The organism is Pseudomonas coronafaciens pv. oryzae str. 1_6, assembly GCF_000156995.2.
In the GTDB taxonomy this organism is placed as follows: domain Bacteria; phylum Pseudomonadota; class Gammaproteobacteria; order Pseudomonadales; family Pseudomonadaceae; genus Aquipseudomonas; species Aquipseudomonas tremae.
In genome coordinates this window covers 2,706,585-3,167,957 of record NZ_CP046035.1, presented here as the reverse complement: position 1 = coordinate 3,167,957, position 461,373 = coordinate 2,706,585, and the positions used below count along the sequence as shown (strand labels likewise).

The 461,373-nt window shown below is 57.7% G+C and carries 373 protein-coding genes, 5 tRNA genes, 13 pseudogenes and 3 riboswitches (1 of these 394 cut by a window edge); of the genes and pseudogenes, 217 read left to right on the top strand and 174 right to left on the bottom strand.

What is annotated here, in order from left to right; all coding sequences use genetic code 11:
* Positions 1-12,074: the 3' portion of a calcium-binding protein gene (locus POR16_RS26810; RefSeq protein WP_154897059.1), read on the top strand. Its footprint begins 3,412 nt before the window's first position; only the last 12,074 of its 15,486 coding nucleotides appear in the window; its start codon lies beyond the left edge, outside the window; its stop codon occupies positions 12,072-12,074.
* A gap of 1,063 nt (positions 12,075-13,137) precedes the next feature.
* Here the strand turns inward: POR16_RS26810 and POR16_RS14185 are convergent.
* Positions 13,138-14,106: an endonuclease gene (locus POR16_RS14185; protein ID WP_042932687.1), complete on the bottom strand. Its 969-nt coding sequence runs from the start codon at positions 14,104-14,106 to the stop codon at positions 13,138-13,140.
* A 30-nt stretch (positions 14,107-14,136) separates the two neighbouring features.
* On the opposite strand from POR16_RS14185, the pseudogene POR16_RS14180 reads away from it, so the two are divergent.
* From POR16_RS14180 to POR16_RS14165, 4 genes and pseudogenes are all read left to right on the top strand, one after another.
* Positions 14,137-14,575 (top strand): annotated as a pseudogene (locus POR16_RS14180) (DDE-type integrase/transposase/recombinase); the annotation flags it as partial.
* Positions 14,576-14,828: 253 nt separating this feature from the next.
* Positions 14,829-16,277: a tyrosine-type recombinase/integrase gene (locus tag POR16_RS14175; RefSeq protein WP_234887644.1), complete on the top strand. Its 1,449-nt coding sequence runs from the start codon at positions 14,829-14,831 to the stop codon at positions 16,275-16,277.
* Positions 16,274-19,672, top strand: a complete 3,399-nt coding sequence (locus POR16_RS14170; protein WP_005893883.1) for a hypothetical protein — start codon at positions 16,274-16,276, stop codon at positions 19,670-19,672. The genes POR16_RS14175 and POR16_RS14170 overlap by 4 nt, the downstream gene beginning before the upstream one ends.
* A gap of 2 nt (positions 19,673-19,674) precedes the next feature.
* Complete coding sequence (locus tag POR16_RS14165) at positions 19,675-20,385, top strand: hypothetical protein (RefSeq protein WP_005893884.1); 711 nt, start codon at positions 19,675-19,677, stop codon at positions 20,383-20,385.
* Between the two features lie 953 nt (positions 20,386-21,338).
* On the opposite strand, the gene POR16_RS14160 is transcribed toward POR16_RS14165, so the two are convergent.
* Positions 21,339-21,428: transfer RNA gene (locus tag POR16_RS14160), tRNA-Ser, on the bottom strand.
* A 249-nt stretch (positions 21,429-21,677) separates the two neighbouring features.
* Here POR16_RS14160 and POR16_RS14155 point away from each other — a divergent pair.
* The 6 genes from POR16_RS14155 (at position 21,678) to POR16_RS14130 (ending at position 29,246) form a co-directional block, all read left to right on the top strand.
* Positions 21,678-22,349, top strand: coding sequence for a Bax inhibitor-1/YccA family protein (locus tag POR16_RS14155; protein ID WP_005893886.1), 672 nt, complete (start codon positions 21,678-21,680; stop codon positions 22,347-22,349).
* A 472-nt stretch (positions 22,350-22,821) separates the two neighbouring features.
* Positions 22,822-24,252 carry a serralysin family metalloprotease gene (locus POR16_RS14150; protein WP_005893887.1) on the top strand — a complete coding sequence of 477 codons (1,431 nt, stop codon included), beginning with the start codon at positions 22,822-22,824 and terminating at the stop codon, positions 24,250-24,252.
* 59 nt (positions 24,253-24,311) lie between these two features.
* Complete coding sequence (locus tag POR16_RS14145) at positions 24,312-24,695, top strand: protease inhibitor Inh/omp19 family protein (protein ID WP_005893888.1); 384 nt, start codon at positions 24,312-24,314, stop codon at positions 24,693-24,695.
* Positions 24,696-24,776: 81 nt separating this feature from the next.
* Positions 24,777-26,561 (top strand): type I secretion system permease/ATPase, encoded by a 1,785-nt coding sequence (locus POR16_RS14140; protein WP_024669454.1) that lies wholly within the window; start codon positions 24,777-24,779, stop codon positions 26,559-26,561.
* Positions 26,558-27,895 carry an HlyD family type I secretion periplasmic adaptor subunit gene (locus POR16_RS14135; RefSeq protein ID WP_024669453.1) on the top strand — a complete coding sequence of 446 codons (1,338 nt, stop codon included), beginning with the start codon at positions 26,558-26,560 and terminating at the stop codon, positions 27,893-27,895. The genes POR16_RS14140 and POR16_RS14135 overlap by 4 nt, the downstream gene beginning before the upstream one ends.
* A gap of 1 nt (position 27,896) precedes the next feature.
* Entirely contained in the window at positions 27,897-29,246 is a 1,350-nt protein-coding gene (locus POR16_RS14130) for a TolC family outer membrane protein (protein ID WP_005893893.1), read from the top strand.
* Between the two features lie 9 nt (positions 29,247-29,255).
* Here POR16_RS14130 and solA read toward each other — a convergent pair whose 3' ends face one another.
* The 3 genes from solA to POR16_RS14115 all read right to left on the bottom strand — a co-directional run bounded on the left by solA (position 29,256) and on the right by POR16_RS14115 (position 33,612).
* Positions 29,256-30,431 (bottom strand): N-methyl-L-tryptophan oxidase, encoded by a 1,176-nt coding sequence (solA, locus tag POR16_RS14125; protein ID WP_005893894.1) that lies wholly within the window; start codon positions 30,429-30,431, stop codon positions 29,256-29,258.
* A gap of 447 nt (positions 30,432-30,878) precedes the next feature.
* The gene (locus tag POR16_RS14120; RefSeq protein ID WP_024669450.1) at positions 30,879-32,462 is read right to left on the bottom strand and encodes an aldehyde dehydrogenase (NADP(+)); all 1,584 of its coding nucleotides are present in this window, start codon (positions 32,460-32,462) and stop codon (positions 30,879-30,881) included.
* A 259-nt stretch (positions 32,463-32,721) separates the two neighbouring features.
* On the bottom strand, positions 32,722-33,612 hold the full coding sequence (locus POR16_RS14115) for a LysR family transcriptional regulator (protein WP_005893897.1): 891 nt from the start codon (positions 33,610-33,612) through the stop codon (positions 32,722-32,724).
* Between the two features lie 105 nt (positions 33,613-33,717).
* Between POR16_RS14115 and POR16_RS14110 the strand changes: the two genes are divergently transcribed.
* Together POR16_RS14110 and POR16_RS14105 are read left to right on the top strand one after the other, a co-directional pair.
* Positions 33,718-34,257 (top strand): GNAT family N-acetyltransferase, encoded by a 540-nt coding sequence (locus POR16_RS14110; protein ID WP_024689652.1) that lies wholly within the window; start codon positions 33,718-33,720, stop codon positions 34,255-34,257.
* 230 nt (positions 34,258-34,487) lie between these two features.
* Positions 34,488-35,132 carry a TetR/AcrR family transcriptional regulator gene (locus tag POR16_RS14105; RefSeq protein ID WP_005893899.1) on the top strand — a complete coding sequence of 215 codons (645 nt, stop codon included), beginning with the start codon at positions 34,488-34,490 and terminating at the stop codon, positions 35,130-35,132.
* 39 nt (positions 35,133-35,171) lie between these two features.
* Here the strand turns inward: POR16_RS14105 and POR16_RS14100 are convergent, their stop codons facing one another.
* Positions 35,172-37,913, bottom strand: a complete 2,742-nt coding sequence (locus POR16_RS14100) for a beta-glucosidase (protein WP_005893901.1) — start codon at positions 37,911-37,913, stop codon at positions 35,172-35,174.
* Between the two features lie 493 nt (positions 37,914-38,406).
* On the opposite strand from POR16_RS14100, the gene POR16_RS14095 reads away from it, so the two are divergent.
* The 13 genes from POR16_RS14095 to POR16_RS14035 all read left to right on the top strand — a co-directional run bounded on the left by POR16_RS14095 (position 38,407) and on the right by POR16_RS14035 (position 49,579).
* On the top strand, positions 38,407-38,625 hold the full coding sequence (locus POR16_RS14095; protein ID WP_005893902.1) for a hypothetical protein: 219 nt from the start codon (positions 38,407-38,409) through the stop codon (positions 38,623-38,625).
* Between the two features lie 83 nt (positions 38,626-38,708).
* Positions 38,709-40,433 (top strand): type II secretion system ATPase GspE, encoded by a 1,725-nt coding sequence (gspE, locus tag POR16_RS14090; protein WP_053479581.1) that lies wholly within the window; start codon positions 38,709-38,711, stop codon positions 40,431-40,433.
* Positions 40,430-41,632 carry a type II secretion system inner membrane protein GspF gene (gspF, locus tag POR16_RS14085; protein WP_053932742.1) on the top strand — a complete coding sequence of 401 codons (1,203 nt, stop codon included), beginning with the start codon at positions 40,430-40,432 and terminating at the stop codon, positions 41,630-41,632. The genes gspE and gspF overlap by 4 nt, the downstream gene beginning before the upstream one ends.
* Positions 41,633-41,657: 25 nt before the next feature.
* Complete coding sequence (gspG, locus tag POR16_RS14080; RefSeq protein ID WP_080267791.1) at positions 41,658-42,089, top strand: type II secretion system major pseudopilin GspG; 432 nt, start codon at positions 41,658-41,660, stop codon at positions 42,087-42,089.
* Between the two features lie 8 nt (positions 42,090-42,097).
* Positions 42,098-42,532, top strand: coding sequence for a prepilin-type N-terminal cleavage/methylation domain-containing protein (locus tag POR16_RS14075; protein ID WP_080267786.1), 435 nt, complete (start codon positions 42,098-42,100; stop codon positions 42,530-42,532).
* Entirely contained in the window at positions 42,532-42,903 is a 372-nt protein-coding gene (locus tag POR16_RS14070) for a type II secretion system protein (RefSeq protein WP_005893909.1), read from the top strand. The genes POR16_RS14075 and POR16_RS14070 overlap by 1 nt, the downstream gene beginning before the upstream one ends.
* Positions 42,900-43,532, top strand: a complete 633-nt coding sequence (locus POR16_RS14065; protein ID WP_005893910.1) for a prepilin-type N-terminal cleavage/methylation domain-containing protein — start codon at positions 42,900-42,902, stop codon at positions 43,530-43,532. The genes POR16_RS14070 and POR16_RS14065 overlap by 4 nt, the downstream gene beginning before the upstream one ends.
* Entirely contained in the window at positions 43,529-44,263 is a 735-nt protein-coding gene (locus POR16_RS14060) for a type II secretion system protein GspK (RefSeq protein WP_024689651.1), read from the top strand. Before POR16_RS14065 ends, POR16_RS14060 begins: the two co-directional genes overlap by 4 nt.
* The gene (locus tag POR16_RS14055) at positions 44,260-45,330 is read left to right on the top strand and encodes a type II secretion system protein GspL (RefSeq protein WP_005893914.1); all 1,071 of its coding nucleotides are present in this window, start codon (positions 44,260-44,262) and stop codon (positions 45,328-45,330) included. The genes POR16_RS14060 and POR16_RS14055 overlap by 4 nt, the downstream gene beginning before the upstream one ends.
* Entirely contained in the window at positions 45,305-45,916 is a 612-nt protein-coding gene (gene gspM / locus POR16_RS14050) for a type II secretion system protein GspM (protein WP_024669443.1), read from the top strand. Before POR16_RS14055 ends, gspM begins: the two co-directional genes overlap by 26 nt.
* Positions 45,913-46,443 carry a general secretion pathway protein GspN gene (locus tag POR16_RS14045; RefSeq protein WP_053479580.1) on the top strand — a complete coding sequence of 177 codons (531 nt, stop codon included), beginning with the start codon at positions 45,913-45,915 and terminating at the stop codon, positions 46,441-46,443. Before gspM ends, POR16_RS14045 begins: the two co-directional genes overlap by 4 nt.
* On the top strand, positions 46,443-48,785 hold the full coding sequence (gspD, locus tag POR16_RS14040) for a type II secretion system secretin GspD (protein ID WP_053932739.1): 2,343 nt from the start codon (positions 46,443-46,445) through the stop codon (positions 48,783-48,785). The genes POR16_RS14045 and gspD overlap by 1 nt, the downstream gene beginning before the upstream one ends.
* Positions 48,786-48,859: 74 nt before the next feature.
* Positions 48,860-49,579 (top strand): alpha/beta hydrolase, encoded by a 720-nt coding sequence (locus POR16_RS14035; RefSeq protein WP_005893918.1) that lies wholly within the window; start codon positions 48,860-48,862, stop codon positions 49,577-49,579.
* Positions 49,580-49,630: 51 nt separating this feature from the next.
* On the opposite strand, the gene POR16_RS14030 is transcribed toward POR16_RS14035, so the two are convergent.
* The 10 genes from POR16_RS14030 to pncA form a co-directional block, all read right to left on the bottom strand.
* A complete protein-coding gene (locus POR16_RS14030; RefSeq protein ID WP_005893919.1) occupies positions 49,631-50,377 on the bottom strand; it encodes a hypothetical protein in 747 nt (248 codons plus the stop codon).
* A 226-nt stretch (positions 50,378-50,603) separates the two neighbouring features.
* The gene (locus tag POR16_RS14025; protein ID WP_024669440.1) at positions 50,604-51,800 is read right to left on the bottom strand and encodes an MFS transporter; all 1,197 of its coding nucleotides are present in this window, start codon (positions 51,798-51,800) and stop codon (positions 50,604-50,606) included.
* Positions 51,801-52,017: 217 nt separating this feature from the next.
* A complete protein-coding gene (locus POR16_RS14020; protein WP_122381176.1) occupies positions 52,018-55,053 on the bottom strand; it encodes an efflux RND transporter permease subunit in 3,036 nt (1,011 codons plus the stop codon).
* Positions 55,050-56,240: an efflux RND transporter periplasmic adaptor subunit gene (locus POR16_RS14015; RefSeq protein ID WP_051126737.1), complete on the bottom strand. Its 1,191-nt coding sequence runs from the start codon at positions 56,238-56,240 to the stop codon at positions 55,050-55,052. Before POR16_RS14015 ends, POR16_RS14020 begins: the two co-directional genes overlap by 4 nt.
* A gap of 110 nt (positions 56,241-56,350) precedes the next feature.
* Positions 56,351-57,214, bottom strand: coding sequence for an alpha/beta fold hydrolase (locus POR16_RS14010; protein ID WP_024669437.1), 864 nt, complete (start codon positions 57,212-57,214; stop codon positions 56,351-56,353).
* Positions 57,215-57,320: 106 nt separating this feature from the next.
* Positions 57,321-57,566, bottom strand: a complete 246-nt coding sequence (locus POR16_RS14005; protein ID WP_144106521.1) for a hypothetical protein — start codon at positions 57,564-57,566, stop codon at positions 57,321-57,323.
* Between the two features lie 222 nt (positions 57,567-57,788).
* Positions 57,789-59,186 carry a sensor histidine kinase gene (locus tag POR16_RS14000; RefSeq protein ID WP_024669436.1) on the bottom strand — a complete coding sequence of 466 codons (1,398 nt, stop codon included), beginning with the start codon at positions 59,184-59,186 and terminating at the stop codon, positions 57,789-57,791.
* Positions 59,164-59,847 carry a response regulator transcription factor gene (locus tag POR16_RS13995; RefSeq protein ID WP_005893930.1) on the bottom strand — a complete coding sequence of 228 codons (684 nt, stop codon included), beginning with the start codon at positions 59,845-59,847 and terminating at the stop codon, positions 59,164-59,166. Before POR16_RS13995 ends, POR16_RS14000 begins: the two co-directional genes overlap by 23 nt.
* An 86-nt stretch (positions 59,848-59,933) precedes the next feature.
* Positions 59,934-60,869, bottom strand: coding sequence for a formate/nitrite transporter family protein (locus POR16_RS13990; RefSeq protein ID WP_005893931.1), 936 nt, complete (start codon positions 60,867-60,869; stop codon positions 59,934-59,936).
* 139 nt (positions 60,870-61,008) lie between these two features.
* Entirely contained in the window at positions 61,009-61,653 is a 645-nt protein-coding gene (gene pncA / locus POR16_RS13985) for a bifunctional nicotinamidase/pyrazinamidase (RefSeq protein WP_005893933.1), read from the bottom strand.
* A gap of 188 nt (positions 61,654-61,841) precedes the next feature.
* On the opposite strand from pncA, the gene POR16_RS13980 reads away from it, so the two are divergent.
* Positions 61,842-63,968, top strand: coding sequence for a TonB-dependent siderophore receptor (locus POR16_RS13980; RefSeq protein ID WP_005893934.1), 2,127 nt, complete (start codon positions 61,842-61,844; stop codon positions 63,966-63,968).
* A gap of 103 nt (positions 63,969-64,071) precedes the next feature.
* Here the strand turns inward: POR16_RS13980 and POR16_RS13975 are convergent, their stop codons facing one another.
* The 5 genes from POR16_RS13975 to POR16_RS13955 all read right to left on the bottom strand — a co-directional run bounded on the left by POR16_RS13975 (position 64,072) and on the right by POR16_RS13955 (position 70,501).
* On the bottom strand, positions 64,072-65,319 hold the full coding sequence (locus POR16_RS13975; RefSeq protein ID WP_042932691.1) for a cellulase family glycosylhydrolase: 1,248 nt from the start codon (positions 65,317-65,319) through the stop codon (positions 64,072-64,074).
* Positions 65,320-65,976: 657 nt separating this feature from the next.
* Entirely contained in the window at positions 65,977-66,933 is a 957-nt protein-coding gene (locus POR16_RS13970; RefSeq protein WP_122381175.1) for a D-2-hydroxyacid dehydrogenase family protein, read from the bottom strand.
* Between the two features lie 35 nt (positions 66,934-66,968).
* On the bottom strand, positions 66,969-67,622 hold the full coding sequence (locus POR16_RS13965) for a DUF1345 domain-containing protein (RefSeq protein WP_005893938.1): 654 nt from the start codon (positions 67,620-67,622) through the stop codon (positions 66,969-66,971).
* A 143-nt stretch (positions 67,623-67,765) separates the two neighbouring features.
* The gene (gudD, locus tag POR16_RS13960) at positions 67,766-69,118 is read right to left on the bottom strand and encodes a glucarate dehydratase (protein ID WP_005893939.1); all 1,353 of its coding nucleotides are present in this window, start codon (positions 69,116-69,118) and stop codon (positions 67,766-67,768) included.
* A gap of 57 nt (positions 69,119-69,175) precedes the next feature.
* Entirely contained in the window at positions 69,176-70,501 is a 1,326-nt protein-coding gene (locus tag POR16_RS13955; protein ID WP_005893940.1) for an MFS transporter, read from the bottom strand.
* A 468-nt stretch (positions 70,502-70,969) separates the two neighbouring features.
* On the opposite strand from POR16_RS13955, the gene POR16_RS13950 reads away from it, so the two are divergent.
* Entirely contained in the window at positions 70,970-71,683 is a 714-nt protein-coding gene (locus POR16_RS13950) for a FadR/GntR family transcriptional regulator (RefSeq protein ID WP_005893942.1), read from the top strand.
* A gap of 8 nt (positions 71,684-71,691) precedes the next feature.
* Here the strand turns inward: POR16_RS13950 and POR16_RS13945 are convergent, their stop codons facing one another.
* Positions 71,692-72,783, bottom strand: a complete 1,092-nt coding sequence (locus POR16_RS13945; protein WP_042932715.1) for an alpha/beta hydrolase — start codon at positions 72,781-72,783, stop codon at positions 71,692-71,694.
* A 246-nt stretch (positions 72,784-73,029) separates the two neighbouring features.
* Here POR16_RS13945 and POR16_RS13940 point away from each other — a divergent pair, with 246 nt between their 5' ends.
* The 5 genes and pseudogenes from POR16_RS13940 to POR16_RS13925 all read left to right on the top strand — a co-directional run bounded on the left by POR16_RS13940 (position 73,030) and on the right by POR16_RS13925 (position 78,536).
* A complete protein-coding gene (locus POR16_RS13940; protein ID WP_122381174.1) occupies positions 73,030-74,121 on the top strand; it encodes a sugar diacid recognition domain-containing protein in 1,092 nt (363 codons plus the stop codon).
* Between the two features lie 110 nt (positions 74,122-74,231).
* A complete protein-coding gene (locus POR16_RS13935; RefSeq protein WP_005893947.1) occupies positions 74,232-75,371 on the top strand; it encodes a glycerate kinase in 1,140 nt (379 codons plus the stop codon).
* 168 nt (positions 75,372-75,539) lie between these two features.
* A pseudogene (locus POR16_RS27085) lies at positions 75,540-76,310 on the top strand (HAMP domain-containing protein); the annotation flags it as partial.
* Entirely contained in the window at positions 76,299-77,165 is an 867-nt protein-coding gene (locus POR16_RS27080) for a methyl-accepting chemotaxis protein (protein ID WP_371906424.1), read from the top strand. The pseudogene POR16_RS27085 and the gene POR16_RS27080, both read left to right, overlap by 12 nt.
* Before the next feature lie 126 nt (positions 77,166-77,291).
* Positions 77,292-78,536: a D-mannose isomerase gene (locus POR16_RS13925; RefSeq protein WP_122381173.1), complete on the top strand. Its 1,245-nt coding sequence runs from the start codon at positions 77,292-77,294 to the stop codon at positions 78,534-78,536.
* 21 nt (positions 78,537-78,557) lie between these two features.
* On the opposite strand, the gene POR16_RS13920 is transcribed toward POR16_RS13925, so the two are convergent.
* Positions 78,558-79,646 carry an AbrB family transcriptional regulator gene (locus tag POR16_RS13920; RefSeq protein ID WP_005893951.1) on the bottom strand — a complete coding sequence of 363 codons (1,089 nt, stop codon included), beginning with the start codon at positions 79,644-79,646 and terminating at the stop codon, positions 78,558-78,560.
* A gap of 105 nt (positions 79,647-79,751) precedes the next feature.
* Here POR16_RS13920 and POR16_RS13915 point away from each other — a divergent pair, with 105 nt between their 5' ends.
* The gene (locus POR16_RS13915; protein ID WP_005893952.1) at positions 79,752-80,654 is read left to right on the top strand and encodes a LysR family transcriptional regulator; all 903 of its coding nucleotides are present in this window, start codon (positions 79,752-79,754) and stop codon (positions 80,652-80,654) included.
* 95 nt (positions 80,655-80,749) lie between these two features.
* On the opposite strand, the gene POR16_RS13910 is transcribed toward POR16_RS13915, so the two are convergent.
* On the bottom strand, positions 80,750-81,247 hold the full coding sequence (locus POR16_RS13910) for a nucleoside 2-deoxyribosyltransferase (RefSeq protein WP_005893953.1): 498 nt from the start codon (positions 81,245-81,247) through the stop codon (positions 80,750-80,752).
* 168 nt (positions 81,248-81,415) lie between these two features.
* Here POR16_RS13910 and POR16_RS13905 point away from each other — a divergent pair, with 168 nt between their 5' ends.
* The gene (locus POR16_RS13905; RefSeq protein WP_005893954.1) at positions 81,416-83,101 is read left to right on the top strand and encodes a VRR-NUC domain-containing protein; all 1,686 of its coding nucleotides are present in this window, start codon (positions 81,416-81,418) and stop codon (positions 83,099-83,101) included.
* On the opposite strand, the gene POR16_RS13900 is transcribed toward POR16_RS13905, so the two are convergent.
* Together POR16_RS13900 and POR16_RS13895 are read right to left on the bottom strand one after the other, a co-directional pair.
* The gene (locus tag POR16_RS13900; protein ID WP_005893956.1) at positions 83,077-83,379 is read right to left on the bottom strand and encodes a hypothetical protein; all 303 of its coding nucleotides are present in this window, start codon (positions 83,377-83,379) and stop codon (positions 83,077-83,079) included. The genes POR16_RS13905 and POR16_RS13900 overlap by 25 nt on opposite strands.
* Positions 83,380-83,503: 124 nt before the next feature.
* Positions 83,504-83,788: a hypothetical protein gene (locus POR16_RS13895; RefSeq protein ID WP_005893957.1), complete on the bottom strand. Its 285-nt coding sequence runs from the start codon at positions 83,786-83,788 to the stop codon at positions 83,504-83,506.
* A gap of 520 nt (positions 83,789-84,308) precedes the next feature.
* Here POR16_RS13895 and pstS point away from each other — a divergent pair.
* The 4 genes from pstS (at position 84,309) to pstB (ending at position 88,071) form a co-directional block, all read left to right on the top strand.
* Positions 84,309-85,334, top strand: coding sequence for a phosphate ABC transporter substrate-binding protein PstS (pstS, locus tag POR16_RS13890; protein ID WP_005893959.1), 1,026 nt, complete (start codon positions 84,309-84,311; stop codon positions 85,332-85,334).
* 81 nt (positions 85,335-85,415) lie between these two features.
* The gene (gene pstC, locus POR16_RS13885; protein ID WP_005893960.1) at positions 85,416-86,411 is read left to right on the top strand and encodes a phosphate ABC transporter permease subunit PstC; all 996 of its coding nucleotides are present in this window, start codon (positions 85,416-85,418) and stop codon (positions 86,409-86,411) included.
* Positions 86,408-87,292, top strand: coding sequence for a phosphate ABC transporter permease PstA (gene pstA, locus POR16_RS13880; protein WP_005893961.1), 885 nt, complete (start codon positions 86,408-86,410; stop codon positions 87,290-87,292). Before pstC ends, pstA begins: the two co-directional genes overlap by 4 nt.
* Positions 87,292-88,071, top strand: a complete 780-nt coding sequence (gene pstB / locus POR16_RS13875) for a phosphate ABC transporter ATP-binding protein PstB (protein WP_024646511.1) — start codon at positions 87,292-87,294, stop codon at positions 88,069-88,071. The genes pstA and pstB overlap by 1 nt, the downstream gene beginning before the upstream one ends.
* Here pstB and POR16_RS13870 read toward each other — a convergent pair whose 3' ends face one another.
* A complete protein-coding gene (locus POR16_RS13870) occupies positions 88,072-89,001 on the bottom strand; it encodes a LysR substrate-binding domain-containing protein (protein ID WP_005893965.1) in 930 nt (309 codons plus the stop codon). It lies immediately after the preceding gene.
* Positions 89,002-89,243: 242 nt separating this feature from the next.
* On the opposite strand from POR16_RS13870, the gene POR16_RS13865 reads away from it, so the two are divergent.
* Positions 89,244-90,242 carry an alpha/beta fold hydrolase gene (locus tag POR16_RS13865; protein ID WP_122381172.1) on the top strand — a complete coding sequence of 333 codons (999 nt, stop codon included), beginning with the start codon at positions 89,244-89,246 and terminating at the stop codon, positions 90,240-90,242.
* 57 nt (positions 90,243-90,299) lie between these two features.
* On the opposite strand, the gene nirD is transcribed toward POR16_RS13865, so the two are convergent.
* Together nirD and nirB are read right to left on the bottom strand one after the other, a co-directional pair.
* On the bottom strand, positions 90,300-90,686 hold the full coding sequence (gene nirD / locus POR16_RS13860; RefSeq protein ID WP_005893968.1) for a nitrite reductase small subunit NirD: 387 nt from the start codon (positions 90,684-90,686) through the stop codon (positions 90,300-90,302).
* Positions 90,686-93,244 (bottom strand): nitrite reductase large subunit NirB, encoded by a 2,559-nt coding sequence (gene nirB / locus POR16_RS13855; protein WP_024669419.1) that lies wholly within the window; start codon positions 93,242-93,244, stop codon positions 90,686-90,688. The genes nirD and nirB overlap by 1 nt, the downstream gene beginning before the upstream one ends.
* Before the next feature lie 532 nt (positions 93,245-93,776).
* Between nirB and POR16_RS13850 the strand changes: the two genes are divergently transcribed.
* On the top strand, positions 93,777-94,271 hold the full coding sequence (locus POR16_RS13850; RefSeq protein WP_005893971.1) for a GNAT family N-acetyltransferase: 495 nt from the start codon (positions 93,777-93,779) through the stop codon (positions 94,269-94,271).
* Between the two features lie 42 nt (positions 94,272-94,313).
* Here POR16_RS13850 and POR16_RS13845 read toward each other — a convergent pair whose 3' ends face one another.
* The 4 genes from POR16_RS13845 to POR16_RS13830 form a co-directional block, all read right to left on the bottom strand.
* The gene (locus POR16_RS13845) at positions 94,314-96,320 is read right to left on the bottom strand and encodes a peptidase U32 family protein (protein ID WP_005893972.1); all 2,007 of its coding nucleotides are present in this window, start codon (positions 96,318-96,320) and stop codon (positions 94,314-94,316) included.
* Between the two features lie 105 nt (positions 96,321-96,425).
* Entirely contained in the window at positions 96,426-97,217 is a 792-nt protein-coding gene (locus POR16_RS13840) for an ABC transporter ATP-binding protein (RefSeq protein WP_005893973.1), read from the bottom strand.
* Positions 97,214-98,236, bottom strand: coding sequence for a FecCD family ABC transporter permease (locus tag POR16_RS13835; protein WP_005893974.1), 1,023 nt, complete (start codon positions 98,234-98,236; stop codon positions 97,214-97,216). Before POR16_RS13835 ends, POR16_RS13840 begins: the two co-directional genes overlap by 4 nt.
* Complete coding sequence (locus POR16_RS13830) at positions 98,233-99,246, bottom strand: ABC transporter substrate-binding protein (RefSeq protein WP_005893976.1); 1,014 nt, start codon at positions 99,244-99,246, stop codon at positions 98,233-98,235. The genes POR16_RS13835 and POR16_RS13830 overlap by 4 nt, the downstream gene beginning before the upstream one ends.
* A gap of 137 nt (positions 99,247-99,383) precedes the next feature.
* Positions 99,384-99,583: riboswitch (cobalamin riboswitch) on the bottom strand.
* 342 nt (positions 99,584-99,925) lie between these two features.
* On the opposite strand from POR16_RS13830, the gene pmrG reads away from it, so the two are divergent.
* From pmrG to POR16_RS13815, 3 genes are read left to right on the top strand one after another with little or no spacing between them, the layout of a single operon-like run.
* Positions 99,926-100,624 carry a lipopolysaccharide core heptose(II)-phosphate phosphatase PmrG gene (gene pmrG, locus POR16_RS13825; protein WP_005893977.1) on the top strand — a complete coding sequence of 233 codons (699 nt, stop codon included), beginning with the start codon at positions 99,926-99,928 and terminating at the stop codon, positions 100,622-100,624.
* A complete protein-coding gene (locus tag POR16_RS13820) occupies positions 100,591-101,493 on the top strand; it encodes a phosphatase PAP2 family protein (protein WP_051126736.1) in 903 nt (300 codons plus the stop codon). The genes pmrG and POR16_RS13820 overlap by 34 nt, the downstream gene beginning before the upstream one ends.
* Positions 101,494-101,512: 19 nt before the next feature.
* A complete protein-coding gene (locus POR16_RS13815; RefSeq protein ID WP_005893979.1) occupies positions 101,513-102,187 on the top strand; it encodes a response regulator transcription factor in 675 nt (224 codons plus the stop codon).
* Positions 102,188-102,194: 7 nt separating this feature from the next.
* On the opposite strand, the gene POR16_RS13810 is transcribed toward POR16_RS13815, so the two are convergent.
* On the bottom strand, positions 102,195-103,109 hold the full coding sequence (locus POR16_RS13810) for a GGDEF domain-containing protein (protein WP_005893980.1): 915 nt from the start codon (positions 103,107-103,109) through the stop codon (positions 102,195-102,197).
* A gap of 240 nt (positions 103,110-103,349) precedes the next feature.
* On the opposite strand from POR16_RS13810, the gene POR16_RS13805 reads away from it, so the two are divergent.
* A tRNA-Asn gene (locus tag POR16_RS13805) sits at positions 103,350-103,425 on the top strand.
* Positions 103,426-103,833: 408 nt separating this feature from the next.
* Here the strand turns inward: POR16_RS13805 and mapR are convergent.
* Complete coding sequence (mapR, locus tag POR16_RS13800; RefSeq protein ID WP_005893981.1) at positions 103,834-105,243, bottom strand: GntR family transcriptional regulator MpaR; 1,410 nt, start codon at positions 105,241-105,243, stop codon at positions 103,834-103,836.
* Between the two features lie 424 nt (positions 105,244-105,667).
* On the opposite strand from mapR, the gene POR16_RS13795 reads away from it, so the two are divergent.
* Positions 105,668-107,155, top strand: a complete 1,488-nt coding sequence (locus POR16_RS13795; RefSeq protein ID WP_005893982.1) for a SulP family inorganic anion transporter — start codon at positions 105,668-105,670, stop codon at positions 107,153-107,155.
* Between the two features lie 21 nt (positions 107,156-107,176).
* On the opposite strand, the gene POR16_RS13790 is transcribed toward POR16_RS13795, so the two are convergent.
* Positions 107,177-108,352, bottom strand: a complete 1,176-nt coding sequence (locus tag POR16_RS13790; RefSeq protein WP_024669411.1) for a sensor histidine kinase — start codon at positions 108,350-108,352, stop codon at positions 107,177-107,179.
* Positions 108,353-108,357: 5 nt separating this feature from the next.
* Complete coding sequence (locus tag POR16_RS13785) at positions 108,358-109,047, bottom strand: response regulator (RefSeq protein ID WP_005893985.1); 690 nt, start codon at positions 109,045-109,047, stop codon at positions 108,358-108,360.
* 98 nt (positions 109,048-109,145) lie between these two features.
* Here POR16_RS13785 and POR16_RS13780 point away from each other — a divergent pair, with 98 nt between their 5' ends.
* The 6 genes from POR16_RS13780 (at position 109,146) to POR16_RS13755 (ending at position 117,634) form a co-directional block, all read left to right on the top strand.
* Positions 109,146-110,621 carry an efflux transporter outer membrane subunit gene (locus POR16_RS13780; RefSeq protein WP_005893986.1) on the top strand — a complete coding sequence of 492 codons (1,476 nt, stop codon included), beginning with the start codon at positions 109,146-109,148 and terminating at the stop codon, positions 110,619-110,621.
* An 18-nt stretch (positions 110,622-110,639) separates the two neighbouring features.
* Positions 110,640-111,491 carry a MipA/OmpV family protein gene (locus tag POR16_RS13775; RefSeq protein WP_005893987.1) on the top strand — a complete coding sequence of 284 codons (852 nt, stop codon included), beginning with the start codon at positions 110,640-110,642 and terminating at the stop codon, positions 111,489-111,491.
* A gap of 85 nt (positions 111,492-111,576) precedes the next feature.
* Positions 111,577-112,644, top strand: coding sequence for an efflux RND transporter periplasmic adaptor subunit (locus POR16_RS13770; RefSeq protein WP_024669407.1), 1,068 nt, complete (start codon positions 111,577-111,579; stop codon positions 112,642-112,644).
* Positions 112,641-115,721, top strand: coding sequence for an efflux RND transporter permease subunit (locus tag POR16_RS13765; protein WP_183132241.1), 3,081 nt, complete (start codon positions 112,641-112,643; stop codon positions 115,719-115,721). The genes POR16_RS13770 and POR16_RS13765 overlap by 4 nt, the downstream gene beginning before the upstream one ends.
* Positions 115,722-115,785: 64 nt before the next feature.
* A complete protein-coding gene (locus tag POR16_RS13760; protein WP_005893996.1) occupies positions 115,786-117,027 on the top strand; it encodes a M20/M25/M40 family metallo-hydrolase in 1,242 nt (413 codons plus the stop codon).
* 181 nt (positions 117,028-117,208) lie between these two features.
* Positions 117,209-117,634 (top strand): VOC family protein, encoded by a 426-nt coding sequence (locus tag POR16_RS13755; protein WP_005893997.1) that lies wholly within the window; start codon positions 117,209-117,211, stop codon positions 117,632-117,634.
* Between the two features lie 26 nt (positions 117,635-117,660).
* Here the strand turns inward: POR16_RS13755 and POR16_RS13750 are convergent, their stop codons facing one another.
* Entirely contained in the window at positions 117,661-118,536 is an 876-nt protein-coding gene (locus tag POR16_RS13750) for a LysR family transcriptional regulator (protein ID WP_122356464.1), read from the bottom strand.
* A 191-nt stretch (positions 118,537-118,727) separates the two neighbouring features.
* On the opposite strand from POR16_RS13750, the gene POR16_RS13745 reads away from it, so the two are divergent.
* The 5 genes from POR16_RS13745 (at position 118,728) to POR16_RS13725 (ending at position 127,411) form a co-directional block, all read left to right on the top strand.
* Positions 118,728-120,203 (top strand): TolC family outer membrane protein, encoded by a 1,476-nt coding sequence (locus tag POR16_RS13745; protein ID WP_122357738.1) that lies wholly within the window; start codon positions 118,728-118,730, stop codon positions 120,201-120,203.
* 141 nt (positions 120,204-120,344) lie between these two features.
* The gene (locus POR16_RS13740; RefSeq protein WP_122313012.1) at positions 120,345-122,507 is read left to right on the top strand and encodes a type I secretion system permease/ATPase; all 2,163 of its coding nucleotides are present in this window, start codon (positions 120,345-120,347) and stop codon (positions 122,505-122,507) included.
* Positions 122,500-123,921 carry an HlyD family type I secretion periplasmic adaptor subunit gene (locus tag POR16_RS13735; protein ID WP_005894005.1) on the top strand — a complete coding sequence of 474 codons (1,422 nt, stop codon included), beginning with the start codon at positions 122,500-122,502 and terminating at the stop codon, positions 123,919-123,921. Before POR16_RS13740 ends, POR16_RS13735 begins: the two co-directional genes overlap by 8 nt.
* 50 nt (positions 123,922-123,971) lie before the next feature.
* Positions 123,972-126,485: a calcium-binding protein gene (locus POR16_RS13730; RefSeq protein ID WP_024669399.1), complete on the top strand. Its 2,514-nt coding sequence runs from the start codon at positions 123,972-123,974 to the stop codon at positions 126,483-126,485.
* A 290-nt stretch (positions 126,486-126,775) separates the two neighbouring features.
* Positions 126,776-127,411 carry a glutathione S-transferase family protein gene (locus POR16_RS13725; protein ID WP_005894010.1) on the top strand — a complete coding sequence of 212 codons (636 nt, stop codon included), beginning with the start codon at positions 126,776-126,778 and terminating at the stop codon, positions 127,409-127,411.
* A 33-nt stretch (positions 127,412-127,444) separates the two neighbouring features.
* Here the strand turns inward: POR16_RS13725 and POR16_RS13720 are convergent, their stop codons facing one another.
* Complete coding sequence (locus POR16_RS13720; RefSeq protein ID WP_024669398.1) at positions 127,445-128,755, bottom strand: sensor histidine kinase; 1,311 nt, start codon at positions 128,753-128,755, stop codon at positions 127,445-127,447.
* 499 nt (positions 128,756-129,254) lie between these two features.
* Between POR16_RS13720 and POR16_RS13715 the strand changes: the two genes are divergently transcribed.
* From POR16_RS13715 to POR16_RS13680, 8 genes are all read left to right on the top strand, one after another.
* On the top strand, positions 129,255-130,862 hold the full coding sequence (locus tag POR16_RS13715) for a M10 family metallopeptidase (RefSeq protein WP_005894016.1): 1,608 nt from the start codon (positions 129,255-129,257) through the stop codon (positions 130,860-130,862).
* Positions 130,863-131,289: 427 nt separating this feature from the next.
* Entirely contained in the window at positions 131,290-132,633 is a 1,344-nt protein-coding gene (locus POR16_RS13710) for an amidase (protein ID WP_005894017.1), read from the top strand.
* An 80-nt stretch (positions 132,634-132,713) separates the two neighbouring features.
* Complete coding sequence (locus POR16_RS13705; RefSeq protein WP_053932720.1) at positions 132,714-133,472, top strand: DeoR/GlpR family DNA-binding transcription regulator; 759 nt, start codon at positions 132,714-132,716, stop codon at positions 133,470-133,472.
* The gene (locus POR16_RS13700; protein WP_024669394.1) at positions 133,450-134,730 is read left to right on the top strand and encodes a M20 family metallo-hydrolase; all 1,281 of its coding nucleotides are present in this window, start codon (positions 133,450-133,452) and stop codon (positions 134,728-134,730) included. Before POR16_RS13705 ends, POR16_RS13700 begins: the two co-directional genes overlap by 23 nt.
* Positions 134,731-134,740: 10 nt before the next feature.
* Positions 134,741-135,694, top strand: a complete 954-nt coding sequence (locus POR16_RS13695; protein ID WP_053480239.1) for an aminoglycoside phosphotransferase family protein — start codon at positions 134,741-134,743, stop codon at positions 135,692-135,694.
* Positions 135,691-136,626, top strand: a complete 936-nt coding sequence (locus tag POR16_RS13690; RefSeq protein ID WP_005894025.1) for a choline kinase family protein — start codon at positions 135,691-135,693, stop codon at positions 136,624-136,626. The genes POR16_RS13695 and POR16_RS13690 overlap by 4 nt, the downstream gene beginning before the upstream one ends.
* Before the next feature lie 131 nt (positions 136,627-136,757).
* Positions 136,758-137,018: a hypothetical protein gene (locus POR16_RS13685; RefSeq protein ID WP_005894028.1), complete on the top strand. Its 261-nt coding sequence runs from the start codon at positions 136,758-136,760 to the stop codon at positions 137,016-137,018.
* Positions 137,015-138,544 (top strand): sodium:solute symporter family protein, encoded by a 1,530-nt coding sequence (locus POR16_RS13680; protein ID WP_005894030.1) that lies wholly within the window; start codon positions 137,015-137,017, stop codon positions 138,542-138,544. The genes POR16_RS13685 and POR16_RS13680 overlap by 4 nt, the downstream gene beginning before the upstream one ends.
* A gap of 101 nt (positions 138,545-138,645) precedes the next feature.
* Here POR16_RS13680 and POR16_RS13675 read toward each other — a convergent pair whose 3' ends face one another.
* A complete protein-coding gene (locus POR16_RS13675) occupies positions 138,646-139,482 on the bottom strand; it encodes a pirin family protein (protein WP_005894032.1) in 837 nt (278 codons plus the stop codon).
* A 112-nt stretch (positions 139,483-139,594) separates the two neighbouring features.
* Here POR16_RS13675 and POR16_RS13670 point away from each other — a divergent pair, with 112 nt between their 5' ends.
* On the top strand, positions 139,595-140,506 hold the full coding sequence (locus POR16_RS13670; protein ID WP_005894033.1) for a LysR family transcriptional regulator: 912 nt from the start codon (positions 139,595-139,597) through the stop codon (positions 140,504-140,506).
* A gap of 70 nt (positions 140,507-140,576) precedes the next feature.
* Here the strand turns inward: POR16_RS13670 and POR16_RS13665 are convergent, their stop codons facing one another.
* The 6 genes from POR16_RS13665 to POR16_RS13640 all read right to left on the bottom strand — a co-directional run bounded on the left by POR16_RS13665 (position 140,577) and on the right by POR16_RS13640 (position 145,778).
* Positions 140,577-141,200: a PqiC family protein gene (locus tag POR16_RS13665; protein ID WP_005894034.1), complete on the bottom strand. Its 624-nt coding sequence runs from the start codon at positions 141,198-141,200 to the stop codon at positions 140,577-140,579.
* Positions 141,197-142,876, bottom strand: a complete 1,680-nt coding sequence (locus POR16_RS13660; protein WP_024669388.1) for a PqiB family protein — start codon at positions 142,874-142,876, stop codon at positions 141,197-141,199. The genes POR16_RS13665 and POR16_RS13660 overlap by 4 nt, the downstream gene beginning before the upstream one ends.
* Positions 142,869-143,483, bottom strand: coding sequence for a paraquat-inducible protein A (locus tag POR16_RS13655; RefSeq protein WP_005894039.1), 615 nt, complete (start codon positions 143,481-143,483; stop codon positions 142,869-142,871). The genes POR16_RS13660 and POR16_RS13655 overlap by 8 nt, the downstream gene beginning before the upstream one ends.
* The gene (locus tag POR16_RS13650) at positions 143,480-144,109 is read right to left on the bottom strand and encodes a paraquat-inducible protein A (protein WP_005894042.1); all 630 of its coding nucleotides are present in this window, start codon (positions 144,107-144,109) and stop codon (positions 143,480-143,482) included. Before POR16_RS13650 ends, POR16_RS13655 begins: the two co-directional genes overlap by 4 nt.
* A 258-nt stretch (positions 144,110-144,367) precedes the next feature.
* Entirely contained in the window at positions 144,368-144,667 is a 300-nt protein-coding gene (locus tag POR16_RS13645) for a protealysin inhibitor emfourin (RefSeq protein WP_005894044.1), read from the bottom strand.
* 43 nt (positions 144,668-144,710) lie between these two features.
* The gene (locus tag POR16_RS13640; protein ID WP_005894047.1) at positions 144,711-145,778 is read right to left on the bottom strand and encodes a M4 family metallopeptidase; all 1,068 of its coding nucleotides are present in this window, start codon (positions 145,776-145,778) and stop codon (positions 144,711-144,713) included.
* Positions 145,779-146,044: 266 nt separating this feature from the next.
* Between POR16_RS13640 and POR16_RS13635 the strand changes: the two genes are divergently transcribed.
* Entirely contained in the window at positions 146,045-146,395 is a 351-nt protein-coding gene (locus POR16_RS13635; RefSeq protein ID WP_005894049.1) for a hypothetical protein, read from the top strand.
* A gap of 100 nt (positions 146,396-146,495) precedes the next feature.
* Here POR16_RS13635 and POR16_RS13630 read toward each other — a convergent pair whose 3' ends face one another.
* Positions 146,496-146,813, bottom strand: coding sequence for an ElaB/YgaM/YqjD family protein (locus POR16_RS13630; RefSeq protein WP_005894051.1), 318 nt, complete (start codon positions 146,811-146,813; stop codon positions 146,496-146,498).
* A 153-nt stretch (positions 146,814-146,966) separates the two neighbouring features.
* On the opposite strand from POR16_RS13630, the gene POR16_RS13625 reads away from it, so the two are divergent.
* The 3 genes from POR16_RS13625 (at position 146,967) to POR16_RS13615 (ending at position 149,401) form a co-directional block, all read left to right on the top strand.
* A complete protein-coding gene (locus POR16_RS13625; RefSeq protein ID WP_005894053.1) occupies positions 146,967-147,221 on the top strand; it encodes a hypothetical protein in 255 nt (84 codons plus the stop codon).
* Positions 147,222-147,366: 145 nt separating this feature from the next.
* On the top strand, positions 147,367-148,728 hold the full coding sequence (locus tag POR16_RS13620) for an MATE family efflux transporter (protein WP_024669386.1): 1,362 nt from the start codon (positions 147,367-147,369) through the stop codon (positions 148,726-148,728).
* Between the two features lie 22 nt (positions 148,729-148,750).
* On the top strand, positions 148,751-149,401 hold the full coding sequence (locus POR16_RS13615; protein WP_005894058.1) for a TetR/AcrR family transcriptional regulator: 651 nt from the start codon (positions 148,751-148,753) through the stop codon (positions 149,399-149,401).
* A gap of 15 nt (positions 149,402-149,416) precedes the next feature.
* Here the strand turns inward: POR16_RS13615 and POR16_RS13610 are convergent, their stop codons facing one another.
* Complete coding sequence (locus POR16_RS13610; protein ID WP_162010098.1) at positions 149,417-152,158, bottom strand: glycoside hydrolase family 3 protein; 2,742 nt, start codon at positions 152,156-152,158, stop codon at positions 149,417-149,419.
* Positions 152,155-152,385 carry a hypothetical protein gene (locus POR16_RS13605; protein WP_005894064.1) on the bottom strand — a complete coding sequence of 77 codons (231 nt, stop codon included), beginning with the start codon at positions 152,383-152,385 and terminating at the stop codon, positions 152,155-152,157. Before POR16_RS13605 ends, POR16_RS13610 begins: the two co-directional genes overlap by 4 nt.
* 618 nt (positions 152,386-153,003) lie before the next feature.
* Between POR16_RS13605 and POR16_RS13600 the strand changes: the two genes are divergently transcribed.
* Positions 153,004-153,300, top strand: coding sequence for a hypothetical protein (locus POR16_RS13600; protein WP_005894067.1), 297 nt, complete (start codon positions 153,004-153,006; stop codon positions 153,298-153,300).
* Between the two features lie 30 nt (positions 153,301-153,330).
* Here the strand turns inward: POR16_RS13600 and POR16_RS13595 are convergent, their stop codons facing one another.
* On the bottom strand, positions 153,331-154,212 hold the full coding sequence (locus POR16_RS13595; protein WP_005894070.1) for a glycoside hydrolase family protein: 882 nt from the start codon (positions 154,210-154,212) through the stop codon (positions 153,331-153,333).
* Between the two features lie 140 nt (positions 154,213-154,352).
* Positions 154,353-154,832: an LEA/WHy family protein gene (locus POR16_RS13590; protein WP_055004536.1), complete on the bottom strand. Its 480-nt coding sequence runs from the start codon at positions 154,830-154,832 to the stop codon at positions 154,353-154,355.
* 177 nt (positions 154,833-155,009) lie between these two features.
* Here POR16_RS13590 and POR16_RS13585 point away from each other — a divergent pair, with 177 nt between their 5' ends.
* Both POR16_RS13585 and POR16_RS13580 read left to right on the top strand, forming a co-directional pair.
* Positions 155,010-156,215 carry an acetyl-CoA C-acyltransferase gene (locus POR16_RS13585; RefSeq protein ID WP_122381170.1) on the top strand — a complete coding sequence of 402 codons (1,206 nt, stop codon included), beginning with the start codon at positions 155,010-155,012 and terminating at the stop codon, positions 156,213-156,215.
* Positions 156,216-156,304: 89 nt separating this feature from the next.
* A complete protein-coding gene (locus POR16_RS13580) occupies positions 156,305-157,078 on the top strand; it encodes an enoyl-CoA hydratase (RefSeq protein ID WP_024691182.1) in 774 nt (257 codons plus the stop codon).
* Here POR16_RS13580 and POR16_RS13575 read toward each other — a convergent pair.
* Positions 157,065-159,020, bottom strand: coding sequence for a type VI secretion system Vgr family protein (locus tag POR16_RS13575; protein ID WP_162010097.1), 1,956 nt, complete (start codon positions 159,018-159,020; stop codon positions 157,065-157,067). The two genes, POR16_RS13580 and POR16_RS13575, sit on opposite strands and share 14 nt — an antisense overlap.
* Positions 159,021-159,363: 343 nt before the next feature.
* Between POR16_RS13575 and POR16_RS13570 the strand changes: the two genes are divergently transcribed.
* Positions 159,364-160,068, top strand: a complete 705-nt coding sequence (locus tag POR16_RS13570) for a YebC/PmpR family DNA-binding transcriptional regulator (protein ID WP_005894082.1) — start codon at positions 159,364-159,366, stop codon at positions 160,066-160,068.
* Between the two features lie 22 nt (positions 160,069-160,090).
* Here POR16_RS13570 and POR16_RS13565 read toward each other — a convergent pair whose 3' ends face one another.
* Together POR16_RS13565 and POR16_RS13560 are read right to left on the bottom strand one after the other, a co-directional pair.
* The gene (locus POR16_RS13565) at positions 160,091-161,395 is read right to left on the bottom strand and encodes a leucine-rich repeat-containing protein kinase family protein (protein ID WP_024691180.1); all 1,305 of its coding nucleotides are present in this window, start codon (positions 161,393-161,395) and stop codon (positions 160,091-160,093) included.
* 76 nt (positions 161,396-161,471) lie between these two features.
* Positions 161,472-162,017, bottom strand: coding sequence for a TetR/AcrR family transcriptional regulator (locus POR16_RS13560; RefSeq protein WP_005894087.1), 546 nt, complete (start codon positions 162,015-162,017; stop codon positions 161,472-161,474).
* A 106-nt stretch (positions 162,018-162,123) separates the two neighbouring features.
* Between POR16_RS13560 and POR16_RS13555 the strand changes: the two genes are divergently transcribed.
* A complete protein-coding gene (locus POR16_RS13555) occupies positions 162,124-163,353 on the top strand; it encodes an MFS transporter (protein WP_024669377.1) in 1,230 nt (409 codons plus the stop codon).
* Between the two features lie 232 nt (positions 163,354-163,585).
* Here POR16_RS13555 and POR16_RS13550 read toward each other — a convergent pair whose 3' ends face one another.
* From POR16_RS13550 to POR16_RS13535, 4 genes are all read right to left on the bottom strand, one after another.
* Positions 163,586-163,954 (bottom strand): histone-like nucleoid-structuring protein, MvaT/MvaU family, encoded by a 369-nt coding sequence (locus tag POR16_RS13550; RefSeq protein WP_005894093.1) that lies wholly within the window; start codon positions 163,952-163,954, stop codon positions 163,586-163,588.
* Positions 163,955-164,145: 191 nt separating this feature from the next.
* Entirely contained in the window at positions 164,146-165,282 is a 1,137-nt protein-coding gene (locus POR16_RS13545) for a M14 family metallopeptidase (RefSeq protein WP_005894094.1), read from the bottom strand.
* 121 nt (positions 165,283-165,403) lie between these two features.
* Positions 165,404-165,928, bottom strand: coding sequence for a sigma factor-like helix-turn-helix DNA-binding protein (locus POR16_RS13540; RefSeq protein WP_024669374.1), 525 nt, complete (start codon positions 165,926-165,928; stop codon positions 165,404-165,406).
* A 494-nt stretch (positions 165,929-166,422) separates the two neighbouring features.
* Complete coding sequence (locus POR16_RS13535) at positions 166,423-166,890, bottom strand: Lrp/AsnC family transcriptional regulator (protein ID WP_005894096.1); 468 nt, start codon at positions 166,888-166,890, stop codon at positions 166,423-166,425.
* A 185-nt stretch (positions 166,891-167,075) separates the two neighbouring features.
* Here POR16_RS13535 and POR16_RS13530 point away from each other — a divergent pair, with 185 nt between their 5' ends.
* Complete coding sequence (locus POR16_RS13530) at positions 167,076-170,558, top strand: indolepyruvate ferredoxin oxidoreductase family protein (RefSeq protein ID WP_122381169.1); 3,483 nt, start codon at positions 167,076-167,078, stop codon at positions 170,556-170,558.
* Between the two features lie 81 nt (positions 170,559-170,639).
* On the opposite strand, the gene cobM is transcribed toward POR16_RS13530, so the two are convergent.
* Genes cobM through POR16_RS13510 form a run of 4 tightly spaced genes read right to left on the bottom strand, consistent with a single transcriptional unit; the run spans position 170,640 to position 172,802 of the window.
* The gene (gene cobM / locus POR16_RS13525; protein ID WP_005894099.1) at positions 170,640-171,389 is read right to left on the bottom strand and encodes a precorrin-4 C(11)-methyltransferase; all 750 of its coding nucleotides are present in this window, start codon (positions 171,387-171,389) and stop codon (positions 170,640-170,642) included.
* Between the two features lie 33 nt (positions 171,390-171,422).
* Complete coding sequence (locus POR16_RS13520) at positions 171,423-171,878, bottom strand: cobalamin biosynthesis protein (RefSeq protein ID WP_005894100.1); 456 nt, start codon at positions 171,876-171,878, stop codon at positions 171,423-171,425.
* Entirely contained in the window at positions 171,856-172,593 is a 738-nt protein-coding gene (locus tag POR16_RS13515; RefSeq protein WP_005894101.1) for a CbtA family protein, read from the bottom strand. Before POR16_RS13515 ends, POR16_RS13520 begins: the two co-directional genes overlap by 23 nt.
* 20 nt (positions 172,594-172,613) lie before the next feature.
* On the bottom strand, positions 172,614-172,802 hold the full coding sequence (locus tag POR16_RS13510) for a CbtB domain-containing protein (protein ID WP_005894103.1): 189 nt from the start codon (positions 172,800-172,802) through the stop codon (positions 172,614-172,616).
* A 98-nt stretch (positions 172,803-172,900) separates the two neighbouring features.
* Positions 172,901-173,114: riboswitch (cobalamin riboswitch) on the bottom strand.
* A 58-nt stretch (positions 173,115-173,172) separates the two neighbouring features.
* Positions 173,173-173,395, top strand: a riboswitch (cobalamin riboswitch).
* A gap of 110 nt (positions 173,396-173,505) precedes the next feature.
* Between POR16_RS13510 and cobW the strand changes: the two genes are divergently transcribed.
* From cobW to POR16_RS13490, 4 genes are read left to right on the top strand one after another with little or no spacing between them, the layout of a single operon-like run.
* Positions 173,506-174,570 (top strand): cobalamin biosynthesis protein CobW, encoded by a 1,065-nt coding sequence (gene cobW / locus POR16_RS13505; RefSeq protein ID WP_005894104.1) that lies wholly within the window; start codon positions 173,506-173,508, stop codon positions 174,568-174,570.
* Between the two features lie 3 nt (positions 174,571-174,573).
* Positions 174,574-178,338 carry a cobaltochelatase subunit CobN gene (gene cobN, locus POR16_RS13500; RefSeq protein ID WP_005894105.1) on the top strand — a complete coding sequence of 1,255 codons (3,765 nt, stop codon included), beginning with the start codon at positions 174,574-174,576 and terminating at the stop codon, positions 178,336-178,338.
* On the top strand, positions 178,338-179,369 hold the full coding sequence (locus POR16_RS13495) for a magnesium chelatase ATPase subunit I (protein ID WP_005894106.1): 1,032 nt from the start codon (positions 178,338-178,340) through the stop codon (positions 179,367-179,369). The genes cobN and POR16_RS13495 overlap by 1 nt, the downstream gene beginning before the upstream one ends.
* Before the next feature lie 53 nt (positions 179,370-179,422).
* Positions 179,423-180,034, top strand: a complete 612-nt coding sequence (locus POR16_RS13490) for a vWA domain-containing protein (protein ID WP_024669367.1) — start codon at positions 179,423-179,425, stop codon at positions 180,032-180,034.
* Positions 180,035-180,124: 90 nt separating this feature from the next.
* Here POR16_RS13490 and POR16_RS13485 read toward each other — a convergent pair whose 3' ends face one another.
* On the bottom strand, positions 180,125-180,391 hold the full coding sequence (locus POR16_RS13485; RefSeq protein ID WP_005894108.1) for a hypothetical protein: 267 nt from the start codon (positions 180,389-180,391) through the stop codon (positions 180,125-180,127).
* 327 nt (positions 180,392-180,718) lie between these two features.
* Between POR16_RS13485 and POR16_RS13480 the strand changes: the two genes are divergently transcribed.
* Complete coding sequence (locus POR16_RS13480; RefSeq protein ID WP_005894109.1) at positions 180,719-182,044, top strand: sigma-54-dependent transcriptional regulator; 1,326 nt, start codon at positions 180,719-180,721, stop codon at positions 182,042-182,044.
* Here POR16_RS13480 and POR16_RS13475 read toward each other — a convergent pair.
* Positions 182,021-182,566, bottom strand: a complete 546-nt coding sequence (locus POR16_RS13475; protein WP_005894110.1) for an AAA family ATPase — start codon at positions 182,564-182,566, stop codon at positions 182,021-182,023. The two genes, POR16_RS13480 and POR16_RS13475, sit on opposite strands and share 24 nt — an antisense overlap.
* Complete coding sequence (gene pnuC / locus POR16_RS13470) at positions 182,563-183,126, bottom strand: nicotinamide riboside transporter PnuC (RefSeq protein ID WP_005894111.1); 564 nt, start codon at positions 183,124-183,126, stop codon at positions 182,563-182,565. Before pnuC ends, POR16_RS13475 begins: the two co-directional genes overlap by 4 nt.
* 270 nt (positions 183,127-183,396) lie before the next feature.
* Here pnuC and POR16_RS13465 point away from each other — a divergent pair, with 270 nt between their 5' ends.
* Both POR16_RS13465 and POR16_RS13460 read left to right on the top strand, forming a co-directional pair.
* Positions 183,397-184,227, top strand: a complete 831-nt coding sequence (locus tag POR16_RS13465; RefSeq protein ID WP_005894112.1) for an undecaprenyl-diphosphate phosphatase — start codon at positions 183,397-183,399, stop codon at positions 184,225-184,227.
* Positions 184,224-184,664: a DUF1294 domain-containing protein gene (locus tag POR16_RS13460; RefSeq protein WP_053932700.1), complete on the top strand. Its 441-nt coding sequence runs from the start codon at positions 184,224-184,226 to the stop codon at positions 184,662-184,664. The genes POR16_RS13465 and POR16_RS13460 overlap by 4 nt, the downstream gene beginning before the upstream one ends.
* Here the strand turns inward: POR16_RS13460 and POR16_RS13455 are convergent.
* Positions 184,659-185,003 (bottom strand): MmcQ/YjbR family DNA-binding protein, encoded by a 345-nt coding sequence (locus POR16_RS13455; RefSeq protein WP_005894116.1) that lies wholly within the window; start codon positions 185,001-185,003, stop codon positions 184,659-184,661. The genes POR16_RS13460 and POR16_RS13455 overlap by 6 nt on opposite strands.
* A gap of 127 nt (positions 185,004-185,130) precedes the next feature.
* Here POR16_RS13455 and pcaD point away from each other — a divergent pair, with 127 nt between their 5' ends.
* The 4 genes from pcaD (at position 185,131) to POR16_RS13435 (ending at position 189,033) form a co-directional block, all read left to right on the top strand.
* Positions 185,131-185,922: a 3-oxoadipate enol-lactonase gene (gene pcaD, locus POR16_RS13450; protein ID WP_005894117.1), complete on the top strand. Its 792-nt coding sequence runs from the start codon at positions 185,131-185,133 to the stop codon at positions 185,920-185,922.
* A gap of 79 nt (positions 185,923-186,001) precedes the next feature.
* Complete coding sequence (locus tag POR16_RS13445; protein WP_005894118.1) at positions 186,002-186,961, top strand: LysR family transcriptional regulator; 960 nt, start codon at positions 186,002-186,004, stop codon at positions 186,959-186,961.
* A 73-nt stretch (positions 186,962-187,034) separates the two neighbouring features.
* Complete coding sequence (locus POR16_RS13440) at positions 187,035-187,643, top strand: FMN-dependent NADH-azoreductase (protein WP_005894119.1); 609 nt, start codon at positions 187,035-187,037, stop codon at positions 187,641-187,643.
* 349 nt (positions 187,644-187,992) lie between these two features.
* Positions 187,993-189,033, top strand: coding sequence for an alpha/beta hydrolase family protein (locus tag POR16_RS13435; protein ID WP_024691161.1), 1,041 nt, complete (start codon positions 187,993-187,995; stop codon positions 189,031-189,033).
* 6 nt (positions 189,034-189,039) lie between these two features.
* Here the strand turns inward: POR16_RS13435 and POR16_RS13430 are convergent, their stop codons facing one another.
* The 10 genes from POR16_RS13430 to glgA all read right to left on the bottom strand — a co-directional run bounded on the left by POR16_RS13430 (position 189,040) and on the right by glgA (position 203,091).
* Positions 189,040-189,693: a glycosyltransferase family 2 protein gene (locus POR16_RS13430; RefSeq protein WP_005894122.1), complete on the bottom strand. Its 654-nt coding sequence runs from the start codon at positions 189,691-189,693 to the stop codon at positions 189,040-189,042.
* Positions 189,662-190,288, bottom strand: coding sequence for a class I SAM-dependent methyltransferase (locus POR16_RS13425; RefSeq protein ID WP_005894123.1), 627 nt, complete (start codon positions 190,286-190,288; stop codon positions 189,662-189,664). Before POR16_RS13425 ends, POR16_RS13430 begins: the two co-directional genes overlap by 32 nt.
* Positions 190,285-191,058: a PIG-L deacetylase family protein gene (locus POR16_RS13420; RefSeq protein ID WP_005894124.1), complete on the bottom strand. Its 774-nt coding sequence runs from the start codon at positions 191,056-191,058 to the stop codon at positions 190,285-190,287. The genes POR16_RS13425 and POR16_RS13420 overlap by 4 nt, the downstream gene beginning before the upstream one ends.
* 12 nt (positions 191,059-191,070) lie before the next feature.
* Positions 191,071-192,084: an acyl-CoA dehydrogenase family protein gene (locus POR16_RS13415; RefSeq protein WP_005894125.1), complete on the bottom strand. Its 1,014-nt coding sequence runs from the start codon at positions 192,082-192,084 to the stop codon at positions 191,071-191,073.
* Positions 192,081-194,264, bottom strand: coding sequence for a glycogen debranching protein GlgX (glgX, locus tag POR16_RS13410; RefSeq protein WP_005894126.1), 2,184 nt, complete (start codon positions 194,262-194,264; stop codon positions 192,081-192,083). The genes POR16_RS13415 and glgX overlap by 4 nt, the downstream gene beginning before the upstream one ends.
* A 158-nt stretch (positions 194,265-194,422) precedes the next feature.
* Positions 194,423-194,803 (bottom strand): DUF2934 domain-containing protein, encoded by a 381-nt coding sequence (locus POR16_RS13405; protein WP_005894127.1) that lies wholly within the window; start codon positions 194,801-194,803, stop codon positions 194,423-194,425.
* A gap of 17 nt (positions 194,804-194,820) precedes the next feature.
* Positions 194,821-197,604, bottom strand: a complete 2,784-nt coding sequence (locus POR16_RS13400) for a malto-oligosyltrehalose synthase (RefSeq protein ID WP_122381168.1) — start codon at positions 197,602-197,604, stop codon at positions 194,821-194,823.
* Positions 197,601-199,679 carry a 4-alpha-glucanotransferase gene (gene malQ, locus POR16_RS13395; RefSeq protein ID WP_005894130.1) on the bottom strand — a complete coding sequence of 693 codons (2,079 nt, stop codon included), beginning with the start codon at positions 199,677-199,679 and terminating at the stop codon, positions 197,601-197,603. The genes POR16_RS13400 and malQ overlap by 4 nt, the downstream gene beginning before the upstream one ends.
* Positions 199,669-201,483: a malto-oligosyltrehalose trehalohydrolase gene (gene treZ, locus POR16_RS13390; RefSeq protein ID WP_005894131.1), complete on the bottom strand. Its 1,815-nt coding sequence runs from the start codon at positions 201,481-201,483 to the stop codon at positions 199,669-199,671. Before treZ ends, malQ begins: the two co-directional genes overlap by 11 nt.
* A 15-nt stretch (positions 201,484-201,498) precedes the next feature.
* Positions 201,499-203,091: a glycogen synthase GlgA gene (gene glgA / locus POR16_RS13385; RefSeq protein WP_005894132.1), complete on the bottom strand. Its 1,593-nt coding sequence runs from the start codon at positions 203,089-203,091 to the stop codon at positions 201,499-201,501.
* 618 nt (positions 203,092-203,709) lie between these two features.
* On the opposite strand from glgA, the gene POR16_RS13380 reads away from it, so the two are divergent.
* On the top strand, positions 203,710-204,201 hold the full coding sequence (locus POR16_RS13380) for a GNAT family N-acetyltransferase (RefSeq protein ID WP_005894134.1): 492 nt from the start codon (positions 203,710-203,712) through the stop codon (positions 204,199-204,201).
* Between the two features lie 137 nt (positions 204,202-204,338).
* Here POR16_RS13380 and POR16_RS26310 read toward each other — a convergent pair whose 3' ends face one another.
* A complete protein-coding gene (locus POR16_RS26310) occupies positions 204,339-204,512 on the bottom strand; it encodes a DUF6026 family protein (protein ID WP_005894135.1) in 174 nt (57 codons plus the stop codon).
* 315 nt (positions 204,513-204,827) lie between these two features.
* Here POR16_RS26310 and gnd point away from each other — a divergent pair, with 315 nt between their 5' ends.
* The 4 genes from gnd to POR16_RS13355 all read left to right on the top strand — a co-directional run bounded on the left by gnd (position 204,828) and on the right by POR16_RS13355 (position 210,046).
* A complete protein-coding gene (gene gnd, locus POR16_RS13370; RefSeq protein WP_005894136.1) occupies positions 204,828-205,802 on the top strand; it encodes a phosphogluconate dehydrogenase (NAD(+)-dependent, decarboxylating) in 975 nt (324 codons plus the stop codon).
* Positions 205,802-207,334 (top strand): glucose-6-phosphate dehydrogenase, encoded by a 1,533-nt coding sequence (zwf, locus tag POR16_RS13365; RefSeq protein WP_005894137.1) that lies wholly within the window; start codon positions 205,802-205,804, stop codon positions 207,332-207,334. Before gnd ends, zwf begins: the two co-directional genes overlap by 1 nt.
* Entirely contained in the window at positions 207,327-208,145 is an 819-nt protein-coding gene (locus POR16_RS13360; protein ID WP_005894138.1) for a Cof-type HAD-IIB family hydrolase, read from the top strand. Before zwf ends, POR16_RS13360 begins: the two co-directional genes overlap by 8 nt.
* A gap of 83 nt (positions 208,146-208,228) precedes the next feature.
* On the top strand, positions 208,229-210,046 hold the full coding sequence (locus POR16_RS13355) for a glycoside hydrolase family 15 protein (protein WP_024691152.1): 1,818 nt from the start codon (positions 208,229-208,231) through the stop codon (positions 210,044-210,046).
* A 4-nt stretch (positions 210,047-210,050) separates the two neighbouring features.
* On the opposite strand, the gene alkB is transcribed toward POR16_RS13355, so the two are convergent.
* Genes alkB through POR16_RS13340 form a run of 3 tightly spaced genes read right to left on the bottom strand, consistent with a single transcriptional unit; the run spans position 210,051 to position 211,261 of the window.
* Positions 210,051-210,734, bottom strand: a complete 684-nt coding sequence (gene alkB, locus POR16_RS13350; protein WP_005894141.1) for a DNA oxidative demethylase AlkB — start codon at positions 210,732-210,734, stop codon at positions 210,051-210,053.
* 24 nt (positions 210,735-210,758) lie between these two features.
* Positions 210,759-210,941 carry a hypothetical protein gene (locus tag POR16_RS13345; protein ID WP_005894142.1) on the bottom strand — a complete coding sequence of 61 codons (183 nt, stop codon included), beginning with the start codon at positions 210,939-210,941 and terminating at the stop codon, positions 210,759-210,761.
* 14 nt (positions 210,942-210,955) lie between these two features.
* The gene (locus tag POR16_RS13340; protein WP_005894143.1) at positions 210,956-211,261 is read right to left on the bottom strand and encodes a DUF1883 domain-containing protein; all 306 of its coding nucleotides are present in this window, start codon (positions 211,259-211,261) and stop codon (positions 210,956-210,958) included.
* Between the two features lie 165 nt (positions 211,262-211,426).
* Between POR16_RS13340 and POR16_RS13335 the strand changes: the two genes are divergently transcribed.
* On the top strand, positions 211,427-211,780 hold the full coding sequence (locus POR16_RS13335) for a hypothetical protein (protein WP_005894144.1): 354 nt from the start codon (positions 211,427-211,429) through the stop codon (positions 211,778-211,780).
* Between the two features lie 57 nt (positions 211,781-211,837).
* Here the strand turns inward: POR16_RS13335 and POR16_RS13330 are convergent, their stop codons facing one another.
* The gene (locus tag POR16_RS13330; protein ID WP_024669348.1) at positions 211,838-212,119 is read right to left on the bottom strand and encodes a hypothetical protein; all 282 of its coding nucleotides are present in this window, start codon (positions 212,117-212,119) and stop codon (positions 211,838-211,840) included.
* A 331-nt stretch (positions 212,120-212,450) separates the two neighbouring features.
* Here POR16_RS13330 and galU point away from each other — a divergent pair, with 331 nt between their 5' ends.
* From galU to POR16_RS13315, 3 genes are all read left to right on the top strand, one after another.
* Positions 212,451-213,290 carry a UTP--glucose-1-phosphate uridylyltransferase GalU gene (gene galU, locus POR16_RS13325; protein WP_005894148.1) on the top strand — a complete coding sequence of 280 codons (840 nt, stop codon included), beginning with the start codon at positions 212,451-212,453 and terminating at the stop codon, positions 213,288-213,290.
* Between the two features lie 102 nt (positions 213,291-213,392).
* Entirely contained in the window at positions 213,393-214,751 is a 1,359-nt protein-coding gene (gorA, locus tag POR16_RS13320) for a glutathione-disulfide reductase (RefSeq protein ID WP_024669347.1), read from the top strand.
* 65 nt (positions 214,752-214,816) lie between these two features.
* Positions 214,817-216,112 (top strand): hybrid sensor histidine kinase/response regulator, encoded by a 1,296-nt coding sequence (locus tag POR16_RS13315; protein ID WP_024691149.1) that lies wholly within the window; start codon positions 214,817-214,819, stop codon positions 216,110-216,112.
* A gap of 7 nt (positions 216,113-216,119) precedes the next feature.
* Here POR16_RS13315 and POR16_RS13310 read toward each other — a convergent pair whose 3' ends face one another.
* A complete protein-coding gene (locus POR16_RS13310) occupies positions 216,120-217,130 on the bottom strand; it encodes a DNA-binding protein (protein ID WP_005894152.1) in 1,011 nt (336 codons plus the stop codon).
* Positions 217,131-217,305: 175 nt separating this feature from the next.
* Between POR16_RS13310 and POR16_RS13305 the strand changes: the two genes are divergently transcribed.
* The 3 genes from POR16_RS13305 (at position 217,306) to ahpF (ending at position 220,627) form a co-directional block, all read left to right on the top strand.
* Entirely contained in the window at positions 217,306-218,265 is a 960-nt protein-coding gene (locus POR16_RS13305) for a site-specific integrase (RefSeq protein WP_024691147.1), read from the top strand.
* 110 nt (positions 218,266-218,375) lie between these two features.
* A complete protein-coding gene (gene ahpC, locus POR16_RS13300) occupies positions 218,376-218,939 on the top strand; it encodes an alkyl hydroperoxide reductase subunit C (RefSeq protein WP_005894153.1) in 564 nt (187 codons plus the stop codon).
* Between the two features lie 125 nt (positions 218,940-219,064).
* Complete coding sequence (ahpF, locus tag POR16_RS13295; protein WP_005894154.1) at positions 219,065-220,627, top strand: alkyl hydroperoxide reductase subunit F; 1,563 nt, start codon at positions 219,065-219,067, stop codon at positions 220,625-220,627.
* 99 nt (positions 220,628-220,726) lie between these two features.
* Here the strand turns inward: ahpF and gloA are convergent, their stop codons facing one another.
* The gene (gloA, locus tag POR16_RS13290) at positions 220,727-221,248 is read right to left on the bottom strand and encodes a lactoylglutathione lyase (RefSeq protein WP_005894155.1); all 522 of its coding nucleotides are present in this window, start codon (positions 221,246-221,248) and stop codon (positions 220,727-220,729) included.
* Between the two features lie 152 nt (positions 221,249-221,400).
* On the opposite strand from gloA, the gene POR16_RS13285 reads away from it, so the two are divergent.
* Positions 221,401-221,958, top strand: a complete 558-nt coding sequence (locus POR16_RS13285; RefSeq protein ID WP_005894156.1) for a DUF4946 domain-containing protein — start codon at positions 221,401-221,403, stop codon at positions 221,956-221,958.
* Positions 221,959-222,443: 485 nt separating this feature from the next.
* Here POR16_RS13285 and POR16_RS13280 read toward each other — a convergent pair whose 3' ends face one another.
* The 5 genes from POR16_RS13280 to mexE form a co-directional block, all read right to left on the bottom strand.
* Positions 222,444-222,806: a histone-like nucleoid-structuring protein, MvaT/MvaU family gene (locus POR16_RS13280; protein WP_005894157.1), complete on the bottom strand. Its 363-nt coding sequence runs from the start codon at positions 222,804-222,806 to the stop codon at positions 222,444-222,446.
* Positions 222,807-223,287: 481 nt separating this feature from the next.
* Positions 223,288-224,382: a HEAT repeat domain-containing protein gene (locus POR16_RS13275; RefSeq protein ID WP_024669341.1), complete on the bottom strand. Its 1,095-nt coding sequence runs from the start codon at positions 224,380-224,382 to the stop codon at positions 223,288-223,290.
* 142 nt (positions 224,383-224,524) lie between these two features.
* A complete protein-coding gene (locus tag POR16_RS13270; RefSeq protein WP_053480265.1) occupies positions 224,525-225,922 on the bottom strand; it encodes an efflux transporter outer membrane subunit in 1,398 nt (465 codons plus the stop codon).
* Positions 225,922-229,113: an efflux RND transporter permease subunit gene (locus POR16_RS13265; protein WP_122381167.1), complete on the bottom strand. Its 3,192-nt coding sequence runs from the start codon at positions 229,111-229,113 to the stop codon at positions 225,922-225,924. The genes POR16_RS13270 and POR16_RS13265 overlap by 1 nt, the downstream gene beginning before the upstream one ends.
* Positions 229,114-229,125: 12 nt before the next feature.
* Positions 229,126-230,364 carry a multidrug efflux RND transporter periplasmic adaptor subunit MexE gene (mexE, locus tag POR16_RS13260; protein ID WP_005894165.1) on the bottom strand — a complete coding sequence of 413 codons (1,239 nt, stop codon included), beginning with the start codon at positions 230,362-230,364 and terminating at the stop codon, positions 229,126-229,128.
* 333 nt (positions 230,365-230,697) lie between these two features.
* On the opposite strand from mexE, the pseudogene POR16_RS27075 reads away from it, so the two are divergent.
* Positions 230,698-231,723 (top strand): annotated as a pseudogene (locus tag POR16_RS27075) (methyl-accepting chemotaxis protein); the annotation flags it as partial.
* 30 nt (positions 231,724-231,753) lie between these two features.
* On the top strand, positions 231,754-232,626 hold the full coding sequence (locus POR16_RS27070) for a methyl-accepting chemotaxis protein (protein ID WP_371906423.1): 873 nt from the start codon (positions 231,754-231,756) through the stop codon (positions 232,624-232,626).
* Between the two features lie 35 nt (positions 232,627-232,661).
* On the opposite strand, the gene POR16_RS13250 is transcribed toward POR16_RS27070, so the two are convergent.
* Genes POR16_RS13250 through ehuB form a run of 4 tightly spaced genes read right to left on the bottom strand, consistent with a single transcriptional unit; the run spans position 232,662 to position 235,710 of the window.
* The gene (locus POR16_RS13250; protein ID WP_005894168.1) at positions 232,662-233,459 is read right to left on the bottom strand and encodes an amino acid ABC transporter ATP-binding protein; all 798 of its coding nucleotides are present in this window, start codon (positions 233,457-233,459) and stop codon (positions 232,662-232,664) included.
* A complete protein-coding gene (ehuD, locus tag POR16_RS13245) occupies positions 233,452-234,102 on the bottom strand; it encodes an ectoine/hydroxyectoine ABC transporter permease subunit EhuD (protein ID WP_005894169.1) in 651 nt (216 codons plus the stop codon). The genes POR16_RS13250 and ehuD overlap by 8 nt, the downstream gene beginning before the upstream one ends.
* 2 nt (positions 234,103-234,104) lie before the next feature.
* Positions 234,105-234,782 carry an ectoine/hydroxyectoine ABC transporter permease subunit EhuC gene (gene ehuC, locus POR16_RS13240; RefSeq protein WP_005894170.1) on the bottom strand — a complete coding sequence of 226 codons (678 nt, stop codon included), beginning with the start codon at positions 234,780-234,782 and terminating at the stop codon, positions 234,105-234,107.
* 55 nt (positions 234,783-234,837) lie between these two features.
* A complete protein-coding gene (gene ehuB, locus POR16_RS13235; protein ID WP_005894171.1) occupies positions 234,838-235,710 on the bottom strand; it encodes an ectoine/hydroxyectoine ABC transporter substrate-binding protein EhuB in 873 nt (290 codons plus the stop codon).
* Positions 235,711-236,282: 572 nt separating this feature from the next.
* Between ehuB and POR16_RS13230 the strand changes: the two genes are divergently transcribed.
* On the top strand, positions 236,283-240,335 hold the full coding sequence (locus tag POR16_RS13230) for a CHASE domain-containing protein (RefSeq protein WP_122381166.1): 4,053 nt from the start codon (positions 236,283-236,285) through the stop codon (positions 240,333-240,335).
* Between the two features lie 17 nt (positions 240,336-240,352).
* Positions 240,353-241,309 (top strand): diguanylate cyclase, encoded by a 957-nt coding sequence (locus POR16_RS13225; protein ID WP_005894175.1) that lies wholly within the window; start codon positions 240,353-240,355, stop codon positions 241,307-241,309.
* A 72-nt stretch (positions 241,310-241,381) separates the two neighbouring features.
* On the opposite strand, the gene POR16_RS13220 is transcribed toward POR16_RS13225, so the two are convergent.
* A complete protein-coding gene (locus POR16_RS13220; RefSeq protein WP_042932704.1) occupies positions 241,382-242,266 on the bottom strand; it encodes a LysR family transcriptional regulator in 885 nt (294 codons plus the stop codon).
* A 137-nt stretch (positions 242,267-242,403) separates the two neighbouring features.
* Here POR16_RS13220 and POR16_RS13215 point away from each other — a divergent pair, with 137 nt between their 5' ends.
* On the top strand, positions 242,404-243,516 hold the full coding sequence (locus POR16_RS13215) for an NADH:flavin oxidoreductase (RefSeq protein ID WP_005894177.1): 1,113 nt from the start codon (positions 242,404-242,406) through the stop codon (positions 243,514-243,516).
* Between the two features lie 55 nt (positions 243,517-243,571).
* Here POR16_RS13215 and POR16_RS13210 read toward each other — a convergent pair whose 3' ends face one another.
* From POR16_RS13210 to POR16_RS13180, 7 genes and pseudogenes are all read right to left on the bottom strand, one after another.
* A complete protein-coding gene (locus tag POR16_RS13210) occupies positions 243,572-245,425 on the bottom strand; it encodes an ABC transporter ATP-binding protein (protein WP_024691136.1) in 1,854 nt (617 codons plus the stop codon).
* A gap of 82 nt (positions 245,426-245,507) precedes the next feature.
* Positions 245,508-245,639: pseudogene (locus POR16_RS13205) on the bottom strand (TetR/AcrR family transcriptional regulator); the annotation flags it as partial.
* 150 nt (positions 245,640-245,789) lie between these two features.
* Positions 245,790-246,716 carry a PfkB family carbohydrate kinase gene (locus tag POR16_RS13200; protein WP_005894179.1) on the bottom strand — a complete coding sequence of 309 codons (927 nt, stop codon included), beginning with the start codon at positions 246,714-246,716 and terminating at the stop codon, positions 245,790-245,792.
* A complete protein-coding gene (locus POR16_RS13195) occupies positions 246,706-248,175 on the bottom strand; it encodes a purine-cytosine permease family protein (RefSeq protein ID WP_122381165.1) in 1,470 nt (489 codons plus the stop codon). The genes POR16_RS13200 and POR16_RS13195 overlap by 11 nt, the downstream gene beginning before the upstream one ends.
* Before the next feature lie 159 nt (positions 248,176-248,334).
* Positions 248,335-249,348 (bottom strand): ADP-ribosylglycohydrolase family protein, encoded by a 1,014-nt coding sequence (locus POR16_RS13190; protein ID WP_122311733.1) that lies wholly within the window; start codon positions 249,346-249,348, stop codon positions 248,335-248,337.
* The gene (locus POR16_RS13185) at positions 249,345-250,058 is read right to left on the bottom strand and encodes a GntR family transcriptional regulator (protein WP_024669325.1); all 714 of its coding nucleotides are present in this window, start codon (positions 250,056-250,058) and stop codon (positions 249,345-249,347) included. The genes POR16_RS13190 and POR16_RS13185 overlap by 4 nt, the downstream gene beginning before the upstream one ends.
* Before the next feature lie 406 nt (positions 250,059-250,464).
* Positions 250,465-250,623: a hypothetical protein gene (locus tag POR16_RS13180; protein WP_234887611.1), complete on the bottom strand. Its 159-nt coding sequence runs from the start codon at positions 250,621-250,623 to the stop codon at positions 250,465-250,467.
* A 682-nt stretch (positions 250,624-251,305) separates the two neighbouring features.
* On the opposite strand from POR16_RS13180, the pseudogene POR16_RS13175 reads away from it, so the two are divergent.
* The 4 genes and pseudogenes from POR16_RS13175 to POR16_RS13160 all read left to right on the top strand — a co-directional run.
* Positions 251,306-251,986 (top strand): annotated as a pseudogene (locus tag POR16_RS13175) (NAD(P)/FAD-dependent oxidoreductase); the annotation flags it as partial.
* A 35-nt stretch (positions 251,987-252,021) separates the two neighbouring features.
* Positions 252,022-252,939: a GNAT family N-acetyltransferase gene (locus POR16_RS13170; RefSeq protein WP_122381164.1), complete on the top strand. Its 918-nt coding sequence runs from the start codon at positions 252,022-252,024 to the stop codon at positions 252,937-252,939.
* A gap of 70 nt (positions 252,940-253,009) precedes the next feature.
* The gene (locus POR16_RS13165; protein WP_024669321.1) at positions 253,010-254,287 is read left to right on the top strand and encodes an NAD(P)/FAD-dependent oxidoreductase; all 1,278 of its coding nucleotides are present in this window, start codon (positions 253,010-253,012) and stop codon (positions 254,285-254,287) included.
* A 119-nt stretch (positions 254,288-254,406) separates the two neighbouring features.
* Positions 254,407-256,044, top strand: coding sequence for an ABC transporter substrate-binding protein (locus POR16_RS13160; RefSeq protein WP_005894191.1), 1,638 nt, complete (start codon positions 254,407-254,409; stop codon positions 256,042-256,044).
* 230 nt (positions 256,045-256,274) lie between these two features.
* Here the strand turns inward: POR16_RS13160 and POR16_RS13155 are convergent, their stop codons facing one another.
* A complete protein-coding gene (locus POR16_RS13155; RefSeq protein WP_024669319.1) occupies positions 256,275-257,153 on the bottom strand; it encodes a LysR family transcriptional regulator in 879 nt (292 codons plus the stop codon).
* 111 nt (positions 257,154-257,264) lie between these two features.
* Between POR16_RS13155 and POR16_RS13150 the strand changes: the two genes are divergently transcribed.
* The 11 genes and pseudogenes from POR16_RS13150 to POR16_RS26890 all read left to right on the top strand — a co-directional run.
* Positions 257,265-258,332, top strand: a complete 1,068-nt coding sequence (locus POR16_RS13150) for a four-carbon acid sugar kinase family protein (RefSeq protein ID WP_024669318.1) — start codon at positions 257,265-257,267, stop codon at positions 258,330-258,332.
* Positions 258,329-259,324 (top strand): 4-hydroxythreonine-4-phosphate dehydrogenase PdxA, encoded by a 996-nt coding sequence (pdxA, locus tag POR16_RS13145; protein ID WP_005894197.1) that lies wholly within the window; start codon positions 258,329-258,331, stop codon positions 259,322-259,324. Before POR16_RS13150 ends, pdxA begins: the two co-directional genes overlap by 4 nt.
* 37 nt (positions 259,325-259,361) lie before the next feature.
* A complete protein-coding gene (locus POR16_RS13140) occupies positions 259,362-260,318 on the top strand; it encodes a cupin domain-containing protein (protein WP_201769832.1) in 957 nt (318 codons plus the stop codon).
* Positions 260,319-260,357: 39 nt separating this feature from the next.
* Positions 260,358-261,077 (top strand): cupin domain-containing protein, encoded by a 720-nt coding sequence (locus tag POR16_RS13135; RefSeq protein WP_005894200.1) that lies wholly within the window; start codon positions 260,358-260,360, stop codon positions 261,075-261,077.
* 20 nt (positions 261,078-261,097) lie between these two features.
* A complete protein-coding gene (locus POR16_RS13130; RefSeq protein WP_122381163.1) occupies positions 261,098-262,423 on the top strand; it encodes an NAD(P)/FAD-dependent oxidoreductase in 1,326 nt (441 codons plus the stop codon).
* Positions 262,424-262,538: 115 nt separating this feature from the next.
* Complete coding sequence (locus tag POR16_RS13125; protein ID WP_005894203.1) at positions 262,539-263,399, top strand: GNAT family N-acetyltransferase; 861 nt, start codon at positions 262,539-262,541, stop codon at positions 263,397-263,399.
* Between the two features lie 188 nt (positions 263,400-263,587).
* Positions 263,588-265,231: an ABC transporter substrate-binding protein gene (locus POR16_RS13120; RefSeq protein WP_005894204.1), complete on the top strand. Its 1,644-nt coding sequence runs from the start codon at positions 263,588-263,590 to the stop codon at positions 265,229-265,231.
* 79 nt (positions 265,232-265,310) lie between these two features.
* Entirely contained in the window at positions 265,311-266,264 is a 954-nt protein-coding gene (locus POR16_RS13115; protein ID WP_005894205.1) for an ABC transporter permease, read from the top strand.
* Entirely contained in the window at positions 266,261-267,169 is a 909-nt protein-coding gene (locus POR16_RS13110; RefSeq protein ID WP_005894206.1) for an ABC transporter permease, read from the top strand. Before POR16_RS13115 ends, POR16_RS13110 begins: the two co-directional genes overlap by 4 nt.
* A 13-nt stretch (positions 267,170-267,182) precedes the next feature.
* On the top strand, positions 267,183-269,015 hold the full coding sequence (locus POR16_RS13105) for an ABC transporter ATP-binding protein (protein ID WP_122311723.1): 1,833 nt from the start codon (positions 267,183-267,185) through the stop codon (positions 269,013-269,015).
* A gap of 232 nt (positions 269,016-269,247) precedes the next feature.
* Positions 269,248-269,538 (top strand): annotated as a pseudogene (locus POR16_RS26890) (threonine synthase); the annotation flags it as partial.
* Here the strand turns inward: POR16_RS26890 and POR16_RS13100 are convergent.
* Positions 269,539-270,453 (bottom strand): LysR family transcriptional regulator, encoded by a 915-nt coding sequence (locus POR16_RS13100; protein ID WP_003347707.1) that lies wholly within the window; start codon positions 270,451-270,453, stop codon positions 269,539-269,541.
* Positions 270,454-270,763: 310 nt separating this feature from the next.
* Between POR16_RS13100 and POR16_RS13095 the strand changes: the two genes are divergently transcribed.
* From POR16_RS13095 to pgm, 5 genes are all read left to right on the top strand, one after another.
* Complete coding sequence (locus POR16_RS13095; protein ID WP_122311722.1) at positions 270,764-271,786, top strand: zinc-dependent alcohol dehydrogenase family protein; 1,023 nt, start codon at positions 270,764-270,766, stop codon at positions 271,784-271,786.
* 592 nt (positions 271,787-272,378) lie between these two features.
* Positions 272,379-273,881: a hypothetical protein gene (locus POR16_RS13090; RefSeq protein WP_122381162.1), complete on the top strand. Its 1,503-nt coding sequence runs from the start codon at positions 272,379-272,381 to the stop codon at positions 273,879-273,881.
* Between the two features lie 2 nt (positions 273,882-273,883).
* A complete protein-coding gene (locus POR16_RS13085; protein WP_005892486.1) occupies positions 273,884-275,284 on the top strand; it encodes an aminotransferase-like domain-containing protein in 1,401 nt (466 codons plus the stop codon).
* 105 nt (positions 275,285-275,389) lie between these two features.
* Positions 275,390-277,717 carry an ATP-dependent DNA helicase gene (locus POR16_RS13080; RefSeq protein WP_053480281.1) on the top strand — a complete coding sequence of 776 codons (2,328 nt, stop codon included), beginning with the start codon at positions 275,390-275,392 and terminating at the stop codon, positions 277,715-277,717.
* A 115-nt stretch (positions 277,718-277,832) separates the two neighbouring features.
* Complete coding sequence (pgm, locus tag POR16_RS13075; protein WP_005892494.1) at positions 277,833-279,479, top strand: phosphoglucomutase (alpha-D-glucose-1,6-bisphosphate-dependent); 1,647 nt, start codon at positions 277,833-277,835, stop codon at positions 279,477-279,479.
* A 115-nt stretch (positions 279,480-279,594) separates the two neighbouring features.
* On the opposite strand, the gene POR16_RS13070 is transcribed toward pgm, so the two are convergent.
* Positions 279,595-279,870, bottom strand: a complete 276-nt coding sequence (locus POR16_RS13070; RefSeq protein WP_005892497.1) for a peptidylprolyl isomerase — start codon at positions 279,868-279,870, stop codon at positions 279,595-279,597.
* Between the two features lie 154 nt (positions 279,871-280,024).
* Between POR16_RS13070 and POR16_RS13065 the strand changes: the two genes are divergently transcribed.
* Complete coding sequence (locus POR16_RS13065; RefSeq protein ID WP_005892500.1) at positions 280,025-281,194, top strand: PilT/PilU family type 4a pilus ATPase; 1,170 nt, start codon at positions 280,025-280,027, stop codon at positions 281,192-281,194.
* A 98-nt stretch (positions 281,195-281,292) separates the two neighbouring features.
* Here the strand turns inward: POR16_RS13065 and POR16_RS13060 are convergent, their stop codons facing one another.
* From POR16_RS13060 to POR16_RS13025, 8 genes and pseudogenes are all read right to left on the bottom strand, one after another.
* Entirely contained in the window at positions 281,293-282,870 is a 1,578-nt protein-coding gene (locus tag POR16_RS13060; RefSeq protein WP_122349957.1) for an ABC transporter ATP-binding protein, read from the bottom strand.
* Between the two features lies 1 nt (position 282,871).
* Positions 282,872-283,894 carry an ABC transporter permease gene (locus POR16_RS13055; RefSeq protein WP_024669300.1) on the bottom strand — a complete coding sequence of 341 codons (1,023 nt, stop codon included), beginning with the start codon at positions 283,892-283,894 and terminating at the stop codon, positions 282,872-282,874.
* Positions 283,894-284,964 (bottom strand): microcin C ABC transporter permease YejB, encoded by a 1,071-nt coding sequence (locus tag POR16_RS13050; protein ID WP_024669299.1) that lies wholly within the window; start codon positions 284,962-284,964, stop codon positions 283,894-283,896. The genes POR16_RS13055 and POR16_RS13050 overlap by 1 nt, the downstream gene beginning before the upstream one ends.
* Positions 284,964-286,832: an extracellular solute-binding protein gene (locus POR16_RS13045; RefSeq protein WP_005892517.1), complete on the bottom strand. Its 1,869-nt coding sequence runs from the start codon at positions 286,830-286,832 to the stop codon at positions 284,964-284,966. The genes POR16_RS13050 and POR16_RS13045 overlap by 1 nt, the downstream gene beginning before the upstream one ends.
* A gap of 224 nt (positions 286,833-287,056) precedes the next feature.
* Positions 287,057-287,338 (bottom strand): peptidylprolyl isomerase, encoded by a 282-nt coding sequence (locus tag POR16_RS13040; RefSeq protein ID WP_005892519.1) that lies wholly within the window; start codon positions 287,336-287,338, stop codon positions 287,057-287,059.
* Positions 287,339-287,418: 80 nt separating this feature from the next.
* On the bottom strand, positions 287,419-288,501 hold the full coding sequence (locus tag POR16_RS13035) for a 3-deoxy-7-phosphoheptulonate synthase (protein WP_005892523.1): 1,083 nt from the start codon (positions 288,499-288,501) through the stop codon (positions 287,419-287,421).
* 339 nt (positions 288,502-288,840) lie between these two features.
* Complete coding sequence (locus POR16_RS13030; protein ID WP_154897058.1) at positions 288,841-288,987, bottom strand: hypothetical protein; 147 nt, start codon at positions 288,985-288,987, stop codon at positions 288,841-288,843.
* 295 nt (positions 288,988-289,282) lie between these two features.
* Positions 289,283-289,489 (bottom strand): annotated as a pseudogene (locus tag POR16_RS13025) (helix-turn-helix domain-containing protein); the annotation flags it as partial.
* Positions 289,490-289,569: 80 nt separating this feature from the next.
* Here POR16_RS13025 and POR16_RS13020 point away from each other — a divergent pair.
* The 8 genes from POR16_RS13020 (at position 289,570) to POR16_RS12985 (ending at position 296,902) form a co-directional block, all read left to right on the top strand.
* Positions 289,570-289,932, top strand: coding sequence for a helix-turn-helix domain-containing protein (locus POR16_RS13020; RefSeq protein ID WP_005892526.1), 363 nt, complete (start codon positions 289,570-289,572; stop codon positions 289,930-289,932).
* A gap of 136 nt (positions 289,933-290,068) precedes the next feature.
* Complete coding sequence (gene gacA / locus POR16_RS13015) at positions 290,069-290,713, top strand: response regulator transcription factor GacA (RefSeq protein WP_002553344.1); 645 nt, start codon at positions 290,069-290,071, stop codon at positions 290,711-290,713.
* 2 nt (positions 290,714-290,715) lie between these two features.
* On the top strand, positions 290,716-292,539 hold the full coding sequence (uvrC, locus tag POR16_RS13010; RefSeq protein ID WP_024669297.1) for an excinuclease ABC subunit UvrC: 1,824 nt from the start codon (positions 290,716-290,718) through the stop codon (positions 292,537-292,539).
* A gap of 32 nt (positions 292,540-292,571) precedes the next feature.
* The gene (gene pgsA, locus POR16_RS13005) at positions 292,572-293,132 is read left to right on the top strand and encodes a CDP-diacylglycerol--glycerol-3-phosphate 3-phosphatidyltransferase (RefSeq protein ID WP_005892534.1); all 561 of its coding nucleotides are present in this window, start codon (positions 292,572-292,574) and stop codon (positions 293,130-293,132) included.
* Positions 293,133-293,198: 66 nt separating this feature from the next.
* A tRNA-Gly gene (locus POR16_RS13000) sits at positions 293,199-293,274 on the top strand.
* 247 nt (positions 293,275-293,521) lie between these two features.
* Positions 293,522-294,442 carry a ribokinase gene (gene rbsK, locus POR16_RS12995; protein ID WP_005892536.1) on the top strand — a complete coding sequence of 307 codons (921 nt, stop codon included), beginning with the start codon at positions 293,522-293,524 and terminating at the stop codon, positions 294,440-294,442.
* Between the two features lie 55 nt (positions 294,443-294,497).
* Positions 294,498-295,829, top strand: coding sequence for an L-fucose:H+ symporter permease (gene fucP / locus POR16_RS12990; protein ID WP_005892538.1), 1,332 nt, complete (start codon positions 294,498-294,500; stop codon positions 295,827-295,829).
* Positions 295,826-296,902, top strand: coding sequence for an aldose 1-epimerase family protein (locus POR16_RS12985; protein ID WP_122381161.1), 1,077 nt, complete (start codon positions 295,826-295,828; stop codon positions 296,900-296,902). Before fucP ends, POR16_RS12985 begins: the two co-directional genes overlap by 4 nt.
* Before the next feature lie 5 nt (positions 296,903-296,907).
* Here POR16_RS12985 and deoR read toward each other — a convergent pair whose 3' ends face one another.
* Positions 296,908-297,678 carry a DNA-binding transcriptional repressor DeoR gene (gene deoR / locus POR16_RS12980; protein ID WP_005892543.1) on the bottom strand — a complete coding sequence of 257 codons (771 nt, stop codon included), beginning with the start codon at positions 297,676-297,678 and terminating at the stop codon, positions 296,908-296,910.
* Positions 297,679-297,792: 114 nt separating this feature from the next.
* Between deoR and deoC the strand changes: the two genes are divergently transcribed.
* Positions 297,793-298,476: a deoxyribose-phosphate aldolase gene (gene deoC, locus POR16_RS12975; protein ID WP_005892545.1), complete on the top strand. Its 684-nt coding sequence runs from the start codon at positions 297,793-297,795 to the stop codon at positions 298,474-298,476.
* An 86-nt stretch (positions 298,477-298,562) separates the two neighbouring features.
* Here deoC and POR16_RS12970 read toward each other — a convergent pair whose 3' ends face one another.
* From POR16_RS12970 to xylA, 4 genes are all read right to left on the bottom strand, one after another.
* A complete protein-coding gene (locus POR16_RS12970) occupies positions 298,563-299,699 on the bottom strand; it encodes a sugar ABC transporter permease (protein WP_005892547.1) in 1,137 nt (378 codons plus the stop codon).
* The gene (gene xylG / locus POR16_RS12965; protein WP_005892550.1) at positions 299,700-301,265 is read right to left on the bottom strand and encodes a D-xylose ABC transporter ATP-binding protein; all 1,566 of its coding nucleotides are present in this window, start codon (positions 301,263-301,265) and stop codon (positions 299,700-299,702) included.
* Between the two features lie 107 nt (positions 301,266-301,372).
* Positions 301,373-302,374 carry a D-xylose ABC transporter substrate-binding protein gene (gene xylF, locus POR16_RS12960; protein ID WP_054997349.1) on the bottom strand — a complete coding sequence of 334 codons (1,002 nt, stop codon included), beginning with the start codon at positions 302,372-302,374 and terminating at the stop codon, positions 301,373-301,375.
* 139 nt (positions 302,375-302,513) lie between these two features.
* Positions 302,514-303,830, bottom strand: a complete 1,317-nt coding sequence (gene xylA, locus POR16_RS12955) for a xylose isomerase (RefSeq protein ID WP_053932663.1) — start codon at positions 303,828-303,830, stop codon at positions 302,514-302,516.
* Positions 303,831-303,998: 168 nt separating this feature from the next.
* Between xylA and POR16_RS12950 the strand changes: the two genes are divergently transcribed.
* Positions 303,999-305,195: a XylR family transcriptional regulator gene (locus POR16_RS12950; RefSeq protein WP_005892562.1), complete on the top strand. Its 1,197-nt coding sequence runs from the start codon at positions 303,999-304,001 to the stop codon at positions 305,193-305,195.
* Between the two features lie 10 nt (positions 305,196-305,205).
* Here POR16_RS12950 and POR16_RS12945 read toward each other — a convergent pair whose 3' ends face one another.
* Positions 305,206-305,973 carry a C1 family peptidase gene (locus POR16_RS12945; RefSeq protein ID WP_005892564.1) on the bottom strand — a complete coding sequence of 256 codons (768 nt, stop codon included), beginning with the start codon at positions 305,971-305,973 and terminating at the stop codon, positions 305,206-305,208.
* Positions 305,974-306,223: 250 nt separating this feature from the next.
* Positions 306,224-306,652 carry a VirK family protein gene (locus POR16_RS12940; protein ID WP_005892566.1) on the bottom strand — a complete coding sequence of 143 codons (429 nt, stop codon included), beginning with the start codon at positions 306,650-306,652 and terminating at the stop codon, positions 306,224-306,226.
* 304 nt (positions 306,653-306,956) lie between these two features.
* On the opposite strand from POR16_RS12940, the gene POR16_RS12935 reads away from it, so the two are divergent.
* The 4 genes from POR16_RS12935 to POR16_RS12920 are packed head-to-tail and all read left to right on the top strand — an operon-like array spanning position 306,957 to position 311,534.
* Complete coding sequence (locus POR16_RS12935) at positions 306,957-307,961, top strand: sugar ABC transporter substrate-binding protein (protein ID WP_024691283.1); 1,005 nt, start codon at positions 306,957-306,959, stop codon at positions 307,959-307,961.
* A 15-nt stretch (positions 307,962-307,976) separates the two neighbouring features.
* Entirely contained in the window at positions 307,977-309,560 is a 1,584-nt protein-coding gene (locus POR16_RS12930) for a sugar ABC transporter ATP-binding protein (RefSeq protein WP_005892573.1), read from the top strand.
* Positions 309,547-310,551, top strand: a complete 1,005-nt coding sequence (locus POR16_RS12925; RefSeq protein ID WP_005892576.1) for an ABC transporter permease — start codon at positions 309,547-309,549, stop codon at positions 310,549-310,551. Before POR16_RS12930 ends, POR16_RS12925 begins: the two co-directional genes overlap by 14 nt.
* Positions 310,548-311,534 carry an ABC transporter permease gene (locus tag POR16_RS12920; protein WP_005892579.1) on the top strand — a complete coding sequence of 329 codons (987 nt, stop codon included), beginning with the start codon at positions 310,548-310,550 and terminating at the stop codon, positions 311,532-311,534. The genes POR16_RS12925 and POR16_RS12920 overlap by 4 nt, the downstream gene beginning before the upstream one ends.
* Before the next feature lie 11 nt (positions 311,535-311,545).
* On the opposite strand, the gene POR16_RS12915 is transcribed toward POR16_RS12920, so the two are convergent.
* Positions 311,546-312,784, bottom strand: a complete 1,239-nt coding sequence (locus POR16_RS12915) for an acyl-CoA dehydrogenase family protein (protein ID WP_024669288.1) — start codon at positions 312,782-312,784, stop codon at positions 311,546-311,548.
* Positions 312,785-313,158: 374 nt separating this feature from the next.
* Between POR16_RS12915 and POR16_RS12910 the strand changes: the two genes are divergently transcribed.
* The 5 genes from POR16_RS12910 to POR16_RS12890 all read left to right on the top strand — a co-directional run bounded on the left by POR16_RS12910 (position 313,159) and on the right by POR16_RS12890 (position 318,605).
* Positions 313,159-314,361, top strand: a complete 1,203-nt coding sequence (locus tag POR16_RS12910) for an SfnB family sulfur acquisition oxidoreductase (RefSeq protein ID WP_024669287.1) — start codon at positions 313,159-313,161, stop codon at positions 314,359-314,361.
* A gap of 14 nt (positions 314,362-314,375) precedes the next feature.
* On the top strand, positions 314,376-314,816 hold the full coding sequence (locus tag POR16_RS12905; protein WP_005892587.1) for a hypothetical protein: 441 nt from the start codon (positions 314,376-314,378) through the stop codon (positions 314,814-314,816).
* 4 nt (positions 314,817-314,820) lie between these two features.
* Positions 314,821-316,221, top strand: a complete 1,401-nt coding sequence (locus POR16_RS12900; RefSeq protein ID WP_005892588.1) for an LLM class flavin-dependent oxidoreductase — start codon at positions 314,821-314,823, stop codon at positions 316,219-316,221.
* Between the two features lie 376 nt (positions 316,222-316,597).
* Positions 316,598-318,322, top strand: a complete 1,725-nt coding sequence (locus POR16_RS12895) for a tannase/feruloyl esterase family alpha/beta hydrolase (RefSeq protein WP_122381160.1) — start codon at positions 316,598-316,600, stop codon at positions 318,320-318,322.
* 209 nt (positions 318,323-318,531) lie between these two features.
* Positions 318,532-318,605: transfer RNA gene (locus tag POR16_RS12890), tRNA-Cys, on the top strand.
* 99 nt (positions 318,606-318,704) lie between these two features.
* On the opposite strand, the pseudogene POR16_RS26600 reads toward POR16_RS12890, so the two are convergent.
* A pseudogene (locus POR16_RS26600) lies at positions 318,705-318,851 on the bottom strand (integrase); the annotation flags it as partial.
* Between POR16_RS26600 and POR16_RS12885 the strand changes: the two are divergent.
* From POR16_RS12885 to POR16_RS12875, 4 genes are read left to right on the top strand one after another with little or no spacing between them, the layout of a single operon-like run.
* A complete protein-coding gene (locus POR16_RS12885; RefSeq protein ID WP_154897057.1) occupies positions 318,842-319,636 on the top strand; it encodes a DNA adenine methylase in 795 nt (264 codons plus the stop codon). The pseudogene POR16_RS26600 and the gene POR16_RS12885 overlap by 10 nt on opposite strands.
* 45 nt (positions 319,637-319,681) lie before the next feature.
* Entirely contained in the window at positions 319,682-319,891 is a 210-nt protein-coding gene (locus POR16_RS12880; RefSeq protein WP_032618818.1) for a hypothetical protein, read from the top strand.
* Positions 319,888-320,019 carry a hypothetical protein gene (locus tag POR16_RS26805; protein WP_255871070.1) on the top strand — a complete coding sequence of 44 codons (132 nt, stop codon included), beginning with the start codon at positions 319,888-319,890 and terminating at the stop codon, positions 320,017-320,019. The genes POR16_RS12880 and POR16_RS26805 overlap by 4 nt, the downstream gene beginning before the upstream one ends.
* Positions 320,012-321,127 carry an SGNH/GDSL hydrolase family protein gene (locus POR16_RS12875; protein ID WP_234887609.1) on the top strand — a complete coding sequence of 372 codons (1,116 nt, stop codon included), beginning with the start codon at positions 320,012-320,014 and terminating at the stop codon, positions 321,125-321,127. The genes POR16_RS26805 and POR16_RS12875 overlap by 8 nt, the downstream gene beginning before the upstream one ends.
* Positions 321,128-321,354: 227 nt before the next feature.
* On the opposite strand, the gene POR16_RS27065 is transcribed toward POR16_RS12875, so the two are convergent.
* From POR16_RS27065 to POR16_RS12855, 4 genes and pseudogenes are all read right to left on the bottom strand, one after another.
* The gene (locus POR16_RS27065; protein WP_162010096.1) at positions 321,355-321,807 is read right to left on the bottom strand and encodes a type III effector; all 453 of its coding nucleotides are present in this window, start codon (positions 321,805-321,807) and stop codon (positions 321,355-321,357) included.
* 111 nt (positions 321,808-321,918) lie between these two features.
* Positions 321,919-322,206 (bottom strand): papain-like cysteine protease family protein, encoded by a 288-nt coding sequence (locus tag POR16_RS12865; protein WP_223810544.1) that lies wholly within the window; start codon positions 322,204-322,206, stop codon positions 321,919-321,921.
* Between the two features lie 311 nt (positions 322,207-322,517).
* Positions 322,518-322,864 (bottom strand): annotated as a pseudogene (locus POR16_RS12860) (hypothetical protein).
* A 38-nt stretch (positions 322,865-322,902) separates the two neighbouring features.
* A protein-coding gene (locus tag POR16_RS12855) for an IS5 family transposase (protein ID WP_122381289.1) occupies positions 322,903-323,756 on the bottom strand; the annotation gives its coding sequence in 2 pieces (ribosomal slippage) (positions 322,903-323,414 and positions 323,414-323,756; 855 coding nt in all).
* Between the two features lie 326 nt (positions 323,757-324,082).
* On the opposite strand from POR16_RS12855, the gene xopAH reads away from it, so the two are divergent.
* The 3 genes from xopAH to hopBF1 all read left to right on the top strand — a co-directional run bounded on the left by xopAH (position 324,083) and on the right by hopBF1 (position 327,384).
* Positions 324,083-325,048, top strand: a complete 966-nt coding sequence (gene xopAH / locus POR16_RS12850) for a XopAH/AvrB family type III secretion system effector (protein WP_005892602.1) — start codon at positions 324,083-324,085, stop codon at positions 325,046-325,048.
* Between the two features lie 600 nt (positions 325,049-325,648).
* Positions 325,649-326,392 (top strand): lytic polysaccharide monooxygenase auxiliary activity family 9 protein, encoded by a 744-nt coding sequence (locus tag POR16_RS12845; protein ID WP_024670046.1) that lies wholly within the window; start codon positions 325,649-325,651, stop codon positions 326,390-326,392.
* Between the two features lie 380 nt (positions 326,393-326,772).
* Entirely contained in the window at positions 326,773-327,384 is a 612-nt protein-coding gene (gene hopBF1 / locus POR16_RS12840; protein ID WP_005886680.1) for a T3SS effector protein kinase HopBF1, read from the top strand.
* A gap of 144 nt (positions 327,385-327,528) precedes the next feature.
* Here the strand turns inward: hopBF1 and POR16_RS12835 are convergent, their stop codons facing one another.
* The 8 genes from POR16_RS12835 to POR16_RS12800 all read right to left on the bottom strand — a co-directional run bounded on the left by POR16_RS12835 (position 327,529) and on the right by POR16_RS12800 (position 335,110).
* On the bottom strand, positions 327,529-328,560 hold the full coding sequence (locus POR16_RS12835; protein WP_005886682.1) for a methionine synthase: 1,032 nt from the start codon (positions 328,558-328,560) through the stop codon (positions 327,529-327,531).
* A 25-nt stretch (positions 328,561-328,585) separates the two neighbouring features.
* Positions 328,586-329,569, bottom strand: coding sequence for a DUF1852 domain-containing protein (locus POR16_RS12830; protein ID WP_005886684.1), 984 nt, complete (start codon positions 329,567-329,569; stop codon positions 328,586-328,588).
* Positions 329,570-329,994: 425 nt separating this feature from the next.
* Positions 329,995-330,080: transfer RNA gene (locus POR16_RS12825), tRNA-Leu, on the bottom strand.
* A 166-nt stretch (positions 330,081-330,246) separates the two neighbouring features.
* A complete protein-coding gene (locus tag POR16_RS12820; RefSeq protein WP_005886686.1) occupies positions 330,247-331,302 on the bottom strand; it encodes a DNA topoisomerase IB in 1,056 nt (351 codons plus the stop codon).
* Between the two features lie 87 nt (positions 331,303-331,389).
* Complete coding sequence (modC, locus tag POR16_RS12815) at positions 331,390-332,478, bottom strand: molybdenum ABC transporter ATP-binding protein (RefSeq protein ID WP_005886688.1); 1,089 nt, start codon at positions 332,476-332,478, stop codon at positions 331,390-331,392.
* 3 nt (positions 332,479-332,481) lie between these two features.
* Positions 332,482-333,162 (bottom strand): molybdate ABC transporter permease subunit, encoded by a 681-nt coding sequence (modB, locus tag POR16_RS12810; RefSeq protein WP_005886690.1) that lies wholly within the window; start codon positions 333,160-333,162, stop codon positions 332,482-332,484.
* Complete coding sequence (gene modA, locus POR16_RS12805) at positions 333,163-333,930, bottom strand: molybdate ABC transporter substrate-binding protein (protein WP_005886692.1); 768 nt, start codon at positions 333,928-333,930, stop codon at positions 333,163-333,165.
* Between the two features lie 100 nt (positions 333,931-334,030).
* Positions 334,031-335,110: an NAD(P)H-dependent flavin oxidoreductase gene (locus POR16_RS12800; RefSeq protein WP_005886694.1), complete on the bottom strand. Its 1,080-nt coding sequence runs from the start codon at positions 335,108-335,110 to the stop codon at positions 334,031-334,033.
* Between the two features lie 143 nt (positions 335,111-335,253).
* Between POR16_RS12800 and acuR the strand changes: the two genes are divergently transcribed.
* Both acuR and acuI read left to right on the top strand, forming a co-directional pair.
* Positions 335,254-335,889: an acrylate utilization transcriptional regulator AcuR gene (acuR, locus tag POR16_RS12795; protein WP_005886696.1), complete on the top strand. Its 636-nt coding sequence runs from the start codon at positions 335,254-335,256 to the stop codon at positions 335,887-335,889.
* A gap of 47 nt (positions 335,890-335,936) precedes the next feature.
* Positions 335,937-336,920, top strand: coding sequence for an acrylyl-CoA reductase (NADPH) (acuI, locus tag POR16_RS12790; RefSeq protein ID WP_122381290.1), 984 nt, complete (start codon positions 335,937-335,939; stop codon positions 336,918-336,920).
* Here acuI and POR16_RS12785 read toward each other — a convergent pair.
* Positions 336,881-337,402, bottom strand: a complete 522-nt coding sequence (locus POR16_RS12785) for an antitoxin Xre-like helix-turn-helix domain-containing protein (protein WP_005886701.1) — start codon at positions 337,400-337,402, stop codon at positions 336,881-336,883. The two genes, acuI and POR16_RS12785, sit on opposite strands and share 40 nt — an antisense overlap.
* Before the next feature lie 203 nt (positions 337,403-337,605).
* On the opposite strand from POR16_RS12785, the gene POR16_RS12780 reads away from it, so the two are divergent.
* The 11 genes from POR16_RS12780 (at position 337,606) to POR16_RS12730 (ending at position 351,223) form a co-directional block, all read left to right on the top strand.
* The gene (locus POR16_RS12780; protein ID WP_042931952.1) at positions 337,606-338,571 is read left to right on the top strand and encodes a site-specific integrase; all 966 of its coding nucleotides are present in this window, start codon (positions 337,606-337,608) and stop codon (positions 338,569-338,571) included.
* A 343-nt stretch (positions 338,572-338,914) separates the two neighbouring features.
* The gene (locus tag POR16_RS12775) at positions 338,915-339,307 is read left to right on the top strand and encodes a cupin domain-containing protein (RefSeq protein WP_005886705.1); all 393 of its coding nucleotides are present in this window, start codon (positions 338,915-338,917) and stop codon (positions 339,305-339,307) included.
* Positions 339,300-340,799: a methionine--tRNA ligase gene (locus POR16_RS12770; protein WP_005886708.1), complete on the top strand. Its 1,500-nt coding sequence runs from the start codon at positions 339,300-339,302 to the stop codon at positions 340,797-340,799. Before POR16_RS12775 ends, POR16_RS12770 begins: the two co-directional genes overlap by 8 nt.
* 16 nt (positions 340,800-340,815) lie before the next feature.
* A complete protein-coding gene (locus POR16_RS12765) occupies positions 340,816-341,955 on the top strand; it encodes an NAD(P)/FAD-dependent oxidoreductase (protein ID WP_005886710.1) in 1,140 nt (379 codons plus the stop codon).
* On the top strand, positions 341,952-342,920 hold the full coding sequence (locus tag POR16_RS12760; protein ID WP_005886711.1) for an ABC transporter substrate-binding protein: 969 nt from the start codon (positions 341,952-341,954) through the stop codon (positions 342,918-342,920). Before POR16_RS12765 ends, POR16_RS12760 begins: the two co-directional genes overlap by 4 nt.
* Positions 342,921-342,971: 51 nt before the next feature.
* Positions 342,972-344,294, top strand: a complete 1,323-nt coding sequence (locus tag POR16_RS12755) for a SidA/IucD/PvdA family monooxygenase (protein ID WP_005886713.1) — start codon at positions 342,972-342,974, stop codon at positions 344,292-344,294.
* Between the two features lie 5 nt (positions 344,295-344,299).
* On the top strand, positions 344,300-346,417 hold the full coding sequence (gene sbnB, locus POR16_RS12750) for a 2,3-diaminopropionate biosynthesis protein SbnB (protein ID WP_122381314.1): 2,118 nt from the start codon (positions 344,300-344,302) through the stop codon (positions 346,415-346,417).
* A complete protein-coding gene (locus POR16_RS12745; protein WP_005886717.1) occupies positions 346,417-348,180 on the top strand; it encodes an FAD/NAD(P)-binding protein in 1,764 nt (587 codons plus the stop codon). The genes sbnB and POR16_RS12745 overlap by 1 nt, the downstream gene beginning before the upstream one ends.
* A 26-nt stretch (positions 348,181-348,206) precedes the next feature.
* Positions 348,207-348,851 (top strand): LysE family transporter, encoded by a 645-nt coding sequence (locus POR16_RS12740; RefSeq protein WP_024670064.1) that lies wholly within the window; start codon positions 348,207-348,209, stop codon positions 348,849-348,851.
* 35 nt (positions 348,852-348,886) lie between these two features.
* The gene (locus POR16_RS12735) at positions 348,887-350,041 is read left to right on the top strand and encodes an iron-containing alcohol dehydrogenase (protein ID WP_024690679.1); all 1,155 of its coding nucleotides are present in this window, start codon (positions 348,887-348,889) and stop codon (positions 350,039-350,041) included.
* A 3-nt stretch (positions 350,042-350,044) separates the two neighbouring features.
* Positions 350,045-351,223, top strand: a complete 1,179-nt coding sequence (locus POR16_RS12730; protein WP_162010095.1) for a serine hydrolase domain-containing protein — start codon at positions 350,045-350,047, stop codon at positions 351,221-351,223.
* Here POR16_RS12730 and ftrA read toward each other — a convergent pair.
* Positions 351,183-352,136 (bottom strand): transcriptional regulator FtrA, encoded by a 954-nt coding sequence (gene ftrA / locus POR16_RS12725; RefSeq protein WP_005886730.1) that lies wholly within the window; start codon positions 352,134-352,136, stop codon positions 351,183-351,185. The two genes, POR16_RS12730 and ftrA, sit on opposite strands and share 41 nt — an antisense overlap.
* A gap of 121 nt (positions 352,137-352,257) precedes the next feature.
* Here ftrA and POR16_RS12720 point away from each other — a divergent pair, with 121 nt between their 5' ends.
* The 4 genes from POR16_RS12720 to treS all read left to right on the top strand — a co-directional run bounded on the left by POR16_RS12720 (position 352,258) and on the right by treS (position 356,292).
* Positions 352,258-352,863 (top strand): DJ-1/PfpI family protein, encoded by a 606-nt coding sequence (locus POR16_RS12720; RefSeq protein ID WP_005886732.1) that lies wholly within the window; start codon positions 352,258-352,260, stop codon positions 352,861-352,863.
* Between the two features lie 342 nt (positions 352,864-353,205).
* Positions 353,206-353,454, top strand: a complete 249-nt coding sequence (locus tag POR16_RS12715; RefSeq protein ID WP_005886735.1) for a helix-turn-helix domain-containing protein — start codon at positions 353,206-353,208, stop codon at positions 353,452-353,454.
* Between the two features lie 47 nt (positions 353,455-353,501).
* Positions 353,502-354,071 (top strand): LysR family transcriptional regulator substrate-binding protein, encoded by a 570-nt coding sequence (locus tag POR16_RS12710; RefSeq protein ID WP_230855681.1) that lies wholly within the window; start codon positions 353,502-353,504, stop codon positions 354,069-354,071.
* A 157-nt stretch (positions 354,072-354,228) separates the two neighbouring features.
* Complete coding sequence (gene treS / locus POR16_RS12705; protein WP_005886738.1) at positions 354,229-356,292, top strand: maltose alpha-D-glucosyltransferase; 2,064 nt, start codon at positions 354,229-354,231, stop codon at positions 356,290-356,292.
* A gap of 58 nt (positions 356,293-356,350) precedes the next feature.
* Here treS and POR16_RS12700 read toward each other — a convergent pair whose 3' ends face one another.
* Positions 356,351-358,120, bottom strand: a complete 1,770-nt coding sequence (locus POR16_RS12700; RefSeq protein ID WP_122381291.1) for a sigma-54-dependent Fis family transcriptional regulator — start codon at positions 358,118-358,120, stop codon at positions 356,351-356,353.
* Between the two features lie 276 nt (positions 358,121-358,396).
* On the opposite strand from POR16_RS12700, the gene POR16_RS12695 reads away from it, so the two are divergent.
* The 3 genes from POR16_RS12695 to POR16_RS12685 all read left to right on the top strand — a co-directional run bounded on the left by POR16_RS12695 (position 358,397) and on the right by POR16_RS12685 (position 361,747).
* Complete coding sequence (locus tag POR16_RS12695; RefSeq protein WP_122381292.1) at positions 358,397-359,878, top strand: benzaldehyde dehydrogenase; 1,482 nt, start codon at positions 358,397-358,399, stop codon at positions 359,876-359,878.
* Positions 359,879-359,948: 70 nt separating this feature from the next.
* Positions 359,949-360,716 (top strand): coniferyl-alcohol dehydrogenase, encoded by a 768-nt coding sequence (locus tag POR16_RS12690; protein WP_005886747.1) that lies wholly within the window; start codon positions 359,949-359,951, stop codon positions 360,714-360,716.
* 83 nt (positions 360,717-360,799) lie between these two features.
* Positions 360,800-361,747, top strand: coding sequence for a SphA family protein (locus POR16_RS12685; RefSeq protein WP_005886749.1), 948 nt, complete (start codon positions 360,800-360,802; stop codon positions 361,745-361,747).
* Between the two features lie 66 nt (positions 361,748-361,813).
* Here POR16_RS12685 and mhpT read toward each other — a convergent pair whose 3' ends face one another.
* Entirely contained in the window at positions 361,814-363,028 is a 1,215-nt protein-coding gene (mhpT, locus tag POR16_RS12680) for a 3-(3-hydroxy-phenyl)propionate transporter MhpT (protein ID WP_024670071.1), read from the bottom strand.
* A 326-nt stretch (positions 363,029-363,354) separates the two neighbouring features.
* Between mhpT and POR16_RS12675 the strand changes: the two genes are divergently transcribed.
* Entirely contained in the window at positions 363,355-364,677 is a 1,323-nt protein-coding gene (locus POR16_RS12675) for an OprD family porin (RefSeq protein ID WP_005886752.1), read from the top strand.
* Between the two features lie 54 nt (positions 364,678-364,731).
* On the opposite strand, the gene POR16_RS12670 is transcribed toward POR16_RS12675, so the two are convergent.
* Positions 364,732-365,220 carry a MarR family winged helix-turn-helix transcriptional regulator gene (locus POR16_RS12670; protein ID WP_005886753.1) on the bottom strand — a complete coding sequence of 163 codons (489 nt, stop codon included), beginning with the start codon at positions 365,218-365,220 and terminating at the stop codon, positions 364,732-364,734.
* 210 nt (positions 365,221-365,430) lie between these two features.
* On the opposite strand from POR16_RS12670, the gene POR16_RS12665 reads away from it, so the two are divergent.
* The 6 genes and pseudogenes from POR16_RS12665 to POR16_RS12640 form a co-directional block, all read left to right on the top strand.
* Complete coding sequence (locus POR16_RS12665; protein ID WP_005886755.1) at positions 365,431-366,261, top strand: p-hydroxycinnamoyl CoA hydratase/lyase; 831 nt, start codon at positions 365,431-365,433, stop codon at positions 366,259-366,261.
* A gap of 82 nt (positions 366,262-366,343) precedes the next feature.
* Complete coding sequence (locus tag POR16_RS12660; protein ID WP_005886758.1) at positions 366,344-367,792, top strand: aldehyde dehydrogenase; 1,449 nt, start codon at positions 366,344-366,346, stop codon at positions 367,790-367,792.
* 150 nt (positions 367,793-367,942) lie between these two features.
* Positions 367,943-369,829 (top strand): feruloyl-CoA synthase, encoded by a 1,887-nt coding sequence (locus POR16_RS12655; RefSeq protein ID WP_005886760.1) that lies wholly within the window; start codon positions 367,943-367,945, stop codon positions 369,827-369,829.
* Positions 369,826-371,094: a thiolase family protein gene (locus tag POR16_RS12650; RefSeq protein ID WP_122349636.1), complete on the top strand. Its 1,269-nt coding sequence runs from the start codon at positions 369,826-369,828 to the stop codon at positions 371,092-371,094. The genes POR16_RS12655 and POR16_RS12650 overlap by 4 nt, the downstream gene beginning before the upstream one ends.
* A gap of 112 nt (positions 371,095-371,206) precedes the next feature.
* Complete coding sequence (locus tag POR16_RS12645) at positions 371,207-371,551, top strand: hypothetical protein (protein WP_005886765.1); 345 nt, start codon at positions 371,207-371,209, stop codon at positions 371,549-371,551.
* 88 nt (positions 371,552-371,639) lie between these two features.
* Positions 371,640-372,026, top strand: a pseudogene (locus POR16_RS12640) (LysR substrate-binding domain-containing protein); the annotation flags it as partial.
* Between the two features lie 10 nt (positions 372,027-372,036).
* On the opposite strand, the gene POR16_RS12635 reads toward POR16_RS12640, so the two are convergent.
* The gene (locus tag POR16_RS12635) at positions 372,037-372,954 is read right to left on the bottom strand and encodes a LysR family transcriptional regulator (protein ID WP_005886769.1); all 918 of its coding nucleotides are present in this window, start codon (positions 372,952-372,954) and stop codon (positions 372,037-372,039) included.
* A 126-nt stretch (positions 372,955-373,080) separates the two neighbouring features.
* Between POR16_RS12635 and POR16_RS12630 the strand changes: the two genes are divergently transcribed.
* From POR16_RS12630 to POR16_RS12620, 3 genes are all read left to right on the top strand, one after another.
* A complete protein-coding gene (locus tag POR16_RS12630; RefSeq protein WP_005886772.1) occupies positions 373,081-373,836 on the top strand; it encodes a 5-oxoprolinase subunit PxpA in 756 nt (251 codons plus the stop codon).
* An 88-nt stretch (positions 373,837-373,924) separates the two neighbouring features.
* Positions 373,925-374,797, top strand: a complete 873-nt coding sequence (locus POR16_RS12625) for a 5-oxoprolinase subunit B family protein (protein WP_005886774.1) — start codon at positions 373,925-373,927, stop codon at positions 374,795-374,797.
* Complete coding sequence (locus POR16_RS12620) at positions 374,794-375,768, top strand: 5-oxoprolinase subunit C family protein (RefSeq protein WP_053932642.1); 975 nt, start codon at positions 374,794-374,796, stop codon at positions 375,766-375,768. The genes POR16_RS12625 and POR16_RS12620 overlap by 4 nt, the downstream gene beginning before the upstream one ends.
* Before the next feature lie 58 nt (positions 375,769-375,826).
* Here POR16_RS12620 and POR16_RS12615 read toward each other — a convergent pair whose 3' ends face one another.
* On the bottom strand, positions 375,827-376,408 hold the full coding sequence (locus tag POR16_RS12615; RefSeq protein ID WP_005886780.1) for a TetR/AcrR family transcriptional regulator: 582 nt from the start codon (positions 376,406-376,408) through the stop codon (positions 375,827-375,829).
* Between the two features lie 389 nt (positions 376,409-376,797).
* Here POR16_RS12615 and POR16_RS12610 point away from each other — a divergent pair, with 389 nt between their 5' ends.
* The gene (locus tag POR16_RS12610) at positions 376,798-377,982 is read left to right on the top strand and encodes an L-dopachrome tautomerase-related protein (protein WP_005886782.1); all 1,185 of its coding nucleotides are present in this window, start codon (positions 376,798-376,800) and stop codon (positions 377,980-377,982) included.
* Positions 377,983-378,018: 36 nt separating this feature from the next.
* The gene (locus POR16_RS12605) at positions 378,019-378,327 is read left to right on the top strand and encodes a putative quinol monooxygenase (protein WP_024670079.1); all 309 of its coding nucleotides are present in this window, start codon (positions 378,019-378,021) and stop codon (positions 378,325-378,327) included.
* A gap of 173 nt (positions 378,328-378,500) precedes the next feature.
* Here POR16_RS12605 and POR16_RS12600 read toward each other — a convergent pair whose 3' ends face one another.
* On the bottom strand, positions 378,501-379,775 hold the full coding sequence (locus POR16_RS12600; protein ID WP_005886786.1) for a glucarate dehydratase family protein: 1,275 nt from the start codon (positions 379,773-379,775) through the stop codon (positions 378,501-378,503).
* Positions 379,776-379,794: 19 nt separating this feature from the next.
* Positions 379,795-381,135, bottom strand: a complete 1,341-nt coding sequence (locus POR16_RS12595; RefSeq protein ID WP_024690660.1) for an MFS transporter — start codon at positions 381,133-381,135, stop codon at positions 379,795-379,797.
* Positions 381,136-381,275: 140 nt separating this feature from the next.
* Between POR16_RS12595 and POR16_RS12590 the strand changes: the two genes are divergently transcribed.
* From POR16_RS12590 to POR16_RS12575, 4 genes are all read left to right on the top strand, one after another.
* Entirely contained in the window at positions 381,276-382,169 is an 894-nt protein-coding gene (locus tag POR16_RS12590; RefSeq protein ID WP_005886790.1) for a LysR family transcriptional regulator, read from the top strand.
* Positions 382,170-382,313: 144 nt separating this feature from the next.
* Entirely contained in the window at positions 382,314-383,006 is a 693-nt protein-coding gene (locus tag POR16_RS12585) for a hypothetical protein (RefSeq protein ID WP_005886792.1), read from the top strand.
* Positions 383,007-383,230: 224 nt separating this feature from the next.
* Positions 383,231-385,201 (top strand): putative bifunctional diguanylate cyclase/phosphodiesterase, encoded by a 1,971-nt coding sequence (locus POR16_RS12580; protein ID WP_005886794.1) that lies wholly within the window; start codon positions 383,231-383,233, stop codon positions 385,199-385,201.
* Positions 385,202-385,276: 75 nt separating this feature from the next.
* Entirely contained in the window at positions 385,277-385,987 is a 711-nt protein-coding gene (locus POR16_RS12575) for a GntR family transcriptional regulator (RefSeq protein ID WP_053480909.1), read from the top strand.
* On the opposite strand, the gene POR16_RS12570 is transcribed toward POR16_RS12575, so the two are convergent.
* From POR16_RS12570 to POR16_RS12560, 3 genes are all read right to left on the bottom strand, one after another.
* Positions 385,988-386,938 (bottom strand): PDR/VanB family oxidoreductase, encoded by a 951-nt coding sequence (locus tag POR16_RS12570; protein ID WP_005886799.1) that lies wholly within the window; start codon positions 386,936-386,938, stop codon positions 385,988-385,990.
* A gap of 72 nt (positions 386,939-387,010) precedes the next feature.
* Positions 387,011-388,075 carry an aromatic ring-hydroxylating dioxygenase subunit alpha gene (locus POR16_RS12565; RefSeq protein WP_005886801.1) on the bottom strand — a complete coding sequence of 355 codons (1,065 nt, stop codon included), beginning with the start codon at positions 388,073-388,075 and terminating at the stop codon, positions 387,011-387,013.
* A 146-nt stretch (positions 388,076-388,221) separates the two neighbouring features.
* The gene (locus POR16_RS12560; RefSeq protein ID WP_005886803.1) at positions 388,222-389,109 is read right to left on the bottom strand and encodes a LysR family transcriptional regulator; all 888 of its coding nucleotides are present in this window, start codon (positions 389,107-389,109) and stop codon (positions 388,222-388,224) included.
* 126 nt (positions 389,110-389,235) lie between these two features.
* On the opposite strand from POR16_RS12560, the gene POR16_RS12555 reads away from it, so the two are divergent.
* The 5 genes from POR16_RS12555 to POR16_RS12535 all read left to right on the top strand — a co-directional run bounded on the left by POR16_RS12555 (position 389,236) and on the right by POR16_RS12535 (position 395,565).
* Entirely contained in the window at positions 389,236-390,000 is a 765-nt protein-coding gene (locus POR16_RS12555; protein WP_005886804.1) for a gamma-glutamyl-gamma-aminobutyrate hydrolase family protein, read from the top strand.
* Positions 390,001-390,111: 111 nt separating this feature from the next.
* Entirely contained in the window at positions 390,112-390,660 is a 549-nt protein-coding gene (locus POR16_RS12550; protein ID WP_005886806.1) for a cupin domain-containing protein, read from the top strand.
* A gap of 227 nt (positions 390,661-390,887) precedes the next feature.
* A complete protein-coding gene (locus POR16_RS12545) occupies positions 390,888-392,492 on the top strand; it encodes a hybrid sensor histidine kinase/response regulator (RefSeq protein ID WP_005886808.1) in 1,605 nt (534 codons plus the stop codon).
* A 386-nt stretch (positions 392,493-392,878) separates the two neighbouring features.
* A complete protein-coding gene (locus POR16_RS12540; protein ID WP_005886810.1) occupies positions 392,879-393,898 on the top strand; it encodes a hypothetical protein in 1,020 nt (339 codons plus the stop codon).
* A gap of 191 nt (positions 393,899-394,089) precedes the next feature.
* A complete protein-coding gene (locus POR16_RS12535; protein ID WP_042931961.1) occupies positions 394,090-395,565 on the top strand; it encodes an ArnT family glycosyltransferase in 1,476 nt (491 codons plus the stop codon).
* Between the two features lie 7 nt (positions 395,566-395,572).
* Here POR16_RS12535 and POR16_RS12530 read toward each other — a convergent pair whose 3' ends face one another.
* Genes POR16_RS12530 through arnB form a run of 8 tightly spaced genes read right to left on the bottom strand, consistent with a single transcriptional unit; the run spans position 395,573 to position 404,393 of the window.
* Entirely contained in the window at positions 395,573-396,967 is a 1,395-nt protein-coding gene (locus POR16_RS12530; RefSeq protein ID WP_005886813.1) for a UDP-glucose dehydrogenase family protein, read from the bottom strand.
* The gene (gene arnF / locus POR16_RS12525; RefSeq protein ID WP_005886815.1) at positions 396,945-397,379 is read right to left on the bottom strand and encodes a 4-amino-4-deoxy-L-arabinose-phosphoundecaprenol flippase subunit ArnF; all 435 of its coding nucleotides are present in this window, start codon (positions 397,377-397,379) and stop codon (positions 396,945-396,947) included. The genes POR16_RS12530 and arnF overlap by 23 nt, the downstream gene beginning before the upstream one ends.
* Positions 397,376-397,720: a 4-amino-4-deoxy-L-arabinose-phosphoundecaprenol flippase subunit ArnE gene (gene arnE / locus POR16_RS12520; RefSeq protein WP_005886817.1), complete on the bottom strand. Its 345-nt coding sequence runs from the start codon at positions 397,718-397,720 to the stop codon at positions 397,376-397,378. Before arnE ends, arnF begins: the two co-directional genes overlap by 4 nt.
* Entirely contained in the window at positions 397,717-399,369 is a 1,653-nt protein-coding gene (arnT, locus tag POR16_RS12515; RefSeq protein WP_122381294.1) for a lipid IV(A) 4-amino-4-deoxy-L-arabinosyltransferase, read from the bottom strand. The genes arnE and arnT overlap by 4 nt, the downstream gene beginning before the upstream one ends.
* On the bottom strand, positions 399,366-400,247 hold the full coding sequence (arnD, locus tag POR16_RS12510) for a 4-deoxy-4-formamido-L-arabinose-phosphoundecaprenol deformylase (protein WP_024670779.1): 882 nt from the start codon (positions 400,245-400,247) through the stop codon (positions 399,366-399,368). The genes arnT and arnD overlap by 4 nt, the downstream gene beginning before the upstream one ends.
* Positions 400,247-402,238: a bifunctional UDP-4-amino-4-deoxy-L-arabinose formyltransferase/UDP-glucuronic acid oxidase ArnA gene (arnA, locus tag POR16_RS12505; protein WP_122381295.1), complete on the bottom strand. Its 1,992-nt coding sequence runs from the start codon at positions 402,236-402,238 to the stop codon at positions 400,247-400,249. The genes arnD and arnA overlap by 1 nt, the downstream gene beginning before the upstream one ends.
* Entirely contained in the window at positions 402,235-403,248 is a 1,014-nt protein-coding gene (gene arnC, locus POR16_RS12500; protein WP_122381296.1) for an undecaprenyl-phosphate 4-deoxy-4-formamido-L-arabinose transferase, read from the bottom strand. Before arnC ends, arnA begins: the two co-directional genes overlap by 4 nt.
* Entirely contained in the window at positions 403,245-404,393 is a 1,149-nt protein-coding gene (gene arnB / locus POR16_RS12495) for a UDP-4-amino-4-deoxy-L-arabinose aminotransferase (protein ID WP_005886827.1), read from the bottom strand. Before arnB ends, arnC begins: the two co-directional genes overlap by 4 nt.
* A gap of 571 nt (positions 404,394-404,964) precedes the next feature.
* On the opposite strand from arnB, the gene POR16_RS12490 reads away from it, so the two are divergent.
* Positions 404,965-406,290: an NAD(P)/FAD-dependent oxidoreductase gene (locus tag POR16_RS12490; protein WP_005886829.1), complete on the top strand. Its 1,326-nt coding sequence runs from the start codon at positions 404,965-404,967 to the stop codon at positions 406,288-406,290.
* A 76-nt stretch (positions 406,291-406,366) separates the two neighbouring features.
* On the opposite strand, the gene POR16_RS12485 is transcribed toward POR16_RS12490, so the two are convergent.
* On the bottom strand, positions 406,367-407,044 hold the full coding sequence (locus tag POR16_RS12485) for a GntR family transcriptional regulator (protein ID WP_024670776.1): 678 nt from the start codon (positions 407,042-407,044) through the stop codon (positions 406,367-406,369).
* Positions 407,045-407,328: 284 nt separating this feature from the next.
* On the opposite strand from POR16_RS12485, the gene POR16_RS12480 reads away from it, so the two are divergent.
* From POR16_RS12480 to POR16_RS26150, 5 genes are all read left to right on the top strand, one after another.
* Positions 407,329-408,423, top strand: coding sequence for a phosphotransferase (locus POR16_RS12480; protein ID WP_005886834.1), 1,095 nt, complete (start codon positions 407,329-407,331; stop codon positions 408,421-408,423).
* 25 nt (positions 408,424-408,448) lie between these two features.
* On the top strand, positions 408,449-409,804 hold the full coding sequence (locus POR16_RS12475; RefSeq protein WP_005886835.1) for an aspartate aminotransferase family protein: 1,356 nt from the start codon (positions 408,449-408,451) through the stop codon (positions 409,802-409,804).
* 98 nt (positions 409,805-409,902) lie between these two features.
* The gene (locus POR16_RS12470; RefSeq protein ID WP_005886837.1) at positions 409,903-410,571 is read left to right on the top strand and encodes a haloacid dehalogenase type II; all 669 of its coding nucleotides are present in this window, start codon (positions 409,903-409,905) and stop codon (positions 410,569-410,571) included.
* A gap of 466 nt (positions 410,572-411,037) precedes the next feature.
* The gene (locus POR16_RS12465; protein ID WP_144114442.1) at positions 411,038-411,325 is read left to right on the top strand and encodes a hypothetical protein; all 288 of its coding nucleotides are present in this window, start codon (positions 411,038-411,040) and stop codon (positions 411,323-411,325) included.
* Positions 411,326-411,853: 528 nt separating this feature from the next.
* A complete protein-coding gene (locus POR16_RS26150) occupies positions 411,854-413,182 on the top strand; it encodes a hypothetical protein (RefSeq protein ID WP_042931940.1) in 1,329 nt (442 codons plus the stop codon).
* A 199-nt stretch (positions 413,183-413,381) separates the two neighbouring features.
* Here POR16_RS26150 and POR16_RS12450 read toward each other — a convergent pair whose 3' ends face one another.
* Both POR16_RS12450 and POR16_RS12445 read right to left on the bottom strand, forming a co-directional pair.
* Positions 413,382-413,948 (bottom strand): tetratricopeptide repeat protein, encoded by a 567-nt coding sequence (locus POR16_RS12450; RefSeq protein WP_005886841.1) that lies wholly within the window; start codon positions 413,946-413,948, stop codon positions 413,382-413,384.
* Positions 413,949-413,956: 8 nt separating this feature from the next.
* Complete coding sequence (locus POR16_RS12445; RefSeq protein WP_005886843.1) at positions 413,957-414,367, bottom strand: hypothetical protein; 411 nt, start codon at positions 414,365-414,367, stop codon at positions 413,957-413,959.
* Positions 414,368-414,582: 215 nt separating this feature from the next.
* Between POR16_RS12445 and POR16_RS12440 the strand changes: the two genes are divergently transcribed.
* The 4 genes from POR16_RS12440 (at position 414,583) to POR16_RS12425 (ending at position 421,288) form a co-directional block, all read left to right on the top strand.
* A complete protein-coding gene (locus POR16_RS12440; protein WP_005886845.1) occupies positions 414,583-416,679 on the top strand; it encodes an ABC-three component system protein in 2,097 nt (698 codons plus the stop codon).
* Between the two features lies 1 nt (position 416,680).
* Positions 416,681-417,280, top strand: a complete 600-nt coding sequence (locus tag POR16_RS12435; RefSeq protein WP_005886847.1) for an ABC-three component system middle component 1 — start codon at positions 416,681-416,683, stop codon at positions 417,278-417,280.
* On the top strand, positions 417,277-420,312 hold the full coding sequence (locus POR16_RS12430) for an AAA family ATPase (RefSeq protein ID WP_005886849.1): 3,036 nt from the start codon (positions 417,277-417,279) through the stop codon (positions 420,310-420,312). The genes POR16_RS12435 and POR16_RS12430 overlap by 4 nt, the downstream gene beginning before the upstream one ends.
* 469 nt (positions 420,313-420,781) lie before the next feature.
* Complete coding sequence (locus tag POR16_RS12425; protein ID WP_005886851.1) at positions 420,782-421,288, top strand: hypothetical protein; 507 nt, start codon at positions 420,782-420,784, stop codon at positions 421,286-421,288.
* A 245-nt stretch (positions 421,289-421,533) separates the two neighbouring features.
* Here the strand turns inward: POR16_RS12425 and POR16_RS12420 are convergent, their stop codons facing one another.
* Both POR16_RS12420 and POR16_RS12415 read right to left on the bottom strand, forming a co-directional pair.
* Complete coding sequence (locus POR16_RS12420; protein WP_005886853.1) at positions 421,534-422,550, bottom strand: hypothetical protein; 1,017 nt, start codon at positions 422,548-422,550, stop codon at positions 421,534-421,536.
* Positions 422,551-422,710: 160 nt separating this feature from the next.
* Entirely contained in the window at positions 422,711-423,463 is a 753-nt protein-coding gene (locus tag POR16_RS12415; RefSeq protein WP_005886855.1) for a hypothetical protein, read from the bottom strand.
* A gap of 186 nt (positions 423,464-423,649) precedes the next feature.
* Between POR16_RS12415 and POR16_RS12410 the strand changes: the two genes are divergently transcribed.
* Entirely contained in the window at positions 423,650-423,964 is a 315-nt protein-coding gene (locus POR16_RS12410) for a DUF7693 family protein (protein ID WP_005886857.1), read from the top strand.
* 128 nt (positions 423,965-424,092) lie between these two features.
* On the opposite strand, the gene POR16_RS12405 is transcribed toward POR16_RS12410, so the two are convergent.
* Both POR16_RS12405 and POR16_RS12400 read right to left on the bottom strand, forming a co-directional pair.
* Positions 424,093-425,427 (bottom strand): hypothetical protein, encoded by a 1,335-nt coding sequence (locus tag POR16_RS12405; RefSeq protein WP_183132254.1) that lies wholly within the window; start codon positions 425,425-425,427, stop codon positions 424,093-424,095.
* A gap of 127 nt (positions 425,428-425,554) precedes the next feature.
* Complete coding sequence (locus tag POR16_RS12400; protein WP_005886860.1) at positions 425,555-426,205, bottom strand: HAD family hydrolase; 651 nt, start codon at positions 426,203-426,205, stop codon at positions 425,555-425,557.
* A gap of 241 nt (positions 426,206-426,446) precedes the next feature.
* Here POR16_RS12400 and POR16_RS26885 point away from each other — a divergent pair.
* Positions 426,447-426,802, top strand: a pseudogene (locus POR16_RS26885) (LexA family protein); the annotation flags it as partial.
* Positions 426,803-426,926: 124 nt separating this feature from the next.
* On the opposite strand, the gene POR16_RS12390 reads toward POR16_RS26885, so the two are convergent.
* The 3 genes from POR16_RS12390 to POR16_RS12380 form a co-directional block, all read right to left on the bottom strand.
* The gene (locus POR16_RS12390; protein WP_122381297.1) at positions 426,927-431,510 is read right to left on the bottom strand and encodes an AAA domain-containing protein; all 4,584 of its coding nucleotides are present in this window, start codon (positions 431,508-431,510) and stop codon (positions 426,927-426,929) included.
* Between the two features lie 126 nt (positions 431,511-431,636).
* A complete protein-coding gene (locus tag POR16_RS12385; RefSeq protein ID WP_005886868.1) occupies positions 431,637-431,834 on the bottom strand; it encodes a hypothetical protein in 198 nt (65 codons plus the stop codon).
* Positions 431,835-431,837: 3 nt separating this feature from the next.
* Positions 431,838-432,908: a DNA-binding protein gene (locus tag POR16_RS12380; RefSeq protein ID WP_005886870.1), complete on the bottom strand. Its 1,071-nt coding sequence runs from the start codon at positions 432,906-432,908 to the stop codon at positions 431,838-431,840.
* A gap of 197 nt (positions 432,909-433,105) precedes the next feature.
* Here POR16_RS12380 and POR16_RS12375 point away from each other — a divergent pair, with 197 nt between their 5' ends.
* The 6 genes from POR16_RS12375 to POR16_RS12350 all read left to right on the top strand — a co-directional run bounded on the left by POR16_RS12375 (position 433,106) and on the right by POR16_RS12350 (position 439,452).
* Complete coding sequence (locus POR16_RS12375) at positions 433,106-434,053, top strand: tyrosine-type recombinase/integrase (RefSeq protein ID WP_005886872.1); 948 nt, start codon at positions 433,106-433,108, stop codon at positions 434,051-434,053.
* A gap of 299 nt (positions 434,054-434,352) precedes the next feature.
* Complete coding sequence (locus POR16_RS12370) at positions 434,353-435,507, top strand: hypothetical protein (protein ID WP_122381298.1); 1,155 nt, start codon at positions 434,353-434,355, stop codon at positions 435,505-435,507.
* A 1,111-nt stretch (positions 435,508-436,618) separates the two neighbouring features.
* On the top strand, positions 436,619-437,185 hold the full coding sequence (locus tag POR16_RS12365) for a hypothetical protein (protein ID WP_005886878.1): 567 nt from the start codon (positions 436,619-436,621) through the stop codon (positions 437,183-437,185).
* Positions 437,186-437,254: 69 nt separating this feature from the next.
* The gene (locus POR16_RS12360; protein WP_005886879.1) at positions 437,255-438,082 is read left to right on the top strand and encodes a DUF6216 family protein; all 828 of its coding nucleotides are present in this window, start codon (positions 437,255-437,257) and stop codon (positions 438,080-438,082) included.
* Between the two features lie 54 nt (positions 438,083-438,136).
* Entirely contained in the window at positions 438,137-439,072 is a 936-nt protein-coding gene (locus POR16_RS12355) for a MurR/RpiR family transcriptional regulator (RefSeq protein ID WP_005886881.1), read from the top strand.
* 167 nt (positions 439,073-439,239) lie between these two features.
* Entirely contained in the window at positions 439,240-439,452 is a 213-nt protein-coding gene (locus tag POR16_RS12350) for a hypothetical protein (protein ID WP_005886882.1), read from the top strand.
* Here the strand turns inward: POR16_RS12350 and POR16_RS27265 are convergent.
* From POR16_RS27265 to POR16_RS12340, 3 genes are all read right to left on the bottom strand, one after another.
* The gene (locus tag POR16_RS27265; protein ID WP_005886884.1) at positions 439,449-439,832 is read right to left on the bottom strand and encodes a GFA family protein; all 384 of its coding nucleotides are present in this window, start codon (positions 439,830-439,832) and stop codon (positions 439,449-439,451) included. The two genes, POR16_RS12350 and POR16_RS27265, sit on opposite strands and share 4 nt — an antisense overlap.
* A gap of 37 nt (positions 439,833-439,869) precedes the next feature.
* Positions 439,870-441,411, bottom strand: coding sequence for an IS66 family transposase (gene tnpC, locus POR16_RS12345; RefSeq protein ID WP_122381299.1), 1,542 nt, complete (start codon positions 441,409-441,411; stop codon positions 439,870-439,872).
* A gap of 558 nt (positions 441,412-441,969) precedes the next feature.
* Positions 441,970-443,505, bottom strand: coding sequence for a caspase family protein (locus POR16_RS12340; RefSeq protein ID WP_234887636.1), 1,536 nt, complete (start codon positions 443,503-443,505; stop codon positions 441,970-441,972).
* Between the two features lie 87 nt (positions 443,506-443,592).
* Between POR16_RS12340 and POR16_RS12335 the strand changes: the two are divergent.
* Positions 443,593-444,444, top strand: a pseudogene (locus tag POR16_RS12335) (IS5 family transposase); the annotation flags it as partial.
* A 19-nt stretch (positions 444,445-444,463) separates the two neighbouring features.
* Here the strand turns inward: POR16_RS12335 and POR16_RS27260 are convergent.
* The 6 genes and pseudogenes from POR16_RS27260 to POR16_RS12300 form a co-directional block, all read right to left on the bottom strand.
* A pseudogene (locus tag POR16_RS27260) lies at positions 444,464-445,119 on the bottom strand (bacteriophage abortive infection AbiH family protein).
* A 120-nt stretch (positions 445,120-445,239) separates the two neighbouring features.
* Entirely contained in the window at positions 445,240-446,436 is a 1,197-nt protein-coding gene (locus tag POR16_RS12320) for a DUF3322 domain-containing protein (RefSeq protein WP_005886891.1), read from the bottom strand.
* Positions 446,436-449,825, bottom strand: coding sequence for an ATP-binding protein (locus tag POR16_RS12315; RefSeq protein ID WP_005886893.1), 3,390 nt, complete (start codon positions 449,823-449,825; stop codon positions 446,436-446,438). Before POR16_RS12315 ends, POR16_RS12320 begins: the two co-directional genes overlap by 1 nt.
* On the bottom strand, positions 449,818-450,615 hold the full coding sequence (locus POR16_RS12310) for a DUF4194 domain-containing protein (protein WP_005886895.1): 798 nt from the start codon (positions 450,613-450,615) through the stop codon (positions 449,818-449,820). Before POR16_RS12310 ends, POR16_RS12315 begins: the two co-directional genes overlap by 8 nt.
* Positions 450,612-452,069: a DUF3375 domain-containing protein gene (locus tag POR16_RS12305; protein WP_005886897.1), complete on the bottom strand. Its 1,458-nt coding sequence runs from the start codon at positions 452,067-452,069 to the stop codon at positions 450,612-450,614. The genes POR16_RS12310 and POR16_RS12305 overlap by 4 nt, the downstream gene beginning before the upstream one ends.
* A 625-nt stretch (positions 452,070-452,694) precedes the next feature.
* Positions 452,695-453,126 (bottom strand): hypothetical protein, encoded by a 432-nt coding sequence (locus POR16_RS12300; protein WP_005886899.1) that lies wholly within the window; start codon positions 453,124-453,126, stop codon positions 452,695-452,697.
* A 128-nt stretch (positions 453,127-453,254) separates the two neighbouring features.
* Here POR16_RS12300 and POR16_RS12295 point away from each other — a divergent pair, with 128 nt between their 5' ends.
* The 4 genes from POR16_RS12295 (at position 453,255) to tspO (ending at position 456,864) form a co-directional block, all read left to right on the top strand.
* Positions 453,255-453,617: a DUF4260 family protein gene (locus tag POR16_RS12295; RefSeq protein WP_053486418.1), complete on the top strand. Its 363-nt coding sequence runs from the start codon at positions 453,255-453,257 to the stop codon at positions 453,615-453,617.
* Positions 453,618-454,015: 398 nt separating this feature from the next.
* On the top strand, positions 454,016-454,966 hold the full coding sequence (locus POR16_RS12290; RefSeq protein WP_005886901.1) for a hypothetical protein: 951 nt from the start codon (positions 454,016-454,018) through the stop codon (positions 454,964-454,966).
* Positions 454,967-455,055: 89 nt separating this feature from the next.
* Positions 455,056-456,069, top strand: coding sequence for a GlxA family transcriptional regulator (locus POR16_RS12285; RefSeq protein ID WP_024671554.1), 1,014 nt, complete (start codon positions 455,056-455,058; stop codon positions 456,067-456,069).
* A 354-nt stretch (positions 456,070-456,423) separates the two neighbouring features.
* Positions 456,424-456,864, top strand: coding sequence for a tryptophan-rich sensory protein TspO (gene tspO / locus POR16_RS12280; protein WP_005886907.1), 441 nt, complete (start codon positions 456,424-456,426; stop codon positions 456,862-456,864).
* A gap of 31 nt (positions 456,865-456,895) precedes the next feature.
* Here the strand turns inward: tspO and POR16_RS12275 are convergent, their stop codons facing one another.
* On the bottom strand, positions 456,896-458,074 hold the full coding sequence (locus POR16_RS12275; RefSeq protein WP_005886909.1) for a DUF2252 domain-containing protein: 1,179 nt from the start codon (positions 458,072-458,074) through the stop codon (positions 456,896-456,898).
* Between the two features lie 315 nt (positions 458,075-458,389).
* Here POR16_RS12275 and POR16_RS12265 point away from each other — a divergent pair, with 315 nt between their 5' ends.
* Complete coding sequence (locus tag POR16_RS12265) at positions 458,390-459,514, top strand: metallophosphoesterase (RefSeq protein ID WP_122381300.1); 1,125 nt, start codon at positions 458,390-458,392, stop codon at positions 459,512-459,514.
* Positions 459,515-459,644: 130 nt separating this feature from the next.
* On the opposite strand, the gene POR16_RS12260 is transcribed toward POR16_RS12265, so the two are convergent.
* Both POR16_RS12260 and POR16_RS12255 read right to left on the bottom strand, forming a co-directional pair.
* Positions 459,645-460,667: a zinc-dependent alcohol dehydrogenase family protein gene (locus POR16_RS12260; RefSeq protein WP_024690587.1), complete on the bottom strand. Its 1,023-nt coding sequence runs from the start codon at positions 460,665-460,667 to the stop codon at positions 459,645-459,647.
* Between the two features lie 230 nt (positions 460,668-460,897).
* Positions 460,898-461,257: a hypothetical protein gene (locus tag POR16_RS12255; protein WP_005886919.1), complete on the bottom strand. Its 360-nt coding sequence runs from the start codon at positions 461,255-461,257 to the stop codon at positions 460,898-460,900.
* Positions 461,258-461,373: the final 116 nt, after the last annotated feature.

Sequence of the window (461,373 nt, the reverse complement as noted above, 5' to 3'; positions counted from 1 at the left end):
GCTGGGGCCAGGATACGATCAGCAACTACGACCCTAGTACCAACAAGTCGGATGCCATTGAGTTTGCATCCGATATTCTGCCTAGCGATATCGTCATCACTCGCTCCTACGATGACTTGGTTCTGACCCTTCGGGGTACCACTGATCAAATCAGCGTATCGAGTTATTTTGGCTCTGATGGTTTGAGTGCTTATCAGCTGGAAACGATCAGGTTTGCCGATGGCACGAGCTGGTCGCTGGATCAGGTCAAGTCGCTGGCAGTCCTGTCGACCGACGGCAACGATTCCATTCGGGGCTATGCCACGGATGACACCTTGAGTGGCGGTCTTGGTGACGACTCGTTGTATGGTCAGGCCGGTAACGATGTCCTGAAGGGGGACGCTGGTAACGACATTCTCTATGGCGCTGACGGGGCTGACTCCTTGTCAGGTGGCGATGGCCAGGACAACCTGAATGGCGGCGCCGGGGCCGATTTGCTGGCGGGCGGTAGTGGAAACGACTACCTGTCTGGCGATGCCGGCGATGACGTACTGGACGGCGGTGCGGGCAATGACGCGCTTTCGGGCGGAGAAGGGTCGGACACTTACCGCTTCAGTCGTGGCTGGGGCCAGGATACGATCAGCAACTACGACCCTAGTACCAACAAGTCGGATGCCATTGAGTTTGCATCCGATATTCTGCCTAGCGATATCGTCATCACTCGCTCCTACGATGACTTGGTTCTGACCCTTCGGGGTACCACTGATCAAATCAGCGTATCGAGTTATTTTGGCTCTGATGGTTTGAGTGCTTATCAGCTGGAAACGATCAGGTTTGCCGATGGCACGAGCTGGTCGCTGGATCAGGTCAAGTCGCTGGCAGTCCTGTCGACCGACGGCAACGATTCCATTCGGGGCTATGCCACGGATGACACCTTGAGTGGCGGTCTTGGTGACGACTCGTTGTATGGTCAGGCCGGTAACGATGTCCTGAAGGGGGACGCTGGTAACGACATTCTCTATGGCGCTGACGGGGCTGACTCCTTGTCAGGTGGCGATGGCCAGGACAACCTGAATGGCGGCGCCGGGGCCGATTTGCTGGCGGGCGGTAGTGGAAACGACTACCTGTCTGGCGATGCCGGCGATGACGTACTGGACGGCGGTGCGGGCAATGACGCGCTTTCGGGCGGAGAAGGGTCGGACACTTACCGCTTCAGTCGTGGCTGGGGCCAGGATACGATCAGCAACTACGACCCTAGTACCAACAAGTCGGATGCCATTGAGTTTGCATCCGATATTCTGCCTAGCGATATCGTCATCACTCGCTCCTACGATGACTTGGTTCTGACCCTTCGGGGTACCACTGATCAAATCAGCGTATCGAGTTATTTTGGCTCTGATGGTTTGAGTGCTTATCAGCTGGAAACGATCAGGTTTGCCGATGGCACGAGCTGGTCGCTGGATCAGGTCAAGTCGCTGGCAGTCCTGTCGACCGACGGCAACGATTCCATTCGGGGCTATGCCACGGATGACACCTTGAGTGGCGGTCTTGGTGACGACTCTTTGTATGGGCAGGCCGGTAACGATGTCCTGAAGGGGGACGCCGGCAACGACATTCTCTCTGGCGCTGACGGGGCGGACTCCCTGTCGGGTGGCGATGGCCAGGACAATCTTTCTGGCGGTGCCGGCGCTGATTTGCTGGCGGGCGGTAGCGGAAACGACTACCTCTCTGGCGATGCCGGCGATGACGTACTGGACGGCGGTGCGGGCAATGACGCGCTTTCGGGCGGTGAAGGGGCGGACACTTACCGCTTCAGTCGCGGCTGGGGCCAGGACACGATCAGCAACTACGACCCTAGTACTAACAAGTCGGATGCCATTGAGTTTGCATCTGACATTCTGCCTGGCGATATCGTTGTCACTCGCTCCTACGATGACTTGGTTCTGACCCTTCGGGGTACCACTGATCAAATCAGCGTATCAAGTTATTTCGGCTCTGATGGTTTGAGTTCTTACCAGCTGGAAACGATCAGGTTTGCCGATGGCACGAGTTGGTCGCTGGATCAGATCAAGTCGCTGGCAGTCCTGTCGACCGACGGCAACGATTCCATTCGGGGCTATGCCACGGATGACACCTTGAGTGGCGGTCTTGGTGACGACTCTTTGTATGGGCAGGCCGGTAACGATGTCCTGAAGGGGGACGCCGGCAACGACATTCTCTCTGGCGCTGACGGGGCGGACTCCCTGTCGGGTGGCGATGGCCAGGACAATCTTTCTGGCGGTGCCGGCGCTGATTTGCTGGCGGGCGGTAGCGGAAACGACTACCTCTCTGGCGATGCCGGCGATGACGTACTGGACGGCGGTGCGGGCAATGACGCGCTTTCGGGCGGTGAAGGGGCGGACACTTACCGCTTCAGTCGCGGCTGGGGCCAGGACACGATCAGCAACTACGACCCTAGTACTAACAAGTCGGATGCCATTGAGTTTGCATCTGACATTCTGCCTGGCGATATCGTTGTCACTCGCTCCTACGATGACTTGGTTCTGACCCTTCGGGGTACCACTGATCAAATCAGCGTATCAAGTTATTTCGGCTCTGATGGTTTGAGTTCTTACCAGCTGGAAACGATCAGGTTTGCCGATGGCACGAGTTGGTCGCTGGATCAGATCAAGTCGCTGGCAGTCCTGTCGACCGACGGCAACGATTCCATTCGGGGCTATGCCACGGATGACACCCTGAGCGGCGGTCTTGGTGACGACTTATTGTATGGTCAGGCCGGTAACGATGTCCTGAAGGGGGACGCCGGCAACGACATTCTCTCTGGCGCTGACGGGGCGGACTCCCTGTCGGGTGGCGATGGTCAGGACAACCTTTCTGGCGGTGCCGGAGCTGATTTGCTGGCGGGCGGTAGCGGAAACGACTACCTCTCTGGCGATGCCGGCGATGACGTACTGGACGGCGGTGCAGGCAATGACGCGCTTTCAGGCGGTGAAGGGTCGGACACTTACCGCTTCAGTCGTGGTTGGGGCCAGGACACGATCAGCAACTACGACCCTAGTACTAACAAGTCGGATGCCATTGAGTTTGCATCTGACATTCTGCCTGGCGATATCGTTGTCACTCGCTCCTACGATGACTTGGTACTGGCGCTGAACGGAAGTGCCGACAAAATAACCGTCTCTAGTTACTTCAGTAATGATGGTGATAATGCTTACAAGCTTGACGAGATTCGTTTTGCCGATGGTACAACCTGGAAGCCGGATCAGGTCAAAACCATGGCGGCCTTCAAAAGTACTGATGGCAACGATGTCCTTACGGGTTATGCATCGGACGACAGCATCAGTGGCGGGTTGGGTAACGACACGATTTACGGCCGTGCCGGGAATGATACGCTGTCAGGCGAGGCCGGTAGCGACACCTTGTACGGTGAGGATGGTAACGATCTTCTCAACGGTGGTGCAGACGCCGATTTGCTTTATGGCGGCAATGGCAATGACACTCTGGATGGCGGTGGCGGCAACGATACGCTTGATGGTGGTATGGGCTCTGATACCTATGTGTTACGCAAAGGATCGGGCCAGGATCAGATTAATAACTATACCTCGGACGATAAGACAGCCCAGAAAATCGATAAGGTCAAACTGGACGGTTTGAATCCGGCCGATATCACGGTGCACAGAGAATATAACGATCTGGTTATTCAGATAAAATCGACGGGTGATTCGATCCGCGTCAATTCCCACTTCAACCAAGATGGTGACAGCGTCTACGCAGTGGATCAGCTTCAGTTTGCGGATAGTACTGTCTGGGATGGTGCGAAACTGAAAACGGAAGTGCTGAAGACGACTGGCGACAACGATACGATCATTGGTTATCAGACTGCCGACCAACTGTTTGGTCTCGCTGGGAATGACACGCTCAGTGGTCGTGGTGGCGATGATTTTCTGGATGGTGGTGCTGGCAAGGATACCCTCAACGGAGAAGAGGGCAGCGACACTCTTCTGGGCGGCGCCGACAACGACACACTGAGCGGCGGAGAGGGTAACGATCTCCTCGACGGTGGAACGGGCAATGACTCGTTAGCAGGTGGGCTTGGATCGGATACCTATGTTTTCCGTCGCGGATCGGGCCAAGATACGATTTATAATTCAGTCTCCAACGAGGCCAATACTGACATACAGGACGTTATTGTTCTTGAAGGTCTCAAGCCCGAAGATGTAGTGATGCGGCGCGAGTCCGATGACTTGATCATTCAAATCAAAGACACGAATGACTCTGTTCGTGTAAGCGGGCACTTCAGCTCGTACGTCGCATATAACTACGCAATCGATCAGGTAAAATTCGCAGATGGATCTGTTTGGGACACCTCCTTCATCAAGTCTGCATTGCTGACAGGTAACGCGGGTGATGACAACATCACCGGCTATGAGACTGCAGATATGCTGAAGGGGCTCCGTGGTAACGACACGCTTAGTGGTCGGGCTGGCGACGATGTTCTGGACGGCGGAGATGGCCGGGACACTTTGAATGGGGAGGATGGCAACGACACTCTGCTTGGCGGTGCTGGTAACGACATGCTTTCTGGTGGCAATGGTGACGATGTCATGGATGGCGGTTCAGGAAACGACACATTGAGTGGCGGCGGTGGGTCGGACACCTATATCTTCCGCAAAGGTTCCGGACAGGACACCATCTTGAATTACGCCTATTCGGACGCAACTCAGAATAAACTCGATGTAGTGAAACTTGAGGGGCTGACTGCATCGCAAGTCAGTATCCGGCGTGAGGGGGACGATCTCATTTTCCAGATCTCTGATACTGGTGAAACCCTTCGTGTCTCGTCACATTTCAGCAGCGACGCCTATGCTATCGATCAAGTGCAGTTCAGTGACGGCATTTTCTGGGATAAGACCCAAATTACTGCAGCGTTACTGGTGGGTACTGCTGGGGATGACAGCATCACCGGCTACGCCACTGAAGACAAGTTGAGCGGGTTGGCGGGCCACGACACGCTTAGTGGGCGCGCTGGTAACGACATTCTGGATGGCGGAGAGGGCAATGACACCCTTTACGGAGAGGATGGCAGCGACACTCTGCTGGGTGGAAAAGGCAACGATGCTCTGAGTGGTGGCGATGGTAACGACCTCCTTGACGGCGGCGTCGGCATGGATTCGCTTGCTGGAGGCAAGGGCTCTGATACCTACACTTTCCGTAAAGGCTACGGTCAAGACACAATCAATAACTCTGCTTACAACGACACGACTGAAAACAAGCTGGATGTTATTCGTCTTGAAGGCTTGAACGTCTCAGATGTGGTTATCAAGCGCGATTCAGACGATCTTCTGATTCAGATTAAAGAGTCTGGTGAAACTTTACGTGTCACCTCTCATTTTAGTGCCAGTACGATTTACGGTTATGCAATTGATCAATTGCAATTTGCCGACGGAACGATTCTGGAAAATGCACAAATCAGAGCTGCATTGCTTCTGGGAACTGACGCTGACGATGTTATGACGGGGTACAGTACAGATGATGTCATCGCCGGTGATGGCGGCAACGATACCCTTAGTGGTGGTTCCGGAAGTGATAGGATCGAGGGGGGAGATGGCAAGGATAATCTCTCTGGAGATGACGGCGATGACCTTCTCTTGGGCGGTTCGGGCGACGATTCGCTTTCTGGCGGGGATGCCAATGACACGCTTAAAGGTGGGGCTGACAACGACTCTCTTAGTGGCGGTTACGGCGATGATTTTCTAGATGGTGGTTCAGGCAATGATACGCTATACGGTGGGTATGGCTCGGATGTATACGTCTTTGGCCACGGCTCTGGCCAAGACACGATCAACAATTCGGCCTATAACGACACGACCGTCAATAAGCTTGATGTAGTGCGGCTTGAAGGGCTGAATCAGGCTGACGTTTCCCTACGTCGTGATTCAGACGATCTGGTTATCCAGATCCGCGACTCGGGAGATACACTGCGTGTTGCCTCGTATTTCAGCTCCAGCGCCATTTACGGTTATGCGGTTGATCAATTGCTGTTCGCGGATGGATCAACGTTGAACGTTGATCAGCTCAGAGCGGCAATACTCAAAGGAACACAAGAGGATGACTCTCTTATTGCGTTCGAATCCGCAGATTTTCTCAACGGGCTTGGTGGGAATGACACCATCAGCGGTCGTGGCGGCGATGACGTTCTAGATGGAGGTGATGGTAAAGATACTCTCTCTGGTGAAGATGGTAATGACACGCTATTTGGCGGTGCTGGCAATGACACTCTTAATGGCGGCTATGGCAATGATTCTCTTGATGGTGGCTTAGGCAACGACTCTCTAAGTGGTGGTGTTGGTTCAGATATTTATGTGTTTCGTAAGGGCGCAGGCCAAGACACGATCAACAATTCAGCCTACAACGATACGACCGTAGGGAAGCTCGATGTCATTCGATTCGAGGGACTCAACGCTGAAGACATTTCTATTCGCCGTGAGTCCGACGATTTGATTCTCCAGATCAAGGAGACTGGCGATACTCTTCGAGTCACCTCTCATTTTAGTGCCAGTGCTATTTCCGGATATGCCATCGATCAGTTGCAGTTTGCTGATGGGACGCTCATGGATAACTCGCAAATTAAACTGGCCCTGCTAGGTGGGACGGAGGATGACGATACCCTCGTCGGCTACGACACCGATGATGTGCTTAAAGGTTTAGCGGGCAATGACAACATTAGCGGTCGTGCAGGTGCCGATATTCTCGACGGTGGTGCCGGTAAGGACAGCCTTTATGGTGATGAAGGTAATGATGTTTTGCGAGGGGAGGCGGATGACGACACGTTAAACGGTGGCATAGGAGATGACCTTTTGGATGGCGGTGCTGGTAATGATTCCTTAGCGGGCGGTTCCGGTTCGGATACCTATGTATTCCGTAAGGGATCGGGCCAGGACACCATCAATAATTCAGTTTATAACGACACGACGGCTAATAAACTTGACGTTATCAAGCTGGATGGATTGAACCTCTCGGATATTTCGCTGCGGCGTGAGTCGGACGACTTGATCATCGAGATTAAGGAAACCGGTGAGATTCTGCGTGTGACTCAGCATTTTAACGCTAGCCTGATCTCCGGTTATACGATTGATCAGCTTCAATTCAGTGATGGATCGTTTCTGACAACTGATCAGATCAGAACCGCGTTGCTTATTGGCACCGTAGGTGACGATATCATTTTCGGTTATGACTCGGCAGATGTTCTAAAAGGGGCTAGCGGTAATGACACCTTAAGCGGCCGAGCCGGAAATGATGCACTCCTCGGTGGCGAAGGCAAAGACATGCTCAATGGCGAAGACGGCAATGACATTCTTGACGGCGGTGCTGGGAACGACACTTTGAACGGTGGTTATGGGTCAGATACCTATGTTTTCCGAAGAGGAGCTGGGCAAGACACCGTTAACAACTATGCCTATAACGATACGACGCCCAACAAGCTGGATGTCGTGAAACTGGAAGGGTTAAATCCAGCGGACGTCTTGCTGCGCAGGGAAGTAAATGATCTGATCATCCAGATCAAATCTACCGGCGAAACGCTTAAAGTGTCTTCGCATTTCAGCACCAGCGCCATATTGGGTTATACGATTGACCAGCTTCAGTTTGACGATGGCACGATCTGGAACACAACAGATATCAGTTCCAACCTAGCAGGGCAGACCTCGGTGGATCCGTTGAACCTTGCCGGCACAGGTGAGAACGATGTTCTTGCGGGCGGCGCAGGCAATGACACGCTGAGTGGCGCCGCCGGTGATGACGTGTTGGATGGCAGGACGGGGAATGATCGTTTGGACGGCGGTGCAGGAGATGACATCTACCTATTCGGTAAAGGCGCTGGTCAGGACACTATTTCATCCTACGAGGGACGAGTGGGTAAGCTGGATACTGTAAGGCTGACATCGTTGAATGCCTCTGACATCAGCTTGGTACGCGACGCCAATGACCTTGTTATCAATGTCAATGGCACAGCTGATAGCTTGCGCATCTCGAATCACTTTATTGGTGAAGCTACTTCAGGCTATCAAATTGATCGTATCCAGTTCGCTGACGGGACGTTCTGGGATCAAGGTACGGTCAAGTCAGAAGTCCTGCGTGGCACAGCGGCCGATCAGACCCTGGCTGGTTACCAAGCGGATGATCAAATCGATGCGGGAGCCGGTGACGATATCGTCAGTGGTGGGGCTGGTAACGATACGCTCAAAGGAGGTATTGGCTCCGACACATTAAATGGCGAGGAAGGTAATGATGTTCTGCGAGGTGGTGCTGGAAACGACATATTAAGCGGCGGCGCCGGAGATGACACCCTTGATGGAGGCGATGGAAACGATCGTCTTGATGGCGGAGCAGGTAATGACAGCTATCTGTTCAGAAAAGGTGCTGGCCAGGACACGATCTATAATGCCTATGAAAACCGCGTCGGCAAGCTTGACAGGGTCAAGTTGACTGATCTCAACGCATCTGATGTCACGCTTTTCCAGGAAGGTGCAAATCTGGTTATTCGGATCAATGGTTCGACCGATAACCTCATAGTCATGAATCACTTCCTGAATGATGCAACCGGTGGATACCAGATTGACCGCATTCAGTTTGCGGATGGCAGCTTCTGGAATCAGTCTGTTATCAAGGCTCGCGTTCTTCAGGGAACGGACGGTGATCAGTCTCTGACAGGCTACAGCACAGACGATATTATTGACGTCGCGGCCGGTGACGATACGGTTAGCGGTGGGGGAGGCAACGACACTCTATTGGGTGGAGCTGGCGCCGATAGGCTTAACGGTGATGACGGCAACGATCTTCTTCAAGGAGGCACCGGAAACGACATCCTGAATGGGGGTATCGGAAACGACATCCTGGATGGTGGTGCAGGAAATGATCGTCTAGATGGTGGTGCGGGTGACGATGCATATTTATTTGGCAAAGGCTCTGGCCAGGACACGATCTACTACGCCTATGAGGCACGTGCAGGCAAGGTCGATACCGTCAAGCTGAGTGACTTGAAAGCTTCTGACATAACTATCTCTCGTGACGCTGCTGATCTGATTATTCGCATTAACGATACTACCGACAGTATGCGGGTACTTAATCATTTTGCTGGAGACGCAGCGACTGGTTATCAGATAGATCGTATTCAGTTCGCAGATGGTTCGTTCTGGGATCAATCGATTATCAAACTGCAGGTATTGAAGGGCTCCGATGCGGATCAAAGCCTGACGGGATACGCTGGCGACGACATAATCGACGCGGGTGCGGGTGATGACGCTATGTCCGGTGGCGCGGGTAACGATACTCTGTCCGGCGGTAGTGGTTTAGATACGATCAGCGGCGACGAAGGTGATGACAACCTGAATGGCGGCGCTGGTAATGACACCCTTAATGGTGGCACTGGCGATGACATTCTCGACGGCGGTGCAGGTAATGACCTCCTCAATGGTGGCGCTGGAGATGACACCTACCTGTTCGGTAAGGGCTCTGGCCAAGATTCGATTTACTATGCCAATGAGTCGCGCCTAGGCAAACTCGATACTGTGAAACTACTCGGTCTGAACCCGAGTGATGTCACCATTTCCCGCGATGGGTACGACCTTATCCTAAAGGTGAATGGCACAACCGATAGCCTGCGTATCTATTACCATTTCATGGGCGATGCTACGTCTGGATACCAGATTGATCGTATTCAGTTTGCAGATGGCAGCTTTTGGGATCAGACATTCATCAAGACCGAAGTATTGCGTAGCACGGACGCTAATCAGTCATTGACTGGTTACGAAACGGACGACGTGATCAATGCCGGTGTGGGGGATGATTCGATCAGCGGCAGCGGTGGTAACGACACCCTGTCCGGTGAAGCGGGTGACGACACTGTCAGTGGTGGGACAGGTAACGACACTTTGATCGGCGGCAGTGGCGCGGACACTCTTAACGGTGATGATGGTGATGACCTTCTTCAAGGTGGGGTTGGCAATGACAACCTCTATGGCGGGAATGGTAATGACGTTCTCGATGGTGGATCAGGTAATGACCTGTTGAATGGCGGGAATGGTGATGATACTTACCTGTTCGGCAAAGGCTCTGGTCAAGACCGTGTCTATTACGCAAACGAAACCCGTGCAGACAAGCTTGATACCGTGAAACTGATCGACCTGAACGCCGGCGACGTGAGTCTCTCACGCGATGGTTATGACCTGGTTATACGAGTCAACGGAACAACCGATAGCTTAAGGGTTGTTTACCACTTCATGGGCGATGCGACTGCTGGATATCAGATTGATCATATCCAGTTTGCTGATGGCAGTTTCTGGGATCAAACCGCAATCAAGACGCAGATCATGCAAGGCACTGCGGCGGATGAAACACTGTCAGGAACGTCGGCTGACGACACCATCGATGCGGGCGCAGGTGACGATACCGTCAATGGTATGGCTGGCAGCGACACGCTCTCTGGCGGTGCCGGTGCCGATACGCTAAATGGTAACGACGGTAATGATGTTCTACAGGGTGGTGCAGACGACGATGTCCTCTACGGCGGGGATGGCAGTGATGTGCTTGATGGCGGGGCAGGTAACGATCGCCTGGACGGCGGAGCTGGAGATGACATCTATATATTTGGCAAAGGGGCTGGCCAGGACTCGATCTATTACGCCAATGAGACTAGGGCAGGCAAGATGGACACTGTCAAGCTGACTGACCTGAATGCCTCTGATGTCAGTGTTACTCGTGATGGTATGGATCTTTTTATCCGAGTCAACGGTACAACTGATAGCCTGCGAGTGATCTACCATTTCCTGGGAGATGCGACTGCCGGATATCAAATTGATCGTATTCAGTTCGCCGACGGTAGCTTCCTGGATCAAGCAGCGATCAAGTTCCAAGTACTGCAAGGTTCTGATGGAGATGACACTCTATCGGGCACCAGCAGCAACGATGTCATTGATGCCGGACTGGGGGACGATACCGTCAACGGAGGAGGCGGTGACGATACCCTCAAGGGTAACGATGGTTCGGATACTCTGAATGGAGGAGATGGAAATGATTTGCTGCAGGGTGGAGCTGGTAATGACGCCCTCAACGGGAATGATGGTAACGACGTTCTTGATGCTGGCGCTGGCAACGACGTGCTGAATGGTGGTAACGGCAACGATACCTACCTGTTCGGTAAAGGCTCTGGTCAGGATACTGTTAATAACGGTGGTGAGGTTCGCATTGGAAAAACTGACACCCTCAAACTCACCGATCTTAATACTGCAGATGTGCAGGTCACACGTGAAAACAATGACCTTCTTATCCAGGTTATCGGTAGCTCCGACAGCTTGCGTGTGGCGTCGCACTTTGCCGGAGATGCTACGGCTGGATATGAGATTGATCGCATTCAATTCGCGGATGGTAGTGAGTGGAATCAAACCACAATTAAGTCGAATGTTATTCAAAGTACTGACTCGGATGATACCTTGCGTGGTTTTGCCACTGACGACGTGATCAGCGCGGGGCTGGGAGATGATGCTATTTATGGTGCTGATGGTAATGACACTCTCTCTGGCGGTGATGGTATCGATGCGCTGTATGGTGATGTAGGCAATGATCACCTATTGGGTGATGCCGGTAATGACACGCTTTATGGCGGTGCCGGTGATGACCTTCTTGATGGCGGAGCTGGCAACGATGCGCTAACGGGGAGCGAAGGCAGCGACACCTATGCGTTTGGCGTTGGTGGAGGGAAGGACTCGGTCAACAACTACGACGCAAGTACTAGTAACGACACCGTTCAGTTCGATGCCAGCGTCAGCCTTGAGGAGCTCTGGTTCCGTCGCAGTGGCAACGACCTGGAGGTTAGCATTGTCGATACGCCCGACAAGATTGTCGTCAATAACTGGTACTCCTCCAATGACTACCATGTGGATCAGTTCAAAACCTCCGATGGGAAAACCTTGTTAGACAGCCAGGTACAAAGCCTGGTCGATACCATGGCGTCCTTCGGCGTGAGTGCTGGCGCTGAAAGTAGTTTGACTCAATCGCAGCAGAATCAGTTGGATGCGGTTCTGGTCGCGAGTTGGAAGTAGTTTTGACGTAGATTCAAACTGTAAAAGGACGCCCCGGTTACCGGGGCGTTTTTATATCTGCTCTAGCTATGGAGCTTTGAGTGTTGCTAGTTTTCACTGTCGCCCATCCTGGGAAGGTGGTGGATTTGGCCTAACGTGTCTCCTCAACTGCTAAGAATGGCTGCCAGGGATGCGGCAGATCCGGTTACAGACGATCACCAGTATTGGCTAGGTCTTTTAAATATGTTCCCCAGATGCGGCGCGCACCATCTCAAACCCAGCCAACCGCCACCCGGCCATCAGCTAGCGGTCGTTGATTTTGCGCTCAAAGCTATAGAGCACCTCGTCTGGCCGAGCACTGAACGTCTTGTCATTTTTCGGCATGAGAAATCCATTCGCAATCAAGGGCGTTCACGTTGTAATGATCATCAAGCAGGTTTGCGGAACTCGTCTATGCTACAGCTTTCACTCAGGGATGATTCAAGGATGGTCAATGAGACGTAATTTTGAAGTCGCCAGATGCATCCTTTTTTCTGTCCAGGAATCCCCCGACATTACTGGAATTACCTATCTAGACTTGGACAAGTTCGCTGCAGCTGCCGGACTCTCGGGGTACGACTGGTCTTACGGAATGAGGTTGATGGTGGATGGTGGTTTTTTGGGCTGTGACAACGGGAGGTATCAGCTTACCTGGGCAGGGCACGACTTGCTGGATCAACTGAGTAAATAAGCTGATTTTGTTCCCATAGCGATCAACCTCTGCAAAGGCGATATGGGATCAGACCCAGCTCTCAAGGCTGGGTTTTTTTATTGTCGTTTACTCATGCGGCTAGCATTTTGGCGCGAGCAACAATACCTAAAATTTTCATTGGCAGTACACATTCCGGAAAGACGCTGTCCTACCAGGCATCCAGGTACCTGGCTTAACATGCGCTCAGCGTGCGCTACCAGTGACGGGTTCGTAGCTGATGAAGATGGCCATTTTTAGGTCGATGAGCTGCACTGGGAATCGCGCTGCGCAGCGGATCGTCACCTCACAAAACTGAGTGATTGAGCTGCATCTTTTCAAATCAATGCCGGAACCTCATTTGCAATTTCCTGCCTTCCGATAGCCCGCCGCCGCTGCCTCGGACTCTGATCCAAAAGCAACCTGATTCTTCGCAGACACGTTGTCGTAACTCGGACAGCCTACTGGCAGGTGATAAATGTGGCTGTTTTTGTTGCCAACGATTGTTCCGGTCGAAGCTGAACCGGCGGCTTGCGGCACGTCGGATGAGGACGTGGTAATTCGCGGAGGCAGGGTGCTCACGACACCGTCGCCAACGGGCTTATACCCTGTTATCCAAGCACGTTGGCCGGTTACGAACGGGTTCGAGTGACCCATAATCGCCGCGATGCGCTTGTTTCGTTCTAGCTCCCAGGAAGTGACGGGGAATTGTTTGTCCCACGCCATGAGTAGCTTTTGCTGCTGACGCGACATGTTCAGGTTGTAGCGATCAAACATGTAAAAGGTCGTCCTGGCCACCAGACCTTTGACCTCATCGCGAGGCTCTGCGGCGCGTTGATCGAAGTCAACCTTGGTCTTGCACTGCCCATACTGTGGTGCGACCCCTGAAGCCATTCCGTAATTGAAATTGCTCCGATCGCCATTCACTTCACCCACTGATGGGTAGAGGTTGAAAAGATCGGCCTCCATCGCTTGGAACACAGGGTCATCCTTCACGCAATGCTCACGACCGCCTTCCTGCCAGCATTGCCGTTGATGCCCGAATGTCCAGGCTGGGACGATGTGTTCCCACTCAGTTCGCTCAGCTCGGTTCGCTTGTTTTCTGGCTTGAAGGCCACAGGAACTTGCGTCGATTCGCCCCCCTGATTTTCCTACCCATGTCCACTTGCAACCGCAATAAAGCTCGCCCATTGAGCTGCTGGCTTGATCGAGATAGACCTGTTGCTTCGCGACGACTTTAGCTTCGGTGAAGGTGGCAGGTGGTGCAGCAAAAGCTGAGAGGATTGGTGTCAGGGATAACGCGACAGCAAGTAGCATTCTTTTCATGAGAAGGGCATTGGCAAATTTAGCAGGGCAGTATACGAGCAGTTCGGACAAAGTCGAAGCGCTGCCGGTAGCTGCAGTATCGTGTCGATGGTGCAGGAAGATGGCGAGCAAATCGGCCAGTTCATGGTGCGTGGCCTGATGCGAGAACTGGGATTAATAAGCAAGCAACCGGGCTCGCAGGCTCATAGCAAGCAAACGTGCAGCGGCCAGACAGTCCGAATATTTTGAAGCGAGAGTTCGATGCACCCACGCCTAATCAGGTCTGGTGTGCGACATCACCTATATCTGGGCGCAAGGGAAATGGCATTACTTGGCAGAGGTTATGGATCTTTATGCGCATCGGATTGCGGTTTGGGCGCTTTCGAACACGCCGGATGCGGACTTGGTGATCAAGGCGCTGGGCATGGCCTATGAGCAGCGCGACCAGCCTCAAGATCTGCTATTTCACTGCGATCAGGGCATCCGATACTGAAGCCTTGAGCTAGACTCATGATGATAATTTTTAATTTAGTGTTTTAGCCCGCCACTGTTGGGTTTTGTCGGACGACTATTAGGTTTCTCGCCGTCTTATGGCAGGCCTATTAGTATACTTTGTATGCTTTGGTCGGTCGCATTAGTCTACTAAGTGTACTAACTAAGCATGCAAGAAAACAGTTGCGCGCTGGATGCTGCTTATGGAAAGATAAATAGACGTTGAGTGCATTTTAGGCTTCCAAGTGAATATGAAAGCTTTGTCATCTATCCGGTCTGTAGCTCCACTGATGGAACTAATTCCTACCGTGCGCGATGGCCGTAGCCAGTTTAGGCTGCTGTGCTCGGATCTTCTTTTAGCTGCTTTTTTTGACAATTTTGTTCGCGGCCTGGCAAAGGAGCGGAAATACAAAACAGTCAGAACATATTGCTATGCGCTTAGATGTTTTCTCAATTACATACAAGCTCTTACTAATATCTTGGGTAGCTTGACTCCTTTAGAATTGCTTGAGGCTTTGGATAATTATGAGAGCTTCCTAACGTTTGGCACTTTGAGTGATGTCGAAATTGTAAGGAAAGTTGCTCGGGTAGTCGGCGGACGAAACGTCGGAGGAAGTTCGGTTGCGGTTCATCTGGCTGCAGTCAATAAGTTTATTAATGCAAGTGAAAATTTTCGTATTGGCTTTTTGGAACTTGAAGCAAGGGGCTATATTGAATCCACGGCTATGTCGGGTTTCTCCCTTCAGCGGGAAGTTTCGATGAAGTCTCCGCAAAGAGTTCGTCAAGCAATTAAAGCTAATAGTTGGTTGGCTGGATGTATGGCAGGTGGCGCAAAAAAGATCAAGCGTAAAGGGCTAAGGCCAGTATCTCGTCCCTCAGAGCTCGCTCACACAGACGAGTTCGGTGGCGACGAAAAGACGTTTCCGATCGACAAGTGTAAGGAACTGATCGAGCAGGCAACTTCCTTGCGCGATAAAGTGCTTTGGAGTCTGATTGCTGCTACGGGATGCCGGATCTCAGAAGCACAAACGATGTTGGAGATGGATATCCAGATTAATATTAAGAGTCCGGAGTTAAATCATGTACTGATTATTGACCCTGACACGCGTAGAGATGAGTTTATTCACTTCTTGAGTGAGCATGAAATTAATCAGCTGCCGCATAAAGGCAGAGCAAGCCCCAAGACATTCATGATTGAGCCGTTTGCAAGTATGTTTTGGATTGCTTTGGCTGAGTACAAAACCGACGAATTTGTAAAGCAACAGCGGAGACCAATCCCTGTCAGGCATCCTTTTCTATTTAGGAAGTTGGGCTCAAGTGATCCGATGTGTAATTCATATCAAACACTCTATGAGCGCTTTTCTAAAGCGGCGTTTGAAGTTACGGGTCGCAGTTACGGTTTCCACAGTTTACGTCATATGTATGGGTACTATTTAGTCAACCATTGTCCTAATCCATACCCCGATGGTCGTCAATTTGGGGTAGATATAACTAGGGTCAAGCAGTTTATGGGGCATGTGAAAATTTCTACGACGAAGAAGTATGCTCGTCAGGACGCCGTGATGTTGGAGTCTACGCTCTGCGCAATTAATTTGGCGAAACTGTGTGGCGGCATAAAAACTGTCCGTCAAGCACAGATTGCTCATCTTGAGCATGAAATCAAACGACTGAAATCTGAAATTGCAGCGGAGACCGCATGATTAATCTTGAGAAATCGAAAGCAGTCTGGCTAGTCCCTGAACATCAGGTTGGAGCAGAGTTTGATATTTCAGTACACAACCTTAACAAAATTTATCGCCGCAAGTATTCAGGTTGGGGAACTACGTCTCCGCTATATAAGGTCATTCGTCGTATTGAAAAGATGGGCGTCTCACCGTTCAGAGGCTGGAGTGCTACGGCGATCCACGAGATTCTTGAGGTTAGTTTTAAGCGAGGACGAAAAATTAACAGTATTTCTGATCTTCCTCATTTTCCATGCACTGCCGCAAATCAAGCCTCCGGATTTTTCAGGCTGGTTTTTATCGACCTCTGGATCAGAAAGAAGATTCTGCTTCCTCTGAATTTTACCGCTGCAACTCATCAAGATGACATTTTAGATGAGATGGCTGCGGCTTCAGGTTGCTCTGCGATGGTTCGGGTACGTAGTGTTAACTTGAACTCTTCCTTGGTTTACGATGGAGGGATGTCTGAAGAGGACAGACGGCTTCGACAAACGCACTGGCTTAGGTTTCTGTTATGTACGACAATTTACAACCCATTAGATATGACCGAAACTGATATTAATATCTTGGGTGCTTGTGTTGGAAAAGAGAATGAATGGATTCTCCGATATTACCCTAAGGATCTGATTCACTTTCTCTCTGATTCAGATATTCAAAAGCAGGCTGCAATTCGAGTCTATTCAGAAGTCAGGCGCAACTCGCTCGATGCGAAAAAGTTGGCGAAGCCTGGCAGAGACAAAAAGCTTAAGAAAACCCAATACGAAATTTCCGCAGACCAATCTTTAAATTTTCTTGAAGGAGGTGATCACGGTGTTTGGGGCTTAGCTAAAGTTATTCCCGATATCACAAAACTTCGTTCCGGTTTCTGGATTGCTACTGATCATAGCGATCCTAACGAAGCTGACTTTTCTGGGGGGTACGCTTACCTACCTGATAAGGTCAAAAATTTTGCTAAGCTTTTGAATAGTGCATACGAGGGGTTTGTGCGTTCAAAGCGGTACCAGCAAGAAAAAAACGCAAGGGTTCCTCAGGCTTTGTTGTTAGCATATTCGTCTGTTTATTTGTATAAGTTTTTTATGGGGCGTGACGGGCATCTTGGGGAGTATCCAACTTCGCTTAACGATTTTTCATGTGAGTTATTTGTGGCGGGTGACAGCCATCTTGTAGATGGGTTAGTTGTTTATAAGAAGCGTAGGCCAGATACCTTGATAGGATTTATGAACGCTTATGCAACAGTTAATTCCTGGAGCGCTGATACTCTATATATGCGTATCAAGTTCATTGATCACTTCTTTGATCATGTGGTTGATAATCAAGCGCGATACGCGAACGCTGATAATGTTAAGAATACGATCACTCCTGCTTGCTATCCAAGGGTGAAAAAGCGATACGGTACTGTTAAAAAACCTATTCCCCGTCAGTATTTTGCTACGTTCATGAGTATGCTTTACTCCCTAGAGGCTCTTGCTATGCATCTCAATGACATGGCAGCAGGGGACGTGGGAGGGGTTCTAGCCGGAAAACTTGTGCAGCCTACGATAGCAGAGCTGACTACTCGTCCAGAGTGGGCGGGGATTTGGGGTTTCAACAGCCCGAAGATGGCTGCGATTGACTTGGAAGCTCTCAGCTACTGCCCAATATTTTATCATGATCAAAAGCCAGTCCGGTTCGAGTATATTCCTAGGTTTTATCGTCCTACCGAGATGTGTGTTGAACGTAATATCGGAGGTGTAGTCGAGCGGGCTTTGGAACCGCGTATCGTAATGAATGATGTACGGATTGCTCAGCTAATGTGCGAGACTGGGATTAGGCAGAATCACCTTATTTGGCTGGATAGGGATCAGTACGATTGCAATGTTGATGAAAGCAGTCGTCGATCTTTGGTTCCTCTCTATGTGAGCACAGATAAAGCTCACTCTGCTTGGAGTGCTATCACCTCTCGACGAGTCTTAGAGCTCTTGCATAGGCAGGCTGCATGGTATGACAAAGACTTAAGCTCGGAGTATCAGGAACAACTTTGGTACGATGGCAAGAAGAACTCAGCTTTTGGTCAGTTCAGACCGCTCTTCAGGCTTTCTCAGGGAATCAATAGCTGGAATAATTACGATGCGTTCAATTCGTTTTTGCTATGTCTGCAGTATTTCATCAAAATCGGGCTGGGCGATGATGCCCTGAAGGATATCATATGGCTTAAAAAGAACGGGGTAGTCGAGTATATTGGTGATCATGATCCTTCCAGCTTAGGCCGGGAGCCAGCGAAATATTATCATAGCTCTATCACTCCCCACGGCTTGCGTGCTGGGTTCGTGAGTGAAGCTATTAAATTTTTACCTCCATTCTTGGTTGGTCAGTACTTTACCGGGCAAACTGAGGAACTCGTATACTATTACGCGGTGCATGATGAGGATGATCCTGATCTTAGTTTCGAGCAGGTGCTTTCTAGGATTTTGTTGAATAATCAACAAAAAATTGCTGATGGCTTAGTGCCGGAATTGACCAATACTATAGTCCAAATGAATATGAGGCTTCAACAAGATATTGAGCGTAATCCGATCTCCGCTATTGATAAGCATAGGCTATTTAGCCTGGAGAGGGCCAAAAATAATAAAGGAGAGTTTGCTAGGAACGGTGTTGACTTGATTCGATTGGAAGAGGCGACTGCGTTAGCCTTCAATAGTACTCATATTTGTCCGTTCGGTAACAATTGTAGCATGGAAGCGATTGCGATTGTGGGTGGGCCTAATTATTGTGCGGGGTGCCCTTTTGCAATCAGAGGAGCCGCACACTTGCCCGCGATTTCTGCACAGAAAGACAAATACAAGGAACTAATGCTGGGTGTTCTCAGGATGATCCAAGAAATGCTAATTCGTAAGCCTGAGCATAGGTCATGTGCGGACTTGGAGCGATTGGAGCAGGAGCATGATCATTTTGCATCGCAAGCACTACTCCTTGAGGCGCTTGAATTACAGCTGGTAGAGATCGCTCAGCAAGGCGACGGGAAGGATTTGATAGTTCAGCGTCGTGGCGAGGTTGTTCAGCAGTATGCACGCTTCGGCTTGCCTGAAGAGGCTCAATTGCTTAAGCGACTTGTTGATGCCCAGACATTTCCTGATCTGAACAGCCCGGAGCTTGAGAGCCAACTGGCTTTATTGAGATATGAACTATTGATGGACGGCCCAGATGCTCGGGAGAAGCTAGGCATTACCTCTCAGCCTGGAAGGTCGGCATCACATCATCTCGGCTCACTGATCGGAAGCATGGTGAGTAGCGGAGCCATCGATGAGTTTGATGTCTACAGAATTTGCGCTGACGCGGAGATTCAGAACAAGGCACTCGCTGCTCCATCTCCAGTTATGTTGGGCCTGCTGGGGTGAATATGAAGACTCGAAAGACGCATGGCCGAAAAGCTTCCACCTTTGATCGTTTCATTGCCGCGAGGGGGGAGGCGACCGAGCGGCTTGTCATCAACGCAGCGCACACAGTGGATGCTTCCAAGTACGCAAACCTGACTGAGTATTGTAAGGATTTAGCGAAGATCATTACTCAGTTGAGGGCGGCGGAGGCGCAGAGCCCCGCATCGCCATTCCACACCAGCAAGTGCAGAAATTTCAGTCACGTGACGCTGTTGCGGAATGAGAGCTACCGAAAAATCATAGAGCAAGTCTTTAATGTGTCTCGATCCAATACCATGGTTGAGCAGGCCGCTGAGGAGAATCTCGATTTGCTGAAAGTTCAAAACGCGGGGCTGGCTGCCCAGATTTCTCTTTTGAGAGCTAAGATCATTTCTATGGACTCAGACCAGGATGGTGGAGGCTTGCGCGGGCTAAGTGGTGAGTATGAAGAGGGCGGGGCGGTTATCAATGAGCTAAATCACCGGATATTCGTCATGCTCAAGGTGTACCGAGCGCTGCGACTGAATATGGGTAAAGCGGTACGCTATTTAGAAGTGCCAAGCAATGGCAATGAAGCAGGTCTCGTTGGTGTTCGCGGGCAGGTAGCTACCTTAGCCGAGCTTGATCAAATGCGTCTTGCAGAAGAGTCGCTCCCGGCCGACCTCCGTAAGCAATTAAATGTGATGCTCTTGTAGCCCTGTTAATTCTTCGATTAAGTTCAGCGCAGCCCCCGTCTGCTGTGCCGAATAACCCTACTCCCGCCAGTTACAGCAGCGCCTTCGGCACGCCCACGCTGAATCTGAAGTCGTATTTCTCCAGAGTCTTGATCGAGGTAAAACAGTTCATGCGAGTCAGCGGCTCGCGACGGCATGGCTGCAGAAAACTGTATTGATCACGATAATTTGCTCCAAGAGGTTGCTGAAGCTCAGGTCTTCAGTGACCGTTTGCTGCTCACCTCCGACGAGACTACGTACAGCCCATCCAAGGCTTTAGCTTTTCGTTCGTCGCCGTCCTAAGGGAGACGCTTCGAGAAACGCGTATGAAGACCGTAGCGCCGAGCTTCACAAGAACGCCGGCATGGCGACTGTGAAAACGGTCGATTAAAGAAAACGAAAAAACTTTTGTTGCCAAGCGAGCGTTCGAGGCTTTGATGAACAACCTCAATTAAGTGATCGGTGGGGAAGGCGCTAAGGTACAGAACGTGGAACACAATTGAGCAAGTCCCGAGCCGATAAAGGTTGCAGCACATGCCAAAAGGACTCGTATGGGCAGCTTATGGCGCAACCTAAGTGAAGCATCAGGGATGGCCAGAGGGATCATGGGTAGCTCCATACACGTCCCTAGCAGCTGGCGAGGTGCCGTTTTATAAGGAGTGCACTGTGTCCATACCCATCCAGTTGACTTTCAAGGATTTGCTGACAGGCGATGCGCGAAGGATGCAACTGGTTTCAGTAGGCTCGCCTTGCCCTGGAGGCGTGCAACAGCATGCAATATTGAGCAACCAGCCGAATTGCGTACTTTGAACAATGCCTGCGACCTGTGCTCCAGACTAGATTTTGAGGCTGAGCGGCTTAAGATAAGCAGGCATAAAAAAAGGGCTTAGATTTCTCTAAGCCCTTGATTTGCAAAGCATATGCCTTGAAATTCGTGGTGGAAGGCCGGGGATTCGAACCCCGGGTGCGATTTCTCACACGCTGGTTTTCAAGACCAGAGCTTTAAACCACTCAGCCAACCTTCCATTTTTTACGATCACTCGCAACGTGTGTGTCAGTATGCAACCAGAATCGGCCTTAGATAAGAACTCTAGGACCTGTTACAGTCGGCAGTTTTCAAGACTGCTGCCTTAAACCACTCGGCCATACCTCCACTTCGTTGCGGGCGCCATAATACCGGAATGAAACAAGCTGTCAAACTCTGTGACTAGCCAGTTGCAGCGCCTCTGTTATGATCTTTGCAACTCAACATTTCAACAGGAAGGAGTTTCGCCATGCGCGAACAGGATTACAGCCTTAAAACCGGCGTGCAGGCCGACCAGCTCGAGGTTAGTCGTGTCCTGCGCAACACTTACGGTCTTCTCGCCCTGACCCTCGCTTTCAGCGGTGTCATGGCGTTTGTCGCTCAGCAGATGCGCGTCGGCTACCCGAATATCTTCGTGGTACTCATTGGCTTCTACGGTCTGTTCTTCCTGACCAACAAGCTGCGTGATTCGGTATGGGGCCTGGTTTCGACCTTCGCGCTGACCGGTTTCATGGGCTTCCTGCTCGGCCCGATCCTCAATCGTTATCTGGGCATGGCCGGTGGCGCCGAAGTCGTCAGTTCCGCTTTTGCGATGACCGCACTGGTTTTCGGCGGTCTTTCGGCCTATGTGTTGATCACGCGCAAGGACATGAGCTTCCTTGGCGGTTTCATCACGGCAGGCTTCTTCGTGCTGCTGGGTGCAGTGGTTGCCAGCATGTTCTTCCAGATCAGCGGGCTGCAACTGGCGATCAGCGCAGGTTTTGTTCTGTTCTCGTCGGTCTGCATTCTGTTTCAGACCAGCGCGATCATTCAGGGTGGCGAGCGTAACTACATCATGGCGACTGTCAGCCTGTATGTGTCGATCTACAATCTGTTCATCAGCCTGTTGCAGATCTTCGGCATCATGAGCCGCGACGACTGATCCACATGATCAAGGCGGCCTGAGTTATCAGGCCGCTTCGCTGCAAACAAAAGCCCCGACTTGTCGGGGCTTTTGTGTTTCCGGAATTTGAAAATACAAGGTGTGCAGGTGACGTCGGGTTGTGCTGCTTTTCAGTGCGTTCGCGCGTGAGCAGGGTGGGGATGAAGCTCGTCACTTCCTTTCAAGGTCAAGCGTAAAATTTTTTTGACCGATCAGTCATTTTTATCAAGATTCTTTCCTTTTTATCAGGCATTTATCGATTTTCCATCATCACTGGAAAATATACCGTGCTATTCCCCAAGGTTTGTAGGCATTTCCTTTTTTAGGCCAAGTGACATCACTCAGGAGGAGTGGACACATTTTTTCAAGGTGTGTCAGTTTTGTTACGCATCACAAGGCGAGTGACAGGATTTCCTCGCTACAGATGGAGTCCTGTCTACCAATCTGATCTACCAGCAAACAAGGAAGTGTCATGACGAAAGTCAAAGAAAATGCTGCAATTCAACTCTCCGCCGCTACCAGTACCTCCTTCGACCAGATCAATACGTTTGCTCACCAGTACGACCGTGGCGGTAACCTCACGGTCAATGGCAAGCCTTCGTATTCGGTCGACCAGGCTGCTGATTATCTTCTTCGCGACGATGCCGCCTGGGCGGATCGCGACGGAAACGGCACCATCAACCTCACTTATACCTTCCTGACCGCCAAACCCGCCGGGTTCAACAATTCTCTGGGGACTTTCAGCGCGTTCAACGCGCAACAGAAAGCCCAAGCAGTGCTGTCGATGCAATCGTGGGCGGATGTCGCCAAAGTCAGCTTCACCCAGGCTGCTTCCGGCGGCGACGGACACATGACGTTTGGCAACTACAGTGACGGCAACGCAGGCGGGGCAGCGTTCGCTTACCTGCCAAGTGGCAACAGTCGCACTGACGGTCAGTCCTGGTACCTTGTTGATAACAGCTACAAGCTCAATACAACCCCGGACAATGGCAACTATGGTCGTCATACACTGACCCACGAAATCGGCCATACGCTGGGCCTGTCTCACCCTGGCGACTACAACGCTGGCGAAGGCAACCCAGCCTACAAGGATGCAAGCTACGCAGAAGATACGCTTGGCTATAGCGTCATGAGTTACTGGAGTGAGTCCAATACCGACCAGAACTTCGTCAAGGGTGGCGCTCCGGCTTACTCATCGGGGCCGCAGCTGGACGATATTGCTGCTGTACAGCAGCTCTATGGGGCAAACATGAGCACCCGTGCCGGTGATACGGTTTATGGTTTCAACTCCACTGCCGGGCGTGATTTTTACAGCGCCACATCGGCAGCTTCCAAAGTGGTGTTCTCGGTATGGGACGGCGGGGGCAAGGATACCCTCGACTTCTCGGGGTTCACCCAGAACCAGAAGATCAACCTCAATGCAGCCTCGTTCTCGGACGTTGGCGGCATGGTGGGTAACGTCTCCATTGCGAAAGGCGTTGTGGTCGAAAACGCCGTGGGTGGTTCGGGCAATGACCTGTTGATCGGCAATGCGGCCGCAAACGATCTGAAAGGCGGCGCCGGCAATGACATCATCTACGGTGGTGCCGGCGCGGACAGCCTGACAGGTGGCGCAGGTGCCGACGTGTTTGTGTTCGGTGCAAGCTCCGATTCCAATCGGGCTGCTCAGGATACGATTCGTGACTTTGTCAGCGGTCAGGACAAAATCGACGTTTCGGCCATTTCCACACTGAGCGCGCTGCAGTTCGTCAACGCATTCAGCGGTCATGCCGGCGAAGCGATCCTGAACTACAACCAGAGCAGTAACCTGGGTAGCCTGGCCATCGACTTCACGGGGCAGGGCTTGGGCGATTTCCTCGTAGGGACTGTTGGTCAAGCGTTTGCCACTGATATCGTGGTTTAATCTGTAACAATCATGGGCGACTGTATGCAGTTGCCCATGATCTGGAATGCACCCCCATCATGAAGATCAATCACTTTGTTCGAATCGTGCCACTCGCTTTTGCGTTGCTGGTGGGGATTTCTGGAGCAAGCATGGCCATGAGTTTGAAACTGCCCGATCCTGCCGAACTCAGCGGCAAGTGGCGACTTTCTCTTGAGGGAAAGGCGGGTGATCGCTGTGAGCTGCAACTGAATACCGAAATACCGCAACTGGGCGGTGAGCTTGCCTGCGCTGCAAAGTGGTTGAATGGCACACCTGCGGGCTGGTTTCCGACCCCGGATGGTCTGGCTTTTACCGACAAGGAAGGCAATCGCCTGATCCACCTCAATAACATGGGGGAGCAGATCTACCAAGCGCGTCTGCCCGACGGCGAAGTGCTGATCCTTGGACGGCTCGCCGATTAAGCGTTTCATGAACGGACGCGAGTTGTTTGACAAAATCCAGGGATGCCACCCCGCCGCAAGCAAGACCATCAAGGAACCATCATGAGTGCGTTGCCCCAAAGCGCCCGACCGCCGCTTTATAAAGCGCTGGCCGATTACAAAAGCGCGTTGATCGCTGTCGGTTGTTTCACCGCGCTGATCAACGTGTTGATGCTCGCCCCGTCGATTTACATGTTGCAAGTCTATGACCGCGTATTGACGTCACAGAACCAGACCACGCTGGCCATGCTGACCCTGATGGTGGTCGGTTTCTTCGCATTCATAGGGCTGCTGGAAATGATTCGCAGCTTTGTGGTGATCCGCATTGGCAGCGAGCTGGAACGGCGTTTCAACCTGCGCGTCTATCAGGCCGCGTTCGAGAGCAACCTGCATGCCGGACAACGGCAGGCAGGGCAGGCGCTGGGCGACCTGACTTTCATTCGGCAGTTTCTCACTGGTCCTGCGCTGTTCGCGTTCTTCGACGCTCCCTGGTTTCCAATTTATCTGGCGGTCATTTTCCTTTTTGACCCTTGGCTGGGTGTGCTGGCCTGTGTCGGCACCGTGCTGTTAGTGGGGCTGGCCTGTCTTAACGAGTGGCTGACCCGCAAGCCTCTGGCCGAGGCCAGCGGTTACTCGCAGCAATCTGCGCAGTTGGCAACCCGCCATCTGCAACAGGCCGAGGCCATTCAGGCCATGGGTATGCTGGAAGCGTTGCGACGTCGCTGGTTCAACGTTCACGGCCGTTTTCTGGCCTTGCAGAACCGCGCCAGCGACACAGGCGCGGTGATCAGCTCGATCAGCAAGGCGCTGCGCCTTTGTCTGCAATCGCTGGTGCTGGGACTGGGTGCATTGCTGGTGATTCAGGGTGAGATGACAGCGGGCATGATGATTGCTGGCTCGATACTGATGGGTCGTGTGCTCAGCCCGATCGATCAGCTTATTGCCGTCTGGAAACAGTGGAGTTCCGCGCGTCTGGCCTACGGACGTCTTGACCAGTTGCTCAAGACCTATGCCGAGCCTGTCCCGCGCATGGCGTTGCCGACGCCGCGCGGTCAGATCAGTGCGGAGCAGGTCAGCGCTGCGCCTCCGGGCCATACCTCGGCCACGGTTCAACAGGTGAGCTTCCAGTTGCAGGCCGGTGAAGTGCTCGGCGTGCTCGGTGCTTCCGGGTCCGGCAAGTCAACGCTTGCCCGCGTATTGGTCGGGGTCTGGCCAGCGCTGGGCGGAACTGTGCGGCTGGACGGTGCCGATATGCATCGCCTGGATCGCGAGGCGCTTGGACCCTTCATCGGTTATCTGCCGCAGGATATCGAGCTGTTCGGCGGCACTGTGGCAGAGAATATCGCGCGTTTCCGTGAAGGCGATGCCAGTGCAGTGGTGGCTGCAGCGCAATTGGCGGGGGTGCATGAGTTGATTCTGCGCTTGCCGCAAGGTTATGACACCCGGCTTGGCGATGATGGCGGCGGCTTGTCCGGCGGACAGAAGCAGCGCGTTGCGCTGGCCCGTGCGTTGTACGGCGATCCCAGACTGGTGGTGCTCGATGAGCCCAACTCCAATCTGGACGCTGCAGGCGAAGCGGCCCTGACCCAGGCTATTGGTGAGCTCAAGGCGCGCGGTTGTACAGTTGTTCTGGTCACCCACCGCACGCTCTCTCTTAACCAGACAGATCGGTTGCTGGTGCTGAGCGAAGGCCGCATGCAGGCCTTCGGCCCTACGGCTCAGGTGTTGCAGGCCTTGTCGGGGCAGGCGACACCCAGCCAGGCAGTACAACCGCAACCTCGCTCGGCACCTGCCGGGCTTGCCATGAGCCGTCAGTACGGCACCCAGAACAGGCAGTCCGACGTATGAGCAGCCCTCTCGACAATCATTACGCGGTGCCTGGCAAGGAACGCGGCGTGCAGTTTTTTGTTCGCGCGGGCTGGATTCTCATGCTGGCCGGAGCGGGCAGTTTCTTTCTTTGGGCCAGTCTCGCGCCATTGGACCAGGGCATTGCCGTGCAGGGCACGGTTGTCGTGTCGGGTAAGCGCAAGGCTGTGCAGTCGCTGGATGGCGGCGTGGTGAGCAAAATTCTGGTCAGCGAGGGCCAGACGGTGAAAGAGGGCGAGCCGCTGTTTCGACTTGATCAGACTCAGGTCGAGGCTGACGTGCAATCGCTGCGTGCGCAGTACCGAATGGCGTGGGCCAGCCTGGCCCGCTGGCAGAGCGAGCGTGACAATCTGGAGCAGATAGACTTTCCCGCCGAACTCATCGCAGCCGGGCAGGGCAAAGACCCCGACCCTCGTCTGGCTCTGGTACTCGAAGGTCAGCGGCAATTGTTCAGTAGCCGTCGGCAGGCTCTGGCTCGCGAGCAGGCCGGTTTGCAGGCCAGCATCGAAGGTGCCGGCCTGCAGCTCGCAGGCATGCGCCGCGCGCGCTCGGACCTGCTGGCTCAGGCCGACTCGTTGCGACAGCAGTTGAGCAATCTGGAGCCCCTCGCACAAAATGGTTTCATTCCGGGCAACCGCCTTCTGGAGTTCCAGCGCCAGTTGTCTCAGGTGCAGCAGAGCCTGGCGCAGAACGCAGGCGATACCGGACGGATAGAGCAGAGCATCGTCGAGTCGCGGTTGCGTATACAGCAACAGCGCGAGGAGTATCAGAAAGAAGTGCGCAGCCAATGGGCCGACGCTCAGGTCAAGGCGCTGACCCTCGAGCAGCAACTGGCCTCGGCCGGTTTCAGTCTGCAGCACAGCGCCATTCTTGCGCCTGCCGACGGTATTGCCGTCAACCTCGGGGTACACACTGAAGGCGCGGTGGTGCGTGCAGGCGAGACCCTGCTGGAAATCGTCCCGCAAGGCACGCGGCTGGAGGTCGAAGGACGTCTGCCGGTACAGTTGATCGACAAGGTCGCCAGCCATTTGCCGGTCGATATCCTGTTCACCGCGTTCAATCAGAGCCGTACACCTAGGGTGTCAGGCGAAGTGAGCCTGGTTTCCGCCGATCAGATGCAGGATGAAAAAACCGGGCAACCGTATTACGTGCTGCGCACCTCTGTGGGCGATGCCGCCCTGGAAAAACTCAATGGCCTGGTGATCAAACCGGGAATGCCCGCTGAAATGTTTGTGCGCACAGGCGAGCGCTCGTTGCTCAATTATTTGTTCAAGCCGCTGCTGGACCGCGCCGGTTCCGCGTTGACGGAGGAATAGGATGTTTGGTTATCCTCTGAAAGCCGCTTTGCTGACCGCTGTTCTGATAGGCGTTGCACCGATGGCTCATGCGATCGGGCCTTTTCAGGTCTACGAGCTGGCGCTTCGCAACGACCCGACTTACCTCGGTGCCCTCAAGGAACGTGACGCTGGCCTGGAAAACCGGGTGATCGGTCGAGCAGGATTGTTGCCTCGTGTGTCGTACAGCTACAACAAAGGGCGCAACGATTCAAAGGCCACAGTCAAAGGCGCCCGCGACGACACCACCGACCATCGTCATTACAACAGTTTTGGTTCAAGCCTGATGATCCAGCAACCGCTGATCGACTACGCAGCTTATGCCAATTACCGCAAAGGCCTGGCTCAGGCGTTGTTCGCCGACGAAACCTTTCGCAGCAAGAGCCAGGAGTTACTGGTGCGGGTGCTGACGCTCTACACCGATGCGTTGTTCGCTCAGGACCAGATCAACATCGCACGCGCCAAGCAGCAAGCGTTCGAGCGACAGTTTGCGCAGAACAAGCAGATGTTTCAGCAAGGCGAGGGCACCCGCACCGACATCCTCGAAGCGGAGTCGCGCAACGAGCTGGCGATTGCCGAACAGATCGAAGCCAGTGATGAGCAGGACGCAGCCTTGCGTGAGCTCGCTGCATTGCTGGGGGAACCGGGTATTGATATTGATCAGCTGGAGCCGCTGAGGGACAACTTCCAGGCCTTGGTGCTGGCACCCTCCAGCTTTACCGAGTGGCATGCATTGGCGATGGCCAACAGCCCGATTCTGGCATCGCAGCGTCAGTCGCTGGAAGTGGCGCGCTACGAGGTCGAGCGCAACCGCGCCGGTCACCTGCCAACGGTGAATGCCTACGCGAGTATTCGCCAGAACGAGTCCGACAGCGGCAACACTTATAATCAGCGCTACGACACCAACACTGTCGGTATCGAGCTGAGCCTGCCGCTGTACGCCGGGGGCGGCACCAGTGCCTCTGTACGCCAGGCCAACAGCAAGCGCGAGCAGGCTGAATACGAGCTGGACGGCAAGACGCGAGAAACCCTGATCGAGCTGCGGCGGCAGTTCAATGCCTGTGCGTCGGGAGTGAGCAAGTTGCGCGCTTACCAGAAAGCACTGGTCTCGGCTCAGGCATTGGTCGAATCGACTCGGCAAAGCATTCTTGGTGGCGAACGCATCAGCCTGGACGCGCTCAACGCCGAACAGCAGCTCTACAGCACTCGTCGCGATCTGGCGAAAGCCCGTTACGACTATTTGATGGCCTGGATCAAATTGCATTACTACGCGGGCACGTTGCGCGACACTGACTTGGCGCGCATTGACGAGGCGTTCGTGATGACGCGCTGAGCTCCTTGCTCAAGCCTGCCTGGTGAAGCGTCGCAGCGAGAAAGCCGAAAGGTCTGCTTCGCTCTCGCCGTCAATACAGCGTTGCGCCAGCGCCAAGCCGAGCGCTGCCGAGTGCTTGAAGCCATGCCCGGAGCAGGCTGAGACCACCGTCACGTTTTTCAGGCGCGGATGCTCGTCAATAATGAAGTGATAGTCGGGTGTGACGGTGTAGGCGCAGACTGCCGACTTGGCTACCGTTGGTGCAAGACCGGCTACCTTTCCCTGAACCTGCGTCTGAAACATGTCCTGCACCTCCTGCGCTGTAAGGGTCCGATCCAGCTCGCTTGCGGCTGAGGCATGCATGTACTGCTCGGTGGCGATCTTCATGCTGTGCTCGCCGGGCAGGGGCGGAAAACCATAGTTCACGTCTGCGTCACCCGGCCCGTGAATCATGATGAAGCTGGGCGAGGCCGGAGCAAAAACGGCGTCTTTCTGTAAGTCGAACCAGAACAGAGTCTGTCGACAGACCCTCAGCAGGTCGCTGAAAGGCGCGCCCAGCAAGTCCGCCGACCACATGCCTGCGCTGACCACCACTTTGTCGGCGATGATCAAGCCCTTGTCTGTGCTGATCCGCACCTGATCGCCGTGGTTTTGTAACGTCGTGACTGTCTCGTTCATCCGCAATCGCGCCCCGAGTTGCCTGGCCAGCCTGAGCTGCACGGCGATGCATCGCTCTGGCCGAACGAACCCGCCACCCGGTTCGAAGTAGCCAACGGCCGTGTCCAGGACCGGCGAGAACTGCGGGAAGCGCTCGCGAATGTCGACCGCTGTCAGCACTTCATGCTCTATACCATTGGCCTGGGCCAAGGCGATGGTCTTGTGGGTGAAGTCTTCGCTGTCGTCAGGGTCGTAAGTCGGGCTGGATGTCATTACCAACACGCCGCATTGCTCGAACAGTGATTCGCCGGTCATGGCTTCGAGTTCGCGCCAGATTGTTTGGGAGCGGCGCACCAGCGGCAGGTATTGCTCACCTTCGCCCGCCGAGAGGCGGGTAATGCGCGTATCGCCGTGGCTGGACCCCAAGGTGTGGGGTGGCTCGTAGCGATCGACACCGATCACGTCAATGCCGGCTTTGGCGAGTTGGTAGACAGTGGCTGCCCCCATGGCACCCAAGCCAAGCACGGCTACCTTGCAGCGCTGTTCCATCTTTCGTCTACCTCGAAAAAAGCAAGCATTTCAGGGGGATGGGTGTTTTGAATCAACAGTCAATAATGCTAAAGCATATGTCAAAGCGCAGTCGCAGTGCGCTGTGCAGATTTCGACAATCGCCAAAAAATTTACGCTTGCACTGCCCAAGGTTTTTAAGTTCCGGAATCGATGAAAAGTTGTCCACGGAAATCGTGGGTATGTCTGTGGGTAACTTTTTGAAACCCTTGTTGCACGTGGCTTACAGTCGTGTGGTTATTTTATGAACAGCCTGTGAAACGCACCTGTATGGTGCCGCAGACAGGTTGAAAAACAGGCGTGCCAGCGGCGACTGAACGCACAAAAACGAAATATTTTGGCTGGATGAGCGATCATTTTTTCATAAAAAAACGGCGCCACTTTGTCCAGGTGGCGCCGCTTTTCGTCTCAGACGTTACAACTCAGCCATTACACGACAGGCTGATCACTCCACTCACCGTTGACCAGGCGACGCAAGCCCAGCGGGTTGGCGTTCTGCAGAGCAGGTGGCAACTGGCTGTCGGCGAGGTTCTGGTAGCAGACCGGGCGCAGGAAGCGATCGATGGCCAGAGTACCTACCGAGGTACCACGTGCATCCGAGGTTGCCGGGTAAGGACCACCGTGGACCATCGCTTCGCATACTTCCACACCGGTCGGGTAACCGTTGAACAGGATGCGACCGACTTTTTCTTCCAGAATAGGCTGCAGCCAGTTGTATTGGCTGAGGTCAGCCGGTTCACCGATCACGGTAGCAGTCAGCTGTCCGCGCAAGGCCTGCAAGGCATCTTTAAGCTGTGCATCGTCAGCAACTTCGATGATCAGCGTGGTCGGGCCGAAGACTTCTTCCTGCAACAACTGATCGCCATTGAGTAGCAGGCTGACGTCCGCCTTGAACAGCTGTGCCTGAGCCTGCTTGCCTTCCTGCGGCTTGCCGGCCAGGTGGGTCACGCCGGCGTGCGACAACAGATGCTCGACGCCCTTGCTGTAGCTACGCAGACCGCCTGCGTTGAGCATGGTCTGAGGTGCCTGACTGCCCATCTGTTCAGTGAGCTGTTCCACAAAAGTCGTGAACGCAGGAGAGCGCAGACCGATGACGACGCCCGGGTTGGTGCAGAATTGACCGGCACCCATCACGACAGAACCTGCAAGCTCCTTGGCCACGGTTTCTGAACGGGCCTGAAGGGCGCCGGGCAGAATGACGACAGGGTTGATGCTGGACATCTCGGCGAACACCGGAATAGGTTGCGGACGCTCGGCGGCCATTTTGCACAGGGCATTGCCGCCATTCAGCGAGCCGGTAAAGCCGACCGCCTGAATGGCCGGGTGCTTGACCAGACCTTCGCCGACGCCATTGCCGAAGATCATGTTGAACACACCTTTCGGCATCTTGGTGCGCTCTGCGGCACGGATGATGGCACTGGCTACCAGATCTGCAGTCGCCATGTGGCCGCTGTGAGCTTTGAAGACGACCGGGCAACCGGCGGCCAGTGCGGCAGCGGTATCACCGCCAGCAGTAGAGAAGGCCAGCGGAAAGTTGCTGGCGCCAAACACGGCAACCGGGCCTACGCCGATGCGGTATTGGCGAAGGTCCACGCGCGGCAGCGGTTTACGGTCCGGCAGGGCGAGATCGATGCGAGCACCGACAAAATCACCACGGCGCAGCACTTTGGCGAACAAGCGCATCTGGCCGCTGGTGCGACCGCGCTCACCTTGAATTCGAGCCTGTGGCAGCGCGGTTTCCTGGCAGACAATGGCGACGAAATCGTCGCCCAACTGGTCAAGTTCATCGGCAATGGCGTCGAGGAACTCGGCGCGGCGGGCCGGGCTCAGCTGACGAAACTCAGGAAAAGCTGCTTTGGCAGCAAGGGCAGCAGCATCGATTTCGCCGTCGGTGGCCTGGTGGAAGCTGTAGGGCAACTCTTCACCAGTGGTTGCATCCAGGCTCTTTTGCAGGCTTTGGCCGAGGGCACTGCGGCCGCCTGCGATGAAGTTCTGGCCGAGAATGTTAGGCATCGGTATCTCCTGTTGTTTGATATTGGAGGCGGGTACCGAAGGCTCCGGACCGTGCGCTCCTTATGGGTTGCCGAGTTGCTTTGCGGGTGACGGTGTTGCGGCATCTGTGAAGCAGGCCGCAATCATGTTCCATGAATTAGTGGGCAGTCATCGTACAACCTGATTCGATGCCTATGCAACTGCCGGGCGATTCTGCCGCCGGCAATGCGCCTGCCGTTACCGCGTATCAACACGGTCATGCGCTTATGGTGATACGTCTTCATGAACCTTTCAGGCGTTGTAGTGCATCCAGCACCTGACGCAGGGGTTTGCTGAGCGGCTTGTCCTGGCGCACCACAATGCCCAGAGTACGGCTTAAACCGGGCGTCAGCGAATGCACCTGCAGCCCGCGCCGGTGATGGACGGCAGCGACGGCCATGCGCGGCACGATGCTATAGCCCAAACCTGCAGCTACCATTTCCTTGATCGCCTCGATGCTACCGAGTTCCATCACAGGCTTGACGCGAATCCCTGACTGCAAAAACCACTCGTTGATCAGCAGACGCGTACTGCTCCCGGCTTCGAACACCACCAGAGGCAGCGGGTCAAGGTTCTGGGGTGTCATTCCGGTGTCGGGTAGAGACTGGCTGGTGGCAAAGATCGCCACGAATTCATCGTCGAGCAAGGGGCTGATGTCCAGGCTGCGTCCGGCTGCGGGGAGGGTGACCAGCGCAAGGTCCAGACGGTTTTCCTCGACTGCTTTAAGGATGCCATCTGTGTTGCCGGTGCTGACCCGCACATCCAGCTCGGGAAAACGCAGGCGCAGGGCTCGCAACACAGGCGGCAACAAGTGGATACAGGCGGTCGCGCCGGTGCCGATGGAGACTTGCCCTGCAACGCCGCTGGCGTGACTGGACAAATCCAGCAAAGCCTCCTCGACCACAGCCTCGATGCGCACGATGTGCTCCAGCAGTGCCTTGCCGGCAGACGTCGGTTTAAGACGTTTGCCCACGCGCTCGATCAATTGCAGGTTCAATTGATCTTCCAGCTGGCGTACTTGCAGGCTCACGGCAGGCTGAGTCAGGTGCAGATGCTCGGCGGCGACAGAAAAACTGCCATGAGCGATGACCAGCGAAAACGTATGCAGATGGTTTAGATTCAGTCGGCGCATGGCAAAGTATTTCTTATGCTGTCGATGAAAAATCATAGCTTTTTTAATGTCGTAGCGGGCGGCATGATTACCGTCTTCTACCCAGAACTGCCCAAGAGCCCTGTGATGATCCCGAAACTTATGCTGCGTGACGCCCTCGACGACGACATGCCTGCCGTCCAGACGATTTACGCCGACCATGTGCTGCACGGTATTTCCAGTTTCGAGCTTGAACCCCCGAGCCTTGCCGAGCTGTTGCAGCGTCGCGCGCAGGTGCTCGCCAAAGGCCTGCCGTATCTGGTCGCCGAGCATGCGGGAGAGGTGGTGGGCTATGGCTACGTCACGCCTTATCGACCTCGTCCTGCCTACCGCTTCACTGTCGAAGATTCGGTGTATGTACGTGCTGGCATGGGCGGGCTGGGTATCGGCCATGCGCTGCTGGGCGAGCTGATCAAACGGTGCGAAACGGGTGGCTGGCGGCAGATGATCGCGGTGATCGGCAACAGCGAAAACATCGCCTCGTTGCGCTTGCACGAGCGAATGGACTTTCGCCGGGTGGGGGTCTTCGAGTCGGTAGGGTTCAAGCACGGTCGTTGGGTGGACACCGTGTTGATGCAGAGGGCGTTGGGCGATGGCTCATGCAGCAGGCCTGGAGACCAGGCGTAAGGGTGAAGGGCAGGGAACTGCCTAGCCTCACGGCTCGCGTCGCTGATCAGTCGCCTGAGTTTTCTGAATGCCGGGGCTTTCGAGCTTCTGCCTGATGCGGCCAATGGGTTGCAATTTTGCGCCCACGCCACTGTAATACGTCAATAAATTGTCTGACAATCAGGTTTGTTGGCGTTGCCAGAGGCGTTCTGAATGGTTAGGGTATGCGGCTGTTGAAGAAGGAGCCCGATATGACTCGGCATGAACCCATGGAAACGGGAGCGGTAGCCATCCGACAGCGGCGTGCGCCCAAAGGCGAGAAACGTCGCGAAGAGTTGCTGGACGCCGCGTTGCAGATATTTTCCCTTGAGGGTTACACCGGCGCATCTGTCGCCAAGGTGGCGGCTATCGTCGGAATCTCCGTTGCGGGTTTGCTGCACCACTTTCCGAGCAAGATCTCATTGTTGATGGGGGTGCTGGAGCGCCGTGATCAGGTCAACGCCCGGATTGCTGCCGAAGTCCGTACTGAAAACTCATTGACCGGCCTGCTCAACGGACTGCGTGCGATCAATCGCTCCAATGCCACTGCACCGGGTGTAGTGCGTGCCTTTTCCATCCTCAACGCCGAAAGCCTGCTGGACAACCAGCCTGCCTATGAGTGGTTTCAGACGCGCTACGAGCGCATCCATGCGCATTTGTTGAGTCAGTTTTCGGAATTGGTGGAACGAGGGGAAGTGCGAGCGGATGTGGATGTGTCAAAGGTGATCCAGCAGATCCTGGCCATGATGGATGGCTTGCAGATTCAGTGGTTACGCTTTCCCGACCAACTGGATCTGGTCGAGTGTTTCGATGCCTACATTGCGCAGGTCGATGCAGCGGTAAGGGCTCGTCCCTGAGCCTTTATTCGTCCGTTTTTCAGTCAGTCAGCGTGATGCTTACTCGACGGTCTGCTTGAACACACCGCCAGTCTTGACCGGTGGCTTCTCGACCAGAACCGAGTTCAGCGCTGAACGTGGCAGCGGGTTGCTGCTGGTGGTCGACAGTTCCTGACGGAACGAGTTGACCAGCTTGGCGTTCAGGCGGACGTCTTGCGACGAGGCACCGAGCGAGATGTTGAAGGTGTCGGCGTCGACCACCCACTGCTTGCTCTTCTCGTCGAAGTAGGCCAGCGAGCGATCATTCAGCTCGATGGTCACGCGCTTGCTTTCACCCGGCTTGAGGAACACCTTCTTGTAGCCTTTGAGTTCCTTGATCGGACGCTCGACTTTCGGGTTCTGCTGACCAACGTACAGCTGCGCAACTTCCGAACCGCCCACCTTGCCAGTGTTGGTCAGGTCGAACGACACCTTGATCGGCGTATTGCCCACTGCAACGCCCGGCGTGACCTTGATGTTGCTGTAACCGAAGGTGGTGTACGACAGGCCGTAACCGAACGGGTAGAGAGGCTTGATGCCTTTCTTCTCGTAACCGCGATAACCCAGCATCAGGTCATCCTTGTAATCCATGTCGGTCAGAGTGTTCTGATTGTCGAATTTCGGGAAGGATGCGTAGACAGGGTTGTCTTCGATATTGCGTTCGATACTGATCGGCAGCTTGCCCGACGGGTTGACTTTGCCGAACAGAATCTCGGCCAGCGCCTGACCACCGTTCTGGCCCGGGTAGAAGGCGTGCAGAGCTACCGGAACCTGTTCGATCCAGTCGCTCATCTTCAGACCGGTACCGCCGTACATGGTCACCACGGTGTTCGGGTTGACCTTGGCGATGTTCTGGATGAGCTCGTTCTGGAACTCAGGCAGATCGAAGCTGTGGTCGAAACCTTCACCTTCGTATTCGCTGCTGTTACCGACGGCAACCACGACGGCGTCGTAGCCGGACAGGTCCTGCGGCGCGTTCAGCGAAGCCGAGCTCAACTGTACGCCCACCAGGCCGCCCATGGTCGACAGGTAGCCTGCACGACGCGAGTACTCGAGCTTCACGTCATAGGACTGGCCTGCTTCCAGATTGACCTTGGCGAACTCTGGAATGGTTGGCGGGATGCTGTTGCCCGGCAATGGCTTGCCTTCACCGTTGTCGATGATTTTCTTGCCATTGACCCACAGGCGCACAGCACCGTCGGCGCGAACCTTGAACACCTGCTCGCCGCTCTGGGTCGGGGTGATCTTGCCGGTGTAGCGGATCGATGTCGACGAAGTATCGCCATTCAGCTGGCTAGCGGTCGAACCTTTGCTGGTGTACGGATCGGACGTCGAGGTGTTGCTTTCGAACGGCAGGTTCTTGTCGTTGGCCCAGTCCAGATCAACGTGTTTTTCGGTACGGGTGACCGCTGCATCGCCGGACCAGTTGGTGTTGCTGAAGTACTCGGCTTTCATGCCTTGAACTTCGTTGCCAGCGGTGTCGGTGGTGGTCCAGGCAGAGGTGCTCGGATCCAGCGACAGCCCGTCGATGAACTCGACCTTGGCGTTAGGTGCCATTTGCTGCAGGCCGCTCAGCTCGCTGACGTAATGGCTGGCCATAACGTTGGCGCTGCCGAAACCGGTAGGCGGTGCGTATTTTGCCAAGGTGCCGACCACGGCGATTTTCTTGACTTTCTGCTTGTCCAGCGGCAGCAGGTTGTCCTGGTTCTTCAGCAGCACGATACCTTCACGCGCAGCATTCAGAGCAACCTTGTTGCTGGTCGAGCTGTTCATGTTGTGGGTGGTCAGCGGTGCTTTGCTGTCGAACTTGTACAGGTAGATCTGCTTGAGGATGCGGCGGACCTTGTCATCGATGGTCGCAGCGCTCAGGTCACCGGCGTCCAGATGCGGCTTCAGCACGGAGCTGTTCATCTGGTAGCCCATCATGTCCAGGTCGGTACCGGCACGGGCAGCGTTGAAGCCGTGAACCACAGCGTTGTAGTCGCTCTGTACAAAGCCCTTGTAGCCCCATTCCTTCTTCAGGATCTGGGCGATCAGGTGCTCGCTTTCGCAAGCGAACTCACCGTTCACCTTCTGGAAGGCGCACATCATCATCGCAACGTTGCCGTTTTTCGAGGACGATTCGAAAGCAGGCAGCGACATTTCGCGCAGAACGCGTTCGCTCATCTTCTGGTCGAGATTGAAGCGGTTGCTTTCCTGGTCGTTAGCTGCGTAGTGCTTGGCGTTGGCCCACACACCACGAGACTGGATACCGTTGATCACGCCCGGTGCCAGGCTGGCGCCCAGGAACGGATCTTCGCCGGAGAGGTATTCGAATGCACGGCCGCCGTAAGGCATGCGGTACAGGTTGACGCCGGGGCCAGTGATGAACTGGTAACCTCCGGTGGCAGTGTCATAGCCGAGTGCGCGACCCAGGTCGATGGCACGACGCGGGTTCCAGGTGGCTGCCAGGTTAGGACCGGACGGGTAGACCACGCCTTGATCGTTGCCTTCGCTGGTGTAACGCACACCGACGCCGCCATCGGCGCCGTGGATCTGCGGAACGCCATAGTTGGTCAGTGGCTTGACGTCCCAGCCGCCGGTGCCGCCGATGTAGGCCAGCTTTTCTTCCATGGTCATCTTGGCCAGGGTCTTTTGCGCGGCTTTTTCAGCGCGATCTTCACGACCCTGCTGCACGGTCGCGTCAGCGGCGTACACCTGCGAAACCGCCAACGCGAGCAAGGCCAGGGCCGAGTGCGCGCCTATCATCTTTCGTTTGTTCATGCTGCTCTCCAACGGTATTTAGAATAACTGTTTGCCCGCGCTTACACGCCGGTTTAATGCGTCACAACTTGCCCATCGGCGTTTAATATTTTTTCAGGCAACGGTCATCCGTTATCGCGTTTTACCCCTGTTTGAAGGGGGCGATACAGGTCCGCTTAGTTAACACTTTTCTTTTAAATTGTTATGTTTTACTGCCTCTAAGGTGCCATCATTTTGCTATCGCTAAATGGCGCCTCGGGTTTGTGAACGGTGACGATTAAGTCTAAAACAAGCCATAAATGTCAAACAAAAGCGTATTTTTCTTTATTTTTGTCATTTTTCTGTGCAGATGAGGAACTCTTCTTAAACCTACTGGTCGATGGGTTTAAGATTTTTCAGGATGAAGAAAGACAGCTCGCAAGTTGCCATGCGTGCTGTTCGTTAATTCTTGCCCTTTTTTTATTGTGAGTGCTGCGTCGTGCAGTCTCCTGTGTTTTCCCGAGGAGTTATTAAAATGAAGTTTTCCATGATCAGTGCAGCGGTGGTTTTAGGTCTGGCCCTGAGTGGCGCAGCAGTTGCCGAAGAGTCGACAGACGCAGATGCCACTTCGGGTACTACCGATTCGACCGTGATGACCCAGACTCAGGACGCCAAAGCAGCTCAAAAACAAAAGACCGAACCCACAAAAGGTGGTCGCCCACAGAACGCAACCCCTCAAAAGCAGTCAAACTGATCGTTTGAAGCCTTTGAGCGCAGCACTCTCCATGCGGAGAGTGCTGTAATATGTCCCTCCGAAGTAGCAAAATGCCCTCATTCATGTCTCCAGTTCCCGTCGATATATCCCGCATCGCAATCCCGGATGCCGAGCAGGTCTGTGCCTGGCTGGTCGAAAATGCCGGTCTGAAAGCGGTCGATCTGGAGCGGGCGCACCGTTTGCAACATGAATCGGAAGGCACCGAGCTGTTGGGTCTTCTGACCCGCCTTGGATTGGTGTCGGAGTTCGAACTGGCACGCGCCTGGGCTGCGCTGTTGAATGCTCCGCTGGTACTGGCCGACGGCGTGCCGCCAATGCTGGATCCGCTGCCGCCGCTGACCGAGCGTTTCATGCGCCACTATCAGGTGGTGCCGGTAGGCTGGAGCGATCAGGGGCTTCAGGTACTCGGCGCCAACCCCGGCACGCTGTACCCGTTTCAAGCAATTGCCTATGCCTGTGAAGTGCCGGTGCGCCTTTCCGTGGGCCCGCGCAATGAAGTCGAGACGCTGATCGAGCGGTATTACGGGCAGGGCCGGTCGGCAATGGGCACTCTGATCGAGAACCTTGACGACGAGGGCGGCTCGCTGGAAGACATCGAGCATCTCAAGGACCTGGCGTCAGAGGCGCCGGTCATTCGTCTGGTCAACCTGATTTTGCAGCGCGCGGTTGAACAGCGTGCGTCGGACATTCATATAGAGCCGTTCGAAAGCCAGCTGAAGGTGCGCTATCGCATCGACGGCGTACTGCATGAAGCCGAAGCGCCACCTTCCAGCTCGTCGGCAGCGGTCATATCCCGGGTGAAGATCATGGCTCGCCTGGACATCGCCGAGCGACGTTTGCCGCAGGATGGCCGGATCATGTTGCGTATTCAGGGCAAGGAGCTGGACCTGCGGGTTTCTACCGTGCCCACCAGTTTCGGCGAGTCGGTTGTCATGCGTCTGCTGGACCGGCAAACCATCAATTTCGACTTCCCGAGCCTGGGCTTCGATGGCGAACGCCTGGACGAGTTTCTGGATGTGCTTGAGCGACCGCACGGCATCCTGCTGGTCACCGGCCCGACGGGTTCCGGTAAAACCACCACGCTCTATACGGCGTTGTCGCGGCTCAACACTGCCGAGCGCAAGATCATCACCGTCGAAGACCCGGTGGAATACCAGCTCGAAGGCATCAACCAGATTCAGGTCAAGCCCTCCATCGGTCTGGACTTCGCCGGGGCGTTGCGCTCCATTGTGCGTCAGGACCCGGACGTCATCATGATCGGTGAGATGCGCGACCTCGAAACCTGCCGCATTGCCATCCAGTCTTCATTAACCGGTCACTTGGTGCTTTCGACCCTGCACACCAACAGCGCTGCGGCGAGTATTACCCGTTTGCTGGACATGGGCGTCGAAAGCTACCTGATCGCCTCGACCGTCAATGGCATTCTGGCTCAGCGACTGGTGCGACGACTGGACCCGGCCACTCGTGAGGCGTTCGATGCTCCACCGGAGCTGATCGCCGAGCACGGGCTCGAGCGTTTCACCGACGAGCGTCCGATTCGGCTGTACCGGCCACGCGCCGACGCGCCGGGCGGTGGCTACCGCGGACGCAGTGCAATCACCGAGTTGCTGGTCATGAATGAAGAGCTGCGCAGCCTGTTGATGCGTCACGCCGACGCCTCGACACTGGAGGAGGCTGCACGTCGCGGCGGGTTGCGCACCTTGCACGAAGAGGGCTTGCGTCAGGCCGTAGCCGGCGTCACCTCACTGGAAGAAGTGTTGCGCGTCACCCGGGGTGATGGCACATGAGTCTGTTCAAATACCGCGCGCTGGACGCGCAAGGCGCGCCGCAGAACGGCACGCTGGAGGCTCGAGATCAGGACGCTGCCATTGCTGCTTTGCAAAAGCGCGGTTTGATGGTCTTGCAGGTCGATGTCGCCGGTCTCGGCGGGCTGCGTCGTGTGCTCGGCAGCGGCTTGCTGAACGGAGCGGCGCTGGTCAGTTTCACTCAGCAGCTCGCTACGTTGTTGGGTGCAGGGCAACCTTTGGAACGATCTCTCGGGATTCTGCTCAAACAGCCTGGACAACCGCAGACCAAGGCGCTGATCGAACGTATTCGCGAGCAGGTCAAGGCGGGTAAGCCGTTGTCCGTTGCGCTGGAAGAAGAGGGCACTCAGTTTTCGCCCCTCTATATAAGCATGGTGCGCGCCGGTGAAGCCGGTGGTGCTCTCGAAAGCACGTTGCGCCAGCTGAGCGATTACCTGGAACGCAGCCAGTTGTTGCGCGGTGAAGTGATCAACGCACTGATCTACCCGGCGTTCCTTGTCGTAGGTGTGCTTGGCTCACTGGCCTTGTTGCTGGCTTACGTGGTGCCGCAATTCGTACCCATTTTCAAGGATCTCGGGGTGCCGATCCCTTTGATCACCGAGGTCATTCTCGACCTTGGACAGTTTCTCGGTGACTACGGCCTGGCGGTGTTTGCAGGTCTGATTGCGCTTATATGGGGCATGGCGATCCGCATGCGTGATCCCCAGCGGCGTGAACGGCGTGACCGCCGCCTGTTGGGTATCCGGGTCATCGGCCCTCTGTTGCAGCGCATCGAAGCCGCGCGCCTGACCCGCACTCTCGGAACGCTTTTGACCAATGGCGTGGCGTTGCTTCAGGCGCTGGTCATCGCACGGCAGGTGTGTACCAATCGTGCCTTGCAGGCCCAGGTGGAGCAGGCCGCCGAGTCGGTCAAGGGCGGTGGCACGCTGGCCAGTGCGTTCGGCGCGCAGCCACTGCTGCCGGACCTGGCCCTGCAAATGATTGAAGTCGGCGAACAGGCTGGCGAACTGGACACGATGCTGATGAAGGTCGCCGACGTGTTCGACGTCGAGGCCAAGCGCGGTATCGACCGCATGCTGGCAGCTCTTGTACCGGCGTTGACAGTGGTGATGGCGGGCATGGTCGCGGTGATCATGCTGGCCATCATGCTGCCGCTGATGAGTCTGACCAGCAATATCTGAATCCATGAACGAGGAAACCATTGCGATGAATTTTAGCCGTACACGCTTCAAACCCGCACGCCGTCAGGGTGGCTTCACCTTGCTGGAAATGCTCGCCGTTATCGTCCTGCTGGGCATCGTTGCGACCATTGTCGTGCGGCAAGTGGGCGGCAACGTCGACAAGGGCAAGTACGGCGCGGGCAAGGCGCAGCTGGCGAGCCTGGGCATGAAAATCGAAAGCTACGCGCTGGATGTCGGTTCGCCTCCCAAGACGTTGCAGCAGTTGACTGAAAAACCGGGTAACGCGTCGAACTGGAATGGCCCTTACGCCAAGCCTTCGGACCTCAAGGACCCGTTCGGCCATGCATTTGGCTATCGCTTCCCAGGCCAGCACGGCAGCTTCGATCTGATCTTCTACGGCCAGGACGGTCAGCCGGGTGGCGAAGGTTACAGCGCCGACCTGGGCAACTGGGAGTAAATGCCGGAATGAAAGCGTCTGTTGCGAGCCGGGGTTTTACCCTCATGGAAATGCTGGTGGTGCTGGTCTTGATGAGCATCGCTGTCGGTCTGGTGGGTTTCGGTCTGCAACAGGGTTTGAGTACTGCCAGCGAGCGTCGTGCAGTGGGCGACATGGTCGAGGCACTGCGGGCGACCCGAGTGCGGGCTATTGTGACGGGCCAGCCGGCGCGCACCGAGTTCAATCTGCGCAAGGCAACGTTCAAGGCCCCCGGCAAGCGTGAAATGCGTTGGCCTGTCACGCTGCGAGTGACCCTGCAGACCTCCTCGGACCTTGGCTCGTCGGTCGAGTTTTACCCGGACGGAGGTTCCAGCGGTGGCAACGTTTTGGTCGCCGACGGTGACCGGCGCTGGCGTATCGATATTGGCTGGCTGACCGGCAGTGTCCAGGTTCGGTCGCTTTAATGAAAACATCGCAGTCGGGGTTCACCCTGCTGGAGATGCTGGCTGCATTGACCGTTATGGCGGTCTGCAGTGGCGTTTTACTGGTTGCGTTCGGGCAAAGTGCGCGGTCGCTGCAACAGGTGTCACGCAGCGACCGGCTCAGTCACGCTGCCCGCACCATCATGGATCAGGAAAGCGCCGGGCCGCTGGAAAACGCTACGCGTAAGGGCACCTTGTCCGGCATTGACTGGACACTGGATATTCACCAATTGCCAGGCGCGAACGGACAACCCAGGCTGTTTCGCCTTGATCTGTCGCTGAACGAGCATCAGCGCAAGGCGCAGTTCAGTACCCTGAAGCTACGCGGCGCTGTCACCGGGGCTGGCTCATGAGGTCGGCTCAGCGTGGCTTCACGTTGCTTGAAGTGTTGCTGGTGATCAGCCTGCTGGGCGTGCTGCTGGTATTGGTAGCCGGGGCATTGTTGGGAGCCAATCGTGCCGTGCTCAAGGCTGAGCGCTACACCGTCAATCTGGATGAGACCCGCGCTGCGCAGGCCTTTTTGCGCAGTTCGATAAGCCAGGCGCTGCCGCTGGACACGTCCGCGGAAGACGATGTGAACAGCGGTTTTTTCGAAGGCTCGGCGCAACAGTTGCGGTTTGTCGCCACGTTGCCTGGCGAGTTGGGCGGCGGCATCCAGGTTCATAGCCTTGAGCTCAAGGGGCCTGAGGGGCGTCGTTCCTTGCAGGTATCTTTTGCTCAGGTTCAGTCCGGTGCAAACGGTATTGCACTTAAACCGTGGGGTGAGCCTCAAGTGTTGCTGCAAAACGTCGATTCACTGACGTTCAGTTACAGAGGGCTCAACCCGAAGGGCAAGCCTACAGGATGGCTGCCCGATTGGCCGTGGCCGAATCGTTTACCGGGAGCGGTACGGATCGACATGCAGACCAGAGGAACCATCAAATGGGTACCCGAGGTTGTAGCGTTGCGTCTGGATTTGTCCGGCGGGGCGAGCGGCGAATGATTGAAGCAAATCGATACCAGCGCGGCGTAGCGCTGCTGGTAGTGCTTTGGGTTCTTGCACTGCTCAGCCTGTTGCTGGGCGGGCTGGCGGGCTGGGTGCAACTGGAAAGCCGGCAGGCACTCTGGCTGCGGCAGAACACGCAGGCTTTGATGGCGGCTGAGGCTGGCATGAATATGGCTGTGCAGGGGTTGCTTGATCCTGCGCAGCGCAAACGCTGGATTGCCGATGGGCGTCTGGTGTCGTTGCGCATGGATGACACGCAACTGGTTGTGAGTATCAGGAGCGAGCGCGGCAAGCTGGACCTTAATAGTGCGCCGGTCGCCGATATATCCCGGCTGCTGCAGGCGTGTGGCGCGGCCAAAAACCAGGCCAGCAGTATTGCCCAGGTGCTGGAGGCTCAGCGTAATGGCGGCCAGTCACCCTTGCGAGTGGTCGAGGAAGTACGTCAGTTGCCGGGCATGAGTCAGGCGCTGTATACCCGGATATTACCGGAAATAACATTATGGAGCGGCCTGGACAGGCCCGATCCGGCATTCGCTTCGGGGTTGCTGCGTAGGGCCTTGAACTTGCCGAACCAGAGCGCTGCAGGGGCTGATCCTGGCGAGGTACTGGCCATCGACAGCCGCGCAGAACGACCGGGCGGTGTGACCGCCCTGTTAAAAACCACTGTTTTATTGAGCCCATCGGAGGGAAGCGCACAGCCCTACAGGGTATTGCGTTGGCAAGAATGAATTCATCAGTTTCTGCACGTCTGGCGCCTGTTTACGCGTTACGCGAACAGGTCGCCAGGCAGTGGCGTGGCAGTCCGGCCCAACAGGCATGGCAATGGTGGGTGGCCGAGCTTCGCGCCTGCCTGCCTTTGCGCGTGCGCCGCTGGCTGGGTCGCGAGACCGTCGAGCAGACGCACGTCTGGCCATTGGTCGAGCCGTTGCCTGTCGCATCGGCCCAAGCGCGACGCGTTCTGCTGCTGCCTGCTTCTGCGGTGCTGGTGCAAACCTTGCAATTGCCGGCCGCCGCAGCCCGCAACCTGTCCACCGTGGTGGGCTACGAGCTGGATCGCTTTACGCCTTTCGACGCGGGGCAGTTGTATTTCGTCGCTCGCCAGGACAGCCGTAGCGCCAGCTTTGTCCAGGTCACGCTGGTGGCCATACTGCGCGAGCGGCTGGACGCGATACTCGCCGAGTGCGCCGAGCGTGGTCTGCGTCCTGATGCTGTGGACGTTGGCGCTGAAGGTCAGCGCATGGGTGTCGATCTGCTGCCTATGCCGCTGCGTCCGCAACAGTCGCGCTCTGGCCATCGCTTGCAACGCTGGCTGGGCTGGCTGTGTGTCGGTCTGCTGTTGAGTGCCATGCTGCTGTGGCTGAATGATCGCCAAAGCCTGCTCGACGACATGCAAGCCAGCGTCAAGGCACAAAAAGCCCAGGTCGGAGAGGTTCAGCAACTGCGCCAGCAATTGACTAACACCCTGGGTGCCGCCAATTACCTGTTGCGGCGCAAGGCTGCTCAGCCGCCGCTCTCGGCGTTACTCAGCGAGCTGACCGCCTGCCTTCCTTCGGACACCTGGATCGAGCATCTCGAGATCAGTGACAGCGCCGAAGTGGCGTTTTCCGGCCAGAGCGGCAAGGCCAGTGCTTTGATAGGCCGGGTAAAAGACTGTCGTAGCCTGGACAATGCCCAGTTTCAGGGGGTGATCCAGCCTGACACCAAAACCGGCAAGGATCAGTACTCCCTGCGTGCGCACTTGCACCAGAACCAGCAACAGGAGAACGCCGATGCGCCGTCCACTGACAAGCCGTGAACGGCGGGGCGCGGCCCTTACTGTCCTGGCACTGGTGCTATGCCTGGCTTACTGGTTGTTGATCGACAGCTGGTTCGCCGGGCCATTGCGTGATATCGGCGAACAGACCGAGCAGTTGCGTGAACAGCAGCAACGCTACGCCGGTTTGTTGCAGCAAGGTGATTCCCTGCGCGAGCAGTTAGAGCAGGCGCGTCGGGATCCGGCGAGCAGCACCAGCCTGTTGCCAGGAGAAGACCCCAGTGCCGTGGCGGCGGACCTGATGCAGCGTATCGCCGATCTGATCAGCAGTCAGGCCAACACCGGTGGCGGCTGCGAGCTGACCCAGCGTATGCCGATCACGCCGGAGCAGGACAGCGCCGAGCCGTATCGTCAGGTCAAGGTCAGCCTGACCCTGAACTGCGCCATTGAGCCGCTGACGGCCATTTTGCATGCGCTGGAATACCAGCGTCCGTTTCTGTTTATCGATGAGATGAGTATGCGTCGCGACGCCAATGCGCCTGCCAATGGTGCTGCGGGCAAGCTGGTAGTGCATCTGCTGGTGCGCGGCTACCTGCAACCGGCCAGTGTCGGGGAGGGCGAGCAATGATCGGCTCATTACGTCCGCTGGAGTGGGCTTTGCTGGCATGTGCCGCTTTGCTGGCTGCGCTGATTGCACTGATATTCAGTGGTGCAGCACATTCGCCAGGCTGGCTGCCGGAGCAGGCGCCGCGTAACCTGACGGATCAGAAGGCGCAGATCCACAGTGCGCCGTCATCTACTCTGGACAGTCTGGCTAATACTTGGAAGACCCCGCTTTTCAGTCCTGATCGCAGCCCCGATGCGGCGGTCCGCAAAACTGATGTGCAGGCCTCCAGCCTGGCTGGCCTGACCCTGACCGGGGTAATCATGGATGGCTCGCTACGTGTTGCACTGCTCAAACAGGCCAGCGGGCCGGCACTTAAAGTGCGTCAGGGCGCGCGTCTGCCCAATGGCTGGACGCTTGAGCGTCTTGAGCCTACCGAGGCCACTTTCAGGCTCGACGAGCGTACGCAAGTCCTGCGCCTGCCCGCGTTGCGCCTGCCGCCGCCGTCAAGCAGCCCCCCGATTACCTTAACCAACGATTCCACCCTGTGATGGGTACATTTTCTGGAGTTCCTGCCATCGCTACCTTGCGCACACCCTTGCTTTGCCTGGCCACCGCCGTCGCCCTTGGCGGCTGCGCGACACCGTCAGACACACTCGATCCCGACAATGGCATGCTGCAGGAAGCGCTCCAGGGAACGGGTTCACAACGTCCGCCGGTAGACCCGCGCAGCGAGCGACCGCCTGTCGAGCCACCTGCCCAGCAGACGACGACCTCGCCACAGCGCAAGATCATCCAGGGCAACCAGCGGTTCATCCGTCAGCCCGCTGCGGCGCCGGCTGCGCGCCCGGCCGAGACCGGAGATATCGTCTTCAACTTCACCAACCAGCCCATTCAGGCGGTAATCAACAGCATCATGGGCGATCTGCTGCACGAGAATTACAGCATCGCCCAAGGTGTGAAGGGCGACGTCAGCTTCTCGACGTCCAAACCGGTCAACAAGCAACAGGCGCTGTCGATCCTCGAGACGCTGCTGTCCTGGACCGATAATGCGATGATCAAACAGGGCAATCGCTACGTCATCCTGCCTTCCAATCAGGCCGTGGCGGGCAAGCTGGTGCCGGAAATGCGTGTGGCACAACCTTCGCCAGGAATGTCGGCACGACTGTTTCCGCTGCGTTACATCTCGGCCAACGAAATGCAGAAGCTGCTCAAGCCGTTCGCCCGGGAAAACGCATTTCTGCTGGTCGATCCGGCGCGCAACGTTCTCAGCCTGGCGGGCACGCCTGAAGAACTGGCCAACTATCAGGACACCATCGACACCTTCGATGTGGACTGGCTGAAAGGTATGTCGGTCGGCGTATTCGGTCTGCAGCGCGCTTCGGTCGGCGAACTGATGCCCGAGCTGCAAAAAATGTTCGGCCCTGAAAGCGGCATGCCGCTGGCGGGCATGGTGCGCTTCCTGCCTATCGAGCGGACCAATTCGGTGGTCGCTATTTCCTCGCAGCCCGAATACCTGCGCGAAGTCGGCGAGTGGATTCACACCATCGACGAAGGCGGCGGCAACGAGCCGCAGATGTACGTGTACGACGTGCGCAACATGAAGGCCACTGACCTTGCCAAATACCTGCGGCAGATCTACGGCACGGGCGCTATCAAGGAAGATTCGCCGGCCAAGGTGGCGCCAGGTCTGCGCACCACCACTCTGTCATCGCTCAACTCCAGCGGCGGCGGCGGCATGAGCGGTTCCGGTGGGCTGGGCGGCAACGGCGGTGGTATCGGCAACAGCGGCGGCATGAGCAATGGCGGCGGTTTTGGTAACAACCAGGGCCTGAACAACAGCCAGAACAACGCCGACAGCGAATCCGAGGGTGATGACCAGAGCGGCGGTGATTCCGAATCCGATTCGTCCGGCCAGGACGGCAGCGGCTCCGCAGGCAACGGCAAGTCACTCGACGCCAGCACGCGCATTACTGCGCAGAAGAGCAGCAACCAGTTGCTGGTACGCACACGTCCAGCACAGTGGAAAGAAATCGAATCAGCCATCAAGCGCCTCGATAATCCACCGCTGCAAGTGCAGATCGAGACGCGCATTCTGGAAGTCTCGTTGACTGGCGAACTGGACATGGGCGTGCAGTGGTATCTGGGGCGTCTGGCGGGCAATTCGGGAACCACCGGAAACGTCGCCAACACGGCAGGCAGTCAGGGCGCACTCGGCACCGGCGGGGCTGCGCTGGGCGCGACCGATGCGTTCTTCTACTCCTTCGTCAGCAATAATTTGCAGGTGGCGTTGCGCGCTCTTGAACGCAATGGCCGCACTCAGGTGCTGTCGGCGCCGTCGCTGGTGGTCATGAACAATCAGCAGGCGCAGATTCAGGTGGGTGACAACATTCCGATCAGCCAGACCTCGATCAACACCAACACGTCCACCAACACCACATTGAGCAGTGTGGAATACGTGCAGACCGGTGTGATTCTCGATGTCGTGCCGCGCATCAATCCGGGTGGCCTGGTGTACATGGACATTCAGCAACAGGTCAGTAATGCCGACAACAACGCCTCGAATAACGATGCCAACGGCAACCCGCGCATTTCAAGTCGCTCCGTTTCCACTCAGGTTGCAGCTCAGAGCGGTCAGACAATATTGCTGGGCGGGCTGATCAAGCAGGATAACGCAGAGACGGTCGACGCCGTGCCGTATCTGGGACGTATCCCAGGCTTGAGATGGCTGTTCGGCACCACCAGCAAGTCCAAGGGGCGTACCGAGCTGATCGTGCTGATTACGCCACGGGTCATCACCAGCAGCAGTCAGGCGCGTCAGGTGACTGATGATTACCGTCAGCAGATGCAGCTGCTCAAACCCGAGGTTTCGCGGACCAGCATGCATAACTGACGCTGTGTTAGTTTTGCCACGACATCCACTCACGGCGCTGCCTGTCGGCAGCGCTCAAAAGAGGTCATGAACCGATGCTGAAATTTTTCGCTGCCTTGCTGTTTGCTGTTGCCGGGATGGCGCAGGCACAGGACACCCTGCACACGGATCTGCCGCTGGACTACCTTGCGCAAGCAAATGTCGAAACCCCGAACCGGCCGCTGGTGATCTTCATTCATGGCTATGGCAGCAACGCTGCTGATCTGTTCGGGCTCAAGGAGCATCTGCCGGCCGATTACAACTACCTGTCGGTGCAGGCTCCGGTAACGTTACAGCCCGACAGTTACAAGTGGTTCACCCAAAAGCGGGGTGCACCCGATTACGACGGCGTGACCGAAGACCTGAAAAGCAGCGGCACCAAACTGACTGCATTCATTACTCAGGCCACGGCAAAATTCCACACTCAGCCTGACAAGGTTTTTCTGGTCGGCTTCAGCCAAGGCGCAATGATGAGCTACGAAGTTGCCTTGCGTCAGCCGAAGCTGGTGGGGGGCATTGCGGCGTTGAGCGGGCGTTTGTTGCCGGTGGTTCAGTCCGAGGTCAAACCCTCTGACGACCTCAAGGCGTTGAAAGTCTTCATCGGTCATGGAAAGCAGGACCGCCAGGTGGCCTACGCCAGCGGCCCGCAAGCCGAAGCAACCCTCAAGTCGCTCGGCCTGACGCCGCAGTTTCATGCTTATGAAGGCCTTGGGCACAGCATCAGCGAGGCTGAAGTGGTGGACCTGGGGAACTGGTTGCAACAGTCAGCACGCTAGCCAAAACGTGCGTCATCATGCCTGGAGGGGCGACGCACCATTCACGGTTAACTAATTGACCTTGACCTCGTTGAACTTGAGTACGTTGTCTTTGTTCTCGCGATCACGGAAGGTCAGCTTCAAAGCAGGTGATTGCTTGATCCGGCCCTTGGTCGCTTCAAAGATCAGCGTCACGCGGGTAGGGACGTTGCGGATTAACTGGAAACTGTCCCAACGGTCGTACTTGGCATCGCCAACGCGCAGTTGCGACAGACCCAGTGCGCCGCCGGTTTCCTCAAACAGGCTTATTGGAGTGAGAAAACGGAAGTCGCGGTCTGCACTCTTGTTGATCAGTTCGAGGGTACAGGTAGGCGACTGGCCGTTCTGATCGCAATCAAGCAATTCCACGCTGAGGTTGTCGACGGTCTCGGATCGTTTGCCGAACATGTTGGCGTTGTCATTCTCGACGAACAGCTTCTGACTGCGGGCGAATTCGAGCGAAGGCTTGGCGTATTCACCGCCCAACTTGAAAAAAACTGCACACAGAAACAACGCCAGCGCCAACCAGACGCCAAGCTTGAGTACCGCAGGCAGCTTCCTGGCGAGGATTGCGATACCCAGCCCGCTGAACAACATGATCGCGCTGACAATGATTATCAGCGTCTTCCAGTTGATGAAGTCGACGCTGAGGCCAAGAATGGCCGGGTCCGGGAAGAGGTAGGTGAAGATGCTCCAGATGACCCCGATCATGCCGCTGATGCCGAGCGATATCTTGGCGAAAATCGCGGAAATTTTGCTTGTTCGTGGTGCTGCGTCCATTGCTGTTTTGCCTTGTTCGGGTTGCGGAGGTGCTTACCGATGCGCTTGAACAGCACATCGGCGGGTTGGGGGCCTTGGGATGAGGCGTCTGTACAATCCGTGTTCAATCGCGCTTATCCAGAGGTGCCGGATACGCGAGCCTAAAGGTGCGAGAGAGAGCCAGAAGGGCGATTGGCTATGCAACCGCCGCGGCATTATCCTGCAAATCAGTCACAAAGTGCAGCGTTTACGCATTCTGCCTTGATCGATCCCTGAGAAACGCCAGCAACGCAATCAGCGGCAGTACCGTGCCTGCGATCAGCACCCAAGCCCATCCGCCATGGTCGAATAGCGGGCTGGCCACCGCTGAGCCAATAGCGCCGCCGATGAAGATGCTGGTCATGTACAGCGCATTGAGCCGGCTGCGACTGGCCGCATCCAGGGCGTAGACAGTGCGCTGACCCAGGACCATGCTGGTCTGTACGCAGAAATCCAGGACCACGCCCGTGATTGCCAGGCCGATCACGCTGTAGGCAGGGTGAACCAGGCCCGGGAGAAAACTCAGAGCGCCGAGCAATAGCGCGCCCAGTGAGGCTATGCGGGTATAGCCGGCGTCTGCCAGGCGACCACTGATGGGGGCAGCGATTGCGCCGATCGCGCCGATCAGGGCGAAGATGGCAATCTGCGTTTGCGACAGCCCGTGGTTGCGCGACAGTTCCAGTGGCACAGCCGTCCAGAACAGGCTGAACGTCGCGAACATGCACGCTTGGTAAAAGGCGCGCTGACGCAGTACCGGTTGGGTACGCAGCAGAGTCCAGAGCGAGAACAACAACTGGCCGTAGGACGCACGATGGTCCGGCAGGCGCTTGGGCATGGTAGTCGCAAGCACTACGCTGATACCTATCATGATCACTGCCGCCGAGCCGAATACTGCACGCCAGCCGAAATGATCCGCCACCAGGCTGGCAATGGGCCGTGCCAGTAGAATCCCCAACAGCAGCCCGCCCATGATCCCGCCGACCACACGGCCTCGAGACTCCTCGGGCGCAAGGTGCGCTGCCAGTGGGATCAGCATTTGCACCGACACAGAACTGAACCCCACCAGCAACGACACCAGCAGAAACAGGTTTGGTTGTTCGGCAAAAGCCGCGCCCAGCAGGCTGAGAACCGCAACCACGGTGGTGATCAGCATCAACCGCCGGTTCTCCAGCAAATCGCCCAGCGGCACCAGAAAGAACAAGCCCAGCGCATAACCGATCTGCGTCAACGAAACGATCAGACTGGCCGCTGTACTCGACAACCCGATGTCCGGGGCAATCAGCTCGATAATCGGCTGGGCATAGTAAATGTTGGCAACAATCGCGCCACAGCAGAACGCGAACAGCATCACCATGGCCGGAGTCATTGTCATCGCATTGTGCGCGGGTCGGGATGCGTGAGGCATGTAAAATCTCGCTTGGGCGCAGGCCTGTCAGATGTCCGGGACGTCTGTGTCAGGCGGTTGTGTGATTGATGGCGAGCAGGCTAACGTTTTTGTCAGGGATTAAGTAGGCACGGCGAGTTGATACAGGATATTTCTGCGAGTGATGGGTGGAGATGGGCTGTTACGTGGCAAGGCTGTTACGAGATACGTGATGAGCAGGATTTTCGTCCTTCTTCCATCAGGCCGGCTGCTTGATCCCATAACTCACCACATACAGCGCCGGCAGAAAAAACAGGGTGAGCAGGGTCGCGATGGCGATGCCGCCGATCATGGCGATCGCCATTGGGCCCCAGAACACTTCGCGGGCGATCGGGATCATGCCCAGGCTGGCAGCCGCTGCGGTCAGCATGATCGGTCGACAACGGTGTTCGGTGGCCTTGACCACTGATGACCAGGCGCTTTCGCCAGCGGCGATGAACTCGTCGATCTGGGTCACCAGAATCACTGAGTTGCGGATAATGATGCCGATCAATGCCAGCACCCCGAGAATCGCCACGAAGCCCAGCGGATAGCCGGAAATCAGCAGGGCGGCGACTACCCCTATCAGCCCCAGCGGCACCACACTGACCACCAGCAGAAGCTTTTTAACGCTGTGCAACTGGATCATCAAGAAGCTCACTACCAATAACAGCATCAGCGGCACGACCTTCAGAATGGGCCCTTGCGAGCGTGCGCTGGCTTCTACCGCACCGCCTGTGGCGATCGAATAACGCAGGGGGAGGCGGGCGCTGAAGGCATCGACTTCGGGTTTCAATTGCTTCACCAGTGCAGCCGGTTGCAACTTGCCGAGTACGCTGGCTTTCAGGGTAATAGTCGGCAGTCGGTCGCGACGCCAGACTAAAGGCTGTTCCTGCTCATAACTGAGGGTGGCAAACGCCAGTAGCGGTATGGTCGAACCATCCGGCGTCGGAATCTGCAGGTTGCGGAGGGTGTCTATCGAACTGCGCTCGTCGCTGTCGGCGCGTCCCACCAGATCAATCAGGTAGGTGCTGTCACGTACCTGGGTAATGGCAGTGCCCGTTACCAGGCTATTGAGGATCTGCGCCACGTCTTCCGAGGACAGATCAAACTGACGTATTTTGTCTTGAGCGATGTCGATCTTCAGTACTTTGCCCGGCTCGTTCCAGTCGTAGATCACCTGACCGATATTGGGGTTTGCATCCAGAATGGCGGCAAGCGCCATGGCCTGGCTGCGCACTTGCTCGATGTCCGGACCGCTGACCCGATATTGCACCGGCCAGCCGACTGGCGGGCCCATGTTCAAGGGCTGCACATAACCGCCCACACCGACGTAATCATCACGAAAGCGTTGGCGCAAACGTTCGATCAGACGGTCGCGCACTTCGCCACTCTGGCTGACGATCACCAGTTGCCCATAAAACGGATTGCTCAATTGCTGATCCAGCGGCAGGTAGAAACGCACCGCACCTTTGCCGACATAGGAGCTCCAGCGCAGCACATCGGGATCCTGCTTGAGCGTCGCTTCAAAACGGTCCATGGTCTGGCGGGTGCCTTCGATGGAACCGTTTTGTGGCATGTAGATGTCCACGAGGATTTCCGGTCGGTCGGAGTCCGGGAAGAACTGGTTCTGCAGCAATCTGGCCGCGAACAACGAGCCAATGAACAGCAGTACGGTCAACCCGATCACCCACCCTCGGTGCTCAAGGGTCTTGATCAGCAGACGGCTGAAACCTCGCATCCAGCGCCCCGGTTCGGCGTGTCGTGCCGACGCCTTGAGAATGTGCACACCGATCAGCGGCGCAAACAGCACTGCCACCAGCCAGGACAGCAGCAAGGCTACTGCGATCACCGCGAACATGGTAAAGACGTACTCGCCTGCCGAACTGGAGTTCAGGCCGATGGGCACGAAACCGGCAACCGTCACCAGCGTGCCGGTAAGCATCGGGAATGCGGTCGATGTGTAGGCGAATGTTGCGGCCTGAGGCAATGAGTCTCCGCTCTCGAGCCGTGTGACCATCATTTCTACCGTGATCATGGCGTCATCCACCAGCAACCCGAGGGCGATGATCAGTGCGCCAAGCGAAATACGCTGCATGGTGATGCCGCTGTACTCCATGAACACGAACACCAGCGCGAGCACCAGCGGTATCGAGCAGGCCACTACCAGCCCGGCACGAATGCCGAGGCTGATGAAACTGACCACCAATACGATCAGGATCGCTTCGAACAGCGCATGGGTGAAACCGCCGATGGCTTTCTCGACCACCTCGGCCTGGCTGGACACCAGATGCACGTCGATCCCTAGCGGCAGTTCTGCGCTCAGGTCATCGATGCGTTGCTGTAATTGCGTGCCGAATGTCTGGATATTGCCACCTTGCTTCATGGCCACCGCAAGGCCGATGGCAGGTTGACCGTTGAAGCGGAACAGCGAGGAGGGCGGGTCAGCATAGCGACGCTCGATGGTTGCCAGATCGCTGAGGCGAAAGAACCGGTCGCCGAGGCGTAAATTAACCGCTTGCAGGTCTTCTTCACTCTTGAACTGACCGCTCGCCCGCACCGCGATCCTTTCCGGACCCGCCTCCATCACGCCAGCCGGCGTGACCGAGTTTTGCGCTTGCAGGCTTTGCAGCACCTGACGTTGATCAATCCCCAGCGCTGCCAGCTTGCGGGTCGAGAAATTCAGGTAAATGATTTCGCGCTGGGCACCGAGCAATTCGATCTTGCCCAGATTGGGCACGCTGCGGATGTCGGCGCGTACCTGCTCGACATAATCCCGCAGCTGGCGAAACGACAGTCCGTCGGTAGTGAACGCGTAGATACTGCCGAATACATCACCGAACTCGTCGTTGAAAGCCGGCCCCTGAATGCCGCTGGGCAACTCGGCGCGCACGTCGCTGATTTTCTTGCGCACCTGATACCACGCCGCCGGGATGTCGACGCTGCGGGTCTCACTTTTCAGGAACACGAAAATTGTCGATTCACCCGCCAGCGTGTAGCTTTTGACGTAGTCCAGAGCGTCGATTTCCTCAAGCTTCTTTTCCAGCCGATCGGTGACTTGCAGCAGCGTGTCAGGCAACGTTGCGCCGGGCCAGCGAGCCTGGATGACCATGGTCTTGATGGCAAACGACGGGTCCTCTTCGCGCCCCAGATTCAGGAATGACCAACTGCCCATCAGCAGTGAAACGAACATCATGTACCAGACCAGCGTGCGGTGTTTGAGCCCCCAGGCCGAAAGATTGAAGCGCTCCCTCACAAACTGACCTCTCGCTGCAGACCAGTCTTCTGCCCGGGCGAGAGGGTTTTCTCGGTCGACGCGCGCTCCACCACTTCAACCTGTTGGCCGGGGTAAAGAAACTGCAGGCCCCTGGAGACCACGCGATCGCCTTCCGACAACCCTTCGGAAATCACCACCTGACCTTGTTCATAACGCAGCACCTTAACGCGGACCAAAGCGACCTTCGCCTGTGCATCTACTCGCCAGACGGCTGGCTGTCCCTGTGTGCGGCTCAGTGCCGACCAGGGCAGGGCGACTGCCGGCTGCGGGTGCGTCTGCACCTGTGCGCGTACCGCCGTGCCCAGCGAGGGAGCAACGGCATCGTCCGGTAAGGCGACGCGTACACGCAGCGTGCCGTTGGTGGCGGAAACGATGGGCGTGATCTCTCTGATGGTGCCGATAAAGGAAATACCGGGCTGGCCGAGCGCTGTAATCGTGACCTCGCGCCCAGCCTGATCCGCATCCAGCAGTGATTCATACGCGGAAAATACCGCCTCGCGCTTTCCATCGTGGGCAAGGCTGAAAACCGGAGCGGCAGCCTGTACCACCTGGCCTTCTTCAGCATGACGCGCTGTGATGACGCCATCTGCCACCGCGAACAGCTCTGTGTAACCCACTTGCTCACGTGCGTTGGCGAGTTGCGCCTGCAACGCTGCCAGATCTGCGCGTGCGCTCTCCAGGTTCGAGTGTGCTTTCTGATGTTCGCTGAGACTGGTATAGCCTTTGGGGAGCAGGGTCTGCTGACGCTGGTAATTCTGCTCAGCCAGGCGTAGCCGGGATTCGCGTATGGCTACGTCGGCACTGGCTGATGCCAGTTGGGTCTTTTGTTCACGCGGGTCCAGCCTGGCGAGCACTTGATGGGCCCGGACCCGGTCGCCGACGTCCACATAACGTTCGACCAGCTTGCCTGACACGCGAAACGACTGCTCGGTCACTTTACGAGCCTGGATATCACCTGTGAGCGCCACACTGCTGACGACATCCACCGAGACGACTGGCTGCACCTCGACCCGCACCAGCGCCTTATCAGCAGGTTTGCCTGCGGAGCAAGCACTGAGCGAGAGCAGCGAGATGAGGCCCGGCACAGCGAGTAACCGGAAGAACGGAAAGGGGAGCGACCGGGAAGTTATGGGCGCACAGCAGAACGAGCGCAAAGGCGCCGCGATAGAAAAAGTAATCAACTAATAGCACTGCCCAGTCAGGTAAAACAGCGTCCATGCATCACAGCGTCAGACCGGGAAAGCCGATGAGCTGTCCCGGCACTGACGAAGGTGTTTCATGCCATTGCGGGAATACTGGGCCAAACCTGCTGGCTGACTTCGGTGCCCAGAAAGCTCAGTGCAGTCTTTTGCGAGTGATGCCAGGCTGCTTTGCTTTCCAGGTCCAGAAAGTGCCCAGTGTCCGGTACGACATTGAAGCTGCTTTTGGCGATGTAGTTGGAAAACATACGAGCGTCTTCAACAGTGGTGTATTCATCTTTTTCACCATTGATGAACAGCACCGGAATATCGATCGAGGAAAAACGCTCGACGTAGTTACTGGCGCTTAGTTTCCGGATCTGGCTGATATGAAAGTCGATCTGGCCGTATTCGTGTTCAGCAAGACTGATCAGGTGTTTGTAGTTATAGAGTTTGAAAAGGCGCGGCAGGTGTTTGCCCACGGTGTCGTTCAACAGCGAGCCGATCTTGCGTTTTTCGCGCGCTGCAAGGTAGACCTGAGCCTTGTCGATGTAGTCGAGCATGGGCGCGTTGAGCACCGGCGAGAACGAACTGATGATCGCCTTCTCCACGGATGGAGGGCATTCAGCAAGCGCCAGCAGCGCTGAAACGCCGCCCCATGACACGGACAGCAGGTAATTGACCTGATACAGGTCAATCAGTTGAAGGAGGATGTGTACTTCATCTTCCTTGCTGACGATCATCTCGTCCGGGTTGTGCGCCCGTGATTGCCCCGAGAACGGCAGGTCGAACAGCACGAGGTTGTAGTGAGGCTGCAGGTACTTGACCGTCTGCCCGAAAGAGCCTGTGGTAGACAACGCACCATTGACCAGCAAGATGGTCTTGGCATCGCTGCTCTTCCAGTAAGTCTCGGTGTAAACCTTGTAGTTACCCACGCTTAAAATCTTTGATTGTGCGCCCATGACAGCCTCCCAGCCGATGTCGATCCTACGATTAGTCCAGCGTTTCTCTGCTCTGGCGGCCATGCCAGTGCCTCGCCTGATAAGTGGCGAATCCGATGAGTTATTGTTATGGGTGCAGCGCATGCAGTTGCGCAGGAACCTTGTTTGCCCGGCTATAAATAACGCAGTGCCAGTATGCCGACAAGCCGCTGGCGTCAAAAAAATAAGGCGTGCCTGACGTTTGGATCCCTAAACCGAATTTCGCTGATTGATCGGGCAATGGGGGTTGTTCGGGGAAAAAGTCAGTATCGAGGCAGAAAAGCGCAATTTCTGGTCGGAACTTGTCCGTGCTGAAACGGTCAAGCGACGCCATTCTTGAAACATTAAGTTACAATTTAGCGCTTGGCATTGTGCGTCAGATTAATAACCAAAGCTCTGAAACCCCTGAGCCAGACGCGTTAAGCTCGTCAAAAAGCAGGCGCAGGGTTGTCTTGAGGAATACGCCTCATAGGGCATGTGTGATTTGATCTGGACTTTGGGAGAGACGTGCCGCAGGTGAGCGGCAGCTTTCATGCGAACCTTGCGTTTCGGCGTCTCAGTTGAGGGTGTTGGCCGTACGACATTCCAGCAGCAGGCTGGCGCCCCCGTACTCGCTGGTGCCTATTTGCAGCGTAAAGCCATGCAGATTGACGATGGCCGCGACGACGGACAAACCGAGGCCGAAGCCGCTTTGCTCGTTGCTGGCTTCGCTGCGATAAAAGCGTTGAAAGACCGCTGCTCGTTCAGCGACCGGGATGCCAGGCCCCGAATCCTGTACTTCAATGCAGGGTGTATTGCCTTGCTTGTCGGGGAATGCGCTGATTTTCACGATGCCGCCGGCAGGGGTGAACTTGATGGCGTTGCCCAGCAGGTTGGTCAGTGCTTCAAACAACAGCGCACGATCGCCCACAAGCGTCGGCAGCGGGTCTCGCAGTTCCAGCAGCAGCGTGATCTGATCTTCCTCTGCCAGTGGCAGATAAAAATCATGCAGCTCCTGCAATAGCGGCTGGAGTTCCAGCTCGATAAATGCGGAGCGTCTCTGACGGTCCTCAAGCTCGGAAATGCGCAACAGCCCCCGGAAACGCGCCATCAGCGTATCTGCCTCGCCGATGACCTGAGCGATCTGGGTGGCGTGGGTCGAATCGTGCGCAGATTGCTGCTGGATTCGATACAGCTGAGCTCGCAGGCGAGTGAGCGGGGTGCGCAGGTCGTGGGCGATATTGTCGCAGACACCCTTGACCTCATTCATGAGCTTTTCGATCCGGTCAAGCATCGCGTTAACGATCACCGCCAGCATGTCCAGCTCGTCACGCCTGTTGGACACCGGCAGGCGCCCGGCCATGTCGCCTGCGATGATCGATTCGGCGCTGGCCTGAATAGCCCGGATGCGCCGCAAAGGGCGGCGCCGCAGCAGATGCCAGCCAGCGACCCCGGGGATGATGGTCAGCGATATACCCCACAGCAACGCGTGCAGGATCAATGTGCTCACCGCAAACAGCGAGCCATTCTCGCGTACCAGCACCAGCCAGCGGCCATCCGAAGTCCGGTTGACGATGGCGTCGCAGCTGCCCTCCGGCATGCCAGGGTCATCCGATTCGATGCAATCGTTCAGGACGTGAATCTGGCCATCAATGGGCAGGTTGCTCGGCACGCTGCTGATGGGGCCGGCGACCGGTCGAAAGTTTTCGTCGAACAGCCCATAGGCATCCACCGAGCGCGAATCGAAGGTCATGCTGGTGGCCAGCGCATCCTCCAGCGCCTGCCCCTCGAACCGCGAGAACAGCTGCTGGCGATGGGTCAGTGACTGGCGGGCGAGGGTGTCCAGATAGGAAGTGACTTCCCAGTACAGAACGCCCAGAAGGATGACGCTCCAGGCAACGAAGAGAGAGCTGTACAGCGCCAGCAGACGGCTTGTTGAAGATCGCCAGCCCTTAGACGGGTTCGGCAATGACATAACCCGATCCTCGCACGGTCTGAATAAGCTGTGCGGTGCCGGGTTGGTCGATCTTTTTGCGCAGACGGCCAATGTGGACGTCGATCAGGTTGGTGCCCGGATCGAAGTGATAGCCCCAGACTTCCTGGAAGATCATCATTCGGGTAATGATCTGTCCGCTGTTGCGCATCAGAAATTCCAGCAGTTTGAACTCGGTAGGCAGCAGGATCAGTGGTTCGCCGCCACGGCAGGCTTCCCGGGTGATCAGATTGAGTTCAAGATCGGCTACCTGCAGCACGGTCTTCGCCGCGCTGACCGGGTTGCTGCGACGCAACAGCACCTCGACGCGCGCCGCCATCTCGTCCGAAGCGAATGGCTTTGGCAGGTAGTCATCACCTCCGGCACGCAATCCGCGTACACGTTCGTCCACATCGGACAACGCGCTGATCATCAGAATCGGCGTGGAGATACCCTGGGCGCGCAAGTGGGTGACGATGGTCAGGCCATCCATCTCCGGCAGCATGCGATCCAGGGTTATGAGGTCGTAGTCGCCACTCACTGCACGCGCCAGGCCATCACGACCGTTATCGACCCAATCTACTTCCAACCCGTGGCTGTTGAGTTCGGTGACGATTTCCTTGGCGGTGATGGCATCATCTTCGATTGCCAGAATTCGGGTCATGGTCCCTGCCTGAATAAGTGCGTTCAAAGCGTCATTCTGCCTTTAAAAGAAGGCGCCGTTTCTGAAAGAAAGTTTAATGACAGGGATCATATCTCTTTCTTTGCCCCGGCATCTGCGTCCTTGAGCTGTTGCGCCTTCTGCAAACGAATTTTTTCTGCCTTGTTCTTGCGGTCGCGCTCCATTCGCGCGGTGGTGTCCTTTTCGCTGCGAATCTGCGCGTGGCTGATCAGCGCGAAAATGAAGCTGCCACCGATGATATTGCCTGCCAGTGTCGGCGCTGCAAAGGTCAACCAAAAGTCCCCCCAGCCCAATTCTCCTGCAAACACCAGATAGGACACTTCCGCCGAGCCCACCACGATGTGAGTGAAGTCTCCGAGCGCCATGAGGTAGGTAATAAGCACAATGATCGCGATCTTGGCTTTTTCCATGGAGGCAATCATCCAGACCATGGTCGCAATCATCCAGCCCGACACGATGCCCTTGGAAAACATCTGGGCGACATCGTTTTCCATGACTTTGTGGCCTATCTCCAGAAACGCCTTGTCTGTGCTGGCATCGAAAATTGGCAGATTGAGCATCACGTAGGCGACCAGCAACGTGCCGACCAGGTTGCCGCCAAGCACCACACCCCACAGGCGAAACAAACGGCCTATGTTGGCCAGATTGAATTTGCTCATGATGGGCAATACGGCAGTGATCGTGTTTTCAGTGAACAACTGCTGGCGCGCCAGAATGACCGCCAGAAAGCCTGCCGAATAGCCCAGGCTGCTGATGACATGACTGCCGCTAATGCCCTCGAGACGGGAGTTGAGCAGCCCCATCGCCATCAATGACAACCCCATGGTCAGACCCGCTGCCAGCGCCGACCACCACAATGCGGCCACACTGCGCTCAAGCTCGTGATCGCCCTGAATACGGATCGTCTCGTGCAACACCGCTGCACGAGGCGGCTGGTTCTCGTCAATCTCGCGCTCTTCCTCGGCGGAAAGGCCGGGGGTCTTGCCGTCTACTTCGTGGTCCATACAACGTCCTCAGCGCCAGTGATGAATGGTCCTGCGCAGGCGGCGTCAGTCCGATGCTTCAGACAGGTGCGGCGCGCCGTCGTTCGCTGCCGCTCTTGCACATCGAGAATTGTATGCGCGAGTTGGCAAATTGTCGGTGCTAGCCCAGCAAATGGGCGCTTTGTACACGCTCTACGCCGATGCCCAGAAGGGTCTTCCATGCGTGCTCCAGCGAGCCGTTCATGTCGATGGCGCGACAGGCGTCTTCAACCACGTACGTATTGAAACCGGCACTGCGTGCATCCTGCGCCGACCACGCAACGCAGAAATCCAGCGCCAGGCCGACCACGAACAATGTGTCGATGCCACGTTCTTTCAGATAACCCGCGAGCCCCGTAGAAGTCGTGCGATCGGCTTCCAGAAAAGCCGAATAACTGTCGATATGCGCATTGCAGCCCTTGCGCAGGATCAATTGTGCGTGAGGCAGATCAAGCGCTGCATGCAATTGCGCACCGTGGCTGCCTTGCACGCAGTGGTCCGGCCAGAGGGTTTGCAGGCCGTAGGGCAGGGTGATGCTCTCGAACGGCGTGCGTTGCGCGTGGCTGGACGCAAAGGAGATATGCCCGGCCGGGTGCCAATCCTGAGTGATGATCACCCTCGTAAAGCGGCTGCCCAGACAGTTTATCAATGGCAACAAGGCATCGCCATCAGCCACGGCCAGTTGCCCGCCGGGCATGAAGTCGTATTGCATGTCGATCACCAGCAAGGCGCAGCGAGGGTCAGCAGGCTTGTCGGAAAGGAGCATGGTCGGTTCTCTCGTCAGGGCGTAAGCGTCAGTTTGCCTGTTTGCGCCTGTGTTGGCTAAGCGAGGCAGGCAGCATGGAAAAGGGAATAAGGGATTTTGTATCAAGTGTTAATGCGAATCTGTACTATTCGCAAAAAAATCCTGCTGGGTCCCAAGAGGCCTGGTTTCTTGCCAAGGGCAGCACCTCAATGCGTCGTACTCTCGTTTCTCTTTGTATCATTCAGGCCATATCTCAAAACGCCTGGGCCGAGCAGCCCACTGCCGGTCAACCTTCACTGGAATTGCAGAACATCGACATCCAGAGTACGGCCAGCGCCGATACGGCGCAGGGGCCGGTGGAAGGTTATCGCGCCACGCGCTCTGCCAGCGCAACACGTACCGACACCTCTTTGCATGAAACGCCGCAGTCCGTCAGCGTCATGACCCGTGATGCGGTAGAGGACATCGGCTCCACGCGTCTGCAGGATGCGCTCGACTATGCCGGCGGGGTCGGTCGGGCCAACAATTTCGGTGGGCAGGGCCTGACGACGTTCACCGTTCGCGGCTTCACCACCGGCGAGTTCTACCGCAACGGCTTCCCGATCAACCGGGGTTACCCGAACATGCCTGATGCCAACAGCATCGAGCGTCTTGAAGTGCTGCGCGGTCCGGCGACCACACTGTATGGCCGTGGCGATCCCGGCGGTACTTTCAACGTAGTGTCGAAACAACCGCTCAGCGAGCCCAAGGTCACACTGGGCAGCCAGCTCAATGACCAGGGCATGAAGCGCGGCACACTGGACGCTTCTGGCCCGCTGGATGATGAAGGGCGCTTCGCTTATCGCCTGAACGTCGTGGGCGAGGGTGGTGACACCTTCCGGGATCACGTCGAAACCGAGCGCTATGGCGTGGCACCCGTATTGAGCTGGCAGGTCAACGACGCGACCCGCATCACCTTCGAGGGGGATTTCATGCGCAACAACGCGCCGCTGGATCGGGGCCTGACGCGCTATGCCAACCAGACGAGCACCGCTTCTCGAGACACTTTCTTTGGCGAGAAGAGCGTGGGCAAGCTGCACAATGACAACAACATGGCGCAGCTGCGCTTCGATCACGACCTGAACGCCGACTGGAAGCTGGGCGGCGGCGTGCAGATACTCGACGGCTCGCTGCAGGGCGATGCCATCGAGGCCAACGGCCTGGCTGCCGACGGTCGCACCCTCGGACGCAACTTCAACTATCGCAAGCTGGAGTGGACCGACCGCGACGTGCAACTGAACCTTACCGGGTATTTTTCTGCTGGCGGCTTCGACCACACCTTGCTGACCGGGGTCGAATACGAAGACTACGACTACAAGTCGATCATCCAGCGCTCCAGTGGCGCGGTCAGTGCCTACCCCATCGACATTTTCAACCCGGTCTATGGGCAGGCTCGGCCTGCGCTGACCCGAACCACCACCCATGACAAGGAAAACCTGAAAACCTGGGCGGCTTTCGTGCAGGACCAGGTGGCGTTGACCGAGCGCCTGAAGCTGCTGGGAGGCGTACGTCTGGAGCGTTTCGAGCACGATTACGATTCATTCCTGCCCGGCACCAGCAGCTGGACAGCCAGTGATAATGCGGTCACGCCACGCATTGGCCTCAGCTATGACCTGACCGACACCGTCGCGGTTTATGCCAACACGGCACGCTCGTTCAAACCCAACAGCGGTGCCAGCCGTCTGGGTGGCGGATTCAAGCCGGAAGAAGGCAAGTCTTACGAGATCGGCACCAAATGGGAGGCGCTGGACGGGCAATTGAGTGTCGATGCAGCGGTCTACCAGATCGAGAAACGCAACGTGCTGACCACCGACCCGGTAGATTCCACATTCAGCGTGGCGGCAGGCGAAGTGCGCAGTCGTGGTCTTGACCTCAACATGGTCGGCAACCTGACCCCCGAGTGGCGGATGATGGGCAGCTACGCCTATGTCGATGCCGAAGTGACCAAGGACAACACGCTGCGCCCCGGCACACGGCTGATGAACATCCCCGAACAGACCTTCAGCCTGCTCAATGTCTACGAATTTCAGGACGGTGCCTTGCGTCGCCTGGGGCTTGGCGCTGGCGGACGTTACGTCGACCAGCGTGCTGGTCGTACCGCCAATGTCGCCTTCTCGATGGACAGCTACACCGTTTTCGACCTGCTGGCTTATTACAAGGTCAATCAGCACGTGAAGCTGAATCTCGACTTGAAGAACGTGTTCAATACTGAGTACGAAGAAGGCGCGTTCGGTAACGTCTACGCCTATCCGGGAGCCCCGCGAACGGTGCAGGTGGGAGTCGCTTATACGTTGTGATGCTGCACGTATATGCTTCTTGTATAGAAAGCCTGACCCTTTTCAGGGGCGGGTTGAGCGGCGCGTGTCGCTGATATAAAACCCCGGTCGCACGGGCATTGAATCATGAGTACTGGTCTGACTTTGAAAACCCGACACGGTGGCGAAGTTTGCCATACTGGAACTGCTCCTTGCCGGGTAAAATATCCGCCCCCGCTGCTTTGAGCGCGGTCATGTTATCCGTCAAGGCTTTAGTGGCAGCGTCCTTTTGCTGGAAGGTGTTGCCTAACAGCAAGCTGGCATTGCCCACTTCTCCGATCTGGAATTTATAGCCGGCCTCTTGTAACGCCTTGATCTGTTTTGCGAGCCGGGAAGATGCTTCGTTTTCCCTGGCATACACATGAAAACCGCCAATGAGGGCGGGGTTGCCTTCACCATTGGCGGCTTTCAGTTGTTCGGCAAACTTGACCAGACCACTCTGCGGGCCAGCGGTCAGGCCACCCCCCCAGTTACTGTCCTCGACAACAATGCTTCCTTTAAAGCTGGCATTGCGCGCGGATCTAATCAACGTGGTCTGCATGTCGGCCCATTCCTGACTGGCACTCTGACCGCCCTGGTTAAACGTATCCAGCACGAAACCGGGGCGACTGCCGAACTTTTTGACCACACTGCTGATGTCGGCCGCAGCCTGCTTCAACTTGTCTCCCGTCAGCACGTTGCCGCTGCCCTGGTTCGCATTGTCACGAAAAGTGAACTGAACTTTTACACCCTGTTTGCCCCCTTCATTAAGCAGTGCCCTGAGCTTATCCATCTGCTGGGAATCCTGAATCTGAACATGGGTCATCTGGATGCGTAACGTCCCGCCTCCAATCGCTTTCAGCTCCTGAATCATCTTTGTGGCAGCCGCAGGTGTGGCGATGTCATCAGGATTGACGTTGGCCCCCCCGCGCGCTGGCGGGGCGACAGTTTTGGCTGGCTCTGAAGAGGCGGCTTTTTCAGTTTCCTTGGCTTTTTTTTCTGCTGAAAGGACCGTGCTGTCTTTAACCGCGGCCACTTCGTCGCGAGAAGCCTTTGGATCGTCGTGGCTGACACGCGCTTTTTGACTGGCAATCAAAGCCGTGTCTGATGAGGAAGCTTCGCTCTCCAGTGACCGAGTATTTCGACTGAGCATCATTCTTGTGTAAACGGGGGACGTCTCCGGTGTCGCTGCGGTGCGCCTGTCGGAGGCCGTGTAGGTGTCGAGTTTTGCCTGCTTATCCGGATTAGCTTCAGTCGCGACAGCGTCCACGGTCCGAGTGGTCCCGTCTGTCTTTGCAGGCCTTTCGTTGGCGGCCGTAAGAGGGTCATATGACCTGGCGGTGCGGATATTCATCGAATGTCTCTGTAGGCTCTGTACGAAAAGTGGCTGCGCTCGGCGAAACAGGAGAGTGAGTCGTCAGGGAAGCAATAACTTATTAAATGACAGTGTTCATATAGCTGGTTGGGGTAGTTGTGATGACGCTTTTATTAACGTTCAGCTTTTCCTGTTTTTTTCTTAATATGCTTTTTGGGGCAAAAATGTATGTTGAGCCTTAATCTGTCGGCAGCGAGTGACGCATAAACAGAGCGCTCAGGGCAACAAAAATTATGAGTGGCTGCGGTCAAGCCACCTCCCCAGTGACTGTAGCTCCCTGTTGGTAACGTTCATGAGACGTGCGGCCTTGTTTATTACAGCAGGTTTTTCTGTCGCACCCATCGAAAGGTCATAGGGCTGTTGATGTTCATCGAGCGTCTCTGTAAAGGGGTAAATTCGGCGGCGATGCTCAAGGTGTCAATTATCTATATCCAGTACTCAACAGTAAAATATATAAGTGCCGAGCGCCCTGAGTTATTGAATGTCGTTAATAATAAGAAGGCGTGAAAAGAGCGTTAAATAAATCAATGCCTGTGTTCGCCTTTTAGGGCGCGGCTAAGACTTTTAAATACTCCGCTCGTCACGCCAAACAGGTTCACGCACTGATCACGGCAGGTCAGGAAGACGCAGTGCACGTCACTCAAACACCCGAATCGGCGACCCCGCATGCCAGGCCAGAATGTCCTCGATCATCTGCCCATAGAACGTCCGGTAGTTGTTCTCGGTGACATAACCGATATGCGGGGTTGCCAGCACGTTATCCAGCGTGCGGAACGCATGGTCGGCGGGCAGCGGTTCGATGTCGAAGACGTCCAGCGCCGCGCCTGCGATCCTGTGCTGTTGCAGCGTCTCGATCAGTGCGGCCTGATCGATTATCGGGCCGCGTGACGAGTTGATCAGGTAGGCGCCTGGCTTCATCCAGCCCAGTGCTTCTGCATCCACCAGCCCACGGCTGCGGTCGCTGAGCACCAGGTGCACCGACAGCACGTCGGCCTGCTCGAACAATTGCTGTTTGCTGACATAAGTGACGCCCGATTCGGCTGCGGTTTCTGCGGTCAGGTTCTGGCTCCAGGCAATGACGTTCATGCCGAATGCCTGCCCATAACGCGCGATCCACTTGCCGATACTGCCCAACCCGAGGATGCCAAGCGTTTTGCCATGCAGGTCACTGCCCAGGCCGACCTGCCAGTTGCCAGCGCGCAGCGAATTGGCTTCGCTGACCAGATTGCGGGTGATGCCCATGATCAGTGCCCAGGTCAGTTCCGGAGCCGCATTTTTATAGCTTTCAGTGCCGCACACGACAATGCCCTGTCGTTTGGCGGCTGCCGTATCAATGGCAGCGTTACGCATGCCGCCAGTGACCAGCAACTTGAGTTGGGGCAGCTGGCTGAGCAGCGCTTCGTCGAACAGGGTTCGCTCGCGCATCACACAAATGATGTCGAACGCCTGCAGGCGCTGCACCATGGTCGGCGTGTCGGCAGGGTAGTCGTGCAAAAAACTCACGTCGCCCACTGAGTCGAGTGCCGACCAGTCCACCACGTCGCTCGCGACGTTCTGCCAGTCATCAAGCACGGCGATGTTCAATGGGGTCATGTCTGCAGTCCTCATGGTGACGTTTGCTGAAAGGGTTAGTTGAACAGGCTGGCGGCAATGTTGATCGAGAAGCCCAGAATAGCTGTGTTGAAGACGAAGCAGATCAGCGATTGGCCCAGCACGACCTTGCGCATTTCACGCGTCGCCACGCCGACATCCGAGGTCTGAACCGCGACGCTGATGGTGAACGAGAAATACAGGAAGTCCCAGTAATCAGGGTGCTGCTCACCGCCGACAAATGCCAGCGCCGGCTCCTTGCCTTTCCAGGTGTAGAACACGCGCGCGTAATGCAGGCTGAAGATTACGCCGATCATCAGCCAGGAACCGATGACGGTCAGGCCGGTAAAGGCGTGATGAAGCATGCGGGCATCGCTGGAAAGCCCCTTGCTGCTCGCAATCTCGACGATGATTGCAGCCAGGCTGGCCAGCGCCGCGACGCACACCGTGACGAGGATGACGCCAGCGTTTTCGTCTTCCATCAGGGCGACCTGGCGGACATCCTGAGCATTGCTGCGCAGGGTGCGGACGAAAATCAGGATCAGGTACAGCCAGACGCCTGTGTCCCAGCCGGTCAATAAACTCTGCGTGAGTGTTGCCTGGGGTATAAGCCAAGCCCAGGCGATGCCAGCGGTCAGTCCAACCAGAGCTGCGAGAGTCAAGCGAGGGCGGGTGCGGGCGAGATGGCGCATGCGGTTTAGTCGTTACTGGATGTTGCGAGACAGTAGCACGGCCATTCGACGGGCCAAATCCGATTTGAAAAAAAACGGCGCGCAAGGGGGTTGCGCGCCGTTTGCCAGCATCGTGGCGAGTCAGCTTTGAATACAGGTTTGTTTCAACGCACCAGGCAAGGCTGTTTGTTGTTGAATTTCCAGTCGGCGATCAGAAACTGCATGGCCACGGCGTCGTTGCGTGCGCCCAGGCCCATGCCTTTATAGAGCTCGTGCGCCTTGGCCAACTGGTCCATGTCCAGTTCGACACCAAGCCCCGGCGTCTTCGGTACATCGACCTTGCCGCCGACGATCTGCAGCGGGGCCTTGGTCAGGCGCTGGCCGTCCTGCCAGATCCAGTGAGTATCGATTGCCGTGATGTTGCCTGGCGCTGCGGCGGCGACATGGGTGAACATTGCCAGCGAAATATCGAAATGATTGTTGGAATGCGAACCCCAGGTCAGGCCCCATTCGTTGCACATCTGAGCCACCCGGACCGAGCCCTGCATGGTCCAGAAGTGCGGGTCGGCCAGTGGAATGTCCACCGATTGCAACTGAATGGCATGGCCCATTTCACGCCAGTCGGTGGCGATCATGTTGGTTGCTGTCTTAAGGCCAGTGGCGCGGCGGAACTCGGCCATGACTTCGCGACCGGAAAAGCCGTTTTCCGCACCGCATGGGTCTTCGGCATACGCCAGCACGTGATGTTGATCACGGCACAGGCGGATGGCTTCCTTGAGTGACCAAGCACCATTGGGGTCGAGGGTGATGCGCGCTTCGGGAAAACGCTCGGCCAAAGCGGTGACTGCTTCGATCTCCTGGTCGCCGCCTAATACGCCGCCCTTGAGTTTGAAGTCCTGGAAGCCGTAACGCTGGTGCGCTGCCTCGGCCAGACGCACTACTGCCTCGGGGGTGAGCGCTTCTTCATGGCGAATGCGGAACCAGTCGTTGGCAGCGTCGGGTTCGCTGCGGTAGGCCAGATCGGTCTTGCGCTGGTCGCCGACGTAAAACAGGTAGCCAAGCATCTCGACCTGGTCACGCTGCTGTCCTTCGCCCAGCAACGCCGCCACAGGGACTTCCAGGTATTGACCCAGCAAGTCGAGCAGCGCGGCTTCGAGTGCGGTAACCGCATGAATGGCGATGCGCAGGTCGAAGGTTTGCAGGCCGCGACCGCCAGAATCGCGGTCGGCGAAGGCCTTGCGTGCCTCGTTGAGAATCTTCTGGTAAGTGCCGATGCTGCTGCCGACCACCAGTGAGCGGGCGTCCTCCAGGGTCTGGCGGATAAGCTCGCCGCCAGGCACTTCGCCGACGCCGACGTGCCCGGCGTTGTCCTTGAGGATGACGATATTGCGGGTGAAATAGGGGCCGTGTGCGCCGCTGAGATTGAGCAGCATATCGTCATGCCCGGCCACCGGCACGATCTGCATTTCGGTAATGACGGGCGCCTTGCCGGTGATATTGGAGTGCTGAATGTTCATGGCGGGTCCTGTAAAAAGTACGGCCTTTGAATGCGGCCTTTAAAAACGGGCGGTCGTTCAGTGAGCTGCCGGGGTCTGGATCGCGGCGACCGGCGTTGCGCCCGGTTTGGGCGTGTTGCGCGCGGCAAAAACAATGATCGCGGCAATGATCGATGTCGCGGTCAGGCCATACAGGCCGCCCTGAATCGAGCCGGTGTGCTCTTCCAGCAGGCCAAATGTGGTGGGTGCCACGAACCCGCCGAGGTTGCCGACCGAGTTGATCAGCGCGATGACCGCAGCAGCGATTCGGGCATCCAGATACGCCTGAGGAATAGGCCAGAACAGTGAGGAGGCCGATTTGAAACCGAGGGCGGCGAAACAGATGGCAACGAAAGCAAAGATCGGGCTACCGGTGGTAGACATGAACATTCCGGCGGCAGCGATCAGCAGGGCAATCGCGACCCACGCCTGCTGGCGTTTCCATTTGGCCGAAAGGGTTGCGAAGACGTACATACCGATGATCGACAGCAGCCACGGAATCGAGTTGAACATGCCCACTTCAAAATCGGTCATGTTGCCCATTTTCCTGATGATGCTCGGCAGCCAGAAGGTTGCTGCATAAATGGTCAACTGAATGAAGAAATAGATCAGGCAGAACAGGATGATCTGACTGTCCTTGAGGAGCTGGCCGATAGACGCCTTCACCGGCGTCGCCGCTTCACGGGCAGCCTGCTCGGCGTCGATGGCATTGACCAGCGCATCCTGTTCTTCACGGGTCAGCCATTTGGCATCGTGCGGTTTGGAGTCCAGCCAGAACCAGACGAAGAAGCACAGCCCGACCGAGAACATGCCTTCGATGAAATACATCCACTGCCAGCCTTTCAGGCCCAGGCCGGTGATTTGCAGCAGCAGGCCGGACAGCGGGCCGGAGATCAGAGAGGCGATGGCCGAGCCGCTGAGGAAGATGGCAATTGCCTTGCCACGCTCGACGCCGGGCAGCCAGCGGGTGAAGTAGTAGATCACCCCCGGAAAGAAGCCGGCTTCGGCCACGCCCAGCAGAAAGCGCAGGATATAAAAGTGCGTTTCGTTCTGGATAAAGGCCATGCAGGCGGCAACGATGCCCCAGGTGAGCATGATCCGCGTCAGCCAGATACGTGCGCCTACTTTTTGCAGCAAGATATTGGAGGGGACTTCGAACAGCGCGTAACCGATGAAGAACAGCCCTGCACCCAGCCCGTAGGCAGCAGCACCGATCCCCAGATCGTGCTCCATGTGCGAGCGCACGAAGCCGATGTTCACCCGGTCGATGTAATTGACGATAAACATGATGACGAATAGCGGCAGGACATGACGTTTGACTTTCGATACGGCTGAATTCAGCACCGAATCTGTGCCGTCGGCCATCCTGGAACTGGATGTGCTCACAGATGAATCTCCCACTCGTTGTTTTTATGCGGGTATGTGCAGGGTGTGTCCCGTGCATTATCGGTCATCATACAAGTAAAAACCGGTTTCGCAATCCCCTCGATGTGGTTGATTCACATGTCTGATGAGCAAGCGATGGGCGAAAATTCTTGTCAATTTGAGACTGGTCAGAGGCTCGATTAATGGAGTTAATCTTATTTAAAACAATTAGATAGATATTTTCTATAAGACTTTTCTCTTGCTGCTATGGATGATTTTTCCGATGCTTGACGGCACAAGTTACAATCAACGCTGAAACAATACGCTTTGACACGTCTAATCAGCTTGTAATACAAGTCGGACAACCGGTAGGGCTTTGAAACCGGGCTCTCCGCGCATTTGCTGTCGCTATGGCACTGTTCCAGGCCTGATGTGGCAGCACAATCAGACAAGTCAGGATTACTCGCCATGCAGGAACCTCTCAGTGCCGCGCCCAAGCGCCGTCAGCACAGCCTCGCCACGGATCTGGTCACCGAGTTGAGTCAGCGTATTTTGCTGGGCAAGATCGCGCCGGGTCAGAAGTTGCCGTCCGAAAACCAGATTGTTCGGGAGCATGGTGTCAGCCGTACCGTGGTCCGCGAAGCGATTTCCAGGTTGCAGGCTTCCGGTCTGGTGATCACTCATCATGGCATTGGCACCTTTGTGCTGGAGCGGGGCGATCAGACCGGTCTGCGCCTCAAGGTCGAAACCGTTTCCAGGGTGCGCGACATCATCGAACTGCGCATCGGGCTGGAAACCCAGGCCGTTGCCTTGGCCGCTGTGCGTCGTACCGATGAGCAACTGGCGGCCATGCGTCAGGCGCTGGACGATTACCAGAGCCTGCTGGCGAAGGAGGACAGCTGTGTCGAAGCCGACAAGCGCTTTCACATGCTGATCGCCGAAGCGACCGGCAACCCGTACTTCATGGAGATCATGCAGCATCTGGGCAGTGCGGTTATTCCGCGCAGCCGCATCGCCTCGAGCGAGAGGGCCGGCAACAACCTGGCGCATCAGGGGTATCTGGCCAACCTGGAGCACGAAGCGCTGCTCAGCGCCATTCGCCGCAAGGATCCTGACGCAGCCAGGGCCGCGATGTGGACACACCTGAGCAACAGTCGCGAGCGACTGGTGCCGATGGAGTAGGGCCGGCGCTAAGGTTTGGCATCGAGTACGCCGAGCATCACGTCGCTCTGCCACTCGAAATACGGGTTGAACGTCAGACGTGCGTGGATTTTGCCCGGCTCGGTGTAGCCCCAGTCCGAATACCACACGGGTTCGCCCGCCATGCATTTCGCGGTGTCCGGCGCGCTCTGGCCGTTCCAGCAGATACGCTGACTGCCCGCCACGCCATAGAGCGGGTTGTCCGGCGAAAAAAGCATTCCCATGTGCGAAAAACGGCTGATGCGATAGTCCGGCATGTAATCCGTGCGCACCTCAACGCGAGGTGTCTTTGTGGTGCCCTCAGGCAGGTCGCCGTACCAGATCAGGCGGCTGGCCGGGTGGCTGAAACGCTGAAGGAAGTTGTCCAGCACATAATCGGTGTCCAGCACCGAATCGTGTTCGGCGATCGCGATGAACACGGGCTTTTCGTAGCGCTGTCGATGCAGGCGATTCTGTGCGAGCGCACTGCTGCGATAGAACTGGGCAAAACCGTTGGTGGGCACATTCATGTAGCGCACCGGGGTCTGCATGGGGCGCAGGCCGCCATCGGGTTTTGCCAGCCAGGGCCTGACCCAGCCGATCCATGGTGTCAGCCAGGCGTAGCCATTGTTGGAGCGAAATGCCGGTGAGAAGAGCACCAGACCGGCAATTTCGTCGTGATCATAGGCGTAGTCCAGAACCAGATTGGCGCCGGTGGAAAAACCGCCCAGGTAGACTTTGGGGACTTCCTGGCCGAGCAGTTGCGCCTGCTCGCGCACTACTTGTTGCCATTGCTCAAGGCTCACATTGAGCATGTCCTCGGGTTTGGTGCCGTGCCCTGGCAGCAGCACGGTGCGCACCAGAAAGCCCTGATCCGCGAGTTTTCGGGCGACATCGTGGAACGACCACGGCGAATCGCCCAGCCCGTGTACCAGCAGCACACCGGCCTTGATCGTCCCGTTTGGAGTCCATTCGCGTGGTGCATTCCAGTCAAGCTCCGCGCGGTGATCATCGGTCTGGAAAGTGCGCTGATTGCGGATCAGTTCGACGGTCCGTTGCCGGTAATCGTCGAAACGTGTGTCCGGTACGTCGTTGTCAGCCATTGAGGTGCAGGCTTGCAGGGTCAGCAGTGACAGCAAACCGGCGAGTCGGGATCTGATCAAATCTAGGGGCCTCATGCTGGGGGACAGTCCAAACGATCAATCATGCATTGCAGTTCAACGCGGGCACGCCGTCAGGTACATCGCGCGCTGTGTCACTTTCAGGCACACTCGGATGCTCCATAACTTCAATAAAATGCATCCACATGCCGAACCATTGCAAGCCTTGCCCAGCGTCGGGAGCCTTTCATGTTTGCGCTTGATCGAGCGCTGGCGCAGGACATCGTCGCCCGGGCGATGGCCATTCTGCCTTACAACGTCAACGTCATGGACTACCTGGGCATCATCATCGGCAGTGGTGACCCGCATAGGCTGTGCACTCGTCATGAAGGGGCGCAAAAGGTCCTTGCCAGCAGTCAGGTTGTAGAAATCGACTCCCGTGCTGCCTTGCAACTGGGTGGCGTCAGGCCAGGAGTCAATCTGCCTTTGATGCTGGACCATCAACTGGTCGGCGTACTGGGCATCACCGGCGAACCGGATGAGGTTCGCGTGTATGGCGAGCTGGTGAAGATGACCGCCGAGATGCTCATGGAGCATCGTCGTCAGCAGGCTGGCCGTGAGTGGCGCGCACAACGCAGCGAGGACCTGCTGGCTCGCTTGCTGTTGCCCTATTGCCCCGAGAGCCTGGTGGACGAAGCGCGCCAGCTGGGGCTGCAACCGCATTTGCCGCGCCAGGTGGCATTGATCCAGTTCGACCCACAGGGTGCATTTGCCAGCCAGATCGCAAGCTGGCTGGGTTCGCGCTGCACCGACAGCTGGTGCGTACTGCGCGAGCCCGGTTTTCTGTACTGGTGTCGACCGGTGCCCAAGGAGCGGGACGACGGGCTGCTGCTCAAACAGATTAATGATCGCGGCTGGCCGGTATCACGCATCGCAACCGCCGCGCCATCCTCTGACTTGCCGGCATTACGGCATGCCTGCGTAGCAGCTCGGGATCTGCTGGATTACGCCGCTCAGGCCAGACCGGAGCAACGCATCCTGCATCTTGACGCGTTCCGTTTGCCGGTGCTGTTCTGGCGCTATCGTCACGATTGGCTGGCTGCGGAGATAGCCGAGCCGGTGGTGCGTTTGCAAAAACACCCGCAATTGCTTGATACCTTGTGCATGTGGTTCGAACACAGCGGCGAGAGCCAGACCTGCGCACAGGCGCTGGGCATTCATCGCAACAGCCTGCGTTACCGGCTGGAGAAAATTGCCGAACTGACCGATTGCGATCCGTACAAGACCGGTGACTTGCTGCGCCTTTACGTGGGTGCGCAAATGATTACCCGTCACCAATAAGCAGGGCTTTGGTCAAATGCCCGAGAAGCGCTGAGTATCATTGTGCGAAGCGCTGGCGGCAAAGCGGGCGCCGGATGAGAGCATGCGGGCACTGGATATGGAGAACAACAATGAAAATAGTGATTGCCCCCGACTCGTTCAAGGACAGCCTCAGCGCCCAGGCAGTTGCCGACGCAATCGCCAGCGGTCTGGCCGAAACCTGGCCGGATGCCGAACTGATCAAGTGCCCGATGGCCGATGGCGGGGAGGGCACCATCGAAGCGCTGCTAGCTGCCTGTAACGGCACACTGATGAGTGCCAGCGTCAGCGGACCACTGGGTGAACTGGTCGAAGCCCAATGGGGCTGGCTGGCCGACAGCAAGACCGCAATCATCGAAATGGCCATGGCCAGTGGTTTGCAATTACTGAGGCTTGACCAGCGTAATGCCTGCGTGACCAGCACAGAAGGCACCGGGCAGTTGATTCTTGCAGCACTGGACGCGGGTGCGCAGCGGGTCATTCTGGCCATTGGCGGCAGCGCGACCAATGACGCTGGCAGCGGCATGCTCAGTGCTCTGGGCGCGCGCTTTCTCGATGCCGATGATCAGCCGCTGCAGCCAGGCGGGCTTGCGCTTGCCGACCTGTCCCGTATCGACCTCGGCGGTTTTGATCCACGCTTGTCAGCCGTGCGCATCGAGATTGCCGCCGACGTCGATAATCCCCTGTGCGGGCCGAACGGCGCCTCGCATATCTTCGGTCCGCAAAAAGGCGCTTCGCCCGAACACGTCATGGCACTGGACGCCGCGCTCGGTTGCTTCGCCGACCACTCGGCGAAAATCCTTGGCCGGGACCAGCGCAACAGCCCGGGCAGCGGTGCGGCAGGGGGGATGGGCTTTGCAGCCAAGGCTTACCTGAATGCCTCGTTTCGAGCAGGGGTCGAAGTGGTTGCCGACCTGACCGGGCTTGAACAGCTGTTGGAGGGCGCTGATCTGATCATCACCGGTGAAGGCCGTTTCGACGCACAGACCCTGCGTGGCAAGACGCCTCTTGGCGTGGCGCGAGTCGCGCAGCGCCAGCAAGTGCCGGTGATTGTCCTGGCGGGAACGCTGGGCGAGGGCTACGAGCAGCTCTATGCGCATGGCATCGGCGTTGCCTTTGCCTTGGTCAGTGGGCCGATGAGCCTAGAGCAGGCCTGTCAGGATACTCGCCGCCTGCTGCATGATCGCGCGCGGGACATTGCCCGGCTTTGGCAACTGGCCGCAAGACATTGATGACAGCCCTCTGATCAGGGGCCCCACGCATGGCGACCGCACAGGATGACTAAAAAGCCTTAAGTTCACTGAACGCTCTAAAGAATTGTCGAGCAGCGACGATACGCTGGCGGTTGTCTGACAACTCCTCGCCCGACACCCCCCTCTAAATACAAAAGAGCACTGGTCATGAACTTACGCAAACTCACTATCGCTCGTCGCGCCGGCCTGGGGTTTACCCTGATATCGCTGCTGGTCGCGTTGCTTGGCTGGTTCGCGCTGGCGCAGATGTCGACCATTCGACAGAGCGAGGTGGCAGTGGAGACCAACTGGCTGCCCAGTATGCGGGTGGTCGGTGATATCCGGGAAATCATGCTGCGGATTCGTACCATCTCTCTGCGTATGGCACTGGATACCGATCCTGCGAGCATCCCGACCTATCGTGGGCAGATGGATGTGCGCCTGGGTGATCTGGGCAAGAAGCTGGACGTCCTCAAGACCTTTGTCGACACACCTGAAGAGAAAACCCTGACCGATCAGTTCATGGTGACAATGGGCCAATACCGCAGTGCGCTGGATCGCTCCTTTGTTCTCGCAGGGCAGGGCGACAGTGCCGGCCTGAACAAGCTGCTGCTGGTCGATATGAAACAGATCGTCGACGGCTCAGGCAAGCAGCTCAATGACCTCGCCGATTTTTATGTCACCAAAGTCGATGCGGAAGGCAAGTCGGCCGAAGCCCAGTACACCAAGTCGCGCGACATCGTCATCGCTTTTGTTGTCCTCGCCGCACTCTGCACCATCGGTCTGGCCCTGTGGCTGACGCGCAGCATCGTTCGTCCGCTGCAGCGTGCAGTGACGGCTGCCGAGCAGGTTGCCAACGGTGACCTTACCCACACCATCGAAGTCGATGGTGAAGACGAAGTCACCCGTCTGTTGCGTGCGCTGGCGATGATGCAGGTCAACCTGCGCGAAGCCATGCGACACATCGGCAGCTCGGCGACCCAATTGGCGTCGGCAGCCACTGAACTCAACTCTGTCACTGAAGACAGCTATCGCGGATTGAATCAGCAGAATGCGGAAATCGATCAGGCCGCCACGGCGATCAACGAAATGACTTCGGCGGTAGAAGAAGTCGCTCGTAACGCCGTGTCCACTTCCGATGCGTCCAGTCAATCCAGCACCTCGGCACGTGCGGGCCAGGCGCGGGTGATCGAGACCGTGCAGTCTATCCAGACGCTGACTGACAACGTGCAGGCCACCTCAACCCTGGTGCAGAACCTGGCCAACCAGTCGCAGGATATCGGCAAAGTGCTGGACGTCATTCGGTCTATCGCCGAACAAACCAACCTGTTGGCGCTCAATGCGGCTATCGAGGCAGCGCGTGCCGGCGAGTCGGGTCGTGGCTTTGCGGTGGTGGCGGATGAAGTGCGGGCGCTGGCACACCGTACTCAACAGTCGACGCTGGAGATCGATTCCATGGTCGGCGCCATGCGCAGCGGTTCTGCGCAGGCGCTTGATTCGATGAATACCAGCCGTGACCGCGCCGACTCAACCCTGGCACTGGCCAAGGGGGCAGGTGAGTCGTTGAGTGAAATCACTTCGTCGATCAACCAGATATCCGAGCGAAATCTGGTCATTGCCAGTGCTGCGGAAGAGCAGGCGCAGGTGTCGCGTGAAGTCGATCGTAACATCGTCAACATTCGTGATCTGTCGATGCAGTCGACTCAGGGTGCCAACCAGATCAGCGCATCGAGCCACGAATTGTCGCGTCTGGCGGCAGATCTGAATCAGGTGGTCTCACGCTTCAAAGTGTAAAACCCTACCTTGATACAGGTTGTGTCCGCTTGCCGCCGCTCGACCGTGCGCGCATTATGCCCACGGTCAAAATGACCATCGGTACAGTCTGGACACATACCTTATCGAAGGGGGTGGCATCGCGTCATGGACAATAACAATCATACCTTCAGCAGTTGGCTGCGCTCTCCAGCCCATCATCAATGGCTGGCACTGGAGGGTAACCGCCTGCTGGCTTTCGCCAAGGCCGCCAGGCTGGAAAACGGCTTCGGCAGTCTGGATGACTACGGCCGCCTGATGGTGGGTGCCACCGCTGAAACCATGAACACCGCGCGCATGACCCATTGTTTTGCAATGGCTCACGCACAAGGCATTCCCGGCTGCGCCGCGCTGGTCGATCACGGTATTGCTGCCCTGCAGGGGCCGTTGCGCGATGCCGAGCACGACGGCTGGTTCAACGCCACGCTCGAAGACGGCGGGACAACCGGTAAACAGGCTTATCTGCATGCCTTTGTGGCACTGGCTGCCAGCTCGGCAGTCGTCGCGCGTCGCCCTGGCGCGCAGGCACTGCTGTCCGACGCGATCAACGTGATCCAGACCCGCTTCTGGAGCGAGCAGGAAGGTGCAATGCGCGAGTCATTCGCGCAGGACTGGAGCGACGAAGAGCCCTATCGCGGTGCCAATAGCAACATGCACAGCACCGAAGCCTTTCTTGCCCTGGCAGACGTGACCGGCGACGCGCAATGGCTCGACCGGGCGCTGAGCATTGTCGAGCGGGTGATCCATCAGCATGCCGGCGCCAATGACTTTCAGGTCATCGAGCACTTTTCCCAAAGCTGGGAGCCGCTCGCCGATTACAACCGTGAAAACCCTGCTGATGGCTTTCGGCCTTTCGGCACCACGCCCGGTCACGCTTTCGAGTGGGCGCGTTTGCTGTTGCACCTGGAAGCAGCGCGGCGCCGTGCAGGGCGTGGCAATCCTGAATGGTTACTCGACGATGCGCGGAGCCTGTTCGCCAATGCCTGTCGCTACGGCTGGGACGTGGACGGTGCGCCTGGCATTGTCTATACCCTCGACTGGCAGAACACGCCCGTGGTTCGCCATCGCCTGCACTGGGTTCACTGTGAGGCGGCCGCCGCAGCCGCTGCATTGTTGCAACGCACCGGCGAGCAACAATACGAAGAGTGGTATCGCTGCTTCTGGGAGTTCAACGAAACCCTGTTCATCGACCATGAACACGGCAGCTGGCGACACGAACTGAACGAGCGCAACGAGCCGAGCGAGGATATCTGGCCAGGCAAGCCCGACCTGTACCATGCGTATCAGGCCACGTTATTGCCGGTACTGCCGCTTGCCCCCAGCCTGGCTAGCGCACTGGCGTCCCCAGCCTGACCGGGTGCAGAAGCAAAGGTGTCAGAGCGCAGGGATGCGTTTGTCTGTCAGGCGAATGATCTGTCGGGCTAGAAAGCTGCCCGTCAGAATCACGCCGAACAGGCGCAGGGTCTGCATGGCCAGCACAAAACCGACGTCTGCGTGAGTGTCGATTGCGATGATCGCCATTGTGTCCAGCCCGCCTGGGCTGGTAGCCAGGTAAACCGAGAGGTAGTCCTTGTCCATCATTACCGCGATCAGCCAGGCTGACAGCGCGCAAAGCACAATCAGCAGCAGCGAGGCCAGCACCATCATCGGCAGTCTTCTCCAGACGTATTGCACGGTAGGGCGATCAAAGCGCAAGCCGACGTAGCAGCCAATAGCGCCATAACCTATAGGCAGCAGCCAGTCCGGAATGGTGATTTGCATCACGCCGCTCAGTTGCAGCGCACCGCCCAGCATCAACGGTACCAGCAAGGCGCCCGCCGGCAACCTAGAGCCCAGCACTACGCCCGCCACGATAACCGCCAGGCTCAACCCCAGATCCACAAGGCTCAGGCTCTGTATGACAGCGTCGCTGACGTGCGCCTGTGCGCCGGAAACCGGGACGCCGATGAAATGGCTGACCAGCGCGCCGATGGTCACCACGCAGACCACTCGCACGTATTGCATCGTCGCCACAACGCGTGAATCGGCACCGTAGTCCTCGGACATGGCGACCATCGCCGAAGCGGCACCTGGTGAAGTACCCCAGGCCGCAGTGTTGCTGGGGATACCTGCAAAACGCACCAGTACCAGGCCGACTGCGGCACTGAGCATGACGGTGAGAATCGTCGCCAGCAACATGACTGGCCATGACTTCAGTGCCGTCAGCAGTACGCTGGCTGACATCGCATGGGCGATCAGCACGCCAACCGTGCCTTGACCCAGCTGAAACACTTTCTTGGGCAAACGAATCGTGGCGCCCGACACGCCGAAACCAATGGCTACCAGCATCGGGCCAAGGAACATTGCAGCAGGCATCTCAAACAGCTTGAGCAACTGCCCGGCAGCCCCAGCCAGCAGGATCAGGCCCGCCCATTGGACCAGCGGGGGAAGGGTGGGTATCGAAAAACGTGCCGCCTGTGACAAGGACGATCTCCTTGAGTGGTGTGGATTACAGGCATCAGTATCGACATCACAACCAATCAAGTCTATTTTCTAATAATCATGAATTGATAACTTTGGTTGATGAATATGGACCTGCGGGATCTCAATTATTTCGAAACCATTGCGGAGCTGGGGCACCTCGGCCGTGCAGCGGAAAAGCTCAATCGCAGCCAGCCGGCACTGACCAAAAGCATCCAGCGCCTTGAAGAATCGTTCGGGACGAAGCTGTTTCAACGAGACGGCCGACGGATCAAGCTGACCCCTGTGGGCGAGCTGCTGCAGGCTCGCGGCAAGGAGCTGCAACAGAGCGTGGCTCAGACCCAGCGTGAGGTACGGGACTTTGCCAGCGGCATGGTGGGCAATATTCGCGTCGGCTGTGCTGCGACGATGGCGGAATACCTGATGCCGAAACTGACGTCGGCGCTGTTGCAGCGCACGCCGGACGTTACGTTCAAACTGGTGATCGGCCAGGATGACCTGTTGCGCGAGTCGCTGCGTTCCGGTCAGTTGGACATGATCATTTGTGCATTGGCGCCCGACAGCGAAGACGTCAGCAGCTTTGCCATCTTCAGGGATGAAGCTGTGGTGATTGCTGCCAAGCATCACCCGATCTTCAAGGGTCCATTGAAGATGAGTGATCTGTGTGGATACCGCTGGGTGTTGCCGCCGGTAAGTGTTTCATCGCGTAAATGGCTGGACGCGACCTTTGCTGCGCACGGCTTGCCGCTGCCGATGGTGCAGATAGAAGCCAATTCCATTTCTCTTCTGCCGGGCCTGATTGCACAGGGCAACCTGTTGAGCTTCATCGCCCGAGAGTCACTTGAATTCGGCAAGACCATGCAACATCTGCGCGAGGTGCCGCTTGAACAGACCACATTGAAGCGCACCATCGGCGTGACCCTGCGCAAGGGCGGCTACCTGTCGCCTGCTGCAGAAGGGATGCTGCAGATGCTGCGTGACAACGGCGGGGACTTTCTGGTTTGGGGGTGAGCATGCCTGGTTAGCGTCAGACCGCCGTTGCCTGTCAGAGAGCCCCCTTGCGCGCCTTGCTGTTCATGATTTGCAGGCTTCCTTGCAAGCAAGGCTCATCGCTCACTCAGGTACTTCGCCAGCGCCTCGGCACCGAGTTCCACGGTCGAGCTGGTGCCTGTCCAGCTACAGGCGAGCATCAGGTTGCGTGGCAATCCAAAGTCTTCAACCGTGAAGCCGCGCTGGTCCTGACCGTTTTCATCGTGAGGTACCAGCTCACGTAAAGAAGCTACCGGGTCAAAGTACGCCCATACCGGCTTGTTCAGCGCCACTGCCATGCCGATTTCAAAAGCTGTTCCCGAATCCGGCTCCAGACCGCGAAACACATTCAGGTTGGCAAGTACGGCTGTACAGCGGTGGATCATCGCGACGTTCATCGCATAGATCTGCTGCGCCGTTTCATGGGGTTCGCGACCGGGCGTAGCCTCATTGTCGAAGGGGTACAAACCCTCAAGCCCATGCGCTGTACACAACGCCTTGAGATAGCGGCCGTGCTCGACTGCGTCCGGTCTGAATACGTCAAAACCTGCGAGATAAACCAGTGGTGCTTGCATATCCGACTCTCTGCTGCCGATAAAATCCCGGCAATACTAAGGCCCACAGGCCGTGCGGGCTACATGCCGCTGATCGGCCCGCAGACAATCGACAGCCGTTTGCGCTGGAATCTGTACGGATAACCAGTATCCTTGTGACCCTGATTACCTGCGGTGTGAACACTCGCCTTGAATACCTCGCCTCTCGAGAATCCTTTTTACTATCTCGAAAACTTCCGGCACGTCCTCGGCTGGATCGCGCAACGTTACGATGATCTGCTCGACACGTCCGAGCGGCGATTCATCAGCGAGTTCGCTGACTTGCCTGTGCCTGCGCAGGGGTTGCTGGTGCGTATGGTCATGCGCAAGGGGGTGTTGTTTCGGGCCAGCAAGCTGAGTTATGCCGAGATTGGTGACCCTCGTGACGCCGTGCTGCCATTGTTGGCGCGCGACTGGGTCGATCTCAGCCCGCCACTGGGTTTGAGCGAACTGTTCCAGTTGTTGCGCAGAGAGGAGCTGAATCAGTGTTTCAAAAGCCACGCGGTCAAAGGCCCTGAGCGCAAGCACGAATGGATGACGCGCTTGCAACCGCTGTATGAATCGCCGCAACCGCTCGAACAGTGGCACCCATCGCTGACCGATGCGGTTTTTGCTCTGAAGATCATGCCGCTCTGTGATCGCCTGCGCTTGTTGTATTTCGGCAATCTGTATCAGGAGTGGTCCGAATTCGTTCTGGCCGATCTGGGCATCTACAGGTACGAAAAAGTCGAATTTTCGACCGCGTCGCGGGCGATCCAGGCGCGCGCAGACATCGACGTGTGCCTGCAACTGCATGACTGCCGGGAAGCGCTGGACACCTGCACCGACCTGCAGGAACTTGCAGAACGCGTCATTGCCATTCAGTGCGGTAATCCCTGGCTGCGCATGCGTCATGCCAAATTGCTGTTCCGTATCGGGCAACAGGCAGAACGCGCGCAGGACTGGTGCCTGGCAATGTCGGTGTACGCGCACTCAAGCTATGCGGGGGCGCGTTCAAGGCGGATTCGCGTGCTGGAACGCAGCGCAGAGTACGTTGAGGCACTGAGGCTGGCAGAGCAGGCACAACTAGAGCCTGAAAGCGAAGCCGAGGTCCAGCATCTGTCGCGTGTCATGCCGCGGTTGCAGCGCAAGCTCGGTCTGGCTGCCGGTGCAAAACGCAAGACCCGCAGCGTTTCGCGGCTGGACGTGGAAATCACCCCAATGCCGGGTGTAAGTGTCGAACGGCTGATACGCCTGCACCTTGAAGAGCAGGGTGGCGAGGTGCATTACGTAGAGAATGCGTTGATCAATTCGTTGTTCGGGCTGCTGTGCTGGCGAGCAATTTTCGCCCCCTTGCCGGGTGCGTTCTTTCATCCTTTTCACAGTGCGCCCAGCGACCTGTACAGCCCTGACTTCTATCAGCGCAGGGCAGACCTGTTTGACGCCTGCCTGAAACAACTGGACTCAGATGAATACCTGGCAACCATACGCGAGCACTTTCAGAGCAAAACCGGTTTGCAATCGCCGTTCGTTTTCTGGGGAGCATTGACGCCCGAGCTTCTTGAGCAGGCCCTGCATTGTCTGCCCGCAGAGCATTTGCTTCACTGGTTTCGTCGCTTGTTGCAGGACATCAAGGCAAACCGGACCGGTATGCCGGACCTGATCCAGTTCTTTCCGGACCAACGTCGTTATCGGATGATTGAGGTCAAGGGGCCGGGCGATCGCTTGCAGGACAACCAGCTTCGCTGGCTGGACTTCTGCGCCGAGCATGGCATGCCGGTGGACGTGTGTTATGTGCGATGGTCGCTCGATAGTGCCGAGCAGCCAGTCAGTCAGGGCTTTCTGACGTCGTCATGATCGCTGTCAGGGTTCATGTCCGAGGCTTTTTTAGAGTCGTGTGGCTGGCCTTTCATGCCGTCTTTTTTAGCAGGTTCAGGGTCCATGCCTTTGGTGCCGGGGCTGGTACCCGGTGCGCCGGTGCTGGTTCCGTCGACATTCTTGTCAATACCAGTGCCAGGCACCGGTTTCATGCCGCTGTCGGGGTAGGTAGGGCCGGTAGAGCCCGCCATGACGCCGCCACTGGCACACGCCAACAGGGTTGCGAGACTCAGTGCCACCAGTCGTTTATCAATCATGATGAAAACCTCTGTGAGTGTCGGTGCTGCTGTCACCGCGCTTCAGCCCGGTAAGCGGAGCTGAAGCGCGCAGGGCTGGCCTGCCAGCGAACAAGGCCAGGCCCTGTCCGCGTGCGCTGTCGGATCAATTGGTTTTGGTTTTCTCGGTAACTTTGCTCTTGTCGTGGGTGCCGTGAGCGCCTTTGTCGTGCTTCATCGAACGCTCTGCAGCCGCTTCCTTGCTTTCATTCTGCGCGCCTGGGGTTTCGGACGAAGTACGGTCCATTGGCTGGGTGTTGGTGCCCGGCAGTTTGGTCGCATTCTTGTTGATCGGCGTCTCGTTGCCGGTCGTCGATTCAGCGAATACTGCACCTGAAGCTACAGCCATCAGGCCAGCCAGTGTAAGGGCAGTCAGTTTGGTCTTGATCATGATGTTTGCTCCGTTGTTTTAAAGTACTCACGTTGGTCATTGGCCAGTGGCCATAGGTGCCCTCTATCCCGACGAACGGTATGTGGCTACCACTTTTAGCAGGTTGCATACAGCAGCAACAAGGCGGCTTTGATATGGCTGCCTTTTGTGCGCTTTCGCAGGGCAATAATAGGCGCCTGTACCGCATTTTTAAGTCGCTTTAGCTATAACGTGACCGTCCGGTCATTTATTACCGATCTTAAAATGCACACTTTCTTACACTTTTATAACGCGGATAGCGTTAAGCCATTATGCTGATAGTGGCAGAACGATATTTCATCCAGGAAGGCGCAATATGCCTGAAAACACTGGGCGAAACACAAATCAAAGGCTCGTTGATCTGCAGAAATTCGCGACAAAAAAGTTTCCGCTTCGACATGATTCGTTTGATTGTCATTAAACAGCAACATTTCAGGTTTTAAATCCGCCTCGGGCCTCCTTAACTGGGCCACCACACAATCTCCCGGACTGAGGTATTACCGTGATACTGCTGACTAAAAAACGCTTGTCGCTTCTGATCGCTTCGCTGTGCCTCAGCGGTGTGGCCCACGCGACTGACGTAACAGGCGCTGGTTCGAGCTTCGTTTTCCCGGTTATTTCCGCGTGGTCCCAGGACTACAGTAAAAGCAACGACTCCAAAAACCGCATCAACTATCAGTCGATCGGTTCGGGTGGTGGTATTGCTCAAATCAAAGCAGCGACTGTCGATTTCGGCGCTTCCGACGCTCCGATGTCCGCTGAGGACCTGCAAGCAGGCGGTCTGGGCCAGTTCCCGAGCGTGATCGGCGGTATCGTGCCGATCGTCAACGTTGAAGGCGTTGAAAGTGGTCAGCTGAAGCTGGATGGCGCTGTAATGGCCAAGATCTTCATGGGCGAAATCAAGACCTGGAACGACCCGGCGATCGTTGCGCTGAACCCTGGCGTGAAACTGCCGAAAACGGTGATCACCGTCGTTCACCGTTCGGACGGCTCGGGCACCACTTACAACTTCACCAACTACCTGAGCAAAGTCAGCCCGGAGTGGAACGAGAAGCTGAAGTTCGGTTCGACCGTTCAGTGGCCGGCCGGTGTGGGTGGCAAGGGTAACGAAGGTGTTTCCGCCTACGTGAAGCAGATCAAGGGTTCGATCGGCTACGTTGAGTACTCCTACGCCGTCACCAACAAACTGTCCTACACCCAGTTGAAGAACGCCGCCGGCAAGTTCATCAAGCCAGACGCCAAGGCTTTTGCCGCCGCTGCCGATTCGGCCAAGTGGGAAGATGCCAAGGACTTCAACCTGATCATGACCAACGCGCCGGGTGACACTGCGTGGCCGATCACGGCGACTACCTGGATCATCATGTACAAGAAAGCCAAGAACGAAGAGAAAAGCGCTGCGACTTTCGACTTCTTCAAATGGTCCTTGGAAAACGGCCAGAAACAGGCCGAAAAACTTGAGTATGTTGCTTTGCCGAAATCGCTGGTCGAGCGCGTAGAGAGCTACTGGAAAACGGAATTCACCAAGTAAGTGATTCAACCCGTACCACCCCTGTCATCAGCCGCGATATCGGCTCGGTGACAGGGGCTTTTCCTTGCGAGTGGCCTCAACATGACTGAAAACACCCAATACCTGTCCGCGAATGTCTCCGCTGGTGAGTCCGAAGGCGAGAAGCGCGCCAAACGGGATCATCGTCATGACCTGTGGTTCAAGCGTTCATTGCAAGCCGCAGCGATGCTGGTGCTTGCTTTGCTGGGTTGTATTGCCTTGTCGACCCTCTGGGGCGGCAGTCTGGCATTCCAGACCTTCGGGTTCGAGTTTCTGACCAGCACCGAATGGGATGTGAACGCCGGCAAGTTCGGCGCACTGGTTCCTATCTACGGCACCCTGGTGACTTCTTTTCTGGCCTTGCTGATCGCCGTTCCGGTGAGCTTCGGCATCGCAATCTTTCTGACCGAAGTAGCTCCGCCTTGGCTGCGCATGCCGATTGCCTCTGCAATCGAACTGCTGGCCGGTATCCCTTCGATCATCTACGGCATGTGGGGGCTGTTTGTATTCGGCCCGTTCATGGCTGAGCATCTTTCACCCTGGATTACCGAAAACCTCGGCGCATTGCCGGTGATTGGTCCGATGTTCCAGGGGCCGCCACTGGGCATCGGCATGCTGACTGCCGGTATTGTCCTGGCGATCATGATCACGCCGTTCATTACCTCGGTCATGCAGGAAGTTTTCCGCACTGTACCTGTTGCGCTCAAAGAGTCGGCTTATGCATTGGGCGGCACTACCTGGGAAGTGGTCTGGGACATCGTGCTGCCTTACACCCGTTCTGCGGTAGTCGGTGGCATCTTCCTGGGCCTGGGACGCGCGTTGGGCGAGACGATGGCAGTGACCTTCGTGCTGGGTAACGCTCACCAGTTCTCTGCATCGCTGATGATGCCGAGCAGTTCCATTGCCTCGGTAATCGCCAACGAGTTCAACGAGGCCTACACCGACTTGCACCGTTCGGCATTGATCGCACTGGGCTTCCTGTTGTTTGTCGTCACCTTCATCGTGCTGGCCCTTGCACGTCTGATGCTGTCGCGCCTTTCGCGTAAGGAGGGGTTATGAGTAAGGACATGACGGGCAGCGAGCGCATTTACCGGGCTCGCAATCTCAAAAACAAGATCGCTATGGTGTTCAGCTGTGGCGCCACTGCGTTTGGCCTGCTGTGGCTGGTCTGGATTCTGCTGACCACCATCATCAAGGGTATCGACGCACTCAACCTGCAACTGTTCACCGGCATGACGCCACCGCCTGGCACCGCCGGCGGTTTGGCCAACGCGTTTTATGGCAGCGTTCTGATGTCCGGTATCGGTCTGCTGATCGGCACGCCTATCGGCTTGATGGCCGGAATCTGGCTGGCCGAGTTTGCCCGCTACACCAAGCTGGGCAACACCGTGCGCTTTATCAACGACATTCTGCTGTCGGCCCCCTCCATCGTGCTCGGTCTGTTCGTCTACACGGTCGTGGTATTGCCACTCAACGCTGTGACAGGCCATCAGGTCGGCTTTTCGGCGCTGGCGGGTGCCTTGGCGCTGGCCCTGCTGGTGATCCCGGTTGTGGTGCGCACCACCGACGAAATGATGCAACTGCAGCCCTCGACCATGCGCGAAGCTGCGCTGGCACTGGGTGTGCCGCAATGGAAGCTGACCCTGCAAATCGTCTTGCGCGCCGCCAAGGCGGGCGTGGTCACAGGTGTGTTGCTGGCGCTGGCACGTATCACCGGCGAAACCGCTCCATTGCTTTTCACCGCTTTCGGCAACCAGTTCTGGAGCAGTGACCTGCTCAAACCAATCGCCAGTGTCCCGGTGGTGGTTTTCCAGTACGCGATGAGCCCGTTCGAAGACTGGCACTCCCTGGCGTGGGCCGGTGCACTGGTCATGACGCTGTTCGTACTGATACTGAGTCTGCTGTCTCGCTTAATTCTTCTGCGCAATAGGGCGTCCTGATGAACAACCTTTCCCTGGCCAACGAAAAGACCAAGATCCAAGTGCGCGGTCTGGAGTTTTTTTACAATAACCAGAAGTCGTTGAAGTCCATCGACATGACCATTCCCGAGAAGCGCATCACTGCGATCATCGGCCCATCGGGTTGCGGCAAATCGACTCTGCTGCGCGTGTTCAACCGCATCTACGCGATGTACCCGAAGCAGGAAGCGCGCGGCGAAGTGCTGCTCAATGGCGAGAACATATTGGCGCCGGGCTATTCGATGAACCGCCTGCGCAGTCATGTGGGCATGGTATTTCAGAAACCAGTACCGTTCCCGATGTCTATCTACGACAACATTTCCTACGCCATCAAACACCACGAAAAGCTGTCACGCCGCGAAATGGAAGACCGCGTAGAGCAGGCGCTGCGCGGCGCGGCGCTGTGGGATGAGGTCAAGGACAAGCTCAAGCAAAGCGCGACCGGCCTGTCCGGTGGCCAACAGCAGCGTCTGTGCATCGCCCGCACGATAGCGCTGCGCCCTCAAGTGCTGTTGCTGGATGAGCCAACCTCGGCGCTCGATCCGATCTCGACCGGTCGTATCGAACAGTTGATTACCGAGCTCAAAGAGCAGTTCACCGTGATCATCGTGACCCACAACATGCAGCAGGCCGCACGTTGCTCGGATTACACCGCGTTCATGTTCATGGGCGAATTGATCGAGCACGGCGACACCGATACCATCTTCACCAAGCCCTCCAAGAGCCAGACCGAAGACTACATCACCGGTCGTTTCGGCTGATCACTCAGCCAGGGCGGGCGCTTCCCGGCGCTCGCCCATGAACTCCTCGATCCTGCTGCGCAACCAGCGCTCGGCAGGGTCGCTGTCCATCACGCTCAGCCATGTCATCGACAGGTCCAGCCCCGGCGTGGGGAAGGGCAACGGCTCGTCATACAGCAAACCCAAGGCGCTCATGGCCTTTGCCGCATAGTCGGAAAGGCCCGAGATCATGTCCGTGCCTGCCATCAGCGCGGGCAGGGTTGTGAATTGCGGCACCGACAGCACCACCTGGCGCTTACGGCCCAGCGCAGTCAGCCACTCATCTGCAAAACTGCTGACACTCGCCACGTGCGATACCACAACGTGCGGCCTGGAGCAGTATTCGTCCATGCTCATCGGGCCAGACGGCTTGTCGGCCCGCACCAGCCGGGGCTGCACGTTACGCAGCGTCTTGCGCTTGGCATTGGCCGGCAACTCGCGAGTCAGGCAGACGCCAACGGTGATGTCGCCGGACATCAGAACTTCGGAGATATTCAGGTAATCGACGTGCGTGACCACGATCACCACCCCGGGGGCTTCATGGCGAATGGCCTTGAGCATGGCGGGCAGCAGGCCGAACTCGACATCGTCGGTCAGGCCGATACGAAAGGTCATCTTGCTGACCGACGGGTCGAAGTCGGTGGTCAGGCTCAGTGCCGTGGACATGGCGTCCAGTGCGGGCGTCAAGTGCTTGAGGATCTCGTGGGCACGAGCGGTGGGCTCCATTCGGTGACCGACCCGGATGAACAGCGGATCGTTGAGCAGGCTGCGCAGCCGGTTCAGTGCGGCGCTGATCGTGGGCTGGCCAAGAAACAGCTTCTCCGCTGCGCGGGTCACGTTACGCTCCTGCATCAAGGTCTCGAAGACCACCATCAGGTTGATGTCGGCCTTGCGCAGTTCATTTCGATTCATTGCTATTCCTTGGCATCAGACCCTGCTGGCCACGACGGCCCGTAACGGACGGCTCAGTCTAGGCAAGCGCAGCAGGGAGCGTCCAGCGTTTTGCCTCGACGGTGTCTGTGTGCCGAAACGTCTGCTTACGGTTCTATGGGTAGGAAAAGGGCGAATCTGTTGTGGGAAACAGGGTCTACTTGCAGGTCTGCTGCTGTGGTTCAGCGTTCAAGCATTTGATTTCATCTACGGGAGGTGCCCTTATGCGGGCTGCAAAGATTGCCGGTGTATTGATGTCGTTGGCGCTGCCAGGCGCGGCGCTGGGCGATACACCCAGCTACGGCCAGCAACTGGAAGGTTTTACCTATCCTCATCCGCTGAAAAAGTTCGAGTTCCAGTCACAGGGCCAGCCCCTGCAAATGGTCTATATGGACGTACAACCCACAGGCAAGGCCAATGGCCGCACTGCCGTGCTGCTGCACGGCAAGAACTTCTGCGCGGCTACTTGGGAAGACACCATCAAAAGCCTGAGTGCGGCGGGGTATCGGGTCATCGCGCCCGATCAGATTGGTTTCTGCGCATCAACCAAGCCTGAGCATTATCAATACAGCTTTCAGCAACTGTCGATGAACACCCATGTATTGCTGGAGAAGCTGAGAGTCGACAAGGTCTCGGTGATCGGGCATTCCACCGGCGGTATGCTGGCCACTCGATACGCATTGATGTATCCGAAGCAGACTGAAAAACTGGTAATGGTCAACCCGATCGGCCTGGAAGACTGGAAAGCCCTTGGCGTGCCTTATCGCAGCGTCGATCAGTGGTATGAACGCGAATTGAAGACTACGGCAGACGGGATTCGCGCCTACGAACAGAAGACCTATTACGACGGCCGCTGGAAGCCCGAGTATGACAAGTGGGTCGATATGCTGGCTGGTTTGAACAAGGGCCCGGGCCACAAGGTAGTCGCCTGGAACTCGGCGCTTATCTACGACATGATTTTCACCCAGCCGGTGTTTTACGAATTTCCGAAGTTGCAGGTGCCAACCGTGTTGATGATCGGTGACGCGGACACCACGGCCATCGGCAGTGACATCGCGCCGCCGGAGGTCAAAGCGAGAATTGGCCAATACAAGGTACTGGGCAAGCAGGTCGCGCAGATGATTCCCGGCGCTAAACTCGTCGAGTTCAAGGGCATGGGTCACGCGCCGCAAATGGAAGACCCGGCGGGCTTCAACGCATCACTGGTGTCCGAGCTTCAGTGAACCATTGGTATGCCCAGCGACAGCCGGATTACGGTTGTCGCTGGGGATTCTTGCACGCTAGACCGCAACCTCCACCTGCTTGCCATTCAGACGCACCGGCCAGACGTCCAGCTGCTGGTCAGGGTATTCGATGCAGCTGCCGTCGCGCAGCCGAAAATGCTGCTTGTATAACGGCGACGCAATAACCAGCTCACCGCTTATCTGCCCGATCAGGCCGCGTCCGATCACATTTGCCCCGGACTTGGGGTCGCGGTTGTCGATGGCAAAGAGTTGTTCGCCCTCTGGCGCTTCAGGCAGGTAGATCAGTGCTATCTGCTTACCTTCCAGCCACGCCACAACACCGGAATTGGCGACCAGATCTTCACGCTCACACAGCGCATTCCAATGCACAGCCTGCGCGGCGTGGGTATTTTCTTCGGCGAATGTTGCGTCGTTCAGGTTCATCACACCACCTCCTTGAACAGCGGGATAAGGGCCAGTTCTTCAGGTTTTGCCGGGCGACGCTGGGCACGTTCCTTGACGAAATGCACGTCAGGATCGCTGCGTCCGTCATTGACGAAGGTGCGGAAACGCTTGAGCTTTTCCGGGTCTTTGAGGGCATTGGCCCATTCGCATTCGTAGCGGTCGACCACCAGTTGCATCTGTGACTCCAACTCGGCCGCCAGGCCCAGGCTGTCGTCAAGGATCACCGCCTTGAGGTAGTCGAGGCCGCCTTCCAGTGTTTCTCGCCACACTGAGGTCCGCTGCAGTTTGTCGGCGGTGCGGATGTAAAGCATCAGGAAACGGTCGATGTAACGAATCAGGGTCTCGTCATCCAGGTCAGTGGCAAACAGCTCGGCGTGACGTGGGCGCATGCCGCCATTGCCGCACAGGTACAGGTTCCAGCCGTTCTCGGTGGCAATCACGCCGACGTCCTTGCTCTGCGCTTCGGCGCATTCGCGGGTGCAGCCGGAGACTGCAAACTTGAGTTTGTGCGGCGAACGCAGGCCCTTGTAGCGGTCTTCGATACGCAACGCCATGGCGACGCTGTCCTGCACGCCGTAGCGACACCAGGTGCTGCCGACGCAGGATTTTACGGTGCGAGTCGATTTGCCATAGGCATGGCCGGTTTCGAAACCGGCCGCGATCAGTTCGCTCCAGATGTCCGGCAGTTCGTGCAGTTGCGCGCCAAACAGGTCGATGCGTTGGCCGCCGGTGATCTTGGTGTACAGGTCATATTTTTTGGCCACGGCGCCAATCGCGATCAGGCCGTCCGGAGTGATTTCACCACCCGGGATGCGTGGCACCACAGAATAGGTGCCGTTTTTTTGCATGTTGGCCATGAACGTGTCGTTAGTGTCCTGCAATGGCACCAGCGAGGGCTCGGTGATCGGACGGTTCCAGCACGACGCCAGGATCGATCCGACTGCAGGCTTGCAGATGTCGCAGCCGTGGGCGCCTTTGCCGTGGCGGGTCAGCAGCTCTTCGAAAGTTTCGATGCCTTCGACGCGCACCATCGAGTACAGCTCCTGGCGGGTGTAGGCAAAGTGTTCACACAGGCTTTTGTCGACCGCTACACCACGTGCCACAAGCTCATGTTCAAAAACCTGCTTGAGCAATGCCGTACAGCCACCGCAACCGGTCGCCGCCTTGGTGCAGGCCTTGATCCCGGCGAGGTCGGTGCAGCCGTTATCGATGGCTGAACAGATCGAGCCCTTGCTGACGTTGTGGCACGAGCAGACCGTCGCCGTGGCAGGCAGAGCATCGACGCCCAGCGTCGGCGCGCCCTCGCCACGCGGCAAAATCAGGCTCGACGGATCAGCGGGCAGGGTGATGCCGTTCTGGGCGTACTGCAGCAAGGTGTCGTAGTAGCTGTTATCGCCGACCAGTACGGCCCCGAGCACTTGTTTGCCGTCAGCCGACACGACCAGGCGGCGATAGCTGGCAGTGGCTTCGTCGATGTAGCGATAGCTGACCGCGCCAGCCAGCGCGCCATGCGCGTCGCCGATGGAGCCAACGTCCACGCCCAGCAGTTTGAGCTTGGTGGACATATCGGCACCGAAGAACGCATCGGTGTCTTTTTCGCACAACTGCGCTGCCACCCCGCGGGCCATCTGATAACCGGGCGCCACCAGGCCGAACACGCTGCCGTTCCAGGCTGCACACTCGCCGATTGCATAAATGTCGGCGTCACTGGTGCGGCAATGCTCATCGATTGCGACACCACCGCGTGGGCCGAGCTCCAGCTCGCACTGTCGCGCCAGAGCGTCTTGCGGACGGATGCCTGCCGAGAACACGATCAAGTCTGTTTCAAGAAATTCATCATTGGCAAAGTTCATGCGATAGCGATATTGCTTGCCGTCGCTGATCGACTGCGTGGCACGGGATAAATGCACACCGACGCCCAACGCTTCGATGCGCGCCTTCAACGCGGCACCGCCGTGATCATCCAGCTGCACTGGCATCAGGCGCGGGGCGAATTCCACCACATGAGCCTCAAGCCCCAGCGACTTCAGCGCATTGGCCGCTTCCAGCCCCAGCAAACCGCCTCCGACCACCACACCACGCCGCGCTTTGGTGGCGGCGTAACGAATGTTGTCCAGATCCTCGAGGGTTCGATAAACCAGTCGCGAGTCGCCCTTGGCGCCTTCAATCGGTGGCACGAAAGGGTAGGAGCCGGTGGCGAGGATCAGTTTGTTGTAACTGAAGCAGCCTTCTGCGGTGATGATCTCGTGGCGTTCGCGATCAATCTCCAGCACAGGCACGCCCAAGTGCAAGGTCAGGCCCGTCTGCTCGTAGACCGACATCTCGCTCATGGCCAGCGACTCGGCATCGCGGCCGGTGAAATATTCGGAAAGATGCACGCGGTCGTAGGCACGCTGCGATTCTTCGCCGAACACATGAATGCGGTAGCGCTCGAGGGCACCGCCAGCAATCAACTGCTCGACGCAATGATGCCCGACCATTCCGTTACCGACGACGATCAGGGTTTTTACATCGTTGAGGGGGAAGACTGTGTTCATAGCGAGTCCCGGCCGAGGCCAATCAGGTTTTTTTTACGCAAAAAAAAGCGCCCGGAACCTTTCGGTTCCAGGCGCCTTTGCCTGTTCTCTTATGGGTGTTCGGGGTGCAATCGAGCCACGTTGCCGGATGCACCTGAGTAGCCCTCTGGTCTCTGCGAGACTGGCGATCTACAGCGATCAACCGGGGCAGGCCCGACCACATTCATGGTAGGGTTATAGTGAATTATGCAGAGGTTGTGCCAGTTTTCAGCTGCGGCTGCTCAGGCACTGTGTGGTGGCGTCTGGAGAGCAACGTGTCAGATTGTGCACATCAGTTCTTGCCTTGCATTGGTGCGAGTGGCCTGTGTGCTGCCTCAAATGCGGTCGAGATTTCAGTCTGTACATCTTCGCGAACAACTTCGCTCCCACCGCCTTTGGCCAGAGTAAAGGAAAGGCTTGTGCAACGCGCGAGCAATGGTACGAGGGGCGGCTAACTTACTCTGCCTGGCTCAGAATTTGTATTAACCTGCGACCCCCAGCCAAGCCAATTGCCATGAATATCATCATTACCGAAGTACATCCCGCCGACATACCGCACACCGTCGACTTCGTCATGCGGGCCCGTGCCGAGATATTTCCATTGCTCGATACCGTGACCGTGCCTCCTGATCTAGCCGGTTTCGAACAGGTTTACCTGAGTGGCGAAAACGGAAAATTCCTGATTGCCCGCTGTGACGAGCGAATAATCGCCGCCGTAGGCTATCTGCCTTACGACCATCGTTTTCCGCAATTCGACTACACAGGGCGTAGGACCGTCGAGATCGTACGCCTGTACGTCGCGCCCCAATTTCGCTGCGATGGCCTGGCCAGCCGGCTATGTCAGGCGCTTTGGGCTCATGCCGATGCTGATGCGATAGAGGTACTTTATCTGCACACCCACCCGTTTCTGCCAGGTGCCATCCGTTTCTGGGAAAAGCAGGGCTTTGCCGTGACCGATGTGGAAAGCGATCCGGTGTGGAACACGACCCATATGGAGCGTGTGCTGTAGAAGGCGAAAAGGGGAGGCATTCAACGGCCCCCCGGTTGCCGATCAGCGCGGGTGACGCTGGCGTGCGGTCTTGAGCAGGTCTTCCGGCGTGATGTGGCCAACCACCGATTTTGCCGCCGCGCTGCCTGGCAATGGCAGATCAAGGATGTGGCCTTTCATCTTGCCGATCACGTGCATTTCACAGGGCTTGCAGTCGAACTTGAGGGTCAGCACTTCGTCACCGTGCACCAGTTGCATCGGCGCGACCTTGGTGCGCACGCCTGTGACGCCCTTTGCCTGTTTGGGGCAGAGGTTGAACGAGAAGCGCAGGCAGTGCTTGGTGATCATCACCGGCACCTCTCCCGTCTCTTCGTGAGCCTCGTATGCTGCGTCAATCAGCTGTACGCCATGACGATGATAGAAATCGCGGGCTTTCTGGTTGTAGACGTTGGCCAGGAAAGACAGATGCGAATCTGGATAAACCGGCGGCGGTGTGGTCTCGGCCTTGCGTCCACCGCGCGGGTGAGCCTTGACCCGGGCTTCGGTCAGCGCCTCGATGGCGTCGCGGCGCAGGGTCTTGAGCTGCGAGTTGGGCACGAAGTAAGCCTGTGGCGCGTCGAGCTTGACCCCCTGAGCGTGGTAGATCGTGGTGCCCAGCTGGGTAAGCAGGTCACGCAGTTGATCCAGTGCCTGCTCGGGCTTGTTGGCAGCACCAAACGGGCCGTCCAGGCCAACTGTCACGTTCACGCCTTCCTCGCTGATGGCATTCAGGCTCAGATGCTCCTCGCGCAGCATGACCTGCCACTGGATGCCGATGCGGCGCTCGGCTGAGGTTTTTAGCAATGCCTGCTGCCAGTTGTGATCCAGGTTGCGGTTCAGCGGATGGTTCGGTCGCACGCGGGAGAGGGCTGCCGGCATTTCGTTCGGCTCTACGCGATAGCGCCAGCGCTTCTGGCCGTCTTCTTCGAATTCGCCTTTGAGTTCGGCGATGTTGGCCCGAAAGCCCACCACTTCACGTTTGATCTGCACGTTGAGGCCGTCACCGTTGGACAGCGGCTCATGGGTGACTGCGATCAGATCACGCTTGCCAAGTTTTTCGACGGTACCCACTGCCAGGCCGGTGAAGGTCGGCGTATCGAACGCGCCGATATCGATCTTGCGGTCGCTGACAAAATAATCGGTGCTGCCACGGTGAAAAGTCTTTTCCGGGTCAGGCACGAAGAAGTGCGCGGTATGCCCGCTTGATGCGCGTGCCAGGTCCGGGCGATCCTCGAGAATCTCGTCCAGACGCTGGCGGTAATAGGCGGTAATGTTTTTGACGTAGGCTGCGTCTTTATAACGACCTTCGATCTTGAACGAGCGCACGCCGGCATCGACCAGATCGCTCAGGTTGGCGCTCTGGTTGTTGTCTTTCATCGAAAGCAGGTGTTTTTCGAATGCGACGACGCGGCCCTGATCATCCTTGAGCGTGTAGGGCAGGCGGCAGGCTTGCGAGCAGTCGCCACGGTTCGCGCTGCGGCCGTTTTGCGCGTGGGAGATGTTGCACTGCCCGGAGAACGCCACGCACAGCGCGCCATGAATGAAGAACTCGATGGTCGCGTCGGTTTCACTGGCGATTTCACGGATTTCCTGCAGGTTCAGCTCGCGAGCCAGCACCAGTTGCGAGAAACCGGCCTGATCGAGAAACTTTGCCCGACCGAGAGTACGAATATCGGTCTGGGTGCTGGCATGCAGTTCGATGGGCGGGATATCCAGTTCCATGACCCCAAGGTCCTGAACGATCAGCGCATCGACGCCTGCGTCGTAGAGCTGGTGGATCAGCTTGCGGGCGGGCTCCAGCTCGTCGTCATGCAGGATGGTGTTGATCGTGGTGAAGATCCGTGCGTGATAGCGATGGGCGAATTTCACCAGCTCGGCAATATCACTGACGTCGTTGCAGGCGTTGTGTCGCGCACCAAAGCTCGGCCCGCCGATGTACACCGCGTCGGCACCATGCAGGATGGCTTCACGGGCGATGGTCACGTCCCGTGCAGGGCTGAGCAATTCCAGGTGGTGCTTGGGTAACGACATGGCAACGGGATCCGGCAGCGGCAAAGCGCGCATTGTAGTGCCACAGGCGGCGCGGCGCACCTGTTGCCGGTTCCTGCCTGTCACGGGCTGACCACCGGCGTAGCGTCAGATTGAGCGCAATCGCAGGATTTTCGTGCCGTCGAAAGGGTCGATCAGCCAGTGCGCAAGGACGCCGAAGGTGCTGAGCAGACGTTCCGGTGTGAGGACTTTCTCCGGCGCCCCCAGCGCCACCAATCGGCCTTTTTCCATGACCGCCACCCGGTCGCAATCCAGCGCCTGATTCAGGTCGTGCAGGGCAATCACTGTCGTCACCGGCAAGGCTCTGACCAGGCCGAGAATAGTCAGCTGATGCTGGATGTCCAAGTGGTTGGTCGGTTCGTCCAGCAGCAGGATTCGCGGTCGTTGAGCCAGCGCTCTGGCGATATGAACGCGTTGCCGTTCGCCACCGGACAGGGTATGCCAGGCACGTTTCTGCATGTGCAGCATGTCCACGTCCTGCAGGGCCTGGTGAACGATGGCATCGTCCTCGGCGCTCCAGGGTTCCAGCGCTGACAGCCAGGGCGTGCGTCCCAGCTCGACGGCGTCCAGCACGGTCACTGCGTCGCTGGTTTCAGCCTGTTGTTCGACCACGGCCAGCATACGCGCCACGTCTCTGCGGCTCATGGCTGATAGTGGCTGATCACCCAGCGTGACCCTGCCAGTGACCGGCTTCTGAATACCGGCCAGCAGCTTGAGCAGGGTGGATTTGCCCGAACCGTTGGGGCCGACCACGGCCAGCGTTTCGCCTGCCGTGATGTTCAGGTCGACATCCTTCAGCAGTGCAGTGCCCCGTACCGAGTAGCTCAGGCCCTTGCAACCAAGTACCGGTGCGCCAGACAGATGTGGGAAGGCGTTCATCGCGTGCTGTTGCCCCGGACAAGAATCAGTGCGAAGACCGGTGCGCCGATCAGTGCAGTTATCACCCCGATCGGCAGTGCCTGCCCCTTGATCAGAGTGCGCGAAAGGATGTCGGCGGCGATCAGAAACAGCGCGCCGCTCAAGGCGCTCAGGGGCACCAGCCGTGCGTGACGTACGCCGACCAGCATGCGCACCGCGTGCGGAATCACCAGCCCTACAAAACCGATGGAGCCGACAATCGAGACCATGATCGCGGTGACCAGTGCTGCTGTGGCGATCAGGATGATCTGCACGCGCCGTACCGCTATGCCGAGAGACGCTGCCGAGTCGCTGCCGAAGGTGAAGGCGTCCAGCGCGCGTCTGTACCAGAGGCACACCAGCAGACCCACCAGCACCGTCGGCACGGCCAGCCAGACCGAATGCCAGCGTACGCCGCTGAGGTTGCCCAGCAGCCAGAACATGATGCCCCGAGCCTGCTCGGAACTGGCGGATTTGGTGATCATGAACGAGGTCAGCGCGTTGAATAGCTGTGAGCCGGCGATACCCGCCAGAATGATCTGCACGGAGGCAGTGGTGCCTCGGGATGAATGCGCCAGCAGGGCGACCAGCGAAAACGCTGCCACGGCGCCAGCGAATGCACCGGCCGACATGGAAATTGCGCCTGCCCCGAAGCCCAGAATGGCCACCAGTACCGCGCCGGTCGAGGCCCCGGCAGAAATACCCAGCAAATACGGGTCGGCCAGCGGGTTGCGCAGCAACGATTGCAATACCACGCCGCAGATCGCCAGGCCGGCCCCACAGGCTGCCGCCACAATGGCGCGGGTCAGCCGGTAATTCCAGACGATGCCTTCATCGATAGGGTCGAGCACATAGCCGGCTGCCCAGAGTTTGTTGGCCAGTACCTGAAAAACCACCTTCAGGCTGATCGAGGTTTCACCTATCGCCGCGCCAACCATGATCGCCAGCACCAGCACGGCGGCAACCCAGACCAGATGGCCAAGCGCTACAGGCAGTCTCATCGTGCGGCGTTGAAGCGATTGGCGGCGTCGGCCAACTCTTCGAAACCGGTGAACAGGCGCAGGCCGGCCTGCATGCCCTCGGCGTCGATGATAACGATCCGGTCATGCTTGACCGCATCCATGTTGCGCGTTACCGGGTCGGTCTTCAGAAATTCGATCTTCTTCTGGTAGTCGTCGGCTGGAAAGCGGCGACGATCCATGCGCGCGATCACCAGAATACTCGGGTTGGCCTTGGCAATGGTTTCCCAGCCTACGGTTGGCCATTCTTCATCGGACTGGACGATGTTGCGCATGCCCAGACTGTTGAGCATGAAGTCCGGAATGCCTTTGCGGCCCGCCACGAAAGGATCGCTGGCGATGTCCGAGCTGGAAAACCAGAACAGCGCTGACACATCGTTGGCCTTGTTCTGTCTGACGTTGGCAATCGCCGCGCTCAGGCGCGCCTTGAGGTCGGCGACCAGCGTAGCGCCGCGATCCTGCACATCGAAAATCTGCGCCAGCTGTTCGATGCTTTTGTAAATGGTCTCGATGCGGAACGGCTCAAGGCGCGTGCCATCGGCGCCGACCAGATTGTCTTTGCCCTCGCAATCGGACGGCAGGATATAGGTCGGGATCTTCAGGTCATGAAACTGCTCGCGGGTACCGACCGCGCCCTGTTTGCCGACCATCCATTCCAGTTGCACGACCACCAGTTCAGGACGCTTGCCGATCACCGCTTCAAAGCCCGGTTCGTTATCGGCCAGACGTTCTACCTTGTCGTTCTGCGCCTTGAAGCGCGGCAGCACATTGTTGAACCACAGCGAAGTGCCGACCAGCTTGTCGCCCAGGCCCAGCTCATAAAGCATTTCGGTGCCAGCCTGGCCAATGGTCACGGCTTTGCCGGGTGCGTGGGCGAAGGTCAGGGACGAGCCGCAGTTTTCAAGGGTCAAGGGATATTGCGTGGGCGCGGCAAAGGTCAGCGTGGACAGCGTCATGCAGGCAGCGAGTGCGGCGAGGCGGGGCAACGACATGAAGTGCAGTCTCCATTGGGACAGGTGCCAAGGCGCAATGCACATAGGAAAACACATCCCCGGCGTGTCAAAAAAGACCGGGCACGGCAGAAACTGCCGACGCGTGCGGATGTCCTTCCCGGACACCCCGCCGGTTAGTTGGTTGAATCGGGTCGGCAGGTCTCCTGACTGGCATGTCATCACCTCGCTCCGGCCTTCCCGGACCCGAGTCCAGTGGCAGTCATGGAGCAGGCTCGATGCCTACAGTTGCGGGGGCAGTTTCGTTTCGACCTTGTTGACACAAGGCGTGCGAATTCCCTGTTAGTTCCTCTCGGAAACCGACGGCCGGCATGGTAAACGATAAGGGTTTTAGTGGCTAATGCTTTGCGCGTGCGGTCGTTCGCTCGGACGCGCCCTGACCGGCAAACGCAGGCACGGTTGTGCCATCGAACCGGCTTCGCCACGCTCGACGTTCGTAAAAACGCTTAAATTATCTTCATGTTTGATTCGCCAAAAGCCTCTAAGCCTTGATTTTAGAGGCGTGCACGATAAAACAGCGTGTTTGCTCCCAACACGCTTTTCACATCTTCTTCACTGCTTCGGCACCATGCTGAACCTATGTTGCTTTCATGGGAGCGGTCATGACTTCGGGGGCTTCTCGGGTCACCGCTGCATATGGGCTCAGTGTAGGAGTGGTCACTTGGCTGACACGGTAATCAACAACAAGAATCTGCTTTCCGGTACAGGCATCCGCCAGCGCTTCAAAATGCATCAGCACGTCGCTTTGTTGTCTGTGGTCGTTGTCCTGGCAGCGATTTGTGCGTGGTGCTACATGGCGTTCTCGGGCGTGCATGTGGTGGACCTCGGCGCCGGTAACAATCTGAAAACCTCCGGGCTGCGCGAACACTGGTTGCGCGGTGACGTGGTGGTCATGATCCGGCACGCCGAGCGCTGTGACCGCTCGACGAACCCGTGCATGGCCAGCGCCGACGGCATCACCTCCAAAGGCCGCGACGCAGCGCTGGCGGTCGGCGCTGGCATGCAAAAGATGGGCATGGATCACGCACGCATGGTCACCAGCCCGAAAGTGCGCACCCAGCAGACGGCAGAGCTGCTGGCAGGGCATGCGGTCGTCGCGCAGGACTGGATCAACGACTGCGACAGCGGCTTCATGAAAGCGGTGCAGGCGCATAAGGTCGGCGGTGAAAACCTGGTGCTGGTCACCCACAGTGGTTGTATCGACCAGTTCGAGCGCAAGGTCGGTGTACCGGGCGGTGAGCGCTCGAGTGATTATGCCGAAGCATTTTTTGTGCGGATGGATGAACGCCATCAGCCAAAACTGCTCGGGTCTCTGAGTGCCGAACAATGGGCCAACCTCAACAGCGAGCAATTCAATTGACGACAACAACCAGCACCAGACTGCGTTTTTACGGCATTAATCTGGGTGTACCCGTGTTTCTCGCGTTACTGGTTTTCGTGACGTTTGACCTGACCAACATCGACCGGCAATTGAGCGACATGCTGTTTGATTCGGCCGCTGGTGTATTTCCCATCGGGCAAATTCATCTATTTGAGACCATCACCCACAAATGGGCCAGGATCATCCCCAACCTGACCGGCGAACTGGCAATAATCGGTGCGATCATGTCGTTCGTCTGGCCCCTGCTGGAGCGACGCAGGAACTCGGGCCTGACGCAGCTCGCCATACGCGCCCGGCTTGAACGCCCTCTGCAATTCGCCCGCAGGCATCGTCTCGATTTCTTTTTTGTAACGGTCGCGTTTTCGGTGAGCACAGGGATGATCCATTACCTGAAAAGCCACACCAGCGTGTATTGCCCGGTCGAAACGACGCTGTACGGCGGTACTCAGGCACATATCGAATGGTTCAGGAACTTCAATCTTCTGCATGAAGCAGGTGCCGGGCGATGCTGGCCGGGCGGGCATGCTTCCAGTGCATTCAGCCTGCTGGCCCTGTACTTCGTGGCGCGGCGCTATTGCTGGCAGCATTCGAACGTGCTGCTGGCAGGTATTCTGTTGCTCGGCATGATCTACGGCACGACGCGGGTGCTTCAGGGCTGGCACTACATGTCACACACCTTCTGGGCAGGTATCGTTGTGTGGCTGAGTTCCCTGCTGGTTGCCTTGTGCTTTTACGGCCGGGCAAAGCTGCAGAGGCCTGTCCGCAAGGGGTCATTGTCGTATGGTAATGACCAGCCGCTCGTTCGCCCCCTGAAGTCATCGGCTACCCTGACCCGGTCAGCTGGATAGAAAACAGGAAGGCGTTGCGATGAACATTCTGGTGATTGAAGACCACCGCGATATCCACGATAACCTGCTGGAGTTTTTCGAACTCCGAGGGCATGCGGTCGAAGGTGCGCTGGATGGTCTGAGCGGGCTGCACCTGGCCGCCTCGAAACGTTTTGATGCAATCGTTCTGGACATCATGTTACCGGGCATTGATGGCAACCAGATCTGTCGCAGCCTGCGTCAGTACTCGAAGTCGGAAGTGGCGATCGTCATGCTCAGCGCTCGCGATGAGCTGGACGATCGTCTGATCGGCTTCAAGGTCGGGGCCGATGATTACATCACCAAGCCTTTTGCAATGGCCGAAGTGCTGGCCCGGATAGAAGCAGTAGTGGGGCGACGGCAGCGCAAGGACAGCCGGGTGCTGATGGTGGCCGACCTGCGCTTTGACCTCGACACCCTGGAGGTCACCCGTAACGAGGTGTCATTGAAGCTGAACCCGACCAGCATGAAGCTGCTGGAGTTGTTGATGCGCAAAAGCCCGCATATCGTGAAGCATTCCGAGCTTGAAGCGGTACTGTGGGGGCGCGACGCACCGAACAGCAGCAGCCTGCGCAGCAGCATTCACATCCTCAGGCGCACACTGCACAACGGCCATGACACGCCGCTTTTGCATACCGCTCACGGGCTTGGCTACAAGCTGTGCGTACAGCGTTGACGCATGCTCAGGCAGTGCGCGTCAGCGGCCGCCGGGCGCGGGCCAGTGACAGGTTGAGACGACGTAGCAGGTTGTCTGGTGTTTCGTTGAGCGCCATCACCACCGCCACACTGGCTGACAGATGAAGACGCTCACCCTGTTGCCGGGTCTTGTGCGCCAGGCTGGCGACTGCGTGCTGCAACTCCAGCGCCAACAGCTTTGCCTGACTCTCGCCAGTATCGGGCAACAGCACTACAAAGCGGTCGCCGGCAAGCCTGCATAGCAGGTCATGACGACGCAGGTTGAGCGCCAGCAAATGACTGAGCGCCGACAGCACTTCATCTCCTTCTGCATGACCAAACGTTTTGTTGATAGCGCTGAAACCGTCGATATCCAGTGCCAGCAGCGACAGCGGTTGCTGCTGGCAGAGGCTTTGCTCAAGGCTTACGATCAATTGCCGCTGCAGAGTGTCGGCGTTGCCCAGCGGAGTCAGCTTGTCGTAAAGCCGATGGTCACCAAAGCCACGATCGCGCTTTTCCACCTGCGCGCGGGTCGCCAGTTGCTCTCGATGCCAATGGTGGATGCCGAGGGTCAATAGAATCAGGCCGACCGGCATCGGGCCGGACGCCAGCCAATGGTCCCATTCGATTTTGGCAGGCAGACGAATGAACTCGTCCAGCACGTCGACCCACCATGAAAACAACACGCAGCTCAGCCCCACCGACAGGTAGTTGGTCACCCGACCGGCTGGCCGTCTCTTGAGCACCAGAAACAGCCAGATGAGCGACAGCAAAGCAGAGCCACCTTCGCCAACGATGTCGAGCCATTGCCATTCGCTCACCGGCTTTACAGTGCCCGATGACAGAAAAGCCGCCAGCCCTAGGTTGGCGGCAATCATCAGCACGGCGAGATTCCAGCGATGAGGTTGGATGATCCTGAACATGATAAAAGCGGCTCCTGATGTGCTGACTGTCGGCCAGCAGAACAGATGCACATGACACTAGGGTGAAGGTGGGTGGGCTGAAAATACCTTTCATTACCGAATCAGGCAGGGCGACTGCGTGCGTCCGGCGGTTGCTTTACCTGCACCTCTGTCATGTCAGAAATGGCGGCCAGACGAACGAACAGGATTTTTTCCTGGCCTGCTTGACTTCCTTTTCTGAATCAGTAACATAGCGCTCATTCCGCGATAGCTCAGTTGGTAGAGCAAGTGACTGTTAATCACTGGGTCCCTGGTTCGAGTCCAGGTCGTGGAGCCATACATAGGCACAGAGGTAATCTATATAGCCTCTGAACCCAAAAAACCCGCCTTTATGGCGGGTTTTTTGTTTTCTGCGCTTATAGGGGCCTATCGCTAGGGGCCTATCGTGCGGGGAGAGGACCATAAGGTCTGATCCGCATTGCGGCCGTTCTTCAATACGGCGAAATAGTGCCCAGCAACCCCACCCCGATTGCCAATAACAAAAAACCGATCAATGAAAGTCCGAGCTTGCCCATTAGTCTCTCCTGCTGCTGTGCTGGATCGCATACCGCAAACGCCAATGACTGGCGTTCGGCAGCGCGTTTGGATGCGTTGCCATTATCGTGTGTGGTGAGTTTCTGGTACAGATTCAGAAACAGCTAAAAAATACAGATCAGTTTCCTTTGAAGCACGCTGTCCTAAGGTCTCAGAACGACGCGATGATACGCCCCAGCATCGCCATCGCCTGTTCGCTGCGGTCATCCCAAGGCGTGCCGTAGTTCAGGCGCGCGCAGTTCTTGAAACGCTGCGAGGCCGAGAATATCGGGCCGGGTGCCAGACTGATGCCTTGCGCCAGCGCAAGCTGGAACAGCTGCAGCGAATCCACCTGCTCGGGAAATTCAAACCACAGGAAATAGCCGCCGATCGGGCGGGTAACGCGTGTCGCCGCTGGAAAATAGCGGGCGGCAGCGGCCAGCATTGCGCCCTGTTGCAGCTCCAGAACATCACGCAGTTTGCGCAGATGGCGGTCGTAGCCGCCGTGCTTGAGATAATCGGCGATGGCGGCCTGTGCGGGCACAGACGGTGAAATAGTAGTCATCAGTTTCAGGCGGTCGATCTGCTCGGCATACCGCCCGCCCGCGACCCAACCGATACGGTAACCGGGCGCCAGGGTCTTGGAGAACGAGCTGCAGTGCATTACCAGGCCGCTGCGGTCCAGGCTTTTGACCGGGTAGGGCGCCTTGGCGCCGTAGTACAGCTCGGCGTATACGTCATCTTCGATCAAGGGTATCTGCTGCCGTTCAAGCAGGTCGTAGAGCCTGACCTTTTTCTCTTGAGTCATGCTCGCACCCAGCGGGTTCTGGAAGCTGCTCATGAACCAGCAGGCTTTGATCGGCAAGCGCGAGAGGCTGTCCTGCAGCGAGTCCAGGTCCACGCCGTCACGCGGATGAACAGGGATCTCGACGGCTTTGAGCTTGAGCCGTTCGAGTACTTGAAGGCAGGCGTAGAAGGCGGGGGCTTCGATGGCGACCAGGTCGCCGGGCTCGGTGACGCATTGCAGGCATAGATTCAAAGCCTCCATGGCGCCGTTGGTGATTACCAGCTCGTCGGCAGACAGACGTGAGCCGTTGATCATGTAACGCAGGGCGATCTGTCGACGCAGTTCGGAATTTCCGCTGGTCATGTCGCCGACAATGCCTGATGGCGTCATGGCACGCACGGCGCAAGCCATCGATTTCGCCAGCCGGGGTAGCGGATACAGATGCGGGCTGGGAAACGCCGAGCCAAAGGGCACCGTGTCAGGGTCCTTGAGCGACCCGAGCACCGAGAAGATCAGGTCGCTGACCCCAAGTTCGGTACCCTCGCTGGCATGCCGGACCAGTTCAGGTTCGGTCAGTGCGTTGGACGCATGTTCTCGCACGTAATACCCGGACCTTGCGCGGGCCTGTATCAGCCCTTTGTCTTCAAGCAGGTAATACGCCTTGAAGACGGTAGCGGGGCTGACCGACCAGGTACGACTTGCGACCCGGACAGAAGGTACTTTTTCACCGGCCGGCAGCACACCGCTGCGAATCATTTCCGAGATATCGGCTGCGAACTTTTCGTAGCGTTTCATAAGCGCCATTGTCTGAGTGGTGCAGCCATGATGAGCCAGACAGCGCTCAGAGAACAGTCGCAAGATACTTTCAAAAAAGCATATCAGAGACTTCGAACGCTCATCTCGGAATGCCTGGGCAACTGTCATTCAGGCACTTTGTGCGGATAAAACATGCTTGAACCCTCCAAACGGATAGGCCTATGATGTGCAGGTCCTTCTACCCTTGTAAGGAATTATCCTTGTCTCGTTCCAACTGGCTGCCTACGCCGCCTTAGCGCTTCGCCCCCTCGCCACACCCTGACTGCCATTAGCTGCGGTCGTCTGTTGCCGTGTCCGTTTTGCGGTCGCTGCCACGTTCATCACAACCCAATCGAAAACTGATGCTCTTGCTCGTCCGGCACGCGTTGCTGTGCGTCCTGCTGCGTCTGTCACAGGTATTTCTATGCTCGAAAAAATCAAAGCTGCGTGGTTTTCCAACGTCCGCGCCGATGTTCTGGCCGGGCTGGTTGTCGCCTTGGCCCTGATTCCAGAAGCCATTGCGTTCTCGATCATTACCGGCGTGGACCCGAAAGTCGGGCTGTATGCCTCGTTTTGTATCTGCACGATCATTGCGTTCGTGGGCGGCCGTCCCGCCATGATCTCCGCGGCCACAGGTGCGATGGCCCTGCTGATGGTGAACCTGGTGAAAGAGCATGGTCTTCAGTATCTGCTGGCCGCCACGTTGCTGTGTGGCGTATTGCAGATCATGGCAGGCTATCTGCGGCTGGGTGAACTGATGCGCTTTGTATCGCGCTCAGTCGTCACCGGTTTCGTCAACGCCCTGGCGATTCTGATCTTCATGGCTCAGTTGCCGGAGCTGACAAACGTCACCTGGCCGGTCTATGCAATGACCGCAGCGGGTCTGGCTATCATCTATCTGTTTCCACGTGTGCCGGTACTGGGCAAGTTGCTGCCGCCGCCACTGGTGTGCATTCTGGTGCTCACTGCGATCTCCATCTACATGGGCCTTCACGTCAGAACAGTAGGGGACATGGGCGCGATGCCTGACAGTCTGCCGATGTTCATGTGGCCGGACGTCACGCCGGGTATCGAGACGCTGCTGATCATCCTGCCGTACTCCGCTGCGCTGGCCGTTGTTGGCCTGCTCGAGTCGATGATGACGGCGACTATCGTCGACGACCTGACCGACACCGGCAGTGATCGCAATCGGGAGTGCAAGGGGCAGGGCATTGCCAACATTGCCAGTGGCCTGATCGGCGGCATGGCCGGCTGCGCCATGATCGGTCAGTCGATGATCAACGTGAAGTCTGGTGGCAAGACGCGTCTTTCAACGCTCAGTGCGGGCTTGTTGCTGTTGATCATGATGCTGTTTCTGGGCGACTGGCTGGCGCGCATTCCTATGGCGGCGCTGGTGGCGGTCATGATTATGGTGTCCATCAGCACATTCAGTTGGGGGTCGATCCGTAACCTCAAGGAGTACCCTCTCTCGACCAACATCGTGATGGTTGTCACTGTGGTGGTGGTCGTGGCCACACACAACCTGGCCTATGGTGTGCTGGTCGGGTCGCTGCTGGCTGCGATGTTTTTTGCCAGCAAAATCGCCCACTACCTCGACGTCAGCTCGCAACGCGATCCTCTCCACAGCCAACATACTTATTATGTGACCGGTCAGGTGTTCTTTGCCTCCGCTGACCGTTTCATGGCGTCATTCGACCTGCGGGAAAGCGTGGAAGCGGTGGTCATCGATCTTCGCGAGGCGCACTTCTGGGACATTACGGCAGTTGCTGCGCTGGACAAAGTGGTACTGAAGCTGAGGAGGGCGGGTGCCAGCGTGGAGGTGATCGGCATGAACCGCGCCACGACCACGCTGGTGGACAGGTTTGGCGTACACGACAAGCCTGATGGAATTGACTCGCTGATGGAGCATTGATCTGTTATCCGCTTGCCCGGCTCAGACCGGCATGTGCAGCCGGATGACGGAGCCGCCACCGGGCCTGTCCTGAACCTCGATATGCGCCTCGTGCTCGACGCAGATAGCGCGGGCGATGGACAGGCCAAGGCCGCTGCCCCCCGAATAGCGTGCCCGCGAACGCTCTGCGCGCCAGAAGCGGTCGAACACTTGCTCAAGGTTTTCCGGACCGAAACCCGGGCCGCGGTCTGAGAAGGTCAGTTCGACATTGCGCGCGGTCGCTCTGGCGGCAATCAGCAGTTCGCCGCCCTGTGCTGAGTAGCGCAGCGCGTTATCCACGAGGATATTGACCACCTGACCCATACGGTCCCGGTCCGCCGTGATGTTCAATTGGCGAGGTATGTCCAGGGTTACACGCAAGCGCGCTTCATCCAGCTGCGTGGCGAACCAGCTCAAGCGCTCGGCCACCAGTTTTTGCAAGGGAAACACAGTTTTGTCCAGCGTCAGCTGTCCGGCGCTGGCCAGCGACAGCAGGTGCAGATCGCTGACCAGTTTGTTCAGTTGGCTGAGCTGCCGATGGACCAGTTCCAGCTGCGCGATATCACGTGGAAACACTTCATCGATCATGCCCTGAACGCGACCCATGGCGGCGTTCAGCGGCGTTCTCAGCTCATGGGCGATCATTGCGCTGGATTCACTGACCTCCAGTTCGTAACGACCCAGCTGGGTGGTCATGGTATTGAAGTCGCTGACCAGCGCCTGCAGCTCTTCCGGTCCTTTGACGTCCATCGGCAGGCGGGTCTTGAAGTCGCCCTGAGCAACGCGTCGTGCGCCTCGGGCAATCGACGAAAACTGACTGGAGAGCGGACGTGAAAACAGAAAACCGAAAAAGATGATGATGGGAATGGCGCCTGCTACCAGCCCCGACAACACCCACCACTCCTTGTTGGCAATGCCCGGCAACAGATTTTCGATGGGATAGTACTGAACGAACAGCTCCCGAAGCCTGGCAATGTTTGCCTCGGGATCGGCTTGCAGACGCTGAAATTCGCTGCGCACCTCGGTCGGCATTGCCTGCACGGTCATCCAGTCAGACACGGTGACGTGCAGCCACATGCAGAAGGCAATCACGATGACTGCACCCACCGCCAGCATGCTCATGCGCATACCGACCCAATGCCACAAAGGTTGCTGCCTGTGCCTGAAAAGAGGTCGCATGAGTTTCACCTGAATCGATAACCGACTGACCGCACTGTCACCAGCACGTTATCCACGCCATGAATTTCAAGTTTGCGACGCAGGTTATGCACATGTGCATCGACCACTCTGGCCAGCGCCTCGCTCTCGGGGAGGCAGATCTCAAGCAATTCTTCCCGGGTGAAAGCCTTGGACGGGGTTTTCAGCAGGGTCGATAGAATCTTGAACTCGGTCGGCGTGAGGTCGAGCACGGTGTGTGGGGTGTCGGCGTTCTCGATAACGGCGGTGACCGATTCGAGGTCTACCAGCAGGTGCTGATGGCGCAGGTGGCGGTCGTTATTGCCATTTTGCTGTGAACGCCTGAGCACTGCATGCACCCTGGCGACCACCTCTTTTGGGTTGTAGGGTTTGACCACGTAATCGTCGGCGCCGTAGCGCAGCGCTCCGAGTTTTTCAGGCTCATCACCCATGGCGGTCACCATGATCACCGGTGTGTCGCTGCAGCGTCTTACCGCCGATAGCACATCAGTGCCGCTGACCAGCGGCAGCATCACGTCCAGCAGAATCAGGTCGGGCTTCCATTGACGGTGCATGTCGATGCCGCGCTGGCCGTTTTCTGCCAGCCCTACGATGAAGCCGTCACGAAGCAGGTAGGCCTCGAGAATACTGGCACTGTCGGCATCGTCTTCGACGATAAGAATGCGTTTTCCTGACATGGGGGTGCCTCTTGATCAAATCTTGATAATTAGCGAACGGTTTATTGAAAGTCGGCGTTCAGGATTGCGTCCAGACCCCACTGTCGCGGACAGATCCTATGCTGATGAGTACACCGCTGTCCAAGCGTATCCGAAACCTGAGCGGCCACTGTCTGCTGGCTGTGCTGCTAGGCATCGGTGTTTCCGGTTGTTCGCTGGTTCCGGCTTACCAGCGGCCAGCGCTGCCGGTTCCCGCAGATCAGTTGTCGGCTGCGCTACCTGCTCGCGAGACACCTCCCGACATCGTCCTGAGCGCGGAGGAAGAGGCGCTTGCGGCCGAGCTGTCACCCAAGGGTGAGCTTCGGGCTCTGCTGCAATCCGCTTTGGCGTTTAATCGCGATTTTCGTGTGGCGGTGCTGCGTGTGGGAGAGGCCAGGGCGATGCACGGTATCAGCCGCGCCGATCGGTTCCCAACGATTGCCGCAGGCGTCGAGCGTGACCGTCAGCACTTCGATAATGCCGCCGCCGACGAGCGCTACGGGCAGGACATCGCTATTGCATCAGTGGGTGTTTCCGACTTCGAGCTGGATTTCTTCGGCCGCGTGCGCAGCCTGTCGGAGGCGGCGCGCCATGAGTATCTGGCCAGCACCTATGGTCAGCAGGCTGCGCGCAGTGCGCTGGTTGCCGAGGTAGCGCGCGCCTGGCTGGCAGAGCGGCTGAGCGCTGCATTGCAGCAGGATGCACAGGCGGTGCATGACGCTCGATCGATGTGGGTGAAAGCCGTCGAAGAGCAGCAGCGTCAAGGCGCTGTCTCGCTGGATGATCTGTTGGTGCAGCGTGTGGATACATTGAGCGCGCAGCAGCAGCTACAGGATGCCGTCAGTGAACATGCGCGTGCATCACAGGCCTTGCTGTTGCTGACCGGCTACTCGACACCCTTGCCGACGACCCCGACGGACACGCCTGTGCTGAGCAGCGCGCTGCTCGAGACGCCGGGCTGGCTGGCGAATCTGCCTTCACAGCGTCTGCTGGAGCGGTTCGACATCCGCCAGCGCGAAGAGGCGCTCAAAGCCGGCAACGCCAATATCGGCGCCGCGCGCGCAGCATTCTTTCCATCGATAAAACTCACTACCGGGGTCGGCATTCAGAGCGACAGCCTGCGCACTCTGTTCAGCAGCGGCAGCGGTGCCTGGCTGTTCAGCCCGCAGCTGAACCTGCCCTTGTTCGATGGCGGACGCAACCAGGCCAATCTGGACCTTGCGCAAGTACGCCAGCAGATCGCTGTCGCCGAATATGAACAGTCTGTGCAGAACGCATTCCGTGAAATGTCCGGTGTGCTGAGCCGACGTCAGCAGGCCTTGGGCCATGTCCGCAACGAGATCGAGCGCGTCGCGCTGGTGCAGGAAAAAGTGCGGCGTCTGTCCTTTGAGTTGAATGCCGGCGCCGCTGACCGTACCGCATTGCTGGCGTCCAGCATCCGCATCGCCGAGGCCGACGCAGCCTGTCGCAGGTCGCTCGATGATTTGCAGCAGAACCGGATTGACCTGTTTCGCGCGCTTCGCGGAGCAGAACCCGCCACCCCTTCGAAACCCTGACTGAACCGGAGTATCACCATGAATCATGACCTCGCTCATTCTAACCCGCGAACTGCTCTGCTCAAGCCGCTGCTCAACACGCTGATCGCTTGCGCCACCATGACCCTGATCGGCCAGGCCTATGCTCAGGAGGGTGATTCTGCGGGCAGTCAGTCCATTCTCGGCGACAAGTTCAACGTCAACCTCGGTCTGGGCATGGCTGTATTGCCGCGCTACATGGGCGCCGACGAGTATCGCAGTCAGGTATTGCCGATGCTCACTGTCCAGCGCGGGATCTTTTTCGCTGATACCACGCGTGGCCTGGGGGTTCAGTTTCAATCGGCGTCCGGGTTCGGTGCCAGTGCGGCGCTCAATTACGACTTCGGTCGAACCGAGAAAAACAGCGGGAATCGTCCCGGCTCCAACGAGCTTAGGGGCATGGGAACCGTCGAGGGCGCCACCGTCGGCGATTTCATGGTCTCTCAGCAGCTTGCGCCTTGGCTGTCGGCCAGCGCCGAGGCCGAATTACGAGTGGCTGGCGAAAAACGTGGCAACCGTTACCGGTTGGGCTTCGAAGGCATTGCCTACCACAGCCAGACCGACACGGTGACGCTCGACATCGACGCACATGCCGGCGACAGCCGCTACAACCAGACCTACTTCGGCGTAAGCCCGATGCAAAGCCAGCGCAGCGGTTTTTCAAGGTTTACGGCCGACAGCGGCATTTACGCGTATTCAGCGGCTCTCGCCTGGCAGCATACCTTCGACGCTCACTGGTCAAGCGTCGCCAGCGTCGGAGTGACGCATTACACCGATCAGACCCGTGGCAGCCCACTGGTCGAGACCGATGCCGAAGGCAGTGGCCTGATTGCCCTGAATTACGCTTTCTGAAGAGTGGACGCCTGCCATGCGATTTCATCCTGATGCGTTTTCTGCTGCCTTGCGGCGACGTGCTGCTCACCTGTGCAGTCTGGCCTTGATCGTCCTGATGCTCAGTGGATGCAGCGACAAACACCCGACCAGCGTTGCTGCCGTGCGTGCCGTCAAGGTCGACGCGGTGCGCGCTGGCGAGGCGGCCACGATGCGCTTTATCGGCACCGTTCGGCAGCAGGCGCGCGCCAGTCTGGCATTCGAGTCCGCCGGCACCGTGAGCGAAATACGCGTCGATGTCGGCGACGCGGTGGAGAAGGGCCAGCTGCTCGCCAGTCTTGATCGACAGCCTGCAACCTTGCATCTGCAGCAGGCGCAGGCCAGCGCGCGTCTGGCTGCAGCCCAGTCAGTCGAGCGTGAGCAAAACTACCAGCGTCAGAAGAATCTGCTCGCTGCAGGCAGTGTTGCGCAAAGCGTTGTCGAGTCGGCCCTGGCATCCCGCGAGCAGGCCAAGGCCGAGCAGGTTCGGGCCCAGGCTGAATTAGCGCTGGCGCGTCGTGATCTGGAGCGTAGCCAGATGCTTGCGCCTTTTTCCGGGCGAGTGGTTGCGCGCCGTGCCGAACCGCGCAGCGTGCTGCCTGCCGGGCAGGTAGTGCTTGACGTCGAATCCGGCGAGGGGCAGCAGGTGGTCGCGGCTGTTCCGGTTGCGCTTGCCGAGGAGCTCAAACCCGGCGAACTCGCCAGAGCTTCGCGCACTGCAGACAACACGTCAGGCTTCGATCTGGCTCTTGAAGGTATTTCTCCACGGGCCGATGACGGGCTGGTCAGAACGGCGGTATTTCGTGTCTTGCGTCCCGCCCGAACGCTGCCCAGCGGCGTCACGCTGCTGGTGCAGATGCAACCCGAATCAGGCCCGCAGCCGCTGTCTATTCCGATACAAGCGTTATGGATGGGAGCTGGCAGCAACACGGCCGAGGTATTTGTCTATCAACCGGGTGGAACGGTGTCGATCCGCGCAGTCTCCTTGGGACCGGTCAGAGAAGGGCGAGCGGTTATCGCCAGCGGGCTGGTTGCAGGTGAACAAGTGGTGACTGCCGGAGCCGCCTTCCTGCAGGACGGGCAGGCTGTCAGCCTGTTTCAGCCAAGTACGCGTTTGAGCGGAAGTGCGCCATGAACCTTACGTATCGAGCAATGCGCGCAAGCCGCCTGACCCTGTTTGCTGCCGGTCTGATTTTGCTGGCCGGCGTCGCTACTTTTATGGGTTTTCCTTCTCAGGAAGAGCCTTCGGTGACTGTTCGGGATGCCTTGGTCAGCGTCTCTCTGCCTGGTCTTTCCGCTGAACGCACCGAGGAGCTGCTTGCCAGGCCGCTTGAAGAGAAAATTCGTGAACTGGCGGATATCAGGAACGTGGTCACTACGATCAAGCCGGGCCGGGTGATTGTGCAGGTCACGGCCTATGACAGCGTCAAGGACCTCGGGCTGTTGTGGCAGCGACTGCGAGCCAAGACAGGCGAAGCGAGCGGTGTTTTTCCAGCGGGTACCCAAGGCCCTTTTGTGGATGACGATTTTGGCCGGGTTGCGGTAGCTTCCATTGCGGTGACGGCACCGGGCTTCAGCATGAGCGAAATGCGCAGACCGGTAAAACGGCTGCGCAACCAGCTTTATGAGCTTGATGGTGTCGATCAGGTCGAGCTCTACGGCTTGCAAGAAGAGCGTATCTATCTGGACTTCGATCACCAGACACTGGCGGTTGCCGGGCTTTCGCCTCAGCAGCTAATGCAGCAGTTGCAGGCGCGGAATGTTATTGCGCCGGGAGGCAATCCGGTGATCGGCCAGCAGAGCACGACGCTCTCGATCAGTGGCGAGATACTTTCGCTTGAGCAGCTTCGCCAGTTTCCCGTGCAGTTGGCCAGCGGTCAGACGGTTGCGCTGCAAAGCCTGGGCAGGGTGTCGGTGGCCGCAGCCGATCCACCGGACACCGAGGCCATTTATCAAGGGCAGGATGCTGTCGTTCTGGCGGTATCGATGCAGCCGGGCCTTAATGTCCAGACGTTCGGCAGCGCGTTGCGCAAGCGGCTCGGAGAGCTCGAACAGCAACTCCCGGCCGGCTTCACCTTGCACATCGTGACGTTCCAGTCCGACGTGGTTAAGCACGAGATGAGCAAGATGTACCACGTCATGGCCGAAACGGTCGTCATCGTAATGTGCGTGGTCATGCTGTTTCTCGGCTGGCGCACTGGCTTGGTGGTCGGGGTGATCGTGCCGTTGACTATTCTGAGTACGCTGCTGGTCATGCGTGCTCTGGGGATTGAGTTGCAAACCGTCTCGATCGCCGCGATCATTCTCGCGTTGGGGTTGCTGGTGGATAATGGCATCGTCATCGCCGAGGACATCGAGCGCCGACTGCATGCCGGAGAGGATCGACGAAGCGCGTGTGAGCAAGCGGGGCGAACGCTGATGATTCCCCTGCTGACCTCGTCACTGGTCATCGTGCTGGCGTTCTCGCCATTCTTTCTGGGCCAGACCAGTACCAATGAATACCTGCGTTCACTGGCAATCGTACTGGCGACCACGCTGGTCAGTTCCTGGTTGCTCAGTGTGACGGTGACGCCCTTGCTGTGCTTTTACTTCGCCCGGTCTCCGGTTGATTCAAAGGAGCCTGCCACCGATGAATATGCATCTGTGTTCTATCGCGGTTATCGAAAAGTCATCGAGGGACTGCTGAGGCACTACCTGATTTTCATTGGCAGCATGGCGGTCTTGCTGGTAATCGCGGTCACAGTGCTGACTCATGTGCCCTACGACTTTCTGCCGAAGTCGGACCGCATGCAGTTCCAGATCCCGCTGGTTCTGGAGCCGGGCAGCAGCTCGCGTGCGACGTCACAGGCGGTGCGTGATATCAGCCAGTGGCTGAGTAATGACAAGGACGTCAAAGACAGCATCGGCTATGTGGCCGATGGTGGTCCACGAATCGTTCTGGGGCTCAACCCGCCATTGTCCGCTCCAGACGTTGCCTACTTCACGGTCAGCGTGCGCGACGGTGCCAATGTCGATGAGGTGATTGAACGAACCCGGCATTTTCTTCTCTCGCAGCACCCCGAAATAGAAGCACAGCCCAAACGCTTTTCACTGGGCACCACCGAGGCAGGCGTCGCGATTTATCGAGTGATCGGCCCGGACGAAAAAGTACTGCGCACGATTGCGCGCAGGATCGAACAGGCCTTGTCGGCGTTGCCGGGTACGCTGGACGTACATGATGACTGGCGCAACCGGCTGCTGCGGTATGACGTGGTGGTCGATCAATACAAGGCACTGCATGCCGGAGTTTCGACTCAGGACATTGCGCAGGCCCTGCAATTGAGGAATAACGGCCTGAGCGTGTCTTCAATGCAGGATGGCGAAACCGCCGTGGCTATCGTGGCGCGCGAGCAGGGCACACCGAGCATGCCCGCCAGCGAGCTGGACAGTACGCTGATCTATCCGGTTTCAGGTGCCGCCCCGCTGATGTTGTCCGCTATCGCCACTGTGGAGCCAAAAGCCGAAGCCTCGACCATCCAGCGCCGCAACCTGGAGCGGGCCATCACCGTGGTCGGGCACAACCCGTCGTTGACGGCTACGTCTATCGTCGAACAACTGGCACCGCAAATCGCTGCGCTCAATCTGCCTGCCGGTTATCGCATTGAGCTGGGTGGCGAGATAGAGGACTCGGCCGAAGCCAACCAGGCATTGCTGCAGTACATGCCGCATGCGCTGGTGGCGATGCTGCTGTTGTTTATCTGGCAGTTCAACTCGTTCCGCAAATTGCTGATTGTCATTTCCAGCGTGCCCTTTGTGCTCATCGGCGTAGCGTTGGCGCTGGTGCTTACGGGGTATCCGTTCGGCTTCATGGCCACCTTCGGACTGCTGTCGCTGGCGGGGATCATTGTCAATAACGCGGTGTTGCTACTGGAGCGCATTGAAGCCGAGCGCGAGGGCGGGCTTTCTGTACGTGAGTCGGTAGTCAATGCAGCGGTCAAACGCTTGCGACCGATCGTGATGACTAAATTGACCTGCATCATCGGCCTGATCCCCTTGATGCTGTTCGCCGGTCCGCTCTGGGAGGGCATGGCGATCACCATCATGGGCGGGCTTGCTCTTGGCACGCTGGTGACGCTGGGCCTGATCCCCATTCTTTACTGGCTGCTGTTCGAAAAGCTCGAGCGCAGGCGCGAACGGACTTTAACGTGCGATACAGGCGCATCGCACTCGTGACGCCTGACAACGCGGTAGGGTATGTTTCTGAAAACCCCGATCATGCAAACAAGGATAGATAACCATGCGCCCATTTTTTCGCTCGCCACTGGCTGCTCACTTGGCCTTGGCACTGGCCTTGACGACTTCGGCACAGGTGGCGATGGCCGAACCCCACAAGGCGATTCAGGCCGATGCGGAGCAATATCAGGACGAGGCCTTGAAACTGCTCGAACGCCTGGTGAACATCGACTCGGGTTCCGGCTATGTGCCGGGCCTTACCAAGGTCAGTGATATCGCTATCGACGAGCTGAAAAAGCTCGGTGCAACCATCGAGCAGGTGCCGAATACACCTGAGGCCAGTCATCATGTCATCGCTACGTTGAAGGGCACCGGCAAGGCGAAAATCCTGTTGATGGCGCACATGGACACGGTATTCAAAGAAGGTTCGGCGGCACAACGACCATTCCATATCAAGGATGGTCGTGCCTACGGCCCTGGCGTGATGGACGACAAAGGTGGCATCGTCGCTGCCATCTACGCGCTGAAAGTCTTGCATAACCTGAAATTCGCTGACTACGCGCAGATCACCGTGCTGCTCGACGCCAGTGAAGAAACCGGCTCGGTGGTCGCGACCGACCTGATCAAAAAGACTGCCAAAGAGCATGATGTCACGCTGAACCTGGAGCCAGGGCGTCCGGCCGATGGCCTTGTGGTCTGGCGCAAGGGATCTGCAACGGCGCTGGTCGACGTGAAGGGCAAGGCGTCCCACGCAGGCGTCGCCCCGGAACTGGGGCGCAATGCGGCCACCGAAGTGGCGCATCAGATCCTGCAACTCGGCAAGCTGGGGGACGAGGAGAAGAAAACCACCATCAACTTCACGGTCCTCAAGGCGGGTGATCGCACCAACGTGATTCCGGATCAGGCCAGCGCCAAGGCCGACGTCCGCGCAGCGGTGCCTGAGGAGTTCGACCGGATCGAGCAAGATCTCGCCAGGGTCTCGGCCAACAAGCTAGTGCCTGATACCGAGGTCAAGACCAGCCTGGTGCGCGGCCTGCCACCCATGCCGCAAACGCCGAAGTCCGATGCGCTGGTCGCTATGGCACAAGGCATCTATGGCGAACTGGGCCGCACACTGACGATTGAAGGCAGTGGCGGGGCGGCGGATTCAAGTCTGTCTGCGAGCGTGGGGACGCCGACGCTGGATGGTTTCGGCATTGTCGGTGGCAATATTCACACGCCGGAAGAATACGCCGAGGTGGGCAGCGTGGCGCCAAGGATTTACTTGCTGTCACGGATGATCATGAAATTGTCCGGTCAGCCTTGATGCTTAAGTCCTGAAGCACTGATACGTGGACAAGCACAAATATTATTTGTGCTTGTCCACAAAACATGTTGATTTTATTTTTTGCTCGCAAGCCCCAGGATGAGGACAGATTCAAGCGGATCGTTTTGGCGAGACAGCAGCCTCGACGACCGCCTCCCATAAAAACGTCCCCGGAGTTCTGATGAGCCTTTCTCCTTTCCATCTGGCAATTCCCGTTTATGACCTGGCCGCCGCACGCACTTTCTACGGCGAAGTGTTCGGGCTTGCCGAGGGCCGTTCCAGTGCGCAATGGGTCGATTTCGACTTTTATGGCCATCAACTGGTGATACACGAACAACCCAAGACCCCTTCCCAGGAAAGCGTACACAGCAACCCGGTGGACGGGCACGACGTGCCGGTTCCGCATTTCGGCATCATTCTGGAGTGGGTGCAGTGGGAGGCATTGGCCGAGCGCCTGAAGTCGTTCGGCACGCAGTTCGTCATCGAGCCTTACATCCGCTTCAAAGGAAAAGTTGGCGAGCAGGCCACCATGTTTCTGTTTGATCCGTGCGGCAATGCACTTGAGTTCAAGGCGTTCAAGGACATGAGCCAGCTATTCGCCAAATAACGTTTGCGTACTGGCAGTGGCCCCGGTCACTGCACTTCCTGACCCTGCGCCGTCAGCAGTCGGGCGAGTTCTTTTACTGGCTCTGCCAGACTTCTGCGCGCCCGATGCACCAGACCTATATCACGATGAAACGTGTGTTGCCCCAGATCGACGGCCCGCACCCCCGCTGGCCATGCCTGAAGGGTGGCTGTCTGCGGGACCAGCGCGACACCCACGCCGTTGGCGACCAGTTTGACGATCGCGTCCAGTTCATCGAGCTCGCACACCTCCCGTAACGCGACGTGCGTCTGACGCAGGAAACGGTCGACTTGGCGGCCGCCAAACGATGATCGGTCATAGCGGATGAAGGGCTGATTCGAGATCAGCGCAGACCAGTCATCACCTCGCACATCGGCCGGGACGATGAGGCAATAGGGTTCGCGTGTCAGGGTGGTCCAGCGCAGGTCGCTGTGCAGCGAGAAGGGTGGACGAATGATCGCTGCCAGATCGATTTCGCCAGCGTCCACCTGGTTGACCAGGTCCATCGACAGCCCAGGAATGATACGGGTTCGACATTGTGGGCATTGCTGATGAAACAGTGCTAGCGCGTCCGGCAAGAACGAGCGTTGCACAGAAGCAATGGCCCCCAGCGTCACCAGCACATCGGGGGCCAGCCCAACGGCGTCACTGCCCAGATTGCCGTATAGCTGAAGCAGCTCTTGAGCCTGTAACAGCACTTGCTGGCCCATACGATTCAACTGCGCCGAACGCCCTGTGCGGTCGAACAACTTGACCCCCAGCTCCGCCTCAAGACGCTGCATCTGCGCACTTACCGCTGCCTGAGTCAGGCCTATCCGGTCTCCGGCAGCGGCGAACGTGCCATCCCGAGCAACGGCGATGAAAGTTTTCAGTTCTTTGATCATTGGCAAATATTAGTTGTGTTCAAGGTGTGAATGCATCGGTTTATTTGATCAATCAGGTTAGCGTAATAACGCGGGGTGTTACATGGCAAATTAGCTTTAAAAAAAGTTCAATAAACCAGATAAAGGGTCGATACATTTATTTAACGTCATAGTGATGGCGTTCCAGGATTGCCCAACTTTTTGATGTCAATATGCTATCGCAAGGACGCACTGTGTACGTTGATGCTTTCAAAACAACGCTGCTTTTCTTGTTCTCTATCGTCGCACTTCCTTTGCTCGCGGCTCCTGCGCCCGCTGATAAAAGCGCTGTGTATGGTGCTGGTAGCCAAGGCCGGGATATGCCAAGGCAGAGAGCAGATCTTTTGGGCGTTTATGAGGCTGCATCCCATAACGATGCTCGATTGTCTGCTGCGCGCCACGCTTACAGGGCAGAGATTGAAGCCGTCCCGCAGGCGCGCGCAGGGCTATTGCCGAGCCTGACTGCCGGCGCGACAACCGAAGTGACGGGCTTGAAGCGTGACGAGCCTGCCCTGAGCCGCGAGCGAAGCGGTACAACTGTTCGGGCGAATCTCAGTCAGCCGTTGTTCCGTATTGATCGCTGGTTCCAGTTGAAGGCGGCGCAGTCAAGTGTCATCCAGGCCGAGCTCGAACTTGCCGCTCAGGAACAAAACCTGATTCTGACGGCTGCTCAGACCTATTTCGAAATACTCAGGCAACTGGACGCTTTTGCCGCAGCTCAGGCGGAAGAGGCTGCCTTGCTGCGCCAGCGCGATCAGGCGCAGGGGCGGCTTGAGGATGGAGCTTCAAGTATCACTGATGTGTACGATGCCCAAGCCGCTTACGACAATGCCCGCGCCGATCGGCAACAGTTTCAGCGCAAAGTGGATGATGCCTATGAAGCGCTGGAGCGCCTGACGCGGCGCACATACAGCGCTATTGCCGGTATGGGGCATCAGTTACCCGTAGAGGCGCCGGTGCCTAACGACGCCCGAGCCTGGGTGGACACTGCTGTTCGACAGAACCTGGAACTTCAGGCCAGCGAATACGCAGTCAGTGCCGCGACGCACACGCTCAGCCAGCGAAAGTCTGGTCATGCGCCCACGATTGATGCAGTAGCGTCGTATCGCAAAGGTGATAACGATAGTTTTGGGTACAGCAATCCCACTGACTTCGGCAGTAATGGTTATCGCGACCGGGTAGCGCAAAGCAGCGTCGGTATTGAACTTAATATTCCCCTGTATTCGGGCGGAATGACCAATTCCCAGATCAAAGAGTCCACCGAGCGTCTTTATCAGAGTCAGGACGAACAGGAGGACCGCCGCCGTGAAGTCGTACTGAATACCCGCAATGCATTTCGCGGTATCAACGCAGGCATAGAGCAGATCATCGCCCGTCGCCAGAGCATCGTTTCCGGGCAGAAGTCGGTGGAGGCTAATCAGGTCGGTGTTGACCTGGGGTCGCGCAATATTGCGGATGTACTCAACGCTCAGCGTCAACTGTACGCAGCCGTGCGTGATTATAACGACGCTCGTTATGACTACATCCTAGACAACCTGAAGCTTAAACAGGCGGCAGGCACCCTGAGTCCTGATGACTTGAAAGCACTGGCGCGCTACTTGAAACAGGACTACGACCCGGCCCGTGATTTTTTGCCGACAGGCAGTTGAAGGTGTTGGCATTGCCTGCCTCAAACATTGAGATTTGGCGATGTTGACGCTGCAAGCATCACACCCACGAAAGTAACTCACACTCTTATTTGAACATCTGATGAGACTGCCGACCTCAAGGCATGTCGGCAGGGACGCGCAATGAATGATTCGGAAATGGGCGCTCGGACGCCTGACAATGCCCCTCGTCTCGACACCGGACTGGCCTCGCTGGTCATGCTTGCGCGCTTCCATCAGGTAGCGGCTTCGCCAGAGCAACTGGCTCATGAGTTTGGTAGTCCTGATCAATCCCTGTCGCAAGACAGCTTGTTACTGGCAGCCCGCAAACTCGGTTTGAAAGCCAAAGCGGCCAAGACCAACACTGAGCGTCTGGACCGTACACCACTCCCCGCCATAGCAGTGGACAACAACGGCGGGTTCTTCATCATTGCGCGCCTCGATCAAGGCAAGGCGTTAATTCACGATCCATTGGCTCAGCGTCCTGAAGTCATTACCTTCGAGGCCTTGCAGGCACGCTGGACCGGACAGCTGTTACTTATTCGCTCGGAGGCCGGCACGCCGGGCGAGTCTTCAAGTTTCGATTTCACCTGGTTCATTCCTGCCATTGTCAAATACCGGAAGTTGCTGGTTGAAGTGATGCTGGTCTCCTTCGTCCTGCAGATTTTCTCGCTGATCACACCGCTGTTCTTTCAAGTAGTGATGGACAAGGTACTTGTCCATCACGGCCTGACGACTCTTGACGTCATCGCTGTTGGCCTTGCCGGGGTCATGCTGTTCGAGTCGGCCCTGTCCGGCTTGCGCACCTACGTATTTGCGCATACCGCCAGCCGCATCGACGTAGAGCTGGGTTCGAAGCTGTTTCGTCACTTGATCACGTTGCCACTCTCATACTTTCAGGCGCGCCGCGTAGGTGATTCGGTAGCGCGTGTTCGCGAATTGGAAAACATCCGTAATTTCCTGACCGGCAATGCCATCACCCTGTTGCTGGATGTGCTGTTCTCGGTGGTGTTCATTGCGGTGATGTTTTACTACAGCGGTTGGCTGACGTTGATCGTATTGCTGTCCCTGCCGCTCTACATTCTGGTGTCGGTGCTTATCACTCCGGTTTTGCGCAAACGCCTCAACGACAGTTTTGCTCGTGGTGCAGAGAATCAGGCGTTTCTGGTCGAAACTGTCAACGGTATCGACACCCTTAAATCCATGGCGGTAGAACCGCAAGCCATTCGAAAGTGGGACAACCAGCTGGCGGGTTATGTTGCTGCGGGCTTCAAAACCCAGAACCTGTCGACCATCGCCAATGAAAGCGTCTCGCTGATCGGCAAACTGGTAACTGTCGCAACGCTGTGGTTCGGTGCACGTCTGGTGATTGACGGCCAGCTTTCGGTGGGGCAGTTGATTGCGTTCAACATGCTGGCCGGTCGTGTCGCTCAACCGATCATGCGCCTTGCCCAACTGTGGACCAACTTCCAGCAAACCGGTGTATCGGTCCAGCGTCTGGGCGACATCCTCAATACCCGTAACGAACTTTCGCAAGTCAATCGCAGTGCGTTGCCACCTATCAAAGGGCGTATCGAGTTCGATCAGGTGCATTTTCGCTATCGCCCGGACGGTTCGGAGATCCTGCGAGGTATCAACCTTGTTATTACGCCGGGGCAAGTCATCGGTGTGGTGGGGCGTTCCGGTTCGGGCAAGAGCACATTGACGCGTTTGTTGCAGCGCCTCTATGTGCCGGAGCGCGGTCGGGTGTTGGTCGATGGCATGGACCTGGCCCTGGCAGACGTTTCGTCCTTGCGCCGCCAGATCGGCGTGGTACTGCAGGACAACATGCTGTTCAACCGCAGCATCCGCGAAAACATCGCCCTGAGTGATGCCGGGGCGCCTTTGGAAGCGGTGATGCAAATGGCCAAACTGGCTGGCGCCCACGACTTCATCCTTGAGCTGCCGGAGGGTTACGACACGATGGTTGGCGAGCACGGCGCATCGTTATCTGGCGGTCAGCGCCAACGCATCGCTATTGCTCGTGCCCTGATGGGCAACCCGCGAATCCTGATCTTCGACGAGGCCACCAGTGCGCTGGACTATGAGTCTGAACGCATTGTTCAGCAGAACATGCAGGCTATCTGCAAAGGGCGCACGGTCATCATCATCGCGCATCGACTGTCCGCCGTTCGCGATGCCAACCGCATCGTCGTCGTGGATCGCGGGCAAATTGTAGAGCAGGGCTCCCACGCCGAATTGCTGACCCACCAAGCGGGTCACTACTCGCGTCTCCACCGCTTGCAGCAAGGAGGCAGTCATGTCTAAAGCCGAATCCACCGGGCTTTTACAGCGCTATCGCCGTGTCTGGCGGCAATCCTGGCGTCAGCGCCGTGAAATGGAAGCGCCCAGGCGCCTGGCGCATGAAGTGCAGTTTCTGCCCGCTGCGCTAGAGTTGCAGGACAAGCCGAGCCACCCCGCGCCGCGTATTTTTATGTGGGCGATCATGCTATTTGCCGCCTTGGCGCTGCTGTGGGCTTGTCTGGGCAAGATTGATGTAGTCGCCACCGCCAGCGGCAAAATCATTCCCAGCGGCAAGACCAAAACCATTCAGTCCAGTGAAACGGCGGTGGTCAAGGCGATTCATGTGCGTGACGGGCAATCGGTCAAGGCGGGTCAGTTGCTTTTGGAACTGGACTCCACATCAGCCGATGCCGATGTGGGACGTGTTCGCAGTGACCTGTTGGCTGCACGCGTTGACAGTGCGCGGGCGGCAGCCATGCTCGACGCAATCAACCAGCGCAAACCGCCTCGGGATCTGGCCGGCACTATTGTCGATGCCGACCCGATGCATGTGATGGCAGCTGAGCGCTGGTTGCAGGGCCAGTATCAGGAATACCGCAGCAGCCTGGACCTGGTCGATGCCGAGATTCAGCAACGCCAGGCCGATATCCAGGCGGCACGCATCCAGGTAATGAGCCTGCAGAAGACCTTGCCTATCGCCACCAAGCTGGCCAGTGACTACGAAAACCTGCTGAAAAAGCAGTACATCGCCCGCCACGCGTACCTTGAAAAGGAACAGGCGCGCCTGGACCTTGAACGCCAACTGAGCGTGCAGCAAGCCAGCGTCCTGCAATCCACTGCCGCCCGACAGGAAGCAGAACGTCGTCGCGAAGGCGTAGTCGCCCAGACCCGCCGCGCCATGCTCGACTTGCTGCAACAGGCCGACCAGAAAATCGCATCTTTCAATCAGGACTTGACCAAGGCCCGTTATCAGGAAGACCTCACCACTCTCGAGGCGCCGGTAGACGGCACTGTCCAGCAACTGGCCGTGCATACCGTCGGCGGCGTCGTCACCCCCGCACAACCGCTGATGGTTCTCGTCCCTGATGGCCAGCCGGTGGAAGTGGAAGCCATGCTGGAGAACAAGGACATCGGTTTCGTCCGTGCTGGCCAGCCCGTTACCGTCAAGGTCGAGACGTTCACTTTCACCAAGTACGGCACGATAGAAGGCGAAGTTATCAGCGTCTCCAATGACGCCATCGAAGATGAAAAGCGTGGGTTGATCTACAGCAGCAAGATTCGCCTTAACAGCGACACGCTGAACGTAAATGGCGTGGACATCAAGTTGTCGCCGGGTATGGCAGTGACGGCGGAAGTGAAGACGAACAAGCGTCGGGTAATTGAGTATTTCCTGAGTCCGTTGCAGCAGCATGCACAGGAGAGTTTCAGGGAAAGGTAGTACGTGAAAAAAACGGATCAATAACAGCAACTCAAGGCGGTGACTCTCTTATGGGCGATACAACGGCAACTCTTATCAACGGGCAGAGTGGCGACGATTGGCTTTATGGTACGTCGGGCAATGACATCCTGGATGGCGGTGCGGGAAATGACAGCTTGTCCGGTCAGTTCGGCAATGACACTTACCTGTTCTACCGAGGTATGGGGCAAGATACAGTTACTGATTTCGACTGGACCGTCGGCAATATCGATACCATCAAGGTCGCTGCCGATATTGCACCCGCCGATGTGATGGTTAGTCGTGATGGCAACTATTTGTATCTCTCGATAAAGGGCACGACGGACAAAATGTCAGTCACGCTCTTCAATAACATCAACTATCAGGTGGAGCGTGTCGAGTTCGCTGACGGGACGGTATGGGGTGTCGATACCTTGAAAACCATGACTCGCGGCGTCGCCAGCGATGCCGCTGATACGTTGTATGGCGATGTCGGGGCCGATGTGCTCGATGGCCTCAATGGCAACGACAAGTTATACGGTGAGGAAGGCGACGACTTGCTGAGCGGAGGGGGTGGTAACGATTGGTTGTATGGAGGAGCAGGCAACGACACCTTGAATGGCGGTGCAGGCGACGACTCCCTAAGCGGTGATGTGGGCGATGACATCCTGGACGGCGGTGCCGGTAATGACTATTTGTCGGGATATACAGGCAACGACACTTATCTTTTCTACAGAGGGATGGGGCAAGACACTATCACTGAGTACGATACCACTGTCGGCAACGTCGATATCATTAAGGTGGCTGCCGATATCGCTCCTGATGATGTCGTCGTGAAGCAAGAGCGCTCGGATCTTTATCTGTCCATCAAGGGCACGACAGACTGGATGAAGATTTACAGCTATACCGACCCTGGCGCGCAGATTGAACGGGTCGAATTTGCTGACGGGACCGTCTGGTCTCCAACCGATCTCAAACGTCTTTCGCAGGTAGTTGCCAGTGAAGTGGCGGACACGCTCTATGGGGACGAAACCAGTGAGCAGCTCGATGGTCTGGGCGGTAACGACCAGATTTATGGCCTTGCCGGCAACGATGTGCTCTTGGGCGGCGCGGGCGATGACATGCTTGATGGCGGAATGGGGCGCGATACACTGGATGGCGGCGCTGGCAACGACTCGCTTTATGGCGGCACCGACAATGATACTTATCTGTTTCAGCGTGGCGGCGGTCAGGATGTGATCTTTGATAGCGACTGGACCGCCGGCAATATCGACACGATCAAACTGGCGTCAGGTATTGCTTCAACCGATATCAAGGCCTCGCGAACAGGAGACAACCTCGAACTGGCAATTATCGGAACATCGGACAAAATAACGGTTCGCGACTGGTTTTATTCTGCCGATTCGCAGGTCGAACAAGTTCAGTTTGCGGATGGCACTCTCTGGGATGTTGCGACCCTGAAAGCCATGGTCAAAGGCGTTGCAAGTGAAGGCAACGACGTTCTGCAAGGGGATGAGTCCGTTGCCGATATCCTGAACGGATTGGGTGGGGACGATAAACTTTACGGTTTGTCGGGTAATGACACGCTCAATGGCGGTGCCGGCAAAGACACGCTTTACGGTGGTGCAGGTGCGGACACCCTTGATGGTGGCGCCGGCAATGACAGCCTTTATGGTGACGCTGGCAACGACACTTATCTTTTCTATCGTGGCGCCGGACAAGACTGGATCAGCGATTACGACAGTACTGCAGGCAATCTGGATGTCATCAAGATCGCAGAAAACCTTACGCCTGCCGACATCCAGCTAAGCCGCAGTACATACGATCTGTATGTAGGCATCGCAGGGGCAACCGACAAGCTTACGGTGTCTGGATGGTTTTCCAATAGCTCGACCCAGGTCGAGCAGATTCAGTTCTCTGATGGAACAACCTGGGGAGCTGATGCGATCACAACGATGAGTAGTGGTATGGCCAGTCAGGGCGACGATGTCCTTTACGGTAAAGATGCGCTGGCTGATTCGTTGGCGGGTCTGGATGGCAACGACGAACTTCACGGGTTGGGCGGCAACGACATTCTGTCGGGGGGCTCTGGTAACGATCAGCTTTATGGCGATGCAGGCAACGACACTCTGACAGGTGGGGCCGGCAATGATCGACTGAGCGGCGGTCTGGGTAATGATCTCTACCAATTTGAGCGAGGCGACGGTCAAGACGTTATCGACGATTTCGATCCTGATGCCAACACTGATGTACTGCAATTCGGCGCAGATATTGCGGCAGATCAATTGTGGTTCAGCAAGAACGGTTGGGATCTGGAAGTCGGTGTCATTGGCACTGCTGATAAAGTGACGGTATCGAACTGGTCTTTCTGGAGCTCGGACAGTTGGAAAGATTCTCAGAAGATTGAGCAATTCCGTACCGCCGACGGCAAAGTCCTGATGGGAAGCCAGGTTGATCAGCTGGTCGAAGCCATGGCCGCGTTCGCGCCTCCTGCTGCCGGGGAACTTAAGTTGTCCGACAGCTATCAGGCATCGTTGGACGTGGTTATTGCCAGCAACTGGCAATAACCGTTATCCAGGCTGTCGAGCTATCTTAGCTGTGACAGCCTGGAGTTTTCCTGCAGCTGCGTATCCTTGGCTCACATAAAACGTCGGGTGTCGGAGTTTCTAATATTTGATCGTACTTATGCTATTCACCCGCCTGCAGAAACTGCAAAAGCATTTGTCTGCCGGGTCATCATGCCCTGCATCGCATTGTCTGCCTGGGCCTCGAAGACATGACAATTTGCCCTTTATAAAACGCAGCTGGGCATCAGGTACAAGCACTTCTTCTAACTATATGTGACAGGAAAACCGCCATGTACACATTATTCGGCACTGAAAACTCCGGCTCGGCAGCCATCGAAATGGCGCTTGAGCAGTGTGCTGTTCCCTATGAGCTTGTGAATGCGTGTTCATGGGAGGAGGGGTCGGGCAAAGAGGCATTGAGGAAGGTCAATCCATTGCTGCAAGTGCCAACGCTGGTGCTGCCCGATGGCAGTGTGTTGACGGAAAGCGTTGCGATTCTGATTTACCTCGGTCTGGAGTTCCCAGGCTCCGGTCTTTTGCCAAAAGACTCAGGGCTGCGGGCCCAGGCGCTGCGTGCGCTGGTCTATATAGCCAGCAATTGCTATGCCGCCATAGGGCTTATCGACTACCCGCTACGCTGGTTGCCGGGTGCGGATGACGTTCTGCAGGCACGATTTGAATCCGGTGCGCGGGCGCGCCTGAACGAGAGCTGGGCGACTTTCGCTGATCTTTTCGGTCGTCCTTCAGGCTGGCAGCAAGGTGCACCAGGCGCAGTTGAGATGCTTACTGCTGTAGTAACCAGATGGGGCGAGGCCCGCGAGCATTTGCAGGCATTTCGGCCTGATTTTTACGCGTTGTTGATGCAGGTGGATGCCCATCCGGTGGTAAAGACTGTTGCGCAGCGTCACTGGCGTGAAGACACCTGAAACACCTGCTGCGGACTCGGCGTGCTTTTAAGCCTAACCCTGACTCTCCGAGTTGATCTGGCCCAGTATCCTCAGGTAGAGGTGCATGGTGGTGCCACTGCCAGGTGCGGTTTCGACGAGTACGCCGCCGCCTGCGTTCACCGCGAACTCCTGAACCTGCGCCAGGCCCAGCCCGGTGCCAAGGCCGGAGGTCTTGGTGGTGAAAAAGGGTTCGAATATCTGATCCTTGAGATGGTCGACCATGCCGGCGCCGTTATCACTTACGCTGAGCACCACATAGTCACCCGCCTGCAGGCGCGGCTCGTCCTTGACGGATTCAAAACGCGTCGCGATATGCGCCTTGCCTGGCCCCGACATGGCGTCCCGGGCATTGGCCAGCAGGTTCAGTACGGCTGCGTGAAGCTGGGCTTCGACACACAAAACGCCCCAGCCACGGGCTGAGAAGTCGAACGTCAGTTCGAGTTGGTCTCCTACCGAACGCCATAAAAGGTCACGGGCGGCCTCAAGCCGCTCACTGACATCTATGCAGATCAGTTCGTGACCGTCCTGACGGACGCTGTTGAGCAGGCGAGTTACCAGTTGACGGCCATGCTCCACCGCTTGCAGCCCGCTGTTGCTGAACGTCTCGACATCTCGTGGACGTCGCGAGCGCATGTTGATGAGTTGCAGGCTGGCGCTTAGCGCCTGAAGCAGGTTGTTGAAGTCATGCGCGATGCTGGCGGTGAGCATGCCCAGCGAAGACACCCGCTGTGAGTGACGCAAATTACGTTCCAGTGCCAGGCTTTGGCTCTGGGCGTTCTCGAGGCTCAAGGTCAGCTCTGCAGCATGGCGATCGCGTTGTTCGTTGAGCAGGCGATTTTCCAGCAGTGCTCCTGTCTGTCGCGCCAGTGCCTGCAGCGCAAGGCGCTGTTGTTCGGTCAGGACGCGCGGCCAGATATCGATCACGCAGACTGTACCCAGTGCGTGGCCGTCTTCAGTGCGAATCGGCGCGCCTGCATAAAACTTTATGTAGGGCGGCCCCAGAACCAGTGGGCTTTCTCTGAAGCGGGGGTCTGTGGTGGCGTCTTCCACCACCATCACGTCGTCAGGCTGCAGGATTGCGTGAGCACAGAAGGCCAGATCGCGATGGGTTTCCCGGACATCCAGACCAATGCAGGCCTTGAACCACTGACGCTCACGATCAATCAGCGACACCAGCGCTATGGGCGCATCGCACAAGGTGGTGGCGAGCAGCACTATGTCGTCGAAGTCCCGTTCCGGGAGGCTGTCCAGGACGTTGAGATGCTCGAGCGACAGGACTCGATCTTCCTCGTTAGCTGGGAGTGGTGCAGGGCTGTGGGCCATGAGGACGATCGCACTAATGACGAAATGAGACCCTATGATGCCTATGATTGACAGGCGGCAGCAAGGCTCATTATCAGCGACCGGAGCGCGGCCCGTGCTTCCGGCGTGCGTCCATAGGGTATGCCCCTGAAGAGCATGGCGCAGGCGGCTTTGCGGGGGAGTGGGCATGCAGTCGGGGGGCTGCTGAGCGAGCAGTGAACTACGTACGGTGTTCCTCGGTTGCACGGTAACTCTGTGAACATCAGGCTGTGTGTTTAAAAAGCATGTAAAGAAGGGGCGCTTAAAAAGTTTATTAAAGTATGGTCGTAATAAGAATTGAAGTATGACTGTCATAAAAAACCTCGGCGCCTCGTCATTATTCTGTTGTTGTGCACGAATGCTAAAGTTGTAACTTATTGTGTCCAGATTACGCCTGTTGTGTAATAAACTTGCCGTGGGTTTGTGCTGTTCTGCACAAGCTCTGACCCACTAATGTCTACTCGCTTCAGGAGCAATGCCGATGCCTGGCCCAAATGATTCAAGCCCTGCCGACCTGTTGACTGCGGGGTCCGACGATGACCGAATCACGAGCTTGCTGTGGGGGCCATACTGGCTGAAAGGGCCTAACGGCAATAACCTGACCTACAGTTTTCATACCGCAGATTCCGTGTACTCCACTGACTACAGTCGCTCGCAGGAACCCAGCGACGCCTACTCGCTGACCACCGCTCAAATGGACGCGGCCAGAAGCGCGCTGGGCGCATGGAGCGCAGTGGCGGACATCAAGTTCACTGAGGTTCAGGACACCCCTGACAACGTCGGCGATATCCGTTTCGGTGGTTTCAAGGGCCTGAAGGGCACCGAGCTAGGCCAGGCTTACGCGCCGGGCACGCTGGGCAGGTCGGGCGACGTCTGGATCGGTCCCGACGTGGATGCGGCAGTGCCTGGAAAAGGTACGCCCGATTACCTGACGTTCATGCATGAAACGGGGCATGCACTCGGTTTGAAGCATTCGTTCGAAGAAACTCAGTACAACGATGTATTGCTTGACGCGAAGTTTGAAGACGCCCGTTACACCATCATGAGCTACACCAATAAATACAGCTTCAAGCCCACCACGCCCATGCTGCTGGACGTTGCAGCCATGCAGTTCATCTATGGTGCCAACACTCACTATCACACCGAGAACGACGTGTATAAGTGGGCGCCCGATCAGTCGGTGTTCGAGACCATCTGGGACGCGGGTGGTAAGGACACTATCGATGCCAGCAATCAGGCGGCATTTGTGAAGATCAACCTTAATGAGGGGGAGTTCAGCACCATCGGCAAGGCGTTTCTTGATTACAACCACACCCCGGACAACCCGACCCAGATGAATTCGGGGCTGGCGATTGCCTATGGCACGCATATCGAAAATGCAATCGGCTCCGCATTCGATGACACGTTGATCGGCAACGAGCTGGCGAACGTGCTGGATGGTCGTGGCGGTCTGGACACCATGATCGGCGGCCTCGGCAACGACACCTACGTGGTCGATCAGGTTGGTGAGCTGGCGTTGGTACAGGAAAAAGCCAATGAAGGCATAGATACGCTGAAAATCACTTACAACAATACCTCCGACAAGGCAGCGGTGATCGACCTCAACACCGGGACGCTGGCGAACTTCGAGAATGTTCACCTGAAAGGCGAGGGTGATTTCACGGTACTGGGCAATGATCGCAACAATACCCTGACCGGTAATGACGCCAACAACATCCTCGTTGGCGGCGGTGGTAATGACAAGCTCATTGGCGGTCAGGGGGCTGACATTCTCACCGGAGGTAGCGGCGCTGACCATTTCGTATTCAATGACCTGTCTGAAACAGGCAAAGGCCTGAACAGCGACGTGATCACGGACTTCAACAGTCAGCAGGGCGACAAACTGAGCTTTCTCAAGATGGACGCGAATATCGATACCAAGGCTCTGGATGCGTTCACCTTCATCGGCAGCGGAGAGTTTACCGCAGCTGGCCAGTTACGCTTTGTCGATCATGTGTTGTCCGGCAACGTCAATGCCGACCTGCATGCCGATTTTGACATCCAGCTGGTCGGCGTGACGAGTTTTCATGCTCAGGATCTGGCGGTCTGATTGCTGCCATGAAGCGCTGTTGCAATGAACTGTTCAACCAGTAGGAAGTGCCAAGGAATGGCACTGTTTCATTCAATCGTTTTTTTGTCTGAGCCCGGCGTTCGCTGGATTCGTTTGACCTTTCCAGCCTATGCAAACGCGCACCGTGAAAGTGCGAGGTATTGTTTTGCCTGCGTTTTCAGCACCGCTACGGTGCTGTTACAAAATTTAAAGCCACAAAATCAAAATAACCAACAAATCCCACTTGACGCGTCGACATACGCTCCCTGTAATGCGCTGACCGAGGTTCATGCCAAGCGTTACGCAGACGTATTACAGACATACTTACGCTGAGGTATCCCAATTGATTGAGGCAAAGCCATCTTCCGTACCGACTGTAATTGAGGCCGCCGCGCTCGTCCGCAAAGGATGCATGACGTCTATACGCATGACCGAGTTATGCCTTTCGGCCATTGAAACCCACAATCCCACACTGAACGCCTTTGGCGACGTTTACGCAGAGGCTGCGCTCGAGCAGGCCTGGATCCTCACTGGCGAGATGCAGCGCGGCAAGATACGCGGCCCGTTGCACGGCATACCTTTTGGCATCAAGGACCTCTTCTCGACTGCCGGGCTACGCACCACGCGTGGTTCGTTGACCGCGCTGGATGCGGTGCCGACTCAGGACGCTCCGATCATCCGGCGTCTCAAGAACGCGGGTGCAATCATTCTGGGCAAAACCGCGACCACCGAGTTCGGCTGGACCGGGGCCAGCATATCAAAAGTGTTTGGCAACGGTCGCAACCCGTGGGACCCGACGCTGACCAGTGGTGGCTCCAGTTCGGGGTCTGCAATTGCGGTGGCGGCGCGAATGGTTCCGGCCACACTGGGGTCTGATGGCGGGGGGTCGGTGCGTATACCGGGGGCCTTCTGTGGCGCGTTTGCCCTCAAGGGAACCCTGGGGCGCATTCCGACCTGGCCCTGGTCGGCGACCGAGATGCTCAGCCATGCCGGGCCGATTACCCGAACCGTGCGTGACAGCGCGCTGCTGTTCGACATTCTGTCAGGGCCTGATCCGCTGGATCATCAGGCATTGCCTGCCCCTGACGAGTCCTTTCTGGCTCGCTGCGATCAGCCATTGCCCCCGTTGCGAATCGGATTTTGTCCGACCCTGTTCGATACACCGGTCGATCCGCAAGTCGCGGCTGTTGTGGAAGCTGCGGTTGCCAATATCGCCAGGTCCCTGCCAGTGACGGTCAGTACCTTCGATCCGGGCTGGCAGGACCCGCTGGCGACTTTTGAAACACTCTGGGTCGGGGGGCGCGGCATCGCTTACGGCAAGGCGTTGTCGCAGCAGCTGGATCAGCTCGATCCTGGCTTTGCCGAGCTGATCAGACGCTCGGCGCATTACAGCCTGAGTGATTACCTGCAGGCGCTTCAACAGCGCGCAGCCTTTGCCAACCAGGTACACGCGACTTTTGAAGATTACGATCTGCTGATCATGCCCACACTGCCGATTCTGCCGTTTGCCGCAGACGAGGTGGCACCAGCCGGGTATCCCGGTCAGGACAGCGCAGTGCCCTGGGCACGCTGGACGCCGTTTACCTACCCTTTCAACATCGCCGGCAACCCGGCAGCCAGCCTGCCTTGCGGGCTGAGCAGTACCGGGCTGCCTGTTGGCCTGCAGGTCGTCGGGCCACGTTTCGCCGATGCCCTGGTGCTTCAGTTCTGCGCTGCCGTGGAGGCCATTGCGCCTTGGGACCAGCGCCTTCCGCCGATGCTGGGGGCGTGAAGATGAGGCTCGTCCGTGCGCAAGTGCAGCCAACCTGCCGTTACCCCGGAGATATCATTTTGCAACGGAATGTCACCCCCATGCTCAACCAGCCGCGTCTGGACGAAATCATGCGCATGCTCGCGCAACAACAGCGGGTCAAGTCTACCGACCTGGCGCAGATGCTGTACGTCTCCGAAGAGACTATCCGCCGTGATTTCAAGCACCTTGAAGAGGAGGGCAGGTTAAGAAGAATCCACGGTGGCGCCATTCTGCCCAGATCCAGTGAAGAACTGCCTCTGCAGGAGCGCAGCCGCCTCAAGCCCAGGGCCAAGGCGGGCATTGCCACGCGGGCCGTCCAACTGGTCTGCGAGGGCATGGCGATCTTTCTCGACACGGGCACTTCGACCCTGGCGTTGGCCCAGCAACTGACCCGCTTCAGCCATCTGAAGATCATCACCAACTCGCTGGACATCGCTCAGATGATCTCGCACCAGAGCGACAATCAAGTGCTGGTGGCGCCTGGCGATGTGCGGCGTACCGATAATGCGTTGATCGGACCGCATACTCTGGAGTTTGCCCGCCAGTTTCATTACGACATCGCGTTCATGGGCATTGGCGGTATTGATCTGGACCTCGGGCTGATGGATTACCAGGAGCCCGAAGCCATGCTGCGCAGGACGTTGGTCAGGCATTGCACGCGCAGCGTAGTGCTGGCCGATGACGGCAAGTTCGGCCACCGCACGTTCATCAATACCTTGCCGTTTGCGGCAGTCACGACCCTGGTCACCAATCGGCCGTTATCCGACGAGTTCGCGACACGCCTGGAGAAAGATCATGTCGATACCCTCTATGCCTGAGCTGATCGAGCCAGGCGCAGCTGATCTGGCGGCGTTCGAAGCACTGTTTCGGCAAAGCTCGGCCATTGGCGCAACACCGGCTGGCGGCCTGCATCGGCTGGCAGCCTCGGCTGAAGACGGTCAGGCTCGCGACCTGTTTCGTGACTGGCTCGAAGGGCACGGTTTTGAAGTGCGTGTCGATGCTATTGGTAACATGTTCGGTCTGATGACTTTCAACCCAGACGCGCCATACCTGCTGTGCGGTTCACATCTGGACAGCCAGCCAAGTGCAGGCCGTTTTGACGGTGTTTACGGCGTGCTTGCAGGTGCCGTCGCCGTGGCCACTCTGGCGCGACAGATGCGCGAGCGCGATGAAATCCCGGCCTGTAATCTGGCCGTCGTCAACTGGACCAACGAAGAGGGCGCCCGCTTTCAGCCGAGTCTGATCGGCAGCGGTGTATTCACAGGTGCGCTGGCGCTGAACGACGCGTGGGAAAGTCGCGATGGCGACGGCATTCGTCTCAAGGACGCACTGCAAGCCATCGGCTACCTCGGCAATGACACGTTCGACCTGGCCATTTCCGGTTACGTCGAGGTTCACGTCGAACAGGGATGCGGCCTGGAAAACAGTCAGACGGCCATCGGCGTGGTGCGCGAAACCTGGGCAGCTTTGAAACGCCGGGTGCGCTTCGATGGCGAACAGAATCATACCGGCCCCACGCCCATGGCCGCTCGTCGTGATGCATTGCTGGCTGCCGCTCACACCATCACTGCGGTGCGTGAAGAGGCCGGTCTGCATGGCTTGCACATGCACACATCGGTCGGGCGTATCGAGGTCTACCCCAACTCACCGAATGTGGTGCCTTCCAGAGTATCGCTGCTGATCGAATACCGCTCCCGCGATGTCGAGTTGCTGAGCATGGCGGCCGAGCGACTGGACGCAAGCCTGCACGCCATAGCCGAAAAGACCATGACCGGCTTTGAAGTGGAAAGCAGCGTGCTGCGAGCGCCTGCCAGGCTGAATGACGGGCTTGCCGCGCTGGCACACTCGGTCGGCGTCGAGCTGGGCTTGTCGACCACCGACAGCATGACCGTTGCCGGCCACGATGCGATCAGCCTGAACCGCAGCTTCCCTGTGTGCCTGCTGTTCATTCCCAGTAGCAATGGTGTGTCCCATAACGAGGCCGAATACACCAGCGATCAGGATATGCGCAATGGTTTGCGCATGCTGACCGGATTGCTGCATCGCGCTTGTACCTTACCCGTTTCGTCTTGTTGAGGGGCTGACCATGTCATATGGCGACGACTTGACCGCCCGGCTGCTCGGCGCACTGGCAACTGTCGGTTTCGATACAAACCCTGAGGTCGAACTGATTGTTCAGGGAGTAGCCTCGCCATCGCGGCTTGCCACAGAATGGGCCGGTTTCCGTGTGACGGCTGCCGGTGGCAGTTGTTACGCGAAAGTACTGCATGCCGACATGGCACCCCTTATCGATTTTCAGCGTGCCGCGCAGGCCAGCGAATGTGCCGGGCGCACAGGCGCGGCTCCGCGTTTGCTGGGTGCAGACAAGACTGGCGGCGTGTTGATTTTCGAGGACCTTGGGACGAGCTGGCGCGCTGCGCGTCTCGATGACCTGCTCGCGCCGGGGCTGCTTGATGCGCTATGGGCACTCAAGCGACGTGTGCATGCCGGGCCTGCCCCCGATTACGCCTGGTCGCCGATGGCAGACATCGAACGCCTGCGCGTCAGGTGTAGGCAAGACGGGGTTGTACTGCCAGCGGAGCATCAATGGATAGACCGTTGCGTCGACATGGTGTGGCTGGCGTTGCAACAGCGTCAGGTGCGTGTCGCCCCTGTCCACGGTGATGGCGTGGTCAGCAACGTCATGGTGTCGAGCGAAGGCGAATTGCGCCTGGTTGATTTTGACTACGGCGGCTGCATGGACCCGTGGTACGACGTTGCGATTACCTTGAATGAGCTTTATTCGTTCGAGAACCAGTGGCGCGAAGGCATCCGTGCATGGGCGGGAGAGTGTCTTGAAGTCGACTATGCCGTGTGCAGGTTGTACGCGCTGATCAATGACTGGTACTGGACATTGTGGGGGTTCTGGAGTGGCACCACGTCCGCGCGGCAACTGGAGTTTTCCAAGGTAGGCCAATGGACGTTGCTGCGCTGCAGGCAGTGCGTGCAGGACCCGCGCCTGGAAGGCTGGATGCGTCAGGTCCAAGAGGGCAAAGCATGAAAACGTTAGGGCAGTCCATCAGTACCCAGGAGCGTCAGCTGGAGGCCGCAGTGCGCAGCATTGACTGCTGGCAGGGCCGGCATGTCGGTTATGAGCCTGTCAGCGGCGGGATCTCCAACACCAACTGGCGGGTCGAAGTAGAAGGGGCCGACACGGCTTACTTCTTCAAGGTGCCGGGCGTGGGCACAGAGATGTTCATCGACCGTCACACGGCGCACGAAGCCAGCGTGAAGGCGGCACAGACCGGTTACGGCGCGCCGGTGTTCGCCTTTCTAGAAGCGTTCGGTGTCGAAGTGTTCGAGTTCATGGAAGGCTGGCGGGCATCCTCCAATCATGATTTTCTGCAACGCGACATACGCCATGGAGCCCTTCATGGGCTCAAGGCCTTCAACGATCAGCCATTGTTGAAGCAGACCAAGACCGTGTTCGACATGATCGCCGAACACCAGGGTCAGGTGGCTGACCTCAAAGGTCTCAAGCCTCAGGACGACGGCTGGCTCTGCCTGCAGTATCAGCGCGCCAAAACGGCCCTGGAGGCTTCCGGTATCGACCTGGCCCCGTGTATGAATGACACGCTGGCGGGCAATTTCATGCTTAATGCCGAGCGCCAGATTCGCTTGGTGGACTTCGAGTACGCGTCCAATAACGACCGCCATTACGAACTGGCGCTGTGGTTTGGCGAGATGTTTTTCAGCGATGAGATGGAGCTGGCATTGATCGAGGATTACTTCGGCCACGTCAGCGCGCAAACCATCGCGCGTATCAAGCTCAACAAGGCCTTGGCGGATATCAAATGGTCGACCTGGGCCATGGTTCAGCATGCGGTTTCGCAACTGGACTTCGACTTCTACAAATACGGCAGCTGGAAGCACATGCGCGCCCGCAGCATCATCAATGATTCGCAATGGGAAACATGGCTGCGACAGGCATGACCCGCTGTTGATCGACACCTTTCGACACGCACCACACAATAAAAAAATAGCGGGTCACCGCACGTTTCTTTTACTGCTTGAGTTTTATCCGGTCACTTCATAGCCAGATCCTGAAATTCAAGGAGCACTCCATGAGTAACGTTCCGTCCTCCGTAACACCCGGCCGCCTGAAAAGCCTGGTCTTCGGCGTTTATTTTCTTGCCTTGCTGATGATGGCGCTGTTTCCGCCTTTCTACCTCAGCGTCAGCGGCAGTACCGTCGTGGTGCTCGGTATCCCGCTGCCGATCTTCTACTGGATTCTTATCGCCGTGCTGATGGGTTTAGGCCTTTGGATGCTCTACGTGGTCGAGTCTCTGACGGGTGAAATCCCGGAAGAGGGGGGCGCGCAATGATCAGCACGACGACGGTTTCGGACCTGTACATCACCTTCGGCCTGATAGGCGTTTTTCTGGCAGGCATGATCGCTGTGCTGTACGCGACGAATCGCAAGAGCGACAGCTTTTCCGATTACGCAGTAGGCGGGCGCTCCTATGGGCCTTGGTTCATCGCCATGTGCTACACCAATTCATGGTGGCCAGGCGCAACCTTCACGGCGTTCTTTGCCTTGTCCGTCGGCGGTGCGCTGGGTTTTTACGGGATGGTCTATGCCACCTTGGGCGTCACGGCGATGTACCTGATGGCCAATCGCGCCTGGACCTGGGGCAAGCGCTTCAACCTGACCACACAGCCGGACCTGCTGGGTATGCGCTTCAACAGTCCGGTGGTCAAACGTATCGCCTCGATCATCGGCATCATCTCGGTATTTCCATGGGTGGTCATGGGTATCCAGGCCCTCGCAACCCTGTTTCAATTCGCCAGTTTCGGCCGCTGGGGCGTCACCACCTGCTTGCTGGTCGGGGTCGGGGTGATCCTGATTCGTCAATACTGGACTGTGAGCATGGGCATGCGCGGGCTGATCATGACCGACATGTATCAGGGGCTGATCGCCTACGTGCTGTGCGCAGCCTTGTGTATCTTTCTCATGTTCGGTGATCAGGCGTCGTTTTCGAACCTCTCGCAACTGCCCGCCAGCATGCTGATGATCCCCGGGGGGGCAGGCAGCACGTACGGGCCGCTGTACATGTTCAGCCTGATCTTCACCGGCGTCATCGGTTCGATGTGCTGGCCCATGAGTTTCCAGCGCATTTATACCGCCAGCGGTGTGCGTTCCGTGAAGAAGGGCACGGTGCTGACCATTCTGCTGGTGGGTGGTTTCTACGGCATTCTGATGCTCTTCGCGGCAGCCATCAGCCAGGACCCGAGCGTTGCCGCGCATCCGCAGCATGGCTGGTTCCTGTCGCTGTTCGATATCGGTGGGCCGTGGTTGCTGGCCGTGGCAATCATGATTGTTCTGGCCGCCAGTATCGGCCACGTCGATGGCTGTGTTCAGGTGTGCGGCACCCAGTTTGCCAACGATCTGGCGACCTGGAACAAACCCCGCACCGACCGCGAGAAAACCATATTGGCCAAGGTCGGCATGGTGGTATTCATCGCCGCAGCCTCGCTTCTGGCTTACCTGACGTTCGACTATGCTCGCCTGCAATTGCTGGCGCAGATCTCCTACCAGGGCATTATTCAGCTCGCTGTGCCGCTGTTCTTTGGCGTTTTCAGTCGCCGTGGCAATAAGCAGGGCGCGATTGCCGGAATGCTGGTCGGGATCGTGACCGCCATCGTGCTGACCACGCTCTACCCAGACGACATCCCGGCGCTGGGTTCGCTGACCAGCGGCATCGTCGGCCTGATCTTCAATGCTGGCGTTTTTGTCGTGTGTGCTGTTGCGATCAAGCCGAGCGCGGATGAAGTCAGACGTGTCGACGAGCTGTTTGCGATGGCTGCACCGCAACGCCGACACGTGAGTGCAGCTACTGCAATGAGCTGACACTGGCCGTGCGCCGAGGTCGATTCGCCAGCAGCGCTAGCCGCTGGCGTCGAGACCTGCGTCGATAAAGTCCACAGCGGCTGCCAGTGGTCACGCAGCAGCTAAAGCCTGCCTTGTTCGCGCAGCAGGTCACCGATGCGCTCGATTTCCTGTTCACCCTGAATGAGCGCTGCCTTGCTGGTGTGCACCGAGTAGTAGCCTGTGACCAAGTCATGGGGATGCTTGATCGCCGATCCCAACACAAAGCAGGTCGGTCCTTTCGCCACGAAATCGATGGGCCGGTCCGACTCTTCGAAAACGGCCAGTTCGCCCGCACCGATCGGGCCGCCAGCGTCCAGGTGTCCGCTGCTGACTGCCAGCCAGCCAACGGTATGGCCTGCTGGTGGTGTGTAGCGCCAGTGCTCGCCATCCTTTAAATGCACGGCCAGGTAATTCATGCCTGCCGGTGACGGTATGCTGCTTTGAGCCTTGCCATAACGCCCCAACAGCACCTGCGCCGGACCTTCCTGTGCCACCTGCGAGGCAGCCAGGTAAACACTGTTTGCCGGGCCGTTCTCCTGCGCTGCGGGTAACGCTATCCACAATTGAAAGCCGGTTATGGCTGTGCTGCCGGCAGGTTGGGCATCGTGCCACACCCCGTTACCTGCGCTCATCCATTCCACGCCGCCGCTCGGTAGCAGCCCTGATTTACCAGTTGTGTCTTCATAGACAATTTCGCCCCCGAGCATATAGGTCACCGTTGCAATGCCGGAGTGCGGGTGCATGCCAAAGCCCTTTTGCCCCGGTTCGGATTTGAAGCCGAACTGGTCGAGAAAAACGAAAGGCTTCAACTGTTGACCCAGATCGCCCGGGCTCATCAGTCGAGTGATCGGCCCCCGCTTTTTGCCAAGGGTGCGACGAGTAATAGCGCGGGGCTGGATGGCAATGATGCTGTTCATGGGGCTTTTCCTCCGGACTTTATGCCTGAGCGCACAGCATAAGCGTCTGTGGATTGGCTTATTAGTCGGTATAGTTGGCTTGAACTCATCCGTAAATAGAAGGAATCAAAGTGTGGTGCCGGATCTGAATGATATCGCGCTGTTTGTTCAGGTCGTGCGCAGCGGCAGTTTCGCGCAGGCGGCGAGGCATCTGGGTATGCCTTCCAACACCGTCAGCCGCCGGGTTCAGGAACTCGAAGTACAGCTCGGTACGCGACTGTTGCAGCGGTCCACGCGCAAGTTGACGCTGACCCAGGCGGGTGAAGACTTTTACGGGCGCTGCACAGACGCGGTGGACGGCCTGATGGATGCAGCCGAGCACCTTGTTTCAGGGCGCGAAGAGCCCAGCGGGCGAGTCCGTATTGCCGCGACGGCGGACTTTTTCGATTTTTTTTCGATGGACTGGGTGGCCGATTTTCTCGCCCGATACCCTCGTGTACAGCTTGAATTCGTGCTCAGTGACGAACGCGCCGACCTGATCGCTGACCGGCTGGACATCGCCTTCAGGGGCGGCCCGCTGCTGGATTCGGGATACGTGGGGCGGCAGCTGATCGACGAAGCGCGGGACGGGATGGTCGCCAGCCCCGCCTATATAGCGACCCACGGCGTGCCTGATTCTCTGCAAAGCCTGCAACACCATTACTGTGTCAGTGCTGTACATCCCGGAGGGGCCAGCGGCTGGCGTCTGCTCGGGCCTGACGCCAGGATGCATGACGTGCAGATCGCCAGTCGGTTCACCGCCAACACTGCTCAGGCCTTGCGCAAGGCCGCACTTGCAGGGCTGGGTATCGCATTATTGCCGGCGCCCTTGATTCGTTCCGATCTGCGCGATGGATTGCTGGTGCCGATACTTGCGCAATACCAGCGCACCAGTCACGGCCTGCACGTGCTTTACCCCAGTCGACAGCAGTTGCCCTTGGCGGTTTCAGCGTTTATCGAGATGGTGATGGAGAAGCTCGAGACCAAAGCGTTTCCTGCGCAATGAGCGCTGATCGGGCACGCTTGTTTAAATGTCGGGAAAGGTCAGGACGCCCTGGTCCGGCGTCCTGTGGTGCTTAAAGGCAACGAGAGGATGACTGCTGTGTCCAGCTTTGAGCGGTGGCAGCGATCTTGTCGGCCAGTTTAGATACGGCTTTCTGGTGAGCCACGATGAGGTTCTCCATGCCTGCGCCGGCCTGTTCGCGGATCACGCTGCTGCAGGTCAGGCTTTTTCGCTTGCTGCCAGCAATTGCGCCGCCCTCGCGCAGCCCCAGCGTCCACACCACATCGATCAACGCATAATTGCCTGGCATCGACTCGAAGCGCCTGACGTCAGTGCGGATGGAAAGCACCGGCTGGTCAGCGCTCTTCGGCAGACCGGCCATGTCCCGGCTGCCGAAGCGACGCTCCAGTTGCGGCGTCAACGCATCATGAAACTCGTCGCCCAGTGGTGAAGCCCAGCGTTCGGTGTCAAGGATCGCCAGGCTGCCGTTGCCCTGGCGAACCACCAGCGGCGGCTGGTCGACCTGCACGGCCATCAGCACGGGAAGCATTTCAAACTGGAAAGGCATGGGCCTGGCTGCGGAAGCCTCGGTCTGGCCCATGGGCGCAATCAGTGTGTAGTAGTGAGTCTGCGTCGAGGTGCAGGCAACCAGTCCCAGCGTCATGGCCAATACCGTCAGTTTCAGGGGCAAGGTCATTGTTTTGGCTCCGGATCAATGGCTCGGGACGAGGAGGGGGCGTTGAACGAACGTGGGGCGGCATCGCCGGTACGACCACGAATCAACGACTCTGGATGGCGGCTGAGGAAGTCTGTCAGCACCCTGACCGACCGCGCAGTGCGTTGTACTTCGTCCAGTGCCTGGCCCAGTTGCTGGCGTGCTGGCGAGTCTTCGGCGAACGAATCGTTGGCAGTCCCCAAGGTTTTTTCAGCCTGTTGCAAGGTGCCGCGCATTTGCGGCAGTACGCTGCTATTGACCTGTTTGAGGGTTTTTTGCAGCTCGCTCAGTGTGCCATTGAGGTTGCCCGCCAATTGGTCGATTGGCAGTTTACTGAGCTTCTCTACGAATGCCTGCAACTGCTCCTGCAGCTTGTCGAAGCTGCCAGGCACGGTCGGGATCTCGAGCGGGCGAGCCTTGGCGTTGAACGCCACCTTCGGCGCCTTCGGATCGAATTCCATCGCGATGTACAGCTGGCCGGTCAGCAGGTTGCCGTTGCGCACCTGAGCACGCAGGCCATTGGCAACAAAGGCGCCCAGCACTCTGGCCGACTGCTCCTCTTCGTCCCCCGAGCCGCCGAGCTCCTGTAACTTAGACTCGGCTGCGCCCAGACGCTTGGGATAGATCACTGCGCCTACGATGCCCGGGAAGGTCTTGGTCGCCGGATCGTAATCCAGATCGACCGACACCACCTTGCCGATGTTGACGCCCAGGAAGTCCACCGCGGCATTGACCGTCAGGCCACGCAGCGACTGATTGAAACGCATGCGGATGTAACGTGGCTCGCCATCCGGAGGCGCCATTGCAGTGGTTTGATCATCGAAGATCTTGAATTCGGCATTCTCGTCGGCCAGCTTGGCATCCGGGCTCCAGTTGGGTTCGCGGAAGGCGATCCCGCCGGAGATGATCGAGGTCAGGGACTGGGTATTGACCTTGACGCCCGATGCGCCGACCGTGATGTCCACGCCACTGGCGTTCCAGAAGCGGGTATCGGTGGTGATGTATTGGTCGTTCGGCGCGTTGATGAAGATTTGTACGTCAACCCCGCGGCCATCCTTGGACAGCTCATAGGCGACGACCTGGCCAACCTGAATCCGTCGGTAATAAATAGGCGAGCCAATGTCCAGCGAACCCAGGTCATCGGTGTGCAGGATGAAACGCTTGCCCTTTTCACCGAACGTCACTGGTGGAGGTGTTTCCAGGCCGGTGAAGCTGTTTTTGGTTTCTTCGGAGCTGCCTGCATCGGCGCCAATGAATGCGCCGGAAAGCAAGGTATCGACGCCCGACACGCCGTGCGCACCAATGCGCGGACGCACCACCCAGTACTGGCTGTCTACTCGGGTAAAGGGGGTGGCGCTGGTATTCAGTTCGATGGTCGCCAGCACGTGAGTGCGGTCTTCGCTGAGGCTGATTTCCGTGACCATGCCGATGACCACATTCTTGTACTTGACCTGAGTCTTGTTGGCCTCCAGGCCCTCTGCGGTCAGGAAGCTCACAGTGATTCGCGGCCCGATATTCATCCAGTCGTGAAAGGCCATGGACAAACCGATGATCGCTGCGATGATCGGCACCAGCCAGATCAGCGAGACGCGCAGGCGACGACGTTTGACTTCAGGCCGTGGCACTGAAGCAGACGGTGGGAGGGTATTGTCAGACATCTTCAACCTCTGCGTCCCAGATAAGCCGGGGATCGAAACTCATGGCGGCGAACATCGTCATCACCACTACCAAGCCAAAAAACAGAATACCGATTCGCGGCTCGATGGTGCTGAGCTCGCGAAACTGAACAAGAGACGCCACAAGGGCTACAACCAGCACATCGAGCATCGACCAGTAGCCGATCAGTTCGATGAACCGGTAAAGGCGCGCACGTTCGCGCATGGCCCAGGTGCTGCGGCGCTGACAGGTGATCAGCAGCATGGCCAGGACCAGAAACTTGATACAGGGCACCAGCACGCTCGCGACAAAGATCAGGATGGCGATGTCCCAGGAGCCGCTTTCGAAAAACTCGATCACACCGCTTATGATGGTGCTTTCGCTGCGGTTGCCCAGCAGGTTGGTGTACATCACCGGCAAGACATTGGCCGGAACGTAGAAAATCAGCGCAGCAATCAGGTACGCCCAGGTGCGGGTAATGCTGTTGGGCTTGCGCCGATGCACCGGCGAGTCACAGCGCGGGCAGCGCGTGGCGTCTTCCTGGCAGGCGTAGCCGCAGGTATGACACAGGCACAGTTTGTGTTCGTGGGCGAAAGGGATGCCATTCATTCAGGCTTTACTCCCAGTTCATCCCAAAGCCGCCGGATATCCTTGTTGGCGATCAGTAGAATCAGCACCATCAGCATGGCCATCGCCCACAGGCCTACGCCGGGGTGAACATCGAGCATGCCGGACAATTTGATGATCGCCACCAGGATGCCGAGCATGCACACCTCAAGCATGCTCCACGGCCGCAGATGCTCCAGGGCGCGCATGCAGGTTCTGAAACCGGGCGCGATGATGCCACGCTGCGCATGCACCAGCACCCAGAACAGCAGCACGATCTGCAGCAACGGCGCGAAGATGATCGACAGGCCCGCGACCAGCGCAATGAGGGTGATCCGCCCCTGTGCCAGCGCCTCGACCGACTGCCAGAGCGTGACCTCGTTGGTCAGGCCCTTCATGCTGATACTGATCACGGGGAAAAAGTTGGCAAAAACGAAAAACATGGCCGCGGCGAGAGTCAGCGCCAGCAACTGTTCGATGGTCATTCGCCGACCACGACCGAGCAGGGCTTCGCAACGAAGGCAGAACGCAGCTTCGCCCGGTTTCAGCGGCTGGGCTTCGTACAGCGAATCGCAATGCTCGCAGATAATCAGACCGGTTGAGTGTTCAGTAGGATGCACAGTGCTCATCGACGCCATGGGTGCAGAGGTAAAGGGTGAGGGTGCGAAGCACGAAAAGATACCTCGTTAATGGCGTTTTGTAGCTTTTATTTTGTACCGCCCGCGCCAACTGGCGGTACAAACCATTGACCGCGATCGGGGGAGGTGGTTCAGATGTCATAGCGCCATTATTTCATGGTCGTTATTTCATGAGAATAGCAATACGAGGAGTTAGCCTGTGCCCTTCACAAACCGATGAAGGGCACAGGTCATTATCGCGTCGTCTGCCTAGAGCTTGCCGGGTTTGACACGCTGTTTCAGAAACCCCAGCAATTGGCGGGCTGAAGCGGGTACGTTGTGTTCATCGAAGGTCATGCAGATTTCCTGAGCCGTGTCTTCGATGGTGATTTCATACTGATTCAAGTCCCGCGCCTCTTCGTTGAAGGCGCTGCCTGATTTATTCAGGCCGCTGTCACTCACCAGTTGCTGCAACTGCCGAGCTTCTGATGGGTCCAGCGTTTCAGTATCGACCTCACATCGTTTTACCGTGCCTGCAAAACCGCCTGACTGGACTAGACAGACCTTCATTTTATGCACCTTTCTGGTTAGACCTGACCCTCAAGCCTGTTCCTCATACCTTGACCCCGACTTCTTTCCAGGCCGCTTTCACGGCTTTTTTGGCGTCTGGACCAAAACGTGGGTCTGCGGCGATTTTCAGGCTGGTTTTGGCGCAATCGACGAACTGACTGTCCGATTTCAGCGCCAGCATCGTTTCATACCAGATTCTGCCTGCAACTTCCCAGGCATTTCCGCCGAGTGCCTTGGCAACCAGCACGAAAGCACGGTTGGGAATGCCCGAGTTGATGTGTACGCCACCCCGGTCCTTGGCACCTGTGTAAAGGTTGGCCATTGTTGCCGGTTGTGGATCGTCCCCCAGGTCCGGGTCATCTGTGTACGCCGTGCCCGGGTTTTCCATGTCGCGGATACCGCGGCGGGTCGGCGCGGGCACCAATAGCTCCTTGCCGACCACCCAGTCCGATTCAGTGGCGCTGGTGCCTTGTTTCCACTGGCGTACCAGCATGCCGAACACATCGGCAAAGTGCTCGTTCAAGGCCCCGGACTGACCGCGGTAGTCCAGGTTGGACGTGAAACTCTGCACGCCGTGGGTCAACTCATGGCCTATTACCTCAAGGCTGCCGGTGAAACGCTTGAAGACCAGATCGTCGCCATCGCCATAGGCCATCTGGCTGCCATTCCAGTAGGCATTGCTGAGGGGGACGTGTTCGCCGTTGAAGTCCACTTCGGCGACGTGAACGGTCGACACCAGTGACATGCCGCTGTCGTCCAGCGAGTTACGCTCGAACAGCTCGGCATAAAAGTCGTATACATCGCCGGAGCCGTCGTAAGCCTCGTCCGCCGCCTTGTCGCCCGTTGGCGCTTGGCCCTCGGTGCGGACAACGGCACCGGGAAGGTCGTCAGTCCCCTTTGCGTCATGAATTTCGCGATGTTTTCGGCCGTCAGGGGATTTTACTGCGTGCATGGACGGCATGGTCCTGGCGGTGAGGCGAGAGGCGAGGAATGCCGAGCTGCTCGTCAGGTTGGCAATGGCCCGGGTGCTGACCAGGGGCTGGGGGGATCGCGCCATACGCTCCAGCATATAAGGCGGAATGAAACAATGCAGCGGGTTTCGGTCGCACATGATGAACTCCTGTACTAATGCACCGATGGCAGCACGCCACCGATCAACATGGTCGCAGAAGGTTTGACACCTCATGTATCGTTTATATGCAAAGAAATATCCGATTACATGATTACCAATGCCCTATAAACCAGCCTTGGTGGCGAGAGCCCGCGTGGCCGGGGTTTTGTGTCGCCAGGCGCAAGCTGCGACACCTCGACACAGTCGCTCAACACCGCGCGCGAGAATGCTAGACTCGCGCCACTTCAGACGAGGAGCAGACTCACGTGCGCAAGACGGTAATGATAATGGCGATACTGGCGTTGGCTGGATGCGATGCAGGCAGCTCTCGTGCGCCAGCCAGAGAAAAAGCCCAGGACGCGGCAGTGACTGCTCCGGTGTCCGCGCCGCAATGGTTCATCCAGATGAACTCGCGCGAAGCGGTAAGCGATACCAGTGCCTGGCTGCTCGAGCGCAGCTATGCGCCAGTCATCGTGGACATAGACGGTAAACAGCAATTGTTGATCGGACCTTACGAAAGCCAGGCCCAGGCCGAAGAGCAACGTGAAGCGCTGCAGGCCAAGGTGAGCAAATCCCATCGGTTCGCAGAACCTTCAGTGGTGCAACACACCCGGTAATAGCTTCAGCCGACGCTGCTCGGGTCACGCCAGATATTTATTCAAGCAAAAAAACGGGCCTGTGATCAGGCCCGTTTTACGTATCAGCGGGGTGCGTCGATCAACGGCGACCCAGCAACAGCCCTACCACCAGACCAAAGCCGGCAGAAATGGCGACGGTCTGCCAAGGATGGCCACCGATGTACGTCTCGGTCGCTTCGACCACAGGTTTGGTGCGGTCGCGCACGCTGGCCATCGAGTCGAGTGCCTGCTTCAGTTTGACGCTCAGCTGTTCGCGCAGCGTTTCAGCTTCTTCGCCCACCAGTGCAGCGCTTTCCTTGAGCAGCTTGTCCGATTCCTCGATCAGTGCCTGAAGATCACTGAATGCCTGATCCTTGATTTGATCGGCGTTGTATTGAGCTGAGGTCTTGCGAGCCATGGCATTTTTCCTTTCAAGTGATGGCAATAGTGATAAATGGAGTCTCACTTATCCTGAAAAGTTGCAATTGCTTGAATGACCCGACGCAAGACTCTGCAAGAGAAGCCCGTTACGGGTGTAAGATGCAGCCGTTTTTAGCCGTAGGTGACTGTCATGAGCTTCAATCTGGCCAACCGGCCGCTGCCTGAACGTACCGCTCTGGAAGACGAAAAATCCCGCTTGTTCGACCTCTGGCAGAGCAACCTGGGAAAGGCCAAGGGGGAGGCTGCACGCCTGATGGGCGAGCGCGCCAAGCGCAAGGGTAAATGGTCTGAGTGGGTGCGCTCCGAGCTGGACACAATGAGCCCTCCGGAGTACGCCAACATGGTTCGCAGTGAAGTGAATCGTTTAGTGGCGGCTGCCAGGTAGTCGAGTGTCCTGGCTGACTCTCGCGCCAATGCACCGGCTGGAGAGTCAGCAGGTTTTGTACAACGCCAGGCATGGAGCGCAAAAACAATCATTATTGCTATTTGAACCCCGTTTTCAGGGGTCATCAGGCCTGTTGAGATATTTGATGGCCGAAGCCAGCGCAAGATTTACCCAAGGCAGCGTAGCGCGTCATATTGCCGTGACTGCCAGCACCAGTGCCGTCAGCCTGTTTGCAGTGTTCCTCGTGGATATCCTGACACTGGTCTACGTCGCGATGCTCCACGATCCGGTCTTGCTGGCGGCCATCGGCATTGCCAAAGTATTGATGTTTTTCAACAGTGCCCTCGCCACTGGCCTGATCATCGCAGCAACAGCCGTACTTTCCGAGCGCATTGGCCACCGTGCTGCCGGGTCGATCCCGAGGCTCACTGCCAGCCTGCTGCTGATGGTGTTTGCAGTCTGCGCCGTTTCTGCAGGCGTGCAGATAGCGCTGATCGGCCCAATTACAGGCTGGCTCGGTGCCGAAGCGGCCACTTATGACGCCGCGCACAGCTTCATCTGGTTGACGCTGCCGTTTACGGCGATTCAGGCCGTCATGCAGATGTCGGCACAAATGCTCAGGACTTCCGGGGATAACAATCGGGCGTTATGCGTTGTGCTGTCAGCCGCAGCCACATTGGCGGTTGCCGACCCGTTATTGATCTTCGGGCTCGACTTGGGCCTCAAGGGCGCAGGCATTGCGTTTGCGCTGTCCGCCTGCGTTTCTGCATCGTTGGGCGTGTATTGGCTGCGACAGCGAACAGGGCTGGTGCTGACGCGCAACCTCAAACTGTTTCGGCTCCATGCCGTGCGCACGTTCAGGATTGCCCTGCCAGCGATGGCCGCCAACCTGGCGACACCTGTTGGGCTGGCGTACTTCGTGGCTTCGTTGTCGGCATTCGGTACCTCGGCCCTGGCTGCCATGGCGGTGCTGGACAGGGTTGTGCAATTTTCCTATTGCGCATTTTTCGCGTTGCCTGGTGCCCTGGCCCCTGTGTTGGGGCAAAATATCGGGGCGCAACGGGATGATCGTGTCAGTGCGGCAATCGTCTTCACGCGCAAGCTGGTGATTTGCTACGGTCTGGCGGTGTGGCTGCTGCTGGTGCTGTGTGGCGGAATGATCGCCGATCTCTATCAGCTTGAGGGCGACGCGCGGGCTCTGTTCCTTGCCTTTTGTCATTTTGGCGGAGGGTTGTGGGTGCTTATCGGGCTGGATTTTGTTGCCATCTCGGTATTCATGACCATGAACAGGTCGTGGTGGGTGCCGGTTTTCGCCTGGCTCAGGGCTACAGCAGGTACAGTGCCCTTCGTTCTGGCAGGCATTCACTGGTTTGGCAGCAGCGGTGCGTTCCCCGGGATGCTTGCCGGCAATGCGATCATTGCACTGATATCGATCGGCACCGCCTCGCGGACGGCAAAGCGTTTTTTCACCGGCAGGGTCCAGGCAGCAAGCACCCGGGCATATTGAATCAAGGCGTAATCAGGTTTTTATGGTCATCGAAGAATCAGGGAATGAATCCGAAGCGGCAACTGCGCCCAAGCGGCGCCGGGCGCCCAAAGGCGATATGCGTCGAAAGGCTTTGCTGGATGCTGCCACGGTGGTGTTCGCCAGAGATGGCTACTCAAGTGCGTCGATGCGCGAAGTCGCGCTGCTTGCGGGAATCACGACGGTCGGGCTGCTGCATCACTTTCCCAACAAGGAAGCGTTGCTCAGTGCGCTGCTGGAGCGTCGGGATCAGCGGGTGACGTCAAGGTTTCAGGACCTGACCACCGAGCTGACGCTGGAAGGGTTTCTGAAATTTCTCAAGCTGAGCATGAGCTTCAGCATCGAAAATGCTGATGAATGCCAGGCTGCATTGCTGATGAATACCGAAAGTCTTTCACCTGCGCATCCGGCCTGGTCGTGGCACCGCGAGCGCTTTCACATGACCCACGAGCATGCACGCGGCCATTTGAATGCGTTGATAGAGGCAGGAGAGGTGCGTGCGGACATCAATGTGAAAGCCATGGCTCAGGAAATATTTTCAGTCATGGACGGTTTGCAGATCCAGTGGCTGAGAAGTCCAGAAGACGTAGATGTCATGGCTGTCTTCGATATTTATGTGCAGCGTCTGGGAAGGGATATCAAGGCTCTTCCCTGAGCCTTGACGGGTTCATCAGTAGGTCTGTGCCGCGCTGACCTGCACTGCCTTGCGCAGTGGCAACGGCAGCGGGTTGCTGTCGCGGGTGGTCAGTTTTTCGGGGTATAGCGTGATCAGGGTCTTGTCGAGCGTCAGGTTCTCGGAGTCGGTGCCCACGAGAATCTTGAACTTCCCGGCATCGACGTCCCAGCTTGCAGTCTTGTCAACGTAGTAGGCCAGCGAACGCGAGTCTATCGGCACGCTGACCGTCTTGCTCTCCCCGGGCTGCAAATAGACTTTGGTAAAGCCCTTGAGCTCTTTTTCCGGACGATCTGCAGCAGGCTTAACCGGCTGCACGTAGAGCTGCGCCACCTCGAAACCTGCCTTGTCGCCGGTGTTGGTCACGGTGAACTTGACGTCAATCGTAGCGCCTGGGGTCAAGACATTGGTCGAGAGCTTGAGGTCGCTGTAACTGAACGTGGTATAGGACAGCCCGTAACCGAACGGGTACAGCGGCTTGGCGTGCTTCTTGTCATAACCGCGATAGCCCATGTACAGGCCTTCGCTGTAGGTCATTTCAGTCAGCGCCTTGTCACCACGGTAGGCCGCCGGGTCCGGGTAAGAGGTGTAGCTCGGGTTATCCTCGATCTTCTTGTCGATCGTGACCGGCAGCTTGCCCGACGGGTTGATCTTGCCATAGAGGATTTCGGCCAGAGCCTGGCCACCTTGCTGGCCCGGGAACCAGGCTTGCAGGGAAGCGCCGACCTTGTTCGCCCAGGGCTGCATGTTGGCCACGCCGCCACCGTGCATGACGACCACGGTATTGGGGTTGGCTTTGGCCACGAAGCTGATCAGCTCTGCCTGCTGGTCTGGCAGATCGAAGCCATGGTCAGAACCTTCGCCTTCGTTTTCAGATGTGGTGCCGGTTGCCACCACGACCGCATCGTACTTCGACAGGTCCTTTGGCGGACGCAGCGACGCCCAGCTCATCTGCACGCCAGTCAGGCCGCCGAGTACCGGAATGAAATTACCCTGAATGCGCTTGTACTCCAGCTTCACGGTATAGGGTTTGCCAGCAGTCAGTGCAGCCGTTTTTCCCGAGGTGGTCAGCGCGTTCACTACGTCGCCCGAATAAGGTACGCCGTCGCTCTGCAATACCAGTTCATCGTTGACCCAGAGTTTGTAAGGGCCGTCTGCACGGACCTTGAATACCTGCGGGCCGGAAACAGTAGGCTTGATGACGCTGGTAAATCGTGCTGAAAACGCGCCGGGTGATGGGCTGAAACCGGCAACGGCCGTCGCGCCGGCACTGGTGACGTTGGTGCCGGTGGCCCAGTTCAGGTTTACGCCTGGTTCGACACGCGTCAGTGCCGGATCACCGGAAAGGCCTGTGTTGGAGTAGTACTCGGCTTTTACCCCGGAGTTGCTAATGCCGTTGTCTCCCGACGCCGGCTGATACCACGCCGAACTGGCCGGGTTCAGGCTCATTTCCGGGAGGTAGATAACGTTGTCACTGCTGGACGCCAGTTGCTGCAGGCCGCTCAGTTCGGTGACATAGCTGTTGGGTGGCGAGTTCGCAGTGCCGAAAGGCGAGGCAGGCACATCGTGCGCCCAGTTACCGATCACAGCGATCTTCGCCGAACGCGCCAAGGGCAGCAACGGCTTGCCTGTTGCGGTGTTTTCGTTGCGCAGCAGGACGATGGACTCACGCGCGGTATTCAGCGCTGCACGCATGCCGTACTCGGGGTGGTCCAGTGTCTTGGCGGTATTGAGGTTTTCCTGGAGGTCATAGCTGACAATGGCTCGCAGGTTGCGTTTGACCTTGTCATCAATCACGTTCTGAGTCAGCTGGCCGCTCCATAGGTAAGGCAGCAGGTTGGCTTCGGTAAACTGAAGGCCAGACGGCATGTCGATGTCGGTACCGGCCCACGCACCCTTGAATGCATCATGAATAGCATTGAAGTCGCTGATCACGGTTCCCTGATAACCCCATTCACCTTTGAGCACTTCGGTGATCAGGTGGTGGTTTTCGCAAGCGTAGTCGCCATTGACCTTGTTGAAACCGCACATGATGGACGCCACGTTGGCGTTTTTCACCATCGATTCGAAGCCCGGCAGATACAGTTCACGCAGGGTGCGTTCATCGACCTTGACGTCGACTGCCTGGCGATTGGCTTCCTGCTCGTTGGCCAGGTAGTGCTTGCCGCTGGCCTGAATGCCTTGCGCCTGGATGCCGTTGACGATGGCCGGTGCCAGCACCGCGCCGAGGAAAGGGTCCTCACCGCTGACATACTCAGCCGAGCGTCCGTTGTAGGGAGTGCGATACAGGTTCACGCCGGGCGAAAGCATCTGTTGGCCGCCGGAAACCCGGGTCTCGTAGGCAATCGCGAGGCCGAATTCCTTGGCCCGGTTGATGCTCCAGGTCGCTGCCAGCGCGGACTGCGACGGGTACTGGGCGCCAAAGGTGGCATTGTTGACGTGAACCCCCATCGACGAGTCGTACGCCACGGTGCCCTTGATGCCCCATTTGAGCAGGGATGGGATCATGTGCCCGTCATTGACACGTGTGAAATTAATTTTCTCGGACTGATTCATGTTGTCGAGAATAGAGCTGACGCGCGCTTCGACTTCATTGCCGGTGGCTGGCGTCACCGCCGCAAGAGCGAGGTTTGCCTGCATGACGCTGAATGTCAGCAGGCTCAGGCCCAGTGTCTGTTTGAACGCTGACAAGGCATCAATCCTTTTTTTCAGGGCAATCTGTGAATGGGGGTTGTTCATGGGCGTTGCACCTGCGCTGGCGCGTCTTCTGTGTCCACGGGTGTATCAAGCAGCGTGGAAGAGTTCTTTTGCGCGGCCGGGGTGATCTTGTCGGCGCCGGACAGCTGGGCCCTTTGCGCGTCTACCTGCACACGCACCTGTTGATCAGTGGTCGCGGAAGTTGTGTCCGCTGCAAGAGCAGCCACACTTTGCGCGCACAGAAGTACTGCGCTGAAAACAGACAGCATGGTTCTAGTCATCGATTGCATCTCGATTGAGGGGTCAAAGTTAAAAAGACAGCGGTCGCAGTCCTGCAGTGCCGGGGCGGAAATCAAGCCCGGCGTAGCGTTAGAAAGTTTGCTGGCGAGTAAAGTATTCGGAAGCCTTGAATAAAGAAATGATGTCACTTTGATATCTATAAATTTAGAGCTTGTTTTCGAGAAATCAAGCCTTGAAATAAAAGGAAATATCTGTATTTTTTGGCATAAAAAGCGTGTTTCTGTAATTTTTTTGAATTCTAAAGCTAATATTTAAGTGTTTAATGATTATTTATTGTTTTTTATAAACCTAACTGTCGTTAGGTTTAACGATCTGTTAAGCTTTGTGCTGTGAATGGAAATCCTGTTTTTTACCGTGCCATGTATTTAAAAAGTGCATGTTCACCGGGTGCCAGATCTGTGCCAGACAATAAGTAAGGTAGTGCTTTAAATATTTAAGGTTCGTCAGGTATTTTTGTCTGATTTCAGTCGGCACGTTGTCTGGATTATAAGTCTGTGTGTATTGATTCTTCATGCGAGCCACTGGGCAATACGCTGTCGTCGCTTGCCAGCGTTCGTTGTTCAAATACTTATACGGTGAGTGACTCTTTGTTTCGGACTGACCTTGCGATCTTGAAGGCCGTCAGGCGCCTTTGCGCCGGCCAGCCCCGAAAATTGACGTTCGGTCAGATCTACCGAGAGCTGGTCCGCGCCCATTCGAACCTGCCTGCAATCGATGTGTGCGTTGCAATGGTCGATACGATGGTCAGGGAAGGGCTTCTGAGGTCAGCCAGGGTTCTTGAACACGATCTCTCATTTCCCTACCCACAACACATCATCAGCGGCCTGACCGAGATCGGTGCCGCTTCCCTGGTTGAGCGTGAACAGGCTGCGGGCTTTCGTTGATACTGCCTGGGGTAACCCGCGCCTGTCCGGTCATTCGCTGTAAGGCAACGACAGGTAGTACCGACCCAGTTCGGTCAGTCTGCCTTCGTCGCTTAACAGACTGGAAAAATGCGGGTCGTGATTCATGCGCCCAGTGAACCAGGCGTATCTGAACACGTCGGCTCGTCCCTCAAGCGTGGCAACCATATCGGCCATTTGCTGCTTTTGCTTTTCCACAGAGTCAATTTGCATTCCGTCATTCAGGCTGTGCCAATTGGCGAACTCCGTGACCCATACCGGCTTCCCGTAGCGTGTCAGCCTGTCGAGCATTCCTGACATACCGTAGTCGTACCAGTGAAAGGCCAGATAGTCGACCTGAGGATCGCGATTCTGGTTCAGGGAGCGATAGGCTGCGTAGAACGCGTCGAGCCACGTCACAGGGTCGCCGTAGCCGGGCTGGGTTCCCCAGTTCATGGCCGGGCCTACCAGTTTTACCCCGGTCTGCGCTGAAATCTGTTCCAGCCTTGGCCAGAAGCGGGCAACTGCTTCGGGGCTCATGTTGGCTTGATCCATCAGATTGGGTTCGTTGATGACCAATAGATAGCGGATGGCGGGATGTGCCTGCAGATAGAGTTTCAGCTGGCCGTCATCGACGTTGTCGTTCCAGACCATCGGGATGAAGTCCACGCCATACAGTGCGGCATAGTCGTAGGACGCCAGGCGGTCGTGGGGTTTCGGGCTCCAGTTGTACCACCAGCTCAGGCCTGACGATAAAGTGCTGAGGTCGGCGGGTGACGTGATGTCGTAGGCGATACCGCGCTTGGCGCTTTTACTGGCGGCCCACGTCGAGGCGGTCGATGCGCAGAGCAGCAGCGCCAAAAGGGCATATAAGGGCAGGGTATGGAGGGTGGCCGACAGCTTGCGCAGCATCATGGGGTGTCTTCCTTGAAGTGAGGGGAGCAAACAGGCATAAACGGATTCAAGCAGCAAACATGCCAGCGCTTTCAAACCCACTCACGTTGGCATCCGCTTTATGCCCCCGCCACGTACGCTGGCCGCTCAGGGCGCAGGTCTTACCACGGATCCCCCTCTGCCTGACGCAGGTCCAGTGTGCCGCTGTCGCTGAAGCGCAGGGTGCCGAATAACCCGCCAGCCAGTTTGCCGCGCAACGTATAAGGCAGATTGTCCAGGCGCTGGCTTTGCGAAAGGCCTAGCGCCTGGCGCAAGGCGGCAAAGGCCGAGACACTGACCGGGACCACCAGCACAGCCTCGGAGAAGCGTCCTACCGTACCGTTCTGGTTGCTGACACCGGACGCCAGCAGCTTTCCATTCACGTCCAGGTCCAGTGCCACGCCGGTGTAATTGATCTCGGCATCGTTGGGGTTCTGAACACGCAGTGTGACTGCCATGCGCAGCTCCAGGCCCTGTCCGGGGATGGGTTCGATACCGACGACGTTGATCGCAAGCGGGTCTCGATGGGGCAGCAATGCACATGCACTCAGGGTGAGAACGAGCAGGCCTGAAAGCAGGGCACGGATCGGGCGTAGCGACATTGGTGGCTCCGGCATCGTGAGGGTGTTGGTCTTTCAGACCCCTTCTTGCAGAAGAGATTCGGCCTGCAGGGCGCAATCCACAGATACCCGCTAATCTGCCTGCCTTACCCGTTGCGTCCTTATCGCCGCGGGTTGATCATTTCAGCAATACCAACAAGAACAAGACTGGAGATAGCCATGTCCATAGAAAGGACGATTTCGCATCACGACCCCGTGGTCATCGTGAGTGCTGCACGCACGCCCATGGGCGGTTTTCAGGGTGACCTGCAGAGCCTCGGCGCAACCCGCCTCGGGGCAATCGCCATTCGCGCAGCCGTCGAACGGGCCGGGATCGAACCCGCCGACGTAGAGCAGGTGTTGTTTGGGTGTGTGCTGCCTGCTGGCCTGGGGCAGGCGCCTGCCCGGCAAGCGGCGCTGGGTGCGGGCCTGAGCACAGCAACGCTGTGCAGCACCGTCAACAAAATGTGCGGCTCAGGCATGCAGACAGTGATCATGGCCCATGACTTGCTGCTGGCAGGCAGCGCTAAGGTAGTGGTGGCTGGGGGCATGGAAAGCATGTCCAACGCGCCTTATCTGCTTGATCGTGCGCGCAGCGGCTATCGCATGGGGCACGGCAAGGTACTGGATCACATGTTCCTCGACGGCCTCGAAGATGCCTATGAACCCGGTCGACTGATGGGCACCTTCGCCGAGGACTGCGCTCAGCGCCACGGCTTCAGTCGTGAGGCCCAGGACGCATTCGCCTTGGCTTCACTGGCTCGTGCGCAGCGCGCCATCGCCGACGGGCACTTCGACGCCGAGATTGTTCCGGTGCAGGCCACGATGGGCAAAGAGTTCAGGTTGATCGCTCACGACGAACAGCCTCCCAAGGCTCGCCCGGAGAAGATCCCGACGCTCAAGCCAGCCTTTCGCGAGGGCGGGACCGTGACGGCGGCTAACGCCAGCTCGATCTCGGACGGCGCGGCGGCGCTGGTGCTGATGCGTCAGTCGCAAGCGCAGCAACGAGGCCTGCAGCCATTGGCTGTGTTTCATGCGCATGCCGCATTCGCGGACGAACCGGGATTGTTCCCTACCGCACCTATCGGGGCCATCCAGCGTCTGCTGAGCAAAGCGGGTTGGGCTGTAGATGATGTTGACCTGTTTGAAATCAACGAGGCCTTTGCGGTCGTGCCGCTGGTGGCAATGAGCGAGTTGGGGCTTGCCCATGAGAAAGTCAACGTCAATGGCGGCGCCTGCGCACTGGGCCACCCAATAGGCGCATCGGGTGCGCGGATTATCGTGACGCTGCTGGCCGCGCTGCAGCATCGGAATCTGCGAAGAGGCGTAGCGGCCATTTGTATTGGCGGTGGTGAGGCGACAGCTATTGCTGTTGAAATTATTTAGTTTAAATTCAACAATTTAAGAGCAATTTATGAAGTTATTTCTATAATAATTGGATTAAGTCGGTAATTTTTTAAAAAGGATATTTATCAATGATTTACGAGATGATCCTCACAGAGACTATCGAAAAGGTCGGGCTGATCACCTTGGATCGTCCCAAGGCATTGAACGCGTTGAATGCCCGGCTTATCGACGAGCTGAACCATGCGCTCGACCGCTTCGAGGCAGACCAAACCATTGGTTGCATCGTGCTGACAGGTTCGGAAAAAGCATTCGCTGCCGGAGCCGACATCAAGGAGATGGTCGAGCTTTCGTACCCGCAGATCTACCTCGATGACCTGTTCCGCGAAAGCGATCGGGTCGCAGCCCGCCGTAAACCCATTGTGGCTGCCGTGGCCGGATTTGCACTGGGTGGTGGATGTGAGCTGGCGCTGATGTGCGACTTCATTCTGGCGGCTGAAAACGCCCGTTTCGGTCAGCCTGAGATCAACTTGGGAGTGTTGCCGGGCATGGGCGGGACGCAACGTCTGACACGGGCCGTCGGCAAGGCCAAGGCGATGGAAATGTGCTTGACCGGTCGCTTGATGGACGCTCAGGAGGCCGAGCGCGCCGGGCTGGTATCCCGAGTCCTGCCGCTGGACCGGTTACTCCCGGAAGCGCTTGCGGTGGCAGCCAGCATCGCAGCGAAATCGCTGCCTGTGGCAATGATGGTCAAGGAAAGCGTCAACCGCGCGTTCGAGGTCAGTCTGGCCGAAGGTATCCGGTTCGAGCGCCGGGTATTCCATGCTGCATTTGCCAGCCATGACCAGAAAGAAGGCATGAAGGCCTTTATCGAAAAGCGCCAGCCTGGCTTCAAGGATTGTTGATCTCGATCAGGCCGCGCTCCCCCTGACCCCGGCTCTGTTCAAACCAGATGTGCAGCGGCAGGCAGTGGCCTGGGTGGATAATGCAGAGCGCCCGTGGCGTCTGGCGATACTCGTCTGCCAGGCGCCTGCACTGTTCTTCGTCCAGACCCAAATGGCCACGTTCATCGGTTCTGCCTTCGAACAGAATGTCTTCGGCGGCTACGCGCGGCAGATGCTGCAGGCCAGGCTGGTCCATTCGTACGATGTACCAGATACGGTCTGCCAACGGCTCGCCATCACGGCCCGGCTGCCCGGTCAGACGAAGGTCACCCAACGCCGGGTGCCCGGCAGAAGGCGTCGAGACCGACGTGTTGGTGACGGACGCTGTAATCGGCGTAGTGTTCGGGGCGGTTATCAGGATGTGCTGTGGAACGATGTGCAGCGTTGTCATCTGGTCGTGCAAAATCAACCCTTCATGTGTCGTGATCTGCAAGTGTTCACCACTGGCCAGACGAATGCTGTCGACAGGGGCGATGGCTGCACCGTCCAGTCTGAGACTGCAGCCTGAAGGGGCGTCAGCCGGGCCGAGTGCGGCGCAGATCACCGGGCGTTCCGGGTTATTGCCGAGATAGCGAATCAGGACGCTTGTACCTGGCGGCAGAGCATACAACTCATCGCTGGCAGCCTGAGCGGTTGGCCAGGAATGAGTTGAGCTGCCATGGCCGAGGGCTGCTTGCCAGTCGAATCTGATTGATCGAAAACCGGGTCGTTGTTCTTGGGCACTGTCACGCTGCAACGTCGCGATGTGATCGCCTGTGGCGGCAGGCCGAGGGTGTCTGAGCGAAGGGCGAAAGGGTATCGCCCACGGGATGGCCCTGAAACTGTTGCTGTAGCCATTGCCTGATGCGTGCCTTGATTCAACTGGGGCGCGTGGGTCGTTGAGGACAGCCTTCAGAATGGCTTGTGTGTCGTTGACATCGGCTCCACGCAGCACCTGCAACTGGCGTCCCGAATGAGTCACTTCGGTCAGCAGCCATTGATCGTTGAACAACGGTTCGGGGTGCTCAAGCACCTGAACGACTTCACCGCTACGCAGCGCACACAAGCGGGTCTGGCCTCTGACTTCACGTCGTTCGCAACGCAGACGCTCCAGGTTGCGAATGCCGTGCTGGCGGTCGAGCACCTCCTGGGGGCTGACAGATCCGCTATAGGTTGCAGGCACAAAAGGCTGATTGGCTGCCGGTGTGCTCATCTCCTCTGGTGAGCCCGGTGACAGTGGGCTGGCAGTCCTTCGGCTTTGGTGTTGGTAGTGCGAGGCAGGCGGTATTGCCAGTCTTTCGGCCATGTGTAAAAGCGCTGCCTCCGCCGCGTCTGTCTGCCCGTTGTGGCGGAACCTGATTGGCGCGCGCTGGATGGGAAAGCTCGCCGGGTCATCCGAAAACACCAGTACGTGGCCGCTCGGCTCATGCTCGAAGCGGAAATGAATCCCTTCTTCTTCGCACAGTCGGTACAACACGTGCAGGTCGGTTTCGTCGTACTGGACTCGCATCGGCCTGGGAGGATAAAAGCCGCTCATCAAGCCGAACCGGCAGGCGTTCGTGCCGACTGCAGGCGAGCTTAGCAACCGAGCGATCAGTTGCGGTGCCGTGACATCCTGATGAATACGGCGCCGTTGAACGAGCGCAAGTTTTCTCAGGTTCGGCATCAGCACCAGATGGTAAAGGCTGACACATGCTCCGTCGTGGATCCGGCTGATCTGGCAAACCTGGCCATGCACACCCTCGCCAAAACGTCCGTAGCTCAGAAACGCGTCGCGATGCAGCAACGCAAGGATGTCCGGATGCTCAGTACTGCTGATCAGCTTGATATCAAAGCGATAAGTTTCGTTAAGCGCGTCGCGACCCGTGAAGCCGATGACACGCAAGTCCGCCTGGCAGTCGGCAATGGCCAGCGTGATTGGCATTTGCAGGTCTTTGCACATTCGCGGGCTCTCCCACCTGTGAATTCAGGGAGCGCAGGGTACGGAAAGCCAGGCGTCAAAAGCATTGCCGTATGTTTTTTCGGAAAGGGACTACAAGCCGTGCTGCCTATTGGATGATTGCATTTCGCCAGCTCAACAGCCATCTTGGTGAGTTCGTCAGCCAAGATGGCTGTCGGGGGTTTCATCTGCGGTGATCGCGTATAAAATGCGCCGCGCCGGACAGGGTATTTTGCCGGCGACCCTTTTTCAGCGCTTTGCCAGTGCCGCGTTCTGCCAGTCATGCAGGCGCAGGCGGCGAAGCGCCTATCGAATCAAGAGAGCAGACATGGGCGCACAGTGGAAGGTCAAGCATAAAGAAGCGGCAGCCAATGCCAAGGGACGTACGTTCGGCAAACTCTCCAAGGAGATCATGATCGCGGCCCGCGCGGGTGCTGACCCGGTCATGAACTCGCGTCTGCGCCTGGTGGTCGAGCAGGCCAAGAAGGCTTCGATGCCGCGCGAAACCCTGGAACGCGCAATCAACAAAGGGGCTGGCCTGCTGGGCGAGAGCGTCAACTTCGAGCGCCTGACCTACGAAGGTTTTGCACCGCATCGCGTGCCGGTGATCGTCGAGTGCCTGACCGACAACATCAACCGCACCGTTTCCGAAATTCGCGTGCTGTTCCGCAAGGGGCAGTTGGGAGCTGCCGGTTCGGTGTCCTGGGATTTTCTCTATCAGGGCATGATCGAAGCTGTTCCTGCGAAGCCAGACGCAGATCCGGAGCTGGCAGCGATCGAGGCCGGTGCCCAGGATTTCGAGCCGGCTGAAGAGGGCGCCACGCTGTTCCTGACCGAGTCCACCGATATGGATGCGGTCTGCAAGGCGCTCCCTGAGTTCGATTTCACGGTTCAGTCCGCGCAACTGGGCTATCGTCCGAAAAGCACAGTGGATGGCTTGACCGACGAGCAGATGGCTGAAGTCGAAGCATTTCTCGAGGCTATCGACAACCATGATGACGTTCAGAACGTCTACGTGGGCCTGGCTGGCTGATCGGCTTAAGCAAGAGGGCGCTTCATGCGCCCCATGCCGTCAGTTCCCCGAGTACTTCTTCCAGCGATGGCCGTTTATCGCACGCGGGCTGTACGCAGCGCGTCTGCAGCGCCTGCAAACCCGCAATAACGGCATGCTCCTGTGGCGCGGCGTCACAACGCTCCAGCAGTTCCCCCAGCAAAATACCGAAAGCCCGCGTCTCTATACGCTCGAGCGCCTGGCCCAGCGTTGCCGAAGGGTGAAACGACGCCGCGCCGAAATCGCCCAGCAGGCAGTCACCGTCATTCTGCAAGAGAATATTGTGCCCATACAGGTCGCCGTGGGTGATACCACTTGCATGCAAATGGGCGGTCACCGAGGCGATGCCTTTGACAAGGCGCAACAGGACATCCAGCGAAAAGCGCGCATCGCTGGCGTAGACGTCCCGGCTGCAGGACTCCAGGCTCGGCGGTCCGGCAAGGTTGCTGAAGTTGGGGGCGATCAGTTCCATGACCAGACCACTTTGCCCATCTGGATGCCCGGTGATCTGCCCCAGTACCTCGATCAGGTGCCCGTGGCGCCCGGCGGCAATACAGGCGGCCATTTCATTGAGAGGGGAGCCGTCACTGGTAACACTGCCTTTGTACAGCTTGACCGCGACTGTTCGATCTTCGTTACCGGTCTGCCAGACCGCTTGCTGAATGATTCCGGAAGCGCCTTCGCCCAAGCGCTGACGCAGGCTCAAGTGCTGCCAGGGGATCTGTTGAACCGGTATGGTCGGCGGCTCGCTGCACAGCGGATTTTCGGCGTAGGCGAGCCAGGCAAGGGCGGGCAGATTCAGTAGCCATTCCGGCAATTCGCTGAGACGATTGGCGGCGATGCGGATCAGTTCCAGATTATGACAATGCCTGAGGCTGGCGGGCAGGGCGCGCAGGCGGTTGCCGGCAAGCATCAGTTTTTGCAGGTCGGCACGCTGGCCCAGCTCATCGGGCAAGGACTCGATCCGGTTGTCGGTCAGGATCAGCCAGCGCAAGCGAGGCGGCAGTGACGCCGCGCTGACCTGCCCGATGCGATTGGCCTTGAACCCGACGATGCGCAGGTTCTCGCATTGGCCAATGCTCTCCGGCAAGTGCGTGAACAGGTTGTCGGAGCCGAACAGCACTTTCAAGTGTTTGAGGCGGTGGAGGTCGTCAGGCAGCGAGGTCAGTGCATTGCCGCTGAGGTTGAGCACTTCCAGAGTGGGCGCCAGATCGAATATCTCGACGGGAAATTCGCTCAGACCACACGAGAGGTCCAGCCGTTTGATGCCTGCCAGCTTGCCGGCGCGTAGGTCTGCGAGGGTGTGCATGAATAGGTTCGGTCATTGATCGGACAAGGCGCGCATCATAACGGGAGTTTCAGCCTATGGCTGCCGGAACCTCGTTTCAGGGCAGGCAGCGGTCTACCCATTCCCGGACGCGCTCGGCTGTCGGCGCGGATTCTGAGTACAGAATCCGGTAGATCATCGGCGCGACAATGGCGTCGATGAGGTCATCGGCAGGCGGCGACACTTCTCCGCGACTGGCCGCGCGATCAATCAGGGTCTGCAATTGCTCACGGACCATCGCTGCGCATTTACCCACGCCACCGGAGGTGCTGGCAGCCACATCACGCATCAAGGCCCGACCTGGCGCCGAAGACATTTCGTCGAGATACATTTCGCTCCACGTCAACAAATCCTGACGCAGGCTGCCCTGATCGATCGGTGTGTCAGGACGCAGGCGCTCAATGGCTGCATCGGCCAACAGCGTGCTCAAGTCACCCCAGCGGCGGTAGATAGTCGAGGGTGTGACACCGGCCCTGGCGGCAATCATGGGCACACTGAGCACTGCGCGCTCGTGTTCGAGCAGCAAGTCACGAACGGCGCGGTGAATGGATTCCTGCACTCGGGCGCTGCGCCCTCCGGTGCGTACTGCATCTTTAATAGCCATACGGCGGACCTTAACACAAAGTATTTGCTTTAAGAGTTGTAGAGTCGCACACTCCGCAAAAGCTAATTTATAGCTTTAGAGATTTGTTTCAGCGGAGAGTGCAGTCATGTCCCGTTCGTCACCCCACCTGTCAGCAGCAGGCGCGCAACCTCAAGTCGGGGCAAGGGGCAATCTCGGCTTCCTGGCCTTTACCACGCTGTGTTTCTTTGCCGCGTCCAGCGCGCCTACGCCGCTTTATCATTTGTACCAGGAGGCGTGGGGTTTTTCGTCCGCTGTGCTCACACTGGTTTTTGCAGTGTATGCATTCAGCCTGCTGGCTGCATTGTTGATGGGCGGCTCCTTGTCTGATTACCTTGGACGACGCCCGGTCATCTTTGGCGCGTTGCTGTTGCAGAGCGCCTCAATGCTGCTGTTTATTTTCGCCCGTGATGTCAGTTGGCTGGTTGCTGCACGGCTGGTGCAGGGCTTCGCTACCGGTCTTGCTGCCAGCGCACTGGGTGCCGCCTTGCTCGACAGCGACCAGGCCAAAGGGCCGATGATCAACAGCATCTCCCCGATGCTGGGCATGGCGGCAGGCGCACTGGGCACGGCGCTGCTGGTGCAATGGGCGCCGCTGCCCCTCACACTGGCCTACTGTTTCTTGCTGACCGCGTTTGTGATTCAGGCCATCTACCTCGGGCGAGTCGCTGAAACGGTCAGCCGCCAGCCAGGCGTCTGGCAGTCTCTCAAGCCATCGCTGCACGTTCCGCAACAAGCGCGGCCCATGTTGTGGCTGGTGTTGCCGGTAGACATCGCGGCGTGGGCACTTGGCGGCTTTTTTCTGTCTTTGAGCCCGTCCTTGCTGGTAGCGGCAACCGGTTCGACCTCGCCACTCAATGGCGGGCTGGCAGTGGCCGCGCTGACCCTCAGCGGCGCCCTGGCAATTCTTGTATTACGCCTGCGCAACCCCGAGGCGGGATTGTGGGTAGGCGCAAGCTTTTTGCCAGTCGGGGTTGCGGTGATTTTGCTGGCAGTCAACCTCGGCATGCTGTGGCTGTTCTTCGTTGGCGCGGTGGTGGCGGGGGTCGGCTTCGGCTCGAGCTTTCTGGGTTCGCTTCGCATGCTCATGCCGATGGCACACGCCCATGAGCGCGGCGGTCTGATGTCGGCGTTTCTGGTGCTCAGCTACCTCGCGTTCTGCGTGCCGGCTCTGATAGCGGGTTATTACGCGCGTACTGCAGGCCTGGTGATGACCAGCAATGTGTACGGGGCGGTGGTAATCATACTGGCACTGCTGGCGTTGACGAGTTTGATCGTGCGACGTGCAGCGGGCAGAAGGGAAGGCGCTCGGGTTTGAACTATGGGATGTATCCGCGCAGGTGGGGTACATGCTGGTGGCGGGTTATTACTATCAGGTGTTCCGCAACAACAAAACAACGAGACCTGTCCGGGGTATAGAGGGGCATTTCTTCTGTACAAGGAAAGATGAAAAAGTGGCGCGATGCAGTTGTCCGGAACTGCGACTGGCCTGAGTCTGATGCCCGTGACAAAGACAAGGGCCGCGAAGGCCCTCATCATCATGTTGTCAATCAGTCCAGCCAAGACTCTACAGTGTCGGAGCCGTGTTTAGCCTTCCACTCTTTCAGGGTTTTATGATTGCCACCTTTGGTTTCCACTACCTCACCGGTGTGAGGGTTCTTGTAAACCTTGAGCGCGCGCGCCTTGCGGGTCGACTTCACGGGCGTGCCGGAAGCCTTGCCAGGCTTCGAGTTCGATGGATGATCAAGAATTGCAATAACGTCTTTCAGGCTTTTGCTGTATTCACCCAGAAGTTCGCGCAATTTGGCTTCAAACTCGATTTCCTGCTCAAGGCCCTTATCGCCTTTCATCGCTTCCAGCGCAGCAATTTGGTCGGCCAAGTGACGTTCGAGTTGGCGGTATTCAGCGAGTTTTGACATGTGTGCTCCAAGCAATTGCTAAGTGTGATGTGTTTTTTATCCTGCCCCGAAACGCTTGAAGAGGGCAGGAAGAGTGTTGAATAGTCATCCCTTGAACTGACTGTCACCGGGATAAAGAAGTTCGAACTAATGCACAATGCATTGTCCGACATGTTTGCGTGTTCAGCCGCTTTTTGAAGCGGGAACAATTTTCAACGCAAGTCCTTGACCATGTCAGCCAGTACATTAAGCACGTCACTGGCCAGTTGTGCCGAGCGTTTGCCTGACCATCCGGCGATCGGGTCCGGGGCGTTATCGTGGTCTTTGAACGGCATTTCCAGCGTCAGCGCCAGGCATTTATAACGCTCGCCCACGGCGTTAGCCGCCAGGTTCAGGTTGGCCTGGCCTTTGGCACTGCGCGGGTAACCATGGGCAGTCTGGAAGTCCACGGTAACTTCACACAGTTGGCGGCGGAAGCGCTCTTCAAGCTGCTGCTGATGAGGGGTGTATCCAGGGTTGCCTTCACAGGCAGCCGTGAACACATAGGGGATTTCCTCGTCACCGTGGACGTCGAGGAACATGTCCACGCCGTACTTTTCCATTTGCTGTCTGGCAAAGAAGACCTCCGGGCTCTGCTCTTCAGTACTGTCCTGCCAGGCGCGGTTGAGGTCTTTCCCATTGGCATTAGTGCGCAAGTGGCCATGGAAGGCACCGTCCGGGTTCATGTTCGGGATCAGATACAGATCGGCGTGGTTCAGCAGGTGTTGCAAAGCTGCATCGTCGCGTTGCTGAAGGCGCTCGATCACGCCTTCCATGAACCATTCGGCCATGTGCTCGCCGGGATGTTGTTGAGCGATTATCCAGATGTTGCGTTTGCCCTCGGCACCGTCTCCTTTGCGCAGAAGCTGGAGGTCACGGCCTTCGACACTTTTGCCAGTGGCCAGCAATTGCATGCCTGCCTGCTCTTGTGCCTGCAGGATCAGCCGGTGATGGCGTTCGCGGCTGTAGGGTTCGAAATAGGCAAACCAGACGTGCTGCTGTTCGGCAGCAAGGCTGAAATCGAGCGCCTTGCCATCAAAGCCGGAGGGCACGCGAAACCAGTTCTGATGGTCGTAGGACGCCACAGCGTTATAGCCGGTCCAGGCCCTGTTGAACGTGGACTCGCTGGCATTGGACAGGCTGAAACCATACGTCTCGCCAATCGCCAGGCCATCGACCTTGAAGTGAAACCACTGAAAATGAGCACTTTGGGTATCGGGCCGAATGGCCAGTCTGATTCGCGTCGGGTCGCTTGCGTCCAGTACCTGAATATTGCCGCTGTCGAAATCTGCGCTGATAGTGAGGGTCACAATGTGTTCCTGGGTACGTTAGTGCCATGTCAGGCCGTTACTGTACACCGATCGACATTGTGCTCCACGACGTAAAGTTCATGCGCCGCGACGTAAGTTTCATTGCAACGGTCATACGGCTTCAGGAAATGGCTTCTGCTGTGACCATAAGGCTGCAAATGAAGGCTGTCAGCACGCACCAGACCAGATACGCATGACGCTTGCGTCTATGCCAGCCTGACGCGCCAAGCAACGAGGCGGGCGCCTGCAAAAGGCGCCAGACGCGTTCGCTGTTCTGAAATGCAGACAGGTGCCTGGCATCGGCATCAAGCCAGTGACGAAATTCGATACGTTCGCTGGCCGTGGCCGCCGGGCTTTGCAAGTGGACGTACCAGCGGCTTGCCTGATCCTGAATGACCTGGTCGGCGTCGGGCAAGTGCGTGTGCGCCTTGCCCATTGCTCTGAGCATGGCACGCTCGACGCGTGCCACATCGATCTCCATGAAGCGGGCAATGTCCGCATAGGACCAGCCGTCCAGGCGACTGAGCAGAAATATCTGTCGGCTGCGGCGTGAAAGCTTGCCCAGTTTCTGGCCGAGTTCAACTGTCTCAGGCGTTGGCTGCATGCCAGCTGGCAGGTGCAGTAGAGAAGAGAGCTGACTACTCATGATATTTCGGTCGCTGATCTTCCATGGGAATTCTTCCTTGAGCCGTCGGGACATCCGTAACGAGAATAGACTAGTTTATTCGAGAATCATTCTCAATTGAAAAATTGCAGCATTCACTTTTTATGTGCGAATCCTGCCATTTTCAGGGCCTTGGACATGGCCGAAGGGCAGGTTGCTTTGCTATGATGCGTTCCATCGCAGCATGCACATGCAGCCCCCGACTTCATTAGCCTGAAGCAGCGGTAACATTAAAAGAAAGAACCAAAAAAAGACCCGGCTAATAAAGCCGGGTCAAAAACCGTGATTAGCCTGATGAGGAGATAATCCGGAAGCCGACCTAAGACTTCCAGGTTATCAAGCAGTTCTCGCGAACCGCTGAAGCAATAATAATCATTATCATTTGAAAATCAAATGTTTTTATTGCCCTCATCGAAAAAAATTATCCGCCGGCGCTCGTCTGGCGGATTTTCCCATCCCTGAAATCGCCGTCTCCCTCAGTCCAATGGCAATTCCGTGGTGCGTTTCACCGTACTCATGGCGATGTTGGAATGTGCTTCATGCACGTGGGGGAGTTGCAGCAGATGATCACGTAAAAAGCGCTCGTAGCTGGCAATGTCATGCGCCACCACCTTGAGCATGAAATCCATCCCGCCCGCCATGGTGTAGCACTCCAGTACCTCGGGGTGGCCGATGATTGCCTCTTCGAACTCGGCCAGATACCGCCGGCCATGTCCTGAAAGCTTGACCTCGACGAAGACGGTCATGCTAAGCCCGAGTTTTCGGGTGCTGAGCAAGGCGACGGTGCGCTCGATCACCCCGTCCTCCTGAAGCCGGTGGATGCGCCGCCAGCAGGGCGACTGGGACAGTTCTACGCGTTCTGCTATCTCTGCCGCAGACAGATTGGCGTCATGCTGCAACAGACGGAGAATCTTTCGATCGATGGGGCTCAATTTCAGCTGCATGAATTGACCTTGTTTTTTGTTCTTGTCGAAAAAGGCATGCGCAATATCAGCAGATTTGCACGCATTTAGAAAGAAAAAGCCGCTTTGCTACAGGCAGTCTAGTGACAAGGCTGCCGGGCAGGACCGTCCCGGTGCAAAAGGCCTGTTCCCTATAAGAACAAGACTAGAACAAGAGAGGTACGCGCATGTCCCTGGCTGATATTCGTCTGGATGATAAATACCGGCTTGCCACTGGCAATCTGTATCTGACAGGCACTCAGGCGCTTACCCGCCTGCCGATGCTGCAAAAGCAGCGCGACGAGGCGCAAGGCCTTGATACTGCGGGCTTCATCTCCGGTTATCGTGGTTCGCCGCTGGGCAATCTGGACAAAAGCCTGTGGGATGCCAAGGATTATCTGCAGCAGAACGCCATCCACTTTCAGCCCGGGATCAATGAAGAGTTGGCGGCCACGGCGGTGTGGGGCAGCCAGCAGGTCAATCTGTTCCCGCATGGCAAGTACGATGGCGTGTTTGCGCTGTGGTACGGCAAGGGACCTGGGGTAGACCGCTGTGGTGACGTGTTTAAACATGGCAACTCTGCAGGCGTGGCAGCTAAAGGCGGCGTACTGATCCTTGCGGGCGACGATCATGGCTGCAAATCCTCGACCATCGCGCATCAGAGCGAACACGCATTCATTGCCTCCATGATCCCCGTGCTCAACCCGAGCAATGTCCAGGAAATTCTCGATTACGGGATTATCGGCTGGGAACTGTCGCGTTACAGCGGGTGCTGGGTGGCGATGAAGACGATCGCCGAGAACGTTGACTCGTCGGCAGTGGTTGAGGTTGATCCACTACGGGTCAAGACCCGGATCCCTGATGACTTCGAACTGCCCGAAGGCGGGCTGCACATCCGCTGGCCGGACCCGCCCTTGGCACAGGAAGCGCGACTCAATACTTACAAGATCTATGCTGCGAGGGCTTTTGCCAGGGCCAATCAGCTCAACAAGGTGGTCATGGATTCGGCGCAGCCGAGGCTGGGGATCATCACCACTGGAAAATCCTACCTCGACGTGCGTCAGGCGCTTGAAGAGCTGGGCATTGATCAGCAATTGTGTGACAGGGTCGGTATTCGGGTGCTCAAGGTAGGTATGAGCTGGCCGCTCGAGCCGGTCTCTGTCCATGACTTTGCCGAGGGGCTGGAAGAGATTCTGGTGGTCGAGGAAAAACGCAGTGTCATCGAGGACCAACTGACCGGCCAGCTTTACAACTGGCCAGTGGATCGCCGCCCGGTGGTGGTGGGTGAATTCGATGAGCAGGGCCGTTCGCTGCTGCCGAACCTCAGTGAACTGACGCCAGCGATGATTGCCCGGGTGATCGCCAAGCGGCTGGCACCGTTCTACAGCAGCCCGCAGATCGAGGCACGCCTGCAGTTTCTCAGCGAGAAGGAAAGGGCGCTTCAGGCTCCGCTGTTCAACACCCAGCGCACCCCGCATTTCTGCTCGGGCTGCCCGCACAATACCTCGACCCGTGTGCCGGAGGGCAGTCGCGCACTGGCCGGGATCGGTTGTCACTACATGACTATCTGGATGGATCGCGAAACCGATACGTTCACCCAGATGGGCGGCGAAGGCGTGACCTGGATCGGCCAGGCACCGTTTACCGAAACGCCTCACGTGTTTCAGAACCTGGGCGACGGTACTTATTTCCACTCCGGTCACCTGGCGGTGCGTGCTGCTGTGGCTTCAAAGGTCAACATCACTTACAAGATTCTCTACAACGACGCTGTGGCCATGACGGGTGGCCAGCCGATTGATGGAGTTCTGCGTGTCGATCAACTGAGCCGTCAGGTGTTCAACGAAGGTGTGCAACGCATCGCGCTGGTCTCCGACGATCCGGACAAGTATCCCGACCGTGCCGGCTTTGCGCCGATCACCACGTTTCATCACCGACGCGACCTGGACAGCGTGCAGCGTGAACTTCGGGAGTTCAAAGGTGTGTCCGTGATCATCTACGACCAGACCTGCGCCACCGAAAAACGTCGCCGTCGCAAGCGTGGCACGATGCCTGATCTGGAGAAACGTGCCTTGATCAACGCGGCCGTGTGCGAGGGTTGTGGCGACTGCGGGGTTAAGTCCGGCTGCCTGTCGGTCCTGCCCAAAGAGACCGCCCAAGGGCGCAAACGGGAAATCGATCAGAGCGCCTGCAACAAGGATTTCAGCTGCGTCGAGGGTTTCTGTCCGAGCTTCGTCACCGTGCATGGCGGCAAATTGCGCAAGCCGGTACTGCCAAAGCAGGTCGAGGCGTTCGCGCTTCTGCCGGAGCCTGTACTGCCGTCACTGGAACGGCCGTTCAATATTCTGCTGCCCGGCGTCGGCGGGACCGGTGTAACCACCGTCGGGGCGATGCTTGGTTATGCCGCCAACCTGGAAGGCAAGGGTTGCAGTGTGCTGGATCAGGCCGGACTGGCGCAGAAATTCGGCCCGGTTGTCAGTCATATCCGCATTGCTGCGCGTCAGCAGGACCTGTTCGCGGTGCGCATCGCCGCCGGAGAAGCGCACCTGTTACTGGGCTGCGATCTGCTGGTGGCCGCAGGCCCGGACGCTATCGCCAAGCTCGACAGCAGGATCTCGCATGCGGTCATCAACAGCCAGCAGACGCCAACTGCTGAATTCACGCGCAACCCCGACGCCGTATTCCCGGCCGAGGCGATGAAGCAGACGATTATTGACGCTGTCGGCGCCGACAAGACCCACTTTGTCGAAGCCACTTCACTGGCGACCCGTTTGATGGGCGATAGCATCGCCAGCAACCTGTTCATGCTGGGTTATGCCTTCCAGCTGGGGCTTATTCCCCTGACCTCGGCAGCCATCGAAAAGGCCATCGAACTCAATGGTGTGGCGGTCAACCTCAATCAACAGGCGTTTCTCTGGGGGCGCCGCACTGCGCATGACCCTGCCGCCGTCGAAGCGTTCGTCAACCCGCAGCCGCAGGTCAGCGAACCGCAGCAGATGAATCTTGAACAGCGTATTCAAGGCAATGTCGATGCGTTGACCCTCTACCAGAACAGCGCTTATGCCATGCGTTACCTGGAAGGGGTGCAGCGTGTCCGCGAGGTCGAATCACGCCTGTTTCCCGATCAGCCGCCGATGCTGACCGAGGCGGTGGCGTTCAACTACTTTAAGCTGCTTGCTTATAAGGATGAATACGAAGTCGCGCGCCTTTACAGCAACGGCGACTTCACTCGCCAGCTGGAAGCGCAATTCGAAGGTAATTACCGGCTGGAGTTTCATCTGGCGCCCTCCTGGCTGGCCAAACGCGACCCACACAACGGCCAGCAGCGCAAACGAAGCTTCGGCCCGTGGATGTTGCGCGCCTTCGACGTGCTGGCGACTTTCAAATTCCTCCGCGGTACGGCGCTCGATCCTTTCGGGCGCAGCCTGGAGCGCAAGCAGGAAAGGCAACTGATCGATCGTTATGTCAGTGACATCGAGCTGATTGCTCAGCACCTCCAGGCGCACAATTGCCACACAGCGTTGAGCCTGGCGCGTCTGCCAGAGAAAATCCGTGGTTACGGCCACGTCAAGGAAAGCGCCATGAAAGCCGCTGCGTTGCAAGCTGATATCCTGCGCAAAAGCCTGGAAAGCGGGGAAGTGATAGCGCCGAAACTCTATGAGGTGGCTGCCTGATCGGGTAGGCGCTGTCGGGTAGATTTGAGTGTTTGCGGGAGCTGCCGAGGCGGCGCTCCCGCAAAAGCTTGAGGGCGCGAGTTACTTTGGCCTGAACAGATGTGCATGCCCGGCGCGGTACAACGAGGAGTCGCCGAAGGTGTCGGCGCCAAGCACACGGCCGACCAGAATCAGTGCCGTGCGACGGAAGCCTTTGGTTTGCACCTTCTCTTCGATATCGGCCAGCGTACCCAGCGCCCAGTCCTGATCTGGCCAGCTGGCGCGATGCACCACCGCAATCGGGCAGTCGGCCCCGTAATGCGGCGTCAGTTCTTCAACGATCCTGTGCAGGTTATTCACCCCCAGATGAATCGCCATCGTCGCGCGATGGCTCGCCAGGCTGGCTAGTTCTTCGCCGCTCGGCATCGACGTCTTGTCAGCGTAACGGGTCAGAATCACGCTCTGGGATATGTCTGGCAACGTCAATTCCACGCCCAGCAAGGCAGCACAGGCGGCGGTCGCAGTCACGCCAGGAATGATTTCGTAAGGGATATTCAATTCGCGCAGATGGCGAATCTGCTCGCCGATGGCGCCATAAAGGCTGGGGTCGCCCGAGTGGACACGCGCAATATCCTGCCCCTGTGCATGAGCGGCCCTGATCAGGTCGATGATCTGCTCCAGATGCAGTTCGGCACTGTTAGTGATCTGTAATGCCTGATTGCCTTCCAGCACAGCCAGCGGCACCAGTGAACCCGCGTAGATGATCACCGGGCAGCTGCGTATCAACCGCTGGCCCTTGACGGTGATCAGCTCGGGATCACCTGGGCCTGCGCCGATGAAATAGACAGTCAATGAATGCTCCGAAGATAAATGAACGTGACGGGATTATCTGCCCGCGGCGGGGCTGGTTGCCAAGGCAAATGTGACCTGAGCGCTTTTCTGTCGCTCGATCAGTAACCGGGCGGTGCCATCGCCGAGCTGCGCAGCCAGTGCCATCGCCGAGCCTTCGGCGACCCCGTGACAGCCTGTGGTCTGGAACACCTGCGCGGAACGGTGCGTCAGATGAAGTTCCCACGCCACCAATTGCGCGGCATTGAAGAACACCAGCGGCACAGCCAACTGCTCGGCAAGCTTGAGCAGCCCAGGCTCCTGATCTTTCAAGTCGATGGAAGCCAGTGCAGTGACGCTGCTCAGCCTCAGGCCATGTGCCTCGAGGCTGTTGCCGATCAACTCGCGCAATGCCTCCGCCGAACAGCCGCGCCGACAGCCCAACCCGACCACCAGATGTGCGCCGGGCTGAGCCTGAACGCACAGTGGATCAGGCCTGATGCAGGTCGACATTGTTTTTGTGAGTCATATGTCGATGGGCATCGCTTCTGCTGAACAGCCAGGCACTTATCAGGCCCATTGCCACCCAGAACAGGGCATTGGTCAGCAGCGAAGCGATCATGAACTGCGACTCCAGCGCTTCAGGTGCCAGGCTTTCATGAACCAGTGGTTGCGGCGCGCCGATCACATGCGGCACCACCAGAGTTGCGACACCCAGCGCTTTCAGCAGCCAGTTCTGGCCGAACACCAGCAAGGCCAGCCCGGCGGCAGTCGAGGCGGCTGTGCCGACCCACCATAGCTGACGCTGGCTCAGTTCTGCGGCTGCGGTCCCCGGCAATTCGGGTGGCAGGCCTAGGGTCGGCGCCAGCACGAACACTGCAAAACCTGCCAGCCCCCACCATGCGCCCTGTGCGGTGTTGCGCGGAGCACGCAGCGTATAGAGCCCGGCAAGCATCAGTGCGAAACCCACTGCGACCACCAGATTGCCGCCTGTCGTGGACAGCACGCGTTGCCAGCCGTTTTCCGGTTCCCAGGCCGCTTCTTCATGTACGTGGCTGTGTTCAGCAGCCTGGCCGTCGGCATGCTCGTGCGCCTTTTGCGCCGAGGCTGTCTCATAAGTCTCGGCCTGCTGGATCAGCGGGACGACCCAGAAGCTTTGCAGCAGAGTCAGCAGCAAGGCGGCCAGCAGGCCGGTGAAGCCTGCCGTTTGTGCGATTCGCTTGAACATTGTGTAGTCCTCGATGACGCTCAATGGCAAGGAAAGGCAGCGCTGTGGCGGGTGTCGTGGGCTGCGTTGTGTACCGCCGCGATGTGCGAGAAACCGGCGAAGTAGACCAGGCAGGCGCCGAGCAGCGCTGCGCTGATCGCAGCGGTCAGACGTTGGGTCTGGGTGGAGCTGGTGGCAGCCGTCTGGCTGCTGCTGATGGTGCTGGACATGGGCGATCCCTCTTGAGTGTCGGCAAGTGGGCCATGCGCATACGAACCCGCTGGCGAGTGCCAGAGGTTTCGACTGCGCCCGCCCACCGCAGGTTTGTCATTGGAAAGAATGTCGGGCCGGTCTCCGGGCTTGCGAGGGGCTCGAACGGTTTTGCGTTCAAGCCTTCAAGGTCACCTTCCCATGCCGGGGCACAGTGGATCAGACCTTCTCTCGCTTACCGTTGCGGGGGCAGCACCGGACTTGCTCGACAGGTCGAACGCACCGGTTTCCCGTTTCACCCCGTGAGGGGCACCCGAAACAAGGCGCACAGGAAAGCATGGGCGGCGTGGGATCGTCAATCTGAACGATTGACCTGTCTGCGGCCACTGCGTAGCCTTGCCGGTTCGAGGTTCTTCATTGGTAAGCGTTACCATATGGAGCTAAGACGGGAATGCGGTACACGCCGCAGCTGCCCCCGCAACTGTAAACGGTCATGTTCATTGCACAGCCACTGCTGCGGCGGGAAGGCGCGATGAACGTGTGTCGGCAAGGTCTACAGCACCTGCCACACGCTGCCGTGAGCCAGGAGACCTGCCTCGAAACAGGCCCAGTGCCTGCGAATTCTCACTACAACCGGGCGGGGTGATCCGGTGGCGATCCGATCTGCATGCCATGCATGCGGTTCTCGTCCTGTTTGCCCGCCGCATTGCCAAAGGGCACCTGATGAAAACACTGGCCAAGCTTCCCGTCACCATCGTCACCGGCTTTCTAGGCTCGGGCAAGACCACGCTGTTGCGGCACATGCTCGACAACGCCGAAGGGCGGCGCATCGCGGTGATCGTCAACGAATTCGGCGAGTTGGGCATCGACGGTGAAATCCTCAAGCAATGCACCATCGGCTGCACCGAAGAAGAGGCCAGCGGCCGCGTATACGAGTTGGCCAACGGTTGCCTGTGCTGCACGGTTCAGGAAGAGTTTTTTCCGGTCATGCGCGAACTGGTTGCCCGCCGTGGCGATCTCGACCACATCCTGATCGAAACATCGGGCCTGGCATTGCCCAAGCCGCTGGTCCAGGCCTTCCAGTGGCCCGAAATCCGCAACGCCTGCACGGTCGATGCGGTAATCACCGTAGTCGACAGCCCGGCGGTGCTGGCCGGTACGTTCGCTGCATTCCCGGATCAAGTCGACGCACAGCGCAAACTGGATCCTAATCTGGACCACGAGTCGCCGCTGCACGAACTGTTTGCCGATCAACTGGCCAGCGCCGATCTGGTGATTCTCAACAAGGCCGACATGATTGATGCCGAAGGGCTGGCCGCAGTACGCGCCGAAGTCGCCGAAGAGCTGCCGCCCGCCGTCAAGGTGGTCGAAGCCAGCAGTGGTCGTTTGCCGATCAGCGTTCTGCTGGGTGTCGGTGCCGAGTCCGAGCTGCACATCGACGGTCGCAAGACCCACCATGATCATCACGACGATGGCGACGAGGATGACCACGATCACGACGCGTTTGACTCGATCTCGCTGAAACTGCCGCAAGCCGATGAAAAGGTCCTGCTCGATGCGCTCAATCAGCTCGTTGTGCAGCACGGCATTTTGCGCGTGAAGGGCTTTGCCGCCATTCCGGGCAAGCCGATGCGTTTGCTTATCCAAGGCGTGGGCACGCGCTTCGACAAGCACTTCGACCGCGCCTGGCGCGCCGATGAAGAGCGTGCCACGCACTTGGTGCTGATCGGCCAGGAGCTGGACGCTGTCGCGCTGCAAACCCAGCTCAACGCTGCGATTGCCGGCTGACCCATGCATTTACTGAGAACCCAGCCCGGCGGTTTTGTACCGGACGACAGCATCGCCGACCTGGGGCAGACGCCAGCCGAGCTGGTGATTCTCTGCAGCGGCGATTCCAGCCTCGCCCTGCTGGCCGAAGCCGCCCGGCAACTCCCTGAGGATTACCCCAGCCTGCGTCTGGCCAACCCGATGCAGGTACAAAATCACGCGTCGGTCGACTTGTACGTTGACGAGGTCTTGCGCCACGCCAAAGTCATTCTGATTTCTCTCCACGGCGGTATCGGCTATTGGCGTTACGGCGTGGAACGACTGATGGAGCTGGCGGAGCGTGGCGTTGACGTCATTCTGGTGCCGGGCGATGACCGCCCTGACCCCGAGTTGAGCGACCTGAGCACAGTGCCTGCCACAGAGCGCGACCGGCTTTGGCAGTTTCTGCGTCAGGGCGGGCTGCAAAATGCGCTGGACCTGTATCGCTGCATGGCCAGTCAGTGGCTTGGTCGCGATTACCCTTGGGCCGAGCCGCAGCCATTGCCGCGCACGGCGGTCTATCATCCGCAACGGGCAACTGCCGGGTTGCATGACTGGCAGGCAGAATGGCGTGCGGACCATCCTGTGGTCGCGCTGTTGTTCTACCGTTCGCACTTGCAGGCTGCCAACACCGGCTTTATTGATGAGTTCTGCACCCGCTTGCAGGCGCAGGGCATCAACCCTTTGCCGATTGCGGTCGCCAGCCTGAAGGAGCCCGGCTGTTTCGTTCAGGTGGAAAACTGGCTGGATGAGGCTGGGGTCGAACTGATCCTCAACACCACCGGCTTTGCGCAGTCGAGCCCGGAGTCGCCGCATTTGCGCCCGTTCCGACGCGACGTGCCGGTCATTCAGGCGATCTGTGCCCAGGACAACGAGCCTGCCTGGGAGGCCAGCGAGCAGGGGCTCGGCGCTCGTGACCTGGCGATGCACATTGCCTTGCCGGAACTGGACGGGCGCATCATCAGCCGACCGATCAGCTTCAAGGATCTGGCCTGGCGCAGCGAGCGCAGTCAGTCGGATGTGGTCTGTTACCGGGCCCAGCCTGATCGTATGGACTTTGTCGCCCAGTTGGCGCGGCGCTGGATCGAACTGGCGCGTCTGCCCAATGCCGACAAGCGTGTGGCGCTGATTCTCGCCAACTATCCGACCCGCGATGGGCGGATCGGCAACGGCGTCGGCCTCGACACGCCAGCAGCTGCGCTAAACATTCTGCGCGCCATGCAGGCCGAGGGCTATCCGCTGGAGCAGTTGCCGGAAAGCGGCACTGCGCTCATCCAGCAGCTACTCGGTGGCGTGACCAACGACCTGGACAGCATCGACCAGCGCCCTTGTCAGCAAAGCATGGCGCTGGATGAATACCTGGCGGCATTCAACGAACTGCCGCAGAGCAACCGCGACGCAGTGAACGCCCGCTGGGGTGCTCCGAATGCAGATCCGATGTTCCGCAGTGGCAGAATGATGATCGCCGGTCTGCGTTTCGGGATGACCTTCATCGGCATTCAGCCAGCACGCGGTTACCAGGTTGATCCCAGCGCGGTCTATCACGATCCGGATCTGGTTCCGCCGCACGGTTATCTGGCGTTCTACTTCTGGTTGCGCAAGGCTTACGGCGCGCATGCAGTGGTGCATGTTGGCAAACATGGCAATCTCGAATGGTTGCCCGGCAAGGGCGTCGGTTTGTCGCGAACCTGCTGGCCGGATGCGGTGCTGGGCGCGATGCCCAATATCTATCCATTCATCGTCAACGACCCAGGCGAGGGCGCACAGGCCAAGCGCCGTACCCAGGCGGTGATCATTGACCACCTGATGCCACCGCTGACCCGCGCCGAAACCTACGGCCCGTTGCGCAATCTGGAGCTGCTCGCTGACGAATTCTACGAGGCGCAGTTGCTTGATCCGCGGCGCGCTCGTGAGCTGCAACGCGACATTCTCGAACTGGTCCGTGAAACCCGCATTGATCGTGAACTGGCGCTGGACGAGTCCACTGACAGCGACGCCGATGCAGCAGTCTGGCTGCCACGTCTGGACACTTACCTGTGTGATCTGAAGGAATCGCAGATTCGCGATGGCCTGCATATTTTTGGTCAGTCGCCGGAAGGGCGTCTGCGTACCGACACCTTGCTGGCCCTGTTGCGTATTCCGCGTGGCGACGGGCGCGGAGCGCAATCCAGTCTGTTGCGGGCCTTGAGCAAGGCCTTCGGGCTGGAGTTCGACCCGCTCGATTGCGAGCTGGCCGCGCCGTGGACCGGCGCCCGTCCCCCTGAGTTGCTGGCCGTCAGCACAGACCCCTGGCGCAGTGCGGGTGATGCCCGCGAACGGCTTGAGCTGTACGCTGCTGCCATGATCGAGCGGGTCACGCAGGGCGAAGAACTGCACGACCTGCCGGTTCATGAGGACCTGGCGCTGATCATCGACAGCCTGCGTGAAGTGGTCGCGCCGCGGCTGGACGCCTGTGGCCCAGGCGAAATGCAGGGCATGCTCGACGCACTGAGCGGCCGCTTCGTTCCGGCGGGGCCTAGCGGCGCGCCCAGTCGCGGACGTCTGGACGTGCTGCCGACCGGGCGCAATTTCTTCAGTGTGGACGTGCGCAACCTGCCGACCACTACCGCGTGGCGCATCGGTTTTCAGTCGGCAAACCTGCTGCTGGAACGCCACCTTCAGGATCATGGCGATCACTTGCGCCAGTTGGGTCTGTCCGTCTGGGGCACGGCAACCATGCGCACCGGCGGCGACGACATTGCCCAGGCGATGGCCTTGATGGGCGTTCGCCCTGTGTGGGCGACCGGCAGTCAGCGGGTCGATGATTTCGAGATTCTGCCGATCAGCCTGCTGGATCGGCCGAGGGTGGATGTCACCTTGCGGGTATCCGGGTTCTTCCGCGACGCCTTCGCCAACCTCATCAAGCTGTTCGATGCCGCCGTTCAGGCTGTCGCAGCACTGGATGAGCCGGATGACATGAATCCGCTGGCGGCCAGAGTGCGCGAAGAACGCGAGAGTTTTGTGGCGCAAGGTCTCGACGAAGACGAAGCTGCACGCCAGGCTGGCTGGCGGATCTTCGGCGCCAAACCGGGTGCCTATGGCGCTGGTGTGCAGGGGGCCATTGATGGCCGCCTGTGGCAAAGCCGCGAAGACCTTGCCGAGGTTTACCTGAATTGGGGCGGTTACGCCTATGGCGCTGCAGATGAAGGCACCCCGGCCCGGCAGCGTTTCGCTGAGCGCCTGTCTAAGGTGCAGGCAGTCTTGCAGAACCAGGACAACCGCGAGCACGACCTGCTCGATTCGAACGATTATTACCAGTTTCAGGGTGGCATGCTTGCAGCGTCAGAAAGCCTCAGCGGGCAGAAGACTGCCAGCTATCATGGCGATCACAGCCAGCCTGATCTGCCGAAAATCCGCACCCTCAAGGAAGAGCTGAACCGGGTAATCCGTTCGCGTGCGGCAAACCCGAAATGGATCGAAGGGGTCAAGCGTCACGGCTACAAAGGCGCGTTCGAGATGGCTGCGACTGTGGACTTTCTGTTCGCCTTCGACGCGACTACCGAACTGATCGACGATCATCAGTACGCGTTGCTGGCCGACGCCTATCTGCTTGATCCGGCGACCCGCGAATTTATCGCACAACATAACCCCGACGCCTTGCGCGACATGACCGAGCGCATGCTCGAGGCTCAGCAGCGCGGGCTCTGGCAGGAACCTGGCGAGTATCAGCAAGCGCTGGAAGACCTGTTGTTGGACATAGAAGAGAGTTGATGACCGTGCCCGATTCAAGCCGTAGCGACACTCCGCATTTTCCGCTGGCCGCAGTGGTCGGGGCAGATGATCTGAAACTGGCACTGTGCCTGACCGCCATTGACCCCCGCATTGGCGGTGTATTGATCGAGGGGCCGCGTGGCATGGCCAAGTCGACACTGGCGCGTGGTTTGGCTGATTTGCTGGCCAGCGGTCAGTTCGTCACTTTGCCGCTGGGCGCGACTGAAGAACGGCTGGTCGGCACGCTGGACCTGGACGCCGCGCTGGCCGAGGGTCGTGCGCGTTTCTCGCCGGGCGTGCTGGCAAAGGCAGATGGCGGTGTGCTGTATGTCGATGAGGTCAACCTGCTCGCCGATCACCTGGTCGATCTGCTGCTGGACGTTGCCGCCAGCGGTGTCAATCTGGTCGAGCGTGACGGGATCTCCCACCGGCATGCTGCGCGTTTTGTGCTGATCGGCACCATGAACCCGGAAGAAGGCGAACTGCGTCCGCAATTGCTGGATCGCTTTGGCCTGAACGTGGCGCTGAGTGGTCAGACACAACCTGTCGAGCGCAGCCAGATCATCCGACGCCGTCTGGATTTCGATGCCGATCCGGCGGTTTTTTGTCAGCATTGGCAAGCACAGCAGGACGCCTTGAAGCTTCGTTGCGAGCAGGCGCGTTCGCTGTTGCCCGGCATCGAGCTGGACGATCAGTCGTTGGTCGCGATCACCGAGCGCTGTTTTGCTGCCGGTGTGGACGGTATGCGCGCTGATCTGGTCTGGCTGCGGGCTGCACGAGCCCATGCTGCATGGCGTGGGGTGGGGCAGATCGAAGAGCAGGACATCGAAGCTGTCGCTGAATTTGCCTTGCGTCACAGACGTCGCGAACCGACTCCGCCGCCGCAGAATCAGGAAGCGCCGCCGCCACCCGAATCGTCGCCTAAGTCAGACAAACCCGAAAGCGGGAAGGGAAGCTGGGGTGAGTTGCCGGCTCAGGCAGTGGTCACCGGGTCACGCCGTGAAGTGCCGAGCTGGCCAAAAAAGCCGTAGGCATCCGCCCCCGTATTACTCAGGGGGCGGATGCCATCCCCCGTCCCGGTCGATTGGCCTCCGGCAGGCAAGGAGCCATTCGCGCAGGTGCCGAGGGCCTGGTGCAATGGCTGCCCACCTTATTGAGGGGGCGACCGAAGAGCCGCAAGGATCTAGTCCGCCAACCACGTAGCGCTCGCCCGAGTGAGTTGCTGCTGGTGATTGTCGATGCGTCGGCTTCGACGCGGCGTCATCAGGCTCTTAGTCAAGCCAAGGGCCTGCTTTCTCAGGTATTCGATGACGCCTATCGACGCCGTGCGCGGCTTGCGTTGCTGACGGCCAGCGGCGCTGTGCCGCGCTGGCAGCATCAGGGCCTCAAGGCTTCAGCAGCATTGGTTCCATGGCTTGACGGGCTGGGCGCGGGGGGCGGCACGCCACTGACGGCCGCGCTGGAACAGGCCAGAGCATGGCTGGAGCAACGCCAGAAGCGCTACCCCGCCGAACAGCATCGGGTGCTGGTGATGACCGACGGCAGGATCAAGCAACTGCCTGTGTTGTCGGCATTTACCTGTGCCAGTCTGCTTATCGATATAGAGAAGGGTCCGATCCGCCTTGGAAGGGCCAGAGAGCTGGCATCAAGCCTGGGCGCGGAATATCGCCATATCGACGAGCTGAAAGAGGTTTGAGGCGCGGCGCCTTATTCACTCTCGTGCCCGAACAGAGCATTGGCGCGGGAGTGAATCGGCTTCAGGTATCGCGATTGGCGCAAGGCGCAATCAGGCAGGCATGGTCCACGGCTTGAGGTCGTAGCCTTCGCTGCTGATTTCTGCGCGGGCCTGTTCCAGCGCACTGGCCAGTTGCCGCTTGTCTGAGTAGGTGCTGCTCGGGATCTGCTTGCGACCGATGCGATTGCTGGTGCGGTCAATCACCGTCAGGCTCAGCTCGCCGTTACCGTCCTGTGGTGCCCAGGCAACACACTGGAAGGGTTCAAAAGCGTGTCCAGCGATCAGAAGTGCATCGTTGAAGCGCAGTGGGGCGTTCATGGTCAAATCCTCAAGTGCCCGTATCAATTCAGTCTCGGCGGCGGGCTGACCGTCCGGCTGGTTACTTGTGTTGATGAACAACAGGGGGGCGTGAGTCACACTGTTGAAAAGAAATTTTCTGTTTTTTTCAAACGCGGCTTAAAAAACAGCCCTGAATCGGCCGCTAATGAACCGAAAGGCACTTAATGACACCTGCCGAAGCTTGTTAGACGTAATCGGTACAAGGCTGCGTCAAATAGTTGCTAGGGTGGTAGTTGGGCTCGCCAACATGCTGTTTATAAGAAGTTTTTAATAATCCAACTCGACGCCGGGCGCCAAGGACTCTTCATGCATCTATCGGCCCCACCGCGACGTCTGTTAATAATCGACGCCAATGACGACTTTCACCAACTGACGCAGGCACTCGACGAGACCGGATGGACGGTACAGCGGGGTACGCTTGATTCAGCGCGTGATGCTGGCTACGACGTCGGCCTGATCCATTTGACGTCTGATCATTTCGAGCATCCGGAGCAGATTGAAGGACTGCTCTCGGGCACTCGTAAGCAGTGGATTGCGCTATTGGCGCCCGATGACCTGCGGCATGAACAGAGCAGCGAGTTCGTCTGCAAGCGCTTTTTTGACGTTCACTCCCTGCCATTTGACATGGGTCGGATGCAGACCAGTCTGGATAGAGCCTTCGCGGCAGGCTGTGTGCCTGCATCAGGCACACCACCGGCGCCTGCTGCCGAGCCGGAAATGCTAGGTGAAAGTCGCCCGCTTCGTGCCCTGCGCAGGCTGCTGAGCAAGTTGGCGCCCACCGACTCGCCGGTGTTGATTCGTGGTGAGCGCGGAACGGGCAAGAAGCTGATTGCGCGCAGCCTGCACGCCCAGTCCCAGCGGCACAGTAAACCTTTCGTGGTGGTTGATTGCGGCTCGGCGCCCGAGCACTCGATCCACGCCGAGCTGTTCGGCTATGAAAAGGGCGCGTTTGAAGGGGCTCTGGAACGCAGCGCAGGACAGATCGAGGCGGCGCACGGAGGCACGCTGCTGCTTGATGAAGTCGGCGATCTGCCACTTGAAGCTCAGGCGCATCTGGTGCGATTTCTCGAAGAGCGGCAGGTTCAGCGTCTGGGCGGCATTGAGTCGACTGCAGTGGATATCCGGGTGCTGGCCACGACCCGTGAGGACCTTGAGGCGGCGGTGGGCAAGAAACGCTTTCGCGAGGATCTGTATTACCAGCTCAATGTGCTGCAGGTAGGGACCGCGCCATTGCGCGAACGTCATGGCGATCTGGCGCTGCTGGCCAACCACTTCGTTCACCGGCACAGCGTCGAAACGGGCAGAAAAGCGCGCAGTTTCAGCCAGGACGCTTTGGTCGCACTGGGCAAGCACGACTGGCCTGGCAACGTGAGCGAACTTGTCAGCCGGGTACGGCGGGGGCTGATGCTGGCGCAAGGGCGGCAGATCGAGGCAGCGAATCTTGGCTTGCAGGGCGAAGAAGAGAATGCCGGCAGCATGGACACACTGGACGAATACAAGTCCCGCGCCGAGCGTCAGGCATTGTGTGAGGTGCTGACGCGCCACAGCCACAACATGAGCGCGGCGGCCAAGGTTCTGGGCATTTCGCGGCCGACCTTCTACCGGTTGCTACACAAGCACCAGATCCGCTGACCTGTCCAGCAGACGCATCACCGCCGCCATCGCCAGCTCGTGGCGTTGCGGCCAGCCACCCCCTAGCACCTCATATGCCTGCCCATGACTGTCAAGCCAGTCTCGACTGGCCTCGAAAAAGGCTTGGCGTTCATCTAACTGCGGCTGACAGCGCTGGCCGTCGCTGATCCATTCCACCCCTTCTGGCGACAACAGCAGATGCAGGTCGTAGCGCCTGCTCAGCAGTTGTTGTTCGATCCACGCAGGGCAGTCACCGAACAACGCCCGGCTCCAGAGCACATTGCTCAGCAAGTGGGTATCGAGAATCAGCAGTTCGGGCTCGCTAGCGCGTGCCGCGTCTTCCCAGGCCAATTGGCCAAGTGCGATGGCCGGGATATCTCCATAAACAGTGTCACGCCCCTGCTGATCGATAAAGTGGCGGACGTATTCGCCCACCAGCACTCCGCCAAAACGACGTTGTATTTCGGCTGATAGCCAGCTCTTGCCGCTGGATTCCGGGCCGGCCAGCACCAGGACTTTCATCGTGCCAGCGCCAGATCGTGGCGCCATTCGCGCCAGCCCTGTACGGCCAAGAGGGTGAAAAGCCCGTAGAGCGCAGCCGTCAGGTAAAGCCCCTTGTAGATAAACAGGCCTACGAAAATCACGTCCAGCAGAATCCACAGCGGCCAGCACTGGACACGCTTTTGCGCCATCCAGACCTGCGCCACCAGGCTGAAACCCGTCAATGCAGCGTCCAGCCACGGCTGAGCGGCATCGGTGAAATGCGCCATGCCCGCGCCCAGCGCAACGCTGATAATTGCGCCAACAACCAGACCTTTTATCAGCGGGCCGCTCTGCAACACTGTGACGGCCCGAGCTGGTAGACCATTGCCATGTCGGGTCCATTGCACCCAGCCATACACCTGCAGGCCGGCATAAATCACTTGCAGCAGCATGTCGGAATAGAGCTTAACGTCGAAGAAAATCCAGATATAGATGACCACCATCACCAGCCCGATTGGCCAGCACCAGGGATTCTGCTTCACTGTCAGCCACACTGCGATAACGCCGATGGCGGCAGCGAAGAGTTCAAGCCCGGACATGGCGGCTCCTTGATGAGGTTTGTTAAGCGGCAGGGGCGGCGATTGTATGCGCTTCTGCGCGCGGCGTGGAGCTTGTGTTGAACAGGTGCGAAGCTGGCAGGCGTTGTGCGTGCAGGTCTGCTAGCATTCCGCGCCTTGCAGGGCCTTGCCGATGAATTCAGGCCCGCTGCAGGTTCAAGCTACGTTCAGGCTTGTCGCGGCATAGTGGCAACCATTTTTTACACAACAACACTAAACAGCGAGCCTGCGGCATCGCTTCATGGGGGAATGATGGATCTTTGGACCGCTGCTCAGGCGTTGATATTGGGTGTCGTAGAGGGTTTGACGGAGTTTTTGCCGATCTCCAGTACCGGGCATCAGATCATCGTTGCCGATCTGATCGACTTTGGTGGCGAGCGTGCCATGGCCTTCAACATCATTATTCAATTGGGTGCCATCCTCGCGGTGGTCTGGGAATTTCGCCGCAAGATTCTCGACGTGGTGGTGGGTTTGCCCAAGCAGCAGCAGGCCCAGCGTTTCACCCTGAACCTGCTAATCGCTTTCATGCCCGCTGTCGTGCTGGGGGTTATTTTTGCCGACACTATCCACCACTACCTGTTCAACGCGATAACTGTCGCAACCGCACTGGTTGTCGGTGGCGTGATCATGCTGTGGGCCGAGCGACGTGTGCACACGGTGCGTACCGAAACCGTCGATGACATGACGTGGACCGATGCCCTGAAAGTAGGGCTGGTGCAGTGTCTGGCGATGATTCCGGGCACATCGCGCTCGGGCTCGACCATCATCGGCGGTCTGTTGTTCGGCCTGTCACGCAAGGCGGCGACCGAGTTTTCGTTCTTCTTGGCCATGCCGACCATGGTCGGTGCTGCGGTCTACTCGGGTTACAAGTACCGTGACATGTTTCGGCCGGACGACTTTGCGGTCTTTGCCATCGGCTTCATCACATCCTTTGTCTTTGCAATGATCGCTGTTCGCGCGCTGCTCAAGTTCATCGCCACCCACAGCTATGCAGTGTTTGCCTGGTATCGGATCGCCTTCGGTTTGCTGATTCTGGCGACCTGGCAGTTCGGCTGGATTGACTGGGCGTCGGCAAAAGCATGACCGCCCAGCGCCGGCCTGCGGCACCTGCCGATCGGGGCAGGGCGCCTGTGCGGGGAGTACGCCTCAAGCTTTGTGTGTTCGTGCTGTTGTGCGCAATGCCGGTCTACGGTTTGGCGTCTCTGTGGATCACGCAGGGCACCATGATCCCGGCTATTGTGCTGGTGGTCATGAGCTTGCTGGCCTTCGTGCTGTACCGCAGCGACAAGCGCCAGGCTGGTAGCGGCGGCCAGCGCACCCCGGAAAACGTCCTGCATACGGTCGAGCTTCTGGGTGGCTGGCCAGGGGCGCTGTTGGCGCAGCAGATGTTTCGTCACAAGACCCGCAAGGTGCCTTTTCAGGTGGTCTTCTGGGTGATCGTGCTGGCGCATCAAGCGTTCTGGATCGACTGGCTGTTTCTGGGCAAGCGGCTTTTGCAGGCAGTACCGTGGTCTTTATAGCTTCAGACCGATCTGTTTCAGTTTCGGCAATTTGCCCACCACCAGTTGGTGCGAGCGGGTCAGCAAGTCGTGTATCTCGGTTTCGTCCAGGGCGTGCAGGTCCGTCACGCTGACCCAGTAAGCTCGCGCCAGATAAGGCGCAGGCCTGATACCCGGCCTGTCCACGTAGCCCAGAAACAACTCCGGGTGAACCTTGAAGGCAAGGTCCTGATCGGTGAGGTCCATGACCGCGAACATCTTTTTCTCCGCGACGGAAAACACCCGCACGCCGCCCCATTTGTAATCTTCCCGCGCGCCCGGCAGGCCAAGGCAAAATCTGGCAATGTCTTCTTTGTGCATGTATTGACCTCTCGTACCACACGTCGCGCGGTAAGCTGTTCGATAGCCGCACGAATATTCGATCCGCAGATTGTATGCTGCAGCAACACTCATTAGTGTGCTCGTTTTGCCTTGTGTGGAGCCTCGTATGCCTGTTGTGCAACTTGCCGATGGTGAACTGAATTATCTGCTGGAAGGCCCGGCCAGCGCGCCGGTGCTGGTGTTTTCCAATTCGCTGGGCACCAACCTGCATATGTGGGACAACCAGGTTGCAGCCTTCGCAGGGCACTTCCGGGTGCTGCGCTACGACACTCGCGGTCATGGTCAATCTCTGGTCACCGGTGGTAGTTACACTATCGAGCAGAACGGGCGTGACGTGGTCGCACTGCTTGATGCGCTGCAGATCGAAAAAGCCTTCTTCTGCGGGTTGTCGATGGGTGGGCTGATCGGTCAATGGTTGGCTATCAATGCGCCGCAACGCTTGCACAGGGTTGTGTTGTGCAATACCGCGGCGAAAATCGGTAATCCGGATACCTGGAATCCGCGTATCGAAACAGTGTTGCGCGAGGGGCAGGCGGCGATGGTGGCGTTACGTGATGCCTCTATTGCGCGCTGGTTCACGCCAGCGTTCGCAGACGCCGAGCCTGCCAGGGTCGAGGCTGTGGTCGGCATGTTGGCGAGTACTTCTCCGCAAGGCTACGCGGCCAATTGTGCCGCCGTACGCGACGCAGACTTTCGCGAGCAACTGGCGACCATCAAGCTGCCCGTCCTGGTGGTCTGCGGCACTGGAGATGCAGTAACGACGCCTGCCGACGGGCGTTTCATGGTCGAGCGCATCAAGGGCTCGCGCATGATCGAGCTGCACGCGGCGCATTTGTCCAGCGTCGAATCCAGCGAGGCTTTTGCCGCTGCAGTCCTGGCTTTTCTGACCGAGCGGTAACCCGCGTTCCCGGCCGACCCTGTCTTGAGGGGCATGCCGTAGCGCGGCATACTCGGCGCTCTTGAAGCGAGGTGGCCGGGTGTTCGATCTCAATGATCTGTTTTATTTCGTCCAGGTGGTCGAATGTCGAGGCTTTGCGCCTGCTAGCCGCAAGCTGGGGATTCCCAAGTCCAAACTAAGTCGGCGCATCGCCGGGCTGGAAGAGCGCCTGAGCGTTACGCTGATTCACCGCTCGACCCGCAAGTTTGCGGTGACCGAAAGCGGACGCGATTACTATGGGCATTGCGTGGCGATGCTGGTCGAGGCTGAAGCCGCAGAAGAGGCCATCCAGCGTTCAAAATCCGAGCCTCAGGGCAGGGTGGTCATCAGTTGTCCGCCAGCCATGGCCGCCATGGGCATCAACGAGTCCATTGCCCGGTTCATGGCCGCACACCCCAAAGTGCAGGTAAATATTGAAAGCACCAACCGGCGTGTCGATCCGCTGGCCGAGAACATCGACATCGCGTTGCGGGTACGTTTTCCGCCGCTGGAAGATGACGGTCTGGTGGTGAAACAGCTTGGCCATAGCGCACAGCGGCTGGTAGCACACCCTGATCTGGCTGCACTGATCCCGGCAGGTGCGTCATTCGACGAGTTGGCCAGGTTGCCCAGTCTGGATGTGCCATCTTCCACGCCGGAGCACCGCTGGCTGCTGGAAAACGGACCAGGTCACTATGTCGAAGTGCGACACGTACCGCGGCTGGTGAGCTCGGATCTGGACGCCATACTGCAGGCAGTTTTGCAGGGCGTCGGTGTGGCGCAGTTGCCGGAAATTTTGGTCAGAGAGGCCTTGCAGCAGGGCCGTGTGGTGGAACTGTTCGATGCGCATCGTCCCAAATGCGGCATTTTGCACGCGGTGTTCGTCTCGCGACGAGGTCTGCTACCAGCCGTAAGGGGCTTGCTGAACGAATTCGAGAGCTCGTTCAAGGAGCTGACGCAGAACCCGGAATCTATCTATTGTTCTTTAAATAGAACGAACAGTCGCGTTAAGGGCGGCTAATCAATCATTAAGATCACAGGTAGGATGCTCCCACTTGATCGCTCAACGGCGACACTCATTTGGGAAGCCCGTCATGAAAATCCTGCACCTTGATTCCAGTATCCTCGGCGACCATTCCGCGTCGCGTCAATTGACCCATGAAGTTGCTCAGGCTTATCAACGCGCCCATGCCGACAGCCAAGTGACCTATCGCGACCTGGCCAGCGAAGCGCTTGGGCATTTTTCTGCTGCCAGCCTTGCTGCAGCGGGCACTCCGGTAGAGGCCCGAGACGCCGCCCAGCAGCAGGAAGTTGATAGCAACGAAGCCACCCTGCAGCAGTTTCTCGATTCCGATGTGCTGATAATCGGCGCGCCGATGTACAACTTCAGCATCCCATCGCAGTTGAAGGCGTGGATTGATCGCATCGCTGTCGCCGGGCGCACTTTCCGCTACTCCGAAGCCGGCCCTGAAGGTCTGTGCGGCGGCAAGAAAGTCATTATCGTGTCGACCTCCGGCGGCCTGCATCAAGGGCTGCCAACCGGCGCCGGTCATGAAGAGCTGCTCAAGGCACTGTTTGCCTTCATCGGTATTACCGATCTGCAATTCGTCCGTGCCCACGGTCTTGCTTATGGTGAAGAGCCTCGTACCAATGCGATGGCAGCCGCCAGACAGCAGATCGACAGCGAGCTTTTCGCTGCCTGATTCATCATGCATTGCATAAAAGCTCCACAGTCCGCGCACGGTTTTGCGCATGGTTGTGGAGTTTTTTATTATGTGAAGCGCGAGTGGCTGAAACCTTGACAGCTTTCTTACAGGTAATTGCGGGCTTGCAGTATTAAGCTGTCGTCTGATTGACCTGTTTTCCAACTGATTAACGAGCAATTCGAGAGTGCGCAGCAGAGGCAAACAGATTGTGGCCCGGCTTGTGCACTATTTCAGTTTTCAAGACTCTCATTTGAGTGAGAGCGGCGCGCTGGAGCATGATGCTCGACACAAGCGCATAACGGACTGTCCGGACGAGTTGCCGGAATTGCAAAGGTTGGGCCTTGCCATGGTACGTCTTTGTGCAGTGATGCTGGTTTGCCTGCTCGACAGCCTGATTCCTGTTTACGCCCAGGCTGACGAGTCCTGGAGTGCCGGTTATCACGAGTTAAGTTTCCCCGACCCGCTGGATTCGCGGCCTGTGCAGGCCATTGCCTTTTATCCGTCAACGGGCAGCGAACAGACGAGCATCCTCCAGGGCTACCGCGTCGACGCCAGCGAAGACGCACCCATCGCCATGGGTCGTTTCCCGCTGCTGCTGCTTTCCCACGGCAATACCGGCACGCCTCTGGCGTTGCATGACCTCGCCACTTCGTTGGCCCGTCAGGGGTTCGTGGTGGTTGCCGTGGTACACCCGGGCGACAATGATCGCGACCATAGCCGTTTGGGCAGCTTGAGCAATCTTTATGGTCGTCCGCTGCAGATCTCCGAAGCGATCAGCACGGCTTTGTTAGATCCAATGCTTGCGCCTTATCTCAATGCCCGTCAGGTGGGGGTTATCGGTTATTCCGCCGGTGGCGAAACCGCGCTGATTCTGGCTGGTGCGCAACCTGACTTGCAGCGCCTGCGCCGATATTGCCTTGAGCGACCGCTGGATCGCGACGCCTGCAAGACTCAGGGTGAGCTGGTGGCAGATCGTGATGACCTGCATGCGCAGGCTGACCCAAGGGTTGGTGCGCTGATGCTGATGGCGCCGCTAACGCTGATGTTCGGCCGTCACACGCTGGGTGATGTACATGTTCCGGTGCTGATGTACGCGGGTGATGACGATCAGTTGCTGGCGCTGGACAGGAACGCAGAAGCTCTGGCGCGCAAACTGCCCCAGGCTCCGGAATACAAGTTGCTGGCAGGGGCAGGGCACTTTGTTTTCATGGCACCGTGCAGTGACGAACAAAGGTCAAGCGCACCTTTATTGTGCAATGACCCTGACGGCGTAGACCGCGAGGACATTCATCGCAACCTGAGCGCCGAGGCTGTAAAGTTTTTCAGTGCTGCGCTTAACTCTGCCGACCCCGATCATTCTGGTATGCAGACAGCCGGTCATCTATAACGCCCCTCAGGCGTCCAGCGATCGCAGGTAATCGCCAAACCCGCCCCTGGCCTTCGAGTCCAGGCGGGTACTGGTGGTGACACGCGGGCGGCAGCTCCAGGCTATCCGCGCACCTATCGATTCCAGCTGGCGAACCAAGTGCACATCTTCGTGGCAGGTCAGCGAAGGGAAACCGCCCGCGCTGACGTAGGCTATCGAACTCACTCCCAGATTGGCCCCATGAATGTGCCGATGGCCATCGCGGTGCTGATAGTGCTCTATGTAAGCCGCTTGGGCCGCAATCGAAATACCACTGTTCCAGTCGCCCGGCATCACGGTTCCGCATACTGCGTCGGCATCCAGCGCCAGCTGTTCGGCAAGCCAGTCACTGGCCACGGTGCTGTCGCCATCTGTGCAGGCCAGCCAGCGCGCGCCTCTGTCGAGAAGAACGGCAGCGCCCTCGGCGCGCGCCTGGCCTACGTTACGCGCCGAAATTTCAAGGGTCATCGCGCCGTATGCTCGTGCGATGTCTGCCGAACCGTCCGTACAGCTGTCGAGAACGACCAATACTTCAACCCGTTCGCCTTTCAGGTCCGGGTGAGCTGCAGCCTGCATGACCGTTTCAAGGCACAGGCCGAGCAGTTGCTCTTCATTGTGCGCCGGAATCAGAATGCCGATCATGGGAGAACTCCTGTTCTGCTACGGAGGTTTCATCACGACTCCACAGGTCCAGCAAGAAATCCTGTTCGTGATGACTGAAAAGCCGGTGCATGGCTAACCGCTTGCCAAGGATGTCGTGGACGGCCTGTGCATTCAGCGGGCAGCCTTCTATATCGGGACGCCAGTGGCAGGCGAGCAATTGACCGTCAGGTGCCAGGGCCGACAGCGCGCAATCGATCAGACGATTGAGATCATCGACGTCAAGGTAATACCCCAGTTCGCTGAACACGATCAGATCAAACTGTCCCTGCGGCCACTGATGCGGCAGACGCGCCTGCACGACAGTGGCGTGGGGCAGTGCCACCAGACGCTGCCGCGCCAGATCGACCGCCAGGCTCGACGTATCGCAGCACACCAGCGCGTCGCAGCGCGCCGCAAGGGCTGCACTGAGCTCGCCATTGGCACAGCCAGGCTCGAATATCGCACGGTAATGTTCGCGGGGTAGGGCGGCCATTGTCAGGGCACGCTTGCGCCGCTCGTACCAGCGCTGTTTGAACGCCCAAGGGTCATCGTTATTGCGAAACAGCTCGTCGAAGTAGCTGTCGGCCACGCTCATGTGAACACCACCTCAAAAGGTTGCAGCAGTCGTTCGAGAACCGCGGCAGGCAGCACGGGCGACAGGCCGATGCCTGGGTCCCCCTCCAGCTGGCTGACAAACGCCTGGGCTGCATGGCGCTTGCGGGCCAGTGTCATCGGGTCCAGCAACAGCTTGCGTGCGCGTTCCCATGGCAGGCGCGAGTCTTCCGGGTCAGCCCAATGCCAGGCCCAGACGGGGAATTCATGCAGTTGCGCACCGCTCGCCAGACAGGCCCTGGCACTGGCCCGACCAACCGCTTCATGATCGCCATGGCCGTCACCCGACCATGTGGCAAATACCACATCGGCTGGCCCCAGATGCTGCTCTAGGAACGTAACCAGCCGATCTTCCTCGTCAGCTACCGCGCCGTCCTGAAAACCGCCTCGCGCCCATTCCAGCTGCTCGGCGGGAACCTGAAGACGATGCAGCGCTTCGGCGCTTTCCTGAGGGCGCATTTCAGCCAGGCGCTCGACAGACCAGAGCGTTGACCCTGGGTGGCTGCCGGTGCCGTCAGTGACCGAGATAACCAGCAGTTTGCGCTCCAGCTGTGCCAACTGACTCATCAGACCGCCACAGCCCAATACCTCATCGTCAGGGTGCGGAGCTATGATGACGGCCCGGCAATTGGGCGGTACCAACAAGTCTGCAGTGATGACCGCCAACTCACGAAGTTTTGCGGACGCATTCCACGCCGCCAGGGGAGTGCCCTGACCGGCGGAATCGTCGCTGACCAAAAAGCCTTCACTCATTTGCTGGCATCCTCACAATGACCACGTTTGCGCGGCAGGCAGTCGGGCACCTGTCAATTGACCCAACGCTTCCAGGTCGCGTTCGGCATGGCTCTGGCGCAGGAACACCGGCAGGTCGGTCATCAGGCGGGCAAAATGTGCGTCCTTGCAATAAGGTCCAGCGCCGACTGCGCGGCCTACGTGCTGAATCACCAGATCCGCAGCCTGCTCGACATAGGCACGGCAGCGTCTGGCGAGCACTTCGGCGTTTTCAGTCGGTGCTTGGTCCAGATGCACGGCGGCAGCGCGCAGCACGTCGATTGCCGCTGTGAGCGCAACATCCACCGCACCAAGATGCGCGAGCGCATGGGGCTCTTCACGCTTGCTGACCTGTGCGAGCAGGCGTTGGGCGATCGAGCGGGACGCACCGTACCAGCAAGCCGCTATGCCAATGCCGCCCTGCCAGAAACCGGGTCGCTCCAGGTAGCCTCCCGGTGCGCCGATCAATTGGCCGTGTGCCTGGTCGAACACCACTTCGATACTTCCGGTCGCGCCCATGCCCACGGCACGCCAGCCCTCGTTCGTCAGGTGTACGCCGGGCTGCTGGAGCCTTACGGCGACCAGTTGCTGGCGATTTTCCTGGTCCCAGGCAGTAATCAACGCATGGCTCAACACATTTGCGCCAGAGCACCATGCCTTGCGACCGGTCAGGCGAATCGAATCGCCCGAGCCGTTGATGTTCACCCGTGCCTGCGGTGGCTCTGCCGCCCACATGCCCCAGGTGCTGAATTGTTCGGGGGGCGGGGCACTCAGTTCCGCCATGATAGCCAAGGCGTCTGTATGCCCCTCATACAACTTGCACAACCCCAAGTCGTGGCCTGCCACGCAGGCCAGCGCCTGCCAGCGCTCAAGTGTCTGACCACCGGCAGGCAGGGGAAGCTGATCCAGACCTTCTCTGACCAATGCCTGCAAGCACTCGCCCAGCGCACGCGTATCGGCATAGCCATGCTTGCGCCAGTCGAGAAACTCACTCAAGGCATCGGTCATTGCGGATCTTCGTGCTTCAGTTCGAACAGCAGCAGTGAACGTGGGGTAACGGTGTATTCCGAACCGAACGCAAATTGCTCCTTGTTGCGTGCATCGTCCTGATTGGTGTCGATCAGGCACTCATAATGCGTGCCTTCAGGCACCTCCGGCAGCGTGAAGTTGACGCCGTCGTGGTGTGCATTGACTACCAACAGCAATGTGGCGTCAGCACCCGGACGACGAATCCCGGTTTCCTGTGCGCGGCCATCCATCAGCATGCCGAGGCAGCGACCATTGGCATCATGCCATTGCTCTACGCTCATCTCTTCGCCATTCGGGGCGAGCCAGGTGACATCCTTGACGCCGATTTCTTCGTTGTAATCGCCGACCAAGAAGCGACTGCGACGCAGGATCGGGTAGCTCTGACGCAGCTTGATCACTCGGGTCACGAACTTGAGCAGCGCCTCGCCGTCTTCGTCCAGATCCCAGTTGATCCAGCCAATCTCGCTGTCCTGACAGTAGGCGTTGTTATTACCGTGCTGGGTACGGGCGAACTCGTCACCGGCAACGATCATCGGTGTGCCTTGTGCCAGCAACAGGGTGGCGAAAAAGTTGCGCATCTGACGCAGGCGCAGAGTATTGATGTCCTGATCTTCAGTCGGACCTTCAACGCCATGGTTCCAGGACAGGTTGTTGTTGCTGCCGTCCTGGTTGTTTTCGTCGTTTGCTTCGTTGTGCTTGTCGTTGTACGAAACCAGGTCGTGCAGCGTGAAGCCGTCATGAGCGGTGATGAAGTTCACCGAGGCCTGAGGGCGACGACCGCGCTGGTTGAACATGTTGCCGGACGCAGTCATGCGCGCAGCGAAATCGGCCAATTGGCCTTCGTCGCCTTTCCAGAACGCACGCACGGTGTCGCGAAACTTGTCGTTCCATTCCATCCAGCCCGGCGGGAAACCACCGACCTGATAGCCACCCGGGCCACAATCCCAAGGCTCTGCGACCAGTTTGACCTGACGCAGTACAGGGTCCTGACGGCACGCAACCAGGAAGCTGTGGCGCTCGTCGAAGCCGTCGTGGTAGCGACCCAGAATGGTTGCCAGGTCGAAGCGGAAACCATCGACATGCATTTCCGACGCCCAGTAACGCAGGGAGTCGGTAACCATCTGCAGGACACAAGGATGGCTCAGGTCAAGCGTGTTGCCGGTACCGGAGTCGTTGATGTAGTAACGCTTGTCGTCCGGCATCAGTCGGTAATATGAGGCATTGTCGATACCGCGCATCGACAGGGTAGGGCCCAGCTCGTTGCCTTCTGCGGTGTGGTTGTAGACCACGTCGAGAATGACTTCCAGCCCGGCATGGTGCAGGTGCGCGACCATTTCCTTGAATTCGGCAATCTTGCCGCTCGCCAGATAACGCGGGTCCGGGGCAAAGAACGCGATGCTGTTGTAGCCCCAATAGTTGGTCATGCCTTTTTGCAACAGATGCTGATCGTTGACGAACGCATGGATCGGCAGCAGCTCTACGGAGGTCACGCCCAGCTTGCGAATATGCTCGACGACAGGTGCCGATCCCAGACCGGCAAACGTGCCACGCAGCTCTTCGGCGACTTCAGGGTGGCGCATGGTGATGCCGCGCACATGGGTCTCGTAGAAAATGGTCTTGTCCCAAGGCGTGCCGACACGTTGGTCGCGGCCCCAGGTGTAGGCCTCGTCGATAACCTTGCTTTTCGGCACGAATGGCGCGCTGTCGCGTTCATCGAAGCTCAGGTCGCCATCGGGGTGGCCAATGGTGTAACCGAACAGTGCTTCTGACCATTTCAGTTCGCCGACCAGTTGTTTGGCGTACGGGTCGATCAACAGCTTGTTGTGGTTGAAGCGATGGCCGTTCTTCGGATCGTAAGGGCCGTAGACGCGGTAGCCGTAGATCAGGCCTGGGTGCGCATCGGGCAGATAGCCGTGGTAGATCTCGTCGGTGTATTCCGGAAGTTCGATACGTTCGATTTCTACTTCGCCGGTCGAATCGAACAGGCACAGCTCAACCTTGGTGGCGTTCGCGGAGAACAAGGCAAAGTTGACGCCCAGCCCGTCCCAGCTCGCACCAAGGGGGAAGGGGAGCCCCTCACGAATGCGCGTCGGGGTACTGGCAGGATTGTCATGCTGAGCGGAGCTGTCATCTGCCGCGGTAGTGGACTTCGTATTCATGGTGACTTCCTGACGTCGAATGGTTTTCTGAGCAGCCGAGACCGCTATCGAAGCCGTGGGGGCTCCAACATTAAATATAACGAGTGGAGTGGCGGCAGGCCTCGGCTCTTATCAGAGCGAGACCCGCAACAATTGACCGGAGTACGGCCAGAAGAGTTTCAAGAATCAGACGATTTGCGCGGCTTCTTGGCAGCAGGTTTTGCAGGTGCATCGCTGGCAGCCTCTGGCGCCGGTTTAGCCTTTGGCGCAGGCTTGGGAGCCGCCTTTGCAGCAGGTTTGGCTTTCGGAGCTGCAGGCTTGGCTGGAGCGGACTTCGCAACCGGCTTGGCTGGGCCTTTTGCTGGCGCCTTGGCGCTGTCTACTTCAGGCAGCTTCGGCTTGGCCGATTTGCGCACAGTTGACTTGTTGGGTGCCAGTGCCTCGGCTTCCGCCAGTTTGCGCGCCATTTCCCAGTGACGCTCATCATGACCGGAAGGTTTGCCCTCCGATTCCCAGATCTGATAAGCGAAATCGCGAATTCTTTTTTCGTCTGCACTCATGTCGAGACTCCCAGCTATTACGTAGTTTGAATAAGCAAGTTGACGGAAAATCTTTCAAGCGCTGCATTGAGCGGTATTTCCCGGTCATTCATCGCGACAACGTCAGAAAAGAGCCCCTTCCAGTGAGTACCGGAATCGGCAAACGGCACCACAATCCGCGTGTCGCCCCAATTGGCAGCATTAATCAATGGAGTTTGTGCAGTACCCAATAGTTCACTGCTTATGCGTGGGACTACTATGATTGCGCGCACTCCTTGCGTCTCTCGGGCAAACGCCATCACCTGATCAGCGTGGCTGCCCTTTATTTCCAGACGGATATATTTCCCCTCGCTGAAAAGTGTTGGATGATCGGCCCGCAGGTTCAATACCCTGGCAATCAACGCCTGTTTGATTCGGCCATCCTGCCAGTGCTCCAGCAGTTCAGCTGCGCTGATGTCTTGTGCCAGCGACTTCTGTCTGGTTGCATAATCCACTGGACGCCGGTTGTCCGGGTCTACCAGGCTGAAATCCCAATACTCGGTGCCCTGATACAAGTCGGGGACGCCCGGTGCTGTTAAGCGTAGCAAGGTTTGCGCCAGGCTGTTGAGCGCGCCCGCGGTAGCAATACGATTGGCGGTTGCGCTCAACGACTGACGAAGCCCCAGTGCTTCCGGAGCAAGCAGAAGCCGCTGCAGGAACTCGCGGCAAGCTGTTTCATAGGCCTGATTCGGGGCGCTCCAGCTGCTGTGCAGTTTTGCCTCGCGCAAGGCTTTTTCCTGCCACTGGACCATACGTTGTGCATAGGCTTCGTGAGCGGCTTCGCCTTCCAGATCCAGTGGCCAGCTGCCCAGCAGGGCCTGGTAAAGCATGAGTTCGTCGCCTGCGCTGATCGCAGGCTCTTCACCCTTGAGGGGGATAGCCAGTTGTCTCCAGCGCTCGACCTGTTCTGCATACCACGGGGCGCATTCGCTCAGCACAGCAAGGCGCGTGCGAGTGTCTTCGCCACGTTTGTGATCGTGTGTCGCAGTGGTCAGCAGGTTGTCAGGGAATTTCTCCAGACGCTCAAGGCAAACCTTATGGAAATCCTCGACCGGCGCACTGAAATGCTGCGGATGAAAGCCCACATCGTTGCGCGACAGCAGTACTGCGGAACGATAGAACGAGGTGTCTTCAACCGACTTGGCAGCAACGGGGGAGGTCAGTTGCTGGAACCTCACGCATGCATTCTTGTACAGCTTGCGCAGATGGCCGCGAGGCAGTTTGCGCCACGATTCTCCGCCCAGCCAGCGTGCCAGATAGTCCAGCACCGGCCAGTCACCTTCATTCAAGGTGGTACGAGCGCCTTCCATTGCCTGTTGGAAGTAATGGTCATCCTGCTCGGACCGGCCGCATACCGAAATGTAGGTGCGATAGATAGGGAAGTTCACAACCAGCGCCAGCAACGCACGGCGGATCGCCCCCAATGTCAGGTCACGGCTCATCAGGTCGCTACGAGCGACTTGCAACAGAGATTGCGCGACGTTCTCGAAGTCACCTGCCAGGGTGCCATGCAGCACCAGATCGCGGGCAATCAGCACTTCTTGATCAAAGTCGGCGGTGCGCTCGGACAGGCGGCTCCACAGCTCGCCCAGCGGTTCATGGCCCTTGGGGTCATGCTGCAGCAACGAGACCTGATTCATGAACTCGTAACCGGTGGTGCCATCGACACTCCAGTCTTCGCGCAGCGGTTCGTCAGGGCCAAGAATTTTTTCGACGAAGATCGGCAAATGTTCGATCTGCGCTTCAGCAGGGCGTTGCTTCAACAGGCTCTTGACCCGGCGATGCAGCTTGCGGCCATAGCCTCGCGGGTTGGCCAGCCCATCGATGTGATCGATGCGCAAGCCATCGACCAGACCGTCGGCGACCAGTTGAAAGATTTTCCCGTGAGTGGCTTCGAACACCTGCGGGCGCTCGACCCGCAGGCCACCCAGCTCGTTGATGTCGAAAAAACGCCGCCAATTGATGTCATCGCCGGCAGTACGCCAACTGGCCAGACGGTAGTGCTGGCGTTCCAGCAACTGATGCAGGCGCTTGAAGCCCTCAGGCTGGCTAGAGTCGAAGTATTCGAAGATGCCCTCGATGCCTTTCAGAACCTGCGCATCCTTTGCAAGCTCGGCCAATTCTGCCTTGGCCTGACGCGCCCGCTCATAAGCCTGAGGGAACTGCGCAAGGGTGGCGAAGCGTTCGCTCATTTCCTTCAACTGCGGGTGGTCGACTGACTGAAGCAGTGAATCATAGGTCAGTGGGCAGATCGGGAAGTGATGCTGATAGTGCTCGATATAAAACGAACCCTGCTCGGCGTTGAAGCGCAGCGGAATTTCTCCGGCCTGCAACACCGTGCCGTAATCACTGCTCAGGAACGGCAGCAGCAACTGACCTTCCAGCAACGGATCTGGCGAATTCCACTGGATATCGAAGAAGTCTGCATAGGGGCTGCGACGCCCCCATTCCAGCAAATCAAGCCACCATGGGTTGTCGGCGCCGCCGACGGCCATGTGGTTGGAAACGATATCGAGAATCAGCCCCATGCCGTGCTCGCGCAAGGTTGCCACCAGACGCAGCAGGGCGGGTTCGCCGCCCAGTTCGGGGTTGATGACTGTCGGGTCGACCACGTCATAGCCGTGCATCGAACCGGCACGCGCCTTGAGCAGCGGTGAGGCGTAAATATGACTGATCCCCAAGCTGGCGAAATACGGCACCAGCGGCACCGCGTCGTCCAGCGTGAAATCCTTGTGGAATTGCAGGCGTTGGGTCGCACGCAAAGGCTGTAGTGGACGTTTCATCGGTCACGCTCCGCAGCTTGCAGCCGGGATTGGGACAGCAATTCCAGTCGTCGAGCAGCATTCGGGTTGTCTAGCAAGGAGGCCGCATTGCCGGGAAGGCGTCTGCGCCAGTTCGGGTGGCTGTCGATGGTGCCAGGCAGGTTGGCCTGTTCCTCGACGCCCAGCGCATCTTCCATTGGCAGCAGTACCAGCGGCGCGCGGGTGTGGCCGATGTAGCGCGTGCTCGCATCAATGATCTGATCCGGAGCTTCGCTGTCGGCTGGCAAATCGTCGACGCTCTGGCTCAATGCACGGCGCAAGCTCTGGGATTCTCGCAGGCGTTCTTCACGCCATTGAGATTCGTGCTGATCGTCGATATGGCCCAGTCGGGCATTCCATTCGATATCCAGCTCGCTGAGCCAGCCTGCCAGCGTTGGCAAGTCGTGAGTACTGGTAGTGGCAAGCGCCTGGTCGGACCAGTCGAGAACAGGTTTGAACTGGCCATTGTTCTGTTCGAACAACAGCACGCGCATGCCCAGAATGGCCCGCGCGCTTAGCTTGTCGCTCAGACCCTCGGGCACTGTGCCGAGGTCTTCACCCAGCACGATTGCCTTGTGCCGCCAGGATTCCAGGCTCAACAGCCGCAGCATGTCATCCAGCGGGAAATTCAGATAAGCCCCTTCACTGGGCGGCGAGCCCTGCGGAATGACCCACAGACGTTGCAGGCCCATGACATGGTCGATACGCAGCCCGCCCGCATGGGCAAAGTTGGCACGCAGCATCTCGATGAAGGCACGGAAACCATTGCGTTTGAGGCCGTCCGGAGAAAACGCGGAAATCCCCCAGCTTTGCCCTGCACGGTTGAGAATATCGGGCGGAGCACCAACCGTCAGAGCCGACAGTAGCTCATCCTGACGACTCCAGGCCTGACTTCCCGCGCCATCGGCACCCACCGCCAGGTCGGCGATCAGGCCGATACGCATGCCGCTGCTGCGTGCGGCATCCTGTGCGCGCTCCAGGCCTCTTGCTATGAGCCATTGGGCGAAGGCATGAAAGCTGATCTGCTCGCCATGAGTCTTGGCAAACTCGGCCACGGCAGCGCCGCGTGGGTCCTTGAAGCGGTCCGGCCACTCATGCCAGTTATTGCCGATAGCCAATGTCGACGACTCTGCAAGCAACGCCTCGAAGCGGCAGTGGTTTTCCAGCGCTTCACCGCCACTGTGACGGAAGCTGTTGAAGTCCTCATGCAAGGGGTGATCGCTCGCACTGAACACATCGTAAAGTGCATGAAGCGCCTTCCATTTGGCAGAGGCAGCGGCAGGCCAGTCAATCAGCGACAGCGACTCGAGACGCTTCATTTCTTCGCCAACACCGGCATCTTCGATCGCCTGACGCCACGCGCGCTCGCCAAGGATGGCGCCGGGGGAGGCATACAGGCTGTTGAGGAACAGGCGGCTCGATGGCGAATAAGGGCTGTAACGGTGCGTGTCATTGGCAAACATCGCATGGATAGGGCTGATGCCTAAAGCATCGGCACCTCGCTCGCCAGCAGAGCGCACGAGCGTCTCGAGTGCCTCGGTGTCGCCAAAACCGCCATCACCTTCTCGACGCAGGCTATAAAGCTGAGCCGTCAGGCCCCAGCCGCGAGGCTTGTCTGCCTGGGTGGCCATTGCCATGCTGTAGCAAGTCTTTGGTGCAACCGCGATGGTCAAGTGCTGCCCGGCAATTTCCAGCTGTTGGTAACCGGGCGGTGCCAGTGCAGGCAATTCGCCATTTGCCGTCAGCCTTGCATCCATTGACGCGCCATCTTCGAGGTGCAAGGTGAAGGGCGTTTCCGGCGCAAACCATTCTGACAGGTTCAGATTAGTGTCCTGATCCACCGTCAGCAGTGGCGGGGCGCTGCTGCCGTGACTGGCGTTTTGCAAACGTTGCAGGCTGGCGTCAATAGCCTCGCCGCTTTCAGCCGGGTAGCCCAGCGCTTCGAGAACCTTGCGCAGTACATCGGGGCTTACGGTCTGTGGCCGAGCGTTGGCGTCGACCCAATGCACCGACAAGCCTGCTTCCGTCGCAAGCCTCTCCAATTGCTCATTGTTCATCCTGTTCCTCCAGAACATCACTTGCTTTCAGGCTGACAATGGCCGTGTATGGATTGAGGATGCCTTGCGAGGAAAGTTCGGACGATTTATCGGAGCTGGAGAAAATCAGGCGGCTCTCTGGCGGCAGGGTCACAGCGACGGCTGTTTCACTCAGGTTCAGGTCGATGCGCAGAACACTGCCATCGCCCATCGTCCAGCGAGCGCTGACCGCCTTGTCGCCCAAAATGTCGGTTTTCAGGAAGCATGCGCCGGGCAGCCGCGGGATTATTTCCTGATGACGCAGGGCCAGCAGCATCGCGTAAAAGTCGACCCAGCTGCGGTGATCCAGGCCGATATCGGTTTCCAGGTCCACTGCGGCAAAGGCCGGGCGTGATGCCTCGAAGGTCTTGATATCGTTGGGGTCAGGAATATGTTCACGCTTTTCCGGGTCTGCAAACGCAGCGAAGTCGGCAAATTCCTTGCGACGACCTTCACGTACCGCGTCGGCCAGTTCGCCGTGGTGGCTGGTGAAGAACAGAAAGGGCTCGCTCGCTGCCCACTCGTCGCCCATGAACATCAGGGGGATCATCGGTGAGAGCAGCAGCAGGGCGGTCGCCGCTTTCAGCGCGGCAGGCGAGCACAGCTGTGGCAGGCGCTCGCCCAGTGCGCGATTACCGATCTGGTCATGATTCTGCAAAAACAGCACGAAGGCGCTTGGCGAAAGGTGCCCGCTGGGCTCGCCACGCGTGTGCCCGTGACGAGTGGCTTCACCCTGGTAGACAAACCCCTCGCTCAGCAGACGAGCGAGTTTTTGCGTCGGCTCCTGGGCGAAGTCCGAATAATAGGCATCGGTCTCGCCGGTCAGCAGCACGTGCAGGGTGTTGTGCCCGTCATCGTCCCACTGTGCGTCGAAGCCCTTTTCGAGCAGGCTGGCCTGGTTGAATTCGTTTTCCAGGTTCAACCACACATGCCTGGACGGTTCTATCTGCCCGCGAACCCTGGTGGCGAACTCAGGCAGAAAGGTTTCGTCGCGTATGGCGTGTACGGCATCCATGCGCAGCCCGTCGATTCTGTATTCGAGTAACCACATCAGTGCGTTGTCGACGAAAAAGTCGCGTACTTGCGGGCGTCGGAAATCAATCGCATCGCCCCAAGGCGTGTGCAGGTCACTGCGGAAGAATTCTTTGGCGTAACTACCCAGGTAATTGCCGTCCGGACCGAAATGGTTGTACACCACATCCAGAATCACCATCAGACCCAGGCCGTGGGCAGTGTCGATCAGGTGTTTGAGCTGTTCCGGCGTGCCGTACGAGGACTGCGGTGCGTAGTGAAGAACGCCGTCGTAGCCCCAGTTTCTGTCGCCAGGAAACTGCGCCAGCGGCATCAGTTCGATGGCAGTGATGCCCAGCTCTGCGAGGCGTGGAAGATGTTTCTCGACGCCGGCGTAGCCACCCATCGTACCTACATGCAGTTCATAGATGACAGCCTCATGCCACGGACGGCCGTTCCATGAGGTGTTTTGCCACGAATAGGCGTTCGGGTCGACGACGACACTGTGCGAGTGCACGTCGTCGGCCTGCGAGCGTGATGCCGGGTCTGGCACTTCGAGCGTGCCATCGACTTTGAAGAGGTATCGAGTACCCGCCTTGCAGCGGGTTTCAAGAACGAACCAGCCTTGCGGCTTCGGCTCCATGGCCAAAGACTGGCCATCCTGCAGTTCAACGCTTACCTGTGAGGCATCCGGTGCCCAGAGGGCAAACCGGGTGTTTTCGGAGTCCAACAAAACGGCGCCGTGGCGCCAGTTATCGTCTGTACGCAGGGGCATCCATTAATCCTTAACCTAGTAGTTGCTGGAAATACTCACATTTTTCTTCAACAGGTCACGGTACAGCTCTGCGTAAGGCTCTACGGCCTGATGCCAGTTGAAGGGAGCGGCCATGGCACGGCAGCGCATGGCATTGAGTAGCTCCGGGTATTGAAAAACGTGAAACGCGCGATTCAACGCGCCGATGTAGCTCTCGACCGTGGATTCATTGAACAGGAAGCCAGTGACGCCATCCTCGATGGTGTCTGCCAGGCCGCCGGTATTGCGTGCCACAGGTAACGAGCCGAAGCGTTGTGCGTACATCTGGCTGAGGCCGCACGGTTCATAGCGCGAAGGCATCAGCAGAAAATCGCTGCCGGCGAACATGCGTCGAGCGTCGGTTTCATTGAAGCCGATACGCACACCGATGCGCCCCGGGAAACGAGCAGCCAGTTCGCGCATCGCTTCTTCTTCCTCGGGCTCGCCACGGCCGATGATCGCTATCTGGCCGCCGTTGTTGACGATGTGTTCGGCGACGCCAATGGTCAGGTCCAGGCCCTTCTGAAAAACCAGTCGTGAGACAACGGCAAACAGCGGGCCGGAGGAGGCGTCAAGTTCGAACAATTCGCGAACGTAGTCGGCATTGATTTCCTTTCGCGTCCACTCATTGGGCGCGAAATGGCAGATCAGGTGTTCATCTGTCGAGGCATCCCAGCTTTCATCGATTCCGTTGGGGATTCCGCTGAGTTGGCCTTTGTCAGCCTTGCTTTGCAGAAAGCCTTCCAGCCCGCAGCCGAACTCAGGCGTGGTGATTTCCTGGGCGTATGTGGCGCTTACAGTGGTGATGTGGCTGGCGAACGCCATGCCGGCCTTGATGAACGACAGCTGGCCGTAGAATTCCATGCCTTCCGGCGTGATCGCTTCATCTGGAATACCCAGTTCGCGACTCGAAGCGGTGCTCACAGTCCCTTGGTAGGCCAGGTTGTGAATGGTGAAGATGCTGGGGGTGGTCTGCCCGCGCCAGCGCATGTAGGCAGGCGCCAGGCCCGCTGGCCAGTCATGCGCGTGCACCAGTTCAGGACACCACTGGCTTTTTACTTCGCCGGCCGCGAACTCTGCAGCTGCAAGGCCCAGACGAGCGAAACGGATATGGTTGTCCGCCCAGTCGCGGCCAGTGCTGTCGGCGTATGGCGTGCCCTCACGCTCGTACAGTTCCGGGCAGATCAGCACATAAATGACGAGGCCGTCCTTCATGTCCATGCGACCGACCTTGCAAGGCGGCAGTGCGGCGTGTCCGCCCAGCTGGCTGATGATGTGAATCGGGTTCCCGCTATTAATAACCTGCGGATAGCCTGGAATCAGAACACGTACATCGTGCAGGTGGCGCATGGCTCGCGGCAGCGCGGCAGACACATCACCCAGGCCTCCGGTCTTCACCAGGTCAGCCAGTTCCGATGTTACAAAAAGCACTTTACGCCTGTTGACCTGAGACAAGGCCGGTTTGACAGGCGAAGCCGGCAGTTGCAGCGATGGAAGGCTGCTGGCAGTGAAGACAGGCAGATGAGTCAGCTCGCCAACTGGCTGGTTAAAACTCTCTCCCTTCTGGGTTTTGACAGCGGCGCTAATCATCGATTTTTCCCCTTAAAACAGTCTTGGTGCATCACTTAGATTTTTATTGGCCATTTCCTATGGCCGGGTACACATACGTGCATTACGCAAGATCAATACCCGTTTCGAGCTTGCGTAATGACAAAGCGGCGTGATGTCGCCATAACCGGATGTCAGCCAATAGCATAGATGCTCTATTCACCTGACAGGGGCGTTTTGGAGAAGTTTCGAGTTTTTTATCGCTGAATGTCTGGAACGGGCTTCGCAGCTGCTATCACAGTCATGCTGCAGGCTGCAGCCCGTCGGACGCTGCGCTCTTTCGGGGCAGAATGGCGTGCCGAGAGTGTGCATGACCGGTCGTCGGATCGTTCGACAATCCCTGTCAAATACCTCGTTAGAAGCCTGTTTGTACGGTCCGTGGAAAACGCAGTGAGTCTGGTCGGTGCATGACGCCCTTTCTCGGTGCGTCTGGCGGTTAATCTTTTATGCTTCTGAGACGTTTCCTACGGTTGCGCTGGAACATTTTAAGGTGGAGCAGGATAGAATCGGGTCATACCTATTAGACAGTCTGCTCGAGTTGATGAGCTGGCCTGTGACTGATTTCACTGAACGACGCTGATCGAATTGACGAGGATGGAAATGGAAGCCCCCGAGGTGCTGGTGCTGCAAGCGAGTTACACAAATCCTGTTCACGCCGAGGCGATCGGTTTTGTATTGAATGAGTATTCAATGGATGTAATGGGCACAGGCCGGCCTCTGTCGACTGATACCCGCCAGCAACTGGCTATCGAGCTTGCCAAGCGCCCGCATGCGTTCAGTGTGCTGGCGTTCATTGCCGGGCAGCCGGTCGGGCTGGTCAATTGCTTTGAAGGTTTTTCAACCTTTGCCTGCCGCCCGCTGGTCAACATTCATGACGTTGCAGTCATTTCCCAATATCGGGGGCTTGGTATCAGCCAGAAAATGCTGCTTAAAGTAGAGGACATCGCCCGTCAGCGGGGCTGCTGCAAATTGACGCTGGAAGTTCTGGAAGGCAATGAAGTGGCGCAGGGCGCTTATAAAAAGCTCGGCTTTGACAATTACCAGTTGAGCCCTGAGATGGGCCGTGCGATGTTCTGGCAGAAGTCGCTTTAGCCGTGCAGGTGCATGAGCAACGCGCGCAGTGGCATGTTGCAGGCAGGGTCGGAGGCGGGGAGTGGTGATAAGGTCAGGCGGGCAAGCCGGCGTATCGGGCTTGCCACGGTGCGGTTTGAATGGCAACACAGCCGGAGTCAGGCGTGAATCATGGCGCCGGGGGCAGACAGCTGGGATTGCTGCAGCATCAGGTTCAGGTGAGCGACCTTGCGCTGGAGCTGATCACGCTCTTCTTTCAATAAACGCAACTCGTCGCGACGGATCGTGACATACAGGGTTTGTGGTGCAAGTGCTGGTAGTAAAGTACCCATTGCTCACCTCGCAAATGGCGGATTAAACCTCAGAAAGGTCCGTGGCAATGACTTTCGATCCGTGAGTGTCGTTGCTTACCCTCTCTATCGGCACTGATTTTGATTTCTTTTGCATCTTTTTGGAACTTTTTTCTTTTTAATTGTCGCGAATGTTTCTCGATCACGACAAAATGCACCACCGGAGGGCGTTAGGCGTCTTCACTGTTCCTCCAAGGGAACCGACGTTCCGCCTCGCTTGACTAACCAGCATGCTCACATTCTGTCGATGCGCTGTACGGCAGGTGAGGCACCTTTTTACGATTTGGGAGCACCTTCATGCAACTTGGGATTATTGGACTGGGCCGTATGGGCGGCAACATCGCACGGCGTCTTATGCTAAGCGGCCACACCACCGTGGTGTATGACCGTGATGAGGCCTCGCGCAGCGCCCTGGCCAATGAAGGGGCGACTGCCGTTGCCGACCTTGCCGAAATGGTCGGCGCGCTCGACAAGCCTCGCGCAATCTGGGTAATGCTTCCCGCTGGCGCTCCTACCGAGGACACCATTCAGATACTCAGCCAGTTGCTTGATGCCGACGACGTAATCATCGACGGCGGCAATACGTTCTACAAAGACGATATCCGTCGTGCACAAGAACTGACCGAGAAGGGCCTGCACTACGTCGATGTAGGAACATCCGGCGGCGTGTGGGGCCTCGAGCGCGGCTATTGCATGATGATCGGCGGTGAAGATGCCGTTGTACGGCGCCTTGACCCTTTATTCGCGACTCTCGCACCGGGCGCCGGGTCGATTGAGCGTACCAAGGGCCGAGTCTCGACAGACGACCGTGCCGAGCGTGGCTATATTCACTCGGGCCCTGCTGGTTCGGGTCACTTCGTGAAGATGATCCACAACGGTATCGAGTACGGGATGATGCAGGCCTTTGCCGAAGGGTTCGATCTGCTCAAGCAGAAGAACTCCGAGCACTTGCCGGCGGCGCAGCGTTTTGACCTGAACACCGCTGACATCGCCGAAGTGTGGCGTCGCGGCAGCGTGGTCTCATCCTGGTTGCTGGACCTGACTGCCGATGCACTGGCAGCAGACCCACAACTGGATGCATTCTCGGGTTCGGTTGCCGACAGCGGCGAAGGGCGCTGGACCATCGAGGCTGCCATCGAGCAGGCAGTGCCGGTTCCTGTGCTGTCCAGTGCGTTGTTTGCACGTTTCCGCTCGCGTCAGACCAGCTCGTATGCAGACAAGATGCTGTCCGCCATGCGCTTCGGATTCGGTGGCCACAAGGAACCAAAATAATGGGCCTGTCGCGTGGCACTGCCGAGCACAAACCTGAAGTGGCACCACCGACGACGCTGTTTTTGTTCGGCGCGCATGGTGATCTGGTCAAGCGACTGCTGATGCCAGCGCTGTATAACCTGTCGCGCGACGGTCTGGTGGACGAAGGCCTGCACATTGTCGGGGTGGATCACAACGCGATCAGTGATGCCGACTTTGCCAAAAAACTGGAGAACTTCATTCGCGACGAAGCGGCTGGCAAGGTCGCCGAAGGTGGCAAGGATCCACTCGATCCTGCGCTCTGGAGCAAGCTGGCCGAGCGCATCAGCTATGTGCAGGGCGATTTTCTGGACGACTCTACCTATCAGGACATCTCCAGCAAAATCGAGAGCACGGGCACCGCGAATGCGGTGTTCTACCTTGCCACGGCGCCGCGCTTTTTTAGCGAAGTCGCCCAGCGTCTGGGTTCCTCGGGTTTGCTGCAGGAAGTGGATGGCGGTTTTCGTCGTGTAGTCATAGAAAAACCGTTTGGCTCCGACCTGGCCAGTGCCGTTGAGCTCAACGGTTGCCTGCTAAAGGTCATGAGCGAAAAACAGATTTACCGGATCGACCATTACCTCGGCAAGGAAACGGTGCAGAACATTCTGGTAAGCCGTTTCTCCAATGGCCTGTTCGAATCGTTCTGGAACAATCACTACATCGACCACGTGCAGATCACTGCGGCGGAGACGGTCGGTGTCGAAACACGCGGCAGTTTCTACGAGCATACCGGGGCGCTGCGTGACATGGTGCCTAATCACCTGTTTCAGCTGCTGGCAATGGTCGCGATGGAGCCTCCTGCAGCGTTCGGTGCCGATGCCGTTCGCGGCGAGAAGGCTAAAGTGGTCGGGGCCATTCGGCCCTGGAGCGAAGAGGATGCGCTGGCCAACTCGGTTCGCGGCCAGTATTCCAGCGGCAAGATGGCCGACAAGGATGTTGTCGGCTATCGCCAGGAAGATCGTGTCGAGCCTGACAGCACGACCGAGACCTACGTTGCGCTCAAAGTCATGGTCGACAACTGGCGTTGGGTCGGCGTGCCGTTCTACCTGCGTACAGGCAAGCGCATGAGTGCGCGCAGTACCGAGATCGCTATCTGCTTCAAGCCAGCACCCTACGCGCAATTTCGCGACACCGAGGTAGACCGGCTGAAGCCTAACTACCTGCGCATCCAGATTCAGCCGAATGAAGGCATGTGGTTCGATCTGTTCGCCAAGCGCCCCGGCCCTACGCTGGACATGGAAGACATTGCACTGGGCTTTGCCTACAAGGACTTTTTCGAGATGCAGCCTTCAACCGGCTACGAAACCCTCATCTATGACTGCCTGACCGGCGACCAGACGCTGTTCCAGCGTGCCGACAACATCGAGAACGGCTGGCGCGCAGTGCAGCCTTTTCTTGACGCCTGGTCCAAGCAGCCGCAAGTGCAGTTGTACGAGGCTGGCAATGACGGCCCCGCTGCCGGTGAAGAGCTGCTGAGTCGCGATGGTCGTGAATGGAGAGCGCTCAATGTCTGATGCATCTTCGTCGTCTGTGCAATTTCTCATGTCTGACATCGATGGCACCTTGCTGCGTCGCGACCATAGTCTGAGTCAGGCCAACATCGAAGCGATCAGCCGTTTGCGTAAGGCCGGTATTCATTTCACCCTTGCCAGCAGTCGCCCGCCCAGGGCCATGCGTCAAGTCATCGAGGCGCTGGGCGTCGACCTGCCAACCGTGGCGTTCAACGGTGGCACCATCACCCATCCCGACGGCAGCCTGCTGGCCGCCCATCGCATTGATCGGAACGCAGTCGAGACGTGCCTTGATCTGTTCTCCGGCGAGGACGTCGCTGTCTGGGTGTTCGCTGATGATCAGTGGCTGCTGCTCGACCCCGAAGCTGATTACGTCGATCACGAGCGCGATGCCCTCGGGTACGATTATGTACAGGTCACAAGCTTCAAGTCCTACCTGGACCGCGTCGACAAGATCGTCGCCGCCAGCGCCGACTTTGAACTGCTCAAGGCTCTTGAGGCCCGGCTCAATCCGCAGATAGAAGGGCTGGCTCTGGCGGCTCGTTCGCAGAAATACTATCTGGATGTGACAGCGCTGGATGCCAACAAGGGAGCTGCGCTGGTAGCGCTGGCGGATTATCTCGGGGTTGATCTGTCACGTACAGCAGCCATCGGCGACGGCGGCAATGACGTTGCGATGTTTCACCAGGCCGGTGTGTCGATTGCCATGGGTCAGGGCGAGCAGACAGTCAAGGGACAGGCTGACCATGTTACTGATAGCAATGAGCAGGACGGTGTTGCCAAGGCTATCGAACGTTACATTCTGCCAGCCTGAGTGCGCGAGGTATCGACCATGAGTGAGCAGGGCGGTCGAGGTCCGGACTTGTAACGAACCATCATCAAGACGGGCATTTCTGAATGGCTGCACTGATTGAAGACTACGCATTACTGGGCAACTGTCAGACTGCGGCGCTGGTCGCCCGGGATGGTTCGCTGGACTGGTTGTGTTTCCCTCGCTTTGATTCCACTGCCTGTTTTGCAGCGCTGCTGGGCAGCGAGGAGAACGGGCGCTGGAAGATTGCACCGACCGCCGAGGTGCTGTCCGTCGAGCGTCGCTATCGCGAAGGTACGCTGATTCTCGAAACCGTTTTCGAGACCCGTGACGGGCGCGCGATGCTGGTCGATTTCATGCCCATGAATACCAGTGGTCACGTTGTGCGCATCGTTGTCGGCTTGACCGGAATGGTCGAGTTCGGCGTCGATCTTGCCATCCGCTTCGATTACGGCAGCAGCGTGCCTTGGGTCGAACGCAAGGATGCACATACCTTGACTGCAGTTGCCGGGCCGGAAATGCTGGTATTGAGAAGTCCGGTCGCTCTGCACCCGCAGGATCATCATACCGCCAGCCATTTTCAGGTGGGCGAGGGTGAGCGCAAGGTCTTCACCCTGGCGTATCAACCTTCTTTCGAACCTCTGTGCGCGGACATCGACGCTCAGCAAGCGCTGGAGGCTACTGCAGCGTACTGGCACGAATTTTCTGACCGTTGTCCCGATGTGGGGTCATGGACGCCGCAGGTCAAGCGCTCTTTGATCACCCTCAAGGCCATGACCTACGCGCCTACCGGCGGCATTGTGGCAGCGGTGACCACTTCGTTGCCTGAACAGCTTGGTGGTGAGCGCAATTGGGATTACCGCTACTGCTGGTTGCGTGACGCCACCATGACGCTGCTGGCATTCATGAATCTGGGGTATTACGAAGAAGCAACTGCCTGGCGCGACTGGCTGCTGCGGTCGGTTGCCGGTAATCCTGAGCAGATACAGATCATGTATGGCGTGGGTGGGGAGCGTCGCTTGCAGGAGTACGAATTGCCCTGGCTGACCGGCTATGAGCATTCGCTGCCGGTACGGGTTGGCAACGGTGCGGCCAGCCAGGTTCAGCTGGACGTGTACGGCGAGGTCGCAGACGCCATGATCCAGGCGCTCAGAAGCGGCATGACGCAGCATCCGCGCAGTGTGGCCATTTCCAAAGTGGTCATGCCCTATCTCGAGAAGATCTGGCACCTGCCTGACGCCGGTATCTGGGAGATTCGTTCCGAGCCGCGTCATTTTACCCATTCGAAAGTCATGGCCTGGGTGGCGTTTGATCGTAATGCCACCCAGATCGCCCAGGCTGCCGACGACGATGAAGACCTTGCCCTTGCGCAGCATTACCGCAAGGTGGCAGACGACATCCATGCCGACGTCTGCCGCAACGGTTTCAATGTCGATCTTGGCAGTTTTGTGCAGACTTACGGCTCAACTGAAGTCGACGCCAGCCTGTTGCAGATTGTCCTGACCGGGTTCCTGCCGCCCGAGGACCCGCGTGTCGTCGGGACTGTCGCACAGATAGAGCGCACGCTGATGCAGGACGGTCTGTTGTTGCGCTACGACAATGAGCGCAGCGTTGATGGTGTTGCGGGTCGCGAAGGGACGTTTCTGGTGTGTTCTTTCTGGCTGGCTGATGCCTACGTGCTGCTGGGGCGTGCCGACGATGCCGCCAAACTATTCGAGCGTTTATGCGGGCTGTGCAATGACGTGGGGTTGCTGGCTGAACAATATGATCCGAAGGGCGGCCGTATGCTTGGGAACTTCCCTCAGGCGTTCAGCCACATAGGCATTATCAACACGGCATTGAACCTGCATCGGTCGGTGTGTCCTGCGCTGGCTAGAACGTCGAGTGAGCTGGAAGGCGTATGACCAGCTAGTTCGGGCCGGCTTTTCGAAAGGTCAGATTGATGCGCTGCTCACCCAGCAATGGGTGTTCAGCCTGTTTGACTGGCAGGATGCCGTGGAAGCGCAGGCGGTCTTCACCGCCCCAAACCACGACATCCCCGTGAAACAGCGAGATACGTAAGGCCTTGTCGCTACGCAGCAAACCGCCGAACTGGAAGATCGCCGGGATGCCCAATGACACCGATACCACTGGCCAGCGATGATCATGCTCATCCTTGTCCTGATGGAGGGACATCTTCGCGCCGGGGATGTAGCGGTTGATCAGGCACGCATCTGGCGTAAAGCCCGGGTAGCCTGCTTTAAGCGCGGCGCTCTGGGCGAGTTGCATGAAGGCGTCCGGCATTGCAGACCACTTGCTGCCGGTCTGCGGATCCGTTTCGCTGTAGCGATAGCCATGCCGGTCGGTTATCCAGCCCAACTGTCCGCAACTGCTCAATGCAGCAGACATGCTCAAGCCTCCCGGGGTCAGCATGTGACGAAAGGGCGAGTGGGTCACGGTTGCCTGAAGGTCTGCCAGCAGCCGGGTGATCACTGGCAGTGCAAAACCGCGGAGCAGCCATGTTCCTGGCCCGAGCTGTTCGTCGCCACCGGCCTGAGGTGTCTGGTCGGCAAATAGATCGAAGTTGGCGGGAGTATCACCTTTGCGCTGCATGATCGACTCGGGTACTTGTGAATGTCAGAGTGCCTTGCTGACCTTGACGTCGGTAATCTGATCGTCGCTCTGGTCGTGCATTTTCTTCAGGGCTGCCTCTGCTTCCTCGATAGAGGCAGTCTGTAATTGCGCAAACTCAAAGCGGCGTTCGCCATTGAGCTTGTAGCTGACAGCGAATTTGGTCGTGCGTGGTGCTGTAGTGTTCACAGTGACTCCTTGCATCATCCCAGTCGCGAGGTCGAGCGCCGGACGATTTTGATCTTGTGGGTGAAGGCCGGTTTGCGCCCTGCGTTGGTGTCTACCTTGCGGCCTGCGGTATCGATCGTAATGTTCCAGAAACCATCGCTTGGTGCCGCGATCTTGGCTGGAAATGTATCGAATGCGCCGCCATGGTAGGTGTGCCGACCGCCGTTCTTGAAGCTGCGGAAATTCGCGTCGTTCATCAGGCGAATGTTGCAGGTCTGAGAGCACTCGATAACGACCAGGTCGTCCTCGTTGAGATGCTCACGCTGGTGTACGAATTTCATGACGGGCTCCGAAAAGGGGTTTTTCTGAAAAATCAAAACGATAGCATGCGACGCCCCTGATTTGACGTGTAGCGCATTAATTTGCCGTGTTTCTCGCAAAAAATGTTCGTCTCGGGATTTAATTGCTCTGAGGCTTGTCGTAGCACCTTTATTTGGAGGCTTTGTATGAAACTGGCTGCTGTAGTAGTCCTGGCTCTGGCAATGACTGGCTGTGCCACGGTGAATGACATCGAACATACACTCCCCACCATGAGCGTGATGTCAGGCAAGAACCCTCAGGAGTATGCGGACTGTTTCGCCGGCAAGATCAGCAGCAGTCGCAAGCCGCCACTCATCGAGCCTCGCCATGATGGACTGCGAGTGATTGTTGCGCAGAAGCTCAGCAAGGCGCCGGCGGCAGTCGTGGACATCGAGACGCGCTCGGGTGGCAGCACGATCAAGGTGTACGAGCGACTTTCCAATGTTCCGATTCGTTTCAGGGACGTGCAGAACGCTGCCGAGGCGTGCATTTCAGGCTGATCGCATGAGCTTGAATGACGCCGCCCCATTCTGTTCGGACAGGGCGGCGGGCAAAAATTACTTGCAGACCACCAGCACGCTGCGGCTTTTGTAGTTGCCCACGTCTACGCCGAGAGTCTTATCTCTTTCGGCAGGCTGCGGTGTGCCATCTGTGCCAACGATTTCGTAGCCGGTGCCTGCGCAGGATGCATCGGCTTTTTCGTAGCAACTGGCCCAAGACATCGCTTCGCCCGAGCAATCGATGCTAAGCCCCTGTTTACCGTTTTTAAGGTAAGTATTGGAGGCAGTCGCGCAACCGGTAAGGCCTAGCACGGCAATAATGCAAAGAAGTCTGATCATGTTTTTCGCTTCAAGATAATTTCAGAGGGTATTAAGTCTGCGAGTAGCTGTGTGAATGTTGGACTGATAGCGAGTGCCATCGTTCCGCCATGTTTTTGCATTGCTGTATCAGCTTCTTACCAGCATCGTTCGCCAGTGGAGGCATGCGGATCCCTGGTTTTTGCGTTGGTCTTGCCTTGGACGACCGTCGCTATATGAAAGAATGTGCGGAACTATCTGGCTTCGTATTCCTCTATGATGGCATTGGACGGTCAGTGGCGGCTCATTGTAAGGTGGTCGCCGCCTGATTAGACTGGCCCGTTAACACCATCAGCCCTTACCAAGGACTTTTATGATCAAGAAATGCTTGTTCCCAGCAGCCGGTTACGGCACTCGCTTCCTCCCGGCGACCAAGGCCATGCCCAAGGAAATGCTGCCGGTGGTCAACAAGCCACTGATCCAGTACGGGGTTGAAGAAGCGCTTGCAGCTGGTTTGACTGAAATCTCGATCGTTACAGGTCGTGGCAAGCGTTCTCTGGAAGACCACTTCGACATCAGTTACGAGCTTGAGCACCAGATCAAGGGCACCGACAAGGAAAAATACCTCGTTGGTATTCGCAAGCTGATTGACGAGTGCAGCTTTGCCTACACGCGTCAGACCGAAATGAAGGGCTTGGGTCACGCTATTCTGAGTGGTCGTCCGCTGATCGGCAACGAAGCATTTGCCGTAGTGCTGGCAGATGACTTATGCGTCAACCTTGAAGGCGATGGCGTGCTGGCGCAGATGGTCAAGCTGCACAAGCACTACGGTTGCTCGATCATCGCAATCCAGGAAGTCGATCCTTCCGAAACCAACAAGTACGGCGTGATAGCCGGTGAAGAGATCAAGCCAGGCTTGTTCCGCGTCACCAGCATGGTCGAAAAGCCGAAGCCTGAAGAGGCTCCGTCCAATCTGGCGATCATCGGCCGTTACATTCTGACTCCGGACATTTTCGAGAAGATCGAACAGACCGAGCCAGGTAAAGGCGGTGAAATCCAGATCACCGACGCACTCATGAAGCAGGCTGCTGAAGGCAATGTACTGGCCTACAAATTCCAGGGCACACGCTTTGACTGCGGCGGCGCCGAGGGCTACATCGAAGCGACCAACTTCTGCTTCGAACACTTCTACAAAGCTGGCAAAGCGCACTGATCTTTGATCGTTAGCGTTTTGGACAAAGCCACCTTCGGGTGGCTTTGTCATTTCTGACAGGCCGCCAAGCGGTTATGCTGTGCTTCTGCCGAGGAGATTTCAATGGCCTTTGATTTTGATCTGTTTGTAATTGGTGCGGGTTCGGGTGGTGTCAGGGCGGCACGCTTTGCGGCCGGGTTCGGCGCGCGCGTAGCGGTTGCCGAGAGCCGTTATCTGGGCGGCACCTGCGTCAATGTAGGGTGCGTGCCCAAAAAACTGCTGGTCTATGGCGCGCATTTTTCCGAAGACTTCGATCATGCCAAAGGGTTTGGCTGGTCGCTGGGTGAGGCGAGCTTTGACTGGTCCACCCTGATCGCCAACAAGGACCGCGAGATCAGTCGTCTTAACGATATATATCGCAAATTGCTGGTCGATAGCGGCGTCACGTTGCTGGAGGGGCATGCGAAGATCGTTGGTCCACAGCAGGTCGAGATCAATGGTCAGACCTACAGTGCCGAGCGCATTCTCATTGCCACGGGCGGTTGGCCGCAAGTGCCTGATGTGCCTGGGCGCGAACATGCCATCACCTCCAATGAGGCGTTCTACCTCAAGTCGCTGCCCAGGCGCATAGTGGTCGTTGGCGGTGGTTACATCGCCGTGGAGTTTGCCTCGATTTTCAACGGTCTGGGTGCTGACACCACGCTGGTCTATCGAGGTGAGCTGTTTCTGCGTGGCTTTGATGGCGGTGTGCGCACCCATCTTCACGAGGAGTTGCTCAAACGTGACATGACGATCCGCTTCAATAGCGATATCGAGCGCATCGACAAACAACCGGATGGCAGTTTGCTGCTTTCCATGAAGGGTGGCGGCACGCTGGAGACTGATTGTGTTTTCTATGCGACGGGCCGTCGGCCGATGCTGGACAACCTTGGCCTCGACAGCGTCGATGTCAAGCTGGACGAGCACGGTTACATCAAGGTCGACGAGCATTACCAGACCAGCGAGCCTTCCATTCTGGCCCTTGGCGACGTTATCGGTGGTGTGCAACTGACGCCGGTGGCGCTGGCTGAGGGCATGGCGGTCGCGCGTCGCCTGTTCAAGCCTGAGCAATATCGCCCGGTAGACTACAATCACATCCCAACAGCGGTTTTCAGTCTGCCGAACATCGGAACCGTCGGCTTGACCGAAGAAGATGCGATCAAGGCGGGTCATGATGTGCAGGTATTCGAAAGCCGTTTTCGGCCGATGAAACTGACGCTGACCGATGATCAGGAGCGCACGTTGATGAAACTGGTTGTTGACGCGAAAACCGATCGGGTGTTGGGTTGCCATATGGTGGGGCCGGACGCTGGCGAAATCGTGCAGAGCCTGGCAATCGCCATCAAGGCTGGCGCAACCAAGCAGGTGTTCGATGACACGATCGGCGTGCACCCGACGGCTGCAGAAGAATTCGTCACCATGCGTACGCCCGCCAAGCGATAAAAAGGCGCAGCACCCGGAGTTCAGGATGGGCTCCGGGATAGAGGCTTGAACGGACGGATCCCTTAGTGAACAGAGAAAACCCTTCGGCGAAGATGCCTCTGCATCCGGCCAGACACAATCGAAATGCCGCCCGGCCCATTGATGTGCTGCGTGAAAGCGAGCGTCAGTTCAGAACGCTTGCTGACAACATGAGCCCACTGGCGTGGACCGCCAGCCCCGGCGGGCAGATCCAATGGTACAACGAGCGCTGGTACGCCTACACCGGAGCGACGCTTGAGGCCATGAACGCGCTGGGATGGCGTTCGGTTCTTCATCCCGAACATCGCGAGCGCGTAGTCTCGCGACTGCAATACTGTTTTGCGACCGGCTCCATCTGGGAAGATACTTTCGCGCTGCGAGGCAAGGATGGCGCCTTCAACTGGTTTCTATCACGCGCGCTGCCTATGCGTGACGCCCAAGGACACATCACTCACTGGCTGGGCACTCATACCAACATCACCGCCCAGGTCAATGCCGAGGAGGCGCTGCGCGAGCTCAATGAAAGTCTGGAGTTGCGTGTTGCCGAGCGTACCCGTGAACTGGCAAAGACCAATGAGCTGTTGCAGGTTGAAATTGCAGAGCGAGCTCAGGCAGAAGAGGTGCTGCGTCATGCGCAAAAAATGGACGCCATCGGTCAATTGACGGGCGGCATAGCTCACGACTTCAATAATATGCTGTCCGGAGTGCTCGGCGCTCTCGAGATGATCAGGATGCGCGTGGGGGGTGAGCGATTTGCCGAAGTGGAGCGTTACGTGGATGCGGCAGTAAGTTCCGCTAATCGGGCTGCTGCACTGACCCAGCGGTTGCTCACATTTGCCCGTCGTCAGTCACTCGATGTCTGTGCGGTGGATGTCAATTGCATGGTGCTCTCTATGGAAGCGTTGTTGCGGGGCACTGTCGGCAATCATGCGCAATTGCACATTGAGCTGGAGGAGGGTTTGAGCGTTATCCAGACAGATGAGCATCAGCTTGAAAACGCTTTACTGAATCTGGTGATCAATGCGCGTGACGCCGTTTCTGCCGGAGGCTTGATCAGGGTTGGCAGTCAGGCGTTAAGTCTTGCAGCGCCGCAAGGGCTGTTGCCGGCAGGTGACTATGTACAGCTCAGTATTGAAGACAATGGCTGCGGAATTCCCGAAAGCGTCATTGATCGAGTATTCGACCCGTTCTTTACTACCAAGCCTGTAGGTCAGGGTACGGGGCTGGGCTTGTCCATGGTTTACGGTTTCATGAAGCAGAGCGGCGGGCATGTGCAGATCAACAGCTTGCAGGGGCAGGGAACCCGCGTTTGCCTCTACTTGCCTTGTGCGGCAGGCAACTGAGGTTCCGTCATGTTTTACCCTGTGGCTTCTTTCTGGGAGCTGCAGTTTTCTCGGGCTGATCAGCCTGCTGCTGCAGGTTTTCCAGAGCGATTTCCTTTTTGGTCAGCAGCAGTTCCAGCATCCGGTTCTGCTGTCGGGCTTCGGTCAAACCCTGCTTGAGTGCTGCGTTTTCTTCCTGCGAGTTGCTTAACCTCTCTTCCAGTAGCGCGCATTGAGTGTGGGTGTGCTGCTGTTGTTCTGCCGAGGCGGCAGCCTTTGCGCTGGCCCGGTTCAGGAGGTCCTTCTGGTCGTGCAGGTCGCGCAGGGTGCTGCGGTTTTCAGCCAGCAATCGCTCGTTGTCACGATTCAGCTGGGTGATTTCTTCCTGGCGCATGGCAATGCTTTGTTGTGCCTGGCGCAACTCCATCTGTAATTGCTGAATCTGCCCTTCATGGCGCTGCTGTTCCTGTTCGCGCTGCTCCTTGATGGAGTTGCGATAGTGCTCCAGTGCCTCTCGGGCATGCAGGTGTTTTTCCTCAAGCGAATGAATCTGAGCGTCTTTGTCTTGCAGGCGTGAATCCAGGTCCAGGTTGGCCTGGAGCAGTCTGGCGTGCTCGGTCTGGGCGTCTTGTAGTGTTTGTCGCGTCTGGAGCAGGGCGGTTGCCTGACTGTCGACGGTGTCGTCACGTTGCTGCACGTGCTCCTGCAGTTCGCTTATCTGCTGTCGAGCGGATTCCAGCTGCTGCAGCAGTTTGGCGCGCTCCGTCTGGTGCTCGTCGTACGCCTGGTCTATGCGTTCCTGAGCCTGCTCATCAAGCCGTTGGGCAAGGTGCGCCACCAGCGTACTTAATTCCTCATTGACATCCGGTGTGGGTGCATGTGCGTTATCCAGCTCCTTGAGATAGCGATGAATCGTGGTTTTGGAGCCGGTATTGCCCATCTCGATGCGTACTGCATCGATGCTTGGGTTGTCGCCTCTGGCCAGTAATGCTGCCCTGGCTTTTTGCACCAATGCCTTGTTTACGCCGCCACGAGCCATGCTCTCTCCTACAATTTCGTACTGTGGTATGTACTCTGTAATTACATACTATATTATTTAGAATAAATTCATATATTTTGAATTATTTGACATGGGATATTGGCGTATTATCCCGTGTCAGGCGGTTTCTACTGCCATCTTGTCGTTGTTATCGGTACACCAGCAGGCTTGATCCATGAATGACGTTGATCGCTACATCGATGCAGCAACCCGCGACAACACGCGCCGCAGTTACCGGGCAGCCATCGAGCATTTCGAGGTGGCGTGGGGCGGGTTTCTGCCGGCGACCAGTGAAAGCGTGGCGCGTTACCTGGCCAGTTATGCCGGCACGCTGTCGGTCAACACATTGAAGCTGCGCTTGTCAGCGCTGGCCCAGTGGCATATCAGTCAGGGTTTTGTCGATCCCACCAAAGCGCCCATGGTGCGCAAGGTCATCAAGGGCATTCGGGCATTGCATCCTGCGCAAGAGAAGCAGGCCGAGCCCTTGCAGTTGCAAGACCTGGAGAAAGTCGTTGCCTGGCTGGACATCGAGGCGCGCGAGGCGAGCGCGCAGCATGATCAACCGCGTCTGTTGCGCTGCCGGCGGGATTCGGCGTTGATTTTGCTCGGGTTCTGGCGTGGGTTTCGCAGTGACGAGCTGTGCCGTCTGCAGGTGCAGGACGTCAAGGCTGTCGCCGGTTCCGGCATCAGTCTTTATCTGCCACGCAGCAAGGGGGATCGCGATAACCTGGGCAGGACCTACCAGACGCCTGCCCTGCAGCGGTTGTGCCCGGTTCACGCGTACATCGAGTGGGTCAACTGTGCTGCGCTCGTGCGCGGGCCGGTGTTCCGGGCGATCGATCGCTGGGGCAATATGAATGAGGACGGGCTGCACGCCAACAGCGTCATCCCGCTGCTACGTCAGGCCTTTGAACGTGCAGGCATCGCTGCCGAACATTACACCAGCCACTCGTTGCGCCGCGGTTTCGCAAGCTGGGCGCACAGCAATGGTTGGGACCTCAAGTCACTGATGGCTTACGTTGGCTGGAGGGACATCAAGTCGGCGATGCGTTACATTGATGCCGCGCCGTTCCCGAGCAATGCCGGGGTGGGGAGCGGCCTGAAGGTTTCTTCTATTGATAAGCTTCCTTCATAGCGAAAAGCAATCGGCGACATCAGGTTTGCCAATGAGCGATTGTCATCGATCGTGCGTAAGCTTCACCCCATCGAATTCACAACCCATCTAACCCATCAGGAGATATACCGATGCCTATCATCAACAGCCAAGTAAAACCGTTCAAGGCTAACGCATTCAAGAACGGTAGTTTCGTTGAAGTTTCGGACGCTGACTTGAAAGGCAAGTGGTCTGTCGTATTCTTCTATCCGGCCGACTTCACCTTCGTTTGCCCGACCGAGCTGGAAGACCTGGCTGACAACTACGAAGAGTTCAAGAAGCTGGGCGTGGAAATCTACAGCGTGTCGACTGACACCCACTTCGCCCACGCTGCCTGGCATAGCACCTCGCCAGCCATTGGTAAAATCCAGTACACCATGATCGGCGACCCTACGCTGACCATCTCGCGCAACTTCGACGTGCTGATCGAAGAAGCAGGCTTGGCGGATCGCGGTACTTTCGTGATCAACCCTGAAGGCCAGATCAAGATCGTCGAGCTGAACGATGGCGGTGTAGGCCGCGACGCTTCCGAGCTGCTGCGCAAGATCAAGGCTGCTCAGTACGTTGCTGCTCACCCGGGCGAAGTCTGCCCAGCCAAGTGGAAAGAAGGCGAGGCTACCCTGGCTCCGTCTCTGGACCTGGTCGGCAAGATCTGATTCGCATGAATCGGCTGGGGGCGTTGAGCTCTTGAGCAAGTAAACCGCATCGCCCCACAAAACGCCCGGGCGGTAATCGCCTGGGCGTTGTTATTTCTACCCTTTGTAAAACAGGAAGTCGCCACATGTTGGACGCCAATCTTAAAGCCCAGTTGAAATCCTACCTGGAGCGGGTTACTCGCCCCATCGAGATCGTCGCGTCCCTTGATGACGGCGCGAAGTCTCAGGAAATGCTCGCACTGCTGAACGACGTGATCAGTGTTTCCAAAGACGTCACCCTGAATGACAGCGGCACCGACGCACGTACGCCGTCGTTCTCGCTGAACAGCCCTGGTCACGATATCAGCCTGCGTTTTGCCGGTATCCCCATGGGTCACGAATTCACCTCGCTGGTCTTGGCGTTGCTGCAAGTTGGCGGCTACCCACCCAAGGTCAGTGCGGAAACCATCGAACAGGTTCGCGCTCTTCAGGGCGAGTTCCACTTCGAAACCTATTTTTCGCAGTCCTGCCAGAACTGCCCTGACGTTGTTCAGGCGCTGAACCTGATGGCAGTACTGAACCCTGGCATCAAGCATGTCGCTATCGACGGCGCGCTGTTCCAGGATGAAGTCACCGACCGCAAGATCATGTCGGTGCCAAGCATCTACCTGAACGGCGAGCTGTTTGGCCAGGGCCGTATGGGCCTGGAAGAAATTCTGGCCAAGATCGACACCGGTGCCGGTGCGCGTCAGGCTGAAAAGCTCAACGCCAAGCAGGCTTTTGATGTACTGGTGGTCGGTGGTGGGCCTGCCGGGTCGGCGGCTGCAGTCTATGCGGCGCGCAAAGGCATTCGCACCGGTGTTGCAGCCGAGCGCTTCGGCGGTCAGGTGCTCGATACCATGGCCATCGAAAACTTCATCTCGGTGCAACACACCGAAGGTCCGAAGCTTGCTGTTGCGTTGGAAGAGCACGTCAAGCAGTACGAAGTCGACATCATGAACCTGCAGCGCGCCGACAAGTTGATCCCTGGCGCAGCCGGTGAGTTGCATGAAGTGAAGTTCGCCAGCGGCGCCAGCCTCAAGGCCAAGACCATCATCCTTGCCACCGGCGCACGCTGGAGGGAGATGAATGTTCCAGGTGAGCAGCAGTATCGCAACAAGGGTGTGGCTTATTGCCCACACTGTGACGGTCCGCTGTTCAAGGGCAAGCGCGTAGCGGTGATCGGTGGCGGTAACTCGGGTGTAGAAGCTGCTATCGACCTGGCAGGTATCGTGTCGCACGTGACGCTGCTGGAGTTCGACGTGCAGTTGCGCGCCGACGCAGTCCTGCAGCGCAAACTGCACAGCCTGCCTAACGTTACCGTGATCACCAGCGCGCAAACTACAGAGGTTACGGGTGACGAGCAGAAGGTCAACGGCCTGCGCTACAAGAACCGCAACACTGGTGAAGAAATCACCATTGCGCTGGAAGGTATCTTCGTCCAGATCGGCCTGCTGCCTAACAGCGAATGGCTCAGGGGCTCCATCGAGCTGTCGCCGCGTGGCGAAATCGTGGTCGACCCTCGTGGCGAGACTTCAGTGCCAGGCATATTTGCTGCCGGTGACGTGACGGTTGCGCCTTACAAGCAGATCATCATCGCCCTGGGCGAAGGTGCCAAAGCCTCCCTGAGCGCCTTTGACCATCTGATACGCACCTCTGCGCCGGCCTGATCACACAAAGCCGCGTAAACGCAAAAAGCCCCGTGAGCGATCACGGGGCTTTTTGTTGTGTTCGCTAATCGTTCTACAAAAGAGCGATCACGCGGAGCCTCAAAGCGGCGTCGGCTGGATGATCTCAACCCAGTAGCCGTCCGGGTCCTTGATAAATGCCAGGCTGTTCATGCGACCGTCGGACAGGCGCTTCTGGAAGTCCACGCCCAGTGTTTCAAAGCGCTCGCAGGCGACCTTTACATCAGGTACGGACACGCAAATGTGGCCAAAGCCACGCGGGTCGCTGTTGCCGTTGTGGTAGGACGCTGTCGCATCGCTTTCGGTACCGTGGTTGTGGGTCAGTTCCAGAATGCCTGGAATCGACTTCATCCACTGGCCACGTGCCGCGTCGTCTTCCGGAATCTGGGTTTTATCGACCAGAGCAAGGAAATACAGGCTGAACTCGGCTTCCGGAAAGTCACGCTTTTCAACCAGGCTGAAACCGAGCACGCGGGTGTAGAAATCCAGTGAGCGGGTGATGTCCTTGACGCGCAGCATGGTGTGGTTGAACACAAATTGCCGGGTGGCCGCTTCTGGATCAGCCGTGACGCCCGGTAGTGTGTTGAGTTCGTGCAAGCTCATCAATATTTCTCCAACATAATGTACAAGTATTGCCCAATGATACGGGGCAGGGCAGTCAGCACCAAACCCAGGCTCGGATAACACGGTTGCGCTCTTGCTCGTGGCGGGCAACAGGCTCAGAATTCTCGGTCACCTGTTATGGCGACCCGATCATGATCTTTGCGCAATACCGACGTTTTTTGCCAAGCCTGTGTCTGTGCCTGCTGGCTGGCGCTGCGCCAGCCCATGCAACTGATGCAATGATCACCTGGCCCGCAGGCTGGGAGGTCGAATCATTGCCGGTCGAGGCAGGCGCAGCCGTTAAGCCGTCCGTGCAAGTCAGACAGCGCGCGGTTAAAAACGATCAAAATGGTAATCCCCTGATGGTGATGGAGCTTACCCAGACGCGGCTGACGCCTGGACACGAGGTGAATGTCTCGGGCGTGTTGCTGGAAATGCGCAAGTCGATTCAGGTCAATTTCGCCCGGAGTGGCTTGCAGAGTGCCTGCACCCATGTCCGTGAAAGCCGGTTAAGCGTCGTGCCGGCGCTGGAGACGACCTGCACCATCACCCAGAACGGTGTACATGTGCTGACCCAGACGCTGGTGGCGGCTGCCAGCAAAGAGATGGCCTGGTCGTTATCGTATGCGGGATCGGCAGAAGGCTATGCAGCCAACAAGGAGGAGGCGTTGCGTATCCGTGAGAGCCTGCAGTTGGGCGATGTGCAGTGAGCGTGTTTTTTCGCAGGCAAAAAGAAGCCCGCCGAGGCGGGCATGGGGCGCTATTCCTTTAGCGGTCTTCATCATCCTAGAACCCATGTGAAAAAAGTGTGAAGCTTGACCGGCCAATTCGAACCGTGCGTTTTTCTTGCACTGACGACCGCACTAACAAAGGTTTTATATTTCGTTACATTGGACAAACTGAATAATTGCTCTACCTTATTCAGGAAATGTTCAGTTTTGTCAGTGTGAAGTGAATCGCTTAAGCCACGTGTTTTATTGGCGTCATTATTTCCACGGTATTAATGTTGCTCGGCACGAAGTTTAGCGTTCCTTCGCGCTCGTCGACGCTTTCGCTATGAAAGCGGCAACACTCGGAAGCCGTCACCGTTAGGCGATGTTTGATCAGGTGGCTGCACCGCGTGGATAATCAGCGGGCTCGCCAGGGCCTGTAAAAAAAGCCCTGCAAGTGCAGGGCTTCAGATGACGAAGTGCAATCAGGCGCGAAGCCAAGAATCAACAGTGTCGACACCGTACTGCTCTTTCCAGGCTTTCAGGCCGCGGTGATTGCCGCCCTTGGTTTCTATCAGCTCGCCAGTGTGCGGGTTTTGATAAACCTTGACGACGCGTGCCCGGCGACGCTTTGGCCCGGCGGACGCAACCAGCGACGTTGAGCTGGAGGGGTCGAGGATAGCAATGATGTCACGCAGGCTTTTGCCGTAGGTGCCCATCAGGTCCTGAAGCTTTTGCTCGAATTCAATCTCCTTTTTCAACCCGGCGTCATTCTTCAAGGTTTCCAGCTGTGCAAGCTGCTCTTGAAGGGCTTTCTCTGCTGCTCGAAACTCGGCAAGTCTGGACAAGTAATACACTCCAACAATGTAATGGCTGTTGTCAGCCCAATAAAACGATGAGACAAAACTGTCTGACTGATTGGCTCGTTCGGTCTTGCCCTCGGCCTGCGGTTTCCAGGATGAAACTTGGACTTTTCGGCGTATCATTGTACAGGCAGAGGGTGTTTATAACTCAGTAGCGCGCAAATAATGCACCTTTTTTGCCAGTTAGAAAATAGTATTTTTCAAATTCCTTAAATGCTGACCGTGTGCGCCGTTGGATATAGACCCTCGGGTCGGTGTATTCAAGCGAGGTGGTTTGTAAGTTATTTCTGATAGTAGACGAGTATTGAAAACGTGCCAGATTGACACCGTGCAGCATAAAAAAGAAACATCTGACAGACACTGTGACTGTCAGATTCGGACTGCGCAAAGGAGGTGGCAATGTCTGCAGGTAACGGGCTGGCAGGCGGGCAGCGGTGTCAGGGTGGCCTTTTGCCGCAATCCGGTCCTACAAGCCCTGCTGCAATTCAGGGTCATCGGGGTTCTGCTGTTCGAGCTCGGCCAGAAGAATTTGAACATTCTGTAACTGACCGTTTTCTTTCCAGTACTGGATCAGCAGGACCCTGGCCTTGCGATTGGCGGGTTGGTTCTGAACGATCTGTGTCAGTTGCTTTTGCGCCGCCTCAAGCTCGTTCAACGAGTGAAGGGCGACCGCGAGGTCATAGCGATAGTCATTGTTATCAGGTGCCAGCTCGGTTGCTTTTGCAAGGCTGAGCAAGGCAAATTCGGCTTGCCCGTGGTTCAACAGCCACATTCCCAGCGCGTGCTGAAGCATGGATGAACCGGGATTGCGCTCCAGCAGACCGGCGAACAGGCCGCGTGCCTGTTCCGCCTGGCCCTTGCGGTCCAGCAGTTCTATATGGGCCAGGGCCGCTTCGATGTTACCCGGATCCAGTGAAGTGGCGCGCTGCAGCGCCTCGACCGCCGGGTCGAGGTCGCCAGTCTGCAAGTACAGCCTGGCCAGTTGTAACTGGTTCTGAGTATTCTGCGGCTGGCTCTTGAGGTACTCCTGAAACGCCTCGGCGCTTTGCTGCAGGACTGCAAAGTAAAGGCCCAGTTCGTCCGGCGAGAGGCCGAGCAAAGCGCCGGTGGCATGAAACCTGACGGACTGCTCTTCGTCGTCCAGCAGCGGCCCAAGCAGCAGACTGCGCTGACTGTTGGACACCAGTTTCACGCTCACGTCGATAGCGGCCTTGCGGACCTGAGCAGAGGGGTCGCCAAGACCTGCTGCCAGCAGTTTGAGGGCCTGAGGGCTGGGATAGTCGCTCAGCTCGGTGAGCAGATTGATGCGTTGGGCGTCAGACAGGTCGGTGCGGGCCAATTGCTGATACAGCACCCTTGCAGCGCCAGGCTTGCCATCGTGGGCCTGCTCCAGTGCCTGCTCGTAGGTGTGGCTCAGCCTGGTCGGCGCAGTCTGCACCGGAGTGCGCCACCACCAGAATGCCAGCGAAAGAGCCAGCACTGATGCGAGCACCGTACCGGGCAGCCAGCGATGTCGAGTAACCGGTAGAGGCGATAACCCCTTGAATGGCAATCTGGGCATATCGATTTCCAATGCTTGACGGGGTGCAGCTTCGGGGAGTGGCTGGCAGCTGTCAAACGGCAATCAGGATGCGACCGTATTCAATCCCGAAAAAAAGCCCCGCGTCCTGGAAGGAGTGCGGGGCTGTGTTGGCGCTGTCAGGTCAGGCTTGAGGCTGCCAACCACCGCCCAATGCCTTGTAAATCGCCACGATGCCACGGTAAAGGTCGATTTCTGCCTGAGCCTGAGAGTCTTCGGCCGCCAGACGTTCACGCTCCGCATCCAGTAACACAAGAAAATCTGCGGTGCCTTCGCGGTACTGCACCGATGCCAGTCTGGCAGCAGCGCGGCTCGATTCGCTTTGGCGCATCAGGGCCACCAGGCGTTGCTGGCGTTTGTTGTAATCGCTGAATGCGTTTTCCGACTCCTCAAGCGCAAGCAATACCTGTTGCTCGTAGTTGGCCAGCGCGCCTTCGGCATCCGCATCAGCGCTGCGAATCTGCGCCCGGACGCTGCCCAGGTCGAAGGCTGCCCACGTGATACTCGGGCCCAGCGACCAGGCTCTGGCGGCGGACGAGCCTATCTGCGAACCACGTCCTGCGGTAAAGCCCAGAAAGCCGCTGAGACTGACGCGGGGAAACAGGTCGGCAGTCGCGACACCGATGCGTGCGGTGGACGCGGCCAGCTGACGTTCGGCCGCGCGCACATCGGGACGGTTGCGCAGCACCTGTGTAGCGTCGCCGATCGGCAAGGCCTTGGCGATCGCCGGCAGCTTGCTGGGGCTCAAGTCCACACTGAGGCTTTCCGGACGCTCACCCAGCAGCGTCGCAATGCGATGGGTCTGGCGAGCCTGTTCGGCCTGCAATTGCGGAACCGTTGCTTCTACCGCTGCCAGGCGCGCATCGGAACGCATCACATCCAGTTCGTTACCGACTCCGGCATCACGCAGTTGAGTGGTGATGTCCTGAGACTTCTGCTGGTTGGTCAGGTTGTCCTTGGCGATGGCTTCACGCAATTGCGCCCCGCGCAGTTGTCCGTAGGCGTCCACCACTTCGGCAATCAGCGTTACCTGAAGCTGATACAGATTGGCTTCTGCCGCATCCTGGTCGGCATCGCTGGCTTCCAGTTGGCGCTGGATACGCCCGAACAGATCCACTTCCCAAGCCATATCTAGGCCCAGGTCATAGCGCTCGCTGTTGACGCGTCGCTCGGTGATGCCGGGCTGCTGACCCTTGCCGATGTCGCTGCTGGCGCGGCTGGTCACCACCGGCATGACGTCGTTGGCGACGTCATCGCGAATGGCCCGTGCAGACTTGAGGCGGGCAAAGGCGACACGCAGGTCGCGGTTGCCGTCCAGCGACCGGGTCACCAGCCTGTTGAGGGTAGGGTCCTCGAATTGCTGCCACCACAGGGTGTTGACCTTGCTGCGGTCATAGTTGCCCTGAGCTGCGGATTCCAGCTTGGCCGGCGCCGTTTCCGGCGCCTTGTAGTCCGGGCCGACGGCACAGGCTGCCAGCGCCAGGACCAGCAGGCTCGGGGCGAAGAGTTTAAATGCGCTCATCAATGCGTCTCCGCGGGCAGGTTTTGCAGAGTCTGTGCACGGGTGGCCTTGCGGGCCTCCTTGCGCTCGACGTAATTACGGATCAGCACGTAGAACACCGGCGTCAGCAGCAGCCCGAAGAAGGTCACGCCCAGCATCCCGGAGAACACTGCGACCCCCATCGCATGGCGCATTTCGGCGCCTGCACCGCTGGACAGCACCAGAGGCACGACGCCCATGATGAACGCGAACGAAGTCATCAGGATCGGACGCAGCCGCAGGCGGCAGGCTTCCAGTAAGGCGTCCAGCGGGCTCATGCCCTCAGCCTGTTTGTCCTTGGCGAACTCGACGATCAGAATCGCGTTCTTGCACGCCAGGCCCACCAGTACGATCAGCCCGATCTGGGTAAAGATGTTGTTATCGCTGCCGGCAATCATTATCCCGGCAATTGCCGAAAGCAGGGTCATAGGTACGATCAGGATTACCGCCAGTGGCAGGCTCCAGCTTTCGTACTGAGCCGCCAGCACCAGAAACGCCAGCAACACACAGAGCGGGAATACGAACAGCGCAGTGTTGCCCGAAAGGATCTGCTGATAGGTCAGGTCGGTCCACTCGTAGACCATGCCGGTGGGCAGTTCCTCACGCAGCAGTTTTTCCACTGCTGCCTGGGCCTGACCAGAGCTATACCCTGGCGCTGCAGCACCATTGATCTCGGCCGTGATAAAGCCGTTGTAGTGCATGACCCGGTCAGGGCCGGCGGTGTCACTGACCTTGACGAAGGTCGCCAGCGGGATCATTTCTCCGAGGTTGTTGCGCACCTTGAGCTGGCCGATCTGGTCGGCGTCCTGGCGGAACTGCTGCTCGGCCTGAACGTTGACCTGATAGGTGCGGCCGAACCGGTTGAAGTCGTTGGCATACAGCGAGCCCAGGTACACCTGCAGGGTGTCGAAGATATCGCTGACTGCCACGCCGTGGGTCTTGGCCTTTTCGCGGTCGATCGCGGCGTCGACCTGCGGCACGTTGACGGTGTAGCTGGTAAACAGCCCCGCCAGTTCCGGCACGCTGCGGCTCTTGGCAATGACGTTCTGGGTTTCCTTGTACAGCTCGTCATAACCCAGGTTGCCACGGTCCTCGATCTGCAGGCGGAAGCCGCCGATAGTGCCCAGGCCTTGTACCGGCGGAGGCGGGAAGATCGCCATGTAGGCTTCTTGAATAGACGCGAACTGGCCGTTCAGGGCGCCTGCGATGGCGTTTGCCGACAAGCTGGCGTCCTTGCGTTCATCGAACGGCTTGAGGGTCACGAATACCACGCCGTTGTTGGGACTGTTGGTGAACCCATTGATCGACAGGCCGGGGAAGGCAATTGCGTCCTGCACGCCTGGCTGCTTGAGGGCCAGTTCCGACATGCGCTTGATGACGTCCTCGGTACGGTCGAGGCTGGCGGCGTCCGGCAACTGGGCAAATGCAACCAGGTATTGCTTGTCCTGACTAGGTACGAAGCCGGTCGGTGTGCTGGCAAAACCCACCCAGGTCAGAACCATAAGCCCCGCGTACACCAGCAAGGCAATGCCGCTGCTGCGAATGACCCGAGCGACAGTGCCTACATAACCATGACTGGCTTTTTCGAAGAAGCGGTTGAACGGGCGGAACAACCAGCCGCCAAGCATTTTGTCGAGGAAACGCGAGAAGCGGTCCTTGGGGGCGTCATGACCTTTGAGCAGAACGGCGGCCAGTGCCGGCGACAGGGTCAGCGAATTGAACGCCGAGATAACAGTGGAGATGGCGATGGTCAGCGCGAACTGTTTGTAGAACTGCCCCGTGAGCCCGGAGATGAACGCTGCCGGTACGAACACGGCACACAGCACCAGTGCTGTAGCGATGATCGGCCCCGTCACTTCGGCCATCGCCTTGTGGGTGGCTGCGACCGGTTCAAGCCCCAGTTCGATGTTACGCTCGACGTTCTCCACCACCACAATCGCATCGTCCACCACGATACCGATTGCCAGCACCAGCCCAAACAATGACAGCGCGTTCAGCGAAAATCCGAACATGTGCATCACGGCGAACGTGCCGATCAGCGAAACCGGTACTGCCACCAACGGGATGATCGAGGCGCGCCAGGTTTGCAGGAACAGAATCACTACCAGGACAACGAGAATCAGGGCCTCGAACAGCGTGTGGATCACAGCCTCGATAGAGCCACGTACGAAGATGGTCGGGTCATAGACAATGCTGTAGTCCATGCCTTCGGGGAAGCTCTTCTTCAACTCGGCCATTCGCGCCCGAACATCGTTGGAGATATCGATGGCGTTGGAGCCTGGGCGCTGGAAGATCGGGATCGCCACCGCAGGCTGGTTATTGAGCAGGGAGCGTAACGCGTACTGGCTGGAACCGAGTTCGATACGTGCGATGTCCTTCAGGCGCGTGATCTCGCCGTCTGCACCTGCGCGAACCACCACGTTTTCGAACTCTTCTTCGCTGACCAGACGCCCTTGAGTGTTGATCGACATCTGGAAGCTGGTGGCATTCGGCGAAGGGGGGGAGCCCAACTGGCCTGCCGCGACCTGGCGGTTCTGTTCGCGGATTGCGTTGACCACATCCGTCGCGGTCAGATTGCGAGAAGCGGTCTTGTTCGGGTCGAGCCACACGCGCAGCGAGTAGTCGCCCATGCCGAACAACTGCACATCACCGACACCGCCCAGCCGCGCCAGCTCGTCCTTGATGTTGAGCACCGCGTAGTTGGACAGGTACAGCATGTCGTAGCGTTTGTCCGGTGACGTCAAATGCACGACCATGGTCAGGTCAGGGGAGGCCTTGTCCACGGTAATACCGATGCGTGTCACTTCTTCTGGCAGCTTCGGCTCGCTGCGAGTCACACGGTTCTGCACTTGCACCTGCGCGTTGTCCAGGTCAGTGCCCAGCGCGAAGGTGATGGTTAGGGTCAGCTTGCCGTCGGCGGTGGCCTGCGAGGACATGTAGAGCATGCCTTCTACACCGGTAATGGCTTGCTCCAGCGGCGAAGCGACGGTTTCGCCGATGACCTTGGGGTTGGCGCCGGGGAAATTGGCACGCACCACCACCGTCGGCGGCACCACTTCCGGGTATTCGCTGATAGGCAGCTTGAAGAGCGATATTGCACCGGCGATCAGGATCAGCAGCGACAGCACTGCGGCAAAGATCGGCCGTGAGATAAAGAATTTGGAGAAGTTCATCGGACGAGTCCCTTAGCCGCGTGGCGCAGTTGCGCTGGCGATATTGGCCGGTTTTGGCGTCACTTTTGGCTGGTTGCTGGCGTCGAGCGCCTGGCGTTGTTTGAGCAAGGCGGCGAGGGTCTCGGCGCTGGCCATCGGCGTCACTTCCGGGTCCACAGGCTGGCCGGGACGTACACGCTGCAAGCCTTTGACGACGATGGTGTCGTCCTTGCCCAGCCCGTTACGCACGATGCGCAAGCCCTCGATTTTCGGGCCCAGTTCGACCGCGCGATAGGCGGGTTTGTTGTCCTTGTCCATCACCAGCACGAATTTCTTGCCCAGATCGGTGCCCACCGCTTCATCGTTGATCAGCACGGCTGAGTAAGTACCACTGCCGACCAGCTTCAGACGTGCATAGAGGCCAGGGGTGAAGCCGCCGTCAGCGTTATCGAACACGGCACGACCGCGAATGGTGCCGGTCCTCGGGTTGACCTGGTTGTCGACAAAGTTCATCTGCCCCAAGTGCGGGTTGCCGCTTTCATTGGACAGGCCGAGGTAGACCGGAGTGGTCTGGCCACGCTGGCCCTTGCGGGCGAGTTCGGTGTACTTGAGGAACACGCGTTCGTCAGCGTCGAAGTAGGCATAGACCTTGTCGGTAGAAACCACGCTGGTCAGTGCGGTGACATCGGCGGTGACAATATTGCCGGCGGTAATTTCGGCCCGGCTTACGCGGCCTGCAATCGGCGCGGTCACGCGGGTGAAGCTGAGGTTCAGTCGGGCCAGGTCCAGTTGTGCCTGGATGGCTGCGACACCGGCCTTGGCTTCCGCCGCCGATGTCGTACGTGAGTCGGCCAGTTCTGCGGAGATCGCATTGTTGCTGCGCAGACGCTCACCGCGCTGGGCTTCGCTGTCGCTGCGTGATGCAACAGCTCTGGCCTGTTGCAGTTGGGCTTCGAGGCGACGGACTTCCGACTGGAAGGGGCGAGGGTCGATCTGGAACAGCAGATCACCTTTCTTGACCAGCGAACCGTCGGTGAAGGCGACATGATCGATCTGGCCAGACACCCGAGGGCGAACTTCGACGGTTTCCGGTGCCTCGAGACGTCCAGTGAACTCATCCCACTCGTTGACCGGCTGCTCCAAGACCTTGGCGACGGTGACTTTGGCTGCGCCGGGCGCTGCAGGGGCTTCTGACGTCTTGCCACACGCACTGATCACGATGAGAGCGATGGCAGTGAGGGGGAAGCGCAGCTGGCTGATTGTCTGGGGCATGGGAAGTTCCGCCGAGAATAGTGAATGGGCGGATTCTGTTGGCGGGGGGTGTTATTAACGAATCGAATAAATCGAAGGTTACTATCACCCGCAATGATGCACGGTCACAGGCCAGTCAACCGGCGATCCAAATCAGCATGTTCATGAGTTTCACCCCCGCGCATGACGAGTGCAACACGAGCTGGCACCGTATCTGGATAGCGCATCACTGGCTAAAAAAGCACATGGCATATTGCTATATGGGTGATGAATTCTTGCAATCGCCACGACTATCAAGTTGTCCGGCCCGGCGTCGATCTTTGGGTATCACGATAAATACCAAGGCAAAATTTGATGAAATCGACATGGCTGGACAACTTGAACGTCAGCAAAAAACTCAGTCTGGGCTTCGGCCTCATTCTGCTCGGCGTACTGACGGTGACCACTATTGGCTACCTCAGCACCAACCTGCTGATCGAGCGACTGGGCAAGGCGTCCAGGGTAGCTGAAGTAAAAGCAGATGCACTGAGCCTGAGGATCGCTGCGCAGACCTACACGGCAAAACCTGACGCAAGCACCCAGCAGGGTTATATCGCTGCTATCGACGACCTCGGCAAGACCATCGAGAACGGTCTGAAGATTCTGACCGTGCCGGTCAACGCCGATAAGCTCCGGGGCATCCGTGATCAGGCGGGCGGCCTCAGGCAGACGTTCGGCCAGTTGGCGGACAACAGCCAGAAAATCGACCAGGCCATGCAGCCGTTGATTACCATTTCCGAGCAAGTCAGCGGCAGTTTCGAAACGCTTCTGCAAAAGACCTTCGAAGACGCCTCACGCTCGCTTGATCAGAACGCTATCGATCAGGTCAAGGTTGCCGGTGACTTGCGCAATGGCATGACCAACTTCCGCCTGGTGTTCCGTCGCTATATCAGTATTCCTACCGCCGAAAACAAGCAGATCACCTTCGACGCAGCAGACTCTCTGATTACCCAGGTGGGCAGCGCGCGTACCCAGTTGCCGAACAAAGCCGGTCCGGCGGTGGATGCTGCCCTTGCGGCCTTGCAGCAGTACAAGTCGCTGATGGTTTCCATTTCCCAACTAATGCAACAGAACGACCAGTTCCGCGACACACTGCGCCAGCAGTCGCTGGACATAGTCAAAAGCTCCGATGGGTTGATGGCGGGTCAGGTGATCAGTGCAAACAACGAAAAAGACAGTGCAGTGACCCAGTTGCTCACCGTAGCCCTGATCGTTCTTTTGCTGGGCATCTTCGCAGCCATCCTGATTACTCGCCAGATCACGCGTCCTCTGGACTCTACGGTGATCGCTGCGCGGCGTATCGCTGACGGCGATCTGACCAACGACATCAGCACCACTCGCCAGGACGAACTGGGCCTGCTGCAGAACACCATGCAGCACATGACCGTATCGCTGCGTGCGCTGATTGGCGGTATCAGCGGCGGTGTGACCCAGATTGCCACGGCAGCCGAGGAGCTTTCGGCGGTCAGTGAACAGACCAGTGCTGGCGTCACTCAACAGAAACTGGAGGTAGACCAGGTTGCAACGGCCATGAACCAGATGGCGTCTACCGTGCAGGAAGTGGCTCAGAACACCGAAGATGCCTCGCAAGCTGCCAGGCAGGCAAGTGAGCGTGCCGCCCACGGTAGCAGCGTGGTGCAGCATGCCACTCGCGAAATCAGCCAGTTGGCGGGTGAAGTAGGGCAGTTGGGGCAGGCCATGCAGCGGCTGATTCAGGACAGTGACAAGATCGGTGGCGTGATCGATGTCATCAAGGCGGTTGCTGAACAGACCAACCTGCTGGCGCTGAATGCCGCTATCGAAGCTGCACGCGCTGGCGAGCAGGGCCGCGGGTTCGCCGTAGTGGCCGATGAAGTGCGCTCGCTGGCCCAGCGCACGCAAAAATCGACCACAGAAATCGAAGCCTTGATTCAGGCATTGCAGCAGGGCACCGGAGCCGCTTCGGATCTGATGGACGCCAGCCGTCAACGCACTGAAGGCACCGTGGAACTGGCCCGTCAGGCCGAACAGGCGCTGGTCGAGATCACTCACTCTATCGGCACCATCGAACAGATGAGTCAGCAGATTTCCGCTGCCGCCGAGGAGCAAAGCGCGGTGACCGATGAAATCAATCGCAGTGTTATCAGCGTGCGAGACATTGCCGACCAGTCGGCGACAGCGACCGAGCAAAGCGCTGCGTCTACCGTAGAACTGGCGCGCCTGGGCAGCAACCTGCAGGAGATGGTTGCGCGTTTTCGGATCTGACAATCGTTATGCGTAAACGGGAGCAGCGCTGAAGGTCAGCGTTGCTCCACCAACTGCAGAAAGCGTCGCGTTCGTTCATTCTTTGGGTCCAGCAGGATATCGCTGGCTGAGCCATCCGCCACAATTCGGCCGCCCTCCATGAATAAGACCCGGTCAGCGATGTCCTGGGCAAACTTCATTTCGTGGGTCACCAGCAGCATAGTCATCTGAAACTCATGGGCAATCGAGCGAATCACCGCCAGGACTTCCCCGACAAGTTCCGGGTCCAGCGCCGAGGTCACCTCATCGAACAGCATGATCTGCGGGCGCATGGCCAATGCCCTGGCAATCGCCACACGTTGTTGCTGACCACCGGAGAGCTGGCTGGGGTATGCGTCGGCTTTATGTGCAAGCCCCACCAGCCCGAGATATTGATGCGCGCGTTCAAGCGCCTCCTCGCGAGAAAGCCGGAGCACGCGCAATGGTGCTTCGGTGATGTTTTCCTGCACGGTGAGATGCGGGAAGAGGTTGAACTGCTGGAACACCATCCCCACCCGATGAATCACCGGGGCTCTGCGTGATCCTGGCCAGTGCCAACGCCCCTTGCGCGCCGGCACCTGCTCGCCAGCAACTTCAATGCTGCCGTGCTGATAGTTTTCCAGCCCTTTGATCAGCCGCAGCACAGTGGATTTGCCCGAGCCGCTGGGGCCGATCAACGCAACTTTCTGACCTTGCGGAATGGTCAGGTCCAGATGGTCGATAATCCGGTTGCTGCCGAAGTCCTTGACCACTTGTTTCAGTTGTATCTGCGCAGTCGTGACGGACGATAGGGCGGGGCTTGCGAGATCAGACATGAGTGCGCCTTTCCAGGTATTTGAACAGCAACGAAGTCGGCACGCTGATCGCCAGGAACATCAGCGCCATCACTGTGTACGGCTCGTTGTAGCGGTAGGTCATGCCAGCAATCTGCTTGGCCGCCTGAAACAGTTCGGGGATGGTGATCACTGCCAGCAGTGGCGTTTCCTTGAACATGCCGATCAGGTAATTACCGAGCACCGGCAGCATCGGTTTCAATGCCTGCGGCAGGATGAGGCGTCGCCAGGTATCGCCACGATCAAAGTCCAGTGCGCGGGCGGCTTCCCATTGCCCGGCAGGGATATCGTCGATTGCGCCGCGATACGCTTCGGCAATGTAAGCTGCGTAGTAACACCCCAGGCCAATCACGCCAGTGGTGATCGCCGGAAATGTGATGCCTGCCAGCGGCAGCGCAAAGAACAGCACGTACAACTGGACCATCAGCGGCGTGTTACGGAAAAAGCTCAGGTAGCCCTTGCTCAGGTAATGCACGAGCTTCGCCTGCGAGCGCAGGGCCAGTGCCAGAACCAGTCCCAACACCACCGCCAGCATGAAACCCAGCACCACCACCTGCACGGTCACCAGCAAACCCTGAAACAGCTCCGGCAAAATCGACCAGGCGAATGCAATATCGAATTCCATGTTCAGTCTCTCACCTGACGCCACGCGGTTGCGTGTCGTTCATAACGTCGGACCAGCCAGCTAAGCGGCCACGCCATGACGAAGTAGCAGATCAGGACGATGCTCCATATCAGCGTTTGCTGGCCCAGCGTCGTGACCAGTTGACTGCCGGTAAAGGTCAGGTCTGTCAGGGTGATGAGCGAAACCAGCGAGGTGGTTTTCAGCAACTCGACCAGTTGGTTGCCCATCGGCGGAATCATGAAGGGCAGGGCCTGTGGCAGGATGATTCGCCTGAACGCGTTCACTGGCCCGAAGTCCAGCGCCCGCAATGCATCGCGCTGGCCCTTGCTGACATTGATCAGTGCCGAACGGATGATTTCCGAACCATAGGCGGAAAACGTCAGGCCCAGGCCCAGTACGCCTGTGGTCATGGGTGACAGGCGAACACCGAACAACGGCAGGATGAAGAACAGGTAGAACAGCAGCACCAGCGCCGAAATACCCCGCAGCACTTCGACATAAATTGTGGCGAACCAGCGCAACACCCGAATCGGCGACAGGCGCATCAGGGCGATCATCAGGGAAAGCATCAGCACCAGAAGCTCGGCGAAGAAGGTGATCTGCAGCGTAACCAGTGAGCCGTGCGCCAGTTGTCTGGCTATAAACCCGGCAGTATCCAGTGTTTCAGGGTCGACAAGCATGGCCTGTACTCGTGTGGGTTAAGGCCTTGGAGGGGCAGCCCGCAGGCCGCACCTGTCATGGGTTGCAGCGTTGGGCTGCGGTAACGGCGGGCTCAGCCAGTTCGTTCTCGGTGTAACCGTACTTCTGCAGAATTTTCAGCAGTTCGCCGGACGCCCGTAGCTTGGCCAATTGCTCATTGAAAGCCTGTTCGAAAGCCGGGTCATTTTTCGGCAGACCGTAGGCATGGTAATTCCAGCCCGGCTTGCCGCTGGCGTCCGGGATCTGTTCGAACGGCAAAGCGCGCTCGATATCCGGACTGTTGGTCTTCTTGATCAGGCTGATGACTTCGGCGTCCGGGAAATACACCACGTCCACGCGTCCTGCCTGCAAGGCAGCCAGTGCCTCGGTGTCTTTATCGAACAACACGACATTGGTAGTGGCGATGCCACTGTCCCTGGCTTCTTGAACCTGATTGCTGCCTGGCTGCGTAGCCAGTCGCGCCTTGCCATTGCTGGCGACATCTTTAAGGCTGTGCAACTTCAGCGGGTTACCGGTTTTGACGATAAACGCACCACCGGATCGCGTGACCGGGTTAGAGAATGCAATCACCTTGCAGCGGTTCGGGTTGATGAACAGGCCTGCACCGATCAGATCGAAACGACCCGCTGCAAGCCCTGGCACAAGAGAACCGAAATCAGTGATCGGCGTCTCGATCTGTTTGATGCCCAGCGGTTCGAGAATAGCCCGCAGTATCTCTACATTGGCACCTGTGGCTTTGCCGTCGGTACCAATGTAGGCATAAGGCTGTTCGTTGGCGATGCCTGCGGTCAGGCCATCGCTGCGACCTTTTTCCAGCAAACCGGCGAGCGCCGGAAATGCCAGAGCGGCGTTTAACACTAAGGCCGAGCCGAACAGGACCGGGGATGACAAGAGTTTGATGCCTTTCATTGCGCGTGCTCGAAATAGGTGGAGGGAGGCGGGCATGTTGGCACTGAGCCTGCTCTTGCAGTCTGTTCTAAAGCGCTGCGCGTTTCGTATAAGGAAGCACCTTATAGCTATTAAAAAATAAATCTAAATATCAATAATGAATATGCATATGCGTTATTCAGGGCCTTGCGCGCTCTGAAAACGGCCTGGTCGCGATCATCTATCTATAGCCGCAAGACGGTTTACGAGTGCTGCTCGGGATACGGTTGTGGCAATGGACGAATCTTAAAGGCTAAGCGGGGCGGTTACTGGATTGTCGGTGTGCATCGCGCTATGGGCGCATGAGTAAAGGACTGACAGAGGATTCTGAAAATCGAGTCATTGGGTGGTGATCTCTGTCAGTGAGTGAGGAACATGCGTGCGCCGCAATGCCCCAATCTGACCTCGCAAGCCAACACTACTGCAAAAGCCACTGGCGCGTCGTGAAGGACGATCTACGCTGGAGATCGCGGCCACGCACATATGGATAGGCGGGCAGGCTGCGTAAACGGCCCTCTCCAAAGCAGTCATGATTGAAAACGAGTGTCGGATTGATGAAGAAAAGCTCTTTTACGTGGCTCGCCAGCTGGATGGCTCTGGTTTTGTTGGTCGGGCTAGGCGTCAGCTACATCGCCAGTCATGAGCAGGCCAGGTCGATTGATGCACATGTAGAGCAGGCGCTCAAAGAGGCCGGAGAGGGGATCGGCGATAACTTGCAGGCGCGCCTCAGGGTGTATGAATACCGCCTTCGCGGCCTGCGCGGTGCCATTCATATGCTGGATCTGGCGCATGTAAACAGTAGCCAGATAAGCCGCTACAGCAAGGGCCGCGATATCGAGAAAGAGTACCCCGGTGCGCGCGGTTTTGGTTTTATCCGTCGGGTACCAGCCAGCGAAGAAGCCGATTTCGTGAGGCGTGTCAGGGCTGATGGCATGCCGGACTTTAAAATCAGTCGACTGGGTACCCAACAGGGCGACCGGTTCATCGTTCAGTTCATCGACCCTCTGGCCCGCAATCTCCAGGCACCGGGGCTGGATATCGCGTCTGAGGAGCGGCGCCGCAATGCGGCGATTCAGGCCATGCTTACCGGGACTGCAACCCTGTCGGCACCTGTCACCCTGTTGCAGAACAACGATGATCACATGCGCTCGGTTCTGTTCATGTTGCCGGTTTACATCACTCCGGAAACCCCGCCCGATAGCACACAGCGCGAAACCTCTTTAATCGGCTGGACTTACGCGCCGCTGGCCATGCGTGAGGTGATGGGCAATCTGGACCCGGTGAACCACAGGCTGCACCTCAGGCTCTACGACGTCAGCGAGGGCAAGCAGCAGATCTACCAGACACCGGAAAACGGTCCCGAGCCGGAAATCCTGCAGACTTATGCTTTCGAGCGAGAAATCTATGGGCGTGTGTGGCGCATGGAAGTAGGTGCCCACCCACAATTTGTCGTGGCTCTCGATCCGGTCCCGGCGGGCAGGGTCTTCATCATCGGCGTGTTGGTCAGCCTTATGTTGACGGTGCTGGTCGGCACTCTGTTGGTGTCTCGCCAACGCAAGCAGCAGTTCATCGCCGGTCAGGCAAGGCTGGCGACGATTGTCGAAAACTCCAGCGATGCGATCATCGGTGAGGCGCTGGACGGGCGCATCATTACTTGGAACCGTGCTGCCGAGCAGATGTTCGGCTATGACGAGGGCGAAGTGCTGGGAAGCCCACTGGCACCGCTGTTGGTTCCGCCGCCGCTGGTTCATGAAGACGAACAACTGCTGAAACGCGTGGCGCGTGGCGAGCTGGGTTCGACGCTGGAAACCCAGCGCCTGCACAAGAGCGGTCAACTGATTGATGTGACGATCACCTGCAGCTTCATTCGCGAAGCGGACGGCACAATACTCGGTGCCGCGAAAATGATGCACGACATCACTGACCGCAAACGCGTCGAGCGCTACCTCATTGAGTTCAACGCGCAACTCGAGCAACAAGTCAGTGAGCGTACTGCCGAGCTTTCCAGAGTCGCCGGATTGCTACAGGCGGTGCTGGATGCTTCCTCGGAGGTTTCGATCATCGTTATCGATCCGCAAGGGCAGATCGTTGTGTTCAATCGAGGGGCTGAACTGCTGCTGGGCTACGGCAACTCGGAAATGGTCAGGCGCAAGGACCCGAGCGTATTTCACCTTCCTGAAGAAGTGGCCGCGCGCTCCGCAGAGCTGAGCCGTGAGTACGGCACCTCAATCGTAGGCATTGACGTATTTTTCTACAAAGCGGACCGTGAAGGTTCGGAAACCCGACAATGGACCTACGTGCGCAGGGACGGCACGACGGTGCCCGTCTCGATGATCGTTACGCCTATCCGTACTGCCGATGGAGAGGTTATAGGGCACCTTGGCATTGCTCAGGACATCACCGAGCGACTGCACCGCAACGCCGAGCTGCACGCAGCCAAAGCCAGCGCCGAGGCCGCCAATGCGGCCAAGAGCCTGTTTCTGGCCAACATGAGCCATGAAATCCGCACCCCCATGAATGCCGTGATCGGCATTTCCCATCTGCTGCATAACACTGCCTTGAACGATCAGCAGCGCCAGTTGCTGACCAAGTTGCAGATTGCCGGCAGGTCACTGCTGGGGATCATCAACGATATTCTGGACATCGCAAAAATCGAGGCGGGAGAGATGCGGCTGGAAAATAATCCTTTCAGCCCGCGGCTGCTGTTCGACGAGTTGAGCGAGCTGTTTTCACCCCAGGCGCAGGAAAAAGGTCTGCGTTTTTCGGTCAGTGTAGTCACCCCGTTACCTGGCTTGCTTATAGGTGATGCATTGCGCGTCAATCAGATCCTCATGAATCTGGTCGGGAATGCGCTGAAGTTCACAACCGTGGGCGGCGTCGATGTGACGGTGAGTTGTGAAAGCGATACTGCCGATACCTGCTGGCTGCGTTTGTCTGTGCAGGATACGGGCTGCGGCATACCGGCCGATGTGCTTGGTCAGTTATTTTCTCCCTTTACTCAAGCGGACGCCTCTACAACGCGCAGGTTTGGTGGCACCGGGCTGGGTCTGTCGGTGGTACGCGGGCTCTCCGAGCAAATGGGAGGTCGGGTCGGGGTAGAGAGCGAGCTTGGTGCAGGCAGTGAGTTCTGGGTGTCATTGCCGTTTCGGATCAGCCAGAGTGACGTCGATCCGTCAGGCACCGGAAACAGTCTGGAGGTCATGCTGCTCAGCGACGACGCGCCGTCATCCGCGATGCTGCAGCGGCTATGTCGCAGCCTGGGCTGGCGGGTTACCAGCCTCGCCGATGAGCAGACACTGCACAACACCTTGCAGGAGCGTAAGCAGAGGAATGCTGCAGTGCCGGACGTGCTGCTGGTTGACTGGCAAAGGCCGCCTGTTGAGGAGGTTAAACGTCTGATTGACTCGACGCCACTCCCGATCATTCTGGTCACCCAGTCCGAGGCGTGGGCAGAGTTGGGTCCGCTGGTTGACACGGTATTGCTCAAGCCGCTGGACAGCTCGGCACTGTTCAATGCGGTAAATGCTTGCATCGCCAAGTACCAAGGCAGCACCGAACGAGTCATTCAGGCCACGCGCCTGGATACGTCCATGACACTTTGGCTCAGCGGCTTGAACCTGCTGCTGGTAGACGACAGCGACATCAATCTGGAGGTCGGCAGCCTGCTCCTGCAACAACAGGGCGCTTTGGTACAAACCTGCACCAACGGGTTTCTGGCCCTCGAACGGCTACGTCAGACGCCAGACTTCTTCGACGCTGTGCTAATGGATGTGCAGATGCCGGAAATGGATGGCTATGAAGCCACGCGGCGCTTGCGCAACGAGCTGGGCCTGACCCGTCTGCCTGTGCTGGCGTTGACCGCAGGTGCTCTGGCAGAAGAGCGGCGACAGGCGGAGCTGGCGGGTATGGATGACTTCCTCACCAAGCCTCTGGACCCCGCAGCCTTGATCCGGGCAATACGCCGTGCTGTCGAGCGTGTAAGAGGCGCTCCGCTGGCGGTCGGCGCAATAGTGCAGGACGCACCGGCACATTCCGAATGGCCGGTGATCGAGGGTATCGACACCCAGGAAGTCGCCGGTCGGCTCGGCAATGACGTGCCCTTGTTTCTGTCGTCCCTGAGGCGTTTTTTCAACGAATTCGTCGAGTTTGGCGAAAGCGAAAAGGTTCTGATGCGTGCGCGGCAAAACTCCGCTCAGACAATTGCCGATCTGCATAAGCTGCGCGGCTCTGCGCACCTGCTAGGCGCGACCGAGACGGGGCGTCATGCCGGTCTGGCGGAAACCTTGCTGCGCGATGGCCATGACCCGGAACAGGCGCTGCGAGACCTGAGTGCAGCGTTCCGGGTGTTGCAGGAGTGTACTTCGGTACTTCCGGACATCACGCCAATGCCGCACAGCGATGCGGATCTCGAGACCTCTCGAGAAGCGCTTTCAGCGCTACGTGAGTTGCTCGAAAACCGTGATATCGCCGCACTGGATCAGTTTTCGCAAGCTGCGCCTGCTCTTCGCGAACAGGCCGGGCAGGCCTTGGTCGAGCAGCTTTGGCTGGCCATTGAAGGGCTGGAGTTCGAGCAGGCGCTGCAACTGCTCGAACGGGCGGACTTATGAACGGAGCTTTTCCCACCATGGAACCTGTACCCAGTCTGCTTATTGTAGATGATGATATTTCCGCCATTCGGGTGCTGAGCAAAGTCCTTCAGGGCCTGGGGCAGATTCGTTTTGCCACGAGCGGCGTCCAGGCGCTGAAGATGGTCAGGGAAATGCGCCCGGACCTAATCCTTCTCGACGCCGAGATGCCTGGAATGAACGGATTTGAAGTCTGTGAAGCGCTAAAAGCCGATCAACTGTTCAAAGACGTCCCGGTCATCTTCGTCACCAGCCATACCGAAACCCGCATCGAGGAGGCCGGACTGGCGCTCGGTGCGGTGGATTTCATCGGCAAGCCGATTCAGCCATTGATCGTCACGGCCCGGGTAAAGACTCATCTGCGCCTGAAGATGGCGATGGATCAGCTCAACCTGCTGGCGCAGACCGACGGCCTGACCGGCCTTGCCAACCGGCGCTTTCTCGACCAGAGCATCGAGCGCGAGTGGCTGCGCGTGCGGCGTAACCAGGGGGCGTTTTCGCTACTGCTGCTCGATATCGATTTCTTCAAGCGTTACAACGATCGGTATGGTCACCTGCAGGGTGACGAGTGCCTGATATCCATTGCGCATGCATTGAGGTGCTGCGTGCACAGATCGACCGATCTGGTGGCTCGTTACGGCGGCGAAGAGTTTGCGGTGCTGTTGCCGGATACGGGCGCAGAGGGCGCCTGTCGGATGGCGGAGGACATTGTGCAGCACATTCATAGCCTGAAAATGCCCCATGAGACCGGTGACTTCGGTCGGGTCACGGTGTCAGTTGGGGTGGCAAGTCTGGAGGCCGGTACGTTGCCTGTTACGCGCCCCGGCACGGCGGTCACACCGGTGCCCGACTCGATTGCTGTGGCCTTGTTGGCTGAAGCAGACCGGGCCTTGTATCGGGCCAAGCACGAAGGTCGAAACTGCAGCCGGTTTGTGCCGATAGAGGTTGAACAGTGATTGTACGGCCTGTGTTTTTGTAAATGGCCTTGTGACCCTGGCAGCCTTCTGTATCGCCGCTACTGTTTTGAGTCAAACCGCGCTCTTCTTGAGCTCTGCTTCAAGGCGGTCAATGAACAGGCGCACGCGGTGAGGCACACGCTGGCGGGTTGGCAGGACAGCCGTGACAGACAATTGTTCGGGGATGACATCCTCCAGGTCCACTCGCCGAAGGCTGCCTTCGTTAATTTCCTGTTGAACATCCCAATAGGTCAGCATGGCCAGCCCCATGCCTTGTCTGCACGCTGTGCGAACGGCTTCGACACTGTTGGCAGAGAACGACCCCAGAGCGCGAACGGTCACTGGTTCGCCGTGCCGGGTGAACGACCAGAAGGGCATTGCCTGCAAGGCGATGCACTGGTGGTGCCTGAGTTCGTCCAGAACCAACGGCATGCCGCGCCGCACGAGGTAGTCAGGGCTTGCGCACACCACCCGAGGGTTGGGCGCCAGTGATCTGGCGACCAGTGCCGAGTCGCGTATTGTGGCAATCCGGATGGCGACATCGATTCCCTGCCCGGCAATGTCCACGATGCTGTCTGACAGGGTCAGATCGATGCTCAACGCCGGGTTTTCCAGCATCAATGCAGGCAGCATGGGCATGATGACTGTCTGGCCGAACACACTCGGCGCCGTTACCCGCAAAATGCCGCTGGCTGTGCCCGCATCGGCCTTGAGCGTGGCGCGAGCGGTCTCGTTTGCGTCAAGCATGGTTTTGGCGTGAGGCAGAAAGACTTCGCCCTCGGGCGTCAGCGACACTGAACGGGTAGTGCGATGAACCAGTCTCACTCCCAGGTCGTTTTCCAGCGCAGCCAGGCGTCTGGAAACTGCCATGGGAGATAGCCCGAGGCGCCGGGCCGCGTCGGACAGGCTCCTGCCGGAGGCAATGGCTGCGAACACCTCTACGTCAGAAATTTGCACAGATTCTATCCATTATCGTTAAACCGCTTTATCGGAACGCTTGGGTTCCAATGAGCTGCTCATGCACTTACCGTCGTGCAGGTTGTGTTTATGACTGCGGCAATTCGCAGGCGATCTGCACCGTGAGGGTTAGAAGTATGAGCGAGATAAGCAAGCACGTTACCGCCCCGTTCGATATAGGTCATCTGAAACTGAAGAACAGATATGCGCTCGCGCCCATGACACGCGTCAGTGCGACCGAAGAAGGCTGTGCCACACACGCAATGGCCCGGTATTATGAGCGTTTTGCCAAGGGCGGTTTCGGCCTGATCATCACTGAGGGCAACTACACCGATCGCAGTTTTTCCCAGGGATATCGGTTCCAGCCCGGGATCACCGACGACGAGCAGGCCCAGGCGTGGCGAGCTACTACCGAGGCACTTCATCGTCATGGCAGTGCCGTGATTGCGCAAATCATGCACGCGGGCGCGCTCAGTCAGGCTAATCGCTTTGTCAACGAAGCTATCGGCCCTTCGGCCATTCGCCCCAAAGGCGAACAAATGGCGTTCTATTACGGCGAGGGCAGCTACCGTGTTCCGCGTGCCTTGAGTGACAAGGATATCGCCGACGTCATTGGAGGGTTTGTCCGTGCCACACAGCTGGCTATCGGCACTGCGGGTTTTGACGGTGTCGAGATTCATGGCGCGAACGGCTACCTGCTGGATCAGTTTCTGACCGACTACAGCAATCAGCGTACGGATCAATGGGGCGGCGACGTCGAACAGCGCCTTCGCCTCACGTTTGAGGTCATCGCCGAGGTCAAAAAAGTCGCTGGGCAGGCCCCGGTCGGAGTACGTCTTTCACAAGGCAAGGTTAACGATTTTGAGCATAAATGGGCGGGCGGGGAGCGCGATGCGGAAATCATCTTCGGTGCGCTGGCCGATGCCGGTGTCGATTACATTCATGTAACAGAACATGAAGCATGCCAGCCTGCTTTCCCCCAGGGTGAAGCCAGCCTGGTCAAGCTGGCCCGTCGCTACGCCCCCGGTGTTGCGCTGATCGCCAATGGCGGGCTGCACGAACCGGATAAAGCCCAGCAGGTACTCCAAGACGGCGCAGACATCATCGCCGTGGGCAAGGGCGCACTGGCCAACCCGGATCTGCCTCGGCTACTGCTTGAGGGAGGCGCAGTCCGCGACTTTGATCCATCCATTCTCGGGCCGATTGCCAACATCAAAGACCGCGAGCTGGCGTTCAACATGGCGAGTTGAGCGAGTACAGGCTGCCTTGCGTGAACAGCCGTTCCGGGCTGTTCACGCCTATGGCTCAATCCATGACGTCCGTCAAACCTTGATCTTCTCCAAGAAACCCGCCGCTCTGGTGATGCCACAACCGCGCATAAACACCATTTTTCCCGAGCAGTTCGCTGTGCGTGCCTTGTTCGATGATTCGCCCGTCGTCCATGACAATAAGCCGGTCCATGGCCGCAATCGTCGACAGCCGATGAGCGATGGCGATCACGGTCTTGCCCTGCATCATGTCATCAAGGCTTTCCTGAATAGCGACTTCGACTTCCGAGTCTAGCGCGCTGGTGGCTTCGTCGAGTAGCAGGATCGGGGCATTCTTGAGCATCACCCGGGCAATCGCGACGCGTTGACGCTGGCCGCCAGACAACTTGATGCCGCGCTCACCCACTAGTGTGTCGTAGCCGCTATGGCCTTGCTTGTCGCTCAGTTGACTGATAAACCCGTCTGCCTGTGCACTGACCGCGGCGCTGTGTATTTGCGCATCGGTTGCGTCGGGACGGCCATAAGCGATGTTATCGCGAATGGAGCGGTGCAGCAGCGAGGTGTCCTGAGTGACCATGCCGATGGCGCTGCGCAGGCTGTCCTGGGTAACGTGCGCAATGTTTTGCCCATCGATGCTGATCGAGCCTTTATCGACGTCGTAGAAGCGCAACAGCAGGTTGATAAGGGTGGATTTTCCGGCGCCGGAGCGGCCTACCAGCCCTATTTTCTCACCCGCACGAATGCTCAGGTTCAGACCATCGAGTACCTGGCGTTCGCCGTTGTAGTTGAAGCCCACATTGTCGAACGTCACCGCGCCACCCTTGGTCGTCAGAACGGCGGCGTCCGGTGCATCCTTTACTTTGGGGCCTCGGGTCAAGGTCTCCATGCCATCCTGCACGGTGCCTATGTTCTCGAACAACGAGGTCATTTGCCACATGATCCAGTGCGACATGCCGTTGATGCGCAGCGCCATGGCAGTGATCGCCGCTACGGCACCTGTGCCGATCTGACCCTGGTGCCACAGCCACAGTGCATAGCCGCCTGCACCCATGATCAAGGCCACTACCAACGCCTGGTTGACGATTTCGAACTGGCTGACGAGGCGCATCTGACGCAAGCCGGTCAGCTTGAAATCCTCCATCGCAGCGCGCGCGAAATGTGCCTCACGTTTGGAGTGAGAGAACAGCTTCACCGTGGTGATGTTGGTGTAGGCATCCGAGATACGCCCGGTCATCGATGATCGCGCATTGGCCTGCTCCTGGCCGACTTTGCCCAGGCGAGGCACAAAGTACAGCATGGCCATGCCGAACAACACGATCCAGGCAAGGAAAGGCAGCATCAGCTTCAGGTCGAAGGCGCCGGCCAGGGCAATGATCGCGATGAAGTACACCCCGATTCCGGGCGCGATCTCGATGAGGGTGAACAGCACGTCGCGCACCGACAGCGCCGTCTGCATCACCTTGGTGGTGACCCTGCCGGAGAACTCGTCGGAAAAGAACGACAGGCTTTGCCGCAGCATCAACCGATGGAAGTCCCAGCGCAGCCGCAGTGGCAGGTTGATCGCCAAGACTTGGTGCTGCACCATCGTGCGCAAGGCCACCAGCCCGATGCTGGTCAGCAACACCAGGCCGATGCCCCACAGCACATGGCTTTCCTGTAAGGCAGCATCGCCGCCAGCCTGCCAGGTCGAGAGCAGGTCCACGACCTGCCCGAGGAAAGAAAACAGCCAGGCTTCGTAAATCGACACGCCGGCACTGAGCAGTGCAAGCGCAAGGACATAACCCCTGGCGCCCCGCGTACAGGCCCAGAGAAACCGTACCAGGCCGTCAGGCGGAGGCGGGACTTCGTCAGGCGGGAAGGGGTCTAGCCATTTTTCAAACGCGCGAAGCATGGAGGTCTCCAAAAAAATATTCAGTGCAAGAATTCCGGCGTCTTGGACGCTCTCCGAGAATCTTCCGGACCGAGGCTCCGGTTCATTGATCATCAGCAACAGTATGCCGGCTGTCCCAAAGCCCCATTACCTGGGTCACTGCGGCATCCAGTGTGGCATGTGACACGCCATCGCGCGCCAGTGTAGACAATCCCGGGGGAAAACGGTCGAGCACGATGCAGACGTGGCGTGCTCGATGAGAAAGGAATAAATGCAGGGAAGCAGAATCTATCAGGGTGACGGGGAGCGCCGATGGGTGGCTTTGAATTCTATGAGGACCGTTTCAAAGCCATATGCCTGATGGCATTCATGCTCACTTGAGAGCCTAGGCATCGGCCCCCACCAACGCGTCTACCTCTTCACGGCCAGGAGCCGTCGCTGGACCTCGACGTGTGACCGCAATTGCCGCTGCCGCATTGGCGCGCAGGGCCGCCCGGTCGACACTACTGCCCCTGGCCAATTCGGCCAGCAGCACGCCTGCATGGGCGTCGCCGGCGCCGTTGGTGTCAAGCGCCGTGACGGCAAAGCCGGGTATGTGCCGTGTCTGTCCAGCATGGTGGACCCAGCAACCTGCGGGGCCGTCGCGAATCACGATAAGAGCATCTTCGCGCAGAATGGAGGCCAGGCTATGAAGGGCGTCGGCTGGCCTCTGGGTTTGCGTGAAGCGCAGGGCTTCTTCGCGGTTGCTGGACCATAGGCTGATCAATGGAAGTACAGCGTGCATCTCGACGCCATGAACAGCATCAAGCAATGGGCCTGGGTCGAAGGCCACAGCAGTGCCACCGGGTAAACCGCCCAGCCAGGCGAGCAAGGCTGCTACCTTGTTTTTGTGTGCCAGACTATAGCCGCTGACAAATACGTAATCTTCGGCGCTGACCTGCACTCCCTGCAGATCAGCGGCGGACAAACCACCTTCAGCGCCCACATAGGAGATGAACGAGCGCTCTGCCGAGGCTTCCACCAAGGCGACCGCCAAGCCGGTATCCTCACCGGCAACCGGCTTTGTGGAAATCTCCACACCCTCGTCGCGCATGGCCTGGCGAGCCAGATCGCCGAAGCGGCCCTGGCCATGGCGGCCCAGGTAAACCGTGCGCAAGCCATTGCGGCAGGCAGCGGCCATGACATTGAAGCCGCCTCCGGCCTCGAACGTGGCGCTGCTGGCCAGCACATCTCCGCCCGATGACGGCAGGTGGTCGACGGCCATGACAAGGTCAACCACAACCTGGCCTGTATAGAACAATTTAGCGGGCATGGGCAGCCTCTTGGGTACTGACGCGGCGGTCACGCGCGCCGCCGAGTAGCGCGTACAGGCCACCGGCGACAATGAAGGTCACGATCCAGCCCAGGCCGTTATGACCCAGCCAGGTATCGGCGAGAAAGCCTTTGAACAGCACATGCTCCGGGGTGGTGGCCACGGTGGTGAAGCTGAAACCGAGCACGATGGCCAGTGCCCACGAGCCCAACACGCGCCATTCGACACCGCCGCGATACCAGTAGGCGCTGCGTGGTGTCTGGTCCAGCAGGTCTTTAGGGGAGTAAACGTGGCGGTGCAGCAGGTCGACGACAAAGATGCCGACCCACGCGGTAATGGGCACCGCCAGCATCGAAATGAAAGTAATGAAGGGGCCGTAGAAGCTGTCGGCGATCAGCATGAAGTAGATCGAACCCGCAAAGATCGCGACGATATCGACGATTACTGCGTGTACACGCTTGACCTTCAGGCCGAGGGTCAAGGTGGTCAGGCCGGCCGAGTAGACCGACAGGTTATTGGACAACAGCAGGCCGCCGAACGCAGTGATCAAATAGGGCACGGCCATCCAGGTGGGCAACATTTCGCGAATGGCGATGATCGGGTCGGTGGCTGAAGCCAGGTGGTCGTTGCCCACCGACAGCAGACCGCCGAGAGTGATCAGCAAAATCAGCGGGATCCCTGCACCAAACGCCGCTGAGGCCACCAGTCGAGTGGCCTTCACGCTGGCGTGCTGATAGCGCGACATGTCGGCGCCCGCGTTGGCCCAGCCGATACCTGTACCGGCAGCCATGGTGCCGACACCAATGATCATGGCACTCAACGGAGCTGCAGGCGCGTCGAAGACCAGGTTCCAGTCGATGTGGGTGAGCAGAAAACCACCAACGATCAGGTTCAGAGCGCCAAACAGGTAAGTCGCCCACTTCTGGATGACCAGCAATGTGGCATGGCCCAGGCCTGAGACGGTCAAGGTCAGCAGCACGAACAAGGCGATGAACAACAGGGTCAAGCCGGGCGCGTTCTTCGCCTCTACGGGGGTGCCGAAAAGGATCGCGAACAGTGACAGCAAGACGAACGCGGCGGTGGTGGTATTGACCGTTTCCCAGCCCAGACGCGACATAAGCGAAACCAGGGTGGGCCCGATATTGCCGCGCACCCCGAAGATGGCGCGGGACAGCGTCAGGCTTGGCGCACGACCACGCCGTCCGGCAATCGAGATAACCCCGACCACTGCGAATGAGCCAGCGGCACCTAGGATGGCGACGATAATGGCCTGCCAGATGGCCAGCCCCTGGAACGCTACCAGGGTGGCCCCGAGCGGCAAGCCCAGAATGCTGATATTGGCGGCGAACCAGACCCAGAACAACTGCAACGGGTGGCCATTGCATTCGTTTTCAGGGACCGGCTCGATGCCACGGGTTTCCAGCTGACCCGCACCTTGAGAGGCGGAAGATGTATTCATTTGCGTTGCTCCTATTGCCTTTATTGTGGTTGTGGCAGTACGTCAGCAGATGCAATCCAGTGCAAACAGGCCTTCCTGAGTAAGGGGCAGCCTGATCGCCGTTCGGAAGTCCGAGGGCGAGGGTGATCTGGTTCCAGCGGGCGAGCAGCGCTCGGCCCGTCAACCGGCGCGCAGGGCCAGCAGTTGATCGACCAAGGGGGCGAGCTCGAGCGCGTTGACCGCATCAATTTGCTCGATCAACGCCCTCGGCCATGCCTGCATGCCGGTGCAGGCGCCCAGCATGGCGCCCAGAATGGCAGCAATCGTATCGGTGTCACCGCCCAGGCTGGCCGCCATGCATACCGCATCGAACGGGCTGAGCTGGCTGCTGGCCACGCGGTGGGCGAGGGTGAACGCTGCGACCACCGATTCCTGTGAGGCGACCGAGGTGCCAATCACATCGTGAACCCGGTCGGCCAACTGTTCGTCGGTGCAGTCGGCGCACAGTGCTTTGGCCCAGTGAATGCGCGCGCCGATACGCCCACCCGCAACCCAATGGCCATGACGTTCGGCACTCAGGGCCACCTCGGCGCCAATCTCCAGAGACTCGGCCAGGGGGGCGCCATTGATCCCGGCGGACACCACAGCCGCGACCGCCGCTGCGCTGGAGATGCCCAGTGTGGTGTTATGGGTGACCTGACAGGCCTGCACCACCTGTTTGATGAAAGCCTCGCGATTGCCTACGTCGGCCGCGATGCCCACTGGGGTAATACGCATTGCTGCGCCATTGGTGGTGCCGAAGCGGCCAGCCTCTTCAGGGCTGTGACCATCAAGGATCATTTCAATCGCGCGCTTGGTCGAAGGCCCCAGCAGGTCTTGGGAGCCCTTGGCTTTCATGGCGGCTTCCCACTCGATCAGGCTGTGGGCCAAGGCTGAGGGGTCAATGCTACCGCCGCCGGCCACCAGCAGGTGTGCCACCAGAATGGCTTGTTCTGTGTCATCGGTGATGGCGCCCGCCGGCATGTCAGGTGCGATCGGCTGATCAGCATCGGCGCCGATGAGCGTACTGATATGGCCATAGCGTTGCAGGATCAATGCGCGCGGCAGCGATTGCGTCGGCATGCCCAAGGCGTCGCCCAAGGCCAGGCCATAAAAGGCACCCAGGCCTCGGTCTTGTAGAAATGCTGAGCTCATGTGGAGGATCCAAAGGCGAGATGAAGGCGGAAATGCACGGGGTCCAACAGGCTCTCTACGTGCTCCATAAAACGTGCACGGCGGTCAAATGTCGTGCGCACGGCTTTGAGAAACACCGTGCCGGGGTCGCGCGCCAGTAGCGCGGCGTCATCGCTGTTCAGGGGCTCTGCACCTATCCACTGGTCACCCTTGTCGCCAATGAAACCGTGGGCAGCCATGGTAACCGTCAGTGAGTCCTCCAGCAGGCCGTACTGCGGCAGGTCTTCCAGGCCATCGACCGCAGGGATCAATGCGCGCTCAAGGGAAACGATACTGCCATCGGCGGCGATACGGCGGCGGTCCAGGGCCACCAGGCTGGAGGTGCCCAGGCGTACTTCAAGGTCGGGCCGTTGCACCGCTACCAGACGCAGGATTTCCGTACGCACGCCGGCGCCAGTGTCAGCAAGAGCCTGGGCCCAGCCAGCGTGCTGATCCAGGCTAAAGCCGTCGTAGGTGACGATTGAGCCCACTCCGGTCTGGGTGGCAATGAAGTTACGCCGCTTGAGCTCGGACAACGCCTCACGCAGCGTGCCGCGGCTGACGTTAAATTCCTGGGCCAGGAGGTTTTCTCCGGGGAGCAGGGCGCCGGAGCTCATCTGGCCGCTTTCGATACGGCGTATCAGCTCATTGATCACCTGGGTTTTCTTGTCGAATCGAACCTGTCTAGTCATGTACAATTTATAGTGGCAAGGTGGATATGAATGCAAGCTGTTTTTGCATGCCACATCGCCACGCGACTTACCAGCAAGGCACTGATAATGGGCGAAAGTCGTATCCGCGAGCTTGAACGCCTTTGAAGGATGCGGGGGCCAGCGCACCATATCCGGAGCAGTGCCGATACTTGGATAGTGCTGTGTCGACAACCCCATTGGTGCAGCAGGAGGGCTCGTCGGTATCACGCTAGACGGGCGGGAGCAAACGAGTGTCTGCCAGCCTGATTGCTCCGGAGACTCGTCAGCAGTGCGTGTTACTTGCTATTTGAATCGCTCGATGGGGCAGGTTATGGCGTTCGCTGATCGCTCGTGGGGCGGGCGTGTTTGAAACCGTTCGCTCAGATGAAGCGCTGTTCCATTTCCTCTACTTTAAGTACTTGTCGATGTAAGACTGGATCTCTTGGCGTATGAAGCGCCCGGAGGCGTCAGCGCGCGCTTCCCAGCCGAAGACGCACGCGGTGACGATACCGTCGAAGCCGGTCCTGGCCAAGGCGCTGAAAAACACGTCCCACTTGGCGAACACACCTTTCTGATGCCAAGGTCAGACGTGACAACTCTGCCGTCCGGTTTGTGGGTGCTGCTTATCTGGCATTTTTTTGCTTGGAAAGCTTTTACCTCAACTGCATCGCAGTTGGAGGCCGATGTAGCCCTTGCATCCACGCCTCTGCTGCGTACTTTCCGGCAAGGTCTGGTGACCAATCTGCTAAATCGCAAATGAGCTCAATCTCTGCGCATATATTGTTCAACAATCAAAAAAACATCGAAAAATTTTGTCAGAGGTTTAACGAGTAAAACATGTACTTAGGTCCAGCACGGATCTGTTTTTTGCTTGAAAATAGAATTATTTTTCATTTCCCTCTTTCAATAAAATAAGTTGTAGCACAATATAGGGCTATCAGAAGCCTGCTGTGGATAGCCTTCCAAAGCCTGGAGTTCAGCGATGCGAGAGATGCGGGAGTGCAATTTCAGCGACAGCCTTGCGGTATTACAGGGCGATCTGGCAGCCACATTTACCCCGGTTTCGTTAGAGGAGACCGGTCGGATACTGCTGGATCAGTTTGAGATAAAAGCTGATCTGACCCGCTTCGCTACAGAAAAAGGCAATACCTTTCGCTGCGACAGTGCGGACGGTAAATCCGCTGTTTTGAAAATCGCTAATCCTCAGGACACGCCAGTTGAGCTATCGCTGCAAGTCGCGGTCGATAGCGTGGGCTTCCTCGTTCTGTCGTCAATATGGCATTCGCTTTCCCCTGGCCATGATTCGTCAGACCGTGCTTTCAGTCAGTGCCCCGCGCGAGGAAATACCCAGTGCGCTTCACACAGCTGGCGCCTCCATGACGCGCCGCGCCGATGGCAGTTACACGCTGGCGATCAGCGGCAGAGGACATGCTGATGTGACGCCACAGTTGCTCAGTTTCGCCCCGCAGTTTCTGCCTGTGTTTCAGCGCAGATGGCGCAACCTCGCACCGGGTGGCCTGGAGGGCCTGCGCTCGGGTCACGAGCGCCACAAACGCTGGTGCCTGGACCAGCCGACGCCAATGGAGAGGATGCGGATTTTCGATTCGAAAGCAGCTGCCAAGTCGGTGGCGCTGACCTACAAACGTGCAGTGGAGCTGGTTCCGGCGTTGAAAGATTCGACGGTCACTGCCGCTTGGGCCGGTTATGTAGACAGCACGCCTGATGGCGTTCCTGGCATTGGTGAAATGGACAACCTGCCTGGTTTGGTGCTGGCATCCGCGTTCAGTGGACATGGCTTCGGGATTGCTTCAGGCGCAGGTCATTTGATTGCCGACATCGTCAGCGGCAAAGCCCCGATCGTTGATCCGCAGCCCTACCACCCGAACCGCTTTCAATCGTCTGCCTGGGGCAAGGTTGCGGAGTTTTAAACGTACACACAGCTTGACTCACAGGAACCTTCGTTATGTTGAAGCACTCCGATCTGACCGCCCCATCCCAGCCCCGGCATGCTGCGTCAGCTGGCTCTGCGGCCCCACAGTTGATGCCATTGCGTGCTGACCATTTACCGCAGGCCATCGGCCTCTCATCTGCATTGGCGTGGCCATACCGGGAGGCTGACTGGCGCTTCGCCTTCGATCTTGGCGCCGGTCTCGCGGTGGAAGTAGAGGGCCAATTGGTCGGCACTGCCCTATGGTGGCTGCAGGGCGATAGTCACGCTTCGGTGGGCATGATCATTGTCTCGGCAGCTGTGCAGGGCAAGGGTATCGGACGCGCCCTTATGGACAGTGTGTTGCAGCACACGGGCGAGCGAACGCTGATTCTCAACTCGACTCAAGAAGGTTTGGCGCTGTACACCCGACTCGGGTTCGTTGCCCACGGGCAGCTCCATCAGCATCAGGCGGTGCTGGAGCAGGCATCGCATTTTGTCCCCGATGACTTGCACCTTCGAAGCATGCAGCCCTGCGACGAGCAGGCCGTGCGACAGCTGGACAGGGTGGCCACAGGCAGGGACCGCAGCGCATTGTTAAGCCACCTGTTCGACATCGGCAGCATCCTGGTCGTCGATCGAGGTGCCGGTGTGTTGGCTTACGGTTGTGTCCGCGAATGGGGCCGTGGCGTGGTCATCGGCCCGGTAATTGCCAGTGGGCCAGAAGCGGTGCCGGATGCCAAAGCGCTTATCGGCGCACTGGCGCATGCCCATCGAGGCCGTTTCGTTCGCATCGACGTGACCGACAGCAGTCGCTTGTCAAACTGGTTGACCGAGCTAGGTCTGCCTTGCGTTGGCTATGCAACCCCCATGGTGCGCACCACGCACTCCCCCCCGAACTCTGCTGAAACTGATGCGCGTTTATTTGCCCTGTCCAACCAGTCGATCGGCTGATGCAGGCAACTACTCACAGATTCTGCATTGCGCGAACGGCTCACTCACCCTCATGTAATGGATGTTGCGTATGAAAATGATGCCCTACTGGCTGGATACCGCTCCCAGGTTCGCAGCGGGTGAACGTGACGCGCCCAGCGGTGAGGTCGATGTGGCGATCGTCGGCGCCGGGTTTACCGGTTTGTCCGCCGCCATTGCACTGGCCAAAAAGGGTGCAAGGGTTGCCGTGTTCGAGGCTGGTTTGGTTGGCAACGCAGCCTCCGGACGCAATGGTGGAATGTGTAACAACGGTTTTGCCCAAGACTACTACGCGTTGTCTACCGCTATCGGGCGCGAGCGTGCGAACCTTTTGTTTCGCGCGTTTGACGCCGGCGTCAGTAAGGTCGAATCGCTGATCGCGGAGGAGGGCATCGACTGCAATTTTAAACGCGTCGGCAAGCTCAAACTGGCGGCCAAACCTGAGCATTTTGACAAGCTGGCCCGATCCCAGGCACTCATGGAAAAAGAATGCGACCCCGATACGTTCATGTTGACTCGGGAACAGCTGAGCAGCGAAGTCGGATCAGACCGTTATTTCGGTGGTCTGGTCTTTGCTAAAAGTGCCGGCATGCACGTAGGTCGCTATGGTCAGGGGCTTGCGGAGGCTGCGGCCCGGCGTGGCGTGCGCATCTATGAAGATGCACCGGTGCTTGGCCTGGCGCGTCACACAGGCACTGAGCATCAGGTAAAGACGCCGCGCGGCGAGGTGCGTGCCAAACAGGTGCTACTGGCGACTGGCACGTCCGCAGTCGGACCGCTGGGGTGGTTTCGCCGACGCATTGTGCCCGTGGGCGCTTTTATCATCGTTACCGAGCCATTGTCTGTTGAAGTGCTTGACCGTCTGGTGCCGAATCGGCGCATGTACACCGATACGAAAAACTTCGTTAACTACTTTCGGATCACCCCGGACAATCGCTTGTTGTTCGGTGGGCGTGCGCGGTTTGCCAAGTCGAACCCGGCATCCGACATGAAAAGTGGCGTGATCCTGCAGAAGGCACTGATCGATATCTTCCCTGAGCTGAGCGGTACACGCATCGATTACTGCTGGGGAGGCATGGTGGATATGACCCGCGACCGCCTGCCTCGTGCCGGTGAGCACGATGGGCTGTTCTATTCCATGGGTTACAGCGGTCATGGGACGCACATGGCGACCTACATGGGCGCGATCATGGCCGAGGTGCTCGATGGCCGCGCCGACCTCAATCCGTGGAAGGATTTCACCTGGCCTGCCATCCCGGGGCACTTTGGCAACCCATGGTTTCTGCCGTTAGTGGGCGCCTATTACCGGTTTCAGGACTTGGTGCGTTAAGCCGCGACCTGAAGTATCCCCCTGTTTGTTGATGTTGGCATCACCGTCGTGCGCGTTTGAAGGACGTTCCGCTTGGCCGGGACACTCCGCTTTCCTCACTTATGGCAGGTACAACTGAAATGACTGATACCAAGATCGACTCCCAACTGATCAGCGGCCAGGAAAGCCTGCGCGTCTTCGAAAGCCTTAACCGTGATATTTCTCGGCGCAGCGCGTTGCAAATGCTAGGAGTCGCCGGTGTCGCGGCCGCCGGAACCGGCAGTCTATTCGGCGCTGCCGGGAAGCTGTTCGCGGACGAGGCCGCAGCCCCCGTTAAAGGCAAGCCGGGCGGGCGGATTCGCGTCGCGGGCATGAACAGTTCAACTGCCGACACCCTCGATCCCGCCAAGGGTTCCGGTTCTACTGATTACACTCGGCATTTCATGTTTTATAACGGTTTGACGCGTTTCGACAGTCGTATGATCCCGCAATTGGAGTTGGCCGAGCGCTGTGAAACCACCGACGCCACACTTTGGGTGATCACCCTTCGAAAAGAGGTGACCTTCCACAATGGCAAGTCCCTGACGGCGGCCGACGTGGTGTTTTCTTTATTACGGCACAAGGATCCCATCGCAGGCTCCAAAGTCCTGTCGCTGGCAGAGCAGTTCAGCGAGGTCAAGGCGATCAGCGAAAGTGAAGTGCAGATACGTCTCAGCGGCCCGAACGCCGAGCTGATGTCGATTCTCGCAGTGTCGCATTTTCTGATTGTTCCCGAGGGCACCACCGACTTCAGCCTGGGCATCGGCACGGGGCCGTTCAAGGTCAAGGAGTTCAAGCCCGGCGTGCGCTCGATTGCCGTACGCAATATCCAATACTGGAAACCGGGTTTGCCTTACCTCGATGAGATCGAATTCATCGGTATTGCCGACGAACCTTCAAGGATCAACGCGCTGCTGTCAGGCGATGTGCATATCACCAATGAAGTCGATCCGCGCTCCACAGTACGCATCAAGGCCAGCAACACTCACAGGGTGATTTCGTCGCCGTCTGGAAACTACACCGATCTGATCATTCGCCAGGATCAAATGCCTGGTAAAAGCCCGGAATTCACTTTGGCGATGAAATACCTGCTGGATCGTGAGCAGATTGTATCTGCCGTCTTCAGGGGTTTCGCCGTGGTCGGTAACGATCATCCAATTTCGCCTGGTTCGCGTTACTTCAATGTTGATCTGCCACAACGAGTTTACGACCCGGAAAAAGCCAAGTTCCTTCTGAAAAAGGCCGGTATTGAGAGCATCAGCATGCCGGTGTACGCTGCGCCAGCTGCGACCGGCTCGGTGGATATGGCGGTTCTCTTGCAACAATCGGCGAAACAGGCCGGGCTCAAGCTAGATGTCAACCGCATGCCCAGTGACGGCTATTGGTCCAATCACTGGGCGAAGCATCCGCTGAGTTTCGGCAACATCAACCCACGGCCGAACGCCGACGTAATGTTCTCGCAGTTCTTCAAGTCGAACGCGCCGTGGAACGAGTCCGCCTGGAAGAACGAGAAGTTCGACCAGTTGCTGGTGTTGGCCCGTGCTGAAACCGATGAGGCCAAGCGCAGCACAATGTATGCGGACATGCAGGCACTGGTGCACGAACATTGCGGCATCGGTGTTCCGGTCTTCATCAGCAATATTGACGGTATCGATCAGCGCATCAAAGGCTACGGCAGCAACCCGCTGGGTGGTTTCATGGGCTACATGTTTGCAGAGCAAGTCTGGCTGGATGCTTAATCAGAGGCGGTACTTCGAGAAAACAGCACCAGCAAATGCATCGCGGTGGCAACGCTGCGGTTGTTGAAGTCATCCAGACGCAGGTGAAACCTGCCTGGGTCAGCTGGAGTTTTGATCGCCGCGCTGGATGACGGGTGGCAGCAGTTGTGCGCGGCTCATCCACTTTGTGGCAGCCTTTCAGTCAATGTGAGATCGCGATTTTGAGCTGCGGTGCGATCTGTTCGAAGGAGTTAGGGCCTTAGGTGGCTGAACTGCGCTAGAAGCCACTCAGCGAGTTCAAACTCCACACCTTGCAGTTCATTCGACCCTAACCATATCAACCCATATTGACTGCCGTCAGGGTCAAAGCCAGCAGGTGCCGCCAAGCTTCCTCGTCCCACATCGTCAACAGCGAGTATCAGCGGGCTGAGGGCGACACCAAGGCCTGCAGCTGCAGCTTCGACAATCAGAGAGTGATGGTCGTAGTACCGGATTTCTGTGGGCCGAAGCGCCGACGGATGGGTACTCAGCCATTGCGCCCATGCGTCAGGTCGCGTCTTCGACCCGAGAGCAAGATAGTCGCCGCGTTCGAAATTCGGCACCAATTCCGGCCTCATGACAGGCCCAACCTTTTCGGGGAAAAGGGGCCGGACATTCCACGTCTCGGGCACAGCGAAATCTAGCCGTCGAATAGCGAGATCCACCTGACTTTTGCGAAAGTCCACCAGCCCGCCACCCACGGAGAGGTGGAGGGCGATGTTTGGATGCGCCACTTGAAATCCCCCCAACCGCGGAATGAGCCAGCGCATGGCAACTGAAGGTTCGCAGGAGAGCACCAGGGCCGTTTTCCCGACACTGGTAGCACGCAGGCTTTGCATGGTGGCGGCCAACTCGCCGAAAAACCTGCCAAGGGTGAGGTTGAGTGTCTCGCCGGCCGGTGTGAGCCGCAGGCCTCGCCCATTCCTCTCGAATAACTTGACCCCGATGTCGTCGGCGAGTTTGGTGATGCGGCGACTGACAGCGCCGTGCGTGAGCGCGAGCGAGTCAGCGGCACGCCGGACTGAACCCAGCCGCGCTGTTGCTTCGAATGCTCGCAGGTCATCGAGCGAAGGTATTTCTGAATGGTCCATTGGTGAGAAATTATCACCAATAGTGATCAGAAACTATCGCTTTTTATAGTGTGAATGAATTTTTACAATCGATACATGTGTAGAAGACATCAACCGAATATTGGGGGCCTAATGCTTACAGATAATCAACCCAATATCGGGATCCTCGCCGACGATCTGACCAGTGCGGCAGATGGCGCGGCACCTTTCGTCGCTCGCGGACTGAGCGCGCAAATCGGAAGGGGCCAGCTTCCACGTCAAACAGCAGCGGTCGTCGCTGTCGATAGCGGTTCGCGATCCGCTACTTTGTCGCAAGCTTGTGAGGAGGTCGCACGATTGACCTCACTGCTTTCCGGTTGCGCCGTGTTCTACAAGACGGTGGACTCCACGCTACGCGGCAATATCGCGGAAGAGCTTGAGGCATGTTTTGCGGCGAGCGGCCGTAGATCACTGGTGTTCGCACCAGCCTTTCCCCAAGCCGGACGTACGACGGTGGGCGGAATTCAGTTTGTTGACGGTATCCCGGTTTCCGAGAGTGTGTATGGCCAAGACCCTGTGCACCCGGCGCGGCATTCTGCGCTTGTCGACCTGGTCCCGAACTGCATCAAGGATGTCACGCTGCTCGATGCGGTAACGCAGGAAGAACTCGACGCGCAAATTGCTTCTATCGAGGACCCAGAATCTATCCTGTGGCTTGGCTCTCCTGGAATGGCGGTAGCCCTGGCGCGGCGTTTTGTGCCGGCGAAGACTGCACCGCAATTGCTTGATTGCATCAGTAACGATGTTTTGGTCGTCATTGGAAGCGCGAATCCGCGCAGCCATCGACAGGCAGATCTGGTCCGGGAGCTCAGCAGCGTCACGCTGCTGCGCGGACCAGCTACGCGCGAGCGCGACCCGGCTGCGGTGCTGCGCCGCATTGCAGACGACGCGGCGCGCGAACTTCAAGATACACGCTTCGGCGCGTTAATCGCCACCGGCGGCGACACGATGGAAGCTGTCCTGGATCTTCTCAACGTTCGTGAGTTCGAGGTCCTGCAAGAACTGGAACCCGGTTTTCCTCTTTCTCGCGCCAAGCTTGGCGGGGGACGCACGCTCCTGCTTGCCATGAAAGCCGGTGGCTTTGGCAGTGACGACTCTCTAGAGCGCGCTATCGCGCAGATACGCGGTGCAGCCCAAGCCATACACAAGGATTTACTATGAAAAATATTTTCCCTCCAATTGCCCTGACGATGGGCGATGCATCCGGCATTGGGCCGGAAATCGTTGCGAAGTTACTTGCGAAGGGCGGCGAACGCGTGGTCGTGTTCGGCAGCTGTATCGTGATGCAGGACATCGTGCGTCGGCTGGGCCTGGACATCGAGGTGAGACGCATAGATGTGCCCGATGCGGCGCAGTTCCAGCCGCGCGTCATTGAAGTCATCGAGGCCACCCGGATCGTCGAGCCTCCACCACTCGGGCAGATCAGCGCGATTTCCGGGCAGGCGGCCTTCGATGCCATCGTTGCAGCGATAGCAGCAGCCAAGTCCGGAGAGGTGAGCGGTATCGTCACGGCGCCGATCAATAAGGAGGCGATGAGCAGCGCCGGAATTCGCTACCCCGGCCATACGGAAATTCTGGCCGAGTATGGCGGCGCCAGTCGTGTGGCAATGATGCTGGCCAACGACGACATCCGTACGGTGCTCGTCACGATCCACACCTCACTGCGCAAAGCGATCGAACAGGGTGATTTCGACGCGCAGATGTCGGCCATCCGCCTTGCCCACGAGGGCGGGAAGGCGCTCGGCTTCCCGAGCCCACGTATAGCCGTTGCAGGTCTCAATCCGCACGCCGGTGAAGGCGGCCTGTTTGGCGATGAGGAAATCAGGATCATCCTGCCTGCAATTGAAGCGGCCCGTGCCGAAGGTATAGATGCCAGCGGCCCACATCCAGGCGACACAGTCTATATGCAGGCACGGATGGGCAGATTCGATGTCGTCGTAGCCCAATACCACGATCAAGGGCTGATCCCTGTGAAGTATCTCGGTCTGGAAAAAGGAGTGAACATCACACTGGGCCTGCCGTTTGTCCGCACCAGCCCGGATCACGGCACGGCGTTTGACATCGCGGGCCGGGGTATTGCCGACCACGCCAGCCTGGAAACTGCACTTGCCTATGCAAAGCGTCTTGTAGCTGCGCAGGCCACGCAAAACTAATTGAAAGGGAACCATCATGGGACTTCGCTTCATTTTCATGCTCACGCGCAATGACCGCACGGTTGCAGACGCATCGCAGCAACTCCAAACGGCGCTCGACCTCGGTGTTCGACACATCGGCTTCAAGGACATCGGCTTGCCGATCGAGCAGTTGAAGAGCCTCAATGCAGCCATCAAGGCGGGCGGTGCCACCTCCTACCTGGAGGTCGTGTCGTTGGACCGAGAAAGCGAAATCGTGTCAGCGAAGGCGGCTGTCGAGATCGGCGTCGACATTCTTCTTGGTGGCACGCGGGTCGATGACGTGCTGCCGATCATCAAGGAGACCGGCATCCAGTACTTTCCCTTCCCCGGTCTGATCACCGGTCACCCGAGCGTGCTGGAAGGCAGCATCGAGGAGATTGTCGACAGCGCCAAGGCGATGGCAGCGCGCGATGGTGTGCACGGCCTGGATCTGCTGGCATACCGTTCGGCGGAGAACGTGCCCGAGTTGATGCGGGCCGTCTGTGCTGCAGTCTCCAAGCCTGTCTACGTTGCAGGCTCAATCGCAAGCCCCGAGAGAATTGCAATAGTTCAGGGTGCAGGCGCAGCTGGATTCACGATCGGGACTGCGGCCTTGGACGGCCAATACCCTGCCGATGGGAAGGACGTGCCCAGTCAGCTCAACGCAATCCTGCGCGACGTCGCCGCTCTGAACAAGCATCTTTCGCCAATTCGCAAGAAGAACCTGTCAACCGTGTTTGCCGACAAAGTCGAGGGGCAGATCAACAACACGCACATCAAGGTCGCCATGTTCAAGGGCGCCTCCAACTGGTCATTTCGACAGAACGACGATGAACTGTTTTTTGTTCACCGGGGGCGGCTGCTCATGAAATTCCGTGACCGTGAAGAGATTGTCGAACCGGGAGAGTTCATCGTCGTACCGCATGGCGTTGAGCACTGTGCGGTGGCTTTGGACGCAGAGGCATGTGAAGTGTTGCTGGCAATCGCCGGCTAGGTCTTCAGAGAAATCATCGCGCAACGCGCAGGAGCAATCATGACCGTAGCCCAAGTGCTGCATCGCGCCGACGGTGCACCCGTTTCAACTTCCTTCCGCCAAGCGGCGTTCGGTAAGGACGATCCTTTTGCACGACATCGCGAGATTGCCTGGGAAGGAGCCGACTCGATGATCGCGGGTCGAACCAGTTTCATCGGTGAACTTGAAGTTCCGGGCTTCCCTCACAACGAAACCATTGTCGTCGTCGAGGGAGAGCTGACCCTGACCGCAGCCGGAGCGGCCCCGCTGGTGCTCGGCCCGCAAGCGGGTGCTGTCATCGGGTGCGGTACGGAGCTTCGCATCCAGGCCGAATCGGGCGCGCGATTCGTGTTTTGCGCGGCCGCTTGCGACAAGCCGACAAGACGCGGGCTGTTCCCGCTATACGCTGACGCCGACTTCAAGCCATCCGCCTCGCTGCCCGCAGAGGCACTGCTGAGCCAGCCCCCGCAATGCCGCAAGGACAATGTATTCACCGAGGACGGCACGCAGTACAGCGCGGGCACCTGGGATTCGACACCGTACCACCGGATTGTTCGCCCGCATCGCATCAACGAATTCATGTACCTGCTGGCCGGCGGCGTGCGGTTCGCGACTCCTGATGGCTGCGTGCTGTCGCTGGGCACTGGCGACGCACTGTTCGTGCCTCAAGGCGCGCAGGTTGGATGGGAAAGCAGCGATCGCGTGGCGAAGTTCTATGTGACCCAAAGCGTCCAGGCCTGAATTGACTAGCGAGACCCATCATGTCCCCACCACTGAACCACATTAACACATCCTCCAAGCCACCTGCCTCCGCCGAGGTCGTCGTGATCGGCGGCGGCATCATCGGTGTCTTTACCGCCTACTACCTGGCCAAGCGCGGCGTATCCGTCGCCTTGGTCGAGAAGGGGAGGATTGGGGCTGAACAGTCCAGCCGCAATTGGGGCTGGTGCCGGCAGCAGAACCGCGACGCCCGCGAACTGCCCATGGCGAGCAAGAGCCTTGATCTCTGGGAGCAATTTGCCTCTGAGAGCGGTGAAGACACAGGTTTTCGTCGCTGCGGGCTCTTGTTTCTTAGTAACGACGAGGCTGAGATTTCTCGTTGGGCCAGCTGGCATGATTTTGCCAAGAGCGCCGGCGTGACAACCCACATGCTAAGCAGCCGCGAGGCCGCCCAGCAGGGGCAAGCGACCGGTCGCGCCTGGAAGGGCGGCGTCTTCTCGCCCACCGATGGCACCGCCGATCCTGGTAAGGCTGCGCCGGCCGTGGCAGCTGCGCTTATAAAGCTCGGCGGCAGTGTCCACCAGAACTGTGCCGCCCGCGGCATCGAGACCGAAGGCGGGCGGGTTAGCGGCGTGGTGACCGAAGCCGGGGTCATCAAGACCAAGACGGTTGTGCTTGCCGGTGGGGCCTGGGCCTCCTCGTTCTGCCGTCAGCTGGGCATCCGTTTTCCCCAGGCTTCTATACGCCAATCGATCCTGAGCGTGTCCCCTGTGGAACATTGCTTGCCGGATGCCCTGTTTACGAAAGGCGTGTCCTTCACGCGCCGCAACGACGGACGCTACGCATTGGCCATCAGCGGCCGCGCACGCGTGGACGTGACGCCGCAGTTCATGCGATTCGCGCCGCAATTCTTGCCCATGTTCGCGGAGCGCTGGCGCAACCTTCTTCCGGGAGGCCTGCAAGGCATTCAGGGTGGGCACGAAACGCTAAGGCGCTGGCGGCTCGATGCGCCGACCCCCATGGAGCGGATGCGCATCCTCGATCCGAAGCCCTGTTTGTCCACGATCAGGGAGACCCACCGCCGCGCCGTTGAACTGTTGCCCCAGCTTCACGATGCAAAGATCACGCACGCGTGGGCCGGCTTCGTCGACTGCACACCGGACGGTGTTCCCGGCATCGGCGAGGTACCGGGGGTGCCAGGCTTCATCCTCGCAGCAGGCTTTTCCGGACACGGCTTCGGCATTGCACCTGGAGCCGGCCACCTGATCGCTGACCTTGCCAGTGGTGCCGAACCGATCGTTGACCCTGTACCGTACCGGCCGGGCCGGTTCAGCAGTTCCGCATGGGGCAAGGTCGCTGATTTTTAGGCCATACCCACCCAGCCAAGCCTGAAACGGCTTTCTCGCGGAGTCCCGATGACGGCACACCGTTCCGGGAAGAAGCCAGGATCCTGCGAATGTTGCAAGTCCGAGGAGAGAAACCATGACCAATCAAACGAGGAATGCCGGCGTCACTTATCGCCGGATGACTGAGGATGACCTTCCCTCGGCACATGAACTGTCGCAGGCGGTGTACTGGGCGCATCGCCTCGAAGACTGGCAGTTAATGTACCGCCTCGGCACGGGTTTCGTGGCGCAGGAAAACGGTACGCTGGCTGGCACCGGGCTGTGCTGGAAATTCGGCAATACCCATGCCTCGCTCGGCATGATCATTGTGTCATCGGAACGGCAAGGCAAGGGCATCGGTCGCGAACTGATGAACCTGGTGCTTGAGGAACTGGGCGAGCGCTGCATCTTGCTCACGGCCACCCCGGTCGGACAGCCACTGTATGAAAAGCTGGGCTTCGTGCCGACCGGCACCGTCGACCATCATCAGGGCATGATGCAGCAACCGTCCCCACTTGCACTTGCCGCGGGAGAGCGCATCCGTCCGGTTGCGGCCGGCGATCTGCAAGCGCTGGCGGCACTGGCAACGCGCGCCCTTGGCATGCCACGTGAAGAGTTTATGGCGCAAGTGCTAAATGTGGCCGAGGGCGTACTGATCGAAAAGAATGGCGAAGCGATCGGATTCTCCATCATGCGCCCCTTCGGCCTCGGCCGTGTGATCGGCCCAGTGGTGGCCCCCGATACACAGCGTGCCAAGGCCCTGATCGCCCATTGGGCGCGAACCTACTCCGGTTCCTTCGTGCGCGTCGATGTGACCGGCGAAAGCGGCCTTGGCACTTGGGTGGAAAGCCTCGGGCTGGCACTAGCCGGGCCCTCGGTGCGCATGGTTCGCGGCCAGGCACCGGTATCGGACGACACGGTCAAGCAATATGCGATCTTCAGCCAGGCCCTAGGTTGAGCGCGGCCGCAATGCCGTCTACCTATTCCTGACCACTCTTGGGCATTTCGGCAAATCCTGGTTCCTGACGAAGGTAATGGCGTATTAACGATTACGGGACCAATACACTGAATTTATGCAGTTGCGTCACGTTGCAAAAACGCTTCGGCAATGCGGGAGCATTCGAACCTTCAAACGGTAGAACCGATATGACTGACGATAAAAACAAAGTCGACTCCCAATTGATCACAGGCCAAGAAAGCCTGCGTGTTTTTGAAGGGCTCAATCGTGGTATGTCGCGCCGTGATGCCTTGCGCATGCTGGGGGTCGCAGGGATTGCTGCCGCTGGCGCGGGCAGCCTGTTCGGTTCGGCCGGCCAAGTGTTCGCCGCAACCTCAGCAAGTACGGGTCAAGGCAAGCAGGGTGGCCGCATCAAGGTTGCCACATCGACAAGCTCGACCGCCGATACGCTGGACCCGGCAAAGGGCGCGAACTACACCGACTACTGTCGGCACAACATGTTCTATAACGGCTTGGCGGTCTTGGACGCGCAACTGACGCCGCGCATGGCTCTGGCGGAGTCGTTCGATACAGATGATGCGATCTCCTGGACCATCAAGCTGCGCAAGGACGTTGTATTCCACGATGGCAGGCCATTCACTTCGGCCGACGTCGTCTATTCGTTGAACCGCCACAAGCTACCGGAGACTGGCTCCAGGGTGGTGGCCATTGCGCAGCAGTTGGAGGAGGTGAAGGCCGTTGGACCACATGAGGTGCAGATCCGCTTGGTCAGCCCGAATGCCGACCTGCCGGCGATCCTTGCCACTACTTATTTTCTCATCGTGCGCGACGGTACCACCGATTTCGCCATCGCCAACGGCACCGGGCCTTTCAAATGTGCGGAATTCCAGCCAGGCGTGCGCTCGATCAGTGCGCGCAACGCCAGCTATTGGAAGCCGGGCCTGCCTTACCTCGACGAGATCGAATTCTTCTCGATCCCCGACGAGGCTGCTCGTATCAGTGCCCTGCTTGCCGGTGATGTGGACCTGATTAATCCGATCAATCCGCGTTCGGTTGCGCGCATTCAGGAAAGTGCCAAGGTAGAGTTGATGGAGACCCCGACCGGTGGCTATACCAATCTAGGGCTGCGCGACAATCTGGGCCCGGTGCAGAACCCGGACTTTGTCCTGGCGATGAAGTATCTGCAAGATCGCAAACAGATCAATCGGGTTGCTTTCCGGGGCTACGGCGTGATCGCCAACGACCAGCCGGTCGCCCCCAGCAATCGTTACTACTTCGCTGGTCTGCCACAACGTGAGTACGACCTGGATAAGGCCAGGTTCCACCTGCAGAAATCCGGCATGGCCGGACGTCCCTTGCCCCTTGTGTGTTCCGACGCCGCTACTGGCTCAGTGGACATCGCGCAGTTGCTGCAGCTCTCCGGGCAGCAGATCGGCCTCAAGCTGGATATCAAACGGATGCCAGCGGATGGCTACTGGTCCAGTCACTGGATGAAGCATCCGTTGTACTTCGGCAACATCGGCGCGCGCCCGACCGTCGACCTGATGTTCAGCCTGTTCTACCAGTCCAGCGCGGGCATGAACGAATCGGGTTGGAAGAACGAACAGTTCGACCAGTTGCTGGTCGCTGCGCGCGGCGAGACTGATGAAGCTAAACGTAAGCAGATGTATGGCGATATGCAGGTGCTGGTGAATGAACACTGCGGTGTCGGTATTGCGCAGTTCAACAGCAGCCTCGATGGCCACAGCGTCAAGTTGAAAGGACTTACCCCTCATCCACTCGGTGGGATGATGGGTTACATGTTCGCCGAGAACGTCTGGCTGGATGCCTGAGCAACTAGGGAAACGACAGCTCGATAACCAGGGTGTCGCCTGCAGCTTATGCAGGCGCCACTAAGTGAAGGTATGAATTATGAACAGTACTATTGCACGCTTGGTTGGTGGTCGATTGGCTGTAGGCGTGATAACGCTGCTTTTCGTTTCGCTCGTGGTGTTTTTCCTCACCAACCTGCTACCGGGTGACGCGGTCCAGGAACAGCTCGGCCAAGAGGCAACGCCAGAAGTGCTGGCGGCGCTGCGCGCGCAGTTAGGCCTTGATCTACCCGTGCACCTGCGTTACGTGAACTGGTTAGGCGGGCTGATCACCGGTAATCCTGGCGTTTCCTTGGTCAACGGTATGCCGGTTGACGAGATGATCGCCAGCCGGCTGCCCAATACCCTGAAACTGGGAGCGATCGCCGCGTTGTTCTCGGTGCCGCTGGCGTTGGTCATAGGCATTCTGTCAGCGATGTACCGCGGCTCAATCTTCGACCGTTACAGCAACATGCTGACGGTGTTCGCTGTCTCCGTGCCGGAGTTCCTGATCGCCACCGTCGCGGTACTGATCTTCGCGGTCAAGCTGGGCTGGCTGCCGGCGCTGTCGCGTAGCGTCGAGACCGAGTCGTTTGGCGAACTGGTTCACGTCTATGCGTTGCCGGTGTTGACGCTGTGTTGCGTACTGACGGCGCAGATGGCACGCATGACGCGGGCCGCGGTGGTCGATCAGCTCAGCGCCTCCTATGTCGAAATGGCGACGCTCAAAGGGGCAGGGCCGATACGGGTAGTGCTTCGTCATGCATTACCCAATGCTATCGGGCCGATCGCCAATGCCATAGCGCTGAGCCTGTCGTACCTGTTGGGCGGCGTAGTCATAGTCGAGTCGATCTTCAACTATCCGGGCGTAGCAACACTGATGGTAAACGGTGTAGTCACGCGTGACATGCCATTGATACAGGCATGCGTGATGTTGTTTAGCCTGGGTTTTCTGGTGTTGGTTCTGCTGGCTGACCTCTGTGCAATCCTATCCAACCCGAGGCTGCGCAAATGAAACCGAACAGTATTTCACCTAAAACGAGTATCGGCAGTGGCAAGGATAACGGCCGGAATCAGGATGAGGATGGAGCGAGCCAGCCGCTGCGAACACGCGGGCGTCGGCTGTCCCTGTCTATAGGCGGCGTCATCGGCTTGCTGATCGTGACCTTCTGGGCGCTAATGGCCGTCGCCGGGCCCCTGTTGGCGCCCTACGATGCCAACGCAATGATCAGTGATGATTACTTCGGCCCGCTTAGCCTGGCGTTCCCATTGGGTACCGACTACCTGGGGCGGGATATCCTCAGCCGCTTGTTGCACGGCGCGCCTTTCACCATCGGTGTGGCGTTGACGGCCACAGCGATAGCCTGCACTGCTGGCGTCGTACTGGCGCTGGTGGCGGCTGCGTCCGGTGGCTGGGTCGACGCATTCATAAGTCGTACCCAGGATGCGCTGATCGCGATTCCAAACAAGATTTTTGCCCTGCTGATAGTGGCTACGTTCGGCTCCTCGGTACCACTGTTGTTGCTGATGGCCGCATTCGCCTATATGCCGGGTTCCTTTCGGATGGCGCGTTCAGCGGCGGTGAACGTCATGACCATGGACTTTATCCAGGTTGTGCGTACTCGAGGCGAAGCCATGCCCTACATCATCTTCATCGAAGTACTGCCGAACATGCTGCGCCCGGTGCTGACCGACTTTGGTCTGCGCTTCGTCTACGTGGTGCTGCTGCTAAGCGCCATGAGTTTCCTTGGGCTGGGCGTGCAGCCACCGGACGCCGACTGGGGTTCGCTGGTGCGGGAAAATATCGATGGCCTTTCGGCGGGGGCCCCGGCCGTGCTGGTACCGGCGGTCGCCATAGCCACCCTGACTATGGGTGTGAACCTGCTCATCGACAGCTTCGGCGGCCGATCCAATCGCTAGATGGAGAAGTGAGATGAACGAAATCGTCAGGGTAAGTGGCCTGCGTGTGGTTGCACGTAACGAAGAGGGCATCAATATACCCATCGTGCACGGTGCCGATTTCAGCCTGAAAAAAGGCGAAGTTCTGGCGTTGATCGGCGAGTCGGGTTCCGGCAAGAGCACCATAGCGCTGTCGCTGATGGGTTACGCCCGCTCGGGTTGCCGTATCGTCGGCGGCTCTATACGGGTCGGTGATATCGACGTCCTGAAACTGTCGAATACCGAGCTGGCAAAGCTGCGCGGGCGCACCGTGGCGTATATCGCCCAGAGTGCGGCCGCGGCATTCAATCCGTCCAAAAGCATCATGGAACAGGTGATCGAAAGCGCGCTGATCCATGGCGTTCTGTCACGCAAGCAGGCGCAGGCCAAGGCCGTCGAGCTGTTCCGCGAACTGGCTCTGCCGGAACCGGAACGCATTGGTTCGCGCTATCCGCACCAGGTCTCGGGTGGGCAGCTGCAACGGCTGATGGCGGCGATGGCGCTGATAACCGATCCGGCACTGGTGATTCTGGATGAGCCGACCACGGCGTTGGATGTCACGACCCAGATTGAAGTGCTGCGGGCGTTCAAAAAGGTGGTACGAGAACGCGGCACCACGGCTATTTACGTCTCCCACGATCTGGCGGTGGTGGCGCAGATGGCCGACCGCATCGTCGTACTGTGCGACGGCCGGATTCAGGAAAACAACCCTACCGAACAGATCCTGGCTGCACCTGAACATCCCTATACGCGCAGCCTGCTGGCCGCGATAAGGCCGGCAGCTCGCCTGAGAGCGGGCGTTCAAGAGGTACCTTCGGCGCAAGAGGATCTGCTGCTCGAAATCCACGGTCTGGAGATTTGCTACGGCACCAAGAAGGTGCTGCAGAATGTCGATCTGAAGATCCGGCGCGGCGCGGCGGTCGGCGTGATCGGCGAGTCGGGGTCGGGGAAAACCACGCTGGCGCAGGCCATCGCCGGTTTGGCACCAACGTCGGCCGGACGTATCCTGCTGGACGGTCAGCCGCTCAGCAGGAAGCTGGCGGGGCGCACCCGAGAGCAGTTCCGGCGTGTTCAGTTCGTCTTCCAGAACGCTGATACGGCGCTGAACCCAAAGCACAGCATTGAACAGATCCTCGGTCGCCCGCTACGTTTCTACCACGGGATGAGCGGCGCGCAGCAGCAGCGTCGGGTGGTCGAATTGCTGGAGCTGGTGCAGTTGCCGGCCAGCATTGCGCAACGCCGGCCCGGCGAGTTGTCCGGCGGCCAAAAGCAGCGTGTCAACCTGGCGCGGGCGCTGGCGGCGGAGCCGGATCTGATCCTCTGTGACGAAGTGACCTCGGCGCTGGATACAGTGGTGGGCGCGGCGATTCTTGAACTGTTGCGCGACCTGCGCCGCGAACTGGGAGTCTCCTTCCTGTTCATCAGTCATGACATATCCACCGTTCGTGCGCTCTGTGACGACATAGTGGTGATGTACAGCGGCTACAAGGTCGAGGCCGGTGATCAGAGTGCGTTCGCCCAGGCGCCGTTCCATCCCTACACCAACCTGTTGACCAATTCGGTGCCGGAGCTGCGCCAGGGCTGGCTGGAAACCTGCGGAGCCGCTAAAGGCAAGCTGCCGTCGATTGGCGAGCAGACCAACGTAGCGAATCTCTGTGCGTTTCTTGATCGCTGCCCGGTGCGCATCGACGGCCTGTGCAATCGTAGCGCGCCACCGCGCGGCAAAATCGCCGGCGGTAGTGAGATTCTTTGCCATCACACCAGTGCCGAGCTGCTCAAGGTGCAGGAAGGTGTGAGCAGCATGAAATTAGTGGGTACCTACGTATGAGTGCGCGCTTCGTCCGCCTGGCCGAGCGTGAGCAGCCACCGGTCAGGCTGATGGGGGCCTGCCAGGACTGCCGGGCTTATTGATGCGTTAGATACGCTGGTTTCCAACTTGCACATGGCCGAGTTTTGGCAGGGAATTATGTTCGCGTACTCGTCCAATGATTTGGTGAGCGACTGGAGATATTTCAGTCTACAGACTCTTCGCGGGTTCTCACTCTCGCAGTTTAGGGTAGTTTGATGATTGTCAGAACATTGCTCTCGCGACTTTTGCGTGAGTAGCCACTGCCCGGTTTGATATTCCTAGGGTTCAATTCGACCTACTGGGTCGGAGTTCTGGCGCAGAGTGTTTTCTACTTCCACGTCGCCTGCAATCGAGTGTTAGCTTACGTCCTATAGGCCTCAGCGTTCCTGCGGCCGGCTTCGCCGAGGCCTATGCCGGCTTTGTTGCCCAGAAGATGGGGCTTCCGATCAATCAGATAACCATATCTACCAATCGTAATGATGCTCTGCGCCCATTCATACACTTAAAGACTATCCGGATCGCCAAAAAACATCTGGATCCGCGACCTCAACCAACGCTCCCCAGGGTCATTATCCTGCGCGCCGCGCCAGGCCATATGCAGCTCGAACGTACGGGTTTCAATCGGCAGGTCTTCAGAGCGGACGCCGCCGGCGGCGGTCAGTACCTGCGCGGCATAATCCGGCACGGTGGCGATGATGTCTGTGCCGGTCAGCAGGGTTGCCAGGCCGTTGAACTGCGGCACAGCGAGGACAACATGGCGTTTGCGGTCCAGTTTCTCCAGGTGTTCGTCAATGAAGCCGCTCAGGTCGCCGGCGAAGGAAACCAACGCATGGGGCCGGGCGCAGAAGTCGTCGAGGCTCAAGGGGCCGGGTATTGAATCGGCACGCAGCAACTGCGGCTTGCTCCTGCGCAATACCTTGCGTTTGGCGTTGGCGGGCAGGTCCTGGGTGTAACTGACGCCGACCGAAATTTCCCCAGACGCCAGCAATGGCGGCATCAGGATGTAATTGACGCGTCTGACCACCAGCACAATCCCTGGTGCTTCGGAGCGCAGGCGCTTGAGCAGCGTGGGCAGCAAGGCAAATTCCACATCGTCCGACAAACCGATACGAAACACCGAAGTGCTGGTCGCCGGGTCGAATTCCGAAGCCCGACTGACGGCGGTCGAAATAGAGTCGAGTGCCGGGGAGAGCAGGGCGAAGATTTCCGTGGCGCGGGCGGTGGGTTCCATGCTGCGGCCGGTACGGACGAACAGCGGGTCGTCGAACAGGCCGCGCAGTCGTGATAGCGCAGCACTGATGGCGGGCTGGCCAAGAAACAGTTTTTCCGCCGCACGCGTCACGCTGCGCTCATGCATCAGGGTTTCAAAAACGATGAGCAGGTTGAGGTCGACGCGACGCAGGTCGTTGCGGTTCATGCGGAATATCTCGGGCCATTTGTCGGTTGAGGACGTGAGCAGGGTGCGATAGTACGAGCAAATGCGGGTCGGGCGCAGGGAAAATTAATGGCAAGGGCACTGAATGTCCACATGGCTTGCAATGTCTCGTCGACATGCGAACAATGGCGGCCATTACGCATACTGGCTTCCAGACGCTGTCTGGCCGCGGCATGCAGCTCTCAGGACACAATCGATGACAGGCATGTCGACTATCAATAGCCACCGATAGTGTTCCCGGCAATGCCCGGATAAAGTTTGTGGCATCAAGGTTTACCAGGCGAGGTTCTAAATGTCCCGCACGATCCGTTTTCACCAGTTTGGCCCGGCCGAGGTGCTCAAGCTCGAAGAGCAGCCTGTCGCGTCGCCTGTATCCGGCGAGGTGCAGGTGCGCGTCCAGGCCATCGGTGTCAGCTGGTACGACGTTCTCTGGCGGCAAAATCTCGCGTCCACTCAGGCCCGGCTGCCGGCTGGCCTGGGTTATGAGATGGCGGGCGTGGTCACAGCGCTCGGCGCAGGGGTCGATGACTTGCAGGTCGGCGACAAGGTCGCCAGCTTCCCGGCAGCCGACGCCAACCAGCATCCTGTCTACGGCGAATCCATCGTCATGCCACGTCGTGCGCTGACCCGTTATCCCGACATCCTTACCCCGGTTCAGGCCAGTGTGCATTACACGCCCTATCTAGTGGCTTACTTTGCCTATGTTGATCTGGCGCGTATCAAGGCTGGCCAGACTGTGCTGGTCACCGATGCCAGCCATTGCTCAGGCCCTGCGTTCGTGCAACTGGGCAAAGCTCTGGGGGTTAGCGTGATTGCAGCCACCAAGACTGATGACGCCCGTGAGTACCTGCTGTCGCTGGGTGCCGACAAGGTAGTGGTCACCGAAGAGCAGGACCTGCTGATGGCGATCAACAAGTACACCGATAATCGTGGTGTCGATGCCGTGTTCGATGGCTTGGGCGGTCCGCAGATGTCAATCATGGGTGATGTGCTGGCGCCGCGTGGCAGTCTGGTGCTGTACGGGTTGCAAGGCGGTAATCAGACGCCGTTCCCGGCTTGCGCAGCATTCCAGAAGAACATTCAGTTTTACGTGCATTGCCTGGGTAACTTCACCGGTAAGCCTGAACTGGGCATTACGCAAGACCAGGAAGCACTGCAACGCGCCCTGAAAGACATTAATCAGATGACGCAGGATAATAAGCTGGCTCCATTACAGACGCGCAGTTTTCCGTTCGAACAGGTCGTGCAGGCACACCGTTACATGGACGCCTGCCCGATTGGCGGGCGCGCAGTGCTGGAAGTCGAGTCTGCCTGACTCCGCACACAGGCACTCAGCAAGTTATTATCGAAAAGGCCTTCCACACGGAAGGCTTTTTTGCAGGCGCCGTGTGCCAAAAGACAAGGCTGATGAACAGTTGCGGGCGCTGCGGCGGCCAGTTTTGTGTGCCAGAGATAATTAAAGTTGATACGCGCGGTTGTCGATAAGAAAAACAACTTTAACAGCAGTTTATTAGAGTTGATAAATTCTGTCAGAGCAGTGGGTGTCAGGCTGTCTTTTCCTACGGACCATGAAGACAGCGAGCCACAGCTTAGGCGTTGTCGTAAAAGCCGACATGCCGCTGCCGTTTGTTGGCAGGCCCCGACTGACAGTGTGCTTGTTGATGAGCACTTCCATGACTGTGTCGGGCGTTTAAACTAAAGGTTTATGGCGCTGTATAGTTTTACGGTCACAGCCCGCTTTTTGAAAGCAAACTGTATATTGTAATTATCCTGAAGGCCCTGATAATACTTCGGTCATTATTACTCAGGGAATGAGTCATGCCCGACCACACACTTTATTGTCAGCCTGATCTTCGATGCGGTGCCTGCCTATTGTTGTTGTCTGAACGACAGGCAGGGGACGCCCAATGAGTTCTATCCACGAACAAGCCATGAATTACGTCTACCAACAAGTGCTGCAACGGCTGTTGGGGTATTTCACGCGTGCGGAACGAACGGCACTGCAGTTATTGATTCAGCGGTTGATTGTCGCAGCAGGCGGAATCGAACGGATTTCCGGTTTCAAGGTGCTGGTTCTTTTTGGTGGCGGCAAGGACAGCGCCTACACACTGGCTTTTTTACGCGCTGCGCAGCTGAGCATTGCTTGCCGGTCGCCAGGCACGTTCAGCCTGCGAGTTGCCAACCGGCGTCATGCGGGCATGACGCCGGCGGTCATGGACAACATCAACCGTACCTATTCCGCGCTGTTTCTGTATGACGACCCACGCGTGGAAATGCTGGTGATCGACAATCAGTACACCCAGTCGTTTGAGCCGGATCTGCCTTTTTCCAGCGCCGGTCGAGAGCAGAATCGTCTGGACATGCTGCTGGGTGGTCATCTGTCCGCAGGAGACGCTCGCACCACGTTCTGCAATTCTTGCTACTTGGGGCTGGCCGAGTTCGTGGGACGTGCGCTGAGCTGGGGGAATGGCGTCGATGCAGTGGTCAGTGGCGATTCGCGCAGGGAGCAAAAGCAGTACATCACCTGGATCATGCGCCTGGCCCAGCGCACCGGGCAATACTCCGGCAGCTGGCGCGGTCAGACCCTGACCGGCGTGCTTCAGGTGATCGACACCATCGGACAGGCCTATTATCACGAGTTATACGGGGAGGGCGATGAAGGCCCACGAGCGGTTCGCCCCCTCGCTTATACGGAGAAAGCCAGCGCTCCTGCGTTCATCACCATCGCCGATCTGGTCAGTTGCAAGGCAGACGAGCACTGGACCTTGCTCACCGAGTTTCTGGATTTTCGCTTCGATGACCTGTCGTTCAGCTTCAGTGAGTCCGATTGTGCCAACCCTGTGCTCATGGCGCACCTGCGGGGTCTGACCACCCAGTACCTGCAAGGGCGCACCTACGCTGACGGCATCGCTGAATACCTGCAGTTGGCAACCTCCCTGATGCGCAGAAAACAAATGCCGAAGCGGTTGGTCGATCAAGCGCTCGGCGCCTATGCCGGTAGAGCGCGCATCGAGGCGCGTCGCGAGCTGGCGTCTGGCTTCGCTCAGGACGGTTTCGGCCTGAACGAAACTCAATTGGTCTGCATGCTGTTCTCACCCTTCGTGAATCAGGGTGATGGCCTGGAGATGTTTCTGCGCCGCTGCCACCCCGGCATGCTGGTCGCGTTGCCGGATCTGCATAAGGCGCTGTCAGGCTCGACCGCCCCGGAACAGGTGATGCAATGGCTGGTGGATATCAGCGGTTTAAGCCTAAAGTCGCTGCAAAACCTCTATTGCAAGCAGCGGGTCGACTTCGCTGACGAGCACTCGATCATCGCCCGCATACGCGCTGCAGACCCCGACAAACGTCAGGTCATGACCGTTGACCCGGCTACTGGTCAGGCCGTGGCAGAAATACTCTCCGGACGCTGATCATGAAAAGCAGATCGGACTTCGCTTATCAGGCGATCTATCGCTATCTGGCGCGTCTGGCTGATGAGAAGCAAGGTGGGCTGCTGTTGAAGATGCCGTCTTTGCGTCAGCTTGCTAGCCGTCTTGGTGTGTCGATATCCACGGTACAACGTGCCTATTCGCTGCTCGAGAAAGAAGGGCGGGTCTACTCGTTGGCCAAGTCTGGCTATTACTCGGCACCGCTTGGTCAGGACAGGCTCGTCGGCGCTGACTGCGAAGGTGATCTGTTACAGGTTCTGCAGCACAACGCTCAGCGTCCGGGAATGGTCCTGCTGGGCGGCGATGACCCCACATTGCTTCATCCTCTGGAAAGTCCGTTGCTGGCGATGGAGCGTGAGTTGATTCGACACTATCCGCGCCCCCAGGCGCCTGGTTTTCAGCCCTTCGGTGACGCGGAATTGCGCAGCGCGTTGGCGGCCCGTTACAAGCTTAATGCGGAGCACTGCTGGCACGCCGACCATGTCTACATCGCACCTGATCTGTCAGGGGCGATCAAGGCCGTGCTTGAAACCTTGGGCCTGCGTGGCGCGAAGGTCCTGGTTGAGTCGCCTTGTGCTTGGACGTTGTTGCATTTGCTGCAATCATTCGACATTCAAGTCGTCGAGCTACCGCTGGATCAGGGCGGCAATCTCGATTCAGAAGGGCTCAATGACCTCTTAAAGACAAACCACATCGGTCTCGTAGTGTTGCCCTCGGGACTGAATCCGGTGCGAGGAAGTGTGCGATTGCCAGCCAATAACCAGGCGATCGCCACGGTACTCAATCGTCACAAGGTATGGGTGCTGGAAAACGATACGCACAGCGAGTTGCAGTTTGTCCCCGATCCGTTGCGTCTACGCCACTTGATTGACCCGCAGCGGCTGGTGATCATCGGTGCATTCGACAAGCGTCTGGGGCCTGAAGCGCCCTACGGTTATTTGCTGTGCCAGAATCTTGAAGCGCAATGGCAGCGGTACTTTCTGCTGCGGGCTTTCAAAATGCCTCCGGTTCGCCAGCGGGCCATCGCGAGGCTGTGCAGCAATGGACGACTGGACGCATACCTCAAGGTGTTGCGGGAGACGCTGATCATGCGTGCGCAGTCCATGACACAGCTATTGGATGAGCACATGGGCGGGCTGCTGCGCTATGAAGTCCCCGAGGGTGGTTGCGGAATCTGGGCCGAGAGCGCGTCTGTCGTCGACATGCGTCAGGTGTTCGATGTGCTGTTGGCTCAACGTATTGTCGTGACTCCGGGCGAACTGTTCAGTCTGCGAGGCGATTATGGGCAATATCTGCGCCTCAGTTTCGCCATCGACTGGAGTTGCGATCCAGTCATATGGCCAACGGCTCTGGCAGAGGCCCTGAAGGGCGCACGTCATGCATGAATCCTCAGGCGGCAGGCCGTCGATCCATTTGTATTTGCCAGACGTGTTTCAAGGCTGTTAACTGGACGCCTGTCCAGTATTTTCAACCAATGGCTACCCCTCGCAGTGACCCTTATTGCCCCTGTACATCCCGATCCGGCACCTGCCATCGATGACGATGCACCCGCGCGTTATGTGGTGGCCGTGCGCGCGTTGTGCGAGTTCACCGCCAAGGCGGGCGATCTCGACCTGCGTTTCACGCCATCGCCTACCGCGCAGGAAGGGATTGCCGGGCATCGCACGGTTGCTTCGCGTCGTGGTGCCGATTATCAGGCCGAGCTGTCGTTGACGGGCGACTACCGGGAACTGACGGTGAGGGGCAGGGCGGACGGCTATGACGCAGGTCGCAACCAGCTTGAAGAAGTGAAGACCTATCGCGGCGAGCTGGACGCCATGCCCGCCAACCATCGTCAATTACATTGGACGCAGGTGAAGATTTATGGCTGGCTGCTGTGTCAGCGTCTGCAGCTCCGGGAGGTGACGCTGGCACTGGTCTACTTCAATATCGTCAGCGAACAGGAGACCCTCATTCGCGAGTCGTTCAGCGCCGCGACGCTGCAAGCGTTTTTTGAACAGCAGTGCACGGTCTTTCTGGGCTGGGCTCGGCAAGAACTGGCGCATACCCGAACGCTTCATCAGGCGCTTGGTAGCCTGACGTTCCCTCATGCCTCGTTTCGTACCGGGCAGAGGGTGCTGGCCGAGTCGGTGTACAAGGCGGTCAGCACCGGCTGGTGCCTGATGGCTCAGGCACCGACCGGCATCGGCAAGACCATCGGCACGCTGTTCCCGCTGCTCAAGGCAGCGCCGGGCCAGAAGCTCGACAAGATTTTCTTCCTGACGGCCAAGACCCCTGGACGTCGCCTGGCGCTGGATGCACTGGGGGTCATCAAGCACAGTGCGCCCAAACTGAAATTGCGCGTGCTGGAACTGGTGGCGCGGGACAAGGCGTGCGAACACCCCGACAAGGCCTGCAACGGGGATTCCTGCCCACTGGCCCGAGGGTTTTACGATCGTCTGCCTGCGGCGCGTGCTGCTGCGCTGGAATCGCCTTGGCTGAATCAGGCTGGCGTTCGCGACGCGGCCTTGCAGCATGAGGTGTGTCCGTACTACTTGAGTCAGGAACTGGCGCGATGGGCCGACGTGGTCATTGCCGATTACAACTATTATTTCGACCTGAGCGCAATGCTGTTCGGGTTGAGTCAGCTCAATCAGTGGCGGGTGGCGGTGCTGGTCGACGAGGCGCATAACATGGTCGAGCGCGCGCGGCAGATGTACAGCGCCAGTCTGGATCAAAGCCAGTTGAAGACGTTGATCCAGAGCGCACCCGAACCCGTGAAAAAAGCGTTGCAGCGCGTGGATCGGCAATGGAGTGCCCTGCACAAGGCCCAGCCCGGTGCCTATCAGGCTTATGCGGCTGCACCGGAAAAGTTCGTCAACAGCCTGAATCTGTGTATTTCGACCATCGGTGATCATTTCAACGAGCACCCGCAGGCGGTGGATGGCACGTTGCAGGGCTTTTATCTGGAAGCCATCGGCTTTGCGCGCATTGCCGAGCTGTTCGACGAACACTTCATTTTCGACATCGCCCGGCGCGAGGCGGGCGGCAAGCGCATCCTGTCGCGTCTGAGCCTGCGCAATGTGGTGCCGGCACGTTTCATTCGTCCGCGCCTGGGCGCTGCGCGCTGCACCGTGTTGTTCTCCGCAACGCTCAACCCGCGGCATTACTATGCCGATCTGCTCGGGCTGCCGGACAACACGGCGTGGATCGATGTGGAGTCGCCGTTTCATCACGAGCAACTTGATGTGCGTATCGTCAGTCGTATTTCAACGCGTTTCACTCATCGTCAGGCGTCGCTGGCGCCGATTGTGGAACTGATGGCCGAGCAGTTCGAATCCAGGCCAGGCAATTATCTGGCGTTCTTCAGCAGCTTTGATTACCTGCAACAGGTTGCAGAACTGATGGCGCATACTCATCCGCACATCACCCTCTGGCAACAGGCCCGGGGAATGGGCGAGGAGGAGCGCCACGCGTTTCTCGAGCGTTTCACCTTGAGCAGTCAGGGGATCGGTTTTGCAGTGCTGGGCGGCGCTTTCGGCGAAGGTATCGACTTGCCGGGTGCACGCTTGATCGGCGCCTTCATCGCTACGCTCGGGCTGCCGCAGCTCAACCCGGTCAATGAACAGTTCAAACAGCGCATGGCCGCACTGTTCGGTGCTGGCTATGACTACACCTATCTTTACCCCGGTGTGCAAAAGGTCGTGCAGGCAGCTGGGCGGGTGATTCGCAGCCAGAGTGATCGTGGCGTCGTGATGCTGATCGATGATCGGTTCGCCGAGCCCAAGGTGAAACAGCTGTTTCCGGCGTGGTGGCGTCCTGAAACGTCAATCGGTTAGGGATCAATACTCAAGCGGCGCTGTCGAACTGCCAGTAAACTGCCGTAACAATTTGATTTTCATCGGCAGCAAGTCTTTCTTTTTGCTCCGAATTTCATTTCTTCGTGGAGGTTGTATGAGTCTCAGTCCTTTCGCCGGCAAGCTGGCACCTGCGCAGTTACTGGTCGATATTCCGAGACTGGTCACGGCTTACTACACGGGCCAGCCCGATGCATCGGTGCCTGTTCAACGTGTTGCGTTTGGCACTTCCGGACACCGCGGCACGTCGTTCGACCTGGGCTTCAACGAGTGGCACGTGCTGGCTATCAGCCAGGCAATCTGCCTGTACCGCAAGGCCAATGGCATCGACGGTCCGCTGTTTCTGGGTGCCGATACTCATGCGTTGTCCACACCGGCCGCTGCCTCGGCGCTTGAGGTGCTGGCCGCCAACGGTGTTGTCGTAATGATTTCGCAAGACGACGAGTACACGCCGACGCCTGCCGTTTCTCACGCCATCATCTGCTACAACCGTGGCCGCACATCTGGCCTGGCGGACGGCATTGTGATCACGCCTTCGCACAACCCGCCGCAAAGCGGTGGCTTCAAGTACAACCCGCCCAATGGCGGCCCGGCCGATAGCGATGTCACCAAGTGGATCGAAAACAAGGCCAACGAACTGCTGGCTGCGAAATTGGCGGGCGTTTCACGCATCAGCCATGAAAAAGCACTGCGTGCCGACACCACCCATCGCCATGACTACGTCAATACCTATGTGGCTGACCTGAAAAGCGTCATTGATCTGGACGCCATCCGCGATTCGGGTCTGCGTCTGGGCGTTGATCCACTGGGCGGTGCCGGGGTTAATTACTGGTCGGCGATTGGCGAGCATTACGGCCTGAATCTGGACGTGGTCAACAAATTTGTCGATCCCACGTTCCGCTTCATGACCGTTGACTGGGACGGGCAGATTCGCATGGATCCGTCCTCCAGCCATGCAATGCAGAGCCTGATCGGCCTCAAGGATCGTTACCAGGTAGCGTTTGCCTGTGATCCGGATCACGACCGTCATGGCATCGTGACTCCCACTGGCGGGCTGATGACGCCTAACAGCTACCTTGCTGTGTCGATTGATTACCTGTTCCAGAACCGTCCCGAGTGGCGCGCTGACGCCGCTGTGGGCAAGACCGTGGTCAGCAGTGGCATGATTGATCGCGTGGCTGCACGTCTGGGACGTCGCCTGTATGAGGTGCCGGTGGGCTTCAAGTACTTCGCGCAGGGGCTGTTCGAAGGGTCGCTGGGCTTTGGCGGTGAAGAAAGCGCGGGTGCCTCGTTCCTGCGTCGCGACGGTACAGTGTGGACCACCGACAAGGACGGTCTGATTCCGGCGTTGCTGGCTGCAGAAATGACGGCCCGCACCGGTCGTGACCCAAGCGAGCTCTACAAGACTATGACCGACGCGCTCGGTGAGCCGTTTTCGACCCGTGTCGATGCCAAGGCCAATCCGCAGCAGAAGGCGCTGTTGAGCAAGCTGTCGCCGGAGCAGGTCACCTCCACCGAGCTGGCAGGCGAGTCGATTCAAAAAGTGCTCAGCAATGCGCCGGGCAACGATCAGGCATTCGGTGGCGTAAAAGTCATGACCGAAAACGGCTGGTTTGCCGCACGTCCCTCGGGCACCGAAGACATCTACAAGATCTACGCCGAAAGTTTTGTCAGCGAAGATCACCTCAAGCGCCTGGTAGCGGAAGCTCAGGTGCTGGTGGACGGTGCCATTTCGCCGAAGTGATTTAGCCGATAACGGCTGGTGTCATGTGCCTGCGACTGCGCAGGCCTGAGCTGGCAGATGTATCGAGAAGCCTCGAATCGCCCGATTCGGGGCTTTTTTATTACAGCGTTGGCTGTCAGTCGCGATAGAAGACTTGCACAAGGTGATAACCGAACTTGCTTTTGACCGGCCCGTGCACGACGCGCAATGGCTTCTTGAAGATCACCTGATCGATAGCGCCGACCATTTGTCCAGGTCGTACCTCACCCAGATCGCCGCCACGTTTGCCTGACGGGCAGCTAGAATGCTTCTTGGCCAAAACATCAAACGCCTCACCCTTGGCAATACGCTGTTTGAGCTGTTCGGCCTCTTCGGCGTTCTTCACCAGAATATGGCGGGCTTGGGCTTTCATGTCGCAATATCACCTGTCGCAAAAGGCTGCCATTATGCCTGCCATTGGTAATTGATGCCCAGACAGGCTCCCAACGCCTGCCAGGGTAGTGCTGTTGCACGCGTACCGTCGTCAAGGCGCTCCGCTTTTACTTCACTTTTGTACGGTATTGATTATGGATTTCCCGGCGTTGTTGAAGATTCTGGCCAGCCAGGATGGATCAGACCTTTATCTTTCCACCGGAGCACCGCCCTGCGCCAAGTTCAACGGGGTGCTCAAACCGCTGGGCAGTGAAACCTTCAAGCCTGGCGACGTGGCTGCGATTGCTCAGGGGTTGATGGATGAAGAGCAGAAACTCGAGTTTCTGCGCGAACTGGAGATGAACCTCGCGGTTTCGCTGGCGGGTATCGGCCGGTTCCGGATCAATATCTTCATGCAGCGCAACGAGGTGTCTATCGTTGCCCGTAACATCAAACTGGATATCCCGCGCTTCGAGGAGTTGCACCTGCCGCCTGTGTTGCTCGAGGTGGTGATGGAAAAGCACGGTCTGGTGCTGTTCGTCGGCGCCACCGGCTCAGGCAAGTCGACCTCCCTGGCTGCGCTGATCGATTACCGCAACCGGAATGCTAGCGGGCACATCATCACCATTGAAGACCCGGTCGAGTTTATCCATCGACACAAGAAATCCATCGTCAATCAGCGCGAGGTCGGCGTCGACACTCGCAGCTTCCGCGCGGCACTGAAGAACACCCTGCGTCAGGCGCCGGATGTGATTCTGATCGGCGAGATTCGTGACCGCGAAACCATGGAACACGCACTTGCGTTTGCCGACACAGGGCATCTGGTGATCTCGACCCTGCACGCCAACAATGCCAACCAGGCGCTGGACCGGATCATCAATTTCTTTCCGGAAGAGCGCCGCGGGCAGTTGCTGCATGACCTGGGCAACAACCTCAAGGCGTTTGTCTCGCAACGACTGGTCAAGACGCCTGATGGCAAGCGGCGAGCAGCGGTGGAGGTGATGATGGGCACGCCGACCATTCGCGACTTGATCCAGCGCAACGAACTGACGGAACTCAAGGGCATCATGGAGAAATCCGGCAGCCTCGGCATGCAAACCTTCGATACAGCGCTGTTCAATCTGGCGATACAAGGGGCGATCAGCGAAGAGGAGGCCTTGAAGAATGCGGACTCGCAAAACAACGTGCGTTTGCGCCTCAAGCTGCACAGTGAAGGCGGAGCCGCCACACTGACCACGCCGCCCCCGGCACCGACCGGCAGCCGTACCGCAAACACCGCCGAGTGGGGCCTGGTCGACGATGAGGAGCCCGGCCCTCAGGCGTGAACCTTTCAGGTCATTGCCCAAAGGCTTGTGTACGAGTGGCGTTGTTACAACGCCAAGGGCGGAAAGTTAGCGTCGCAAGCGTTTCTTTGCGCACCTCGTCATTCAGGGTGGGCAGCGGCCAGCAGTTCGCGTGTGTAGGGATGTTGCGGTGAATCGAAAAGATCGTGACTGGGCCCGCGTTCGACTACTTTCCCATCCTTGACCACGATGACGTCATGGGCCAGGGCCTTGATCACGGCCAGGTCGTGGCTGATGAACAGGTAGGTGAGCCCATGCTTTTGCTGGAGGTCGCGCAGCAGCGCAACAACCTGTTTCTGCACGGTGCGGTCCAGCGCCGATGTCGGCTCATCGAGCAGTATCAGCGCGGGTTTCAGCACCAGCGCCCGTGCGATTGCGATACGTTGACGCTGGCCTCCGGAAAACTCATGGGGATAGCGATGGCGGGTTTGCGGATCAAGGCCGACTTCTTCCAGTGCGCGAATGACCTCGGCATCGCATTGTGCAGCGTCGAACCGGCTGTGTACCTCAAGGCCTTCGCTGATGATCTGCGCCACTGACATACGCGGGCTGAGGCTGCCGTAGGGGTCCTGAAAAACCACCTGCATCTCCTTGCGCCAGGGCCGCATTTGTTTCTGACTGAGTCCATCCAGCGCCTGACCCTTGAAGCGGATGCTGCCTTGCGATTCCAGCAGGCGCAGGATCGCCTGGCCCAGCGTCGACTTGCCGGAGCCCGACTCGCCGACGATACCCAGCGTCTTGCCACGCTCGATACTCAGGCTGATGTCGTCCACCGCTTTCAGGTATTCCTTGTGCTGCCGCAGAATGCCGCCGGTGAGAGAGAACCAGACCTTGAGATGATCGACCTGCAGCACCGTTTCTCGAGAGTCGCGCGGCAGCGGTTCGCCCGCAGGCTCGGCGTCAAGCAGCAATCGGCTGTAAGGATGCTGCGGTGACTTGAACAGCGATTTGCAGTCCGACTGCTCGACAATCTCGCCCGCGCGCATTACGCAAACCCGCTGCGCCACACTGTGAACCAGGTTCAGATCATGGCTGATCAGCAGCAGCGACATATTCAGGCGTTGCTGCAGCTCCTTGAGCAACAGAAGAATCTTGCGTTGCACGGTCACGTCCAGTGCCGTGGTCGGTTCGTCGGCAATCAGCAGTTCCGGTTCACAGGCCAGCGCCATAGCGATCATCACCCGCTGGCGCTGGCCGCCCGACAGTTCGTGCGGGTAGGCTTTCAGGCGCTTCTCCGGCTGCTGAATGCCGACCAACTCCAGCAGTTCGACAATTCGCTTGCGGGCCTCGCGCCCGCTGACTCCGCGATGCAGCAGCAACGTCTCACCAATCTGGCGTGAAACACTGTGCAGCGGGTTCAGGGAAGTCATGGGTTCCTGGAAGATCATCGCAATCCGGTTGCCACGCAGTTCACGCAGGGTACGATCATCTGCGCCAACCAGTTGCTGACCACGGTAAGTGATGCTGCCGGTGGTCTGCGTGCCAGTGCGCGGCAAGAGCTGCAGGATCGAGTGGGCGGTGACGGATTTCCCCGAGCCCGACTCGCCGACCAACGCCAGGCATTCACCACGCCTGACATCCAGGCTCAGATGGCTGACCACTTTCTGCCCATTGAAGGCGACACTGAGGTCGCGGATTTCGATCAGGGTTTCCGGCATGTCAGGACCTCGGGTCGAAGGCATCGCGCAACGCCTCGCCTATGAATACCAGCAGGGTGAGAATCAGCGCGAGCGCAAAAAACGCAGTCAGGCCCAGCCAAGGTGCTTGCAGGTTCTGCTTGCCTTGAGCGATCAGTTCGCCAAGTGAAGCGCTACCTGCCGGCATGCCGAAACCCAGAAAATCCAGCGCGGTGAGGGTCGATATGGCGCCAGTCAGGATGAATGGCAAGTAGCTCAATGTTGCGTTCATGGCATTGGGCAGAATGTGCCGCAGGATGACCTTTCGGTCGCCGAGACCAAGTGCGCGGGCGGCTTTGACGTATTCCAGGTTGCGGCCGCGCAGGAACTCTGCGCGCACCACATCGACCAGCGTGAGCCACGAAAACAGCGCCATGATGCCCAGCAGCCACCAGAAGTCCGGTTCGACGAAGCCTGACAGGATGATCAGCAGGTACAGCACCGGCAAACCTGACCAGACTTCAAGCAGCCGTTGGCCAAACAAGTCGACCCAGCCACCGTAATAGCCTTGCAGCGCACCGGCGGTGATACCGATCAATGCGCTGATAGCTGTAAGAACCAGCGCAAACAGAATCGAGATGCGCGCGCCGAAAATCACCCGGGCCAGCACATCCCGCGCCTGATCGTCAGTGCCCAGCCAGTTGCTCGCGGAAGGCGGGCTGGGGGCTGGAGTGGTCAGCTCGTAGTTGGGTGTGTCGTCGCTGAAGGGGATGGGTGGAAAGATCATCCAGCCGTCCCCCTTGGCAATCAGCTGGCGCACGTAGTCGCTGCGGTAGTCCGGCTGGAAGGGCAGCTCGCCGCCAAATTGCTGTTCGGTGTAACGCTTGAAAACCGGGAAATACAGCGAATGCTGGTAGCTGACCAGCAGCGGTTTGTCATTGGCAATCAGTTCGCCGCCCAGGGTCAGAGCGAATAGCCCGCAAAACAGCCATAACGACCACCAGCCCCGGCGATTGCTGCGAAAGCGTTCAAGGCGGCGACGTGCCAGCGGAGAGAGGTTGCGCATCAGGCATTCCTCGCGCTGAAGTCGATTCGTGGGTCGACAAGGGTGTAGCAGATATCGCCTATCAGCTTTATCAGCAGGCCGAAGACCGTGAAGATGAACAACGAGCCAAACACCACCGGATAATCCCGCGAGACTGCCGCTTCGTAGCTCATGCGACCAAGACCATCCAGCGAGAAGATCACCTCGATCAGCAGCGATCCGGCAAAGAACACGCTGATGAACGCCTGAGGTATGCCCGAGACCACCAGTAACATCGCATTACGAAACACATGCCCGTAAAGCACGCGCCGCTCGCTCATGCCTTTGGCCCGCGCTGTGGTCACGTACTGGCGAGTGATTTCGTTCAGAAAAGAGTTTTTTGTCAGCAGGGTCAGTGTCGCAAAGCCACCGATCACCAGTGCGCAGACCGGTAGCGCCAAGTGCCAGAAATAGTCTGCAACCTTGCCGACCGTCGTCAGATGATCGAAATTGTCCGAGACCAGCCCACGCACCGGAAACCAGTTCATGGAGGTGCCGCCGCAAAATACCACCACCAACAACATGGCGAACAAAAAGGCCGGTGTGGCATAGCCGATGATGATTGCTGTGCTGCTCCAGATATCAAACTGGCTGCCGTGCCTGACAGCCTTGCGAATCCCCAATGGGATTGACACAAGGTAAGTCAGCAAGGTCGCCCAGAGCCCCAAAGAAATGGACACGGGCATCTTCTGCAAAATTAGATCGGTCACCTTGGCGCCACGGAAGAAGCTGGAACCGAAATCCAGCCGTGCGTAGTTTTTCAGCATCAGCCAGAGGCGCTCATGCAGCGGCTTGTCGAAGCCGTATTGACGTTCTATCTGCTTGATCAGTTCCGGGTCCAGCCCTCGGGATGCTCTGGAGTGCCCGGAGCTGGCCGACTCTGTCGCGCCAGCACCTGCGCCGGCGGTTGCGGCGCCGACCCCCTGTAAGCGTGCGATTGCCTGCTCGACGGGGCCTCCGGGGGCCGCCTGAACGATGAAGAAGTTGACCAGCAAAATGCACAGCAGGGTAGGGATGATAAGCAGTAGCCGTCGCAAGATGTAACCCAGCATCAGTGCATCTCCGCAGCAAGGGCCGAGGCGCCGCGCTTCTCGGCGAACTGCTCGTTGGTCAGCGGCGTGGGGCTGATTTCCCACCAGGTTTCGATGGCTTCGCTGTTGCTGGCCTGGGTTTTCGGAATGCCGAAACGGTTCCACCAAACGGTCGAGGAACCCGGTGGGTAATAGTTCGGGATCCAGTAGTAATTCCATTGCAACACGCGATCCAGGCAGTGCGCATAGTCGGTCATGGTCTTCTTGTTGTCAGCCTTGAGCAGCCCTGCAATCAAGGTGTCGACCGCAGGGTCCTGAAGCGCCATGTAGTTGTTCGAGCCAGGATCCATAGCCACCTTTGAACCAAAACTGTTGTACAACTCGGCTCCGGGGGACGTAGATACCGGGTAACCGGTGACAATCATGTCGTAATCGCGGGCCATCACACGGTTCAGGTACTGCGCCGAGTCAATCCGGCGAATGTCAAAATGGATGCCGATCTGCGCCAGCGTGCGCTTGTAGGGCAGCAGCATTCTTTCGAGCCCTGTCTGCGCGTTGAGAAACGTGAAGCTGAAAGGCTCGCCCTTAGCATTGACCAGCTCATCGCCTTTAGGTGTCCAGCCCGCTGCCTTCATCAGCGCCAGGGCTTGCAGCTGCTTGTCGCGAATAAGGCCTGTGCCGTCAGTCTTGGGCGCTTTGAACACGGTATCGAATACCTCGTCCGGGACCTTGCCACGCAAGGGGGCGAGGATTTCAAGTTCGGCAGCTGTGGGCTGCTGGCTGGCGGCCAGTTCGGAGTTCGAGAAGTAACTGTCCTGGCGAATATACATGTCGCGCATCATTTGCCGGTTGGTCCATTCAAAGTCCCAAAGCAGCGAGAGTGCCTGGCGTACGCGGCGGTCCTGAAACATGGGTCGACTCAGGTTGAACACGAAGCCCTGCGAGCTTTGAATGGCACCTTTGGCCAGATGTGCCTTCTGCAGTCGTCCATCGCTGAGAGCCGGACCGTCATAGCGTATCGAATAGCCAGTCGCCGAAAATTCACGGTTGTAGTCGTAGGCGCCGCCTTTGAGAACCGTGCGAGCCACGTCGATATCACCGAAATACTCGATACTGAATTTATCGAAGTTGTACATGCCTCTGCTGACTGGCAGGTCCTTGCCCCACCAGTCGGGGTCACGTTGAAAGGTAATGGTGCGGCCCGGATCAACATGGCCGATGGTGTAAGGACCACTGCCAGGCGGTATCTCAAACCCGGCGCCACTGGCGAAGTCGCGGGATTTCCACCAGTGCTCCGGGAATACCGGCAATGAAGCCAGATCAAGGGGCAGGGTGCGGCTGTCGTTTTGCTTGAAGTCGAAACGAATCTGCGTGGGCGATTCGACCGTCACATCCTTGACCGACTCGAACTGAGTCCGGTACTGCAGGCTGCCTTGGGTCATCAACAGTTCGTAGGTGTATTTCACATCATTGGCCGTTATCGGTGTGCCGTCGCTGAAGCGAGCCTTCGGGTTCAGGTAGAACCGCAACGACAGACCGTCCTCACCGCGCTCCATCTTCTCGGCAACCAGCCCATAGACCGTATAGGGCTCATCCAGCGAGCGTATGGCCAGCGGCGCATAAAGCATGCCGTTGATCTGTGATACGCCCAGGCCTTTGTCGGTGAACGGCATGAGGTGATCGAACTGACCGATTTCGATGGCTGAGCGACGCATGCTGCCGCCCTTGGGAGCATCCGGGTTCACGTAGTCGAAATGCCTGAAGTCAGCAGCATAGCGCGGCGCTTCGCCATAGACAGTCAGTGCATGTTGCGGTGCGGCGGACAAGGGAGGCACGGCGCCGAACAGGGTCAGCGTCAAAGCGAGCAATGATGAACAGACAAAACGCATGACTCGAATCCTGACTGATGTCCGCAAGCGAATATCAGGGTTAAAGGTGACGGGTGATCGGACACGCAAAGGCACAGGCAAGCAGGCCGTGCATCGATATCGCGATATCTTCTACAGACAAATGGCCGCTTAGCCAAGCCACTGCAGGCAGGCGTCTGAATCAATCGCCGGAAACGAAAACGGCCCATCCGAAGATGAGCCGTTTGGCACTCGGTACGGCAGGATCAGTCCTGACGGCTGGTCACTTCCAGCAAGTGGTAGCCGAACTGGGTCTTGACCGGACCCTGAACAGTATTAACCGGCGCACTGAAAACCACCGTGTCAAATTCCTTGACCATCTGGCCTGGACCGAACGAACCCAGATCGCCGCCCTGACGGCTGGACGGGCAGCTGGAATTGGCCTTGGCGATTTCCGCGAAATCAGCGCCGCCTTCGATCTGAGCCTTGAGTTCGTTGCACTTTTCTTCGCTCGAAACAAGGATGTGGCGGGCAGTGGCTTTAGGCATGGGAAATTATCTCCTGTGAAAAAAAGAAAGAGCGTACCGGATTCAGTGCGGTATTTCCCGACAAAGTTCCTTCGCCTTGCCTATCTGTAGCGCAGCCGGTCGACGGCTTCCCGCAACAACTGTTCGGTGGCTGTCCAGCCCAGGCAGCCATCGGTAATCGACACCCCGTATTGCAATGTCTCGCCCAGCGACTGACAGCCCTCGAACAGGTGGCTTTCGATCATCATGCCAATCAGTGAAGAATTGCCGGACAGGCGTTGCTCGAGAACATCGTTGAATACGTGGGGCTGACGTGCCGGGTTTTTGCCGCTATTGGCGTGGCTGCAATCCACCATGATTCGTGGAGCTATTGCGTTTCTGCTCAGGCTGGCCTGCACATGGGCGACGCTCAGGCGATCATGATTAGGGCCGCCATGCCCGCCACGCAGCACGATGTGGGTATCCGGGTTGCCCTGCGTCTCGATGATCGCCGGGTGCCCGTGGCGGTCCATGCCAAAGTGTCGATGCGGGTGCGCTGCCGAGCGCATGGCATCGCTGGCGACTGCAACGCCGCCATCCGTGCCGTTCTTGAAACCGACCGGCATGGGCAGGCCGCTGGCCATTTCCCGATGAATCTGCGATTCGGTAGTGCGCGCGCCGATCGCTACCCAGCTGAGCAGGTCGTCGAAGTAGCCCGCTGCCATCGGTTGCAGTATTTCAGTGGCGACCGGCAGGCCTATCCCAAGCATGTCGCGCATCAACTGTCGCGATAGCGCCAATCCGCTGGCCATGTCGTCACTGCCATCCAGGTGCGGGTCATAAGCCAGACCTTTCCAACCGACTGTCGTACGAGGTTTTTCAACGTAGGCACGCATCACCAGCAGCATCTGATCGCTGACTTGCGCTGCGAGATCGGCCAGTCGCTCGGCATATTCACGCGCGGATTGCGGGTCATGAATAGAGCAGGGGCCAACAACGATCAGTAGTCGGGAGTCGTCGCCATTGAGGATGGCGCGTATGGCGCGACGATGTGCAGCGACCTGTTCGGTCAGCTCCACACTCAGCGGCAGTCGGATCTTCAGCTCGAGTGTGCTTGGCAGGCGTTTTGAGGCGGGGCTGCTGTCCTCTAGCGTCATTACAGGCGTGGACAGGTCAGACGGTTTTACGGCAACGGACGAATTCATTTTCGGGCTTCCTGGGCTGGCGGGGCAATCCCGCGCTGACCCTACTGGGGTGTTCGACAAAGGGCCGTATTGGCCGGGCGTTTACGGTTGCCACCTGGCAGTGACCGGTCGGAGGCGGCAGGCTGTCCCGAACGGAGGTGGCTAAATCGCCAGGCGAAGTCGATGTCGTTGCGGTAATAAGTGGTGTATTTCATGTCGTGATCCTCAGCAGGCAGTGTGATGTTCTTGAAAAGTTGAAAATTCGGGACTCTGAAAAAACAAAACCCCCGATCGGGGAGCCGACCGGGGGTTAGAGAATTCTCTGGTTGGCGTCCCCTTGAAATGGGCGCCAGATGGGTATCAGGCGCGCCAGTGGCTAAACCAATACCCATAATAAGAATTGAGCTGAAAACACTGACGCAGCGACACCATTCGCACGGCCACGGCTGATGCCTGGCGAGTAATGCCGGCAAGAGCTTGAAGCGTGAATGGGATGGACTGCTGCATGGGTGTGTCTCCGTAGATTGAGCCGAAGCTTACTTCAGGAACGGCGGCGCGTTCAATTGGAAAATTCAATCAAGGTCATTGGCGCGGCTATCAGTGGAAAACAGTCAGTGGCAAACAGTGGAAAAACGAAACATGTTTCAAATGTCGCGCCCAACGCTCAGCGATGAACTACCCGATGGTGGGTGACAGGTGGGGCCGCAACAAGGTATCTTGCAAGCCTGTTTGCACCGCTGGAAGCATTGATTCCTGTAGCTTCCTCCCGATGAGATGAACAATACGTCACTCGTTGCCTTCTTTTTTGCCTGGGTTTTGCAGTCGGGATAAATTCACCCTTCTTGCCTGGCAATACCGTCACTTTATGCGCTTTGCCGTTCCTGCTTTCTGCCATTACCTGGCAAATTTGTTGCGGGATCAACGCTATTTCACTAACAAAAGACTGACCGGATGTGCACTGTTTTTCAAGCCAGGCCTTGGCTTGTGCTGCGGTGCGTATTCCGGGCATAGTTCAAAGCCGTTCAAATCAGTTTAATTCAGCTGGGTTCTACCACCCGTCAGGGTGTGTCAACAGGGTTATGCATTCAAATGAGTGGAATCGGATACCGATTAAGGAAAGAACGAGAACGTCTCGGGCTTTCTCAACGCAGCTTCGGTGAGATCGGTGGGGTTGAAGCCAATGCCCAGGGCAAGTACGAGAACGGTGACCGTGCTCCAAAGGCTGATTACCTGGCTGCTGTTGCTGCCAAGGGTGTAGATGTACTTTACGTGCTGACCGGAACCCACACACCTGTGCCGATCGATAATCTGAGTGTTATCGAGGAGAAGATTCTGGGCAATTACCGGGTGCTGGAAAAAGAAGATCAAGACGCGATCAGACGTCTGACCACGACTATCGCCGAGCATGCCGGCTGTGCTGTTGCTGCCGAAAAGCTCCCTTCCGGTAGCTGATCCGAAAGGGCTTTTCAGCGCTTCGGCACGGGTCATTGTCATATTGTCGAGCGTCGGAGTTCGCAGTGCTAGGTCTCACTCACTGTTTTTGTTATGGTGATTGTCATTCGTTATGACTGTTGCGTGAGGTGTCTGCTTGATTAAGGTGCTAGTTGTCGATGACCATGATCTTGTGCGGACAGGCATCACGCGCATGCTCGCCGACATTGACGGGCTGCAGGTTGTCGGTCAGGCCGATTCCGGTGAAGAATCCCTGAAGAAAGCGCGCGAGCTCAAGCCCGACGTGGTGCTGATGGACGTCAAGATGCCGGGCATCGGCGGTCTGGAAGCCACGCGCAAGATGCTTCGCAGCCATCCGGACATCAAAGTCGTCGCCGTCACTGTCTGTGAGGAAGACCCGTTTCCGACTCGCTTGCTGCAGGCCGGTGCCGCAGGTTACATGACCAAGGGCGCTGGGCTTGCCGAGATGGTTCAGGCGATCCGACTGGTGTTTGCAGGCCAGCGCTACATCAGCCCGCAGATCGCCCAGCAGCTTGCCTTGAAGTCGTTTCAACCGCAGGTCAACAACTCGCCATTCGATCTTCTGTCCGAGCGTGAGATCCAGATCGCCTTGATGATTGTCGGCTGCCAGAAAGTCCAGACCATCTCGGACAAGCTCTGCCTGTCGCCTAAAACCGTGAACACCTACCGATATCGTATCTTTGAAAAGCTTTCGATCAGCAGTGATGTCGAACTGGCTTTGCTCGCTGTGCGCCACGGCATGGTTGATGCCAGCGCCTGAACATGACCCAGACATTTGACCCCAGTGCTTTTCTTGCGACCTGTAGCGGGCGCCCCGGCGTCTACCGGATGTTCGATGCCGAAGCCACTCTGCTTTACGTCGGCAAGGCCAAGAACCTCAAAAAGCGTCTCGCCAGTTATTTCCGCAAAACCGGACACGCACCCAAGACCGGTGCGCTGGTTGCGCGCATTGCCCAGATCGAAACCACGATCACCGGCAACGAGACCGAAGCGTTGTTGCTGGAGCAGACACTCATCAAGGAGTGGCGGCCGCCTTACAACATCCTGCTGCGCGACGACAAATCCTATCCTTATGTGTTTCTGTCCGATAACGCGTTTCCGCGGCTGAGCATTCATCGTGGCGCCAAGAAGGCCAAGGGCCGTTATTTCGGGCCTTACCCGAGTGCGGGCGCCATCCGCGAAAGTCTCAGCCTGCTGCAGAAGACCTTCCAGGTTCGGCAGTGTGAGGACAGCTATTTCAAGAACCGCACCCGACCGTGTCTTCAATACCAGATCAAGCGCTGCAAAGGGCCTTGTGTCGGTCTGGTCGAGCCTGAGGTATACGCCGAAGACGTGCGCCATTCGGTGATGTTTCTCGAAGGCCGCAGCAATGCATTGAGTGACGAGTTGAACGCCTCGATGGAAAAAGCAGCCATGGCGCTGGATTTCGAGCGTGCAGCCGAGCTTCGCGATCAGGTGGCATTGATGCGCCGCGTTCAGGATCAGCAAAGCATGGACGGCGGCACCGGTGATGTCGATGTGGTTGCGGCGTTCGTCAACCCCGGCGGCGCTTGCGTACACCTGATCAGCGTTCGTGGTGGCAGGGTTTTGGGCAGCAAGAACTTCTTCCCGCAGGTGGGCATAGAAGAGGAGGTCGGCGAGGTAATGTCGGCGTTCCTGGCTCAGTACTTTCTGGGCGGGATCGACCGGGAGCTGCCCGGCGAAGTCATTGTCAACGTCGTCAACGAAGACTTCCCGGCACTGATTGATGCCATCGAAGAGCTGCGCGGCGTTGAAATGATCATCAGCCATCGGGTGCGCGGCACTCGGGCTCGCTGGCAGCAAATGGCTGTCACCAATGCCGAGCAGGCGTTGGCAGCGCGTCTCGCCAACCGTCAGCATGTTGCATCGCGCTTCGAAGCGCTGGCGGTGGTTCTCAATCTCGATGAGCCGCCGATGCGCCTCGAGTGCTACGACATCAGTCACTCCAGCGGCGAGGCGACAGTCGCTTCCTGCGTCGTGTTCGGGCCTGAAGGGCCGATAAAATCCGATTATCGCCGGTTCAATATCGAAGGTGTCACAGCTGGCGACGACTACGCCGCCATGCATCAGGCGTTGACCCGACGCTATAGCCGCATAAAAGCCGGGGAGGGCAAGTTGCCCGATGTGCTGCTGGTAGACGGCGGCAAGGGACAGATGTCTATGGCCCGCGATGTGCTCAACGAATTGCAGGTTCCGGATCTGATCCTGCTGGGTGTTGCCAAGGGCACCACGCGCAAAGCCGGGTTCGAGACGCTGTACCTGAACGACGCGGCCCATGAGTTCACGCTACCCGGAGATTCTCCGGCGCTACACCTTATTCAGCAGATTCGCGACGAGGCTCACCGCTTCGCAATCACCGGTCATCGGGCGCGTCGGGGCAAAACCCGGCGCACTTCGACCCTTGAGGGCGTTGCTGGCGTCGGGCCGACCCGGCGTCGAGATTTGCTCAAACACTTCGGTGGATTACAGGAATTGTCCCGTGCAAGCATTGATGAAATCGCAAAAGCACCCGGAATCAGTAAAAAGCTGGCAGAGTCGATTTATGCAAACCTGCACAGCGAGTAGAATGCCCGCTCACCTCGTAGCCAGTTGTGCCGATGAATATCCCTAATCTGATCACCGTATTACGCGTTTTACTGATTCCGATCTTCATTCTGCTGTTTTACATGCCTTATCACTGGAGCTACATGGCGGCCAGTGCGGTCTTTGCGTTTGCTGCGGCAACCGACTGGCTTGACGGGTATCTGGCACGCAGGCTTGAGCAAAGCACGCCATTCGGCGCGTTTCTTGATCCTGTGGCAGACAAACTGATGGTGGCCGTTGCACTGGTGCTGCTGGTTCAGGCGCATGCCAATCTATGGCTGACGCTGCCTGCGGCGGTAATCATTGGTCGTGAAATCGTGATTTCCGCACTTCGTGAGTGGATGGCGGAAATAGGCGCACGTGCCCAGGTCGCCGTTTCCAACATGGGTAAATGGAAAACTGCAGCGCAGATGCTAGCGCTGGTCATACTGCTGGGCAATCCGCCAGCTGTTACCGTCTGGGTAATCCTTGGCTACGCGCTGCTGCTTATCGCCGCGGGGCTGACGTTATGGTCGATGGTGCAATATCTCAGGGCCGCGTGGCCGCACCTCAAGACCACTGCAGAAAAAAAATAAGTTTTTGAATCAAAGGCTTGACGTCGCTATTTGAAAGGCTAGAATAGTGCCCGTCATCAAGACAATGCGGGAATAGCTCAGTTGGTAGAGCACGACCTTGCCAAGGTCGGGGTCGCGAGTTCGAGTCTCGTTTCCCGCTCCAATTCAAAGAAAAAGCCACTCAATGAGTGGCTTTTTCTTGCCTGAAATTTGGTCACGGCATGTGCCGCACACCACAGTCCTTCACTATTCAGATTATCCAGGCAAACGTTTGGCCTCTCGGCCGTGTTGAGCCGGTTTCCGCGCGCCATCATTAAAAAAAGGTTGAATAATCACACCGAATGTTATTTAAATAACAAAAATAATAACGCCGCAGAGCTTGCCACGGCGTATACAAGGTGACGATATTCATGAACAAGATTGCGGTCATCGGCAGCAACATGGTGGATTTGATCACCTACATCGACCGAATGCCTCTGCAGGGCGAGACCCTCGAGGCGCCGGGCTTTGCAATGGGCTGTGGTGGCAAGGGCGCCAACCAGGCGGTAGCCGCTGCCAGGCTCGGCACGTCTGTGCTGATGCTGACCAAGGTCGGCGATGACATGTTCGCCGATAACACGCTCGGCAATTTCAAGCGCCATGGCATAGACACTCGCTACGTCACACGCGTGGCCGGTGTACCCAGCGGTGTTGCTCCAATTTTCGTGAGCAGTGATTCGCATAACAGCATCCTTATCGTCAAAGGTGCCAATGCGCACTTGAAGCCCGCGGACATAGACCACGCCGAGGCAGCACTGATCGAATGCCGCCTTATCGTGCTCCAACTGGAAATCGATCTGGCGACTGTCTACTACGCCATCAAATTTGCCAAGCGCCATGGTATCGAAGTGTTGCTCAACCCTGCTCCTGCGTTGGCAGGGCTGAGCCGCGATCACCTGGCGCAACTGGACTTTTTTATTCCCAATGAAAGTGAACTCGCGCTGATTACCGGCAAGTCCGTCGGCGGCCCAGAGAGCGCGCTGATTGCTGCACGTGAACTCGCTACGCAAGGCATCCGTCATGTCATCGTTACCCTGGGTGAGCATGGCGCGCTGTACGTTGGCGAGGAGGGCGAGTTCCATGTGCCGGGGCGCGAAGTCGTTGCGCGAGATACGTGCGGCGCCGGCGACGCGTTCATTGGCTGCTTCGCTCACTATTGGACCAAAGACGTTGACATGCGCGCGGCAATCACGCAGGCGGTGGCTTATTCCGCATGCTCGGTGACCGCGCTGGGTACGCAGAGCTCTTATCCCGACGCTGCCACTTTCGCGCGATTCGTTGAAAGTTTCTGATCCACGGTTGATGCCTTGCGTCGCTGACGCATTCTTTTGCTCACGGAGAATAACAATGACAAAAGTCCCGCTCCAACAGACTCCCGATGGTTTTTACCTCAACCGCACACCCTGGTTCGCGTTTCTGTTGCTGTGCAGTATTTTCGCCTTGTGGGCGGCGGCTGCGAGCATGAATGACGTGCTGATTGCTCACTTCAAAAAAGCGTTCTTGCTTAGCGACTTTCAGACAGCGTTCGTGCAGTCGGCGTTTTATCTGGGCTACTTTTTCGTGGCGATTCCGGCGGCGATGGCTGTACGGCGTTTCGGTTACAAAAGCACGATTCTGATTGGCTTGGTGTTTTACATGCTGGGTTGTGCGCTGTTCTTTCCGGCTGCCTCGACTGCCACGTACGGTATGTTCCTGATGGCGCTGTTCGTCATCGCGTGCGGCCTGTCCTTTCTGGAAACTGCCTGCAACACCTATTCAACGTTGATGGGGCCCCGTGAAACCGGTACGCGTCGCTTGAACATTTCTCAGACGTTTCACCCGTTTGGTGCCATGACAGGCGTGTATGTCGGCAGTTTCGTCATGTTCAAGGACAGTGATGCAACCCGCGAACAACTCACCCAGATGAGCGCTTCGGAAGCGGCGGCCCAGCAACTGGAAATGATTCAATCGACGCTGTTGCCTTACAAATGGATGATCGCCGTCCTGGTGCTGATATTCATCCTGATCCTCATTACCCGCTTTCCTGCCTGCCGTGGCAATACCGAAAGTCGTGAAAAAAAGCATGGTCTTCTTCAGAGCCTTTCTCGGTTGTCGCGTAACTCGCGTTTCACCTTCGGGGTACTGGCGCAGTTCCTCTACGTCGGTGCGCAGGTAGGCGTGTGGAGCTTTACCATCCGCCTGGCGATGCAGATGGGCGGAATGAACGAGCGTAGCGCCTCCTGGTTCCTGTTGACCACATTTGCCACCTATTTCATCGGCAAGATGATTGCCAATCTGATGATGCGCAAATATCACCCGGCCAAGGTCTTGATGATTTACGGAGTGCTGGCAATTGTGCTGCTGGCTTACACCATTCTTGTGCCTAACATCAGCGCCGTATATGCCGCAGTGGGCGTCAGCATCTTCCTTGGACCCTGCTGGCCGACCATTTATGGCCTCACAATCGACGGGCTTGGTGAGGACACCGGTGTCGGCGGCTCGCTGTTGGTGATGAGTATCGTGGGTGGGGGCGTCATGCCGGTTTTCCAGGGCCTTTTGTCCGACGCCACTCATGGCAACATGCAGCTGGCGTATATCGTGCCCTTGCTGTGCTTTGTGGTGATTGTCGCTTATGCCTATTCGTGCATGCGCCATAATCGGACCACCCAGGCCGGTGCTGATGCAGTGGTGGCGTCATGAAAAACCTCACCATAGCCCTGACGCCTGAACAGTTCACCATGAGCGAGAAGACGCTGGCGCAATCCGCTGACTTCAAGGTAGTGGCCTGGGCCTATCCCAGTGGGGTGAAGGCGCTGGCGCTGGAGAACGCTCGCGGACGGTTGGTCGTATTGCCCTATCAGGGCCAAATGATCTGGTCGGCGATCTTCGATGGTTGCGATTTGACCATGCGTAACATGTTCAGCCAGCCTCGTCCGAGCCCCACTATTATCGGCACCTATGGTTGCTTCATGTTCCATTCCGGACTGTTGCGCAACGGTTGTCCCGGACCGGATGATGACCATCCGTTGCACGGTGAAATGCCCTGCGCGCCGATGGACCTCGCGTGGCTAGAAGTGGGTGAAGACGCCGCTGGGCCTTACCTGCGGCTCAAAGGGGAATATGAATACGTGCAAGGGTTTGGCGACCATTACCTGGCTGCGCCCTCGGTCACTTTGCGCGCCGACTCTGGTGTTTTCGACATAGGCATGCAGGTCACTAACCTGGCGGTTAGCGCGATGGAGCTGATGTACATGGCGCACATGAATTACGCCTATGTGCCTGAAGCGCTTCTGGTCGAGCCGCTTGGGCGTGCCAGCACACGGGTACGCCAGACTGTGCCCGCTCATGTGAAACCCACACCGGAGTGGTCAGCCTATATTGCGCAACTGAGTGAAGACCCTGCTGGCTTGAGCCGGCTGGATGCGCCGGCTCTTTATGACCCCGAGATCGTCTGCTTCTTCGACGATGTGCCTGTAGATACTGCAGGGAATGCACATTTTCTGCTCGACCACCCTTCAGGCGCCGCGTTTTACACGCGCTATTCACCCGAGCAGTTTTCCCATGCCGCGCGCTGGGTTTTGCACAATGCCGATCAGCAAGTGGCTGCATTTGTGTTGCCTGCCACCTGTGAGCCGGAAGGCTATCAGGCGGAAAAAGCCAAAGGCAATGTGCGCTTATTGGGCGGCGGGCAAAGTACCGCGTTCAGCGTCACCACCGGGTATGTGTCCGCTGAAGAACGGCATTTGCTCCGCCAGGAATGGGAGAGCCGGTGAATGCCTCACACCACACAACGCGCCCCGTTTTTGGCAATCAATTCGCGGTAGGACTTGGGAAGTTTCTTGTCGGAAATCACCACGTTGAATTCGTTGAGCGTGGCGAAATGGGCGGTGCGCACGACGTCGAACTTGCTGTGATCGGCAAGCAGCACGCTGTGCTGGGTCTGGCGAAGAACCTTTTGCTTGACCTCGACTTCGTTGAAGTTGAAACACGTGACGCCGAAGGTTTCGCTGACACCTGCGGCCGACAGAAACGCCCAGGTCAGGCGCACATTGTCGAGAATGCTGTGCTCACCTGCATGGTCGAACACTTGGTTCTTGCGATGGAAGATTCCGCCACACAGCACAATGTTGCAGTTGGGCTTTTGCTGCAGCTTGAGCAGAACGTTCAGCGAGTTACACACCGCTGTGAACTCCATCTCATCGGGGATGAAGTCGATCACATACGGCACCGTGGTGCCGCAATCGAAGAACACTGTGTCTCCACGGCTGATGAACTTCGCTGCGAGTTTGCCGATGCGGCGCTTCTCCTCGACGTGCCGCGCGCCTTGTTCGGTCACCTTGTAATCGGAGGCGTCGGCGGGTTCGAAGGCGAGGGTGATGTGTCCGCCCAACAAGTGCAATTTTTCCGGATAGCGATTCAGGTCGCGACGCAAGGTCATTTCAGAGACGTCGAGCAACTCGGCCATCTCGCGTAAATGGATCGCTTTCTGATGCTGCAGGGCTTGCTGGATCAGCTTGATGCGTTCTGATTGTTTGCTTTCCACGGGCATTCCATTGGCTGTTCGTGTTGTGATTTAAACATTTATTGCTATTATTCTAACATGTTGAGTGCGTGGCTTCTTAACCGCGGCTCCCCCCATGACTCATTATCAGGACTGAATCTCATGAGCCCATTAACACCTTCAGCACTCGCCAGATTTATTGATCATACCTTGCTGGCCCCCGACGCCTCTCGTCAACAAGTGGCCACGCTGTGTGCCGAAGCGCAGCAACATGGCTTTTATTCCGTGTGTGTGAATTCTGGTCAGGTGGCCTTTGCCGCACAACTATTGGCAGGCCAGGCCGTCAAGGTCTGCGCGGTGGTCGGGTTCCCGCTAGGCGCTGGAATCAGCGAGAGTAAAGCCTTTGAGGCCCGCCAGGCAATTGCAGCGGGCGCAGGTGAAATCGACATGGTCCTTAATATCGGTGCGCTGCGAGACGGGCTGACGGACACCGTGCGCGACGATATTGCTGCTGTGCAAGAGGCTTGTGGGCCGGTACCACTCAAAGTGATTCTCGAGACCTGCCTGCTGGACGATGCGCAGAAGACTCTCGCGTGTCATATCTGCCGCGAACTGGGCGTGGCTTTTGTAAAAACCTCCACCGGGTTCAGCCGCAGCGGCGCAACCGTCGAAGATGTAGCGTTGATGCGCAGCGTCGTAGGTGCCGATATCGGCGTCAAGGCCTCGGGCGGTGTGCGTGATTATGAAACGGCGCTGGCCATGATCGAGGCTGGAGCAACGCGCCTGGGCACGAGTTCCGGCGTGAGCATTGTCAGCGGCAAGTCCGCTGATGCATCGGGTTATTGAGGTCGCTGCCAGCGCAGGCGTTCAAACAAAAAGCCACTCTATGAGTGGCTTTTGCTCATCTGCAATCCTTGCCAGGTATTCAGGGATCACCGCCGCCCGGCGCGCGTGCTCACATCTACCCACACTGCCAGCACCAGAATGCCGCCCTTGACGATCATCTGCCAGTAGCTGTCGACGTCGAGCATCGACATGCCGTTGTCCAGACTGGTAATTACCAGCGCGCCGAGCAGGGCACCATAAACGGTCCCGGAGCCGCCACGCATGGAGGTTCCACCGATGAAGCACGCGGCAATGGCATCGAGTTCGCCCATGTTGCCAGCCGAAGGGGAGCCAGCGGCCAGGCGTGCTGTATTGACCAGGCCGGCGAGGGCGCACATGACGCCCATGATGCCGAAGATCCACAGTTTTATTGCCTGTACGTTGATGCCGGACAGCCGAGTGGCCTCCATGTTGCTGCCGACCGCGTAGACGCGTCGTCCGAATACCGTCTGGCTGGTGACGTAGCTGAACACGCCGAGCAGAACCAGTAGTAACAACACCGGAACCGGAATCCCGTCGTAGCTGTTGAGGATATATACAAACCCGGCCAGTACCGCACCAATCAACACTACGCGCAATCCGTCACGAATTATCGAATGTGGCGCCAGCCCGTGCAGCGCTCTGTTGCGTCGTTGTTTCCAAGTGAGGAACAACGTCAGGGCCATCAGCAACAGGCCCAGGCCGGTGCCTGCTGCGTGAGGCAAATACCCCTGACCCACATACACCAGCGACGGCGAAACCGGTGCAATCGTGGTTCCGCCGGTAATCCCCAGCAAAATGCCGCGAAAAGCCAGCATGCCGCCAAGCCCGACAATAAAGGACGGAATGCGCAGGTAGGCGGTCATGTAGCCATTGGCCAGGCCGATCATCAGGCCACACAGGGCAACCACGCTCAGGTTCGCCAACAGCGGCACGTGATAGACCACATCGAGAATCGCCGCCAGGCCACCGAGCAGGCCGAGCATCGAACCCACCGACAGGTCGATTTCGCCGCTGATAATGACCATCACCATGCCACAGGCCAGAATGCCGGTGATGGACATCTGTCGCAGCAGGTTGGAGAGGTTGCGCGGGGTCAGAAACCCGCCCTCTGTGTGCCAGCTGAAAAACAGCCAGATCACGACGATGGAAATCACCAGCGCGAGCATTTTGTAGCGGGCAAAGAACTGTTTGACCTGATTCATCTACGCGGTCTTCCGGTCGTTGTCATTAGGGTTGCCAAGGTCGTCGGGATGGCTGAGTGCAGCGGCCAGCACCTGTTCCTGAGTCAGACCCTGGTTGATGAAGTCGCCGCGCAGCCGGCCTTCGCCGATCACCAGTACGCGGTCGGAAACACCCAGCACCTCGGCCAGCTCCGACGAAACCATGATGATCGACACACCCTCGGCGGCCAGCGCGCCCATCAGTTTGTAGATTTCGTATTTGGCGCCCACATCGACGCCCCGGGTGGGCTCATCGAGAATCAGTACCCGGGGTTTGGTCAGGAGCATCTTGGCCAGTACAGCTTTTTGCTGATTGCCACCGGACAGGCTGGTGATCGGTAGAAACGGGCTGGCCGTCTTGAGGTGCATGCGCGAAATTTCCCGGTCGATGCTGCCCAGTTCGGCTTCGGCATCGATGCGCGTCATCTTCGAGTAGTTGTCGAGAACGGCGAGGGTGATGTTCTGACCGACGCCCATGTCGGGGATGATGCCCTGGCGCTTGCGATCTTCTGGAACCATGCACAGCCCGGCGCGGATCGATTTGCGCGGCGTACGCGTGTCGATGGGCTGACCATCCAGCCACACCTCGCCGCTGTAGCGCCCTGCATAGGCACCGAACAATGCCGAGACCAGTTCCGTACGCCCGGCACCCACCAGACCGGCGATACCGAGAATTTCCCCGCGCCTGAGGACAAACGAGACATCGTCAACCCGCTTGCGTTTGGGGTTGTCGACGTCATGACAAGTGATATGCCGCGCTTCGAAAAATACCTCGCCGACCTCATGCGGTTCGGTCGGGTACAGATTGCTCATTTCCCGTCCGACCATCTGCGTGATGATCTTCGGAATATCCATTACCGCCATGGCGGTGGTCGCGATGTGTTTGCCGTCGCGAATCACCGAAATGGTGTCACACACGGCTGCTACCTCATCGAGCTTGTGTGAGATGTAGACACAGGCAACGCCCTTTGCTTTCAGGTCACGAATGATATCCAGCAACACCTCGATCTCCGAGCGGGTCAGGGCCGAGGAGGGTTCATCGAGTATCAGCAGCCGTGCCTGTTTGTTCAGTGCCTTGGCGATTTCCACCAACTGCTGATAGCCGCCGCCGTATTGCGAGACCGGCAGCGCCACGTTCATGTCCGGCACCTTTAGCTCGCGCATCAGAGCTTCGGCACGGTGAATCATTGCGGGGTAATTCATGCGCCCGCCAGGCAGGGTCAGTTCGTGGCCCATGAAAATGTTTTCGGCCACCGACAGGTCGGGGACCAGGGTCAGTTCCTGGTGAATGATGACGATCCCGGCAGCTTCGGTTTCGCTGATGGACTGGGCCTTGAGTGGTTGACCGTCCCAGAGGATCTCGCCTTCCCAGGTGCCATAGGGATAAACCGCCGAAAGGACCTTCATCAAGGTGGATTTGCCAGCGCCGTTCTCGCCACACAGGCCGACGCATTCGCCGGGCCTGACCGTGATATCGATGCCATTCAGGGCTTTGACGCCGCCAAATGTTTTGACGATGCCTTTCATTTGTAGCAGGTAGTCGGACATGGCTCAGGGCTCATACGCAGGCAGCAGGACGGGCTTGGGGACGACCCTGCGCAATCTGGTTGCGCAGGGCCGGCTCAGGCTCTATCGACGTGTCGACGCTCGACAGTTCACTCTTTGCCCATCTGCGCCTTGGTGTAGAACCCGTCCTTTTCCAACAGGTCGATGTTGTTCTTGGTCAGCTCCGTTGGTGTGAGCAGGATGGTGTCGACTTTTTTGCTGCCGTTGTCATATTGCGAGCTGAAGGTGGTTTTTTCATTGCGCGCCAGTTGCACCGAGAGTTTCGCGGCTTCGGTAGCGATCAGCTTCAGAGGCTTGTAGACAGTCATGGTCTGAGTGCCGTCGATGACCCGCTTGACCGCTGCCAGATCGGCGTCTTGGCCCGAAATAGGCACTTTGCCTGCCAGTTTCTGGGCGGCCAGTGCCTGAATGGCGCCGCCAGCGGTGGCGTCGTTGGAGGCGACGATGCCATCGATCTTGTTGCCATTACGGGTCAGCGCGTTCTCCACAATGCTCAATGCTTCGGTGGGGCTCCATTCCTTGACCCACTGCTGCCCGACAATCTTGATATCGCCCTTGTCGATGGCTGGCTGCAACACCTTCATCTGACCTTCACGCAGGATTTTTGCGTTGTTATCGGTAGGCGCGCCGCCGAGCAGAAAGTAGTTGCCCTTGGGTGCAGCGTTGAGCACGCCTTTGGCCTGCATTTCGCCGACTTTTTTGTTATCGAAGGAGATGTAGGCGTCGATGTCGGCGTTGAGGATCAGCCGGTCATAGGACACGACCTTGATCCCGGCCTTTTTGGCTTCGGCAACAGCGTTGGTCAGCACCGTGGCGTTGAACGGCACAATGACGATCACGTCGACGCCTCGGGAAATAAGGTTTTCGATCTGCGAAATCTGCTTTTGCTCGTTGGCATCGGCTGACTGGACGAAGACTTTGGCGTTCAGCTTTTCCGCCGCAGCAACGAAGTAATCACGATCTCGTGACCAGCGTTCCAGACGCAGGTCATCAATGGAAAAACCGATTTTCGGGTGGGCGGCGTCGGCCATGACCGGCAGCGACAGCAGCGCCAGAGCGCTGGCGAGCAACGTACGTTTCAGGGTGTTCATAGGGTGCGTCCTTTTATTGTTGTTTGAAAGACACTTCATGACCGGCAGCGTAATGCCGGTGGAACTGTAGAACGTTGTCGGGCGCTTGGGGGACTGATTTGTCGCGAGAGTGTCACTGCAGCGCCCGTTTTCGAAACCTTCAGGTATAGATAAACCGGTTGACCACTCCTTCCAGCCATTCCTGCCGCCCGCTGACCGCCTGCGGGTTCAGTTCGTGGGCAAACGCACGCTCGGCCAGTGAGGCAAGGCTGAACTCGCCCGCCAGCACTGACTGGCCGAACGGCTGCTGCCAGCCCGCGTAGCGTTGATCCTTGAAAACCTGGAGCTTGTCGTTTTGCACCATCGCGGCTGCGCGTTCCAGGGCCAGTGCCAGCACGTCCATAGCTGCAACGTGGCCGTGGAACAGGTCGATTTCTTCCAGGCTCTGGCGGCGCACCTTGGAATCGAAATTGTAGCCACCGTTGGTAAAACCACCGGCTTTGAGAATTTCATAGGTCGCGAGTGTCATCTCTTCGACGCTGTTCGGGAACTGGTCCGTGTCCCAGCCGTTCTGCGGGTCGCCACGGTTGGCGTCGATGCTGCCGAATATGCCCAGCGATACGGCCGTGGCAATCTCGTGATGAAAACTGTGCCCGGCCAGTGTTGCATGGTTGGCTTCGATGTTGACCTTGATCTCGTTCTCCAGGCCGTACTGCTGCAGGAAACCAAAAACCGTGGCGCTGTCGTAATCGTATTGATGTTTGGTAGGTTCCTGAGGCTTGGGTTCGATCAGCAGATCGCCTTTGAAACCGATCTTGTGCTTGTGCTCGACCACCATGCGCATAAAGCGTCCGAGTTGTTCGCGTTCATGTTTCAAGTCGGTATTAAGCAGGGTTTCGTAACCCTCGCGACCGCCCCACAGCACATAGTTGGCGCCTTTGAGGCGCAGGGTTGCGTTCATGGCACTGAACACCTGCGCGGCAGCATAGGCGAACACTTCCGGGTCCGGGTTGCTGGCGGCACCGGCGGCAAAGCGCGGGTTGCTGAAGCAATTGGCGGTGCCCCACAGCAGCTTGAGGCCGGTTTGCTCCTGATGTCGCTCCAGGTGATCGACCATCTGTGCGAAGTTATTGCGGTATTCCTTGATCGACTGGCCCTCCGGGGCCACATCGGTGTCATGAAAACTGTAGTAGTCGATGCCTAGTTTGGAGAAGAACTCGAACGCAGCTTCTGCCTTGCCGATCGCCAGTTCCATTGGGTCACCGGTGCGCTGCCACGGGCGCTTGAACGTGCCGACGCCGAACATGTCAGCCCCCGGCCAGACAAACGTGTGCCAGTAACACGCAGACATCCTCAGGTGCTCACGCATGGGTTTGCCGAGGACCAGTTTATCGGCGTCGTAGTGGCGAAAGGCAAGGGGCGAGTCGCTGTTCGGGCCTTCGTAGATAACCTTGTCGACAGTGGGGAAGTACGGCATGGGCGATGTTCCTTATTGTTCTTGGCGATGCCTCGATACTAGCAACGGCCTCAGGGTTGCTGATTATGAAAATCATCAACATGGAGTGCGATTTTGAGTATTGAGATTCGCCTGTCACGCGCCTAGTCTATCGACACGCATCGCGCTTCCCGTATCGGCATAAAAACAATGAAAACCGTACCTCCTGTTCACCGCATCGCGCTGTTGTTCAACGGCAGCAAGATCTATGACCGCGGCATTATCAGTGGCATTGGCAATTACCTCAGCAGCACCCGCGTGTCCTGGGACTTGTTTCTAGAGGAAGACTTTCTGTGTCGCCTGAAAGGCATCGAGCGCTGGCAGGGCGACGGGATCATTGCTGACTTCGACGATCCGCTGATCGGCGAAGCGCTGGCCGGGATCAGGTTGCCGGTGGTGGCGGTCGGCGGTTCCTATCAGGATGAGCGTGCTTACCCGAAGGGCATTCCTTATGTCGCTACCGATAACCACGCGCTGATCAAGGCCGCCTACGAACACTTGATCGAGGCCGGGCTCACCCGTTTTGCCTGCTTCAGCCTGCCTGAGGCGCAGGCCAACCGCTGGGCACAGGAGCGAGAAAAAGCATTTCGCCGATTGTTGCAGCGCGACGGTCTGCATGCAGAGGTCTATCGCGGCATGGGCACCAGCGCGCCGCTCTGGGACAGTGCCGTGGAACAGCAGATTGCCTGGCTGCAAAGCCTGCCGAAACCCATTGGGATCATCGCTGTGACCGACGCTCGTGCGCGGCAATTGCTGCAGGCGTGCCTGACGGCCGGGATTGCCGTGCCCGAGCAAGTGGCCTTGATCGGCATCGACAACGATCCACTGACCCGGACCCTGACTCGGGTGCCGTTGAGCTCGGTGATTCAAGGCACCGAGACCATGGGGAGAACCGCCGCGCGCTTGCTCCACCAGATGCTGCACGGTATGCCTGCCACCGGAACGCAAATTCTGATACCCCCGGAGGCGATCAATGTGCAGGCCTCAAGCCTGCATCAACCGCTAGGCAATCCCTACGTGATGCAGGCGCTGTTGTTCATACGTCAATACGCATGCCAAGGCATCAAGACAGCGCAGGTGGCTGCCTATGTAGGCGTGTCGCGCTCATCGCTGGAGTCGCACTTTCGCAAGGTGAGGGGTTGCAGCGTGCATGACGAAATTCTGCGCTTCAAACTGGCCGCCGCCGCCAGCGGGCTTGAAAAAACCGATTCGGCGATTGCAGAGATTGCCCGTAATTGCGGCTTCAAGTCAGCGCAGTACCTGCATACGGTATTTCGTCGCGAGTTTGGCTGTACGCCGCGAGAATATCAGCAGGGCGGCAGCGATAACGCTGCCTTGGTCAACTGAGCTGCAACGACTAGTCGGCGATGATCCGTATCGTCCAGAAGTCCGAGGACAGATTCGGGTCCATAAGGTAGCCGTACGGCATGGTGAAATATCCTTCCATGCCCCAGGAGACGCCCCAGGAGTTACGTAGCAGGAAGCGCTGGTGTGCATCGTCGTAACCCACTACCAGAACACAATGACCACCGAGCATTTTTTCATCGTGTGCGGGCATGGGTGCATGCCCTGTCTCGGCGACTTTCTTTTTTTCAAAGCTTTCGTACACGCTGAACCCGATTACGAATGGATAGCCGGACGCCAGGCAGCCCTTCATCTGATTAAGGTGTTGCGCAACTTTCTGGTAGGACACGGCTTTATACTTTTTGGCGTCCTTGTAACAGGCGGGCGGCGGCTTTACCGCGAACTTGGCGATATCGTAAGGCCACTCCTTCTCGGGACAGTCACCCAGGGTCGCAACCGCTTTTATTCCATCCCGGATCATCGCGCCGCTGTCTGAACTCACGCTGTGTTCAATGACGCGTTCGTTGTAGTAGATAAATAAACGCGACGGTATGAACGCCGGTTTCAGTTTCTGCTTCATACGGTCAAACTGAATGGCGGCTGCAATTCCATTCGCTGTGCAGCTGCCGAGTTGTCCCTGATCGTAAACGGGAGGGCAATGCTTTCTCAGGTCAATCGAGCGCGGAAGTGTTGTCAACGCAGCCACGGGCGCGGCATACAAATGGTCGCGATGATCCGGCAGGTCGCGAATCCAGCCATATTGCTTTACGGTGTAAGTCATCGTGTTTTCCTTGCAAAAGGGACTGCCTGACAGGCACCAGATCAATTGAGTTGCTCATGATGCCTGGCGCCATGTAAGCAGTTTCCCCAATGGCAAGGGATGAAGATGTTTTTAATGCTTAGTTGGCTAAATATCGCGGACAGAGAGCCATCTTGCCCGAACCGGCAGCCGTTGCGCCTCGGAAAGCAGCATGGGCTCAGGCGCTTGCCGGGACAGACTTAAAGATGGCCCACTGTTTCACGACTTGTCATCAATTCCCGGCAAAAAAGCTCAACCCTTTGCCAATCGCGCATTCATAACTCACCACTTTGCCCACCGGTTCATAAGCCGGAACGCTCAGCGTCGTCATGCTGAAGCTCGCCTTACCGTCAGGGCGCACCTGATAACGAATGAATTGCTGGATAGGCTTGTTATCGCGGCTAATGGTGAAGTGCGTGTCGGAGAAGGCCAGGGTTCCGTCCCCGGTAATGAGGTAGGTATCTATGCGTTTGCCGCCTTTGGTCTTTGACGGCTCTGCGCCTTCGACCGAGGATTTGCATTGCCCCAGATCGATCGCCACGGCCACCGATTTGCCGGTATTCAGGGCCTGGGTAAGGGCAGGGTAGTTGACCAGGGCATCACTTGCGTGGGCAAGAACTGGCAGGGACAGAACAAGCAGCGCAGCACAGTAACGTTTCATGGCTTCTCCAGTAAGGCAGACGGGCCTGATACAGCCAGTCATGTCCGGGGGGTTAAAAAACAGCGAAAAATCCTAGCACAGGCTGCTTTTAAAGTGGGCCTCGATTCGCTGTTGGCCAGGCAACAGCGAATCGGCAATCTGTGTTCCAACGCCGCCGGACGACGCCTGCTACTGGGCTGAAGACAATACGCAGCAACGGCAGGAACGCGCCTGCCGCCAAGGCTGGCAGGCGGCTTCAGATGTTTGGGCACGACCTGTGCACTGCTGAACAGGAATGTTTTCCTGAGCCAGCGGAGCTACCCGAATGCCTGATGCCGTCCCGACTTTCAAATCGATTCGATTGCCTGCCGTATGGCGCGCCCTTGCGCTGACCCTGATTGCTGCCAGCCTTGCTGCAACGGCCCGCGCCGACGACAGCGACGTGCCCTCACTGGCGGGCAAACGCATTGCTATCAGCATGACCGGCACCAGTCACTATTTCGATATCAAGACCTTTCAGGCCCAGGTCGATGAGGTCAAGCGTTTGGGGGGCACGCCGATCACCCTCGACGCCGGTCGCAACGACAAGAACCTGGTCAATCAACTGCAAACCGTGGTCACGCAAAAGCCCGATGCCGTTATCCAGACTCTGGGCACGCTCAGCGTGATCGATCCTTGGCTCAAGCGCATCAGCAAGGCGGGCATTCCGTTGTTCACCATTGATGCGCCATCGCAGTACAGCCTCAATAACACCACTTCCGACAACATGGCGACGGGCAAGGCGCTGGCCGGGCAACTGATTAAAGATGCAGGCGGAAAGGGCAATGTGCTGGTGTTCAACGGTTTTTATGGCGTGCCGGTCTGCGCCATCCGCTACGACCAACTCAAGCTGGCACTCAAGGACCAGCCTGAAATGAACATCATCGAGCCCGAGTTGCGTGATGTGATCCCCAATACCGTCCAGGACGCCTATTCACAGGTGTCGGCACTGCTCAATAAGTACCCCAAAGGCAGCATATCGGCCATCTGGGCCGCTTGGGACATTCCGCAGTTGGGTGCCAGCAAGGCGCTGGTCGATGCAGGGCGAACCGAGATCAAGACCTACGGTGTAGATGGCACCCCGGAAGTGCTGGAGCTGATGCGCCGTGAAGACTCGCCGATAGGGGCCGTGGTTGCACAGCAACCGGTACTGATCGGCAAGACTGCTGTGCAGAACGTCGCCCGCTACCTTGCCGGGCAGCGCGATTTGCCCAAGGAAACCCAGGTGCCGACGCTCCTGACCACTGCCGCCAACCTGCCAGAAGTGCAAAAGCTTCGGGGCGATAACTGAAGCGGGAGATTGATCATGGTTTCAGCGATGGCTCAGCCAGCAGATGTGCCTGCCTTGCACCTGAAGGGCATCAGCAAACGCTTCGGCGCCACCCAGGCGCTGGATGGCGTCAACTTGCGGGTGGAGGCCGGGACGATTCATGGGCTGGTAGGCGAAAACGGCGCAGGCAAATCGACGCTGATCAAAGTGCTGGCCGGTATTCATCGTGCAGATGCGGGGAGCCTGAGCATCCTCGGCCAGCCATTCGAGGCTGTCACACCAGGCCAGGTCGAGTCGATGGGCGTGCATTTCATCCATCAGGAGCGGCTGCTGCCAGGCAGCTTCACGGTCGGAGAAGCATTGTTTTTCGGTCAGGAAGTAAAGCGTGGCCTGTTTGTCGACCGACGCGCTCAGGATCGCGAAGCGGCCAGGCTGCTGGATGACTACTTCGCCATGCGCCTGCCAGCCGGGGCGTTGATACGCGATCTGGACAGTGCCCAGCGGCAGATTTTGCAGATCACCCGGGCACTGCTGGCCAGGCCAAGGGTACTGGTGTTCGACGAACCGAGCGTTTCGCTGGTCAAGCGTGAAGTGGACCGGTTGCTGGCCATCGTGCGGCGCTTGCGCAATGAAGGCCTGACCATTGTGTACATCTCGCATTACCTCCAGGAAATCGAATCGCTGTGTGACCAGGTTACGGTTTTGCGCAACGGTCGCGATGTGGCAGTGGTCGATCCCGCAACCACCAGCACTGCGCAGATTGCCCGGCTGATGGTCAATCGTGAGGTAGGTGAGCAGTACATTCGCGCGAAGGCCGTGCCCGGCGAGAACGTCTTGCAACTTCGCGGTTTGGGGGCAGGGCGTTATTACGATGGCATTGATCTCAGTGTGCGGCGCGGTGAAGTGCTCGGCCTGACAGGACTGGTGGGCTCAGGCGCAAAAGAACTGCTCAAAAGCCTGTTCGGACTGCTCAAGCCTGACCGCGGCGAGTTGCTTTTGAACAATCAGCCCTTGCGCCTGAAGTCGCCTCGTGACGCGGTGCGCAACGGCATCGCGCTGGTCCCCGAAGAGCGCCGGACGCATGGCGTGGCTCCGGCGCTTTCGGTGCTGGAAAACGTGACCTTGGCCAGCCTGGGACGATTCAGCCGCTGGGGGCTGCTCGACACTCATGCTCAGTTTCGGGAAAGCCAGCGTTTGATCGGTGAGCTGGCGATCAAGACCCCCGGCAGCGATGCCGCTGTTCATCTGCTTAGCGGCGGCAACCAGCAAAAGGTCGCCCTGGCCAAGTGGCTGAGTCGACATTCCTCTTTATATCTGCTTGACGAGCCCAGCGTAGGTGTCGATATCGGCGCGAAAGTCGAGATATATCGACTGATAGCGCGGCTGGCCGAGGCCGGTGCGGCTGTAGTGGTGTTGTCGTCGGACCTGCCCGAACTGATCGGCATCACCCAGCGCATTGTGGTCCTGCACCGCGGACGAATTGCAGGCGAATTCGAGTCGCACGCCACTGACAGCGATGAGTTACTGGCCTGTGCCACCAATGCCAGTGAGCGGCCCGCGCCTTTCAAATCAGTGCATTTCGAACCAGTGCTCAAGGAGGCTGACAATGTCGACGCATGAGGTGATCGCCAACCTGGACGTTGATCTTCCGCAACACCTGCTGGTGAGGATGGCGCAGCGCGGCTCTGTGCTGGTATTTCTGGCGATTCTGTTGGCATTTGCCGTCAGTGCGCCTAACTTTCTCAGTGCCGGCAACATCAGCAACGTGTTCGCCCAGTCTGCCGTGTTGGGCATTCTGGCCGTGGGCCTGACCTGCGTAGTGATCGGTGGCGGGTCCAACGTGGTCAGCGGTGGGCTCGACCTGTCGCTGGCGGCCAATCTCGGCCTGTGTGCTGCGGTTTACAGCAGCTTGAACAATGCCGGGGTCGAAGCCTGGCAATCGATGTCCCTGACGTTTGGCTGCGGCTTGCTGGTCGGCGCGTTCAATGGCCTGGCAGTGGTGCTGTTGCGCCTGCCGCCGCTGCTGGCGACCCTCGCCAGCATGAACCTGATCGCCGGGCTGGAACTGGTACTCACGCAGAACACCGTGCTGGCCACCGATTCCGTGCTGCTGGACGGCCTGGCGTCGGGCGTCTGGCTGGGCGTGCCGGCGCTCGCATGGGTGCTGCTCGGTGTCGCGGGGTTGTTGTGGCTGCTTATTCAGCACAGCGTGTTCGGCCTGCGTCTGTATGCCATCGGCGAGTACCCGCAAGCAGCAAAAGCTGCAGGCTTAAGCCTGCAACGTTATGTGTTCGCCAGCTACCTGATTGCCGGCGGCTGCGCGGCCATTGCTGCGTTTTGCTCGGCGGCGTATTTCAGCGGCAGTACCACCGGTTCAGGCGACATGCTGCTGTCGGTGGTGGCCATTGCATTCCTCGGGGTGGTGTTCTCGCGTCGCTTGACCGCAAACATCCCCGGCACCTTGCTGGCTACGCTACTGCTGGGCTTTCTGATCAACGGTTTTCAGTTGCTGAACATTTCCAGCTTCTGGGTCAACGGCGTGCAAGGCGTGTTGATTCTGATGGTGGTGGCGTTTTCCGGTGTGCTTGCCCGACAGGAAGGTGAATCATGAGTGCGTTGACCCTGAACACCCCTTCGACGGCGGTAAAAGTGTTGCCGCGCCTGTTGCCAGCGGTTCTGCCGCTGCTGGTACTGATCATCCTGCTGTTTTTTGCCGTCAATGCGCCGGGCTTTCTGAGCTGGGGCAACCTGTCGAGTCTGGTTCTGAACAATTTCGTATTGCTGGCCATCGTCGCAATCGGGATGACCTGGGCGGTGGCCGCAGGGGGGATTGATCTGTCGGTAGGTACAGCACTGGATTTTGCCAGCCTCGGTTTTGTGGTGACACTCAACGCCGGTTATGGTCTGGGTGCTTGCGTCGTAGTTGCCTTGCTCGCAGGGGTTGCGGCGGGCGCATTCAATGCGTTGCTGATTGCCGGACTGCGCATTTCGCCGTTTCTGGCGACGCTGGGCACCTTGTTCATCGGCACCAGCGTGCAGCAACTGCTGTCTGACGGCGGCCAGCCGATCTACATCGCTCAAGGTGTGCTGCCGGGTGTCAGCAGTGTGTCGATTCTGGGCGTGCCGTTGCCATTGGTGGTCATGGCGCTGCTGGCCAGTGTGTACGGCCTGGTGCTGGCTCGCGGGCGTCTGGGCCGCGAAATTCTTGCCGTGGGCACGCAGCCGCAACTGGCTTATTACTCTGGCCTGCCCACCCGGCGTATCGCTGCGTTGGTGTTTATCGGCAGTGCTCTGGCCTGTTCTGTCGCGGGCATTCTGCTCAGTTCCACGGTAAATGCCTACGTGCCGATGTCCGGCAACGCCTACCTGATCAATGCGATAGGTGCCGTGTTTATCGGCACCACCCTTAGTCGTCAGGGACGACCTAACATCGCAGGCACGCTGTTGGGCGTGCTGCTTATTAATGTCATCGCCAATGGGTTGTTACTGATCGGCTGGAACTTCTACTGGCAGCAGGTCGCGACTGGCGCTTTGATCTTCGCGGTACTGACGTTCAGCTTTGCCAGTCGCCATCTGCTGCGCAATGTCCTTTAGGGCGGGGTGCCTCAAGCATTGCCGGTGCCGCTGCCGATCTGCCACACAAAAGGCGGCTCGGTGCCGTTGATGCGCCAGTCGCCGACAATGCGCGCCTTGTAGATCAGCGGGTTGTGCGATGCCGCTGTGCGCGCATTGCGCCAGTGGCGATCCAGTGATTTGTCGATACTGACGCCCGAGGCGCCCAATGCGTTGAACAGCTCGGTGGCAGAACGCAGCACCAGTTCAGAGACAATTACTTGCGCCTTGGCGGTCTCGATTTCGGCGGCAATGTTGGCGTCTTTCTCCTGTTGCGGGTCGTTGCCGAAGCGTGCCACATACGCACGCTGCAAAGGCTCGGCGGAGCGTAACGTTGCGGCCTCGGCGGCGTATACCTGCGCTGCGATCTGACCGACCACCTGCTGCACCTGTGAATCCTGGCTGACGCTGCCCGCATTGCCGTGGCTGAAGATGCGTTTGCGATCGCGCACCTCTTGAGCGATATCGCGTTCGACTGCCCGGCCAATGCCTGCCAGCACCGCCAGCAGCACCAATTGATAAAAGGCCGTCTGATATTTGAAGCGTTCCTCGAACGGAATCACGTGGGCCGCAGGCAACGGCACATTGTCGTACACCGAGGTGCCGCTGCCGGTGGTGCGTTGACCGAACCCGTCCCAGTCATCGCTGTGGCGTACACCCGCATGCCTGGCATCCACCACGGCGATCACATCGGCGCCGGTATCAGCACGCTGGGCGTAGACGTCGATCCAGTCGGCGAAGATGCTGCCGGTGCTGTAGAACTTGCTGCCGTTGAGTACGAAACCGTCAGGCCGGGGGCTGACCTTGGTGATTACGTCGCCGATTTTTACCGCGCCTATCTCGGTCCAGCCATTGCCCACCAGATCACCCGCTACAAAGCGCGCGAACCAGGTGTCGCGTTCTGCACCTGGCGGCGCATTCAGCCGGTCTTCGACAAAAGCGAAATGCGCCCGTAAAGCTTGCGGGATGTTCGAGTCGGCCTCGGCCAGCTCTATCAACAGTTGAAACAGCTGGCCGACCGAGGCGCCAGCGCCGCCGTACTCTACGGGTACACGCACGGCACCGAAACCTGCCTTCTTTAGCCAGGCTATCGGTTCATAGGGCAGGGCGCGGGCTTTTTCACGCTCTACGGCGCCAGCGCTGATCTCCCTGAAGATTGGCCGGAAACGATTTGCCAGCTTTTCATAATCGGTGCCCAGCGACAGTGGGTTTGAACGGGTTGATTGCGTCATGAGGTGCTCCTGAGCATGAACTGACCGGCACTCGGCCGGTGAATGGGTCGTTCAGCGCAGTGCATGCTTTATGCCTGAATTTAACTGTATGAATTTTATGAATATTTTATTTTTTGGCAGGCCTACTTGTTGCGCTTGCAACAGCTGCGCAACAGCCTGTCAGCAAACCGCACATTCACTACTGCGCTCTGTAAACCACTGTTCAACCAGCAACAGCGTTTGGGCATTTTGTGCGCTGCGCTGCCTTCAATTATCAGGTTGATCAAGCAACTTATTGTTTTAAAAGATAAATATTTTAGGCATGAGCTGTGCAATGACTAAGGCTACGTGTGTTAAGCGTTATCAACCGGTCGTCAACGATCAGGAGCCTGTTCATGAGTAGCCCATCGCCAAACCCTCCCAAAGCCCACGTGATTGCCTCGGACGCTGAAGCCATTGAAGTCGCCACAGCACTGGCTGCCCGTTTTGCTGAACACGCCTCACTGCGTGATCGCGAACGTCGTCTGCCGGTTGCGGAGCTGGATGAGTTCTCCGCCAGCGGCCTGTGGGCCATCACCGTTCCGAAAGCCTATGGTGGCGCCGGCGTTTCGTACGTCACGGTGGCGCAAGTGATCAAGATTATTTCTGCTGCCGATTCCTCCCTCGGGCAGATTCCGCAAAACCATCTGGGTGTGCTCGACATTCTGTTGCAGACCGGCACCGAAGAGCAAAAGCATCATTACTTCGCCAAGGCTCTGGCTGGTTATCGCTTCGGCAATGCGTTCTCTGAGTCGAAAAGCAAGAATGCCGGAGCCTTTCAGACCCGCATTCGTTTCGAGGGTGAGCACGCGTTGCTGGACGGTGAGAAGTTCTACTGCACAGGCGCGCTGTTTGCCCACATTGTGCCGGTGGTGGGGGTCGATGAGCAGAACAAGGCATTCATTGCCTTTGTCGAGCGTGATAACCCTGGGTTGGCAATCATTGATAACTGGGACGGCTTCGGGCAACGCACCACGGCCAGTGGCGGCGCCGTTCTGAAGGCTACGCGGGTGCCTGTCAGTGCGGTAATCCCAGCGCATCAAGCGTTTGATCAGCCGACGGCTCATGGCCCTATTTCGCAGATCATCCAGGCTGCGGTAGACACCGGCATCGCTCATGGCGCCTTCGAAGAAACGCTCAGGTACGCGCGTCTGGCGCGGCCCTGGATCGACAGCAAGCAGGAGTTCGGCTGGCAGGACCCGTTCAGTATTGCCGCCATCGGCGACCTGCAATGGCAGTTGCACGGCACCGACGCCATTCTGGCCAAGGCGGGGCAAGCCATCGACCAGGCCCTGGCTGAACCTGACGAAGCCAGCGTCGCGCAAGCGTCGGTGGTGGTTGCACAGGCCAAAGTGCTGTCAGCGCAGATCGCCTTGCTCGCCAGCAGCAAGCTGTTTGAGCTGGCCGGCACTCGGTCGGTCTCAGGCAAGCTCAACCTCGACCGTTACTGGCGCAATGCCCGCACCCACACGCTGCATGATCCAGCCCGCTGGAAGTACCACCTGATCGGCAATCAGGTGCTCAACAACATCCCACCGCCACGTCATGCCTGGAACTGATAAAGGAACGTCTCATGCCCCATCCTGCCATTACCGCACAACTGGCGGTGGCCACCGAAGATCTGGACCATGCCCGACGCGGGTTTCTGCACACCCTCGATTACTTGCGTGAGCTTAGCGAGCCCTGGGCGCAAGGTGATCCCGGACGAATAGCCGATGACCCATACGTGATCAGCAAAATCGGCGACCTGCAGATACGCCTGGAAGTTGCCGCAGCGCTGCTTGAGCGCGCCCAGAGCTTTGTCGGTACGCCCGAACAGCGCCTGATTGCCAGCAGTGAAGCGGTGATTGCCAGTGCCGACGCGCTTCAAGCGGTCGGCAACATCCAGTTCGAACTTAGCGGACAGCATCTGTCACTGCCCGCTCGGGGCGATCGCGAACCTTTGCGCTGGCACTACCAAGTGATCGGCAATCAACGCCTCAACGGCGCAGTGCCGCCACAGCTTCAGGAGTAAGCGCATGCCTCGTCAAATACGCCTCAATGCCTTCGACATGAATTGTGTCGGCCACCAGTCGCCAGGGCTTTGGGCGCATCCGCGTGACCGCTCGTGGCAGTACAAGGATCTGGAATACTGGACTGACCTGGCGAAAATTCTTGAACGCGGCAAGTTCGACGGCCTGTTCATCGCCGATGTGCTGGGTATCTACGATGTCTATCGTGGTAACGGTGAAGCGGCGATCCGTCAGGCCACGCAGGTGCCGGTCAATGACCCGTTGCAGTTGATTCCGCCCATGGCGCTGGTCACCGAGCACCTGGGTTTCGGGTTGACCGCATCGTTGTCGTTCGAACACCCGTATCCGTTCGCCAGGCGCCTGTCGACGCTGGATCATCTGACCAAGGGGCGGGCAGGCTGGAACATCGTTACGTCCTACCTGGAAAGTGGCGCTAAGAATCTGGGCCAGAAGACTCTGACCGAGCACGATGCGCGTTACGACTATGCCGAGGAGTATCTGCAGGTTTGCTACAAGCTGTGGGAGGGCAGTTGGGAAGACGGTGCAATCCTGCGCGACCGGGAACGGCGAGTGTTCAGCGACCCGAGTAAAATCCACGAGATTCGCCATGTCGGTAAACACTTTCAGGTGCCTGGCATCCACCTCTGCGAACCTTCACCGCAACGCACGCCTGTGCTTTATCAGGCCGGCGCGTCAAGCCGGGGCAAGCAGTTTGCCGCCGAGCATGCCGAGTGTGTTTTCGTGGCAGCGCCTTCCAAAGTGCTGCTGAAAAAGACCGTCGCCGATATTCGCCGTCGTACTGCCGAGGCTGGTCGAGACCCTTCCAGCGTGCTGATATTCAACTTGCAGACCGTGATCCTGGGTGAGACAGACGCCAAAGCGAAAGCCAAATTCGAGGAGTACAAGAGCTGGGTCAGTTATGAAGGGGCCATGGCGTTGATTTCCGGCTGGACTGGCATCGACTTCAGCCAGTTCAGGCCGGATGAGCCGTTGCGGCACGTGCACACCAATGCCATCCAGTCGGCTGTCGAGACCTTCTCCACCGCTGACCCGAACACTGTCTGGACGCCTCGCGCGCTGGCCGATTGGGTGGGTATAGGCGGTTTCGGCCCGTTGTTTGTCGGCAGTCCGGAAACCGTGGCCGATCTGCTGCAGGAGTGGGTTGAAGAGACAGATGTCGATGGCTTCAACCTCGCTTATGCGCTGACCCATGAGACGTTCGTCGATGCGGTCGACCTTCTGGTGCCGGAATTACAGAAGCGCGGGGTTTATAAAACCGAGTACGCCAAAGGCACCTTGCGCGAGAAGTTGTTTGGCGAAGGGCCACGTCTGGAAGCGGGTCATCCGGGAGCGGCGTTTCGCGACCTCGCTGCGCTGAATCGCAACCGCCATGCGGAGATTGCCTGACAACTGCGTGACGCATTTTGATACTCGTTCCCGCGCTCCGCGTGGGAGCGCAGTTCTGGACGTTCCGCGCCCTATTCTCAGTGCTCGGCGCAGCGTGGGCACTCACAACTCCAGCGTGTAACCCACTTCATCAAGTTCTCGAGTCTGGTCCTGCCTGCGGCAGGACTGTTCTCGTTGGCTGCGTATTAGTCCCTCCACAGACCGTGCCTTGTTTCCAGCGAATCGCTCGGCACTGCTGCAGACGTCTGGAGCAACCCTGATGATTTCTCTACTAGTCTTTGAATTTCTCGGGTACTTAAACGTTTTACCCTTACCGACAGTGCGGTCATTGATGACGCGCGCTGCGGTTTTTGATTCTTCATGAACAGGAGTTCTCATGAAACCAAGCTTACCGAAGTGCGTCTGCGTCCTGATCCTGTTGACCGGTTCGGCCATCTTTCAGGTTCAGGCCAAACCGCTTCCAGCAGGCTCCGCTGACAAGGTTGCCAGGCTGCCGGTGATCAAACCGATCATGGGCTGTTCTGCACTGACTCGCGTGGTACTCGACGATATCGGCGGGCACGGCAGCAGCGTGGTGTCGGCCGGCGAGTCCACCCGTGAGGGCGTCGCCGTCTGTGCGGTAGAAGGCCGGCTGGCGCCGGAGATTGGTTTCAGGCTGGAGTTGCCCATCAACACCTGGGCGCAGCGCTACCTGCAGGTCGGGTGCGGTGGGCTATGCGGCAATATAAGCACAACAGTGCGCGTCGCAGAGGGCTGCAAACCGCTGAGGACAGGAGCGTTTGCGGTGGCGTCAACCGATATGGGTCATCAGGCATCCGATGCGACATTCGGCGATGATCCGCAGAAACGAGCTGATTTCGCCCATCGTGGCGTTCACCTGACAGCGCTGGCCTCCAAAAAACTGATGACTGCTTTCTATGGCCAAAAACCGGAATATGCCTATTTCTCGGGGTGTTCCGATGGCGGGCGCGAAGCTTTGATCGAGGCCCAGCGCTACCCGGACGACTTCAACGGCATTATCGCCGGAGCGCCTGCATTGAACTTTCAGGTCCAGAAAACGCTGTATCACGGCTGGATGGCCCGATCCAATACCGGGCCTGATGGCAAACCGATTCTGTTGGCTGCAAAGTTGCCGCTGCTGCACAGCGCGGTACTGGCCAAGTGTGATGTGCTGGACGGGCAGATCGACGGGCTCGTCTCTGACCCACGTATCTGTGACTTCGACCCGGCGGTGTTGCAGTGCAAGACATCTACGAACACCGGCAACTGCCTCAGCGAGCCGGAAGTGGCTGCGGTCAGACACTTCTATGGCGGCCCAAGGGATCCTGCCAGTGGCGAGCGGTTGACCCTCGGTGGCCCGCAGCCTGGTTCTGAACTGGCTTGGGCCGGCGTATTCGTGCCAGTCACGGCCAACCAGACTGTCTACAGCCAAAAAGCGGCGAAGGAGGCAATCCGCAATCTTGTGTTCGAGAAAAACCCCGTTTCGGACGTTGATCTGAATACGTTGAGCTTTGACAAAAGTACGTTTGATAAACTGCGCCCGCTGCATCCTCTATATGACGCCACCAACCCGGACCTGTCTCCTTTTGCAAATCAAGGCGGTAAGCTGATCCTTTGGCACGGCTGGGCCGACCCGAATATCTCGCCACTCAATACTCTGGCTTATCAAGAGGCCGTCGAGGCAAAGATGGGCAAGACTCGCACAGAGACCTTCGAACGCTTGTACATGTTGCCTGGCGTCTATCACTGTGGCAGCGGGGAAGGGCCGAGCGTGGTCGATCTGCTCACACCGATGATGGCCTGGGTCGAAAGTGGCTATGCACCGGATGCAATCGTCGCCCGGCAGGCCAGGTCTGGCAACACCGCCAAGGGCCGGCCTCGGACGCAACAGCCGCTGCCGACGTTTCTGATCAACGACAACGTCGCAAACCGTGGCCGCACGCGCAAGGTCTTTCCATACCCGTTCATGGCCGAATACGATCACAAAGGCTACTCGAAAAACGCACGCAGCTATCAGCGCGCAGAGCCACTGACCACAGAAAAGACCCCGCAGTGGATAGGCTCAGGCTTTTTTCAGCCGTACACCGCCCGGGATCTCTAGCCACGAAAGTGGGCAGTAAGGATGCCTGTCAGGTGAATTATTTTCTCCTCGTTCTTGACATGGCATCCGAACCAGTAGAGAATTGCGTCCATTCCTGAACGAGGAATTGAAAAAAACCCTTAAGATTCAATGGGTTGGAAGCCAAAGAAATAGTGGTTTCCCATGCAGTTCAAAAGCGTTGATGTTGCAGTACAGCATTCGACGTATGAGGCCGAGTAGCAAAATGGTTATGCAGCGGATTGCAAATCCGCCTACGCCGGTTCGATTCCGACCTCGGCCTCCACTATTCAAAGCCCCGTAGATTAACGTCTGCGGGGTTTTTTATTGGCTGCTGGAAAGTGAGAGGTTCCGAAACTTTGAGGGGTGGAGTTCCGAAACTTTCTCACTTTGAGGGCTGCGCGACGGCACCGATCCGGCGGTAAACACGCTTCGTTATCTCCTGTTTGGAGTGGCCCAGCAACAAGCTGGCGTCTGCGATATCGGAGATCTCGGACGCGGCTTTCGGCCTGATATCCTTGAATTGGAATTCCAATTATTCCCTGTATGGGCGGCAAGCGCCGCCTCGCCGACCGGCTTATCCCCCTTTTCCCGCCACATGAATGCTATATCGAAGTTTTCGCTGGTGGAGCCGCGCTGTACTTCATGCGACCTCAGGCCGCCCCTGTTGAAGCTCTGAACGACATCAACGGCGAGCTGGTTAGCTTGTACCGGGTGGTGCAAAACCATCTCGAAGAATTTGTACGCCAGTTCAAATGGGCGCTTAGCTCCAGGCAAGTGTTCGAATGGCAAAAAACGACCCGCCCTGAAACTCTCACCGATATTCAGCGAGCCGCCCGATTTTTCTATCTCCAGCATCACGCCTTCGCAGGCAAAGTTACTGGCCAGACATTCGGGACCGCGACAACTGGTCCTGCCATAAATCTGCTGAGGATCGAGGAAAACCTTTCCGCTGCTTGGCAGAGGCTTTCTGGCACGTATGTCGAAAACCTTCCTTGGCTGGACTGCGCCGAGCGTTACGACCGTGCCCACACCTTTCACTACATGGATCCCCCGTATTGGAAAACCGCTGGCTATGGCGTGGATTTCCCGTTCGAAAACTACGAGCGAATGGCCGACTTCATGCGGAGATGTAAAGGAAAGGTGATGGTGAGCATCAACGATCACCCTGACATCAGGAAGGTTTTTGACGGCTTCCATTTTGAGCTGGTGGATATTCGCTACACCCCTTCGAATCAGCGACAACCCAAGAGCGTGGTCAGTAGAGAGCTCGTAATAATGAATTGGGAGCCGTCTGCGTTTGGGGGCTTTTTCTAAGGCTTCGCGCCTTATTTTTATGTACTTTGGAGGCAAAATGCAGACATCGATCAAACAAGAACCTACGACCGCACTAGGAAAGTCACGCTGGCAGTTAAGGCGAACGGCGGTTCGGTGTCAGTCCAGATCCAGGCTGCTGACAGCTGGATCAACACCGACACGTTCTGGAAAGACGGTGCCTATCAGTTGAGCTTTCCGCCGGCGACGATCCGCATCGTGCCCGCTGCTGGCGTTGCGTTTGAGGTATACGCATGAGCCTTCTGGTAAATCCCGTCCCTCAGCGCCAGCCGATCCGACGCGGCCTGGGCCTGCTCGGCGATAGCTTCTCGGGCAATTGCCACATCATCGCGGCGACCGCGTTCGGCACTGAGGCCTATGGCTAGCATGATCGCGACGCGCACCGGCCTGTTTCCCAGCTACCTGGACGATCAAGGCAAGCTCGGCGACCACACCGGGCAGTTCCTGGCCAGGCTACCGGCCTGCATTGCCTCGTCTACGGCTGACCTGTGGCTGCTGCTGTCACGCACCAACGACAGCACCACGGCGGGTATGAGCCTCGCCGATACGAAAGCCAACGTGATGAAGATCGTCACCGCGTTCCTGAACACGCCTGACAAGTACCTGATCGTCGGCACTGGTACGCCGCGCTTCGGCAGCCGTGCTCTGACCGGGCAGGCCCTGACCGATGCGATCGCCTACAAAGACTGGGTGCTGAATTACGTCAGCCAGTTCGTACCTGTGGTGAACATTTGGGACGGCTTCACCGAGGCCATGACCGTGGAAGGCCTGCACCCGAACATCCTCGGTGCCGATTTCATCAGTTCGCGAGTGGTGCCGATCATCACCGCCAACTTCGAATTTCCTGGCATCCCGCTACCAACGGACGCTGGCGACATTTACTCGGCCATTCGCCCGTTCGGCTGCCTGAATGCCAATCCTCTGCTGGCTGGCACTGGCGGGACGCTACCGGCTGCCGTGAATGCCGTGGCTGGTTCGGTGCTGGCGGACGGCTACAAGGCCGTGGGCTCAGGCCTGAACGGCATTACCACCCGCTGGTTCAAGGAACCTGCCGCGTATGGCGAGGCGCAGTGCATCGAGCTGGGTGGCAACATGGCGGCGGCGGGCGGTTACATCTACATGCAACCCACGGCCAACGTGGTACAGACCAACCTAGCGGCCGGCGATGTTATCGAAATGGTGTCGGCGGTGGAAATCATTGGTTCGTCGCGTGGCATTCTGGCTTGGGAGGCTGAATTGATCACCACCAAGACGGTCAGCGGTGCTTCGTCCACGTTCTATTATCGGTCGATGGACAAGTACCAAGAGCCGTTCACCATGCCGGCAAGCTTCTCCGGGCAGCTGGAGACGCAGCGCGGTACGGTTGATCTGACTGAAACGGTGATCACCTCACGGATGGGGCTGTACCTGGCCGCTGGCATTGCGCAGAACTCGATGGCCAAGGTCGCACAGTTCGGGATTCGTAAAATCTAAAGAATGGCTCCATTAGGACGGCCTCAGGTATGAACGGCGGATCTTAACTCTTGAATTGTCTAACTCCTTCCAAAACAAGCTCGGGATCTGCGCCTACACTCGAGAGATTTAGCTTCCAAGCCTATATCTGCCTATCGACCATATTTCGTAAAAAACTAAGCAAAGTCTCGCCATCTATACAGGCAGTGTACGACTTGCTTTCTGAAGTCGCACAATGCCTGAGGTTATTACCGATTTCCGTAAGGGCTAGGTCTCAGAATGTACTGGCGATCAAGCCCGTCTGGGTTTGTAATCTGAGCGTAACTCTCTGAAGAGTCTGAATTAGCGTTCATTTCATTTTGCACAGATATGCGCATGTTACTCCATTCAGATATATATTCACGCATTTTGGCAACGTCTTCATGGGGTTGCGATCCTAGAGAGAGTACTGAAAGTCCTGACATAAATCTATGCTGTATAGTCGCCCTATCAAGCATACGTTGAGTACGTTCGTAGAGATTGTTGTGGCTACTTCGCAGACTTAAAGAACCTCGATGATTAATGAAGTAATTCTGCTCTCTAGTCAGGCCAGAAGAGTCCACCAATTGGTGTCTGACGCTCAGGAATTGATCGGGGGTAACGTGATTTGGGTCATCTGAGTTGTTGCTAACCCGGTCTGGTGAGTTCACCTGATGGGCCATCGATGACCCGCCTACACAGATGTTTCCCATTGGTATATACCCTCTTTAGCGCAGTGTTTATCACAGCGGTTAGTTGTTGCGGTCTGACTTTTGACAAATCCATAGGGCGACTTACCGATAGAGCATTGCGTGTGGGACCTGCCACGCTAGACGTTGGTTGAATTCGCTAATTGGCATCATAAAGTTAGGTCCATGACGAGGATCGTGGAAGATTATCTTAGAGGAAGCTGGATCGACACCTGTAAGAACTGACATATGCCAACTGTTACTTGGAGTCTGCCACCCAAAAATAATTGGGCCATGCCTGTAGAGAAGTTCCCCTAGTTCTTCGTGTGAAAATTCCCTGTTGGCGGGTAGGTCTACCCTAGATAAACCTTCGTTCTGGATGAACTGCTCCACATCAGAGAAATCCTGGAGCTGGGCGTGGCCGGAACGCGGACTTTAGAGTTCTGGCAATCCTAGTCGAGGTCCTGCCTCAACGGTATGCCCAACCATTCTTGCACAGGCATACCAACATCCCATTCGCTCCTCTCCCTGAGGAACGAAGGGCACGTGCCTTAACCGAATGCGCTTCGTTACTGGACGGGATATGTCGTGTCACACTGAGTCCGACTTGCATTTTGCACCTCTGCGGCTTATTGAATGACAAATCAGTGGTCACAGAGGTTAAAATGGTTCCAGCCCTAACTTGGATCCAATACTTCAGGGGCTCACCTATCTTGGCCACCCCATCTTTCCGGGCCGATACCTGCAACTCTCATAACTTCACGATACTGGTCGATGACGTACTTCTGGGAGTTGATAGTTTTCCATGAGTCACAAGCGTCGCGCAGGGGTCGGATATCCGGCTTTCTGCGTCTCTCAGCTTGACCCTGAGTTTGTCACGCTCGAGCGCTGCGTCGTTGTGCATGTTGATCAGCTTGGTGAAGTGTCTCCGATATCGGTCTACTTCATCTCGCAGCAGCCTGTTCTCTTCTGAGACCAAGTGCGCATGTTGCTTGAGCATCTGCTCCTCCGTGGGGCAGAAAGGCCAGTCTTCGGCGTAGTCGATGTTCATGATGAGTGATTCTCAATTACTGTATGGGTATACAGTTTTTAGGTTTTGTACGAAAAGTATTGCCGCATACAACGTAGGCTGCAGGCCAGCGTGACCATGGCTGCGTAGCTCTTGGCCAGCTTGTCGTAGCGATTGCCGATTCGGCGGTTCTCTTTTAGCCAGCCAAACATCCGCTCAATGATGTTGCGCTGCCGATACTTTGGACGATCAAAGAGTCGGGGCAAGCCAGGTCGGGGTTTGCGTGGCATGGCGCGTAGCGGGATCACAGGCTGTATTCGGTAACGGTCGCAGTAGTAACGCAGGTGTTCTGCGTCATAACCTTTGTCAGCCAGTAACCATCTACTGCGCTTTCGTGGTCGCCCCGGCTTACCGGGAATGCGCACCTGATCCAGCAACGGCTGGGCGTGTGCGATATCGCTGGCTTGTCCCGGTGAAAGCATGAAGCGCAATGGCACGCCATTAGCGTCGCAAACCATATGAATCTTGGTTGTCAGGCCGCCTCGACTGCGTCCCAGAGCATGGTCTAGCGGTTCTTCAGGCCCCCCTTTTTCCCGGCGCCTGAAGAGGCTCGGGTTGCACGTACCGCCGTGGAGTCGATCATCCAGGTGTCCAGATCGATCAGCCCTTCCTGGTTGAGTCGAATGTGCAAGCGCTCCAGTATTCGCTCGAACGTACCGTCATCGCGCCAGTCACGAAAACGCTGATACACCGTCGACCAAGGCCCAAAGCGTTCCGGCAGATCACGCCAGGCAGCACCTGAGCACAAAATCCAAAGGATTCCGTGGAGTACCAGACGATCATCACTACGTGGGCGACCCATTTTCTGCTCGGGGGAAACCAGATCCTTGATCAATTCCCACGATGCGTCGGAGAGTTCGTAACGCTTTGCCATGAGAGCCTCCAGCCAATCATGGCGGCAATTCTACCCCCCTACCGACTTTTCGTACAAAACCTAGCAAGCTCAGCGCCCGTACAGGTCACCTACGTCCTATAGCGTTTCGGGGTTGAGTTCAAATAACCCGCTAACTTCACAAGGCCGTCTCCAAAGGTGGCATAGCCAATTTCCAAATTTGGCAGTCTCGTGGAACCGAATTCGGACTAATTGCCACACAGGCACGGCAAATTAAAAAAGTCCACCATATGAATGGTTATATGGTGATTTAACACACTCGAGTGCATTAGCGTTAATGCATAGCAAAAAAAGTGAGGTAATTATTCATGGGCTGCGTCTCGTCAAAAGGCAACCCAATGCTTTCTCCGCAGGCTTCTTTTAATGACGCTTCTCGTACGTTTTTCAGAGCACTTCCCGGCCCAGCGGCAAGACAATTGCAGGTCTACGATCAATGCTTAATTGGTGCAGCGCGCTGGCCTGACGATTCCAGTAAGTCGAGCACTCCCGAAAATAGGGCGTATTGTCAGAGCATGTACAACTCAATTCGTTCTGCTGGAGGTGAAATTTCCAGTGGCAGGATCACGTCTTTTGATGAACTATGGGGGCGCGCAACTGAATGGCGACTTTCAAAGTTGCAGAGAGGAGCACCGTCCTATTCTGCGTTTGCCTCTGAAAGGACGTCCAATACAGACGCAGTAACCCCCTTAGTTAAACCTTATAAGTCTGTCATTGCCAGGGTTGTTAGTCACAAGGATGCACGCGATGAAACAATGAGGGACAATTTGTTTGGCGATCTGCATGTTAAGGCCTACCGCCAAACAGCACGTCTCAATGGAAATATTATTCCACTTAACACTTTTCGCGTTGCGACAGATACTGCATATCTGAGAGGGCGTGTAGCGCAACTGAGAAGAGAACTAGGCGCAGAGGCAATTGAACAGCATTTGCGCAGATATAATCCCGATAGAATCGACCATACAGATGCTTACTATTTACCTATTATAAAAAATCATTTAAATAATCTTTACAGGCGAGCTACATCTTCCGACTTAAGGCGAGCCGATTTGATAGACCTGATAGCCCGCACTCATTGGTGGGCTGCGAGTGCAATGCCTGACCAACGAGGTAGTGCTGCCAAGGCCGAGTTTGCAGCTAGGGCTATAGCTAGCGCACATGGTATAGAGCTACCGCCTTTTCGAAATGGTAAGGTTTCTGATATAGAAGCAATGCTCAGCGGAGAAGAGGAGTTCGTAGGCAAATACGTAAGCTTGCTAGATTCTGATTGCTTTTAATATTGAGTTAATCTATATTAAATTTATCACCTGATGTGCATTCTCAGAATAAAAGCGCTCTCTATAACAGGTTTTCTGTAAAAAATATAAGTATGCCTGCATAGTGAGAACGTTTATTTTGAGGTTGCGCATTTGGCGCTGACTGCGCGTCGGTGGTTCTGTAGGTCATTCAGGTTTGGGGAGTGGTGTTCGTCGGCAGGACGCCGGGAAGGGGGAAAATCAGTTCCGAAATAAAAAGTAGAGTCCGCATTCCACGGGGCCTCCAGAGGACTTTTTTTGCTTCTATTTCGGAACCAAATATCGCCACAGGCCGCAGCCTGATTGTGTTTCATGGCCGGATTGCAAATCCGCCTACGCCGGTTCGATTCCGACCTCGGCCTCCACTATTCAAAGCCCCGTAGATTAACGTCTGCGGGGTTTTTTATTGGTCGGCGAAAGTGAACGCTGTTGCCTGGCCGGTAGCACCAGGCAGTGGTAAAAAGAGCCTGCGACTTTTGGCGAAGCGCTATGCACCTCATATTTCCACCGAAAATTCTACTGGTTGAACTGCTAGCTATCCGCTTTACGAAAGTAAGTACTCAATTGTGCAACAGGCAAGGCATGCCTGATTCGACAACTGAGGGTATGGAAATGAATGAATCTGATACCGCGCGCCCCAGGCACGGCAGGGTAATAAGCCCAGCATCCCGTGGTTCTTATGCCATGGAGAAAGAGCTGCTACTGGAATGGGAAGTGGTCTCCATGGAAGGAGGCAAAAACTTTCCCGACCTGACCTATGGTTACGCACACGATTTCCCTCGTGTCGATGTACCTGTCGACTTAACTTCTACGCTTACTGATCCCCCAGCAGATGGGCTTATACTCAGTGGCGGGAATAGTGGTAGGTGGGCACGTGTAAACCTTACGGATAACGGGATTATTGAAGAAATAAAGAAAAACGGTAAAGGTTATGCCGATAAGTGGCCTCGCTTGAGCGTCACCAGAGGAGCCGAATTTAAAATTGAATGGGTGTATCACGCTGAACATTTGACGCGCGGCTACCGGTGGTTTATTACCAAAGAGGGCTGGGATGAAAGTACACCTCTTACCCGAGCTGACTTCAAGGGGAAGAACTACGTGTCTGATAACCACTTCAACGCTAACTCGCAAGACGGGTTAATGTGGAGTGATGTTTCTGATTTGAGTCCTTTCAGTGAGCACAGGAACGAGCTACAGCCGAAAAAGACTTCATCAGTAACACTGCCTGACGATAAACACGGGCACCATGTCATTCTTCTCGCCTGGATCATTGCCGAAACTGATAAAGCCTTTTACCAAGCGTTTGATGTCGATTTTGGGGCGTAAGGTCTGTTTTAGTTACGACGGACAGCTTGACGATTTGATGCGCTCCCCTGGCACATGTACAGGAACTTGCTCGGGGCGACCGCATTAGCGTAAAGCTGCCGCGCACCCGTTCTCGGAAAGTCTTGGTGTCCGGATCAAGGTTCTAGGTGCCAAGAATTTCTGGCTATCTTGCGTGATACTCGCTGGCCCATTAGACCGCCGACAACGTTCTTCTAAGCCGGTTAAGCGCGTGGTGCCACTTTGAGCCTGCTATCAGCGAGAAATCTGAAAAACGGGAACCTGATTCATCCAGGTGCCCACTGACTGTACCGTATCGTTACGGCTGGAATGGTAGTTGCGGATCCAGCAAATCAATACCTTAAGATGCAGTGGTGAATATTATGACAAGCGTTTCCCGTACCGCCTCCCTTAGAAATATTCAAGCCATCCCGGGCTTCGAGGCATCTTCAGAGTGCAAATTGATTCCCTCCTTGGGTGAGAAGCTCGGCAGTGGAAGCCAGAAAGACGTTTATCACTCTCGACAAGACCCAAGGCACTGCGTCTGTCTGATTCGGCCCGGTACGACAGGAACTGTTCCTGAGCGGGAATATGCTTTAAAAGAACTGGAAGCGACCCGGTATTTAAAAAACCTCGGCTTTCCTGTCGTGGATGCGCATGCTCTGGTGACTTACGATGGCAAGGTGGGTATCTCGAAAGACTATGTTCACAACGCTCTGGACTCCGGGGATATCATTCATGGTCGCACCTGCATGCCACGTGATTTGGCTTTCAATAAAAATGTGCTGTCTGACTGTGATGAGATCATATTCAAGCTGAGAACCCACAACCTCCATATTGAGGATTTACAGTTCATAATTGATGAGCATGGCCGGGTGAGAATCAATGATCCACGGGGTGTAGTTCGATCCTTTCCTGAGAAAAGTATCGATAAAGTTAAAGATTTGCGGACCATTGCACTTGAGAACACGCTTGACGATGCCGACAGTGACTGAGATCCCCCGGATCACGACTCTTTTTGCTGAATGCTAAAGAAAGGGCTCACCGAGCGCGTTGCCCAGTGAGCCCTCGATCTATAAGTGTTGCTATAGGCACGATTTTGCGCGGAGCGCATGTTGCTCACGGCAACATTCCGCGAATCACAGGTTCAAGAGTTCTTTTCGGACGATGTCTGCGCCTGCACTTAACGCGCGCAGCTTGCCGCTGGCGACATGACGAGGGAGGGGCGCCATGCCGCAGTTGGTGCACGGATAGAGTTTATCGGCATCGACGAATTGAAGTGCCTGTCTCAGGGTGTTGGCGACTTCCTCAGGCGTCTCAATGGTATGGCTTGCCACATCAATGGCCCCCACCATAACTTTCTTGCCCCGAATGAGCTCAATCAGATCCATAGGGACGCGAGAGTTGTGGCATTCCAGAGAGATGATGTCGATACTGGACGTTTGCAGTCTGGGAAAAGCCTCTTCGTACTGCCGCCACTCTGAGCCTAACGTTTTCTTCCAGTCGGTATTCGCCTTGATGCCGTAACCATAGCAAATATGCACGGCAGTTTCACATTTGAGCCCTTCAACTGCCTTCTCTAACGTAGCAACTCCCCAGTCATTCACTTCATCAAAAAACACATTAAATGCAGGCTCATCAAACTGAATGATATCCACTCCGGCGGCCTCAAGTTCTTTAGCCTCCTGGTTGAGGATTTTGGCAAACTCCCAAGCCAGTTTTTCACGATCTTTATAATGAGCGTCGTAGAGAGTATCAATCATCGTCATTGGCCCTGGCAGGGCCCACTTGATAGGCTGCGTGGTTTGCTGACGTAAAAATTTTGCGTCTTCAACAAAAACTGGCTTTCGGCGAGCAACAGCACCTACAACCGTTGGCACGCTCGCATCATAGCGGTCACGAATTCTGACGGTCTCGCGCTTTTCAAAGTCAACGCCTTCGAGATGCTCGATAAACGTAGTTACAAAATGCTGGCGTGTTTGTTCACCATCGCTAACGATATCAATATTGGCCAGTTGTTGTTCTTGCAGCGATAAACGCAACGCGTCCTGCTTACCTTCAACCAGTTCTTCGCCATGCAATTTCCAAGGCGACCAGAGCGCCTCGGGCTGTGCAAGCCAGGAAGGTTTAGGCAAGCTGCCTGCAGTGGAGGTGGGCAACAGTTTTTTCATTAAAATAGCCTTGGTTTTTAATAGTTCAAAGCACGCAGTCAGCGAACCATTGATCAAGAACGGCCTGGTAAGGTTTGATAAAGTGTTCTTCAGCAAATTTGCCTTGTTCAATAGCCAGCTGACTACGTTCCTCGCGGTCATAGACAATTCGAGTCAATGAGTAATCCTGGTTTTTCAAGCTAGGCTGATAGCGTTTTCCTGCCACTGAGTTTGCGTTATAGATCTCAGGTCGGTAAATTTTCTGGAAGGTGTCCATCGTGCTGATGATGCTAATAAGCTCAAGATTGGTGTATTCACCAAGCAAGTCGCCTGAAAAATAAAAAGCCAAAGGTGCAACGCTATTCGGAGGCATGAAATAGCGAACCTTTAAGCCCATCTTCTTGAAATACTCATCCGTCAAAGAGTATTCGTCCTGCTGATATTCAAATCCCAACACAGGGTGCTGATTCTCGGTCCGGTGATAGGTCCTGGAGCTTGATACGCTCAGGCAGATAACAGGCGGTTTGTCGAAATTAGCGTGGTAGCTGCTTGAATTGACGAAGTATTTGAATAGCTTGCCGTGCAGGTCTCCGAAACCTTCTGGCGTACTCAGCCCGGCCTGACTCTTGCTGTGCTCCAGCAATCGGACACTGAAGTCATAGTCCCGTACGTAAGAGGAAAAGTTGTTGCCTACAACCCCGTTAATTTGTGCGTCAATTTTTCGATCAATGATCGTTGTTTTTAAAACTTCCATCAACGGGATAGCAGGGTGATTGTCTCCAGCGGGAATATTCATTTCCGCAGAAACAATGTCCAGTTCGACCGTATAACGATTTCCTTTGGGGTTGTCCCAGTGCGCCAAGGCATTGAAGCGATTGTCAATCATCGTCAAGGTGTTACGTAGATTTTCCTGGCGGCTTTCCCCTCTGGCCAGGTTCGCAAAGTTAGTTGTAATGCGCGTGGTGTCTGACGGTGAATAATCCTCATCAAAACGAGTTCGCTTGATAGAAAATGTGGGTTCTTTAGTCATCCTGGTGTGTCACCCTGTTTTTGAGGTGAAACCTGAGTGGGCTCCTTGCCTCTTATAGATTTGATCGACAGCTGTTTATTTACTCGGCAGTCGTTATCCTTCTGAGTGAAGGTGTGCGTGGATTTTAAGCCGGGTGCCTACGAGAACAAAAACGAATTGATTTCAATAAAGCATTAGTCACGCTCATGATTGGAACAAGGTCAGGAGTAGGGTCCTTGGAGGGGGCATGGCTGCAAGTCTTGGACGTGGTCGATGGGTGATTTCAATTTGTGTGTGTAATGAGTGATTCGGGTTTGGGGAGAGGTGTTCGTCGGCAGGACGCAGGAGAGGGGCTAGAACAATAATTGCGGCAAGAATATAAAATTGCGACAATCTAAACAAAAAGGGCATACGCACATAAAGCGCGTAAGCCCTTGATCTATAAGTGGTGCCCCGAGCCGGGGTCGAACCGGCACGTCCAAAGGACGAGGGATTTTAAGTCCCTTGCGTCTACCAATTTCGCCATCGGGGCGGTAGCGCCAAGAGCAGGGAATATATACACCCGGCCCCCATGAAGCAAGCTTGAAAGCACTGTAAATGCCACAGGATGCCGCTTTCCTGTCTGTCAGAAATGCTTGGCAAATCATAAGGCTACAAAAAATGCTGAAGCAAACGCTGAGTAGCCGGGTTCATACTGCTCAGGCTTTGCCTTCCTTCACTACCTCTTCGACTTTATCCGCAAGGATTCGCAAGTAGCTGGCCAGCGCGACTTCTTCGAGCCTCATGCCCTTTTTCTGTCGGGAGCGGGGGAGTTTGGCGAGGTTGCCGAGCAGGAAGCCTTCCAGCACGGCCGGGTGGATGTAGCACTTGCGACAAATAGCCGGCGTATTGCCCAGTTGTTTGGAGACGGCTTTGACCATATCCACGATGTGCTTTTTGGCGTCCGCTTCCGGCTCCCAATGCAGCTTTTGCAAAGTGGCAAGGGCCAGCGCACTGGCCGCCCAGGTCCGGTAGTCCTTGGCGGTGAAATCGGAACCGGTCAGGCTTTGCAGGTAGGTGTTGATGTCGGATGACGTCACGGCATGGCGCACCCCGTCGTCGTCCAGGTACTGGAACAGGTTCTGCCCCGGCAGTTCCATGCAGCGCTTGATGACACCGGCCAGACGCCGGTCTTTCACGCTGACTTTGTGCTCGACGCCGCTCTTGCCGCGGAACTCAAAGAGGATCTGGCCGCCTTTGACCTCCACATGCTTGTTGCGCAACGTGGTGAGGCCGTAAGAACGGTTTTCCTTCGCGTATTGACTGTTGCCGATGCGAATCAGCGTGGCGTCAAGCAAGGAAATCACCGTTGCCATGACTTTTTCCCGGCCCATGCCCGGCTGGGCAAGTTGCGCTTCAATCTGCTTGCGCACTTTTGGCAGCGCATGGCCGAACTCGATCAGACGTGAGTACTTGTCCTGATCACGAATCTCCCGCCAGCGTGGATGGTAGCGATACTGTTTGCGCCCTCGAGCGTCGCGACCGGTGGCCTGCAAGTGACCCATCGGGTCGGCGCAGATCCACACATAGGTGTAGGCGGGCGGAATCGCCAAAGCGTTGATGCGCTTGATCTCTGACTCGTCCTTGATGCGTTGGCCCTTGGTGTCGAAATAAGCAAATTTACCGCGCAGTATCTTGCGGGTAAGGCCGGGCTGAGTGTCGTCTACGTAATGCAGGTCACTGGCAGGCTGGCTGATGGCAGTCGAGTCAGGCATGGCTAAATTCCAGAGGCAGTTAAAAGGACTGACCGCGACCGTTGACGGTGGTGCCGTGTATTTCACGCCCGGTGAATTCTCGATTTATTACGCCAGTACCGCGACTGCCTTTATCTGCGCCCACAGCTGCTGGCCTTGGTGCAGGTTCAATTGGTCTCGTGAATAGCGAGTGATGCGCGCCAGCAAGGGGGTGCCGCCAGCGTCCAGCCTTACCAGTACATGCGCCGAATTGTCGGCAAGCATTTCTGCTGTCACTGCTACCGGCAGCCTGTTGAGAATGCTGCTGTGCTCGTCAGGTTGCAGGTTGAGGCTGACATCCCTCGCCTGCACCTTGATGCGCAGCAGCGTGCCGATCGGTACTTCGGCGTGGGCGACGCGCATGCCGAGCTCGCTGCCGGGAAGCGTGATGGTAAGCAGTTGATAATGACGATCGTAGGCGGTTACCGTCCCATCGATGACTACCCCTGCGTCGTTGCCCATGGCCAGTGGCAGGTCCAGCCGCGCCAGCGTTTCCTTGATCGGACCGCTGGCCAGCACCTTGCCAGACTCAAGCAGCACAAGATGATCGGCCAGGCGTGCGACTTCATCCTGAGCATGGCTGACATACAGCATGGGAATGTCCAGCTCCCGGTGCAAGCGCTCCAGGTAGGGCAGGATTTCACTTTTACGTTTGGCATCCAGCGCTGCCAGCGGCTCATCAAGCAGCATAAGGCGAGGGCTGGTCAACAAGGCACGGGCGATGCCCACCCGTTGCCGCTCGCCTCCGGACAATGTGTCGGGGCGGCGTGCCAGCAGGTGATCAATGCCGAGCAGCCCGGTCGCCTGCTGCAATCCGATGCGGCGTTGCTGGCGCGGAATGCGCTGCATGCCGAATTCCAGATCGGCGCGGACCGACAGATGCGCAAACAGGCTGGCTTCCTGAAACACATAGCCAATTGCGCGCTTGTGCGGGGCGAGGAAAATACCGTTGGCACTGTCCTGCCAGACCTCGTCGTGAACACGGATAAACCCTTGTTCTGCTTTCTCCAGCCCGGCGATGCAGCGCAGGCAGGTGGTCTTGCCCGAGCCGGACGGGCCGAACAATGCAGTAATGCCCGAGCCAGGCAACGTCAGCTCAGTGTTTACAGTGAAGTCGGGGTAGGTCATTTTCAGGCGCACTTCAATGGGCGACACCATGGCTCAGCTCCATCCCGCTTTGGATCTGCCGCTCGAATAGAGCAGGAGCAGAACTAGAAAGGAAAATGCCAGCATCACGCCAGCCAGCCAGTGGGCCTGCAGGTACTCCATTGACTCGACATGATCGAATATCTGCACCGATACCACCCGCGTCTTCTCCGGAATGTTGCCGCCGATCATCAGCACCACGCCAAATTCACCGACTGTGTGAGCAAAGCCCAGAATCGCAGCAGTGATGAAGCCCGGCTTTGCGAGCGGCAGGGTTACATGGAAGAACGTATCCCAAGGGCTGGCACGCAGAGTGGCGGCGACCTCCAGAGGGCGTGTACCGATTGCTGCGAAGGCGTTTTGCAGAGGTTGCACGACGAAGGGCATCGAGTACAGCACCGAACCGATCACCAGCCCGGCAAAGCTGAATGTCAGCGTCCCGAGGCCAAGACTCAGGGTCAGTTGACCGATTGCACCGTTTGGGCCGAGCAGCAACAGCAGATAAAAACCGATGACGGTAGGTGGCAGCACCAGTGGCAGCGCAACAACTGCACCGATCGGTCCCTTGAGCCACGAATCGGTGCGCGCCAGCCACAGCGCAATCGGCGTCCCGATGATCAGCAGGATGACCGTGGTCAGCGACGCCAGCTTCACTGTCAGCCATATAGCGGCGATGTCAGCACTTCCCAGCGGCATTTACAGCTGGTACCCGAACGACTTGATGATCGCAGCAGCTTTTGGACCCTTCAGGTACGCAACCAGTGCTTTGGCTGCGGCGTTGTCCTTGCCTTTGACGAGAATCACAGCGTCCTGTCTGATCGGGTCATGCAGCGAATCAGGCACGATCCACGCCGAACCGCCAGTCAGTTTGCCCTCCTTGTAAACCTGCGACAGGGCCACAAAGCCCAGTTCTGCGTTGCCGGTGGAAACGAACTGATAGGCCTGGGTGATGCTTTGACCTTCGACGATCTTTGCTTTGGTTGTGTCAGTCAGCTCCAGCTTCGCCAGTACCTGCGTCGCCGCCAGGCCGTAAGGTGCTGTTTTCGGATTGGCGATGGACAAGTGCTGATATTGATTGGCCTTCAGCACATCACCCTTGCTATCGACATAGCCTTCTTTGGGCGACCACAGTGCCAGCGTGCCTACCGCGTAGGTGAAGCGCGAGCCTTTGACAATATCGCCTTCCTGCTCGAGCCTGGCCGGGGTGGCGTCGTCGGCCGACAAAAAGACTTCGAACGGCGCGCCATTTTTTATTTGCGCATAGATCTGGCCCGTGGCGCCTGAAGAGACGACGAGCTTGTGGCCGGTATCTTTCTCGAAATCTGTAGCGATGGCCTGGAGAGGCGCGGTGAAATTGGCCGCTACGGCAACTTGTACGTCATCGGCTAGCGCCGAGGCGGCAGCAGGAATGGCAACAGCCAGAGCAGCGAGCTTGAGCAGGGCGTGCAGCGAGGTCTTGCGCATGAAACAGGTTCCTTGAGGGTGAGGCAGACGCCGCTGGTAGAGAGACGTTTCGCTATATATTTAAATATATAGCGCTACCCCTTTGTTCTGAAAGCTATGTTTACCGCCGAGAGAGAATTTTCAGCGCATTTGCTGCCAGTTGTTGAGTCAGTTCCCCCGCGCCGAGCTGGTGCTTGATGCCGACTGCCTGTCCGGCCCAAAGGTTCATGAAGTCGCTGTTGCCTAGTTTCTCTGCCGCTGCACGCAGCGGCAGCAACGCACCGCCTGCCAGCGGAAAGGCGGGGGCGAGGGCGCTGATGGGGCCGATTTCACGCATGATCCGGTTGACGATGCCTCGGGCGGGCCGACCGCTGAACAGATTTGTCAGTGCTGTCTCGCTATCAGTCGCATTCAGCAACGCTTGGCGATGAAGGGCGCTGACGCTGGCCTCCGGGCAGAACAGATACGCCGTGCCGACCTGAGCCGCCGATGCCCCCAGCGTGAACGCCGCTGCCACACCTCGACCGTCTGCAATACCGCCTGCCGCAATGACCGGGACACTCACTGCATCGACGACTTGCGGCACCAGTGCAAAGGTACCGACCTGCGTGTGCAGTTGATCGCTGAGAAACAGCCCGCGATGGCCGCCCGCTTCGTAGCCCATGGCAATCACCGCATCACAGCCTTGCCGTTCCAGCCATACGGCTTCTTCGACCGTGGTCGCTGACGAGATGACAGTGGCGCCGGTGGCCTTTACCCGGTCAAGCAGCGTGGGTTCGGGAAGGCCGAAGTGAAAACTCACCACCGAGGGTTTCAGGCGCTCGACCAGCGCACAGGTATCGCTGTCGAAAGGCGTGCGGTTGGAGGTCGGCGTTGGCGCGTCGTAGTCGGCTCCCAATTCCTCGTAATAAGGTTTGAGCGTCTGCTTCCAGCGTTCAGCCCGCGCGGCGTCAGCGGCAGGAGGCACGTGGCAGAAAAAGTTGAGATTCAGCGGAGCGCGGTTATGGTGCCGACGGAAAAGCTGCATCTCTTCTTCGATTCTATCGAGTGACAGCATCGCGCAGGGCAGCGCGCCCAAACCGCCTGCTGCCGCCACAGCGATTGCCATTGACGAGCCACTGGCCCCGGCCATCGGCGCCTGCAGGATAGGCAAGGTGATGCCGAACAGTTCAAGAACACGGGTATCTGGCCAGTGAGGCATCTGTTTCTCCGGTTATCAGGCATCGCAGCAGTGAATTTTTCATTGAGCGCGAGGCTGCTCCGAATGGCAACCGCCATTTATGGCCCGTTTATGCGAACTTTACCGATGGTTGACTTGTGAGACGATCGGTCTAGTATTCGGGGATGACTCAGATTCCGCTCACCACCAGACGCCCAGGACGCCCGCCCAACGTCAACCGGGACAACCTCGAAACCCGCGAGTTGCTGCTGCGGCGCGGCCTTGAAGTGCTCACCGAGCAAAGCTTTTCAGCAACCGGGCTGGACTACATTCTGAAGGAAGTGGGGGTCCCGAAGGGGTCGTTCTATCACTACTTCCCCAGCAAGGAAGCGTTTGGCCGCGCGGTGCTGGATGAATACGCCCGATACTTTGCGCAACGCCTGGACCGCTGGCTGCTGGATGAATCATTTTCGCCACTGGAGCGGCTGGTAGGTTTCGTGCAAAGCGCCAAAAGCGGCATGGCGCGGCATGATTATCGACGCGGCTGCATGGTCGGCAATCTCGGGCAGGAAGTCGGCCTGCTGCCGGAGGGGTTTCGCGACACGCTGGAACAGATTCTGCTCGATTGGCAAGCGAAACTGGCAGGCTGCCTGAGAGACGCGCAGGTCAGCGGTGAATTGTCCGCAGACGCAGACTGCAACGAACTGGCAGCGTTTTTCTGGATCGGCTGGGAGGGCGCTGTGCTTCGTGCCCGGCTGGTCAAAAGTGATATTCCATTGAACACCTTTATTGCCGGTTACCTTCGCGGGTTGCCGCAATAATTTCCCGGGTCTATTTAAAGACGATCGGTCTAAAATTGGAGGCGAACATGTTCAAGGGCATTTTGATCGACAAGGACGAGGCAGGGTATCGCGTCAATCTGACGGATATCGATGAAGCAAAACTGCCGGCCGGTGACGTGACGGTACGCGTGTCGCACAGCACCCTCAACTATAAGGATGCATTGGCAATCACTGGCCAGAGCCCAATTGTGCGCAGCTTTCCGATGGTGCCGGGCATTGATCTGGCGGGTGTCGTCGAAGCCAGCGATGCGAGCGAATTCAAGGTGGGCGACAGGGTGCTGCTCAATGGCTGGGGGGTAGGCGAGGGGCATTGGGGCGGTCTGGCGCAAAAAGCGCGTTTGAAAAGCGAATGGCTGATCGCTTTGCCGCAGGCCTTCACCCCGGCGCAGGCAATGGCCGTCGGAACCGCCGGCTATACGGCCATGCTCAGTGTGATTGCACTGGAGAAACACGGCTTGACGCCTGACCACGGCGATGTGCTGGTGACCGGCGCCAATGGCGGTGTGGGAAGCTTTGCCATCGCTATTCTCGCCAGGCTGGGTTACCGAGTCATTGCGTCTACCGGGCGGATGGCGGAGCGCGAGTATCTGCAAACGCTCGGCGCAGCGGCGGTCATTGACCGTGAAACGCTTTCACAGCCGGGCCGCCCGCTCGGCAAGGAGCAATGGTCCGCAGCAATTGACTCCGTGGGCAGCCACACGCTGGCAAATGTATGTGCCGGGATTCGTTATCGCGGTGTGGTCGCGGCCTGTGGCCTGGCGCAAGGCATGGAGTTCCCTGGCTCTGTGGCACCGTTCATCCTGCGTGGCGTCACGCTCGCAGGGATCGACAGCGTGACGCGCCCCCGCGCTGACCGGCTGGAAGCATGGTCGAGGCTGGCGACCGACCTGGACTTGTCCCTGCTACCGCTTATCAGCCGTGAAGTCGGTTTGAGCGAGGTGATCGATATCGCACCGCAATTGATTGCAGGTCAGGTTCGCGGGCGAGTGGTCGTGGACACCGGGCGCTGAAGGGCATCAAGAAAGATTGCCGGGCGCTGCTCAAGCGTTTTCACGTCCAGTTCAGCCAGTGCCCGATGCGCCTGAGCAGCACCGATTCCGGTTTCACACAATTGCAGCGGCGTGCGGTCGCCATGAGCCTTGTCTGGAGTGATCATCCATCGACCGGCACGCTCGGGAGTTTTGAATATGTGCAGGGCATGGCTGGCAAGCATTGCAACCCTGTCCAGACGCTCTGAGGCCACAGGGTCCAGTGACCGCTGCTGACGCTGGCGGCGCTCCAGGGTGGAAACAGAGGCATTGAACAATGCTTCCAGCTGCTGTGGCCCCAAATGGAAGGCGTGGCGCATCGCGTCTATCCAGCATGGGCCGAATCCGGCCTGAATACTTGCCAGCCGTTCGGCTTCGCTGCGCTGGCTTAGCTGGTGGGCCAGCAACCAGAAACGGGTGGCCGCCTCGCGACGGTGTGGTGATCGGGCAGCAAGGTACACCATCAGATTGCCTCGGCGATGACTTAGAAACACGCGCAAAGGCTAACCCGGACCAGCGTTGATTCAAGCCCCGGGATGTTACCGGGGATTGCCCGGTCGAGCATGTTAAAGTCGGGCGCTTGAACATGGCCGAATTGAACCTGAATCAGAAGTGCATGAGCCGTTCGCTCGCACTTGCATTTGCACCAGAGAAGGCGTTGCTCCACATGCCGCAAGACCCTCATACCGACCAGGCCGCACGCAACGTCAGCCCGCCCGCGCTACCGGATGTCAATAAACCGCTGCGCCTCTACCTGGATCGTCTTGCGCCTTCCAGCCGCCTGACCATGACTTATGTGCTGCAGGATGCAGCCGACCGGCTGGGCATGGCCGATGTGGATATTCACGACATTCCCTGGCACACATTGCAGCCAGGTCATGTCACCGCTTTGGTCGCCACGTTGCGCGAGGATGATTACGCACCCAACACCACTTCGCTGTATGTGAATGCCATTCGCGGGGTGATGAATGAAGCCTGGCGGCATGACCTGATCAGCCATGACCAACTGTTGAAAATCCGCTCGATAAAACCGGTCAGTGGCACTCGCCTGTTCAAGAGGCGCAACATCCGGCGTACGCTGATTCGTGAGCTGATGGAGGCTTGCGCTGCCGACCCGAGGCCTCAAGGGCGCCGCGATGCTGCAATCATCGCGATTTTGTACGGTTCCGGCATGCGCAAGTCAGAGTCGGTCAATCTGGATATTTCTCAGGTTGATTTCGCCGAGCGTAGCCTTAGGGTCATGGGCAAAGGCAACAAACAGTTGATCAAGTACGCCCCGCAATGGGCCTTCAAGGCGCTGGGTGACTGGCTGGAACTGCGCCGCTCATTCCTTCAGCCGGGGCAGAGCGACGACGTGTTTCTGTTCAACCGGATACGCCGCGGCAGCCATATCACCCGCGACCGCATCACCAAGCACGCCATTTATTTCATTGCCAAGCAGCGTGGGCGCCAAGTGGGAGTGAACATCATGCCCCACGATTTCCGTCGCTCGTTCATCACTCGGGTAATCGAAGAGTACGACTTGTCGATTGCGCAGAAACTGGCGCACCACACGCACATATCGACTACCGCCAGCTACGACATGCGTAACGAAAACGAACGTCGCAATGTGGTGGATGGCTTTGATCTCTAGCGAGGCAAGGCAAAAAAAAGCCACTTCACGCAATGTGAGGTGGCTTAAAGATCTAACCAAAGGAGCGATGAAGCAGAGCAGTAATTTACTGACCTTGTGACGCGGATTCGCAAGGTCGGCAGACGTGTTCGTTCATCGCCGCCAACGGTAACACCACCGCCCTCGATTCAATTATCAGCGTTATCGATACCAGTCATTGTCAGAAAAGATAGGACAGCCAATGTCTTGCAGGAGCAGCGATCAAAAAAATCGATAACTTGCCTCTGAGCTATCCAGCAATCGGATAGCCAACGATTGGCAACAATTTCATGCTTTGTCGCACTTGAAACGTACGGGACTGAGCATGGAAAAGTTCGATATACACCGTAAAACCGCCTTCGATTCCCTGGTACATGAGTACGGGCTCGACGGCAGTCGACTGTTGCCCTGGGAGGGCTACCCGATGCCCTTCGCGGGCGGCTGGTGCGTGGTCCGCCCAGGCACTTGCAGTGAAGCGCACACGCAGATCGATCAGGAAATATTCATTGCCATCAAGGGCAGCGCCCAGCTTGTGGTGGGCGAAAAGCAGATGCCCTTCAATGTCGGTGACATCGCCGCGATTCCGAAACACACCAACCACTATGTCATCAATGATTCCGCCGAAGACTTCCACTTTTATGTGGTCTGGTGGGACATGAATCACGTGAATGCCTTCGTCGCGCAGCACACAGAGACCACGGGGTGCATCGATGGCTAAGTACATCGTCACCATTACACCGCCAACCCCCAATGGCGACTTGCACATTGGTCATATAGCCGGGCCGTTTCTGGCCGCAGACGTATTCACCCGGGTTCAGCGCCAGCGCGGTCACGACTGCGTGCTGGTGTCCTATTCCGATGACTACCAGTCCTACATGCTGCGCAAGGGGATGGAACTCGGCGTCGATCCGGTAGCGCTTGCCAACAGCAACTCCGATCGTATCGAAGCGTCGTTGGCGGCAATCGGCATCGAGCCCGACAACTGGATGCGTCCCTACGACAATCCCTGGTTTGCCGAAGCGGTAGGTGAAGTATTCGGCGCTTTGCAGGCGGCGGGCTCGATTGATTTTCGTGATTCCAGCGAGCCCTATTGCCCGGCGTGCGACGTCTGGGGCTACGAGGCGTTCGCTCGAGGTCACTGCAATTACTGCGGTGCCGAATCCGATGCCAGCCAGTGCGAAAACTGTGCTCAGGCGCCGGATGCCGGGCTGATGACCGGGTTGCACTGCAAGCTGTGCAAGCAGCCTTCGCAATGGCAGACCGCGCACCGTGCGTTTCTGAAACTGGCTGATTTCAAACCGCAACTGCGCGACCGCCTGCTAGGGCAGCAATGGCGTGTGCCGCTGGACAACTGGCTGCGAGACACGCTGGAGCACTTGCATGACTGGGGCGTGACCCGGCCCGGAGATGGCGGGCTCGACCTGCAAGTCGACGGTTCATGTCGGGTCCACACGTGGTTTATGGGGCTGGCCGGTTACATGGCTGCGTTTCGTGAATACGCCCATAACGTCGGCCGCCCGGAGCTGTTTCGCCAGTACTGGCAGTCGGGGCAGGGCACGCTGGTGCATTTTCTCGGTTTTGACTGCGTGTTCAGCCACGCCATCGTCTACCCGGCGCAGTTGTCGGCGTTACCGGACATCAAGGTCCGCCAGCGCTTTGTGCCCAATCAGTTTCTCAAGCTGGATGGTGTGAACCTGTCGACCAGCCGCAACCATGCCATCTGGGTCAGCGACCTGACGCGCCAGGCCTGCGCTGACAGCGCACGTCTGTACTTGGCCAGCATTGCACCAGAGGACAACGAGGGCGATTTCCGTCTGGCGGATTTCCTGGCATGGCGGGACGCGCTGTTCAACCAGTTTTTTCCGGCCTTGCTGGAAACCGGGAAACAACCTGGGGACAGCGGCTGGAATGGCCTGCGTGGTGCCGATGCCGGGCTGCTGGAGGCTTTTCGCCTGCAATGGTTGAAGGCCGCCGAGCCTGCGCAGTTCTCCATGAAAGGTCTTGCTCAGGTACTGCTGGATGTCATCGCCATTACCCGCCTGCGCCTGGCCGAAGGTCGCCCGGTCGGTCATCTGGCTGCGTTCATCGCGGTGACCGGCAAGGCGCTGATCCCGCAAATATCAGCGCAACTGATCACGGCTTACCGGCTGCCCGAAGCCCGCCTTACTGCCACGCTCATGAACGGTTCGGCCGCTGAATATTCCATCTGAACGGACGCACCTTCACATGTTCATCGACTATGAAATAGCGGTCATTGGCGCCGGGATCACGGGGGCGAGCATTGCCGCCAAGCTGTGCAGCTCCGGGGTATCAGTTGCCTTGATCGACAGGGCCACGGCCGGCAGCACAGGCGCAAGCGGTTATTCCGGCGGCCTGGTGCGCCTGTATGACGGCGACCCGACGCTGATGGCGCTGGCAGCGTACTCGATTACCCAGATGGACGATGCCCTCTTTGCCGCCACCTATGCCCGTGCGTTACGACGCACCGGCGTTATCTATCGAGGGGCGAGCGACCAGGAAGACAAGCTGCGCCGAGCCATCGAGCGATATGGCAGCGAGCGCTACCCAATGCGGATGGTGCCGAATCATCAACTCGATGGCCGTCGCTACCCGCATTGTCTGGCGCAAGATCGTGCCAACCTGTTCGAACCTCACGCGAGCGTCGGCAATGTGCGTCAAGCCGTTGCCGAGCTGTGTCAGGTGGTGCGCCAGCAGGGGCTGCTGCTGGAGCACTGCGAGATCAAGGCCATCGATTGCCGCGCTGCCGACCTTGTATTCATCGAGCTGGGCGATGCGACGCTACGCTGCCGGAGCGTAGTGGTCGCCGCGGGAGCCTGGAGCCAGCATCTGCTGCCCTGTGTGGGGCTTGAAGTGCGTTCGATTCCTCTGGCCAGGGTGTTGACTGACAGCGACTGGTCGATGCCGGTCATCGATGCTGTCACTCAGAGCTACGCCATCCCGCTGACCCGCAACATAGTGCAGACCGGCTGCGGCCTTCGCGACAGTGCATTACGGCCGGAGCACCTGGTACAGCCTGATGAACGTCATGCGCAGGATGCCCGCCAGCGCATCGCCCAGTTGAGTGGCTCTGACAAGAACGTCCGCGTGCTGGACGTGCTGCCAGGTTTCGACAGTTACAGCGTCGACGGTCGCCCGCTGGTGGGGTTTTGCGATAAGCAAAGCCCGGTTTACCTGGCTGCCGGCCTTTCAGGGTTGGGCTTCAAGTTAGCGCCAGGGATCGCCCGGATCGCTTTCGAGCAACTGCGTGGTCATCTGGCCGGGAAAGACCGTTCTTGCCCTGACTGGTCAGCCCTGTCGCCGCAGCGACTGATGCCGGGCCGTCACCCGGCGAGCGTGCAGCCATGAAGCCGGTTGTCACACACGCAGCGCCTTTGCGAGTCGGCGTCAGTGCGCTGTTCGACCCCGATGACACGCCCCATGCGCGGACCTTCATGCGGGCGCTGGCGATCGGGCGAAACTGCCTGCCCGGGCTGGCTCAGGTGCAGTGGCATTTTCTCGATGACGGTGCGCACGCCATTCGCGGCGCTGAAGTTGCGCGGCACATGATCGACTGGAAAGCGGATGTCGTCGCAGGTCATTTTTCGTCGGATGCGGCCCTTGGTGCTGCACCGCTTTACGAGCAGGCCGGCATCGCGCTGCTGACCCCGGCAGCGACGATCGATCGCCTGACGACGGAGCATCACAACGTGTTTCGTTTCTGCCCCTCGGACCGGCAACTGGCTGGCGATCTGGCCGACTGGCTGGCGTCCCGCGGATGGCAGCGCGTACAGATTCAGGCCGATGACAGTGCGCACGGTCAGGCGCTGGCCGCCATCCTCGGCAACGCGCTGGCTCGCGCCGGGCTGCAACGTTGCCACGCCCGTGCTGATGTGGAGGTGTTTGCCGGTCGCCTCAAGGCCAGCCGCGAGCACTGGCGCGCGCGACGAAACGCTGGCAGCACTCGACCTCTGGTGCTCACCGACGACGCAGCCTCGCCTCATCTGGGCTGCGCGCCAGAACAGGACCGCAATACCTTCGTCATCGGCTTCGGGGTTCCCGACAGCGCCGCAAGCGTCTGTCAGGCCGCCGCGCTGCACCGGGCTTTTTTCGCCAGCGAGCCGCACACCTATTTCCGCGAAAGCCTGCTGATGCTTCACGTGCTGGCCGGGTTGTCCGGCCAAAGGCGCGCGCGACCACTGTCGGCGACGTTGCATGACAGCGTTTTCGCCACCCCGATGGGCGCCGTCAGCTTTGACCGGGGGGAGTACCGAAGCGCGCAGAGCTGCATCTGGGCCCTTGGTCCGACAGGGCTGACTCCCGCAACTCGTTGACCGGAAACACCAAGAACAGCGCTTTACGCCAAATCTAAGGACAGGAATTTCATGGGTAACTCGATACCTAACTCTTTTCATTCGGACGCCGTTTGTATCGGTTTCGGCCCCGCCGGCATTGCGCTGGCCTGCGCTGTGGAGGACGCAAGGGAGGCCAATGAGCCGCTGGGCAGTCTTTCCATCCGCTACCTGGAAGCTGCGCCGGACACTCAATGGCACCGCGAACTGCTGCTCGCCGGCACCGACATCAACCATCACGTGTTTCGTGATCTGGTGACGCCACGCAACCCGCGCAGCCGTTTTTCGTTCGCCATGTACCTCAAGGACCAAGGGCGGATGTTCGATTTCGGGCTGCTGGGGCGCCCGGCCAGTCGCCATGAATGGTCGGATTACCTCGCCTGGGTTTCCAGGCAGGTGGACGCCCGCACGCTGTTCGATACGCCAGTCACCGAGATTGACCCGGTGATCCGCAACGGCCGCTTGCAGGAGGTCAGAGTCCATACGCTGCAGGCCAGCTTCATCACGCGCAATATCGTGTTGTCGAGCGGCAGTGCGCCGCGGGTTCCGCCTGAGTTCGAGGCGTTGCTTGGCCCGACGCTGTTTCACACGTCGCAGTTTCTGACCCGGCTGCAAGCCTTTGGCGAGCACCTGCCCAAACGCTGGCTGGTGCTGGGCTCGGGACAGAGTGCCAGTGAGTCGGTGCTGGAACTGCTCAGCCGCGACTCATCAATCGAGGTGCATTCGGTGCATCGTTCCGCCGGGTTCAAACTGACCCAACTGGGCCAGTTCCCCAACCGGGTATTCGCCCCGGAGCACGTGGATTATTTCCACAGCCTCGACCCGACGGCGCGGCGTCGCTTTCTCGACTGCAGCCGCTCGGCCAACTATGCCGGGATCGACCCGGATGAAAGCCAGAAGCTGTTTTCGCTGATCTACGAGGATGCCATCGCAGGCCGCAAGCGCCTGCAAACCTGGGGCTACAGCGCAATTACCGCTATCGAGCCAGAAAGGGATGGCTATCGGGTTGTGCTGACCGACACCTTCAGTCAGCGCAGGCAGGTGCTGGAAGTCGATGCCGTGGTGCTGGGCACCGGTTATCAGCAACACCTCATACCGCCATTGTTGAGTGGGCTGCAGCCTTGGCTCAAGTCGGATGCGGACGGTGGTCTGGCCATCGATCGCGATTACCGCGTCGCAATGCAGGGCCATTGCAACGTGAACATCTGGGTCAACGGTCTCTCCGAACGTAGCCACGGTGTCAGCGACAGCCAGTCGTTTTCGCTGATGGCGTTGCGCGCCGGGAGGATTGGCGCAGGGCTGGAGCAGGCCCTGGAACCGAGCGTCGATTCAGCCTTGCTGGCGCAACGGACATGACCTTCATGCACAGGACAGCTGAATACCACAGCCTCGGCGACATCGTTCACGATCAGACCTTCCTGAAAGTGACGGGCATCGGTCAGGACTTTTTCCTGAAGATGGAGTCGCTCAATCCCGCCGGGTCGATCAAGCTCAAGACCGCTGTCGGGCTGGTAAACGACGTTCAGGCACGCGGCCTGCTGGGGCCAGAGACAATTCTGATCGAGTCATCGTCAGGCAACCTTGGCGTGGCGCTGGCGATGATCTGCGCGGAGCGCGGGATTGCGTTCACCTGCGTGGTTGACCCCATCAGCTCCAGCCATAACATTCGCATGATGCGCAGCTACGGTGCCGAGGTCATTAAGGTCGACACGCCTGATGCCAACGGCGGGTTCCTGGGGACGCGCATTGCGCTGATTCGCGAAAAGGTGGCCAGTGATCCGCGTCATGTCTGGCTCAATCAATACGAGAATGCCGCCAACCCACGCGCTCATGCCCGAACGACGGCGCATTCGATCAGCCAGCATTTTGGTCATGTGGACTACCTGTTTGTCGGTGCCGGAACCACTGGCACGCTGATGGGCTGCCTTCAGCATTTTCGCCGGCACCATCCGACCACACGCATCATCGCCGTCGACAGCGTGGGCTCGGTGACGTTCGGCACGCCTGCCAGCCGACGTTTCATTCCGGGTCTGGGCACCAGCCAGCTTCCGCCGATCTTTGATGCCGAGGGTATTCATGCGCTGGAAATGATCCCGGAAGCGCGCACCGTTGCCATGTGCCGCATTCTGGCGCGCAGCAAGGGCATGCTGGTCGGCGGTTCTACCGCGACGGTAATCGCAGCTGTACACGCCTGGCGCGAGCGCATCGAGCCCGGTTCGGTAGTGGTCGCGTTATCGCCGGACTGGGGCGAGCGTTATCTGGACACACTTTACGATGATCATTGGGTCGAACAACGTTTTGGCCGTGGCGTGCTGTGCATGACCCTGGCGGATCTCGAATCGCCAGAGTCGAGCGTTGAGCACCCGTTCCGCAAAAGCTTCTGCGGGAGCGAACGTGCTCGCCAAAGTGGTGATTTCGCCATGACGCCTTCGCGAGCAAGCTCACTCGCGCAGACTGTAGACTCAACCCTCTTGCAACAGGCGCCATTTCACGTGATTGACGGGGAGGTGGTTGCGCGCTTGCTGGCAGCTGACCCTCTGACCTGCATTGATGACGTTCAGGCAGCTTACCTGGCCCATGAGGCGGGGCAGACGATCAATCCTGACAGCTATTTTCTGCGTTTTCCCGAGGCGCCGGCCAATCGCATTATTGCCTTGCCTGCCAGCCTGAACGGCGCAAAGCCGGTCAGTGGCATCAAGTGGATCTCCAGTTTTCCGGGCAACCTCGACAGCGGGCTGCAACGCGCCTCGGCGGTGCTGATCCTCAATGACCCTGCGACCGGCTATGCCTTTGCCTGCCTGGAAGCCTCACGGATCAGTGCCATGCGCACGGCAGCGTCGGCAGTGCTCGGCGCGCGCTGGATGAATGGCCATAGGCGCCATGTGCAACGAATGGCGTTTGTCGGTGCAGGTTTCATCGCCAGAACCCTTCTCGACATGTTTGTCAGTGACGGCTGGACGATGGGCTCGGTGAGCGTCTTTGATGAGCATGAGGCATCGGCGCAGGCGCTGGTCCGGCATGCTACCGATCGGTATCAGCTGGAAAGTGCGCAAACCGACCTGCCAGTCAGCCTGCAGGCTGATGTGGTGGTGTTCGCCACGACGGCGCCCAGCCCTTACGTGCTGGACCCGGTGTTTCGGCCTGGCCAACTGGTGCTGAACATTTCGCTGCGCGATCTGGGTCATGAGGTTATTGCCCGGGCCAATAATATCCTTGATGACATTGACCATTGCCTCAAGGCGCAGACGTCTCCCGACCTTGCGGTGCGCCACTATCACGATAGCTCGTTCATTACCGGCACCCTGGCGCAATTGATGACCGGGCAGATTGAATTGAGCCCGGATCGGGCATCGATCTTTTCGCCATTCGGGCTTGGCGTGCTTGACCTTGCGGTAGGCCAGCGCATTTATCGCCAGGCACTTGCGCAGGGTCTCGCGCTGCCGGTGCCGCAGTTCTTCTTTGAACCGAAGCGCTGGTGATGGCCATGAAGACACAGATCATCGCCATCATCGGCATGGGCTCGCGTGGTCTCAGCGTGCTGGAGCAACTTATCGGCCTGAGCCGGCACGCTGATCGGCAACCGCTGCAGATCGAAGTGTTCGACCCACAGCCTCCGGGCAGCGGATTGCACCACGCGCAACAGCCGGATTACCTGATGCTGAACACAATGGCTGGGCAGTTATCGGCGTTTTCAGCTGCGTTTCCGGCCTGCGAGCCGCCGGGCCGGACCTTTTTGCAATGGTGCCACGCCGAGGATGTCCGGCTTGACGAGCGCGGTCATGTCAGCCGCGATGGACAGGGCAGGCCGGTGACGTTTGGGGATTTCTTACCGCGGGCCTTGCTGGGGCGCTATTTACAGCACAGTTACCGCTTTCTTCTGACGCAATGTCCGGCGCATGTGCAGGTTCGTTATCACGCCGAACAAGTATTCAGCTGCCGGCCACAGCCCGACGCGGCGGGTTTCACGCTGCGCAGCCTGAACATTGCAAGGGATGTCGACGCCGTGTTCCTCACCAGCGGGCACGCCTCAGACGCATTCGGGCCGCAAGAAGTCGGCGACGTCGTGGCAATCGAAGGCTTGGGACTGACTGCGATGGACCGGTTGGCGAGCCTGACCGAGGGGCGCGGAGGGCGTTATGTGCGCGACGCAGGGTTTGCTGGCTGGCGTTATCTGGCGTCAGGGCGCGAGCCCAGGGTGTTTATCTACTCGCGCAGTGGGCAACCGTTCCGTGCCCGACCGCATTGGCATTCATCAAGCGCCGCAGCGTTTCCCAGGCTGTTTTTTACCGCTGCCACCATTGCCCGTTTGCGTGAGCAGAAGCCGGGCGGGCAGCTCGACTTTACCGCCGATGTACTGCCGCTGATCAAGGACGAGATGCGCGCAGTGTTTTACCAGGCCAAAGTCCGGCTCGATGCGCCACGACAGTTGGCGTCAGTCCAGCGGATGCTCGGCGAAACCGATTCCAGGCAGGCGTTGTTTGCCTGGCTGGCCGATCAGTGGGGCGAATTTGACCCTGGGCAATGGCTGATCCTCCGGCCTTGGTCAGGCGCAATGGACGCCTACGAAGCATGGTTGGTGGCGTGGATCAAGCAAGACCTGGCGTTGAGCCGTCTGGGCACAGCGCATAGCCCGATCTGCCAGGCGCTGGAGGTGTGGCGTGACTATCGCGACCTGTTGCGCAGCGTCGTGGATCGCAACGGCCTGACCGAGTCTTCGACGCTGGAGTTTTACCGCCTGTGGGCCGGGCTTTCCAACCGACTCGTCGGTGGGCCGCAAAAAGAGCGTCACGAGGACCTGCTGGCGCTGATCGAAGCCGGCGTGGTGACGGTTCTTGCGCCGACAGGTGACGCGCAACGTAAAGACATCCCGTTGGGCAGTGTCATCTGCGCCAGGGTCAGTAGCAGCGGTTTATCAGGCGCCAGCCGGTCCGCTAAGGGCGTTGAGCTGATCAACGATCTGCTTGCGCAGGGCCTGATTCGGCCAGCGCACGCATGGCCCGCCGACGGCATCGAGACTGACTCGCTGGGGCGCGTCATCGGCCGCGAGGGTCAGGCTAATGCGCGGCTCTGGGCGCTGGGGCCTGCGGTAGAAGGTTGCACGTTCTACAACCACTACGTCCCGACTCCTGACCCTGGCTGCCGAGCGCTCACCGAAGCGCATGAAGCGGTGAAGTCCTGCCTGGAAAAACTGGCAAATCTCTCTTCAAGTTGCATCACATTTCAATTTAATAAAGCTGTTTAACTGTTTGATTAAAGGGTAATTAATTTATGAGTGAAATAACTTTGCTGATGGCGTTGGCTGGCGCGTTCATCGTTTTGATCATCAGCCCCGGTCCGAACTTTCTGGTCATCACTCAACTGTCGCTCAGCCAGTCCCGAACGCAGGGAGTATGCGCAGGGCTGGGCGTTGCCTCGGGCAGCATCCTATGGGCCTTGCTGGCGGCCACCGGGCTGGGGCTCATCTTCCAGCAAGTGCCTTGGCTGCAACCAGCTTTGCAATTGCTCGGAGGCACTTACCTTGCCTGGCTTGGCGTCAAAAGCCTGCGCAATGCGGGTGGCTCGCCAAAACCCAGGGACATTGCTGCGTTGGGCATCGGCGGCCCTGGACGCGCCTACCGTTTTGGCTTGCTGACCAACCTGACCAATCCCAAGGCGCTGGCGTTTTACACCAGCGTATTCACCACTGTCACCTTGCCGGGCATGCCTGTGTGGGTGCGCGTTGCAGGGGTGGCGATCATCGCCGTGCTGGCGATCTCCTGGTTCGTGCTGTTGGCCACGCTGTTTTCGATCCCTGCCGTGCAAGCCCGCTATCGGCGAATGAAGAGGGTGATAGACATCGTAACCGGCCTTTTCATGATCGCGTTCGGCCTGCGCCTGCTGGTCGGTTTGCTGCCCGCAAGCGTCTTTAATTGAAACGCTCATCTCATTGATATTCAAGGAATAGAACGATGAACAGCAACAACTGGCATTACCCGACTTCAATTCGCGCCGGTGCCGGACGCGTCAATGAGCTGGCCGACGCCTGTAGGGTGACAGGCATCAAGCGACCGCTGTTGATCACCGACAGCTTTCTTGGCGGTACTGACATGATCGCCAGTGCCGTGGAGGATTGCCGCCTGCAACTGGGCCACTGCGGTGTGTTCGACCGGGTCAAGGGCAACCCGACCGGCAGCAATGTCGCCGAGGGGCTCGAGGTTTATCGAAGCGGCCGTTACGACGGCGTCATTGCGTTTGGCGGCGGTTCGGCGCTGGACGCCGCCAAGGCAGTTGCCCTGATGTCCGGCCAGAACCGCCCGTTGTGGGACTTCGAAGACATAGGGCATAACCATTTGCGTGCCGATCCCGAGGGTATTGCCCCGGTCATCGCATTGCCGACCACCGCCGGGACTGGCTCTGAGGTGGGCAGGGCGTCTGTGATTACCGACGAGCAGGCGCGGGTCAAACGCACGATCTTGCACAGTCGCATGATGCCTCGCATCGCCATTCTCGATGCCACATTGACGCTGGGCTTGCCAAAGCACCTGACCGCTGCCACGGGAGCTGATGCGCTGACTCATTGCATGGAAGCCTGGTGTTCACCGGTCTGGCACCCGATGGCTGAAGCGGTAGCGGTCAAGGGGATGCAGATGATCAAAATGTTCTTGCCCAGGGTGGTCGCCGACGGGCAGGACCTGGAGGCGCGTCAGCAGATGCTGGTGGCGTCCAGCCTGGGGGCTGCGGCGTTTCAACGTGGTCTGGGCGGTGTGCATGCCATCGCCCAAAGCCTGGGCGCCCTTTATGACCACCATCACGGTTTGTTGAATGCGATCCTGCTGCCCTACGTGCTGGAGGCCAATCGCCCGGCGCTGTCCACACAAATGGATGATCTGGCGGTTTACCTGCGCCTGCCGAGTCCGAGCTTCGACGGGGTGATGGAGTGGGTGTTGAGCCTGCGCGACCAGATCGGCATTCCATCTACGTTGAGTGCCATCGGCATTGATGAGCGTGACGCCGAATTGGTCGGGCGCATGGCGTTTGCCGATGGCTGCTCGCACACCAACCCGATTCGTCATTCTGCTGAAGTCTATGCACAGGTATTCAGCCGTGCAGTAAAGGGGCATTGAGGCATGGCGCAGCTGGATGACCTGACCGTGCAGCGCGTGGATGAGGTCTGGAGCCGCTTTGTCGATCAGGGCCGGATAGTCGGCGGAGTGTTGCTGCTGGCCCAGCAAGGCCAACTGCGCTATGCCAGCGCACGAGGCTGGGCGGATCGCGAACAGCAGCTTGCGGTCAGTCGTGCGACGCGCTTTCGCCTGGCCTCACTGACCAAGCTGCTGACCTCGGTGACTGTACTGCGGCTTTGCGAACTGGGCGTGTTGAGCCTGTCCGCCGCAGTAACCGACTGGCTACCGGCATTTCGGCCATGCATGACGGATGGCCGCGAGCCGGTCATCACCTTGCAGCAATTGCTGTCGCACACCGCAGGCCTGAGCTACGGTTTCGACCGGCCCGTCAATAACGCTTACCTGCGGGGCGGCGTGTCCGACGGGCTGGACTGCGTTTCGTTCGATCTGCGGGAGAACCTGAGCCGGCTGGCGAGGTTGCCACTGCTGTTCGAACCTGGCAGCGGCTGGGGGTATTCGCTGGCAACCGATGTTCTCGGCGCGGTGGTCGAGCAGACCACCGGGCAGCGATTGTCCGAGGCTATCGCTCGCTGGGTCACCGGCCCGCTGCGCATGCAGGCCACGTCATTCCGTCACGAACCGCATCAATCGCTCTCGTGTGCCTACAGGCATGACGGTCCGGGCGCGGAGCTCATTGGCAATGACGATGTTCTGCTGCTCGACAGCGGTCAGGCGTGGTTGTGTTCGGCCCGTGCCCATGACGCGCAGGCCTATGAGTCGGGTGGCGCAGGGATGCTGGGCAGCGCCGATGACTATTTGCGGTTGCTGGAGTGCCTGCGGCTCGGCGGCGCGCCTTTGTTGAGTCCGTCCAGTACCCGGAGTCTGCTGGGCAATGCGATCGGTGCCACGCCTGTCGCTCATCGTGGCCCGGGCTGGAAATTCGGGCTGGGGCCGATGATTCTCGCCGATCCCTCGGCTGCCAGACAGCGGCAGGGCGCAGGCACCTGGTCGTGGTGCGGCCTGTATGGCAGCCATTATTGGGTCGACCCGATGTGTGGAATAAGCCTGGTCGCCATGACCAATACCGCTATCGTCGGCGCTTGGGGGGAGCTCGCCGAATCAATTGTCGACGCGGTGTACGTCAGGTCCGGGCGAACTGCTTGCGGTAGCTGCTCGGGCTGATCCCTACCAGATTGCGAAAGTGTCGACGGAAGGACTCTTCCGAGCCAAAACCGGCCCTGTCCACCACTTCATTCAGACGCAGTTTCGAGGATTCCAGCAGTTCTTTGGCGTACGCCACACGTTCGCCAAGCAGCCAGTCATACGGGGTCAGACCTGTGCTTTCCATAAAACTGCGGTGCAGGGTGCGGGTGCTGAGCGACGCCCGCGACGCCATCTCCTTGATGGTGTGCGGGCGTTGCAGATCACCGCGAATCCAGTCCATGAGGTTGGAAATCGGCCCGTCGCTGGCCGATACCAGTTGCCGTGAGGCGTACTGCGATTGTCCGCCTTCGCGATGCGGCGGGATGACCATGCGCTGCGCGACCATATTGGCCACCCGAGAACCATGATCGTTGCGCACCAGGTGCAGCATCATGTCCAGCCCGGCCGCGGAGCCGGCAGCAGTCACGATGTTGCCTTGGTCGACATACAGCTCGTTGGGCTGAATGGTCAGCCCCGGGTACATGGTCGCCAGCAAATCGGTATAGCGCCAGTGGGTGGTGACCTTATGCCCGTCGAGCAGCCCGGCCGCTGCCAGCACGAAAGCCCCGGTGCAGATCGAGCAGATTCGCGTGCCGCGTGCATGAGCGGCCTGAAGCTGCTCGATCAGGCGCAGAGGGACTTTGGATTCCACGCCGCGCCAGCCCGGAACGATGATGGTATCGGCGTTTTCCAGCAGCACTTCGCCAGGCGTCGGAACAATGGTGATACCCCCGGCTGCGGTGATCGGGCCGTCATCTACCGGGAAGGTGGCGAACTCATACCAAGTCACCCCCAGTTCGGGTCTTTTAAGGGCAAATACCTCGACCGTGCAACCGAATTCGAAGGTGCAGAGCTGGTTGTAGATGAGGGCGACAACGAGATGATTTTTCATGGCGCGATGTTACCGGATATTGGCATTTCAGCCAGTAGTTTGTAGCGGCGTCACTGCGTAATCTGCCCCGGTGAAACCTTAACATGCAAGCGGTCTGGCAAGCAGACCCAGGAGCCAATTCGTGCCACTCAATATCGGTATCTACGTTTATGACGACGTCGAGGTTCTCGATTTCGCCGGCCCCTACGAAGTGTTCACTACCGCAACACGCATGCATGCTCGCAACACCCGTGATGACCGCCAGTTGTTCAACGTATTCACCATTGGCCGCAGCACCGCATCGGTGCGTGCCCGCGCCGGTTTGAAGGTCGATCCTGACTTTTCGATCAGCGACCATCCACCTGTCGATTGCCTGATCGTTCCAGGAGGGGTGATCACTGCCGAACTGGAAAAGTCTGACGTGATTCGCTGGATCAGTGAGCAGTCGCAGCCCGGTCGTGTAATCGCCGCAGTGTGTACCGGGGCGTTCTTGCTGGCCAAGACCGGCAAGCTGGCCGGCAAGCAGGTGACCACGCACTGGGAAGACATCAACGACCTCAAGGAAATGTTTCCTTCAGTGGACGTGCTTAGCACCCTGCGTTGGGTCGATGAAGGCTCATTCGTGACATCGGCCGGCATTTCAGCCGGCATCGATATGAGCCTTCATCTGGTGGAGCGTCTGCACAGCCGGGAGCTGGCCGAGCGTACTGCGCTGCAAATGGATTTTGACTGGACCGAAAACGACTGAGTCATCCCCGGTAGCCAAGCCATTAGCAAGGTCGCTGCCGGCAAACCAGACGCGTCAGAGCGCACTGCTGACGATCAATGCGACGTAACCATATCCGCCGTTACCCGGGATATCCAGCCTGCGGATACCACGCATCACGCTGTGCGCCCGAAACCTGCATAGCGAACGTTCCACGGACAGCCAGCAGTCGCTTTGCCACGCTTGAGACATCTCTTTGAATTGCCGACAGGCCGGGCAGTCCGGTGTATCGGCGGGGGTTTCTGCATTCCCGATTTTTCAGTTCAGCAGCCTTCAGCCCTGCGGCTGGCCCGCGCCCACCCCTAGCAAAACAGAGTTCAGGACATGAAAACCCACTTCTTCAAAGTCGTTCAAACCGTTGCACAGCACGGTTCGTTCTCGGAGGCCGCGGCCATTCTCGGGTGCAGCCAGTCCAACATCAGCTATGCCATCAAGGAGGTCGAAGACTTCTTCGAAAAGCGGCTGTTTATCCGCAGTCGGACCGGCTGCAAGCTTACCCCTGATGGCAAGGTCATTACCCAGACACTGGGGACCGTCATGGCCACCCTCGAGCAATTAAAAAAAATGGGGTGAGTGGCAGCGTAACCATCCATTACCACACCCATATTCGCGAGACGAGCCTGTCCGCTTCACTGGATTTTCTCGCCCGTCATTACCCCGATATCCACTTGAATGTACTGTACCCGGGCGAGCAGAACCCTTCATTGAATGCATTGATCAAGGACGCGGCCGACATTCTCATCCTGCCCGGTACGCTGCTGAGCGAGCACTACATGGAGCACCATCAGTGGTCTGACCATTATGTACTGGTCGCCGCGCGCGCCAGGCGGACGCTACCGCAGAGTTTTGTCGAGCTGTCCCAGGTGTCACGTTATGTGGCGTGGCGGCATCCCGGCGTGGAGCGCCTGCATCAGCAACTGGCATCGGCTCAGGTCAGGCTCAGCCAACGCGGAGAACTCACCTGTCTGGAAACGCTTATGGATCTGGTCGCCAAGCGCCATTGCATCTCTATCGTGCCCAGCATGTTGTTGCGCGACGGCTTCCGTGAGCTGGAGCAGATTGCGCTGCCTGTGATGGTCATGCGCCAGATCAGTGTGGTGGCTCGTCCGGCCTCATTGCTGTCAACTGCGGCCAATGCCGTGATTCAAGCGCTGAAAAAGCCGGCGCCCCCTGCGGCGCTGCATTATTGAGTCGGAAAAAACTGTCGCAGGGCTGTCGGCGGCAATCGGGTCCGCACATCAATGCAACGATTCAGGTCTGTTGGGCTCATATCCCTAGGTAATACATTCAGGGCGTTCCGCACAAGGATCGCCTCAGGTCGCCGATTCGAGAGGAAGACAGGACGCTATGACGATACCGGACAAGCAGTACGTGGACTGGCTGGTCGAGCAATCGATGCTCAATGCCGCAAGACAGCGCGCCAAGACCTATTCGGGGCAAGGCAGGCTCTGGCAGCGTCCATTTGCGCTGGCGCGTCCCAGAGATGCGTCCGCTATCGCTTCGGTGTGGTTCACCGCCTATCCGGCATCGATCGTCACCCGTGAAGGCGGCTCGGTACTTGAAGCGCTGGGCGACGAAACGCTGTGGCATGCCCTGTCCGAAATCGGCATTCAGGGTATTCACAACGGGCCGCTCAAGCTCTCTGGCGGACTGCAAGGCCGTGAACGTACGCCAAGTATCGATGGTAATTTCGACCGCATCAGCTTCGGCATCGACCCGGACCTGGGCACCGAAGCACAATTGTTGAGCCTGACGCGCATTGCTGCGGCGCACAATGCGGTGATCATCGACGACATCATCCCGTCGCACACTGGCAAGGGCGCAGACTTCCGCCTCGCCGAGATGGCGTATGAGGATTATCCAGGCCTGTTTCATATGGTCGAGATCCGTGAAGAAGACTGGTCGCTGCTGCCCGACGTCGCGGCTGGCCGTGACGCGGTCAATCTGATGCCGGACGTGGTCGATCAGTTGCGCGACAAGCACTACATCGTCGGTCAGTTGCAGCGAGTCATCTTTTTCGAGCCGGGTGTAAAGGAAACAGACTGGAGCGCGACCGACGTGGTGCAAGGCGTCGATGGCAAGGCGCGGCGCTGGGTTTACCTGCATTATTTCAAGGACGGCCAGCCTTCGTTGAACTGGCTGGACCCAAGCTTTGCAGCGCAGCAGATGATCATCGGTGATGCGTTGCACGCCATCGATGTCATGGGTGCCCGCGTATTGCGCCTGGACGCCAACGGTTTTCTCGGCGTTGAACGGCGTGCCGAGGGCACGGCGTGGTCGGAAAGCCATCCGCTGTCGATCACAGGCAACCAACTGCTGGCCGGGGCGATCCGCAAAGCGGGGGGCTTCAGCTTTCAGGAACTGAACCTGACCATCGATGACATCGCGTCCATGGGGCAGGGCGGCGCTGACCTGTCCTACGACTTCATCACGCGGCCCGCCTACCAGCACGCGCTGCTGACCGGCACCACTGAGTTCCTGCGCCTGATGCTGCGTCAGGTGCATGCTTATGGCATTGATCCCGCTTCGCTGATCCACGCGTTGCAGAACCACGACGAGCTGACGCTGGAACTGGTGCATTTCTGGACGCTGCACGCCCACGATACATTCCATTACCAGGGCCAGACATTCCCCGGCAACATCCTGCGCGAGCATATTCGCGAAGAGATGTACGAGAAACTGTCCGGCGAGCATGCGCCTTACAACCTCAAGTTCGTCACCAACGGGGTGTCGTGTACCACTGCGAGCATCATCACGGCCGCCTTGGGCATTCGCGATCTGGACGCGATCACCGATGCCGATATTCAGCAGATTCAGCACATCCACCTGTTGCTGGCGATGTACAACGCCATGCAGCCCGGTGTGTTTGCCTTGTCTGGCTGGGACCTGGTCGGCGCGCTGACCTTGCCCGCCGAGCAGGTTGACCATCTGATGCAGGATGGTGACACGCGCTGGATTCACCGGGGCGCCTATGATCTGGCCGATCTGGACCCGGAAGCCGAGTTTTCGGCAGGTGACATGCCGCGCCCAAGGACGCTGTATGGCAGCCTGGTCAGTCAACTGAAACGGCCGGACTCTTTTGCCTCGCAGCTCAAGAAGATTCTCGCTGTGCGTCGTGCTTACGATATCGCCGCCAGCCGCCAGATTCTGATCCCGGACGTCGAACACCCGGGCCTGCTGGTCATGGTTCATGAGTTGCCAGCTGGCAAGGGCACGCAGATTACCGCCCTCAACTTCAGTGCCGAGACCATCGTCGAGACGCTGAACCTGCCAGGCATCGCGTCTGGCCCGGTGGTCGACATCATCAACGAACGCGTGGAAGGCGATCTGACCGAGCAGGGCGAGTTCACCATCACGCTGGATGCTTATGAAGGTCTGGCGTTGAGGGTGGTCAGCACACTGCCTTTGTGATGTCGGCATGAAACGCGGCCTTGAGCCGCGCTTCAGTCGCTTGCCGGGTTTGCAGTGCTCAAACGGCCTTGGGTGGGCATTTCTTGAGACGGTAGGCGAACTGGGCGCGGCTCAAGCCCAGCAAGCGCGAGGCTGCCGACAGGTTGCCGTGGCTTTTATCCAGTGCTTCACGGATCAGACGCTGTTCGAGATCGTCAATCGAAAAGGCCTGGTCGTTCTGCGCCAGCGAATCCAGCAGTCCCGCCTCAGGGACTGTTTCCCCCGCTACCGAAGTGGCTCGCGCCAATACGCCATCGTGATTCAGCGAGTAAGAACCCGCTGGTAGCGACTCGTTGCGAAAGATATGCACCAGATCAATGGCCTGGCCTTCATCGCTGGCGATCAGCCCGCGTTCGATCAGGTTCTGCAATTCACGCACATTGCCGGCGAAGTCGTAACGCAACAGGGTTTTCAATGCTCGCATTGTCAATCCCGCAGGCGTCCTGCCGTATTCCTGACAGAACCGCTTCAAAAACGCATTGATAAGAAGCGGAATGTCATCGCGGCGCTCGCGCAACGGGGGCAGGGCAATCGGATAAACGTTGAGCCTGTAGAACAGGTCTTCGCGAAAATCACCGCTGGTCACGGCCTTGCGCAGGTCGACGTTGGTTGCCGCCACCACTCGCACATGGACCTTGATGCCATGCCCGCCGCCCACACGTTCTATCTCGCGCTCCTGCAACGCGCGCAGCAATTTGCTTTGCCCGGCCAGGCTCAGTGATGTGATTTCATCCAGAAACAGCGTACCGCCATTGGCTCGTTCGAAGCGTCCGGGCCTGGAGTGCGTCGCGCCGGTGTAGGCCCCGCGTTCCACACCGAACAATTCCGCCTCTATCAGGTTGTCTGGAATGGCGGCACAGTTGAGCGCCACGAACGGGCCGTCCCGGTGTCGGCTGAGCTGGTGCAGTTGACGAGCGAACATCTCTTTGCCGACGCCTGACTCGCCGCTGATCAGTACCGTCGCCGGAGTCATAGCCACTCTTTGCAACGCTTGTGTGGCGCTGTTGAACGCCGCGCTGGCCCCGATCAGCGGTTGATCGGTCCCGGCAGGCGGCGCTTGATCATGGCTGGGTGCGAATGGCGTCTGGTGGGCAGGCCCTGGCGAGCTCAACACACTCAGGTAACTCAGATCGCGTTCGACATCGCCCCATTGTTCGGCGGTCTTGCCAATGACCCGGCAGTGGGCATGACCCATTCCACGGCATTCCACTTCCCGGAAAATCACCATTTGGCCAAACAGGCCGCTGACAAAGCCAATGGCATAACCGACCTCGGTCCAGCACACCGGATCCTGGCCGACGCCATAGGCCGCGACATGCTCGTCGGCTTCGCAGGAGTTATGCCAGAGAAACTCGCCTTCGTAAAAACCCGATTCTGCATCGAACTTGAAGTGCAACGGTTCGACCTTGGTCATGCCTTCCAGCGTATGCAGGTGCGTACCGGCGCGGAATGCCGAGGTGGCGTCTGCCAACGGCCAGCGCTCGCGGATCAGCCGGGCATCCCGGGCTCCGGACAGATAACCGGCACGGGTGAACATGCCGCGAGCATGTTCCTGGCCAAGGCGCTCGATGATTTCATGGCGCAACGTGCCAAACGATGAGCTGTGCAGCAACAGCATGCGCTGGTCATTGAGCCAGATACGCCCATCGTCAGGTGAAAAGAACAGGCAGCTTGTCAGCTCTTCAGCGGTCGGAGAGTCGCCGACATCAAAATGCGTGCTGTCGCCGCGAGGCGAGGCGCGCTCAATGCTGGCGCTATGATAGGGGAAGTGGCTGTGAGGGTTGTTCATTCTTGTGCCTCGGCCTGTATGATCGAAATGATCAATCTGTCAGTTAGTTAGTAAACATAACTTGATCAAATGAACAAGCCTCGTAGGCGACATTGCTACGTGCGTTGCTCTCTGAAAAAAGCATCAGAGCTGGAAAGCCATGCGATAGAGCTGTTGACCCGATATATGACCTTATAATGGCAATCCCGGCACAGGCTTTGCTCTGGAGTGATTACGGCGCGTGTTACCCATTCGATGGGTACAGGCGATTACAACCATAAAAGCCGGAGTCCTGAAATGTCTGCGTCCAACGACACCTTCCTTCTGCAACCTGCGATTGAGGCCGAGTGCATCTTCAATGGTGACTGGATTCCTTCTTCGGCACGGCTGCAAGCCGTCATCGAGCCTGCCACCGGCGAATTGCTGATGAACACAGCCATGGCCAACCCGGCGGACATCGCCGTCGCTTGCCGAGAAGCCGCGTTGGCGCAGCCTGCCTGGGCTGCGCTGGGGCCTCGAGAAAAAGCAGAAGTATTTCTTCTGGCCGCTGATCACGCGGTCTGTGCTTTCGATGAGCTGGCGCTTTATGTTGCCCGCGAGACCGGTGGCAGCCTGCAAAAGGGCCAGCATGAAGTTAACGAAACCATCGTGCTGCTACGCCAGGCCGCAGGCATGCTGTCGCAGGCCCACGGGCACGGTTTGATACTGCCAAGCGCGGCCGGTCGCCTGTCGTATGCACGGCGTGTCCCACACGGGGTGGTGGGGGTCATATCGCCGTTCAATTTCCCGCTGGTGCTTTCCCTGCGTTCGGTAGCTCCGGCGCTGGCTGCCGGCAATGCCGTGGTCCTCAAGCCCGATCCACAGACGCCGATAAGCGGCGGTTTCCTGATTGCCCGGCTGTTTGAGGAAGCAGGTCTGCCCAAGGGCCTGTTGCACGTGCTACCCGGTGCGGCAGATGCAGGCGAAGCGTTATGCCGCGACACCAATGTGCAGATGATCACTTTCACCGGTTCGACCGTGGCCGGACGTAAAGTCGCCGAAGCCGCCGGGCGAAACCTCAAGAAGGTCTCCCTGGAGTTGGGCGGCAAGAATCCGCTGATCATTCTTGAAGACGCCGACCTTGATCTGGCCGCAAGCAATGCAGCCTTTGGTGCGTGGCTGCATCAAGGACAGATCTGCATGGCAACGGGGCTGATTCTGGTTCACGAGTCCGTCGCTGCCAGCCTGACCCGTAAGCTGGCTGAAAAGGCCCGGGCCCTGACGGTGGGCAATGCCGCACGGGGAGAGTCTGCACTGGGTCCGCTGATCAATGAACGGCAATTGCAGCACGTGCATCAAGTGGTTACTGACACCCTGCAAGCCGGCGCGCAGCTGGAAACCGGCGGCGAATATGAAGGCTTGTTCTATCGCCCGACCGTGCTCAGCGGCGTCAAGCCTGGGATGCGCGCGTTTGAGGAGGAAATATTTGGTCCGGTGGCGGTTGTGGCCAGTTTTTCCACCGACGAAGAAGCCATCTTGCTGGCCAATCGTTCCGAATACGGCCTGGCTGCGGCGGTCATCTCTCCCGACGTAGGGCGCGCCACAGCGCTTGGCGACCGGCTCAGGTGCGGCATGCTGCACATCAACGATCAGACAGTGGCCGACGAATGCATCAACGCATTTGGTGGGCGTGGTGCGTCTGGCAACGGCAGCAGCGCAGGCAGCCCCTCTGACTGGGATGAATACAGCCAATGGCAGTGGGTTACCGTGAAAAACCAGCCCCCGGCTTATCCTTTCTGAGATTTACGCAAGTCGCTTCAGCTTTTCAGACATCAATGACGTGATCCCATAACAATAAGAGTACGTGAGCATGAACCTGACTAACAAAACACTGATCGTCACAGGCGTTTCGTCCGGCATCGGCGCCGAGGTCGCGCGTCTGGCGCGCTTTCACGGCGCGCGAGTCATCGGTATCGATCGCCATGAACCGCAACTCACCGTGGACGGGTTCTTTCAGGCCGACCTGGGTGACCCTGAGAGCATCAATGCGCTGGTTGAGCGCTTGCCAGCGCAGATCGACGCCCTGTGCAACATTGCCGGAGTGCCCGGCACGGCGCCGGTCCAGGCCGTGGCGCAAGTCAACTATCTGGGGCTGCGACACCTGACACAGTGCCTGCTGCCACGCATGACGCCGGGCAGCAGCATTGTCAACGTGTCGTCGGTGCTGGGTTCGCAATGGGCCGAGCGGCTGGAACTGCACAAGGCGCTGGCTGCCACCGATAGCTACAGCGATGGCCAGCAGTGGCTGGCGGCCAATCCGGTGGCGCAGGACACCTGTTACCAGTACTTCAAAGAGGCGCTGATCGTTTGGAGCTTTCAGCAGGCGCAAGCGTGGTTTCGCGATCATTCGGTGCGCGTCAACTGCGTCGCGCCAGGGCCGGTGTTCACGCCGATCCTTGGCGATTTCGTGAGTATGGTCGGTGAAGCGCGAGTGGCACGCGACAGTTTGCATATGAAACGCCCCGCGCTGGCCGACGAGGTAGCTGACGTGATCGGGTTTCTCTGTTCGGACGCGTCACGCTGGATCAACGGCGTCAACCTCCCGGTGGATGGCGGACTTGCGGCCTCGTACGTCTGAAGATGTAAAGCGTTCCCCCCCGGCGACACGGTCGTGAAACCGGGGTTATAAAAAATAACAACAATAAGTACAGGAATCCCAAGATGCCCAAGTCTATCTTGCGTACCGTTGCGTCCACTTCTCTGGTTTTTCTTTCATCGGCGGCACTGGCTTACGATCTACCAGGCCTCAACCTGGGCAATACCAGCTTCTACGACGGCTCGCCAGCGCCTGCCGGGCCGGGCTGGTACCTGGAGGAATACCTCAACTATTCCAAAGCCAGCCGTTTCAATGACGCCAATGGCGACAAACTGCAGCTGCCCAGGCAAGACGTTGATGCACTGGCAGTTACCACACAGATAATCTACGTCGGCCAGCCTCTGGCCAACGGTGCAATGCCGGGCATTACCGTAATCAACACTTCGCTGGCGCATGTTGGCGTGGACGATGGTCTTGATAACAGCGCACTGAGTTCGCGCGCCGGTTTCGGCGACGTGGTTATCGGTCCTTATCTGCAACTGCCGACCCTGACTCGGGCCGATGGCAGCCCGCTACTGACCCAGCGGGTCGAAGCCGATGTGTCTGTTCCGGTGGGCGCCTACAACCGCAACCGCTCAATCAACCCCGGCAGCAACTTCTGGTCGTTCAACCCGTACTACGCGGCCACTTACTGGTTTTCGCCTAAGTGGTCGGCCAGCGGGCGTTTCATGTACTTGTGGAATGGCAAGAACGATGACCCGCAAGCCGGTTTTGGCAGTGTTTCCGACACACAGGCAGGCCAGGCATTGCACGCCAACCTGACCCTGCAATATGCAGTGACCGAACAGCTCTCGGTGGGACTCAACGGTTACTGGCTCAAGCAATTCACCGACACTCAGGTGGGCGGCCACGACGTGAGCGGTCGCAAGGAAAAAGTCTGGGCGATCGGGCCGGGCGTTCTGTACAGCTTCAACAAAGAGAACGTTCTGACGGTCAACAGTTACTTCGAACAGGGCGCGGAAAACCGTACTGAAGGCAACAAGCTGGTGCTTAACTTCCTGCATAAGTTGTAACGCTTGCAGTAAGCCCAAGTGTAGCGCTCATCGCTGTGTGGCGATGAGCGCCGATGTTGTTATCGCTCAACTCGCTGTCTTGAGCTCGCGCTTGCCAAATGCCGAGGCGCGCGATAGTACAGTGATCGCCGCCAATGCGGCGATCACCAGGCCTGGCGAGGTCGCCAGCAGTACGCCAGCGGTTCCCGCACCGGCGCCCAACAATTGCCCGGCAGCCAAGGGGCCGGCGACCGAACCAAGACGACCGATTGCAACGGCAGCCCCAACGCCGGTAGCGCGCACCGAGGTGGGGTAGGCGGGCGGCGCCAATGCGTACAACACCAGTTGTGCCGCCATGACGAACACCCCGGCAGCAAACCCGGCCATCGCCATCGGCACGATACCGACCGACACGCCCACACCAGCCAGTGCCGCCAGCAGGCCTGCATAGACAAACAGTACGACCTTCATGCCGTTGCAGCGATCCAGCAACAGCCCGCCCAGCAAAGAACCCAAAGCGCCGCCAATGTTGAACAGCATCTGCACCATGCCCGCCTGTGGCTTGCTGAAACCCTGCGCGATCAATAGTGACGGTAGCCAGTTGAGCAACATGTACATGACTGTGAGGGTAAAGAAATAGCCGACCCACAGAGCCAGTGTGGTACGCGTCCGGCCTTCGCCAAATAACGCGCTGGCGGCTGAATGCTTAATAGCACTCGCAGAAGTCTGCTGTTTGAAGGCGCTGGACTCCGGCAGCAGAAGGATCATCAAAGGTGCCGCCAGCAAAGGTGCCAGACCGCCGATGATGAACGTAGTCTGCCAGTGCTCGCTGGTGAACATCGCCACCACCGCAGCCAGCGCGCCGCCCAATGGAACGCCCGCATACATGACGCTGATCGCAAGCCCGCGATGGCGTTCGCTTACGGCTTCCGCACACAGCGCAATCAGATTGGGTAACGCTGCTCCCAGACCCAGCCCGGTCAGAAAGCGCACTAGCAACAGGCCGGAAAAAGACTGCACATAAGCGGTGCTCAGCGAGAAAACCCCAAACAGCAGCACGGCGACCACGAGAATCTTCTTGCGACCAATGCGATCAGCAATCCAGCCTCCGAAAAATGCGCCTGGAAGCAGGCCGATGATTCCGGCACTGAACACCCAGCCCATCATTTTGGGATCAAGCGAGAAGGTCTGCCGCAATCCGGCTGCGGCGGTGCCGGCAGCCTGCAGATCGAACCCTTCGATAAGCGCGACGATGAAACACAAAAAGATGGTCAGCGTCGAGCGACGCAACGGACTGTTCATGGCAAGCCTCATTGTTGTTTTTGTTGTCTGCAAAGTCGGCTCCTGAACCCTGTAGAAGGTTCGAAACCCGCGCGAATCAAGGTAACAAAAATAACTAAAAAAAGAATCTGCGCCTGTCTATCGAGAAGTCGGACGTTTATTCGTTTATAAACATAGGCTTAGGATTGTATGATAAGGATTATCTTAAAGTGGTTAATAATATTAATGTTCGATTATCGATCATTGTGGATTGACGCCAGCGCTTAATCTTTCAATTCTCTACTGACAGCCTGCCATCAAGCGCGGGCCCGAACCCCAAAAACAACAACAATAATTGGAAATCGAATATGCCGATGCACACTCGTGATGCAGTCAGCGCCGTTGCAGTCTGTTTTTTTCGTGGACAAACCTACCGCTTCGCATTCGGCCTGCTGGGTATCAGCGTGTTGGCTGATACTGCGCAGGCCCAAGGGTTTCTGGAGGACAGCCACGGCACCCTGACGCTGCGCAATTACTATATGGACCGCGATTACAAGGATGACGGTGCCAAGACGGCCACCCGGGAGTGGGCGCAGGGCTTCATCATGAATGCCGAGTCGGGTTTTACCGAGGGACCGGTCGGCTTTGGTCTTGATGCACGGGCTCTGGTCGGCATGAAGCTGGACTCATCTCCGGACCGTAGCGGCACCGAGTTGTTGCCAGTTTCCGCCAGCGACGGACGCGCGGCCGACGAATATTCGCGTTTGGCATTGACCGGCAAGCTGAAATTCAGCGAGACCACGATCAAGACCGGCGATGTGTCGATTTTCCTGCCGTTTGCCTTTGCCAGCCCCTCGCGTCTGCTGCCGCAGACCTTTCGTGGCACGACGCTGACCTCAAAGGAGATCGACGGTCTGACCATGAATGCCGGCTATATCGACCGGGTCAACAAGCGTGACTCCAGCAACTATCAGGCAATCAGCATTGCAGCGCCGAACCGCCGTTTCAACGGCGCGGCTACGTCATCGCACATGGCCTATGCCGGGGCTGATTACCAGGTCAGCAAAGCCCTGAGCGTGCGTGCCTATCATGCCGAAGTGGCCGACCTTTATACCCAGAACACCCTGGCGCTGCTGCACAAGCTGGACATCGGCGACGGTGTACTGAGCACCGATCTGCGCAGTTTCTTCAGCAGCGACACCGGCAGCGCGAAGGCCGGAGAGGTCGATAACCAGAATCTCTCGGCGCTGCTGGGTTACAAGTGGGGAGGGCACAGCTTCAGCCTGGGTTACATGCATTCCAGCGGCGACACAGCGACGCCTTATGTGTCGGGCACTGAATTGATGGGGTTGAGCGAAATGACCATGAGCTCGGATTTTCTCAATGCCAAAGAGCGCACCTGGCAGGCCATTTACGACTATGACTTCACTGCGGTAGGCCTTGTCGGTCTGCGCAGTCGTCTGCGCTATGTGCGCGGCGACAACATAGAGCTGGCTGCCTTTAATGCCGACGATCGAAAAGAGCGAGAGTTTCAGATGGAGCTAGGCTATGTCGTCCAGAGCGGTCCATTGAAGAACGTTGCCCTGTTGGCACGCAAGTCGATCTATCGAAATGACTTCCCGGCGGGAGCAGCTTTTCGTGATGAAAACCAGACGCGTTTTATCGTCCAGTACAGCTTGCCGCTCTGGTGATCAGGCACTGGAAATCGGTCGGTCACCAGCGGCGAAGCGCCGCTGATGACGATTTCAAGCCTGGTAGACTTTTTTCAGCAGCCTGAGCAGGTCCTGACGTTCCTGTTGGTTCAGTGCTGCGGTGGCATCAAGATCGCTGTCCACGGCAATCTGCTTCAGTTGACGGAGCAGCGTTTCGCCGGTCTTGCTGAGAAATATGCCATACGAGCGTTTGTCCGGTTTGCAGCGAACACGTACCGCAAGTGCGCGCTCTTCCAGTTTGTTCAGCAACGGCACAACCTGAGGCGGCTCGATCGCCAGTGCTTTGGCCAGATCAGCCTGCATGAGGCCAGGGTTCTGTTCGATGATCGCGAGTGCCGAAAACTGCGCCGGCCGCAGGTCATGAGCGGAAAGACGGCCGATCAGGTTCTGGAACAGTTTGAGCTGTGCCCGGCGCATGGCATAACCGATCAGATCATCCAGCGCGGACTCGGTGGGCAGAGCTACCTCGGCAGTCTGTACCGGCGACTGGATAACATCAGCGATGTCGGATGGCTTGGCCATTGAAAATGCGGTCCTTTTGATGGTTGGGGTCGATCAGCCGATCAGTTTGCCGAGGTTGGCGACCGATAGCTATGGGGCAGTCATGACTAAGACCAGCCTGTTTTGCCGGAGTGCCAAAATAGTGATTAATTGCATTAATGGTTAATTGACATAACTATATTTGCGGTTTAGCTTTGAGTCATCTACTGATCCAGAACAAGAGAGCACGCCATGAGCAAGTACGAAGGTCGCTGGACAACCGTCAAGGTCGAGATGGAGCAGGGCATCGCCTGGGTCATCCTCAACCGCCCTGAAAAGCGCAACGCCATGAGCCCGACCCTGAATCGGGAAATGATTGATGTGCTGGAGACGCTCGAACAGGATCCTGAAGCAGGCGTGTTGGTGCTGACCGGCGCTGGCGAGGCCTGGACTGCAGGCATGGACCTTAAGGAGTATTTCCGCGAGGTAGATGCGGGGCCGGAAATTCTTCAGGAAAAGATTCGTCGCGAAGCGTCCCAGTGGCAATGGAAAATGCTGCGCATGTACGCCAAGCCCACCATTGCGATGGTCAATGGCTGGTGTTTCGGCGGCGGTTTCAGCCCGCTGGTGGCCTGCGACCTGGCAATCTGTGCCGACGAGGCAACCTTCGGGCTGTCGGAAATCAACTGGGGCATACCGCCAGGCAATCTGGTCAGCAAGGCTATGGCTGACACCGTGGGCCATCGGCAATCGCTGTATTACATCATGACCGGCAAGACCTTCGACGGTAAGAAAGCCGCTGAAATGGGCCTGGTAAACGAAAGCGTGCCATTGGCGCAATTGCGCCAGGTGACGATTGATCTGGCCCTCAATCTGCTGGAAAAGAACCCGGTGGTATTGCGCGCCGCGAAACATGGCTTCAAGCGCTGCCGCGAACTGACCTGGGAGCAGAACGAAGACTATCTGTATGCGAAGCTCGATCAGTCCCGCCTGCTGGACAAGGAAGGCGGGCGCGAGCAGGGTATGAAGCAATTCCTCGACGACAAAAGCATCAAGCCGGGGCTTGAAGCCTATAAGCGTTAACTGCTGGCCTCTCGCTGCCAGGCTTTGGGCTTGCAGCTCAAAGCCTGAAGCTGCACTTCAACAATAATAAAGAGGAATCACCATGCTGGACGTGCCCCTGCTGATCGGCGGCCAGTCGTGCCCCGCCCGTGAAGGTCGTACTTTTGAACGCTGCAACCCGGTGACAGGCGAAGTGGTTTCGCGAGTCGCCGCAGCGACGCTGGAAGACGCGGACGCAGCCGTTGCTGCTGCCCAGGCCGCGTTTCCTGGCTGGGCGGCGCTGGCGCCCAGTGAACGGCGTGCGCGCCTGCTCAAGGCTGCCGAGCAAATGCAGGCCCGCAGCGAAGAATTCATCGCCGCTGCGGGAGAAACCGGGGCGATGGCCAACTGGTACGGCTTCAACGTTCAACTGGCCGCCAACATGCTGCGCGAAGCCGCATCGATGACCACGCAGATCACCGGCGATGTCATCCCCTCCAATATTCCCGGCAGCTTTGCAATGGCCTTGCGCCAACCCTGCGGCGTGGTGCTGGGCATTGCGCCGTGGAATGCTCCGGTGATTCTGGCTACACGTGCCATCGCCATGCCGCTTGCCTGCGGCAATACCGTGGTGCTCAAGGCGTCTGAACTCAGCCCGGCGGTGCATCGCCTGATCGGCCAGGTGTTGCAGGACGCCGGGCTGGGTGACGGTGTGGTCAACGTGATCAGCAATGCACCTGCGGATGCTCCGGCGATTGTCGAGCGCCTGATTGCCAATCCTGCAGTGCGCCGGGTCAATTTCACCGGCTCGACCCACGTTGGGCGCATCGTCGGTGAACTTTCGGCCCGGCACCTGAAGCCCGCATTGCTGGAGCTGGGTGGCAAGGCGCCGTTTCTGGTGCTGGACGACGCTGACCTGGACGCTGCGGTGGAAGCGGCAGCTTTTGGTGCCTATTTCAATCAGGGGCAAATCTGCATGTCCACCGAGCGGTTGATTGTCGATCAGAAAGTGGCTGACAGCTTTGTGGCGAAGCTGACGGCCAAGATCGAAACCTTACGCGCGGGTCATCCGGATGACAGTCAGTCGGTACTTGGGTCGCTGGTGGACGTCAGCGCCGGGACGCGCATCAAGGCGCTGATCGACGATGCGGTCAATCTGGGGGCAACGCTGCTGATTGGTGGCCAGTTGCATGGCAGCATTCTGCAGCCGACGCTGCTCGACGGCGTGACGGACGCCATGCGCCTGTATCGCGAAGAGTCCTTCGGTCCGGTGGCGGTAGTGGTTCGCGGGGAGGGTGACGAGGCGTTGTTGCAATTGGCCAATGATTCCGAGTTCGGCCTGTCTGCGGCCATCTTCAGCCGTGATACCGGCCGCGCCCTGGCGCTGGCGCAACGTGTCGAGTCCGGCATGTGCCATATCAATGGGCCCACCGTGCATGACGAGGCACAAATGCCCTTCGGCGGGGTGAAGTCCAGTGGTTACGGCAGCTTCGGCGGCAAGGCATCGATCGAGCACTTTACCCAGTTGCGCTGGGTGACCTTGCAAAACGGGCCTCGGCATTACCCGATCTGAATCCTTGCGCACTGACGACGGCCTGCCGGACAGCCGTTTCGCCAGTAAGCCGGGTACAACAATAACAAGGCTGCAGCCCGACGCTGCCACGCTCGACCCGAACCGCTGCTGGCCGTTTGGCGTCTGTGTGCCTTGATGGAGAGAACGCACGTGAGTTCCGATATCAGATCATCGTTGTTGCAGAGTGAAGCCGGTTCGCCGCGCTATCGTCAGGTCTCCATCGGCCACCCGCCCATAGAGGTGCGGGAAGAACAGGGCATCTTGCACATGCGCGCCCTCGAACCCCTGGCCCAATTGCCCGACCGGCTGCTTGACCGGCTGGTGCATTGGGCCAGCGTCAGGCCGCAGCAGACCTTTATCGCTGCCCGCGACAGCCGGGGTGGCTGGCGTAAGGTCAGTTATGCCGACATGCTGGCTGATGTCCGCGCCATTGCCCAAAGCCTGCTGGCTTTCGGTCTGTCTGCGGAACGCCCGCTGACGTTGCTGTCAGGCAACGATATCGAACATCTGCAGATCGCCCTCGGGGCCATGTACGCCGGGATTACGTATTGCCCGGTGTCGCCGGCCTATTCAATCATGTCTCAGGATTTCGCCAAGTTGCGCCATGTCTGCGATGTGTTGCAGCCAGGCCTGGTATTTGTAAGCGAAGCAGCGCCATTCCAGCGCGCTATCGATGCGATTATTCCGGCGCAGACGCCGATCATCACGGTGCGTGGGCAACTCAGTGGCAGACCCGCGCTGAGCTTTGCCAGCCTGCTCGAAAAGCCAGGCGGCAGCGAAGCCGAAGCTGCATTCATGGCCAGCGGGCCGGACAGCATCGCCAAGTTTCTTTTCACCTCAGGCTCGACCAAGTTGCCCAAGGCGGTGGTCACCACCCAGCGCATGCTTTGCGCCAATCAACAGATGCTGCTGCAGACCTTCCCGGTGTTCGGCGAAGAGCCTCCGGTGCTGGTGGACTGGTTGCCTTGGAATCACACGTTTGGCGGCAGTCATAACATCGGTATCGTCCTGTACAACGGTGGCACGTTCTATCTGGACAATGGAAAACCGACTGCTCAGGGTTTTGCCGAAACGTTGCGCAACCTCAAGGAAATCTCGCCCACGGCCTACCTGACCGTACCCAAAGGCTGGGAAGAGCTGGTAAATGCTCTGGAGCAGGACGCTGACCTGCGTGAGCGCTTCTTTTCGCGCATGAAGCTGTTCTTCTTCGCCGCGGCCGGGCTGTCGCAGAGCATCTGGGACCGTCTTGACCGAATTTCCGAGCAGCATTGTGGCGAACGAATTCGCATGATGGCCGGGCTCGGCATGACCGAGGCCGCGCCGTCCTGCACGTTTACCACCGGGCCGTTGGCAATGGCCGGTTACATCGGGCTGCCTGCACCGGGTTGCGAAGTGTGTCTGGTGCCGGTAGACGGCAAGCTCGAGGGACGTTTTCGCGGCCCCCATATCATGCCGGGCTACTGGCGCTCGCCGCAGCAGACTGCCGAGGTGTTCGACGAGAACGGCTTCTACTGCTCCGGCGATGCGATCAAACTGGCCGATCCTTCGGCGCCCGAGTTGGGGCTGATGTTTGACGGGCGTCTGGCCGAAGACTTCAAGCTGTCTTCGGGCGTGTTTGTCAGCGTCGGCCCGATGCGTAATCGCGCGGTGCTGGAAGGCTCGCCGTACGTTCAGGATGTCGTCATTACCGCGCCGGATCGCGAATGCCTGGGCGCGCTGGTGTTCCCGCGCCTGTACGAGTGTCGGCAACTGGCCGGCCTGGGCGCACAGGCAACTGATGCCGAAGTGCTGACCAGCGCCGCAGTACGCGAGTGGTTTGCAGGCTGGCTGGCTCGCTTGAACCAGGGCGCCAACGGCAACGCCAGTCGGCTGGAATGGATTGCATTGCTCGATGAGCCTGCGTCTATCGATCGCGGCGAGATTACCGACAAGGGGTCGATCAACCAGCGCGCGGTCCTGCAGTGGCGAGCAGACCGAGTCGAAGCGCTGTATCGCGGCCAAGACCCCGACAGGCTTGATGCAGGTCCCAAGGGGTGAGCGGTGGCGGTCAGTATTCTGCGTTCAGCGATGTCGCGATCGTTGAGGCTGTGCGCACTCCGTGGGTGGATTTGGGCGGAGCGCTGGCGAAGATTTCGCCCATCGATCTGGGCATCAAGGTGGCCCGCGAGGTGCTGGCGCGCGCCGCAGTCTCGCCAGCCTCGGTCGACACGGTATTGGCCGGCTCGATGGCACAGGCCAGTTTTGATGCGTACCTGCTGCCCAGGCACATCGGTTTGTACAGCGGTGTGCCACAGAGCGTTCCGGCGCTAGGCGTACAACGAATCTGCGCCACGGGCCTTGAGTTGTTGCGCCAGGCGGCCCTGCACGTGGGTGGAGGCGGACAAATGGCGCTGTGCGTCGCTGCCGAGTCTATGTCGCGCAATCCTATTGCTGCGTATACCCACCGGGACGGATTCGCATTGGGCGGCGAAGTGCAGTTCAAGGATTTTCTTTGGGAAGCGCTTTACGATCCGGCACCGGCCATGGACATGATCGCCACGGCCGACAACCTGGCCCGGCGCCACGTGTTGAGTCGCGAAACAGTGGATGAATACGCCTTGCTCAGCCATCAGCGAGCCATGCAATCACAGGTCGACGGTCATTGGCTTTCGGAAATTGTCCCGATCAGCAATGAATGCTTTGAACTGGCGCTGTTTCAACCGCGCTGCATAGAGCTGCCGCGCGGGGTCGAGAGCGTCACTCAGGACAGTCACCCGCGCGCAACCAGCCCTGAAGCGTTGTCGCGTTTACGTGCCATTCATGGCGATGGGGTTCAGACCGCAGGCAATAGCTGTGCGGTGGTCGACGGCGCGGCCGCGGCGCTCGTCGCTCACCTGTCGCAGACAGACAGGCCGGTCATGGCGCATTTGCTGGCCTGCGCGGTGGTCGGCGTCGCTCCGGAGTTCATGGGCATCGGCCCTGTGCCGGCCATTCAATTGTTGTTGCAACGCAGTGGGCTGGCGCTCGACGATATCGACCGGCTGGAAATCAACGAGGCACAGGCCGCTCAGGTGCTGGCCGTGGCGCAGACACTGGAACTGGACATTGAAAGGCTCAATTGTCAGGGCGGCTCACTGGGTATCGGCCATCCGCTGGCCGCCACCGGGCTGCGGCTGGTCATGACCCTGGCCCGTCAGTTGCGCGAAGAAAACCTGCGTTACGGTATTGCTGCTGCCTGTGTGGGCGGAGGGCAGGGCATGGCGCTGCTGATCGAGAACCCTCTGTATCGAGCCTTCCCGGAACGCGACCGAGTGTCCGCGTAAACCTGTTTATACCTCCATAAACACTGCGCATGATGCATGTCATCTTTTACCGCTTGACCGAATCATGATGAAGGGCGACTCTCGCGCCTTTGGAACACCACGGAACCTGTCTATGCGTGCCCTCGCTGAGCTATCTTTCGATTTCGTCTGGCATTTGATGTTCACGGATGGTGATCAGCTCGACCAGGATCTGGCAGTGCGCTCGCTGGAAGGTCTGTCCGACTACTTTTCAGCAATGTCCGACGAAGAGAAAAGGGCGTTCATCGCCGTGGCGCATGAGCGCAAGGCACGCTTGCTGACGGTGCCTGATACCGTTGGCTACGCTCCAGTGAAACGGGTCACCGAAGACCAGGCGCAGTTTCTAGATCACGTTGTTTCGGGGCAGTTCTTTCAGCAGTTCGAAGAGCCTTTGGTGGTTGATCCGGGCGACTGCGTGGTACCGATCCGCAGCCGCTGAAGGGCTCAAGCAGCGGTTTATTGCGCCGCAGATCCCGGCAGCCTGACGATGACCTTGATTTCGAAGTCAAAACCGTAAAGCCAGGTAACTTGAAAATTCGGCACATCGTATTGTCGGGTATCTGTGGGCGCGAACCGGCAAGGCGCTGCCTTATGCCATGCACCGCAGTGGCGAACAGGTCCATATTCAGGGCCGCTACACGCTGGCCGTGGATGACGGCAACGCCTATATCGCTGCCGGACTCGCCGGGATGGGCATTCTCTGGCTACCCGATTACATGGCTCGGCCGCATCTGGCGCGAGGCGATCTTGTCCGGTTGTTCGAGGATTGGCAGCTGGACAGCATGCCGATGTATGTGGCCTTTCCCCCCAATCGGCATGTCAGCATCAAGGTGCGGGTGTTTATCGACTGGGTGAGCGAAGTGATGGCTCAGCACGGGCCGCTTGGCAAGCGTTCCAAGGCCGATCAGGCATAGCGCGATGCGTTCAACGCCGCGCCGAGAGTTGTTGAGGAGCCAGAAACGCGTCGTGGAAATAGTTGCGGAAGGCCTGCATCGCCGGGCTCAATTCGCGCCCGCGGTGCCAGGCCAGCCCAACGCTCATAGGCGTTACCTGGTCGGTCACGGTCAACGTCTCGATTCGCTTGCCCTCCAGCGACCATGGGCGATGCACCAGGTCCGAGAGAATCGCCACGCCGCTGCCGTTGGCAACCATACTGCGCACGGCCTCCACCGAACTGGTGCGCACACGAACGTTTGGTTGTTGGCCAGCCAGCTCCCAGTAGCGCATGGCGCTCTGCTCGGCTTCGTCAACGGTCAACAGGATGTAGGGCTCGTTTGCCACGTCGGCCAGGCTGACAGAGGCACGCTGGCACAGCGGGTGGTGGCTGGACAGCCATAAGCGGCGTTCCGAGTTGAACAGTGTTTCCGAGATGATATCCGGGTGAGTGATGTTGGCGGTAAGCACCACAGCCATATCGAATCGGCCTTCCAGCAAGCCTTGCTCAATCGATTGGCGCTCCTGCTCATGCACTTTGATGGCGACGTCCGGGTGCCAGTGCTCGAGCCGTTGCAAATGGTGCGGCAGAAAGTAACCGATCACGGTATAGCTCGCGGCCAGGCGCAGTACGCCGCTGGCGCGAACATCGGGCAAAGGGCTGTTCAGTGCATCATCAACGCTGCGCAGAATCACATAGGCACGGTTGAGAAAGTGTCGTCCGGCCTCGGTCAGGCTCATGCCTTGTGCCGAGCGCTGGAAAAGCAGTGAACCCAGCATGCTCTCCAGTTCCTTGATCGCCGTGGTGACGGCTGACTGGGAAATATTGAGATGGATGGCGGCCTGCGATATCTGCCCGATCTCGGCGGTGGCGACGAAATAACGAACCTGGCGCAAGGTCAGGGACATAAGTACTCCAGTCTGAGAGGTATCTGTTTTTCAGAAGATAACGTATCTGATAATAGATCTACCCAAGGGGGTAGTGAAAATTTAACGTGGTTTGCATCCCGCTACCTAGCCTCAGGAGCAAATACCATGCAGGTGGATTTCAACTCGGACATGGGTGAAAGCTTCGGCGCCTGGACCATCGGAGACGGTGTCGACACCGAGCTGATGGCCTTTATCAGTTCAGCCAACATCGCTACCGGCTTCCATGCCGGTGACCCAGGCACCATGCGTCGAACCATTGAGCAGGCCAAACGCCTGGGCGTCGCCATCGGCGCACACCCAGGTTTCCGTGATCTGGTGGGCTTCGGGCGTCGGCATATCAACGCGCCAGCGCAGGAACTGGTCGATGACATGCTTTACCAACTTGGCGCACTGCGCGAACTGGCCAGGGTTCAGGGCGTCGCCCTTCAGCATTTCAAACCTCACGGCGCGCTGTACATGCACCTCGCTCGCGATGAAGAGGCCGCCAGGCTGCTGGTGCAAAACCTGCAGCGTCTCGAGCCTGATTTGCTGCTTTACTGCATGCCCGGTTCGGTGATCTGCAAGGTGGCTCAGGAACTGGGTCAGCCGGTGGTCCGCGAGTTCTATGCCGATCGTGCTTACGACCTCAGCGGTTCTATCGTCTTTACCCGCAACGTACGCGCCCATGAGCCGGCTGAAGTCGCGGCACGTGTGGTTCGCGCCTGTCAGCAAGGGCGGGTGCTTACGGTCGAAGGCGAGGATCTGGCCATCGAATTCGATTCAATCTGTTTACACAGCGACACTCCGGGCGCCCTGGCCCTCGCACAGGCAACCCGTGAAGCGCTGGATAATGCTGGGATAGACGTGCGTAAGCCGCGTTAGCCAGCACGCGGCACCGGGAACAAAGATTCCTGGGCCGCCATTACGATCTTTGCCTGCCTTTCTACAACGATTCCAAAAAGGAACAGACATGGCCGATCCGATCCGCTACAGCTTTGGCGCCGATGAACATCTTTTTGCCGAGGTCAGTGACAGCATGTCGCTGGAAGCCTTCTTCAAGGGCCTGGCCGTAACCCGTGCGGTCGAGCGCCTGGCGCTGGATGGCGTGCTCGATGTTTGCCTGGCGAATGCCTCGTTCCAGATCCGTTTCGATCCCGACCGCATCGCACCACATGCGCTGCTGGATGCGGTAAGGGAGGCCGAAGCCGGCGCGGTCGCCGAGCGCACTTTACAGACCCGTATCATCGAGATTCCTGTGCTCTACAACGATCCCTGGACCCACGAAACCCTGATGCGTTTTCGTGACCGCCATCAGGACCCGAGCGCCACAGACCTTGAATACGCTGCGCGCATCAACAATCTGGCCGACGTGGATGCGTTCATCGCCGCGCACAGCGGCGCGCCGTGGTTTGTGTCAATGGTGGGATTCGTGGCTGGCCTGCCGTTCATGTTTCAGATGGTCGAACGTGAACGGCAGTTGCAGGTGCCCAAGTACCTGCGCCCGCGCACCGACACGCCGAAGCTGACTCTGGGGCATGGCGGTTGCTTTGGCTGTATCTATTCGGTGCGTGGTGCAGGTGGTTATCAGATGTTCGGCGTCACCCCGGCGCCGATCTACGACCCGCAACAGGGGCTGGCGTACCTGAAAGAACACATGGTGTTTTTCCGGCCGGGCGACATTGTGCAGTTCAGATCGGTGGACCGGGAAACCTACGATCACGCCGTTGCCGAAGTGGAGGCCGGGCGTTTCGACCTGCGGATTCGTCCCGTCGAGTTTTCACTGGATGCGTTTCTGGCCGATCCCGCGGGCTATCCGAAATCGTTGCAGGAGGTGCTGGCATGATCAAGGTACTCAAACCCGGTCTGGCCACCTCGGTTCAGGACCTTGGTCGCGAAGGTTATTACCATTTGGGCATTCCGCCCTCAGGTGCTCTGGACCAGTACGCACTGAGCGCCGCCAACCAACTGGTCGGCAATCCGCCCGGTGCCGCCGGACTTGAATGCACCCTGGTCGGTCCGGAGCTGGAGTTCCAGTGCGACGCTCTGGTTGCGGTGTGTGGGGCACATATGGCTCCGCGCCTGGACGGCGTTGAAATGCACCATGACACTGCTTTTTCTGTAACCGCCGGGCAGGTGTTGCGTTTTGATTTTCCCAAAGATGGTGCCCGCACTTATCTGGCTGTCGCGGGCGGGATCGATGTGCCGCTGGTGTTGGGCAGTCGTTCGACCTACACGCTGGGTGCGCTTGGCGGTTTTCAGGGGCGCAGGCTGGCGACAGACGATCTGTTGCCGATAGGCACCGCCAGCGGCAAGGGCCGTGCAGGCGCGAGTCTGCCGATGGCGCTGCGCCAGTCGCTGGGCGGCGAAGTCTATCTGCGTGTGGTGCCGGGGTTGTATTACGAGCGCCTGACCGAGTTTGCGGCAACCAGCTTTTTCTCCGAGTCCTGGACCGTCGGCTCGGAGGCGGACCGTATCGGCTATCGCTTCAAGGGCGGCAGGGCGCTGACGTTCCAGCCACGGGAACAACCGTTCGGCGCCGGCTCCGACCCTTCGAACATCGTCGACAGTTGCTATCCGATCGGCTCTATTCAGGTCCCGGCGGGGCTGGAACCTATCGTTTTGCACCGTGACGCAGTGTCTGGCGGCGGCTACGCGATGATCGGCACCGTGATCAGCGCCGACCTTGACCTGATCGGTCAGATGCAACCCAACCAGAAGGCCCGCTTTGTTGCCGTGACGCTGGAGGAGGCCTTGCTGGCGCGCAAGTCGTACAAGAAGAAGCTGGCGTGTTTGAGCAAGTTGTTTGCTTCCTGAAATGATCGGCGGGCAGGGCGGTCCCGTCCTGCTTGCTCATCACAGCGCTGGAAACCCTTCAACCGGCCTGTGCGGGAGTCACTTGAGCCAGCATTTTCGCGCGACATACCTCGAGTATTTCATCGGCCAGCGGTGAATCGTCCGGGCAGCTGCGCGACAGCAGCAGAGCACCGATCGCGTGGGCAAACATATCAATGGTCTGGGCCCTGGCCTGCTGTAGCGTGTCGCCATCAGTGCGTTCGTCCGAAGGCTGCATTGCGGCGAGTATGCTTTCGATACCTTTGGCAAATGTCGCTTTGACTTCATCCGACTGACGCGCGGCATCACCCCCGAGCGCCGCCATTGTGCAGCCGGTGCCGGGGTTGTCCCGGTGGTTTCGGGACAGGTAGTAGTCGATGAATTGCGCAGGCTCAATGTCCTTCGATTGTTCCACCGTCTGCTGGATAGAGCAGGCGGCCGACTCTGCCATCAGGTCAGACTTCGAGCCAAAGTGCTTGTAGAACCCGCCGTGGGTAAAGCCTGCGGCTGCCATCAAGTCAGCTATTCCCACACCGTCAAAGCCACGCTCACGAAACTGTACGGATGCGGTCTCTACAATGTGAGCGCGGTTGGCCTGCGCCTGCGCCTTGGTGACCTTCATGTATTTTCCTCGTTGTCTGGCCGTTCGACAGGAGGAGAATATAGCATTGATGTTGACCGTCATTAAAGGGCCGGGCAATTTGCAACGGTCATGAAAGAGGCTTTGATCATCAGGCGACCAACCACCGGGTACAGTGCGAAACGTCTTGGCGCCTTGCTGACCGATAGCGCGCGAGTCTGAAGATGGATGACGCGACGCGTTCCGATGGGGGCTGATCTTCGTCGTTGCGTTGAAAGTGTTTACGTATTCGCGGCATTTCTCTTTGTAACAGGAAAGGCCAGAATACTTGCCATCCTGTAGCCCACCCCAGCTGGCGACACGTTGCGCTAAGCACGTGCGCCGAGCCGAAATACCGATGAGCAGCTCTGGCTGGCTCATCAGGAGAGCCCATGCATCGAACAGCCATTTCTTTAGCAATTGCTATGATTTCCGCAGCCACGCTCACTACTTCACTGGCTTATGGCATGAGCACCACCGAATTGCCTGCGAGTGCGCCTGCCGATAAACCCGTCGGCAAGCTCGAACAGGTCCATGCGTTTTATGACGCGATGCCGACTGGCGTGACAGTCACCGAAACCGGGCGAATCTTCGTCAACTTCCCTCGCTGGGGTGACAAGGTGCCATTCACGGTGGGCGAGATTCGTGACGGCAAGGTGGTCGCCTACCCGGATTCGGCGGTCAACCAGGAGAACCCGAAAGACCCGGCCGACGGCCTGATCAGCGTGCAGAGCGTGGTCGCTGATGGCAAAGGGCGCGTTTGGATGCTGGATACTGCGGCGCCAGGGTTCGCAGCACCACGTCCGCACGGTGCTAAACTGGTTGCGGTAGACCTGGCCACCAATAAAATCGTCAAGCGACTGGTCTTTCCGGATAACGTGATTTTGCCCAGCACTTATGTCAACGACATGCGCTTCGACTTCCGCAAGGGGTCGCAGGGGACTGTCTATGTCACTGACTCGTCGGTAAGCGGGCCGGGCGCAATCATTGTCATGGACATCGCCAGCTGCAAGGCTGTGCGGCGCTTGAGCGGGGCAAAGGCAACCTCCGCAGACCCTGCGTTCGTACCTGTCGTCGAGGGCATGCCCGTACTTGGCGATGGCCCCGATGGCACGCGCAAACCAGTGACCGTTGCTGCAGACGGGATAGCACTGTCGGCAGATGGCAAGACGCTGTATTTCTCGCCGTTGTCCAGCCGCCACCTGTACTCCGTCGCTACCGACCTGTTGAACGACAGCGGTGTAACCGAGCAACAACTGGTAGCTGCTGTTCAGGACCTTGGCGAAAAAGGCGCCTCCGACGGGCTGGAGTCCGATGCAGAGGGCGCTGTGTACACAGGTGATTATGAGCACAATGCGATTCGCAAACGCCTGTCGAACGGCGCATGGCAGACCGTGGCACATGATCCTCGCATGCTATGGCCCGATACCTTGTCGATCGGCCCTGACGGTTACCTGTATTTCATCGTCAACCAGTTGCACCGTCAGGCAGGTTTCAATTCAGGCCACGACAAACGTGAAAAACCTTATAGCTTGCTGCGCGTGAAAGTCGGCGCTGCGCCTGCGCCGACGCATTAACCGGACCGAATTGAACCGAACAATGGAGAGCTGGACATGAATACGCAGGTAAAACCCATCGTCTTGATCGCAGTCCTGAAAGCCAGGCCGGGCAAGGAGGCTGCATTGAAAGAAGCATTACTTACACTGGTGGAACCCTCCAGATCAGAACCGGGAAACATCGAATACGTGCTGTTCGAGAAGTCCGATGAGGCCGGGACGTTTTACATGCGTGAGTGCTTTGAACACCAGGCAGCGCTGGATGCGCATGTTGCCACGGCACACTATCAACAGTTCTCGGCGGCAGCCGGCGAACTGCTCGCCACGCCACCTCAGTTGATATTTCTTGATCAGGTATCGCACTGAGTCGGGACAGGTCGTTGCAATGCTTCAGGCTGTGATCAGAGAGCCTGAAGTCCATCAACTGTCGGGCGTGCCGCCCATTGCGGCGTAAGGTATTAGCCCGGCAGGATCAACCGGGCGTCGACCAGACGGCCCATTCTTCTCAAAGAACGGACTGAGCCGGATCGGGGGGGGGCTCAATACCTCGGTTTGACTGCTTTCCATTCCGGTTTGTACTTCTGCATCTGTTTTACATCATCGCGCTGACGAATCCCGCAGCTGTGGTACTGGTCGTTGAGCTTGCCGAGCTGGTCGTAATCCAGCTCCAGCCCGAGGCCGGGTGCCCGGGTGATGCTGACGCAACCGTCGACAATCGGCAGCTTTCCGCCCTTGATGACTTCTTCGTCCGGCTCCTGCCACGGGTAGTGGGTGTCACAGGCGTAATCCAGGTTGGGCACGGACGCGGCCACGTGGGCCATCGCCATGAGGCTGATGCCCAGATGCGAGTTTGAGTGCATCGACACGCCGAGGCCAAAGGTGTCGCACATCTTCGCCAGCGTCTGAGTGTCGCGCAGGCCACCCCAGTAATGGTGGTCGGCGAGCACGATCTGCACGCTGTCGAGGGCCACGCTGCGGCGGAACTCGTCGAAATCGGTCACGACCATGTTGGTCGCCAGCGGCAGGCCGGTGCGTTTGTGCAGTTCGGACATACCGTCCAGGCCCGGTGTCGGGTCTTCGTAGTATTGAAGGTCATCACCCAGCAATTCGGCCATGCGGATCGAAGTTTCCAGCGACCAGTTGCCATTGGGGTCGATGCGCAACGGATAGCCGGGGAAGGCTTTTTTCAACGCCTTGATGCAGGACACTTCATGTTCTGGGTCCAGCGCGCCGGCCTTGAGTTTGATGCTTTTGAAACCATAGGCTTCGATCATGCGTCTGGCCTGCGCGACGATCTGTTCCTCGTTCAGTGCTTCACCCCAGCTGTCTGGCGCGTAAGGCGCATCGGCATGCTGCGCATACTTGAAGAACAGGTAGGCGCTGAAGGGAATCCGGTCGCGAATCGCGCCACCAAGCAGGTCTACCAGAGGCAGGTTCATGGAGCGTGCCTGCACGTCCAAAAAGGCCACCTCGAACGCGGAATAGGCGTTGCTGACTGCTTTGCTGGCGTGTGAGCCCGGCGCCAGCTCGGCACCTGCCAGACTGAAGGGCTTGTGTGCGGCAACGGTCGCCTGAACGATACTGCGCAATAGATTGAGATTGAACGGGTCGACACCGATCAGCTGCTTCTGCACCTGTTGTTGAATTGCCAGCGCCGGAGCATCGCCGTAGCTTTCGCCAAGGCCTATGTAGCCGTTGTCGGTTTCGACCTCGATGATCGAACGCAGCGCGAAAGGCTCGTGGATGCCGCTGGCGTTAAGCAGCGGCGGGTCACGAAAGGCGATAGGGGTCACGGTCACACGTGTGATTTTCAAAGGACTGTCTCCCGAGGGTTCAGGGTTTTAGGCTGGAAGGGGTGCCAAGCGTGCCCTTGCGATGCAGCGGGGCGTGCTCGACGTCGGATGGGCGTCTGTCACCGCGCGGAGTGGTGCGGGCGAAGAAAATCACGATGGCGGCCAGCAGCGATGTGGCAGCAAGGCCGTACAAACCACCCTGTATAGAACCGGTGGTCTGCTCGAGGAAGCCGAATGTGGTGGGTGCCACGAAGCCGCCAAGGTTACCGATGGAGTTGATCAGTGCGATCACCGCTGCAGCGATGCGTGCATCGAGGTATCCCTGAGGAATTGGCCAGAACAGTGCCGACGCAGCTTTGAAGCCGATGGCTGCGAAACAGATGGCGACGAAAGCGAAAACCGGACCGCCAATGGTCGACATGAACATGCCGACAGAAGCGATGACCAGCGTCACGGCGACCCACGCCTGCTGATGTTTGAAACGCGCGGCAAGGGCGGCAAAACCGTACATGGCGACAATCGAGATGATCCAAGGCACCGAGTTGAACAGCCCTACCTCGAAGTCGCTGAAGCTGCCCATCTTACGGATCATGCTAGGTAGCCAGAATGTCGCGCCGTAGATGGTCAGCGCTACCGAAAAGTAGATAAAGCAAAACAACAGAATCTGCCGGTCGGCCAGCAAGCGGAATACCGAAGGCTTTACCGTCTGTGCGGCTTCGCGAAGCCGCTGTTCTTCGGCAATGGCGTTGACCAGCGCAGTTTTTTCTTCAGCGCTGAGCCAGGTTGCCTGGTGCGGATGCGACTGTAACCAGAACCACACGAAGCCACACAGGGCGATGGATGCAAAGCCCTCGATCAGGAACATCCATTGCCAGCCGTGCAGGTTCAACCCTTCTACGCTCAGCAACGCTCCGGATACCGGACCGGAGATCACCGAAGCAATCGCCGAGCCACTGAGAAACAGCGCCATTGCCTTGCCACGATCGCTTGAAGGTAGCCACTGAGTGAAGTAATAAATGATGCCTGGAAAGAAGCCCGCTTCAGCCGCGCCAAGGATAAAGCGCAGCACATAGAAGCTGGTTTCGCCCTGCACGAATGCCATGGCCATCGCCGCCGCGCCCCAGGTGAACATGATGCGCGTCAGCCAGGCGCGGGCGCCGTAGCGCTGCAGCAACAGGTTGGAAGGCACTTCGAACAGCGCATAACCAACAAAGAACAAACCGGCACCCAACCCGTACGCTGCGGCGCCTATACCCAGATCGGTTTCCAGATGGCTGCGCACAAAGCCGATGTTGACCCGGTCGATGTAGTTGACGATGAACATCACCACAAACAGTGGCAATACATGGCGTTTCACCTTGGAAGCGGCACGCGCGAGCACCGTGACATCCGTGGTGTGAGGGGTGGTATTCAAGCGATGACTCCCATTCATTGTTTTTTTGAGGGATGAGTCGATCATGGACGTGCGGATTATTCCCGTCTAATCTAGTTATTGACTTGATTGATACCTGGATTGGATCAATGTTCGAGCTTTCGCAATTGCGCTGTTTCACCACCGTGGCGACAGAGCTGAATTTTCGGCGCGCCGCCGAACGACTCAACATGACCCAACCACCGCTGAGTCGACAGATCCAGTTGCTGGAACACAATCTTGGTGTCGAGCTGTTCACCCGCAGCACCCGTAGCGTGGCACTCACCGCCGCAGGTCGGGCTTTTTTCATAGAGGCTCAGACGCTGCTGGAGAGGGCGCAGCAAGCGGCCATTGCCGCTCGACGTTTCGCGGAAGGTGACATCGGGTCGGTGACCATCAGTTTCGTGGGGAGCGCGGTGTATGAGTTTCTGCCCAAGGTGATTGCAGAGGCTCGGTTAAACCAGCCGCAGGTGAAGATTTCCCTGACTGAAATGAACACCTATCAGCAGCATGAAGCACTGAGGGCTCGGCGCATTGATCTGGGTATCGTCCGGGCGCCGCTGTTCCAGCCTGGTTATGAGAGCGAATGCCTGGTGCGCGAGCCTTTTGTGCTTGCGGTGCCTGGCAAGCATCCGCTGGCTAGCGAGGACAACGTAGGTGTGGTTGACCTCGATGGCGTTCCTTTTCTGATGTACTCGCACTCTGCTTACCCGCCATTCAACGAACTGCTGACCGGCATGTTTCGTTCGGCGCAGGTGGCGCCGGAGTATGTCCAGTGGCTTGGATCATCACTGACCATTCTGGCGCTGGTCAATGCCGGCATGGGGCTGGCGCTGGTGCCGCGATGCGCGACCAACGTGGTGTTCAAGGACGTTGTGTTTCGTGACATCGACCTGGGTGAGGGGGTGCAGAGCGAGTTGCATCTGGTCTGGCGTTCAGACAACGACAACCCGGCTTGCAGAATGCTGCTTGAAGCGATCCGCACCGCAGTAAGGTCTTATTAAAAACATGCCTGAAACAAGGTGCAGCTGGCCGGCGTCGACTATCATTTGTTCAGTCGATAGTCATCATCAAGCAAGGCAAGTTCTGTTTTTCCGGCAAAGGAGGAGGATGGCGTCATAGCCACTTGCTCTAAGGGAGACGACGCGATGAGAATGTTCAATCTGTTGACGCTTGCTGCTGTGTTAACAATCGCTAGCGTATTTTCGGCACCCGCCAGCGCTGCCGTCTCGTCCGCCACTCCAGCCTCCGAACAGTCCTGCCACTTCGCGCCCGTCGCCGACAGCGCCGCCAGTCTTCGGCACACACAGACAGTGGGTGTGCTGTACAGCGAAAACACCCTCAGCAACCTGCAGTATCTGAACAACTACCATTCGGTCGCGCTCGGGAGCGGGAAAAACCAGGCGCTCGATTCACGTATCCGCAATGCATTTATCAGCAGTTCAGACCCCAAGCTGGCGACGGACTGGCTGGTGGGGTCTCTGAGCAAAGAGTTCGCTTCCGTAACGGTCTACGACAACCTTGACGCACTGATGCTGGCGCGCCCGGACGTCGTAGTGATGCTCGACACCTATAACCGGCTGGTAAGCAAACGCAACAGTCAGGTCGAAGCGCGTTTCATGGCCCGCTTTTACGACAACAACCTGCAGTACATCGGCAAGGCAGAAGGCGAGGTGGTGAAGGACATCACATCAGTCTGGGTGCAGGGCAAGGCTGCGCCCGAGATTGCTGCACAGATCAATCAGCAGCGTGAACTTCAGGTCAGTGCATTGAAGCAGTTCGATGTGTCGCTGAAGTCGCTGGTGATGCAGGCTGATCGTGCCCAGGTGGCGGCGAACTGAGCGTGACTTGAAGATTCATCGCAAAGCGTCTGCAGGATGTCTTGTCGCGGTGGCTGGCGCACTGTGGCCTGTCTGTTTCACTCAAACCGATGCGCGGTCCGGTTTTACTGTAAAGAATTAATCACCGCTGCCGAGAGCATTACAGGTGAGCAGGTTACAACCCGGCTCGCATGATGAGCAGCAAGCCACGTGCGCTTTGACTGTAGTGACAGAGAAGCCTTGCGATGCTGAAAAAACTACCGGGTGCCTTGCGTACCCTGATGTCCGTGCCTTCCGATAATCCCCGGCTTTTGCAAGCCCAATACGTCGCTTTGTCCCGACAACTGCCGCTGATGTACTTCGTGCTGTTGGTCAATACGTGGGCGCTTGCCTTTACCCATTGGGCGACTGCCCCGATTTGGCTGACGTTGCTGGTGCCGACAGTCCTCACCATCGGGTGCGGCATTCGCGCGCGCAAGTGGCTGCTTTCGGTAAACAAGCCGCCGCCAGCTTCAAGTACCATTCTGGCGACGTTGCGCGGTACCAATGGGCTGGCAGGTATCATCGCCGCCGCCTTCGCGGGATGGTCCTTGGCGCTGTACCCCTATGGCGACTCCTATACCCAGGCGCACGTGGCGTTTTTCATGGGTATTACCGTGATTGTGTGCATTTTCTGCATGATGCATTTGCAATCTGCAGCCTTGACCACCGCGGTGATCGTCAACACCGCGTTCGTTATTTTCTTTGCTTCGACGCACAACATCACGTTTATCGCCACTGCGGCGAATATCGTGCTGGTGTCGATCGGTATGCTGATCATTCTTCGCTATCAGTACCGCGACTTCACCAGCCTGGTGAACGTCCAGGTCAGGACTGAACAGCTGAGCAACGAGAACCTGTTGCTGGCCAATCAGGATAGCCTGACCGGCTTGCCCAATCGTCGGCAGTTTTTCCAGACACTGGATACGGCGATGAACGAGGCACTGCTGCAGCGCAGCGGGCTTGCGGTGGGTGTGCTGGATCTGGACGGGTTCAAGCCGGTCAACGACCTTTATGGCCATCGTATCGGTGATCGGCTGCTGATGCTGGTCGCCGAACGGCTGAGCAGCGCTGCCAGCGATACAGTGCATGTGTCGCGGCTGGGCGGTGACGAATTCGCGCTGGTCATCAAGGGCGACATCAGTAACGAGGCGTTGCTGATGTTCGGCAAGCACCTTTGCACATTGATGCATGAAAGCTTCGAGCTGTCGGAAATCCCGATCCAGATCGGCGCGACCCTCGGTTTCGCGACGTTTCCAGCCACCGCCGACAATGCCACCCAGCTGTTTGAATATGCCGATTACGCCCTTTACCAAGGCAAGAACCACAACCCCGGGTCCACTTGCCTTTTTTCGGCCGGTCACCGTAAACAGCTGCATACCGATGGCGTAACCGAGCAGGCATTGCGGCGGGCGAATCTGGAGACGGAGTTTCACGTCCTGTTTCAGCCGATCATTGAAAGTTGCACACGTGAAACAGTGGCTTTCGAAGCGCTGGCACGCTGGAACAGCCCGGAACTCGGCGCAGTATCGCCTGCGCATTTCATTCCGATTGCCGAGCGGATCGGCATGATCAACAAGCTGACCGTACCTTTGCTGACGCATGCACTGCAGCGAGCATTGTCCTGGCCATCGCCGATCAAGCTGTCGTTCAATCTGTCGGCCCATGACTGCGCGACCTGGGAAAGCGTCAATAAAATTGTAGAGATCATTGAAAACAGCGGTTTTGACGCCTCGCGCCTTGATCTGGAAATCACTGAAACGGCCGTCATGCAGGACATTAACCAGGTTCAACAAGCGATTGCCCGGTTTCGCCAGTTGGGGTGCGGGATCTCCCTTGACGACTTTGGCACCGGTTACTCCAGTCTTAGCCAGCTGCACGCCCTGGCGCTGACCAAACTGAAGATTGATCGCAGTTTTGTGACCGGCGTGCATGACAATCCGGCCAGTTACAAGATCGTCAAGTCGCTGGTAGCCCTGAGCCTGGACATGTCACTGGGTTGCGTGATCGAGGGGGTCGAGACGCAGGACGAGCTGAACGCGCTGACGAGCTTGGGCTGCACGATGGTCCAAGGCTATTTCTACAGCCCGCCGATAACGTTCGCCGAGACACTGGTATGGATTGAAACGCCGGATGACGAGCGCACATTTGGTTACGCAGCTTCGTGCCCCATCTGATCTATTGCCCCTGAGCCATTCAGCATCGCGCGAGTGGGGTAATATGCATTTTCCTATGCCCACGGAATGCTGTTCATGAGTAAACCCGGACAGACTGTTCTCGTTGCACTGCGCAAAATGATTGCATCAGGCGAACTGGCGGCCGGTGAGCGCTTGATGGAAGTGCCGACTGCGCAATTGTTCGGTGTTTCACGCATGCCGGTGCGTATGGCCTTTCGTACGCTGGAACAGGAGGGCTTGCTGGTGCCCTTTGGCGGGCGGGGCTTTCAGGTACGTTCGATCAGCCCACAGGAAATCGCCGGCGCGGTAGATGTGCGTGGAGTGCTGGAAGGGCTGGCGGCTCGGCAACTGGCCGAGCGTGGGTTGACCCCGCAAGCCCGTGACGAGCTTCAGACGTGCCTGGATCTAGGCGATTCGCTGTTCGAGAAAGGCCACGTCACCGAAGATGACCTTGAGGTTTATCATGACCTGAATATGCGTCTGCATCGGGTAATTGTGGAAGGTAGCGGCAACCGGGCTATTGCCGATGCGCTGGCGCGTAACGATCATCTGCCTTTTGCGTCGGTCACGGCACTGGCAGTTGATCGCAATAACCTGATTCGCGAGTACCGACGCTTCAATTTCGCCCACATGCAGCATCATGCTGTGGTCGATGCGCTTATCAACGGCCAAAGTGCCCGCGCTGAGGCGATCATGCGTGAGCACGCCAATGCGACCCTGCGCTATGCCGAGATTTTCGGTACCTGCGTGCCCGAGCGCATGAAGGTCATTCAACCCTCCGACTGATCAGAGGTCGATGACCAGCAGAGGCGTCCTGGAGCGCGAGCAGCAGGGCGTGAACTGGTCGTTGAGCGCTTGCTCGTCCTCGGTCAGAAACAGGTCCCGGTGGTCGGGGATGCCTTTCAATACCCGCGTCAGGCAAGTCCCGCAAACGCCTTGCTCGCAGGACAGCGGAATATCGATGCCGTGGCTTTCAAGCACCTGAGCCACAGTCTTGTTGGCCGGAATAGCGATGACTTGACCGGTGCTGGCGATCTCGATCGAGAAGCTGTCGTCGTTGCTGGTGTCTACCGGCTCGGCGGAAAAATACTCGCGATGCAAATTGTCCTCGGACCACCCCGCACTGCGCGCGCTGTCGAGGATGTGCTGCATGAACCCACCCGGTCCGCAGACGTACAGATGACAGTCGGGTTTTGGGGCAGCCAGCACTTGGGCTGCGTTCAGTGCAGTGCCCGGTTGCTCATCGAGGTGCAGCGTTACCCGGTCGGCGAAACGCGACTGCTTCAGACGCTCGATAAAAGCCCCTCGTTCGGCAGAACGCACGCAGTAGTGCAGCTCAAAGTCGGCGCCGTCCAGGTCCAGTTGTTCCGCCATGCAGAGGATCGGCGTGATACCGATGCCGCCACCAAACAGCAGGCTACGACGGCTGTTCTCGGCCAGGGGGAAGAGGTTGCGCGGTTCGCTGATGCGTAACTGCGCGCCTGCCTGGATCTGCTGATGCAGGCTGCGCGAACCACCGCGTGAGGCCGGGTCGTTGAGCACGCCGATCAGGTATCGATGGCGCTCGTTCGGGGCGTTGCACAGCGAATATTGCCTGATCAGACCATCAGGCAGGTAGACGTCTATGTGCGCGCCGGCCGTGAAGGGCGGTAGTGGCTGCCCATCGGTACGCACCAGTTCAAAGCTGCAGATATCCAGCGCTTCGTCATTGCGTGATGACACCGTCACGTCGATCATGATGTTTCCTCGGGTGACCGCTGCAGGGTCACTTCTGATTGTTCTCAAAGCATCTGGCTGGGGTTTTGAACGTCACTTCGTGGCCATGACCGGGATCTGCTCGCCAGGGCTGGCCCGCTCGGCGGCGATCAGGCGTTCCAGGATTTTGCGTGACTGCACGCCACCGGCATCAATGTTGAGCTTGAGCAGGTTGCGATGGGGGTGCTGCAGCAGGTTCTGTTGCTGGCGCTCGAGCATTTCCAGGTCTTCGCTGAAAATCTTGCGCTGACCTTCGCGGATGGTGGCTGTCAGCGACTCATCAGCTGGATTGAAATTGCGCGCCATCCCCCAGAAATACCAGATGGATGTGTCGGTTTCGGGCGTGATGAAGTCGACGACGATGCTCGACGCCTTGAATTCCTGGGGTGCTTCATAGCCACCCTTGCCGGCATGGGCGACGCCGACTTCGATCAATACATGACTGGGCGGGGTGAAGCGACAGATCTGCCAGCGATCTACCGGCACGTCATCCGCAAGATTATTACCGCGCAAGGCCATTTGCCAGAATGGCGGTGGCATGATGTTTTCCATATGGCGCGCAGTGACGACTTCTTCGCCTTCGACGGTGGTGACGGGCGGCGCTTCGTCGATCTCCTTCTGGCCGATGCTTGAGGCATGCACGTAGGTTTCGTGCGTAAGGTCCATCAGGTTGTCGATCATCAGGCGGTAGTCGCACTGGATGTGAAACAGACCGCCGCCATAGGCCCATTCATCACTGACCGCCCATTCCAGATGATGGATCAGTGCAGGGTCCGCTTTTTCCTTGTCACCCGGCCATACCCATATGAAACCGTAGCGCTCGACGGCTGCAAAAGTCTTGTTACAAGGAAAACCCCGAACCCGCTGGCCTGGCATCGACACCGTCTTGCCATCGCTGCCCATCACCAGGCCGTGGTAACCACACACCAGTTGACCGTTCTCGACATACCCCAGCGAGAGCGGAGCGCCACGGTGCGGGCAGAAATCTTCGACGGCAACGATCTGCTGATTCTGATCGCGGTAGAACGCCATCTTCTCGTTGCATATCTGCCGGCCCAGCGGCTTGTCGGTGACTTCATCGGCAGTACAGGCGACATACCAGGCATTTTTTGGGTGCATGACGGTTCTCCACGGTTTGCTTATAGGTCTTATGGATCCACAGAATTGCGCACTTGTTTTCCTCAGGATCATTAATGCCACAGGACAGGCATTAATCCAATGATTAATTTAGTTAACTATTATTTAATGGATCCACAGAGCGCCTGTCAGACGGTTTTGTCGATCGTCAATGCCGCTCGCAGTAAAGGCGCCAACGCCTCCAGCAGGGTCTGGACAGAGCGCAGTGCCCGACAGTCGGGACGTGTCAGCAGCCACAGGTCGGTGCTGCAGCCCGCCAGCGGTTCGCTGAGGCGCTCCACACCCGTCAGGCCTCTGACTGTGAAATCCGTCAAGGCTGCTACTCCCAGCCCCGCAGTGACCAACTGGGATACGGCCGACATGCTACTACAGCGGTAGCGCGGTATCACCGCAGGGAATGCCTGTTTACGCCAGATCACTGAGGTGTGGTCCGGCATTGAATCGTCCGGGCTGATCCAGGGCACCGAGGCCGGGTTCTGCTCCAGTGCCTCACGGTAGTCAGGACGACCGCAAACGACGTATTCGGCACGTCCCAGGCAGCGCCCGATCAGATGCTCGGGTGGCGTGTTGGTCAGGCGAAGCGCAATGTCGGCATCCCGGCGACTGAGGTTGGCGAAGGCATTGGACGTCGCCAGCTCCAGGGTGAGTGCAGGGTACTGCGGCATGAACGTCGCAAGCGCTGGCAGCAGCAGACTGTGCAGTACGGCATCGGTACAGGTCAGGCGCACGGTGCCGCTGACCACGTGTTCGCCTTGCTGTAAGGCCACCCGAGCTGCGCTGAGAGCCATCTCGGCCTGCTCTGCCTGCTCGGCCATGGCCTGAGCGGTGTCGGTCGGAATGTAGCCTCGCCGATTCTTTTCAAAAAGGGCTGCACCGAGAGCCGTCTCGAGACGGTGGATTGAGCGAAATACCGTGGAGATATCAACGTGCAGGAGCTCTGCAGCGCGTGCCAGCGTACGGCCACGAACCAGCGCCAGCACCAGTGAAAGGTCTGCATGATTAATTTCATATTGCATGGCTGCAATGTTTCCTTGCCAGAATGCCCATGTCTGTTGCACAAGTGACTATCCTAGACTGCTTCCATGTTTTCCGGATAGCTGTATCGGTGCTGTCCGCTCCCTGCTTTTGCCAAGGATTCAACCATGTCACGACTTCCTTTGATCGGTGTCACCGCTTGCCGCCAGCAGTTGGGCAAGTACTCGTCTCATACCGCAGGCGATAAATATGTCGAGGCTGCCGCTTTCGCGGGTATCCCGGTCATCCTCCCTGCGCTGGACGAGCCCACGGAGCCTGCACAACTTCTGGCTTCGCTCGACGGATTGCTGTTTACCGGATCACCTTCAAATGTCGAACCTCACCATTATCAGGGCGCTCCGAGCCTGGAAGGCACTGCACACGATGTGTTTCGGGATCGAATGACGTTGCCGCTGCTCAGGGCTGCCATTGCTCGAGGCGTACCAGTGTTGTGCATCTGCCGGGGTTTTCAGGAGTTGAACGTCGCCCTGGGGGGCAGCCTGCATCAGCGAGTGCAGGACTTGCCTGACTATCTTGATCACCGCGAGCCGCAGAGCGAGTTGCTGTCAGTCCAGTACGCACCGCAGCACCCGGTGCAGGTGCAGAAGGGCGGCCTGCTGGAGTCGCTCGGTCTGGCACCGGGGTTCGAGGTCAACAGTCTGCACAGTCAGGGCATTGACCATCTCGCATCGGACTTGCGCGCGGAAGCGCTGGCACCTGACGGGCTGGTAGAAGCGGTTTCACTGCCCGGTGCGCCGGGTTTTGTGCTCGGTGTGCAGTGGCACCCGGAATGGGAGTTCAGGGAAAACCCAGTATCGATGAGGTTGTTCACCGCGTTTCGCGAGGCCTGTCAGGCTTATGCCCGTCGTCGTGATGACGCGATCAGCGGCTGAGTGTTGCCGGCAAACGTGATTTAATATCCGGCTTTGCCGCCTCGCGAAATGGAAGATCCGTTGCGTCGGGGCTTTGCTTTATTCATCGGATATCTTTCGCATAAGGCCACTATGGATACGGGAGCACGACTCAAGCTGGTGCGTGAAAGCTACAAGCTGTCGCAACGCGAACTCGCCAGACGCAGTGGTGTGACAAATGCGACGATTTCCCTGATTGAGCAAAACCGCGTCAGCCCCTCGATCAGCTCATTGAAGAAGCTGCTCGAAGGGATCCCCATGACTCTGGCGGATTTCTTCACCTTTGATCAGCCTCCGGGGCAGGACCAGTATGTCTTCCGGGCAGGTGATCAGCCTGATCTGGGCCGTAACGGTGTGCGGCTGCTGCTCGTCGGCGCAACGTTGCCGAGCCGTCAGATGCGTTTTCTGCGCGAGCAGTACGCGCCCGGTGCAGACTCCGGCGAAGAGCCCATCGTGCATAGCGAAGGCGAGGAGTGCGGGCTGGTCACGCGAGGCACTGTGGAGCTGACCATCAATGGTCAGGTCAACATCCTCGGTCCTGGAGACGGCTATTACTTCCCGACCACGCTCCCGCATCGCTTCCGCAACATCGGTCAGGACGAAGCCGAGATCGTCAGCGCCAATACGCCCGCCAATTTCTAGGCGTTCATCTGCATCAGGGCGCAACTCAACCTCGGTAACTATCGCTGCGCTGAGCCGGTCAACCGACTAGTCGACACGTCAGCCAACGGCCGGTTTTGGCGTTTCTTACCAGTCAAATGACCATAATATGATTTTTATCAGTTGTTCGAGAACCCTTTTGAAGGGCGACCAGTCCTAGCTGTAGAGAATATATCTCTCCTCTTATCAATAGCCTTGGAGTTTCTGGCGTGTCGGAAAATAAAGCCCGTGTCGACAATGATGCAACGGGAGACATCCAGCATCAGGGAAGGGATATTTTTTTCGCAGCGGTTGAAACAACCCGCATGCCCATGATCGTGACGGACCCCAACCGTCCCGACAATCCCATCATTTTTTCCAATCGTGCGTTTTTGGACATGACCGGTTATTCGGCCAGCGAGATCATTGGCACCAACTGCCGGTTTCTGCAGGGGCCGGATACAGATCGGGCGGTGGTGCAATCCATTCGCAATGCGATTCAGGATCGCGTCGATATTTCTACCGAGATCCTTAACTACCGCAAAGACGGTTCTACGTTCTGGAATGCGCTGTTCATTTCACCTGTCTACAACGACGCCGGTGACTTGATCTATTTCTTTGCATCGCAATTGGATATCAGCCGTCGCAAGGACGCGGAAGAAGCCTTGCGCCAAGCGCAGAAAATGGAAGCACTGGGGCAACTCACCGGCGGTATTGCCCATGACTTCAATAACCTGTTGCAAGTAATGGGCGGCTATATCGATCTGATCGGCACGGCGGCGGAAAAATCCGAAATTGATTTGCAGCGTGTTCGACGCAGCGTCCACCATGCCAAGTCTGCTGTTGAGCGTGCCAGCACATTGACCAAACAACTGCTGGCGTTTGCCCGTAAACAAAAGTTGCAAGGCCGGGTGTTGAACCTGAACGGACTGGTTTCCACCACCGATTCGCTTCTGGAGCGTACGTTCGGGCCGGAAGTGATAATCGAAACCGATCTTGAACCAACCCTCAAGAACTGTCGTATCGATCCGACCCAGGCGGAAGTAGCGCTGCTCAACATCTTTATCAACGCGCGGGATGCGTTGATTGGCAGGCCCAACCCCAAAGTGTTCATCGAGACACGCAATCTGGTGGTCGACGAGTTGGCAAACGTTTCCTATGACGGCCTGCTGCCGGGACGCTATGTCAGTATCGCTGTCACCGATAACGGTATTGGCATGCCTGCCAGTATTCGTGACAGGGTGATGGACCCGTTCTTTACTACCAAGGAGGAGGGCAAGGGCTCCGGGCTGGGCCTTTCGATGGTTTATGGGTTTGCCAAACAGTCGGGTGGTGCGGCGCGTATTTATACCGAAGAAGGCATCGGTACAACACTAAGGTTGTATTTCCCGGTGGACGAAGCCGGGCTGACGAAAATCGAATCGCCCCAGACAACAGAGAAACGTCTTGGCAGCAGCGAACGTATTCTGATTGTGGAAGATCGTCCGGACGTGGCCGAATTGGCGAAGATGGTGCTGGACGACTACGGCTATGTTTCCGACATTGTCCTGAATGCGCGCGAAGCGTTGAAAAAGTTTGAATCCGGGTGCATGTATGAGTTGCTGTTTACTGACCTCATCATGCCAGGTGGCATGAACGGGGTTATGTTGGCACGTGAGGTCAAACGTCGTTACCCGAACGTGAAGGTGTTGTTGACGACCGGCTATGCCGAAAGCTCTATCGAGCGAACGGATATCGGAGGCTCGGAGTTTGAGGTGGTTTCCAAACCCTGCATGCCTCATGACCTGGCGAGAAAGATCAGGCAGGTACTGGACGGTCCAAACGGAATAGCCTGAACCCATGAACAGTGAGCCGGACAGGATGTGCGGCTCATTCGAACTCCTCCAGTCTTCGCCCACTGCACTTTTAATTCTGCTACCGGCTGCTGCTGATTCTCGCCGTGCCCGCGTGACGTCTTTATCTAATATGCTGCTTGCTTAACTGACAACAGACAACGGGCTGTCCATGCCCACTGTTTATAAACGCAATGCCGAGTGCGCAACTGCAAAGTATTGACACGTCTGAAACAGGGCTGAGACATCTCGCTTCCTCGGTAGACAGTATTTTTAACTGCGCAAAAAAAGGGATGAAAAGTTTTAAACTTCTGCCGTGCCGATCAGGTCATTAAATTGGAACGCAGGTATTTCTGTGTTTTCTGCCAATGACATAAAGGACTACGACTATGATTCGCGACGATCGCATCGCCCCAGGCGCCCCTGTGTATCAGGAAACTCACGCAATGGCCCCGCTGCTTAAACGTATATCCTGGAGTGCGATTCTGGCCGGTGTTGTATTGGCCATGGTTGTATCGCTTTTGCTGAACCTGTTGGGTACTGCTATTGGCTCCGCCAGTATTGATCCCATGCAGGAAGCCGATCCGCTTTCCGGCATCGGTACTGGAGCAGGTATCTGGGTGGTCGTCAGTTCGGTGATCTCGCTGTTCGTGGGTGGCTGGGCCGCAGGGCGTCTGGCTCAGCGTGAAGGGGCTTTCCACGGCCTGCTGGTGTGGGCATCGGTGTCTTTGATCACTGTGTATCTGGTCTCCAGCGCTGTGACGGGCGTGGTTCGTGGCGGCCTCAATCTCGCAGGCAGCGGTATGTCTGCTCTGGGCAGCGGCATTGCTCAGGTAGCGCCGGCACTGGGCAGCAAGATCCAGGACCAATTGCGTGAGCAAGGCATCGACTTCAATCTGGACGATATCCAGGGCGAGATCGAAACGGCAATGCGCCAGACAGGCAAGCCTGAATTGAACCCGGACAATGTCAAGCAAGAGGCTCAGGCCACTCAGCAGGATGCGCAGAACACTGCCAGACAGAGCGCCCAGAATCCTCAGCAGGCCGACGAGCAGTTGGGTGGTTTGATGGACCGTATCAAAGCCAAGGGTGATCAGGCATGGGATGCTGCCGATCGTCAGGCGCTGGTCAACCTGATCAAGGCGCGTGGTAACAAGACCGACGCTGAGGCGAATCAGATCGTCGATCAGGCCCAGGCCAGCTATCGTCAGGCCTATGCCAAGTATCAGGAGCTGAAAGCTCAGGCAGAACAGAAAGCGCGCGAAGCGGCTGAAGTGACAGCCAAGCGGGTTTCGCAAGGTGCCTGGATTTTGCTGATCACGCTGGTGATCTCGGGCCTGGTTGCTGCAGGCGCAGGCGTACTGGGTCGTCGCACTCAGCCACCTGCCAAGGTTGTTGCTGCGATCTGATGCCAGGGTATCGCTCGTAAACTGAATTAAAAGAATGGGGAGCATTATGGCTCCCCATTCTTTTTGCGATCATCGGAATGATGACGCCGATATGCCTCGCGATTAACAATTCCTCAACAATCGCCCGCTTATACTCCCGACAGCTTGATCTCCCTCCTGATCTGACCTTTTTAAATTCGGTACGCGCCTTGATCACTTCCCGTGTTCTCTCGTTGATGCTGTTGAGTGCTGCACTGTTCTTCTTCGCGCTGGGCAATCACCAACTGCAAAACTCTACGGAGCCTCGAGTAGCGGGCATCGCCATGGAAATGCAGCTGAGCGGTAATTGGGTGACACCGACACTGAACCGCCAGCCTTTTCTGGAAAAGCCGCCGCTGAGTGTGTGGCTGGATGCGACGGCTATCCGCCTGTTTGGTGCGACTCCTTGGTCGGTGAGGCTTGCGTCTGCATTTGCGGGGCTGTTGGGCGTTTTGCTGCTTTACACGATGTTGCGTCGTTTTGGCCGCCCAGCCCCTGTCGCCTGGATGGCGGCATTTATTCTTGCGACCCAGGCCAGTTTCTGGAGCAATGCTCGGCAAGTGGGCGAAGACGCCTTGCTGGCATTGGGCGTGAGCACGGCGCTGCTGGCTTTTTTCCACGTCAGCCATCACTCGCGTAACCACCGCCGGGCACTGGGCATGTGGTTGCTGTTCGCTGTGGGCGTTGCTGTGGCGACTATGAGTAAAGGCGTACTGGGGCTTGCCATGCCCGGCGTGGTGATTTTCGCCTGGCTGGTGTGTGAATCCGTGCAGCAAAGACGTGTCGTGCCTGCGCATTGGCTATTGCCAGCAACATTCACTGCGCTGGCTCTGGTGCCACTGTTGGTATGGTTGTATTTCCTGTACGGACAGGGCGGGGTGCCGTTGTTGAAAGAGGTGCTCTGGACCAACAGTGTGGGTCGCTTCAGCGGCTCGTTCGAAGAAGCCGGTCATTACGAGCCTTTCTATTACTACCTGACCAAGCTCCCCGAAGCATTTTTGCCCTGGAATATTCTTATGTATCTGGGCCTGTGGCACTTTCGCAAGCAACTTCTGGCCAACCGTTATCTGCTGTTTTTCAGCCTGTGGCTGGCGGCGCAATTCCTGCTGCTGACGCTGGCGTCCAGTAAACGCATGGTCTACCTGATGTCACTGGCACCTGCAGCTGCCGTGATCGCCGCTGAATATGCCTTTGTGTTGGGCGAGAGGTTGCAGAGACGGTCTGCGAGTTCGGCGTTTGCAGCGTTCATCGTGAGCAACCGCAAGGCCATGACGACAGCGTGCGTAGCGCTGATTGTGGCGGGTTATTTGAGCGCAGCTTTCTGGCTGGCGCCTCGGGCGGATCGACATTTGTCGTTCCTGCCGCTGACCGACAAGGTCCATGCGCTGCAGATTCAGGGACATCTCGTCGCATTGTTTCAACCCAGCGAACGGCTGGCAGGCGCCAGTGTGTTCTACAGCCAGAGTCTGCTGGACACGCTCACGACGGATGCTCAGCTGAGTGCCTTTCTGAAAAGTCCCGGCGACAATATCGCTGTTATGGAAAGCCTGTCACCTCCGCAGCCACCTCTGCGGATCGTGGACAGTGTCAAAGTCGGGGAGCGGATTTACTATTTTGTCAGTCAGGCACCCGTGGCGGCAGGCGAATGACAAGTCGCTATACGACCTGGCTGCTGACCTGCGGGCTGTAAGGCACCCACTGCTTCTGCGGGATCGGCAGCTCGCACGATTCGCCACGGCCGATGGGGAAATAGTGGAAGCCGTGCTTTGCCAGTCGGTCGGTGTCGTACAGATTACGCCCATCGAAAATGACCGGTGCGGCCAGTCGCTGCTGGATCAACTCGAAATCCGGAGCCTTGAACTGCTGCCATTCGGTGCAGATGATCAGTGCATCGGCATCGTTCAGTGTGGATTCTGGCGTGCCCATCAAGACCAAGTCCTTGCGATGGCCGTAAATACGCTGGGTTTCCTGCATAGCTTCGGGGTCGAATGCCCGAACGCTGGCGCCAGCTGCCCACAACGCTTCCATCAGTACCCGGCTGGGCGCGTCGCGCATGTCGTCTGTGTTGGGTTTGAACGCCAGGCCCCACAGTGCGAAGGTCTTGCCGCGCAGGTCGCCTTGATAAAAGGCGTTGACCCGCTCGAACAGTTTGCTCTTCTGTCGCTCATTGATGGCCTCGACCACCGACAGCAGGTCATTGTTGCAGTGGGCCTCTTTGGCACTGTGGATCAGCGCGCGAATATCTTTGCCGAAGCATGAACCACCATAACCGCAGCCGGGGTAGATGAAGTCGTAGCCAATGCGTGAATCGGCGCCGATGCCCAGACGCACGGATTCGATATCAGCGCCCAGGTGTTCTGCCAGCTCGGCGATCTGATTGATGAAGCTGATCTTGGTTGCCAGCATGCAGTTGGCTGCGTACTTGGTCAGTTCGGCGCTGCGCAGGTCCATGAACATTATCCGGTCGTGGTTGCGGTTGAACGGAGCGTACAGCTCGCGCATGACTTTGCGCACCGCGTCATTTTCGCAACCGATGACGATCCGGTCCGGACGGCGGCAGTCATTGACCGCAGAGCCTTCCTTGAGGAATTCAGGGTTGGACACCACGTCGAATTGCAGCAGCCGGCCGGCCTGGCGCAGGGCCTTGTCGATATGGGTGCGCAACGCGTCGCCGCTGCCGACCGGTACTGTCGATTTCTCGACGATGATCAACGGTTCGCGCCGATGCCGCGCAATCGCGTCGCCCACCGCGAAAAAACCGCTCAGGTCAGCGGAGCCGTCGTCTCGTGAAGGTGTGCCGACCGCGATGAACAAAACCTCTGCATGTTCGACCGCCAGTTGCTCGTCGGTGGTGAAGTGCAGACGCTTATGATCCAGGTTTTCGCGGACTAGATTGGCCAGCCCAGGCTCGAAGATATGCACCTGGCCCTGACGTAACTGATCTATTTTGGCCTGATCGATGTCCATGCAGACCACATCGTGGCCAACTTCGGCCAGCACGGTTGCCTGTACAAGGCCGACATATCCGCTACCGAAAACGCTTATTTTCATGGGGAATATCCTGAGGTTGTGGGCTGGGGATGCGCCGGAGGTTGATGGTCAAGACACCTGCAACGATCAGCGTGACACCCACAGTTTTCGATACTGTGAATGCCTCATGGAAAAATGGCAGAACGGCGGCCAGGGTATAAACCAGTGCGTAGCTGATGCTCAGCAGCGAATAGGCGCGGCTCAGGGGCAAACCCCGAAGTGCCACAAGCCAGAAAAGCATGGAGAGTGCGTAGGCGATGATCGACGCGATAATCACGCCGACGGCATAGAGCTGGATATGTGTGTAGGCTTGCAGGTCTGGTAAGTGCAGAAGTGATGGCAAGCGGCTCATGCCCCAGCGCATACCCAGTTGGGCGCTGCTGACCAGCGCCACACTGGCTATGGCGCACAATGTCGCGCCGTGGCGGGTCATGCCTGACTTCCCAGCAAGACCACGCCGCCCACAATCAATGCGACGCCCAGCCAGTGCTGCAGGTCTACCGGCTCCTTGAAAACGTAGCGACCCACCAGGGTGATCAAGACGAAGTTGACGCCGAGCATGGGGTAGGCGACGCCGACCTCCATGCGCTGTAACACCATCAACCAGGTCAGCAGGCCGAGGCCCAGGCAGGTGATCGCCAGCCAGAGCCATCCTGATCGCAACGCAAGCCGCAGGCCGGGTAATACGCCGCGCCAGCTCTCTACCGCTTTCTTTTGCGCAATCTGGCCCAGACACGTCAGCAGGCAGGCGGTCATAAGCATCAGCGCAGTCATGACGCAGACTGCCCGTAGATGAGAATGATCAGGTTGCCCTCGTCGTAGCGCGTGGCGCCCTCGGGCAGCGACTCAAGCTCACGCAGCTCTTCGTCGCTCTTGCCGCGCATGATGACGCCGACCTGACCTTCACGGCGGGCCTTGGTCATCCAGGCATCGATATCATGCAGATGGACCTCGCGGCCCTGTGCATCCGGATACCCAAGACCGTATTCGAGTTCGCCCCAGGTATTGAACAGCGTGATGTCCGGCCTGCCCAGTCGCCACGACAGGGCCGATGCGGCGCCCAGGTCGTTGCTCAATAACGACTTGCTGGCGGCCAGCTCCGTTTGGTGCCTGGAGACGAACTGGTCAGGTGTCTTGTTGTACACCACATCATCGGGCAAGCCTGCTGGCAGCATGGCCACGAGCAACCAGCTACCGACCGCCGGCATGATCCAGAAAGTCTGCGGGCGAATGCTGTGGAGCGCATTGCTCAATGTCCAGCCGACGAGCACGACGATCGCCAACAGCAAGTGTGACGGTTCGTTCTCATACACCGGTTGTTTCAGTTGCAGGTACAGCAGCACCATAAGGCCAATGACGCCTGACGCTGCATTGAAAAGCCCGTTGGTACGCAGCGCCGCGCTGCGGTCTTGCCTGAGGCGATCAACCAAGGTATCAGCCATCAACAAGGCCAGAGGCAGCAGGCAAGGCAGCAGATAAGTCGGCAATTTGCCCTTGCTCAAGCTCAGAAACACCAACGGCACCCACAACCACAGAGACAGGAAGGCGATATTAGTCTGCTGCCGTCGTTGCCACGCCTGTTTCAACGTTACGGGCAGCAACAAGCTCCACGGCAGGCAGGCGACGATCAGCAGCGGCAGGTAGAACCACCACGGCTCTGCGTGCTGTGCATTGTTCCCGACAAAGCGCCGGATGTGCTCGTGCCAGAAAAAGTAGCGCCAGTAGTCGGGTTCTTGCTGATGCACTGCCAAAACCCAAGGCAGGCTTATCGTGACAGCGATCAGCACCGCAACGGGACCGAACCTGAACAGCTCGGCAAGGCGCTTCTGCCACAGCATGTAAGGCACGACGACTATCACCGGCAGAGCCCAGGCCAGAAAGCCCTTGGTCATGAAGCCAATGCCGCATGCCACGCCGATCAGCGCCCAGGCCAGCAGACGTGATCGACCGGTACTGTGGGCGGCATACCAGAACGACACGAGCGTGAGGTTGGCCCAGAACGTGAATTGAGGATCAAGGTTGCTGTAGCCAGCCTGGCCCGCAATGAATCCGAAGCTCATGAACAGCAGCGCGCTGGCAAAGCTTTTACGCCGGTCGCTCCACATCCTGGCGGCCAGCAGATAGGCGAGGGCGACGCTGAGGCCGCTGCTCAGCGCCGAAGTGATCCGCACACCGAACAGGTTCTCACCGAAAACTGCCTGCCCGAGGGCCATCCACCAGTAACCCGCAACGGGTTTTTCGAAGTAGCGCAGGCCCATGAAGTGTGGGGCCACCCAGTTTCCGCTGTGCAGCATCTCCTGGCTGATCTGGGCGTAACGCGTTTCATCCGGAATCCACAGACCGTGGAAGCCCAGCGGCAGTAGGTACGCCAGCGCGAACAACAGTACAAGCAGCGAAATGTCGCGTGTTCTGCGATCAATCATTGCTGCACCCCTAACCAGCCATCACGGCCCGCGAGCGTCCCCCGTACCACCTGGCCGGCGGGCAGTTGCTCGATAGAGGCGGGCAGCAGCTCGCCTAAAGGGGTGAAGCGGATACCCTGGGCGTGCGCCTGCGCCAACAGCTGCCTGAAACCGTTGGCCATGACAATGCCTTCCACCTCAGCGTGAAGCGTATAGACGTTTAGCGCCGGCTCGGCAAAGCGTCGCAGAATGTAGTCGTTGAATGCATCGGCCTGCAGATGTGGGCCGACCACCTCATCGAACGTTGGCAGGTCCACAGGTATTTGCGGCGTGCCGAGGCTGCCGTCGGCCAACAACGGGCGAAACAGCGTGGTGCCGCGACAGTCACTGTTGTAGCGGAAGCCGAAAGGCTGTTTGGCTTGCACGATGCGTTGGTCGGCACGCCAGCCGGCGGCTGCGGAGCAGGTCACCGGGTGGCCCAGAATGTCGCTCAGGCAATCCACGCCACGGTGTATCTGCGCCGTCAGCTGCGTATCGTTCCAGAGCCCGGCATTGGCCTGCCAGCCGTGATGGTCCCAGGCATGCAGTCCGACTTCGTGGCCTGCATCCAGAGCGCGGCGCATCAGCGGACCAAGGTCACGGCCGATCTGTTTGCCCGGCCAGGCAGTGCCTGCCAGCAGAATATCCCAGCCATACAGGCTTGCCGCCCGGGAACGAAGCATTTTCCAGAAGAACTGCGGCCGGACCAGACGCCAGAGATGGCGCCCCATGTTGTCAGGGCCGACGCTGAAAAAGAACGTCGCCTTTACCTGTGCTTCGTCGAGCAGGTCCAGCAGCCTGGGTACACCTTCTCGCGTGCCACGATAGGTGTCGACATCAATTCTCAGGCCTGCCTGCATCAGCGCTGATCCGCTTTTTCGATCATGGCTTCCCGAAGAAAGAAATCCAGGGTCTTGCCGATGGTTGTGCTCAGTTCGATGCCAGGCGTCCAGCCTATCAACTGCCGAGCGTTGGCGATGCTCGGTTTGCGATGGCTGACGTCCTGATAGCCCTTGCCATAGAAAGACTGGCTTTCGACATCGCGAAAGCCTGCGAACGGCGGAAAGTTGTCGCGCAGCGGGTGTGCTTCAAACTGTCGTAGCAGTTCTTCACCCAGTTGACGAATGCTGGCTTCGTTATCCGGGTTGCCGATATTGATAATCTGCCCGTTACAACGCCCGTCGCGGTTCTCGATAATTCGCGCCAGCGCTTCAATCCCGTCAGCGACATCGGTAAAGCAGCGTTTCTGGGCACCACCATCCACCAGCCGGATCGGCGTACCCTCCACCAGGTGCAAAATCAGTTGGGTAATGGCCCGAGAACTGCCGATGCGCGCCGAATCCAGTCGATCCAGACGAGGTCCCATCCAGTTGAAGGGCCTGAACAGCGTGAACTGCAGACCTTTCTGACCGTAAGCCCAGATAACGCGATCCAGCAGTTGTTTCGATACCGAATATATCCAGCGCTGCTTGTTGATCGGGCCGACGACAAGATTTGAAGTGTCCTCGTTGAAACTTTCATCCTGGCACATGCCATAGACTTCGGAGGTCGACGGGAAAATCACGCGCTTGTTGTACTTCACGCAATAGCGGACGATTTTAAGGTTCTCTTCGAAATCCAGTTCGAACACCCTTAGCGGGTTACGGGTGTATTCGATCGGTGTGGCGATGGCCACCAGAGGCAATACCACGTCGCACTTTTTGATGTGGTATTCGATCCATTCAGTGTGGATGCTGATATCACCTTCGATGAAGTGAAAGTTCGGTTGGGTGCGCAGGCGTTCTATGGCGTCCGAACCGATGTCCATGCCGTAGATTTCATAACGGTCATCCTGCAGCAGGCGCTCTGACAGATGGTTCCCGATGAAGCCGTTGACGCCAAGGATCAACACGCGGGTGCGACGAACAGGGCGGCGTTTCTGCGTATCCAGTAGCTGTGATCCTTCTACCAGCCCGAACTCGCGAGCCAGCTGCGCGCCGCTGAGGTACAGGCCTGCGTCACCACGCTGGCCGGCACGAATCACCAGTGATCCCTCGCCGCATGCAATGCGCAAGGGATCATGACTGATGACCGTCCCCGGTGCTTCGCCGTCATTGCGCAGTTCCAGGTCGGCTGCCCATATGATCAGTTTGTTGTCGCCCACCGCGCAAAATGCGCCGGGATAGGGCTGCGTGACGGCGCGTATCAGGTCATACAGGCGCGCAGCCGGAAGCGACCAGTCGATCAGACCATCAGCCGGAGTGCGCTTGCCGAAACAAGTTGCCCGGGATTCATCCTGGGGGGTGCCGGACAGCCTGTCCTGTGCGAGCAACGGCAATGTTTCGGAAAGCAGGTCCGTTGCGGCTTCACGCAGCTTGCCATGCAGTGTCAGGGCTGTATCAGTGGCGCTGATCGGGACCCGCTGTTGTGCAAACACGGGGCCTGCGTCGGCACGCTTGACCATCTGGTGCAGGGTGACGCCGGTTTCTGTTTCGCCATTGACCAGTACCCAGTTTGCCGGCGCCCGCCCGCGGTAGTGGGGTAACAGCGAGCCGTGGAGGTTGAAGGCTCCTTTTTTGGCGCAGGCCAGTAATGGCTCACCTAATAGCTGCCGGTAATAGAAGGAGAATATGAAGTCCGGCGCCAGTTTGGCGACACGCTCCACCCACAAGGGATGATTCGGGTCTTCAGGTGCATGCACGGTTATGCCGTGCCGTGCGCAAAGCCTGGCCACCGAGCCGAAGAACGTGTTTTCGTCGGGATCGTCGGCATGCGTATATACCGCAGCAATCTCATAACCCGCGTCCAGCAATGCTTGCAAACCGGCACAGCCAATATCGTGATAAGCAAAGACGACCGCTTTAGAGCTCATGGCGCAACCTTGTTAAGAAGGGGGGGGGCGGAAGAATCAACGTGTTCGGTCGCAGTTGGGGATGAACTGCGCACCACTTTTTCGATAAAGAAGCGCGGCCTTGCACGGACATCGCTGTACATCCGGCCCAGGTATTCACCCAGCAGGCCCATGCCGATGAATTGGCCGCCGGTAAATACAAATAACACCGCAAACAGTACGAAGGTGCCGCCGCCGGCCCACGTCGCGCCGAATATCAGGCGCAGGACGATTAACAGCACCGCGAACAACCCGCCGAGAAACGCCATGCTGAAACCGATGATGCTGAGCAGGCGAAGGGGCGTGGTGGTCATGCAGGTAATCAGGTCGAACATCAGGTTGACCAGCCGCATCGGGCTGTATTTGGAATCGCCGTGTTCACGTTCTGCGTGGTCAACCAGCACTTCGGTGGTGTGCCGCGCGAAACTGTTGGCCAAAATAGGGATAAAGGTGCTGCGCTCCCGGCAGGCCAGCATTGCGTCGACAATCGTGCGGCGGTATGCCCTCAGCATGCAGCCGTAATCGCTCATGGCAACGCCGGTCGAACGTTGTACCGCCAGGTTGATGAGCCTGGACGGCCAGCGCCGCCATGCTGAGTCCTGACGATTGTTGCGCACTGTGCCGACAACGTCGTAACCCTGTTCGGCTAGGTTGACCAGCCGGGGAATTTCCTCGGGAGGGTTCTGCAGATCGGCGTCGAGGGTGATCACCACGTCACCTTTGCAGTGTTCGAATCCCGCCATGATCGCCGCATGCTGGCCGTAGTTCCGGTTCAGTATCACCGCTACAAAAGGGCTGCCATAGCGCTCGGCGGCCTGCTGAAGGAGGTCCGCCGAGTCATCGCGGCTGCCATCGTCCACCAGCACGATTTCAAACGGGTGATTCAGTTGCCGACATGCTGACTCGGTCCGGCGCAGCAGTTCCGGCAGGCTTTGCCGCTCGTTGTAGACCGGGATGACGATCGACACGAATGTGATGGGATACGGTTTCACAGGCTGGATTCCAAGGTCGATTCAATGGCCCTGACAACCCGATCGACATCGTCGAGCGTCATGTCGGGAAACAGGGGGATGGAACACAGCCTGGAAGAATTCCATTCGGTATCAGGCAGACGAACATCCGGGAAGCGCTGGCGGTAGTAGCTGTGCAGATGAGTGGCGATGAAGTGGATGCCGGTGCCGATGTTCCGGGCCTGCAAGGCTTGCATGAAGGCATCGCGATCAAGCCCGCAACGTTCGGGATCGATACGCAGGATGAAAAGATGCCAGGCGTGCTGTTGCGCATATTCCGGCAAGCCCAGGGGAAGCACGGGGCTTGCCGCCAGGCGTTCCAGGTAATGACTGGCGAGCACTTGGCGCTTGGCATTGATGGCGTCCAGACGCTGCAACTGCACCAACGCAATACTGGCATTGATGTCTGCCAGGTTGTATTTGAAGCCCGGCTCGATCACCTCAGCCTGAGGTTTTCGACCCAGCGTCAGGCGGTCATAGGCGTCGACACCCAAGCCATGAAATTTGAGCTGACGCACATGATCCGCCAGCAGTGCATCGTCGGTCACGAACATCGCGCCTTCGGCACAGGTCATGTTCTTGATCGCATGAAAGGAAAAGATGGCAGTGCCTTGACGTCCGACAGGCCGACCCTTGTAAGCGGTGCCCACAGCATGTGCGGCATCTTCGATCACCGCTATGCCGTGCCGTTTGGCCAGCGTGTAAAGCGGGTCAAGGTCAAACGCTGCGCCTGCATAGTGGACAGGCACGATCGCTTTGGTGCGGGGGGTAATGGCCTTCTCGATCAGCGCAGCGCTGGTCATGAGCGTGTCCCGGTCTACATCCACAAAGACCGGTGTGGCCCCCAGCAGGCAGATCATGTTTGCTGTCGAAACCCACGTTTGCGACGGGGTAATCACCTCATCACCTGGCCCCACACCCAGCGCCAACAGCGCCACATGCATTGCCCCGGTGGCTGACGAAAGCGCGACAGCGTGCCGTGCGCCAACCCGTTCGGCGAATTGCTCTTCGAGCTTCTGACATTCCGGCCCCGTGGTAATCCATCCGGAACGCAGCACGCGTGTCATCGCAGCAATTTCTTCATCGCCCACGGACGGTCTCGAAAAGGCAAGAAAGGCCTGACGCATTTATTTCTTCCTCATGTACACGAGATGACAAGTAAATGAATATTTGCAGAGCATGGCGTGAATATAATGTGTTCGTTTTCGGCAGCCGCATATTGCCAACGTCGAGGCCATGAAAGTTAATGGCCGTGTTGTAAAAATAACGGTGAAACGGTGTTGGTTTTTTGCAGTGTCGCACTATTCAATATTTGTAGAGTAGGGCGGATTTTATAGAGATGGCAATGCGGTACTGGCTCTGTGTAAAAATATTAATGTGCTGTTAATATTTAATATAACTACTGTGGCATGGACAGCTAAAGTTCAGGTTGCTCGTGCTAATTCTGATCAGTTGCAAGTTTAATAAAGTGGTGTTTGTAGAGAAGTCTGCAGCTGCCGCTGACAAGCGCTGAGGGCAGGGTCCCAGGTCGTTTGGTCGGCATAGTTTGCCGGGAGAGGCGCGTCAAACAGTGGTTTGTGCCAAGGCGACCCTGCGTTTAAATCTTTTTGTGTCGCGTCATGGTGGTGTAATAAACCCATGATGCGCATCGCATGAGCATCGCGTATCGTCCCCCCCGACTATCAACGGATAAAGACTATGCCAGCACCCTTGACGCTTGTAGAAACCTCTCCCGACCTTCCTGCGGACGCTGATGTCGTGGTGATCGGCGGCGGTATCATCGGAGCGTTTACTGCTTATTACCTCGCCAAACGTGGCATGAAGGTCGCTTTGGTCGAAAAAGGTCGTATCGGAGCTGAACAGTCGAGCCGTAACTGGGGCTGGTGCAGGCAGCAAAATCGGGACGCGCGCGAGCTTCCGATGGCGACCAAAAGCCTTGATCTTTGGGAGCAGTTCGCAGCGGATACGGGTGAGCAGACAGGATTCACGCGTTGCGGCCTGCTGTACCTCAGCAATAACGAGGCTGAGCTCGCCGGGTGGGCACGCTGGGGCGAGTTTGCCCGCACGGTTAACGTCGAGACTTACATGCTGAACGCACAGCAGGCGGCCGAACGCGCCAAAGTCACCAGCAAACAGTGGAAAGGAGGAGTGTTTTCGCCCTCTGACGGCGTCGCCGACCCTTCACGTGCAGCCCCGGCAGTCGCTCGCGCCATCATGGCTCTGGGCAGTACCGTACATCAGGGCTGCGCCGTCCGTGGGATCGAGACCGAAGCCGGTCGACTTTCTGCCGTCGTTACTGAAAAAGGTACTATTCGCACTCGCGTTGCAGTCCTGGCTGCTGGCGCGTGGGCCTCTTCGTTTTGCCGGCAATACGGCATTCGTTTCCCGCAGGCCACTATTCGTCAGACCGTGCTTTCGGTTTCTCCTCCAAGCCATGAAATACCCAGCGCGCTGCACACGGCCGGTGTTTCCATGACGCGCCGATTCGATGGGAGTTATACCTTGGCAATCAGCGGGAGAGGGCGTGTCGACCTCACTCCGCAGTTGCTGGGGTTCGCGATGAATTTCCTGCCCATGTTTCAACGCAGGTGGCGAAACCTGGCGCCAGGGGGGCTCGAAGGGTTGCGTGCTGGCCACGAAAGCTGGAAGCGCTGGCGCCTGGACGAGCCAACTCCTATGGAGAAGATGCGCATTCTCGATCCCAAGCCGGATGCTACTGCTGTGGAATTGACCTACAAGCGTGCGGTGGAGCTGATTCCGTTACTGAAACAGTCTGCGGTCACAGCGGCCTGGGCAGGTTACGTGGACAGCACGCCGGATGGCGTGCCGGGCATTGGCGAGATGACCAGCCTGCCTGGCCTGGTGCTGGCTGCAGGGTTCAGCGGGCATGGCTTTGGTATCGGCCCAGGCGCGGGCCATTTGATCGCCGACATCGTCAGCGGCGTCAAACCCATCGTCGACCCAACCCCGTACCATCCTGATCGCTTCAAAGCGTCGGCCTGGGGCAAGGTTGCGGATTTCTGACATTCGCTTTGGCAGGGCACTGCAGTGTGCTCTGCCCGAGAGCAGGCCTGACCACAGTCAGGCCTGCTGAATGACGTTATCGCCTTCTCTCGAAATTCGCCCGTAAAAGCTTCGAACTCAAGTCCTCCCAGTGCTCGACAAAGGCTGCTCGAGCCGTCTCGAAATCCCGGCTGCGCAAGCACTCTATCAAGTGCTCATGGTCAGCGACGATATCCTTCGGGTCTTCATAGCAGGGTTGTTGAAGCACCAGAAGCAATTCGATCTCGCTCTCCAGCATGGCGTAGCTTCGTTGTAATCGAGGGCTGCCACTGGCACGGATAATTGCCCGGTGAAAGTCCCCATCGGCGGTCACGATATCTGAGCGAGGTGAGTCGGCCGGCGCGTTACGCAGCTTTTCCACCGCGCTGAGTGCGTCCTCTGGAATCACCCCGTTTAAAATAATCATGCGCACCGCTTCAGTTTCCAGTACGCCTCGCAACCTGGCGATATCCACAATTTCGTTCGGACCAAATTCGGGGATGCAGAACCCGCGATTAGGTACCTTCAGCAAAAGTCCGAATGAAACAAGCAATTGAGCGGCGCTTCGGAACGTGTTGCGTGCGACTTCGTATTCCTCTGCCATTTTAAAATCCCGCAGAAACTCTCCGGGTTCGAAATCACCGTTCAGGATTCTGGCTTTGAGCTTACTCGCCAGCACCTCGACGGCTGATAGGCCCGCTGCGCGAGATTCGATGTTGCTGCTGAGAAAAGTCATTTTATACATGGCCGGATCGAGGCTGCGTTGAGAGGCGATTCTAATCCGTGTGGGTCATGTTCCGCCAGAGAACTCATAAGGCAAGATATTTATTGTTCTACAATTCAAATTATGCGCTTAAATTATTTTCTCTTTAAAAACAATAAATTATCCGTTTTTCTTCTGATTTTGAAGGGGATTTCAAAATTTTAGGAATTATTTTTCTTTCAAAAAAATAAATTGTAGCACAATATCTGGTGCGTCAGATGCGAGCGGCAAGTGACCAAAAGGTCTGGAGTTCAGCGATGCCCGAGATGCCCGAGATGCGAAAAGATGAGATGAGCTGTGGCCTTGCTGCCTTGCAGGGTGATCTGGCCGCGCCTTTCACCCCGGTTTCCCTGGAGGAGGGCAGGCGGGTTCTGTTGGACCAGTTCGGGGTGGATGCTGAATTGGTGCGCTTTGCGACGGAGAAAGACGATACCTTTCGGTGCGACAGCGTGTGCGGCAAAACTTACGTTCTTAAAGTCGCCAACCCTCAGGAAGCGCCGGTTGAGCTTTCTCTGCAAATTGAAGTCATGCGGCACATCGGGCATACAGCACCAGCGCTGCCAATCCCCAGGGTTTATCAGTCACTGGAAGGCGATTACCTGACGCCCATTTCGACTTCCAGTGGCGACTCCAGGCAGGTACGACTGATGAGTTTCCTGCCAGGAGTGCCCCTGGATAAAACTACTGTTAACGCAGACGGTCGCGAGCGTATTGGCGAGTTGCTCGCGCGCCTCAGGCTGGCTACCGCTAATTTTTCCCACCCGGGCGAGTCTCGCAAAGTATGTTGGGATGTTCAGAACCTGAGTACCCTGGAGCCCTTGATAAGCTTCGTGTCAGAGCCCGCGCATCGACAATTGCTGAGAAAGGCTTTTGATCGATTTTTCCAGGTTGAAAGTTTGATTGCCGGTTGTCGCCAACAGGTGCTGCACAACGACTTCAATACCTCGAACATTGTGGTGGATGCGCGCAATCCGCAATGCATCAGCGGCATTATCGATTTCGGTGACACCGTAAAAACAGCCATTGCCATTGATGTATCCACGGCAATGATGAACCAGTTAGGCGTGGTTGGATCAGGCAACGACGTCGATATCTTCGCTCCGGCAAAAGATGTATTGAGGGGGTATTTGCGCGTTGCTGACCTGACCGCCGACGAGCTTTCCCTCATCCCGCATCTCGCCATGGCACGCTTGCTGACTCGCGCGTTGATAACCACCTGGCGATCTCAGCTGTTTCCGCAAAACAGTGCATACATCTTGAGGAATGCGGCCCCGGGATGGTCTCAGCTCGACTGGATAGTCAGTCGATCACCTTCACACATGTCAGAGCTTCTGATGTCCTTCGCCGATTGATTCATCTTTGTGAGTGGAGATTTAAATGAACACTTCAAAAATCGAGGCTGTCCGTGGTGATATGCCTAACGGCTTTAACCCTGCCAATGCCGATCGACTGGATGCCTCGGCGCGCGAGCATATTCAGCGCCGCATCAACCTTCTTGGCCCAGGCTACAGATTGTTTTATAACGAGCCGGTCGGTGTCGTCCGCGGCAAAGGTGCATATCTCTACGACAAGGACGGCAACGAATACCTGGATGCCTACAATAATGTGGTGTCGGTGGGCCATTGTCATGATCGCGTGGTGGCCGCGATAACCGAGCAAATGACTACGTTGTGCAGCCATACCCGTTACATGCAGGAAGGGATTCTTGACTATACCGAACAACTGCGTGCCACCGCGGATGGCGATATGGCGGCTGACGGGCAGATGATGTTCACCTGCAGCGGTTCGGAGGCCAATGACCTGGCCATCCGTATCGCACGTCATCACACAGGTAATACCGGAGTTATCGTTACTGCCGAGGCCTACCACGGCAATTCGGCAACCGTGGCCGCTTTTTCTCCGTCGCTGGGCGCCAATGCCAAGCTTGATCCCTATGTTCGTCGCGTGCCCGCTCCGGACTCTTACCGCATTCCGCGTGAGTCACTGGGGCGCTATATGGCAGACCAGGTCGCTGCACAGATTCAGGATATTCAGCGTCACGGCGGCGGTGTCGCTGCATTCATTGCTGACTGTCTGTTTTCGTCCGATGGACTGTTCTGCGATCCGGTGGACGTGTTCAAGCCTATAGCCGAAGTGGTGCGCAAAGCCGGCGGCTTGTTTATCGCCGATGAGGTTCAGTCAGGATTTGGTCGCAGCGGCACGCATTTCTGGGGGCATCAGCGTCATGGGGTAGCACCGGACATTATCACCATGGGCAAACCGATGGGTAACGGCTATCCCGTTGCCGGCTTGATGGTGCGCCCGGAAGTGGTTGCGAGCTTCGGGCGTGACATGCGTTATTTCAATACCTTTGGTGGCAACAGCGTTGCGATTGCTGCAGCCCAGGCAACCCTGAATGTGATTCAGGAAGAGCAGCTCATGCTCAATGCCACGCGCGTCGGCGGGCTTGTAATGGCAGGCCTTAAAGACTTGGCCAAGCGTTATGAGCAAGTTGGTGATGTGCGTGGCACCGGCATGTACTTTGCCGTTGAGCTAGTCACTGACAGGGCGATGAAAACCCCTGACATGAAAACTGCGCTACGAATAGTTAACCACTTGCGTGAACAGCGCGTGCTTATTTCCGCAACAGGACCGGATGCGAGCATTCTGAAAATTCGTCCACCCTTGATCTGGACTGAGAGGGAAGTAGGGCGGTTGCTTGACGCACTGGAAAGGGCTTTTGCTGCGCTATAAAAACAACGCTTGCCTTGGGCTGCGAAGTCTACCAGGGCCTGCCTCACCGAGTACTTGCTTGACCCTTTGTGAACCAAATACTGATCAGGACTACAATCATGAGCTTTCTTCGCCCCAAGTACATTACCTTCGACTGCTATGGCACATTGACCAACTTCAAGACTGCCGCTTTGACGCGCGAGTTCTTCGCGGACAGGGTTCCTGCCGAGCGCATGGATCAGTTCATCAAGGATTTCTCGGCGTACCGTCTGGATCAGGTAATGGGCGATTGGAGACCGTATGACGAGATACTCAAGACAGCATTGGCGCGTACCTGCAAACGCTGGGGTATTGAATACCGAGAAGAAGGCCAGTTGTACTACGACGCAGTACCTACTTGGGGCCCGCACCCTGATGTACCTGCTGGGCTGGCAAAAATTGCCGACAAGATACCCTTGGTCATTTTCTCCAACGCCATGGACGAGCAGATCATGTCAAACGTCGAGAAGCTCGGCGCGCCGTTTCACAAAGTGTTCACCGCTCAGCAGGCGCAGGCCTACAAGCCTCGTCTGGCGGCCTTCGAGTTCATGCTCGATAATCTGGGCTGCGGCCCGGAAGATGTTCTGCACGTATCCTCAAGCTTCCGTTACGATCTGATGTCAGCCCACGACATGAACATCAAGCACAAAGCATTTGTTGCCCGAGGACATGAACAGCCGGCGAATGCTGCGTTTGGTTATCATCAGATTCCCGATATCGGCGGGCTGCCCGGTCTGGTTGGGCTTTAGCTCTATTGTTGCAGTTTGTCGTTCGAATTGCCCTTGAAACGAGTAGGAGGGCGATAGCCCAGGAAGGCTATCCGTTTAACTCAACTAAATGACGGTTTAGTTGAGTTGGATATTGTCGCGTGCATTCCATTCAATGCCGGGCGAGGGTGAGCGTGCAGCCTTTCCTGAAGTAATCAACAACCGTCTGGACCTGAGGCCCATACCTGCATACTTTTAGCGCTGCCACCACCATTGTGTATTGGTATGCGTTAAACAGTATCAGACACAGCAATCTTCGTCCTGCAGGTCGAGTCGTCAGCCACACACCTCATGTCGCCGCCAACGATGAGCCTTGTTCGCCAGGCAGTCAATACTATGGAAATACTGCTAGATATGGAAATACTGCCAGATAGTGCCGTTGATGCGAGCTTGTGGTAGATGCAAGCTGGTGAATGGGATAAATCCGGCTGGACCGACGGTGACCAAAATGGGTACGCCAGTATTGAGCATACACAGCGTTTCAGATGTAGAACTGCGTAATTCCACCCAATGCTTAGCTATGGCCCTCGAAGGCATGGATACCCGCATCAATGTAATTCTACGAGCAGATCTTGTCCTCGAAATGGAATTGGATTTGGTAACAACAGCTCAGTCCGATTCCATTGCCATGTTGATTGCGTGGTCAGGACCTGTGACACACATGGACAGGACAGGAGGCATCGCGAGTGTTGAACGTGGTTCGTGTGGAGAAGAGGTTTCGTCTGCGCAGATCTGACGGGTACTGCGGTTTGTGACGCAATACCATATTACGCATAATGTATATTATGTTAAATTGTGTTTGTTTGCTTACACCTCTTGATCTGTGTCACCAGTGAGTAAAAACCGTGGTTTGCCTCGAATTACCAGAATCCAACCAAATCAACGAGTTCCTCGCCCTACCTCCTGTGCCTTCGAGATTTTCCTTGGCTCTCGTCAGCGATTCCTCAGATTTGAAAACAAGACTTCTAATCCTCACCTCAAAGGCACCAACTATTTCCGCTTAAGCCTCGCCTGACACTCGCCAATGCGATCTTTGTCGTGCTGAACACTTGAGTGTAGGCTTTCTATGAGGAACTGGCTGACCGTTCAGCGCCCACTCCGTCATGAGTCCCAACGATGAATCCCCGTGACGTTTTTAGGCCCGCTGCACTGACCCGGTTGACCTGGTTGCCATGACTTGGTTACTTGGCTAACCCAGCAGACCCGGTTGCTCAGTTCCCGCTTACCTCAAGCGGTCAACGTGTTCGCATAGGACTTGTAATCCATGGCTGAGCCCACAGTTCCTTATCCTCTGTTCCCACCCTTGGGTTTACTCAACGACCATGCCCACGTTGAGCAGCCCATAAACCTGGAAGTTCGGCGCCGCTTGGAGTTAGTTCCCGAGCATCTGAATGCGCTGAAAGCCTGGCAAACTGGCATGGGCTTTCTTATGAAGCAATCTCGACGGTCTGGATTCCAAGACCGTCACTACAAGATGCTTTGCCCGATCATAGAGTCGATGATGCACTGGAGTTGGTCAATCCGAGGGATAGCCTTGGCTGATTGGGACAGCGCCGACGCAAGAGCTTTTATAGAGTTCATCATGAGACCGCCGATTGCTTGGGTCACGACACCGGGCTGTAGTCGGTACTCTAAAAAGACCCGGGGGAATTTTGCAAACAAGCCTCTTGATCCGCTATGGCGTCCGATCATCCGACAGACTCTCTCTGGCGATGATCCAGGGCTGAGCTCTAAACACCATCGGAACTGGTTCCTTACGCATGGACGGGAATATTTCGCTTTTACTGATTCGCTGCTCACTGACGCCGGTATCGGGACTGGAAATCCTTTTCGGGATTTATCACCTAAAGACTTCGAAGCCCGCACAGAAAATCGCCGGACAATACTCACGTCGGAGCAACTCTCCGACCTAATGGAGATTACTGAGTCGCTTGCAAACTACAGTGAGAAATTGGAACCGTTTTTGTTCATCGTCGCAGCGGCCGTCCACTCGGACATTCCTATGCGGGCGCTCACTGCCACACAGACCATCAAGCCCACTTTCTCTTACTTCAAACCCCTAGACTTCCAAGTATCCGATCCAGTCCAAAGCCAGCCAAAAACTGAATTTGCCAGCTCTTACTTGGCCTCACGGCTGGCATTTGCCAAGGGCCCAGGCTTCTTCGAGAGTCCGCTTTACCTTGGTCGCCGGTTCCACCTTTCTGCTCCATTCCAGCCCTACTTCCAGCGCTATGCGCAATTCAGACACCAGCATGATCCATTGCTGAGTGCGCATAGCTACCTGCTTCCTTTGATGCACGGCATTGATGCTTATGGCTACGGCAGCCTCATCGAAAAGTTCCGCGAGTTTACCGCCAGCATCTTACAAGACCTCCGCGCTAGGCCTGCATCAGCTAGGATGCACTGGAAAGGTTCGGACAAGCTTGACCCCAGTGCTTCACTGACATTTGCCGAGCTGCGTGAATCGGCAAAGCGCGCAGGCCTCATTCCCAAGGGCTTCGTCTCGCAGGATGTCGGGGCTAACGACAATGTTTGGCCAGATATTGGAATTCGCCAAGACATATCAAAATCCCACTGGTTTCAGACTCACTGAGGTGTACAGGGTAAATTGTCAAAGCTTGGTAACCGAAGCGACTGGTTCGCCTCCTAGCCCGCTTTCCGAGCTTTGGCCTAGCCCCCTCCTCTACGTCGGCCGTAATGACGGATCATTGAGGCGCGCGCCCACAGGGTCGCTGGCGTGCACGTAGCTTTTGATTGGCGTCTCAGAACGCACAACCAAAACCATTCGCGGATCACAACCGCTTCAGCAGCGAATCCAGCTTCCTCTTAACCCCAATCTTTGGGTTCAAGCGCAGAGCTTCCTCATAACACCCGATAGCCTCGCGACCTTGACCAAGCGCCTCATGGGCCAACCCTTGCACCTTCAACGCTGTCGGCTTCCAAGCTGGATTATCGTCCGCCCCCAAAACTCGAGATCCAATCACCGCGGCCAGAATCCTCTCCAATTCAGACGTGGAGCATCCAACCTTCAGCATGGCCTCGGCAGTTAGAATGACGTCCGTATAGTTGGTCGAGCTCAGCATGGCTTCATCTGCGGCGTCCTCATCCACCAGAGCCTCGTCAGCCCCGTAACGGTACTCGCCTCCGCCTGAGACCTTGACCACCAGTTGCCGCGACTTCTCATCAAACCCGATGTGCTCGCCGGCACGCTGCGGCGTGACCGCGAAAAGCTCCACGCCTTCTTTGAGGTCATACAAAGCGAGCTTACGCCCATCCTCAGTCGGGCTGTTTGCGGTGAGGCAGTACGCCAGGAGGCCATTGCGAGAAATTCCACTCTGCAGAATATTTGCGCTCAGCACCTTGGTGATTATCGGTAGACCCTGAGAAGTGAAGAAGTGAAGACGTGAAATGTGCCGGACAGCGCGCTCCCGAAGTGCCAGTCTTCCAGGCAGAAGCTGCCGTTGTCCGCGACTGCGCCGTTGTTCGGACGGGGCATTCTGGCATCGACCAAAACAGCATTGTTGGCGACATCAATAAGGACATACCTGCCCTCACCTTCCTCGCGGTGCCCGCCACGCCGTCCATCCGGCGTCGAATCCTTCCAGGAGATCGCCCACGCCTTCTTAGGTGAGTATTTATAGAGCCCGTAGTAATCGCGGGCTGGCACGGTAAGCAGTCCACCTTCGAATTCAAAGCTGTCGCGGCCGCCTGGATTCTTCGGCGGGGATTCAACGCGTACAGCTTTACGCTTCCCAAACAACCAGTCCAACATGCCCATCGCTGCCCGCTCCCCTTGGCAATGGCCTGAATACAATGTTCAGTAAACATAGCTTGCATGATGAAACAACCTCATGCCTGTACGGTGGGATAATCCGTGTCTGCCTCTTTGCCTAAGCGCGGCGCGCCAGTACGACCGCCAGCCGCCAAGTGTTAAGATGTGGCGAACTGCCAGCGGAGCTGGCCAACAAGATAATGAAGTAAAGGGATGTCAGTATGATCAGACGGTTTCGGCTGGAGCAGAAGTCGCTTTACGAGAAACTGGTCATTGCTCAGCGCTTGTCGGACATGTTGGAAAAATTCCTCGACGGGCGTCGGGCTCCGCTAGAAATTGGTGCTGAGCAAGGCGGTATCGAAGAGTGGGATGATGTTGTAATCGTCCATTCACGAGATTCATTCGAGCACCTGCAAATCAAGCGCCAGAGCACGCCCTTCTGCACCAAAGACCCCGATATGCGGGTATATCTGGCCAAACTCGCAGAGAAGAGACTCGCCCGCGAAAAGAGCAAAGCCGCCAAAGCTGCTAAAGCCGCCAAGGGTGGCAAGGCTGCCTCCGTACCCCTCGTTACGGAAAAGCCTGTTACGGACAAGCCTATTGCTACGGATGATGATATTGGTGCGGACGAAGCTGTTGCCACACTGGTTGCCGTAGACGATCCCGCAAATGCTGACGATGCTGCTGACGCGGCCAAGGATAGCCTTTCCGTTCTTGATTCGGCCTTTTCAAGCTTAGCCAGGCACGCTCGCGCCGGCACATTTGCCCAATTGCCTGAACGTCGATTTCAGCTGACGCTTTTAGGGGCACACCTAAGCATCAAGGATAAGCTGACCGTTAACCATCTGGACGAGCTGTGTAAGCTGTGCCGCCAGATAGGACTCAATCCCGACGACTTGGCGAAGCGTGTCGACGGGCCGACAACCCGGGCTCATCTCTGGCTTACGACCTGGTGTGGCTTTGAAGATTGGACGCAGATCATCGACACCCTCAAGCGTGTCACGGTCGTCTGCGTGGGGAACGACGCGACATTACAGCAGCGCTCAGTCGAATCCCTGGGCAGGCATTTCACCAATCCGGAACGCGCCCTCGAACAGCTTATTTCGGTGATCACCGCCGAGGTCTCTGACGTTTCGGCCCTGGGGTGTCATGCGATTATCCATGAGCTCAGAGACGAGCTTCGCCCCGATATCGAAACTTGGGCTCAATACCTGCTAGGGGATGAAGTCCAACCTTCCGGCAAGACCTGGTCGTTTTCTGGCACCCATGATCTCGGTGCGCTCTCCCCCCGAACAGCCCAGGGTGTCGTGAATCACCTTTGGGGCAGTGCACCAGGGAATCGGAAGCTTAGGGTGTATGCACCGTACTCGCCTCCCATAGGAGCGAACCTTACGCTTCCATCCGCAATATTGAGAATGGCGCTGCATCTGCCACACGGCAGTCAAAGCCTGATGCAGGGCGCGCAAACCTGGCGCACCAATGTTGGCCATGAAGTCGGGCACACCCTCGGTTGCGCCGAGAGCGACCTCAAAGATCTCTCGTGGATGGATAACACTGAGGCGCTCGTGAGCTCCCTGGATCATGAGTTCAAGACCCTGAGTGCTGCTCGAGCGGAAGCTGTAGCGCTCGCAAGTGCCATGGACGACTTAGTGTGGCAACGGCTAACTCAAAGTGTTTCTGCAAAGCTAAACGCCGTAAAAGATTCTGACCTTGCTGATGCCATGGAAGCGATTTGGCTAGAGTGGTTGGACGGATTCACGAAGAATCCGGAGAGCCGTCGTCAATTTCTGGAGCAGCTTCTATACCCGGAGACGGAAGGAAAAAATGCTACCCACGCACTTCGCCTTGGCCCTCGCACCGTAGACCTGCTGGTTAGCGCCGTCGAACTGCTTTTGCTGGTCGCCGTAGGGGTTGGAGGTGCAGGCACCGCTTGGAAGCATTTCCCGGAGTTTGGGGAGGTTCTGAGTATTGCCCTCAAGTACTGGTCTGGCCCGGCAACTGGAGCTCCTGAAGTCCGTGAGATATCCGACGATCTGTTGATCAACGTTATCGGCCCGTCCCCTGCCCCAGTCGTGATCCTGTCTGGCGTCAGCACTCCCCCTTCAGAACTCTTGAATACAGGTATGGCTGACGATGCAGAGTCGGCCACCAGCATGGCTGCAGAACGCCGACCACATCTGCTCGTGACCCGCTCTGGCGTATTCAACCAGTTGCGCTTCGGCACGCTGGCCACAGTGCGGCAACACTTTAGTAAACAATTGCAAGATCGACTGGTGGCGCGCCAGTCCGCCATCGACACGAACACGAAAGGAATCTGACATGCTAACAATCTCGGAGATGGTGGAAGCCATCTCGAACCGTGCCGAAGGTCGCTATGAGGTCGCCTATCCGGACTCGGTGGAACTGCCATCGCCGTTGGCTGAGATCGCGAGCGCAGGGATGCAGCTGAAACGGGTTAATCAGGAAGGTGCGGGCTGGCGGACTGTCTTGATCGCCGCCCTTCCCTACGACGTGTCTAAAATCCAGGGAGCGTTTCGGTGGGCGGCAGATGTCCGTGACATGCTCCCGGAGCCGCAAACTGCTGACCTCTACATGTTCATGCTCATTGAGGGTGTTGCGTCTGAGGACGCTGCTCGGCTCGAGACGGACGACCGCTTCTGCAGAAAGGTAGTCGTCAGAGAGGGCGAAGACGCCGGTTCCTTTCTCGACCGCAGCTTCCTTGCGACACTTTCGATTCCCGGTAGCTCCGACAGCATTAGTGACCCATTGTCAGCTTCCCTCAGCGCCCTCGTCTTGGCGCATACGTGGGTCAAGCCGCATCGCGATGAATGGCGCGAGCTCCTGCTTTCCGGCAAATCGGGTGGCGAAATTGCTGAGGCCCTTAGGATCTCGGCGTTTGGCGAGGAGGACGAGAAATGAATCAATTAAAGTCCATAACGCTCTCGAACATCCGCCGGTTTGGCGCCGAAACGAAGATTGAGCTCAGCCGCGGGGCCACGATCTTGCTCGCCCCCAATGGCACTGGGAAAACCGCGATCTTCGAAGCGGTTGAGTTCGCATTGACGGGCAAGATCTCTCGCCTCGACGGAAACCTCGTCCCAATCATCCGAGACTCTCAATCCATGGCTCGAGTGAGCCTTGATTTCGGTGATCTGCAAGCCAGCGCTCAAGTCAACAAAAGTGGGGACGTTGAGACAACGGGTGATCTGAGCCTTCTATTCCCCTCGAAAGATCCTGCCGACATACCCTTTCTGCTCAGGCTCACCCACCTGCTTGATCAGCGCGAGGGTGAATGGCTGGTCAAGGCAGATCCAAAGGTCGCGGGCTCCCAGTTGGAACGGTTGCCGATTGGCAAGGACGGCAGCCAGGTAAGCTCTGCTCTCGCGAGCATCCGGCGGGCGCTCACAGAGCAGATCAAGCAAGCGAAAGCGTCGCTGGATTCGCTCGAAGCCGAGTTTGCAGAATGGCAAAGCCTGAGCCTTGACCGAGACCAGGCGGCTGTCCAAACCCAAGGGGCGCTGCGCAGCAGGGAAAGCATTGCTGAGTCGATCTCGGACATTGCTCAACAGGCGCAAAGCCTCGACCAATTGCCCTCCGGGCTGCTCGTACCTCCATTGGGCCAAGATGGATTGGAGACGGTGCATGATGCACTGGAGCAACTGGTTCAAAACAAGCTCGAGCGACTTCGTGAACAGATCAAGGAATTGGCTGAGGTCGACGGGCTCATAGGCCGGTTTGTGTCTGAACAAGCTCGTTCAGAGCAGCTCAGTACCGAGTTCCTCTCCGCGACGCAGGAACTGAACCAGAAGAGAGAACATCGCTCGGTGGCCGTGGCAGCTCTTGAGCAGCTACAACGAGAGTTGGTCGCTGCAGAAACTGAACGCGACACGATTGCTCAGCAACTCAATCGGTACGTGAATGAGACCAACGCCAAGGAGACGGTTGAGCAACGCCAGCAGGTTCTGAAGACAACCGACGACGCCCTAACCATCGCTGAATCGCAAGCTTCTACGGCGCGCAGAATGCACGAAGGACACGAGCAGCTCGGTGTTCAACATGACCTGATCAATGGTCAGCGCAAGACGCTGCTGCAAATAGACTCCGACCTCCTCACAGCTCAAGAACTCCTGGATCGCTGGGAGCTGACTCTTCAGCGAGTTGCAGAAGTTACCGGCACCATCAGCGGCGAAGCAGCACATGAAGAGCTTCTCAGCGAACAGCTTCGTGTCGCGCTAGAGGCCAGAGCGACCGCTGAGGAAGAAGATCAGGCCGCCAAGGGCCATCATGAAAATCTGACATCTGCGGCTGACTCAATACGCCAAGCTGTTGCAGCCATCGCGGCCCATTTGCCTCCCGACCGCGGTGATTGCCCGCTGTGTGGCGAAGAACATGGCGCGGTCGGCTTACATGAGCGTGTCGCCAAGGCGCTAGCGGCTATCGACCCGAATATCGTCGAAGCCGAACGACGTGTAAAAAGGGCCGCGGATGTTCTCCGAGAATCTACTGAGGCAGTGACGAACGCTGAAGCAGAACTCAGAGCATGTCAGTACAGGATTATTGACCTAGAGTCGCAGCAGGGATACCTGACAGCCGATATCGTCGAGATCAGCTTGAACAATCTGCTCGGCGGCGACACGGTTCCCTTGGCGAAAGAGTCCATCCGGCTTCGCGTTGATGCCAATGCCGCTGCGAAGCTTCAACTGGACGATAAACAGCGCAACCTCGCTCCGCGGGTAAGCTCAGAAGTCTTTGAGCAGACAAGGAATGAATACGACTCCGCTGTTCGCGCAGTGGACTCCGCGCGGCAGGCCCGTTCAGAGGCCAGTAGCCGGCTGGAGCAAGCGACTGCGGCGTTGGCAGCGATCACCGCAGACGCCCCGCCAGCTCAATCCTTGGAAGATCTGTCTACCGCGCAGAACCAGACCGCCAATCAGCTCGTTGAGTTAGGTGCCAAGATAATTGCCGAACAGACTGCCTTGGATCGTCAGCAGGCCCAACTGACCGATGCCACGATCGCTGCAGCTGGTTTGGAAACACAGCTGTCTGAAGCGCAAGCACGATTGGCTACCATCAGGGCGTCCTGGCGTCAGCTCTCATTCGCCGGCGATCCCACAGCCGCGGTTGCGAGCAGCCATGAGGCTCAGTTGCAGTCCACCAGCACTGAGCTAACTAGGCACTCGGAAACGCTTCAGACCATCAAGATCGAGATCGGAGCGTGGAGCAAGATAGAGCAGGCCCGGCTCGCTCAGGGGCTTCTTGATCGCCGGCGCGGCGAGCGGTCGGAGGATGAGTTCTCGACCCACCTGAATCAACAGGTCGAATCGAAGCGCACGGGCGTGCAGCGCCTATCGCAATTGTCTGCAGCGATGGAGTCGCTCAACCAGTCCCTTTCCTCCGAAATCGCGAACGTCCAGAAAAACGTTCAGGCAGTGATGCCTCGGTGGCAAGCATTGCTCAAACGCGTGGTCAGGGAGCAAAGGTTTACCGGGACGAATCTGAGTTTCCGAAGCTCCTATCAAAAGGCACGTGCTGAGGTATCTGTGCCGCTCCACGGGGGGTTAGCCCCAGTACCCTCGATAGCCAGCGAGGCTCAACTGACGGATCTGCAACTGACGTTCCTGCTTTCAATGGCCTTGGAACATCAGTGGTCTCCGTGGCGCGGGCTCCTCCTTGATGATCCCACACAGCATCACGATCTGGTGCATGCCGCGTCCGTCTTTGATGTGCTTCGCGACTACATCATTAATCATGATTTCCAAGTGGTCATCGCGACGCACGATGCCCTTCAGGCCCGCTACTTCATGCGCAAACTGCAGAATGATGGAATCGACGCACGCATATGGTCACTTGTTCCGACCCCTGAGGGCGTAACCGCGGTGGAAACCCCTAGGCCGGGTAGAAGCCAGATCACGATTGACGAGCAGTCACCACCGGCGCTCGACGATGTGTGAGTACTAGATAGGATCTGCAGGCTGCAGCGACTGTGCCGGGTGTTGATCCGGCACGGTCAAATAATAACGACGCTCTCTGCTGCAATTCGGGCTTGCCGCGACCCAACCATTGCCTCTTAGCCTCATAACTCACCATTCACAACAGCGCGAACGGCTCGCTTTTCCTTGAATCAATAACCTTTTTAAATTGGTTGCTCCGGCTTTCGCTCCATAGGCATCATGGAATGAAACAACAATAAGACGCTATCCATGTCCCAGCACCCGATCACATTCCTCATAGGCGATCGCAGTAAAGCGATTGGGGTAGCTGAGTAATGCCTCTGAACTAAGGATTACTGATGAGATTTGCGGCTGGTGTTCAACGACCAGAAGCATTCAACGGCGCACTGGCTAGCATGGTCAACACTTGCGATGCGCTTCGCTCAATGGTTAACGTGTAAGAAAACAATAACAAAAAGGATCGCGCGTAATGTCCCAGACAAGCTCTAGCTTCCGTACAGTCAAATCCAAAAAGGGTGATCATGAGGTGACTCGCCATGTCACCGACAAGGCGGAAAGCCGGCTGCTCAGTAAATTTCAGTCGCTTGGCTATCTCTTGTGCTGGGTAGATGACATAGCCAAGGATGAGTCTGACATCGGAGGATCAATCACTGCCCTGTTTTCCTTCGATGCTGAGGTCGCTGCATTAGGTTTTGACCGGTACGACCCGGTGCACATATTGACGGCTCCCAGCTGGAAGATACGTATGTACGCTGCCTGGTGTGTGCTGGGTGGCTTAGAACGCACCATTGCTGCGCAACTCGATTACACGGAGGTTCACAACTACTGGCCTAATGCTGATTTCTGTGACCCTGCATGGGATGAGGAAGTGAGGCAGTGGGCGGCCACCGTCACGAGCTACGATGAGCCTTCTGAATTCAAAATCGGTGAGATAGCCGGATACCCTCCCCGACCGAAACTGGTATTCAAGGTCTGAGGAAGACCAGCGGCGGCTGATTCAGCCTCCGGGGAGCAAAAACTGAGTCTTTGATGGTCAGGCAGTCTATTGGCCGCATCGATTAGCCGTATGCCCTGTGATTCCAGCTACTCAATCGATAGCTGGAATCACAGCGACACTCCCGGGCGTCGCGCTGGCGGCGCACCGCCACTTCGTATTGTTTGATCACATCACGTTCGGGCCGCTCGGCTACCCCTGATGCATGCTCTAGAAGCCCGTGCCAATCAACGAACATCTCGAACGTTATCAAACGACCAGTCCGCCAGCCCCTCGCAGCCCGCTACCAGGTAATCCGATCTTATCCCCAAGGTCGGATCCGCCATGAATGCCATGAAGTCTAAAGCCTGGCTCTTCGCGACGGTATCTAGCGAGTCCCACCAGGAGATCCGGATTGCATGATTCTCGCAACACGCGAGCGAGAACCGCAGCAACATATCCTCAATTTTCCCAACGCCGCGCCCTGATTCAGCCAACGAATAAACGAATCGCTCGCAACTCAGATCGCTTGATTCATGCCACGCCAAAACGAAGGCCCAGCCGTATTCGGTGGGGGCTGTGAAGAAGACCAAGAGATCCAGATTTTTGGTTTCGGGGCTCAGATCCTGTAGCTGGCGGCCTTGAAAATCAAAATCGGGGAAGATCAGTCCCGAGGCCTGCAGCGAGCATCGAGATGTCGAACCAAAGATAATGAACTTCAGGCCGGTGAAATCACTGGCCGAGAGACAGTGATCGTAGATGAGCTTGTGACGCTTGAGGCGCTTAAAACCGAGGGACTGTCCATACGCAGCGCCAGCCAGCATCTGGCGTTGCTCAACTCCGAGCCCTGGGTGTTTGAACATCTCAGTGAGGGACTTCGACGCGTTCTCTTTGACGAAATATTCTCGGCAGATACTGCGATATGCGTACAGCGCAACCTGGTGAGGATCGATCGACAGGGGCCGATCATCAATGGGTGAGAAGAGCTTGTTGTCGTGCTGCTTGCACATCCCTGGAAAGGTTGACGCGCGATTTACCCCAATTTTTTTGGGCAGTGGTTTGCCTCCCGTTTCCTTCAAGGTCGACAGGTCGGCATTGACCCGGTACACATGACCATCTTCAGCAATCAGGCCCAGTTGTCCCCGTTTCTGTATGGAGTGGGCCGAGATGATCTCGTTGCATTGCACGCCATCACTGAAGTGCAGGCAGCGCCCCCTCTTGCTCTGCAGTTTCATCGCTGCCTGATGTGCATTTGCGAACGACATATCTGAATCCTAGGGTACGGGGTCACGGGATCGGGCTCGGCGCGGCGTCGCCGCAGCCCGTATAACAGGAATGGTCGGCTGTGCGGTGGCCCGATCAAGGTGCTGCGCTATACGGCGCAACCTCCAAATCTGGCCATGCCGACTCGATGCGATTTCACCGTTATTTCTTCGCAGCTTCAACCCAGTTGGCATAGGTAGTTGCTGCAGCCTCAAGGCGATCCAGTGTCGGTTTAGTCTTCAGTCCGGCGATCTTTATCGCGAGTACCGCAAGCTCATCCGCTGCATCTGGCTTCCATCCATGAGCCACCGCCCACGCCCTGATGTCATCTGCGTCCAGAGAGTGATTCTTCCGTCGCAAGATTTTGAGAGTCCGAACAGCACGCTCCTTGTCATTAGGATGTGAGAGCGGGTTGGACGGGTTCACACGGCGGGTGAGTGACTCCATGGCCTTGACTACTACCGGGTCATCTATCAGTTTCGCCCGCTGAGTTTGCCGCACGCCATCTACCATGGGCGACCAAGATTTAATCCACTCGGCCACGGCGTCTTCACCCCAAGGTAAGGCAATCACCGCGGCCACCTGACCTGCAGCATCGACCTTGTCCATGATGTCCTTGCTCGCGTACGGACAAATGACCAATGTACCTGGCGAAAAGTATGTCAGCGTCCTCTTTGTCATCAGCCGAGCGGGCTTTCCAACCACCGTAGTGCGCTCACCTTTTTCCAGTGCCTTGACGCGGGTCGCGCCCAGGAAGGCACCGATCGTGGTGCTCACCTTGATGTTGGCCATTGCCGGAACGAGAATCACGACTTCATTGATGGCGTGGCTCGGGTCGCTGCAAAGGTTCTCTGCGTATCGGAACGCTGCATCAAAGGCATCGTTGGTAAACACGACTCTGATAGGATCTGGCACGGATAACTCCTTGTAAATTCGAGCCAACCATACTCGGCAAAGTGCGCGGAAAAATCTACTCCTGGAGGGCCGATGCGCACGCGTCTGATCGCCGTTTGCAGACGCGAAAGCCTATGCGGATCACGCAACCGATCCCCTCGTTCGTATACCATTGCGTGAACTTAGATCGAGAAAGGTGCATCTGCTTTGTCCCCTACGCCCCTTACCGCCCGCGAGGCTTACCAGGTAATGCGCGACATCGCGCTGGGAGTTCGCACCATGCGGCGCTTAGGCATGCATTCCTGGGCTGAAATCTATACGGGGCTGATGACTGTCGAGGTGGATGGCTGGGTGATCACCTTTTATAATGATTGCGATATGCTCGACTACTGCGACAGTTGCTACTGTCCTGATGGCCGCGCCTACAGATTTGATTCATTCCAGCGATTTGGTACCGACCCTGTTGAGCTGCTTAGCACTTGGGAACATGCCCAGCTGGAAAAGCTACTATCTGCTCTATAAGCCATGGCGCATTAGATTTGTCCCCGCGCCTAACCCGCTGACGGCCACGTTTCTAAACGAGCAGCCCGCCCAGCCTGGAGTACGTCCAGACAGGCCAGCAGTCCTCCAAATCACCCATGCATCGTCACTCAGTCACCGGATGGTTCGGCATAACGATCCCTCGCGAAGAGCCAATCCTCGGGTATTTCCGACAACGATGGGTCACCTGCCATCATCGCCTCTGTCGGACGCTCGCTGCGCATGGCTTCGATTTGTTGTGCCAAATTGTCGGCGAACCATTGAAGTGACTCGAACTGGGTCGCGACTCTCAAGAAATGCTGTTCGCTTAGCCTGAAAACACCGACTCGGTTTTCCCAGTCATCGGCAATTCCCTTTCCCTCAGAGTTGCCGCGCTCCTTGTTTACTCTTGGCGCGATCTGAATGGCGCTGATGCCATCCATGAGAATCACCGGTTCCAACGCCCGCTCATCCAACAGCTGCCTCACGACTGCCAAGTCAATCAAGACGAGGCACGTAAACCGTTCCTGCATGAACAACACCGTATTGGCGGGAGACAGTGTGACGGTGAACGATTTGTGATGCTGCCAGGTGGGTTCAGGAGTTAGAGAAACGGTCAACGTGGTGGGCGTTTGATATTGCCCGTGTAGATCTAAAAAAGCCTCGGCCCTCCCAGCAACATTCCATCCGCACAGGTACGTCAGGCCAAGCTCAGGGGCCACAACCGCCGTCCCATGTTGCTGGGCCTTCGTCAGACACTCGTTGATCTGATCCTCGTAGCTGACGAGGGGAACAGAGACTTCAACGCGCTTGGCATTGGCCAGTCCTCGAAAATTCGGCGCGTAGTCATTTGCAAAGAACTCCTGCAGCACCCGAATTTGTTCCTGCTGCTTCTTCACGCGCATGTTGGTGTTCTTAGAGCTTTTGATCTCCCAAGGTAGTGGATCGGCAGCGCCCATCAAGCAGACGTCACCGTGGCGGATCACGTTCGTAAGGTCTGACAGGATGGCAGGCACGTTCATGGCCAAAGCCCTGCGCAGAAAGCGATACTCGTTTATGAACCCAGTCTTGCCGAGCATAAAGCCCGGGTCGCTCTTCACCTCGTACTCCCCATCAAAATACAAGTGCTTGAGGCTGTAGGAGCTTTGATAGACACAAGCGATGCCATCACCAAAGCATTTCCACAAAAAGATCAAATGGTGGAGATCCTGGATCCGACTAGCAGCTTTTGACGCTAGGGCCTTGAGGATTGTTGATCTTTCCCTCGTTGAACCTTTGCGCTTCAAGGATTGCATGCGAGCTCTCGCCTTCTTGAGCCGCTTTACCCGATGCTCAGCTGTGATGATCTGTCGGAGCAGAAAGCGCTGGAGAGTCAGCACTGTGCTGAGGTCGTCAGGATCTTGCCGAATCTTAGAGAGCAGGAGCGCGGCCAGCCCGAGGTGTTGGATTTGTCTGGGAAACCTCATGACCATGGCCCTGCTTTTGGATGGAAGCCGCATGGTGGACGACGAGCCCATCGGTCATCAAGTCGCATGAACTGCTGGGGCTCGTGGGAAACACTTCCTGAGTGGCTTGGTCGGTGGACGTTAACCATCAACCGGTGGCTGATTCCCGCCTCGACTCGATGACCAAGTGGGCGAACTGAACCAGATTCCGCACCCCTTCTCTACCCGCTCGATCTAGATGAAAGCCAAGCATCCCTACGGCCCTGGGCCCATCTCTGTCGCACTTTATTGAGTCGCCGACCATTGCGATCTGCGAACTACGCTCGCCGAAGATTTCGCCAGGTGTAACCCCTAGAGCACTGCAGATGGACTGGTAGATCACGGCATCAGGCTTCATCGCGCCAACCTGATAGCTGAGGGCGTATGCATCAAGGTCAGGAAAGGCCTTAAGCACCGCGGCCCCATAGGGCTCGCAAAGATTCGAGCAGATGCCCACCCTGACGCCGTCTGCGCGCAGCATTGCTACGGCCTCAACCCCATCCTCAAAGGGGCTGATAGAGGCGATCTCGCGCTCCAGATCGCCTTGCAGAGCCTTTAGCCGAGTGGGCGAAATGCTGATACCCAGCTGACTTGCAGCCTCTTCCAGCGGCCATGGGTTGCTCATCAGCACCCGCACATCGTTTGGAGAGGGCGTGCGGCCATGAGCGATGCCATCCTTGAGCAATTGCCGGAAGGGATGAAGCTTGCTCCTAAGTTCGAGCACAGTGCCAAAGGCGTCGAAGACAACAGCTGTAATCATTGGAGGTACCTCTTTGGCTCGCACAGCCTGACTTTCTTGGACGCTCATCACAGAATTGCGAACGTATCACCCTGGCCGAATTTGTCTATCCCGGCGGCGGACGAGTGGACGACCGAGGATCAAGCGCACTTTTATGGAAGATCGAGTCGAAAATCCGGTTTGCCCTGCTGTCGTTCAAATGTGGCTGGTGACGATTTTACCGTGTACTGTATATGCATCCAGCACCACAAGAAATGCTCCTATGAACCTCATTTCCCTACGGCAAATCACTGAATCCGAGCTGCCTACCCTCCTCCAGGTTCTGTCAGGTCGCGCCTCGGGCGGCTTTCCCAGTCCAGCGGCCGATCACTACGAAGCCCGATCTCCCTGGACGACCTGGTAGACCTTAGAGCTCCACACGTCTGGCTCGGTGAAACGGAGGGGGACAGCATGTCGCCGGCGGGCATCTTGAACGGTACCAAGCTTGTCATCGACAGGGCACGGACGCATCAGGTTGGCAATGTGGTGGTGGCATATATCGACAATCAGCCTGTGGTCAAACGTCTGGATCGACAGCTCAATGGTGGCTGGATGCTGAGCTCTGACAACCCCAAGTACAGATCATAACACCGGCGTTGCACGCGCTGGCTTCGTCGGTCACGGCGTACCACGTTCAACAGCTGATTCCTGGCTACACGGTCTGCAAGCGCACACTCGCTGAGAGTGCGCGCTCAGAGACCCGTCATAGCGACAGCGCTTGCTCCTCGCCTTCAATCGTTAAAGTGTTCAGGACTTCAATGTCTTCATCCTCATCATCCTGGGAGGAAGCGACTGCGGGTGACCATTCGCGTAGCTCAACGACAGCTGGGAGTTTGTCCAAGGCGTGCGTTGGTTCGATACCGAGGTCGGCCAGGCGCTGGAGGAGCTCGGCGAAGATTTCTTCTTTATGCATGCTCCAGGATGAGGCGAAGCACCGCCAGAACGTCCACCCTGCACGCTCAAGGATACGCTGGCGGTTCATGTCCGCCTCCCATCGATCAGGGCCATGGAAGGCGTCGCCGTCACACTCAATGGCCAAGCGATTATCGTTGGCGCCCTCAACGACCATGTCGAGTCTGAATGCGCCGCTCTTCACCTGCGGGATCACACGGTATCCACGCTCAACCAATCGGGTGAACACTTGCTGCTCAAAGCCTGACTCGCACAGCTTGATAAGGCCGTCCTGATCGACCTCCTCCTCAGTCAGCGGTTTGCTGAAGTACTCAAGGAGCGTTCGGCGCACGTCTTTTTGGGAGAGGTGATCAAGGGTAACCGATCGAATCAGGTACATCCTGTCGCGCGCACGGCTGGCTGCCACGTTGAACCGTTGCTCGGCAGCATTGCCCGAGAGCGGGTGACAATTCTCCGGGTCAGCGACGAGGGAAATGAAGATGATATCGCGCTCGCTTCCCTGGAAGGTGCTGGCGTCGCCACAGGCAAATTCGCGGGCATGGAGCTCTGCTGCAGGGCAGCGTTCGCGCACCAGTGAGTCGACGAATTTTGCTTGCTCCATGCCCCCCAGCAGCGTCACCACACCAATCGAGCGACCCGCATATTTGTCGTTCTTGATGAGCGCCTGGATTTCCTCAGCGATAGCTTCAGCCTCAAGCTTGTTGCAGCCCTTCTTGTTCCGCACCCCGTCCTTGACGTAGATGTCCACCAGCGGTGGATCGAGACGTTCAGACGGGCGAGGGATTCGAAGGGGCTGGATCGCGCCACCGTAGAACTGGTTGGAGTAGGAAATGATGGGAGGGACGCAGCGGAAATGCTCACGCAGCATAACCATGTGGCCCGCGAAGACTCGGGACGCCAAATCGTACAGTGATTTATCCGGTGTCATGTCCGCCCCATAGGGCTGGTCGTTCAGATACCGGTTGCGAAGTTCGCCAATCCGTTTACCCGATTTGAAACCACCATCGGGAGAGACCTGCTTGTCATCCCCTACTACGAGTACCTTCTTGGCTCTGACGATCGCGGGCAGAGCCCATAGATCTGACTGGCTCGCCTCATCGACAATCACCAGATCGAATGCGCCGATCTCTGCCGGCATGGATTCAGATATCTTGGCGTGACTCATGATCCAGCAAGGCACAGCGCCGGCGGCGTCCTGCATGCACTGCTGGGCGTCACGGCGGTAACGTTCCGCGTTCGGGCCTGTCCCTTGCCCAATCTTGCGTATGGCCGTCGAGTAGCCGGCGAGTGCTTGCAGCACCATAGGACTGGCATTGGCTTTGGTGGAAAGCCACGCTGCTCGGCTCACGACCTCCCGGTACATGCGAGCCAGGCCCGTTTCAAGTTTTACTCGTTTGCTATTGAGCTCAACGAGCTCGTGGCGCGCTTCAATGCTCTCAAGATGGGAGCGAATCCGCGCGTGTTGCCACGCCTCCTTCCAACTGCTTGGGAGGGCCAGGTCTTCAGCACCGTTCTCAACGGGGACAGTCAACAAGCGCTCGGACAGCTTTTGCGCCCCAGCCTTCATCACTTGGTGTGCGCCTTCGCGCACATGATTCAAATGTCCCCCCAGGGCTTTGATCCGCTGCAATTCTGTGAGCAGGTCTACGTACAGGGATACGATCCGATGCGAATCCTGATCCGGGCTGCCCAAACACTCCAGGACGAACGACCGGAGTCGGTGGGCAACAGGGCTATCGCCCGCAACTTGGGCTTGCAGAATCGCGAGCGCGGCTGCAGCGAGACTGAGATCAAATCGCGCCAGGTTCTGGTTGAGCTGATCTCGTAGGCCACGTATTTCTGCGACTGTCAGGCGATGCATGCTATCCGGCGCATCCGCGAAGACGGCTTCGCAGAGCGGCTGCACCTTGTCAACGTAGTGTGCAGTGAGATCGACGGCTGCCTGGACTGCGATGATGGTCAGCTCCAGTTCCCGGAGATGAGCCATGCCCGATTGAAGTCGAGGGATCCCCAGAGTTTCAGCCAATGGGTTCCACCTTGCAGAGAAGGATCGCACGTCAGCGTGAAGCTTCAGATAGTCCAGGACAGTCTTCCACTGCTCAGAAGACTTTGGCGCCGAGCCATTGATACGGACGTGACTGATGTGTGCCTTGGCTTGAGAGGCTCCAAAGCTCATGAGGCCAAATGGCTTACCTGTGTCGGCAGCTCTTTCGACAGCCTCGGCCGTTTTCTCGCAATCCAAAGCCTCATCTGGGAACTCAACAAAGTTTTCCAGCATCACCTTACGGCGTTGTATCAAAGCCTGTGCCACCGGGAGCATGCCTACCAGGACAGAGAGTTCACTGTCGTAGCGGCGACCTGCGGCCTTGAGGCGCAGCTCCAGCGACCAAGGAATTTCGGACTCTCCGCCCTCGTGCAAGACCTCCAGTTTCTCTTCGCACAAACTCAGTTCTAGAACCAGCTCCCTGGCGGCTGCAATAACGATTTCGCTGTCGGACTTTAGAGGCTTCAGCTCACCCTGACCCAAGGCATGTTCAAGAGACTTCAGCTTGCAGAGTGAGCCGTGGAGTTTGCCAATGTCGGCCGCTGCCGGTAATTGCTCAACTTCCGGCAAGCTGGCGTCGACGTACACAAGGTCATTTCCAAGCTCGCGGCGAGCTTGTCTCAAGTTCTTACCGACTTCACCATCAAAGGGCAGCGAATGTTCAGGGGATAATGACAGTACGTCGTCAAACCAGGCGTATTGGTCTGCGCCCTTCATGAGCAACTCGGCAAGCTCCTCCGCACGGTATTTCGCATCGCCGACCTGAATATCGGAGAGCTGAGTCAGCGCAATCTCATTGACGCGACGATCAAGTTTCACCAGCTCGGTATGAGCGAGGTCGATGGACTGGTGCAGGCGATCAATCTCTCCCCGAGCCAGGGATGGATTGATTTGCGAGACCTGATGTTGGATCGCCTCGATCGAGCCTTGGAATTGCCGAATACCCTCTCGGTCACTCGTCAGCAGTGCGACCGTGAGAGGCCTGACCTCAGCGGGTATCTTGGATTGGAGTACCTTCAAGGCTTGCTCGCCACGAGAGGTGACCAGAACGCGTTTACCCGTCGCGAGGTAATGGCAGATGATGTTCGCGATCGTATGGGTCTTGCCGGTACCGGGAGGGCCTTGAACCGTTACGCCGGGAGCGTGCTCGAGGCGTTGTACGATCGTGACCTGCTCATCGTTGTAAGGGAGCGGAAAATACAGCTCCTTCGGCTCAGCGGTCGATCCATCCATGCTTCTGCTGGATAGCCCACGGAAGTTTACGTGCTGGTAATCAAGGGCGATCGTCGAGGCCGGGGTCACTAACGCAAGCGGGCCCGCGGGGAGTTCAAGACACTCCTTGAGCTTCTCCCGAATTTTGCGCAGATCATTGATCAACCAGTTGCTCGGTTTAGGCCGTGCGAACACAACCCAAGCATCGCTTACCTGCAGAGTTTCACTTGGCTCAGGGAACCGCTGGGCGCCGTCCCCCATTAGCTCGGCATATTTGCCTTTGCTGTCCAGGCTTCTTGCCGAGAGCTTTAGCACATCACCGAAAGTCGATGGCAGGAATGGGTTCAAGGGCGCGTCGGCGTGTCTGCCCAGGTGATCGCGGATGGCCCTTTCGCACTCGCTGGCGCCAGGAACATTTGCGTTTATCAACGCATCGAACTCGATCATCGGTTCGGTGGCTCGCGGGCGAACTTCGACCGCCATGCTCTGCTCGTTCAACGATATGTCGAGTGCCTGCGTGAACAATGGATAATTGAAGCCCTGCTGCACATCGTTGATGGTTAGCGTCCAGGCGCTGACGCCTATGCCCCAGACCAGTTCACGAGCGGATTTTCCCGTCTCCATCTGCTGCATCAACGCGAACATGTCGCCATAAAAGCTTATTGTCCTGCGACGGGGCTTCTCGTGCTCAGCCCATTCGTGCCACTGAACCAGATAGGTCGTCAGCGCAGCCAAAGCTTGCGCACGCACCTCAGACTCAATGACGGCAATGTCGCCTTCAGGGTCTTGATCCTGCTGTTCGCGAATACGCTGATGAAGCGCCTGTTCAGCTAGCACGGGTGGCTTGGCAGGGTTGTTGCTGACGGTGATGAGGGGGCTGTAGTCTCCGCCAACGGGGGTCGGAGCACGTGATTCCTCCAGTCGTTCGATCTGCAGCCAGACGTTGTCGCCCGGAAACTGGAGATCAAAGTGCAGCCCTGGAAGATCCAGAAGCGCCGCCGGCTGATACACATCATTGACAGAGCTTGTGAGCTGAAAGCGCGACGGATCAAGTTCCTTGAGGCTTTCCTCCGCATACTCGAACAGTCGGCTGAGGAGCTCATTAGGCGTCCGTTGCATGTTCATACTCCTTAACAATTCAGGGCGCGGTCACCGGTAAATATGGCGCCAAGGATGCCATATTGCTTGCCGCCATAGTTTCAAAATCGCTCGGTTCCGACGAGTGTCCGGGCGCCCTGCTCGGCTTCAGGCAGCTCCGTAAGCTGGGGGCGACACTTGCGGCCGTTCAGAGCTCGCAATGATCGGATCAAGCTTCATGATCGGAGCCAATGGTGTGAATCGCTCAGCCCTGGCAATGAGCATCTGAGACAGGCGCTGATGAGCGAATGTCCAGGCTGAATTGCCTGCAACAAGTTGACGCGGATTTCCGGTGATCTGATCCATGCTTCATTTCCTCGGTCGTATCGAAGGCTTGTCGGGCCCGGCACTGTCCTGAACCTCTACCGCTGAGTGGGGATCGCCCCCCTCCCCCAGGCTCGGCCTAGCAAGCTCTGCCTGGCGTAATTGATCGTTCTCGCTTTGAAGCTGAGCCATCCGCGTCATGGCTTCTTGCTCACGTAGATTCGCTACAGCGGCGGACTTGTGGAGCGCCTTGGCCTCTTCACGCTGGGCCGAGAGCTGCTCCTTGAGATGCTCGCACACACCGGCGGACTTCGCCTGATCCTGGCGTAGCGCCTCAATTTGGGTACTTAGCGTTTGGACGAGGGCTTCCTGAGTATGCAGGGCCTTGGTTTGCTGCCTGGCTTCAGCCAGAAGACGTTCGTTGTCTCGGTTGAGCCTCGTTGACTCGTCCTGCTTTACCGCGATGGTTTCCCGCAGCTTGCGTTGTTCAACCTGCATCTCGTGCAGTTGAGATTCGTGCCTGCGTTGATCTTGATCACGCTGCTGCTTTGCCGCCTCTCGATAGTGCTCAAGCGCCCCGCGGGCCTGGACGTGCTTTTCCTCAAGCGAAAGGATGTGCTTGTCCTTCTCGGCAACAAAGACCTCCAGATCGGAACAACGCTGACTTAGCCCTGCATTCCGGTTCAATTCGGCCTGCAGTGAGGAGTGAGTGGTTGCGAGTTCTGCACTCTGTGTCTCTAGCGCGGCGGTTTGGGTTACGGAATGCCGCTGCGCCGCAGCCAATTCGGATCTAAGTACCTCGGCTTGGCCTTCAAGCGCCGAGCGTTGCAGCTCAAAAGCCGCAGTAGCTTCGGAGATGGCCTGCTGACCCTCTTCCATCAGTTGATCCAGGAGGGTTTGCACCATGCTGTTGAGCGAGTCACTCAGACGCTCGCGTGCTGCCGCTGGCTCGCGAGCTAAAGGGTCAAGCTCCTTCAGGTAGCGAGAAATGGTCGTTTTGGAGCCTGTATTCCCCAGTTCAACGCGCACCGCGTCAATGCTGGGGTTGGCTCCTCGGGCTAGGAGGGCCTGACGTGCTTTTCGCACAGTAGCTTTGTTGATTCCGCCGCGGGCCATCAGGCTCTCCTACGATTTCGTACTGTGTTACATGACATGTATTTACGTATCACCATTCATCAATATTACGCCCTTTGATCTCGCGTAGCTAGGAGACCATAATGGAGACTTATAGCTTCTTCTCGTTCGAAAAGACTTTTAGCGGCCCCTGAAATTGTGGAATGCTGAAAACACGCAGATTTTGAAGGCGATAAGTGATGGAAAAGGCTGACCGGTACCTGAAGGCTGGGACGAGAGAAAACACCCGGAAAAGCTACCGGGCCTCGATCGAGCACTTTGAAGTGACGTGGGGCGGCTACCTGCCCACCACTGGCGATGGGATCGTTCGATACCTAGCTGAGTACGCCGATAAGCATGCGATCAGTACGCTCAAGCAGCGCTTGGCTGCGCTGGCGCAATGGCATATCACCCAAGGATTCCCAGACCCGACCAAGACGCCTAGTGTGCGCCAGATGATCAAGGGCATCCGTGTTGTGCACCCTGCCCAGGTGAAGCAAGCCGCTCCTCTCTTACTCGGGCATCTAGAGCAGGCCGTGAAATGGCTAGAAGCTGAAGCGAGCGCTGCGCTTGATCGCGGGGATTACAAGACGCTGCTACGCCATCGTCGTTCGGTTGCGATGGTGCTGATCGGGTTCTGGCGGGGGTTTCGTGGGGATGAGCTGGCTAGGCTTACAGTAGAAAATACGAAAGCCTACAGCGGTGAAGGCATCACATTCTTCTTGCCCTACACCAAAGGCGATCGCCAGCATGAAGGGACAACGTTTCAAACGCCGGCTCTGAAAGTGCTCTGCCCCGTCGAGGCCTACATCGACTGGGTTACGGTTGCCGGTATTGCAAAAGGGCCTGTGTTCCGGCGCTTGGATCGCTGGGGAAACCTAGGAGATAAGGCCGTACAACCTCATAGTCTGATCCCCATGCTGCGCCGCATTTTTAAAGAAGCCGGCCTGCCCGAGGAACTGTACAGCACCCACTCTATGCGACGCGGCTTTGCGACCTGGGCATCAGCGAATGGGTGGGACATCAAAGGACTGATGAGCTATGTGGGGTGGAAAGATATGAAGTCGGCGTTGCGTTACGTCGATGCCGGCATCTCTTTTGGAGGCCTCAAAGCTAATTCAGGTACACCGCGACTGGAGACCTTCTGATTGCTCGTAGAAGTATCTACGTTGCAACACAACGAGTTGTTGAGGCCAGCACGCCCTTGGGTAAGGTGAAGTGGAGAAAAGGGGTCTGCATTTGAAGCCTTCAGAACAAACAAATTTGGCTATCTCATAGCCTAGGGACGTTGATGCGAACTTTACACAGCTGGGATTACAAATTACTCGATACGCCTAAGCAAATCGAATGTCCCGTTATGGAGGTTATTGGGCATGATTCCGAATCCGCCCTACTTGTAGGGCCTGGCCAAATCTCCATTAACTCCTCTACTTCGATGAGTTTCGTCATGCATGCAGAGGCTAAAGATCAGGGTCGGGCCTTCCAAGCTCTAGTGCACGCAAAAACCAATCCCTACGAAAATTTGGAACAGCTAAGAGTATTTGCTACGGACTACGAAGGCACACGCTGGAACTGCGGCTGGGTGAATGTTCAGCTGGGTGAGATAACACAGTCTCGGTGGCGCTTATCAGGAGCAATCCAAGGGATCATGACCATTGTCTCAGGCTACGGTGTGGCTCGGGACGCCGGCGTGGAAGTCATCTACGATACCAAGCTGTCTCTGCCTCAGCCTCCGCTTCAGAAGCGTGGTGATCCAGGGCTTGGCAAGAATGAAATACGAGATACAGTGACTGTCGAGGGAGTGAAATTGCAGTTCTTCGACAGCTCAAACGGTACGAGAACTCTTGGCGTTGCAGAGGTCTCATCAAGTTTCAGCCACCCCTACGCAGAAAACTGGATTAGCGAGCCTTTCAATATCTTGCTTGGTCAATTGATTTACCCTCGGCTAGTCGCTAGAAATATGGGGAACGGTACTGCCCAGGTTTCGTTGCGCGTAGTTCCTGAGCATACGGCGAATCAAAAGATATCATCAATCCTATCTGAGCCTAGCAGGGCAGACCACAAGCGGTTTTGGGAGCTCTACGGAGCGATGCTCTCAGTCGTGATTCATTCCCGAGACGGATCGGATAATCCGAATTTTGAACTGAACCCTCTTACCCATTACTATCAGGAGCTCGCTCAAGCCACGACCGGCTCAAACTGGGTTCTGTGCATGACACTGGCCAGTATCATTGAGGGTTTAGCAAATCTGATGTACCCGGTCAAGGATAGGGTTTCAGATATTGACGTGAATAAGGTCGGACGCCTTAAGGCTTACATAGAGGAGTGGAAAGAGGATATGCATCTTCGCCAGCGGATGTTGGACTCACTGGCGAGAACAAAGACCAACGGAGTAGCTCAATCTCTACGAGGGCTTTGCAAGACCGGCGTACTAGAAAGCGCTCATCTAAAAACTTGGCAAACTGTCCGTAATCAGGTCATGCACGGGGAACTAGTTTCGCCTTGGTCAACTCAAGAGCTGGAACTCCAGCTAAAAAATTTGGTTCAGCTCGTACACGGGCTCAGCGAAGCCTATATTCGACATTTCATCAGCAAGAAGTGAAACCCGTCCATGATGGATGAGCACGCAATTTCTCGAGTTACTTGTGAAGGCCCGGGTTAGGGTCTGCTGATTAGACTGGAGCAACTTCTTCTTTGGAGTAGCGCAGAATGTAGGTGTCTCGAAAGGGCATCACCTCAAACACCCTGTCAGCGTTTGCAGATGTAAAGGTAACTAATGCTTGGGCTGGCCTGATTGACACCACACCTGAAATTGTACCGATCATTTCCCAAACTCCGATCATCACCGGGCTTACTATCGCGTCAGGATTCAGTGGCATGGCTTTGGAATAGGCCCAGGCGCTGCTCGATTAGCTGCTGAGATAGTGACGGGTGAAAAGCCGTTCGTTGACCCCGCCCCGTATCTTTTAAGCCGATTCAGCGACGGTTCACGCATACGCCGCCCGGAAATGATGTAGTGAATCTTAGGCGAGCGTGTGCATAAAATGCTGGCTCAGGCCGTCTGAGCCACTGAATCAAGCGGATGAGCACATGTTCAATCCTCGCCTCTTGTGTGGTACGTGACGGTCTCCTGAGGCATGCGTGTCGTCTAACTCCGAGGAAAAAACTATAGGAGATGAGACAGCTGTCGTAATTGTTGGCGCCGGTGGTATTGGTATCTCCATTGGCCGCCTTCAGGTATTTGGCAAGACCGTCCTGCAGATGGCGACGCTGAAATTGCGATATCTTAGAGAGATATTGCCGACGTAGCGCTTATGCCCTAATTTGGAAATATCCATACCTTGCACCGGGGAATGCATCCCCAGATACTGGTCTCGCGGCCGGAGCGAACCTCCTTAGGCGCGCTCAGAACTTCCAACGGATGATCCTGCTCGATCTTAATCACAACGATGCTGAAGCGCTGCTACGACACAGCCAGCAGTTCGCGGCCGCGTCCCAAGGACAGCCGAGAAGGCCGGCGCCCAGAATCTGCTCTTGGAGAGCTGGCAGAGGCAATTCAGAAGCACCTCTACCCTCCCGCACTGGTCGCGTCGAATTCAGCCTCCGAAGAAGGGTGATATTAAGCCTCCCTGCAACCTGGATAACACCACATGAAATGGAACACGACTCGATTCCGTCGTCGAGCGACGGTATTTTCGCTAGGAGCACTATTTATGACCGCACTCCAGGTCGCTTCGACGATCATAGGGCCTTGGCTTCCCTACGCATTCGCGCCCAAATCGTCAGACGGCTTGAACCCTAACCTATTGGGCATGTGGCAGGAAAAATATCAGTATCCGGATCGCACCGCCGTCGTAGGCTTTGAGGGCACTACGCAGTTTTTTGCCAACAAAACATACAGGGTGTCCGGCCTGCTAAATATCACACTGGGTACGGCTGTACCTCGACCCCCGGTTGTTGTCAGCTACGACTTCATCGGTAACGGTGAGTGGCAATCCACTGATGAGGAATTAGTCACTAAGCTGCTCAATGTGAGAACTAAGCTGGTGGCAGTATCGATAACCGGCAAACCTATGTCCATACCTGTACATATGCGCCGTGCCGGCGACGATCTTGGTAATGAAAAATCCGAAATTGAGCAAAGGCTACTATTGGCCCAGTCGCAGCGATACGACATCCGCAAAACCGCGAAGAACGAGGTCATTCTTGAGACAAATGGTCTGTACGCTGACAGCTTTCTGATCAACATGACGCGCACGGACAGGATGTATATGAGATAGCTGTACCGCCCCAGGGCAAGATATGATTCGCCCAGACACCCCCCATTAATAGCGCATTGGAAGCCAACCTTGTCCGAACAGCTTGTTAACTCCCCACTTGAATTGATCGACGTAACGATCAAGGTGCTGCCTTACCTCGGAGCAGTCGCTCTGATGCTATATGTGATACTCCGAACCAATGCGATGTTTTACGTGGTTTACCGATGGCACCAATTGCTGGGAGCCGCGAAGAGTTTCAATAGCAAATTTGTACAGCGGGTCTGGGCGGATCACGAAGACCTGCAGCGCTTCAACCTCTGGTTTGGCCTAGATCTCAAAACGTCTAAACACCTGGCGAAGCTGCTCTCATGGCTGGGTCGTAATGATTTGACGATTGAAGAGCTATGTCGAGCACGACGGTACTTCGATGCAAATGAACTGACGTTCAAGATTCCCTCAAAGCGCCGGCGCCGAACCGTCCGCGCCCTGATGCTCGCCGCAATGACTTTTCTATTCCTATCCTCGTACGTCCTTACGCACACTCACTACGCATGGCTTACGGTCAAAAAAACTCAGACCATGTTCTGGGTGCAGCCAGACGAAGCGTTTAACGGTAGCAGTAAGTGGCTATCCTGGGCAGGTGCTGCGCACTGGACTGTCGGCAATGACTACTGTCTATTCTCCGACGGCTTGGAGCCCTTTACAGAGCAGTGGGACAAAGATGTGATCTGCAGCTTGGTTTTGGGCAATAACAACCAGAGAATCGAAGACGTGATTCGTGAGCAATGGGCGATTGGATTCGGCGCTGGCTGCGCTGCGTTTGCTTGTCTCCTATTTCTCATGTTCATGATTGATCGTGAGAACAATGCCAAGGTGTTGAAGAAAAAGGTCGCCGAGGTGGCGGCGAGCGTGAGTTAGACTTCCCAGGTAGGCGTTACCTGTACCTCCAGCATACCCAGCAGTGGACTTCCTATGGCAGCAAATAACACGCCGAAGCAATCCGATTCGCCCCCCTCGCTGGAGAGCAGTATTCGCGGCAGATATGAGCAGATGTCTGCCTTGGAACAAAAACTGTCCGACGTAATTCTCGCCTCCCCCGGTCAGTTGGCAATGCAGACCGCCACCGAACTCGCGAACCATGCAGGCGTCTCAAAAGCCACCACCACGCGTTTCTTCCGCTCGTTGGGTTACGACTCCTATGAGAGTGCCCGGCGTGAAGCGCGCAAGGCGAGCACCGGAGGATCCCCTCTATACCTCCAGCATCTGGGGGACGAAGATCGTGATCCACAAGCGCTGATCCAGCACCACCTGGATCAAGAAGTCGCAAATCTGGTCAAAACGTATGGATCCTTAGACCAGACGGAGCTGTTCGAGATAGCGCAAGCCATTGCCAAGGCCCGCCGGGTGGTGCTGATCGGGTACCGCCACAGCCAGACCATCGCGGTGATGTTCCGCAGTAATCTGATCCAGGTGCGCGGCGACATCCTGCTGCTACCAGCACCCGGCGATAGCTTGGCTGAGTACATTGCTGGTCTGGACGAACGAGATGTGGCCATCTGCATAGGCTTGCGTCGACGCGTGCCACAGCTAGAAAGTGCGACGTCGGCGATGTCGCGGCTCGGTGTTCAACTGCTGTACATCTCTGATGTGCTTGCTGGAACGCCCGCTAAGCTCGCGCGGTGGGTAATCCGGTGCCACACCGCAGGCAGCTTGATGTTTGACAGCAATGCCAGCGTCTCTAGCATCACTAACCTGCTCTGTTCACTGGTAGGCAAAGAGCTGCCGGCGAAAAATCCACCCACTTGGCACAGGCTGAGGTCTTGCACCAAGAACTGGGCGAGCTGGAATGATGCAGGACGCGCTCGCACCAATCAGGCGCTAAGGCGCCCCTTACTGGCGCACAAATAAGCCCAGATGAAATTGTCCATTCGCGCTTGTGAAACATATGTTTCATATAGAGCGCCCATGAAACCCTGGTTTCTAGCGGGCTGACAGTTTTGTTTCAGTGCCTCAGCAGACAGTTGCATAGAATCTGCGATACACCTTGGGTCTACCACCACACCAAGGGCGCTATCATGAAAAAACTGTTCGCCGGTCTTCCTTTTGCGCTGGTCGCTGCAGCGCTCGCGGTTAGCCTCCACGCCCCGCTGTCCTCAGCCGATACGCTCGACGATGTGAAAGCGTGCGGCACTCTGGTCGTCGCCATCGACCCCACCTTCGCACCCTACGAATACACCGATGACAGCGGCGCGATCACTGTAAGCGTCCAGCCAATGCACCTTGCCTAGTCTAGATATGCCCAGCTATCGGCACCATCGAAATGGCGCACGGGTGTTGTTCCGACCAATTCCTGATCGAAATTATTAATATTCACCCCAACACCAGCACCTGCCCCCGGGAGGATCGCTTCCCAGTGAGTGGCGCACCCACAATTACTACAACGGATCGTCCTCAGGGTTTCCTGACCCCAAACATACGATGAGGTATTTTGAGGGTGTCCCTCGAACTTTACTGCACCAGTTTCATAGTGAGCCCAAAGCGCCCCGAGTCTCCGGCAAATAGAGCAATTACATTTGATGGCATGAACTGGTGGATGCGGGATGAACACGCGCACGTTTCCACAATGACAGGAACCTTCTAACAGTCCATTTTTGGCGTGGATTTTCATGTCAACTCAGTGACCGATTTTATGCCGGATGCCTAACTTACTTCAGTTGGGCACGATTAGGCGTCCATTCGTGGGGCAGTAGGTGGCTTATTTCACTCGCCCGCTGCGTCGGCAGGCGCGTGAGTACATCTTTCAGATAGGCATACGGATCATGACCATTCAGTCTCGCCGACTGGATCAAACTCATGATCGCAGCCGCGCGTTTGCCGCTGCGTAACGAGCCCGCGAACAGCCAGTTCGAGCGCCCAAGAGCCCACGGCCGGATTTGATTCTCGCACCAGTTGTTATCGATGGGCACAGCTCCGTCATCGAGATAGCGCGTCAGCGCTATCCAGCGTTTGAGGCTGTAATCCAACGCTTTGGCGATGGCCGATCCCTCAGGCACCAGCTGCCTCTGGGCGATCATCCAGGTATGAAGTGCATCGATGATCGGCGCTGCTTTGTCCTGCCGTATTCGCTGCCGGATACCCGGTTCCAGCTCGCGTGCCTCTCGTTCAACTTCGTACAAGGCCGCTATGTAGTGCAGTGCTTTTTCAGCGATCTGGCTCTTGTTGGTCGCGTGCAGATCGAAGAACTTGCGGCGCGCATGGGCCATGCAGCCGATTTCCGTAACGCCCAGTTCAAAGCCTGCCTTGTAGCCAGCGAAGTCATCGCAGACCAGCTTGCCGTTCCAGTGGCCGAGAAAATTTCGAGCATGTTCGCCAGCACGGCTCGGACTGAAGTCATAAACGACCGCAGCAAGTTCAGATAACTGGCTGGTGGCATAGGCCCAGACGTAAGCGCGATGAGTTTTCTTCGCGCCAGGCGTCAGCATCTGTACCGGAGTTTCGTCGGCGTGGACGAAGCCGTGCGTCAGCACGGCTTCGCGCAGCGCATCGACTAGCGGCTGGAGTTGCACGCCGCAGTTGCCTACCCATTGCGCCAGAGTAGAACGAGCGATGGACAACCCGGCACGGCCAAAAATTTTCTCCTGCCGATACAGCGGTAGATGGTCAGCGAACTTGGCCACCATGACGTGGGCGAGCAGGCCTGCTGTCGGGATACCCTTGTCGATGACGTGCGCCGGTACCGGTGCCTGGATCAGCGTTTCGCATTGTTCACAGACCCATTTCCCACGGATGTGGCGCTCGACGGTGGACACGCCCGGTGTGTAGTCGAGCTTTTCGCTGGCATCTTCACCGACGCGTTTGAGGGCGCAGCCGCATTGGCAGTGGCTGTTGTCCGGCTCGTGATGGATCAGCGTGCGTGGAAATTGCGGTGGCAGCGGTGCGCGCTTGGGTTGCTGGCGCAGTTTGGCTCCGACAGCTGCCGGTTGCAGTGCCTCAAGCTCCGCTTCGATAGCGGCGATATCGGTGTCGATCAAATCGTCAAGCAAGCTGGCCTGATCCGGACTTAGCTGCTCGCTGCGCTTGGCAAACTTGAAGCGCTTGAGCAGCGCGATCTCATGGGCCAGCTTCTCGTTGACCGATTTGTGATGGGTGATTTGCTTGTCCATTGTCTCGACGCGCTGGATCAACTGCGCCGCCAAGGCCCGCAGTTGTTCAGGGTTTAATTGATCGAGATTTGGATGCGAAGTCATGCCGCCGATTTTGTCAGAGAGGGCTGGTGGCGACGATAGGCTGATGGGCCCCGACGTTTGAGGACTGCACAGAGGAACGCCTGTCTGGGGTTGTCGAGACCCTGCGCACGCTTTCCGGTATCGTGCCTTGGATTCGCAAGCTCTCGGTCTAGAAGGCTCTCGGCTGGGATGAATCGAGTGAATCAGTTGGTTGGCTCACTCTATTCCCATCGGCTAGGTAGCAGGACAGGCTCCTCAGTCCAGGCAGATAAGTAGTCAACTACTTACGACCACCATCTGATCCACACATTCGTCCGCACTTCTAGTCACTCAGGCGTCACAGGGGCGGGCGCGTTCCACCTCGCGGGTCTCGATCACCAGCGACCTTGGGCTTGGCATTTGCTATCAGCGTTCCTCACAGCCGAACTGGACTCCCAGATGGGTCAGGCAGCTGGCGTCATCAGCCCTACTCTGGCGGCGGATCCAAGGTGAAGATCTACTCGCTGCCACCCGTAAAATTATCTGCGCCTACTAGCCCAGGATTCATCCCCGCTCGCAAAGCTCGTTTTGCATGCGAAGTCATCGAGTCCTGAGAAGAAACCAAGGTACTCGATCCGGAAAAATCAGTGATGCGCAAATTGATCCAATCCGTGTGGCAGGGTTAAGAAGCGATATGTCATGCCCCATTTGCGGCTCGCATACCTCATCCCACCGCCGGGTGACATCTGCCACCGTCCAAACCCCATGGCCGATCTGAAACACATGGTTAGTGCCGGCGCGAACAAGCGGTTGACTGAAATCTAGATAGCTTTGCGGGATGAAGATGTTGAAGTGCGCGTGATCTAGACTTATCAGATTTTGATCCAGCTCGTCCTGAAGGGAGTGTCGGCCACTGACGAGCAGTACAAGCGCCAGTGTTTCTGAAGGCGAGCTACTCAAGCTCTTCAATGCGACTGGGTCTTTATCGGCGCGTGCCTTGAGGTAGCCGTACACATCATCTGCCGCCAACAGAGGGCGAGCAAGTCGACCATTGTGCTCAATGAGTGAGTTGCTCAGCGTGCTGACCACTAGCTCACCAAGACCATTGAGTTCATCAGCTTTTATTGCGGTAAGGAAAAGCGCCCAATACGGGGCTTCATCCTCGCTCATACCTGCACAGCAGCTCGCGTAATGCTCTATCAATATTCCGCTCAGTTGCTCCAGCGCCTCTTTCAGATTGGCGTTATTCATCTTGAGTTCCCCAGCCAAGTGGGCAGCGGCGCCGGCCCAGCCCAAGATTCTTGCTATACGCTGGGGAAGGTAGAACAGGTCGGGGATGCCGTGTCGGCATAAAGAGCTAGGATGTTCTCTAAGCGCACCAACGACGTCCCAGAGTAAGTGCTCAACCTCCACGACTATCTCATGGGCCAGCCCTATGACGCAGTCGCGCGAGGCACCGTCTTTTTGGGATGAGTGAAGGAGCAATGCAGCGCACGTCGCGCTTAGTTCGACCCTTGAGAAACTATTGGAATGACGCCTTGCCCCCTTCTCCAATGACTGCCATATACCGCCAATGAAAACGCCCGCAGCTCCGGGTATGTCGACCAAGCGATCGACGAACTTGGAAAGGATGGGAAAAAGGCTTTGAGCCATGAGCTCATGTTCCGGGGCAAACATCAGCTTGTAGAGTTCGGTGGAATGACTGCTGATCGCTTGTCCTGCCGGTGACGCAGGTGCGATGCCGGTAAAACCCAGCAAGGAAGAAGTTTGGTTTTCGGTAGCATGTGGATTGCCGAACAGCGGCATATGGCCATAGAGATTGACGCCCCAGACTGAGGGCATCTGCCCTCCTTGGGTCTGTTGTGACACGTACTGTGCAGCGGGTCGGCCTATATCCAGCAGATCAAGCATGCCTGCTCGCGACCCCGTGTCGATCTCCCCATCCAGCACTTTGAGCAAGCCGATAGTCCCGTACCCGCCTTGACTCGTCTCGCTGGCGTACTGGTCTGCTGCCGATGATACAAAAAATGAGACGCCGAACGTTTTGGCTTTTCCAATCACTTCAGGCTTCAGCAATATACCCAGATTGGAGACCATGCCAGCGGCATCCAGCACCATTCTTTCACGACGCAGCAATTGCAGTCGGGAAAACGATCTCTGACTAGGTTTTGTACGAAAAGTCGGTGCGGGTAGAATTGCCGCCATGATTGGCTGGAGGCCCGCATGGCAAAGCGTTACGAACTCTCCGACGCATCGTGGGAATTGATCAAAGACCTGGTTTCTCCAGAGCAGAAAATGGGTCGCCCACGCAGTGATGATCGCCTGGTACTGCATGGAATCCTTTGGATCCTGTGCTCGGGCGCTGCGTGGCGCGATCTTCCTGAGCGCTTTGGGCCTTGGTCAACGGTGTATCAGCGTTTTCGTGACTGGCACGACGACGGCACGTTCGACCGAATACTGGAGCGCTTGCATATTCGACTGAACCGGGAAGGACTGATCGATCTGGACACCTGGATGATCGATTCCACGGCGGTACGTGCAACCCGAGCCTCTTCAGGCGCCGGAAAAAAAGGGGGGTCTGAAGAACCGCTAGACCATGCCTTGGGACGCAGTCGAGGCGGCCTTACTACCAAGATTCACATGGTCTGCGACGCCAATGGTGTTCCCTTACGTTTCATCCTTTCGGCGGGGCACGCCAGCGACATCGCTCACGCCCAGCCGCTGCTGGATCAGGTGCGAATTCCCGGTAAGCCGGGGCGACCACGCAAGCGTAGTCGCTGGTTACTGGCTGACAAAGGCTATGACGCAGAACACCTGCGACAGTACTGCGACCGTTACCGAATGCAGCCGGTGATTCCGCTGCGCGCCATGCCACGCAAACCCCGGCCAGGCTTGCCCCGGCTCTTTGATCGTCCAAAGTACCGGCAGCGGAACATCATTGAGCGGATGTTTGGCTGGCTAAAGGAGAACCGCAGAATAGGCACTCGCTACGACAAGCTGGCCAGGAGCTTTGCAGCCATGGTCACGCTGGCCTGCAGCCTACGTTGTATGCGGCAATACTTTTCGTACAAAACCACGGAAAAAGCTCGCGTGGTCAGCGATGATTTTCGCCGAAGGTTTGAATGTCTTCTTCATCTAGCTCATCCATAGCCTCGGCTACTCGGTGGTCGAAGCTGTCGGGGTCATCGTCCTGGCGGTTCAGTGTTTCACGCTGCTGTGCTTCCCAAGCGTGCCCCAGAATGAGCTCATCACCGTTATCTGCACTCCCATGGATATGAAGTACCTGATCAGGATCAATTCCATAGATCTTGGCGAGGGTGTTCGTGTAGTTGAAAGTCAGATAAAACGCCTGAGGGTCAAGTGTCTGGAGCTGCACGGGGGCACTGCTGGCGTCAGGGATGGGCAACGAGCTCACCCATTTGCTGAACAGCTCTTGAAGGTGGATGACAGGCCGGAGGCTACTCGCTCAATCTCGTATTGGAAATCGTGGTGTCCCGAATCACTCCAGTCATCGTCACCATATGACCCAAGGAACTGCGTACGCTCATCTACAATGCTGTCAGTATCGAGGTAAGCCAGCGAGCTCTCAAGTTCCCCCCAATATTCCCCAGCAGGAACGTAGTCCTCGACCCATTCAAAAACCTCCCGGTCATTCGCTCGCACGAAGTCCTTAAATGCGCAGTAGCTTGATGGAATGCCATGATACAGATCGAAGCCGTTGCCGATAACGTAAAGCTTTTTTGCATCCATTCAGGTCTCGCTCGGTCTAGTCAAATCGCAAATATATCAGTGGGTTAGCTGCCAATGCACAGGTCACAGGCTGGAGTGGTGTAGCCCCTCACACGAATGATCAGCGTGTGGAGACGACTATTACGATTTCGTGGTGCAGCACTTCGCCCAGCTGTATAGCTTGGACAAAACATAATTCTGGGCAAGGTACTCTTGTTCCAAACGGATAATGCTTTGCGCGGATTTGATAAGCGACTCAAACAGCAGGCGCTCCTCCGACAATAAACCCACAGCAGGAAGGTTCGTTGAGCGCGGCTCCTCCACGGAAAAATCCATGTGCGCCATTAAGGTTTCGTGATCCATCATCAAGGCCGTAATCCCTGGCAGTGCCTGCCTGGCGTGAGCAAGGATAGTCAGCCCCCAGCTGTCGATGTCTCCCCAATATGCTATATCCCGCTCGGCGAGCCATGGAGCCATACGCCATTGGGTGTTCCGGCCGCCGCCAAAGATGGCGACCGTGTCTGGAAGTTCGGGCAAGGCGTAGCCGGGCTTGGTGTTCTCCACGACCAACACCCTGCGACCAGGTAATGGTCGTGCCAAAAACTCTTCGAGGGGAATCTGTAATACTGAGAAGCCACCCATTTGCTGCCTAAGTTCTGGACACAAGGGTCGAATATAGAGCCAGTTGCTCGGGGTTTGCAGGCAGCCGAGCCAGGCCTCCAGCCCACCGGCTTCACACAGTGCCCCATTGTGGATGACATCAAGCAAGGTGGTCAGCAGAGGTGTGTGCGTTTCCAGAAATTTGGTATCAATCCCTTGTACAGGCACCCCCCGCAGGTAACACCCATCCCCCATACCCTGACGCAACTGTGGCAGCACCTTCGCCATCTGCTGGGCAGCACGATGACTCATTTGCTCGACTACAAGAATCTGGCCAATGAGGGTGTCATACAGATTTCGATCCACTGCCAGAAGGGGTTCCATGAGTGCCGCCCAGATCTGAGAACGCTGGACGGCTGCCGGCCCGATGGCTTCAATCAAATCTTTAACATTCGAAAGATCAAGCCGCTCCGGTACCTCGACATCACCCACCACTCGATACCTGCGGGTTACCCACTTAACCTGACTTTGCTTGCTCCATTGCCGCCATGCATTGACCCAGTTGTGGAAGTGGTCAATGTCCATCAATGCATCGCCAGCCGCTGGTGGCTTAAGCGTCAAGCTGATCGGAAAGCGCCGCGTGCCCTGCAGTCGCCCCCGTAGATTGGTTGCGTTATCCCATTCAAGGCGCTCGACCTCGCGCATGACATCGGTTGGCAAACGCCCCCAACTGCGCATTAGAGTTGCTCCATCTGAATGCCCAGGCCTTCAGCGACCCCGGCCAATTGGGTTTGCTTAGCTTCCCGGCGTTCAGCGCTTTGCTGGTCAAGTTGATCCCAAGTGATCTGGCTCAGGCGACTTTCATGGCCATCGATCTTACGCTCGGCGATGATCAGAGAGCGGGCTGAATCACGAGCCAGGTTCAGGTTCTTGTAGGGTGTAATCAAATTGACGTGAATCTTAAGCTCACGAAACACCCGCAGCACGCGGCGACTCACCTTATCGGCAGTGTTGGAAAAGGCCTCATCCAGGAAAACGGTGCAGTACATCGGGTGCGGAGCACCATCCGGGGTCAACACATAGGCCAGACTGGCAGCCACGATGATGCCGGCAAACGACTCCTTCTCCCCACCGGACTTGCCTGAAGATGAGCGAAGCACATCACGCACGGCGCCGGTTTCCTTCACGATTTCGTTGGCATAGAACGTCATGCGGTAGCGCGAATCCAAGAGGCGTTGACTCTCCAGGTTAATGGCGGTGGCTGAATTGGTAGCCTTTTCCAGCTTGCTGATCAGACTACAAAGCTCGAGGAACCGAGACTCGTGATCAACGCTTGAGGCATGCTTAAGAACCGAGCCCAGTAAGGCTGTGAATTCTTTGACATGCGCGTAGTGTTCATCCTCATGTTTCAGCCGCAGGAACGTGCCGTGGTTGAACTCAGTACGCTCCAGCACTTCGTTGATGGTGGCGATACGATCCCGAATGTCCTCACGCTCGTCATCAATGGCCCGTTGCATGCGGCCCAGGGACTGGGTGGTATTGTTGTTTAGACGCTGCTGGAAGCGCTCAACCAGATCGGGCAGACCCTCGTTATTAAGCTTGTCGAGGTAGTCGATGTAATCCTGGCGACCCTCGATAGTCGTCAACCAGTCATTGGCAACCAACGGCCACTTTGTCTTGAAGCTGTTGATGATCGCGATCATGCGGCCGTTGTAGTGATTCGCTCGTTTGCCAATCGAGTTCAATGCATCATCTAGGAACTCTCGCTGGGTTTTCTCCAGTTGATTGAGTTTATCCAGATGTTCCAAGGTAAGAATGCCAACACGCAGGGACAATGACTGGCGCACAGCGTCTGCCAAGCCTGCACTGGCAGCAAGGGCTGAGACCTGACGACTTTTGTTGGCCTGCTGGATCTCCAACTCGAGCCCACCGACCGCTCTGGCATTTTGGTTTTGCGCATTGCGGATTTCCTGGAGCTCTTTTTTAGCCAGTTCAAGCAGCGCCTTCGCCTTACTCAGATCGCTGTCCGGAGCATTGATGGCCGCTAGGTCGTTCTTTAGGGTGTCCAGGTGTTGCTTTGCCAAAGTGACGTCAATTTGATCCCACAGGGTTTGAGCCACACGTTTCCAGATGGCCTCAGAGGCCAGTAGGATGTCCATTTCCTGACGTTTTACAGATTCATCGGATCGGGCGGAATCGAGGCCTTCCCGCAGGCGCTCCCCCTCTTCCTGGAGTGCCGCCAGTCGGCTGAGGTTGTTGAATCCGAGGTACCAGTTCTTTTTATCGTCGACGCGTGTCCCGTCCTTCTTCTCAAAACGCCCCTTTTCCATGTGCACCAGGCCCTCGCGGGTCATGGAGTAAGGGGTATCATTGAGCACTTCTGTGGAATCCACACAGTGCAGGTCGAAACGCGCCAGATGGCGCTTTAGCCAGTCGCGATACGGATGTTCTTTCCATTCTAGTTTGCGTAGGAACCCGTCGCCGAGGAACTCCGGGTTGCGCTCGGTGTTGCTGACAACCTGGACACGAACATGCAGGCCAGTGTGTCGGCTGTTTACCCAGCCGGTAACCATGCGGAACTTGTCTTCGGGCACCAGCAACGTTGTCCGGTGGCCCCCAAGCGCCCGCTCAATAGCACCGCGCCAACGCGCTTCGGTACTGCGCACGTCGAGCAGCTCACCGATAAATACGACGCCATCTTTGTTGAGTTGCAGGCTCTCAACCATTTCGTCCCGCAGGCGCTGAAACGCGGCGTCAATGTTGGAGTTGGGCCGCTTCTCAATTTCACTGATCTGGGCCTGCAGGTTCTTTATCTGTTGGGTAATGCCCGAGAGAGCGCCACGCGACTCGCCGAAAGCATTCTTCGCATCGTCAATCTGAGCGGGTAAATCAACCAGGACAGCTTTGGCCGAAGCGATGTTGTCCCGCACGGCGCTCGCGGTAAGCGTTTCAGCAAGCCCAAGATCACGAGTGTCCTTCTGGTAGTCATGGGCCTTATTGGTCGTGGTCTGGAAGCCCCTCTCCGCATCCTCAACCTCACGCCGCAGGCTATCAAGGCGATCACCGCCCTGCTGCTGGTAGGCGTGTAAAAGCGAGGTTACACGCTCCTCATTCCGCGACACCGATTCAGCCAAACGCTTACCGTCCGACGTCAGGTCATCCAGCGAGCGATCCAGATCTTCACAGCGCATTCCCCAGAGTCGGTTGCCCTGCTCACCGAAGAATGCAGTCAACCCAGTGGCCTCTGAGTTGACCTGCCCTTGCTCCTCCAAGGAACTCTCATAGTTCCGGTTATGGTCTGGCAGGATGCTAAGCACCTCCTTTTGCTGCTTAGCTGTATCCAGCTCATTGTGGACGGCGATCAGATCGTCGAATTCCTTAACAACCCCAGTAGCCAGATCGCGAACTTTGCTTGGCTCCAGCACCAGTTCACGGATCAGCGCTGTCAGGTCATCAATCTTCTTCAGACCCAATGCACGCTGCAGCAGCGCCGGCGCATTGGAGTTTTCCATGCGTAGCAGCCTAGTGAAATACTCTTGGTACGCAGAAAAACTGTTGTCGAAGTGCTTAAGCATTGGGTCGTCATCGACATACTGCTTGAGCTGGCGCACGTTGTTGGAACCAAACTGCTGCAGGAGCACTTCCAGACTGACATTCCGCTTACCTACCAGGTAGAAACGCTTGAGGTCAGTCATGGAGGCGCCGGCTTGGCGAATCCAGAACATGGAAACCAACGTTATCTCGGAGCCGTCGTCGGCCCGGTATAGGGCACGCAAGGCGGTCATGGTGGCGCCATCGCGCTTCATCAGGTTGAGGGTTTGAGAACCGTCGTGGGCTGTCCCGTAATTGCCGCGAATATAGGACATCAGGTTGCGATCTGAACGATCACCTTGCGAGGCTGCGATGTTGAATGACGTTTGCCCAGGTCGGTTGAGCAGTGCCATGTGCGCATCGATGAGCGTCGACTTACCCGCACCGTTATCACCGGTGATCAGGGTGCCTTCAGGGTCGATCACTGCCGTGTGTAACCCGTGGAAGGAACCCCAGTTGTAAGCCGAGATCTCCGCTAGGCGGATCTGTCCTGTAGAGAATAGATCGCCAAAGCTGGTATTGGTCGTGTCAGACATCGTCTTCTACCTCCTGTTGACCCATCACACTCCCCCGTTCGGCCAGCAGCTGGTACTCGCTTAACAGGGTATTCAGGAAGTCGGCATTGACCACGTACCGAATGACCGGGGTGATTTCCAATCGCTCACCGTCGCCGCGCACATTCGCCAGCAGGCGCTTTTCGCGCAGCTTAGCTATAGAGCCATTGAGGGTCTTGCGCTCAAGAGCGCTGCTGTTGGTGAGCTTCAAGAAAGGGGTCATGAGTTCGGCGATGGTGTCGACATCGATCATCACCTTGTTCTCACCAATGACTTCCCGCTCCTGGTAGTACTTGCGCAACACCAGCAGCACCAGGGTGTCGTAAAGCGGCATAGTGCGTTTTCCAACTAGGCTTGAGCCATCCTCGTCTGTCAGATCCTCGAACCCGGATTCGCTCAAGTCCTGCTCGAGAAGGATAGCAATGCCTGCTTTCTGGTCTAGCGTCATACACAGCAACATGTTGGCCAAATGAGCGGCGATGAGTGCTCGGTGCTGGCAGAGCGCTTCAAAAGCCAAGCGTTTCTTTTCCGCCCGCACAACACCCGTGTTCAATAGCAGCCTCAGGGCCCGACGAGCCTCCGCTGGCATGATGTCGTAGACAACCTGTGATTCAGGTTGGACGGCCACTTCGTCAAGTTCGCCGGGCTCCTCCTGCTTTGCCAGTCCTTCTTCCCGGTGTCCTGTATCGGCCAGGGCAGTGACTGCCACTTGGCGGTAAGTGTCGAAGAGCGACGGTGCCAAAGCATCGTTGTTTTGGTCTTCACGATTCATAGGGGGAGGCTCTCTAAATTCTCCGGGAACTGGTCGGCGCTCAGGAGTAGCACGGGAATTTTGGCACGTATGGTCTGACCTTGTCGGTCAGCGACCACCAGATGCTCGACGCCCTCGAGGGAAACCGCTTCAATGGCTTTAGCGATGCGGACAAGGGCGACCAACTCCTCAAGCCCGCCCTGAATAGGGCGCAACTCGGCGATCTGAGCCAGGCTCATCGGCCCTTGGCTTTTCAGCAGGTCGCGCATGGCTTCGGCCACCTCCTGAATCTGAACAGCCTCTAAACACTCAAGAATGGTGTCACTCACAGTGGTCTGGTTACTTTGCGGAACCACCTTGCTGGTATCCAGGCTGGCTTGCGGTTGCATCAGTCGAATGCTCGATGGCGAGCTAACCGAGAATGGCCCGCTGGCTACATATACCTTTAGTGAGGTGCGTGGGCCAATGTCTTGATCCTTAAAGGTGACTGCGAGTTTTTCCAGTTGGCGCAACACCTGCTCGACTGCCCTGCGTTCGCTCTGAGCACCAGCCTCGACAAATGCCCTGAGGCTTTCCTGGGTGCGGCGACGTATCGAAATTACCCGCTGACTTTCGCTACTCAGCTCACGAACCAGATGTGTGAGAAAACGGATTTCTTGTGCATTCAGGTGGGATCTGGCAGTCGGACGATTCAAAATTGACCGGATTTGCTCACGGAATTCTACGCTCCTGTTCTCGTCGCAGAGGAGCCTGAAAAAGCCGTCAAACGCCTGACCAGCGTCTGTCTGCAAAAGTGCATCTTCATTATCCAGAAGGTTCTGGATAACCAGGCCACGACCGCCTTCCGATTCGATCATCTGAACACGGATGCTTTGGTCAAGTTGACGGATGTCATCCTCAACCCGGCGAAAATCACCGGTTAGCCCGGAGGCCATCTGGTAGACACCGCGTACTCGCTCACGCTGTTCGGCACTGGATAGCTCGGGCACGATGCCTGCTTCCAGCCGCATGACTTCTTCACTCAGTTCTGCCATCCGTTCACGCAGTACGAGCAAACGCTCTTCAGCACTCGGGTTGAGAGCGACTGCTAGGTCTCGTACAGCGTCTTGGACTCGGCGTAGGTGGGTGGCAGATGTCGTGGTATCCCTGCTCTCAAGACCCTCGACAAATCGCAGTGCCTGATGAAAGGCGTCAGTACGGGTCAGGTGGTCATCATGCTCACGCATCCAGCCGGCATGGATCCAGTTGCGCAGGTGCGAGTTGGCGTTGTCTTGCATGCCATACGCTCCCTGCCAGGTCGGCAACTCCGCCTCAAGGGCGGCTTTTGCACGTGCGAACAACACCTCTTGTTCGTCAGCAAACAGGCTGTCGATGAACGCCAGGATAATCGGTGCCGAATCTGCACGCAGCAAGCGCCAGGCAGACTGTTCACTATGCAAACGACGATAACGCGCTTGCTTCTCGTACAAACTCATCGCGCCTCTCCAATAGTAGTGAGCTGCAGCATCTCTGCTCGTGGCGAGACGAACCTGGTATCCCATGCTGAGACCTCAATCCTAAAGGATTACAAACCCATCTCAATATGCCGTCCCCGGACGCTTACGTTCAGGGCCTCACCCCTAGGGCTGGTAGTCTGGTTCAGACCCTGCTGTACAAGGCCGCCGTCGCGTATGCCGATCCTGACCTCCATCTAAGCCAATATAAGCCATGTCATGTCGTTCGGGTATTAAGGGGCTACGGGCGTCGTGAGCTTCATTTCTGAAGGGTGGCGACACGTCGAACCTACATGGAGACAGAAGAGGCTGACCAGGTTTCGGAATCTCCAAGGGGCCCCGTACCTGTTCAGAAACGTATAGAAACGCCAATGGGAGATTTCATTAAGGCGGAGAAAACGCCTACGAGATTTGCTAAAAACTGTAGAAACGAATCAGGCATCTTCCAATAATTTGCAAATCGATGATTAGAAGTCTATATAGATCAACGAAATAGACGATTCTATTCCTTTCGCAAACGTATCATCGGGCGTCAGGGCGTTACTCCGCTGCGCTCCTGCTGGAGCTGGCTCAGCCAACTCCGAAATCGTTAGACCACTACACTTAGTCACAGAGAGGCCCTGAGCACATGAACCGCCGATAACTGCTTTTCTGCTTCGCAAGCTGTAAGAGTTCTTTCACAGTATTCTCGACTCAGAAAAACGATTGTGTCATTACCGTCAGGATTGTCGGAATAACCAGGGTGTTTTGAAATCTCTGTGAGCAAGTCTTCGGAGACTGGAGCGACATGAAAATGCGCGTTGAAATCGAGAGAAAATCCCAATTTGTAAAACATTACTTTGTACGGGGAATAAACCTTTGCCAGCAGACGCTCCGAGGTTTTCATCACTAAACCTAGAGATGACATGGCTTCGTCGCTCAAATCGCTGAGACCTGAAGCCGTCTCTTCAGACGAAATTATCAAATACCCGTCATAACGTGAATCTCGCCGATGAGTCACTATCCAGTGGGGGTGGCTGAAAACTCTTAGCTCGTCCATGTGGCTCCTGCTAAACGACGTGTTTTATGACCGTTAGGCCGACTGTTACAACCTAAATTTCTTGCCCGATGATATGCAACCAAGTTATCGCAGCGGCTTATCGCTGACCACTGATGAGTAGATCATGAATGACCGATGCTCAAGATGTCTGGAGCGAGCATGGCCTGGCCAGTCGCCTCATCTGCGCCTACCCTACCCCGCGCGATAAATCCCCAAGAAGCCTGATATTCATGAGCAAGCATCAGAACCGTCAGCAACTCCTCCCGGTATATGCATTAGGCCCTAGAGTTGGGGCTTACTGCTATAACACCCTTCATTTGTATGCGTCCGGTGCTGCTTTACTTGCGACCGGAATGATATGGTCAACCCCTGAATTAGGCGCGATAGGTGCTCTATGGCTGGCGCACGCTGGTTTTGATCGAATGCTCGGCTATGGCCTGAAGTTACCACAAGGCTTCACTTATACCCACCTAGGTAAAATCGGTCGTTGATAAGTAGGCAGCCTTTCCATGGTTCGCTCCTAAGCGCACTAGCACCGCGCCCGGGCAGCAAAAAATCCAGGAGTTCGAAGCACGGATCGCCCGTCTTGAGCGGGAGAAATCCATTGCCTGCAACACCGCTGGAACGACGGGGGTGTGACCTGGAGACACCTCACGATTGGTGGACACGTTGAGTTATTCAATACTGGTCAATACCCCGCTTCTTGATCCGCTCAGCAAGGGTGATAAAAATGTTTGACTTCGGCATGCTCATGAAAAGCCACTGCACTCACCCAGGCCCTCTGTGCCTGCTAATGGCTTTAACACTGTGTACGCCTTTCTCAATAGCCCATGCAGCAAACCCGCCCCCCAACTCGACAGGTATAAACGCGACAAAAAGCGGCACCCAAATGAACGACATTCCCCCACGCCTTCAGTGGGAAGCAAACTATGGTTATTGCGGTGAAACGGCGCTCATCAGTGCCGGCCTTTACTATGGCCAATACGTTTCACAGTTCGATGCCCGCGCAATCGCAAGCCCGAACATCAGGCAATCCAAGCGTGGCAGTCAGTTACTGTTGGGGGTGAACGATGCGGCTGCTGCCACTAAAATGCGCCTGAAAGCTGTTGAGTGGAACAGCCCTACTATGGCGAATGCAAACGAATTCCTGGCATGGGTCAAGGACAATGTGTTGGTCGGTTACCCGGTCATCATCGGCGTTTACGAGAATTTTTCTCAGTTCGAAAATGAAAATGGGAGCCAAGGCGATGGTGAATACGACCATATCGTTCCCGTCATTGGCGTATCGTCTAGCAAACCCGCTACCCAACCTGCTGCCTATTACGCTGATGACGCCATTACGTTCAGCGATAACGGTCTTTGGTCGCCCGATAGAAAGCCGGCCTATCGTTACCGCTTTAAGTTCGGAGCATTTCAGGCGAATCGAGAAGAAGCCAATGACGAGAATCGACCGCTGTATTCATTACCCAGCGGCGGAAAAAACTATGGCGTGGCCATCACCGGGATTATCGACCGGGACGGCAAGACGCTTCCGGTTCGCCTCACCACCGATGTGAATGAAGAAAAACCGGTGATGGATGAAAACTCCAATAGCCGTCCTGATTCCGCGAATCTGAACTTGAACTTCACTGTCTCGGGGCTCAAGCCAGGCGTGGCGTACAACCTGTATCGATACAACAGCTTCGACAACGTGCCTGAGTCAGGTTTTAACGCAAAAGCATCGAAAGCGAACAAACACTGGGAGATCAACATCAAAGAGGGGGCGACTTACGTACTGAAAGAAACTATACGTTCAGATCAGGTCGCCGTATACCGAGCCGTTCCAGGGACGGCTCCATAAGCCAGCCAGTGCGGGCACATGAGCGGCGCGCAGTGGCAGCAGGACTTTCATTAGCTATGCGATTGCTGCGATGTTCAGGTGAAGAGAAGATGGTCGAGAGAAGAGAATTCAGCCGTACAACATTGCGCAAAAATTTCCGCTATCTGGACAATGACGAAAGAGAAACACCGTCCCAGGCCAGTATTGGTTTCTTGCTGCTCCAGCACTTCTCACTGCCCGCCTTCACCCAGGCCCTGGATACCGTGGTCACCGCGAACCTGCTAAGGCCTAATCTTTTCACATCCAGAACGTTCGGATTGGCCGAGCATGAAATTCAGAGCGATCTGGGGCTGATCATCCGTCCCGATGCTGTTCTAAATGTCAGCGAACTCAAGGAGCTTGATCTTCTCGTCGTCTGCGGCGGCTATAGGACTGAGCTCAAAATCGATCCATCTCTTACGGCCCTGCTTCGCACGGCTTCGGAATGCGATGTGATTCTGGCCGGCTTATGGAATGGCGCATGGTTCCTGGGCGCTGCCGGGCTTCTTGATGGATACCGATGTGCCATTCACCCCGAACACCGATCTGCGCTGGCCGAGATATCCAGAATCACCCATGTGACCAGTGAGGCCTATGTTTTGGATCGAAACCGAATGACTGCTTCGAGCCCGGTCGGCGCATTTCAGATGGTGTTGGAGTGGATCAAGGGCCTGCATGATAAGGAGCTGGTTGAGGGCATCGAGGACATTCTGTCTTTCGAAGCCTCTCGTTATCGCAGGATCAAACCGTCAAGGCATCTGTCCGTCAGTGCTCCATTGAGGGAGGTCGTCAAACTGATGGACTCAAACCTTGAGGAACCTCTGGAACTGGAACAATTGGCCGTTTATGCGGGACGGTCCCGGCGTCAGATCGAGAGGCTGTTCAAGGAGCAACTCGGCACCACGCCGCAGCGCTATTATCTAGAGTTACGTATAACCGAGGCCCGTCGCCTTATTCAGCACACCGATCTCTCTCTCACAGAGGTCGCAGTCGCCTGTGGTTTCGTCTCACCGAGCCACTTCAGCACGTGCTACAGCTCTTACTTCGGCTACCGACCTTCCAAGGAAAGTCGGCACGCCATTTAACGCATCTCCTCAACCAGCACAAATTGCTACATCGCTCCAGGCTGGATCCGCTTTGAAATCTGGCTATCCCCGGCTTCGCGCCTGATTGATGTTGAACCCGCGAAGAGGTGAGGCATCAGAGACATTGTCGACCACAGGAGTTTGCAACATGCAGAAAACCCCCAAAACGCTGTTTCTAATCCTATCCGTGACTGCAGCCTTGTCGGGGTGCTTTGATAATTCTGACAGTGAGCAGGGGACGAAAAGTAATCCCGATAACGGCTCATCGGTACAAATGGAGAAGCGCTAGGCGAGCGTCGCTCGCAGAAGCCGTACCAGATCGTTCCACCACATCGCTATCGCTCAGGATGACACATGACCTTCTATATCTTTCTTCTAGCCTGCTGCGCCGCAGCAGCAACCGGCATCATCTTCAAACCAGGCGCATGGTACGAGTCCCTTAAGAAACCTGCTTTCACTCCGCCGAACTGGGCATTTCCAGTGGCATGGACCACGATCTATCTGCTCCTCGCTTGGGCAGGCTATCGCTTGACCCTGATCCCCGGCAGCGAGACCGTGCTGGCGTTGTGGGCTGCTCAGATTGCGCTGAATACGTTGTGGACGCCGGTGTTTTTTGGCGCAACCCGTCTTGTAGCTGCAATGGTGATTCTGGTCTTGCTATGGATTGTTGTCGCCACAATGATCGTAATGGCGTTGCAGCTGGATATTGTTACAGGGCTGATTTTATTCCCGTATCTGGTGTGGCTCTCGGTAGCTGCGGCGCTGAACTTTTCCATTCTGCGCCACAATAGATAATTGCCATTCCGTTTGAACGAGGGATAAAGCGCTATAGCGCATAGCGCCGGCAATGTTCCAGGTAGCCCTGCTCATGACTACCGACCAGTTGAACCACGCTTGACCATAACCAAGAGGGAGCGTCGAGGGTCTGGGATCGATTTGTTTGCAGATCCCGGATCCACGCGGTGCGCGTCGCCAGGTCCATCTGCCTGGCGTGCGCCATGCCTACCACTTTCGCGAGGTATGCGGCTGCCTGCATAGCCTCCTGCTGGGTAAGTTCATCAAGTTCCAGCTTCATATCCTGAGGAAGCAGTTCACGTATGAAGAACGAGTGATCCAGCATTCTTACAGCCACCATCCGACTTCCCAAGCCGGGCGAAAGATGCCTGGCACCCTCCACTACTCTTTTGCCATTGTCTCTGGGCATAGGCGCTCTTGCAGTACGCGGAGCAGCGGCGGCGACCGCTTCCTTGATATCCAGCAGACAGAACTCCTGATCATCTTCATCACCCACGCCCATTAATACCGCGTAGCGAAGCAGGCCAAGAGAGCTACAGCCTTTTACCCAATACGCAGAGTCAAGTAATTGCACTCGGTCGTCCTGAGACCTGCCCTTTAGCGATGTCACCAGCGCATGAATTTCCGCCGTCGAACAGAGCGCTTTAATGGCATCGCGCTCTGCACGCGACAGTGCCCAGAAATGCTTGCCCAGCGGAATGCTGGGTTGAGTATCTTCAAAGCGTTCCTTGGCAAGGTGCTTCCACGTACGCTGCACCGCGCTGCGCATCCCGGCTTTTACCTGTACCGGGCGATCAGGCTCTTCATCGCCGTCGCCCAAAAAGGCTTCTTCGTAGCCTTGCATCATCTCTTCCAGCATCCGAGCGGTCGTGACCCCAGGCAGGTCCGAGCCGCGCGCAGCTGTCGCCAACGACAGTCCCAGCCTCACAAGGTCGTGAGCAGGATTGCCGATCACAGCCTGATCAAGGTCGCGTATGTGCATATCGATGCGCCCTTTTGAATCTCCCGTTGGCCCCAGATTACCGGCATGGCAATCGCCGCAAATCCAGACCGGCGGGCCGCTGGGCAAACGTCTGCCTGACTGGCTGTGGAGCCACTCGTAAAACTGAGCGGTGTTGCCTCGCACGAACGCATGCGCAGAGCGGGCCATCTTGAGATTGCGCAGATCGGTCAGGGGTTTATGGCGTGCGTTGGGGCGAGGCGTTTTCATCGGAAAACCTTGAAGAGAGTTATTTCATTGACTCGCGCGGCCAGTGGAATGTTTCAAGATATTTCAAATTTATTGCACTGTGAGTCAAGCACGGCGGGAGATGCTGCCCTGACAAAGAGTCAGCGGATGAGAATACAGTTGTACCGAGATGTCTGGGGCCTTGTGAGTCTGGTCTTTGTATGGCGTGATTGCATCTGTTTATCTATGAGTGAAATGACAAATGCACCACAGACAACGTGTTGGAGGCGCGAGACAAAAACTCTCGGAAGCCGGATTGGCGACGAAGCAAACACTGATGATCAGGGAACCGAGTTAATGTTTCACGTCATGTTCAGCCTGCCTTGCCTGTACGTTATCCTGCGTTATTTATTGCCGATGCCTTGGGCACTGTCGTCGCGAATAGCCGTCGGCACGCTGCTTGTTCTCGCCTCGCAATATCACCTGTATTGTCGGTTCTCCTCCGGCAGCGTGTTCTCGCCGGAATTTCCGCGCTATGTGGTTATGCTCTTCAACTGGGCATTTGGCGCGATCCTGTTACTTGCCGTGCTGCAAATCATTGTCGACCTCGGCACCGTGCTGACAATGCTGATTCGGCGCCAACGGCTGGCTGTTCCAGCAAAAGTGCGTTACAGCATCGGGGTCGCAGCACTGCTGCTCGCTGCAATCGGTGTCCAGCAGGCAGTGCGCGTGCCGCCCATCAAGGATATCGATATCGCAGTCAGAAACCTTCCCCCGCAATTTGAGGGCTATAAGGTATTGCAACTGACTGACATGCATATCAGTCGCCTGTTTGATGCGCCGTGGACACAAGCGGTGGTGAAAGAATCGAACGCCTTGGGTGTCGATCTTATTGTCATCACGGGAGATCTTATCGACGGCTCGCTCAGCAACAGGAAGCTGGATATCGATGCATTGCGTGATTTGCGTGCGCCGGATGGCGTTTATGTCATACCCGGTAACCACGAGTATTTCTTCGACAACAAAGCATGGATGCAGCACTTCGTTTCGTTGGGGATGATACCGCTGGCGAACAGTCACACATTCATCGAGCATGACGGTGCCCGAATTGCACTGGCTGGCGTAACGGATTTAACTGCACCTAAAACAGGGTTTCCCGCCCCCGACTTTCAAAAAGCCATAGCTGGCATAGCGAAGGATACGCCGATCATTTTGCTCGACCATCAACCAAGGAACGCGCGCGCGGCTTCAGCTCAAGGCGTGGCTGTGCAGCTGTCCGGACATACCCACGGCGGGATGATTTTTGGTATTCATCGACTCTTGGCCATGGCAAACGGCGGCTTTGTATCAGGGCTTTATGACGTTGCCGGAATGCAACTGTACGTCAACAACGGCACTGCGCTCTGGCCGGGGTTTGCCATCCGCCTCGGCAAACCGTCGGAGCTGACACGCATCACCCTTCGACGAGCGCCGGACGCTTAGTCAGAGGGATAGACTAATAAACTGAAGCAGTATACGACCGGGCCAGGGTACAAACTAATGGCGCGGTACAGAGCGGATAGACCAAGGCATTCAAGCCTTCGCCCTGTATCGAGCTTTTTGCGCCCTGCCCTCAACTTCGGTCGAAATCGATCAACACTTTTCCTACGTGGTTCGCCGCTGCGAAATAGGCATAGGCCGCAGGTGCATCATCGAACGTGAAGGTCTTGGCGACCACGGTTTCGATACGGTTCGCTTCGACTGCGCGAATGAGGTCGACGAACATATTGCGGCTACCGTTAGCGATACCTCGGATTGTCACGTTCTTGATGATAAGGGACAGGTAGTCGGGAATCGGAGAGTGCTGGCCGGGCGTCACACCTATAACTGCAATCCGTCCGTTGACGGCGGCAGCGGCAAGCGACTGGCCCAAAGTGTCCTGACCTCCTGTTTCGACAACGATGTCGGCTCCGGCGTTATCGCTCAGGGCCATGACCTGCGCAGCCCAGTCAGGGTGTTTGCGGTAATTGATAGTGATGTCCGCGCCCAACTGGCGGGCAATGTCCAGTTTCTCGTCACTTGACGATGTGATCGCCACCCGGGCACCGTGAAGCTTGGCAAGCTTCAGCGCGGCCAGAGCCACCCCGCCAGTACCCAGACAAAGAACAAGCTCGCCCGGTTTAAGCTTGCAAACCTCTATCAGAGCGTTCCAGGCGGTCAGACCGGCAGAGGCAAGCGCGGCCACATCCTTGTCTGCCAACGAGCCCGGCACTCGAATGAGTGCAGCTGCGGGTAGTACGACCTTTTCAGCTAGCCAGCCGTCATGCGTCACGCCGACATCATGAGCAAAAACGCTAGTCCGGAATTCGCCCTCCAGCCAATCAGGGAAGTGACCGCAGATGACTCGGTCGCCAGGTTTGACCTGGTTGACGCCCTCGCCCACAGCAATGACCTCACCTACACCTTCGGACATGGGAATGCGCTCGGGAGACTGTATGGGACCGTATACACCTCGAAGAATTTGAACGTCCCGGCTGATCAGGCTCACCATGCGAGGCGCCACAACGGCTTCTCCAGGCCCGGCAATCGGCTCGGGGCGAGTGGTAGGGGTCAGAGAATCCAGGCCTTGTTGAAGCCCGATCTGAAAAGCTTTCATTAGAATAATCCTTGTACCATCAGCGCAAAACCAGACGTGTATCGCGCCTCGTAAATGTCATTACAGCTTGGCTGAAGGTTGCGCGGCTTCGGCTTTACTGCCTACACCATACCTGCTCTTGGCTTGGTCGCAAGTACAGCAAGCAGTTTGTGAAGCATGCCTGCGCCATTAAACAAGGGCTCGTAGAGCGTTGTTGGAGAGTGGCATTCATTGTTCGCCTGGACTGTGCGTTACCACAAAATGACAGGGAATATGTCGCTTGGTGTATTGATCACATACGACTCCAGTCCATTGTTCTCGGGAAAGATTTTCAGGATCATTCCCCGGTTGAATGCAACAGTCAAAATGGCAAATTCGTCAATTGAAATGCGTTCTATATCGACATTGAGGAAATCAAAAAACAAAGGGCTGGTGGCCACATCTTCTCCATGCCCCCACCTGCCCACGCCATTGATTTCGCAAAAAAACGAGCACTGAATCATTACGCTGGCGACGTCGCCAAAAAGCAGTACCTGAGCGCCCACCCCGACAGTGACACCCGTGAGTGCTGAAGGAAGCATTTCGGCCAAGTCCGAGTTATTGATCATCATGCTGCGTGCCCGTTCTAAAGATGATGGTGTCCGGGCCTTCCTGTGCCCGGTTACCGGATGACCCATTCTGGCTGGCGAATCGAAACAACGCGCAGGCTATTGAGCCTTTAGCGGAA

Bases quoted from the DNA above. Each gene is read 5' to 3' on its own strand.
- zwf (WP_005894137.1), top strand. From the start codon at position 205,802: ATGGGCCTGTCGCGTGGCACTGCCGAGCACAAACCTGAAGTGGCACCA.
- POR16_RS13690 (WP_005894025.1), top strand. From the start codon at position 135,691: ATGAAAACGTTAGGGCAGTCCATCAGTACCCAGGAGCGTCAGCTGGAG.
- POR16_RS13865 (WP_122381172.1), top strand. From the start codon at position 89,244: ATGCGGGCTGCAAAGATTGCCGGTGTATTGATGTCGTTGGCGCTGCCA.
- POR16_RS12775 (WP_005886705.1), top strand. From the start codon at position 338,915: ATGGAAAAGTTCGATATACACCGTAAAACCGCCTTCGATTCCCTGGTA.
- POR16_RS13755 (WP_005893997.1), top strand. From the start codon at position 117,209: ATGAGCCTTTCTCCTTTCCATCTGGCAATTCCCGTTTATGACCTGGCC.
- POR16_RS14175 (WP_234887644.1), top strand. From the start codon at position 14,829: ATGAAAGCTTTGTCATCTATCCGGTCTGTAGCTCCACTGATGGAACTA.
- POR16_RS13980 (WP_005893934.1), top strand. From the start codon at position 61,842: ATGCGTCGTACTCTCGTTTCTCTTTGTATCATTCAGGCCATATCTCAA.
- glgX (WP_005894126.1), bottom strand. From the start codon at position 194,264: ATGAATACGAAGTCCACTACCGCGGCAGATGACAGCTCCGCTCAGCAT.
- POR16_RS12435 (WP_005886847.1), top strand. From the start codon at position 416,681: ATGCTAACAATCTCGGAGATGGTGGAAGCCATCTCGAACCGTGCCGAA.
- POR16_RS13165 (WP_024669321.1), top strand. From the start codon at position 253,010: ATGAAAATGATGCCCTACTGGCTGGATACCGCTCCCAGGTTCGCAGCG.
- arnA (WP_122381295.1), bottom strand. From the start codon at position 402,238: ATGAGCTCTAAAGCGGTCGTCTTTGCTTATCACGATATTGGCTGTGCC.
- gspM (WP_024669443.1), top strand. From the start codon at position 45,305: ATGCGCCGTCCACTGACAAGCCGTGAACGGCGGGGCGCGGCCCTTACT.
- POR16_RS13045 (WP_005892517.1), bottom strand. From the start codon at position 286,832: ATGCGTTTTGTCTGTTCATCATTGCTCGCTTTGACGCTGACCCTGTTC.
- POR16_RS12745 (WP_005886717.1), top strand. From the start codon at position 346,417: ATGGCCATGAAGACACAGATCATCGCCATCATCGGCATGGGCTCGCGT.
- POR16_RS13085 (WP_005892486.1), top strand. From the start codon at position 273,884: ATGAAAAGCAGATCGGACTTCGCTTATCAGGCGATCTATCGCTATCTG.
- POR16_RS14135 (WP_024669453.1), top strand. From the start codon at position 26,558: ATGAGCAGCCCTCTCGACAATCATTACGCGGTGCCTGGCAAGGAACGC.
- POR16_RS13210 (WP_024691136.1), bottom strand. From the start codon at position 245,425: ATGCTTCGCGCGTTTGAAAAATGGCTAGACCCCTTCCCGCCTGACGAA.
- pdxA (WP_005894197.1), top strand. From the start codon at position 258,329: ATGAAAAATATTTTCCCTCCAATTGCCCTGACGATGGGCGATGCATCC.
- POR16_RS14155 (WP_005893886.1), top strand. From the start codon at position 21,678: ATGCGCGAACAGGATTACAGCCTTAAAACCGGCGTGCAGGCCGACCAG.
- POR16_RS13850 (WP_005893971.1), top strand. From the start codon at position 93,777: ATGAATATCATCATTACCGAAGTACATCCCGCCGACATACCGCACACC.
- POR16_RS13050 (WP_024669299.1), bottom strand. From the start codon at position 284,964: ATGCTGGGTTACATCTTGCGACGGCTACTGCTTATCATCCCTACCCTG.
- arnE (WP_005886817.1), bottom strand. From the start codon at position 397,720: ATGACTGCGCTGATGCTTATGACCGCCTGCCTGCTGACGTGTCTGGGC.
- POR16_RS12370 (WP_122381298.1), top strand. From the start codon at position 434,353: ATGCATGCAGAGGCTAAAGATCAGGGTCGGGCCTTCCAAGCTCTAGTG.
- POR16_RS12875 (WP_234887609.1), top strand. From the start codon at position 320,012: ATGGCTAGCATGATCGCGACGCGCACCGGCCTGTTTCCCAGCTACCTG.
- POR16_RS13310 (WP_005894152.1), bottom strand. From the start codon at position 217,130: ATGGCTCGTGGCGGCGTAAACAAGGCATTGGTGCAAAAAGCCAGGGCA.
- POR16_RS13565 (WP_024691180.1), bottom strand. From the start codon at position 161,395: ATGCACACCCTCGCAGACCTACGCGCCGGCAAGCTGGCAGGCATCAAA.
- gspF (WP_053932742.1), top strand. From the start codon at position 40,430: ATGAGTCTGTTCAAATACCGCGCGCTGGACGCGCAAGGCGCGCCGCAG.
- gnd (WP_005894136.1), top strand. From the start codon at position 204,828: ATGCAACTTGGGATTATTGGACTGGGCCGTATGGGCGGCAACATCGCA.
- xylG (WP_005892550.1), bottom strand. From the start codon at position 301,265: ATGTCCGACTACCTGCTACAAATGAAAGGCATCGTCAAAACATTTGGC.
- POR16_RS13665 (WP_005894034.1), bottom strand. From the start codon at position 141,200: ATGACCTTGCCCCTGAAACTGACGGTATTGGCCATGACGCTGGGACTG.
- POR16_RS13420 (WP_005894124.1), bottom strand. From the start codon at position 191,058: ATGAGTGAAGGCTTTTTGGTCAGCGACGATTCCGCCGGTCAGGGCACT.
- POR16_RS13160 (WP_005894191.1), top strand. From the start codon at position 254,407: ATGACTGATACCAAGATCGACTCCCAACTGATCAGCGGCCAGGAAAGC.
- POR16_RS13710 (WP_005894017.1), top strand. From the start codon at position 131,290: ATGACCGAGTTATGCCTTTCGGCCATTGAAACCCACAATCCCACACTG.
- gspE (WP_053479581.1), top strand. From the start codon at position 38,709: ATGTCTCCAGTTCCCGTCGATATATCCCGCATCGCAATCCCGGATGCC.
- POR16_RS14060 (WP_024689651.1), top strand. From the start codon at position 43,529: ATGATTGAAGCAAATCGATACCAGCGCGGCGTAGCGCTGCTGGTAGTG.
- POR16_RS13615 (WP_005894058.1), top strand. From the start codon at position 148,751: ATGGTCATCGAAGAATCAGGGAATGAATCCGAAGCGGCAACTGCGCCC.
- POR16_RS13895 (WP_005893957.1), bottom strand. From the start codon at position 83,788: ATGATCAAGACCAAACTGACTGCCCTTACACTGGCTGGCCTGATGGCT.
- POR16_RS12315 (WP_005886893.1), bottom strand. From the start codon at position 449,825: ATGTCTGACACGACCAATACCAGCTTTGGCGATCTATTCTCTACAGGA.
- POR16_RS26150 (WP_042931940.1), top strand. From the start codon at position 411,854: ATGGCTGAGCCCACAGTTCCTTATCCTCTGTTCCCACCCTTGGGTTTA.
- POR16_RS14005 (WP_144106521.1), bottom strand. From the start codon at position 57,566: ATGGCGTCGCTTGACCGTTTCAGCACGGACAAGTTCCGACCAGAAATT.
- deoR (WP_005892543.1), bottom strand. From the start codon at position 297,678: ATGCCCGTGGAAAGCAAACAATCAGAACGCATCAAGCTGATCCAGCAA.
- POR16_RS13915 (WP_005893952.1), top strand. From the start codon at position 79,752: ATGGACCTGCGGGATCTCAATTATTTCGAAACCATTGCGGAGCTGGGG.
- POR16_RS12715 (WP_005886735.1), top strand. From the start codon at position 353,206: ATGAAAACCCACTTCTTCAAAGTCGTTCAAACCGTTGCACAGCACGGT.
- POR16_RS13990 (WP_005893931.1), bottom strand. From the start codon at position 60,869: ATGGACCACGAAGTAGACGGCAAGACCCCCGGCCTTTCCGCCGAGGAA.
- POR16_RS14065 (WP_005893910.1), top strand. From the start codon at position 42,900: ATGAGGTCGGCTCAGCGTGGCTTCACGTTGCTTGAAGTGTTGCTGGTG.
- POR16_RS13330 (WP_024669348.1), bottom strand. From the start codon at position 212,119: ATGATCAGACTTCTTTGCATTATTGCCGTGCTAGGCCTTACCGGTTGC.
- POR16_RS13740 (WP_122313012.1), top strand. From the start codon at position 120,345: ATGAATGATTCGGAAATGGGCGCTCGGACGCCTGACAATGCCCCTCGT.
- cobW (WP_005894104.1), top strand. From the start codon at position 173,506: ATGAAAACACTGGCCAAGCTTCCCGTCACCATCGTCACCGGCTTTCTA.
- POR16_RS13795 (WP_005893982.1), top strand. From the start codon at position 105,668: ATGCTCGAAAAAATCAAAGCTGCGTGGTTTTCCAACGTCCGCGCCGAT.
- POR16_RS12425 (WP_005886851.1), top strand. From the start codon at position 420,782: ATGTCCCAGACAAGCTCTAGCTTCCGTACAGTCAAATCCAAAAAGGGT.
- POR16_RS13515 (WP_005894101.1), bottom strand. From the start codon at position 172,593: ATGTTCAAGCGAATCGCACAAACGGCAGGCTTCACCGGCCTGCTGGCC.
- POR16_RS12930 (WP_005892573.1), top strand. From the start codon at position 307,977: ATGGTTTCAGCGATGGCTCAGCCAGCAGATGTGCCTGCCTTGCACCTG.
- modC (WP_005886688.1), bottom strand. From the start codon at position 332,478: ATGGTGTCGCCCATTGAAGTGCGCCTGAAAATGACCTACCCCGACTTC.
- POR16_RS12625 (WP_005886774.1), top strand. From the start codon at position 373,925: ATGGCCGATCCGATCCGCTACAGCTTTGGCGCCGATGAACATCTTTTT.
- POR16_RS12290 (WP_005886901.1), top strand. From the start codon at position 454,016: ATGAACGACATTCCCCCACGCCTTCAGTGGGAAGCAAACTATGGTTAT.
- POR16_RS27065 (WP_162010096.1), bottom strand. From the start codon at position 321,807: ATGGCCCATCAGGTGAACTCACCAGACCGGGTTAGCAACAACTCAGAT.
- POR16_RS12420 (WP_005886853.1), bottom strand. From the start codon at position 422,550: ATGTCGTTCGCAAATGCACATCAGGCAGCGATGAAACTGCAGAGCAAG.
- POR16_RS12575 (WP_053480909.1), top strand. From the start codon at position 385,277: ATGAGTAAACCCGGACAGACTGTTCTCGTTGCACTGCGCAAAATGATT.
- POR16_RS13170 (WP_122381164.1), top strand. From the start codon at position 252,022: ATGTTGAAGCACTCCGATCTGACCGCCCCATCCCAGCCCCGGCATGCT.
- POR16_RS13750 (WP_122356464.1), bottom strand. From the start codon at position 118,536: ATGATCAAAGAACTGAAAACTTTCATCGCCGTTGCTCGGGATGGCACG.
- POR16_RS14095 (WP_005893902.1), top strand. From the start codon at position 38,407: ATGAAGTTTTCCATGATCAGTGCAGCGGTGGTTTTAGGTCTGGCCCTG.
- hopBF1 (WP_005886680.1), top strand. From the start codon at position 326,773: ATGACAAGCGTTTCCCGTACCGCCTCCCTTAGAAATATTCAAGCCATC.
- POR16_RS12255 (WP_005886919.1), bottom strand. From the start codon at position 461,257: ATGATGATCAATAACTCGGACTTGGCCGAAATGCTTCCTTCAGCACTC.
- POR16_RS13120 (WP_005894204.1), top strand. From the start codon at position 263,588: ATGACTGACGATAAAAACAAAGTCGACTCCCAATTGATCACAGGCCAA.
- POR16_RS13575 (WP_162010097.1), bottom strand. From the start codon at position 159,020: ATGCCAATCACGCTGGCCATTGCCGACTGCCAGGCGGACTTGCGTGTC.
- POR16_RS13815 (WP_005893979.1), top strand. From the start codon at position 101,513: ATGAACATTCTGGTGATTGAAGACCACCGCGATATCCACGATAACCTG.
- pcaD (WP_005894117.1), top strand. From the start codon at position 185,131: ATGCCTGTTGTGCAACTTGCCGATGGTGAACTGAATTATCTGCTGGAA.
- POR16_RS13970 (WP_122381175.1), bottom strand. From the start codon at position 66,933: ATGACCCCATTGAACATCGCCGTGCTTGATGACTGGCAGAACGTCGCG.
- gudD (WP_005893939.1), bottom strand. From the start codon at position 69,118: ATGAACATTCAGCACTCCAATATCACCGGCAAGGCGCCCGTCATTACC.
- POR16_RS12950 (WP_005892562.1), top strand. From the start codon at position 303,999: ATGAAAACCGTACCTCCTGTTCACCGCATCGCGCTGTTGTTCAACGGC.
- POR16_RS14045 (WP_053479580.1), top strand. From the start codon at position 45,913: ATGATCGGCTCATTACGTCCGCTGGAGTGGGCTTTGCTGGCATGTGCC.
- POR16_RS12380 (WP_005886870.1), bottom strand. From the start codon at position 432,908: ATGGCCCGCGGCGGAATCAACAAAGCTACTGTGCGAAAAGCACGTCAG.
- POR16_RS14105 (WP_005893899.1), top strand. From the start codon at position 34,488: ATGACTCGGCATGAACCCATGGAAACGGGAGCGGTAGCCATCCGACAG.
- xylA (WP_053932663.1), bottom strand. From the start codon at position 303,830: ATGCCGTACTTCCCCACTGTCGACAAGGTTATCTACGAAGGCCCGAAC.
- mhpT (WP_024670071.1), bottom strand. From the start codon at position 363,028: ATGAACAGTCCGTTGCGTCGCTCGACGCTGACCATCTTTTTGTGTTTC.
- POR16_RS14170 (WP_005893883.1), top strand. From the start codon at position 16,274: ATGATTAATCTTGAGAAATCGAAAGCAGTCTGGCTAGTCCCTGAACAT.
- POR16_RS13560 (WP_005894087.1), bottom strand. From the start codon at position 162,017: ATGGCTATTAAAGATGCAGTACGCACCGGAGGGCGCAGCGCCCGAGTG.
- gspG (WP_080267791.1), top strand. From the start codon at position 41,658: ATGAATTTTAGCCGTACACGCTTCAAACCCGCACGCCGTCAGGGTGGC.
- acuI (WP_122381290.1), top strand. From the start codon at position 335,937: ATGTTCAAGGGCATTTTGATCGACAAGGACGAGGCAGGGTATCGCGTC.
- gloA (WP_005894155.1), bottom strand. From the start codon at position 221,248: ATGAGCTTGCACGAACTCAACACACTACCGGGCGTCACGGCTGATCCA.
- POR16_RS13155 (WP_024669319.1), bottom strand. From the start codon at position 257,153: ATGGACCATTCAGAAATACCTTCGCTCGATGACCTGCGAGCATTCGAA.
- POR16_RS12660 (WP_005886758.1), top strand. From the start codon at position 366,344: ATGCTGGACGTGCCCCTGCTGATCGGCGGCCAGTCGTGCCCCGCCCGT.
- POR16_RS13950 (WP_005893942.1), top strand. From the start codon at position 70,970: ATGCAGGAACCTCTCAGTGCCGCGCCCAAGCGCCGTCAGCACAGCCTC.
- POR16_RS13150 (WP_024669318.1), top strand. From the start codon at position 257,265: ATGCTTACAGATAATCAACCCAATATCGGGATCCTCGCCGACGATCTG.
- POR16_RS13105 (WP_122311723.1), top strand. From the start codon at position 267,183: ATGAACGAAATCGTCAGGGTAAGTGGCCTGCGTGTGGTTGCACGTAAC.
- POR16_RS12480 (WP_005886834.1), top strand. From the start codon at position 407,329: ATGCCCGAGATGCCCGAGATGCGAAAAGATGAGATGAGCTGTGGCCTT.
- POR16_RS12970 (WP_005892547.1), bottom strand. From the start codon at position 299,699: ATGAATCAGGTCAAACAGTTCTTTGCCCGCTACAAAATGCTCGCGCTG.
- POR16_RS13405 (WP_005894127.1), bottom strand. From the start codon at position 194,803: ATGAGTGCAGACGAAAAAAGAATTCGCGATTTCGCTTATCAGATCTGG.
- POR16_RS13590 (WP_055004536.1), bottom strand. From the start codon at position 154,832: ATGTCGCTACGCCCGATCCGTGCCCTGCTTTCAGGCCTGCTCGTTCTC.
- POR16_RS14035 (WP_005893918.1), top strand. From the start codon at position 48,860: ATGCTGAAATTTTTCGCTGCCTTGCTGTTTGCTGTTGCCGGGATGGCG.
- POR16_RS12895 (WP_122381160.1), top strand. From the start codon at position 316,598: ATGAAACCAAGCTTACCGAAGTGCGTCTGCGTCCTGATCCTGTTGACC.
- POR16_RS12570 (WP_005886799.1), bottom strand. From the start codon at position 386,938: ATGATCGACGTGACGGTGTCATCACGCAATGACGAAGCGCTGGATATC.
- treZ (WP_005894131.1), bottom strand. From the start codon at position 201,483: ATGCCCCTGCGTACAGACGATAACTGGCGCCACGGCGCCGTTTTGTTG.
- POR16_RS14030 (WP_005893919.1), bottom strand. From the start codon at position 50,377: ATGGACGCAGCACCACGAACAAGCAAAATTTCCGCGATTTTCGCCAAG.
- POR16_RS13270 (WP_053480265.1), bottom strand. From the start codon at position 225,922: ATGAGCGCATTTAAACTCTTCGCCCCGAGCCTGCTGGTCCTGGCGCTG.
- POR16_RS12550 (WP_005886806.1), top strand. From the start codon at position 390,112: ATGGATACGGGAGCACGACTCAAGCTGGTGCGTGAAAGCTACAAGCTG.
- POR16_RS13200 (WP_005894179.1), bottom strand. From the start codon at position 246,716: ATGCCCGCTAAATTGTTCTATACAGGCCAGGTTGTGGTTGACCTTGTC.
- POR16_RS13570 (WP_005894082.1), top strand. From the start codon at position 159,364: ATGGGCGCACAGTGGAAGGTCAAGCATAAAGAAGCGGCAGCCAATGCC.
- POR16_RS12770 (WP_005886708.1), top strand. From the start codon at position 339,300: ATGGCTAAGTACATCGTCACCATTACACCGCCAACCCCCAATGGCGAC.
- POR16_RS13400 (WP_122381168.1), bottom strand. From the start codon at position 197,604: ATGAAACGTCCACTACAGCCTTTGCGTGCGACCCAACGCCTGCAATTC.
- pstB (WP_024646511.1), top strand. From the start codon at position 87,292: ATGAACAACCTTTCCCTGGCCAACGAAAAGACCAAGATCCAAGTGCGC.
- POR16_RS12375 (WP_005886872.1), top strand. From the start codon at position 433,106: ATGGAAAAGGCTGACCGGTACCTGAAGGCTGGGACGAGAGAAAACACC.
- POR16_RS13820 (WP_051126736.1), top strand. From the start codon at position 100,591: ATGGGCCAACCTCAACAGCGAGCAATTCAATTGACGACAACAACCAGC.
- POR16_RS27070 (WP_371906423.1), top strand. From the start codon at position 231,754: ATGCAGCACATGACCGTATCGCTGCGTGCGCTGATTGGCGGTATCAGC.
- POR16_RS13485 (WP_005894108.1), bottom strand. From the start codon at position 180,391: ATGAACGCCCCACTGCGCTTCAACGATGCACTTCTGATCGCTGGACAC.
- POR16_RS13100 (WP_003347707.1), bottom strand. From the start codon at position 270,453: ATGAACCGCAACGACCTGCGTCGCGTCGACCTCAACCTGCTCATCGTT.
- treS (WP_005886738.1), top strand. From the start codon at position 354,229: ATGACGATACCGGACAAGCAGTACGTGGACTGGCTGGTCGAGCAATCG.
- POR16_RS12285 (WP_024671554.1), top strand. From the start codon at position 455,056: ATGGTCGAGAGAAGAGAATTCAGCCGTACAACATTGCGCAAAAATTTC.
- POR16_RS12845 (WP_024670046.1), top strand. From the start codon at position 325,649: ATGCCTGATTCGACAACTGAGGGTATGGAAATGAATGAATCTGATACC.
- POR16_RS13585 (WP_122381170.1), top strand. From the start codon at position 155,010: ATGTCCATAGAAAGGACGATTTCGCATCACGACCCCGTGGTCATCGTG.
- POR16_RS12665 (WP_005886755.1), top strand. From the start codon at position 365,431: ATGAGCAAGTACGAAGGTCGCTGGACAACCGTCAAGGTCGAGATGGAG.
- POR16_RS12530 (WP_005886813.1), bottom strand. From the start codon at position 396,967: ATGAAAATAAGCGTTTTCGGTAGCGGATATGTCGGCCTTGTACAGGCA.
- POR16_RS12670 (WP_005886753.1), bottom strand. From the start codon at position 365,220: ATGGCCAAGCCATCCGACATCGCTGATGTTATCCAGTCGCCGGTACAG.
- POR16_RS13760 (WP_005893996.1), top strand. From the start codon at position 115,786: ATGCGCCCATTTTTTCGCTCGCCACTGGCTGCTCACTTGGCCTTGGCA.
- deoC (WP_005892545.1), top strand. From the start codon at position 297,793: ATGAGCCCATTAACACCTTCAGCACTCGCCAGATTTATTGATCATACC.
- POR16_RS12925 (WP_005892576.1), top strand. From the start codon at position 309,547: ATGTCGACGCATGAGGTGATCGCCAACCTGGACGTTGATCTTCCGCAA.
- POR16_RS12645 (WP_005886765.1), top strand. From the start codon at position 371,207: ATGCGTGCCCTCGCTGAGCTATCTTTCGATTTCGTCTGGCATTTGATG.
- POR16_RS14140 (WP_024669454.1), top strand. From the start codon at position 24,777: ATGAGTGCGTTGCCCCAAAGCGCCCGACCGCCGCTTTATAAAGCGCTG.
- cobN (WP_005894105.1), top strand. From the start codon at position 174,574: ATGCATTTACTGAGAACCCAGCCCGGCGGTTTTGTACCGGACGACAGC.
- POR16_RS12690 (WP_005886747.1), top strand. From the start codon at position 359,949: ATGAACCTGACTAACAAAACACTGATCGTCACAGGCGTTTCGTCCGGC.
- fucP (WP_005892538.1), top strand. From the start codon at position 294,498: ATGACAAAAGTCCCGCTCCAACAGACTCCCGATGGTTTTTACCTCAAC.
- alkB (WP_005894141.1), bottom strand. From the start codon at position 210,734: ATGCAGCGCAAAGGTGATACTCCCGCCAACTTCGATCTATTTGCCGAC.
- mapR (WP_005893981.1), bottom strand. From the start codon at position 105,243: ATGAAACGCTACGAAAAGTTCGCAGCCGATATCTCGGAAATGATTCGC.
- POR16_RS12675 (WP_005886752.1), top strand. From the start codon at position 363,355: ATGCCGATGCACACTCGTGATGCAGTCAGCGCCGTTGCAGTCTGTTTT.
- POR16_RS13640 (WP_005894047.1), bottom strand. From the start codon at position 145,778: ATGTGCGACCGAAACCCGCTGCATTGTTTCATTCCGCCTTATATGCTG.
- ftrA (WP_005886730.1), bottom strand. From the start codon at position 352,136: ATGAAAAATCATCTCGTTGTCGCCCTCATCTACAACCAGCTCTGCACC.
- POR16_RS13655 (WP_005894039.1), bottom strand. From the start codon at position 143,483: ATGAATGGCATCCCTTTCGCCCACGAACACAAACTGTGCCTGTGTCAT.
- POR16_RS13620 (WP_024669386.1), top strand. From the start codon at position 147,367: ATGGCCGAAGCCAGCGCAAGATTTACCCAAGGCAGCGTAGCGCGTCAT.
- POR16_RS13035 (WP_005892523.1), bottom strand. From the start codon at position 288,501: ATGAATTCGTCCGTTGCCGTAAAACCGTCTGACCTGTCCACGCCTGTA.
- POR16_RS12760 (WP_005886711.1), top strand. From the start codon at position 341,952: ATGAAGCCGGTTGTCACACACGCAGCGCCTTTGCGAGTCGGCGTCAGT.
- POR16_RS13030 (WP_154897058.1), bottom strand. From the start codon at position 288,987: ATGCAGCAGTCCATCCCATTCACGCTTCAAGCTCTTGCCGGCATTACT.
- ahpC (WP_005894153.1), top strand. From the start codon at position 218,376: ATGCCTATCATCAACAGCCAAGTAAAACCGTTCAAGGCTAACGCATTC.
- POR16_RS12490 (WP_005886829.1), top strand. From the start codon at position 404,965: ATGCCAGCACCCTTGACGCTTGTAGAAACCTCTCCCGACCTTCCTGCG.
- POR16_RS12430 (WP_005886849.1), top strand. From the start codon at position 417,277: ATGAATCAATTAAAGTCCATAACGCTCTCGAACATCCGCCGGTTTGGC.
- POR16_RS13055 (WP_024669300.1), bottom strand. From the start codon at position 283,894: ATGCGCAACCTCTCTCCGCTGGCACGTCGCCGCCTTGAACGCTTTCGC.
- POR16_RS12740 (WP_024670064.1), top strand. From the start codon at position 348,207: ATGAGTGAAATAACTTTGCTGATGGCGTTGGCTGGCGCGTTCATCGTT.
- POR16_RS13675 (WP_005894032.1), bottom strand. From the start codon at position 139,482: ATGAACAGCATCATTGCCATCCAGCCCCGCGCTATTACTCGTCGCACC.
- POR16_RS13910 (WP_005893953.1), bottom strand. From the start codon at position 81,247: ATGCAAGCACCACTGGTTTATCTCGCAGGTTTTGACGTATTCAGACCG.
- POR16_RS27080 (WP_371906424.1), top strand. From the start codon at position 76,299: ATGATGCAGGTCAACCTGCGCGAAGCCATGCGACACATCGGCAGCTCG.
- POR16_RS13940 (WP_122381174.1), top strand. From the start codon at position 73,030: ATGTTTGCGCTTGATCGAGCGCTGGCGCAGGACATCGTCGCCCGGGCG.
- POR16_RS12405 (WP_183132254.1), bottom strand. From the start codon at position 425,427: ATGAGGTTTCCCAGACAAATCCAACACCTCGGGCTGGCCGCGCTCCTG.
- ehuD (WP_005894169.1), bottom strand. From the start codon at position 234,102: ATGGAATTCGATATTGCATTCGCCTGGTCGATTTTGCCGGAGCTGTTT.
- POR16_RS12755 (WP_005886713.1), top strand. From the start codon at position 342,972: ATGGGTAACTCGATACCTAACTCTTTTCATTCGGACGCCGTTTGTATC.
- POR16_RS12920 (WP_005892579.1), top strand. From the start codon at position 310,548: ATGAGTGCGTTGACCCTGAACACCCCTTCGACGGCGGTAAAAGTGTTG.
- POR16_RS13435 (WP_024691161.1), top strand. From the start codon at position 187,993: ATGGTACGTCTTTGTGCAGTGATGCTGGTTTGCCTGCTCGACAGCCTG.
- POR16_RS14145 (WP_005893888.1), top strand. From the start codon at position 24,312: ATGAAGATCAATCACTTTGTTCGAATCGTGCCACTCGCTTTTGCGTTG.
- POR16_RS12320 (WP_005886891.1), bottom strand. From the start codon at position 446,436: ATGCGCAGTTGGGGGCGTTTGCCAACCGATGTCATGCGCGAGGTCGAG.
- POR16_RS14110 (WP_024689652.1), top strand. From the start codon at position 33,718: ATGATCCCGAAACTTATGCTGCGTGACGCCCTCGACGACGACATGCCT.
- POR16_RS12630 (WP_005886772.1), top strand. From the start codon at position 373,081: ATGCAGGTGGATTTCAACTCGGACATGGGTGAAAGCTTCGGCGCCTGG.
- POR16_RS12605 (WP_024670079.1), top strand. From the start codon at position 378,019: ATGAATACGCAGGTAAAACCCATCGTCTTGATCGCAGTCCTGAAAGCC.
- POR16_RS13625 (WP_005894053.1), top strand. From the start codon at position 146,967: ATGAGCTTCAATCTGGCCAACCGGCCGCTGCCTGAACGTACCGCTCTG.
- POR16_RS12700 (WP_122381291.1), bottom strand. From the start codon at position 358,120: ATGAACAACCCTCACAGCCACTTCCCCTATCATAGCGCCAGCATTGAG.
- POR16_RS13115 (WP_005894205.1), top strand. From the start codon at position 265,311: ATGAACAGTACTATTGCACGCTTGGTTGGTGGTCGATTGGCTGTAGGC.
- POR16_RS13680 (WP_005894030.1), top strand. From the start codon at position 137,015: ATGATCAGCACGACGACGGTTTCGGACCTGTACATCACCTTCGGCCTG.
- POR16_RS13185 (WP_024669325.1), bottom strand. From the start codon at position 250,058: ATGACTAGACAGGTTCGATTCGACAAGAAAACCCAGGTGATCAATGAG.
- POR16_RS13995 (WP_005893930.1), bottom strand. From the start codon at position 59,847: ATGACCCGAATTCTGGCAATCGAAGATGATGCCATCACCGCCAAGGAA.
- POR16_RS13685 (WP_005894028.1), top strand. From the start codon at position 136,758: ATGAGTAACGTTCCGTCCTCCGTAACACCCGGCCGCCTGAAAAGCCTG.
- POR16_RS12735 (WP_024690679.1), top strand. From the start codon at position 348,887: ATGAACAGCAACAACTGGCATTACCCGACTTCAATTCGCGCCGGTGCC.
- POR16_RS13040 (WP_005892519.1), bottom strand. From the start codon at position 287,338: ATGCCTAAAGCCACTGCCCGCCACATCCTTGTTTCGAGCGAAGAAAAG.
- xopAH (WP_005892602.1), top strand. From the start codon at position 324,083: ATGGGCTGCGTCTCGTCAAAAGGCAACCCAATGCTTTCTCCGCAGGCT.
- POR16_RS13705 (WP_053932720.1), top strand. From the start codon at position 132,714: ATGCTCAACCAGCCGCGTCTGGACGAAATCATGCGCATGCTCGCGCAA.
- galU (WP_005894148.1), top strand. From the start codon at position 212,451: ATGATCAAGAAATGCTTGTTCCCAGCAGCCGGTTACGGCACTCGCTTC.
- gspD (WP_053932739.1), top strand. From the start codon at position 46,443: ATGGGTACATTTTCTGGAGTTCCTGCCATCGCTACCTTGCGCACACCC.
- POR16_RS13465 (WP_005894112.1), top strand. From the start codon at position 183,397: ATGGATCTTTGGACCGCTGCTCAGGCGTTGATATTGGGTGTCGTAGAG.
- POR16_RS13945 (WP_042932715.1), bottom strand. From the start codon at position 72,783: ATGGCTGACAACGACGTACCGGACACACGTTTCGACGATTACCGGCAA.
- pgsA (WP_005892534.1), top strand. From the start codon at position 292,572: ATGAATATCCCTAATCTGATCACCGTATTACGCGTTTTACTGATTCCG.
- POR16_RS12915 (WP_024669288.1), bottom strand. From the start codon at position 312,784: ATGACGCAATCAACCCGTTCAAACCCACTGTCGCTGGGCACCGATTAT.
- POR16_RS12615 (WP_005886780.1), bottom strand. From the start codon at position 376,408: ATGAAGGTCACCAAGGCGCAGGCGCAGGCCAACCGCGCTCACATTGTA.
- POR16_RS12730 (WP_162010095.1), top strand. From the start codon at position 350,045: ATGGCGCAGCTGGATGACCTGACCGTGCAGCGCGTGGATGAGGTCTGG.
- POR16_RS13250 (WP_005894168.1), bottom strand. From the start codon at position 233,459: ATGTCTGATCTCGCAAGCCCCGCCCTATCGTCCGTCACGACTGCGCAG.
- sbnB (WP_122381314.1), top strand. From the start codon at position 344,300: ATGCACAGGACAGCTGAATACCACAGCCTCGGCGACATCGTTCACGAT.
- POR16_RS14000 (WP_024669436.1), bottom strand. From the start codon at position 59,186: ATGTCATTGCCGAACCCGTCTAAGGGCTGGCGATCTTCAACAAGCCGT.
- POR16_RS13495 (WP_005894106.1), top strand. From the start codon at position 178,338: ATGACCGTGCCCGATTCAAGCCGTAGCGACACTCCGCATTTTCCGCTG.
- pncA (WP_005893933.1), bottom strand. From the start codon at position 61,653: ATGCTCCTTTCCGACAAGCCTGCTGACCCTCGCTGCGCCTTGCTGGTG.
- POR16_RS14070 (WP_005893909.1), top strand. From the start codon at position 42,532: ATGAAAACATCGCAGTCGGGGTTCACCCTGCTGGAGATGCTGGCTGCA.
- POR16_RS13335 (WP_005894144.1), top strand. From the start codon at position 211,427: ATGAAACTGGCTGCTGTAGTAGTCCTGGCTCTGGCAATGACTGGCTGT.
- arnF (WP_005886815.1), bottom strand. From the start codon at position 397,379: ATGACCCGCCACGGCGCGACATTGTGCGCCATAGCCAGTGTGGCGCTG.
- POR16_RS12465 (WP_144114442.1), top strand. From the start codon at position 411,038: ATGGGTACGCCAGTATTGAGCATACACAGCGTTTCAGATGTAGAACTG.
- POR16_RS12820 (WP_005886686.1), bottom strand. From the start codon at position 331,302: ATGCCTGACTCGACTGCCATCAGCCAGCCTGCCAGTGACCTGCATTAC.
- POR16_RS12765 (WP_005886710.1), top strand. From the start codon at position 340,816: ATGTTCATCGACTATGAAATAGCGGTCATTGGCGCCGGGATCACGGGG.
- glgA (WP_005894132.1), bottom strand. From the start codon at position 203,091: ATGATTAGCGCCGCTGTCAAAACCCAGAAGGGAGAGAGTTTTAACCAG.
- POR16_RS13460 (WP_053932700.1), top strand. From the start codon at position 184,224: ATGACCGCCCAGCGCCGGCCTGCGGCACCTGCCGATCGGGGCAGGGCG.
- POR16_RS13225 (WP_005894175.1), top strand. From the start codon at position 240,353: ATGGAACCTGTACCCAGTCTGCTTATTGTAGATGATGATATTTCCGCC.
- POR16_RS12695 (WP_122381292.1), top strand. From the start codon at position 358,397: ATGTCTGCGTCCAACGACACCTTCCTTCTGCAACCTGCGATTGAGGCC.
- POR16_RS13020 (WP_005892526.1), top strand. From the start codon at position 289,570: ATGAGTGGAATCGGATACCGATTAAGGAAAGAACGAGAACGTCTCGGG.
- POR16_RS14120 (WP_024669450.1), bottom strand. From the start codon at position 32,462: ATGCCTAACATTCTCGGCCAGAACTTCATCGCAGGCGGCCGCAGTGCC.
- POR16_RS14075 (WP_080267786.1), top strand. From the start codon at position 42,098: ATGAAAGCGTCTGTTGCGAGCCGGGGTTTTACCCTCATGGAAATGCTG.
- POR16_RS12610 (WP_005886782.1), top strand. From the start codon at position 376,798: ATGCATCGAACAGCCATTTCTTTAGCAATTGCTATGATTTCCGCAGCC.
- POR16_RS13605 (WP_005894064.1), bottom strand. From the start codon at position 152,385: ATGCTGTCTGTTTTCAGCGCAGTACTTCTGTGCGCGCAAAGTGTGGCT.
- POR16_RS13790 (WP_024669411.1), bottom strand. From the start codon at position 108,352: ATGCGACCTCTTTTCAGGCACAGGCAGCAACCTTTGTGGCATTGGGTC.
- POR16_RS12905 (WP_005892587.1), top strand. From the start codon at position 314,376: ATGCCCCATCCTGCCATTACCGCACAACTGGCGGTGGCCACCGAAGAT.
- POR16_RS14055 (WP_005893914.1), top strand. From the start codon at position 44,260: ATGAATTCATCAGTTTCTGCACGTCTGGCGCCTGTTTACGCGTTACGC.
- POR16_RS13095 (WP_122311722.1), top strand. From the start codon at position 270,764: ATGTCCCGCACGATCCGTTTTCACCAGTTTGGCCCGGCCGAGGTGCTC.
- uvrC (WP_024669297.1), top strand. From the start codon at position 290,716: ATGACCCAGACATTTGACCCCAGTGCTTTTCTTGCGACCTGTAGCGGG.
- POR16_RS27265 (WP_005886884.1), bottom strand. From the start codon at position 439,832: ATGAAAATCCACGCCAAAAATGGACTGTTAGAAGGTTCCTGTCATTGT.
- POR16_RS12620 (WP_053932642.1), top strand. From the start codon at position 374,794: ATGATCAAGGTACTCAAACCCGGTCTGGCCACCTCGGTTCAGGACCTT.
- pstC (WP_005893960.1), top strand. From the start codon at position 85,416: ATGACTGAAAACACCCAATACCTGTCCGCGAATGTCTCCGCTGGTGAG.
- POR16_RS13955 (WP_005893940.1), bottom strand. From the start codon at position 70,501: ATGGCCGACGGCACAGATTCGGTGCTGAATTCAGCCGTATCGAAAGTC.
- POR16_RS13840 (WP_005893973.1), bottom strand. From the start codon at position 97,217: ATGAACGCCTTCCCACATCTGTCTGGCGCACCGGTACTTGGTTGCAAG.
- POR16_RS13935 (WP_005893947.1), top strand. From the start codon at position 74,232: ATGAAAATAGTGATTGCCCCCGACTCGTTCAAGGACAGCCTCAGCGCC.
- POR16_RS26310 (WP_005894135.1), bottom strand. From the start codon at position 204,512: ATGGGTACTTTACTACCAGCACTTGCACCACAAACCCTGTATGTCACG.
- POR16_RS13230 (WP_122381166.1), top strand. From the start codon at position 236,283: ATGAAGAAAAGCTCTTTTACGTGGCTCGCCAGCTGGATGGCTCTGGTT.
- POR16_RS12685 (WP_005886749.1), top strand. From the start codon at position 360,800: ATGCCCAAGTCTATCTTGCGTACCGTTGCGTCCACTTCTCTGGTTTTT.
- POR16_RS12390 (WP_122381297.1), bottom strand. From the start codon at position 431,510: ATGCAACGGACGCCTAATGAGCTCCTCAGCCGACTGTTCGAGTATGCG.
- nirD (WP_005893968.1), bottom strand. From the start codon at position 90,686: ATGAACCTGAACGACGCAACATTCGCCGAAGAAAATACCCACGCCGCG.
- POR16_RS12580 (WP_005886794.1), top strand. From the start codon at position 383,231: ATGCTGAAAAAACTACCGGGTGCCTTGCGTACCCTGATGTCCGTGCCT.
- POR16_RS13725 (WP_005894010.1), top strand. From the start codon at position 126,776: ATGTACACATTATTCGGCACTGAAAACTCCGGCTCGGCAGCCATCGAA.
- POR16_RS13785 (WP_005893985.1), bottom strand. From the start codon at position 109,047: ATGTCAGGAAAACGCATTCTTATCGTCGAAGACGATGCCGACAGTGCC.
- POR16_RS12560 (WP_005886803.1), bottom strand. From the start codon at position 389,109: ATGCAATATGAAATTAATCATGCAGACCTTTCACTGGTGCTGGCGCTG.
- POR16_RS13540 (WP_024669374.1), bottom strand. From the start codon at position 165,928: ATGAGTAGTCAGCTCTCTTCTCTACTGCACCTGCCAGCTGGCATGCAG.
- POR16_RS13780 (WP_005893986.1), top strand. From the start codon at position 109,146: ATGCTGATGAGTACACCGCTGTCCAAGCGTATCCGAAACCTGAGCGGC.
- POR16_RS13275 (WP_024669341.1), bottom strand. From the start codon at position 224,382: ATGCCCAGATTGCCATTCAAGGGGTTATCGCCTCTACCGGTTACTCGA.
- POR16_RS13775 (WP_005893987.1), top strand. From the start codon at position 110,640: ATGAATCATGACCTCGCTCATTCTAACCCGCGAACTGCTCTGCTCAAG.
- xylF (WP_054997349.1), bottom strand. From the start codon at position 302,374: ATGAACACCCTGAAACGTACGTTGCTCGCCAGCGCTCTGGCGCTGCTG.
- modA (WP_005886692.1), bottom strand. From the start codon at position 333,930: ATGCGCAAGACCTCGCTGCACGCCCTGCTCAAGCTCGCTGCTCTGGCT.
- POR16_RS12385 (WP_005886868.1), bottom strand. From the start codon at position 431,834: ATGGATCAGATCACCGGAAATCCGCGTCAACTTGTTGCAGGCAATTCA.
- POR16_RS14100 (WP_005893901.1), bottom strand. From the start codon at position 37,913: ATGAACAAACGAAAGATGATAGGCGCGCACTCGGCCCTGGCCTTGCTC.
- POR16_RS13110 (WP_005894206.1), top strand. From the start codon at position 266,261: ATGAAACCGAACAGTATTTCACCTAAAACGAGTATCGGCAGTGGCAAG.
- ehuC (WP_005894170.1), bottom strand. From the start codon at position 234,782: ATGCTTGTCGACCCTGAAACACTGGATACTGCCGGGTTTATAGCCAGA.
- POR16_RS13475 (WP_005894110.1), bottom strand. From the start codon at position 182,566: ATGAAAGTCCTGGTGCTGGCCGGCCCGGAATCCAGCGGCAAGAGCTGG.
- POR16_RS12590 (WP_005886790.1), top strand. From the start codon at position 381,276: ATGTTCGAGCTTTCGCAATTGCGCTGTTTCACCACCGTGGCGACAGAG.
- POR16_RS13510 (WP_005894103.1), bottom strand. From the start codon at position 172,802: ATGTCCAGCACCATCAGCAGCAGCCAGACGGCTGCCACCAGCTCCACC.
- POR16_RS12445 (WP_005886843.1), bottom strand. From the start codon at position 414,367: ATGGGCATGTTGGACTGGTTGTTTGGGAAGCGTAAAGCTGTACGCGTT.
- POR16_RS13060 (WP_122349957.1), bottom strand. From the start codon at position 282,870: ATGCCGGAAACCCTGATCGAAATCCGCGACCTCAGTGTCGCCTTCAAT.
- POR16_RS12350 (WP_005886882.1), top strand. From the start codon at position 439,240: ATGAAAAAACTGTTCGCCGGTCTTCCTTTTGCGCTGGTCGCTGCAGCG.
- POR16_RS13520 (WP_005894100.1), bottom strand. From the start codon at position 171,878: ATGTCGACCTGCATCAGGCCTGATCCACTGTGCGTTCAGGCTCAGCCC.
- pstA (WP_005893961.1), top strand. From the start codon at position 86,408: ATGAGTAAGGACATGACGGGCAGCGAGCGCATTTACCGGGCTCGCAAT.
- POR16_RS13965 (WP_005893938.1), bottom strand. From the start codon at position 67,622: ATGCGCCATCTCGCCCGCACCCGCCCTCGCTTGACTCTCGCAGCTCTG.
- POR16_RS13415 (WP_005894125.1), bottom strand. From the start codon at position 192,084: ATGACCGATGCCTTGAGTGAGTTTCTCGACTGGCGCAAGCATGGCTAT.
- POR16_RS13660 (WP_024669388.1), bottom strand. From the start codon at position 142,876: ATGTCTGACAATACCCTCCCACCGTCTGCTTCAGTGCCACGGCCTGAA.
- POR16_RS12585 (WP_005886792.1), top strand. From the start codon at position 382,314: ATGAGAATGTTCAATCTGTTGACGCTTGCTGCTGTGTTAACAATCGCT.
- POR16_RS13065 (WP_005892500.1), top strand. From the start codon at position 280,025: ATGGATTTCCCGGCGTTGTTGAAGATTCTGGCCAGCCAGGATGGATCA.
- POR16_RS12900 (WP_005892588.1), top strand. From the start codon at position 314,821: ATGCCTCGTCAAATACGCCTCAATGCCTTCGACATGAATTGTGTCGGC.
- POR16_RS13430 (WP_005894122.1), bottom strand. From the start codon at position 189,693: ATGATCGGCATTCTGATTCCGGCGCACAATGAAGAGCAACTGCTCGGC.
- POR16_RS12540 (WP_005886810.1), top strand. From the start codon at position 392,879: ATGATTCGCGACGATCGCATCGCCCCAGGCGCCCCTGTGTATCAGGAA.
- POR16_RS13215 (WP_005894177.1), top strand. From the start codon at position 242,404: ATGAGCGAGATAAGCAAGCACGTTACCGCCCCGTTCGATATAGGTCAT.
- POR16_RS13735 (WP_005894005.1), top strand. From the start codon at position 122,500: ATGTCTAAAGCCGAATCCACCGGGCTTTTACAGCGCTATCGCCGTGTC.
- gorA (WP_024669347.1), top strand. From the start codon at position 213,393: ATGGCCTTTGATTTTGATCTGTTTGTAATTGGTGCGGGTTCGGGTGGT.
- POR16_RS12785 (WP_005886701.1), bottom strand. From the start codon at position 337,402: ATGGTGTACCTTGCTGCCCGATCACCACACCGTCGCGAGGCGGCCACC.
- tnpC (WP_122381299.1), bottom strand. From the start codon at position 441,411: ATGACTTCGCATCCAAATCTCGATCAATTAAACCCTGAACAACTGCGG.
- POR16_RS13835 (WP_005893974.1), bottom strand. From the start codon at position 98,236: ATGAGACTGCCTGTAGCGCTTGGCCATCTGGTCTGGGTTGCCGCCGTG.
- POR16_RS13125 (WP_005894203.1), top strand. From the start codon at position 262,539: ATGACCAATCAAACGAGGAATGCCGGCGTCACTTATCGCCGGATGACT.
- POR16_RS13645 (WP_005894044.1), bottom strand. From the start codon at position 144,667: ATGAAGGTCTGTCTAGTCCAGTCAGGCGGTTTTGCAGGCACGGTAAAA.
- POR16_RS12355 (WP_005886881.1), top strand. From the start codon at position 438,137: ATGGCAGCAAATAACACGCCGAAGCAATCCGATTCGCCCCCCTCGCTG.
- POR16_RS13425 (WP_005894123.1), bottom strand. From the start codon at position 190,288: ATGAGCGTGGCCGACAGCTACTTCGACGAGCTGTTTCGCAATAACGAT.
- POR16_RS13195 (WP_122381165.1), bottom strand. From the start codon at position 248,175: ATGAATACATCTTCCGCCTCTCAAGGTGCGGGTCAGCTGGAAACCCGT.
- POR16_RS13695 (WP_053480239.1), top strand. From the start codon at position 134,741: ATGTCATATGGCGACGACTTGACCGCCCGGCTGCTCGGCGCACTGGCA.
- POR16_RS12365 (WP_005886878.1), top strand. From the start codon at position 436,619: ATGACCGCACTCCAGGTCGCTTCGACGATCATAGGGCCTTGGCTTCCC.
- POR16_RS13870 (WP_005893965.1), bottom strand. From the start codon at position 89,001: ATGAATCGAAATGAACTGCGCAAGGCCGACATCAACCTGATGGTGGTC.
- POR16_RS12945 (WP_005892564.1), bottom strand. From the start codon at position 305,973: ATGACTTACACCGTAAAGCAATATGGCTGGATTCGCGACCTGCCGGAT.
- POR16_RS13595 (WP_005894070.1), bottom strand. From the start codon at position 154,212: ATGATGCTGCGCAAGCTGTCGGCCACCCTCCATACCCTGCCCTTATAT.
- pnuC (WP_005894111.1), bottom strand. From the start codon at position 183,126: ATGTCCGGGCTTGAACTCTTCGCTGCCGCCATCGGCGTTATCGCAGTG.
- mexE (WP_005894165.1), bottom strand. From the start codon at position 230,364: ATGCCCCAGACAATCAGCCAGCTGCGCTTCCCCCTCACTGCCATCGCT.
- POR16_RS13925 (WP_122381173.1), top strand. From the start codon at position 77,292: ATGGACAATAACAATCATACCTTCAGCAGTTGGCTGCGCTCTCCAGCC.
- POR16_RS13190 (WP_122311733.1), bottom strand. From the start codon at position 249,348: ATGAGCTCAGCATTTCTACAAGACCGAGGCCTGGGTGCCTTTTATGGC.
- POR16_RS13810 (WP_005893980.1), bottom strand. From the start codon at position 103,109: ATGTTCAGGATCATCCAACCTCATCGCTGGAATCTCGCCGTGCTGATG.
- POR16_RS13900 (WP_005893956.1), bottom strand. From the start codon at position 83,379: ATGATTGATAAACGACTGGTGGCACTGAGTCTCGCAACCCTGTTGGCG.
- POR16_RS12910 (WP_024669287.1), top strand. From the start codon at position 313,159: ATGAGTAGCCCATCGCCAAACCCTCCCAAAGCCCACGTGATTGCCTCG.
- POR16_RS12985 (WP_122381161.1), top strand. From the start codon at position 295,826: ATGAAAAACCTCACCATAGCCCTGACGCCTGAACAGTTCACCATGAGC.
- POR16_RS13700 (WP_024669394.1), top strand. From the start codon at position 133,450: ATGTCGATACCCTCTATGCCTGAGCTGATCGAGCCAGGCGCAGCTGAT.
- POR16_RS12780 (WP_042931952.1), top strand. From the start codon at position 337,606: ATGCCGCAAGACCCTCATACCGACCAGGCCGCACGCAACGTCAGCCCG.
- POR16_RS14025 (WP_024669440.1), bottom strand. From the start codon at position 51,800: ATGCCTCACGCATCCCGACCCGCGCACAATGCGATGACAATGACTCCG.
- POR16_RS13380 (WP_005894134.1), top strand. From the start codon at position 203,710: ATGGAAGCCCCCGAGGTGCTGGTGCTGCAAGCGAGTTACACAAATCCT.
- POR16_RS14130 (WP_005893893.1), top strand. From the start codon at position 27,897: ATGTTTGGTTATCCTCTGAAAGCCGCTTTGCTGACCGCTGTTCTGATA.
- POR16_RS13720 (WP_024669398.1), bottom strand. From the start codon at position 128,755: ATGGCCCACAGCCCTGCACCACTCCCAGCTAACGAGGAAGATCGAGTC.
- arnB (WP_005886827.1), bottom strand. From the start codon at position 404,393: ATGCGTCAGGCCTTTCTTGCCTTTTCGAGACCGTCCGTGGGCGATGAA.
- POR16_RS13975 (WP_042932691.1), bottom strand. From the start codon at position 65,319: ATGAATATCCGCACCGCCAGGTCATATGACCCTCTTACGGCCGCCAAC.
- nirB (WP_024669419.1), bottom strand. From the start codon at position 93,244: ATGAACACAGTCTTCCCCCTCAACGATGTAAAAACCCTGATCGTCGTC.
- POR16_RS13555 (WP_024669377.1), top strand. From the start codon at position 162,124: ATGTCCCGTTCGTCACCCCACCTGTCAGCAGCAGGCGCGCAACCTCAA.
- POR16_RS14115 (WP_005893897.1), bottom strand. From the start codon at position 33,612: ATGCGCCGACTGAATCTAAACCATCTGCATACGTTTTCGCTGGTCATC.
- POR16_RS12485 (WP_024670776.1), bottom strand. From the start codon at position 407,044: ATGACTTTTCTCAGCAGCAACATCGAATCTCGCGCAGCGGGCCTATCA.
- POR16_RS12310 (WP_005886895.1), bottom strand. From the start codon at position 450,615: ATGAATCGTGAAGACCAAAACAACGATGCTTTGGCACCGTCGCTCTTC.
- POR16_RS13305 (WP_024691147.1), top strand. From the start codon at position 217,306: ATGAATGACGTTGATCGCTACATCGATGCAGCAACCCGCGACAACACG.
- rbsK (WP_005892536.1), top strand. From the start codon at position 293,522: ATGAACAAGATTGCGGTCATCGGCAGCAACATGGTGGATTTGATCACC.
- POR16_RS13845 (WP_005893972.1), bottom strand. From the start codon at position 96,320: ATGTCGTTACCCAAGCACCACCTGGAATTGCTCAGCCCTGCACGGGAC.
- POR16_RS12295 (WP_053486418.1), top strand. From the start codon at position 453,255: ATGACCGATGCTCAAGATGTCTGGAGCGAGCATGGCCTGGCCAGTCGC.
- POR16_RS12835 (WP_005886682.1), bottom strand. From the start codon at position 328,560: ATGAAAAAACTGTTGCCCACCTCCACTGCAGGCAGCTTGCCTAAACCT.
- POR16_RS14150 (WP_005893887.1), top strand. From the start codon at position 22,822: ATGACGAAAGTCAAAGAAAATGCTGCAATTCAACTCTCCGCCGCTACC.
- POR16_RS13135 (WP_005894200.1), top strand. From the start codon at position 260,358: ATGACCGTAGCCCAAGTGCTGCATCGCGCCGACGGTGCACCCGTTTCA.
- POR16_RS13745 (WP_122357738.1), top strand. From the start codon at position 118,728: ATGCTATCGCAAGGACGCACTGTGTACGTTGATGCTTTCAAAACAACG.
- POR16_RS12800 (WP_005886694.1), bottom strand. From the start codon at position 335,110: ATGCCTCACTGGCCAGATACCCGTGTTCTTGAACTGTTCGGCATCACC.
- POR16_RS14165 (WP_005893884.1), top strand. From the start codon at position 19,675: ATGAAGACTCGAAAGACGCATGGCCGAAAAGCTTCCACCTTTGATCGT.
- POR16_RS12830 (WP_005886684.1), bottom strand. From the start codon at position 329,569: ATGACTAAAGAACCCACATTTTCTATCAAGCGAACTCGTTTTGATGAG.
- POR16_RS13090 (WP_122381162.1), top strand. From the start codon at position 272,379: ATGAGTTCTATCCACGAACAAGCCATGAATTACGTCTACCAACAAGTG.
- POR16_RS12260 (WP_024690587.1), bottom strand. From the start codon at position 460,667: ATGAAAGCTTTTCAGATCGGGCTTCAACAAGGCCTGGATTCTCTGACC.
- arnD (WP_024670779.1), bottom strand. From the start codon at position 400,247: ATGCAGGCAGGCCTGAGAATTGATGTCGACACCTATCGTGGCACGCGA.
- POR16_RS13830 (WP_005893976.1), bottom strand. From the start codon at position 99,246: ATGTCGTTGCCCCGCCTCGCCGCACTCGCTGCCTGCATGACGCTGTCC.
- ehuB (WP_005894171.1), bottom strand. From the start codon at position 235,710: ATGAAAGGCATCAAACTCTTGTCATCCCCGGTCCTGTTCGGCTCGGCC.
- POR16_RS13130 (WP_122381163.1), top strand. From the start codon at position 261,098: ATGTCCCCACCACTGAACCACATTAACACATCCTCCAAGCCACCTGCC.
- POR16_RS13535 (WP_005894096.1), bottom strand. From the start codon at position 166,890: ATGCAGCTGAAATTGAGCCCCATCGATCGAAAGATTCTCCGTCTGTTG.
- POR16_RS13355 (WP_024691152.1), top strand. From the start codon at position 208,229: ATGGCTGCACTGATTGAAGACTACGCATTACTGGGCAACTGTCAGACT.
- acuR (WP_005886696.1), top strand. From the start codon at position 335,254: ATGACTCAGATTCCGCTCACCACCAGACGCCCAGGACGCCCGCCCAAC.
- POR16_RS12440 (WP_005886845.1), top strand. From the start codon at position 414,583: ATGATCAGACGGTTTCGGCTGGAGCAGAAGTCGCTTTACGAGAAACTG.
- arnT (WP_122381294.1), bottom strand. From the start codon at position 399,369: ATGATTGATCGCAGAACACGCGACATTTCGCTGCTTGTACTGTTGTTC.
- POR16_RS12400 (WP_005886860.1), bottom strand. From the start codon at position 426,205: ATGATTACAGCTGTTGTCTTCGACGCCTTTGGCACTGTGCTCGAACTT.
- tspO (WP_005886907.1), top strand. From the start codon at position 456,424: ATGACCTTCTATATCTTTCTTCTAGCCTGCTGCGCCGCAGCAGCAACC.
- POR16_RS13765 (WP_183132241.1), top strand. From the start codon at position 112,641: ATGAACCTTACGTATCGAGCAATGCGCGCAAGCCGCCTGACCCTGTTT.
- POR16_RS12935 (WP_024691283.1), top strand. From the start codon at position 306,957: ATGCCTGATGCCGTCCCGACTTTCAAATCGATTCGATTGCCTGCCGTA.
- POR16_RS13440 (WP_005894119.1), top strand. From the start codon at position 187,035: ATGAAAATCCTGCACCTTGATTCCAGTATCCTCGGCGACCATTCCGCG.
- modB (WP_005886690.1), bottom strand. From the start codon at position 333,162: ATGCCGCTGGGAAGTGCTGACATCGCCGCTATATGGCTGACAGTGAAG.
- POR16_RS14185 (WP_042932687.1), bottom strand. From the start codon at position 14,106: ATGAAAAGAATGCTACTTGCTGTCGCGTTATCCCTGACACCAATCCTC.
- POR16_RS12265 (WP_122381300.1), top strand. From the start codon at position 458,390: ATGTTTCACGTCATGTTCAGCCTGCCTTGCCTGTACGTTATCCTGCGT.
- POR16_RS13140 (WP_201769832.1), top strand. From the start codon at position 259,362: ATGCTCACGCGCAATGACCGCACGGTTGCAGACGCATCGCAGCAACTC.
- ahpF (WP_005894154.1), top strand. From the start codon at position 219,065: ATGTTGGACGCCAATCTTAAAGCCCAGTTGAAATCCTACCTGGAGCGG.
- POR16_RS12305 (WP_005886897.1), bottom strand. From the start codon at position 452,069: ATGAGTTTGTACGAGAAGCAAGCGCGTTATCGTCGTTTGCATAGTGAA.
- POR16_RS12555 (WP_005886804.1), top strand. From the start codon at position 389,236: ATGTCACGACTTCCTTTGATCGGTGTCACCGCTTGCCGCCAGCAGTTG.
- pgm (WP_005892494.1), top strand. From the start codon at position 277,833: ATGAGTCTCAGTCCTTTCGCCGGCAAGCTGGCACCTGCGCAGTTACTG.
- POR16_RS14010 (WP_024669437.1), bottom strand. From the start codon at position 57,214: ATGGGCGCACAATCAAAGATTTTAAGCGTGGGTAACTACAAGGTTTAC.
- POR16_RS13650 (WP_005894042.1), bottom strand. From the start codon at position 144,109: ATGAGCACTGTGCATCCTACTGAACACTCAACCGGTCTGATTATCTGC.
- solA (WP_005893894.1), bottom strand. From the start codon at position 30,431: ATGGAACAGCGCTGCAAGGTAGCCGTGCTTGGCTTGGGTGCCATGGGG.
- POR16_RS13480 (WP_005894109.1), top strand. From the start codon at position 180,719: ATGCATCTATCGGCCCCACCGCGACGTCTGTTAATAATCGACGCCAAT.
- malQ (WP_005894130.1), bottom strand. From the start codon at position 199,679: ATGAACAATGAGCAATTGGAGAGGCTTGCGACGGAAGCAGGCTTGTCG.
- POR16_RS12475 (WP_005886835.1), top strand. From the start codon at position 408,449: ATGAACACTTCAAAAATCGAGGCTGTCCGTGGTGATATGCCTAACGGC.
- POR16_RS13580 (WP_024691182.1), top strand. From the start codon at position 156,305: ATGATTTACGAGATGATCCTCACAGAGACTATCGAAAAGGTCGGGCTG.
- POR16_RS12635 (WP_005886769.1), bottom strand. From the start codon at position 372,954: ATGTCCCTGACCTTGCGCCAGGTTCGTTATTTCGTCGCCACCGCCGAG.
- POR16_RS12300 (WP_005886899.1), bottom strand. From the start codon at position 453,126: ATGGACGAGCTAAGAGTTTTCAGCCACCCCCACTGGATAGTGACTCAT.
- POR16_RS13360 (WP_005894138.1), top strand. From the start codon at position 207,327: ATGTCTGATGCATCTTCGTCGTCTGTGCAATTTCTCATGTCTGACATC.
- POR16_RS13070 (WP_005892497.1), bottom strand. From the start codon at position 279,870: ATGAAAGCCCAAGCCCGCCATATTCTGGTGAAGAACGCCGAAGAGGCC.
- POR16_RS13530 (WP_122381169.1), top strand. From the start codon at position 167,076: ATGTCCCTGGCTGATATTCGTCTGGATGATAAATACCGGCTTGCCACT.
- POR16_RS12275 (WP_005886909.1), bottom strand. From the start codon at position 458,074: ATGAAAACGCCTCGCCCCAACGCACGCCATAAACCCCTGACCGATCTG.
- POR16_RS13550 (WP_005894093.1), bottom strand. From the start codon at position 163,954: ATGTCAAAACTCGCTGAATACCGCCAACTCGAACGTCACTTGGCCGAC.
- POR16_RS12470 (WP_005886837.1), top strand. From the start codon at position 409,903: ATGAGCTTTCTTCGCCCCAAGTACATTACCTTCGACTGCTATGGCACA.
- POR16_RS13715 (WP_005894016.1), top strand. From the start codon at position 129,255: ATGCCTGGCCCAAATGATTCAAGCCCTGCCGACCTGTTGACTGCGGGG.
- POR16_RS12565 (WP_005886801.1), bottom strand. From the start codon at position 388,075: ATGCACCCAAAAAATGCCTGGTATGTCGCCTGTACTGCCGATGAAGTC.
- POR16_RS13610 (WP_162010098.1), bottom strand. From the start codon at position 152,158: ATGAACAACCCCCATTCACAGATTGCCCTGAAAAAAAGGATTGATGCC.
- POR16_RS13730 (WP_024669399.1), top strand. From the start codon at position 123,972: ATGGGCGATACAACGGCAACTCTTATCAACGGGCAGAGTGGCGACGAT.
- POR16_RS26805 (WP_255871070.1), top strand. From the start codon at position 319,888: ATGAGCCTTCTGGTAAATCCCGTCCCTCAGCGCCAGCCGATCCGACGC.
- POR16_RS13265 (WP_122381167.1), bottom strand. From the start codon at position 229,113: ATGAACTTCTCCAAATTCTTTATCTCACGGCCGATCTTTGCCGCAGTG.
- POR16_RS12940 (WP_005892566.1), bottom strand. From the start codon at position 306,652: ATGAAACGTTACTGTGCTGCGCTGCTTGTTCTGTCCCTGCCAGTTCTT.
- POR16_RS13630 (WP_005894051.1), bottom strand. From the start codon at position 146,813: ATGGCTCGCAAGACCTCAGCTCAATACAACGCCGATCAAATCAAGGAT.
- POR16_RS13285 (WP_005894156.1), top strand. From the start codon at position 221,401: ATGATCTTTGCGCAATACCGACGTTTTTTGCCAAGCCTGTGTCTGTGC.
- POR16_RS13455 (WP_005894116.1), bottom strand. From the start codon at position 185,003: ATGCACAAAGAAGACATTGCCAGATTTTGCCTTGGCCTGCCGGGCGCG.
- POR16_RS13340 (WP_005894143.1), bottom strand. From the start codon at position 211,261: ATGAAATTCGTACACCAGCGTGAGCATCTCAACGAGGACGACCTGGTC.